390 protein-coding genes, 10 tRNA genes, 1 rRNA gene, 1 pseudogene and 1 riboswitch are annotated in these 396857 nt (G+C 62.4%); of the genes and pseudogenes, 167 read left to right on the top strand and 235 right to left on the bottom strand.

The genetic code is table 11. The features are described 5' to 3' along the window. Positions 1-10: 10 nt before the first annotated feature. The 5 genes from rplS to ffh form a co-directional block, all read right to left on the bottom strand. Positions 11-361, bottom strand: coding sequence for a 50S ribosomal protein L19 (gene rplS / locus IFT98_RS10135; protein ID WP_043193039.1), 351 nt, complete (start codon positions 359-361; stop codon positions 11-13). Positions 362-403: 42 nt separating this feature from the next. After that, positions 404-1156 (bottom strand): tRNA (guanosine(37)-N1)-methyltransferase TrmD, encoded by a 753-nt coding sequence (trmD, locus tag IFT98_RS10140; protein ID WP_192048411.1) that lies wholly within the window; start codon positions 1154-1156, stop codon positions 404-406. Between the two features lie 3 nt (positions 1157-1159). Then, positions 1160-1696, bottom strand: a complete 537-nt coding sequence (gene rimM / locus IFT98_RS10145) for a ribosome maturation factor RimM (RefSeq protein WP_192048413.1) — start codon at positions 1694-1696, stop codon at positions 1160-1162. A gap of 5 nt (positions 1697-1701) precedes the next feature. Further along, positions 1702-1953, bottom strand: a complete 252-nt coding sequence (gene rpsP / locus IFT98_RS10150; protein WP_043193034.1) for a 30S ribosomal protein S16 — start codon at positions 1951-1953, stop codon at positions 1702-1704. 266 nt (positions 1954-2219) lie between these two features. Beyond that, positions 2220-3602 (bottom strand): signal recognition particle protein, encoded by a 1383-nt coding sequence (ffh, locus tag IFT98_RS10155; RefSeq protein ID WP_122714344.1) that lies wholly within the window; start codon positions 3600-3602, stop codon positions 2220-2222. Between the two features lie 167 nt (positions 3603-3769). Here ffh and IFT98_RS10160 point away from each other — a divergent pair, with 167 nt between their 5' ends. Continuing rightward, the gene (locus IFT98_RS10160; protein ID WP_122475097.1) at positions 3770-4582 is read left to right on the top strand and encodes a cytochrome C assembly family protein; all 813 of its coding nucleotides are present in this window, start codon (positions 3770-3772) and stop codon (positions 4580-4582) included. 10 nt (positions 4583-4592) lie between these two features. Then, the gene (locus IFT98_RS10165) at positions 4593-5828 is read left to right on the top strand and encodes a transporter associated domain-containing protein (protein WP_192048415.1); all 1236 of its coding nucleotides are present in this window, start codon (positions 4593-4595) and stop codon (positions 5826-5828) included. Positions 5829-5891: 63 nt separating this feature from the next. On the opposite strand, the gene purT is transcribed toward IFT98_RS10165, so the two are convergent. The 4 genes from purT to IFT98_RS10185 form a co-directional block, all read right to left on the bottom strand. Continuing rightward, complete coding sequence (gene purT / locus IFT98_RS10170) at positions 5892-7073, bottom strand: formate-dependent phosphoribosylglycinamide formyltransferase (RefSeq protein WP_122714346.1); 1182 nt, start codon at positions 7071-7073, stop codon at positions 5892-5894. 124 nt (positions 7074-7197) lie between these two features. Further along, positions 7198-7398: a DUF1289 domain-containing protein gene (locus tag IFT98_RS10175; RefSeq protein ID WP_192048417.1), complete on the bottom strand. Its 201-nt coding sequence runs from the start codon at positions 7396-7398 to the stop codon at positions 7198-7200. Beyond that, positions 7395-7919 (bottom strand): gamma carbonic anhydrase family protein, encoded by a 525-nt coding sequence (locus IFT98_RS10180; protein ID WP_122714348.1) that lies wholly within the window; start codon positions 7917-7919, stop codon positions 7395-7397. The genes IFT98_RS10175 and IFT98_RS10180 overlap by 4 nt, the downstream gene beginning before the upstream one ends. A gap of 51 nt (positions 7920-7970) precedes the next feature. Next, complete coding sequence (locus IFT98_RS10185) at positions 7971-8570, bottom strand: CoA pyrophosphatase (RefSeq protein ID WP_122714349.1); 600 nt, start codon at positions 8568-8570, stop codon at positions 7971-7973. Between the two features lie 135 nt (positions 8571-8705). Here IFT98_RS10185 and IFT98_RS10190 point away from each other — a divergent pair, with 135 nt between their 5' ends. From IFT98_RS10190 to IFT98_RS10210, 5 genes are all read left to right on the top strand, one after another. After that, on the top strand, positions 8706-9260 hold the full coding sequence (locus tag IFT98_RS10190) for an NUDIX hydrolase (RefSeq protein WP_122714350.1): 555 nt from the start codon (positions 8706-8708) through the stop codon (positions 9258-9260). A gap of 51 nt (positions 9261-9311) precedes the next feature. Further along, the gene (locus tag IFT98_RS10195; protein WP_192048419.1) at positions 9312-9869 is read left to right on the top strand and encodes a L,D-transpeptidase family protein; all 558 of its coding nucleotides are present in this window, start codon (positions 9312-9314) and stop codon (positions 9867-9869) included. A 210-nt stretch (positions 9870-10079) separates the two neighbouring features. Continuing rightward, the gene (locus tag IFT98_RS10200) at positions 10080-11756 is read left to right on the top strand and encodes a ShlB/FhaC/HecB family hemolysin secretion/activation protein (RefSeq protein ID WP_192048421.1); all 1677 of its coding nucleotides are present in this window, start codon (positions 10080-10082) and stop codon (positions 11754-11756) included. A gap of 19 nt (positions 11757-11775) precedes the next feature. Continuing rightward, a complete protein-coding gene (locus IFT98_RS10205; RefSeq protein WP_192048423.1) occupies positions 11776-16356 on the top strand; it encodes a hemagglutinin repeat-containing protein in 4581 nt (1526 codons plus the stop codon). A 159-nt stretch (positions 16357-16515) separates the two neighbouring features. Next, positions 16516-18978 (top strand): two-partner secretion domain-containing protein, encoded by a 2463-nt coding sequence (locus IFT98_RS10210; RefSeq protein ID WP_192048425.1) that lies wholly within the window; start codon positions 16516-16518, stop codon positions 18976-18978. Positions 18979-18993: 15 nt separating this feature from the next. Here the strand turns inward: IFT98_RS10210 and IFT98_RS10215 are convergent, their stop codons facing one another. After that, a complete protein-coding gene (locus IFT98_RS10215; protein ID WP_192048427.1) occupies positions 18994-19305 on the bottom strand; it encodes a Nif3-like dinuclear metal center hexameric protein in 312 nt (103 codons plus the stop codon). Positions 19306-19324: 19 nt separating this feature from the next. After that, entirely contained in the window at positions 19325-23224 is a 3900-nt protein-coding gene (gene purL, locus IFT98_RS10220) for a phosphoribosylformylglycinamidine synthase (RefSeq protein ID WP_192048429.1), read from the bottom strand. A 208-nt stretch (positions 23225-23432) separates the two neighbouring features. Between purL and mltF the strand changes: the two genes are divergently transcribed. Further along, positions 23433-24893: a membrane-bound lytic murein transglycosylase MltF gene (gene mltF, locus IFT98_RS10225; protein WP_192048431.1), complete on the top strand. Its 1461-nt coding sequence runs from the start codon at positions 23433-23435 to the stop codon at positions 24891-24893. A gap of 73 nt (positions 24894-24966) precedes the next feature. Here the strand turns inward: mltF and tadA are convergent, their stop codons facing one another. The 5 genes from tadA to IFT98_RS10250 form a co-directional block, all read right to left on the bottom strand. After that, positions 24967-25449, bottom strand: coding sequence for a tRNA adenosine(34) deaminase TadA (tadA, locus tag IFT98_RS10230; protein ID WP_122795281.1), 483 nt, complete (start codon positions 25447-25449; stop codon positions 24967-24969). A gap of 3 nt (positions 25450-25452) precedes the next feature. Beyond that, positions 25453-26826, bottom strand: a complete 1374-nt coding sequence (locus tag IFT98_RS10235) for a multicopper oxidase family protein (protein ID WP_192048434.1) — start codon at positions 26824-26826, stop codon at positions 25453-25455. Between the two features lie 167 nt (positions 26827-26993). After that, a complete protein-coding gene (locus IFT98_RS10240) occupies positions 26994-29588 on the bottom strand; it encodes a membrane-targeted effector domain-containing toxin (RefSeq protein WP_342214153.1) in 2595 nt (864 codons plus the stop codon). 166 nt (positions 29589-29754) lie between these two features. Beyond that, the gene (locus IFT98_RS10245) at positions 29755-30036 is read right to left on the bottom strand and encodes a type II toxin-antitoxin system mRNA interferase toxin, RelE/StbE family (RefSeq protein WP_192048438.1); all 282 of its coding nucleotides are present in this window, start codon (positions 30034-30036) and stop codon (positions 29755-29757) included. Next, positions 30023-30322, bottom strand: coding sequence for a type II toxin-antitoxin system RelB/DinJ family antitoxin (locus IFT98_RS10250; protein ID WP_192048440.1), 300 nt, complete (start codon positions 30320-30322; stop codon positions 30023-30025). Before IFT98_RS10250 ends, IFT98_RS10245 begins: the two co-directional genes overlap by 14 nt. Before the next feature lie 186 nt (positions 30323-30508). On the opposite strand from IFT98_RS10250, the gene IFT98_RS10255 reads away from it, so the two are divergent. Next, positions 30509-30880, top strand: a complete 372-nt coding sequence (locus IFT98_RS10255) for a PH domain-containing protein (protein ID WP_122475122.1) — start codon at positions 30509-30511, stop codon at positions 30878-30880. 70 nt (positions 30881-30950) lie between these two features. On the opposite strand, the gene IFT98_RS10260 is transcribed toward IFT98_RS10255, so the two are convergent. The 6 genes from IFT98_RS10260 to IFT98_RS10285 form a co-directional block, all read right to left on the bottom strand. After that, a complete protein-coding gene (locus IFT98_RS10260) occupies positions 30951-31370 on the bottom strand; it encodes a type II toxin-antitoxin system VapC family toxin (protein ID WP_192048442.1) in 420 nt (139 codons plus the stop codon). Then, positions 31367-31621: a FitA-like ribbon-helix-helix domain-containing protein gene (locus IFT98_RS10265; RefSeq protein ID WP_192048444.1), complete on the bottom strand. Its 255-nt coding sequence runs from the start codon at positions 31619-31621 to the stop codon at positions 31367-31369. Before IFT98_RS10265 ends, IFT98_RS10260 begins: the two co-directional genes overlap by 4 nt. A gap of 253 nt (positions 31622-31874) precedes the next feature. Beyond that, positions 31875-33452 carry a glutamine-hydrolyzing GMP synthase gene (gene guaA / locus IFT98_RS10270; RefSeq protein ID WP_122795286.1) on the bottom strand — a complete coding sequence of 526 codons (1578 nt, stop codon included), beginning with the start codon at positions 33450-33452 and terminating at the stop codon, positions 31875-31877. A gap of 116 nt (positions 33453-33568) precedes the next feature. After that, positions 33569-35038: an IMP dehydrogenase gene (guaB, locus tag IFT98_RS10275; RefSeq protein WP_122475125.1), complete on the bottom strand. Its 1470-nt coding sequence runs from the start codon at positions 35036-35038 to the stop codon at positions 33569-33571. Between the two features lie 83 nt (positions 35039-35121). Then, a complete protein-coding gene (locus IFT98_RS10280; RefSeq protein ID WP_192048446.1) occupies positions 35122-35679 on the bottom strand; it encodes a sugar ABC transporter ATPase in 558 nt (185 codons plus the stop codon). Between the two features lie 53 nt (positions 35680-35732). Continuing rightward, complete coding sequence (locus IFT98_RS10285) at positions 35733-36476, bottom strand: sulfite exporter TauE/SafE family protein (RefSeq protein WP_192048448.1); 744 nt, start codon at positions 36474-36476, stop codon at positions 35733-35735. 280 nt (positions 36477-36756) lie between these two features. Here IFT98_RS10285 and yaaA point away from each other — a divergent pair, with 280 nt between their 5' ends. Both yaaA and IFT98_RS10295 read left to right on the top strand, forming a co-directional pair. Next, positions 36757-37536: a peroxide stress protein YaaA gene (gene yaaA, locus IFT98_RS10290; RefSeq protein ID WP_192048450.1), complete on the top strand. Its 780-nt coding sequence runs from the start codon at positions 36757-36759 to the stop codon at positions 37534-37536. A gap of 78 nt (positions 37537-37614) precedes the next feature. Then, positions 37615-38079 (top strand): multidrug transporter, encoded by a 465-nt coding sequence (locus IFT98_RS10295; RefSeq protein ID WP_192048452.1) that lies wholly within the window; start codon positions 37615-37617, stop codon positions 38077-38079. A gap of 12 nt (positions 38080-38091) precedes the next feature. Here IFT98_RS10295 and IFT98_RS10300 read toward each other — a convergent pair whose 3' ends face one another. From IFT98_RS10300 to IFT98_RS10315, 4 genes are read right to left on the bottom strand one after another with little or no spacing between them, the layout of a single operon-like run. Beyond that, entirely contained in the window at positions 38092-38952 is an 861-nt protein-coding gene (locus IFT98_RS10300; RefSeq protein ID WP_192048454.1) for an efflux RND transporter periplasmic adaptor subunit, read from the bottom strand. An 11-nt stretch (positions 38953-38963) separates the two neighbouring features. Then, the gene (locus IFT98_RS10305) at positions 38964-39164 is read right to left on the bottom strand and encodes a DUF1656 domain-containing protein (protein WP_192048456.1); all 201 of its coding nucleotides are present in this window, start codon (positions 39162-39164) and stop codon (positions 38964-38966) included. After that, positions 39154-41319 (bottom strand): FUSC family protein, encoded by a 2166-nt coding sequence (locus IFT98_RS10310; protein ID WP_192048458.1) that lies wholly within the window; start codon positions 41317-41319, stop codon positions 39154-39156. Before IFT98_RS10310 ends, IFT98_RS10305 begins: the two co-directional genes overlap by 11 nt. Further along, the gene (locus tag IFT98_RS10315; RefSeq protein WP_192048460.1) at positions 41316-42818 is read right to left on the bottom strand and encodes an efflux transporter outer membrane subunit; all 1503 of its coding nucleotides are present in this window, start codon (positions 42816-42818) and stop codon (positions 41316-41318) included. Before IFT98_RS10315 ends, IFT98_RS10310 begins: the two co-directional genes overlap by 4 nt. Positions 42819-42995: 177 nt before the next feature. Here IFT98_RS10315 and IFT98_RS10320 point away from each other — a divergent pair, with 177 nt between their 5' ends. Next, a complete protein-coding gene (locus tag IFT98_RS10320; RefSeq protein WP_122714375.1) occupies positions 42996-43943 on the top strand; it encodes a LysR family transcriptional regulator in 948 nt (315 codons plus the stop codon). 69 nt (positions 43944-44012) lie between these two features. Then, entirely contained in the window at positions 44013-44987 is a 975-nt protein-coding gene (locus IFT98_RS10325) for a 2-hydroxyacid dehydrogenase (RefSeq protein ID WP_192048462.1), read from the top strand. Here the strand turns inward: IFT98_RS10325 and IFT98_RS10330 are convergent. Next, on the bottom strand, positions 44977-45927 hold the full coding sequence (locus tag IFT98_RS10330) for a DMT family transporter (protein WP_192048464.1): 951 nt from the start codon (positions 45925-45927) through the stop codon (positions 44977-44979). The genes IFT98_RS10325 and IFT98_RS10330 overlap by 11 nt on opposite strands. 133 nt (positions 45928-46060) lie before the next feature. Between IFT98_RS10330 and IFT98_RS10335 the strand changes: the two genes are divergently transcribed. Beyond that, positions 46061-46933 carry a helix-turn-helix domain-containing protein gene (locus IFT98_RS10335; protein ID WP_192048466.1) on the top strand — a complete coding sequence of 291 codons (873 nt, stop codon included), beginning with the start codon at positions 46061-46063 and terminating at the stop codon, positions 46931-46933. A gap of 24 nt (positions 46934-46957) precedes the next feature. On the opposite strand, the gene IFT98_RS10340 is transcribed toward IFT98_RS10335, so the two are convergent. Genes IFT98_RS10340 through IFT98_RS10350 form a run of 3 tightly spaced genes read right to left on the bottom strand, consistent with a single transcriptional unit; the run spans position 46958 to position 49157 of the window. After that, entirely contained in the window at positions 46958-47284 is a 327-nt protein-coding gene (locus IFT98_RS10340; protein ID WP_192048468.1) for a DUF3325 domain-containing protein, read from the bottom strand. Then, positions 47284-48855, bottom strand: a complete 1572-nt coding sequence (locus IFT98_RS10345; protein WP_192048469.1) for a PepSY domain-containing protein — start codon at positions 48853-48855, stop codon at positions 47284-47286. Before IFT98_RS10345 ends, IFT98_RS10340 begins: the two co-directional genes overlap by 1 nt. After that, the gene (locus IFT98_RS10350; RefSeq protein WP_192048471.1) at positions 48852-49157 is read right to left on the bottom strand and encodes a DUF3649 domain-containing protein; all 306 of its coding nucleotides are present in this window, start codon (positions 49155-49157) and stop codon (positions 48852-48854) included. The genes IFT98_RS10345 and IFT98_RS10350 overlap by 4 nt, the downstream gene beginning before the upstream one ends. A gap of 212 nt (positions 49158-49369) precedes the next feature. Between IFT98_RS10350 and IFT98_RS10355 the strand changes: the two genes are divergently transcribed. The 5 genes from IFT98_RS10355 (at position 49370) to IFT98_RS10375 (ending at position 54498) form a co-directional block, all read left to right on the top strand. Next, positions 49370-49873 carry a sigma-70 family RNA polymerase sigma factor gene (locus tag IFT98_RS10355; protein ID WP_446730828.1) on the top strand — a complete coding sequence of 168 codons (504 nt, stop codon included), beginning with the start codon at positions 49370-49372 and terminating at the stop codon, positions 49871-49873. Next, the gene (locus tag IFT98_RS10360; RefSeq protein WP_192048473.1) at positions 49870-50823 is read left to right on the top strand and encodes a FecR domain-containing protein; all 954 of its coding nucleotides are present in this window, start codon (positions 49870-49872) and stop codon (positions 50821-50823) included. Before IFT98_RS10355 ends, IFT98_RS10360 begins: the two co-directional genes overlap by 4 nt. 106 nt (positions 50824-50929) lie before the next feature. Continuing rightward, positions 50930-53290 carry a TonB-dependent Fe(3+) dicitrate receptor FecA gene (gene fecA / locus IFT98_RS10365; RefSeq protein WP_192048475.1) on the top strand — a complete coding sequence of 787 codons (2361 nt, stop codon included), beginning with the start codon at positions 50930-50932 and terminating at the stop codon, positions 53288-53290. 239 nt (positions 53291-53529) lie between these two features. Continuing rightward, positions 53530-53940 (top strand): HPF/RaiA family ribosome-associated protein, encoded by a 411-nt coding sequence (locus IFT98_RS10370; RefSeq protein ID WP_122795302.1) that lies wholly within the window; start codon positions 53530-53532, stop codon positions 53938-53940. Between the two features lie 219 nt (positions 53941-54159). Continuing rightward, positions 54160-54498 (top strand): DUF3509 domain-containing protein, encoded by a 339-nt coding sequence (locus IFT98_RS10375; RefSeq protein WP_192048477.1) that lies wholly within the window; start codon positions 54160-54162, stop codon positions 54496-54498. 13 nt (positions 54499-54511) lie between these two features. Here IFT98_RS10375 and IFT98_RS10380 read toward each other — a convergent pair whose 3' ends face one another. Then, complete coding sequence (locus IFT98_RS10380) at positions 54512-54952, bottom strand: phosphate-starvation-inducible protein PsiE (RefSeq protein ID WP_122795304.1); 441 nt, start codon at positions 54950-54952, stop codon at positions 54512-54514. Positions 54953-55177: 225 nt separating this feature from the next. On the opposite strand from IFT98_RS10380, the gene IFT98_RS10385 reads away from it, so the two are divergent. Continuing rightward, a complete protein-coding gene (locus IFT98_RS10385; protein ID WP_122795305.1) occupies positions 55178-55453 on the top strand; it encodes a YebG family protein in 276 nt (91 codons plus the stop codon). A 3-nt stretch (positions 55454-55456) separates the two neighbouring features. Here the strand turns inward: IFT98_RS10385 and IFT98_RS10390 are convergent, their stop codons facing one another. Further along, on the bottom strand, positions 55457-55909 hold the full coding sequence (locus IFT98_RS10390) for a flavodoxin (protein ID WP_192048479.1): 453 nt from the start codon (positions 55907-55909) through the stop codon (positions 55457-55459). 134 nt (positions 55910-56043) lie between these two features. On the opposite strand from IFT98_RS10390, the gene IFT98_RS10395 reads away from it, so the two are divergent. Next, positions 56044-56511, top strand: coding sequence for a PAS domain-containing protein (locus IFT98_RS10395; RefSeq protein ID WP_192048481.1), 468 nt, complete (start codon positions 56044-56046; stop codon positions 56509-56511). A gap of 57 nt (positions 56512-56568) precedes the next feature. After that, a complete protein-coding gene (locus IFT98_RS10400) occupies positions 56569-57174 on the top strand; it encodes a hypothetical protein (protein WP_192048483.1) in 606 nt (201 codons plus the stop codon). A gap of 9 nt (positions 57175-57183) precedes the next feature. Here the strand turns inward: IFT98_RS10400 and IFT98_RS10405 are convergent, their stop codons facing one another. After that, positions 57184-58131 carry a MerR family transcriptional regulator gene (locus IFT98_RS10405; protein ID WP_192048485.1) on the bottom strand — a complete coding sequence of 316 codons (948 nt, stop codon included), beginning with the start codon at positions 58129-58131 and terminating at the stop codon, positions 57184-57186. A gap of 206 nt (positions 58132-58337) precedes the next feature. On the opposite strand from IFT98_RS10405, the gene IFT98_RS10410 reads away from it, so the two are divergent. The 5 genes from IFT98_RS10410 to IFT98_RS10430 all read left to right on the top strand — a co-directional run bounded on the left by IFT98_RS10410 (position 58338) and on the right by IFT98_RS10430 (position 60762). Next, complete coding sequence (locus IFT98_RS10410) at positions 58338-58904, top strand: antibiotic biosynthesis monooxygenase (RefSeq protein WP_192048487.1); 567 nt, start codon at positions 58338-58340, stop codon at positions 58902-58904. 67 nt (positions 58905-58971) lie between these two features. Further along, entirely contained in the window at positions 58972-59673 is a 702-nt protein-coding gene (gene folM / locus IFT98_RS10415; protein WP_192048489.1) for a dihydromonapterin reductase, read from the top strand. A gap of 59 nt (positions 59674-59732) precedes the next feature. Next, entirely contained in the window at positions 59733-60104 is a 372-nt protein-coding gene (gene folX / locus IFT98_RS10420; protein WP_049861227.1) for a dihydroneopterin triphosphate 2'-epimerase, read from the top strand. Positions 60105-60131: 27 nt separating this feature from the next. Further along, entirely contained in the window at positions 60132-60428 is a 297-nt protein-coding gene (locus IFT98_RS10425; protein WP_049861226.1) for a DUF1244 domain-containing protein, read from the top strand. Further along, a complete protein-coding gene (locus IFT98_RS10430) occupies positions 60421-60762 on the top strand; it encodes a HopJ type III effector protein (protein ID WP_192048491.1) in 342 nt (113 codons plus the stop codon). The genes IFT98_RS10425 and IFT98_RS10430 overlap by 8 nt, the downstream gene beginning before the upstream one ends. Before the next feature lie 166 nt (positions 60763-60928). Here the strand turns inward: IFT98_RS10430 and trxB are convergent, their stop codons facing one another. Both trxB and IFT98_RS10440 read right to left on the bottom strand, forming a co-directional pair. Beyond that, positions 60929-61891, bottom strand: coding sequence for a thioredoxin-disulfide reductase (trxB, locus tag IFT98_RS10435; RefSeq protein ID WP_122475169.1), 963 nt, complete (start codon positions 61889-61891; stop codon positions 60929-60931). A gap of 134 nt (positions 61892-62025) precedes the next feature. After that, entirely contained in the window at positions 62026-62625 is a 600-nt protein-coding gene (locus IFT98_RS10440) for a peroxiredoxin (protein ID WP_122715196.1), read from the bottom strand. A 233-nt stretch (positions 62626-62858) separates the two neighbouring features. Here IFT98_RS10440 and cysZ point away from each other — a divergent pair, with 233 nt between their 5' ends. The 3 genes from cysZ to IFT98_RS10455 all read left to right on the top strand — a co-directional run bounded on the left by cysZ (position 62859) and on the right by IFT98_RS10455 (position 66107). After that, a complete protein-coding gene (gene cysZ / locus IFT98_RS10445; protein WP_192048493.1) occupies positions 62859-63587 on the top strand; it encodes a sulfate transporter CysZ in 729 nt (242 codons plus the stop codon). 254 nt (positions 63588-63841) lie between these two features. Further along, positions 63842-64552: an aquaporin Z gene (gene aqpZ / locus IFT98_RS10450; RefSeq protein ID WP_192048495.1), complete on the top strand. Its 711-nt coding sequence runs from the start codon at positions 63842-63844 to the stop codon at positions 64550-64552. Between the two features lie 367 nt (positions 64553-64919). Beyond that, positions 64920-66107, top strand: a complete 1188-nt coding sequence (locus IFT98_RS10455; RefSeq protein ID WP_197976630.1) for a glycosyltransferase family 4 protein — start codon at positions 64920-64922, stop codon at positions 66105-66107. Between the two features lie 225 nt (positions 66108-66332). On the opposite strand, the gene IFT98_RS10460 is transcribed toward IFT98_RS10455, so the two are convergent. Then, on the bottom strand, positions 66333-66818 hold the full coding sequence (locus IFT98_RS10460; protein WP_043192958.1) for an FKBP-type peptidyl-prolyl cis-trans isomerase: 486 nt from the start codon (positions 66816-66818) through the stop codon (positions 66333-66335). A gap of 226 nt (positions 66819-67044) precedes the next feature. Here IFT98_RS10460 and pta point away from each other — a divergent pair, with 226 nt between their 5' ends. Together pta and IFT98_RS10470 are read left to right on the top strand one after the other, a co-directional pair. After that, positions 67045-69141, top strand: a complete 2097-nt coding sequence (gene pta / locus IFT98_RS10465) for a phosphate acetyltransferase (RefSeq protein ID WP_192048497.1) — start codon at positions 67045-67047, stop codon at positions 69139-69141. Positions 69142-69151: 10 nt separating this feature from the next. After that, on the top strand, positions 69152-70030 hold the full coding sequence (locus IFT98_RS10470; RefSeq protein WP_192048499.1) for an acyltransferase: 879 nt from the start codon (positions 69152-69154) through the stop codon (positions 70028-70030). A gap of 55 nt (positions 70031-70085) precedes the next feature. Here the strand turns inward: IFT98_RS10470 and IFT98_RS10475 are convergent, their stop codons facing one another. The 3 genes from IFT98_RS10475 to IFT98_RS10485 form a co-directional block, all read right to left on the bottom strand. Then, entirely contained in the window at positions 70086-70784 is a 699-nt protein-coding gene (locus IFT98_RS10475; RefSeq protein ID WP_122475182.1) for an OmpA family protein, read from the bottom strand. A gap of 145 nt (positions 70785-70929) precedes the next feature. Beyond that, complete coding sequence (locus IFT98_RS10480) at positions 70930-72804, bottom strand: DUF1302 domain-containing protein (protein WP_192048501.1); 1875 nt, start codon at positions 72802-72804, stop codon at positions 70930-70932. Between the two features lie 97 nt (positions 72805-72901). Further along, the gene (locus IFT98_RS10485) at positions 72902-73531 is read right to left on the bottom strand and encodes a LysE family translocator (RefSeq protein ID WP_192048503.1); all 630 of its coding nucleotides are present in this window, start codon (positions 73529-73531) and stop codon (positions 72902-72904) included. Positions 73532-73677: 146 nt separating this feature from the next. Between IFT98_RS10485 and IFT98_RS10490 the strand changes: the two genes are divergently transcribed. The 3 genes from IFT98_RS10490 (at position 73678) to IFT98_RS10500 (ending at position 76516) form a co-directional block, all read left to right on the top strand. Beyond that, entirely contained in the window at positions 73678-74637 is a 960-nt protein-coding gene (locus tag IFT98_RS10490) for a 2-hydroxyacid dehydrogenase (RefSeq protein ID WP_192048505.1), read from the top strand. A 48-nt stretch (positions 74638-74685) separates the two neighbouring features. Then, on the top strand, positions 74686-75681 hold the full coding sequence (locus IFT98_RS10495; RefSeq protein ID WP_192048507.1) for a class I SAM-dependent methyltransferase: 996 nt from the start codon (positions 74686-74688) through the stop codon (positions 75679-75681). Between the two features lie 42 nt (positions 75682-75723). After that, a riboswitch (yybP-ykoY riboswitch) is annotated at positions 75724-75841 on the top strand. Between the two features lie 90 nt (positions 75842-75931). Beyond that, complete coding sequence (locus tag IFT98_RS10500) at positions 75932-76516, top strand: TMEM165/GDT1 family protein (protein WP_122475190.1); 585 nt, start codon at positions 75932-75934, stop codon at positions 76514-76516. 94 nt (positions 76517-76610) lie between these two features. On the opposite strand, the gene IFT98_RS10505 is transcribed toward IFT98_RS10500, so the two are convergent. The 4 genes from IFT98_RS10505 to IFT98_RS10520 all read right to left on the bottom strand — a co-directional run bounded on the left by IFT98_RS10505 (position 76611) and on the right by IFT98_RS10520 (position 78770). Continuing rightward, on the bottom strand, positions 76611-77432 hold the full coding sequence (locus IFT98_RS10505; protein ID WP_122715185.1) for a M48 family metallopeptidase: 822 nt from the start codon (positions 77430-77432) through the stop codon (positions 76611-76613). 253 nt (positions 77433-77685) lie between these two features. Further along, positions 77686-78306 carry an SOS response-associated peptidase gene (locus tag IFT98_RS10510; RefSeq protein WP_185795019.1) on the bottom strand — a complete coding sequence of 207 codons (621 nt, stop codon included), beginning with the start codon at positions 78304-78306 and terminating at the stop codon, positions 77686-77688. A 21-nt stretch (positions 78307-78327) separates the two neighbouring features. Beyond that, positions 78328-78588 carry a putative signal transducing protein gene (locus IFT98_RS10515; protein WP_122475195.1) on the bottom strand — a complete coding sequence of 87 codons (261 nt, stop codon included), beginning with the start codon at positions 78586-78588 and terminating at the stop codon, positions 78328-78330. Then, positions 78588-78770 (bottom strand): CPXCG motif-containing cysteine-rich protein, encoded by a 183-nt coding sequence (locus tag IFT98_RS10520; protein ID WP_192048509.1) that lies wholly within the window; start codon positions 78768-78770, stop codon positions 78588-78590. The genes IFT98_RS10515 and IFT98_RS10520 overlap by 1 nt, the downstream gene beginning before the upstream one ends. Before the next feature lie 130 nt (positions 78771-78900). Between IFT98_RS10520 and IFT98_RS10525 the strand changes: the two genes are divergently transcribed. Together IFT98_RS10525 and IFT98_RS10530 are read left to right on the top strand one after the other, a co-directional pair. Then, positions 78901-80067 (top strand): 1-acyl-sn-glycerol-3-phosphate acyltransferase, encoded by a 1167-nt coding sequence (locus IFT98_RS10525; protein WP_192048511.1) that lies wholly within the window; start codon positions 78901-78903, stop codon positions 80065-80067. Between the two features lie 142 nt (positions 80068-80209). Then, positions 80210-80416 carry a hypothetical protein gene (locus tag IFT98_RS10530; protein WP_192048513.1) on the top strand — a complete coding sequence of 69 codons (207 nt, stop codon included), beginning with the start codon at positions 80210-80212 and terminating at the stop codon, positions 80414-80416. A gap of 76 nt (positions 80417-80492) precedes the next feature. On the opposite strand, the gene IFT98_RS10535 is transcribed toward IFT98_RS10530, so the two are convergent. Then, complete coding sequence (locus tag IFT98_RS10535) at positions 80493-81086, bottom strand: YajG family lipoprotein (RefSeq protein ID WP_192048515.1); 594 nt, start codon at positions 81084-81086, stop codon at positions 80493-80495. A gap of 179 nt (positions 81087-81265) precedes the next feature. On the opposite strand from IFT98_RS10535, the gene IFT98_RS10540 reads away from it, so the two are divergent. After that, positions 81266-81499, top strand: a complete 234-nt coding sequence (locus IFT98_RS10540) for a hypothetical protein (RefSeq protein WP_122799964.1) — start codon at positions 81266-81268, stop codon at positions 81497-81499. Positions 81500-82082: 583 nt separating this feature from the next. After that, complete coding sequence (mqo, locus tag IFT98_RS10545; RefSeq protein ID WP_192048517.1) at positions 82083-83594, top strand: malate dehydrogenase (quinone); 1512 nt, start codon at positions 82083-82085, stop codon at positions 83592-83594. A 350-nt stretch (positions 83595-83944) separates the two neighbouring features. On the opposite strand, the gene IFT98_RS10550 is transcribed toward mqo, so the two are convergent. The 3 genes from IFT98_RS10550 to IFT98_RS10560 form a co-directional block, all read right to left on the bottom strand. Then, complete coding sequence (locus IFT98_RS10550; RefSeq protein ID WP_192048521.1) at positions 83945-84226, bottom strand: PA4642 family protein; 282 nt, start codon at positions 84224-84226, stop codon at positions 83945-83947. Between the two features lie 68 nt (positions 84227-84294). After that, the gene (locus tag IFT98_RS10555; protein WP_192048523.1) at positions 84295-84774 is read right to left on the bottom strand and encodes a hypothetical protein; all 480 of its coding nucleotides are present in this window, start codon (positions 84772-84774) and stop codon (positions 84295-84297) included. A gap of 342 nt (positions 84775-85116) precedes the next feature. Beyond that, on the bottom strand, positions 85117-85674 hold the full coding sequence (locus tag IFT98_RS10560) for a hypoxanthine-guanine phosphoribosyltransferase (RefSeq protein WP_192048525.1): 558 nt from the start codon (positions 85672-85674) through the stop codon (positions 85117-85119). 172 nt (positions 85675-85846) lie between these two features. On the opposite strand from IFT98_RS10560, the gene upp reads away from it, so the two are divergent. Together upp and IFT98_RS10570 are read left to right on the top strand one after the other, a co-directional pair. After that, a complete protein-coding gene (upp, locus tag IFT98_RS10565; protein ID WP_122715177.1) occupies positions 85847-86485 on the top strand; it encodes a uracil phosphoribosyltransferase in 639 nt (212 codons plus the stop codon). A gap of 3 nt (positions 86486-86488) precedes the next feature. Beyond that, positions 86489-87751 carry a uracil-xanthine permease family protein gene (locus IFT98_RS10570; RefSeq protein WP_122475210.1) on the top strand — a complete coding sequence of 421 codons (1263 nt, stop codon included), beginning with the start codon at positions 86489-86491 and terminating at the stop codon, positions 87749-87751. 48 nt (positions 87752-87799) lie between these two features. Here IFT98_RS10570 and hemH read toward each other — a convergent pair whose 3' ends face one another. Next, positions 87800-88825, bottom strand: a complete 1026-nt coding sequence (gene hemH / locus IFT98_RS10575; RefSeq protein ID WP_192048527.1) for a ferrochelatase — start codon at positions 88823-88825, stop codon at positions 87800-87802. Positions 88826-88858: 33 nt separating this feature from the next. Continuing rightward, positions 88859-89761: a TIGR01777 family oxidoreductase gene (locus tag IFT98_RS10580; protein ID WP_122715173.1), complete on the bottom strand. Its 903-nt coding sequence runs from the start codon at positions 89759-89761 to the stop codon at positions 88859-88861. A gap of 285 nt (positions 89762-90046) precedes the next feature. Here IFT98_RS10580 and IFT98_RS10585 point away from each other — a divergent pair, with 285 nt between their 5' ends. The 5 genes from IFT98_RS10585 to phrB all read left to right on the top strand — a co-directional run bounded on the left by IFT98_RS10585 (position 90047) and on the right by phrB (position 94665). Next, complete coding sequence (locus IFT98_RS10585; RefSeq protein ID WP_342214161.1) at positions 90047-91021, top strand: NAD(P)/FAD-dependent oxidoreductase; 975 nt, start codon at positions 90047-90049, stop codon at positions 91019-91021. Further along, the gene (locus IFT98_RS10590; protein ID WP_192048531.1) at positions 91018-91242 is read left to right on the top strand and encodes a TIGR02450 family Trp-rich protein; all 225 of its coding nucleotides are present in this window, start codon (positions 91018-91020) and stop codon (positions 91240-91242) included. The genes IFT98_RS10585 and IFT98_RS10590 overlap by 4 nt, the downstream gene beginning before the upstream one ends. A 117-nt stretch (positions 91243-91359) precedes the next feature. Continuing rightward, complete coding sequence (locus IFT98_RS10595) at positions 91360-92322, top strand: YbgA family protein (RefSeq protein WP_122795335.1); 963 nt, start codon at positions 91360-91362, stop codon at positions 92320-92322. Continuing rightward, positions 92312-93223, top strand: coding sequence for a MerR family transcriptional regulator (locus tag IFT98_RS10600; protein ID WP_192048533.1), 912 nt, complete (start codon positions 92312-92314; stop codon positions 93221-93223). The genes IFT98_RS10595 and IFT98_RS10600 overlap by 11 nt, the downstream gene beginning before the upstream one ends. Before the next feature lie 20 nt (positions 93224-93243). Further along, positions 93244-94665, top strand: coding sequence for a deoxyribodipyrimidine photo-lyase (gene phrB, locus IFT98_RS10605; RefSeq protein WP_192048535.1), 1422 nt, complete (start codon positions 93244-93246; stop codon positions 94663-94665). Between the two features lie 72 nt (positions 94666-94737). Here the strand turns inward: phrB and IFT98_RS10610 are convergent, their stop codons facing one another. The 6 genes from IFT98_RS10610 to hemA form a co-directional block, all read right to left on the bottom strand. Then, positions 94738-95256, bottom strand: coding sequence for an acyloxyacyl hydrolase (locus IFT98_RS10610; protein WP_049861191.1), 519 nt, complete (start codon positions 95254-95256; stop codon positions 94738-94740). A gap of 115 nt (positions 95257-95371) precedes the next feature. Then, positions 95372-96163 carry a glutamate racemase gene (murI, locus tag IFT98_RS10615; RefSeq protein WP_122795338.1) on the bottom strand — a complete coding sequence of 264 codons (792 nt, stop codon included), beginning with the start codon at positions 96161-96163 and terminating at the stop codon, positions 95372-95374. Further along, positions 96156-96911 (bottom strand): molybdopterin-synthase adenylyltransferase MoeB, encoded by a 756-nt coding sequence (locus tag IFT98_RS10620; RefSeq protein ID WP_192048537.1) that lies wholly within the window; start codon positions 96909-96911, stop codon positions 96156-96158. The genes murI and IFT98_RS10620 overlap by 8 nt, the downstream gene beginning before the upstream one ends. Then, entirely contained in the window at positions 96905-97735 is an 831-nt protein-coding gene (gene prmC, locus IFT98_RS10625) for a peptide chain release factor N(5)-glutamine methyltransferase (protein WP_192048539.1), read from the bottom strand. Before prmC ends, IFT98_RS10620 begins: the two co-directional genes overlap by 7 nt. Positions 97736-97738: 3 nt before the next feature. Next, positions 97739-98821, bottom strand: a complete 1083-nt coding sequence (gene prfA, locus IFT98_RS10630) for a peptide chain release factor 1 (RefSeq protein WP_122795341.1) — start codon at positions 98819-98821, stop codon at positions 97739-97741. Then, positions 98818-100095 carry a glutamyl-tRNA reductase gene (gene hemA, locus IFT98_RS10635; protein ID WP_122795342.1) on the bottom strand — a complete coding sequence of 426 codons (1278 nt, stop codon included), beginning with the start codon at positions 100093-100095 and terminating at the stop codon, positions 98818-98820. Before hemA ends, prfA begins: the two co-directional genes overlap by 4 nt. 164 nt (positions 100096-100259) lie before the next feature. On the opposite strand from hemA, the gene IFT98_RS10640 reads away from it, so the two are divergent. The 8 genes from IFT98_RS10640 (at position 100260) to ychF (ending at position 107121) form a co-directional block, all read left to right on the top strand. Further along, the gene (locus tag IFT98_RS10640; protein WP_192048541.1) at positions 100260-101987 is read left to right on the top strand and encodes a tetratricopeptide repeat protein; all 1728 of its coding nucleotides are present in this window, start codon (positions 100260-100262) and stop codon (positions 101985-101987) included. 27 nt (positions 101988-102014) lie between these two features. Further along, on the top strand, positions 102015-102629 hold the full coding sequence (gene lolB / locus IFT98_RS10645; RefSeq protein ID WP_192048868.1) for a lipoprotein insertase outer membrane protein LolB: 615 nt from the start codon (positions 102015-102017) through the stop codon (positions 102627-102629). Positions 102630-102648: 19 nt separating this feature from the next. Further along, positions 102649-103494, top strand: a complete 846-nt coding sequence (gene ispE, locus IFT98_RS10650; RefSeq protein ID WP_192048543.1) for a 4-(cytidine 5'-diphospho)-2-C-methyl-D-erythritol kinase — start codon at positions 102649-102651, stop codon at positions 103492-103494. Between the two features lie 39 nt (positions 103495-103533). Beyond that, positions 103534-103608: transfer RNA gene (locus tag IFT98_RS10655), tRNA-Gln, on the top strand. A 47-nt stretch (positions 103609-103655) separates the two neighbouring features. After that, positions 103656-104597, top strand: coding sequence for a ribose-phosphate pyrophosphokinase (locus tag IFT98_RS10660; RefSeq protein WP_043192909.1), 942 nt, complete (start codon positions 103656-103658; stop codon positions 104595-104597). A gap of 138 nt (positions 104598-104735) precedes the next feature. Further along, complete coding sequence (locus IFT98_RS10665) at positions 104736-105341, top strand: 50S ribosomal protein L25/general stress protein Ctc (RefSeq protein ID WP_192048545.1); 606 nt, start codon at positions 104736-104738, stop codon at positions 105339-105341. Positions 105342-105414: 73 nt separating this feature from the next. Beyond that, on the top strand, positions 105415-105999 hold the full coding sequence (gene pth, locus IFT98_RS10670) for an aminoacyl-tRNA hydrolase (protein ID WP_043192904.1): 585 nt from the start codon (positions 105415-105417) through the stop codon (positions 105997-105999). 21 nt (positions 106000-106020) lie between these two features. Next, positions 106021-107121, top strand: a complete 1101-nt coding sequence (ychF, locus tag IFT98_RS10675; protein WP_122475237.1) for a redox-regulated ATPase YchF — start codon at positions 106021-106023, stop codon at positions 107119-107121. Positions 107122-107194: 73 nt separating this feature from the next. On the opposite strand, the gene vapC is transcribed toward ychF, so the two are convergent. Both vapC and vapB read right to left on the bottom strand, forming a co-directional pair. Beyond that, positions 107195-107605 (bottom strand): type II toxin-antitoxin system tRNA(fMet)-specific endonuclease VapC, encoded by a 411-nt coding sequence (gene vapC / locus IFT98_RS10680; RefSeq protein ID WP_192048547.1) that lies wholly within the window; start codon positions 107603-107605, stop codon positions 107195-107197. Then, positions 107605-107835 (bottom strand): type II toxin-antitoxin system VapB family antitoxin, encoded by a 231-nt coding sequence (gene vapB / locus IFT98_RS10685; RefSeq protein ID WP_192048549.1) that lies wholly within the window; start codon positions 107833-107835, stop codon positions 107605-107607. Before vapB ends, vapC begins: the two co-directional genes overlap by 1 nt. 241 nt (positions 107836-108076) lie before the next feature. Between vapB and IFT98_RS10690 the strand changes: the two genes are divergently transcribed. Further along, the gene (locus IFT98_RS10690) at positions 108077-110149 is read left to right on the top strand and encodes a putative bifunctional diguanylate cyclase/phosphodiesterase (protein WP_192048551.1); all 2073 of its coding nucleotides are present in this window, start codon (positions 108077-108079) and stop codon (positions 110147-110149) included. A 7-nt stretch (positions 110150-110156) separates the two neighbouring features. On the opposite strand, the gene IFT98_RS10695 is transcribed toward IFT98_RS10690, so the two are convergent. Further along, on the bottom strand, positions 110157-111371 hold the full coding sequence (locus tag IFT98_RS10695; RefSeq protein ID WP_192048553.1) for an MFS transporter: 1215 nt from the start codon (positions 111369-111371) through the stop codon (positions 110157-110159). Positions 111372-111599: 228 nt separating this feature from the next. Between IFT98_RS10695 and IFT98_RS10700 the strand changes: the two genes are divergently transcribed. Then, complete coding sequence (locus tag IFT98_RS10700) at positions 111600-112469, top strand: isocitrate lyase/PEP mutase family protein (protein WP_122475242.1); 870 nt, start codon at positions 111600-111602, stop codon at positions 112467-112469. A 359-nt stretch (positions 112470-112828) separates the two neighbouring features. Continuing rightward, positions 112829-113992 carry a type III PLP-dependent enzyme gene (locus IFT98_RS10705; protein WP_122475244.1) on the top strand — a complete coding sequence of 388 codons (1164 nt, stop codon included), beginning with the start codon at positions 112829-112831 and terminating at the stop codon, positions 113990-113992. A gap of 43 nt (positions 113993-114035) precedes the next feature. Here the strand turns inward: IFT98_RS10705 and IFT98_RS10710 are convergent, their stop codons facing one another. Both IFT98_RS10710 and IFT98_RS10715 read right to left on the bottom strand, forming a co-directional pair. Continuing rightward, on the bottom strand, positions 114036-114794 hold the full coding sequence (locus IFT98_RS10710) for a tetratricopeptide repeat protein (RefSeq protein ID WP_192048555.1): 759 nt from the start codon (positions 114792-114794) through the stop codon (positions 114036-114038). Beyond that, positions 114791-115471: a Fe2+-dependent dioxygenase gene (locus IFT98_RS10715; RefSeq protein WP_192048557.1), complete on the bottom strand. Its 681-nt coding sequence runs from the start codon at positions 115469-115471 to the stop codon at positions 114791-114793. The genes IFT98_RS10710 and IFT98_RS10715 overlap by 4 nt, the downstream gene beginning before the upstream one ends. Positions 115472-115676: 205 nt before the next feature. Here IFT98_RS10715 and IFT98_RS10720 point away from each other — a divergent pair, with 205 nt between their 5' ends. Together IFT98_RS10720 and IFT98_RS10725 are read left to right on the top strand one after the other, a co-directional pair. After that, complete coding sequence (locus IFT98_RS10720) at positions 115677-117986, top strand: TonB-dependent receptor (RefSeq protein ID WP_192048559.1); 2310 nt, start codon at positions 115677-115679, stop codon at positions 117984-117986. A gap of 159 nt (positions 117987-118145) precedes the next feature. Beyond that, positions 118146-120671, top strand: a complete 2526-nt coding sequence (locus IFT98_RS10725; protein ID WP_192048561.1) for a PepSY domain-containing protein — start codon at positions 118146-118148, stop codon at positions 120669-120671. Positions 120672-121384: 713 nt separating this feature from the next. Here the strand turns inward: IFT98_RS10725 and IFT98_RS10730 are convergent. Genes IFT98_RS10730 through ptsP form a run of 3 tightly spaced genes read right to left on the bottom strand, consistent with a single transcriptional unit; the run spans position 121385 to position 126941 of the window. After that, entirely contained in the window at positions 121385-123115 is a 1731-nt protein-coding gene (locus tag IFT98_RS10730; protein WP_192048563.1) for a PTS fructose-like transporter subunit IIB, read from the bottom strand. Positions 123116-123126: 11 nt separating this feature from the next. Further along, complete coding sequence (pfkB, locus tag IFT98_RS10735; protein ID WP_192048565.1) at positions 123127-124068, bottom strand: 1-phosphofructokinase; 942 nt, start codon at positions 124066-124068, stop codon at positions 123127-123129. Beyond that, positions 124068-126941 (bottom strand): phosphoenolpyruvate--protein phosphotransferase, encoded by a 2874-nt coding sequence (gene ptsP / locus IFT98_RS10740; protein WP_192048567.1) that lies wholly within the window; start codon positions 126939-126941, stop codon positions 124068-124070. The genes pfkB and ptsP overlap by 1 nt, the downstream gene beginning before the upstream one ends. 334 nt (positions 126942-127275) lie before the next feature. On the opposite strand from ptsP, the gene cra reads away from it, so the two are divergent. Together cra and IFT98_RS10750 are read left to right on the top strand one after the other, a co-directional pair. Continuing rightward, positions 127276-128271: a catabolite repressor/activator gene (gene cra, locus IFT98_RS10745; RefSeq protein ID WP_192048569.1), complete on the top strand. Its 996-nt coding sequence runs from the start codon at positions 127276-127278 to the stop codon at positions 128269-128271. A gap of 2 nt (positions 128272-128273) precedes the next feature. After that, a complete protein-coding gene (locus IFT98_RS10750; RefSeq protein ID WP_192048870.1) occupies positions 128274-129062 on the top strand; it encodes a TatD family hydrolase in 789 nt (262 codons plus the stop codon). A gap of 106 nt (positions 129063-129168) precedes the next feature. On the opposite strand, the gene ampE is transcribed toward IFT98_RS10750, so the two are convergent. The 3 genes from ampE to IFT98_RS10765 all read right to left on the bottom strand — a co-directional run bounded on the left by ampE (position 129169) and on the right by IFT98_RS10765 (position 132876). After that, positions 129169-130005: a regulatory signaling modulator protein AmpE gene (ampE, locus tag IFT98_RS10755; protein WP_192048571.1), complete on the bottom strand. Its 837-nt coding sequence runs from the start codon at positions 130003-130005 to the stop codon at positions 129169-129171. Continuing rightward, on the bottom strand, positions 130002-130565 hold the full coding sequence (gene ampD, locus IFT98_RS10760; protein ID WP_192048573.1) for a 1,6-anhydro-N-acetylmuramyl-L-alanine amidase AmpD: 564 nt from the start codon (positions 130563-130565) through the stop codon (positions 130002-130004). Before ampD ends, ampE begins: the two co-directional genes overlap by 4 nt. 88 nt (positions 130566-130653) lie before the next feature. Beyond that, positions 130654-132876, bottom strand: coding sequence for a DUF1631 domain-containing protein (locus IFT98_RS10765; protein ID WP_192048872.1), 2223 nt, complete (start codon positions 132874-132876; stop codon positions 130654-130656). 276 nt (positions 132877-133152) lie between these two features. Here IFT98_RS10765 and nadC point away from each other — a divergent pair, with 276 nt between their 5' ends. From nadC to IFT98_RS10790, 5 genes are all read left to right on the top strand, one after another. Next, positions 133153-134001 carry a carboxylating nicotinate-nucleotide diphosphorylase gene (nadC, locus tag IFT98_RS10770; protein ID WP_192048575.1) on the top strand — a complete coding sequence of 283 codons (849 nt, stop codon included), beginning with the start codon at positions 133153-133155 and terminating at the stop codon, positions 133999-134001. A 44-nt stretch (positions 134002-134045) separates the two neighbouring features. Beyond that, positions 134046-134300: a hypothetical protein gene (locus IFT98_RS10775; RefSeq protein ID WP_122475266.1), complete on the top strand. Its 255-nt coding sequence runs from the start codon at positions 134046-134048 to the stop codon at positions 134298-134300. 179 nt (positions 134301-134479) lie between these two features. Further along, positions 134480-135064 carry an SMI1/KNR4 family protein gene (locus IFT98_RS10780; protein WP_192048577.1) on the top strand — a complete coding sequence of 195 codons (585 nt, stop codon included), beginning with the start codon at positions 134480-134482 and terminating at the stop codon, positions 135062-135064. Between the two features lie 222 nt (positions 135065-135286). After that, on the top strand, positions 135287-135538 hold the full coding sequence (locus tag IFT98_RS10785) for a type II toxin-antitoxin system HicA family toxin (RefSeq protein WP_192048579.1): 252 nt from the start codon (positions 135287-135289) through the stop codon (positions 135536-135538). Then, on the top strand, positions 135535-135891 hold the full coding sequence (locus tag IFT98_RS10790) for a type II toxin-antitoxin system HicB family antitoxin (protein WP_192048581.1): 357 nt from the start codon (positions 135535-135537) through the stop codon (positions 135889-135891). Before IFT98_RS10785 ends, IFT98_RS10790 begins: the two co-directional genes overlap by 4 nt. A 17-nt stretch (positions 135892-135908) precedes the next feature. On the opposite strand, the gene IFT98_RS10795 is transcribed toward IFT98_RS10790, so the two are convergent. The 5 genes from IFT98_RS10795 to IFT98_RS10815 all read right to left on the bottom strand — a co-directional run bounded on the left by IFT98_RS10795 (position 135909) and on the right by IFT98_RS10815 (position 139250). Continuing rightward, positions 135909-136682 (bottom strand): EAL domain-containing protein, encoded by a 774-nt coding sequence (locus tag IFT98_RS10795; RefSeq protein ID WP_192048583.1) that lies wholly within the window; start codon positions 136680-136682, stop codon positions 135909-135911. Between the two features lie 89 nt (positions 136683-136771). Further along, entirely contained in the window at positions 136772-137389 is a 618-nt protein-coding gene (locus tag IFT98_RS10800) for a TPM domain-containing protein (RefSeq protein ID WP_192048585.1), read from the bottom strand. 18 nt (positions 137390-137407) lie between these two features. Next, positions 137408-138175, bottom strand: coding sequence for a TPM domain-containing protein (locus tag IFT98_RS10805; RefSeq protein ID WP_192048587.1), 768 nt, complete (start codon positions 138173-138175; stop codon positions 137408-137410). Further along, positions 138172-138771 carry a LemA family protein gene (locus IFT98_RS10810; RefSeq protein WP_122475276.1) on the bottom strand — a complete coding sequence of 200 codons (600 nt, stop codon included), beginning with the start codon at positions 138769-138771 and terminating at the stop codon, positions 138172-138174. The genes IFT98_RS10805 and IFT98_RS10810 overlap by 4 nt, the downstream gene beginning before the upstream one ends. A 260-nt stretch (positions 138772-139031) precedes the next feature. Continuing rightward, a complete protein-coding gene (locus IFT98_RS10815) occupies positions 139032-139250 on the bottom strand; it encodes a hypothetical protein (protein ID WP_122795367.1) in 219 nt (72 codons plus the stop codon). A 124-nt stretch (positions 139251-139374) separates the two neighbouring features. Here IFT98_RS10815 and IFT98_RS10820 point away from each other — a divergent pair, with 124 nt between their 5' ends. Further along, the gene (locus IFT98_RS10820; protein ID WP_192048589.1) at positions 139375-139554 is read left to right on the top strand and encodes a hypothetical protein; all 180 of its coding nucleotides are present in this window, start codon (positions 139375-139377) and stop codon (positions 139552-139554) included. 55 nt (positions 139555-139609) lie between these two features. On the opposite strand, the gene IFT98_RS10825 is transcribed toward IFT98_RS10820, so the two are convergent. Continuing rightward, a complete protein-coding gene (locus IFT98_RS10825; protein WP_192048591.1) occupies positions 139610-139855 on the bottom strand; it encodes a hypothetical protein in 246 nt (81 codons plus the stop codon). Positions 139856-140021: 166 nt separating this feature from the next. Between IFT98_RS10825 and IFT98_RS10830 the strand changes: the two genes are divergently transcribed. Further along, positions 140022-140789, top strand: a complete 768-nt coding sequence (locus IFT98_RS10830; protein ID WP_192048593.1) for a hypothetical protein — start codon at positions 140022-140024, stop codon at positions 140787-140789. Here IFT98_RS10830 and IFT98_RS10835 read toward each other — a convergent pair. From IFT98_RS10835 to IFT98_RS10855, 5 genes are all read right to left on the bottom strand, one after another. After that, positions 140786-141196, bottom strand: a complete 411-nt coding sequence (locus tag IFT98_RS10835; protein ID WP_192048595.1) for a VOC family protein — start codon at positions 141194-141196, stop codon at positions 140786-140788. The genes IFT98_RS10830 and IFT98_RS10835 overlap by 4 nt on opposite strands. Before the next feature lie 78 nt (positions 141197-141274). Further along, positions 141275-141820, bottom strand: a complete 546-nt coding sequence (yecR, locus tag IFT98_RS10840) for a YecR family lipoprotein (protein ID WP_192048597.1) — start codon at positions 141818-141820, stop codon at positions 141275-141277. Positions 141821-141904: 84 nt separating this feature from the next. Next, positions 141905-141980: transfer RNA gene (locus tag IFT98_RS10845), tRNA-Thr, on the bottom strand. A 52-nt stretch (positions 141981-142032) separates the two neighbouring features. Continuing rightward, positions 142033-142446, bottom strand: coding sequence for a pilin (locus IFT98_RS10850; protein ID WP_192048874.1), 414 nt, complete (start codon positions 142444-142446; stop codon positions 142033-142035). A gap of 90 nt (positions 142447-142536) precedes the next feature. Beyond that, positions 142537-142953, bottom strand: coding sequence for a pilin (locus IFT98_RS10855; RefSeq protein WP_192048599.1), 417 nt, complete (start codon positions 142951-142953; stop codon positions 142537-142539). Positions 142954-143176: 223 nt separating this feature from the next. Here IFT98_RS10855 and pilB point away from each other — a divergent pair, with 223 nt between their 5' ends. From pilB to yacG, 5 genes are read left to right on the top strand one after another with little or no spacing between them, the layout of a single operon-like run. Then, entirely contained in the window at positions 143177-144883 is a 1707-nt protein-coding gene (gene pilB, locus IFT98_RS10860) for a type IV-A pilus assembly ATPase PilB (RefSeq protein WP_192048601.1), read from the top strand. Between the two features lie 2 nt (positions 144884-144885). After that, complete coding sequence (locus IFT98_RS10865; RefSeq protein ID WP_192048603.1) at positions 144886-146103, top strand: type II secretion system F family protein; 1218 nt, start codon at positions 144886-144888, stop codon at positions 146101-146103. A gap of 1 nt (position 146104) precedes the next feature. After that, entirely contained in the window at positions 146105-146977 is an 873-nt protein-coding gene (locus IFT98_RS10870) for a prepilin peptidase (RefSeq protein ID WP_192048876.1), read from the top strand. Next, entirely contained in the window at positions 146974-147597 is a 624-nt protein-coding gene (coaE, locus tag IFT98_RS10875) for a dephospho-CoA kinase (protein WP_192048605.1), read from the top strand. The genes IFT98_RS10870 and coaE overlap by 4 nt, the downstream gene beginning before the upstream one ends. Continuing rightward, complete coding sequence (gene yacG / locus IFT98_RS10880; RefSeq protein ID WP_122715126.1) at positions 147594-147797, top strand: DNA gyrase inhibitor YacG; 204 nt, start codon at positions 147594-147596, stop codon at positions 147795-147797. The genes coaE and yacG overlap by 4 nt, the downstream gene beginning before the upstream one ends. 189 nt (positions 147798-147986) lie before the next feature. Here the strand turns inward: yacG and IFT98_RS10885 are convergent, their stop codons facing one another. After that, the gene (locus IFT98_RS10885) at positions 147987-148412 is read right to left on the bottom strand and encodes a DUF3830 family protein (protein WP_122715125.1); all 426 of its coding nucleotides are present in this window, start codon (positions 148410-148412) and stop codon (positions 147987-147989) included. 100 nt (positions 148413-148512) lie between these two features. Here IFT98_RS10885 and IFT98_RS10890 point away from each other — a divergent pair, with 100 nt between their 5' ends. Both IFT98_RS10890 and IFT98_RS10895 read left to right on the top strand, forming a co-directional pair. After that, entirely contained in the window at positions 148513-149142 is a 630-nt protein-coding gene (locus tag IFT98_RS10890; protein WP_192048607.1) for a DUF1780 domain-containing protein, read from the top strand. Between the two features lie 327 nt (positions 149143-149469). Continuing rightward, complete coding sequence (locus IFT98_RS10895; protein WP_122795377.1) at positions 149470-150771, top strand: NAD(P)/FAD-dependent oxidoreductase; 1302 nt, start codon at positions 149470-149472, stop codon at positions 150769-150771. Between the two features lie 291 nt (positions 150772-151062). On the opposite strand, the gene IFT98_RS10900 is transcribed toward IFT98_RS10895, so the two are convergent. The 7 genes from IFT98_RS10900 to rluD all read right to left on the bottom strand — a co-directional run bounded on the left by IFT98_RS10900 (position 151063) and on the right by rluD (position 156451). Beyond that, a tRNA-Pro gene (locus IFT98_RS10900) sits at positions 151063-151139 on the bottom strand. 98 nt (positions 151140-151237) lie between these two features. Then, a tRNA-Lys gene (locus IFT98_RS10905) sits at positions 151238-151313 on the bottom strand. A gap of 5 nt (positions 151314-151318) precedes the next feature. Further along, positions 151319-151395: transfer RNA gene (locus IFT98_RS10910), tRNA-Pro, on the bottom strand. A gap of 10 nt (positions 151396-151405) precedes the next feature. Continuing rightward, positions 151406-151481 (bottom strand) — tRNA-Asn (locus tag IFT98_RS10915). Positions 151482-151862: 381 nt separating this feature from the next. Next, on the bottom strand, positions 151863-154427 hold the full coding sequence (gene clpB / locus IFT98_RS10920; protein ID WP_122795378.1) for an ATP-dependent chaperone ClpB: 2565 nt from the start codon (positions 154425-154427) through the stop codon (positions 151863-151865). 327 nt (positions 154428-154754) lie between these two features. Further along, a complete protein-coding gene (gene pgeF, locus IFT98_RS10925) occupies positions 154755-155492 on the bottom strand; it encodes a peptidoglycan editing factor PgeF (protein ID WP_192048609.1) in 738 nt (245 codons plus the stop codon). Further along, entirely contained in the window at positions 155489-156451 is a 963-nt protein-coding gene (rluD, locus tag IFT98_RS10930) for a 23S rRNA pseudouridine(1911/1915/1917) synthase RluD (RefSeq protein WP_122475306.1), read from the bottom strand. The genes pgeF and rluD overlap by 4 nt, the downstream gene beginning before the upstream one ends. Before the next feature lie 150 nt (positions 156452-156601). Here rluD and IFT98_RS10935 point away from each other — a divergent pair, with 150 nt between their 5' ends. From IFT98_RS10935 to IFT98_RS10950, 4 genes are all read left to right on the top strand, one after another. Continuing rightward, positions 156602-157624, top strand: a complete 1023-nt coding sequence (locus IFT98_RS10935) for an outer membrane protein assembly factor BamD (protein ID WP_192048611.1) — start codon at positions 156602-156604, stop codon at positions 157622-157624. 232 nt (positions 157625-157856) lie between these two features. Next, positions 157857-158090, top strand: coding sequence for a PP0621 family protein (locus IFT98_RS10940; RefSeq protein WP_122475309.1), 234 nt, complete (start codon positions 157857-157859; stop codon positions 158088-158090). Continuing rightward, complete coding sequence (locus IFT98_RS10945; RefSeq protein WP_425312030.1) at positions 158080-159675, top strand: sensor histidine kinase; 1596 nt, start codon at positions 158080-158082, stop codon at positions 159673-159675. Before IFT98_RS10940 ends, IFT98_RS10945 begins: the two co-directional genes overlap by 11 nt. Positions 159676-159677: 2 nt before the next feature. Next, a complete protein-coding gene (locus IFT98_RS10950) occupies positions 159678-161024 on the top strand; it encodes a sigma-54-dependent transcriptional regulator (RefSeq protein WP_192048613.1) in 1347 nt (448 codons plus the stop codon). A gap of 312 nt (positions 161025-161336) precedes the next feature. On the opposite strand, the gene thiO is transcribed toward IFT98_RS10950, so the two are convergent. Genes thiO through IFT98_RS10985 form a run of 7 tightly spaced genes read right to left on the bottom strand, consistent with a single transcriptional unit; the run spans position 161337 to position 168139 of the window. After that, on the bottom strand, positions 161337-162437 hold the full coding sequence (gene thiO, locus IFT98_RS10955) for a glycine oxidase ThiO (RefSeq protein WP_192048615.1): 1101 nt from the start codon (positions 162435-162437) through the stop codon (positions 161337-161339). A gap of 20 nt (positions 162438-162457) precedes the next feature. After that, a complete protein-coding gene (locus tag IFT98_RS10960) occupies positions 162458-162853 on the bottom strand; it encodes a type IV pilin protein (protein WP_192048878.1) in 396 nt (131 codons plus the stop codon). A gap of 8 nt (positions 162854-162861) precedes the next feature. Next, on the bottom strand, positions 162862-165957 hold the full coding sequence (locus tag IFT98_RS10965; RefSeq protein ID WP_192048617.1) for a pilus assembly protein: 3096 nt from the start codon (positions 165955-165957) through the stop codon (positions 162862-162864). Continuing rightward, entirely contained in the window at positions 165941-166411 is a 471-nt protein-coding gene (locus IFT98_RS10970) for a pilus assembly PilX family protein (protein ID WP_244650930.1), read from the bottom strand. Before IFT98_RS10970 ends, IFT98_RS10965 begins: the two co-directional genes overlap by 17 nt. 56 nt (positions 166412-166467) lie before the next feature. Then, positions 166468-167196 (bottom strand): PilW family protein, encoded by a 729-nt coding sequence (locus IFT98_RS10975; protein ID WP_192048619.1) that lies wholly within the window; start codon positions 167194-167196, stop codon positions 166468-166470. Beyond that, a complete protein-coding gene (gene pilV / locus IFT98_RS10980; RefSeq protein WP_192048620.1) occupies positions 167193-167672 on the bottom strand; it encodes a type IV pilus modification protein PilV in 480 nt (159 codons plus the stop codon). The genes IFT98_RS10975 and pilV overlap by 4 nt, the downstream gene beginning before the upstream one ends. Then, positions 167669-168139, bottom strand: coding sequence for a GspH/FimT family pseudopilin (locus tag IFT98_RS10985; protein ID WP_192048622.1), 471 nt, complete (start codon positions 168137-168139; stop codon positions 167669-167671). The genes pilV and IFT98_RS10985 overlap by 4 nt, the downstream gene beginning before the upstream one ends. Positions 168140-168262: 123 nt before the next feature. On the opposite strand from IFT98_RS10985, the gene IFT98_RS10990 reads away from it, so the two are divergent. Beyond that, positions 168263-168787, top strand: a complete 525-nt coding sequence (locus tag IFT98_RS10990) for a GspH/FimT family pseudopilin (protein ID WP_192048623.1) — start codon at positions 168263-168265, stop codon at positions 168785-168787. On the opposite strand, the gene ispH is transcribed toward IFT98_RS10990, so the two are convergent. The 6 genes from ispH to murJ form a co-directional block, all read right to left on the bottom strand. Then, the gene (gene ispH, locus IFT98_RS10995) at positions 168780-169727 is read right to left on the bottom strand and encodes a 4-hydroxy-3-methylbut-2-enyl diphosphate reductase (protein ID WP_192048625.1); all 948 of its coding nucleotides are present in this window, start codon (positions 169725-169727) and stop codon (positions 168780-168782) included. The genes IFT98_RS10990 and ispH overlap by 8 nt on opposite strands. A 16-nt stretch (positions 169728-169743) precedes the next feature. Then, positions 169744-170181: an FKBP-type peptidyl-prolyl cis-trans isomerase gene (gene fkpB / locus IFT98_RS11000; RefSeq protein ID WP_122475325.1), complete on the bottom strand. Its 438-nt coding sequence runs from the start codon at positions 170179-170181 to the stop codon at positions 169744-169746. Then, positions 170174-170695 (bottom strand): signal peptidase II, encoded by a 522-nt coding sequence (gene lspA / locus IFT98_RS11005; protein WP_122475327.1) that lies wholly within the window; start codon positions 170693-170695, stop codon positions 170174-170176. The genes fkpB and lspA overlap by 8 nt, the downstream gene beginning before the upstream one ends. Next, entirely contained in the window at positions 170688-173519 is a 2832-nt protein-coding gene (gene ileS / locus IFT98_RS11010) for an isoleucine--tRNA ligase (RefSeq protein ID WP_192048627.1), read from the bottom strand. The genes lspA and ileS overlap by 8 nt, the downstream gene beginning before the upstream one ends. Positions 173520-173534: 15 nt before the next feature. Next, positions 173535-174470 (bottom strand): bifunctional riboflavin kinase/FAD synthetase, encoded by a 936-nt coding sequence (ribF, locus tag IFT98_RS11015; RefSeq protein ID WP_192048629.1) that lies wholly within the window; start codon positions 174468-174470, stop codon positions 173535-173537. A 130-nt stretch (positions 174471-174600) separates the two neighbouring features. Then, entirely contained in the window at positions 174601-176139 is a 1539-nt protein-coding gene (gene murJ / locus IFT98_RS11020; protein ID WP_192048631.1) for a murein biosynthesis integral membrane protein MurJ, read from the bottom strand. 253 nt (positions 176140-176392) lie between these two features. On the opposite strand from murJ, the gene rpsT reads away from it, so the two are divergent. Next, positions 176393-176671, top strand: coding sequence for a 30S ribosomal protein S20 (gene rpsT, locus IFT98_RS11025; RefSeq protein ID WP_043192805.1), 279 nt, complete (start codon positions 176393-176395; stop codon positions 176669-176671). A gap of 150 nt (positions 176672-176821) precedes the next feature. Here the strand turns inward: rpsT and IFT98_RS11030 are convergent, their stop codons facing one another. The 5 genes from IFT98_RS11030 to rplU all read right to left on the bottom strand — a co-directional run bounded on the left by IFT98_RS11030 (position 176822) and on the right by rplU (position 180621). Continuing rightward, complete coding sequence (locus IFT98_RS11030; protein WP_122475332.1) at positions 176822-177280, bottom strand: CreA family protein; 459 nt, start codon at positions 177278-177280, stop codon at positions 176822-176824. 19 nt (positions 177281-177299) lie between these two features. Then, positions 177300-178418 carry a glutamate 5-kinase gene (gene proB, locus IFT98_RS11035; RefSeq protein ID WP_192048882.1) on the bottom strand — a complete coding sequence of 373 codons (1119 nt, stop codon included), beginning with the start codon at positions 178416-178418 and terminating at the stop codon, positions 177300-177302. A 190-nt stretch (positions 178419-178608) separates the two neighbouring features. Beyond that, the gene (cgtA, locus tag IFT98_RS11040) at positions 178609-179829 is read right to left on the bottom strand and encodes an Obg family GTPase CgtA (protein WP_192048633.1); all 1221 of its coding nucleotides are present in this window, start codon (positions 179827-179829) and stop codon (positions 178609-178611) included. A 185-nt stretch (positions 179830-180014) separates the two neighbouring features. After that, positions 180015-180272, bottom strand: a complete 258-nt coding sequence (gene rpmA, locus IFT98_RS11045; protein ID WP_192048635.1) for a 50S ribosomal protein L27 — start codon at positions 180270-180272, stop codon at positions 180015-180017. A gap of 34 nt (positions 180273-180306) precedes the next feature. Beyond that, entirely contained in the window at positions 180307-180621 is a 315-nt protein-coding gene (gene rplU / locus IFT98_RS11050) for a 50S ribosomal protein L21 (RefSeq protein ID WP_192048637.1), read from the bottom strand. Between the two features lie 330 nt (positions 180622-180951). On the opposite strand from rplU, the gene IFT98_RS11055 reads away from it, so the two are divergent. From IFT98_RS11055 to IFT98_RS11065, 3 genes are all read left to right on the top strand, one after another. Next, positions 180952-181920 carry a polyprenyl synthetase family protein gene (locus tag IFT98_RS11055; protein WP_122715108.1) on the top strand — a complete coding sequence of 323 codons (969 nt, stop codon included), beginning with the start codon at positions 180952-180954 and terminating at the stop codon, positions 181918-181920. A 230-nt stretch (positions 181921-182150) separates the two neighbouring features. Continuing rightward, entirely contained in the window at positions 182151-182492 is a 342-nt protein-coding gene (locus IFT98_RS11060; protein ID WP_122475337.1) for a zinc ribbon domain-containing protein YjdM, read from the top strand. Between the two features lie 142 nt (positions 182493-182634). Continuing rightward, positions 182635-182877 carry a PA4570 family protein gene (locus tag IFT98_RS11065; RefSeq protein WP_122475338.1) on the top strand — a complete coding sequence of 81 codons (243 nt, stop codon included), beginning with the start codon at positions 182635-182637 and terminating at the stop codon, positions 182875-182877. A gap of 517 nt (positions 182878-183394) precedes the next feature. Here IFT98_RS11065 and IFT98_RS11070 read toward each other — a convergent pair. The 3 genes from IFT98_RS11070 to IFT98_RS11080 all read right to left on the bottom strand — a co-directional run bounded on the left by IFT98_RS11070 (position 183395) and on the right by IFT98_RS11080 (position 187279). After that, positions 183395-184012: an FKBP-type peptidyl-prolyl cis-trans isomerase gene (locus tag IFT98_RS11070; protein ID WP_122475340.1), complete on the bottom strand. Its 618-nt coding sequence runs from the start codon at positions 184010-184012 to the stop codon at positions 183395-183397. 141 nt (positions 184013-184153) lie between these two features. Next, positions 184154-184642, bottom strand: coding sequence for a TIGR00645 family protein (locus IFT98_RS11075; RefSeq protein ID WP_043192796.1), 489 nt, complete (start codon positions 184640-184642; stop codon positions 184154-184156). A 195-nt stretch (positions 184643-184837) separates the two neighbouring features. Beyond that, a complete protein-coding gene (locus tag IFT98_RS11080) occupies positions 184838-187279 on the bottom strand; it encodes a Lon protease family protein (RefSeq protein ID WP_192048639.1) in 2442 nt (813 codons plus the stop codon). Positions 187280-187506: 227 nt separating this feature from the next. On the opposite strand from IFT98_RS11080, the gene IFT98_RS11085 reads away from it, so the two are divergent. From IFT98_RS11085 to IFT98_RS11095, 3 genes are all read left to right on the top strand, one after another. Further along, complete coding sequence (locus IFT98_RS11085; RefSeq protein ID WP_043192793.1) at positions 187507-187995, top strand: DUF3015 domain-containing protein; 489 nt, start codon at positions 187507-187509, stop codon at positions 187993-187995. 69 nt (positions 187996-188064) lie between these two features. After that, entirely contained in the window at positions 188065-189918 is a 1854-nt protein-coding gene (locus IFT98_RS11090; protein WP_185795203.1) for an Lnb N-terminal periplasmic domain-containing protein, read from the top strand. A gap of 237 nt (positions 189919-190155) precedes the next feature. Next, complete coding sequence (locus tag IFT98_RS11095; protein WP_122795398.1) at positions 190156-190653, top strand: GreA/GreB family elongation factor; 498 nt, start codon at positions 190156-190158, stop codon at positions 190651-190653. An 85-nt stretch (positions 190654-190738) separates the two neighbouring features. Here IFT98_RS11095 and ettA read toward each other — a convergent pair whose 3' ends face one another. After that, a complete protein-coding gene (gene ettA / locus IFT98_RS11100) occupies positions 190739-192403 on the bottom strand; it encodes an energy-dependent translational throttle protein EttA (RefSeq protein ID WP_122475355.1) in 1665 nt (554 codons plus the stop codon). A gap of 1188 nt (positions 192404-193591) precedes the next feature. Between ettA and IFT98_RS11105 the strand changes: the two are divergent. Together IFT98_RS11105 and glyA are read left to right on the top strand one after the other, a co-directional pair. Further along, positions 193592-196207, top strand: a pseudogene (locus IFT98_RS11105) (sensor domain-containing protein); the annotation flags it as partial. Positions 196208-196492: 285 nt separating this feature from the next. Next, positions 196493-197746, top strand: coding sequence for a serine hydroxymethyltransferase (gene glyA, locus IFT98_RS11110; protein WP_192048641.1), 1254 nt, complete (start codon positions 196493-196495; stop codon positions 197744-197746). Between the two features lie 160 nt (positions 197747-197906). Here glyA and yjiA read toward each other — a convergent pair whose 3' ends face one another. The 3 genes from yjiA to IFT98_RS11125 form a co-directional block, all read right to left on the bottom strand. Further along, complete coding sequence (yjiA, locus tag IFT98_RS11115) at positions 197907-198872, bottom strand: GTPase (RefSeq protein ID WP_192048642.1); 966 nt, start codon at positions 198870-198872, stop codon at positions 197907-197909. A 140-nt stretch (positions 198873-199012) separates the two neighbouring features. Beyond that, positions 199013-199210: a YbdD/YjiX family protein gene (locus tag IFT98_RS11120; protein WP_043192786.1), complete on the bottom strand. Its 198-nt coding sequence runs from the start codon at positions 199208-199210 to the stop codon at positions 199013-199015. Positions 199211-199228: 18 nt separating this feature from the next. Then, positions 199229-201295 (bottom strand): carbon starvation CstA family protein, encoded by a 2067-nt coding sequence (locus tag IFT98_RS11125; RefSeq protein WP_122715096.1) that lies wholly within the window; start codon positions 201293-201295, stop codon positions 199229-199231. A 172-nt stretch (positions 201296-201467) separates the two neighbouring features. On the opposite strand from IFT98_RS11125, the gene IFT98_RS11130 reads away from it, so the two are divergent. Beyond that, a complete protein-coding gene (locus IFT98_RS11130) occupies positions 201468-201929 on the top strand; it encodes a methyltransferase family protein (RefSeq protein ID WP_122715095.1) in 462 nt (153 codons plus the stop codon). 40 nt (positions 201930-201969) lie between these two features. Beyond that, on the top strand, positions 201970-202338 hold the full coding sequence (locus IFT98_RS11135; protein WP_192048643.1) for a PilZ domain-containing protein: 369 nt from the start codon (positions 201970-201972) through the stop codon (positions 202336-202338). Between the two features lie 154 nt (positions 202339-202492). Here IFT98_RS11135 and IFT98_RS11140 read toward each other — a convergent pair whose 3' ends face one another. The 3 genes from IFT98_RS11140 to radA all read right to left on the bottom strand — a co-directional run bounded on the left by IFT98_RS11140 (position 202493) and on the right by radA (position 205998). Then, positions 202493-203185, bottom strand: coding sequence for an HAD-IA family hydrolase (locus IFT98_RS11140; protein WP_192048645.1), 693 nt, complete (start codon positions 203183-203185; stop codon positions 202493-202495). Positions 203186-203297: 112 nt separating this feature from the next. Next, positions 203298-204533: a M20/M25/M40 family metallo-hydrolase gene (locus IFT98_RS11145; protein WP_192048646.1), complete on the bottom strand. Its 1236-nt coding sequence runs from the start codon at positions 204531-204533 to the stop codon at positions 203298-203300. Between the two features lie 97 nt (positions 204534-204630). After that, positions 204631-205998, bottom strand: a complete 1368-nt coding sequence (gene radA / locus IFT98_RS11150) for a DNA repair protein RadA (RefSeq protein WP_122475371.1) — start codon at positions 205996-205998, stop codon at positions 204631-204633. Positions 205999-206209: 211 nt separating this feature from the next. On the opposite strand from radA, the gene mscL reads away from it, so the two are divergent. Then, positions 206210-206662: a large-conductance mechanosensitive channel protein MscL gene (mscL, locus tag IFT98_RS11155; protein WP_122475373.1), complete on the top strand. Its 453-nt coding sequence runs from the start codon at positions 206210-206212 to the stop codon at positions 206660-206662. Positions 206663-206787: 125 nt separating this feature from the next. Here the strand turns inward: mscL and IFT98_RS11160 are convergent, their stop codons facing one another. Continuing rightward, entirely contained in the window at positions 206788-207564 is a 777-nt protein-coding gene (locus IFT98_RS11160; RefSeq protein ID WP_192048648.1) for a ferredoxin--NADP reductase, read from the bottom strand. A 389-nt stretch (positions 207565-207953) separates the two neighbouring features. Between IFT98_RS11160 and IFT98_RS11165 the strand changes: the two genes are divergently transcribed. Beyond that, on the top strand, positions 207954-209078 hold the full coding sequence (locus tag IFT98_RS11165) for a methyltransferase (RefSeq protein ID WP_192048649.1): 1125 nt from the start codon (positions 207954-207956) through the stop codon (positions 209076-209078). Positions 209079-209173: 95 nt separating this feature from the next. Here IFT98_RS11165 and IFT98_RS11170 read toward each other — a convergent pair whose 3' ends face one another. The 6 genes from IFT98_RS11170 to IFT98_RS11195 all read right to left on the bottom strand — a co-directional run bounded on the left by IFT98_RS11170 (position 209174) and on the right by IFT98_RS11195 (position 215858). Continuing rightward, a complete protein-coding gene (locus IFT98_RS11170; protein ID WP_082223659.1) occupies positions 209174-209335 on the bottom strand; it encodes a DUF2474 domain-containing protein in 162 nt (53 codons plus the stop codon). A 52-nt stretch (positions 209336-209387) separates the two neighbouring features. Continuing rightward, positions 209388-210395, bottom strand: coding sequence for a cytochrome d ubiquinol oxidase subunit II (gene cydB / locus IFT98_RS11175; RefSeq protein WP_122475377.1), 1008 nt, complete (start codon positions 210393-210395; stop codon positions 209388-209390). Between the two features lie 2 nt (positions 210396-210397). Continuing rightward, positions 210398-211834, bottom strand: a complete 1437-nt coding sequence (locus IFT98_RS11180; RefSeq protein ID WP_122795404.1) for a cytochrome ubiquinol oxidase subunit I — start codon at positions 211832-211834, stop codon at positions 210398-210400. Positions 211835-212167: 333 nt separating this feature from the next. Further along, a complete protein-coding gene (locus IFT98_RS11185; protein WP_192048651.1) occupies positions 212168-214357 on the bottom strand; it encodes a xanthine dehydrogenase family protein molybdopterin-binding subunit in 2190 nt (729 codons plus the stop codon). Continuing rightward, positions 214354-215343, bottom strand: a complete 990-nt coding sequence (locus tag IFT98_RS11190) for an FAD binding domain-containing protein (protein ID WP_122800663.1) — start codon at positions 215341-215343, stop codon at positions 214354-214356. Before IFT98_RS11190 ends, IFT98_RS11185 begins: the two co-directional genes overlap by 4 nt. Then, positions 215340-215858, bottom strand: a complete 519-nt coding sequence (locus tag IFT98_RS11195) for a (2Fe-2S)-binding protein (protein ID WP_192048886.1) — start codon at positions 215856-215858, stop codon at positions 215340-215342. The genes IFT98_RS11190 and IFT98_RS11195 overlap by 4 nt, the downstream gene beginning before the upstream one ends. Positions 215859-216094: 236 nt before the next feature. On the opposite strand from IFT98_RS11195, the gene IFT98_RS11200 reads away from it, so the two are divergent. The 3 genes from IFT98_RS11200 (at position 216095) to IFT98_RS11210 (ending at position 219417) form a co-directional block, all read left to right on the top strand. After that, on the top strand, positions 216095-217387 hold the full coding sequence (locus tag IFT98_RS11200; RefSeq protein ID WP_122475388.1) for an NCS2 family permease: 1293 nt from the start codon (positions 216095-216097) through the stop codon (positions 217385-217387). After that, complete coding sequence (gene trmA / locus IFT98_RS11205; RefSeq protein ID WP_122795407.1) at positions 217384-218469, top strand: tRNA (uridine(54)-C5)-methyltransferase TrmA; 1086 nt, start codon at positions 217384-217386, stop codon at positions 218467-218469. The genes IFT98_RS11200 and trmA overlap by 4 nt, the downstream gene beginning before the upstream one ends. Positions 218470-218565: 96 nt before the next feature. Continuing rightward, the gene (locus IFT98_RS11210) at positions 218566-219417 is read left to right on the top strand and encodes a shikimate dehydrogenase (RefSeq protein ID WP_192048653.1); all 852 of its coding nucleotides are present in this window, start codon (positions 218566-218568) and stop codon (positions 219415-219417) included. A 241-nt stretch (positions 219418-219658) separates the two neighbouring features. Here the strand turns inward: IFT98_RS11210 and IFT98_RS11215 are convergent, their stop codons facing one another. Next, a complete protein-coding gene (locus IFT98_RS11215) occupies positions 219659-220330 on the bottom strand; it encodes a TetR/AcrR family transcriptional regulator (protein ID WP_122715081.1) in 672 nt (223 codons plus the stop codon). A 94-nt stretch (positions 220331-220424) separates the two neighbouring features. Next, positions 220425-222335 carry a 3-dehydroshikimate dehydratase QuiC gene (quiC, locus tag IFT98_RS11220; RefSeq protein WP_192048654.1) on the bottom strand — a complete coding sequence of 637 codons (1911 nt, stop codon included), beginning with the start codon at positions 222333-222335 and terminating at the stop codon, positions 220425-220427. A 543-nt stretch (positions 222336-222878) separates the two neighbouring features. On the opposite strand from quiC, the gene IFT98_RS11225 reads away from it, so the two are divergent. After that, complete coding sequence (locus tag IFT98_RS11225; protein WP_192048656.1) at positions 222879-224219, top strand: MFS transporter; 1341 nt, start codon at positions 222879-222881, stop codon at positions 224217-224219. 128 nt (positions 224220-224347) lie between these two features. On the opposite strand, the gene IFT98_RS11230 is transcribed toward IFT98_RS11225, so the two are convergent. The 3 genes from IFT98_RS11230 to IFT98_RS11240 all read right to left on the bottom strand — a co-directional run bounded on the left by IFT98_RS11230 (position 224348) and on the right by IFT98_RS11240 (position 227185). After that, complete coding sequence (locus IFT98_RS11230; protein WP_192048658.1) at positions 224348-225163, bottom strand: sugar phosphate isomerase/epimerase family protein; 816 nt, start codon at positions 225161-225163, stop codon at positions 224348-224350. A 69-nt stretch (positions 225164-225232) separates the two neighbouring features. Continuing rightward, positions 225233-226285, bottom strand: coding sequence for a Gfo/Idh/MocA family oxidoreductase (locus IFT98_RS11235; protein WP_192048659.1), 1053 nt, complete (start codon positions 226283-226285; stop codon positions 225233-225235). Positions 226286-226408: 123 nt separating this feature from the next. Further along, positions 226409-227185: an IclR family transcriptional regulator gene (locus IFT98_RS11240; RefSeq protein ID WP_192048661.1), complete on the bottom strand. Its 777-nt coding sequence runs from the start codon at positions 227183-227185 to the stop codon at positions 226409-226411. A 141-nt stretch (positions 227186-227326) separates the two neighbouring features. On the opposite strand from IFT98_RS11240, the gene IFT98_RS11245 reads away from it, so the two are divergent. Together IFT98_RS11245 and IFT98_RS11250 are read left to right on the top strand one after the other, a co-directional pair. Next, on the top strand, positions 227327-229048 hold the full coding sequence (locus IFT98_RS11245; RefSeq protein WP_192048663.1) for an FAD-dependent oxidoreductase: 1722 nt from the start codon (positions 227327-227329) through the stop codon (positions 229046-229048). 24 nt (positions 229049-229072) lie between these two features. After that, a complete protein-coding gene (locus IFT98_RS11250; protein WP_192048665.1) occupies positions 229073-229897 on the top strand; it encodes an aldo/keto reductase in 825 nt (274 codons plus the stop codon). 126 nt (positions 229898-230023) lie between these two features. Here the strand turns inward: IFT98_RS11250 and pcaG are convergent, their stop codons facing one another. After that, entirely contained in the window at positions 230024-230629 is a 606-nt protein-coding gene (gene pcaG / locus IFT98_RS11255; RefSeq protein WP_192048667.1) for a protocatechuate 3,4-dioxygenase subunit alpha, read from the bottom strand. 11 nt (positions 230630-230640) lie between these two features. Further along, positions 230641-231360: a protocatechuate 3,4-dioxygenase subunit beta gene (gene pcaH, locus IFT98_RS11260; protein ID WP_192048669.1), complete on the bottom strand. Its 720-nt coding sequence runs from the start codon at positions 231358-231360 to the stop codon at positions 230641-230643. 142 nt (positions 231361-231502) lie between these two features. Between pcaH and ypfJ the strand changes: the two genes are divergently transcribed. Next, a complete protein-coding gene (gene ypfJ, locus IFT98_RS11265; RefSeq protein WP_122715072.1) occupies positions 231503-232390 on the top strand; it encodes a KPN_02809 family neutral zinc metallopeptidase in 888 nt (295 codons plus the stop codon). 42 nt (positions 232391-232432) lie between these two features. On the opposite strand, the gene IFT98_RS11270 is transcribed toward ypfJ, so the two are convergent. The 4 genes from IFT98_RS11270 to IFT98_RS11285 all read right to left on the bottom strand — a co-directional run bounded on the left by IFT98_RS11270 (position 232433) and on the right by IFT98_RS11285 (position 235572). Then, positions 232433-233020: an HAD family hydrolase gene (locus tag IFT98_RS11270; RefSeq protein ID WP_192048671.1), complete on the bottom strand. Its 588-nt coding sequence runs from the start codon at positions 233018-233020 to the stop codon at positions 232433-232435. Continuing rightward, on the bottom strand, positions 233017-233886 hold the full coding sequence (tesB, locus tag IFT98_RS11275) for an acyl-CoA thioesterase II (RefSeq protein WP_192048673.1): 870 nt from the start codon (positions 233884-233886) through the stop codon (positions 233017-233019). The genes IFT98_RS11270 and tesB overlap by 4 nt, the downstream gene beginning before the upstream one ends. A 288-nt stretch (positions 233887-234174) precedes the next feature. Next, entirely contained in the window at positions 234175-234735 is a 561-nt protein-coding gene (locus IFT98_RS11280; protein WP_122795419.1) for a GNAT family N-acetyltransferase, read from the bottom strand. A 171-nt stretch (positions 234736-234906) separates the two neighbouring features. Next, positions 234907-235572, bottom strand: a complete 666-nt coding sequence (locus tag IFT98_RS11285) for a GntR family transcriptional regulator (RefSeq protein WP_192048675.1) — start codon at positions 235570-235572, stop codon at positions 234907-234909. A 254-nt stretch (positions 235573-235826) separates the two neighbouring features. Between IFT98_RS11285 and IFT98_RS11290 the strand changes: the two genes are divergently transcribed. From IFT98_RS11290 to IFT98_RS11320, 7 genes are all read left to right on the top strand, one after another. After that, positions 235827-237074 (top strand): divalent metal cation transporter, encoded by a 1248-nt coding sequence (locus tag IFT98_RS11290; RefSeq protein WP_192048676.1) that lies wholly within the window; start codon positions 235827-235829, stop codon positions 237072-237074. 28 nt (positions 237075-237102) lie between these two features. Further along, the gene (locus IFT98_RS11295) at positions 237103-237873 is read left to right on the top strand and encodes a LamB/YcsF family protein (protein WP_192048678.1); all 771 of its coding nucleotides are present in this window, start codon (positions 237103-237105) and stop codon (positions 237871-237873) included. Positions 237874-237878: 5 nt separating this feature from the next. Further along, positions 237879-238676, top strand: a complete 798-nt coding sequence (locus IFT98_RS11300; protein WP_197976652.1) for a putative hydro-lyase — start codon at positions 237879-237881, stop codon at positions 238674-238676. A gap of 9 nt (positions 238677-238685) precedes the next feature. Further along, the gene (locus IFT98_RS11305; RefSeq protein ID WP_192048682.1) at positions 238686-240305 is read left to right on the top strand and encodes a 5-oxoprolinase/urea amidolyase family protein; all 1620 of its coding nucleotides are present in this window, start codon (positions 238686-238688) and stop codon (positions 240303-240305) included. Beyond that, positions 240302-242041 (top strand): acetyl/propionyl/methylcrotonyl-CoA carboxylase subunit alpha, encoded by a 1740-nt coding sequence (locus IFT98_RS11310; RefSeq protein WP_192048684.1) that lies wholly within the window; start codon positions 240302-240304, stop codon positions 242039-242041. Before IFT98_RS11305 ends, IFT98_RS11310 begins: the two co-directional genes overlap by 4 nt. Positions 242042-242181: 140 nt before the next feature. After that, on the top strand, positions 242182-243096 hold the full coding sequence (locus IFT98_RS11315; protein ID WP_192048686.1) for a lysine exporter LysO family protein: 915 nt from the start codon (positions 242182-242184) through the stop codon (positions 243094-243096). 338 nt (positions 243097-243434) lie between these two features. After that, the gene (locus tag IFT98_RS11320; RefSeq protein ID WP_192048688.1) at positions 243435-244661 is read left to right on the top strand and encodes a TIGR03862 family flavoprotein; all 1227 of its coding nucleotides are present in this window, start codon (positions 243435-243437) and stop codon (positions 244659-244661) included. Positions 244662-244786: 125 nt separating this feature from the next. On the opposite strand, the gene IFT98_RS11325 is transcribed toward IFT98_RS11320, so the two are convergent. The 5 genes from IFT98_RS11325 to IFT98_RS11345 form a co-directional block, all read right to left on the bottom strand. Beyond that, positions 244787-246121 carry a DEAD/DEAH box helicase gene (locus IFT98_RS11325; RefSeq protein ID WP_192048690.1) on the bottom strand — a complete coding sequence of 445 codons (1335 nt, stop codon included), beginning with the start codon at positions 246119-246121 and terminating at the stop codon, positions 244787-244789. A gap of 39 nt (positions 246122-246160) precedes the next feature. Beyond that, complete coding sequence (gene yedA, locus IFT98_RS11330; protein ID WP_192048692.1) at positions 246161-247060, bottom strand: drug/metabolite exporter YedA; 900 nt, start codon at positions 247058-247060, stop codon at positions 246161-246163. Between the two features lie 92 nt (positions 247061-247152). Next, on the bottom strand, positions 247153-247764 hold the full coding sequence (locus IFT98_RS11335) for a 3'-5' exonuclease (protein WP_192048694.1): 612 nt from the start codon (positions 247762-247764) through the stop codon (positions 247153-247155). A 12-nt stretch (positions 247765-247776) separates the two neighbouring features. After that, positions 247777-248256 (bottom strand): LabA-like NYN domain-containing protein, encoded by a 480-nt coding sequence (locus IFT98_RS11340; protein ID WP_043192734.1) that lies wholly within the window; start codon positions 248254-248256, stop codon positions 247777-247779. A gap of 239 nt (positions 248257-248495) precedes the next feature. Further along, a complete protein-coding gene (locus IFT98_RS11345) occupies positions 248496-249218 on the bottom strand; it encodes a DUF2076 domain-containing protein (protein ID WP_192048696.1) in 723 nt (240 codons plus the stop codon). 221 nt (positions 249219-249439) lie between these two features. Between IFT98_RS11345 and IFT98_RS11350 the strand changes: the two genes are divergently transcribed. Further along, entirely contained in the window at positions 249440-250093 is a 654-nt protein-coding gene (locus IFT98_RS11350; RefSeq protein WP_192048698.1) for a YciC family protein, read from the top strand. A gap of 9 nt (positions 250094-250102) precedes the next feature. On the opposite strand, the gene rutF is transcribed toward IFT98_RS11350, so the two are convergent. From rutF to rutA, 5 genes are read right to left on the bottom strand one after another with little or no spacing between them, the layout of a single operon-like run. Beyond that, a complete protein-coding gene (gene rutF, locus IFT98_RS11355; RefSeq protein ID WP_192048700.1) occupies positions 250103-250618 on the bottom strand; it encodes an NADH-dependent FMN reductase RutF in 516 nt (171 codons plus the stop codon). Continuing rightward, complete coding sequence (rutD, locus tag IFT98_RS11360) at positions 250615-251397, bottom strand: pyrimidine utilization protein D (RefSeq protein ID WP_192048702.1); 783 nt, start codon at positions 251395-251397, stop codon at positions 250615-250617. Before rutD ends, rutF begins: the two co-directional genes overlap by 4 nt. 20 nt (positions 251398-251417) lie before the next feature. Beyond that, complete coding sequence (rutC, locus tag IFT98_RS11365) at positions 251418-251801, bottom strand: pyrimidine utilization protein C (RefSeq protein WP_122475450.1); 384 nt, start codon at positions 251799-251801, stop codon at positions 251418-251420. Between the two features lie 10 nt (positions 251802-251811). After that, positions 251812-252552 (bottom strand): pyrimidine utilization protein B, encoded by a 741-nt coding sequence (gene rutB / locus IFT98_RS11370; protein WP_185795166.1) that lies wholly within the window; start codon positions 252550-252552, stop codon positions 251812-251814. Beyond that, a complete protein-coding gene (gene rutA / locus IFT98_RS11375) occupies positions 252552-253634 on the bottom strand; it encodes a pyrimidine utilization protein A (protein WP_192048704.1) in 1083 nt (360 codons plus the stop codon). Before rutA ends, rutB begins: the two co-directional genes overlap by 1 nt. A gap of 280 nt (positions 253635-253914) precedes the next feature. On the opposite strand from rutA, the gene rutR reads away from it, so the two are divergent. The 7 genes from rutR to IFT98_RS11410 all read left to right on the top strand — a co-directional run bounded on the left by rutR (position 253915) and on the right by IFT98_RS11410 (position 261254). Continuing rightward, the gene (gene rutR, locus IFT98_RS11380) at positions 253915-254637 is read left to right on the top strand and encodes an HTH-type transcriptional regulator RutR (RefSeq protein ID WP_192048706.1); all 723 of its coding nucleotides are present in this window, start codon (positions 253915-253917) and stop codon (positions 254635-254637) included. 212 nt (positions 254638-254849) lie between these two features. After that, positions 254850-255941: a BMP family ABC transporter substrate-binding protein gene (locus IFT98_RS11385; RefSeq protein ID WP_122795435.1), complete on the top strand. Its 1092-nt coding sequence runs from the start codon at positions 254850-254852 to the stop codon at positions 255939-255941. After that, positions 255938-257452 carry an ABC transporter ATP-binding protein gene (locus tag IFT98_RS11390; RefSeq protein WP_192048709.1) on the top strand — a complete coding sequence of 505 codons (1515 nt, stop codon included), beginning with the start codon at positions 255938-255940 and terminating at the stop codon, positions 257450-257452. Before IFT98_RS11385 ends, IFT98_RS11390 begins: the two co-directional genes overlap by 4 nt. Then, positions 257445-258557 carry an ABC transporter permease gene (locus IFT98_RS11395; protein ID WP_192048711.1) on the top strand — a complete coding sequence of 371 codons (1113 nt, stop codon included), beginning with the start codon at positions 257445-257447 and terminating at the stop codon, positions 258555-258557. The genes IFT98_RS11390 and IFT98_RS11395 overlap by 8 nt, the downstream gene beginning before the upstream one ends. After that, entirely contained in the window at positions 258557-259495 is a 939-nt protein-coding gene (locus IFT98_RS11400; protein WP_192048713.1) for an ABC transporter permease, read from the top strand. The genes IFT98_RS11395 and IFT98_RS11400 overlap by 1 nt, the downstream gene beginning before the upstream one ends. A 28-nt stretch (positions 259496-259523) precedes the next feature. Next, positions 259524-260282, top strand: a complete 759-nt coding sequence (locus IFT98_RS11405; protein ID WP_192048715.1) for an SDR family NAD(P)-dependent oxidoreductase — start codon at positions 259524-259526, stop codon at positions 260280-260282. 180 nt (positions 260283-260462) lie between these two features. Next, entirely contained in the window at positions 260463-261254 is a 792-nt protein-coding gene (locus IFT98_RS11410; protein WP_197976634.1) for an outer membrane protein OmpK, read from the top strand. Positions 261255-261283: 29 nt separating this feature from the next. Here the strand turns inward: IFT98_RS11410 and IFT98_RS11415 are convergent, their stop codons facing one another. Then, positions 261284-262174, bottom strand: a complete 891-nt coding sequence (locus IFT98_RS11415; protein WP_122795441.1) for a LysR family transcriptional regulator — start codon at positions 262172-262174, stop codon at positions 261284-261286. Between the two features lie 157 nt (positions 262175-262331). On the opposite strand from IFT98_RS11415, the gene IFT98_RS11420 reads away from it, so the two are divergent. From IFT98_RS11420 to IFT98_RS11430, 3 genes are all read left to right on the top strand, one after another. Beyond that, on the top strand, positions 262332-263414 hold the full coding sequence (locus tag IFT98_RS11420) for a 4-oxalomesaconate tautomerase (RefSeq protein WP_192048719.1): 1083 nt from the start codon (positions 262332-262334) through the stop codon (positions 263412-263414). Between the two features lie 77 nt (positions 263415-263491). Continuing rightward, positions 263492-264796 (top strand): CitMHS family transporter, encoded by a 1305-nt coding sequence (locus tag IFT98_RS11425; protein ID WP_192048721.1) that lies wholly within the window; start codon positions 263492-263494, stop codon positions 264794-264796. Between the two features lie 42 nt (positions 264797-264838). Further along, positions 264839-266095, top strand: a complete 1257-nt coding sequence (locus tag IFT98_RS11430; protein ID WP_192048723.1) for an OprD family porin — start codon at positions 264839-264841, stop codon at positions 266093-266095. A 7-nt stretch (positions 266096-266102) separates the two neighbouring features. On the opposite strand, the gene hrpB is transcribed toward IFT98_RS11430, so the two are convergent. Continuing rightward, positions 266103-268610 carry an ATP-dependent helicase HrpB gene (gene hrpB, locus IFT98_RS11435; RefSeq protein ID WP_192048725.1) on the bottom strand — a complete coding sequence of 836 codons (2508 nt, stop codon included), beginning with the start codon at positions 268608-268610 and terminating at the stop codon, positions 266103-266105. A gap of 211 nt (positions 268611-268821) precedes the next feature. Here hrpB and IFT98_RS11440 point away from each other — a divergent pair, with 211 nt between their 5' ends. The 4 genes from IFT98_RS11440 (at position 268822) to IFT98_RS11455 (ending at position 271116) form a co-directional block, all read left to right on the top strand. Further along, positions 268822-268995 carry a hypothetical protein gene (locus IFT98_RS11440; RefSeq protein WP_192048727.1) on the top strand — a complete coding sequence of 58 codons (174 nt, stop codon included), beginning with the start codon at positions 268822-268824 and terminating at the stop codon, positions 268993-268995. Between the two features lie 70 nt (positions 268996-269065). Next, complete coding sequence (locus tag IFT98_RS11445) at positions 269066-269680, top strand: hypothetical protein (RefSeq protein ID WP_192048728.1); 615 nt, start codon at positions 269066-269068, stop codon at positions 269678-269680. A 137-nt stretch (positions 269681-269817) separates the two neighbouring features. Then, the gene (locus IFT98_RS11450) at positions 269818-270237 is read left to right on the top strand and encodes a polyribonucleotide nucleotidyltransferase (RefSeq protein WP_122800633.1); all 420 of its coding nucleotides are present in this window, start codon (positions 269818-269820) and stop codon (positions 270235-270237) included. Between the two features lie 9 nt (positions 270238-270246). Then, positions 270247-271116, top strand: coding sequence for a cation diffusion facilitator family transporter (locus tag IFT98_RS11455; protein ID WP_122795448.1), 870 nt, complete (start codon positions 270247-270249; stop codon positions 271114-271116). Positions 271117-271376: 260 nt separating this feature from the next. On the opposite strand, the gene IFT98_RS11460 is transcribed toward IFT98_RS11455, so the two are convergent. Further along, on the bottom strand, positions 271377-272408 hold the full coding sequence (locus IFT98_RS11460) for a DUF6515 family protein (protein ID WP_192048730.1): 1032 nt from the start codon (positions 272406-272408) through the stop codon (positions 271377-271379). A gap of 472 nt (positions 272409-272880) precedes the next feature. Here IFT98_RS11460 and IFT98_RS11465 point away from each other — a divergent pair, with 472 nt between their 5' ends. Next, positions 272881-273357, top strand: a complete 477-nt coding sequence (locus IFT98_RS11465; protein WP_122475484.1) for an Lrp/AsnC family transcriptional regulator — start codon at positions 272881-272883, stop codon at positions 273355-273357. Between the two features lie 70 nt (positions 273358-273427). Here the strand turns inward: IFT98_RS11465 and IFT98_RS11470 are convergent, their stop codons facing one another. The 3 genes from IFT98_RS11470 to IFT98_RS11480 form a co-directional block, all read right to left on the bottom strand. Continuing rightward, positions 273428-273994 carry a pseudouridine synthase gene (locus IFT98_RS11470; protein ID WP_192048888.1) on the bottom strand — a complete coding sequence of 189 codons (567 nt, stop codon included), beginning with the start codon at positions 273992-273994 and terminating at the stop codon, positions 273428-273430. A gap of 118 nt (positions 273995-274112) precedes the next feature. Continuing rightward, entirely contained in the window at positions 274113-275582 is a 1470-nt protein-coding gene (gene amn, locus IFT98_RS11475; protein ID WP_122715037.1) for an AMP nucleosidase, read from the bottom strand. An 81-nt stretch (positions 275583-275663) separates the two neighbouring features. Then, positions 275664-278087, bottom strand: coding sequence for a hybrid sensor histidine kinase/response regulator (locus IFT98_RS11480; RefSeq protein WP_192048732.1), 2424 nt, complete (start codon positions 278085-278087; stop codon positions 275664-275666). Between the two features lie 154 nt (positions 278088-278241). Between IFT98_RS11480 and IFT98_RS11485 the strand changes: the two genes are divergently transcribed. From IFT98_RS11485 to IFT98_RS11500, 4 genes are all read left to right on the top strand, one after another. Then, positions 278242-279039, top strand: coding sequence for a hydroxymethylpyrimidine/phosphomethylpyrimidine kinase (locus IFT98_RS11485; protein WP_192048734.1), 798 nt, complete (start codon positions 278242-278244; stop codon positions 279037-279039). Positions 279040-279073: 34 nt separating this feature from the next. Further along, positions 279074-279700, top strand: coding sequence for a thiamine phosphate synthase (gene thiE / locus IFT98_RS11490; protein WP_122715034.1), 627 nt, complete (start codon positions 279074-279076; stop codon positions 279698-279700). Between the two features lie 17 nt (positions 279701-279717). After that, positions 279718-281001, top strand: a complete 1284-nt coding sequence (gene hemL, locus IFT98_RS11495) for a glutamate-1-semialdehyde 2,1-aminomutase (RefSeq protein ID WP_122475496.1) — start codon at positions 279718-279720, stop codon at positions 280999-281001. A gap of 329 nt (positions 281002-281330) precedes the next feature. Then, positions 281331-281885, top strand: coding sequence for a tetratricopeptide repeat protein (locus IFT98_RS11500; protein ID WP_192048736.1), 555 nt, complete (start codon positions 281331-281333; stop codon positions 281883-281885). Between the two features lie 24 nt (positions 281886-281909). On the opposite strand, the gene IFT98_RS11505 is transcribed toward IFT98_RS11500, so the two are convergent. Beyond that, positions 281910-282236 carry a DUF1820 family protein gene (locus tag IFT98_RS11505; protein WP_122715031.1) on the bottom strand — a complete coding sequence of 109 codons (327 nt, stop codon included), beginning with the start codon at positions 282234-282236 and terminating at the stop codon, positions 281910-281912. 133 nt (positions 282237-282369) lie between these two features. Here IFT98_RS11505 and miaB point away from each other — a divergent pair, with 133 nt between their 5' ends. The 5 genes from miaB (at position 282370) to lnt (ending at position 287916) form a co-directional block, all read left to right on the top strand. Next, a complete protein-coding gene (miaB, locus tag IFT98_RS11510; RefSeq protein WP_192048738.1) occupies positions 282370-283698 on the top strand; it encodes a tRNA (N6-isopentenyl adenosine(37)-C2)-methylthiotransferase MiaB in 1329 nt (442 codons plus the stop codon). A gap of 320 nt (positions 283699-284018) precedes the next feature. Beyond that, positions 284019-285026, top strand: a complete 1008-nt coding sequence (locus IFT98_RS11515; protein WP_192048740.1) for a PhoH family protein — start codon at positions 284019-284021, stop codon at positions 285024-285026. Then, positions 285019-285519: an rRNA maturation RNase YbeY gene (gene ybeY / locus IFT98_RS11520; protein ID WP_122795455.1), complete on the top strand. Its 501-nt coding sequence runs from the start codon at positions 285019-285021 to the stop codon at positions 285517-285519. The genes IFT98_RS11515 and ybeY overlap by 8 nt, the downstream gene beginning before the upstream one ends. 6 nt (positions 285520-285525) lie before the next feature. Further along, on the top strand, positions 285526-286365 hold the full coding sequence (locus IFT98_RS11525) for an HlyC/CorC family transporter (RefSeq protein WP_122475507.1): 840 nt from the start codon (positions 285526-285528) through the stop codon (positions 286363-286365). A gap of 33 nt (positions 286366-286398) precedes the next feature. Further along, positions 286399-287916 (top strand): apolipoprotein N-acyltransferase, encoded by a 1518-nt coding sequence (gene lnt / locus IFT98_RS11530; protein ID WP_192048742.1) that lies wholly within the window; start codon positions 286399-286401, stop codon positions 287914-287916. A gap of 59 nt (positions 287917-287975) precedes the next feature. On the opposite strand, the gene IFT98_RS11535 is transcribed toward lnt, so the two are convergent. Together IFT98_RS11535 and IFT98_RS11540 are read right to left on the bottom strand one after the other, a co-directional pair. Continuing rightward, positions 287976-288740 (bottom strand): YdcF family protein, encoded by a 765-nt coding sequence (locus IFT98_RS11535; protein ID WP_192048744.1) that lies wholly within the window; start codon positions 288738-288740, stop codon positions 287976-287978. Between the two features lie 59 nt (positions 288741-288799). Continuing rightward, complete coding sequence (locus IFT98_RS11540; protein ID WP_192048746.1) at positions 288800-289126, bottom strand: hypothetical protein; 327 nt, start codon at positions 289124-289126, stop codon at positions 288800-288802. 251 nt (positions 289127-289377) lie between these two features. Here IFT98_RS11540 and leuS point away from each other — a divergent pair, with 251 nt between their 5' ends. The 4 genes from leuS (at position 289378) to IFT98_RS11560 (ending at position 295280) form a co-directional block, all read left to right on the top strand. Next, positions 289378-291984 (top strand): leucine--tRNA ligase, encoded by a 2607-nt coding sequence (gene leuS / locus IFT98_RS11545; protein ID WP_122795459.1) that lies wholly within the window; start codon positions 289378-289380, stop codon positions 291982-291984. Between the two features lie 72 nt (positions 291985-292056). Continuing rightward, positions 292057-292662, top strand: a complete 606-nt coding sequence (locus IFT98_RS11550) for an LPS-assembly lipoprotein LptE (RefSeq protein WP_122800624.1) — start codon at positions 292057-292059, stop codon at positions 292660-292662. 74 nt (positions 292663-292736) lie between these two features. After that, the gene (gene holA / locus IFT98_RS11555; protein WP_122795461.1) at positions 292737-293774 is read left to right on the top strand and encodes a DNA polymerase III subunit delta; all 1038 of its coding nucleotides are present in this window, start codon (positions 292737-292739) and stop codon (positions 293772-293774) included. A gap of 186 nt (positions 293775-293960) precedes the next feature. Further along, positions 293961-295280: a lytic murein transglycosylase gene (locus tag IFT98_RS11560; RefSeq protein WP_192048748.1), complete on the top strand. Its 1320-nt coding sequence runs from the start codon at positions 293961-293963 to the stop codon at positions 295278-295280. A 34-nt stretch (positions 295281-295314) separates the two neighbouring features. On the opposite strand, the gene IFT98_RS11565 is transcribed toward IFT98_RS11560, so the two are convergent. From IFT98_RS11565 to IFT98_RS11625, 13 genes are all read right to left on the bottom strand, one after another. Then, positions 295315-296226 carry a S66 peptidase family protein gene (locus tag IFT98_RS11565; RefSeq protein ID WP_192048750.1) on the bottom strand — a complete coding sequence of 304 codons (912 nt, stop codon included), beginning with the start codon at positions 296224-296226 and terminating at the stop codon, positions 295315-295317. A 125-nt stretch (positions 296227-296351) separates the two neighbouring features. Further along, the gene (gene lipA, locus IFT98_RS11570; protein ID WP_122475523.1) at positions 296352-297383 is read right to left on the bottom strand and encodes a lipoyl synthase; all 1032 of its coding nucleotides are present in this window, start codon (positions 297381-297383) and stop codon (positions 296352-296354) included. Position 297384: 1 nt separating this feature from the next. Beyond that, positions 297385-298032, bottom strand: coding sequence for a lipoyl(octanoyl) transferase LipB (gene lipB / locus IFT98_RS11575; RefSeq protein ID WP_192048752.1), 648 nt, complete (start codon positions 298030-298032; stop codon positions 297385-297387). Further along, positions 298032-298307, bottom strand: coding sequence for a DUF493 domain-containing protein (locus IFT98_RS11580; RefSeq protein WP_122475527.1), 276 nt, complete (start codon positions 298305-298307; stop codon positions 298032-298034). The genes lipB and IFT98_RS11580 overlap by 1 nt, the downstream gene beginning before the upstream one ends. A 79-nt stretch (positions 298308-298386) precedes the next feature. Next, positions 298387-299547, bottom strand: a complete 1161-nt coding sequence (locus tag IFT98_RS11585) for a D-alanyl-D-alanine carboxypeptidase family protein (RefSeq protein ID WP_192048754.1) — start codon at positions 299545-299547, stop codon at positions 298387-298389. Between the two features lie 121 nt (positions 299548-299668). Beyond that, positions 299669-300688, bottom strand: coding sequence for a septal ring lytic transglycosylase RlpA family protein (locus IFT98_RS11590; protein ID WP_122715018.1), 1020 nt, complete (start codon positions 300686-300688; stop codon positions 299669-299671). Next, positions 300688-301698 carry a lytic murein transglycosylase B gene (mltB, locus tag IFT98_RS11595; protein ID WP_192048756.1) on the bottom strand — a complete coding sequence of 337 codons (1011 nt, stop codon included), beginning with the start codon at positions 301696-301698 and terminating at the stop codon, positions 300688-300690. Before mltB ends, IFT98_RS11590 begins: the two co-directional genes overlap by 1 nt. Before the next feature lie 17 nt (positions 301699-301715). Continuing rightward, the gene (rodA, locus tag IFT98_RS11600) at positions 301716-302819 is read right to left on the bottom strand and encodes a rod shape-determining protein RodA (RefSeq protein WP_192048890.1); all 1104 of its coding nucleotides are present in this window, start codon (positions 302817-302819) and stop codon (positions 301716-301718) included. A 31-nt stretch (positions 302820-302850) separates the two neighbouring features. Next, positions 302851-304746: a penicillin-binding protein 2 gene (mrdA, locus tag IFT98_RS11605; protein WP_122795465.1), complete on the bottom strand. Its 1896-nt coding sequence runs from the start codon at positions 304744-304746 to the stop codon at positions 302851-302853. 15 nt (positions 304747-304761) lie between these two features. Beyond that, positions 304762-305229, bottom strand: a complete 468-nt coding sequence (gene rlmH / locus IFT98_RS11610; protein WP_122715014.1) for a 23S rRNA (pseudouridine(1915)-N(3))-methyltransferase RlmH — start codon at positions 305227-305229, stop codon at positions 304762-304764. Between the two features lie 8 nt (positions 305230-305237). Continuing rightward, entirely contained in the window at positions 305238-305645 is a 408-nt protein-coding gene (gene rsfS, locus IFT98_RS11615) for a ribosome silencing factor (protein WP_192048758.1), read from the bottom strand. Positions 305646-305662: 17 nt separating this feature from the next. Then, a complete protein-coding gene (nadD, locus tag IFT98_RS11620; RefSeq protein WP_122475541.1) occupies positions 305663-306385 on the bottom strand; it encodes a nicotinate-nucleotide adenylyltransferase in 723 nt (240 codons plus the stop codon). After that, entirely contained in the window at positions 306354-307625 is a 1272-nt protein-coding gene (locus IFT98_RS11625; RefSeq protein WP_192048760.1) for a glutamate-5-semialdehyde dehydrogenase, read from the bottom strand. The genes nadD and IFT98_RS11625 overlap by 32 nt, the downstream gene beginning before the upstream one ends. Positions 307626-307793: 168 nt before the next feature. Here IFT98_RS11625 and IFT98_RS11630 point away from each other — a divergent pair, with 168 nt between their 5' ends. Both IFT98_RS11630 and IFT98_RS11635 read left to right on the top strand, forming a co-directional pair. Beyond that, on the top strand, positions 307794-308465 hold the full coding sequence (locus IFT98_RS11630) for a DNA-3-methyladenine glycosylase (RefSeq protein WP_192048763.1): 672 nt from the start codon (positions 307794-307796) through the stop codon (positions 308463-308465). 3 nt (positions 308466-308468) lie between these two features. After that, the gene (locus IFT98_RS11635) at positions 308469-309791 is read left to right on the top strand and encodes a bifunctional DedA family/phosphatase PAP2 family protein (protein ID WP_192048765.1); all 1323 of its coding nucleotides are present in this window, start codon (positions 308469-308471) and stop codon (positions 309789-309791) included. 31 nt (positions 309792-309822) lie between these two features. Here IFT98_RS11635 and IFT98_RS11640 read toward each other — a convergent pair whose 3' ends face one another. Genes IFT98_RS11640 through IFT98_RS11650 form a run of 3 tightly spaced genes read right to left on the bottom strand, consistent with a single transcriptional unit; the run spans position 309823 to position 311503 of the window. Next, entirely contained in the window at positions 309823-310413 is a 591-nt protein-coding gene (locus IFT98_RS11640; RefSeq protein ID WP_192048767.1) for an LON peptidase substrate-binding domain-containing protein, read from the bottom strand. A gap of 11 nt (positions 310414-310424) precedes the next feature. Continuing rightward, entirely contained in the window at positions 310425-311141 is a 717-nt protein-coding gene (locus tag IFT98_RS11645; RefSeq protein ID WP_192048769.1) for an LrgB family protein, read from the bottom strand. Then, positions 311138-311503 (bottom strand): CidA/LrgA family protein, encoded by a 366-nt coding sequence (locus IFT98_RS11650; protein ID WP_122715006.1) that lies wholly within the window; start codon positions 311501-311503, stop codon positions 311138-311140. The genes IFT98_RS11645 and IFT98_RS11650 overlap by 4 nt, the downstream gene beginning before the upstream one ends. A 202-nt stretch (positions 311504-311705) precedes the next feature. Between IFT98_RS11650 and IFT98_RS11655 the strand changes: the two genes are divergently transcribed. Further along, positions 311706-313415 (top strand): C13 family peptidase, encoded by a 1710-nt coding sequence (locus IFT98_RS11655; protein WP_192048771.1) that lies wholly within the window; start codon positions 311706-311708, stop codon positions 313413-313415. A gap of 40 nt (positions 313416-313455) precedes the next feature. Next, a complete protein-coding gene (locus IFT98_RS11660; RefSeq protein WP_192048773.1) occupies positions 313456-314097 on the top strand; it encodes an oxidoreductase in 642 nt (213 codons plus the stop codon). 15 nt (positions 314098-314112) lie between these two features. Here IFT98_RS11660 and ubiX read toward each other — a convergent pair whose 3' ends face one another. Together ubiX and mpl are read right to left on the bottom strand one after the other, a co-directional pair. After that, on the bottom strand, positions 314113-314742 hold the full coding sequence (gene ubiX / locus IFT98_RS11665) for a flavin prenyltransferase UbiX (RefSeq protein WP_192048775.1): 630 nt from the start codon (positions 314740-314742) through the stop codon (positions 314113-314115). Further along, positions 314739-316088 (bottom strand): UDP-N-acetylmuramate:L-alanyl-gamma-D-glutamyl-meso-diaminopimelate ligase, encoded by a 1350-nt coding sequence (mpl, locus tag IFT98_RS11670; RefSeq protein ID WP_192048777.1) that lies wholly within the window; start codon positions 316086-316088, stop codon positions 314739-314741. Before mpl ends, ubiX begins: the two co-directional genes overlap by 4 nt. A 191-nt stretch (positions 316089-316279) precedes the next feature. Between mpl and exaC the strand changes: the two genes are divergently transcribed. The 7 genes from exaC (at position 316280) to darG (ending at position 322565) form a co-directional block, all read left to right on the top strand. Next, entirely contained in the window at positions 316280-317800 is a 1521-nt protein-coding gene (exaC, locus tag IFT98_RS11675; protein WP_122795474.1) for an acetaldehyde dehydrogenase ExaC, read from the top strand. Between the two features lie 184 nt (positions 317801-317984). Then, positions 317985-318632 carry a DedA family protein gene (locus IFT98_RS11680; RefSeq protein ID WP_122475565.1) on the top strand — a complete coding sequence of 216 codons (648 nt, stop codon included), beginning with the start codon at positions 317985-317987 and terminating at the stop codon, positions 318630-318632. Between the two features lie 3 nt (positions 318633-318635). Next, positions 318636-319427 carry a zinc-dependent peptidase gene (locus tag IFT98_RS11685; protein WP_192048779.1) on the top strand — a complete coding sequence of 264 codons (792 nt, stop codon included), beginning with the start codon at positions 318636-318638 and terminating at the stop codon, positions 319425-319427. A gap of 268 nt (positions 319428-319695) precedes the next feature. Further along, the gene (gene ppa, locus IFT98_RS11690) at positions 319696-320223 is read left to right on the top strand and encodes an inorganic diphosphatase (protein WP_122475569.1); all 528 of its coding nucleotides are present in this window, start codon (positions 319696-319698) and stop codon (positions 320221-320223) included. A 270-nt stretch (positions 320224-320493) separates the two neighbouring features. Then, positions 320494-320811: a hypothetical protein gene (locus IFT98_RS11695; RefSeq protein ID WP_192048781.1), complete on the top strand. Its 318-nt coding sequence runs from the start codon at positions 320494-320496 to the stop codon at positions 320809-320811. 18 nt (positions 320812-320829) lie between these two features. After that, positions 320830-321474 carry a type II toxin-antitoxin system toxin DNA ADP-ribosyl transferase DarT gene (gene darT / locus IFT98_RS11700; RefSeq protein WP_192048783.1) on the top strand — a complete coding sequence of 215 codons (645 nt, stop codon included), beginning with the start codon at positions 320830-320832 and terminating at the stop codon, positions 321472-321474. Next, on the top strand, positions 321471-322565 hold the full coding sequence (gene darG, locus IFT98_RS11705) for a type II toxin-antitoxin system antitoxin DNA ADP-ribosyl glycohydrolase DarG (protein ID WP_192048785.1): 1095 nt from the start codon (positions 321471-321473) through the stop codon (positions 322563-322565). Before darT ends, darG begins: the two co-directional genes overlap by 4 nt. 62 nt (positions 322566-322627) lie before the next feature. On the opposite strand, the gene IFT98_RS11710 is transcribed toward darG, so the two are convergent. Continuing rightward, on the bottom strand, positions 322628-323155 hold the full coding sequence (locus tag IFT98_RS11710) for a glyoxalase superfamily protein (protein ID WP_192048787.1): 528 nt from the start codon (positions 323153-323155) through the stop codon (positions 322628-322630). A gap of 513 nt (positions 323156-323668) precedes the next feature. On the opposite strand from IFT98_RS11710, the gene IFT98_RS11715 reads away from it, so the two are divergent. From IFT98_RS11715 to cysC, 6 genes are read left to right on the top strand one after another with little or no spacing between them, the layout of a single operon-like run. Then, the gene (locus IFT98_RS11715) at positions 323669-324334 is read left to right on the top strand and encodes a class I SAM-dependent DNA methyltransferase (protein ID WP_192048789.1); all 666 of its coding nucleotides are present in this window, start codon (positions 323669-323671) and stop codon (positions 324332-324334) included. A gap of 14 nt (positions 324335-324348) precedes the next feature. Then, on the top strand, positions 324349-325272 hold the full coding sequence (locus tag IFT98_RS11720) for an isopenicillin N synthase family dioxygenase (RefSeq protein WP_192048791.1): 924 nt from the start codon (positions 324349-324351) through the stop codon (positions 325270-325272). A 19-nt stretch (positions 325273-325291) separates the two neighbouring features. After that, positions 325292-326605: an NAD(P)-dependent oxidoreductase gene (locus IFT98_RS11725; protein WP_192048793.1), complete on the top strand. Its 1314-nt coding sequence runs from the start codon at positions 325292-325294 to the stop codon at positions 326603-326605. Then, complete coding sequence (locus IFT98_RS11730; protein WP_192048795.1) at positions 326602-327705, top strand: mandelate racemase/muconate lactonizing enzyme family protein; 1104 nt, start codon at positions 326602-326604, stop codon at positions 327703-327705. The genes IFT98_RS11725 and IFT98_RS11730 overlap by 4 nt, the downstream gene beginning before the upstream one ends. A gap of 22 nt (positions 327706-327727) precedes the next feature. Beyond that, positions 327728-328852: an SRPBCC family protein gene (locus IFT98_RS11735; RefSeq protein ID WP_192048798.1), complete on the top strand. Its 1125-nt coding sequence runs from the start codon at positions 327728-327730 to the stop codon at positions 328850-328852. Beyond that, positions 328845-329495: an adenylyl-sulfate kinase gene (gene cysC / locus IFT98_RS11740; protein ID WP_244650932.1), complete on the top strand. Its 651-nt coding sequence runs from the start codon at positions 328845-328847 to the stop codon at positions 329493-329495. Before IFT98_RS11735 ends, cysC begins: the two co-directional genes overlap by 8 nt. Here cysC and IFT98_RS21075 read toward each other — a convergent pair. After that, positions 329399-330325 carry a LysR substrate-binding domain-containing protein gene (locus IFT98_RS21075; protein ID WP_192048802.1) on the bottom strand — a complete coding sequence of 309 codons (927 nt, stop codon included), beginning with the start codon at positions 330323-330325 and terminating at the stop codon, positions 329399-329401. The two genes, cysC and IFT98_RS21075, sit on opposite strands and share 97 nt — an antisense overlap. 92 nt (positions 330326-330417) lie before the next feature. On the opposite strand from IFT98_RS21075, the gene IFT98_RS11750 reads away from it, so the two are divergent. The 6 genes from IFT98_RS11750 (at position 330418) to dxs (ending at position 339652) form a co-directional block, all read left to right on the top strand. After that, a complete protein-coding gene (locus IFT98_RS11750; RefSeq protein ID WP_192048804.1) occupies positions 330418-331332 on the top strand; it encodes a DMT family transporter in 915 nt (304 codons plus the stop codon). A 14-nt stretch (positions 331333-331346) separates the two neighbouring features. Further along, positions 331347-335432: an SDR family oxidoreductase gene (locus IFT98_RS11755; protein WP_192048806.1), complete on the top strand. Its 4086-nt coding sequence runs from the start codon at positions 331347-331349 to the stop codon at positions 335430-335432. 8 nt (positions 335433-335440) lie between these two features. Beyond that, the gene (locus tag IFT98_RS11760) at positions 335441-336466 is read left to right on the top strand and encodes an NAD(P)-dependent alcohol dehydrogenase (RefSeq protein ID WP_192048808.1); all 1026 of its coding nucleotides are present in this window, start codon (positions 335441-335443) and stop codon (positions 336464-336466) included. 90 nt (positions 336467-336556) lie between these two features. After that, the gene (locus tag IFT98_RS11765; protein ID WP_090360636.1) at positions 336557-336799 is read left to right on the top strand and encodes an exodeoxyribonuclease VII small subunit; all 243 of its coding nucleotides are present in this window, start codon (positions 336557-336559) and stop codon (positions 336797-336799) included. After that, complete coding sequence (gene ispA / locus IFT98_RS11770) at positions 336796-337683, top strand: (2E,6E)-farnesyl diphosphate synthase (protein ID WP_192048810.1); 888 nt, start codon at positions 336796-336798, stop codon at positions 337681-337683. Before IFT98_RS11765 ends, ispA begins: the two co-directional genes overlap by 4 nt. 70 nt (positions 337684-337753) lie before the next feature. Continuing rightward, entirely contained in the window at positions 337754-339652 is a 1899-nt protein-coding gene (gene dxs, locus IFT98_RS11775) for a 1-deoxy-D-xylulose-5-phosphate synthase (protein WP_192048812.1), read from the top strand. Between the two features lie 43 nt (positions 339653-339695). Here dxs and ribA read toward each other — a convergent pair whose 3' ends face one another. From ribA to nrdR, 10 genes are all read right to left on the bottom strand, one after another. After that, a complete protein-coding gene (gene ribA / locus IFT98_RS11780) occupies positions 339696-340337 on the bottom strand; it encodes a GTP cyclohydrolase II (protein ID WP_192048814.1) in 642 nt (213 codons plus the stop codon). Between the two features lie 102 nt (positions 340338-340439). Next, entirely contained in the window at positions 340440-341186 is a 747-nt protein-coding gene (locus IFT98_RS11785) for a substrate-binding periplasmic protein (RefSeq protein WP_192048816.1), read from the bottom strand. Between the two features lie 37 nt (positions 341187-341223). After that, positions 341224-341733: a phosphatidylglycerophosphatase A family protein gene (locus tag IFT98_RS11790; RefSeq protein WP_049860803.1), complete on the bottom strand. Its 510-nt coding sequence runs from the start codon at positions 341731-341733 to the stop codon at positions 341224-341226. Further along, positions 341730-342695, bottom strand: a complete 966-nt coding sequence (gene thiL, locus IFT98_RS11795; RefSeq protein ID WP_192048892.1) for a thiamine-phosphate kinase — start codon at positions 342693-342695, stop codon at positions 341730-341732. The genes IFT98_RS11790 and thiL overlap by 4 nt, the downstream gene beginning before the upstream one ends. A 17-nt stretch (positions 342696-342712) precedes the next feature. Further along, positions 342713-343213, bottom strand: a complete 501-nt coding sequence (gene nusB, locus IFT98_RS11800; RefSeq protein ID WP_122475600.1) for a transcription antitermination factor NusB — start codon at positions 343211-343213, stop codon at positions 342713-342715. Further along, positions 343210-343686 (bottom strand): 6,7-dimethyl-8-ribityllumazine synthase, encoded by a 477-nt coding sequence (gene ribH / locus IFT98_RS11805; RefSeq protein WP_122475602.1) that lies wholly within the window; start codon positions 343684-343686, stop codon positions 343210-343212. The genes nusB and ribH overlap by 4 nt, the downstream gene beginning before the upstream one ends. A 132-nt stretch (positions 343687-343818) precedes the next feature. Further along, positions 343819-344910 (bottom strand): bifunctional 3,4-dihydroxy-2-butanone-4-phosphate synthase/GTP cyclohydrolase II, encoded by a 1092-nt coding sequence (gene ribBA, locus IFT98_RS11810; RefSeq protein ID WP_192048818.1) that lies wholly within the window; start codon positions 344908-344910, stop codon positions 343819-343821. Positions 344911-344944: 34 nt separating this feature from the next. Continuing rightward, positions 344945-345607 (bottom strand): riboflavin synthase, encoded by a 663-nt coding sequence (locus IFT98_RS11815; RefSeq protein WP_192048820.1) that lies wholly within the window; start codon positions 345605-345607, stop codon positions 344945-344947. A gap of 45 nt (positions 345608-345652) precedes the next feature. Beyond that, complete coding sequence (ribD, locus tag IFT98_RS11820) at positions 345653-346816, bottom strand: bifunctional diaminohydroxyphosphoribosylaminopyrimidine deaminase/5-amino-6-(5-phosphoribosylamino)uracil reductase RibD (protein WP_446730829.1); 1164 nt, start codon at positions 346814-346816, stop codon at positions 345653-345655. A gap of 5 nt (positions 346817-346821) precedes the next feature. Beyond that, a complete protein-coding gene (gene nrdR / locus IFT98_RS11825) occupies positions 346822-347286 on the bottom strand; it encodes a transcriptional regulator NrdR (RefSeq protein ID WP_161804299.1) in 465 nt (154 codons plus the stop codon). Between the two features lie 107 nt (positions 347287-347393). On the opposite strand from nrdR, the gene IFT98_RS11830 reads away from it, so the two are divergent. Next, on the top strand, positions 347394-347849 hold the full coding sequence (locus IFT98_RS11830) for a YbaY family lipoprotein (protein ID WP_192048824.1): 456 nt from the start codon (positions 347394-347396) through the stop codon (positions 347847-347849). Between the two features lie 100 nt (positions 347850-347949). Beyond that, positions 347950-348822 (top strand): thioredoxin, encoded by an 873-nt coding sequence (gene trxA / locus IFT98_RS11835; RefSeq protein ID WP_192048826.1) that lies wholly within the window; start codon positions 347950-347952, stop codon positions 348820-348822. Positions 348823-348866: 44 nt separating this feature from the next. Here the strand turns inward: trxA and IFT98_RS11840 are convergent, their stop codons facing one another. Continuing rightward, positions 348867-349223, bottom strand: a complete 357-nt coding sequence (locus IFT98_RS11840; protein WP_192048827.1) for a hypothetical protein — start codon at positions 349221-349223, stop codon at positions 348867-348869. A 182-nt stretch (positions 349224-349405) separates the two neighbouring features. Here IFT98_RS11840 and IFT98_RS11845 point away from each other — a divergent pair, with 182 nt between their 5' ends. From IFT98_RS11845 to IFT98_RS11865, 5 genes are all read left to right on the top strand, one after another. Then, complete coding sequence (locus tag IFT98_RS11845) at positions 349406-349999, top strand: DUF2796 domain-containing protein (protein ID WP_192048829.1); 594 nt, start codon at positions 349406-349408, stop codon at positions 349997-349999. A 3-nt stretch (positions 350000-350002) separates the two neighbouring features. After that, the gene (locus tag IFT98_RS11850) at positions 350003-350722 is read left to right on the top strand and encodes an ABC transporter ATP-binding protein (RefSeq protein WP_192048831.1); all 720 of its coding nucleotides are present in this window, start codon (positions 350003-350005) and stop codon (positions 350720-350722) included. Further along, entirely contained in the window at positions 350722-351987 is a 1266-nt protein-coding gene (locus tag IFT98_RS11855) for an ABC transporter permease (RefSeq protein WP_122714979.1), read from the top strand. The genes IFT98_RS11850 and IFT98_RS11855 overlap by 1 nt, the downstream gene beginning before the upstream one ends. Before the next feature lie 11 nt (positions 351988-351998). Beyond that, entirely contained in the window at positions 351999-352514 is a 516-nt protein-coding gene (locus IFT98_RS11860) for a DUF3299 domain-containing protein (RefSeq protein WP_192048833.1), read from the top strand. Positions 352515-352608: 94 nt separating this feature from the next. After that, positions 352609-353307, top strand: a complete 699-nt coding sequence (locus IFT98_RS11865; protein ID WP_192048835.1) for an OmpW/AlkL family protein — start codon at positions 352609-352611, stop codon at positions 353305-353307. A 64-nt stretch (positions 353308-353371) separates the two neighbouring features. On the opposite strand, the gene IFT98_RS11870 is transcribed toward IFT98_RS11865, so the two are convergent. From IFT98_RS11870 to IFT98_RS11890, 5 genes are all read right to left on the bottom strand, one after another. Continuing rightward, positions 353372-354301 (bottom strand): NAD-dependent epimerase/dehydratase family protein, encoded by a 930-nt coding sequence (locus IFT98_RS11870; RefSeq protein WP_192048837.1) that lies wholly within the window; start codon positions 354299-354301, stop codon positions 353372-353374. Beyond that, complete coding sequence (locus IFT98_RS11875; RefSeq protein WP_122714975.1) at positions 354294-355178, bottom strand: sugar nucleotide-binding protein; 885 nt, start codon at positions 355176-355178, stop codon at positions 354294-354296. Before IFT98_RS11875 ends, IFT98_RS11870 begins: the two co-directional genes overlap by 8 nt. 160 nt (positions 355179-355338) lie before the next feature. Beyond that, the gene (locus tag IFT98_RS11880; RefSeq protein WP_192048838.1) at positions 355339-356472 is read right to left on the bottom strand and encodes an acyltransferase family protein; all 1134 of its coding nucleotides are present in this window, start codon (positions 356470-356472) and stop codon (positions 355339-355341) included. A gap of 302 nt (positions 356473-356774) precedes the next feature. Next, complete coding sequence (locus IFT98_RS11885) at positions 356775-357305, bottom strand: single-stranded DNA-binding protein (RefSeq protein WP_122475629.1); 531 nt, start codon at positions 357303-357305, stop codon at positions 356775-356777. Between the two features lie 9 nt (positions 357306-357314). Continuing rightward, positions 357315-358709, bottom strand: coding sequence for an MFS transporter (locus IFT98_RS11890; RefSeq protein WP_192048840.1), 1395 nt, complete (start codon positions 358707-358709; stop codon positions 357315-357317). 165 nt (positions 358710-358874) lie between these two features. Here IFT98_RS11890 and uvrA point away from each other — a divergent pair, with 165 nt between their 5' ends. Beyond that, positions 358875-361709 (top strand): excinuclease ABC subunit UvrA, encoded by a 2835-nt coding sequence (gene uvrA / locus IFT98_RS11895; protein ID WP_122795496.1) that lies wholly within the window; start codon positions 358875-358877, stop codon positions 361707-361709. A 253-nt stretch (positions 361710-361962) separates the two neighbouring features. On the opposite strand, the gene bfr is transcribed toward uvrA, so the two are convergent. The 49 genes from bfr to rrf all read right to left on the bottom strand — a co-directional run bounded on the left by bfr (position 361963) and on the right by rrf (position 396726). Further along, positions 361963-362427 carry a bacterioferritin gene (bfr, locus tag IFT98_RS11900; RefSeq protein WP_122475635.1) on the bottom strand — a complete coding sequence of 155 codons (465 nt, stop codon included), beginning with the start codon at positions 362425-362427 and terminating at the stop codon, positions 361963-361965. Between the two features lie 154 nt (positions 362428-362581). Beyond that, entirely contained in the window at positions 362582-364030 is a 1449-nt protein-coding gene (locus IFT98_RS11905) for a catalase (RefSeq protein WP_192048842.1), read from the bottom strand. Positions 364031-364212: 182 nt separating this feature from the next. Further along, the gene (gene rplQ, locus IFT98_RS11910; protein WP_122475639.1) at positions 364213-364599 is read right to left on the bottom strand and encodes a 50S ribosomal protein L17; all 387 of its coding nucleotides are present in this window, start codon (positions 364597-364599) and stop codon (positions 364213-364215) included. A gap of 42 nt (positions 364600-364641) precedes the next feature. Next, the gene (locus tag IFT98_RS11915) at positions 364642-365643 is read right to left on the bottom strand and encodes a DNA-directed RNA polymerase subunit alpha (RefSeq protein WP_007924176.1); all 1002 of its coding nucleotides are present in this window, start codon (positions 365641-365643) and stop codon (positions 364642-364644) included. A gap of 22 nt (positions 365644-365665) precedes the next feature. Then, positions 365666-366286, bottom strand: a complete 621-nt coding sequence (gene rpsD / locus IFT98_RS11920) for a 30S ribosomal protein S4 (RefSeq protein WP_043192542.1) — start codon at positions 366284-366286, stop codon at positions 365666-365668. Positions 366287-366304: 18 nt separating this feature from the next. Further along, positions 366305-366694: a 30S ribosomal protein S11 gene (rpsK, locus tag IFT98_RS11925; RefSeq protein WP_002555466.1), complete on the bottom strand. Its 390-nt coding sequence runs from the start codon at positions 366692-366694 to the stop codon at positions 366305-366307. Between the two features lie 30 nt (positions 366695-366724). Next, entirely contained in the window at positions 366725-367081 is a 357-nt protein-coding gene (gene rpsM / locus IFT98_RS11930) for a 30S ribosomal protein S13 (RefSeq protein ID WP_043192541.1), read from the bottom strand. Between the two features lie 129 nt (positions 367082-367210). Then, a complete protein-coding gene (gene rpmJ, locus IFT98_RS11935) occupies positions 367211-367327 on the bottom strand; it encodes a 50S ribosomal protein L36 (protein ID WP_002555468.1) in 117 nt (38 codons plus the stop codon). Positions 367328-367355: 28 nt separating this feature from the next. Beyond that, positions 367356-368687: a preprotein translocase subunit SecY gene (secY, locus tag IFT98_RS11940; protein WP_043192540.1), complete on the bottom strand. Its 1332-nt coding sequence runs from the start codon at positions 368685-368687 to the stop codon at positions 367356-367358. Next, entirely contained in the window at positions 368688-369122 is a 435-nt protein-coding gene (gene rplO, locus IFT98_RS11945; RefSeq protein WP_122475641.1) for a 50S ribosomal protein L15, read from the bottom strand. 3 nt (positions 369123-369125) lie between these two features. Continuing rightward, entirely contained in the window at positions 369126-369302 is a 177-nt protein-coding gene (gene rpmD / locus IFT98_RS11950) for a 50S ribosomal protein L30 (protein ID WP_003176408.1), read from the bottom strand. 2 nt (positions 369303-369304) lie between these two features. Continuing rightward, on the bottom strand, positions 369305-369805 hold the full coding sequence (gene rpsE / locus IFT98_RS11955) for a 30S ribosomal protein S5 (protein ID WP_043192537.1): 501 nt from the start codon (positions 369803-369805) through the stop codon (positions 369305-369307). Positions 369806-369808: 3 nt separating this feature from the next. Next, entirely contained in the window at positions 369809-370159 is a 351-nt protein-coding gene (rplR, locus tag IFT98_RS11960) for a 50S ribosomal protein L18 (RefSeq protein ID WP_043192536.1), read from the bottom strand. A 10-nt stretch (positions 370160-370169) separates the two neighbouring features. Continuing rightward, positions 370170-370703 carry a 50S ribosomal protein L6 gene (gene rplF / locus IFT98_RS11965; RefSeq protein WP_122475643.1) on the bottom strand — a complete coding sequence of 178 codons (534 nt, stop codon included), beginning with the start codon at positions 370701-370703 and terminating at the stop codon, positions 370170-370172. A 12-nt stretch (positions 370704-370715) separates the two neighbouring features. After that, positions 370716-371108: a 30S ribosomal protein S8 gene (gene rpsH / locus IFT98_RS11970; RefSeq protein ID WP_122475645.1), complete on the bottom strand. Its 393-nt coding sequence runs from the start codon at positions 371106-371108 to the stop codon at positions 370716-370718. Between the two features lie 212 nt (positions 371109-371320). Continuing rightward, positions 371321-371626, bottom strand: coding sequence for a 30S ribosomal protein S14 (gene rpsN / locus IFT98_RS11975; protein WP_043192533.1), 306 nt, complete (start codon positions 371624-371626; stop codon positions 371321-371323). Between the two features lie 13 nt (positions 371627-371639). Beyond that, positions 371640-372179 (bottom strand): 50S ribosomal protein L5, encoded by a 540-nt coding sequence (rplE, locus tag IFT98_RS11980; protein ID WP_122475649.1) that lies wholly within the window; start codon positions 372177-372179, stop codon positions 371640-371642. Positions 372180-372199: 20 nt separating this feature from the next. After that, positions 372200-372514 carry a 50S ribosomal protein L24 gene (rplX, locus tag IFT98_RS11985; RefSeq protein WP_008374158.1) on the bottom strand — a complete coding sequence of 105 codons (315 nt, stop codon included), beginning with the start codon at positions 372512-372514 and terminating at the stop codon, positions 372200-372202. Between the two features lie 11 nt (positions 372515-372525). Then, complete coding sequence (gene rplN / locus IFT98_RS11990) at positions 372526-372894, bottom strand: 50S ribosomal protein L14 (RefSeq protein WP_003243907.1); 369 nt, start codon at positions 372892-372894, stop codon at positions 372526-372528. A gap of 23 nt (positions 372895-372917) precedes the next feature. Further along, positions 372918-373184, bottom strand: coding sequence for a 30S ribosomal protein S17 (gene rpsQ, locus IFT98_RS11995; RefSeq protein ID WP_043192528.1), 267 nt, complete (start codon positions 373182-373184; stop codon positions 372918-372920). Positions 373185-373186: 2 nt separating this feature from the next. Then, a complete protein-coding gene (gene rpmC, locus IFT98_RS12000) occupies positions 373187-373378 on the bottom strand; it encodes a 50S ribosomal protein L29 (protein ID WP_002555481.1) in 192 nt (63 codons plus the stop codon). Continuing rightward, complete coding sequence (gene rplP / locus IFT98_RS12005) at positions 373378-373791, bottom strand: 50S ribosomal protein L16 (RefSeq protein WP_122475651.1); 414 nt, start codon at positions 373789-373791, stop codon at positions 373378-373380. Before rplP ends, rpmC begins: the two co-directional genes overlap by 1 nt. A 12-nt stretch (positions 373792-373803) precedes the next feature. Then, the gene (gene rpsC / locus IFT98_RS12010; protein ID WP_003176422.1) at positions 373804-374490 is read right to left on the bottom strand and encodes a 30S ribosomal protein S3; all 687 of its coding nucleotides are present in this window, start codon (positions 374488-374490) and stop codon (positions 373804-373806) included. A 13-nt stretch (positions 374491-374503) separates the two neighbouring features. Beyond that, positions 374504-374836 (bottom strand): 50S ribosomal protein L22, encoded by a 333-nt coding sequence (rplV, locus tag IFT98_RS12015; RefSeq protein WP_003103908.1) that lies wholly within the window; start codon positions 374834-374836, stop codon positions 374504-374506. A gap of 11 nt (positions 374837-374847) precedes the next feature. Beyond that, positions 374848-375123, bottom strand: coding sequence for a 30S ribosomal protein S19 (gene rpsS / locus IFT98_RS12020; RefSeq protein WP_002555486.1), 276 nt, complete (start codon positions 375121-375123; stop codon positions 374848-374850). 16 nt (positions 375124-375139) lie between these two features. Then, complete coding sequence (gene rplB, locus IFT98_RS12025) at positions 375140-375964, bottom strand: 50S ribosomal protein L2 (protein WP_122475653.1); 825 nt, start codon at positions 375962-375964, stop codon at positions 375140-375142. A 14-nt stretch (positions 375965-375978) separates the two neighbouring features. Beyond that, positions 375979-376278 carry a 50S ribosomal protein L23 gene (rplW, locus tag IFT98_RS12030; RefSeq protein ID WP_002555488.1) on the bottom strand — a complete coding sequence of 100 codons (300 nt, stop codon included), beginning with the start codon at positions 376276-376278 and terminating at the stop codon, positions 375979-375981. Further along, a complete protein-coding gene (gene rplD / locus IFT98_RS12035; RefSeq protein ID WP_043192522.1) occupies positions 376275-376877 on the bottom strand; it encodes a 50S ribosomal protein L4 in 603 nt (200 codons plus the stop codon). The genes rplW and rplD overlap by 4 nt, the downstream gene beginning before the upstream one ends. A gap of 12 nt (positions 376878-376889) precedes the next feature. Further along, complete coding sequence (gene rplC, locus IFT98_RS12040) at positions 376890-377525, bottom strand: 50S ribosomal protein L3 (RefSeq protein WP_043192521.1); 636 nt, start codon at positions 377523-377525, stop codon at positions 376890-376892. Between the two features lie 81 nt (positions 377526-377606). Further along, positions 377607-377918 (bottom strand): 30S ribosomal protein S10, encoded by a 312-nt coding sequence (gene rpsJ / locus IFT98_RS12045; protein WP_003186070.1) that lies wholly within the window; start codon positions 377916-377918, stop codon positions 377607-377609. Between the two features lie 141 nt (positions 377919-378059). Then, entirely contained in the window at positions 378060-379253 is a 1194-nt protein-coding gene (gene tuf / locus IFT98_RS12050; protein WP_192048844.1) for an elongation factor Tu, read from the bottom strand. A gap of 30 nt (positions 379254-379283) precedes the next feature. After that, the gene (fusA, locus tag IFT98_RS12055) at positions 379284-381389 is read right to left on the bottom strand and encodes an elongation factor G (RefSeq protein ID WP_122475656.1); all 2106 of its coding nucleotides are present in this window, start codon (positions 381387-381389) and stop codon (positions 379284-379286) included. Positions 381390-381419: 30 nt separating this feature from the next. Next, positions 381420-381890, bottom strand: coding sequence for a 30S ribosomal protein S7 (rpsG, locus tag IFT98_RS12060; RefSeq protein WP_010490886.1), 471 nt, complete (start codon positions 381888-381890; stop codon positions 381420-381422). A gap of 98 nt (positions 381891-381988) precedes the next feature. Beyond that, positions 381989-382360, bottom strand: coding sequence for a 30S ribosomal protein S12 (gene rpsL / locus IFT98_RS12065; protein ID WP_003186084.1), 372 nt, complete (start codon positions 382358-382360; stop codon positions 381989-381991). 219 nt (positions 382361-382579) lie between these two features. Beyond that, on the bottom strand, positions 382580-386779 hold the full coding sequence (gene rpoC, locus IFT98_RS12070) for a DNA-directed RNA polymerase subunit beta' (RefSeq protein WP_122714969.1): 4200 nt from the start codon (positions 386777-386779) through the stop codon (positions 382580-382582). Between the two features lie 64 nt (positions 386780-386843). After that, positions 386844-390917: a DNA-directed RNA polymerase subunit beta gene (gene rpoB / locus IFT98_RS12075; RefSeq protein WP_122795498.1), complete on the bottom strand. Its 4074-nt coding sequence runs from the start codon at positions 390915-390917 to the stop codon at positions 386844-386846. 216 nt (positions 390918-391133) lie between these two features. After that, positions 391134-391499, bottom strand: coding sequence for a 50S ribosomal protein L7/L12 (rplL, locus tag IFT98_RS12080; protein WP_122475662.1), 366 nt, complete (start codon positions 391497-391499; stop codon positions 391134-391136). Positions 391500-391577: 78 nt separating this feature from the next. Further along, positions 391578-392078, bottom strand: coding sequence for a 50S ribosomal protein L10 (gene rplJ, locus IFT98_RS12085; RefSeq protein WP_122475664.1), 501 nt, complete (start codon positions 392076-392078; stop codon positions 391578-391580). Positions 392079-392281: 203 nt separating this feature from the next. Next, entirely contained in the window at positions 392282-392977 is a 696-nt protein-coding gene (gene rplA, locus IFT98_RS12090; protein ID WP_043192511.1) for a 50S ribosomal protein L1, read from the bottom strand. Next, entirely contained in the window at positions 392977-393408 is a 432-nt protein-coding gene (rplK, locus tag IFT98_RS12095) for a 50S ribosomal protein L11 (protein WP_043192510.1), read from the bottom strand. Before rplK ends, rplA begins: the two co-directional genes overlap by 1 nt. Positions 393409-393523: 115 nt before the next feature. Beyond that, a complete protein-coding gene (nusG, locus tag IFT98_RS12100; protein WP_010443972.1) occupies positions 393524-394057 on the bottom strand; it encodes a transcription termination/antitermination protein NusG in 534 nt (177 codons plus the stop codon). A 9-nt stretch (positions 394058-394066) separates the two neighbouring features. Next, the gene (gene secE, locus IFT98_RS12105; RefSeq protein WP_122475668.1) at positions 394067-394435 is read right to left on the bottom strand and encodes a preprotein translocase subunit SecE; all 369 of its coding nucleotides are present in this window, start codon (positions 394433-394435) and stop codon (positions 394067-394069) included. 45 nt (positions 394436-394480) lie between these two features. Continuing rightward, positions 394481-394556 (bottom strand) — tRNA-Trp (locus IFT98_RS12110). Between the two features lie 209 nt (positions 394557-394765). Further along, positions 394766-394841 (bottom strand) — tRNA-Thr (locus IFT98_RS12115). A 26-nt stretch (positions 394842-394867) separates the two neighbouring features. Further along, a tRNA-Gly gene (locus IFT98_RS12120) sits at positions 394868-394941 on the bottom strand. 24 nt (positions 394942-394965) lie between these two features. Further along, positions 394966-395050, bottom strand: a tRNA-Tyr gene (locus IFT98_RS12125). Positions 395051-395340: 290 nt separating this feature from the next. Beyond that, positions 395341-395505 carry a hypothetical protein gene (locus tag IFT98_RS12130; RefSeq protein WP_185795443.1) on the bottom strand — a complete coding sequence of 55 codons (165 nt, stop codon included), beginning with the start codon at positions 395503-395505 and terminating at the stop codon, positions 395341-395343. 2 nt (positions 395506-395507) lie between these two features. Further along, a complete protein-coding gene (gene birA, locus IFT98_RS12135; protein WP_192048846.1) occupies positions 395508-396497 on the bottom strand; it encodes a bifunctional biotin--[acetyl-CoA-carboxylase] ligase/biotin operon repressor BirA in 990 nt (329 codons plus the stop codon). A 113-nt stretch (positions 396498-396610) separates the two neighbouring features. Continuing rightward, positions 396611-396726 (bottom strand): 5S ribosomal RNA (gene rrf / locus IFT98_RS12140). Positions 396727-396857 lie beyond the last annotated feature (131 nt).

Below are 396857 nucleotides of genomic sequence, written 5' to 3' on the forward strand. Positions count from 1 at the left end.
CAAACTGTACTCAGGACAGTTTTTCCTTGATACGTGCTGCTTTACCAGACAGGTCGCGCAGGTAGTACAGCTTGGCTTTGCGCACGTCACCACGACGTTTCACGGCCATGCTGTCGATCTGCGGGCTGTAGGTCTGGAAAGTACGTTCAACACCTACACCGTTGGAGATTTTACGAACGGTGAAAGCACTGTTCACGCCGCGGTTGCGCTTGGCGATAACAACGCCTTCGAACGCCTGCAGACGCGAGCGATCGCCTTCCTTCACTTTCACCTGAACGACAATGGTGTCGCCCGGGGCAAAGGGAGGGATTTCTTTGGTCATCTGCTCTGCTTCGAGTGCAAGGATGATTTTGTTGGTCATGCTGTGCTCCTAAGGTAAATCGTCTGACTTACCATCGATACGTTAACTATCGTCCCGCTCGCGGAGATACTCCGCCAGCAGCTTGTTCTCTTCTCCAGAAAGCGAGCGTCTTTCCAGAAGATCGGCACGTCGTTCGTAGGTCCGCCCAAGGGACTGCTGCAAACGCCAGCGCCGGATGTGTGCATGATTGCCGCTAAGCAATATGTCGGGAACACGCTGATCCGCATACACCTCCGGTCGGGTGTAGTGCGGGCAATCGAGCAGACCGTCGGTGAAGGAATCTTCCTCCGCGGAGTCCGCATGCCCCAAAGCTCCGGGCAGCAGTCGTGTAACCGCATCGATCAGGACCATGGCAGGCAATTCACCGCCCGACAGCACATAGTCGCCAACAGACCACTCTTCATCGACATGAGCTTCAATGAAACGCTCGTCGATGCCTTCGTATCGCCCGGCGATCAGAATCAATGATTCGGACATCGCCAGTTGTTTCACCGCACCCTGTACCAGCGGCCGGCCCTGGGGCGACAGGTAGATCACCTTCGCCGCTTCCCCTGCCGCAGCCTTGGCCTGAACCAGAGCGTCTTCCAGGGGCTTGATCTTCATTACCATTCCCGGACCACCGCCGAAGGGCCGGTCATCCACTGTGTGGTGACGGTCCGTGGTGTAGTCCCGCGGATTCCAGCAGGTTAGTTGCAACAACCCCTGTTTCACCGCGCGGCTGGAAATGCCGTACTCGCTGATGGCCGAGAACATCTCGGGGAACAGGGTGATCACTTCCACGCGAAGGGTTGCCATCGCCTAGAAGTCCGCGTCCCAATCCACCCTCATCTCGCCAGCGGCCAGGTCGACCTTCAACACGCATTGCGCCGTATAGGGCAACAGGCGTTCACGATCATCCAGGCTGCCCGCGCAGGGCTTCACCACCATTACATCGTTGGCGCCGGTCTCCAACAGGTGATCGACGTTGCCGAGCAGTTGCTCTTGCAGGTCGATGACCTTCAGGCCCTGAAGCTGATACCAGTAGTAGTCATCTTCGGCCAGGTCGGGCAAAAGGCTGCGCGAGATGCAAATCTCGTAACCGGACAGAAGACTGGCTTCGTCGCGATCGTCCAGGCCTTTCAACTTGGCAACCAGATCCTTTTGCGTGGATCGGCCGCTGACCAGCTCTACCTGCTTGGTCACGCCTTCGCGCCGGAGCGTCCAGGAGGTGTACTGCAGCAGGTTTTCAATCGGATCGGTAAAGGAAAAGACCTTCACCTCGCCGCGAACGCCGTGTACCGAGAAAATCTTGCCGACGACGATCAAGTCATCAGCGGAATCTGGCGTCGCGTTCATATTGCTCAGGCCGCGGCCTTGGCATTTTCCTTCAGCAACTGAGCAACACGCTCAGAAGGCTGTGCACCGACGCTCAACCAGTGGTTGACGCGCTCTTGGTTCACGGACAGACGGATTTCCTGACCACGGGCAACAGGGTTGAAGAAACCCACGTGCTCTTTGTGGGAACCGTCACGCGGGTTGCGCGAGTCGGTTACGGTCAGTTGGTAAAACGGGCGCTTTTTGGAGCCGCCACGGGCAAGACGGATGGTTAGCATTGAACATCGTTCCTGTAGTCGGTGCTGCAAATCATAATGCACAGCGGGCACACGGGTGCCCGAAAGGCCGCATATTCTCAGGGAATACACGGACATTTGCAAATGCCTTTTTCCGATAGGTCGAGGCTTGCAGCGAGGATTTGCCTATGAGCCGTTGCAAGCAACGGAGTTTGGCCACATGGCCAGGGTATTCATCGGCACGAGGTATGTGCTTGTGGGAGCAGGCTATGCCCGTTCCCGCAGGGTTCTCGTGCCGACGCAATGCTTTACATCTTGGGCATGCCGCCACCGCCGCCGGGCAGCATGCCGCCCATGCCGCGCATCATCTTGGCCATGCCACCCTTGGTCGAGAACTTCTTCATCATCTTCTGCATCTGCTTGTGCTGCTTGATCAAGCGACCGATGTCCTGCACCTGGGTACCCGAGCCCATGGCAATGCGACGCTTGCGCGACCCGCTGATCACGTCGGGGTCGCGGCGCTCGGCCGGGGTCATGGAGTTGATGATGGCTTCCATCTGCTTGAACTGCTTCTCGGCGACATTCTGGGCGTTGCCCATCTGCGAGAGGTTCACACCGCCGATGCTCGGCAGCTTGTCCATCAGGCCGCCGAGGCCGCCCATGGTCTTCATCTGTACGAGCTGGTCGCGGAAGTCTTCGAGGTCGAAGCCCTTGCCCTTCTTCAGCTTCTTGGCCAGTTTGTCGGCCTTGTCCTTGTCCAGCGACTGCTCGGCCTGCTCGATCAGGCTGAGCACGTCGCCCATGCCCAGAATACGCGACGCAATTCGGTCGGGATGGAACGGCTCGAGCGCTTCGCTCTTCTCACCCATGCCGATGAACTTGATCGGCTTGCCGGTGATGGCACGCACCGACAGTGCGGCACCGCCGCGTGCGTCGCCGTCGACCTTGGTCAGGATCACGCCGGTCAGCGGCAGCGCATCACCGAAGGCCTTGGCCGTGTTGGCCGCGTCCTGGCCGGTCATGGCGTCGACCACGAACAAGGTTTCGGCCGGCTTGACCGCCGCGTGCAGCTGCTGGATCTCGCCCATCATCTCGGCGTCGATGTGCAGGCGCCCGGCGGTGTCGAGGATGACCACGTCGATGAACTTGAGCTTGGCCTCGCGGATCGCGGCGTTGGCGATGTCCACGGGCTTCTGGCTGATGTCGGACGGGAAGAAGGTCACGCCGATATCGCTGGCCAGGGTTTCCAGCTGCTTGATGGCTGCCGGACGGTAGACGTCTGCCGACACCACCATCACGGTCTTCTTCTTGCGTTCCTTGAGGTACCGCGCCAGCTTGCCGGCGGTAGTGGTCTTGCCCGCACCCTGCAGGCCGGCCATGAGGATGACCGCCGGCGGGGTCACCGCCAGGCTCAGTTCCTCGTTGGCCGCGCCCATCATCTCGACGAGCTCGGCCTGGACGATCTTCACGAACGCCTGGCCTGGGGTCAGGCTGCGCGAAACCTCGGTGCCGACCGCACGCTCCTTGACCTTGTTGACGAAGTCCTTCACCACCGGCAAGGCGACGTCGGCTTCGAGCAGCGCCATGCGCACTTCGCGCAGGGTGTCTTTGATGTTGTCCTCGGTCAGCTTGGCTTTGCCGGTGACGTGGCGCAGCGTCTGCGAGAGGCGGTCTGTAAGGTTTTCAAACATGTCGCGATCCTTTCTGGCTCTGGTTGAGCCGAGGTTGTGGCGGCAAGAGCAGGCCGGCGATTATAACCAAGAGTGGGTGCCACGGACACTGCGCGGTATGCAGTCTTTCGTCGGCGGGCATTTGATGCCAAACTCAGGCACTTTCCGGCTTGTGCTCCACAGGACCTATGCTCCCCTTGTCACCCAGTCTAATCCCCACCCTCGCCGCCGCCTGCCTGTACGCCGCTGCGACTGCCTATCAGGCAACCCGTATCGGCCAAGGCGGCAAGGCTGACAAGCGCGTGCTCTACCTGTTCGGCTTCCTGGCCGTGATCGCCCACGGCTGCGCGTTGTTCTCGCAGTTGCTCACGCCCCTGGGGCTGAGCCTGGACTTCTTCAGCGCGGCCAGCCTGATCGCCGTGGCGGTGATCGCCCTGACCCTGCTGGCCACCAGCCAGATACCCGTGGAAAACCTGCTGGTGCTGCTGTTTCCCCTGGGCCTGGCGACCATCCTGATCGCCCAGTTCGCGCCCGGCGGGACTGCACCGCTGATCCACGAAGAGCCCGGCATTCTCACGCACATCCTGCTGTCCATCCTGGCCTATGGCATGTTCACCATCGCCGTGTTCCAGTCGTTGCTGCTGTTGCTGCAGGACCACCAGCTCAAGCACAAGCATCCGGCTGGGCTGATCAAGAATTTCCCGCCGCTGCAGACCATGGAAAGCCTGCTGTTCGGTTTCATCTGGGCCGGCTGGGCACTGCTGTCGCTGTCACTGATTTCAGGCTGGGTGTTCGTCGAGAACCTGTTCGCGCAACACCTGGTGCACAAGACCCTGCTCGCCTGCCTGGCCTGGATCGTTTTCAGCGTGCTGCTGTGGGGACGCAATCGCCTGGGCTGGCGCGGGCACAAGGCCATTCGCTGGACGCTGGCAGGCTTCTGCCTGTTGATGCTGGCCTACTTCGGCAGCAAGCTGGTTCGCGAATACATTCTGCACATCTGACAGGTCACCCATGGACACTCTGCCCCTAGGGCCGATGCTCGGCGCGCTGGCGCTGGCCATTCTTCTCGCCGCGCTGCTTTGTGCAGTGGAAGCCGCGCTGCACACGCTGGCCGCACAGCGCCCCACCGGACGCAATGGCGATCGACCGGCGCTGCAGGCGCCGCTGCCCAGCCTGGTGTTGCTCAATACCCTGGCCCGTGCCATGGCAGTCATCCTGGGGGTGACGCTGGGCATCTATCTGCGCGGCGCCCATGGCGCCTGGCTTGGTGGCCTGGGCAGCGCGCTCGCCCTGCTGGTGCTGGCCGACTACCTGCCACGTCGCCTTGCGCAGCGGTATCCGCGGCCGTTCATCGGCATGGCCAATGCCCTCCTGGCGCCACCACTCAAGCTGGTATGGCCGTTGGCGTGGCTGCTGGATGGCGCGGCACGGCTGCTGGTCGTGCCCTTCACCCGCAAGAACCCCGAAAAAGGCGCGCAGCAAGAGCCCGCCTTACCGCGCAATGTGCTGGACGAACTGGCCACCGAAGCACGGAGCAACAAACCGCACCTGGCCAACAGCATTCATGCGCTGGACAAGATCACCGTCAACGACATCCTGGTGCCGCGCAACGAGATCGATGGGATCAATCTGGAAGATTCACTGGACGAGATCATCGACCAGCTGATGATCAGTCGCCATACCCGCCTGCCGGTCTTCCACAACGACATCAACCATGTCGAACGGGTACTCAATACCCGTCAGATCAGCCACCTGCTGCCACAGCGCGAACTCACCGTCGAGGCCTTGCTCGCCGCCTGCTATGAAGCCTACTTCGTACCGGAAAGCACGCCCCTGCAGATGCAGTTGCTGAATTTCCACAAGCAGCAACGCCGATTGGGCATCGTCGTCGACGAATATGGCGAGGTGCAGGGCATCGTGACCCTGGAAGACATTCTGGAAGAGATCGTCGGCGAGTTCGAAGATGAAGATGCGCTGGCCAATCCGCATATCCATCCGCAGCTCGATGGCCGTTTCGTGGTCGAAGGCCAGGCCTCCATTCGCGACATCAACAAGAGCCTAGGCTGGCACCTGCCCAGCGATGGCCCCAAGACCTTGAACGGCCTGGTCACCGAGGCGCTGGAGAGCATTCCGGCCAGCGCGGTGTGCCTGAAGATCGGGCGTTATCGCATGGAAATTCTCGAGACCGAGGAAAACCGCGCGTCGCGGGTGCTGATCTGGCACGCGAGCAGCCTGCCAGCGGCGTGACGGCGGTGTCGCACCTTCGCAAAACCGGCGCCGCCGCTGGGCAGGCACCGGTCGACTCAGACCTTACAATTCGACCTTGACCGCCTGCGAGGCGCGCGTGGCCTTGGCCCGGGCTGCCTCGATCGATTCGTCGCGGGCCAGGGCCACGCCCATGCGCCGCTGCCCATTGACCTCAGGCTTGCCGAACAGACGCAGCGCCGTGTCCGGCTCGGCCAGGGCCGCGCCGAGGTTGTCGAACGCAGTCTGGCGAGAATTGCCTTCGACCAGGATTACCGCCGAGGCCGATGGCCCGAACTGCCGGACCAACGGGATCGGCAGCCCGAGAATGGCACGTGCGTGCAACGCGAACTGGGACAGATCCTGGGAAATCAGGGTGACCAGACCGGTATCGTGCGGACGCGGCGAAACCTCGCTGAACCAGACCTGATCACCCTTGATGAACAGTTCTACGCCAAACAGGCCGCGCCCACCCAGGGCTTCGGTCACTGCACGTGCCACGCGCTCCGACTCGGCCAGGGCCACCGGGCTCATTGCCTGAGGCTGCCAGGACTCCTGATAGTCGCCTTTCTCCTGACGGTGGCCAACCGGCGCGCAGAACGTCGTCCCGCCAACGTGGCGGACGGTCAGCAAGGTGATTTCGTAGTCGAAGTCGATGAATCCTTCGATGATCACCCGACCCTTGCCAGCGCGCCCGCCTTCCTGGGCATAGTCCCACGCCTGCTGCACATCGGCCGCCGAGCGCAGCAGGCTCTGACCCTTGCCCGAAGAGCTCATGACCGGCTTGACCACGCAAGGGAAACCCAGGTCCTGCACTGCCCGCGCGTAGTCTTCGAAGGTGTCGGCAAAATGGTACGGCGAGGTCGGCAGGTCCAGCTCTTCGGCGGCCAGACGACGGATGCCCTCGCGGTTCATGGTCAGTTGGGCCGCGCGCGCGGTCGGCACCACGGTGAAACCCTCGGACTCCAGCTCCACCAGCGTGGCGGTGGCGATGGCCTCGATCTCGGGCACGATATAGTGTGGCTTCTCTGCTTCGATGACCGATCGCAAGGCAGCGCCGTCGAGCATGTTGATGACATGGCTGCGATGGGCCACTTGCATGGCCGGCGCATCGGCGTAACGGTCGACGGCGATGACTTCGACGCCCAGGCGTTGCAGCTCGATCACCACTTCCTTGCCCAGCTCGCCGCAGCCGCACAGCAGTACGCGGGTCGCGGTCGGCGACAGGGGGGTTCCGATACGGGTCATTTCAGGTCCTCAGGGAATCGTCTGGATCGAGGGGCAGCACGCAGGCCAACCCGACAGGGGCCGGCATTTTAACTCAACATGGCCTCGCGTGCGCCAGTCTCGCCGCCCACACGCAAGCGCTGGCCTAGCCGCCCGGAAATACCAGGCCCTGGGCCAGGGCGCGCTGATGGGTGAGACGCAGCACGTCGCGGCGCTGGTCGTCACTCATTCGCCCCCATTGGGTGATTTCCACCGCGGTGCGCTGGCAGCCCGTGCACACGTCCTGCTCGTCCAGTGCACAGACACTGATGCAGGGCGACTTGACCGGCTTTGGCAGAGGGTTCACGAGTCCTGCTCGATCAGTTCGCGGGCATAGCGCTGGGCATTGTCTACATAGTGCGCGGCGCTGGCTTCGAGCATGCGCTTCTGCGCTTCGCTCAGCTCGCGCACGACCTTGCCCGGCGAACCCATGACCAGCGATCCATCGGGAATCTCCTTGCCCTCGGCGATCAGCGAGTTGGCGCCGATGATGCAGTGCTTGCCGATCCTGGCACCGTTGAGAATGACGGCGTTGATGCCGATCAGGCTGAAGTCGTCGACGGTACAGCCATGCAGCATGGCATTGTGACCAATGGTCACGCCGCGACCGATGGTCAATGGCACGCCGGCATCGGTATGCATCACGGTGCCATCCTGCACGTTGCTGTGCTCGCCGATGTCGATCAGCTCGTTGTCGCCACGCAGCACGGCGCCGAACCAGACACTGGCGCCAGCCTGCAGGCGTACCTTGCCGATCAGGGTGGCATTGGGTGCGACCCAGCTGTCGGGATGGGTTTCGACGCGCGAGTCGCCCAGACGGTATTTCATGTGATTTCCTCGACGCGGCAGTGGTCGACACGGCACCCGGCCGCACGACAATCAGATGGCGGTGTAATGCTCGGGAGGCCGGTGCAGGCTGATCCGGGCGTCATACATCAGGTTGACGAGTTCGACGATCATGATCGCCGACAACCCCCATATCTTGTATTCGCCGAAGCGATAGCTGGGCACGTACCAGCTGCGGCCCTGGTAATCGATGCGGTGGGTATGCTCGCGCGGGTCCTGTCGGAAGAACTCCAGCGGCACGGAAAACACTGCGGCGATTTCGGCATCGTTGGGCCGGTATTCGACATAGTCGGGAATGATGCCCACGAATGGCGTGACCTTGAGCCCGTGCTTGGACACCAGCGGGCTGAGCGGACCGACGATTTCCACCAGCCCGGGCGGCAGACCGATTTCCTCTTCGGCTTCGCGCAGCGCGGTGAATATCAGGTCAGGGTCTTGCGGGTCGCGCCGTCCGCCGGGGAACGCCACTTCGCCGCCATGGGTCGAGAGCCCCGAGGCACGCAGTGTGAGCACCAGCTCGGGCTCGTCGCTGCGGGTGATGGGCAGCAACACGGCCGCTTCGGGAAAGCGGCTGTCTGTTTCCAGCGTGCGTGGCGTATGGTTGCTCACCCGGCGCAGTAGCTCGTCCAGCATGGCGTTTCTCGATCCGTGGCCTGCTGGCATGATGCACCAAAAGCCGCCGGCAGCCCAAGCTCGATTTGCCTTGCCACAGGCTTGCGGCGCCTCTGCACTACGGCCAAGATAGCGGCAGCCATCAAGGATCTGAGCATGAATTTCTGCAGCCATTGCGGCAACCCGGTAACCCTGCGCATCCCTACCGGCGATACTCGCCCCCGATTCGTCTGCGGGCATTGCCACCTCGTCCATTACCAGAACCCCAAAGTGGTCGCGGGCTGCATCGCCGTGTGGCAGGAGCAGGTCTTGCTGTGCCGCCGGGCCATCGAGCCGCGCCGCGGTTTCTGGACCCTGCCGGCAGGCTTCATGGAAAACGGCGAAACGCTGCAACAGGCGGCCAGCCGCGAAACCGTCGAAGAAGCCTGTGCGCAGGTCACCAACCTTGCGCTGTACACCGTGTTCGACCTGCCGCACATCAGCCAGGTGCAGGTGTTCTACCGCGCCGAAATGTCCACGCCTTCGTTTGCCGTGGGCGAGGAAAGCCTGGAAGTGGGCTTGTTCGCGCAAAATCAGATCCCTTGGGCGGAGCTGGCTTTCCCCACCGTCGGGCGTACCTTAGAATACTTTTTCGCCGACCGGCTGGAGCACAGCTATCCGGTTCGCAACGAATGCCTGGGGCCGCTGCTCGCGCGCTGGCCACAGACCTGACCCATCGCACCGGCCCAAACGGCGCGTTTCCATTGCAGGAATATTCCATAGATGCGCTGCCTGACCGCTCTGTTCTGCCTGTGCTTCGCCGTGAGCGCCCAGGCCGCCTTCACCGTTACCGTTGAACGCAAGCCGGTCGACCAGATTGTCCCTGCGCTGCAATCGAGCAAACGCCTGGGGGTGGACCCGATCGACAAGGTGCTGGTGCTCAAGACCAGTCGCCAGTTGCAATTGATCAGCGGTGGCCAGCCGCTCAAGAGTTACCGCATCTCGCTGGGCAAGCAACCCCAGGGCGCCAAGGTGCGCGAAGGCGACAAGCGCACGCCGGAGGGTTTCTACTGGCTCGACTGGCGCAAGGTGAGCGATCGCTTCAATTTGGCCATGCACGTGTCCTATCCCAACATCAGCGACTCGGCCCGCGCCCGCCGCGAGGGCGTTCCGCCGGGCAGCATGATCATGATCCACGGCACGCCGATCGACGAGGACTACCCGGAATGGTACTTCGCCACCCTGGACTGGACCGATGGCTGTATCGCCATGAAGAACGACGACATGCGAGAGGTGTGGAGCCTGGTCAAGGACGGCACGATGATCGAGATCCGGCCTTGAGCGCAGCGTCCTTTTCACCGACTCCGCCATGACCGTCCTTCAGCCACCATAGGAACCCTCCTACAACTGGCTCCTTTTTCTAATCCTCTCTTTCCTACTGTCTGTCAGATTCTTCCTACCAACAGCCCCTCTCCCCTGCCCGTTCCCTGGGAAGTCCTCCCTCTTAAAGTGGCCGCCTATTGATTGGTCGACGACTGGGGCTGGGCTGCAATGACGATTTTCCGCAAGGACCGCGTGTTATCCGCACTGCTTCTCGGGCCGGCCATGGCGCTGGCCGAAACCGGCGGCCAACCGCTGAACGACCAGATCCTGCGTCAGTTCGATACCCAGCGCCACGATCGTGCGGCTGCCGAACGGGCGCAACGGCTGGAAACCCTGCGTGAAGACCCAACGGTGCAAGCCAGCCCCGCACCGCAGCGGATCGAGCAGCGTGATGGCGAGTGCTGGCCGGTTTCCGCCGTGCGCGTGCAGGACAATCAGCTGCTGGACACCGCTGCGCTGCAAGGTGCCCTGCAGCCATGGGTGGCGCCGTGCATCGGCGTCGATGACATCAACCAGATGCTGCTGGCCTTGACCGGCGCCTACGTGCAAGCCGGCTATATCGCGGCCAGGCCCTATATCCTTCGAATGCCCGAAGCCGATGGCGAGTTGGTCATCGCCATGCTCGAAGGCTTCATCGAATCCATCGAAATCGCCGACGGCAGTGACAACCTGGCGCTCGGCAGCGCCTTCCCCGGAATGGTCGGTCGCCCGCTCAAGCTCACCGATGTGGAAAGTGGCCTGGACCAGCTCAACCGGTTGCGTTCCGTCGACCTGATCCTGGACATCGCGCCGGGCGCGCAGGTGGGTGGGACGCGGATCATTCTGCGCCCACAGGGCACAGGCAAATCCTGGACCCTGGGCACCGGCGTGAACAACCGGGGCAGCGATGCGTCCGGGCGCCATCAGGCGCAGTTGAGCCTAAGCCTGGACAACCCGTTTCGTCTCAATGACTCACTGGCTGCCAGTTATGCCCACAGCCTGGACGGTGGATCGGGCCACAGTCGCCAGGGCGGAATGTTCTACGAAATACCCTACGGGCGCTGGACCCTGAACGCTTCGGCGAGTCGTTTCGAGTCTCGGGCGCCGCTGGCCAATGGTCACGATGTGGCGCAGAGCCTGGACAGCTACGGGCTGAAGCTGGATCGCGGCCTTTGGCGCAACCAGACGACCCTGCTCAATGCGCACCTGCGCCTGGACCAGACGCGCACCGATCTACTGTTCGACAGCACCACCGTACGCAATGGTCGCACCACGCTGAGCGTCGCCAGCGTCGGGCTCAACCTTACCCACCTGGGTGATTCGGTGTGGAGTGGCGCCGTGGGCTATTCGCGCGGGCAAGGCTGGCTGGGGAGTGACCGCACGCCCCTGCGGCATGACGCGCCGCAACCACACTTCGAGAAATACCGGGGCACGGTCACCCGCCGCTCATTGTTCGATCTGCTCGAGCGACGCTGGGCATGGAGCACCGAACTGGACGTGCAGTACAGCCCAGATCCGCTGCCGAGCCTGGAGCAGCTGCGCCTGGCCGGCAACGCCAGCGTGCGCGGCTATCGCCTGGACAGTCAGCCGGTGTCCAAGGGCGCCACGTTGCGCAACACCCTGAGCACCTCGCAGGTACTCGCCCAGGGCCTGTACCTGACCCCCCACGCCGGGCTGGACTCGGGCTGGGGTCGGCACACGTACAACCAGGTCCAGACCCAACATGCCATCGGCTTGAGCGCCGGGGCCACCCTGAGCTGGGCGGACGGACAGCTCACTCTGGATTATCAGCGCGGCCTGCAACGGCGTGCCAGCGCTTCACCGGAGCCAGGTTTCTGGACCTTCGGACTTTCGCAAGTCTTCTGAAAAACAGGTAGATATCCTCATGACCAAACCATCACGTTGTGTTCAGCGCGACGCCTTGCGCCTGGCAATCGCCGGTGTCGTATTGGCGCCTTACATGGCCAGCGCCGACGTCATCCAGCCGGCCTTCGAGCCGGGTGCCAACCCGATCGTCATCACCAATGGCGGTGCCGCCCCGATCGTCGACATCGTGGCGCCCAATGCCGCCGGCCTTTCGCACAACCGCTACGAGCAATACAACGTCGGTATGCCGGGCGTGGTGCTGAACAACAGCCTGCAGGCCGGCCGTGCGCACGTCGCCGGCGAGTTTCAGAACGTTCAGGCCAACGGCCAGTTCAAGGGCCAGGCGGCGAGCACCATTCTCAACGAGGTGATCGGTCGCCGCCGCTCCCACATCAACGGTGAACAGGTGATCTTCGGCCAGGCGGCCGACTACGTATTGAGCAATCCCAACGGCATTTCGCTCAATGGCGCAGGCATCAACCTTGGACTGGAGAAGCAGGCGACCTTTCTGGTCGGTCGACCGCAGATCGACAACGGCAAGATCATCGGTCTCAATACCGACGGTGATGTCGATCCACGCACCGCGTTGCGGATTGACACTGGTGGCGTGACCGTGAATGGCGGCTCGCTGGCCTTGATATCGCCCACGATCGACCAGCGCGGGCCGATCAGCGCGGCGCGCAAGCTCGATATTCTGTTGGGCACACACCAGGTCGATGCCGATACCTTGGCAGTGAGAAACGTCCAGCAGAACGCGTTCACTACCGATGCGCGCCTGATGGGTGCGATGCACGCCAATCGCATCAATATCCTGAGCACTCGCGCAGGCGCCGGCATCAACATGGGCATCAGTCGGACGGCGGCTCGTGAAGGCATCGAGATCGCTTCGCAGGGCGCCCTGAACATGATCGGCACCGCCAAGCGCGATGGCTTGGCCACCCAGGGTGTACTCGACGCCGGCGCTGGCGACGTGCGGCTGAGCTCGGCAGCGGACCTCAACATCAAATCGCTGACTATCAGTGGCGCATCGATCAGCGCCGACGCCGGTGCCAACCTGAACCTGGATACCTTGACACGCACCGTCAACTCCACTCGCAGAAGCGGTGTGGATAACGACTGGTACCTGCTGCCGGCAGGCGCGACCACCACGACCGTCGACATGACCCATACCGAGCATCTGACGAACACGCTGAACGCCGCGCAGTCCGTGACCCTGACCGCAGGTCACGATGCCAGGCTCGCTGCCACCCACGTCAACAGCGTTGGCGACGTGACCATCGACGCGGGCAACACCCTGGAACTGACGGCCAATGTCGACCGCAAGCTCGACCGTGTCACCGTCAGCAACCGCCGCCAAGGCGCTCAACGCCAGGACAGCACGGCCACCCAGACCACCCAGAGCGCAGCGTCGACGCTGATCGACGGCCAGACGATCAGCCTGACAGGACGGGCGATAAAGGTCATGGGCAGCGACGTCAACAGCCGTGGCGATCTGGATCTTTCAGCCACCGACGCGGTGGAAATAGACACCGTTGTTCTGCACGGCTCGGTTGCCCAAGACAGCCGCGAAGGCCATGTGATCGTCCGGCGTTCAGCGACCGAACTGCACGACCGCGAGCAGACTTTGGCTCATCGCGGCAGTCGGCTGACCGCAAGCAACGGCACGCTGGCAGCCAAGGCCGACCACGTGGACCTGGTCGCCGCGCAGCTGGAGGCTAGGGACATTGTGCTGCAAAGCCTGTCGCAAGACCTCACGGTACAAGGTACTCAGGCCCACCAGCGTATCGACAATGCGCGCCAGGACACGGCCCTGTTCAGCTCGTCCGACCGCCGCTACGACCGTAGGCAAAGCACCTATCAAGGCAGTTCCCTCACGGCCAGTGGCGCGCTGCTTCTGGACGGCAAGCGCGACACCCGGATCATGGGTTCGAGCGTTGCCACCGCGGGCGATCTGACGGTCAAGGCCGGGCGTAATCTAATGGTCGCGGCCGGTCAGCAGAGCAGCGAATCCACCCTCAAGGGCAAGGACTGGAAGCTGACCGTTTTCGGCGAACAGGCCAAGCCAGGCTCGGGACAGCCAGACGACGCGCAAGGATCTTCCGGGCAGTGGGACGCCGGTGCAGGGGCGCGTGAACAGTGGACGCTGGACACCGCCCAGCTGAACACGCATCAGGCCAGCCAGCTCAAAGGCAGCAACGTCGCACTCGAGGCCGGGCGAGGCCTGGCCATCGTCGGCTCATCGGTGCAGGCCGAGCAGAACGTACTGCTAGAGGCCGACGACACGCGCATTCTGGCCACCGAGGCGCAACGCAGTTTCCGCAACCAGGAAACCGGTAGAACGGTGGGTTACGAGATCACCGCGGGGGTCGACCGTGTCGGCACCGGCGCAGCTTTCGCCTTGCAGACCGACACCGACGGACGCAGCGAAAACGTGCACACGCGCAGCTCGATCAAGGCCGGCAACGACGTACGCCTGACTACGAAAGGACTCACTACCCAGGCAGCGCTGGTGGAAGCGGGCCAGTTGCTGAAGGTGCGCGCCGACCGTGTCCACAATCAGGCCGTTACCGACAGCATCAAGACCTCCCTGGACTACAACAAGATCAAGCTCAGCGCAGGCAGCTCGCTGGACTACGGTGCCATTACCCGTCAGGTACAGAAGCTATGGAGCGGGGTCGACCAGACCAGCCTGTATGCCAGTGGCCTGGAAGATGGCCTGCTGCCGTGGAGCGTAGGTATCAATCTCGAGGGCGATTATCTGGATCGCAATGCCCAGTCCCTGACGCGCATCGCTCGGGTATCGCAGTTCACCGCCGGCGAGATCGATATCGCCGTGACCGGCAAGCTGCACGACATCGGTACCCAGTACGAAAGCACGCTCGGCGCCATCACGCTGAGCGCGGACCGGCATGTCATGGACGCCGCCAAAAACAGCGTGCGTACCGCGATCGACGCGCTGGGGGTAGACGCCATTGCCAGGCTGGAAACCTCGACCGGCGCCGACTGGGCGATGGGCGCGGCAGCCCGCGGTCACAGCAGCGCCCAACACAAGACGGTGGACACGGCAGTCGTCGGCAGTCTGCTGGGCAAGACGGGCATCAGTATCCAGTTGGGCACCGATGGCCTTTACGAAGGCACCCTCATGCGCAGCGCCGAGGGGCCACTCCATATTCAAAGCGGCGGTAACCTGCAGTTCCTGCAAGCCGGCAACAGTATCGTCAAGCATGACGATGGCACGCGTGGACGCGGCTCGGCGCAGATCAGCGGAGTCGTCGCTCCCGCCCCTGTGGTTCAGGGGGGAGCCATCAGTGGCAGCGGGCAATACACCGTACTCGACAGCACCGAGACCTTCGCGGTGGGCGGCAAGCTCGATACCCCCGGCGCAGTAATCCTGCAAGCCCAAGGCAATATCATCATGCAGGGCACCGATATCGGCTCGCGTGAGACGCCTGTGGGCAGCCTTTCGATCAGCGCCGGCCAGGGCGTCGTAGCGCTGGCTGCCTTCGACACCGCCACAGCCAAAGGTCATGTCTACGGAGGCAGCGGCTCGCTCAAGGCCAGTGCCCAGGCAGCGGCCGGAGGTCGACCTTTGGCGGGCAGCGCAGGTTTCGAATTCGGCCAGACCCAGGAAGACGCAACGCTGCGCCGCGGCGCACAGTGGCATACGTTGGGCGACATGGCGATCGCGGCCGGCAGCGACCATGTCGCAGCGATACTGCTGGAGGGGCTGCACGCCGAGGCCAAGCGGATCCGCCTGGAAACCAGCAACGGGGGTATCCACGTGCTCGCCGCCCAATCGACCCGCGAGCGGGATAACAAGCTGATTTCCGCTTCCTTCGGTCTGGGCGGCCAGGCGGGCGGGGCCAAACAATCCTACTCGGTGGCCGATTTCAACGCGATGTTCAAGCTTGCCTACGACAAGCTCGAGAGCAGCACTTACGCCAATGCCAAGCTTACGGCTGGCACGATTGAATTCAACAGTCCCGGCAAACTCCAACTGGCCGGCGCTCAGGTGCACGCCGACCGGGTGGGCGGCACTGTCGGCAGCCTGCAGTCAGTCAGCCTGAAGGACGATGTGGATGCGACCAAGGTCAACGTCGAAGCCCAGGTGGGCAAGGGTGGGGATCCATGGGGCGCGATCGGCAGCCTGGCGAACCTGGCAGGTGAATGGGGCGCCAAAAGCAAGCAGCGTCTGGAGCAGTTGAACGCTGCCTATTCAACCCCTGTCTCGGCCAAGTTCGACTTCGACCTGCGTCGCGAAGTGCGCGACACCGTAGCGCACAGCACCGTACTCAGAGGCAGTGACGCAATGGCTCTTGATGTCCTCGGGACGACCCAACTGGTCGGCGCACAACTGCAGAGCGGCGGCGAGCTGCAAGCGCCTGCTCTCTTGCAGACCAGCGACCTGTCCTCCCGAGACCGGCTGGTGACTGTATCGCTGCTGGCGCTGACGCCTTCGCTCGGCGCGATCAAGGATCTGTACAGTCATCTGCAGAAGGGCAAACCCGAAGAGGTGATGATCGACACCGGACTGTTCCGCGCAGGCGGGCACAACCGCACCCAGTATCTGACCGGAGGCGCGGAAAAAATCGCGCTCTGAGCACAACGCTTCGCCGGCCCGACATTCGTTTGGGCCGCATCCTACGATGGGCCGCGCGCACTGCTGCTATCGCGTCCGGCCCACCCTTCCCTAAGGTAACTCTCGTGCATCGGCCCCAGGTCGATGCACAGCCAATCCTGGACCTAAGGAAAGACCTCGATGCCTCATACCATGGAACAATTGCGCTACCTGACCCTGCGCTCGCTGCCACTGGCCATCGCCAGCGCGCTGCTGGCGCCCTGCTCTGCCGCCTGGGCCGATGGCCTGACCGCGTTTGCCGGCGGCGAAGCGGCGCCAATCATCAACGGCCAGTACAAAGTACCGGTCATCGACATCGTTGCGCCCAATGCCAACGGCCTTTCGCACAACGTCTACAGCGAATACAACGTCGGCACCCAGGGGCTCGTGCTCAACAACAGCCTGGTGGCAGGAAAGAGTGAAATGGCCGGCGAGCTGCAGGCCAATCCACAATTGGGCGGTACGGCCGCCAGCACCATCCTCAACGAGGTGATCGGCCACACCCGTTCCAACATCAACGGCCCGCAGGTAGTTTTCGGCGCGGCGGCTGACTATGTGCTGGCCAACCCCAACGGCATCACCCTCAACGGCGCCAGCCTGGTTAACGCGCCCCGTGCCACCTTCGTGGTGGGTGCGGCCACTGTCCAGGACGGTCGGCTGACCCAGTTCGATACACAGGCCACCGACGAGTTGCTGCGTGTCGACAGCGGCGGTGCCAGCAACCAGGCGGGAAGCCTGGCGCTTATAGCCCCCAGTATCGTCAGCAGCGGGACGATCGCCGCGGGCGCCGATATCGACCTGGTGCTGGGCAGCAATGTCGTCGACTACGCCAACAATGGCGTGATCGGCAGCACGCGTACCGCCAGGCTCATCGACGCCAATCTGCTAGGCGCCATGGCCACGGACAAGCGCATCCGCATCGTCAGCAGTGAAGAAGGCGCGGGTATCAGGATGCCAGGGGCTCGACTCACGGCCGGTCAAGGCATTCGTATCGAATCGGCCGGCGACCTCAATCTGCATGCACCCGCGCGGGCCGGCAAGCCACAGGCCCCCGCCGAGCTGAACGGTGGAGCGGGCGATATCCACCTGGCTGCCGGCCGCCAGCTCAATCTGGGCGCGGCACGCCTGGCCAGCGACGCCGATGTGCGTCTTATCGCCGACGGTGTCCGCAGCCAGGGCGCTGATATCGACAGTGGCGGCTTGTTGAAAGTCGACGCAATGTCCATGGTCAACACCGGGTCAAGTCGCTTTCAGGGCGGCACGGTGTCACTGGATGTCAGTGGCAAGCTGGCTGACACCGGTACCGAGTACACCAGCACCCTGGGCAAGATCGCTATCCATGCCGACAGCCATGACATGAAGGCGGCCATGCACAAGGTACAGGCGGGTGCGGCAACCACCAGCACGCCCACAGTCGGTAGCCTGAGCGCGGCCGAAGGGATAGATATCCGTTTGACCGGCAGTGGCCGCTACGAGGGCTCCCGCATCGACACCTCCAAAGGCTCGGTGCAGATCGACGCCGGTGCCAACCTGGCGTTCAACCCAGCCCACGCCATCCTCGATCGCATGGGCAAGGACGGCGCCTACCAGCAGCGTACGGCGAGCAAGGCACGGATCGATGCGCCCGGCGACGTGATCCTGCACGCCAGCGGTGATGTGCAGCTCAACGGTACTGACATAGGCACACTGGACAAGCCCGCAGACAGTTTGAAGGTGACGGCGGGAGGCACCCTCACCAGTCTTGCGGCCGTGGACAAGACAACCCTCAAGGGCGGCGGTGAATCGAAGACCGCCGAAGGTCTGCATACCTTCGGTCAACGAGACGAAAGCACGCAGCATCAGCACGGCAACCAGTGGCAGGTGAAGGGTGACATGACGCTGCAGGCCGGCGCTCGCAAGGCTCGCGCCTTGCACCTGCAGGGTGTCCAGGCCGAGGCACAGAGCATGAAGCTGGCAGCCACCGCAGGCGGTGTCTATCTGGAGAGCGCCAGTGATCAGCGGCAACTGGACCGCAAGCAGCTGAGCGCCGATGCCAGTGATCCACTCAAGCCGGCCCTTGGCCTCAGCTATCGCAACGAGCAGCAGCAGACACATCACGGTGCGCGACTGCGTGCAGCGACCCTCAGGCTCGATAGCCAGATGGACGCACGTCTGGACGGCGCACGCCTGCAGGCCGACAAGCTGAACGGCAACATCAAGGGCAAGCTGGCGGTCACTCAGCGCGCCGACAGCACGCAAATGCTCGGGGTCGAAGGGCGCGTCGCGCTCGCCGAAGGCACAGCTCCAGGCAAAATGCTCAATGAAGTGGCAGCGCTGGGCGGCAAATGGAATTCGCCGGTCAAGGAAGCTCTGGCACTGCAGCCCAACGCTGGCAAAGGCGCAGTCGAGCAGGCCACTTTCGAGTTCACCCGCACCGACAAAACGGGGGTGAGCGAACAATCCGGGGTTTTCAGTAACGAACCCATGAGCCTGAAAGTTGCACGAGGCACGACTCATGCTACGGCAGCAGGCGCGCATGATCTGCGGACCAGCCACACGATAACCACCAACAATGCAGGCCTGGATGCGGTCAAGCGGCTGTATGAGCAGGCACGCATTCGCTGAGATGAACGTGGCGACTCACAGATCGTGCAGTCGCCACACTTCGAAGGCAGGGGTTTCATACGGATGGGCCAGGCGCAACGCCTGGACCACCGGTTCAATGAGTGAATCGGCTACGACCAGTTCGACCTTCCACTCTTCGACCTTCTCCACGGTATCGGTTCGACCCAGAAATGGCTGGCTGCCATCTCGGGGTCGAAACTGACCGTGCCCCAGCACCTGCCACGCGCAGTTGTCGTAGGCGCCGATGCGACCGCCACCGGCGGCGAATACAGCGCTCTTGACGACTTCGACATGGCTGTCGGGAACGAAGAAGGCCAGTTTGAACATCTGCTCGTTCACCGACCTGTCAGTTCACCCACACGCGAGCATTGCGGAACATACGCATCCAGGCGCCGTCCTCGTTCCATTCCTCAGGCTTCCAAGAGTTCTGCACCGCGCGGAACACGCGCTCCGGGTGCGGCATCATGATGGTCACGCGGCCGTCGCGGCTGGTCAATCCGGTGATCCCGCGCGGCGAGCCGTTCGGGTTGGCCGGGTACTGCTCGGTGACCTTGCCGTGGTTGTCGACGAAGCGCAACGCCACGCAGCCTGACACATCGGCCTGCAGCAAGGCGTCGGCCGAAGCGAACTCGGCGTGGCCCTCACCGTGGGCGATGGCGATCGGCATACGCGAACCGGCCATGCCCTGGAGGAAGATCGAGTTGGATTCCTGCACCTGGACCATGGCAACCCGCGCCTCGAACTGCTCGGACCGGTTGCGCACGAAGTGCGGCCAGAACTCGCTGCCCGGAATCAGTTCGTGCAGGTTGGACATCATCTGGCAACCGTTGCATACGCCGAGGGTGAAGCTGTCGCTGCGCTCGAAGTACTGCTGGAACGCATCACGGGCACGGGCATTGAACAGTGCCGACTTGGCCCAGCCCTCACCGGCGCCCAGGACGTCGCCGTAGGAGAAGCCACCGCAGGCAACCAGACCCTTGAAATCGTTCAGGTCGACACGTCCGGCGAGGATATCGCTCATGTGCACGTCGATGGCGTTGAAACCGGCACGGTCGAAGGCCGCAGCCATTTCGACCTGACCATTGACGCCCTGTTCGCGCAGCACGGCGACCTGTGGACGGACGTTCTTCTTGATGTACGGGGCGGCGATGTCTTCGTCGACATCGTAGCTGAGGTTGAAGCTCAGCCCTGGATTGTCTTCTTCGAGCAGCGCATCGAATTCCTGATCGGCACCGGCAGCGTTGTCGCGCAGGCGCTGGATCTGGTAGCTGGTCTCGGCCCACTGACGTTGCAGCAGGCGGCGCTCGCCGCTGAACAGCAGGTCGTCGTGGTAGCGAATGTTCACCGCGCCGTTGTTGATCGGCTGGCCGACCACCGCCACGCAGTCGTTGCCCAGGCCCGCGGCGCTGAACTGCGCCAGAATCATCGGCGTGGCGTCCTGACGCACCTGGATGACCGCACCCAGTTCTTCGTTGAACAGCACTGCCGCAATTTCCTCGCGGCTGTGCGCCACGGTGGCCAGTTGCAGGTTGAGACCGCAGTGACCGGCGAAGGCCATTTCCACCGTGCTGGCCAGCAGGCCACCGTCGGAACGGTCATGGTAGGCCAGCAAGTGGCCGTCGGCATTGAGCCCCTGGATCACGGCGAAGAACGCCTTGAGGTCTTCGGCATCGTCGACGTCCGGCGCGCGGCTGGCCAACTTGCCGTGTGCCTGAGCCAGGATCGAGGCGCCCATGCGGTTTTGACCACGGCCCAGGTCGATGAGGATCAGGTCGGTTTCACCCTTGTCCATGCGCAGTTGCGGGGTCAGGGTCTTGCGGATGTCGACCACGGGCGCGAAGCCGGTGATGATCAGCGACATCGGCGAGGTCACGCTCTTGTCGGCGCCCTCTTCGCTCCATTGGGTCTTCATGGACATGGAGTCCTTGCCGACCGGAATGGTGATACCCAGCTCGGGGCACAGCTGCATGCCGACCGCTTGCACGGCGTCGTAGAGACGCGCGTCTTCGCCCGGATGGCCGGCAGCGGACATCCAGTTGGCGGACAGCTTGATGTCGGAAATTTTCGCGATGCTGGACGCGGCGATGTTGGTCAGGGTTTCACCGACCGCCATGCGTGCCGAAGCGGGCGCGTCGAGCAACGCCAGCGGCGTGCGCTCGCCCATGGCCATGGCTTCGCCGCTGTAGACGTCGAAACTGGCGGCGGTGACGGCGACGTCGGCCACCGGTACCTGCCACGGGCCGACCATCTGGTCGCGCGCGACCAGGCCGGTGATGGTGCGGTCGCCGATGGTGATCAGAAAACTTTTGCTGGCCACGGCAGGGTGATGCAGGACGCGTTCGATGGAGTCGGCCAGGTCCAGCTCGGACGGGTCGAAATCATCGCCCAGTTCTTGCTCGCGCACGGCACTGCGGTGCATGCGCGGCGCCTTGCCGAGCAACACTTCGAGCGGCATGTCGACCGGATTGTTGCCGAAGTGGCTGTCGGTAACGGTCAATTGCGGCTCGGCAGTTGCCTCGCCGACGACGGCGAACGGGCAGCGCTCACGCTCGCAGATGGCCTGGAAACGCTCGAAGTCGGCGGCGTCCACAGCCAGCACGTAGCGTTCCTGGGATTCGTTGCTCCAGATTTCCAGCGGGGCCATGCCCGGCTCGTCGTTGGGCACGTTGCGCAGCTCGAAGCGGCCGCCACGGCCGCCGTCGTTGACCAGTTCGGGGAATGCGTTGGACAGGCCACCCGCACCTACGTCGTGGATGAAGCTGATGGGATTCCTGTCGCCCAGCTGCCAGCAACGGTCGATGACTTCCTGGCAGCGACGCTCCATCTCCGGGTTTTCGCGCTGTACCGAAGCGAAGTCCAGGTCCGCCGAGCTGGTGCCGGTGGCCATGGAAGAAGCAGCGCCGCCGCCCAGGCCGATGAGCATGGCCGGACCGCCGAGCACGATCAGCTTGGAACCGACGGTGATCTCGCCTTTCTGCACGTGCTCGGCACGGATGTTGCCCATGCCGCCGGCGAGCATGATCGGCTTGTGGTAGCCGCGCACTTCTTCACCGTGGGGAGTGTCGATGCGCTGCTCGAACGTGCGGAAGTAGCCAGTCAGGGCCGGACGACCGAATTCGTTGTTGAACGCCGCGCCGCCCAGGGGGCCGTCGATCATGATGTCCAGCGCGGTAACGATGCGCTCGGGCTTGCCGTAGGGTTTTTCCCACGGCTGTTCGAAACCGGGAATGTTCAGGTTGGACACGGTGAAGCCGGTCAGGCCAGCCTTGGGCTTGGCGCCGCGGCCGGTCGCGCCTTCGTCGCGGATCTCGCCGCCAGAGCCGGTGGAGGCGCCTGGAAACGGTGCGATCGCCGTGGGATGGTTGTGGGTTTCCACCTTCATCAGGATGTGCACCGGCTCCTGCACCGCGCCGTACTGGCGGGTTTCAGGGTTCGGGAAGAATCGCCCGGCCACGCTGCCGACGATCACCGAAGCGTTGTCCTTGTAGGCCGACAGCACGCCTTCGCTGTGCATCTGGTAGGTGTTCTTGATCATGCCGAACAGGCTTTTTTCCTGGCTCTGGCCATCAATGTCCCAACTGGCGTTGAAGATCTTGTGGCGGCAGTGCTCGGAGTTGGCCTGGGCGAACATCATCAGTTCGATGTCGTGCGGGTTGCGCGCCAGCCCCTGGAAGCTGCTGACCAGGTAATCGATTTCGTCTTCGGCCAGGGCCAGGCCCAGCTCGACGTTGGCTTTTTCCAGCGCGGCACGACCGCCACCCAGGATGTCCACGGCGATCAGCGGCTTGGGTTCGGCGTGACGGAACAGGCCGGCGGCCTCTTCCAGACGCGCCAGCACCACCTGGGTCATGCGGTCGTGCAGAACGGCACCGATCAGCTCGGCCTCGGCTTCGCTGAAATCACCAGACACATAAAAGGCAATGCCGCGTTCCAGACGCTGGACCTGGGTCAGGCCGCAGTTGTGCGCGATATCGCTGGCCTTGCTCGACCACGGCGAAATGGTACCGAAGCGCGGCAGCACCAGGAACAGCCGCCCGGTGGGCTCCTGAACGGGAACGCTGGGGCCGTACTTGAGCAGACGGGCAAGGACTTGCCGGTCGTCGCTGGCGAGCTCGCCTTCGACTTCGGCGAAGTGGGCGAATTCAGCATACAGGCCAGTAACAGCGGGGACCTTCTGGCTCAGTTGCTCGAGTAATTTACCGTGGCGAAAGGCAGAAAGGGCAGGAGCGCCGCGCAGGATCAACATCGTCGGGACAGCCTCGAAAGGGGGTGTGCTTGGAGGCCGTGCATTCTAGCCTAAACCGTTCACCTAGGCACCCGACGGATGGAAAAACAGCGCGATCGTTCGTCAGATCCCTTGCCGAGGGCCGGTCGGAGGTTGCGCTGCGCTCTAGCAGACTCCTTCGCCTGCTGTCGAGATATGGCTGGAGCGACCGTTTGCGTATACTGCACCCATGCTCACCCAGACCGTCTTACGCTCGCGCTGCGCCAAATGGCTCTTCGCAACCGGACTTCTCCTGCTGCTCAGTGGCTGTGTTGATAAACCCAGCACACTCGAACGGGTCAAGGAGGACGGCGTGCTGCGCGTCATAACCCGCAACAGCCCGGCCACCTACTTCCAGGATCGCAACGGCGAGACAGGCTTCGAGTACGAACTGGTCAAGCGTTTTGCCGATGACCTGGGTGTCGAACTCAAGATCGAAACCGCCGACAACCTCGATGGCGTCTTCGCCGGTCTGAGCCAGCCTCAGGGGCCAGTGCTGGCGGCTGCGGGCCTGGTCAGCAGCGAGGCGCGGGAGAAACAGGCGCGTTTCTCCCATCCGTATCTTGAGGTCACGCCGCAAGTCATCTATCGCAACGGCCAGAGCCGACCCACCGATGCCGCCGAGCTGGTGGGCAAGAAGATCATGGTGCTCAAGGGCAGCAGCCACGCCGAGCAACTGGCCAAATTGAAGCTGCAGTATCCGACGCTCGAATACGAAGAGTCCGACGCGGTGGAGGTGGTGGACCTGCTGCGCATGGTCGACGAGGGGCAGATCGACCTGACTCTGGTCGATTCCAATGAAGTGGCCATGAACCAGGTGTACTTCCCCAACGTGCGCGTCGCCTTCGACCTGGGCGACGGCCGCGACCAGCGCTGGGCCGTGGCCGGGGGCGAAGACAACAGCCTGTTGAACGAGGTCAACGGCTTCATCGACAAGGTCAAGGGCAACGGCACCCTGCAGCGTCTCAAGGACCGCTACTACGGCCATGTCGATGTACTCGGCTACGTCGGCGCCTACACCTTCGCCCAGCACCTGCAGCAACGCCTGCCCAAGTTCGAGAAAACCTTCCAGGCCTCGGCCAAGCAGGAAAAGGTCGATTGGCGGCTGCTGGCGGCCATCGGCTATCAAGAGTCCATGTGGCAGGCCAGCGTGACCTCCAAGACCGGGGTGCGCGGGCTGATGATGCTGACCCAGAACACCGCCCAGGCCATGGGCGTGAGCAATCGCCTGGACCCCAAGCAGAGCATCAATGGCGGCGCCAAGTACTTCGCCTACGTCAAGGATCAGCTCGACGACGGCATCCAGGAGCCGGATCGGACCTGGTTCGCTTTGGCCGCCTACAACGTGGGCAGTGGCCATCTGGACGACGCACGCAAGCTGGCCGAAGGTGAAGGGCTGAACCCGAACAAATGGCTGGACGTGAAGAAGATGCTGCCGCGCCTGGCGCAGAAGAAGTGGTACAGCAAGACCCGCTACGGCTATGCGCGTGGCGGCGAACCGGTGCACTTCGTGGCCAACATCCGACGCTACTACGACATCCTTACCTGGGTGACCCAGCCACAGCTCGAGGGCAGTCAGGTCGCCGATGGCAACCTGCACGTGCCCGGCGTCGACCAGTCAAAGCCCACACAGCAGACGCCGCCGCTCTAAGAGCACCCGAGTGATCCTGTGGGAGCGGGCTCTGCCCGCGAATAAGCCCTCGGCAGCACTCCCTCCTTCAATCTCAGCCCTTCGCCCGCCGCGCCCTGAAAAATTCGCTCAATATCGCCCCACACTCTTCAGCCAACACGCCACCCTCCACCATCAACCGATGGTTGAGAAAGCCTTGAGCGAAGAACTGCCCCTGACTTTGGACGACGCCAGCCTTGGGCTCGAGCGCGCCGAACACCACCCGGGCGATACGCGCATGGACGATCAGCCCCGCGCACATGCTGCAAGGTTCGAGCGTGACGTAGAGGGTGCTGCCCGGCAGGCGGTAGTTCTGCACAGCCTGCGCAGCATTGCGGATGGCGACCATCTCGGCGTGGGCGCTGGGGTCGCTGCCGCTGATGGGACAGTTGAAGCCACGGCCGACGATCTCGCCGTCCTGCACAACGACCGCGCCCACCGGCACTTCACCCAGCGCTGCGCCCTGAGCGGCTAGCTCGAGCGCTTGCGTCATGAAAAATTGATCGCGACTACGATCGATGATCTTGGGCTGTTTCAATGTTCAGGAAACCTCTATTGCTGCCATGAGTCCGGTTTCCATGTGATCGATCACATGGCAATGGAACATCCAGACACCTGGATTATCCGCCACCAAGGCCACCTGAGCACGCTCGTTCTTGCCCAGCAGGAACGTATCGGTGAAATACGGGATGATCTTGCGTCGATTGGACGCGATCACTTTGAAACTCATGCCGTGCAGGTGAATGGGGTGCTGGTACTGGGTCATGTTCTTCAGCTCCAGCACGTAGCTCTTGCCCAACTGCAACTTGGCGATGGGGCGGTCGGCGCAGGTCTTGTCGGTGATGTCCCAGGCAATGCCATTGATCTGCCACAGGCTGGGCGGCTTGCCCTCGGTGGTGTCGGACACCTCGCCAACCCATTCGAAGTTGAAATTGAGCTTCTCGGCATTGGCCAGGTCCGGCTCGGCGATCGGGTTGGCCGGCAATGCCGGTGGCCAATCGCTCGGCGCCGCTTCGGCCGGCACCGAGCGCAGCGTGCCCAGGCGTACCGAACCGTCACGTATGGCAATCTCTTCACCGGCAGGTGGCATCTTGACTGCAAGGCAGACCCGCATGCCGGGGCCCATCCAGTAATCCTTGCCGAACGCGCGCGGTTCGATGGGGTTGCCATCCAGCGCATACAGGCGCATGTCGACATTGCCGCGGAAATTCAGACGGTAAGTGGCAGTGTTGTCCAGATTGAGGATACGCACCCGGACGATCTGCCCGGCCGGCAGATCGACGGTGGCCCGATGCACACCGTTGATCGTGGAAAGCCGGCCCAGGGTGCCGTTGCGTGCGGCCTCGCGAGGAATGCTGAACGGCAGGAACGCGCCCTCCTCGTCCACGTGCCAGTTCTTCAGGTTGAGCACCGCCTCGTGAGCGAAGCCAGTCGGCTCGCGCTCCTCGACGATCAACGGGCCGACCAGGCCACGGCCCAGCTCTTCGCTGCTGGCCACGTGCGGGTGATACCAGTAGCTGCCGGCGTCCGGCACACGAAACCGGTAGTCGAAGTATTCACCGGGCTTGACCGGCAACTGCGACACGTAGGGCACGCCGTCCATGTCCAGCGGCAGGCGGATGCCATGCCAGTGGATGGTGGTTTCCACCGGCAGCTGGTTGATGAAGCGCACCCGCAGCCATTCGCCCTGGCGCACCCGCAACTCACGCCCGGGTGCCGAACCACCGAAGGCCCAGGCCGGGGTCTGATGGCCTGCCACCAACTCGACATCCAGCGGCGCGGCAATCAGCTGATAGTCCACGCCGGCCTGGTCCACAGGCGTACCCAACCAATAACGGGCAGCGCCCCCGGCACCCACGCCGACCGCGACAACGCCCGCCAGGCCACCGAGGAATCGTCGACGAGTGAAAGACATGGCTATGGGCACCTGCGTGATGAACGTGAAAGGCCGACACCATACACCTGCAATTGAGAAAGATTAAGACTTGCGCTGCCGTGCGGCTGGGTGTCAGACAGATCGCATGCACCGCCGACGCGGCGTGCGCCGCTGCTACAGGGGCACGTGATGTCTGGCCCTGTACGTCATGGCCTGATCATGCTCGGTGGGGCCAGGGACGGATCCAGGTAGGTGAGGGGTGCTTCGCGTACGGTCAGCGCCAGGCGCCAATCGGCTTTGACCACTCCGTGCGGGTGGCCCATCGACGGCAGGTAGTACTCGCCTGGGTCCAGGGTGATGTTGGTCTGCTGGCCGGCACCGGCATCGACGATTCGCAACGCTGTCACATCATGCAATTGCGCCAGGCCCGGAACACCCTTGTAGGTGGACGCGTGAGTGTCACCGACCAGGGCAATCCATTTGCCCCGGCCTGGCAATGCACTGCGCGCAGCGATGACTCGGCTGGCATGGTAGCTGAACACCCGCTGGCGTAGCGTCTGACTGGCGCCGTAGAGGTCGTCCATACCGTCGAGTCGATAGCTGGCTGCGCAATCCAGAGCGCGCACCTGGATACCCTCGCGACGCGCGGCTTGTACCAGCGCGGTGAAGTTGTACTGACGCGCCGGGTCGGTGCGATGGCCAAGATCCTGATCGCGCAGATAATCCTGCAAGTCATTGGGCAGCCGGCCATCACTGGCCACCTGGTTCAGGTCGGCCTGATGCAGATCGGTCATCAGGTGTTCCATGTACAGCGTGTCGACGCCATCCTTGGCCAGTGCCGGCATGTTCTCGATCAAAAAGCGCTTGCTGGCGATAGACTGATGAGATTCGCCAATCACCAGCGCCCGGGACTCATCCAGCAGCCGCCGCACGGCCAGGCAGGGCGGCAGTTCCGGGTCGGGCGCATGCAACGGCGATCGGCCAGGTGAGCGCCATTGCGTGATGAATGCATCGGCATCGTCGATCAACTCGACCCGCAGTTGGTTGAGGCTGTCGAGCACCGGATTGAGCAGTGTGTAGGGGTCGAAGTATTCGCCGGACAGCATCTTTCGAAACTGGTCGCTCAACAGCTCGCGCGTGGCTGCGCGGGCCACCAGCGGCACTTCGTAGCGGCTGGCCGAGCGCTCGAACTGCACGTAACTGACCGGGGGTGGTTCCAGCTCCATCTCACCCGAGACACTCATGCAGCCACCGCCACCGCGCAAACAACCGCGGGGCACCAATTCCCATTGCAACTGGTCGTTGAAGCGCACCGGATAATTGCCAGTAAAGGCAAAGGGCCGCTGCGGATCGACGATCAGCCAGCAACGCAGGTTCGCGTCATAGCGCGCTCGGTACAGACTGCCACGCAAACGAATCGTCGGCTTGCCCGCTACCCACATCAGCCCGTCGGTATCAGGTAGCAGCGGGGTGTGCTCGAGCCCATGGGCAGGCGCCTGCAGCGGTTGCACGTCATCGAGTTCCGGCAGCCCTTGAGGGATCAGCAGCGTCGTGCTCAACAGCAGTTCGATGCCGCTGAAGATCGCCGCATACAGTGCAGCGCGCCGGTCCACCGCCTCTGCGGCGTTCACCGCACGGTCCACGTTCAGCGCGAATTTTCCAGCGCTGGCCACCACCACGATCAACGCGATCGGCCAACTGGTCATGGCCGCCGAGCCGAACAGGTGCAGGCCGGCGCCCAGATAGCCGATCCACAGCTGCTTGCGCAGCTCGCTGTTGCTGTGCAGTTGCAGGTTGGCCTCGGCCAGCATCCGTTCGCGGGTCTGCGCCGCAAGCCAGCACGCCGCATCGACAGTGATGGGCTGCCACGCCACTTTTGCCGAGAACCTGGACAGTGGCTTTTTCGCCAACAGTACCAAACCACCGGTACGCGCCAGCGCTGCGGCAGGCTCAAGCAGCGCAGCGTGATCGAGCAAGCGCTCCCGACTTTGCACGCCTTGTACCTGTTGATACAACCATGCCTGCGCAGCCTTCAGGTCGGCAAACACTTCGAACGCGATGTCGCGGCCGGCCAGGTACAACAATCGCTGGCCTGCCTGGGTGTTGAAGCACAGCACGCTGGTAAAGGCGTAACCGGCAATCTGCAGCGCACTGACCGTGACGCCGCTGGTTGCGTGATGCACACCTGACAGACCGGCCAGCGTCGGCGCCATGGCGTATTCACAACCCAGGCCATCGAACACCGCCTGCACCTGAGCTCGTGTCAGGTGTCCGCCGTGGCAGGCCTCCACGGCAGCACGCAGGCAATTGATACGGATCAACGTCTGCACCTCTTGCCCATTGTCGGCCCAGAATCGCGAAAGCGCCTGGTGATAGAACGTCGCAAAATCAATGTGCCACAGCGCGTTCAGCACCTTGTCCGGCTCCAGGCGCACCTCGTTGCGCTCGTTGAACCACAGCGCCTGCGCATCCCCCGTGTAGAACCCGCCCATGACATGCAGCAAGTCGGCATTGTCCTGATCACTCGCGCGAAACCGTCGCATTACCAACTCGGTAAACGTCATCGACTCGCTTGGCGGGCCCATGTGCGCGTAGCCGCTGAACGAACGGGGGCTGGACTGGGCATTGCCGAAGCGATGCCAGTAGAAGGTGTCGGGATGGGTGTCGATGCCCATGGAGGCGAGCATCTGGGTGGCAGTGGCGACGGCCATTTGGTGGAGGTCGGGGAAAGCATGAGTCACTTGGTGCGCAAGGGTCGCGAGGGATTGGCTCGTGGTATCGTCGGTTTCACTTGTGAGCATGTGCAGGTCCAGCCATGTGAGGGGCTGGAAAGTATGGGCACGCGTCAGGTGGCTTAAGGTTATGTATGTAGGATATGAACGCTAGGCTGAGCCACACAGCCAATTCACAGTTTCGACCCAATTCACCCGAACTGCGTACCTTTGTGCTGAAGTGACTACTACCAGATCAGTTTCTTGGCCAATGCTGCGCGGCGTGCAGCACTCGAAGAACGCGAACGGCAAACAGGTCGTGCGTATACACGACGATGTAATTATCGCGAGCTACCAACTCACGAGTACCTTCGACCCGGCCGGGCCGGTAGGCCATTGGAAATTCGCGAAGTTGAGCCGTTCGATGCTCGACGTCGTCCTTCAGCCGTTGGGCGGCGTCAGGATTGTCGTCTGAAATATAGTCGACGATAGCGAGCAGATCGGCGCGAGCTGCCTGGGACCATTCAATTTCGAGCACGGCGCTTGCTGTCTATCAACGCCTGGGCTTCGTCCATCACTTGCTGATGAGAGGTGCCAGCGGCCTGATCGCTCAGGGCTTCGTGTACCTTTGCTCTGAACCAGTCGTCATGAGCATCGGGGTTGCTGGCCAATCCTGCAGGCAGGCCGCCTTCCTTGGTTACCCGCGTGAGGAAAATCCGTACCGCTTCGGAAAGTGACAAGCCGACACTGGCCAAGGTGTCTGAGGCGTCGGCTTTCAATTGCTCGTCGACGCGAATATGCAGCATGGATGTTCGAGCGGTCATCGAGATCTCCCAAGCGAAAAAACAATCCATACTGTAGCTCAATTGAGATACGACAAACATCCTTTGTCATACCCGGTGACAGGAGGCCAACAGACACCTCCCGCCACGACGCATAATCTCATTCCTGCTCTTCCGTACATCCGGGTAGATACTCCCAAACCTCTATTTCCGCCGAGCTCTCACTCCATGATCGACTTCAACAACAAAGGCTTCTTCAAACTCAAGCAAAACGCCGAATACGCCGAACGCGTCACCGCCCTGCTGCTGGATGACGAGCAGGTGGTCGACGCCTACAAGTCGATGCGCGACGGCGTGGTGTTCACCAACAAACGGATCATTGCGGTGAACGTGCAGGGCCTGACCGGCAGCAAGAAGGACTTCACCTCCCTGCCCTACAAGAACATCGTGGCGTACTCGATCGAAACATCGGGCACGTTCGATCTGGATTCGGAGCTGGAGGTGTATTTTTCAGCGCTGGGGAAGGTGCGATTCGAGTTCTCGGGAAAGACGTCGATGGTGGAGATTTCGCGGCTGATTGCGGGGCATGTATTGAAGTGAGCTGGTTGGTCATCGGCCACGGCGCCCTACGTTTTTCCTGTCATTTCCTGGCATCGGTGCAAGGCTTGCTCTATAGCTCCCAAGGATTGATGACCGTCAGACCTGCAGCCAGGAACGGGTGAATATCGCGAGTGGCAACGATGAATCCATTGGCGAGGGCGACCGCAGCGATGCACGCATCGGCAGCCTCGATCCCACTACCGGCCTTGCGCGCCTTGGCTAGCACCTCGGCGTAAGCCTGCGTGCAGGCCAGATCAAAAGGCAAAACGCGCCCGACGAACATGGGCAGCACCTGCTTTTCCAGACTTTCGTGCAGCGTCGAACGGCGCCGGCCAACCGGCATCAACGCTACGCCGGCACGTAGCTCGGCTACAGTCATGGCCGAAAGATAGAGCGTTTCCAATGCCTGCTCGTCGATCCATTGAATGACGCACGCCTCAGGCGAATGGCGCAGAGGCTCGGAAATCACATTGGTATCGAGCAGGATCATTCAAAGCTCACTGCGCGGGCGGGGGCTTTATCGCGCGCGCTTTCGAAGGCAGCGAACTCCTCATCCGTCAGCTTGACCTTGCGGCCGGTCTGGGCCAGCAGCGAGCCCAGCTTGACCCGACCTTCCGGCCTCACCGCAGACTCGAGAATGTCGCGCATCTCGGCTTCGATGCTGCGGCCATGTTGAGCAGCCCGCACACGGATAGCACGGTGCACCTCTTCAGAAACATTTCGAACGGTAACGGATGGCATCTTTCATACCCCTTAGCTGCTGCGATTGCTTGCACTTTAGCAATCTGCAAGCAATGGGACAACTGATGGCATTTCGTTCGTCTGATGATCCCGCTGGAATCGACGCCTGCGGTGGTATCTCCCGAACAGACCACTCTCAGCTGCAGCATAGAAAGAGCTGAAAAACTCTGAACCTAAAAACCCAAAAGCCCGCAGTTACGCGGGCTTCAGGGTATGTCGTGCTAGTGGGTGCCAGTCAATGCCGGCCACCCCATCACTCCCACTCGATCGTCGCCGGCGGCTTGCTCGACACGTCGTAGGTCACCCGCGAAATCCCTTCGATCTCGTTGATGATGCGGCCGCTCACCGTTTCCAGCAGTTCGTAAGGCAGGTGCGCCCAACGAGCGGTCATGAAGTCGATGGTTTCCACGGCGCGCAGGGCGACGACCCAGGCGTAGCGACGGCCGTCGCCGACGACGCCGACCGATTTGACCGGCTGGAACACCACGAACGCCTGGCTGACCTTGTGGTACCAGTCGGCCTTGCGCAGTTCTTCGATGAAGATGTGGTCGGCGCGACGCAGCAGGTCGGCGTATTCCTTCTTCACTTCACCCAGAATGCGCACGCCCAGGCCTGGGCCGGGGAATGGATGGCGGTAGACCATGTCGTACGGCAGGCCCAGTTCCAGGCCCAGACGGCGGACCTCGTCCTTGAACAGCTCACGCAGTGGCTCGACCAGCTTGAGGTTCATCTCCTCGGGCAGGCCGCCGACGTTGTGGTGCGACTTGATCACGTGGGCCTTGCCGCTCTTGGCACCGGCCGACTCGATCACGTCGGGGTAGATGGTGCCTTGGGCCAGGTACTTGATGTTGTCCAGCTTGCACGACTCGGCGTCGAACACGTCGATGAAGGTGCGGCCGATGATCTTGCGCTTCTTCTCCGGGTCGGCTTCGCCGGCCAGGTTGCCGAGGAACTGGTCTTCGGCGTTGGCGCGGATCACCTTGACGCCCATGTTCTCGGCGAACATGGCCATGACCTGCTCGCCTTCGTGCAGGCGCAACAAGCCGTTGTCGACGAACACGCAGGTCAGCTGATCACCGATGGCCTTGTGCAGCAGGGCCGCGACCACCGAGGAGTCGACGCCGCCAGACAAGCCCAGCAGCACGTTGTCGGTACCGACCTGGGCGCGGACCTGGGCGATGGCGTCTTCGGCGATCTTCGACGGGGTCCACAGCGCTTCGCAGCCGCAGATGTCGATGATGAAGCGCGAGAGGATGCGCTCGCCCTGCTTGGTGTGGGTCACTTCCGGGTGGAACTGCACGCCGTAGTAGTGACGGTTGTCGTCGAACATGCCGGCGATCGGGCAGCTCGGGGTGCTGGCCAGCACGTTGAAGCCTTGCGGAATCTCGGTGACCTTGTCGCCGTGGCTCATCCACACGTCCAGGCCGAACACACCATCGGCGTCGATGTGGTCTTCGATGCCTTCGAGGATGCGGCTCTTGCCGACCACGTCGACGCGCGCGTAGCCGAACTCGCGCATATCGGAGCCGGCAACCTTGCCACCCAACTGCTCGGCCATGGTCTGCATGCCGTAGCAGATGCCGAAGACCGGCACGCCCAGGTCGAATACCGCCTGCGGGCAGCGCGGGCTGTTGGCTTCGTGGACCGACTCGGGCCCGCCGGCGAGGATGACGCCGCGCGGGGCGAATTGGCGAATCGCTTCATCGTCCATGTCGAACGGGTGCAGCTCGCAGTACACGCCGATTTCGCGCACGCGGCGGGCGATCAGTTGGGTGTACTGGGAACCGAAATCGAGGATCAGGATACGGTGGGCGTGAATGTCGAGGGCCATGACTCATTCTCGTCAGATGTATTCGGAAACAACACGGGGCTGTAGTGAACAGCCCCGCTGGATTGAATTTCCGTCTGCCGCCGGATGTGCACCGGGCGGCAGGCGGACTACCGGGGTCAGCCCACGCGGTAGTTGGGCGCTTCCTTGGTGATCTGCACGTCGTGGACGTGGGATTCAGCCATGCCGGCGCCGGTGATGCGGACGAACTCGGGCTTGGTGCGCATTTCCTGGATGTCGGCGCTGCCGGTGTAACCCATGGAAGAACGCAGGCCACCCATCAATTGATGGATGATCGCCGACAGGCCGCCCTTGTAGGCGACGCGGCCTTCGATGCCCTCGGGCACGAGCTTCTCGGCACCGGCCGAGGAGTCCTGGAAGTAGCGGTCGGACGAGCCCTGGGCCTGGGACATGGCGCCCAGCGAGCCCATGCCGCGGTAGGCCTTGTAGGAGCGACCCTGGAACAGTTCGATCTCGCCTGGCGCTTCTTCGGTACCGGCGAACATCGAGCCCATCATCACGCAGTAGGCACCGGCAACGATGGCCTTGGACAGGTCACCGGAGAAGCGGATACCGCCGTCGGCGATCAACGGCACGCCAGTGCCTTCAAGGGCTGCGGCGACGTTGGCGATGGCACTGATCTGCGGCACGCCGACACCGGCGACGATACGGGTGGTGCAGATGGAGCCCGGGCCGATACCGACCTTGACGGCATCGGCGCCCGCTTCGGCCAGCGCCTTGGCGGCTTCGCCGGTGGCGATGTTGCCGCCGATGACCTGCACGTCGGGGAAGTTCTGCTTGACCCAGCGCACACGGTCGATCACGCCTTTGGAGTGACCGTGGGCAGTATCGACCACGACCACGTCGACGCCGGCGGCGACCAGGGCGCTGACGCGCTCGCCGGTGTCCTTGCCGGTACCGACGGCCGCGCCGACGCGCAGACGACCTTGGTCATCCTTGCTCGCCAGCGGGTAGGCCTTGGCCTTCTCGATGTCCTTGACGGTCATCATGCCCTTGAGGTGGAACTCGGCGTCGACGATCAGCACTTTCTCGATGCGATGCTTGTGCAGCAAGTCGCGGACCAGGTCCTTGTCGGCCCCTTCGCGGACGGTGACCAGACGCTCTTTGGGCGTCATCACTTCGCGAACGGGGATTTCCAGGCGGTTTTCGAAGCGCACGTCGCGCGAGGTGACGATGCCCACCAGGTTGCCGTCATGCAGCACCGGCACGCCGGAGATGTTGTGCAGCGAGGTCAGTTCGAACAGGTCGCGAACGGTGGCATCAGCTTCGATGGTGATCGGGTCCTTGACCACGCCGGCCTCGAACTTCTTGACCTTGCGCACTTCGGCAGCCTGCTGCTCGATGGTCATGTTCTTGTGGATGATCCCGATGCCGCCTTCCTGAGCCATGGCAATGGCGAGGCGGGCTTCGGTCACGGTGTCCATCGCCGCGGAGATCAGCGGGATGTTCAACTCGATGCCGCGGGTCAAACGGGTCTTGAGGCTGACTTCATTGGGCAGTACTTCGGAATAACCGGGCACTAGAAGAATGTCGTCGAAGGTCAGGGCTTCTTGGCTGATACGCAGCATGCGGGGGCTCCCGAGCGGGAAAATGGAAGCGCGCCATTATACCCACACATGCCCCCACAAGAAAGGCAAAGATGGCCTGGCGGTCAATTGTCCTGGAACTTTACCAGCACCTGCGCGATCGGCTGGTCGAGCCAATCGGCGAATTCGGCGATGAACTCCGCCTTGAAGGGGGTCTGGCCCCAGTTATTGAAGATGAAACCCAGATTGGAGAAGGCGCAGGGCTGCAGGAACAAAAAGCCATTGATGTCGTCTTCATGGCCGCACAGCGGGCAGGTGAAGTTATCGGTCAGGCCGGGCATCCATTCCTCGAGGCTGTCGAACAGCGCCTCGCCCACTTCCTGACGGCATTCAGGGCAGCCAGCCTCCTGCAGGAAACCGTCCACGGGCGTGAAAATGCAGCGATCGGTGACCACTTCCAGACCGTTGACCGTTTGTCCGTAGGGCAGCCGTTCAGGGTGTTCGACGACCTGCCGCGCGCCCGCACCGATGGCATAGGCCATGCGGTTGCCGCTGCGACCACAGGTGCTCAGTTGTTCCTCGACGATGTCCTTGCGCACCAGCCAGCGCAGGATCGCCCGCGCACGCGGCTCGTGCACCGGCAAGGTGGAGAGGCGCGGAACGAGAATGTTCTGAGTATTCATGCAAGGGCCCGACGCTGCGCAAAAGCGGCAGGATAATCCCCTGCCCGCGCAGGTCAAGGGTTGAAATAGCGGAACAGCAGCGCCAGACCGCTGGCCAGCACCAGCCAGGTCACCAACCGCACGAAAGCCTCGCGGGACATGCGCAAGGTCAGTCGACGCCCGATCCACAGGCCAGTCGCCATGGCCGGAAGCAGGCAGACAGCGGTCAGCAGCAGCTGGGTGTTGGCGTAGACCCCCGCAATGATGAACAACGTCAGGCGCACGATGGTGCTGCAACTGATCAGCGCGCTTTGCGTGGCGCGCACTTGTTGTTTGTCGTCCAGTCGCGCGCCCAGGTAGATCGCATAGAGAAACCCGCCGCTGCCGAACAAGGCCCCGAACAGCCCGCCTATGGTGCCCATCGGTGCGGCCCACCAAGGCGACAACCGCGCAGGCCGCGCCGTGGTCAGCAGCATGTACAGGGCGTAGCTGGTGATGAACAGGCCCATCAGCAGCAACAGCAGGTCGGATTTGAGGTTGAGCAGAAAGACCACGCCCAGGGTGCAGCCCAGGGCCATGAAAGGCAGCAGGCGTTTGAGCTCCGCCCCTACCACCGACTGCCGGGCGGGAAGCAGATTGCCGAAGGCGGCGATGAAATCGAGTACCACGAGCAGCGGGATGAGCGTGGACAGTGGCATGAAATGTATGAGTACCGGGCCTGCAACCAGCGCCGTGCCGAAGCCGGCAATGCCGAAGACGATGTAGGCGGCGGCGATTGCCAGAAGCATGATGCTCCAGTCGATGAGTGCGTAGTCCATGCGCGGATTTCCTTTTTCCGGGCACTGTGGGGGAGTTGGATTGATGGCGTCAATACGGTTGGGGGTAGGTGGTGTGCCAGAGGGTTCGCGGTGTGGCTGGACGCGGCTTGCGCCGCTGCTACAGAGGAACGCCGTACCAACGGCACAAGCGATCCCCTGTAGCAGCGGCGCGAGCCGCGTCCGGGGTCGCTGCGGTCCATCTGGATGCCCCCACGCTTAATGGTGGACGAGCCCCCGGCACTGCTCCAGAATTTACCCACGCTCACAGGAGAACCTCTGCATGCTGATGGTGATATCCCCCGCCAAGACCCTCGATTTCGATACCCCTCCGGTCATCCAGCGCCACACCCAGCCTGAATTTCTCGACCATTCCCAGGTGCTGATCGAACAACTGCGCGAGCTCAGCCCTGCGCAGATCGCCGAGCTCATGCATCTCTCCGACAAGCTGGCCGGCCTCAACGCTGCACGCTTCGGCAGCTGGACACCCGACTTCACCCCCGAAAACGCCAAGCAGGCGTTGCTCGCCTTCAAGGGCGACGTCTACACCGGGCTGGACGCGACCACCTTGGACAAAGCGGGTTTCGACTACGCGCAGAAACACTTGCGCATGCTGTCGGGCCTTTACGGCCTGCTGCGGCCACTGGACCTGATGCAACCGTACCGACTGGAGATGGGCACCAAGTTGGTCAATGCCCGCGGCAAGGACCTCTACGCGTTCTGGGGCGAGCGCATCAGCCAATGGCTCAACCAGGCCCTCGCCGAGCAAGGCGACGACGTGCTGTTCAACCTGGCCTCGAACGAATACTTCTCGGCGGTCAAGCGCAAGACTCTGCAGGCGCGCCTGATCACTGCCGACTTCAAGGACCTGAAGAATGGCCAGTACAAGATCATCAGTTTCTATGCCAAGAAAGCCCGCGGCATGATGGCGCGTTTCGTGATCGACGAAAAAATCCACGACCCCCTGCAGCTCAAGGGCTTCGACCGCCAGGGCTATCGCTACAGCGCCGACCAGTCACGGCCAGACCATCTGGTGTTCCTGCGCGATCAGCCTGACGACTGAGCCTGTGCGGGCGTGGTTTTCACAGACACGCGAACGTTCTGTACGATACGCCCCACTTCTTCACCAAGGCTGGCAGTCATGTTAATCGGCATCTTTCTGATCATTTCCTGGATCATCCTGCTGGTCCGCTATCCCTCCAAGGCCCTGCCGATCTCCGGCGCCGCCGTGTTCGCCCTGGCATTGCTCGCGCTGTGGGTCATCATGAGCGACACGCGCGAAGCCCATCGCCTGGCGCGGCTGGAAATGCGCATCACCTACGATCCGCAGGGCTGTCCGGGCGACCGCCCGCTGCGCTTGAACCTGAACAACGGCAACAACGTACCGATGCAGGAGCTGCAATGGCAGGTCGCGGCTTATGCGCCCGGCCAGACCGCCAACCTGGCGGAAAACCTCTACACCGCGCCCCGCTACCGCGGCCCCGGTGAACTGCAGGCCGGCGCCGACTGGCAGGACTGTCTGCCGCTGCCGCCACTGCGCCCCGGCTATCGCCCGCAGACCCTGGAATTTCGTGCCGAACGCCTGCAGGGCAGCTTCTCTAAATAATCAGGACGCCGCTTACGGAACGGCGGGTGTGACGATGACCGTGCAGGTCGTGCCGGCGGCCAGCAGCATGCCTTCGGGCACCTCGTCCAGCTGGATGCGCACTGGCACTCGCTGCGCCAGGCGAACCCAGTTGAAGGTCGGGTTGACGTCGGCCGTCAGCTCGCGGCTCTGTGGGTTGTCGCGGTCATAGATACCACGCGAGATGCTGTCCACATGGCCCTTGAGGGTCTCGCCGCTCATCATCTGCAACTGCGCCGCGTCGCCGACATGCACATGGGGCAACTTGGTTTCTTCGAAATAGCCGTAGACCCAGAACGAATGCTCGTCGACCACGGCCAGCTTCGCCTCGCCCACCCGCGCATAGTCACCGACATGCACGTTGAGGTTGGTGACGTAGCCATCTACCGTGGCAAGCACGCGGGTGCGCTCCAGGTCCAGCTGCGCGGCCTCCAGGCGTGCCTGGGCCTGTTGATAGTCGGCCAGCGCCGAGGCGGCAACATTGCCGGCGTCCTCGCGACTTTCCCTGGAGATCACCAGCTCATCGAGATCGGCACGCCGGCTGGCGTTGACCTTGCGCATGTCCCAGGCGGCCTTGCGCGACGCCACCAGCGCCTGCGCCTGCTTGACCGCCAGGCGGTAGTGCGCCGGGTCGATCTGCAGCAGCACGTCGCCCTTGCGCACACGCTGGTTGTCGCGCACCGTCACCGCGGTGACGTAGCCCGATACATCGGCGGCGACGTTGATGATGTCCGCACGCACGCGCCCGTCACGGGTCCAGGGCGTCTGCATGTAATGCACCCACAACTGGCGACCGATGAAGATCGCCAGCGCCAGCACCAGCAGGGTCGCCAACAGGCTGAAAAACTTTTTCATTGCACAGGTTCTCACCGGTAGACAGTCAGCGCCATGGCGCCGAACAGACAGACGAACAGGCTCAGGCGCAACAGCGCCGGGTGCCAGAAGAATCGGTACACATCCAGGCTGGCAAACAGCCGGTCGAAGGCCCAGGCCAACCCGGCGGCAACCATGAACAATAAGGTCATGGTCGGCATGTACAGGCCATGGAAAGCGATTTCACGGGGCATGCCTGGTTCCTCGGAAGGCCAGTTCGGCGAGCGGCGATTGCGGGTCCAACAACGAACTGCGAATGAAGTGCAGATAGCTCTGCACCCGGCGCAGCGCCGAGGTATCGAAATGTCGGGCGAAGGGTTCATCGGTGTTCCTGACCAGGTGAATGGCCTGCTCGACAGCTGCCTGTGCGCGCTGCAGGTTGGCTTGCTGGGGCTGGATGAACAGGCGGATCAGCGCACGCCCCAGCACCCGGATCGACTGGCGCCACGGCTGCCACGAGGCATAGGCCGGGTGCACCGGCAAGCGCTCCTGCTCGCGCCGCAGCTCGATGATGGCGTGCCCCACCTCCATCACCACGAACATCCAGCGCAGCAGGTTGCGCTGCACCTGGGGCTGCCCGGCCGCCAGGCCATAGGCCTGATGCAGCAGGTCGCGGGTGCGACTCTCGAATGCCGAGCCCAGCCCGCGCGGTCTGCCGCTGATGGCGAACACCACCAGGGCGCGCAGGTCCTGCTCCAGGCGCTGCCACATCCAGCGACTGTTGGGCGGCAGGATGACCGCGCCGGCGGCAGCGCAGAACAGCATCCCCAGGACCATGCCAATGTAGTCGTTGATGAACGCATACGGATCGTACTGCGTGAGGTTGCCGGGCACCGAGCCCATGGAAAAGAAGATCAGCAGGCCCAGTCCGTAGCCAACGAAGCGAGGTCGAGAGGCAAGGAAGGCGCCCAGCGTCAGCACCGGCGCGAGGGTCAGGCACAGCAGCGCGAAGCCGTCGATCCACGGCAGCACGAAAAAGGTCGTGTAGAAGCCCACCAGCGCCCCCAGCAATGTGCCGCAGGCCATCTGGAACGACATCCGCCGCGGGTTCGGCGACGCCGCCGACAGGCCCACGGTGGCTGCCGCCACCAGGGTCATGGTCGCGCCACTGGGCCAGGCCGTCGCTATCCAATAGCCGCCTAGAAGCAGCAACACCAGCGCACCGCGAATACCGGCGGCGCCACTGGCCAGCCAATTGGTCTGTGCACGGTACGGCTCGTCCCAGCGCTCGCGGGCATGCCGATGCTCGGCCAGCGAGGCATGGGTCTGGGCATAGTCGTGCAGTTCTTCGACGAAGCGATAGAGCAACTCGAATGCGGTGTGCAAATCCAGCAGGTCGTCATCGTCCGGGCCGCTGTGTTCGAACACCTCACGCAGGCTGCGCACCTGTGCCGGCAGCGCGTCCTTGTACCGCGCCATGCGCCGGGCCAGGCGCGCGGCATCGGCATCGGTCAAGGGCTGCCCGGCGAAATCGTCCAGCACGTGCGTCAATGCCTGCAAAGCCGGTTCGATGGCCATTGCCACGCCGCGATGACCGCGCGCGCGGATACGCTCGAGCAACTGATGCAGCGCATTGAAGCGGGTGGTCACCGTCATGAATTCGCTGTTCAGCCGGCTGACCCGACCATTGCGCCGGCGCATGTGCGGGTCTTCGAAGGCGGTCACACTGCGCAGGCTTTCCAGGCCCACGGCCTCGGCGATGAAGCGTACGTTGTCGGCTTCGAACTGCTCCGCTGTGCTGTCGCCTCGCAGACCGTCGGTGACGAAACGAGCGAAGACACCAAAGCGCTGATACAAGGCATTGCGCATCGAGGCGCTGGACGACTGCGGAAAGATCGCCGCGCTGACCGCCGTCGCCACGAGAATGCCCAGGGCAATTTCCAGCACGCGCCAGACCGCCGCCATGAAGGCGCCGTCCGGATGGGCCAGGGCCGGCAGGCCGACCATGGCTGCTGTATAACCGGCCAAGACGAAGCCGTAGGCGCGGAAGTTGCGGCAGCGCATGGCGCCGGTCGAGCAGATGCCGACCCACAGCGCCAGGCCGGGCAGAAACAGTTCGGTGTTCTGCGCGAACAGGGCGATCAACACCACCGTCACGACCGACCCGACGAGGGTGCCGAGCAGACGATAGAAGCTCTTCGCAAAGACATGGCCGCTCTGCAACTGCATGACGATGAACACGGTGATCATCGCCGTACGCGGTTGCGGCAGCTCCAGGCGCATCGCCAGCCACAGCGTGGTGAAGGCGGCCAGCAGCACCTTGAAGATATAGATCCAGGTGACGCCGTCGCTGCGCGCCCACTCGAAAAAACCGCGGCGCCATTGCAGGCTGCCCAGCCAAGCCGTCATCGATCGATTACCGCCAGTGGCTTGGGCACTTGCAGACGTTCGGCAGCCGGGGCATCGGCACCCGCCCCCAGGCCGCCGCCCAGGGCCGTGACCAACTGCGCATGCACCGCCAGGCGCGCAGCCTGCACCTGTTGCTCGATCTGCTGCTGGCGCAACAGCAGGGTCTGTGCATTGAGCACTTCCAGGTAGCCGGTCAGACCGCGCTGGTAGGCGATCAGGGCAATGTCGTAGCTCTTGCGCGCCGAAGCCACCGATTGCTCGGCGAAGGCCTGTTGCTTGTCCATGGAGGCGCGGCGAATCAGCTGGTCGGAGATCTGCTTGAGCGCCTCCACCAGCGTCTGGTTGTAGTGTGTCACCGCCAGGTCGTAGCCGGCCGATGCATCGGCCAACTGGGCACGCAGCCGACCGCCATCGAAGATCGGCAGGCTCAATGCGGGGCCGGCGTTGTAGCTCAGCTTGCGGCCGGCGAGGAACTCCAGCATGCCGCCGCCAGTGGCCAGGTAGCTCAGGCTGCCGACCAGATCGACATTGGGATAGAAGCCGGCATGGGCCACGTCGATACCCCGTGCGTTCGCCGCCACGGCCCAGCGGCTGGCGACCACATCCGGGCGCTGCCCCAGCAACTGCGCGGGCAGCACCGAGGGCAACCCAAGCGGCGCTTGCAGAGACAGGCCTGGACGCATGAGTTGGCTGCCCTGCCCCGGCCCTTTGCCCGCCAGTGCGGCCAGTTGGTTCTGGGCCAGAGCAATCTGCTCATCCAGGGCGTCGATTTGCCGATGGGTTTCCGGCAGCAGGGTCTCGGCCTGGCTGACTTCCAGATGGGTGCCGATGCCGCCGCGCAGACGCCGCTGCGCCAGCGCCAGGATCTGCTCTTGCTGGGTCAGTGTGCTGTGCACGATGTCACGCTGGGCATAGTGCAGCGAGAGCTGGATGTACGCCTGCACCACGTTGCTCGCAAGCTCCAGCTGGGCCTGCCGCGCCTGAGCGACACTCATGTGCGCCAGGTCGACGGCGCGCTCGCTGGCATTGCGCTCGCGGCCCCACAAGTCCAGCGCATAGGTGAAACCCAGCCCGGCATCGTTGTCCCAAGTGGTCTGCCCGGACAGGTCGCCGGGACCATAGAACGGGTCGGCAGGCCAGTCGTGGCGATGCAAACGAGCGCTGGCATCGATGTGCACGGATTCGGCGGACTCTGCCAGCCCTGCCATGGCCTTGGCCTGGCGCACCCGGGCGGCCGCCGTGGCCATGCTCGGGCTGCCCAGCAAGGCCAGGCTCACCCAGGCATCGAGCTGCTTGTCGCCATATGCGTGCCACCACTGGGTCTGCGGCCATTGCGCGTCCTGGACGGCGGTTTGAATGGCGGCGTCGGTGGCCAGCGCATCGGCCGACAACGCTTGGTCCCGAGGGGCGATGCCGGCAGTGCCGATGCAGCCGGTCAAGGCCAGGGTCAACGTCCAGACACTGAGGGTTTTCAACTCGTCGATGAGGCGGCGCGGCACTGCGGCGATTTCCGGGAGGGGTAGAACTGCGGAGGGGTCTGGGCCGGCATTCTAGAGCCGCTGCGTGGCGCCGATAAGCTGATGTTCCTGCGATTCTTTGTTACCGAACCGGTGATAATCCTTCTGTATAATTGTTGCTTCATGCGACAATTTGTCCGTCGAACCAGAGACCGAATCATGGACACCTTGCAAAACATGCGTGCGTTCACCTGTGTGGCCGAAGCCGGCAGTTTCACTGCCGCCGCCGCACAACTTGACACCACCACCGCCAACGTCTCGCGCGCGGTGTCCAACCTTGAAGCCCACCTGCAGACGCGGCTGCTCAACCGCACCACTCGACGCATCGCCCTGACCGAGGCCGGCAAACGTTACCTGGTGCGCTGCGAGCAGATCCTCACCTATGTGGCGGAAGCCGAGGCCGAGGCCAGCGACGCCCACGCGCGGCCTTCGGGGCAGTTGAAGGTGCACACCATGACCGGCATCGGCCAGCACTTCGTGATCGACGCCATCGCGCGCTACCGGCGCACCCATCCGGACGTGACCTTCGATCTGACGCTGGCCAACCGGGTGCCGGACCTGCTCGACGAAGGCTATGACGTGTCCATTGTCCTGGCCAGCGAGCTGCCCGATTCGGGCTTCGTGTCGCAACGCCTGGGCATCACCTACAGCATCGTCTGCGCCTCCCCGGACTACGTGAAGGCGCACGGCTCGGCGCGCACGCCCGGCGATCTGCGCGACCATGCCTGCCTGCGCCTGGTCAGCCCGGTGGTGCAACTGGAAAAATGGCTGTTCCAGGGCCCCGACGGCCAGGAGATGGTCAACATCAGCAACGCGCCGTTCCAGGTCAATTCGGCCGACGCCATGAAGACCGCCATCAGCAGTGGCATGGGCGTGGGCGTGCTGCCCATCTACGCGGCCATCGACGGCCTGCGCAACGGCACCCTGGTGCGCATGCTGCCCGAGTACCGCCTGCAGGAGCTGAACCTGTACGCCATCTATCCTTCTCGCCAGTACCTGGATGCGAAGATCAAGACCTGGGTGGAATACCTGCGCGGTTCGTTGCCCGACATTCTGGCGGCGCACGACGCCGACCTGCAGACCTTCGACCTGCAGATCGCCAACTGAGGCGGGATTGTTTCTGCTCGAGCGGGAATGTTAGCGTGCTCTCATTCCCTCCCGACGAGCACACGCCCAATGAAAAAAACCGTCCTCGCGTTCAGCCGTATCACCCCTGCCATGGTCGAGCGGCTCGAAGCGCATTTCGACGTCATCGTGCCCAACCCAAAGGCAGGTGACATCGCCGCCCAGTTCAACGAGGCCCTGCCCAAGGCCCACGGCCTGATCGGCGCCGGACGGCCGTTGGGCCGCAAGCAACTGGCCGACGCCGCCAACCTGGAGGTGGTTTCCAGCGTGTCGGTGGGCTACGACAACTACGACGTCAGCTACCTCGACGAGCGCGGCATCATGCTCACCAACACCCCTGACGTACTCACCCAAAGCACTGCGGACCTGGCCTTCGCACTGATCATGAGCAGTGCCCGCCGCGTGGCCGAACTCGACGCCTGGACCAAGGCCGGCAACTGGAAAGCCAGCGTCGGTCCCGACCAGTTCGGCACCGATGTGTACGGCAAGACCTTGGGCATCGTCGGCCTGGGCAATATCGGTGCGGCCGTGGCACGCCGCGGTCGGCTGGGCTTCGACATGCCCATCCTGTACAGCGGCAACAGCCGCAAGCCTGAACTGGAGCAGGAATTGGGTGCGCAGTTTCGCAGCCTGAAGCAACTGCTGGCGGAAGCAGATTTCGTCTGTCTGGTGGTGCCGCTCAGCGACAAGACACGCCACATGATCGGCACCGCCGAACTGGCACAAATGAAGAAGAGCGCCATTCTGGTGAATATCTCGCGCGGGCCGGTGGTCGATGAAGCGGCGCTGGTGCAGGCGCTGCGCGACGGCACCTTGCGCGGCGCCGGCCTGGATGTCTACGAGAAGGAGCCGCTGGCCGAATCACCGTTGTTCCAACTCGGCAACGTCGTGACGTTGCCGCACATCGGCTCGGCCACGGCGCAGACCCGCGATGCCATGGCTTATCGCGCCATCGACAACCTGACGGCGGCGCTGCTCGGCAAACGCCCTCAGGATCTGGTCAACCCGCAGGCGTTCAAGGGCTAGGGCGAACCAGCGCCGTGCTGCCCGGCACCGGCAGCGCTCCCGACGACCCGGTCGACGGGGACGCTGCCGACCTGGCGCCCTTGCGAAACACCAGCACGTTGCCGAGCATCACCAGTACCAGCCCGCCCAGGGCCGGTGCGGTCCATTGGTACCCTTCGGCATACGCCGAGACATTCAACGCCACCACCGGGAACAGCACCGTGCAGTAAGCGGCGCGCTCGGGGCCCATGCGGCCCACCAGGGTCAGGTAGGCGGTGAAGCCGATCACCGAGCCGGGTATCACCAGGTACAGCAGCGAGCCGACGTAGCGCACGCTCCAGTCCATGCTGAACGGCGTGCCGCGCAGCAGGCAGTAAGCACTCAACAGCAGGGCTCCGTAGAGCATGCCCCAGGCATTGGTGGTCAGCGGCCTCAGCCCGGCTTTCTGCTGCACGCTGGAGAGCATGTTGCCTGCCGAGAAACACAAGGTGCCCAGCAGCGCCAGGCCCAGGCCGAGCAGGGTCTGCGGGCTGGCATCATGGCCGGCCAGCTCCGGCCAGAACAGCAGGCCCAGGCCAAGCAGGCCCAGACCACCTGCGCCGATCACGCTGGCCGTGATCCGTTGGCCCAGAAAGATCCGCGCGTTGAGTGCATTCCACAAGGTTGCCGTGGAAAACACCACGGCGATCAACCCGGTCGGTACCCACTGGCTGGCGGTGAGGAAACACATGAAATTCACGCAGAACAGGCACAGCCCCTGGGCCAGGCAGATGAGGTGACCGCGCCGTCCCATGGCCTGCAGTCGTCGGGTGGCCAGCAGGATCACGAACAGCACCAGCGCGGCGAGGCCGAACCGGTAGACGATCGACACGGGAATCTCGACCACGCCCAGTTGCAGCTTGAGGGCGATCCAGGTCGTTCCCCAGATCAGTACGGTCAGCAGATACAGCGATAGGTTCATGACAAGGCCTCCGGGGTCAGGGGCACATTGTCCGAGCGGCGGCCGATCCCGGCTTGCACAAACTTGCGCTTTTTCTGCCGCTGCACTGGCAGCTTTCCCGCGACGCAGTACCATGGCCACGGAGGTATCGACCATGACTGCTTTGCTGGACCTGCAAGTGTTTCAGGCGCTGCACAACTCGCGCCACGCGCGCCTCGAGCACAACGCCGACCTGGGCGACTCGATGGTGGCGGCGTTGTGGAGCAATCACCACGATGCCCAGGAGTATCAGGCGCCGACCCATCACACTCTGTCGTGCTACATCGGCGGCGGCACGGGTACCTTTCGCCGCGATCGACCGTGGGAGAAAGGTGCGCCCGGCAAGCAGTGCATCCTGCCGGCCGGCCATGAATCGGCCTGGGTCATCAACGGTGACATCCGCCTGGCCCATCTCTATTTCAGCGCCGAGCAGTTTGCGCTGGGCTGCGTGACGCTGCTCGACCGTGAGCCCCGGGAAATGCAGTTGCGCGAGAATACCTTCCTCGAAGACCCGGCACAGGCGCGGCGCTTCGCTCGTCTGATCACCTTGAACTGGAACGAACCGGGGGAGCGCGTGCTGACCAGCAGCCTGGCCCACGAGATGCTTGCTCACGCCCTGCTCAGCCAAGCGGTCGCGCGTCCGCAGCTGCGCCTCAAAGGTGGGCTTGCAGCTCATCAGCGGCGCCTGCTTCGCGACTTCATCGAGGTGCAATTGGCCGAACCTCTGAGCCTTGGCCAACTGGCGGCCTTGTGCAGCTTGTCGGAGTACCACTTCGCGCGGATGTTTCGCACAAGCTTTGGCTTGCCGCCGCATCAGTACGTGCTGGCTCGGCGGATCGCCCGCGCCCGCTCGCTGTTGCGCCAGACGCAACTACCCTTGGGCGAGGTGGGCCTGGCGTGCGGGTTCGCCAGCGCCAGCCACTTCAGTAATCGGTTTCGCCAGGCAAGTGCCGTATCCCCAGGCGAATATCGCCTGGCTTGCACCTGACGGCAGGCTGGCGGCGGGCTCGCGCTACCAGCGGGCCACGGCCGCCAACGGCCCCAACAGCAGGCCGAATGCGGCCAATACCAGAGCCCAGCGTGGCCGGTACGGCAACAGCCACACCAGAAATACCGCGCTGCCCATCAACACTGCGGTCCAGCGTACCAGCCCCATGGCCCAGCCAGCGCTGAGCACCGAGACCCACAGCGACAAGGCCAGCAGGGCCCAGCCCGCCATGCGCAATTGCACCTTGCGCGAAGGGCTGGGTCGATGCCCGAGCATTTCCTGATGATGGCGTTCCATGGCCAGGCACAGGGCACTGAAGCCGGCATAACTGAGCAAACCTGCAGCCAACATCAATGCACCTCGCTTGGCGTGACCGCACGCGGTGCGCGCGCCACTGGCAACGCCGCCAGCACTGAGCGGCGGCGTATCTTCGTGACCATCCAGGCCAGCACCAGGCCGCACCCCAGCGCGCTGAGGTCGACGCCTGCCACCACCCAGTCGCCAGCGGCGATGGACGCCGGCAGGCCGTGGTCGGTCGTCAGCAGACCGAGCACCGGCACGCCTGCCAAGGTAATCGCCGCCAGGCCCAACTGCTCGGTCCAGGCCTTGCTGCCACTGCGCACAGCGGCGTGCACGATGCTCAACAGCCACACGACGAAGAAGGTGTCTACCTCGATGCCGGCACGCTCCGGATAGGTCGCCGGCAGCAGCCGGTTAGCCCACATGAAGCCTGCCACCGCCAGCACCAGCCCGGCCATGCCGGCCACGTTCAACACTTCCACCAGACGCAGCTCGAAGGGCCGCACACCGCTGCGGGCATGCTTGAGCTGACGCTTGCCCAGCCACATGACCAGGCCCGTAGCGATCAGCAAGGTACTGGCCAGGCCGCAGAAGAAATACAGCCAGCGCAGCACGGGCCCGGCGAACAGCCCCATGTGCAACCCATAGAACGTGCCCGCAACGACAATCGGCATGGAGCTTTCGCGCGGCCGTTCGAGCACGGCGCCCGTGGTGCCGGCGAAGGTGATGGCCGCGCCAAGGTCGCGGCTCACGGTATCGCCGTCATGCCGACTGAACTGCACCTGGGCGTTGGCATCGCCCGGCACCTGCACCGACACCCGGCCGATGCTGCCTTCGGGCCATTGCTGCAGCGCACGGTCGTACAGCGCACCCAGATTCGCCAGCGGCGCGGGCTGCCCGGCGGCGACCTGCTGGTTGCCTGGATAGATCTCGCTGAAGAAAGCCTGGGCATCGCCATCGTAGCGGCTGTTGATGCTTGCCGGCATGAGCATGGTCATGAAGATCACCAGGCTGCTGTAGGTGATCATCAGGTGAAAAGGCAGCACCAGCACGCCGACCGCGTTGTGGCCATCGAGCCAGGAGCGCGTGCCCTTGCCGGGACGGAAGGTGAAGAATTCCTTGAAGATCTTCTTGTGGGTGATGATGCCGGTGACCAGCGTCACCAGCATGACCATCGCCGCCAGGCTGCTCAGCCAGCGGCCCCAGGGGTAGCCCATTTGCAGCTGGTAGTGGAAGCGGTAGAAGAAGTCGCCGCCGCGGCTGTCGCGTGCCTCGATTCGCTGCCCGGTCTGTGGGTCCAGGGTATGGCGGGTGAAGCTGCCGCGCCCGCTCTTCTTGGGATCCTGCCACATGACCGAAAGCGCTGGCTCGCGCGCGTCCGGCAGGCTGATGAACCAGCGCGACGATTGCCCGGCGTTGGCTTGCAGATAGGTCTGCGCCTGCGCCAGGCTGGCCCGCGCGTCGAGCGCACGCACCGGTACTTCGGGCTGTGCCCAGTGGCTGATTTCGTCCTTGAAATAGGACAGTGTTCCGGTCAGGAAGATGGCAAACAGCAGCCAGCCGAACACCAGCCCTGCCCAGGTATGCAGCCACGCCATCGCCTGGCGAAAGCCTTCTCTCACGGCAGGTGCTGCCAGTGCAGAAGGCCCGCCAGCGCGGCCAGTACCAGCCCCGGTATGGCCAGGCCCAACCAGGCCCGGCCGGCGCTGTGCGAAGCGAAACACCAGAGCACGGCCACCAGATACACCAGGAACGACAGCATCATGGCGCTGACCACGGCCTCGCCGCGCGCCATGGGCAGCAGCCAGGCGATGCACACGCTTGCAAGTGCCGCCAGCACGTAGCCGCCAAACACGGCCGCCACGATGCGAGAGGCCACCGCCCAACGATACGAGGCAGGCACCCCGCCGATTCTGCTTCTCATGAAAGACCTTCAAACGTCCGAACGCGGCACTCAATCGTGCTGATAATAATGATAAATATTCTCATGCGCAAAGACCGTCGCTGTTTATCGTGCACTGCAACATCATTTGCCGACGCTGGAACGCCTGTCGACCTTGCCCAAACGACGGCTCGCCCGTAAGATACGAACAATTCTTATTCTGCTGCGCACCCCATGGCGCCGGAGTGTTCGCGGTGACCGCTGTGACTTCCCCTGCCTCGCATTCGGTCGAGGGCCTCTACCTCGTCCATCGCCGCTGGCTGACCGAGTGGCTGCGCAGCCGCCTGGGCTGCCCGGACAATGCCGCCGACCTGGCCCAGGACACCTTCATGCGCCTGCTGACCGCGCGCGAGGTAGCGCCCATCCGTGAACCGCGGGCGTTTCTCACCACAGTGGCCAAGCGCGTGCTGTGCAACCACTACCGTCGCCAGGATCTGGAACGCGCGTATCTGGAGGCCTTGAGCCAGATGCCCGAGCCCCTTGCACCTTGCGAAGAACATCGGGCGATCATCCTGCAGACCCTGCTCGAGCTGGATGCACTCCTCGAGGGTCTGCCGGTCGCGGTCAAGCGTGCGTTCCTGATGGCACAGGTCGATGGCTTGGGCTACCGCGAAATCGCCAGCGAACTCGGTGTTTCCCTGGCCACGGTCAAGCGTCATCTGCACAAGGCAGCCTTGCGCTGCTATTTCGCGCTGTGAACGAAGCCCGCAGTTTTTCCCCGCAAGTGGCCGAACAGGCGGTGCACTGGCTGCTTGAGCTGCAACAAGGCCCGCTCGACCCGCGCCAGCAGCAAGCCTGGCAGCGCTGGCTGCAGGCCGACGGCGAACACCGGCGCGCCTGGGATCACATCCAGAAGGTCAATCAGCAGTTCGCCGGCCTGCCCGCTTCCCTGGCGCAGGCTACGGTGGGGGCACCCCACTCGCCTGGCCGCCGACGCGCACTCAAGGCGCTGTTGCTGCTGGGAATGGCCGGTGCAACCACCCTGGCCCTGCGACAACAGCATTGGCTGCCGCCGTTGGTGGCCGACTACCGCAGCCCGCTGGGCCAGCGCCGTCAACTGCAGCTGGACGATGGCAGCCGGATCCACCTCAACACCACCAGCGCCGTGGACGTGCGCTTCGATGCGGGTCAGCGCCTGATTCACCTGCTCGAAGGCGAGATCATGCTCACGGCGGGTGCCGATGCTCGGCCCCTGCTCATCAGCACCGACCAAGGGCTGATCACCGCTGGCCGGGGCCAGGTCAACGTTCGCCAGAAGCCGGGCAGCACCCAGGTGCAGGCGCTGCAGGGCGCCGTCACCCTTCAGGCCGCCGGGCTGCACGGTGAGCCGCAGCGTCTGGCCGACGGCCAGCAGCTCGAGTTCGAACGCCAGCGTTTCAATCCGCCGCGACCACTGGACGCCAACAGTGGCGCCTGGGTCGACGGCATGCTGATCGCCGCACACATGCGCCTGGGCGACTTCCTGGCCGAAGTCGGCCGTTATCGCCGCGGCCAGCTGGACTGCGACGCCCGCGCGGCCAATCTGTTGCTCTCCGGCAGTTTCCCCCTGGGCGATACCGAGAAAATTCTCGATTCACTGGAGGCGGCACTGCCAGTGAAAGTCCGGCGCTTCACCCGCTATTGGGTCACGGTGCAATCGCGTGCCTAGCCATCCCAGACTTGGCAAAAATTTATTTGCACGCTCTCTGAGCCGTTTTGCCTTGCTCGCGTGACAGACAGGGTAACTCCCCCTACATCCTGCCTGGAAACGCCGAATGTCCAACCTGCCCACCCCACTCGCTCGCGCTCTGCGCTGTCTGTTGCTCGGCACTGCCGTGAGCGTGGCGCAACTGCCGCACGCCATGGCCGCCGAGGGCTCTACCCGCGAGTACCACATCGCGCCCGCGTCGGTCGAAAGCGCAGTCAACCAGTTCGGCCGCGAGGCAGGTGTACTGATTTCATTCGGCTCGACCACCCTGGCGGACCAGCCCAGCCCCGGCCTGCAAGGCACCTACAGTGTCGAACAGGCTCTGGCGGTACTGCTTGAAGGGACCGGCCTGCAGGCTCAGCCGCTGGGCGATGGCGCCTACAGCCTGGAAGCCACACCCGTCGCGCAGCCTGGCAGCGCCGGTGCTGCCGTGGAGCTGGGTGCCTCGAGCGTCGTCGGCGACTGGCTCGGCGCCGCCGAGCAGACCAACGTGTTCGAGCACGCCGGCGCCCGCGACGTGGTGCGCCGCGAAGACTTCGAACGCACTGGCGCCACCAGCGCACGCGATGTCCTGAATCGCATTCCAGGTGTCAATGCGCCACAGAACAACGGCACAGGCAGCCATGACATGGCGATGAACTTCGGCATCCGTGGGCTCAACCCACGGCTGGCGACCCGTTCCACGGTGCTGATGGACGGCATCCCGGTGCCGTTCGCGCCCTATGGCCAGCCGCAGTTGTCGTTCGCACCGGTCAGCCTGGGCAACATGGACGCCGTGGACGTGGTGCGCGGCGGCGGCGCAGTGCGCTACGGCCCGCAGAACGTCGGCGGCATCGTCAACTTCGTGACCCGCGCCATTCCCGATGCACCTACCGTCAAGGGCGGCTTGCAGACCCAGGCCAGCCCTTCTTCGAGCCAGGATGGCTTCAAGACCACCGGCAACCTGCTGGCGGGCGGCACGGCCGACAACGGTCTGGGCGGCGCCCTGCTCTATTCCGGTGTGCGCGGCGGCGACTGGCGCGAACACAGCGATACCCAGATCGACGACCTGATTCTCAAAGGCAAGTACCAGATCGACGAAGCCAACAGCCTCAACGCTCAGGCGCAGTACTACGAAGGCGAGGCCGACATGCCTGGTGGCCTGAGCGCAGCCGACTACAAGGCCGACCCCTATCAGTCGACCCGCCGCTACGACAAGTTCTGGGGGCGCCGCACCATGGTCAACTTCGGCTACCGCTACCAGGAAGATCGCCGCGAATTCACCGCCAACACCTTCTTCACCAAGACCTTGCGCAGTGGCTATCTGGACCAGGGTAACTTTCTCTCCCTGTCGCCCCGCGAGTACTGGGTGCGTGGTGTGGAGACGCGTTTCTCCCAGGGCTTCGACCTGGGCCAGACACAGCACGAAATGAGCGTGGGCTACCGCTACATCAGCGAGGCGGGCCATGAGCTGCGCTACCGCACACCAATCAGCGCCAATCAGCAGCTGCCCAGCACCGACAGCCGCAACGACCGTGACACCCGTGGCGGCACCCAGGCCCACGCCTTCTATATCGACGACCGCATCGATATCGGCCGCTGGACGTTCACGCCCGGCATCCGCTACGAGATGATCGACTCGCAGCAGACCAACAACCTCACCAACGTCAAATACCAGGGTGACTACACCACCGCATTGCCGGCCCTGAACGTGCTCTACCACGTCAACGAGAACTGGAACCTGTACGCCAACACCGAAGGCTCGTTCGGCAGTGTGCAGTACAGCCAGATGCCCAACCGTGTGACCGGCGGCGAAGTGAAGCCGGAAAAGGCCCGGACCTGGGAGCTGGGGACGCGTTACGACAACGGTAATCTGCGCGCGGAAATCGGTGCATTCCTGATCAACTTCGACAACCAGTACGACAGCAACCAGACCAACGACACGGTGATCGCTCGCGGCGAGACTCGCCATCAGGGTATCGAGACCAGCATCAACTACGCACTGGACGGTTTGAGCCCGGCCCTGGCCGGTTTCGACGTTCACGCCAGCTACGCGTTCGTCGATGCCACCATCCGCGAAGACGGCCCGAACAAAGGCAACCGCGTGCCGTTCTCGTCACGCCACAAGGGCACCCTGGGCGTCGGTTACACCCAAGGCCCGTGGAAGCTCGACCTGGACAGCAGCTACCAGAGCAGCCAGTTCGCCGACAACGCCAACACCCAGGCCGAAAGCGCCGATGGCAGCACCGGACGCATCCCCGGCTACATGCTCTTCAGCAGCCGCGCCGGCTACGACTTCGGCCCGCAATTGTCCGACTTGAACGTCGCGGTGGGGGTGAAGAACATCTTCAATCGCCAGTATTACACCCGCTCCTTCGACGACAACAACAAGGGCAAATACGTGGGCGAGCCGCGCACGATCTACGTGCAGACCTCCGTCGCATTCTGACGCTGGCAGCGCGCTCCTGCCGCCGGTGAACCCCGGTGGCAGCGGGTCGTACGCCGCGAGTCTGCATGGGACAGTGGCGGGTTCGGCACTTATTTAGAAAAAGTTCGAAAAAGTTACTGAATATTTATCTTCGCCGAGGGGTTGAATTGTGTCTTCAACTCCCTAACCTTGTACTTCAAGAGGCGATGAATATCAGCGTCATCGAATCTCTAGCTAGCAAGCCGAATAAGGGATGAACTATGCAGATCCAGGTCAATAGCGATAACCATATTCAAGGCGATGCCCGCCTGCAGGAGTGGGTGCGCACCGTGGTGGAAAACGCAGTCGAGCACTACCAGGAGGATCTGACTCGCGTTGAGGTCCACCTCGCCGACGAAAACGGCCAGAAATCCGGGCCCGACGATATGCGCTGCCAGATGGAAGCGCGCCCCAAAGGTCACCAGCCCATTTCCGTAACGCACAAGGCGGAAACCTTGGATCTGGCGGTCGATGGCGCTGCCGAGAAGCTCAGCCACGCTTTAGAGCACATGTTCGGCAGGTTGCGCAACAAGCGTGCAGCCAACCCGCAAACCATTCCCGATGGCCCGAACGAAGCCTTGCTCGAAGAAGAGTTTCTGGAAAACGAACAGGTGCTCAACAGCAAGTCCTGAGCCCTGCAACGTGGAAGAAGGCGAGCCTTGGGCTCGCCTTTTTTATTGCCTGCGAATAAGTTTTTCACTCCGGGCACGGCGATTGCTACATCAACTGCGACGAAGTAAGGCGGCAGTTACATACAGCAAAAGATGAAACGCGGCGCCGACCAGCGGTCTTGAACCAGTAACTAATCGCCTAGTCCATTAACGAAGTTCGACTATTGCAGGTAGTACATCATGGATAATCCATTCCAAGCCCTGAGCGATGCGTTCCAACCTGAATACCGCGTCAACCTGAGCATCCAGCGCCTGGATGGCAGCATCATGCTGACCCTGTCCAACGAACGCGGCGTTGCCGCCAAGCGCGTGATCACGGCCGAACAGCGCAACGACCCCAAGCGCATGCGTCGGCTGATCGAAAGCATTCAGTTCGGCATGGCCATCGAGCAAGGTGGCAGCGCCATGCAAATCCTCGCGGCGATGACCGATGCCGGCAACGTCGAGAAGCTGGCCGGCAAGCAGGCCCTTCACGCCAGTGCCGCGCACACCTCACCGGTCGCCGCCAGCCTGCAATGAGCCGCCGTGCGGCTCAGTTGTCGGACTTCTCCTTTACCGATGGATAGCGCGAAGACCCATAGCGCACCACCAGAATAGCGAAAGCTAGGAGCAGGATGCCACCGCACAGGTAGATGATGCCCAGATCCGGTGCATTGTGGTGCGAGACGTCGCCGATCAGCAGGCGAGTCAAGGCGGTGATTGCCACGTACAGCAGAAAGCGGATGGGCATGTGGTTGGTCTTGAAATAGATCCCCACCATCGCCCCCAGCTCCAGATAGATGAACAGCAGCAGGATGTCATCCACGCTGACGCTGCCCTTCTCTACCATCCCCAGAAAAGCGCTGACGGCCGCCCAGGCGGTAATGGCGCCAATGCCGAACAGCGCCAGATAGTGGAACGCCTCAACGCACAGATTGCCCAGCGAGTCGGCCTGGGCGTGCAGGCTCCCGCGAAGCTTTTCGGCCCATTTCATTGCCTGTATTCCTTTTGCCAACCGATGGTGAGATGCGCCTGAACGCCTATGCTCGTTCAGGGCATGCAGCATAAGGGCCAGGCATGGCTGGTGAGAAGCAGCCAGACTGTCGCAGGGCACCTCGTCGGCACCTCTGTTCAAGCCCGCTGATTTGCCTTATGCTTTGCACTGTATAAACGAACAGTAGTTATACTGAAACCATTCCCTGGGCAAATGAGGTGGTCAATGGCCGTCGAAGTGGTATACCGCAGCAGCCGAGATCTGGAGCGCCTGTTTATGGACAAAGCTGAAGCCGATCGTCACGACAAAATGCTCGAGCTGGCCGAATTGTTGGCGGACGTGCTGAAAAAAGCCGTGCCGTCACTCGATGACAAGCAGGTCGAAGACGCCGGTATCTACATGGCGAAAAACCGCGATATCTTCGCCAAGGCATTCAAGAGCCAGCCCGATGCCCTGAACGAGTTGCTCACAGCTACGGACGACTCCGCCGAGCAGGCCTGATCGTCAGGCCTGCAGCGCTTGCACGAACTCGGCCAGCCAGGGCTCTGCGTCGGTTTCCGGGGTGACGCTTTCGCTGGCGTCCAGGCGCAGCATCTCCTGCACCTCGTGCACGCCCAGCTCTGCGAACAGCTCGCGCAACTGCTCGCCGCCGCCGCAATAGGTGTCGTAGCTGGAATCACCCAGCGCGATCACACCACCGGGCAGGCCACGCAACGCCGCCGGCAGTTCATCCCGCAACTGAGCATACAGCGCCATGATGTTGTCCGGCAGCTCGCCCATGCCGGTGGTCGACGTCACCGCCAGGAGCGCCTCGGGTGCGAATGCCAGCACGTCCTGCAGAGTGGCCCGCGGGTTGTGCCAGGCCTGGATATCCTGCCGCTTTAGCAGCTTCTCGGCATGCCGGGCGACTTCCTCGGCCGCGCCATAGACCGAACCGCTGAGGATGGCAACTTTCATGATGACTGTCTCGGACCGTTGAAAGCGCTGATCTTACCAGCCCGATCGCGCATTGAAAGGCAGGATCTGACGTACTGGGATCCCTCCTGCAGCCTGTATGAATTAGACTACGCTGCACGCTAGGGAACCCTGACATGATCAATGCGAAGCTGCTGCAACTGGTGATCGATGCGTCCAACGACGGCATCGTCGTCGCCGAACAGGAAGGCGAGGACAACATCCTCATCTACGTCAATCCGGCGTTCGAGCGCATGACCGGCTATACGTCGCTGGAAATGCTCTACCAAGACTGCCGCCTGCTGCAGGGTGACGACCGTGACCAGCCTGCGCGACAGCGCGTGCGCGAGGCGATCGACCAGGGCCTGGCATGCCGCGAGGTGCTGCGCAACCACCGCAAGGACGGCAGCTTTTTCTGGAACGAGCTGTCGATCACTCCGGTGCACAACGACAGCGACCAACTGATGTACTACATCGGAATTCAGAAGGATGTCAGCAGCGAGGTCGAAGCGCAGCAGCGCATCGTCGCGCTCGAGCAGCAGGTGGTGGCGCTGCAACAGCGCATCGTCGAACTCGAAAGCCCTGCGCAGCCGGGTACGGTGTGACCGGCATGGCCTTTTTCCAATCTTGCTTTGAGTCACCCCTTGCCGCGAGTGCACGCCATGCCGCCTGATGTATTGCTGACCCAGGACGAACTGGAGTTTCTGCGGGCGATGCAGGCCAACCCGCAGCTCAATGTGCGCGATACCCTGCTCAACCTGTCGATCAAGGGTGGACCGCAGGTTCGCGATCTGCTGATGCGCCTGGCCTCCCATGAACAGGTCACCATCGAGGCACACCTGGAAAACCAGCAGATCAGCTTTCCACTGCAGGTCGTGGAAGACGAGTTCCAGGCGCCGCACCTGGAGCTCGGTGCGCCCAGCATTTACGAGGACGGACCGATGCTGCGCCCGTGGCGTCTGAGCCTGGCACAGCCGATTGTGCTGCGCGACGGCGAAGGCCATGACAGCGACCTTTGGGTCCGTGACATTTCCTTCAAGGGTGCCTTGCTCGAGGTTCGCCATGGTGCACAGGCGCCCGCGCAATTTCAGCTGTGGTTCACCCCCGATGGCTGCGCACCGATCCCGTTGCGCGGCTCGATGATTCGCGAGGCCGAACCCGGCTTGTTTGCCTACCGGCTCAGCCAGAACAACGCCAAGGCGATTGAATCCCTGCGCCAGTTCATTGTGTTGCACCACCAACTGGTGCATCCGCAACCGCACCTGTAATGCGCCGGATCAGCTGTCCAGATGCCCGGCCAGGTATTGCTGCAGACGACGTTGCATCAAACGTCCATCACTGCCCAGGCAGGCAATCTCGGTGGATCGCAGGCCTTCCTGCATCATTTCGGACAACTCACCGGCCAACAGCAGCGGGCAATTCAGGGCGTTGTTCAGTCTGGCCAACTGCCTTGGCAGCGCCGGCAACGGTGGGCGATTGGAGAACAGCACCACAGCCTGGGGCGCGAGTTTTTCACAAACCAGACTGAGCTCTTCGAGCGGCTGACCCAGACCGAGCAGTTGCACTTCGACTTGCGGTGCGCCCAGCAACAGGCCTGTGACCTGAAGTTCGAGCTCCCGGCACTGCTCTGGTATGGCGACCAGCAATACCCGGTTGTCCTGGCCCTGATCGGAGGCCAGGCGCAGCCGTTGCAGCGTGCGGGCACGCAGAAAGGTGTCGAGGAACAACCATTCACTGGCCTGGCCAAAGTGGCCCTGATGCACCAGCAGCTCTTGCCAGACCGGCATCAGTACCTGTTCGAATACCACGGCCAGCGGGTAGCTGGAAAACACCTGGCCGTAGACCTGATCGAGCCGGACCTCGGCAAACTCACGCACGCACTGGCGGATCCGCTCCTGCCACTGCTGCCATTCACCGTGTTCGTTGCAGGGCCCAGGCAGCGCAGTTCTGGCCTGCTGGGTACGGGCCAGGATCTTGCCGACCTTGCTCACCGCAACGCCCCGCTCTATCCAGCCCAGGATGCTGCGCACCTCCTCGATATCGGCCAGCGAGTACAAGCGGTGCCCACTTTCGGTGCGGGTAGGCTGCACCAGACCATAGCGGCGCTCCCACGCGCGCAGCGTCACCGGGTTGATCCCGGTCAACCGGGCTACCTCGCGAATGGGGTACAGCTCGTCCAGCGCGTGGTCTTGCAGGCCAGGCAATCGGGTGCCGGATTCGCTCATTGCTAGTCAACCGCCGCCAGGAACAGGAGCGCACAGTGTAACCGCTGCCAGCGCGTTGAGGTTTGCGGATGATCCAACGGACGGTAGATGTGCACCGGGCGGTTTTCGGGAATAATACTTGCTTGATTTCAAATGCGGCCCATCACCCCGGCGCCGCATTCGATGGAGGCTCCTACCCGGAGCACCAGACTGCCCGGAGATACACAATGTCTACCTCCCCCGTTACCCTGATGGTTGCGCGCCGCGTGGCCGATGGCAAATATCAGGACCTGATCGCCTGGCTGCATGAGGGCGAGCAACTGGCCACCGATTTTCCAGGTTACCTGGGCTCAGGCGTTCTGGCCCCCGCGCCGGGCGACGACGAATTCCAGATCATCTTCCGTTTTGCCGATGAAACCACGCTGCATGCATGGGAGCATTCCGCCTCCCGCCGCTCCTGGCTGAGCCGTGGCAGTGAACTGTTCGCCCAGCCACACGTGCACCGCGTCAGCGGCACCGAAGGCTGGTTTGGCGACAGTGGCCTGCAGCGCCCGCCGCGCTGGAAACAGGCGGTGGCCATCTGGCTGGCGTTCTTTCCGGTGTCGTTGATCTTCAACTTCCTGTTCGGCCACGTGCTGAACGAGATCAGCCTGGTGCCCAGGGTCCTGCTCAGTACCCTGGCCCTGACCCCGATCATGGTGTTCTTTTTCATTCCGCTGTCGACGCGCCTGCTGCGTAGCTGGTTGCACGCCACGCCGAACCGGGCGCCGTTGCCCAAGGCCAAGGTGGCGTGAACGGCCGGACCTGCTGCGCTTTGTGATATAAATCGGCGCAGCAACCTGCCGACGAAGAGCTCGCCCCATGCCTCACCCGATCCTCATTACCGGCGCCAGCCAGCGCATCGGCCTGCACTGTGCCGAACGCCTGCTGGGCGAAGGCCAACCGGTCATCATCAGCTATCGCCAGGAGCGCGAAACCGTTGCGCACCTGCGCGAGATGGGCGCGGTGACCATCCATGCCGACTTCGCCAGTGAAGCCGGCATCCTGGCCTTCATCGACGCACTCAAGGCGCAGACCACCCAGCTGCGCGCCATCGTGCACAATGCCTCGGCCTGGATCGCGGACACTGCCGGAGACGAGGCCGCCGCGTTCCAGCAGATGGTCAACGTGCACATGCTGGCGCCCTATCTGATCAACCTGCACTGCGCCGACCTGCTGCGCGCGTCGAAACCTGCCGACATCGTACACATCAGCGATGACGTAACGCGCAAGGGCAGCGCCAAGCACATGGCCTATTGCGCGAGCAAGGCGGGACTGGACAACCTCACGCTGTCGTTCGCGGCGCGGTTCGCGCCGGCGATCAAAGTGAACGGGATTGCCCCGGCGCTGATCCTGTTCAACCCGGATGACGATGCCGATTACCGCTACAAATCGCTGGCCAAGTCGGCGCTGGGCATCGAGCCGGGTGCCGAGGTCATCTACCAGAGCCTGCGCTACCTGCTGGAAAACCCCTACGTGACGGGCACGACCTTGACCGTCAACGGCGGCAGACACGTAAAATAGGCATGCCTGCGTCGGTTCGGCACGACGCTGGCCCCGAACATTCTGCGGAGCACACAACGATGGCACCACTGCAGCCAGGAATGGCACGCATCCGGGTCAAGGACCTGCGCTTGCGCACCTTCATCGGTATCAACGAAGACGAAATCGTCAACAAGCAGGACGTGTTGATCAACCTCACCGTGCTGTATCCGGCGCTCGAAGCGGTGCGCGACAACGATATCGAGCATGCCCTGAACTACCGCACCATCACCAAGGCGGTGATCCAACACGTGGAGGGCAACCGTTTTGCCCTGCTCGAACGCCTGACCCAGGAGATTCTCGATCTGGTCATGCAGAACACCGCCGTGCGCTACGCCGAAGTGGAAGTCGACAAGCCCCACGCACTGCGCTTCGCCGAATCGGTTTCGATCACCCTCGCCGGCAGCCGCTGACCGGTTGCCGCTCAGCAGGAGAACGACATGAACGAACAACAACGCCTGGAATTGGAAGCAGCGGCTTTCCGCCGTCTGGTCAAGCACCTGGACGAACGCAAGGACGTGCAGAACATCGACTTGATGAACCTGGCCGGGTTCTGCCGCAACTGCCTGTCCAAATGGTACAAGGCAGCTGCCGACGAGCAGCAGGTCGAGGTCAGCCTCGATGAGGCCCGCGAAGTCGTCTACGGCATGCCCTATGCGCAGTGGAAGGCGCAATACCAGCAGGAAGCCAGCGCCGAACAGCAGGCGGCCTTTGCCAAGGGGACGCCCAATGCGTGATGTAAACGCGCTGCGCGCCAGTCTGGCCAGCGGTGAACATCCGTTCGCCGCGACGCTGGCTTTCGTCGCCGAGCACTATGCCTATGAACCACAGGCATTCAGCAACGGCGCTCTGGACAATGCTGCAGGGCAGAACGAAGGGTCCTGCAAGACCTTGGGCCTGGCACTGCTGGAAGGTTTGAGCGATGAAGAGGCGCTGCTGGCGTTTGGCGAGCACTACCGTTCGGTGGTGGCGACGCCCGAGGGCAGTGACCACGGTAATATCCGCAATCTGATGGCGCATGGGTTGGCAGGGGTGAAGTTTTCCCAACTGCCGCTGACCCGTCGGGGCTAACGGGCAGGCATGAAAAAACCGACCTGCAGGGGTCGGTTTTTTTGTGCCCGGCTTTGGGGCCTCTTCGCGGGTAGAACCCGTTCCCACAGGGACAGTGTCCTTCACTGGGAGTACAACACCCTGTGGGAGCGGGTTCTACCCGCGAAAGCCGCGCTGCGGTTCTGGATCAGAACGAAGCGTTGGCCAGACCGTCCAGGTAGCGCTCCACATCCAGCGCCGCCATGCAGCCGGCGCCGGCCGAGGTAATTGCCTGGCGGTAGACATGGTCAGCCACGTCGCCGGCAGCGAATACGCCCTCGACGCTGGTCGCGGTGGCATTGCCTTCACGCCCGCCCTGAACCACCATGTAGCCGTCTTTCAGAGCCAGCTGACCGTCGAACAGCGAAGTGTTCGGGGTGTGACCGATCGCGATGAACACGCCATCGACCTTCAGCTCTTCGGCAATGCCATCGTTGTTGCGCAAGCGCGCACCGGTCACGCCCATATTGTCGCCCAGCACCTCTTCCAGCGTGGCATTGAGCTTGAGCTCGATCTTGCCTTCGGCCACGCGGGCGTGCAGCTTGTCGATCAGGATCTTCTCGGCGCGGAAGGTATCGCGACGGTGGACCAAGGTCACCTTGCTGGCGATGTTGGCCAGGTACAGCGCCTCTTCGACCGCCGTGTTGCCGCCACCCACCACCGCGACTTCGCGGTTGCGATAGAAAAAGCCATCGCACGTCGCACAGGCCGAAACGCCCTTGCCCATGAACGCCTCTTCCGACGGCAGGCCCAGGTAGCGAGCACTGGCACCGGTGGCGATGATCAGCGCGTCGCAGGTGTAGGTGGCGCTGTCACCCGTCAGGGTGAACGGCTGGGCGGCGAGGTCCACGGCATTGATGTGGTCGAAAACGATTTCGGTTTCAAAGCGTTCGGCGTGCTCGCGCATGCGCTCCATCAAGGCCGGGCCGGTCAGGCCATGGGGGTCGCCCGGCCAGTTGTCGACTTCGGTGGTGGTGGTCAGCTGACCGCCTGCCTGCATGCCGGTGATCAACAGTGGCTTGAGGTTGGCGCGCGCAGCGTACACGGCAGCGCTGTAACCGGCAGGGCCGGAGCCCAGGATGATCACGCGGGAATGACGAGTTTGAGACATGACTAACTCCTGACTGCCGGACGTTGGCGCCGATCCGGTGCGGCTGGAATAAAAAGGACTGGCAAGGCACCTTGGGGAAGGTTCAACGCCGCCAGCCCAGAAATTTGCCCGTGAAATCCAGGCAGGGTCAGCGCTTACAGGCTCTTGGCATTTCCAGCCAGGTAGTCGGCGACGCCCTGGGCATCGGCCTTCATGCCTTTCTGGCCTGGACGCCAGCCAGCAGGGCAGACTTCACCGTGCTGTTCGGTGAACTGCAGCGCTTCGACCAGACGCACCATGTCGTCGACATCGCGGCCCAGCGGCAGGTTGTTCACCACCTGGTGCTGCACGACGCCTTGCTGGTCGATCAGGAACGAGGCACGCAGGGCAACGCCGTCTTCGTGCTCGACACCGTAGGCGCGGACAATCTCGTGTTTCACGTCGGCGACCATGGTGAATTCGACTTCACCGATGCCGCCCTTCTCCACCGGCGTGCTACGCCAGGCGTGGTGAGTGAACTGCGAGTCGATGGACACCCCGACCACTTCGACACCCAGCTCGCGGAACTTGGCGATACGATTGTTGTGGGCGATGATTTCCGATGGGCACACGAAGGTGAAGTCGAGCGGCCAGAAGAACAGCACCACATACTTGCCACGCAGGGAAGACAACTGGAAGCTGTCGACGATCGAGCCGTCGCCCAGTACGGCAGCGGCGTCGAAGTCAGGGGCTTGGCGGTTGACCAGAATGCTCATGAAGAACTCCTTGGAAGCGAAGATGGGAAAGGGTTGAAATTCGATGTGCCCAAGCTTAACGAGGTGGGCCCGATTAGGGAAATACCCTTTGGCAATCCAACCCATAGCCCTCGTCTATCCGCGAACGGCCCATTCGTGCAGAGCACGCAAGGTTGTTACCGGCCATTGCCGTGGTTCCCGAGCGTCGGCAAAGCCGGTACTGTCGGCACGTTTCCCCTGTCTCGGAGTTATCCATGCCTGTCCCTGCACTGTCCGGCCCGCAATACTTGCGCGAGGGCCTGAAAATGGTCTTGTCTCCTGGGCTGCGCTTGTTCGTGTTGCTGCCATTGAGCATCAACCTGGTGCTGTTCGTGGGCCTGATCTACTTCGCCGGCCACCTGTTCAGCGGGTGGGTCGACCACCTCATCCAGAGCCTGCCCAGCTGGCTGGGTTTCCTCAGCTTCATACTCTGGCCGCTGTTCGCCGTGCTCGTAGCGTTCATGGTGTTCTTCAGCTTCACCATGCTGGCCAACATCATCGCCGCTCCTTTCAACGGGTTTCTCTCCGAGAAGGTCGAAGTGGTGGCGCGGGGCAAGGACGATTTCCCCGCCTTCCGCTGGACCGAACTGTTCGAAATGATCCCGCGCACGCTGGCCCGCGAAGCGCGCAAGCTCGGCTATTTCCTGCCGCGCGCACTGGCACTGTTCGTGCTGTCGTTCATCCCGATGCTCAATATCATTGCCGCCCCTCTGTGGTTGCTGTTCGGGATCTGGATGATGGCTATCCAGTACATCGACTACCCTGCCGACAACCACAAGATGAGTTGGCAGGACATGCTCGCCTGGCTGCGCCAGAAGCGCTGGCGCAGCCTCAGTTTCGGCGGCATCGTTTACCTGGCACTGCTGATCCCGGGGGTAAACGTTTTGATGATGCCGGCAGCGGTGGCAGGCGCGACATTGTTCTGGGTGCGTGAGCGACAATAGCCTTTGCGGTAGAACCACTGGTCGTTAATGACTGCGACCAGTCCGACATCTACTATTCTCTTTCTACCCAAGCGCTTTCACGGCAGCGACTTTCGTAAAGAAACATTCTTCAACTCTCGCCAGCTTCACCCCACACCGCCGTTGGTCAAGCCATACCAAAAGACCTTACATCGCTTCTTGAAGATGTAACCTGTGCATTCCAGTAGTCGGGTTGATTTGAAACTATCACCTTGAAATACTGGAGCAATACAACTATGAATCGGAAATTGGCAGCGGAGTTTCTCGGCACATTCTGGTTGGTGTTCGGCGGTTGTGGAAGCGCAATATTCGCTGCCAAATTTCCAGAACTGGGGATCGGATTTGCTGGCGTATCGCTGGCTTTTGGTTTGACCGTCCTCACCATGGCCTATGCCGTAGGCCCCATTTCGGGGGGACATTTCAATCCTGCCGTTACCATCGGGCTATGGGCGGGCGGGCGGATCTCACCCAGTGAAGTCATGCCCTACGTGGTGGCCCAGGTTGTCGGCGCTGTCGCCGCGGCCGCAGCGCTCTATACGATTGCCTCCGGAGCGCCCCTGTTCGAAACGGGCGGATTCGCCGCGAACGGGTACGGCGATTTGAGTCCCGGCAACTATTCCCTGGCTTCCTGCCTGTTCGCCGAAGCCTTGCTGACATTCTTCTTTTTGCTGATCATCATGAAGGTCACCAGCACCAATGCGCCGGCAGGCTTTGCTCCACTGGCCATCGGCCTTGCCCTGACGCTCATCCATCTTGTGTCCATCCCCATCACCAACACCTCTGTCAACCCTGCACGAAGTACCGGGCCAGCCTTGTTCGCCGGCGGGCCTTATATCGCGCAACTGTGGCTGTTCTGGCTTGCCCCCGTGGTCGGTGGGTTGCTGGGTGGATGGGTCGGGCGGGCGATGGGCGAAAAAAATGATCTGAAGATTCCTGCTCATGTGTAGGCCTGGCAGGTTGTTCATGAAACTTTGCCAGGCAACCGTGAACTTGCTCCCACGTCGTAATTGCAACCATCGCGAGGCTGTGATGATTCCGACTCTTTCCGCTGATAAACGATTGAAACACTGGCATGTATCGTGGCACATCCGAGAGCGTGAAATCTTCTGTGTGGAATGCGGGGGCCTGCAGACGTATTCAACATCTTCTCAGCCTTTCAATTCGAATCATATGGCGAAATGCCGGAATGACAGCTGCGAGCCTCAACATCCATGGCAAGAATTGCGCGAGATATTGTTCGACTGGAAACTTGAAGTCATAAAAACCTCATGAAAGCGCCACACCTGTGCAATACATGGCTTCGAACATGAGCTGATGACAGCTCCCTCTTTGCATATCACCCTGGTTACCGAAACCTTCGCTCCCGAGATCAACGGGGTCGCCAGTACGCTCGAATATCTGTGCGAAGGGTTGCGCGGTCGCGGACACCGAGTGGATGTGGTGCGGCCGCGACAGGCGCAGGACACACGCCTGGCTGACGATGTGATGCTGTGTCGCGGCTGGCCGATTCCCGGGTATCCGGGGCTGCAGTGGGGCGAGTCGTCCAGGCGGCGGCTGGTGCGGCACTGGCGATCAAGGCGACCCGACGTGGTGTATGTCGCCACGCCGGGGCCTTTGGGCTTGAGCGCACTGCGCGCGGCACGGATGCTGGGTATCGCGGTGGTCAGCGGTTTTCATACCAACTTCCAGCAATACGCCGCACACAGCGGGTTGGGGCTGTTGACGCGGGTGGTGACGCATTATCTGCGCTGGTTCCACAACCGTACGCAGATGACCCTGGTGCCCAGCCACGGCCAACGCCTCGAGTTGCAGCGACGTGGCTTCGAGCGGTTGCAGCTACTGGCGCGTGGCGTCGATGCTCAGCTGTTCCATCCTGCGCGGCGCAGTGCCGAGTTGCGCCAACGCTGGGGGCTGGCGGAGGGTGACCTGGCGGTGATCCATGTCGGACGCCTGGCATGGGAAAAGAATCTGGACCTGCTCGCGCGTACCTTCAGCCATCTGCAGGCGTTGCATCCGCAGCGGGTGATGAAGTTGATCGTGGTAGGTGACGGCGGGCGGCGAGGCAACCTGCAGCAGAAGATGCCGGAGGCGATATTCTGCGGGGCATTGCGCGGCGAGGTACTGGCTGAACACTATGCCAGCGGTGATATCTTCGTCTTTCCCAGCCTCACTGAAACCTTCGGCAATGTGGTGCTGGAAGCGCAGGCATCAGGGCTGGCCGTGGTGGCCTACGATGAGGCCGCCGCCGCGCAGCATATTCGCCACGGGCACAGCGGCGCGCTGGCCATGCCGGGCGACGAGGCGGCGTTTCTCGACGCGGCGGGCTGGCTGCTGGAAAACCAGGAAAACCTGCGGCGGGTTCGTCTCAATGCGCGTCGACATGCCAACCGTCAGGGCTGGGAGGCCATTGTCGAGCAGTTCGAGAAGCAACTGACGAGTGCGTGCTACCTGAGGTCTTCTGCGGATCTCGCTAACACCGCGGCGCCTCTTCGCGGCCAATGACCGCTCCCACCGATGATTCGCGCCCATGAGCCTGATCAGTGTGGGAGCGGTCCGTGGCCGCGAAAAGCGCGCCGCGCAGTGCCAGCAGATAACGCATCAACCCTTCGCGGCCGCTGACCGCTCCTGCTGAGGTAGCGATGTGGTGGGGCAAAAAAAAGGGCACGTCGCTGACGTGCCCCTTTTTTGCATCTGCGCCTGGCCGCTCGCAAGAGCGCCTTGCCCAGATCAGTGGTGATGACCACCCTCGCCGTGCACGTGGCCGTGGGCGATTTCTTCCTGGCTGGCGTCGCGGATGTCGACGACCTTGACCTTGAAGTGCAGGCGCTGACCGGCCAACGGGTGATTGCCGTCGACGGTGACGTCGTCGCCATCCAGATCGCGGATGGTCACGATCTGCATCTGGCCATCTGGCGCGGAAGCGTGGAACTGCATGCCCACTTCCAGCTCGTCGACGCCTTCGAACATGCTGCGCGACAAGGTGCTGACCAGCTCGGCCGCGTACTCGCCATAGGCATCTTCAGGCTCGATGGCCACGTCCAGGTCGTCGCCGACCTGCTTGCCGTCCAGGGCCTTTTCCAGGCCGGGGATGATGTTACCAGCGCCCTGCAGATAGACCAGCGGCGCGCCGCCGGCGGAGCTGTCGATAACCTCACCGGCGTCATTGGTCAGGGTGTATTCGATGGAGACAGCCTTGTTGGCGGCGATCAGCATGAGGTAAGACCTTTTGCATAAGAATGTAGAACGACCAAGTGTAACCAAGGGTTGGCTTGAAAGCGAACCCACTCGGCCAGTGGTCGACCGGACACAATGCGCGCGGCCTTTGGGCCTTCTGCACGCATCTTGAGGTTATGACTGCCCACGGCGCGATTCGTTTCTACTTGCGGGCCGTGGCGTGATGCTTGTAGCGTGCAGCCCGAAGCTCACCCGAGAAGCTCGCATGCAAACATTTTTCATCGCGCCGACCGATTTTGGCGTCGGCCTGACCTCCATCAGCCTGGGGCTGGTGCGGACCCTGGAACGCGCCGGCCTGAAGGTCGGCTTCCTCAAGCCCATTGCCCAGCCACACCCCGGCGATCAGGGCCCGGAGCGCTCGACCGAACTGGTGGCCCGTACCCATGGCCTGCAACCACCCAAGCCCCTGGGCCTGGCCCATGTGGAACGCATGCTGGGCGATGGCCAGCTCGACGAGTTGCTTGAAGAGATCCTGACGCTGTACCAGCAGGCTTGCCTGGGCAACGATGTGGTCATCGTCGAAGGCATGGTGCCCACCCGCCACGCCAGCTATGCCGCCAGGGTCAACCAGCACCTGGCGAAAAGCCTGGATGCCGATGTGATTCTGGTCTCGAGTGCCGAGAACGAAGTGCTCGCCGAGCTTTCCGGCCGGGTCGAGCTGCAGGCGCAGTTGTTCGGTGGCCCACGTGATCCGAAGGTGCTGGGCGTCATCCTCAACAAGGTGCGTACCGATGAAGGCATGGACGTCTTCGCCGCCCGCCTCAAGGAACACTCGCCCCTGCTGCGTGGCGGCGATTTTCGCCTGCTCGGCTGCATTCCCTATCAAGCCGACCTGAACGCACCCCGCACGCGTGACGTGGCCGAACTGCTCGGCGCCCAGGTGATCAACGCCGGTGACTACGAACAGCGGCGGATGAACAAGATCATCATCTGCGCGCGGACGGTGCTCAATACCGTGCAGCTGCTCAAGCCGGGGGTTCTGGTAGTTACCCCGGGCGACCGCGACGACATCATCCTGGCAGTGAGCCTGGCCGCCATGAACGGCATGCCCCTGGCCGGGCTGCTGCTGACCAGCGATACGCTGCCCGACCCACGCATTCTCGAGCTGTGTCGGGGCGCCTTGCAGGCTGGCCTGCCGGTGCTGTCGGTGAGCACGGGCTCCTACGACACTGCCACACGCCTGAACCAGCTGAACAAGGAAATTCCGATTGATGACCGCGAACGTGCGGAGATCATCACCGATTTCGTCGCCGGCCATCTGGATGCCCAGTGGTTGCACCAGCGCTGCGGCACCCCGCGCGAACTGCGGCTGTCACCGGCGGTGTTCCGTTATCAGTTGATCCAGCGCGCGCAACAGGCCGACAAGCGCATCGTGCTGCCCGAAGGTCACGACCCCTTGACCATCCAGGCGGCCGCCATCTGCCAGACGCGCGGCATTGCACGCTGCGTGCTGCTGGCCAAGCCGGCCGAGGTGCAGGCGGTTGCCAGCGCCCATGGCATCGCACTGCCCGACGGGCTGGAGATCCTTGATCCCGACCTGATCCGCGGTCGGTACGTGGAGCCGATGGTTGCGCTGCGCAAGAGCAAAAGCCTGAACGCGCCCATGGCCGAGCAGCAGCTGGAAGACAACGTGGTGATCGGCACCATGATGCTGGCCCTGGATGAAGTGGATGGCCTGGTGTCGGGCATCGTCCATTCCACCGCCAACACCATCCGCCCGGCCCTGCAGTTGATCAAGACCGCGCCCGGCTGCAGCCTGGTGTCCTCGGTGTTCTTCATGCTGTTCCCCGATCAGGTGCTGGTGTATGGCGACTGCGTGATGAACCCGCACCCCAGCGCTGCAGAACTGGCAGAAATCGCCCTGCAGAGCGCCGACTCCGCCGAAGCCTTCGGCATTGCCGCGCGGGTGGCGATGATCAGCTATTCGAGTGGCAACTCGGCCAGTGGCGAAGAAGTCGAGAAGGTGCGTGAGGCCACCCAGCTGGCCCAGGAGATCCAGCGCGACCTGCTGATCGACGGCCCGCTGCAATACGACGCGGCCGCCAATGAAAACGTGGCGCGCCAGCTGGCCCCGGACAGCCGGGTCGCCGGCCGCGCGACGGTGTTCGTGTTTCCCGACCTGAACACCGGCAACACCACGTACAAGGCGGTCCAGCGCAGCGCCGATTGCGTGAGCCTGGGGCCGATGCTGCAAGGGCTGCGCAAACCGGTCAACGACCTCCCGCGTGGCGCTCAGGTCGACGACATCGTCTACACCATTGCCCTGACCGCCATCCAGGCCAACCGCACCATCGACCTTTAGGACCCGTCCCTTGAAAACGCTTACCGGCTTGTGCGCCGCACTGTTGCTGGCGCTGAACACCATCGTTTGCTGCACGCCGCTGTTCATCGTCAGCCTGCTCAAGCTGTGCCTGCCGTTCGCGGCGGCGCAGCGTGTGACCGACGAACTGATGCGCCACATCCACGAAGCCTGGATCAGCAACAACAAGGCCTGGATGAACCTGCTCGGCGGTATCCGCTGGAAAGTCGAGGGCTTGCAGGGCCTTGACTACCAGCACTCCTACCTGGTGACCAGCAACCACCAGAGTTGGGTCGATATCCTCGTGCTGCAATACGTGCTGAACCGGCGAATTCGTCCGCTGAAGTTTTTCCTCAAGCGCGAGCTCATCTGGGTGCCGGTAATCGGCCTGGCCTGGTGGGCGCTCGGCTTCCCTTTCATGAAGCGCTATTCCAAGGCCTACCTGGCCAGGCATCCGGAAAAGAGAGGCGAAGACCTGCTCACCACGCGCCGCGCCTGCGCCAAGTTTCGCGGCAAGCCGACCGCCATCTTCAACTTCGCCGAAGGCACACGCTTCACTCCGGCCAAGCACGCGGCCCAGGCATCACCGTTCCGCCATCTGCTCAAGCCCAAGGCCGGTGGCATTGCCTTCGTGCTCGATGCCATGGGCGAGCAACTGCAGTCGATGGTCAACGTGACGCTGTTCTACCCCAAGGGCGCTCCCGGCTTCTGGGATCTGCTATGCGGTCGGGTGGGCGAGATTCATGTGCTGTTCGAAGAACTGCCGATTCCCGCGCAGTTCATCGGCCACAGCTACGATCAGGACGAAGAGTACCGGGCTCGGTTCCAGGCGTGGGTCAACGCATTGTGGACGCAGAAGGACGCGACGCTGGAACGACTCGAAACGGACTGATCGCCCACAAAAAATCCCGCTGCCAGAGCGGGATTTTTCATGGCCGAGGCAGGGATTACTGCTGCGGGTACTGCTGGCCCGGAATCGGCTTGAGGTTGACTTCGACGCGGCGGTTCTGGGCGCGGCCATTGGCGTCGGCGTTGCTGGCGATCGGCTGGTCGGGACCTGCGCCGCGGACCGACAGGCGCGAGCCATCGACACCCTGGGAGGTTAGGTAGTTGCTGACCGCCTGGGCACGCTGCAGCGACAGGTCCATGTTGTGCTGGCGGCTGCCGGTGCTGTCGGTGTAACCGACGATCTCGATGTTGTTTTCGTTGAACTGCTTGAACGAATTGCCCAGGTTGTTCAACGGCGAGTAGAAGCTGCTGGAGATATTCGACGAGTCGGTGGCGAAGGTGATGTTGCCCGGCATGATCAGCTTGATCTGATCGCCCTGGCGCTGCACCTCGACCCCGGTGTTGGCCATGCTTTCACGCAATGCCGCTTCCTGGCGGTCGGCGTAGTAGCCATAGCCTGCCGAAGCGGCACCCGCCACGGCAGCACCGATCAGGGCACCCTTGCCGCGGTTGTTGTGGTCGATGGCGGCACCGGCCACGGCACCGGCCAGTGCACCCAGCCCGCCATACTTGGCGGTCTTGCTGATGCCCGAAGAACCCTGGGCCTGGCCCTGGTTTTCATACGGATTCTGCGACGCGCACCCGGACAACAGGGCGATGGCAGCGGCGGCAGTGATCAAGCGACGCGAGGTAAACATGGGCAACTCCTACTACAAAGGCGGAAATCTGCAAACCAGAATGCGGCGGGTCATGGACCTCTGACTGCTTTAGACGGCAAACCCCGGGAAAGATTCCCCACACCGGGCCGACCAGGCTCGACGCCTGCAGCTTGCAAAGAGCCGCTTAAAAATGCACGCCGAAGCTGAGTTCGAGGAAGTCGCGGTCATCCACCGTGGTGTACTTGCCGTCGAAGAAGTTGGTGTACGACAGGCTCGCCGTGTAGGTGTTCTGGTACTCGGCGTCGAGCCCGAGGCTGACCGCCTTGCGACCTTCCTCGAAGTTGCCGCCGGGGCTCGGCGAATAGCCGGACACATCGTGCGACCACGCCACGCTGGGGCGCAGGTTGATCCCGGCGAGCACGCTGTTGTAGTCCCAGATGGCGCGGGCACGATAGCCCCATGCGGTGCTGGTGGTAAAACCGCCGTCGGTGCAGTTGCGCGAACGATTGCTGGTCGAGGCACCTGGACCCGCAGCGGCCAGGGTAGCGCTGTTGAGCAGGGTTGCGCAGGTGTCCAGGCCGTTGGTGGCGGGCAAAGCGCCAGGTCCATGCACCGCGTCGCGACCGTAGCGCATGCGCGAACTGCTCTCCAGGCCACCGACGTGGGTGACGCCCACCTCGCCCACCACCGTCAACCGGTCTGCGCCCATGACCCGATCGAAAAAATGCGTCAGGGTGGTCTGCAGCTGGGTGATTTCCTTGCGGCGGTAGCCCTTCAAGTCCTGGCCGGGCGTGCCGTCGAGCAGCGACGAATTGCTGTAGGTACCGCCCAGTGGGCGCACACCGGCATAGAGAATGTCGGTGGTATTGAGCTGCACCGGTGCATTGGGCCGGTAGCTGACTTCGCCACTCCACGCGGTGCCGGTAGGCAGTGTGGTGGAAAAGCTCAGCCCGTAAAGGCGAATGTCTTCGGGGTAGTCGTAGAAGTAGCTGGAATTGCCGGCCACCAGCAACGGCCCCAAAGCGCCGGCGCGCGACGCTGCTGCGTAGGTCGTGGTCGATGCCCCGGTCGCGTTGAACATCGGCGCGCGGCTGTGATAGTTCATGAAATAGGCACCGAACTCGGTGTCCAGTGGGTCGTAGTTGTAGTGCAGCGCCACGCCGAACTGGCCGCTGTCGCGTGCATCACGGTCTGCACCCCGGCGCACCAGCACCCCTTCCTCGTTGACGTCCACACCGGCCGCGACAAGCGCTGGCAGAGCGGCAGCCGGCAACCCTGAGCGCTTGCCCAGCAGACGCAGGTTATCGCTGCAGCCATCGGCGGCAACGTCTGCCTGGGCGAAGAACGTGCCGCAGTTGTCAGCCACCGTCTGGTCCCATTCGAGCTGGTAGAAAGCCTCGGCCGACAGATTGTCGGTCAGGCTCTGCGAGACGTAGAACAGATTGACCGGAATCAGCCCTTCCTTGATCTCGGCACCGGGTCGGCGGAAGGCCGAGACGTCGATCGGGTTGAGTGCGTTGATGCCATTCTGGATGAAGGTGCTCTCGCCCCAGCTGACCACCTGCTTGCCCAGGCGAACGGCGCCTGGTTGATCGCCGATGGCGTAGTTGTGGTAGACGAACGCGTCGAGAAGCTGCGCACCGGAGGACTGCGCGGCCTCCTTGCGGTTGGCGTCGCTAATGTCCTTGAAGGGACGGCCTTCGTCCTTGAGTTCGAAGTCGTACCAGTATTTGCCGCGAATGAAGACGCCGCTGTCGCCGTATTTCAACTCCAGGTCGTGCAGCCCCTTGAAGATCTTGGAAAAGGTTTCACGTTTCTTGAAATTCAAGTGACCGTCGTCAGTGGTCTGCGACAGGCCCGCGCCACCATTGTTGACGCCGATCAGGTTGCGGTTCGCCCCGGCCGTGGACCAACTGGCGCCGACCGACAGCGAGGTATCGAACTGACCATCGATTTCGCCGATGTTGAAGCTCACGGCAAGCGCCGGCCCGGCAAGCGTCGCCAAACCGACTGCCAGGGGTAATCTGGCCCGGCGACAGGGCAGGTGTACTGAATTCATCGACGCTGTTCCATTTTCGTGGTGCTGCTGGCAAGAGGCGCTGCGCGGCCATTATAGCCAGCCAGGAGCGATATCCGACGCGAGTGCGCGGCAGGTTTCAGCGAATTTCGCTCAGGGCGATCTTCACGCCCAGCGCCACCAGGACCACGCCCATGGCACGGTCGAACCAATGCCCCATGCGTGCGAAGCCTTCGCGCACCCGGCGCTGGCTGAACAGCATGGCCACCAGGCAGAACCACAGCGCCGTGGCCAGCGCCAAGTACACGCCGTAACCGGCCTGGACCGGCAGCGGCGTGTGCGGGCTGATCACCACGGTAAACAGGGAAAGAAAGAACAAGGTGGCCTTGGGGTTCAGGCCATTGGTCATGAAGCCGGCCACGTAGGCACCCTTGGGCGTGCGTTGAACCGGCGCCGCGCTGCTGGCCTGCACACCGACCTCGGCCGGCTTGGCACGCAGGGCCTTGAAACCGATGTAGAGCAGGTACGCCGCAGCGGCCCATTTCAGGACATTGAACAGCACGATGGACTGGGACACGATCAGGCCGATTCCCAGCAGTGAATAGCCCACGTGAACGAAGATCGCCGTGCCTACCCCCAGCGCGGTCCACAGACCGGCCCGGCGCCCGTGGCTGACGCTTTCGCGCACCACCACCGCGAAATCCGGACCCGGGCTGGCCACTGCCAGCAAGTGGATGAAGGCAACGGTGAGAAATTCGGTCCAGTACATGACGGCAGGCTCCGTGCGCGGCAAATGCAAACGCGGTGATTACAAAAACAGCCCCGGACGCTACCTCACCTCCGCAGGCCAGGGCCACAAGATTTTCATCCAGCAGCTATGGTAGAACATCCACATCCACTTCAAGAGGTTCACCCATGCCCGCTACCCGTGCCGCCTTCCTCGACTACAGCTCCCTGGACCTGGGTGACCTGGACCCTGCCGCGCTCAAGGCCTGCTTCGAAGACCTGCAGCTCTACCCCAGCACGACGCCTGAGCAACTGCTCGAGCGCCTGCGCGGCCTAAGCGTGGTCATCAGCAACAAGATCGCTCTGGATGCCGCGACCCTGCAGGCCTGCCCGGACCTCAAGCTGGTGTTGGTGTCGGCCACGGGCACCAACAACGTCGACCTTGCGGCCGCGCGCAAGCTGGGCATCACCGTGTGCAACTGCCAAGGCTACGGCACCCCTTCGGTGGCCCAGCACACCTTGATGCTGTTGCTGGCCCTGGCCACCCGACTGCCTGACTATCAGCGCGCCATTGCAGGCGGCAAATGGCAGCAGGCCAAGCAGTTCTGCCTGCTGGATTTTCCCATCGTCGAACTGGAAGGCAAGACCCTCGGCCTGCTGGGCCATGGCGAACTCGGTGGCGCGGTTGCCAGGCTGGCCGAAGCCTTCGGCATGCGTGTGCTGTCGGGGCAGATTCCCGGCCGCCCGGCACGCGCCGATCGCCTGCCGCTGCATGAGCTGCTGCCGCAGATCGACGCATTGACCCTGCACTGCCCGCTCAACGAGCACACCCGACACATGATCGGCGCACCCGAGCTGGCGTTGCTCAAGCCCAGCGCCTTTGTGGTCAACACCGCGCGCGGCGGCATCATCGACGAGCAGGCCCTGGCCGATGCCTTGCGCCGCGGGCACCTGGGCGGCGCGGCCACCGATGTGCTCAGCGTCGAGCCACCGGTAGACGGCAACCCCCTGCTGGCCGACGACATCCCACGCCTGATCATCACCCCGCACAGTGCCTGGGGCAGTGTCGAGGCGCGTCAGCGGATCATTGGCCAACTGGCGGAAAACGCCACGGCGTTCTTCGCCGGCCAGCCCATCCGCAGCGTCTGAAACCGGCCCTGGTCTGCTAGAATCCGCGCTTTTGCCAGGAGCCCTCCCATGGACCCGCGCAGTGAAGTGCTGCTTCGTCAGGCCAATTTGTTTCAAGGTCAGCTGTTGTTGGCCGGGCTGCCTGCCGACGACCTCTTCGGCCAGTTGCCGAACGCCGCCGGCTGGTGCTGGCATGCCGGCGACCAGGCAGCGCTGGAGGCACGCTTCGAAGGCCGCAGCCATTTCGGCGTGACCATCCCCGAGACGGCGTTCGAGGGTGCAGTGCTGTTCCTGCCCAAGTCCCGTGACCTCACCAGCTACCTGCTCAATGCCCTGGCGTCCCGGCTACAAGGGCGTGAGCTGTACCTGGTGGGCGAGAAGCGTGGCGGCATCGAGGGCGCGGCGAAGCTGCTGCACGCCTTCGGCAAGCCGCGCAAGCTGGACAGCGCACGGCACTGCCAGCTGTGGCAGGTGACGGTCGAACAGGCACCACCGGCCGTGGACCTGGAAAGCCTGGCGCAGCGCTATGAGCTGCAGATTGCCGGTGAGCCGTTGACCGTGGTCAGCCTGCCGGGTGTATTCAGCCATGGTCGGCTGGACCGGGGCACCGAACTGCTGCTCGATCACATCGGCGGCCTCCCTCGCGGCCATCTGCTGGACTTCGGCTGTGGTGCCGGCGTGATCGGCGCCAGTCTCAAGCGGCGCTACCCGGACAACCAGCTGACCCTGCTCGATGTCGATGCGTTTGCCACGGCCAGCAGCCGCCTGACGCTGGCAGCCAACGGTCTGGATGCCGACGTCATCACCGGCGACGGTATCGACGCCGCGCCGCTGCATCTGGATGCCATCATCAGCAATCCGCCGTTCCATGCCGGGGTGCATACCAGCTACCACGCTGCGGAGAACCTGCTGGAAAAATCCAGCCAACATCTGAAAAAAGGCGGCGAGCTTCGCCTGGTTGCCAACAGTTTCCTGCGTTATCAACCGCTGATCGAAGGCGCTTTCGGGCGCTGCCAGACACTCTCCGAGGGACGCGGCTTCAAGATTTACAGGGCTGTCAAATAGCGAAATATTTTCTTGCCCTATCGTGATCGCCTAGGCAGAATCCGCACCGTCCTAGGGGAGTAGTCTCCCGCGAGCGCCAGCTCGCATGGCACGCGTCAACATACTTGGCCCTCAGGCCATGGCGCGTGCGACCCAGCGGCCGCACAGACGGCCCGGGTTTGACAAGACCTATGACACGCACACCTTACCCGGGGCGGGGAGGCTGTTCGTGTCATAGCCGTGTCGACCCGCCCCCATAGGAACGCTCCTGATGTTGGAATCCCTGCTTGTCCCTACCGGGCTGGTGGCCTTGGCCGAAATCGGCGACAAGACCCAGTTGCTCGCGCTGATCCTTGCCGCACGCTTTCGCAAGCCTTGGCCGATCATCGCTGGCATCGTCGCGGCCACCCTGGCCAACCATGCGGCGGCAGGTGCAGTGGGCGCCTGGTTCAGCGGGTTCTTCTCCGACGCTGCCTTGCACTGGATCCTGGCGGCAAGCTTCGCCGCGACCGCTCTGTGGACCCTGATACCGGACAAGATCGACGACGACGAGGCCAACACCGCACGGCGCTACGGGCCGTTCATGACCACGCTGATCGCGTTTTTCATTGCCGAGATCGGCGACAAGACCCAGGTCGCTACGGTGATGCTGGCGGCGCAGTATCCGCACCTGCTGATGGTCATCATCGGCACCACGCTGGGCATGTTGATTGCCAATGTCCCGGTGGTGCTGGCGGGCAATTTTGCCGCCGACAAGTTGCCGCTGACGCTGATCCGCCGGCTGGCTTCGGGGGCGTTTTTCATCCTGGCGTTCGTTGCGGTGTATCAGGCGATGAAGGTCAGCGGCTGGGTGTAGCTTAGCGGTGCGGCCTTCGCGGGGAGGGACCCGCTCCCACAGTAGATCTTCTGTGGGAGCGGGTCTCTGCCCGCGAATCAGGCGCCGCGGTCCGTCAGGATTTCTTCGCCTGCTCATACAACGGCATGACCTTGGGAATCGCTGCCTGCAATGACGATATCCGGCTGGCTGAAGCCGGGTGCGTGCTCATGAATTCCGGTGGCGAGTTGCTGCCCGCCGCTGCCGTCATCTTGTTCCACAGGGTGATGGCGGCATTGGGGTCGTACCCTGCACGCGCTGCCAGCTCCAGCCCGAACAGGTCGGCTTCGTTCTCGTTGCTGCGGCTGTTGGGCAAGGTCAGGCTGTAGTTGACCACGGTATCGGCCAGCTTCAGGCTGTCTTCGCCCAGCCCCAGCAGCGCCCCTGCCCCGTTGCGTGCCATCTGGATGCCGTAGGCCTTGGACATCGACTCACGGCCATGCTCACGCAAGGCATGCGCGATTTCATGGCCCATCACGGCGGCGATCTCGTCGTCGGTGAGTTTCAGTTTGTCGATCAGGCCGGTGTAGAAGATGATCTTGCCGCCGGGACCGCAGTTGGCGTTGAGCTCGTCGCTCTTGATCAGGTTCACTTCCCATTGCCACTGTGCCGAATCCGGACGCAGCTTGGGCGCTTGGGCGATCAGCCGATCGGCGATCGTCTGCACGCGCTTGGCTTCGGCGCTGGTCTTGTCGAGCACGCCCTTGCCGCTGGCCTCGGTCAAGGTCTGCTGGTAGGACTGGGCGTACATCTTGTTCACCTCGTCGGTGGACAACATGCTGAACATGTATTGCTTGCGCTCCACACCCACAGCGCCTGAGCTGGTGGTGTTGACGGCCTGACAACCGGCCAGCAGAAGGCTGACGGCCAGGGTGGCCGGAATGAAGAACTTGCCCATTGAAACTCTCCTGGGAAACCTGGCGGGTATCCTACACGGTGAGTATCGGACACGACACCTGTGGAAGCAGTCCGGCCGATACACCGCAGTGCCCGTTTCGCGGCCGTTGACCGCTCCCACAATGGCACAGCGCACACCCGTGGGAGCGGTCCGTGGCCGCGAAACAGGCGACGCAGCCGGAACAGTTGCACCGCCCGCACCCGTGGGAGCGGTCCGTGGCCGCGAAACAGGCGACGCGGTCTGTGCCAAGACATCACGCCGGCGTCAGGCACTCCGGGGCGTTGAGCTTGGGGTCATTGACCAGATTGGCCAGCGGACGCTCGCGCAGGGCGGCCTGCGGTGCGGCGAGCAGCGACTGCAGGGCAGCCAAGGGCGTTTCCGGGTCCAGCCAGGCCGCCTGCCCGGCGGCATCGAGGATCAACGGCCGGCGCTGGCTCATGGCCGGCTGGGTCACCACTGCCGTGCTCAACCAGACCTGCTCCTGCACCGGATAGGCTTCCCAGATACCCGCGAAAAACAGCGAAGAACCCTCGCCTGGCGTCAGCCAGAAAGGCCGCTTGCGCACATTGCCCCGCCACTCGTAGAAGCCGTTGGCCGGAATCAGGCAACGACGCAGGCGCAAGGCTTCGCGAAACATCGGCTGCTCGGCCACCGTCTCGGCCCGCGCATGGGCAGGGGTTCGCGACAGGTCGGTCAACCATGGCGGGGTCAGCCCCCAGCGCGCCTTGGCCAGGGTCGAGCGCTCACCCTCGCGGCGCTGGATCAGCACCGAGTCACCCGGCGATATGTTCCACTGCGCCTGCTGGCCTTCGGGAAAGCCCTCCTGCGCGGCGAAACCGGGTGACCAGCGAAACAAGGCAAAACGTCCACACATCAGAAAAAACTCTTGAGGGGTCTAACACAGCAGAACCCCGGGAAAACTGTCGGGCTCGTCGCCCGACATGGGCAGCGCGGCATTGTACTCACCGATCAACTGCCGTGCGTAATCGGCCTGCTCGTCGGCCACCAGCAAACCCAGCAGGCCCATGGCAGGCAGGTCTCCCATGCCGCCGACCAGATCTCGACCCGCCAGATGCACACCCACTCCTTCGTTCTCCAGCATGCCCAGAAGCATCTGCGCTTCGAGCAGGCTTGCAGGCTCGTAGATGCGCTGCATCACTCGTTCTCGCTGCGCACGTGCAGCGACCATCGCTCGCCGTCGGTCTGCAACGCGAACACGATGGGTCGGCAGCACACCGGGCAGTCTTCTATATAGTCCTGATCGCCAGCGGACAGATCGAGCACCGCTTCGGCAGGCTCGCCGCAATAGGGGCAATCGTAATCTTGGGTTTCCAGCATCGCGGCCTCCACGGCTCACTTGTGCGTATAATCGCCACTCTGTTTGCAGGCCGTTGGCTACATGGGCCCCTACCCTTTGCCCACAACCTTGCGCCTGTACCTTTACCTTAGCCGTTTCCAACAAGAGAGCATGATGGGCGAATTCGATGCCATCCGACCGTACGACGACGCCGAAGTACCTGCCGTTCTGGCACGGTTGCTCAGCGACCCGGCATTTCTGGATATCCTCACCCACTTTCGCTTCCCGCGTCAGGCCAAGACCTTTGGCTGGCTGCTCAAGCCGTTGATCGCACGGCGTCTGCGGCGCGAGTTCAAGGATGTCACCAACGTCGCCACGCTGCAGGACAAGGTCGAATTCTACGTCGACCACACCATCGACCGCGCCACCGACGGTGTGACCTACACCGGTGTCGAGCAGTTCAAGTCCGGCAGTGCGTACCTGTTTCTGGCCAACCATCGCGATATCGTCATGGACCCGGCGTTCGTCAACTACGCCGTGTACCACGCCGGGCTGCCGACGCCGCGCATTGCCATCGGCGACAATCTGCTGCAGAAGCCTTTCGTCAGCGACCTGATGCGCCTGAACAAAAGCTTCATCGTCCATCGCTCGCTGGTCGGGCGGCGGGAAAAGCTGGCGTCCTATCAGCTGCTGTCGGCCTACATCAACCACTCGATCCGCCACGACTGCGCCTCGATCTGGATCGCCCAGGCCGAAGGCCGCGCCAAGGACGGCGACGACCGCACCGATTCGGCGATCCTCAAGATGTTTCACATGAGCCGCAAGGACGAACCTTTCGGCGAAACCATCAAGGCGCTGAACCTGACGCCGGTGTCGATCAGCTACGAATACGACCCCTGCGATCAGGCCAAGGCGCGCGAGCTGTACATCCGTGCTACCAAGGGCGCCTACAACAAGGCCCCCGGCGAAGACGACGTCAGCATTGCCCAGGGCATCACCGGCTACAAGGGCCGCGTGCACATCAACTTTGCCGCGCCCATCACCGAGTCGTTCGAAGACACCAAGCAGCTGGCCGTGGAGATCGACCGGCAGATTCTGGGCGGTTATCGTCTGTTTCCCGTGCACTACCTGGCCTACGCACAGTGGGCGGATGCCGATCCCGAGTTGCAGGTACCCGCAGCAGCCGATGTGTTTCCAGCCGCCGAGCTGGAAAAGGCCCGTGCCGAATGGCTGCGGCGGTTGCGCGAGTGCCCGGTGGAACAGCGACCGTTCCTGGTGGTGCAATACGCCACGCCAGTGCGCAACCAGTATCGCGTCAAGGCAGGGCTGCCGCTCTAGGGTCAGCCAGCGTGGGGGTGTCATGCGGCCGTCATGACACCGTCATGCGCCCGTCATGCACCCTTCATGCACCCTTCATGCACCCTTCATGCAAAACAGGCATCGTGTTGCACCCTCACCCAACACGCTTCGGATGCCCGTCATGCTGCACGCCCTTAACCAGGATCGTCTCTACCAGATTACCGCCAGCGACGAGCAGGAAGCTCTGATCGACGCCCTGGCGTTCAATGTCCAGGACCGACAGTGGCTGGTGTACTGCGCCTTGGGCGGTCATCAGCACGGTGACTGGCCCGATCTGGACCTGGGCACCGGGATCAGCGTGCTCGACTTTCACATGCGCGCGGCCTGAACCCGCCACGCAGTGAAATCCAGCCCATGAAAAAGCCCGCGAACATCGCGGGCTTTTTCGTAACGGACAGACGTTGTCAGAAGTTGCTCTGGGACAGGGTCTGGCCGATGGTGGCGTCCTTGAACACGCGCGTCAGCGCATCGCTCAGAACATCGCTGACCAGCTTGGTGTTGGTTTCCTGGTTCGGCGCCATACCGAAACGCTGGTTCAAGGAAGCGCCGTAGCGGCCGCTGTAGTGACGGCCACCGTTGGTGACGTCGGCCTTGAACGTGGCGCCGATGTTGGCCTCGGTGACGTACATCTTGTCCTTGGGCGACTGGTACTTGAGTTCGGCCAGGGTGATGGTCAACGAAGGCGCGCTGCCGTTGTTGCCCGTGGGCGTGAAGCCGAGCAGTCGTACGGCCGCTTCGGCCTGGGCCTGCAGTTTGGGCAACACATCGTTGGCGGCAACGCTCACTGCGCTGGTTTCCGGATAAAGGCCGCCACGGGTGCCCAGGGTCGGCGAAGGTCGACCGTCGACGACGCGTACGGCCACTGCTTGGCCCTGGCCGACAGCGGCGAACTGCGAAGTCAGGCGCGGCTGCGGGCTGAGTTGTTGCGGGCTGTTGGCACAACCGACCAACGTCAGACTGGTCACAGCGATCATAGCGAACAACAGGCGGTGCAACATGCGCATCTCTCCGGCAACGGGCAGTGGATAAGCCGGGAGTATAGCGGGGCCTGCGGGCAATGGACCAGCCATGAAACACCTGCAGGCGACCCAGCGTGGTCCGTGTCATCAGCCTGTCACCGTCTGCGGGCAGTATCGCGTCTACAGTCCACCGCACGCCACCGCACGGAGAATCGCTCATGGGTTTTCTCAAGTCTCTGTTCAGGGCCAGCCAGCCCTACCGTTGCTACGTCGCTCTCGACCAGCAGGGCCTGTGCCGCGCCTTCAAGCAATGCCAGCAGGCGCCCGTCGGCGAGGGTTGGGTCGAGGTTGGCGATATTCGCCCACAATGGCTGGGCCAGCCATTGCCTGCCCATGCCCGCGTCAGCTCCCGTGCCACGGGGGCTGGCGGGATTCGAGCGGTGCACGCCTGACTGGCCGGTCACCAAAAGCCTGTAAATAACGATCAACTCGCCGCGTTTCATCGCTATAATCTTCCCCCGATTATAAGGACGTCTCCTGATCGGGCCTCGCAGCACTGCCAACACACTCGTCTTGGCCTCCGCACCGCCCACAGAGAGCCGCCCACGCAGGTCACGCGCTGGCGTTTCCATTCGCTCGTGCCACCCTGCCGCTGCCGATCCTCCAAGCAGCCTTCTTGAGGTTCACGACTCCAAAAGAGCGTGAAATAAACGGGTTTCACAACTTCACAAGAGTGTGGCGAGCAAATGAAAAGTCTTGGATCTGTACCAGCACTATCTGCGTCCCGAACAGCCCAACGAGGAAGGATCGAACGCTTCGCATGATGGCTCCAGTTCGCTGAACGCACGTATCCACCATGGTCCTATGGCGTTGGCGGGCCGAACGTGAGTTCATGGGCAATGCCCGGCAGACTTGTCGGCACAGGCCATTTCAGCGATGCAGTTGCGAAGATTCGGACATGGCGACCCAGGCCTGCACAGACGTACCGGGGTCCCATGCTGTCAATGGGTGCTGAAGATTTTGGAGACGCGTTAAATGGCGCAAAACGAAGCAGTCGACGTGGTATTGGTAGGGGCCGGCATCATGAGTGCCACCTTGGCCGTACTGCTCAAGGAACTCGACCCGGCATTGAAGCTGGAAGTCGTCGAGCTCATGGACTCCGGTGCCGCGGAGAGCTCCAATCCGTGGAACAACGCCGGGACCGGCCATGCCGGCCTGTGTGAGCTCAACTACACGCCGCAGGCCGCCGATGGCTCCATCGACATCAAGAAAGCCGTGCAGATCAACACTCAGTTCGAGGTCTCCAAGCAGTTCTGGGCCTACCTGAGCAGGAAAAGCAGCTTCGGTTCGGCACGTTCGTTCATAAGCCCGGTGCCGCACCTGAGCTATGTCGAGGGTGACAAGGGCGTGGCCTTCCTCAGGAAGCGCTATGAAATGCTCAAGACCCACCACGCCTTCGCCGACATGGAATACACCGAAGACAAGGCAAAGATGGCCGAGTGGATGCCGCTGATGATGCCGGGGCGTCCGGCCGATCAACACATCAGTGCTACCCGTGTGATGGGCGGTACCGACGTCAACTTCGGCGCCTTGACCAACAAGCTTTTGGCCCATCTGGCCAGCGCGCCCGGCGCGCAGGTCAAGTACTGCAAGAAAGTCACTGGCCTTGTGCGCAAGGGCAGTGGCTGGACGGTCAGCATCAAGGATGTCAACACCGGCAATACCCGCGAAATCGACGCCAAATTCGTATTCCTGGGCGCAGGCGGTGCTGCTTTGCCACTGCTGCAGATGTCCGGGATCGAAGAAGGCAAGGGCTTCGGTGGCTTCCCGGTCAGCGGCCAGTGGCTGCGCTGCGACAATCCCGAGGTGGTCAAGCAGCACCAGGCCAAGGTCTACAGCCAGGCGGCGGTGGGCTCACCGCCCATGTCCGTGCCGCACCTGGACACTCGCGTGGTCGATGGCAACAAGTCGCTGCTGTTCGGCCCTTACGCTGGCTTCACCACCAAGTTCCTCAAGCATGGCTCGTTCCTCGACCTGCCGCTGTCGGTGCGCGCGGCGAACATCGGCCCGATGCTGGCGGTGGCCCGCGACAACATGGACCTGACCAAGTACCTGATGAGCGAAGTGCGTCAGTCCATGGAGCAGCGTCTGGATTCGTTGCGACGCTTCTACCCGCAGGCCCGTGCAGAGGATTGGCGTCTGGAGGTGGCTGGCCAGCGCGTGCAGATCATCAAGAAGGATCCGAAGAAAGGTGGCGTGCTGCAATTCGGCACCGAGCTGGTGTCTGCCGCCGACGGCTCGCTGGCGGCCTTGCTCGGTGCGTCACCGGGTGCCTCGGTGACCGTTTCGATCATGCTCGACCTGCTTGAGCGCTGCTTCCCTGAGCAGACCCGATCACAGGCATGGGCGACCAAGCTGACGGAGATCTTCCCTGCCCGCGAACAGGTACTGGCGAACGATGCCGAAACCTACCGTCGCGTCAGCCATGACAGCGACGTGGCGCTCGAGCTCGCGGAAAAAGCGGACGGCGTGCAGTATTACGCCTGACACACCGCACGTACCGCCGACGCGGCTCGCGCCGCTGCTACAGGGAATTGCATCGCTCCTGTAACAGCGGTGCCAGCCGTGTCCGGGCCACCACCCTTGTAGCAGCGGTGCCAGCCGCGTCCGGTGCCACCGCCCTTGTAGCAGCGGTGCCAGCCGCGTCCGGTGCCACCGCCCTTGTAGCAGCGGTGCAAGCCGCGTCCGGTGCCACCGCCCTTGTAGCAGCGGCGCAAGCCGCGTCCGGGCCACCGCCCTTGTAGCAGCGGTGCAAGCCGCGTCCAGGCTCACCGCGTTTCCACAGACACACCGCATGTGCCGCCGACGCGGCTTGCGCCGCTGCTACGGGGGTCGTGTCAGGCTCGCTCGATCAGGTCGATGTATTCCTGGGCGTTGCGCTGGTCGCGAATCAAGGTGATGAAATCGTTGCCGTGTTCGTCCTTGCCGTCGAGCTCGTAGCCCGCTTCCTTGAAGAACACCAGAAAGCGTGCGAAGTCATCGACGCGCAGGCCACGGTACGCCTTGATCAGCTTGTGCAGCGACGGCGAGGTGGCATCAACCGGCTCGAAATTCAGGAACAGCTTGATCTGCTCATCGCCGATCTCGTCGCCAATCAATTGCTTCTTGTCTTTACGCATTACCGACTCCAACTCGCTATCACGGTCATTCACGGGGCAGGCAGTTTACCCTCGGCTTGGCGATGGGCTCAACGCGCGCGTAGGTTGCCGGTGTGCAGATCGGCCCAGACATGCCCATTGGGGTAGCTGAGGAACTGCACGTAGACGGTGTCGTTGCGCAGCAGGTCGAGCAGTATCCGGTACTGGCTCAGCGGATAGGTCAGGGCCAAGGTGCCGGTGGCCGCGTCGAAAGCTGGCCGCTTCAGGCTTTTGCTTTCGCCATCGAAGGTGATCAGCACTTCGGCCAGTTTCGCGTCCTTGCTCAACGCCTTGCCCTTCAAGCGCAACAGCATAGGCGCGGTCACCGGTATGGGCTGCTGGTTGGAAAGGCGCTGGTTGCCCATGACCACCGAGTAGCTGGTCACCTGCAACAGTTGCTGCTGCGGATCGCCTTCGCGCAGGGTCTGCTCATCGGGCGGCAGGAACTGTTCATGAACAACGCCATGCCCAGGCGCTGCAGCCAGCGGCAGACAGGTCAGCAAGGCAATGGCGGCAACGGTCAGGCGCATGGGCGGCTCCTTGTGGAAGAGCCGCGGACTTTAGCATGTTGCAAGGGGGGCGAGTCTGCGGCGAGCCCGGACGCGGCTCGCGCCGCTGCTACAGAATTCCGCAATCCGGTCTGGCGCTGAACAGGCCCTGTAGCAGCGGCGCAAGCCGCGTCCGGCAGCGCCCGCAACCCTGTAGCAGCGGCGCAAGCCGCGTCCGGCAGCGCCCGCAACCCTATAGCAGCGGCGCAAGCCGCGTCGGCGGCACACGCAATCCCTGTAGCAGCGGCGCAAGCCGCGTCGGCGGCGCACGCCTTGGATCTGGGGGGAATGCGATAAACCCAGGCTCGGTGTCCGGAGGGAGGCTTACATGCCCTTGACGGCGAAGATACCCGCAGCGTTGCGCCAGTAACCCTTGTAATCCATGCCGTAGCCGAAGATATAACGGTCGACGCACGGCAGACCCACGAAGTCGGCCTTGAGGTCGGGGCTGGCCTTGCGGTCGTGGTCCTTGTCGATCAGCACGGCCGTGTGCACGGCGCGGGCGCCGGCATGCTTGCAGAAGTCGATGATAGCGCTGAGCGTGTGGCCCTCGTCGAGGATGTCGTCGATGATCAGTACATCGCGGTCGATGAAGGAGATTTCCGGCTTGGCCTTCCAGAACAGATCGCCGCCGCGGGTTTCGTTGCGATAGCGGGTAGCGTGCAGGTACGAAGCCTCCAGCGGGAAATCCAGATGGGTCAGCAGCTTGCCGGAGAAGATCAACCCGCCGTTCATCACGCAGAACACCACGGGGTTGCGATCGGCCAGTTCAGCGTTGATCTGCGCGCCGACCTTGGCAATGGCGGCCTCGACCTGGGCTTCTGTGTACAGGCAGTCGGCCTCTCGCATGACTTGACGAATGTGCTCGAGATCAGCGGACATGACGCTCTCCAAGGGGGGCGGTGGAAGAAAAGCGGGCAAAGGTACGCACACACCTGACGTGAATCAAGCACAATCCAGGCTTTCATGCACTAACGTGCAGTATGTCTATAGGACAGCCCGATACAATAGATTAATCTACCGCCGTTTTTTTGCCCGTTCGGAGCCTTTCCCCATGCCTATCCGTGAGATCCGCCACCCGCTGATCCGCCACAAGCTCGGCCTCATGCGCCGTGCCGACATCAGCACCAAGAACTTCCGCGAGCTCGCCCAGGAAGTCGGAGCCTTGCTCACCTACGAGGCTACCAAGGATCTGCCCCTGGAAAACTACGAAATTGCAGGCTGGGCTGGCCCGGTGCTGGTCGAAAAGATCGCGGGCAAGAAAATCACCGTGGTGCCCATCCTGCGCGCCGGCATCGGCATGCTCGACGGCGTGCTCAGCCTGATTCCAGGTGCCAAGGTCAGCGCCGTGGGCGTTGCGCGCAACGAGGATACGTTGCAGGCGCACACCTACCTGGAAAAGCTGGTCGATGAAATCGACGAGCGCCTGGCGATGATCATCGACCCGATGCTGGCCACCGGCAGCTCCATGGTTGCCACCATCGACCTGCTGAAGAAGGCCGGCTGCAAGGAAATCCGCGCCATGGTGCTGGTGGCTGCCCCCGAGGGCATTGCCGCCGTGGAAAAGGCGCACCCCGACGTGCAGATCTACACTGCTTCGATCGACGAACGCCTGAACGAGCATGGCTACATCATCCCCGGGCTGGGCGATGCCGGCGACAAGATCTTCGGCACCAAGCAGAAGGACGCCTGACCCATGCAGGACGAGTTCAACGATCCGCTCTGGCGGCAGGTACTGTCAGGCGCGCAGATGCTCTTCGTGGCGTTCGGCGCGCTGGTACTGATGCCGCTGATCACCGGCCTGGACCCGAACGTGGCGCTGTTCACCGCGGGCCTGGGCACGCTGCTGTTCCAACTGGTGACGGGTCGTCAGGTGCCGGTATTCCTGGCATCGAGCTTTGCCTTCATCACGCCTATCATCCTTGCCAAGGGCCAGTTCGGCCTGGCCGAGACGATGGGCGGGATCATGGCGGCCGGATTCGTCTACACCTTCCTTGGGCTTGCGGTGAAGATCAAGGGCACCGGCTTCATCGACCGCCTGCTGCCACCCGTGGTTATCGGCCCGGTCGTGATCTCCATTGGCCTGGCGATGGCGCCGATCGCTGCCAACATGGCGATGGGCAAGGCCGGCGACGGCACCGAGCTGATCCCCTACGCCACGGCCATGTGGATCTCCATGCCGGCGCTGCTCACCACCATCGTCGTCGCCGTGTTCGGCAAGGGCATCTTTCGCCTGGTGCCGATCATCGCCGGGGTGCTAGTAGGCTTCGCCATGGCATTCGTTTTCGGTGTGGTGGACACGGCCAAGATCGCCGCAGCCTCTTGGCTGGCCCTGCCTCACTTCACGGCGCCGGCGTTCAACTGGCAAGCCATCCTGTTCATCGTGCCTGTGGCGCTGGCACCCGCCATCGAGCACATCGGTGGCGTGATCGCCGTGGGCAGCGTGACCGGCCGTGACTACCTGAAGAAACCCGGACTGCACCGCACTCTGCTGGGCGACGGCATTGCCACGACTGCCGCCGGCCTGTTCGGCGGACCGCCCAATACCACCTATGCGGAAGTGACCGGCGCGGTCATGCTGACCAAGAACTACAACCCCAAGATCATGACCTGGGCGTCGATCTTCGCGATCAGCCTGGCATTCGTGGGCAAGTTCGGCGCGCTGCTGCAAAGCATTCCAGTGCCAGTGATGGGCGGCATCCTGTGCCTGCTGTTCGGCTCCATCGCAGCGGTGGGCCTGAACACCATGATTCGCCACAAGGTCGACATGGCCGAGGCGCGCAACCTGGTGATCGTCTCGGTAACCCTGGTGTTCGGTATCGGCGGCGTGCTGGTCGGCACCGGTACCGGGCCCGATGACTTCGGCCTCAAGGGCATCGCCTTGTGCGCCGTGGTAGCGATCGCCCTGAACCTGCTGCTGCCGGGGCATGGTGACTGGAAAAAGGACTCGCAGGCCTGAAGCCGTCAGGGAGCGCCATTGCGGCGCTCTCTGCTGACAGATTCAGCGTCACAGCATCAAGGGTGCCCGCTCGCACAGGGTATTCAACGCTTCACCCCATTGCGGGTGATCGTTCAGGCACGGCACCAGCACCAACTCCTCGCCCCCCGCCTCGCAAAACTGCTCGCGCCCACGGTCGCCGATCTCCTCCAGGGTCTCGATGCAATCGGCGACGAACGCCGGGCACATCACCAGCAACTTCTTCACCCCTTGCCTGGCAAGTTCATCCAGGCGCGCCTCGGTGTAGGGCTCGATCCACTTGGCCCGGCCCAGTCGCGACTGGAAGGACACCGACCAGCTGCCCTCGGCAAGGCCCATGCGCTCAGCGAAGGCGCTGGCCGTACGCAGGCACTGCGCGCGATAGCAGACAGCGAGCACTTCGGGCGGCGCATTCTGGCAGCAGTCGGCGGAACGCAGACAGTGGCCGCCGGTAGGGTCGATCTTGGTCAGGTGCCGTTCGGGCAGTCCATGGAAGCTCATCAACAGGTGGTCGTGGGGTTGCGCCAGGTAGGGCTTGGCACTGGCCACCAAGGCATCCACGTATTCGGGCTGGTCATAGAACGGCTGCAGCACGCTGAATTGCATGGCCAGCTTGCGCTCGCGCACCACCTTGCGTGCCTGCTCGATCACCGTGGTCACGGTGCTCTGGGCGAACTGTGGATAAAGCGGAGCCAGGGTGACTTTACGCACCCCCTGCTCGGCCAGGCGCGCGAGTGCCGTATCCAGCGACGGCTCGCCATAACGCATGGCGACTTCCACCGGACCATGGCGCCACTGCTCGGCCATGACCGCCTGCAGGCGCCGGGTCAGCACCACCAGCGGCGAGCCGTCCTCCCACCAGATCGAGGCATAGGCGTGTGCCGATTGCTCGGGGCGCTTGACCAGGATCAGCGACACGATCAGACGCCGCAGCGGCCACGGCACGTCGATGACATAAGGGTCCATCAGGAACTGGTTGAGATAGCTACGTACATCGGCCACCTGGGTCGATGCGGGCGACCCCAGGTTGACCAGCAGCAGGGCGTGATCGGTCATGCAGCGTCCTATTTCAGGTTCGTCGTTTAGAGCTCAGAGGCGCCGCGACAATTCGGTCAGGGCGGCGGATAGTTCGCTGTAGCGGAAATTGAAACCTGCGGCCTGCAGCGCCACCGGGCGTGCGCGCTGGCCACCGAGCAATAGCCCTGACAGCTCGCCGAGCCCCGCCTTGAGCAACAGCGAGGGCAGCGGCAGGAAAGCCGGACGATGCAGGGCACGCCCCAGTTGTCGTGCGAATTCACGGTTGCGCACCGGCTCCGGCGCACACGCATTATAGGGACCGCGGCACTGGGTCTGGTGCAAGAGAAAATCAATCAAGGCGATTTGATCATCGATGTGAACCCATGGCATCCACTGCCGGCCACTGCCGATCGGGCCTCCCAGCCCCAGCTTGAATGGCAGCGCAAGGCGCTTGAGAAAGCCGCCCTGACTCGCCAGCACCAGCCCGGTGCGTACCAGCACCACCCGCACGCCCAACGCTTCGGCGCGCAGGGCGGTCTCTTCCCAGGCAATGCACAAGTGACTGGCGAAGTCCTCCTTGACCGGTTGCGAAGTTTCGTTCAACTCCCGCTCGCCACCATCGCCATACCAGCCCACGGCGGAGCCGGAAATCAATACCTCGGGGCGCTGCGCACGGCTTTCCAGCCATGCCAGGAGGCGCTCGGTAAGGGTGATCCGGCTGCTCCACAGCAACGCCCGGCGTCGCGCGGTCCACGGGCGATCGGCAATCGGCGCGCCGGCCAGGTTGACCACTGCGTCCACCGTTTCGTCGCCGATTTCCTCGAGCTGCGCCACGCCGCGCACGCTGGCCCCGCACAGCTGCTTGACCTGGCCCGGCTGGCGACTGAGCACCGTCAGGCGATGCCCCTGCCCTACCCAGTGCTGGCAAAGCTTGCGGCCGATGAGCCCGGTGCCGCCGGTCAGCAATATGTGCATAAGGTTTCTCCAATGTGGCGTTGCGTCTGCAGCGCTAGTCTATTTTCATGAGACAGGCACTTTCCATCCGCGTGCCTCTCTCATGAACCATAGGACACCTGAGCAAAAAGGATCCCGTTAACTTATACTTATTAAGTCTTTTGTACAGGTTTGTTTTTCGAACACACGTGTGCATAGCGCTTACGAAGCTGTTACGAGGGCACTATGACTTTACCTACGGCGACTTTACCTACGGCACCTGCGACGTCTTCGACTCCGGCGACTGGACCTTCAGCAACCGTACCTATCGCAATCATCGGTACCGGCATGGCGGGGCTCTCCGCCGCCCAGGCGTTGCACAAGGCTGGCCACGCGGTGCAGCTTTTCGACAAGGCGCGCGGTGTGGGTGGCCGCATGTCGAGCAAGCGCAGCGAGGTCGGCTCGATCGACCTCGGCGCGCAGTATTTCACTGCCCGCGACCGGCGCTTCGTGGCGCAGGTCCAGCAATGGCAGGCCGACGGTTGCGCACAGCCGTGGTCGCCTTCGCTGTACAACGCCAAGCAGGGTCGCCTCAGCCCGTCGCCCGACGAGCAGGTACGCTGGGTCGGTGCGCCACGCATGAGTGCCATTGCCAAGGCCATGGCTGTCGACCTGCCTGCTGCTTTTTCCTGCCGCATCGCCGAGGTGTTCAAGGGCGAGGAATTCTGGGAGCTGCTGGATGCCGAGGGCGTCAGCCATGGACCCTTCAGCCACGTCGTGCTCGCCGTGCCGGCGCCCCAAGCCACCGCGCTACTGGCCAGCGCGCCCAAGCTCGCCACACAAGTGGCCGGGGTCAAGATGGACCCCACCTGGGCGGTGGCGTTGAGTTTCGACACGCCACTGGACACACCGATGCAGGGCTGCTTCGTGCAGGACAGTCCGCTCGACTGGCTGGCGCGAAGTGGCAGCAAGCCCGGCCGCGACGACGGCAGCGACACCTGGGTGCTGCACGCCACCAGCGCGTGGAGCAAGCAGCACATCGATCTGTCCCGCGAGGCGGTGATCGAACAGCTGCATGGCGCCTTCGCCGAGCTGGTAAATTGCCCGATGCCTGCGCCAAGTTTCAGCATCGCCCATCGCTGGCTCTACGCGCGCCCGGCTCAGCCCCATGAATGGGGTGCGCTGGCCGACCCCGACCTGGGCCTGTACGTGTGCGGCGACTGGTGCCTGTCAGGCCGCGTCGAAGGCGCCTGGCTCAGTGGCCAGGAAGCCGCGCGGCGCCTGCTCGAGCACTTGCAATGAATGCCCGGCATCGGCTCAATCCGCGCAAGATGTTGCTGTCGAAATGGACCGCCGTGCGCCCCGTGAACCGCGAGAAGCATTTCCTGGTCAGCGAAGTGTTCTGCGATGACGAAGGCGTCGTGCTGGAGGTCGAGTTGCAGGCGGTTCTCACCCACCGTACCGAACGTCTGCCGTGGCAGGCCCTGCAGGATATGCAGAGCTGGAAGATGGGCTGGCAGTGACACCCTGCCAATGACTGTAATTCTGTACAAAGCATTTGACCTGTACAAATACGGACCTAAGATGAAACTATGCTGTACAGCGTTGTCAGTATGTACAGGTTTCAGAAGAGGTCCGTCATGCAAGAGCCCAGCGTCAGCAAACCCAAGATCGGTATCAGCGCCTGCCTGCTCGGTGCACCCGTGCGCTACAACGCCGGGCACAAGGAATCGCGCTGGTGCAGCCGGATCCTGGTCGAGCATTTCGAGTTCGTCCCGGTCTGCCCCGAGGTCGCCATTGGCTTGGGTACGCCGCGCGAGCCGATTCGTCTGGTCGGCGACAAGGATCACACCCAGGCGGTGGGTACCGTACATCCCGACATCAACGTCACCGCACCTTTGGCTGCCTACGGCGAACGAATGGCCGGCGAACTGACCGATCTCTGTGGCTACATCTTCATGCAGAAATCGCCGTCCTGTGGTTTGGAGCGGGTGAAGATCTATCGCGACAACGGCGCTCCTCAGCGCGAAGGCGGCCGCGGCATCTATGCCCAGGCATTCTGCGCACGCCACCCGGATTTGCCGGTGGAGGAAGAAGGTCGTCTGTGCGATCCGGTACTGCGGGAAAACTTCCTTGTGCGCGTCGGCGCTTATGCCCAGTGGCAAGCGCTGCTGGCAGACGGTTTGACGCGACGTGCCCTGACGGAATTCCACTCGCGCTTCAAATATCAGTTGATGGCTAACAACCCGCTGCAATACAAGGTCCTGGGCAAGCTGCTGGGCAGCATGGGCCGCGGCGACGCGGCGCAGATCGGCCCGCAGTATTTCAGTGAACTGATGCAAGCGCTCAAGCGCTGCGCCACCCGCGGCACCCACAGCAACGTGCTGCAGCACATCAGCGGCTATCTCAAGCGCGACATCGATGCGCAGGACAAGCAAGAGCTGCAACAACTGATCAATCAGTACCGCGAGGGCATCGTGCCGCTGGTGGTACCGATGACGCTACTCAAGCATCTGTTCCGCATCCATCCAGACCCCTACATTGCCCAGCAGACCTACCTGCAGCCGCACCCGGAAAACCTGAGCTTGCGCAATGCCATCTGACGCCAACGGCACCGACTGGCTGCCGATCCGCGAAGTCACCCGGCAAACCGGTGTGCACCCGGTCACCCTGCGCGCCTGGGAACGGCGCTATGGCCTGATCGTGCCTCACCGCACCGCCAAGGGCCATCGTTTGTACGACGCCGCACAGATCGCGCGGATCCAGCACGTGCTGACCTGGCTCAACCGAGGCGTGGCCGTCAGCCAGGTGAAACAACTGCTCGACGCCCCGCGCGATGCCCAGCCGCAGGTTCACAACGATTGGCAGCAGCTGCGCCAGACATTGATCCAAGCCATCACCGATATGGCCGAGCGTCAGCTGGATGATCTGTTCAATCAAGCGATGGCCCTGTATCCGCCTGCCACTTTGTGCGAGCACTTGCTGCTGCCGCTGCTGACCGATCTGGAGCAGCGCTGGGCCGGCCAATTCGGGGCGCAGATGCAACGTGTGTTCTTCCATGGCTGGCTGCGCAGCAAACTGGGTGCCCGCCTCTATCACAACAACCGCCAACTGAGCGGCGCACCTGTGGTGCTGGTCAACCAGGCCGACATCACTCCGGACCCTTACCTGTGGCTGGGCGCCTGGCTGATCAGCAGCAGTGATTGCCCGGTGCAGGTGTTCGACGCGCCGCTGCCGGCGGGCGAACTGGCCCTGGCCTGCGACAAGCTTGAGGCACGCGCGCTGGTGCTGTACGCCGACAAGGCCCTCAACCTCGCGGCGCTGGGGCGGTTGCTGGTCGGTTGCACGTGCCCCAAATGGCTGGTGGGCTCGGCCGTGCTCATTCACCGTGCCGCCGCGGGCGACGGCCCTTCCCCCATTGCCGATCTGCACCTGGCGACCGATCCGTTGCACGCCCAGCAGATGCTGCAGGCGTCTGGCGTATTGGCCGACCGGCAACCCTGAATTCGAATGACGAGGCTTTCATGCAATTGATCTGGCTGCGCAGCGACCTGCGAGTGCACGACAACCCCGCCCTGGCGGCCGCCTGCGAGCAAGGCCCGACCCTGGCCGTGTTCCTGCTGAGCCCCAGGCAGTGGCTGGAACACGACGACTCACCGAACAAGGTCGACTTCTGGCTGCGCAACCTCAAGGAACTGAGCGCGAGCCTCAAGGCCCTGCACATCCCCTTGTTGCTGCGTGAAGCGGACACCTGGGACAAGGCGCCCAAGGTAATCAGCGCCCTGTGCGCCGAGCACAAGATCGAAGCGGTGCATTGCAACGACGAGTTCGGTGTCAATGAGAACCGCCGCGACGAGGCGGTTGAGGCGGCCCTGGCCAAGGTGGACATTCCCCTGCACCGCTATCTGGATCAGGCGCTGTTCAAGCCCGGCAGCGTGCTGACCAAGGGCGGTACTTATTTCCAGGTCTTCAGCCAGTTCCGCAAGGTCTGCTACGAACGACTGCACCAGTCAGTCCCTGCGCTGGTGAAAAAGCCCAGTGCGCAGAAACCTGTGCACATTGCCGCCGACAAAGTGCCCGATCAGGTGAAAGGCTTCGCCGCTCCCGACAAGGCGCTGATCAAGCTCTGGCCGGCCGGAGAGGAAGAGGCGCACAAGCGCCTGGACACCTTCACCGACCAACCGATCGAAGACTACAAGGTCGAGCGCGATCTACCCGCGCACCCTGGGACCAGTCAGATTTCAGCCTACCTGACTTCCGGCGTGGTTTCTCCGCGCCAGTGCCTGCATGCGGCGCTCAACAGCAATCGCGGTGAATTCGAGAGCGGCAACGTCGGCGCCGTGACCTGGATCGGCGAGCTGATCTGGCGCGAGTTCTACCGGCACATCATGGTTGGCTATCCGCGCGTTTCGATGCATCGGCCGTTTCGCGAGGAGTACGCCGCCCTGCCCTGGCGCAAGGCGCCCAGCGAGCTGCAGGCGTGGAAAGAAGGACGCACCGGCATTCCCATCGTCGATGCGGCGATGCGTCAACTGGTGTCCACCGGTTGGATGCATAACCGCCTGCGCATGATTACCGCGATGTTCCTGAGCAAGAACCTGCTCATCGACTGGCGCGAAGGCGAGCGTTTCTTCATGCAGCACCTGATCGACGGCGACCTGTGCTCCAACAACGGCGGCTGGCAGTGGAGTGCTTCCACAGGTACCGATTCGGTGCCGTACTTCCGGATTTTCAACCCGGTGAGCCAATCGCAGCGGTTCGACGAACAAGGCGTGTTTCTCAAGCAATGGCTGCCCGAGCTGGAAGGCCTGGATCGCAAGCAGGTCCATGCGCCGTCAGGTGACGCACTCAAGCAGAACGACTATCCCCGCCCCATCGTGGATCTGAAGGAAGGACGCGCACGCGCCCTGGCGGCATTCAAGAACCTGCCACGCAAAGCCAAATAGGAAAGAAGGATTGCAGCAATCGCGGGCAGAGGACCCTGCCCGCGCGACGGCCAATGCTGGCCGAGAGACAGCTTACAGCGGCATGCGATAGTTCAGGGTATAGGCTTCGATACCATCGTTCGGCTCTTTGATGCCGGCGTTGGAGTAGTGGATCGCTCTCACACCCAGCTCGTGACCGCCACCGAAGCGCACGCCGAAGCCGATACGGTCTTCGAAGTTGAACGAGGAACCCAGCTTGTTGCCTTCGATCTGTGTGTGCGCGAAGGCGGCGACACCGATGCCGGCTTCGATGTAGGGCTTGATCGAACCGCCGCCGAATTCGTAGACGAACACCGGCGCGAACGACAGACTGTGGTTGTCCTTGAAGTCCTTGCCATCCCAGTAGGTATAGCCGGCATCCCAGTAACCGGTCAGGCGACCGACGTCGGTCTGGAACCAGCTCTTGTCCCAGTTGGATTGCAAGCCAATGCGGTAGACCTGGGACGATTCGCCCGTTTCGCCCGCAGAAAACGATAGGTCGGCCGCGTTCGCGGTCACCGATTGCCCCAACATCAAGGCCGCAAGCGCAGCCAAACTGAACAGTCTCTTCATGAGAAACATCCTACCGAATGCAGTTGTAAGAATTTTTGTCGAAAAAATGGACAAGCTATGGAATCGGAGTTGGAACGTAAGTTCAGTGTTACACCCCGTTTTTTTCACATTTTTTTTACAACGTGAATACTTGCACATTGTCAGAAAATTTCCACAGCTTCGGTAGGACATTTCTAAAAATATCTGCCGACCCACTGGTCCAGAACTGCGCGGGCTGCGCCGGCCCCTCCGCCAGCTGGTTTCCTGCACTCAGCAATCGCTGCAGCTGACGCGCCACGGCGGCGCCGGTATCGACCAGCGCCACGTTGGCCGGGACCATGGTGGCCAACAGGGGCTTGAGGAACGGATAGTGCGTGCAGCCCAGAATCAGGGTGTCGCAACCGGCGTCCAGCAGCGGTTGCACGTACCCCTGCAGCAGCAGGCGCAGCGCCGGACTGTCCAGGTCGCCGGTTTCGATCAGCTCGACCAGTCCGGGACACGGCTGGGTGATGACCTGCACTTCATTGGCAAAGCGGTCGAGCAGTGCCACGAATTTGGCGCTGCGCAGGGTACCGGTAGTAGCCAACACACCGACGACACCACTGCGGGTCGCTGCTGCGGCAGGTTTGACCGCAGGCTCCATGCCAACGATGGGCCAGTCGGGATAGCGTTGACGCAGATCCGCCACTGCAGCGACCGTGGCCGTGTTGCAGGCCAGCACCAACGCTTTGGCACCTTGCCCGTGAAAGAACCGTGCAACCGTGGCACAACGCTCACGGATGAATTCGCTGGATTTCTCGCCATAGGGAATGTGGCCGGTGTCGGCCACGTACAGCAGGGATTCGCGAGGCAGCAGCCGTTCGATTTCGCCAAGCACCGACAAGCCGCCGACGCCCGAATCGAATACGCCGACAGGCGCTTCAGACATGCCGCGTGCTACAGACCGGGCATTTGGGATCGCGCTTGACCCGCATTTCGCGGAAATGAGTGCCCAAGGCGTCGATCAACAGCAGCCGACCCACCAGCACATCACCAAACTGCGCCAACAGCTTCAACGCTTCCAGTGCCTGCAGGCTGCCCACCAGCCCGACCAGCGGGCCCACCACGCCGGCCTCGCTGCAGGTCAGCTCGGCATCGCTGCCTTCACCGTACAGGCAATGGTAGCAGGGGCTTTCCGGACGCCGTGGGTCGAACACCGACAACTGCCCTTCCAGGCGGATCGCGGCACCACTGACCAGCGGCTTGCCGGCGGCAAAGCAGGCGGCGTTCACTGCCTGACGCGTGGCGAAGTTGTCGGAACAGTCGAGCACCAGGTCGACGGCGGCAACCGCTGCGCTCAGCGAGTCTTCATCCAACGCGGCGCGGTGCGCCACCAGGGCGATTTCGGGGTTGATCGCCCCCAGCCGGGCAATGGCCGAATCGACCTTGCTGATACCCACCGAGGTGCTGTCGTGCAGCACCTGGCGCTGCAGGTTGGTCACATCGACCGTGTCGAAGTCGGCCAGATGCAGCTCGCCGACGCCCGCTGCCGCCAGGTACAGCGCCACCGGCGAGCCCAGGCCACCCAAGCCGACGATCAGTACGCGGCTGCCCTTGAGCCTCAATTGGCCTTGGATGTCGACCTGCGACAGCAGCACCTGCCGGCTGTAGCGCAGCAGCTCCTGATCGGTCAGCACAGCAACCGCCCCAGCGTGATGCGCTCGTGACCGCCGAGATCGATACGGCTTTCGATCTGCTCGAAATCGTGTTGGGCCAGCAGTTCACGGACCGCCGGTGCCTGGTCGTAGCCGTGTTCGAGCAGCAGCCAGCCGCCCGGATGCAGGTGTGCAGGTGCCTGGCCGATGATCAGGCGCAGATCGTCGAGGCCGTCTTCGCCGGCCACCAGCGCACTGGCGGGCTCGAAGCGCACGTCGCCGGCCTGCAAATGGGGGTCGGTGCTGGCAATGTAGGGCGGGTTGCTGACGATCAGGTCGAAACGCTCACCTTGCAAAGCACTGAACCAGTGACTCTCGAGCACCCGGGCGTTGCCCAGGTTCAGGCGCACGCGGTTGCGCTCGGCCAGGGCCACTGCTTCGGCAACTCGATCGACTGCGGTGACTTGCCAGGCACTGCATTCGCCGGCCAGAGCCAGGGCGATCGCGCCCGTACCGGTGCCCAGATCGAGTAACCGCGCCGAGCGGGCCGGCAGCAATTGCAGCGCAGCCTCTACCAGCAGCTCGGTTTCGGGACGCGGGATCAGCGTGTGCGAGGCCACTTCCAGGTCGAGCTTCCAGAACCCCTGCTGCCCCAGGATATAGGCAACCGGCTCGCCCGCCTGGCGACGCTTGATGAAGGCGGCGAAGGCATTGGCGGCATCGCTGGGCACGATGCGCTCGGGCCAGGTGTGCAGGTAGCTGCGCGATTTGCCCAGCGCCGCAGCCAGCAGCAGCTCGATATCCAGGCGCGCGGTCGGGGAATCGGGCAGTTCGACAGCTCGCAACAGACTGGCAATGATGGTCATGTTCTATTCACCCAACGCGGCCAACTGATCGGCCTGGTATTCAGCCAGAAGCGGCTCTATCACTGCATCGACGCCGCCGGCCAGCACTTCATCCAGACAGTACAAGGTCAGGTTGACACGATGGTCGGTTACCCGGCCCTGCGGGAAATTGTAGGTGCGGATGCGCTCGGAACGGTCGCCCGACCCGACCAGCAGCTTGCGCTCGCTGGCGATGGCATTGGCCGCGGCGCTGCTCTGCATATCGTTGAGCTTGGCCGACAGCCAGCTCATGGCGCGGGCGCGGTTCTTGTGCTGCGAGCGCTCTTCCTGACATTCCACCACGATGCCGGTCGGCAGGTGGGTGATGCGGATCGCCGAATCGGTCTTGTTGACGTGCTGGCCACCGGCGCCGGAGGACCGGTAGGTATCCACCCGCAGATCGGCCGGGTTGATCTCGATGGCCACCTGCTCGTCCGGTTCCGGCAACACGGCCACCGTGCAGGCCGAGGTGTGGATACGGCCCTGGGATTCGGTTTCCGGTACGCGCTGGACACGGTGCGCGCCGGACTCGAACTTGAGCTTGCCGTAGACGCTGTCGCCTTCGACGCGGGCAATGACTTCCTTGTAGCCGCCATGCTCGCCTTCGTTTTCGGAAAGAATTTCCAGGCGCCAGCCACGGCGTTCCGCATAGCGCGAATACATGCGGAACAGATCGCCGGAAAAGATCGCCGCTTCATCGCCGCCGGTACCGGCGCGGATCTCGAGGAACACGTTGCGACCGTCGTTGGGGTCCTTGGGCAACAGCATGCGCTGCAGCGCACTTTCCAGTTGCACCAGCTGCTCGCGGGCTTCGCGCACTTCCTCGGCAGCCATCTCGCGCATGTCCGGGTCGTTGTCCTTGAGCAACGCCTGCGCGCCCTCCAGGTCAGCCAGCACCTTGGCCCATTGCTGGTAGCCCAGCACCACGGGCTCGACCTCGGCGTATTCCCTGGAATAGGCACGGAAACGGGTTTGCTCGGAAATGACTTCAGCGTCGCCCAGCAAGGCGGTCAGTTCCTCGAATCGGTCCTGGAGCGTGTCCAGCTTGTTGAGCAGTGACGCTTTCATTGCGGCGGCTTATCCGTTGAGCCCTCATGGAGGGCAAAGAGTTCCTGGGCCATGGCCAGCGCATCGACGCGGCCTTCGGCGGAGAGCTTTTTCATGTGCACGCTGGGTGCGTGCAGCAACTTGTTGGTCAGGCCTCGGGCCAGTTGCGCGAGTACCTCTTCGGCGTTGCTGCCGTTGGCCAGCAGGCGCATGGCCTTCTGCAACTCCTCGTCGCGCAGACGCTCGCCTTGCTGGCGGTAGGCCTTGAGCACGTCCACGGCCGCCAGCTCGCGCAGGCGCAGCATGAAATCGTCGGCACCCACGCTCACCAGTTCTTCGGCGGCCTGGGCGGCACCCTGGCGGGTTTTCAGGTTCTCGGCAACCACTTCGTGCAGGTCGTCGACGGTATAGAGGTAGACGTCGTCCAGTTCGCCGACTTCGGGTTCGATGTCGCGCGGCACGGCGATATCGACCATGAAGATGGGTTTGTGCTTGCGCAACTTGAGCGCGCTCTCGACCGCACCCTTGCCCAGGATCGGCAACTGGCTGGCGGTGGAGCTGATGACGATGTCGCTGTTGACCAGTTCCTGGGGAATATCGGAAAGCAGCACGGCATGGGCGCCGAACTGCGCAGCCAGAGTACTGGCGCGCTCCAGCGTGCGGTTGGCCACCACGATGCGCTTGACCCCCTGCTCGTGCAGGTGGCGTGCGACCAGGGTGATGGTTTCACCGGCGCCGATCAGCAAGGCCTGGCTGCGCGCCAGGTCGCTGAAAATCTGCTTGGCCAGGCTGACGGCGGCAAACGCCACCGAGACCGGGTTTTCACCGATGGCGGTGTCGGTGCGCACCTGCTTGGCAGCGCTGAAGGTGGCCTGGAACAGACGCCCCAGCAGCGGCCCGATGGTGCCGGCCTCGCGGGCCACGGCGTAGGCGGATTTCATCTGCCCGAGAATCTGCGGCTCGCCCAGCACCAGCGAATCGAGCCCGGACGCCACGCGCATCATGTGACGAACAGCCGCATCTTCTTCGTGCACATAAGCGCTCGCGCGCAGCTCTTCGACACTCAAGCGGTGGTAATCGGCCAGCCAGCGCAGCACGGCATCGGCAGCCAGGTGATCCTGTTCGATGTACAGCTCGCTGCGATTGCAGGTCGAGAGGATCGCTGCCTCACGGCTGTCGGTCAGCCGGCAAAGCTGCTGCAGGGCCTCTACCAGCTGCTCCGGAGTAAACGCCACGCGCTCGCGCACGTCTACCGAAGCAGTCTTATGGTTGATACCGAGGGCGAGAAAGGCCATTCAAGGTCGCTGATGATGTCGAGAAGCCGGTAATTGTCCTACTTCGTCCGGCCCAGAACAACCACCGCTATCTATTGTCCTAATAGGCAACCTCGAGTTATGGGTTTGACCTGTGGCTTGTGTCATGATGATCCGACCGCAGGTAAGCCGCCAAAATCCCCTCTATGAATAGAACCTCCACGTTGCTCCTCGCCTTCGCCTTGCTGCAGGGCTGCCAGTCATGGCCACCCAGAGAGCAGGCGACTCCGGTTCCTGTGGCGCAGCCCGCGCCTGCGCCGGACGAGACGCCCAAGGTCTACGGCTCGTTCAGCGAGGAAACCGTGTTCAGCCTGCTTAGCGCAGAGTTGGCCGGGCAGCGCGATCGTTTCGATCTTGCCCTGGGCAACTACGTGACCCAGGCCCGCAAGACCCAGGATCCGGGCATTGCCGAGCGCGCCTTCCGCATCGCCGAATACCTGGGCGCCGACCGGCCGGCGCTGGAGACCGCGCAGTTGTGGGCGAAAAACGCCCCCGCCGACCTCGACGCGCAGCGTGCCGCCGCCATCCAGCTGGCGCGCAATGGCAAGTACGACGAGTCGCTGGTGTACATGGAGAAGGTCCTGCAAGGTCAGGGCGACACTCACTTCGACTTTCTCGCGCTGTCGGCGGCCGACACCGACGAAAGCACCCGACGCGGCTTGCTGCAAAGTTTCGATCGCCTGCTGGGCAAATACCCCGGCAACGGCCAGTTGATCTTCGGCAAGGCCTTGCTGATGCAACAGGATGGCGATACCGAAGGCGCCCTGGCGTTGCTGGAAGACAACCCACCCCAGGAAGGTGAAATCGCCCCCATCCTGCTGCGCGCCCGCCTGCTCGCCGCGCTGGATCGCGGCAGCGAAGCCATGCCGCTGCTGGAAAAAAACCTCAAGAAAATTCCCGACGACAAGCGCCTGCGCCTTACCTACGCGCGCATGCTGGTCGAACAGAACCGCATGGACGACGCCAAGCTGCAGTTCGCGATGCTCGTTCAGCAATACCCGGACGACGACGAACTGCGCTATTCGCTGGCCTTGGTGTGCCTCGAAGGCAAGGCCTGGGACGAAGCCTACAACTATCTCCAGCAACTGGTGGAGCGTGGCAGCCATGTCGACTCGGCACACTTGAACCTGGGCCGGATCGCCGAAGAACGCGGCGATCCACAGACGGCGCTTGATGAGTACGCCCAGGTGGATGTCGGTACCGACTACCTGCCCGCACAGCTGCGTCAAGCCGATATCCTGATCGCCAATGGCCGCGCCGACGAGGCTTCGCGGCGCCTGGCCGAGGCACGCGATGCCCAGCCCGATTACGCGATCCAGCTGTACCTGATCGAAGCTGAAACCCTGGCCAACAACGACAAGACCCAAGCTGCCTGGCTGGTGCTGCAGAACGCCATCAAACAGAATCCGGACGACCTGAACCTGCTGTACACCCGGTCGATGCTGGCTGAAAAACGCAACGACCTGGTACAGATGGAAAAGGACCTGCGGGCCATTCTGGCGCGCGAGCCGGACAATGCCATGGCCCTCAATGCGCTGGGCTACACGCTGTCCGACCGCACCACTCGCTTCGAGGAGGCCCGCGCCCTGATCGAGCGGGCCCACCAGATCAATCCCGAAGATCCAGCCGTGCTGGACAGCCTGGGCTGGGTCAATTACCGCCTGGGCAACCTCGACGCCGCCGAGCGCTATCTGCGCGACGCGCTCGAACGCTTTCCCGACCATGAAGTGGCCGCTCACCTGGGCGAAGTGCTGTGGGCCAGCGGCAAACAGCGCGAAGCGCGCAGAATCTGGGGCAAGGCCCTGCAAGAACAACCCGACAGCCCGGTCCTGCGCAGCACCATCCTGCGCCTGACCGGTTCAGAGAATCTTTAATCCATGTCTTTGCGTCCTACCTCCTACATGATGCGTCACCTGCTGGTTGCCACCTTCATCGCCGTGCTCACCGGCTGCGCCAACATGGGCTCCCACGAAGCCCTGCAGGGCCAAGGCAATCCACAACAGTGGCAAGCGCACAAACAACAACTCACCCAGCTCGACGGCTGGGAGATCAACGGCAAGATCGGCATCCGTGCGCCCAAGGATTCCGGTTCCGGCACCCTGTACTGGCTGCAGCGCCAGGATTACTACGACATCCGCCTGTCCGGCCCATTGGGGCGCGGCGCAGCGCGCCTGACCGGGCGTCCTGGCGATGTCAGCCTGGAGGTGGCCAACCAGGGTCGCTACCAGGCTGCCACGCCCGAGGAGTTGCTCGAACAGCAACTGGGCTGGAAGCTGCCGGTCTCCCATCTGTCCTGGTGGGTGCGTGGTCTGCCCGCCCCCGACAGCAAGAGCCAGCTGACCCTCGACGGCGACAGTCGCCTTGCGGGACTTGCGCAGGACGGCTGGAAAGTCGAATACCTGAGCTACACCGAACAGAATGGCTACTGGCTGCCCGAGCGGATCAAGCTGCATGGCCAGGACCTGGACGTGACCCTGGTGGTCAAGGATTGGCAGCCGCGCCGGCTGGGGCAGTGACATGAGCGCAGGCACTTCCATGAACCCCGTACTGACCCTGCCGGCGCCTGCCAAGCTCAACCTGATGCTGCACATCCTCGGCCGGCGCGCGGATGGCTATCACGAGCTGCAGACTCTGTTCCAGTTTCTCGACCACGGCGATGAACTGGATTTCGCCCTGCGCGACGACGGCGTGGTTTACCTGCACACCGAGATAGCCGACGTGCCCCACGACAACAACCTTATCGTCAAGGCCGCGCGACAGCTGCAGGCACTGACCGGTACGTCGCTGGGCGCCGATATCTGGCTGCGCAAGGTGCTGCCCATGGGTGGCGGTATCGGCGGTGGCAGCTCCGATGCCGCCACCACCCTGCTCGCCCTGAACCACCTCTGGCAGACCGGCTGCAGTGAAGATCAGCTCGCGCAGCTGGGGCTTTCCCTGGGCGCCGATGTGCCGGTGTTCGTGCGCGGCCACGCGGCCTTCGCCGAAGGCGTGGGCGAGAAACTGACGCCGGTCGAACTGCCACAGCCCTGGTATCTCGTGCTTGTGCCGCAAGTCTCTGTAAGTACAGCGGAAATTTTTTCGGATCCGTTGTTGACACGTGACTCTGCGCCCATTAAAGTGCGCCCCGTTCTTGAGGGAAACAGTCGTAATGACTGCCAGCCAGTAGTAGAGCGTCGTTACCCGGATGTACGTAACGCACTGAATTTGCTTGGCAAATTCACTGAAGCTCGGCTAACAGGCACTGGAAGTTGTGTGTTTGGGGCCTTCCCAAGCAAAGCGGAAGCTGATAGAGTTTCGCACCTTCTTGCAGACACCCTTACAGGGTTCGTGGCCAAGGGAAGCAACGTTTCGATGTTGCATCGCAAGCTGCAAAGTCTGTAACAGGAAACGAGTGCTGGGCACTCGGAAGTTTCAAGCTACAGGGGCGTCGCCAAGCGGTAAGGCAGCAGGTTTTGATCCTGCCATGCGTTGGTTCGAATCCAGCCGCCCCTGCCATTTTCCTATACTCATCCAGGTATACCCTCAGCCGGCAGGTACTGCGCGTGTCCAAGATGATGGTCTTTGCGGGGAACTCAAACCCCGATCTGGCTCGACGCGTTGTGCGTCAGCTGCATATCCCTCTCGGTGATGTCTCCGTCAGCAAGTTTTCCGATGGTGAAATCAGCACCGAGATCAATGAAAACGTTCGCGGTAAAGACGTCTTCATTATCCAGCCTACATGTGCGCCGACCAACGATAACCTGATGGAACTGGTGCTGATGGCTGATGCCTTCCGCCGCTCCTCGGCTTCGCGAATCACCGCCGTGATCCCCTACTTCGGTTACGCTCGTCAAGACCGCCGTCCGCGCTCTGCACGTGTGGCAATCAGCGCCAAGGTCGTCGCCGACATGCTGACCGTAGTGGGCATCGACCGTGTACTCACCGTCGACCTTCACGCCGACCAGATTCAAGGCTTCTTCGATATCCCGGTCGATAACATCTACGGTTCTCCGGTTCTGGTGGACGATATCGAAGACCAGCGCTTCGAGAACCTGATGATCGTTTCCCCCGACATTGGTGGCGTGGTGCGTGCACGCGCCGTGGCCAAGTCGCTGGGCGTCGATCTGGGCATCATCGACAAGCGTCGCGAGAAGGCCAACCACTCCGAAGTGATGCACATCATCGGTGATGTCGAAGGCCGTACCTGCATCCTGGTCGACGACATGGTCGATACCGCCGGCACTCTGTGCCATGCGGCCAAGGCCCTGAAAGAACATGGCGCGGCCAAGGTGTTCGCCTATTGCACCCACCCGGTCCTGTCGGGTCGTGCGATCGAGAACATCGAGAAATCCGTGCTGGACGAGCTGGTGGTGACCAACACCATCCCGCTCTCCGCAGCCGCACAAGCCTGCGGGCGTATCCGTCAACTGGATATCGCCCCGGTTGTTGCCGAAGCGATGCGTCGCATCAGCAACGAAGAATCGATCAGCGCGATGTTCCGCTGAGGGCCCTGCCCTTCGCGAACACCGTTCTGACGAAAAGCGCCCCGGCCCGACACTCTTGTCGGGCCGGGGCTTTTTTGCCCGTATCGCCTTGGCGCTGGTCGCAAACGCTGGGCGAACGTGGTTATTTTGGAGAAACACATGAACGATTTCACTTTGAATGCCGAAGCGCGTTCCGACCTGGGGAAAGGTGCGAGCCGCCGCCTGCGTCGTCTCGCCAGCCTGGTACCAGCTGTTGTCTACGGTGGCGAAAAAGCCCCTGAGTCGATCAGCATGCTGGCCAAGGAAGTTGCCAAGCTGCTCGAAAACGAGGCTGCCTTCAGCCACGTGATCGAACTGAACATTGGTGGCACCAAGCAGAACGTCCTGATCAAGGCACTGCAGCGTCACCCAGCCAAGGGTCACGTCCTGCACGCTGACTTCGTACGCGTGATCGCCGGCCAGAAACTGACCGCCATCGTGCCTCTGCACTTCATGAACCAGGAACCGGCTGTCAAGAAAGGCGGCGAGATCTCGCACACCGAGACCGAGCTGGAAGTCACCTGCCTGCCGAAAGACCTGCCTGAGTTCATCGAAGTCGACATGGCTGACGCTGAAATCGGCACCATCATCCACCTGTCCGACCTCAAGGCTCCGCAAGGCGTCGAGTTCGTGGCACTGGCTCATGGTACCGACCTGGCAGTTGCCAACGTTCACGCTCCGCGTATCGTTGCCGACGAAGAAACCGAAGAAGGCGCTGCCGAGTAATCTTACTCGCGCGCCGAGCTGTGGATGACACCCTCGGGTGCCGTCCACGACTCGACAAGGAAGAGCCCCTGCCGTGACCGCCATACAACTGATCGTTGGCCTGGGTAACCCCGGCCCCGAATACGAACAGACCCGGCATAACGCAGGGGCTCTTTTCGTTGAGCGCATCGCCCAGGCACACCGTGTGAACCTGGTAGCCGATCGCAAGTATTTCGGCCTGACGGCGCGTTTCAGCCATCAGGGCCATGACGTTCGTCTGTTGATCCCCACCACCTACATGAACCGCAGCGGTCAATCCGTCGCAGCGATGGCGAATTTCTTTCGCATACCGCCGCAAGCGATCCTGGTGGCCCACGACGAACTCGACCTGCCCCCCGGCGTCGCCAAGCTCAAACTGGGCGGCGGGCACGGCGGGCACAACGGCCTGCGCGACATCATCGCGCAGCTCGGCAATGACAATGGCTTTCACCGTCTGCGGCTTGGCATCGGCCACCCGGGTGACAGCAAGTTGGTGTCCAATTTCGTTCTTGGCCGCGCCCCGCGCGCCGAACAGGAAAAGCTGGATGCCAGTATCGATTTTGCCCTCGGTGTGCTGCCGGATATCTTCGCCGGCGAGTGGAATCGCGCGATGAAAAACCTGCACAGCCAAAAGGCCTGACTCTTCGAAGAGGGATTCACCATGGGATTCAACTGCGGCATCGTCGGCCTGCCCAACGTCGGCAAGTCCACCCTGTTCAACGCCTTGACCAAATCCGGGATCGCGGCCGAGAACTTTCCGTTCTGCACCATCGAACCCAACAGCGGCATCGTGCCGATGCCCGATGCGCGCCTGGAAGCACTGGCTGCCATCGTCAATCCCAAGCGCGTGCTGCCCACCACCATGGAGTTCGTCGACATCGCGGGCCTGGTGGCCGGCGCCTCCAAGGGTGAAGGGCTGGGCAACAAGTTTCTCGCCAACATCCGCGAGACAGACGCCATCGCCCACGTGGTGCGCTGCTTCGAAGACGAGAACGTGATCCACGTTTCCAACAGCGTCGACCCCAAGCGCGACATCGAGATCATCGACCTGGAGCTGATTTTCGCCGACCTCGACAGCTGCGAGAAGCAACTGCAGAAGGTTGCGCGCAACGCCAAGGGCGGCGACAAGGACGCGGTGGTGCAGAAGGGCCTGCTGGAGCAGTTGATTGCCCACTTTACTCTGGGCAAGCCGGCCCGCAGCTTGATGCGCACCATGGGTAACGACGAGAAGGCGGTCGTGCGCGGCTTTCATCTGTTGACCACCAAGCCGGTCATGTACATCGCCAACGTGGCCGAAGACGGCTTCGAGAACAACCCGTTGCTGGACGTGGTACGGGTGATTGCCGAAGAAGAAGGCGCGATCGTGGTGCCGGTGTGCAATAAGATCGAAGCCGAGATCGCCGAGCTCGACGACGGTGAAGAGAAGGACATGTTCCTCGAGGCCCTGGGCTTGGAAGAGCCCGGCCTGAACCGCGTGATCCGTGCCGGCTACGAACTGCTCAACCTGCAGACCTACTTCACCGCCGGCGTCGAGGAAGTCCGCGCCTGGACCGTGAAGATCGGCGCCACCGCGCCACAGGCCGCCGGTGTGATCCACACCGACTTCGAAAAAGGCTTCATTCGCGCCGAAGTCATCGCCTACAACGACTTCATCCAGTACAACGGCGAAGCCGGTACCAAGGAAGCGGGCAAATGGCGTCTGGAAGGCAAGGAATACATCGTCAAGGACGGTGATGTGATGCACTTCCGCTTCAACGTCTGAGCCGCCCCGCCACACCGCTTCACGCACATCTCGAAAGCCCCGTCATCGCCCTGCGATGCGGGGCTTTTTGCGTTCAGGCATCAGCCGTTGCCCAGTCCTCGATCCGAAGCCCAGGCACGCGCATGAACTCTTTTGTGTTGTTGCTAACCAGGATCAGCCCTCTGGAGCGAGCGTGTCCTGCGATCATTTGGTCGTAGGAGCCGATTGGCGTACCCAATCGAGCCAGCTCGGCACGCAACTGCCCAGTGTGAGCAGCGGCGCCGTTGTCGTAATCGAGCACCTCCAACCGCGCGGCGAAACTTTCCACCACTTCTAGATTGCGCTGAACGTGCAAGGATTTCTCGGCACCGTAGATCAGCTCCATCAGGGTGACGCTACTGATGCACATCTGGCCGTGGCTACGCTTGAAGGCAGTACGAACGTGTCCGGGACGGTTCTTGATGGTGAAGATGCAGATGTTGGTGTCGAGCATGAATTTCAGCATCAGAATCCGTCGCGCTCCTGGATGGCTGGCTGCTCTCGATCGAGCATGAAGTCGCTGGTCACACCTTCACCCTCGAACCAGCTATCCCATGACTCGCCGGCAGGGGTAAGGATGCGTGTCCGGCCTATGGCGACCACGTCGACTCGCTTGACGCCTTCGGGCAGCGCCAGCGCTTTGGGCAAACGAACGGCCTGGCTTTTGTTGCTCAAGAAGACAGAACCTTGCTCCATGGGTGCACCTCGCTTCAAATCGTGAATCTGCAGTCAATCGCCAGACAATGTATATACCTAATGGATATACATTTCAAATCGATGCGCGACATGTGATCGTCTGACGTCCAACCGGACCTGTTAAAGATAGCGCATGGCCAGCCGACAACCTGTGGACCAGACACGTGCACGGCTTACCGCGCCCTGGTGACCACCCGCTGCCCTCGACCGCGCCGTAGTTCCCCCTAGCAGACGCCACCCCATGAACGAAAATTCCGATGTGATGTACAGGCTGCTCGTACAGGGTGTGGTGGACTATGCGATCTACATGCTCTCGCCGCAGGGCATCGTTTCGAATTGGAACGCCGGGGCGCAGCGGGCCAAGGGGTATCGCGCGGAGGAGATCGTCGGGCAGCATTTTTCGTGCTTCTACACCCCCGCGGACCGCGCTTGTGGCTTGCCGGCGCAGAGCCTGGCGACGGCGCTGGAGGCGGGGCGTTTCGAATGCGAAGGCCAGCGGGTGCGCAAGGACGGCACGCTGTTCTGGACCCATGTAGTGATCGAGCCCATCCATGACGACAGGGGCCAGTTGCTCGGCTTCGCCAAGGTCACGCGCGACATCAGCGAGAAGCGTGCGCGGGACTTGAGCCTGCTGGAAGCCAAGCGCCTGGCGGAAAGTCACAGCGCCGAGATGGCCTCGTTATCGATGTTTCTTGATTCGGTCATCGCCAATATTCCGTCCAGCGTGATCGTGCAGGACGCCGTCTCACGGCAGATCCTGTTGGTGAATCTGCAGGCCGAGCGGCTGTTCGGCAATGCGCGTGAGCAGATGATCGGTCGGCAGTTGGAAGAGTGCCTGGCGCCGGCGTTGAGCGGTTATCTGCGCAGGTTGACCGACCAGTGCGTGCGTACCGAGGGGTTGCACCATGCCCAGAGCCAGCAGCACACGCTGCTGGGCCTGCGGACCTTGCGCAGCAAGACGGTGACCATACGCGGCAAGGAACTGGGCAGCAGTTACGTGCTGCTGATCGTTGAAGACATCACCGACGAAAACGCTGCCCAGGCGCGCATTCGCCACATGGCTCACCACGACAGCCTGACCGGGCTGCCCAATCGGGCGCTGTTTCGCCAACGTCTCGACGAGGCCTTGCGTGAAGACGCCAGCCGCGACCGCGTGACGGCGACCCTGTGCCTGGACCTGGACAACTTCAAGAACGTCAACGATGCCCTCGGCCATGAGTTCGGCGACCGTCTGCTGCGCGCCATCGCCACGCGCCTGCGCGACGTGCTGCGGGTCAAGGATACCTTGGCGCGCCTGGGCGGCGACGAGTTCGCGGTGATTCTCCCCGAACTCAAGAACGGTGAAGACGCGCAGCTCAGCGCGCAACGCTTGATCGACACCATCGAGCCGGCTTTCCTGATCGAGGGCCACAGCCTCTGCGTGGGCCTGAGCGTGGGCATTGCGCTGGCCTCCAGGGATCAGAACACGCCGGAGGAATTGCTGCGCTGCGCCGACATGGCCCTGTATGAGGCCAAGCGCAATGGCCGCCATCGCTACGAATACTTTCATCCACGCATGGATGCCTTGGCGCAGAAGCGCCGCACGGTGGAAAGCGACCTGCGGCAGGCCATCGTCGACAAACAGCTGCATCTGTATTACCAGCCCATCATCGACAAGCGCGACACGCGGATCATTGGCTATGAGGCGCTGATGCGTTGGCAGCATCCGCAACACGGCATGATCATGCCGCTGGATTTCATCGCCATCGCCGAAGAAACCGGGCTGATCCACGAGCTGGGTGCGCTGGCATTGCGCGAAGCCTGCCACGAAGCACAACGCTGGCCGGGCGAGCTGACCGTGGCGGTCAACCTGTCGCCGGTGCAGTTTCGCAACAATGGCCTGGTGGAACTGGTACAGGCAGCGTTGAGCGAGTCGGGCCTGGACGCCGCACGGCTCGAACTGGAGATCACCGAATCGGTGTTGCTGGACAACAACCAGGCCAACATCAGTATCCTGCAGCGCTTGAAAGCCCTGGGTGTGCGCATCGCCCTGGACGATTTCGGCACCGGTTATTCCTCCCTCAGCTACCTGCGCGCATTTGCCTTCGACAAGATCAAGATCGACAAGTCATTCGTGCACGACATGGGTGACAGCAACGAGGCCATCGCCATCATCCGCGCAATCACCGGCATGGGCCGCAGCCTGCAGATGCAGGTCACGGCCGAGGGCGTGGAAAGCGACGAGCAGTTCATGCGACTCAAGGCCGAAGGCTGCTCGCATTTCCAGGGCTACCTGTTCGGCCGCCCGCAGCCGGCCGAGCATCGCGCCCGCTAGCGCTACTCTAAACCGCCTTCCTGGTGCTCGGCAGCAGGATCGTCAGGATGCCGAACAAGGGCAGGAACGAGCAGAGCCAGTACACGTACTCGATGCCGTGAATGTCCGCCAAGTGGCCGAGCAGCGCCGCGCCGATGCCGCCGAAACCGAACATCAGGCCGAAAAACACCCCGGCGATCATGCCTACGTTGCCTGGCACCAGTTCCTGCGCATACACCACGATCGCGGAGAATGCCGACGCCAGAATGAAGCCGATGACCACGCTCAGCACGCTGGTCCAGAACAGGTCGACGTAGGGCAGCATCAGGGTGAACGGCGCCGATCCCAGAATGGAGAACCAGATCACCGCCTTGCGGCCGATCTTGTCGCCGATGGGTCCACCGAAAAAGGTCCCGGCCGCCACAGCGCCGAGGAACAGGAACAGGTGCAACTGCGAACTGGCCACCGACAGGTCGAACTTCTCGATCAGGTAGAAGGTGAAGTAGCTGGTGAAGCTGGCCATGTAGAAATACTTGGAGAACACCAGCAATGCCAGCACCACCAGCGCGGCTTTCACTCGCCCCTTGGACAGACCGTGGCTGGCGCTCTGGCCTGCGCGCGCCTTGAACTGGTTGAGATGGCCACGGTACCAGCGACTGATGGCATACAGCAGCGCCACGGCAAACACCGCGATCAGGCCGAACCAGGCCACATGCCCCTGCCCGAACGGAATGACGATCGCCGCAGCCAGCAGTGGGCCGAACGCCGACCCGGTATTGCCCCCCACCTGAAAGGTGGATTGCGCCAGGCCGAAGCGACCACCGGAGGCCAGCCGCGCCACCCGTGAGGTTTCCGGGTGAAAGGTCGAGGAGCCGATGCCGATCAGCGCCGACGCCAGCAGAATCATCGGGAAGCTGCCGACCATGGACAGCAGCATGATGCCAATCAATGTGCAGACCATCCCGGCAGGCAACAGCAGCGGCTTGGGATGGCGATCGGTATAGAAGCCGATCCAGGGTTGCAGCAGTGACGCGGTGACCTGGAAGGTCAGGGTGATCAGGCCCACCTGGGTGAAGGTCAGCCCGTAGCTGGCCTTGAGCATGGGATAGATCGACGGCAGCACCGCCTGGATCAGGTCGTTGACCAGGTGCGCAAGGGCGCAGGCACCCAGGATGCGCATCACCAGCGGACTGGTCTGGGCAGCGCCTGGCGCGTCGTGGGCGATTGTTGTTGGAGTGGCCATGGGAATTCCGTTTGCAGGCAGGCATGGCCGCACACTCTGCCATTTTGCGTGCGCCGTCGCCAGTTGCCGACGCAGGCGAATCGGGCACGGTGCAATGGCGTCAACGAATACAACTTCGCTCGTGCGGTGATAAACTGGCGCCAGTCACTAAAAACCCATGAAGAATCGATAAAGTTCCAGAAACCCTCCGCATGAGGCACCGGGGTTTCGCCAGAATCAGGAGCGATCATGCCCAAAGTTTCCCACACGGCCCTGCGTCGCCAGTTCCGTGAGCTGCTTGCTTCAAAACAGTGTTATCACACCGCTTCGGTGTTCGATCCGATGTCCGCCCGCATTGCCGCCGACCTGGGCTTCGAGGTCGGTATTCTCGGTGGCTCGGTGGCGTCGCTGCAGGTGCTGGCGGCTCCCGACTTCGCCCTGATCACACTGTCCGAGTTCGCCGAACAGGCCACGCGCATCGGTCGTGTGGCGCAGTTGCCGGTGATTGCCGACGCCGACCACGGCTATGGCAACGCGCTGAACGTGATGCGTACCGTGGTCGAACTGGAACGCGCCGGCATCGGTGCCCTGACCATCGAGGATACCCTGCTGCCGGCGCAGTTCGGTCGCCGCTCCACCGACCTCATCTCGGTGGCCGAAGGGGTCGGCAAGATCCGCGCGGCGCTGGAAGCGCGGGTCGATCCCGAGTTGACCATCGTCGCCCGGACCCACGCCGGGGTGCTTTCGACCCAGGAAGTGATCAGCCGCACCCAGGCCTACCAGGCCGCTGGCGCCGATGGCATCTGCATGGTCGGCGTGAAGGACTTCGAGCACCTGGAACAGATTGCCGAAAACCTCAGTGTGCCGCTGATGCTGGTGACCTACGGCAACCCTGCGCTGCACGACGACGCACGCCTGGCGGCGCTGGGTGTGCGCGTAGTGGTGGATGGCCACGGCGCCTATTTTGCGGCGATCAAGGCGACCTACGACTCGCTGCGCGAACAGCGCCAGCAGTTCAGCAAGAGCACCGACCTGAGCGCCACCGAACTGACCCACACCTACACCCATCCGGAGAGTTACGTGAGCTGGGCCAAGGAATTCATGAACGTGAAGGAGTGACCGACGGGCCAACCCCTCGGGAACATCATGCGGTCATGTGGGTCGGTTAAAAGGGAACCGCTGCAGGAGTGTGCAGCGGTTGCAGTGCCAGCCAACCGAGCAACTTACGAAAACGCGACATTTTTAGTTGCTCTCAAGCCTTCCACGCCCTAAAGTTCGCGCCGACCGTCCATGCTGGAAACGATCCATCCGGCTCAAGTACTGACGACGAGACAACAGGCCATCGGAAAGCAGCTTTCCGTGGCCTTTTTGCTTTCGCCCGACATGCCTTGGGAAGTAGGCGAACCAAAGTGGGGATACAGAGGATGGTCATTTGAGCCCATTTATATTCACGACGTTTGCCACCAGGAGTCCCTAGCATGTCGATCAACGTCGAAGACTACTTCGCACGCGATACCTTCAACAAAATGAAGGCGTTCGCCGACAAGCAAGAAACCCCATTCGTAGTTATCGATACCGCCATGATCAGCAAGGCCTACGATGACCTGCGCGCCGGTTTCGAATTTGCCAAGGTGTATTACGCGGTCAAGGCCAACCCGGCCGTGGAAATCATCGACCTGCTGCGCGACAAAGGCTCGAGCTTCGACATTGCCTCGATCTACGAGCTGGACAAGGTCATGAACCAGGGCGTGGGGCCGGAGCGCATCAGCTACGGCAACACCATCAAGAAGTCCAAGGACATCCGCTACTTCTACGACAAGGGCGTGCGCCTGTACGCCACCGACTCCGAAGCCGACCTGCGCAACATCGCCAAGGCCGCGCCGGGCTCGAAGGTCTACGTACGGATCCTCACCGAAGGCTCGACCACGGCCGACTGGCCGCTGTCGCGCAAGTTCGGCTGCCAGACCGACATGGCCATGGACCTGTTGATCCTGGCGCGCGACCTGGGCCTGGTGCCGTACGGCATCTCCTTCCACGTGGGCTCGCAGCAGCGTGACATCAGCGTCTGGGACGCGGCGATCGCCAAGGTCAAGGTGATCTTCGAACGCCTCAAGGAAGAAGACGGCATCGTTCTCAAGCTGATCAACATGGGCGGTGGCTTCCCGGCCAACTACATCACCCGCACCAACAGCCTGGAAACCTATGCCGAGGAAATCATCCGTTTCCTCAAGGAAGACTTCGGTGACGAGCTGCCGGAAATCATCCTCGAGCCGGGCCGTTCGCTGATCGCCAACGCCGGCATTCTGGTCAGTGAAGTGGTGCTGGTGGCGCGCAAGTCGCGTACCGCGGTAGAGCGCTGGGTGTACACCGACGTGGGCAAGTTCAGCGGGCTGATCGAAACCATGGACGAGTCCATCAAGTTCCCGATCTGGACCGAGAAGAAAGGCGAGATGGAAGAGGTGGTGATCGCCGGGCCGACCTGCGACAGCGCCGACATCATGTACGAGCACTACAAGTACGGCCTGCCGTTGAACCTGGCCATCGGCGACCGCCTGTACTGGCTGTCCACCGGCGCCTACACCACCAGCTACAGCGCGGTGGAATTCAACGGCTTCCCGCCCTTGAAATCGTTCTATGTCTGAATGCACCTGAGGCTTGCGGGTAGCCTTGGGGCTGCCCGTGGTTCTACTGCTCCAGCGCTTGCAAGCGCTGCGCGAAGAGGCCGGCCATCGCCCTGATGGCCGGCTGCCTGGCCTGCTCCAGCACCTTCAAGCTGCTGCGCAGGAAATTCGCGTTCCCCCCTTCGAGAGCCCGCTGCAGCCAGATCAGTGCGGTATCGACGTCGCCTTCCTCTGCCAGCATCGCGGCATGGCTGAATTGCCCGCGGAAGTCTCCCGCTTGCGCTGAACGCATGTACCAGACCTGCGGCCTGGGCAGATCGGCGCCCGCCACCAGCCCCTGTTCCAGGTAACGCCCTACCAGATTCATGGATTTGGCGTGGCCCATGGTGGCCGCCTGCAGATAGCAGGCGAACGCTCGCGGGTGGTCGAGTGCCACGCCGCGTCCGGTACCCAGCAGATTGGCCAGGTTGTACAGGCCCCAATCGAGCCCGGCCCGTGCGGCGTACAGGTAATGGCCGGCGGCACGTTCGGCACTGGCCTCGCAGCCCCAACCGTGTTCGTGGCAGCGACCGAGCATGTTGTGCGCCATGGCATGGCCTCGGCCGGCTGCGATGGCAAACCATTTCAGTGCAAGCACTGCATCACGTTCGATACCGCGGCCATCGAGCAGGATCTGCCCGAGCAGTGCCTGGGCATCGATCACGCCCTGCCCCGCAGCGATCACCAGCGCCTGGGCGGCCTTGCGCGGTTCGGCGGCGAGCATCGTCTTCAGTTGCTCATTGTCCAGCACCTCCAAGCGGCGCAGGCTGAAGTCGGCACTCATACATCCACCCAGCGCCGCAGCAGGTTGTGGTAGGTGCCGGTGAGTTGAATCAGCGAGGGGTGCTCGGGGACGTCGCGGCTCAACTGCTGGATTGCCCCGTCCATCTCGAACAGCAGCGCCCGCTGGCTGTCTTCGCGCACCAGGCTTTGCGTCCAGAAGAACGACGCGAAGCGCGCGCCGCGGCTGACCGCACGCACCTTGTGCAGGCTGGTGGCCGGGTACAGCAGCAGGTCGCCGGCCGGCAGCTTGACTTCGCGGGTACCGAAGGTGTCCTGGATGACCAGTTCGCCGCCTTCGTAGTCCTGCGGATCGCTGAAAAACAACGTCGAGGACAGGTCGGTGCGTACCCGTTCGATGCTGCCCTTGGCTTGGCGTACGGCATTGTCGATGTGAAAATCGAAACTTCCGCCTGCGGTGTAGCAGTTGATCAGCGGTGGAAACACCTTGTTCGGCAATGCCGCCGACATGAACAACGGGTTGGCCCAAAGTCGTTCGAGCAGCGCTGCGCCAATCTCCATCGCCAGCGGATGGCCTTCGGGCAGTTGCAGGTTGTGCTTGGCCTTGGCCGACTGATGGCCTGCCGTCATCCGCCCATCCGCCCAATCGGCCTGCTCCAGGGCCTGGCGAATGCGCAGCACTTCGTCAGGCGCGAACAATCCGGGAATGTGTAGGAGCATGGGAAGTCACCGCAAGCCAAGGGGCAGCAATGGTATTGATTCCCATTGCCGGAACACAAGCGCGCATGTCCTGAAATGCAGACAAAACCGTCGACCAAATTGTAAAGAATGTAAACGGCTCTCGAATAGCAATATTTCGCAATTGCTACAAATATGCAGTTACATTATGCTCCGCCGCCTCATAACCTTGGGGAAGGTTTCCACCATGACGCGCCAACACCACTTCATTCCGGTCTCATCGCCACGGCTGCTGGCCTCTGCCATCGGCATGGCCCTGGGCGCTACCTGCGCCGCGCCAACGGCACAGGCGGCGCCGGCCAACGAGGCCAAGGGCGCCTCGGTATCGCTCGGCGCCACCAGCATCACCGGCGACGCTCAGGAGCCGACGTCCTACCAGGTCGAGCGCGCCTCGTCCGCCAAGTACACCGCGCCGCTGGTCGATACGCCGCGCTCGGTGACCGTGGTGCCGCAACAAGTGATCAAGGACACCGGCGCGCTCAATCTGCAGGACGCCTTGCGTACGGTACCGGGCATCACCTTCGGCGCCGGCGAAGGCGGTAACCCGCAGGGCGACCGACCCTTCATCCGCGGTTTCGACGCACAGGGCGACACTTACCTGGACGGCGTACGCGATGCCGGCGCGCAAAGCCGGGAAATCTTCGCCGTGGAATCCATCGAGGTCAGCAAGGGCCCCAACTCGGCCATCGGCGGCCGTGGCGCTGCGGGCGGCACCATCAACCTGGTGAGCAAGAAAGCACATCTGGGCGACTCACTGGATGGCGGTTTCACCTGGGGCTCGGACCAGACCCAGCGTTATACCCTGGATGGCAACTACCAATTCAGCGACAGCGCCGCCGGGCGACTCAACCTGATGAGCCACCAAAGCAACGTGGCCGGCCGCGACCAGGTCGACTACGACCGCTGGGGCATTGCGCCGTCGCTGGCCTTCGGCCTGGGCACCGGGACGCGGGTCTTCCTCGACTATTACCACTTGGAGAGCGACGACCTGCCCGACTCGGGCATTCCCTACAGCATTCCGGCAGCGGGCAACGCCGGCCGCACCTCGGCCAATCCGGACAAGCCTGAGGACGGTGGCAGCAGCAGCAACTTCTATGGCCTGAGCGACCGTGACTTCCGCAAGACGCGCAGCGACATCGCCACCTTCGCGATCGAGCACGACCTCACCGATGCCTTGACCGTGAAAAACACCCTGCGCCATGGCAACACCATGCAGGACTACATCCTCACCCAACCCGACGACAGCCAGCGCAACGTCAACAACGGCAGTGTCTGGCGCCGCGCCAACAGCCGCGTCGGCAACACCGCGACCACCACCAACCAGACCGATCTGTTCGGTGATTTCTACCTCGGCGGGTTGAAGAACAGCTTCTCCACCGGCATCGAATTCAGCCGCGAAGACAGTGACCGCAGTTCCTACACCGTCAACACCGACACCACGCCGCGCACCGCCGGCGCGAGCACCAACTGCACTCCGGGCAGCATCGTTTCCAGCGGCTACAACTGCACGTCGCTGGCCAACCCCAATCCGGACGACCCTTGGAGCGGCGCCATTGCCCGCAACTACGCCGGCACTGACACGTCCAGCAAAACGCGGGCGATCTACGTGTTCGACACGCTGGAGTTGAGTCCGCAATGGCAGGTGAACGCCGGCCTGCGCTACGACCACTTCGAAACCGACTACCGCACCTTCACCGCCGCCGGTGCCACCACGGCCAAGAGCAAGGACACCAGCGAATTCGTCACCGGCCAACTGGGGCTGGTGTGGAAACCCGCCGAGAACGGCAGCGTGTACGTGTCCTACGCCACCTCGGCCACCCCACCCGGTTCGCTGGTGGGCGAAGGCATGGAAGGCAACCCGCTGGGCGGCGCTCCGGATCGCGCGGGCAACCTGCTGAGCAGTGATCTTGAGCCCGAAGAAACCACCAACTACGAAGTCGGCACCAAATGGGACCTGCTCGACCAGCGCCTGTCGCTGACCGCCGCGCTGTTTCGCACCGAGAAAGAAAATACCCGCGTGCAGACCAGCACGTTCGCCTATGAGAACGCTGGCAAGACCCGAGTCGATGGCCTGGAGTTGTCGGCGTCCGGCAAGCTTACCGAGCAATGGCAGGTGTTCGCCGGCTACAGCTACCTGCAGGCGCGCGTGGTCGACAACGGCCCGCTGGGCGCGGCCAACGATGGCAATCAGATGCCCAATACGCCAAACAACAGCGCCAGCCTGTGGACCACCTATAACCTGACGCCCAAGCTGACCATCGGCGGGGGCGCCTTCTATGTCGACGACGTGTTCGGCAATGTCGCCAACACCACCATGGTCGACAGCTACGTGCGCCTGGATGCCATGGCCAGTTACAAGATCAACAAGCATTTCGACGTGCAGCTGAACGTGCAGAACCTGGCCGACAAGACCTACTACGACAAGGCGTTCAGCACCCATTTCGCCAACCAGGCGGCGGGACGCACGGCGCTGCTGAGCACCAACTTCCACTTCTAGCGATTGCGCATCGGTTACTGCGCCCCGCTCGTTTCGACGACGCGGGGCGTTTCCCGTCGCAACGGCAATGAATGGAATCGGTGCGCCTGAGACTGATTCTCAGCCAGTGCTGCATAATGCCGTCTGCCCTCCTTTCGATCGGCCCGCTCAAGGTGATTCGTGTTCAAGAACGTCCTCTTCCAGTTGCACTGGTTTTTCGGCATCACCGGCGGCCTGGTGCTGGCCCTGATGGGTCTCACCGGAGCCAGCTACTCGTTCGAGGATGAGATCCTGCGCGCACTCAATCCGCAGACCCTTAACGTGCAGATTCGCGAGACCGGCATCCTGCCTGCTGCGCAGTTGGTGGAAATTCTCGAGCAGCGGCAAGGCAGCAAGGTCGCTGCACTGCGCGTGGATCTGGTCGACGGCAGCGCCGCACGGGTGTCGTTCACCCCGCCGCCAGGGCAACGTCGAGGGCCTTCGGCCTATTTCGATCCGTACACCGGGGAGCTGCAGGGCGATGTGGTCGGCGAAGGCTTCTTCGACTTGATGCTGGATCTGCATCGCTTCCTGGCCATGGGCGCGACGGGCCGGCAGATCACCGCCGCCTGCACCTTGATGCTGGTGTTCTTCTGCCTTTCCGGCCTGTATCTGCGCTGGCCGCGCAAGGCGCTGCAATGGCGCACGTGGCTGACCCTGGACTGGGCCAAGAAGGGTCGCGCCTTCAATTGGGACCTGCATGCGGTGTTCGGCACCTGGTGCCTGCTGTTCTATCTGCTGGCGGCCCTGACCGGCCTGACCTGGTCTTACCAGTGGTTCGGCAATGCGGTGAACAGGATGCTCTCCGACAACCCCGCTGCCCAGCGCATGGAGCGGCGCACCGCGTCTTCTGCCGATGTGGCACCCATGGTGGACTACGACGCGCTGTGGGCCAGCATCCAGGGCGCGGTCGGTCCACAATTGAGCGTGGTCAACATGCGTATTCCGGGCAATGTCGGCCTGCCAGCGACGGTGTTCTACCTGCGCACGGATTCGCCCCATGATCGTGCCTTCGGCCTGCTCAGCCTCGACCCCACTACCGGTCAGGTCAAGGACATCCAGCGCTATGAGGACAAGTCGCTGAAGGCGCAACTGCTGACCAGCATCTACGCCCTGCATGTGGGTAGTTATTTCGGCCTGGTCGGTCGTATCCTGATGATGCTGGCGAGCCTGACAATGCCGTTGTTCCTCATCACGGGCTGGCTGCTGTACCTGGATCGGCGTCGCAAGAAGCGCCAGGTACGCCTGGCCCGCGGCGCCTTGCACCAGCAGGACGAAACATCGGCTGGTTGGTTGATCGGGTTCGCCAGCCAGAGCGGTTTCGCCGAGCAACTGGCGTGGCAAACCGCCGGGCAACTGCAGTCGGCCGGTCAGAACGTGCGTGTCCGCGCCTTGGGCGAGGTGGATGAAGCGCAGCTGCGGCAGGCCGACAAGGCGTTGTTCGTGGTCAGCACGTTCGGCGACGGCGAGGCACCCGACACCGCGCGCGGCTTCGAGCGCAAGGTGCTCGGCAGTGCTTGTGCCCTGCCCGGCTTACGTTACGCCGTGCTGGCCCTGGGTGACCGGCAATACCAGCAGTTCTGCGGCTTCGCTCATCGTCTGGACCAATGGCTCGATGCCCGTGGCGCCCAGCCGCTGTTTGCCTCGATCGAGGTCGACAACGCCGACCCGGCAGCCTTGCAGCACTGGCAGCAGCAATTGAGCGGGCTGACCGGGGGCGTCACCCAGGCCGTGTGGCAGGCACCGGTGTTCAGCCCTTGGACCTTGCTCGAACGCCAGCTGCTGAATCCGGGGAGTGAAGGCGCGGCGGTCTATCGCATTGCCTTGCACAATCATGGCGAGGTGCAGTGGCAGGCTGGCGATCTGGTCGACGTGCTGCCGCGCAACAGTTGCGCGGGCATAGAACAGTGTTTGTCGGGGCTGGGGCTGCAGGCGTCGGCAATGGTTGCGGTCGATGGTCTGCAAGAGCCGCTTGGCCAGGCGTTGGCCAGTCGCCAACTGCCGGCCAGTCGCGGGCATCTGGTCGGTCTGCATGCACAGGCGCTGGTGGATGCGCTGATTCCTCTTGCCGCACGCGAGTACTCCATTGCTTCGCTGCCCAGCGACGGCCGGCTGGAATTGATCGTGCGCCAGGAGCGCCACGTCGACGGCAGCCTGGGCCTGGGGTCGGGATGGCTGACCGAACACGCCCAGCTGCACGGCGCGGTCAGCTTGCGTTTGCGGCGCAACGCCGGCTTTCATCTGCCGCAGGAACCGGTACCGGTGATTCTGCTGGGCAACGGCACGGGGCTGGCTGGCTTGCGCAGCTTGCTCAAGGCGCGCATCGAACAGGGTCAGCGGCGCAATTGGTTACTGTTCGGCGAACGTAACCGGAACCATGATTTCCTGTGCGCGGATGAGTTGCTGAGGTGGCTGGCAAGCGGTGACCTGGCGCGACTGGATCTGGCGTTTTCGCGCGATCAGACGCACAAGGTGTACGTGCAGGATCGGTTGCGCGAGGCCGGTGAGGTGTTGCTGCAGTGGGTGGAGGATGGCGCGGTGATCTATGTGTGCGGCAGCCTGCAGGGAATGGCCAGCGGCGTGGATGAAGTGTTGACGCAGATACTGGGCCGCGAACGCCTGGACGACCTGATCGAAACCGGCCGCTACCGCCGCGACGTCTACTGACCCATCGCGCGTACCGCCGACGCGGCTCGCGCCGCTGCTACAGGGGCTGCGGTGTGCCCCCCTTTGTAGAAGCGGCGCAAGCCGCGTCGGCGATGCATGCGGTGTATCGAACACATCGAGGTGAAACCGCACACGGCATGCGGCGTGCCCGCCCCATCCAAGCTGATCGCGCCCCTGTAGCAGCGGCGCAAGCCGCGTCGGCGATGCATGCGGTGTATCCGCCTCACCGCGATGAAACCGCACACGGCATGCGGCGTGCCCACCCCATCCAAGCTGATCGCGCCCCTGTAGCAGCGGCGCAAGCCGCGTCGGCGGTACATGCGGTGTATCAGCCTCACCTCGATGAAACCGCACACCGCATGCGGTGTGCCCACCCCATCCAAGCTGATCGCGCCCCCTGTAGCAGCGGCGCAAGCCGCGTCGGCGGTGCCTGCGGTGTATCAGCCTCACCGCGATGAAACCGCACACCGCGTGCGGCGTGCCCACCCCATCCAGGCCGATCGCGCCCCTGTAGCAGCGGCGCAAGCCGCGTCGGCGGTGCATGCGGTGTATCAGCCTCACCGCGATGAAACCGCACACGGCATGCGGCGTGCCCACCCCATCCAGGCCGATCGCGCCCTCTGTAGCAGCGGCGCAAGCCGCGTCGGCGGCACATGCGGTGTATCGGGTTCACCACGGTGAGGCCGGGCGCGGCTTGCGCCGCTGGTACGGGATCAGGCCTTGACCGGTTCTACGGCAATTTCCTGGACCTCAGGTTTCTTGATCACTGCGTACACCACCGCCGTCAGCAGGGCCCCGGCAACGATGGCCAGCAGATACAGCAAGGCATGGTTGATCGCGTTGGGAATCAGCAACACGAACAGCCCACCGTGCGGCGCCATCAGCTTGCAGCCGAAGTACATCGACAATGCGCCGGTCAACGCGCCACCGACCAGGCTCGCCGGGATCACCCGCAGCGGATCCTTGGCAGCGAACGGTATGGCGCCTTCGGAAATGAAGCACAGCCCCAGCACCAATGCCGCTTTGCCAGCCTCACGTTCGGTCTGGGCAAACTTGCGCCGGGCCAGGAACGTGGCCAGGCCCAAGCCAATCGGCGGCACCATGCCGGCAGCCATGGTCGCGGCCATCGGCGCGTAGCTCTGCGAGGCCAGCAGCCCTACCGAAAACGCGTACGCCGCCTTGTTGATCGGTCCGCCCAGGTCGACGCACATCATCGCCCCCAGCAGCACACCCAGCAGCAACGCATTGGTCGTGCCCATGCTGTCGAGGAAGGTGGTCAGCCCAGCGAGCATGCCGGCCACCGGTTTGCCCACCACGTAGATCATCACTAGGCCAGTGAACAGGCTGGCCAGCAGCGGAATGATCAGGATCGGCTTGAGCGCTTCCAGGCTCGCCGGCAGGCGCGCATAGCGGTTGATCGCCTTGGCGGCGTAACCGGCGATGAAACCGGCCGCGATACCGCCGATGAAACCCGCACCCAGCGTGCTCGCCAGCAAACCACCGATCATGCCCGGCGCAAGTCCCGGACGGTCAGCGATGGAATAAGCGATGTAACCCGCGAGCAACGGCACCATCAGCTTGAACGCCGCTTCGCCACCGATCTGCATCAACGCCGCTGGCAAGGTGCCGGGCTCCTTGAACGCCTCGATACCGAACACAAAGGACAGCGCGATCAGCAAACCGCCTGCCACCACCATCGGCAGCATGAACGACACACCGGTCAACAGATGCTTGTAGACGCCGGTCTTTTCCTGCTTCTTGGGCGCACCGGCAGCGCCGCCGGTGGACTCCACTTCACCTTCGGCCAAGGCCTTGTTCAGCGTGGCCTGGGCCTGCTTCAAAGCGATACCGGTGCCGCAGCGATAGATCTTCTTGCCGGCAAAGCGCTCGGTAGCCACTTCGATGTCGGCGGCCAGCAGCACCACGTCAGCTTCGTCGATGGCCTGCACGCTCAACGGATTGCGCGCACCCACCGAACCCTGGGTTTCAACCTGCAGCTCATAACCCAACTGCTTGGCGCCCTGCTGCAATGCCTCGGCCGCCATGAACGTGTGCGCCACCCCGGTCGGGCAAGCGGTGACCGCTACCAGCCGTGGCGCGCGCGACGCTGCCGCGGCGGCTGCCGGGGCGGCGGCATAGGACTTGGCCTGATCGGCGGCCTGGCGCAGGAAGCCGTCGACGTCCTGCAGGGCGTGGGCCGGGCTGCTCTGGAACAGACGCTTGCCGACGAAGCGGCTCAGGTCCATGGCGCCGGTGTTGACCACCAGCACCCAATCCGCGTTCTCGATATCGGCTGCGCTCAGGCGCAGTTCCGGGTGTTGCGGGTCGAACACTTCAACGAAGGTGGTCCAGCCCTGGCGACGGGCCGCAGCGTCGAGCAGACGTGCGCTCAAGACGCTGGACACCCGCCCGCTGGGGCACGCGGTGACAATAGCTAGTTTCATCTTCAACCCTCTTATTGTTCTGTCAGCGGACGTACGCTGACGCCGCTTTCAAGCCGCGCCAGGTGCGCGGCATCACTGATTCCGAAGCCGATCTGCGTCACCGCCATGGCGGCGATCGCCGTGGCCATGCGCAGGCTGTGTTCCGGCGCCTGCTCGCTGAGCAGACCGTGCACCAGCCCGGCCAGCAGCGAGTCCCCGGCACCCACGGTACTGGCGACCTCGACGGTGGGCGGCAAGGCCTGCAATGCCAGGCCGGCGGCGAACCAATTGACGCCGCGTTCGCCCTGCGAGATCACCACATTGGCGACACCGTCAGCCAACAGGTGCTGCGCCGCAGCCGCTTGCTCGGCCGGCGTTTCCACGGAACTGCCGAGCACCTCGGTAAGCTCGTGGGTATTGGGCTTGATCAGCCATGGACGCGTCTTCAAGCCCGCGCGCAAGGCAGCCCCGCTGGTATCGAGTGCTACCTTCAAGCCCATGTGAGCAAGCTGTTCGAGCAGTGCCTGAAACCATTCAGGGCTCACCCCACGCGGCAGGCTGCCGGCCACCACGACAGCATCGTGACCCGCTGCAATGTCGTGCAGGCGTGCCAGCAGGGCGGCCTGGGCCTGGTCGTCGACCACCGGGCCCGGACCATTGAGGTCGGTGACCCGGCCACTGCGTTCGGCCAGCTTGATGTTGCTGCGCGTCTCGCCCGGTACGCGAATGAACGCATCGGTGAAACCGCGTTGAGCGAACAAGGCCTCGAACGGTTTCGGGTTGGCCTCGCCCAGAAAGCCGCTCACCGTCACCTGATGGCCGAGGTCGGCCAACACCTGGGCAACGTTGAGGCCCTTGCCGGCGGCGTGCCGGTGCAAGGCATTGCTGCGATTGACTTCGCCCAGTTCCAGCCCGTCGATTTCCACGGTCAGGTCCAACGCCGGATTGAGCGTCAGGGTCAGGATGCGTGCCATCAAGATTTCTCCACCAGGGCACGTACCTGCGCAGCGGTGCCCAGCCCGAGCGCATGCCGGGCCAATTGTTGCGCGTGGCTGAGCGTCAGCTCGCGCACCCCCGCCTTGACCTCGGCGATGCTGCGCGCCGAGACACTCAATTCATCCACGCCCAGCCCGACCAGCAACGGCACCGCCAGCGGGTCGGCTGCCAGTTCGCCGCACACGCCCACCCACTTGCCGTAGTCGTGCGCCGCACGCACGGTGATGTCGATCAGTTGCAGCACCGCGGGGTGCAGGCCATCGGCCTGGGCCGAGAGGGTCGGGTGACCACGGTCGATGGCCAGCGTGTACTGGGTCAGGTCGTTGGTGCCGATGCTGAAGAAGTCGACCTCGCGGGCCAGCACCGGGGCCAGCAATGCCGCCGACGGCACCTCGATCATGATGCCCAGCTGCAGGTCCTTGACCGGAATCTCGCGGCGCACGCGCTCGGTCATGTCCTTGGCCTGGCGCCACTCTTCGAGGCTGCCGACCATGGGGAACATGATCCGCAACGGGCGGTTGTCGGCAGCGCGCAGCAGGGCGCGCAGCTGGCCTTCCATCACGTCGGGGCGCTGCAGGGTCAGGCGAATGCCGCGCACGCCCAGGAACGGATTCTCTTCCTTGTCGATCGGCCAGTACGGCAAGGGCTTGTCGCCGCCCACATCGAGCGTGCGCACCACCAACGGCCGCCCTTGCAGGCCATCGAGCACGCGGCGGTACTCGGCTTCCTGCACCGCCTCGTCCGGGGCTTGCGAATGGGCCATGAAAATCAGCTCGGTGCGCAGCAGGCCAACGCCTTCGGCGCCCTGCTCCACGGCCTTGGCGACACCGGCGCTTTCGCCGATGTTGGCGAACACTTCCACCGCGTGCCCGTCGAGGGTGACGGCGCTCTCCATGCGTCGCTCGGCTGCCGCCTGCAGGCGCTGTTCGCGACGGTCACGGTCGGCCAGCGCCTGTTCCAGCACCTCGGGCGCCGGGGCCACGGTCAGCAGGCCGCGCTGGCCGTCGATCAACAGCGCCGTGCCGGCGGCAATCTGCAACACCGCCTCGCCTGCGCCAACCACGGCAGGAATACCGAGGGCACGCGCGACGATGGCGCTGTGCGCAGTGGCGCCACCGCGGGCGGTAAGAATCCCGGCCACGCGGGTCGGGTCCAGACGGGCAACGTCGGATGGACCCACCTCGTCCATTACCAGGATGTAGGCTTGCTTGGGTTCTTCCAGCGTGGGCACGCCACACAACTGCGCCAGCACGCGGCGGCCGATGTCGCGCAGATCGGCTGCACGCTCCGCCAGCAGGGCATCCTGCAGCGATTCCTGCTGCACCGCGGCCGCTTCGATCACCGTGTTCCAGGCCGCGGCAGCGCTTTCGCCCTGCTGCAGGCGGGCAGCGACTTCATCGGTCAGGGCCGGGTCGTCGAGCATTTCCTGGTGAGTGACGAAAATTTCGCGGATGGCTGGCGCCTGGGCGCGCTGGATCAACCCATCGATGTCCTGACGGACCTGGCCGAGGGCGGCTTGCAAGCGCTCACGCTCAAGCGCCACGGACTCGCCGCGCTGGGGAAATTCGAAATCGTGCAGCACCTGGATGTGCGCCGGGCCCATGGCGATCCCGGGGGCAGCGGCGACACCCTGCACCTGCGCGCCCGTGCGTGGCGCCTGTGGCTTGACCTTGGCCGCCTTGGTCACAGCGGGCTGCGCAGGCGCAGCCTCGGTCACGGTTGGCAGCGGTTCCACTTCCTCGCCGAGGCCCTCCTCGATGGCCGCCAGCAACGCCGGCAAGGCGTCGCCGGCAATGGTCGGCTCGGCGACCAGTTCCAGGGTCTGACCGCGCTGCGCACCCAGGCTGAGCAGCTTGCTCAGGCTCTTGGCAGACACCGCGAGGCCGCCGGACTCGACCACCCGCAAGCGGATCTCGCCTTCGAAGCTCTTGGCCAGCTGCGCCAGGATCTTTGCCGGGCGTGCGTGCAGGCCATGTGCGTTGGCCAGCACGATGCGTGCGCTGGGCCAGTCGGCAGGCAGCTCGCCGCCCAGCGCTTCGAGCACGGCCCGGGTGCTGGTGGCAGCGCCCAATTCGTTGCCGCGGCCTTCGATGAGCAACGCGCACAGGCGTTCGAGCAACGCCTGGTGAGCTTCGCCCAGGCTGGCCAGGCAGAACAGCCCGGTCAGGGGCTGGCCCAGGTAGCGCAGGGGTTTGTCGGGGGTCACGAAGGCCAGGCCCGGACGCTTCACGGTCTGTTCGCTGTGCAACCACCACAAGCCATCGCCCAGCGGCAAGGCTTCGACTTGCTGAAGCAGCGCGGCAAAACCATTGCTCACGCAGTCGGCCTGGCGCAGCAAACGCGCACCACGCCAGACCAGTTCCTCGAAATCTTCGGCCATCACACTCAGGCCGATCATCTGCGCATCCAGCGCCAATTCCTGCGGCGCTCCTTGCAGCAGCTTCAGCAGCGCGGGTGCATCGGTGGCCTGGCGCAGCGCTTCACCCAGATCGGTTTCACCCAGCGCGCGGGTCAGCAGTTGCAACAGGCGCAGGTGTTCGTCGGACTTGGCGGCGATGCCGATGGCCAGATAGACCTTCTGGCCGTCACCCCAATCCACGCCTTCGGGAAATTGCAGCAGGCGCACGCCGGTAGTGAACACCAGGTCACGGGTGTCGGGCGTACCGTGGGGAATGGCGATGCCTTGGCCCAGAAAGGTCGAGCCTTGAGCTTCACGCGCCTGCAGGCCGGCCAGGTAACCTTCGGCAACCAGACCATCGGCAACCAGTTTGTCGGCGAGCAATTGCAGGGCGGCGGGTTTATCCACGGCGCTCTGGCCCATGGATATCTGCTCTATAGTGAGCTCCAGCATTGCCTCTCTCCTTTACAGCGGCGGCAGCGCGCTGAGGTATTGTTGTGAAGTGTGAGCATAGAGCATCGAGGTGCGCGCTCTGTACTCTCGATGGGTCCGGCCTGCGTTGCCGAGGGTAAGGATGAGACCTCGACAAGAGATGTTTTACGGCAGGAAACACGCAGGCTGAAACGTTTAATCTAGAATGCAGCGCACGTTACTCGATAATCTTCGATGATTGAAGTCCAACCTGTCGGTTACGTTGCCTGAACTTAGCCTGGCGCCACCCGACAAACGATGAATGAGCGCGCTTCAATGCCTCGGCATGGGCGCGACGACACTAAGGAATCAACGGTTGAAACTCAGCGATATTGCTCGCCTGGCTGGCGTCTCGGTCACCACTGCCAGTTACGTCATCAATGGCAAGGCCGCTCAACAGCGCATCAGCAAGGCGACGGTGGCGCGCGTCGAGGCCATCGTCCAGGAACAGGGCTTCACCCCCAACCCCCAGGCTGCCGGGCTGCGCAGTCGGCACACGCGTACGTTGGGCTTCATCCTGCCAGACCTGGAAAACCCCAGCTACGCGCGCATCGCCAAGCTGCTCGAGCAAGGTGCCCGCGCCCATGGTTACCAGCTGCTGATCGCCAGCTCCGACGACGATGCCGCCAGCGAGCGGCAACTGCTGCAACTGTTTCGCGCCCGTCGTTGCGACGCGCTGTTCGTTGCCAGTTGCCTGCCGGCCAGTGACGACAGCTACCGTGAATTGCAGGCCAAGGGCACGCCGGTGATCGCCATCGACCGGATGATGGACCCGGCGCAGTTCTGCTCGGTGATCAGCGATGACCGCAACGCCAGCCTGCAATTGACGCAAAGCCTGCTGCTGCCCAAGCCTCGACACATCGCCTTGATCGGCGCACGGCCGGAGCTGAGCATCAGCCAGGCGCGAACCGAAGGCTTCAATACTGCGCTGGCGGACTTCGATGGCAAGGTGCTGGTCGAGCACAGCGAATACTTCAGTCGCGAAGGGGGCCAGCACTCCATGCAGGCCTTGCTCGACAAGCTTGGCCACCTTCCCGATGCGCTGGTGACCACCTCCTACGTGCTGCTGCAGGGCGTGTTCGATGTGCTGCAGGAGCGGCCGCTGGATTCCCAGGCAGTGCACCTGGGCACGTTCGGCGACACCCAACTGCTGGACTTCCTGCCGCTGCCGGTCAACGCCATGGCCCAGCAGCACAACATGATCGCCAGCAAGGCATTGGAACTGGCACTCGCCGCCGTGGAACAAAAGCAGTACGAGCCCGGCGTGAATGCCTTGGCCCGGACCTTCAAACAGAGGATTCACGAGGCCTGATGGTGCGCTTGATCGACACCCACACCCACCTGGACTTCCCCGACTTCGATGCCGATCGCGCCCACGTGCTGGACACCGCCGCAGCGCGTGGTGTGGAGCGGGTGGTAGTGCTGGGCGTGCATCGAGCCAACTGGCAGCGGGTGTGGGATCTGGCGTTGGCGGATGAACGGGTGTATGCGGCCTTGGGCCTGCACCCGGTGTTTCTCGAAGAGCACCGGCCCGAGCATGTGAATGCCTTGCGCGAGTGGCTTGAGCGTTTGCACGGACACCCTAAACTGTGTGCAATCGGCGAGTTCGGCCTGGATTACTACCTCAAGGACCTGGATCGCGATCGCCAGCAGGCGTTGTTCGAAGCGCAGTTGGACCTGGCCGTGGCGTTCGAGCTGCCGGTGCTGCTGCACGTGCGGCACAGCCATGCGGCAGTGATCGCAACCTTGAAGCGCTTCAAGCTGCCTCGCGCAGGGGTCATCCATGCATTCGCCGGCAGTTGGGAGGAGGCACGCGAGTATTTGAAGCTGGGTTTCAAGCTGGGCCTAGGTGGCGCGCCGACCTGGCCGCAGGCGCTGCGCATGCACAAGGTACTGCCGCGTTTACCGCTGGAGGCCATCGTTCTGGAAACCGACTCGCCGGACATGGCGCCCGCCATGCATCCGGGTGTCCGCAACAGCCCGGAGCATCTGCCGGACATTGCCGAAGCGTTGGCGCGCATCATGGGCACCGACGCCGCAACCCTGGCAGCGGCCAGCACCCGGAACGCCAATGCGGTGTTTGGTTGGCCGGATACGCAGTGAACCCGGACACGGCTCGCGCCGCTGCTACACAGGGGGAGAAGCGCCAGTGCTCCCTGTAGCAGCGGCGCAAGCCGCGTCGGCGGTCAACACCATCAACCCTGCAGAATCACGCCAACACCGAACACACCGCCAAAACCGCGTACCACAACACCCCTGCGCGCACGACCATCTGCCACAGGCTGTCCAGCGTCTCCACTCCCACCTGCCCTACCACCGGCGCCGGAACATCACCGGCCACTCGCCCGACGCGATCGATCAGCGCCGCAGCAGTGATTTCCCAACTGAGCACTTCGTGCAGCATCACCCGGCTGACTGCCACAAAATTGCCGACCAGGGCAAAACTGGCCGCCAGCAGGCGCACCGGCAACCAGTCCAGTGCATGACGCAGCCGCTGCGCCCGCAGGGCTACCGCAGGATGCCGAGACTGCTCGGCCACCAAGGCCACCAGCCGATAGACCAGCGCTGCCACCGGACCCAAGGCGGCGTACCAGAAAATCACTGCGAAAAAGCTTTGATAGGCCTCCCACAACAGATGCCCCTGCACCCTTTGCAGCAGGCTGGCGCCGGTGTCGGCAGTGACGCCCATGTCGCGTTCGGCCACATGCACCGCCGCCTGGGTGTCTTCACGGCGCCAGGCATCGCGGAACGGCCCCAGGCCAACAGTGATGTCACCGCGGCCCAGGCTGTAGATCAGCACCAGCAGATGCACCGGCAGCGCCAGCAAGCCATACGCCACCGGCTGCAGCGCATACAGCACGAACGCCAGCAGCAGCGCCGGCAGCGCCACGCCGATGCCCAGCACCAGCCACGGCTCGCGCGCCAGCCCCGGCCGCGCTTCGAGCCGGTGCAGTTCACTCAGGAAAAAACCGTCACGTTGCACGCGCTGGCGCAGCCCGGAAAACTTCTCGGCCAGCAGGACCAGCAGCAGCACCAGAAAAATCATCGTGCATCCTCTTCATTCAGCAATGCGGCACGGTAGCGTGCCCAGTCGAAACAAGGGCCGGGGTCGGTCTTTCGGCCCGGGGCAATGTCGCTGTGGCCGCAGATGCGCTCCACGCTCAAGGCCGCAAAACGCTCGAGCAACAGCCGGGTCAAGGTGACAAGCGCTGCATACTGGGCATCGGCGAAGGATTGATCATCAGTGCCTTCCAGTTCGATGCCTACAGAAAAATCATTACAGTTTTCGCGGCCATCGAACAACGACACCCCGGCGTGCCACGCGCGATCCAGACAGGAGACGAATTGCGTCACCGCACCATCACGCTCGATCAGAAAGTGTGCGGACACGCGCAGATGGGAGATCCCTTCGAAATAGGGATGTTCGGTGTGATCCAGGCAGTTCTGGAAAAACTCATGCACCTTGCCCGTGGCAAACTGCGCGGGAGGCAAGCTGATGTTATGGATGACCAACAGCGAGACCTCGCCGTCGGGACGCTCATTGAAATTGGGCGAGGGGCAATGGCGAACGCCGTCGCACCACCCTGTGAGGCCGTTCAAGCGCATGAGATCAACCGCATCTGGAGTCCTGCCGGAAATCAAGGCGCTCCAGTATGAACCCTCACGCGCAGGAAGGCAGCCTGCGCGTCGCCGATCAGTGTGCCTTGAGCTTGCGCAGGTTGGTGACCACCGAATCCAGTGCACGATCGAACAACAGAGTGTCATCGAGCACCCGCACGGTGCCACGGCGGAACTCGATCGCCAGGCCCATGCGGGTCTTCTCCAGCACCTTCATGCCGGTGCGGTTGACGAACACGTACTTGCCCGAAGTTTCGATGATGGCGGTCAGCTTGCAGCGCAACTTGAACTCGTCGTTCTCCTGCAATTCCACCCAGCTTCCGACGCGGAGCTTGTCGACCTGCAGCAGGCCTGGGTCATCGTCGGCCAGGCGCACCTGGGAATCGCTGTCGACGGCTTCGCCTGGGGATGCAAGCACGATCTCCTCTACCACCTGTACCAGCGAGCTTTCGCTGGCCGTCACTCCCTCGACATCCACCAGTTCACGCTGGAACGCCTGCACATGCAGCACCTCCAGCTGACTGAAGAATTCACTGGTGGCGAACGGATCGAACGCGGTGCTGGTAAGACCGTCGCGCAGGGACTTGAGCAAGCCGGGCACCAGTTCCAGCAGACGCATGCGCATTTCCGGGTCGTCGTGGGGTTCGACGCTCCAGATCAGATCGTCGACCGTGGACAAGGCCGCCTGCCACTCGGACGAATTGGCCCCATGCTTCAGGCACACCAGCAGCAATACGCGGCTCCAGGCGTCCTGCAGCACATTGACCACCACCTGTGGCAGCTTGCGCCCCAGCAAGCGGCTGTTGAGTTCCTTCTCGACCAGATGCCGCGCCAGATCCGCACGGGCACGGCCCTCTTCGGCATCACGGGTACGCTGTTCGAGCAACTCGCTGCGGCGACGCTCGTCGTTGCTGAAGGCCAGGAAATCGACCAGCAGCTCGGAAAACAGAGAAGTGTCGTCAACGAAATCGTTGAGCAGGCGCTGCACGATCTGATCGATGCGCAGGTACAGCGCGTCGCGCTGGTAATCGTCGCGGCTGCCCCAGCCCATCGCCGCCGAGGCGATTTCGTTGAGCAGCCGCCGCGCCGGGTGCGCACCCCGGCTGAAAAAGCTCTTGTCCAGCACTGCGACCTTGAGCATGGGAATCTGCAGACGTGCGATCAAGGCCTTGAGCGAGTCGGGCAGATTGCGATCGTCGAGGATGAATTCGAACAGCATGGCGATGAGGTTGATGACGTCTTCGTCCATCACCCCCACGACGCGAAACTTGCCGCTCTTGACGCTGACGCGGGTCAGCAGCTGTTCAAGCTGCTGACGCAAGTCGTAGTCGTTCTGCGGCGGTTGCTGAGGCACGTATTGCTGCAAGTGGGACAGCAGGCGCAGCAGATCGCTGGTCGAGATCGGCATGGCCTCGCTCGGCGGCTCCATCTTCGGCGCCATGCTGCCACGCAGGTCGTGCAACAAGTCCTGCAGGGCGCCAAACGCTTCCTGCACGTTCTCATCACGCTGAGCGGACCTGCTCGGCGCCTCGGCGCGCGTTTCCGCCTCGGCAACAGCGGGACGCGGGCGGTCGCTGGAACGGTCAGCGGCGCGACGGGCAGGCGCAGCCTTGAGCTCGGGCAGAATGCCGGCTGCGATAAGCAGTTGATTGGCCTCGGCGTACAGCTGATCGGTATCGGTAAGGACGTATTTCTCGAACAGCTTGAGGATGATCAGCTTGACCTTGATCTCCACACCCAGGCTGCGCCCGGCCTGGAGAAAATAGTCGCACAACATGACCGGCCCGAGCGGATTGGTGGAATCGTCCAGGCGGCGGGTCAGCAGTACATTCAGGCGGGTCGTCAGTTGGCCCAAGGCAAAACTGTCACGGCTGAGGACCTTGGCTACCATGGCATCCAGTGCCACCGTGCGTTCCAACTCATCGTTGGGCACCAGCGCCAGTTTGTCGTAGCTCAGCGGCGGCGGCGCGCTGGCCTCGACCGTGTCGTACTGACCCACGCGCACGAAGCTTTCGTAGAATTTCTCGAGGAAGCCGCGCTCGATGCTCTTGCGCTTGAGGCGCAGGTCGCGCATGGCTTCGAAGAAGGTATTCTGATCGACATTGTTCAAGGCCCGGTCGGCCATCTCGAACAGGGTGTCGTCGGCGTTATCGAACAACACCTGCAGGGCCTGCTTGAGTTGCAGCGCGGCTTTGTCGCGCACCTGCAACAGGACGACAGGCAGGCGCACACTGGCAGGCTGACTCGCGTGATCGGCGGCAGCCTTGTTCAGTGAAACCACTTTCCCATCGTTCGCCATCAAGACCCCCACCAAGAGAAATAGAGCGTCGACATCCCTGTCAACCACGTGACGTCATTTACCTGACCTCACCGACAGTGATCTCTGACTACCAAGGTGGCAAGCAGTTCAGCGAACACGGGGCTAAGTAAGAGATTGACCCTAAATATGTACGAAAGCTCACAGCAGCCGACCAAATGCACAGCTTTTTACACCGCGTGAAGGCGCGGACTACAGGGCTTCGCTCCAAGCGGTGCAGTATCCTATAATCCGGCCACTTTGCCGATGGAGCGCGTCATGTCCAACCTTCGTCTTGCCGATCTGACCGCTGAAATCGAAGCCAACGTGCGCCGTGCGTTGTCCGAAGACGTGGGCAGCGGCGATATCACTGCACAATTGATCCCGGCCGAACGCCTGGCCAAGGCCAGCATCATCACCCGTGATGCCTGCACCGTTGCCGGCAGCGCCTGGGTCGATGCCGTGTTTCGCCAACTCGACCCGCGCGTGGCGGTGCATTGGCAGGTGGTGGATGGGCAGCAGGCTCAGCCCAACCAACCCCTGTTTCACCTCGAAGGCCCGGCACGCTCGCTGCTGACCGGTGAGCGCAGCGCGCTGAATTTTCTGCAACTGCTGTCGGCCGTGGCCACCCGCGCGCGGTATTTCGCCGAGCGTGTCGGCCATACCCAGGTCAAGCTGCTGGACACGCGCAAGACCTTGCCGGGCCTGCGCCTGGCGCAAAAGTACGCGGTGACCTGTGGTGGCTGCCACAACCACCGCATCGGCCTATACGATGCCTTCCTGATCAAGGAAAACCACATCGCCGCCTGCGGTGGCGTGGCTCAGGCAGTAGCGGCGGCGCAGCGCATCGCGCCGGGCAAGCCGGTGGAAATCGAAGTCGAAAGCCTGGACGAGTTGCGCGAAGCCCTGGCAGCGGGCGCCGACATTGTCATGCTCGACGAGCTCAGCCTCGCCGACATGCGTGAAGCAGTGAGCATCAATGCCGGCCAGGCCAAACTCGAAGCCAGTGGCGGCATCAATGATTCGACCCTGGTCAGCATTGCCGAAACGGGGGTGGACTACATTTCGATCGGCAGCCTGACCAAGGATGTAAAAGCGGTAGACCTGTCCATGCGCCTGAGCCTGTGACAGCCCACATAGATATCGACCAGCAAAGGTATGGAGTTTTCGCAGTGACCAGCACATCCACCCAAGGCGCTTACCAGGTCTACATCATTCGCATCGACGGCACCCGCTTCGGCCCCTTCGACTCGTCCCTGGAGCCCAACAAGGCGTTGATCTACGAGGTGACGCTCAATGCCGGCGCAGGCGACCGCATCGAATTGCATGACGCCGCCGGCGAGGTACAGACCCACGTGATTTCCAACACCCACTTCCAGCCACAGATGAGCGACGTGCCTGCGCACTATACCGTTCGCTGGCGCTGAGACCCCGCGGGCCTCTGTGGGAGCGGAGCTTTGCGGGAGCGGGCTCTGCCCGCGAAGAGGCCATTGGCCTTCCACCCTCCTCCAAGCCCCCCACATCTCCCCCAAACAGTAAATTCCCTTGACTCCCCCCCACAAATCGCCCAATGGTGCTCAAACAAAACCCGTGTAAGGAAGCAGCCTTGAGCATCGTCGAACAGTTCCACTCAGGCCTCAAAGCCGCCCTGCCCGCCGCCAGCCTTGACGAACTCGCGTTCGCCACCGGCGCCTCGCCCACCCAACTGGACGCCCTCAAAGAGGTCTACCCGGACTGCCCGGACAGCCTGCTGCAACTGCTTGCCAAGATTAACGGCACGCACTGGCAGAAGTACGAGAAAGGTGAAGTCTCGGTGCTCATCCTGGGCTCGGACATCGCCGAATACCCGTACTACCTGCGCTCGGTCGAGCAGATCCTCGAAGACCGCGCCGCCAACGACAAAAGCATCGCCGACATCTACGACGACTTCTTTCTGGAAAACCCGGAAATGGTCGATCGACGCATCGACGCCGACGTCAGCCTGGGCGAGCGCCTGTGCTTCTCGCACTGCATGAACAACGGCGGCACGTCCACGCTGTTCATCGACTTCAACCCGACCAGCAAAGGCACCAAAGGCCAGGTGATCCGCTTCGTCCACGACCCGGACGAATACGTGGTCATCGCCGACAGCTTCGACGACTACCTGAAGATGCTGATCGACGACAAGTTCGCGTTCATTCTCGAAGATTGATGCACCCCTGACCGAGCTCACTCCACGAATGAGCTCGGTCATTGCATGGATAGTTACCACTCGTATTGCCCCTCGGCCTCCGGGCCTTCCCGTAACGCCGCACACCCTTCGTATCACTTCCATTTATCCGAAAACCCGGCCCTGCGCTACACATAGCTGGGCAGCACACATTGACTTGAAAATGGATAGCAACTAAATTCAGTTGCATAAAAAGGAGTGGTAATGTCCAGGCATGGAAAGCTGGTCGCCAAACTGATTTCGCAGGAAAGTGAGTTCACATGGCCTGAACTGGTGAGCCTGCTGCAGGGGTTCGGCTTTCAGCCAGTCCAGGGAAGCGGCAGCCGCGTGAAGTTTAACAATGGCAATCCCGCAGCGTTGATCAGCCTTCATCGCCCTCATCCGGGTAGTGAAATCAAGCCCTATATCCGCCGCCAGATCATCGCGCAATTGAAAAATGGAGGCTTGCTGCCATGAACCAACTGCTTCAACACCGCGGCTACTTCGGATCGATCGAAGCAAGCCCGGAAGACGACTGCCTGTATGGCAAAGCACAGTTCATTCGGGCGCTGATCAGCTATGAAGGGCAAACCGTTGCGCAATTGATTGCCGCTTTTCAGGCCGCAGTGGATGACTACCTGGAGACCTGCGCGGATTTGAAGGTCACGCCGGAGATTTCCTGCAAGGGCTCCTTCAATGTGCGCATTGGCCACGAACTGCATCTGGCGGCCAGCATCGCGGCAAATCGGCAAAGCATTACGCTCAATGACCTGACCAAACAGGCACTCGCCAGTTATCTGCATTACGAGTCGACAAACCGTACCGACTGATCAGCCTGCCAGATACTTCAAGACTTGAGCGGCAACTCACCGATGGCGGGCCGGGCGAACAGGTAGCCTTGCTGCAAGTCGATACCCAGTGCCTGCAAGGCCGCACTTTCACCGACGGTTTCGACGCCTTCGGCCACCACCGTGATGTTCAGCTTGCCGGCCACCAGCACGATCCCCGCCACGATGGCTTGCCGTACAGCGTCCTGATCCAGCGCGCGAGTCAACGCCATGTCGATTTTCAGCACATTGGGCTGGAACGTCGCCAGCATGTTCAAGCCTGAATACCCCGAGCCGAAATCGTCGATTGCCGTGGTGAAGCCCTGCTTCTCGTATTCGGCGAAAATTGATTGAAGATGTGCCGGATCATCCACACGCTCACCTTCGGTGACTTCGAACATCAGCCGATTCAGCGGGAAACCGAATTCCCGGGCAGCCTCGAGCGTTGCGCGAATGCAAGTCTCGGCGCGGTAGACGGCCTTGGGCAGGAAATTGATGCTCAGCAGGCAGTCGGGCAAGTCGAGCAAACCCCAGCGGGTGGCGAGTTCGATGGCCTTGACCCGGCAGGCCTGGTCGAAGCGGTAGCGATTGCCGTCGTTCACCATACTCAGAATGCTGAACGCGGACTCGCCGTTGATTCCGCGCACCAGCGCCTCGTACGCCCAGGGCTTGCCACTGCGCACGTCGAGAATCGGCTGGAACGCCATGGTGAAGTCGAAACCCAGCGCATCCAGGTTTCGACAGTCGGAACAACCCACCGCCTTGAATGGCTGAGGAAAAATAATCGAGCTCATACGAGGCTCCGTGGGCAAAGAACGAATGATAGCGCATTGCCACTTCGACAGCTCATAGCCTCGCTAGATCCGTCTGATTGGCTGAACGGTCAGCCCAGTACGACCAACCGATCCGGTAACTCGTTACGAGGATGAGTGACCGGCACGTGCTCTCGCAACACCTCACCACACGCCTGGATACAGCCGACGAAACCTTCCATCGTTTCACCGCGCTTGACCCGCGCGGTGAACGCTTCGACGATCGCGTTCCAGGTGTCATCCCCGACGCGACTGGAAATCCCCTCGTCCACCAGAATTTCCACGTACCGTTCTGCCTCCGAAACGAAGATCAACATCCCCGTTGCGCCCTGGGTGTGATGCAATTTGCGCTCCAAAAACTGCCGACGCGCCATGTTCGCCGCTCGCCAATGCCGCACTCGACGCGGTACCAACGCCGTAGTCAGGGCCGGAATGCGAAACAGCAGCCCCAGCACGATGAAGGTTGCCCACTGCGCCAGCAGCAAGTGATGAGCGTTCAGCCAGCCGGGGTAATAGTTGATCAGACCCGGCACCAGCAACGCGATCAACCCCGCCCACAACAACGGGATGTAGGTGTAGTCGTCCGAGTGCGGTGCAAGCACCGTGACCAGCTCGGCGTCGGTGTGCAGTTCTGCCTCGGCAATCGCCGTGGCCACGCGCTTCTGCGCGCTTTCGTCCAGTAATGTCATGCTGCGTACCCGCTCGATTTACCAGCCACCCGATGCACCCCCGCCGCCGAAGCCGCCGCCACCGCCTCCAAAACCGCCACCGCCGCCGCCGAAACCACCGCCACCACGGCCTCCGCCGCCCAGCAGGCCGCCCAGCACCGCACCCGTGAGTACCGAACGACCACCGCCGCCTCGGCCACCGCGCCCGCCTCCGCCACCACCGCGGATCATCACGATCACGATAATGATCAGAATCAGAAACGCCGGCCAGGGCAGACGCTGCTGGTCCTGGCCCTGGTCCTGCGCGTCGCTGCGCTGCGGCTCGGCCAGGGGATCGCCCCCCAGCACCTGCAACATGGCCGCCGCGCCCGCACGAATGCCGCCAGCGAAATCGCCCTGGCGGAACGACGGCACGATCACGTTATTGATGATGATGGAGGACTGCGCATCGGTCAGCTGCCCTTCCAGGCCATAACCGACCTCGATGCGCACCTTGCGCTCGGCCTTGGCGACGATCAGCAAGGCGCCATTGTCCTTGCCTTTCTGGCCAATGCCCCAGGCACGCCCGAGCTGGTAGCCGTAATCGGCGATGTCCGTGCCTTGCAGGTCCGGCACGGTCACCACCACGACCTGCTCGGAGGTCGCCTGCTCGTGGGCCTCGAGCATCTGGCTGAGCTGGCTGCGGGTCTGCCCGTCGAGCAGGCCCGCCTGGTCCACCACCCTACCGCTGAGCGCTGGAAACTCCAGCGCCCCGGCCGTGGCAGCCCACAGCAGCATCAACAGCGGCAGGCACCGCCATGGCTTCATTGGAACTTCACGCTCGGCGCTTGCTCGGCATTGGGTGCCGTGGCCTTGAAGTTCTCGCGAACCTTCTGGTCACGGTACATGGTCATCTGCCACAGCTTGCCGGGGAAGGTACGGATCTCGGTGTTGTACTTCTCAACCGAGGCAATGAAGTCGCGACGCGCTACCGCGATGCGGTTTTCCGTGCCTTCGAGCTGCGACTGCAGCGCCAGGAAGTTCTGGTTCGACTTCAGGTCAGGATAACGCTCGACCGTCACCATCAAACGGCTCAAGGCACCGCTGAGTTGCTGCTGGGCCTGATCGAACTGCTGCAGCTTGGCCGGATCGTCCAGCGTGTTGGCATCGACCTGGATCGACGTGGCCTTGGCGCGCGCCTCGATCACTCGCGTCAGGGTGTCCTGCTCCTGCTTGGCGTAGCCCTTCACCGTTTCCACCAGATTGGGGATCAGGTCGGCACGGCGCTGGTACTGGTTCTCCACCTGAGCCCAGGCCGATTTCACCTGTTCGTCATATTGCGGAATGTTATTGACGCCGCAGCCACTGAGCAGCGTGGTGAACATCAACACGGTCAACAACCGTGTGCGCAGGGAAATGGTCATGGTGGGGTCAAGCTCCTTGGAAGGCAGTGGTCATGCCCACTGCAACGCGCCGACGCCTGGTTCGGTTCGACGCTTGAATAGGTGAGGTTAGCAGGCCTGGCTGGGCGAAACGCCAAATCGCAGGCAAAGAAAAGCCCGCCGACGGGGAGGAAAGCGGGCTTGAAGAAGGAGCAAGGTCAACATTACGCCCGAGAATGTAAATGCCGCGTGAAACGGATGTGAACGGACGGTTAGCTGCACTTTTCTCCCTTTTCACGACATCAACGACCGTCGGCGATCTTGCGTTCGATCTCGGCGGTCTTGCGCTGCAAGGTCTCGGCATCCTGCTCTTTCTCCTTGATGGAGGTGGGCGTGATGACCTTGTCGACGCCTTCGGTAGCTGGCGTTTCATTCTCGATGTCGCGCTCAACCACGTTCACCGGCTTACCGCTCTCATCGAGGGTCGGGGCTTTTGGCTGGATCTCATCGCGTGTGGTCATGGTAGGAAGCCTCTGATGGTAAGTAGAGATTCGAGGCATTGCAGGCAAGGTAAGTTCCTGTGCAACGCTTCGGACTGCACCTTGGCCGAGGGCGCCGGTCACAGCTTCTTTGGGAGGAAAAACCATGGCCATCTCAGTCAAGAAACTCGAAGGCAATGACATCCCCGAGCCGTACCGTGCGCAAGGCGTGGACCCGGTGTTTCAGGTTCAGGACAGCGAAGGGCAACTGCACATCCGCACCAGTGACGTGGAAGCCGCTGCCCTGGCAGTGGAATTCAGCGAACAGGACAAACAGTCCGAGTGACCGAGCCAGGCGTGCAAGACGTTGCCGACCTGCGCGCCTCGTTCAACGGCCAAGCCTAATCGCCCAGCAGCCACGCACCGGCGCTGACCAACGCAGCCATCAGCGTGCCGCCGAACAAGGCGTACTCGAGCTTGCTGCGATTCAGCGCCTGGATCACGTGCTCGACATAGGCCTCGATATCCGCCGCCCGGCGACGCATCTCCAGGCCTTCGATGACGTCCTGCACGCGCGCATCGAGCAACGGCGATACACACAGGTAGACCGAGGTGTAGCTGGCCAAAATGATGAAGAAGTATTTCACGGTTGGCATCCTTGCCCAGAGTCAGGGGCGGGCTTACAGGCTGTCGGCACACAGGACGAAAACGATACAGGTCAAGGCTTACAATCGCCATTCTCGGTGCCGATTGAATCAAAGGCCAACGTCGAATCATGTACAACGTATGGACTAAAAACAACGACGCACGCCCATGACCGTTTTCTACCTCAAGTTGCTGATCACGCCGCTGCTCATGCTGTTCATCTCCATCGCAGCCAAACGCTGGGGTACACACGTTGGCGGGCTGCTGTCCGGGCTTCCAGTGACCTCCGCCGTGGTGATGCTGTTTCTCAGCCTCGAACAAGGCCCGGGGTTCGTGGCGATGGCAGTGCCCGGCGCATTGGCCGGCGTGGCGGCAATTCAGGCGACCTACCTGTTCTATCTTGCGGTGACTCGCCGTGTTTCGGTGGTGCTCGGATGCCTGGCCGCCGTGGTTTTCTACGTTGCCACAGCGCTACTGATGAACCGGCTGGAATCACCCCTTGCGGCCATCGCCATTACCCTGTGCCTGGTGGTCGTGCTGATTCGGGTGACGTCGAACCATGGTAAACCCCTGGGGCGCCCGGTTGCGCTACCCAGCTGGATCATCCCCATGCGGATGTTGACCGCGACCCTGCTGCTGCTACTGATCACCGCAGGTGCGCAGTGGTTGGGCCCCGTAGTCAGCGGCTACCTGGCGCCCATTCCGATCATCGCCTGGCCGCTCGCTGTTTTTGCCCATGTGCAGGGCGGACGCCAGGAACTCGCAGCGATTGTCAGAGGCAACGCGATTGGCGCCGTCGGCGTGATTGGCTTCTACCTCAGCTTGCAGGAGATGGTAGTGCAACTGGGCATACTGCCCGCCGTGGCGACAGGCGTGGTGCTGGCGGTACTCCTGACGGCTGGGGTCGCGCGCTTGGCCAACTCACGTCGGACTTAAGCTGAACCGGCCATATCCGATGCGTGAACGAAACATAACTTGTTGCCTTCCGGGTCCCGGCAATAGGCGCCGTAGTAGTCCTCTGAATACTGCGGCCGCAAACCCGGCGCCCCCTCGTCCATACCGCCCTTATCCAACGCCGCCTGCCACGCGTCCCGCACCTGCTGCTGCGACTGCGCCGCAAAGCTGACCTGCATGCCGTTGCCCCATGTGGCAGGGAGGCCGTTGAACGGGAGTTGGACGTAGACTTGGGGCCAAAGCTTATCGGGCCGCTGCCAGCCGGCGCCAGCTGGGCCCCCGTCGTTTTCTTCCGGGATGCGGATGAGGCCGAGGGCTTGGAATACTTGGTCGTAGAAGGCGACCATTTTTTGTAGGTCGCGGGCGCCGATTTGGATGTGGCTGAACATGGGGGCTCCTGGGCATGTCGTGTGGGCTATCCATGTAAGGAACCGAACTGGAAAGCTTTATGCCCTGCTCCCGATTCACTACTGCGCCATGATTGCCTGATATCTCTTTTGATACTCGTCGTAGGGCAAGTTCTGCTGCATCAGCAAATCGATCTGCCGATCTTTGTACTCAGCGGACGACAGTGGAGCGGGCGTTGCCGCCGGCGCTGCCTGGGAAGGTGCCGCTGCCTGGCGAGCAGGCACATGAACTGGAGGCTGCGCGGAGCCTAGGTAATTGAGTGGAGCGGATACGCTGCCCAGATTACCCAAGCACTGATATTTTTTTGAGACCCGCCATGCCGAACAATCACCAAAACCACGTCTGGCAGTGCATTCCTGGGTGGCTCCGCCAAAAGGCTCTGCGTCTACATAGCCCCACAGGGAGCATTTGGACCGGGCGATAGTGTACGCCTGCTTCAGATCGACAAACGGCGTTTCCAGATAATTGAAATCATAGGCAACGTCGATAACGCCATCCGCACGGCTGCCTCCGGTGGCGTAGAAATCCTTGTGAGTGGAGCAGGCGGGCAGTGCCGCCAGAAACACAAAAGCCGCTGCGAGGCGGCTGAATCCTGTGAGAACCATGGTGATTTCCGTATTCTAGGTTGCGGCATCATCATTTTCAGAACCGAATTTGACGATGTTTAGAGAGTGCTACTGTGTTGGGGATGGTGCCGGAGATAGGAATCGAACCTACGACCTTCGCGTTACGAGTGCGCTGCTCTACCGACTGAGCTACACCGGCCCAAATTTTAAACCTAAAAATTTATCGCTTAACTACGCAATCTCCTTGATCCTCAACGGCAATGCGCCGGCAGGATGTCAGGTGCTATGCCTGAGCTGGCGGTACAAACCCATTGTCCTTGTGTGGACCGTCTGTAAGTCAAAATGCCGCCTTCAAGAGCTCCATAGACATTCAAAAGCTCGCACATCACAGCTACATCTGACGTGGCGGTAATTCCAATCGAGAAATGGCAACGACTAGAGTCAGTAACTTCTAAATCCGTGAGATTAGGCGAAGCATTCCCACTCAAATGCAAAGCATCATAACGACCGACCAAGCTCCTGAGCTCGCTTACACCGTTAGCCAGCTTGGCCCTATTAGAATATGTTTGAAACATATAAACAGCTAAAAACGACAAAATTCCCACAATCGCGACTGCAATCATCATCTCGATGAGGGTAAAGCCATGACTTCGTGAGCGGTCCATGTTGCTTTACCTTCAGCGCATGCAAAAACCTAAAATAGGCATGTGGGGTGGCACATAGGCCACCCCGGCCTACAAGTCGAGAATAACCGTTTAGGCTTTGCCGACGCAGCCAGTAGGAGCGTACTTAGGAAGCGCAGTCGTAGCGCAACTCCATACGCCGGCAGTAGTGCGTGTCAGTGTGAGAGTTTTGGCTGCAATGTCTGGATTACCAGCCATGGTGCAGGCAATAGACGCATCTCCAGTAGTCTTTACCGATACGGTATAGGCAGTGCAACGTGCAGAAGTCGTTAGACCGATATCTTCAGCTTTTGTGATTTCTGCTGCAAGCCCTTCGTTGAGCTTAGCTTCGGCTTGAGTTTTGCCTGGGGTGACTTCGGCCAAGGCAGCGGTGACCTGAGATTTACCTGTGTAGGTTTGATAAGCAGGTAGGGCAATAGCTGCCAAAATACCAATAATTGCTACTACGATCATCAACTCAATCAACGTAAAGCCTTTTTGCGCGTTCATTTCACATCTCCGAAGATGACGGGTATACGTCGTTGGAAAGACCTAAGCACGAGGCATGCCAACTATCCATCGCTCATTCCAAGGCGAGTTCGCTCGTGTCGTAAAGACCGGCACACCGTAACCGGGACACAAACTGACGAATTTTGTCACCTGTTTACCCGCGCTTGGCTTCGTAGGTGCTTGTGCGCTATAAATATCTAAATTTGAAAGGATCGGTGCTGAGATGAACGATTTGGCCCTCACTGGCCTTGCTAAGCAATTGGTGGTAGCAGAACTGCTTACAGAAAAAGCAGCTCAGCAAGCAGTACATCAGGCTCAAAAAAGCAGACTATCTTTTGTTCATTATCTCGTACAAGCAAAACTTGCAAATAGTAAAGCGATTGCCGAAGTAGCTGCCGATCAATTTGGTAGCCCTTTACTAGATTTGTCTGCAATTGATAAAGAACATCAACCTAAAAATCTGGTAAGCGAAAAGCTCATACGCCAACATCACGCTCTCCCTCTCTGGCGTAGGGGTAACAAATTATTCATCGCTCTATCTGATCCAACGAATCATCAAGCTATTACCGACATCCAGTTCAGCACCGGGTTGAACACTGAATCAATTCTTGTGGAGGATGACAAGCTATCTGACGCAATCGAGCGTTTTTTTGAAAACGGGAATACTGGCTTAGAGGACATGGCCGATATAGACCTTGACGGGATCGATATCTCAGCCGATGGCGGGGACAAAGAAGATAATATAGTGGGCCAGGGCCAAGATGCAGATGACGCCCCCGTGGTTAGATTCGTCAATAAGATGCTACTTGACGCGATCAGAGGTGGCTCTTCAGACCTGCATTTCGAGCCGTATGAGAAAATCTACAGGGTCAGGCTTCGAACTGACGGTATGTTGAAGGAAGTCGCGCGCCCACCTATAAACCTTGCAGGGAGAATTGCAGCGCGACTTAAAGTCATGGCGAGCCTTGACATATCCGAGCGTAGAAAACCTCAAGACGGCCGAATAAAGATGCGAATTTCTAAAACTAAAACGATAGATTTTCGAGTAAATACTCTACCGACGCTCTGGGGTGAAAAGATCGTTATGCGAATTCTGGATCCGTCCAGCGCGCAAATGGGAATCGATGCACTTGGATACGAGGCTATTCAGAAGGAATTGTACCTTCAAGCACTACGTCAGCCACAAGGTATGATTCTGGTGACTGGGCCTACTGGCTCGGGAAAAACGGTATCGCTTTATACTGGGCTTAATATACTCAATACCGTTGATATTAATATTTCAACCGCCGAAGACCCAGTTGAAATAAACATGGAGGGCATCAACCAGGTCAATGTCAATCCTCGTCAAGGTCTTGATTTTGCCCAGGCTTTGCGCTCGTTCTTGCGACAAGATCCAGATGTCATCATGGTGGGTGAGATTCGAGATTTGGAAACTGCAGAGATTGCCATAAAGGCCGCGCAGACAGGGCACCTAGTGCTATCTACGCTTCACACCAATAGTGCGGCGGAAACACTGACTCGCTTGCAAAACATGGGCGTTGCGGGCTTCAACATAGCCACATCAGTTAACTTGATTATCGCGCAACGCCTGGCTAGAAAGCTTTGCCCTATTTGTAGAACGGAGAAGTCAATCCCTGTTCAAGCTCAGATCGAAGAAGGCTTTCCGCCGGCCCAGATCGGACAGTTCAAAATCTATGAACCTAAAGGTTGCGACCAATGCAATGGCGGCTACAGAGGACGGGTAGGGATATACGAGGTAGTTAAGAATACGAAAGAATTGCAGCGGATGATCATGGCGGCCAATAACGCGATAGAAATAGCTGAACAAATGCGAAAGGAGGGTTTCAATGACCTTAGGACTTCCGGGCTGTTCAAGGTCATGCAAGGCGTTACCAGCCTTGAGGAAGTCAACCGCGTGACCAAGGATTAATCATGGCCATCAAACCTACAAAGCCTCCGACATTTGCCTGGGAGGGAACGGACAAGAAAGGAAATCTCGTCAGAGGTGAGTTGACCGCGCTGAGCCCAGCGCTGGCGAAGGCCTATCTGCGCAAACAGGGTGTTACGCCATTAAAAATAAAGAAAAAAACATCTTCTATTTTCAGCAAAGGAAAAAAAATAAAACCGCTTGCAGTGGCGCTATTTACGCGACAACTAGCCACAATGATGAAAGCTGGGGTGCCCTTGCTTCAATCCTTCGACATTATCGCCGAAGGCGTTGACAATCCAAATATGAAACGATTGGTAGAAGATGTAAAGCAAGATGTCGCTGCAGGGAACAGCCTGGCTTCGTCGGTAAGGAAACACCCTTTGTATTTCGATGACCTCTATTGCAACCTAGTTGATGCAGGTGAACAAGCCGGTGCGCTTGAGACTTTATTGGATAGAATTGCCACCTACAAGGAAAAAACCGAAGCCCTTAAAGCCAAAATCAAAAAGGCGATGACTTACCCTGCTGCAGTGCTGGTAGTAGCCTTCATCGTGTCCGGAATTCTGTTAATAAAAGTCGTCCCTCAATTTCAGTCGGTATTTGCTGGATTCGGAGCCGAGCTACCGGCTTTCACCCAAATGGTTATAAACCTTTCCAATGCGCTGCAGGAATGGTGGCTCATCGTACTAGCAGCTTTAATCGGCTTCTTCTTCGTCTTTCGTCACGCATACAGAACCAGCAGGCCAATGCGCGATACTATCGACAGGGCATTGCTTAAAACACCGATTGTAGGAGGAATACTTTATAAATCAGCTGTTGCCCGATATGCACGTACGTTATCCACTACCTTTGCGGCAGGTGTCCCTTTAGTGGATGCGCTGGACTCAGTAGCGGGAGCGACCGGCAATGTCGTATTTAAGAATGCTGTAAATACCATCAAACAGGACGTTTCAACGGGCACACAGCTCAACGTCTCCATGAGATCCGTTGCGATATTCCCAAGCATGGCAATCCAAATGACCGCGATAGGCGAAGAGTCCGGCGCGCTCGATGATATGCTGGAGAAAGTTGCCACCTATTATGAAGCGGAAGTGGACAATGCCGTTGACAGCCTCACCAGCTTGATGGAACCAATGATTATGACGGTATTGGGGGTGGTCGTAGGTGGGCTGGTTATCGCTATGTATCTACCTATCTTCAAACTCGGCGCAATCGTCTAATATGCTCTTACCAGAATCCATCCTAACCTCAGAACCCATTTTACTTCCATGCGCCCTCCTCCTGGGCCTCATCATCGGCAGTTTCCTCAACGTCCTCATCCACCGCCTGCCGATCATGCTCGACCGGGACTGGACCACCCAATCCCGTGAAATGCTCGGCCTGCCGCCGGAGCCCAAAGGCGCCACCTACAACCTGCTGCTCCCCCATTCCGAATGCCCGCACTGTGCCCACAAGATCCGCGCCTGGGAGAACATCCCGGTGGTGAGCTATCTGATGCTGCGGGGTAAGTGTGCCAGTTGTCGGGCGAAGATCAGCCTGCGTTATCCGCTGGTGGAGCTGGCCACGGGCATCTTGAGTGCCTTTGTGGTTTATCACTTCGGGTTGAGCTGGCAGGCCGGTGCGTTTCTGCTGCTGACCTGGGGCTTGCTGGCGATGAGTCTGATCGATGCCGATCACCAGTTGCTGCCGGATGTGCTGGTGCTGCCGTTGCTGTGGCTGGGGTTGATCGTCAATGGCCAGGGGTTGTTTACCAATCTCTACGACGCGCTGTGGGGCGCGGTGGCGGGTTATCTGAGCCTGTGGCTGGTGTATTGGGTGTTCAAGCTGATCACCGGCAAGGAAGGCATGGGTTACGGCGATTTCAAGTTGCTGGCCATGCTCGGGGCCTGGGGTGGCTGGCAGATTTTGCCGCTGACCATTCTGTTGTCGTCGCTGGTGGGGGCGGTGCTGGGGGTGTTGATGTTGCGGATGCGCAACGCGCAAACCAGTACGCCGATCCCGTTCGGGCCTTATCTGGCCATCGCGGGGTGGATTGCATTGCTGTGGGGTGATCAAATAACCACTTCATACATGCAGTTTGCCGGGTTCCGATGACAACAGCTGTGGATAAACCTTGGGTGCTGGGCCTCACCGGTGGCATCGCCAGTGGCAAGAGCGCGGCAGCGCAACGCTTTGCCGAGTTGGGCGTGCACGTGGTGGACGCCGATCAGGCTTCGCGCTGGGTGGTGGAGCCGGGGCGGCCAGCGCTGGCGGCGCTGGTGCAGCGCTATGGTGTGGCGCTGTTGCAGGCTGATGGCAGCCTCGACCGTGGGGCGTTGCGCAAGGTGATCTTCGAGGATGCGCAGGAGCGGCGCTGGGTCGAGGCTTTGTTGCATCCGTTGATTGCCGAGGAAATCGCTCGGTCGCTGGCTTCGGCAACGTCGCCCTATGCGGTGTTCGTGTCGCCGCTGATGGTCGAGTCGGGGCAGTACCGGACTACCCAGCGCTTGCTGGTGGTGGATGCGCCGGAGGCGGTGCGGGTTGCGCGGACCTTGCTGCGCGATCACACCACGCCCGAGCAGGTCCAGGCGATTCTGAAAGCTCAGGCTAGCCGCGAGCAGCGGCTGGCGCTGGCGGACGATGTGCTGGTCAACGACCGCGATCTGGCCTGGCTGCATTCGGAAGTCGAGCGGCTGCATGCTTTTTATCTGACTTTGCGTGGAGGCCGAGAATGAGCCAACCCTTGACCGTTGATTGCCCGACTTGCGGGGCGCCGGTGGAATGGACGGCAGCGAATGCGAACAGGCCGTTCTGTTCCGATCGTTGCAAATTGATTGACCTGGGCGCCTGGGCGTCCGAGGAGCACAAGATTCCGGTGAGCCCGGATGCCGAGGACGACCTGTTCAGCGAGGACCTGCCACCGCGCGGACATTGAGGCGGTCGGGCACCAGGCGATAGTGCTTGCACCTGTGCATGGTTCGCGGCCACGGACCGCCCCCACAGTGGATATCGGGTACCCGTGGGAGCGGTCATCGGCCGCGAAGAGGGCTCTGCGGATTGTCTGGGATACCGCGGTGCATGGTTCGCGGCCACGGACCGCTCCTACAGGGTATCTACAAGGCGATCACGCCAATTCGAACACCACCTCTTGCGCACCTTCCCACAAGGTCTTCACGCCCAGGGCGCGGAGGTTTTCCTTGCCCTGCACCACGGTAAGAAAGTGATTGCCGGCCAACTGCCCCATCTTGCTGGCGAAGCAGCATGACCCGTAGGCCAGCAGAATTTCCGTCTCGCTGTACGGCCCGGGATAAAACAACACGTCCCCCACCGACGGGTGGCTGGTGTGGTTCTCGAACCCGACCGGCTCGTCACCGCGCAGCAACTGGAATTCACCCAGCGGCACCCAGCACGCCTCGCCACTCCAGCGCACATGGATGATCTTCTGCCGATACGGCAGCAGCTTGAGAAACGCATCCACCGTCTGCGGTGCATCGGGATGGGTTTCGGCCAAGAATTCGTAGCCGCCGGAGGTGATCTTGATGCTGGGCATGGTGCAGCTCCTGGGAAAATCCCATCCTTACCCATCGCCGAAGGATTTTGAAGCGTCGAGCGTTATTCTTTTCGTCGCACAGGCGGGCTAAGCTAGGGCCATGGATGACTCCGACTACCTGCGTTTGCTCACCAGCCAGGCCGAACAGGCCAATGCCTTCCTCTCCAATGCGCGCAAGTGGGAGCGCGAGCGTTGGGTGTGCGAGCGCCTGTTGCAGGGCCTGAACATCGCCTACCGTGACGATGAGTTCACCCCCGCCGGCCAGGAGCCGCCGGACGTGCTGTTCCGTGAAGCCAGTTTCGAAGTGTTCTTCGTGCTCGACGAGGGGCGCCGGCTCAACGATGAGTGGCGCGAGGAGTTGCAGCGCCGCCGCAGCGCTTTCTCCCTCAGCCAACTGGTCCGGCGCGAGGCACGCCCCAAACGCATCCGCGCACCCGAGCTGCTGCAGCGGCTGGCGCCGACCCTGCGCAAGAAAGCCCACAACTACCGCGAACGCGGGCTGGACCTTGGTGAGTTGGACATCATTGCCTTCGCCAGCCTGAAGCGCGAAGCCTTGGACCTGAACAGCCATTTTCCGCCGCCTACCGAGTTTCTTCGCCAAGGCTGGCGCTCGCTGTCGCTGGTCGGCCCCACCTTTGCCCGGGTCTTGTTCGCGCATCCGGATGCGCCGGACTTCCTGCGCAACAACCTGGGCCGCAGCATCGTTTTCGATGTAGGCATCAGTTTGTGAATCCACCCCTTTACCAGTCATGGCGCAGGGGCCGTGCGGATGATACAAAGCGCTCTCGCCCGCACCGCCTGTCAGGAACCCTGTAGCCTTGCCCGCGTCTGAAACGTCTACCTGTTCAGGGTCGCCTGCCCTGCCACGTGACTCTCGCCATTGATCGGCGGTCACCCGTGCGCGCCTCGGTTGCAAGTCGAGCAGCTGCTTCTTGCCCTGGGGACAGCCGTAGCAGGGCTTGTCGATCCATCTGTTCGAAGGTGTGGAGCTATGAGCTGCCTTGCGCTCGCCCCCCTTCGCAGACACCCGAATTCGTTAACCTTATGAGAGCTTTCCATGACACATCGCATCGTTATTGTCGGCGGCGGCGCCGGCGGCCTGGAACTGGCCACCAGCCTGGGCAAGACTTTGGGCAAGCGCGGTACGGCCAGCGTCACGCTGGTGGACGCCAACCTGACCCATATCTGGAAACCGCTGCTGCATGAGGTGGCAGCCGGCTCCTTGAATTCGTCCGAAGACGAGCTCAACTACGTGGCACAGGCCAAGTGGAATCATTTCGAGTTTCAGCTTGGCCGCATGAGCGGTCTGGACCGCGCGGCCAAGCAGATCCAATTGAGCGCCACCCTCGATCCGGAAACCGGCCTGGAGCTGGTCCCGGCGCGCAGCATCGGCTATGACACGCTGGTCATCGCGGTGGGCAGCACCACCAACGACTTCGGCACCCAGGGGGCGGCGGAGCACTGCCTGTTCCTCGACACTCGCAAGCAGGCCGAGCGTTTCCACCAGCAACTGCTTAATCACTACCTGCGCGCCCATGCCGGGCACGACGAGAGTCGCGCGCAGATCAGCGTCGCCATCGTCGGTGCCGGTGCCACAGGAGTCGAGCTGGCGGCCGAGCTGCACAACGCGGCAAAAGAACTGGCGGCTTATGGCTTGGGCCGCATCGCACCCGAGAACATGCGCATCACCTTGATCGAAGCCGGCCCGCGGGTGCTGCCGGCGCTGCCCGAGCGCATCGGTCAGCCGGTGCACCAGACCTTGGAGAAGCTCGGTGTGACGGTCTTGACCAATGCCGCGGTGAGCGAGGTGACTGCCGAAAGCCTGCTGACCAGCAGCGGCCAGGTGATTCCGGCCAGTTTGAAGGTGTGGGCAGCCGGTATTCGTGCGCCTGGCTTCCTCAAGGAGATCGATGGCCTGGAAACCAACCGCATCAATCAGTTGGTGGTACGCCCGACCCTGCAGTCCACCCGTGACGACGACATCTTTGCCTTCGGTGACTGCGCGGCGTGCCCGCAGCCGGGCACCGACCGCAACGTGCCACCGCGCGCGCAGGCAGCCCATCAGCAGGCCTCGTTGCTGGCCAAGTCGTTGAAGCTACGCATCGAAGGCAAGGCGCTGCCGGAGTACACCTACAAGGATTACGGCTCGCTGATTTCCCTCTCGCACTTTTCGGCGGTGGGCAACCTGATGGGCAACCTGACCGGCAGCGTCATGCTGGAAGGTTGGCTGGCGCGCATGTTCTACGTGTCGCTGTACCGGATGCACCAGGCGGCGCTGTATGGCCTGTTCCGCACCGGCATGCTAATGCTGGGCAGCCGCATCGGCCGCGGCACCGAGCCGCGATTGAAGCTGCATTGATCCATCGTTGCCTGCAATCCCGGTAGCAGCGGCGCAAGCCGCGTTACCGGCGATGCGGTGTGCCTGATTAAACGCGGTGCGGCCGGACGCGGCTTGCGCCGCTGCTACAGGTGGCTTCGTGGGAGCGGTCCGTGGCCGCGAAACAGACACCTCGGTGCAGCAGACAACACGCAGAGCTGCTTTCGCGGCCAATGACCGCTCCCACGGGGTACCCGTAGAGACTGGGGTGGAATGGCATGAAATCGAGAGCAAAAAAAAGGCGCCCATGACAGGCGCCTTTTTTCATGAATATGGTCGGGGTAAGGGGATTCGAACTCCTGACATCCTGCTCCCAAAGCAGGCGCGCTACCGGACTGCGCTATACCCCGGTACAAAAAAGGCACCCCGGAAGGCGCCTTTTCTGCTGCCCACCGCTGTTAAACGGTGGGGCTTTTTAAGATTCGATCCAGCGAACCGGAATCAAAAATGGTGGGTCGTGTGGGATTCGAACCTACGACCAATTGGTTAAAAGCCAACTGCTCTACCAACTGAGCTAACGACCCAAATATGGTCGGGGTAAGGGGATTCGAACTCCTGACATCCTGCTCCCAAAGCAGGCGCGCTACCGGACTGCGCTATACCCCGATATGAAATTTGGCTCCGTGACCAGGACTCGAACCTGGGACCCAATGATTAACAGTCATTTGCTCTACCGACTGAGCTATCACGGAACTATCAATTTCAGTACATCTACAACCGCTGCAGCTTCAAGCCTGTATCACTACCGCCTTGAACTCTTCGACCTGTTCGCATCGCTGCGTTCATGTCTCTGAGGCGCGCTATTCTACAATCTTCAAAACCTCTGTCAACCCTTTAAATTGCTTTCAAGACACTGATTTGCAACTTTTTTTCAGAACCGGGTGAAGCCAGTGGTTCTGCGGGATGACGTACAGCGGGGCGCACTTTACAAGCCTTGAAACGAAAATGCAACGGTAAATCAATGGGGTGGGTTAGTGAGGGCCTCTTCGCGGGCAAAGCCCGCTCCCACAATGACTTGAGCGCCCGCGGGAGCGGGCTCTTCCCGCGAAGAGGCCCTCACTGCCACTCATCACTCAAGCAAACACGATCTCGTCATCGACCACCGACGCCTGCACCGAAGTCCCTGGCAGGAATTTGCCCGAGAGAATCAGCTGCGCCAGCGGGTTCTCGATCCAGCGCTGGATCGCACGCTTCAACGGACGCGCGCCATACACCGGGTCGTAGCCCACCGCGATCAGCTTATCCAGCGCCTCATCGCTCAGCTCCAGGCTCAGATCGCGCTCGGCCAGACGACTACGCAGCCGTGCCAACTGGATCTGCGTGATCCCGGCGATCTGGTCGCGCGCCAGTGGCTCGAAAATCACCACCTCGTCGATCCGATTGACGAACTCGGGACGGAAATGACTGGTGACCGCATCCATGACCGCTGCGCGTTGTGCCTCGCGGTCGCCGACCAGCTCCTGGATACGCGCCGACCCCAGGTTCGAGGTCATTACGATCACGGTGTTGCGGAAGTCCACGGTACGCCCGTGGCTGTCGGTCAGACGGCCATCTTCCAGCACTTGCAAAAGCACGTTGAACACGTCCGGGTGGGCCTTTTCGACTTCATCGAGCAGCAACACCGAGTACGGCTTGCGACGCACCGCTTCGGTCAGGTAGCCGCCTTCTTCATAGCCAACGTACCCAGGTGGCGCACCGATCAGGCGAGCGACCGAATGCTTCTCCATGAACTCGGACATGTCGATGCGCACCATTGCCTCTTCGGTATCGAAGAGAAACTCGGCCAGCGCCTTGCACAGTTCGGTCTTGCCCACACCGGTCGGGCCGAGGAACATGAACGAGCCGCTGGGCCGGTTGGGATCGGACAATCCGGCACGCGAGCGCCGCACCGCGTTGGACACGGCAACCACGGCCTCTTCCTGGCCGATCACGCGCTGGTGCAGCAGGCTTTCCATCTTCAGCAGCTTGTCGCGCTCGCCTTCGAGCATCTTCGACACGGGAATCCCCGTCCACTTGGAAACCACCTCGGCGATCTCTTCCTCGGTCACCTTGCTGCGCAGCAACTGGTTCTCGCTCTTGCCGTGCTGATCGACCATCTGCAGGCTGCGCTCCAGGTCGGGGATGACCCCGTACTGCAACTCGGCCATACGGCTCAAGTCGCCGCGCCGACGCGCTGCTTCCAGTTCTTGACGTGATTGTTCGATCTTCTGCTGAATCTGCGCCGAACCCTGCACTTCGGCTTTTTCCGAAGTCCAGATCTCTTCCAGGTCGGCGTATTCGCGTTCCAGTCGGTTGATTTCCTCGGTCAGTTTTTCCAGACGCTTGATCGCGGCTTCGTCATCCTCTTTCTTCAAAGCCTGGGACTCGACCTTGAGCTGGATCAGACGGCGCTCCAGGCGGTCGAGCACTTCGGGCTTGGAGTCGATCTCCATGCGGATGCGGCTGGCCGCCTCGTCGATCAGGTCGATGGCCTTGTCGGGCAACTGGCGGTCAGTGATATAGCGATGGCTGAGTTTGGCTGCCGCGATGATCGCGCCGTCAGTGATCGCCACCTTGTGGTGAACCTCGTAACGCTCTTTGAGGCCACGCAGGATGGCGATGGTGTCTTCCTCGCTCGGCTCCTCGACCAGCACCTTCTGGAAGCGTCGCTCCAGGGCAGCGTCCTTCTCGATGTACTGGCGGTATTCGTTGAGCGTGGTGGCACCTACACAGTGCAGCTCGCCACGGGCCAGTGCCGGCTTGAGCATGTTGCCCGCGTCCATCGAGCCTTCGCCCTTGCCAGCGCCGACCATGGTGTGCAGTTCGTCGATGAACAGAATGATCTGCCCTTCCTGCTTGGACAGCTCGTTGAGCAGCGACTTCAGGCGCTCCTCGAACTCGCCGCGAAACTTGGCGCCGGCGATCAGCGCGCCCATGTCCAGGCTGAGCAGGCGCTTGCCGCGCAAGCCATCGGGGACTTCGCCATTGATGATGCGCTGAGCCAGGCCTTCGGCAATGGCAGTCTTGCCCACACCGGGCTCGCCGATCAGTACCGGGTTGTTCTTGGTGCGGCGCTGCAGCACCTGGATGGTCCGACGGATTTCGTCGTCACGGCCGATCACCGGGTCGAGCTTGCCTTCCTCGGCGCGTTTGGTCAGGTCGACGGTGTATTTTTCCAGGGCCTTGCGCGACTCCTCGGCGTTGGGGTCGTTGACCGCCTCGCCACCGCGCAGGTTGCTGATGGCATTTTCCAGGGCTTTCTTGCTGACGCCCTGCCCCAACAGCAGCTTGCCCAGCTTGCTGTTGTCGTCCATGGCGGCCAGCAATACGAGTTCGCTGGAGATGAACTGATCGCCCTTCTGCTGCGCCAGCCGGTCAGCCTGGTTGAGCAGGCGCGCCAGGTCCTGGGACATGTTGACGTCGCCGGTCGGGTTCTGGATTTTCGGCAACTGGTCGAGCTCTTTGCTCAGCGCCTTGCGCAGGCTGTTGACGTCGAAGCCCACCTGCATGAGCAACGGACGGATCGAACCGCCCTGCTGGTCGAGCTGGGCCTGCATCAGATGCGCCGGTTCGATGGCCGGATGGTCCATGCCAACGGCCAGGGATTGTGCGTCGGATAACGCGAGTTGAAGCTTGCTGGTCAAACGGTCTATACGCATGAGTCACCTTCCTGAAAAGGGGCAGGCCGGAGCGATGGACACACCTGATAAAGAAAACCTGCCGGGGATGACAGTTAGATGGGGGGTGTTGGTGAAGATTCAAGGTTGGGGGTTGCAGATCGAGGGAGGTTGTGTCTATACCGCCCGCTTCCATAATGCTAGAACTGCGCGAAGATCATTGTGGGAGAGGTCCGTGGCCGCGAACCAGACGCCGCGGTGGATCAATTAATCCGCAGTGCCCCTTTCGCGGCCGATGACCGCTCCCACAGGATGCAATCTACTCTGTGGGAGCGGGCAGTGCCCGCGAAGAGGCCTCCCGCGGCGAAGCTACGACTCCAGCCACACCAACGAAGCGAACCGCCCTGTGACCGACGCGCGGCGATAGGAAAAGAACCGCTCATCTTCCACGGTGCACATCCCCCCGCCATATACCGCCGTCATCCCTGCCGCCGCCAGGCGAATCCGCGCCAAGGCGTAGATATCAGCCAGGAACTTGCCGGGCGCGGCACCCGGCACGAACGCCTCATTTGCTTGCGGATGAGTCGCGATGAATGCGTCACGCACCTCGGCGCCGACCTCGAACCGACGCGGACCGATCGCCGGCCCCAGCCAGGCCATCAGCTGCTCGGGCGGTTCCTGGAAACCATCGACGGTGGCTTCCAGCACCCCGGCCGCCAACCCGCGCCACCCGGCGTGGGCCGCCGCCACACGGGTACCTGCCCGGTTGCAGAACAACGCAGGCAGGCAATCGGCAGTCATGGCGGTACAGGCAATGCCGGGGGTGGTGGTCCAGCTCGCATCCGCTTCGAGCACGCGGCTCGGGTCGGCCTCGACCACCCGGACCCCATGCACCTGGTTGAGCCAGGCCGGCAGGATGCCGAAGTGGGCGGTCAAACGCAGGCGGTTCTGGACCACGCACTGTGGATCGTCGCCCACATGCGCGCCCAGGTTCAGACTGGCGTACGGCGCCGGGCTGACGCCGCCTTCACGGGTAGTCACGCAGGCCCTCACCGACGCCGGAGCCGGCCAGTCGGGAAACAGCAGGCCCTGCGCGAACGTGGTCACCCGATGAAGGCCTCGCGATCCTGCTTGAGCAGCGACAGCAGCCAGACGAAGTCGTCGGGCAGAGGTGATTCCCAGCCCATGCGCTCACCGGTCGTCGGATGATCCAGCTCGAGGAAGCGCGCATGCAGGGCCTGGCGCGGGAAGGTTTTCAGCGCATCGACCATGGTGGCGCTGGCCGCAGGCGGAATGCGGAAGCGGCCGCCGTAGGCCGGATCGCCCACCAACGGGAAGTTGATGTGCGACATGTGCACGCGGATCTGGTGGGTCCGACCGGTTTCCAGCTTGACCCGCACATGGGTGTGGGAGCGGAAACGCTCGAGCACGCGATAATGGCTGACGGCTTGCTTGCCGCCCTCCATCACCGCCATGCGCTGGCGCTGCTGGCCGTGCCGACCGATCGGCGCGTTGATCTTGCCGCCTGCGGTGACCACGCCGATCACGATGCACTCATAGATGCGGCTGACCGAGCGACTCTGCAACTGTGTCACCAGCTGCGTCTGCGCCTGTATGGTCTTGGCCACTACCATCAGACCGGTGGTGTCCTTGTCCAGGCGGTGGACGATGCCGGCACGCGGCACGTTGATGATGTCCGGCACGTGGTGCAGCAGTGCATTGAGCAGGGTGCCGTCGGCGTGTCCGGCGGCCGGATGGACCACCAGGCCGGCCGGTTTGTTGATGACAAGGATCTGGTCGTCTTCGTAGACGATGTCCAGATCAATGTCTTGGGCCACCCACTCACCTTGGGCTTCCTGTTCGGCATTGAGCTCGAGCAGGGCACCGCCATGCACGGTATCGCGCGGGCGCAGAACGCCCCCGTCCACGGTCAGGCGGCCCTCTTTTATCCAGGCGGAAAGGCGCGAGCGCGAGTGCTCAGCGAATAATTGGGCGGCGACTTGGTCGAGGCGTTGTCCGCCCAAATCGGACGGTACCTCTGCGCGAAGTTGTATGATCTCGGACATGCTCGGACTAGGCGGCGGCACAGCCTTTGGTTTCGGCTGCACGCTTGTGGTTAAATACGGCGTCTTTTGCCCCGGTGGTTCCACGGGGTGCTCATCATAACAGGACGGCCACGCCCGAGACAGCGGCCGTTTATAGGGACGCTAGCCGCCATGCAAGTGAAACACCTGCTGCTGATCGCCATCCTCGGACTCACCGCGGCCTGTTCTTCGACCAAGGAAGTGGTCGATGAAAACCTCAGCGAAGTCGAGCTGTACCAGCAGGCGCAGGCCGACCTGGACAACAATAGCTACACCAGTGCCACGGCCAAGCTCAAGGCGCTGGAGTCGCGTTATCCGTTCGGCCGCTATGCCGACCAGGCGCAGCTCGAGCTGATCTACGCCAACTACAAGAACTCCGAGCCGGAAGCGGCGAAGTCGGCTGCCGAGCGCTTCATTCGCCTGCACCCGCAGCATCCGAACGTCGATTACGCCTATTACCTCAAGGGCCTGACCTCGTTCGACCAGGACCGTGGCCTGGTGGCGCGCTTCCTGCCGCTGGACATGACCAAGCGTGACCCGGGTGCTGCCCGCGATTCCTACAACGAGTTCGCCCAGCTCACCAGCCGCTTCCCCAACAGCCGCTACGCGCCCGATGCCAAGCAGCGCATGATCTACCTGCGCAACCTGCTGGCGTCCTACGAGATCCACGTGGCTGACTACTACCTGACCCGTCAGGCCTATGTCGCTGCCGCCAACCGTGGCCGTTACGTGGTGGAGAACTTCCAGGAAACGCCGTCCGTCGGCGACGGCCTGGCGGTGATGACCGAAGCCTACATGCGTCTGCACCTGGATGACCTGGCCGCGACCAGCCTGGACACCTTGAAGACCAACTACCCGGATCACCCGAGCCTGGAAGACGGCAAGTTCGTGCCCCAGCAGGACGAAGCGGACAACCGCTCGTGGATCTCCAAGGCCACTCTGGGCTGGATCGGCAACAACACCGACCCGCTGCCGCCGGGCGAAACCCGCGCCAACCAGGATGTGCAGCGTCAGTATCAGGAAGCGCGCGACGCCATTCCGAAAGAACTGCTGCCGCCTGAAGACGGCGGCACCGCCGACCAGCAGCAGCCGAACGCCGAAGAAGGCAAGAGCCGCTCGTGGTTCAGCTATGCCACCTTTGGTCTCTTCGACTGAAGCTGGGTTGCATTGAAAAAAGGGGCCTGACGGCCCCTTTTTTTTGCTACACACAAACCTGTGGGAGCGGTCCGTGGCCGCGAACGGCGCACCGCGGTATACCTGATGCACCGCAGCGCCCTTTTCGCGGCCGATGACCGCTCCCACGGGCGTAACAGCGATCACCGCTGCTTGCTCCGCATCGGGCGCGCTCCTACACTGCGCCATCTCCCCTGGCAAAGCTGACCATCCCATGATTCGCCTGATTTTCTGGATCGCCGTCGTGTTCGCCGCCATTTGGCTGTGGCGCAAATTCAAGAACCCGGCGCGCGCGCCTCGCCAGGATGACAAGCCTGCATCGCTGAGCATGGTTCGATGCGCCCAGTGCGGTGTGCATCTGCCAGAAGACAGCGCGCTGCGCCGCGACAGCCACTGGTATTGCAGCAAGCCGCACCTGGAGCAAGGGCCCGGCAACGGTGCCCGCTGAAGCGCAGTTTCTCGGCGGCGCCCAGGCGCAGCGGATGCTGCGCCTGTACCACCTCTACCGCTTGACCATCGGCCTGTCGCTGGTCCTGCTGATTTCCAGCAACATGGACAACCGCCTGCTGGAAGTGGCCGATGGCGAACTGTTTCGCGCCGGCAGCTGGCTGTACCTGATCCTGAACATCCTCGTCGTAGTGCTGATGGGCAACCCGCGCCGGGTCTTGCCGGTGTTCAGCCTGGCCACCGCCGACGTCATCATGCTCGCGGGCCTGTTCTACGCCGGCGGCGGCACACCCAGCGGTATCGGCAACCTCATGATCGCCTCGGTGGCCATGGGCAATCTGCTGCTGCGCAACCGCCTGGGCCTGTTGATCGCCGCGCTGGCCACCATCGGCATCATCTACCTGACCTTCTACCTGAGCATCTCGCGGCCCACCGCCGCCAACGACTACCTGCAGGCCAGCACCCTGGGTGTCCTCTGCTTCGCCGTGTGGTTCGTGGTTCAAGGGCTCAGTCGACTGCTGCGCACCAGCGAGAACCTGGCCGAGCAGCGCGCCAGTGACGTCACCAGCCTGGAAGCCCTGAACGCGCTGATTCTGCAGCGCATGCGCACCGGCATCCTGGTGCTGGACACCGAACTGCGGGTGCAATTGGCCAACCAGGGCGCTTTGGGCCTTTTCGGCCGCATGACACTCAATGGCGAGCTGATCGCCGTCCACTCACCCGACCTGATCGAACGGTTGCTGCAGTGGCAGACCAACCCCGCCCTGCGCGTGAAAAGCCTCAAGTTCTCCCCTACCGGGCCGTCCATCCAGGCCAGCTTCATCGCCCTGCGTCGCGGTGGTGAACAGCAGCAGACCCTGGTGTTTCTTGAAGACCTGTCGCAGATCGCACAGCAGGCCCAGCAACTCAAGCTGGCCGCGCTCGGTCGCCTTACGGCCAGCATCGCCCACGAAATCCGCAACCCGTTGGGCGCCATCAGTCATGCCGGACAACTGCTGCAGGAGTCCGAAGACCTGCCGGTGGCCGACCGGCGTCTGACGCAGATCATTCAGGATCAATGCAAGCGCATGAACCTGATCATCGAGAACGTGCTGCAGCTGTCGCGCCGGCGCCCCAGCGCACCGCACCCGCTGGACCTCAAGGCGTGGCTGGAAAACTTCGTCAGTGACTTTCGCACCACCGCGCGCCCGGGCCAGCAACTGCACATGTACGTCAGCGACGGCACCCTGGAAACCCGCATGGATGCCAACCAACTGACTCAGGTGCTGAACAATCTGGTGGAAAACGGTATGCGCTACAGCGCCCAGCAACAGGGCCGCGCGCAGGTCTGGTTGAATCTTTTCGTGGAGCCGACCGACGGCCTGCCGATCCTCGAGGTGCTGGACGATGGTCCGGGCTTTGCCGCCGATCAGTTGCAGCACATGTTCGAGCCTTTCTTCACCACCGAAAGCAACGGCACCGGGCTGGGCCTGTATATTTCCCGCGAGCTGTGCGAAAGCAATCAGGCCCACCTAGACTACAGAGCACGTGAAAAAGGGGGCAGCTGCATGCGCATCACCTTCGCCCACCCGCGCAAACAGGGATGACTATGAGCGCCAGGCAAAAAATTCTGATCGTGGACGACGAGCCGGACATCCGCGAACTGTTGGAGATCACCCTCGGCCGCATGAAACTGGAAACCCGTAGCGCGCGCGACGTCAACGAGGCCCGCGAATGGCTGGGCCGCGAATCGTTCGACCTGTGCCTGACCGACATGCGCCTGCCCGACGGCACCGGTCTTGAGCTGGTGCAGTTCATCCAGCAACGCTACCCGCAGGTGCCGGTGGCGATGATCACTGCCTTTGGCAGCCTGGACACCGCCATCAATGCGCTCAAGGCCGGCGCTTTCGATTTTCTTACCAAACCAGTCGATCTGCCGCGCCTGCGCGAGCTGGTTGGCACCGCGCTGCGCATGCCGGCGCCCGCCCCTGTCGGCAAGGAACCGAGCATCGACCAGCGCCTGCTTGGCGATTCGCCACCGATGTTGGGGCTGCGCAAGCAGATCGGCCGGCTGGCACGCAGCCAGGCGCCGGTCTACATCAGCGGCGAGTCGGGCAGCGGCAAAGAACTGGTCGCCCGGCTGATTCACGAGCAGGGCCCGCGCGCGGATCGGCCATTCATTCCGGTCAACTGTGGGGCCATCCCCGCCGAGCTGATGGAGAGCGAATTCTTCGGCCATCGCAAGGGCAGCTTCACCGGTGCCACCGAAGACAAGCCGGGGCTGTTTCAGGCGGCCAATGGCGGCACGCTGTTTCTCGACGAAGTGGCCGACCTGCCGTTGACCATGCAGGTGAAGCTGCTGCGCGCCATCCAGGAAAAGGCCGTGCGCGCCGTGGGCGGGCAGACTGAAAACGTGGTCGATGTGCGCATTCTCAGCGCGACCCACAAGGACCTCGCAGCCGAGGTAGCGGCCCAGCGCTTTCGCCAGGACCTCTACTACCGACTCAACGTGATCGAGTTGCGCGTGCCGTGCCTGCGCGAGCGCCGTGAAGACATTCCGCTGCTGGCTGGCAGCGTGCTGGCGCGCTTGGCGCAGGGCAGTGGCCTGCCACCGGCGCAGCTGACCCCGGCAGCCCTGGAAACCCTCAAGGGCTACCGCTTTCCCGGCAACGTGCGCGAACTGGAAAACATGCTCGAACGGGCCTACACCCTGTGCGAAGACGATCGCATCGAGGCGAGCGACCTGCGCCTGAGCGAAACGGCAGTCAGCGTGGAGTCCGGCGAACCCAGCCTGGCCCAGGTCGACAACCTGGAAGACTACCTGGAAAGCGTCGAGCGCAAGCTCATCCTGCAAGCGCTGGAAGAAACCCGCTGGAACCGCACGGCAGCGGCGCAGCGGCTGAACATGTCGTTTCGCTCGATGCGCTATCGCCTGAAAAAGCTTGGACTGGATTGATTCCGTGCCACCGCGTCAAACCCGGACGCGGCTCGCGCCGCTGCTACAGGGTTTGTGTGGTGCGCGTGATTGAACGCATCGGTGATGCACGCGGTGTGCCCGAACAGAAGCGTCGGCGGTGCTCGCGGTATGCCCGAATGACCGCGGCCGGGCCGGACGCGGCTTGCGCCGCTGCTACAAGACAACGCGATCCCCGTAGCAGCGGTGCAAGCCGCGTCGGCGGTTAGCGCGGTGTGCCTGAATGAACGCGTCGGCGGTTTACGCGGTGTGCCTGAATGAACGCGGCGAGGCCGGACGCGGCTTGCGCCGCTGCTACAGGGGGATGCGGTCCTGCGGCGCGTAGGGGGCTGGATCGATCACGGCTTCGCGACCCAGCAGCAGGTCGGCCAGCAGACGACACGAAGCCGGCGCCAGCACCAACCCATTGCGGTAATGCCCGCAGTTCAACCACAAACCCGGATGCCGCGGCAGCGCACCAATGAACGGTATCCCCTCCGGCGACCCCGGACGCAACCCGGCCCACTGCTGCACCGGCGTGGCCTCGGCCAAGGCTGGTAGCAGATCGACCGCCGAGGCCATCAGGCTGTGCAGCGCTTCCTGCGTTGTCGTCTTGTCGAAGCCCGCATGCTCCAATGTGCTGCCGATCAATACATGCCCATCGCGACGGGGAATCGCATAGCGCCCCTTGGCCAGCACCATGCTCGGGAGAAAGTCGGCCGCGCATTTGAACAGGATCATCTGGCCCTTCACCGGCTCAACCGGCAAACCGATGCCCAGGGTCTGCAACAACTCACCGCTCCAGGCGCCCGCAGTCAGCACCACCTCGTCGGCCAGCGCCTCCCCCTGCGCCGAACGCACACCGACCACCCGCTGGCCATCTAGCAAAAAGCCCTGCACTTCACACTGCTCGCGCACCGTCACGTTGGGCATCGCCGACAAAGCCGCTTTCAAAGCCTTGATCAAGCGCGGATTGCGCACGTTGGCGACATCGGCCATATGAATCGCCCGCCCGAACCCGGGCCCCAGCACCGGCACGGCCTCATAGGTAGCTGAAATATCCACTGCCGCCAGCCCCCGACGATTGACCCGTGCCCAGGCAAGCGCCTCGGCTTCATCGTCCAGGTCCAGCCAGTACAAACCGGTGGTGTACACCTGCGGGTCGATGCCCGTATCGACGGCCAGGCGCTGCCCCAGGCGCGGATAGAAATCCTGCGACCAATGCGCCAACGCCGTAACCGCCGGGCTGTAGCGCCAGGGATACAGCGGCGAAACGATGCCGCCGCCGGCCCAGGAAGACTCCTGGCCGACCGCGCTGCGGTCGATCAGGGTAATGCGACCCACATGGGCAGCAAGGTTGTAGGCCGTCAGCAGGCCCATCACGCCGCCGCCGACAACCAACACATGGTCAGACATGAAACGATTCCAAAGAAGGCTCAGCGGCCCCAGCAGGTGGCAGAGGTGTTGCCGGCGGCCATACCGGTGTTGGTCCGCGCGCCGGTTTGATTGATGACGAAACTGCCGCACTTGTCACCGACCATCATGGTGCCCGCCCTTGGCGCCGCCGTCAGGCTGAACGTGGTGGCGTCCTTCACCGTCAGGATGTTGTACCAGGCATTACCCGCGACGTCGGGCACGTTGGCGTAACTGCCCGTTCGGGTGAATCCTCTTTCAAAATTCTGCGCACCTTCGGCTAGCACCTGCCCGATCTCGACCCGATGGGTACGCTTCACGTACTCGGTGTAGCTGGGGTAGGCGATGGCGGCAAGGATGCCGACGATGGCGACTACGATCATCAATTCTATCAAGGTAAAACCCTGCTGCTTTTCCATAGGCATGCTCACTGTCGTTGTCGCCACATGATCCGCCGATTCTGTACGGCGCCGGGCTCGATATAGGTGAAAAGGTTACCATTGGAATCCTGCACCGTGATGGTTTGACTGGGTGAGTCGGTGCTGTTGCTATCGCTGCCTACGAAGGCAGAGAAATTGGGTAATCCGCCGCTGATGGTATAACCACTGATCGAGGTCGTACTTCCAAACACTGCAAAGTTGGTGAGCATTTTACCAGTAGCGGCATCCACCTCCATGATTTTGCCCGAACCGGAGCTGGAGCAAGGATCCGTAGTATCCAGAATGGCGGTACTGAAATAGATACGACCCTCGATCAAACGCGCAGCGTAAATCACGCGCTCACCGGCATTGATGCCCTGATAGGTGAGCGGCATGTACCAGCCCATACGAGACGTGTAGTCGACGCTGTTCTGGCTGGTGTAAACAGTTTGACCCGTGATGTTGGTAATGGTCTGCTGCTGCAACTGCGATTGGGTGTAGTTCGTCGTGGAAGCATCACTGTCCAGGATGGCGTAAAAGGCTTGCGGGCTCTTGGTGGTTTTATCGGCCGACTCGTTGAGCTTTCCGGTACCGAAGAAAATCAACTTGCGGCCGTTGGTGTAGTTGCCTATGACGGGTTGGGCGGTGATCGGTTGTGTGGCTTCGCCAGCGGCTGTGAACAAGGGTGTGGTTGGATCGACACCTTTGGTTGATGTCGTGAAGTTAAACTTCCAGAGCCGTCCCTTGAGGTCGCCGCCATAGGCATACTGAACATAGCCTTGTGCGTCCAGCCGCAACTTGACCGACGACAAACCGTTATCGGTTTCTCCAGCCTTCACAACGGGTGTTGTGAGTTTGCTGATGAAGGCTCCTGTGTTCAAGTTCACGACATAGAGAGCCGCTCGCCCCGTAGCGCTGCCGTAACCATTACTGATGAAAGCCGCCCACGTACCGTCCTTCAATCGACCCACTTCCGGTTTGGCATAGGCATAGCCCAGGTCATTGAAAGTATTACTGGTGTCGGCGGTATCAGGCGCACGAATCTCCCACAGTGCCTTGATGCTGTTGCCTGCTGAGTCGTCGAACAACTGCAAGGCATAGAATACCTTGCCACCGGCTCCAACTCCGCCCAAGGCAATGGTTCTCCATGTCTTGCCCTGTGGCGCATCGGCCACCGTGATTTGCCCATCTGCCAGAAAGGTATGAGACGTGCCGTTGACATAATCGGTATCGGCCACGTAATGCAGGTTGGGTAGCACACTCGAAGGCATGTACGCATAGACTCGGCGACCGCTGGTGCTGATGACATTGACGAACCCATCGTTGGTATTAACCAACAAGTTGGGATTCATCGATTTGGCTTTATTGGTCAAATAGGTTGAATAGCTGTTGTCATCGACCGAGTCGGAAGCGGTATTCGCGGTGGGAGAAGCATAGACGAGCGGCGAGTTGATGATATCGCCCAACAGTACCGTGCGCGTTTTCAGTCCTGTTTTATTGGTACCCTTGCTCCATTCCACCAGATCCCCGCCCGTGATGGAGCGAGGCAGGTTGGCGTTCAGCGACGCTTTCTGTGCAGTAGAGAAGTTATCGTAGGCCAGCGTGACGGCGGCGTTACTGGTCGTATTCCAGGATTGATAGACCGATGTCGTACCGGGCTTGATCAAATCGTCGGTACTCCAGTTGTACTTGCTGGTGTTGACCGTGCCATTGGCGTTGTAGTTGAACGCCTTGATCGTGCCGCGCCAATCAGTTGGGTCGTAGAACGTCTCGTAATACTGCGCGCCTGTCGTCAACGTTGCCGAACTGGAAACCCCCGCCCCACCTGAGCCCGCGACCGAAGAAATGGCATTGAGCGCGGAGCCCAGTGCCGCCGTTAGTCCGGCAGCATCGGTGGCTTGGTAATACTGGCCTTTGCCGTAGTCGGCAGCGTCCGAAAGCATGTCGTTGTTGGCCGTAAAGCCCACGGTGTAGGTAAACATGTTCTGCTGGACGAAATCACTCGAGTCCCAACTTTTGCCAGCCAGGTCGGTACCGCCCGAGCGCATGTCGATGTCATAGGCGAATTTGGCGATATCGTCCAGGTAGAGGGTGTCGCCCTCACCGTCGCCGTTGATGTTGTTGCCGTCGTTCGCACTGATCCCATCCCAGTTGGGCAAGTTGCTACCGCCCAGGGGATCGTCTTTGGGAAAGGTACGATCATAGGTCGGCAGACCGTCGGTGATCACGACGCCGTAGTTTTTTTGACAGCGGTACTGAATGGGGCTGGTATAGGTTGAAGGCGATGAATTGTAGTATGGCGCCATGCCACGAAAGTAGCGCGTAACCTCATAGTAGGTTTCAGCCAGCGGCGTGTTTGCTACAGCACCCAAACCATTGATGGCATTGACCAAGGCGGTGTAGTTGGCTTTGGTCGTGTCCGAGGTGGCCGAGATGTCCGCGACGGCTCGAGCAATGTTGCCACCCGGCCCAGGGTTGCCGGTAGCAGGCGGATTGAACGTCGCGAGACCGATCCGAAGATTGCGATTGGCGCCTACCAAGTCGACCGCCGTCTTGCGAGCTACGTTGATTCGGTAGTCATTGGGAATGACAACACCATCGGTGTAGTCCCTGTTTGGATTACTGGCCGGAACTTGGTCGTATAGGTAGGAAACATAGTTGGCCGAGTAACGCGTGTTGCCCGAGCCGACAGGATCAGGCAGTTTCATGCAGACAAGACGGTTCGTAGTGAATTTGTAGAACATCCTGTAGCCGATCAGGCCCCTGTTTGTACAGGTGCCTTGGTTGAAACTGCTGTAGAAAACGTTCTCGCTGCTCATGTCCAGCGCGTTTACATATTGGCAGTCGTTGTTTGCATTACAGGTGTAAACAGCTGTCTGGGCGTCCAACTGATTGAACGCAGTCGATCTGATGAGACTGTTCATGCTCCCGGAGTTGTCCACCAGCAGCACCACGTTTGGGGTCACAGCGCCGGCGCTAAGCAAGGGTGAACTCGATGGCGTAAAACCATACGCAGGCATCGCCACATAGCTGCTCACCAATGCACCGAGCAGGCAGCTACGCCACCATGCCAGGCGCTGCATCGATTTATTGCTGCTTGGCATAGAGGGTCTCCAGCACTGTACGGGATGTGCCCTGCAATCCGACGCCCGTGATTCTGTAAAGCGTGAATGAGACGCCGTTTTCCGTCACGGGAATACTCGCAGCAAGAATGGCAGGGTCTTTGGTGATGCCCAGTTTTTGAACCCCGTACAGACCACCACTGGCTGCAGCGGTCCATACCACCCCGGAACTGGCATCATTGCCTGCTGCGGGGAGACCGGTATTGGCCAGGACAGGAGGCGCACACCGGGTCACATCGGCGCAGACCGCCAACGTATAACCCGACGCCGCAACCGCATTTTCACCCAGTCGTAACGCCGCTTCGGCCATTTGAAAGGACTCGTTGCGCAGCTTTACACTGCCAGCCATCTTTTCCTGCAGCGTTGCGTTTTGCATGGACGAGATACCGATCAATGTCAGCAGCAGAAGAAATACCAACGCGATGATCAGCGTCATGCCTCGCTGTGGACCAGGGCGTCGCCTCATCGAAATTGAACCCAACGCAGGCCTCCTCACAATAGACGGTTCCGAATGGAAGCCACGATGCTGAACGACTGCTCCTTCGCCAATGCAGTCGCATTGCCATCGGTGACCTTCAGAGCAATGCGCACGCTGCGAATGAGGGCGAAGTTGGTAGGCGTCGCCACATAGCTGGAAGCAAACTCGTCGGCGTCGTTGGAGGCCATGCCGAAGGTCACATCGAACTGGCTGACATTGTTGATCAAAGGAGAAACGCTATCAGCCTTTGGGCCGACATTGATCGAGTTACTGCTGTAGGAGTAAACCACCCTGCGGATGGGGAAAGTCAGTTGCCCTGCCGTCAATGCAGGCGTCTGTCCGCCGGTGTACGCGGTCGCGCTAAACCTACAATCCGAACGAATCTGCCAAGTGGGCAACGGGCCATTCTCGCCGACATCTGCGTACACTAGCGTCAGGACCACATTGCCATTCGAAGATCTGGTAACGGTAATAGGTGTCGCGAAGGCAGCGGCGAAATCCCCCTCCTTACTGCTGTCCTGCACCGTGGCCAGGCAACCAAACATCCCCACGGAACGGACTTCCTGAATCATCTTGCTCAGTATGAACCGCGCGTCCTCCTGAATAGCGGCTGCCGCGCTTTGCGAGCGGTAGGTGTTCTTCGCCGTCAGGAATATCTGCGTCACGCCCAGTGTGATGACCAGACCCAGGGTCATTGCCACCATCAGCTCGATCAGACCGATACCGGCCATGCTCCGTCTCATTTGATGTCCTTGTCCATTGCCACGCGGCTGACGAGCTTGTACTCCTGAACGGCGGCATCGGTGCCGGCTACGTTGGAAACATTGGACGCGCCCGCTGCACGAGCATCGGACCATCTGATGGTGATCGTCACCAACCGACCTTTGACGTCGATGCTGCTGGTTGCGGCATCTGCTCCCCCGAGCGCAGTGACGTTGGCGGCGAAGTCGACCAGATCCTGATTGCGAGTGGAACCACCGGCACTGGTCGGCGCGGCACTCAGGGCGGACAGCGCGTAGTTGGCATTGGGGTTGGCACGGATTCGATCCATCATGTCATAGGCGAGGAAACTGGCCTGGCTGCTCAAGGTGGAGCTATCAGTGAACTTCAAGGCATTGAGCTGGAGGGCCGCCGCGCCAAGCAGTCCGATGCCCAGCACCAATAGCGACACCAGCACCTCGATGAGGCTGGCACCCTTCTGTTTCGCAGGCCGAGTCATGGACAAGCCCCAGTCGGCACTATGCGACCGTTCGCACAGACGCCCAGAGTCCTGCTGAAGCTTCCGCGCGTGTAGACAAACTCAAACTTGCTGGCCGGCACCACCAGTGCGCCCAGACTGCTGTATTCGATAAAAGCCAGGTCGTTGGGAAGTACCACGGCAGAGGTGGCCATGGGGGCGATCACCCTGAGCGTATCGACCACGGCGCCATTGGCAACCGACTGGATATTCAGCTGGCTGGTCCAGGTGTTCGCTGTCTGTGGTCTGACCCGCACATTCATGCCCCTATTGATCGCCTCGAGCCGCGCATAGTTAAGTGCCCGATACAAATCCGTCGACTCAGTGTCGGCTTTGGTGTTGTTCATCAAGGCAACGAACGAGGGAATACCCACGGTTACCAGGATGGCCAACACCGCGATCGTCACCATCAGCTCGACCAGCGTAAACCCCTTGTAACCATGCCGCATTGGACGCCTCCCCCAGGAGCACTGACTATAAACCAGCGCTCGCGCAGTTCGCTGGGCGCACAGGATATACGGTTGTTCTAGAGGGATCAGCGCCTGTTGCACAGAAACCCAGGGAGGGTTGGCATGAACAGCAAGGGAGTGACATTGGTAGAGCTGGTGGCGGTGCTGGCAGTGGCGGGGATATTGGCAGCGATCGCGGTGCCCGCCTTCCGCGCGATGCTGCAGGAGCAGCGGCGTCAGATGATCGTCAGCGAGCTGGTCGCGACCCTGAAAATGGCCCGAACCGAAGCGGTTGTGAGGCATACCCCTATGGTCGTCCGCGCGTCGGACAAGGGGTGGGGCTGGGGATGGAAGGTAATGCCAGACAGGCGCGGGCTGCCTTCCAGCTCGAGCACTGTGCTGCGCGAGCGCGTATTGGACGGCGCGATCAGGATCGAAGGAAACCTATGGATACGCAAGGAGGTGCGTTTCAACACGTTCGGCGCCGTTGCCGGAGTAAGCGGCGCCGGCAACCCCGGAACGCTCTACGTGTGCGACCGCACCGACAAGGCGCGTACGCGCCTTATCCTCAGCTGGGCCGGAAGGCTCAGGCTAGACAAAAGCTACGTACGCAATCGCGACGATCAGTGCCGCAAGTCACTCAAGTAATCGTCTTCACCCGCAATTCCTTGGGCATCGAGAACGTGATGTTCTCCGGCCGGCCGATCAACTCGTCGGCGCCGGTCGCACCCCAGGCGTGCAGTTGCTCGATGACACCGCGTACCAGCACCTCGGGCGCCGAGGCACCAGCGGTAATGCCGATACGCTGCACGCCGTCGAACCACCCTTGTTGCATGTCCTGCGCGCCGTCGATCAGGTACGCCGGGGTGGCCATGCGCTCGGCCAGCTCGCGCAGCCGGTTGGAGTTGGAGCTGTTCGGGCTGCCCACTACCAGCACCACGTCGCACTCGTCGGCCAGGATCTTGACCGCGTCCTGGCGGTTTTGCGTGGCGTAGCAGATGTCGTCCTTGCGCGGCCCGCCAATGGCCGGGAAGCGCGCGCGCAACGCGTCGATGACCCGGCTGGTGTCGTCCATCGACAAGGTCGTCTGGGTCACGAAGGCAAGGTTTTCAGGGTTGACCACGTTCAGGTTGGCAACGTCTTTCTCGTCTTCGACGAGGTAGATGGCGCCGCCGTTGCTGACATCGTACTGGCCCATGGTGCCTTCCACTTCCGGATGCCCGGCGTGGCCGATGAGAATGCACTCACGGCCATCGCGGCTGTAGCGGGCCACCTCGATGTGCACCTTGGTGACCAGCGGGCAGGTCGCGTCGAACACCTTCAGGCCGCGTCCGGCCGCTTCCTGGCGCACGGCCTGGGAAACGCCGTGGGCACTGAAGATGACGATGACGTCGTCAGGCACCTGGTCGAGCTCGTCGACGAAGATGGCGCCGCGATTGCGCAGGTCTTCGACCACGAACTTGTTGTGCACCACTTCGTGGCGGACATAGATCGGTGCGCCGAAGACTTCCAGGGCGCGGTTGACGATCTCGATCGCTCGGTCCACACCCGCGCAAAAGCCACGGGGATTGGCGAGTTTGATTTGCATGCTTGCCTCGGTGCCCTTAAAGGGCCGTGACCGAAAGAATTTCCACTTCGAAGGTCAGGGTCTTGCCTGCCAACGGGTGGTTGAAGTCTACCGTCACTTCATTGTCGTCGAATGCTTTCACCACGCCCGGAAGCTCGGTGTTGGCCGCGTCGTTGAAGATCACCAGCAACCCTTCGGACAGCTCCATGTTCGCGAACTGCGAGGCTGGCATGACTTGCACGTTCTGCGGATTGGGCTGGCCGAAAGCGTTTTCCGGCAGCACCTTGACGGTACGTCGGTCGCCGGCCTTGAAGCCGAACAAGGCGGCTTCGAAACCCGGCAACAGGTTGCCATCGCCGACCTTGAAGGTCGCTGGCGACTTGTCGAACGTGCTGTCGACGGTGTCGCCGTTTTCCAGGTGCAGGGCGAAGTGCAAGGTCACTTCAGTGTTTTCCCTGATGCGCTGCTCAGTCATTCACCGCTTCTCCGGTTTTCTTGCTCTTGAACATATCCAACGCCAGCATGATCGCACCGACGGTGATGGCGCTGTCGGCCAGGTTGAACGCCGGGAACCGCCAGCGATCCTGCCAATGCACCAGAATGAAGTCGACCACATGGCCGAGCACGACACGGTCGAACAGATTGCCGACCGCGCCGCCCAGCACCAGGGCCAGCGCTATCGCCAGCCAGGTGTCGCTGCGCCCCAGGCGCTTGAGCCAGACCACCAGCACCACACTGACCACCACGGCGATCAGGGTGAACAGCCAGCGCTGCCAGCCGCCACTGTCGGCCAGGAAGCTGAAGGCGGCGCCGGTGTTGTAGGCCAGGGTCCAGCTGAGCAGGTCGGGAATGACCACGATCTGCTCGTACATCTGCAGGGTGCCGTCGAAATAGAACTTGGTGGCCTGGTCCAGCACCATCACCAACACGCTGAGCCACAGCCACTTCAAATGGCCGTAGCGACCGAAGGACGCCGACGAATCAGGCATAGTGGCGCACCTCGCCATCACCGCTGATGTTGTCGACGCAGCGACCGCAGATTTCCGGATGCTCGGGGTCCACGCCCACGTCGTCACGGAAGTGCCAGCAACGCGCGCACTTCACGCCACTCGACTTGACCACCTTGAGCTTCAGGCCGGCGACCTCGGTGACCACCGCATCGGCCGGAGCCTGGGTGAACGGTGCCAAGGTGGCACCCGAGGTGATCAGCACGAAGCGCAGCTCGTTGCCCAGCTTGGCCAGGTCGGTGTTCAGCGCATCTTCGCTGTACAGGGTCACTTCGGCCTGCAGGTTGCCGCCGATGGCCTTGGCTGCGCGCAGGTTTTCCATTTCCTTGTTGACTGCGGTCTTCACCGCCATCACGCGTTCCCAGTAGGCGCGATCCAGCTCGAAGCCCTCGGGCAACTCGCTCAGGCCCTGGTACCAGGTGTTGAGCATCACCGATTCGTTGCGCTCGCCCGGCAGGTACTGCCACAGCTCGTCGGCGGTGAACGCCAGGATCGGCGCGATCCAACGCACCAGCGCCTCGCTGATGTGGTACAGCGCGGTCTGGCAGGAACGCCGGGCAACGCTGTTGGCGCCGGTGGTGTACTGGCGATCCTTGATGATGTCCAGATAGAAGCCGCCCAGCTCCTGCACGCAGAAGTTGTGCACCTTGGAGTAGACGTTCCAGAAGCGGTATTCGCCGTAGTGCTCTTCCAGCTCGCGTTGCAGCAGCAACGCACGGTCGACGGCCCAGCGGTCCAGGGCGATCATCTGATCGGCCGGCAGCAGGTCGGTGGCCGGGTTGAAGCCGCTGAGGTTGGAGAGCAGGAAGCGCGCCGTGTTGCGGATGCGACGGTAGGCGTCGGCACTGCGCTGCAGGATGGTGTCCGACACGGCCATTTCGCCCGAATAGTCGGTAGCCGAGACCCACAGCCGCATGATGTCGGCACCCAGGGTGTCGTTGACCTTCTGCGGGGCGATGACGTTGCCCAGCGACTTGGACATCTTGCGGCCGTTCTCGTCCACGGTGAAACCGTGGGTCAGCAGCTCGCGATACGGCGCATGGTTGTCGATGGCGCAGCCGGTCAGCAGCGAAGAGTGGAACCACCCGCGGTGCTGGTCCGAACCTTCCAGGTACAGGTCGGCACGCGGGCCGCTTTCGTGGCCCATCGGGTGCGAGCCGCGCAACACGTGCCAATGGGTGGTGCCCGAGTCGAACCAGACGTCCAGCGTGTCGCTGATCTTGTCGTAGTTGGCGGCGTCATCGCCCAGCAGTTCGGCGGCGTCGATCTTGAACCAGGCTTCGATGCCTTCGACTTCGACGCGCTTGGCTACTTCTTCCATCAGCTCGACGGTGCGTGGGTGCAGTTCACCGGTGGCCTTGTCGAGGAAGAACGGAATCGGCACGCCCCAGTTGCGCTGGCGCGAGATGCACCAGTCGGGACGGTTGGCGATCATCGAGTGCAGGCGCGCCTGGCCCCAGGCCGGGACGAACTTGGTTTCTTCGATGGCCTTCACCGCGCGCTCGCGCAGGGTGTCGCCTTCGACCGGTGGCTTGTCCATGCCCACGAACCACTGCGCGGTGGCGCGGTAGATCAGCGGGGTCTTGTGCCGCCAGCAGTGCATGTAGCTGTGACTGACCACTTCGGTGTGCATCAACGCACCGACTTCGGTCAGCTTGTCGACGATGTTCGAGTTGGCCTTGAAGATGAACTGGCCGCCGAAGAACGGCAGCGATTCGACATAGACGCCATTGCTCTGCACCGGGCCGATGATGTCGTCATTGGTCAGGCCGTACTGCTTGCAGATATTGAAGTCGTCCACGCCATAGGCAGGCGAGCAGTGAACCACACCGGTGCCCGCGCCCAATTCGACGTAGTCGGCCAGGTACACCGGCGACAGGCGGTCATAGAACGGATGTCGGAAATTGATCAGCTCGAGCTTGGCGCCCACGGTAGTGGCGAGCACCGTGCCTTGCAGGCTGTAGCGCGCCAGGCAGCTCTCGACCAGTTCTTCGGCGAACACCAGCAGGCGATCGCCGACATCGACCAGGGCGTAGGTGAATTCGGGATGGACGTTGAGCGCCTGGTTGGCCGGGATGGTCCAAGGGGTGGTGGTCCAGATCACGATGCTGGCAGGCTTCTCCAGGCCTGGCAGGCCGAAGGCGTCGGCCAGCGCTTGCTGGTCGGCGATCGGGAAAGCGACGTCGATGGTCGGCGACTTCTTGTCGGCGTACTCGACTTCGGCCTCGGCCAGGGCCGAGCCGCAATCGAAGCACCAGTTCACCGGCTTGAGGCCCTTGAACACGAAGCCGTTGCGGACCATTTCGGCCAAGGCACGGATCTCGCCGGCCTCGTTGGGGAAGCTCATGGTCTTGTACGGGTTGGCCCAATCGCCCAGCACACCCAGGCGGATGAACTCGGCCTTCTGCCCTTCGATCTGCTCGCTGGCATAGGCGCGACACAGTTCGCGGGTCTTGTCGCCGCCCAGGTTCTTGCCGTGGGTGACTTCGACCTTGTGCTCGATCGGCAGGCCATGGCAGTCCCAGCCCGGCACGTACGGCGCATCGAAGCCGGCCAGGGTCTTGGAACGGGTGATCATGTCCTTGAGGATCTTGTTGACCGCATGACCGATGTGGATATTGCCGTTGGCATAGGGCGGGCCGTCGTGCAGGACGAACTTGGGACGGTCCTTGCCAATCTCGCGAAGCTTCTGGTACAGGCCAATGCTGTCCCAGCGCTGCAGAGTTTGCGGCTCGCGCTGGGGCAGGCCGGCCTTCATTGGGAAGGCGGTGTCCGGAAGGTTTAGCGTGGCTTTGTAGTCGGTCATTTCAGGCTCTTCAATTTAAGCGGTTGGCTTGGCCCAGTGGGCACGCGCGGCGGCGACATCCGCATCGATCGCCGACTTCAGCGCCTCAAGCGAGGCGAAACGCTGCTCATCACGCAGCTTGTGGTGGAACGCCACCGTTAAATGCCGGCCATAGAGGTCACCGGCAAAGTCCAGCAAATGCACTTCCAGGTGGGCACTGCCATCACCTGCAACGGTTGGCCGCACGCCTATGTTGGCGACTCCTGGCCAGGTCTTGCCGTCGATGTCGACACTGACCAGGTATACCCCGGTGAGCGGCGCGCGACGGCGCTTGAGTTGCACATTGGCAGTGGGCCAGCCCAGTTGGCGGGCCAGCTTCTGCCCATGCAGGACCCTTCCTTCGATGCAGAAGGGCCGACCGAGCAACTGCCCGGCACGTTCGAAATCGGCCGCAGCCAGAGCCTTGCGGACCTGGGTGCTGCTGACGCGGACACGGTCCATTTCGACGGTCTGCGCCGACTCGACGGTAAAGCCCTGAAGGCTGCCGGCCTGGGTCAGGAAGTCGAAGTCCCCTGCCCGGTCGCAGCCGAAGCGGAAGTCATCGCCGACCTCCAGATGTTTCACGCCCAGGCCGTCGATCAGGATGGTGTCGACGAACTCCGAGGCACTGAGCTGGCTCAGGCGCTTGTTGAAGGCCAGGCACAGCACCAGATCGACCTGTTCCTCAGCCAGCAGCTGCACTTTGTCGCGCAGCCGGGCCAGACGTGCCGGCGCGGTCTGCGGGCTGAAGTATTCGCGCGGCTGGGGCTCGAAGATGACCACACAACTGGGCACGCCCAACTCGCGGGCACGCTCGCGCAGCCGGGCCAGAATAGCCTGGTGGCCACGATGGACACCGTCGAAATTGCCAATGGTGGCGGCGCAGCCCCGATGCTGGGGCCGCAGATTGTGAAGGCCTCGAACCAGCTGCATAACGCGCTTCTTGCTCATAAAGTGGTCGATTATAACCATACCGACGCGCCGACGACAGGCAACAGCGTGCATGGATGTTCGCTAACGCATAAAACCGCTCGCGGCCAAGGGCAGCCCGTGCGCTCGAGGATCACGCCAGCCCGCGGCGAGCGAAGTCCTTGAGGCGGAAGCCCATGGCCAACAACATTCCGAAATACACTAGCACGCCTGTCAACACCAACAGCCCCAGGCGCAGGAAACGCTCGAGCATCTGCCCGTCGGCCCATGCCGGCATGTACTGCAGCAGCACCAGCAAGGCAGCGGCCATGGCCAGCACGGCCACGCCCAGTTTGCACAGAAAAGCGGTCCAGCCCGGCTGCGGCTGGAACAGGTCCTGCTGACGCAGCTTCCAATACAGCAACCCGGCGTTCAGGCAGGCGCCCAGGCTGATGGCAAGCGCCAGGCCCGCGTGCTGCAGATGGCTGATGAACATCAGGTTGAAGACCTGTGTTGCCACCAGGGTAAAGATGGCGATCTTCACCGGCGTACGAATGTTCTGCTGGGCGTAGAACCCGGGCGCCAGCACCTTGATCAGGATGATGCCCAGCAGGCCGATGGAATAGGCGATCAGCGCGCGCTGGGTCATGGCCGCATCCAGCGCGGTGAACTTGCCATACTGGAACAACGCCACCGTCAAAGGCTCGGCGAGCAGCGCCAGGGCCACCGCGCACGGCAGGACCAGCACGAAACACAGGCGCAGCCCCCAGTCGAGGATGCGCGAGTATTCATGGCGGTCCCTGTTGGCGTAGGTCTTGGCCAGGGTCGGCAGGAGGATCGTGCCCAAGGCTACGCCCAATACCCCCGACGGCAGCTCCATCAGGCGGTCGGCGTAGTACATCCAGGACACCGAGCCGGCCACCAGGAACGAGGCGAACACGGTATTGATGATCAGCGAAATCTGGCTCACCGATACGCCGAGGATTGCCGGCAGCATCTGCTTCATCACACGCAGCGCGCCGGTATCACGCAGGCTCAGCCGTGGCAGAACCAGCAGGCCGAGCTTTTTCAGATGCGGCAATTGATAGAGTAATTGCGCCAACCCACCCGCCAGCACGGCCCAGCCGAGCGCCATCACCGGCGGATCGAAATAGGGCGTGAGGAACAGGGCAAAGAGGATCATCGACACGTTCAGCAGCGTGGGCGTGAAGGCCGGCACCGAAAAGCGATTGTAGGTGTTGAGGATGGCACCGACGAAGGACGACAGCGATATCAGCAATATATAAGGAAAGGTCACCCGCAACAGATCGCTGGTGAGCGCAAATTTTTCCGGGGTATCGGCAAAGCCTGGGGCGGTTGCCCAGATCACCCAGGGCGCAGCGAGGATCCCGGCCACCGTGACCAGCGCCAGTGCCAGGGTCAGCAGGCCGGCGACGTAGGCAATGAAGGTGCGCGTGGCCTCCTCGCCCTGCTGGCTCTTGTACTCGGCGAGAATGGGCACGAACGCCTGTGAGAAGGCGCCCTCGGCGAAGATCCGGCGCAGCAGGTTGGGCAGCTTGAACGCGATGAAAAAGGCATCGGTGGCCATGCCCGCGCCGAAGATGCGCGCAATGATGGTGTCGCGGACGAAGCCCAGCACCCGCGAAATCATGGTGATGGAGCTGACCGCGGCCAGGGATTTAAGTAGGTTCATCGAAAGTTTTTCATGCCCATGGACGAAGAGCAGGCCCATATCCGGCCCAGGTGTGCGATACTCCGCGCCGCATCAGCAGGCAGAGCCAGAACTTCGCGAGTGTACAGGTCGCGGGCCAGAAGTGAATCACTTCGACACCCGTCCAACCACTTAGCGGATCGTCTCACGTACCCTTGACAACCAACTCGTTGATGGGCATGATTCGCGGCCTTATTTGTTTGCTATTTCAAAAAGTCTTTCGAGGAGCTCGACGGTGGCCAACTCACCTTCCGCCAAAAAACGTGCAAAACAGGCTGAGAAGCGTCGCAGCCACAACGCCAGCCTGCGTTCCATGGTTCGCACCTACATCAAGAATGTAGTCAAAGCCATCGACGCAAAAGACGCAGAAAAAGCACAAGCTGCTTACGTTCTGGCCGTGCCAGTTATCGACCGTATGGCCGATAAAGGCATCATCCACAAGAACAAAGCTGCTCGTCACAAGGGCCGTCTGAATGGCCACATCAAAGCACTGAACCAGGCTGCTGCTGCCTGATCAGCTGTACGATGTAGAAAAAGCCGACCTCAGGGTCGGCTTTTTTGTGCCTGTGTGAATGTGCCGGTATCGCAGCGCCCTTTTCGCGGCCGATGACCGTTCCCACAGAGGCTGTGCATTCTTCCGTAGGGGCGGCCTGTGGCCGCGCGGTTATTCGGTCCAGGGGCGGATGGGGATGGCGGTCACGGCGTTCTGCGGGCTGCCCTCGATCATGCGGTCGCTGTAGACCAGATACACCAGGGCGTTGCGCTTCTTGTCGTGGAAACGGACCACTTGCATGGTCTTGAACACCAGCGAGGTGCGCTCCTTGAACACCTCCTCGCCTTCCTTCAAATTGCCCGGCAGCTGGATCGGCCCGACCTGGCGGCAGGCGATGGACGCCTCCGCGCGGTCTTCGGCCAGGCCCAGACCACCCTTCACTCCGCCCGTCTTGGCGCGCGACAGATAACAGGTAACTCCAGGCACCTTGGGATCATCGAACGCCTCGACGACGATGCGATCGTTGGGGCCGACAACCTTGAACACCGTGGACACCTGGCCGATTTCCTCGGCACTGGCCAGCATCGGCAGGCACAACATGGCAGCCGCGAGGGCCTTGAGCACTTTCATCGAAACGTTCCTGTAGGGATCAAACGAGGATCAGATTGTCTCGGTGCACCAGCTCGGGCTCGGCCATATAGCCCAGCAAGCGCTCGATAACGTCCGACGACTGACCAATGATTTTCTGGGCTTCCAGCGCACTGTAGTTGGCCAGGCCGCGTGCGATCTCGCGGCCATCGGGCGCCACGCACACCACCATTTCACCCCGCCGAAAACTGCCCTGGACCACTTTCACGCCTACCGGCAGCAGACTCTTGTGGCCACCGGTCAAGGCCTGCACGGCTCCTTCGTCGAGTACCAGGGTGCCTCGGGTCTGCAGATGCCCGGCCAGCCACTGCTTGCGTGCAGCGAGCATTTCACGCTCGGGCGACAGCAGGGTCCCCAGGCGCTCGCCAGCCTTGAGCCGATCTAGAACGCGCTCGATACGGCCACCGACAATCACCGTATGCGCCCCGGAGCGCGCCGCCAAGCGTGCAGCGCGCAGCTTGGTCTGCATGCCGCCACGCCCCAGCGCGCCGCCGGTGCCGCCGGCAACGGCATCCAGCGATGGGTCGTCGGCGCGCGCCTCGAAGATCAATTTTGCATCGGGGTTGGTGCGCGGATCGGCATCGAACATGCCATCGCGATCGGTGAGGATGACCAGCAGGTCCGCCTCGACCAGATTGGCCACCAGCGCCGCCAGGGTGTCGTTGTCGCCGAAGCGGATTTCGTCGGTGACCACGGTATCGTTTTCATTGATGACCGGTACCACGCCCAGCTCGACCAGGGTCCGCAATGTGCTGCGCGCATTGAGGTAGCGCTTGCGATCGGAGAGGTCATCGTGGGTCAGCAGGATCTGCGCGGTATGCCGGCCATGCTCGGCAAAGCTCGACTCCCAGGCCTGCACCAGCCCCATCTGGCCGATGGCGGCGGCGGCCTGCAGCTCGTGCATGCCACTGGGACGCTTGACCCATCCAAGACGACTCATGCCGGCCGCTACGGCCCCCGAAGAGACCAGCACCAACTCGACCCCGGCATTGTGCAAAGCAACCATCTGCTCGACCCAGACACTCATCGCCGCGCGATCCAGACCCTTGCCGTCCGCGGTCAGCAGCGCACTGCCGATCTTCACGACCCAGCGTTGCGCACCCGTCACCTTGCTCCGCATCATCTGCCAACCTTTGCCCGGTAGAAAAACAAAAACGCCGCTCATGGTGAGCGGCGCTTAGTTTAACACTGGAGATCACTGTGGGAGCGGTCATCGGCCGCGAAGAAGACGCCGTAGAGTGTCAGGCACACTGCAGCGCGCCCTTCGCGGCCGCGGACCGCTCCCACAGGAGCGTCCGCGCCGATACAGACTAATCGCGGACGTAGATGATTTCCGGACCGTCTTCGGCGTCTTCTTCTTCCCAGTCGTCGTTATCGCCGATGTCGTGGACGCTTTTCACGCCGCTGCGGCGCAGCGCACGCTGATCGTCCAGCGCCTGCAACTGGGCGCGAGCCTCGTCTTCGATGCGCTGATCGAGCTCGGCCAGTTCATCGGCATAGGCCGGGTCATGGGCCAGGCGATCGGCGCGGTCTTCGAGGTAGCGCATGATGTCGCGGCTCAGGCGCTCGGTACCTTCCTTGGCGATGGCCGAGATCACGTAGACCGGACCTTCCCACTCCAGGCGGTCGACGATTTCCTTGACCCGCTCTTCGTGCTCTTCTTCCAGAATCTGGTCGCACTTGTTGAGCACCAGCCAGCGCTCGCGCTCGGCCAGCGACGGGCTGAACTTGACCAGCTCGTTGACGATCACTTCAGCCGCATCGGCAGCACTGGTTTCATCCAGCGGCGCCATGTCGACCAGGTGCAGCAGCACGCGCGTACGCGCCAGGTGCTTGAGGAAGCGAATGCCCAGGCCGGCGCCGTGGGAAGCACCTTCGATCAGACCGGGAATGTCGGCAACTACGAAGCTCTTCCAGCGATCGACGCTGACCACACCCAGGTTCGGCACCAACGTGGTGAACGGGTAGTCCGCCACTTTGGGCTTGGCCGCGGAGACCGAGCGGATGAAGGTGCTCTTGCCGGCATTGGGCAGGCCCAGCAAGCCAACATCGGCCAGCACTTTCATTTCCAGCTTGAGGTCACGCTGCTCACCCGGCTTGCCCGGACTGGTCTGGCGCGGTGCGCGGTTGGTACTGGACTTGAAGCGGGTGTTGCCCAGACCGTGCCAGCCGCCGTGGGCCACGAGCAGGCGCTGACCGGCCTTGACCAGGTCACCGATCACTTCCTGGGTGGAAGCGTCGATCACCGTGGTACCTACCGGTACGCGCAGCTCCATGTCCTCACCCTTCTTGCCGGTGCAATCGGTGCTGCCACCGTTGGCGCCGCGCTCGGCATCGAAGTGGCGCGTATAGCGATAGTCGACCAAAGTGTTGAGGTTTTCGTCGGCGATCATGTAGATCGAGCCGCCATCACCACCGTCGCCGCCGTTGGGGCCGCCATTCTCAATGAATTTTTCGCGGCGAAAGCTCATGCAGCCGTTGCCACCGTCACCCGCTTTCACGCGGATGGATACTTCATCTACAAACTTCATGAAAAATACGCCTCTCGCCGCAGGGACGAGCTAATGAAACTGAAACGTAAGGCTCTTGCGAAAATGAGCGCGGCAAACCCGTCAATGACTCTCGTACCGACAGCCCATGCAAACCTTTGCAAGAGACTCACTCCAAAAACGAAAAAGCCCCGTCGCAAGACAGGGCTTCTCCAGCGACGTCGCGATTAAGCTGCGACAACGCTCACGTAACGACGACCGAAGGCGCCCTTTACTTCGAACTTGATCACGCCTGCGACTTTCGCGAACAGGGTGTGATCCTTGCCCATGCCAACGCCGTAGCCAGCGTGGAACTGGGTGCCGCGCTGACGCACGATGATTTTGCCTGGGATGATAGCCTGGCCGCCATACATCTTCACGCCAAGGCGTTTGGCTTCTGAGTCGCGACCGTTACGGGTACTACCACCAGCTTTTTTGTGTGCCATGAGTCAATTCTCCTAGTGAGGAATTAGGCTGAAATTAAGCCTGAATACCGGTGATTTTGATCTCGGTGTACCACTGGCGGTGGCCCATGCGCTTCATGTGGTGCTTACGACGACGGAACTTGATGATGCGGACCTTATCGTGACGACCTTGGGAAATCACTTCAGCCACAACGGTAGCGCCGGCAACCACTGGAGCGCCGATGTTCACGTCGTCGCCATTGGCGACCAACAGAACGCGATCAAAGGTAACGAATTCGCCGGTGGCGATTTCCAGTTTCTCGATCTTCAGGTATTCACCTGGGGCGACCTTGTATTGCTTGCCACCGGTAACGATTACTGCGTACGACATGGTATTTCTCCGATAATCCTGCTCACCCAGCTCTTTATAAGTAGAGTGTCGGCTGGCATGGCTGCATGGGTTGGAACGCCCCAAATGCAATTGCGTAAGGCAGGTGCTGCCCAGGAAGTTCAGGGTGCGCGATTGTACGCAAGCGGCGAACCTCTGACAAGAGGCCGCCAGTCGCCTCATTGGCTTGGCGGACCTGGCAGAACGCCTTTCACGGGCCATACCGGGCCGTGCCGGCCCTGCACACGGGCGCACGGGGCCATGGACGCGCCTTGACACACCCCGACCCGCGTCCTAGCATGCCGCGCAACCCTTCTGGAGCGACTCTCGCTGATGCAACCCCAAGCTTTCTACCGCGCGGTGGCGGACGATTTCAGCGCCGTCGACGGGATCATCAAGCAGCAGCTGACCTCGCGCGTGCCGTTGGTATCGACGATCAGCGACTACATCACCTCCTCTGGGGGCAAGCGCCTGCGGCCGCTGCTGGTGCTCCTGGCCGGCAAAGCATTGGGCCATCAAAGCGACGACCTGCGTCTGCTGGCAGCCACCATCGAGCTGTTGCACACCTCGACCCTGCTGCATGACGACGTGGTCGACATGTCCGGCATGCGCCGTGGTCGGTCCACCGCCAATGCCAAGTGGGGCAACGCGCCAAGCGTGCTGGTGGGCGATTTCCTCTATTCGCGCTCGTTCGAAATGATGGTCGAGCTGGGCTCGATGTCGGTCATGAAGATCCTGTCGCACGCCACGCGCATCATTGCCGAAGGCGAAGTGCTGCAGCTGTCCAAGGTACGGGACGCCAGCACCACCGAAGAAATCTACATGGAAGTGATCCGCGGCAAGACCGCGATGCTCTTCGAAGCCTCGGCACACAGCGCCGCGGCGCTCACCGGTGCCAGCCCCGAACAGTGTGAAGCGCTGCGCACGTTCGGTGATCACCTGGGCGTCGCTTTCCAGCTGGTCGACGATCTGCTCGATTATCGCGGCGACGCCGAAACCCTCGGCAAGAACGTGGGGGACGATCTGGCCGAGGGCAAGCCCACCTTGCCGCTGATCTACACCATGCGTGAAGGCACCGCCGAGCAGGCAGCGCTGGTCCGCCAGGCGATCCAGAAAGGCGGGATCGAGGATCTGGAACGTATCCGTGTTGCGGTCGAGGATTGCGGCGCGCTGGATTACACCGCACAGCTGGCACGCGATTATGTGGCCAAGGCCATTGCTCAGCTGGAAGCACTGCCTGCCAGCCAATACCGGGATGCCCTGGTCGAGCTGAGTGAGTTTGCGGTGGCGCGTACGCACTGATTCGGTGGTGGGCCATTCGCGGGCAGAGCCCGCTCCCACACGTGTCTGATTCCACGACGGGTTGGCGGTGGGCTCTTGCGGGCAGCGCCGGCTCCCACAAAAGCCCTGCTCCCCGACAACAACCATACTGCCAATGAAGGCGCAGCTTGCATGGCAGCTGGCGCTGATGGGCTCTTGCGGCAAAAACCCTATATACTGCGCGCCTTTATTCCCTACCCCCGAGGAATCTCGTGAGCACGCTGCCGCCCTGCCCCAAATGCAACAGCGAATACACCTACGAAGACGGCACTCAGCTGATCTGTCCCGAATGCAGCCATGAGTGGTCGGCCACGAGCGACGAGAGTGCCGATGGCGATGCTTTGACGATCAAGGACTCGGTGGGCAATGCCTTGGCCGACGGCGACACCGTTACTGTGATCAAGGACCTCAAGGTCAAAGGCTCTTCGCTGGTGGTCAAGGTCGGCACCAAGGTCAAGAATATCCGCCTGTGCGATGGCGACCATGACATCGACTGCAAGATCGACGGCATCGGTGCCATGAAGCTCAAGTCCGAGTTCGTGCGCAAGGTCTGAGGCATTGCCCGACCAGCGGTCCGGGCCGTCGCGAGGCGCCCGGCCTGACTTCCACAGGTGCAATGCCTGCGCAAGGCAAATAGTCGCTTGCTATTATATGAGTAAGAATTATTCTCATTGAATGCCCTCAAGGAGAATTTCCATGACCTATCTTATCGACGCCTGGCTGGACCGCCCACATCCCTACCTGCGCATCCTGCATCGCGAGACAGGCGAAGTCTGTGCAGTGCTTGGCGAGGATGCTCTGGATGAGCTGCGCGACCAGGGCGACCTCGACCTGCATGGCTTGAGTTCGAGTGAACCTGGAGTGCTCAAGGAGGTGGTGCGCAATCTCTTCCTGTTCTGCTACGCAAGGGCACTGCGGCCCATGGGGGAGTTGCACTGATACACCGCGCTGAAGCCGGACGCGGCTTGCACCGCTGCTACAGGATTGCGGCGTCTGTACCAGCCGCGCAAGCACTGTCGGCGGAGGATGTGGGGCACCTGTACCAGCGGCGCAAGCCGCTTCGCGGTAGATGCGATGCACCTGTAGCAGCCGCACAAGCCGCGTCGCGGTAGATGCAATGCACCTGTAGCAGCGGCGCAAGCCGCGTCAGCGGTAGATGCCGGGCACCTGTAGCAACGGCGCAAGCCGCGTCAGCGGTAGATGCCGGGCACCTGTAGCAGCGGCGCAAGCCGCGTCGGCGGTAGATGCGGGACACCTGTACCAGCGCAGCAAGCCGCGTCGGCGGTAGATGCGGGGCACCTGTACCAGCGCCGCAAGCCGCGTCGGCGGTAGATGCCGGCCACCTGTAGCAGCGGCGCGAGCCGCGTCGGCGGTGGGTGCGGTGTATCTGGACGCACGCGGTGAGGCCGGACGCGGTTTGCGCCGCTGCTACAGGGATCGCGTTTCCACTGGCGGGTTACAGGACTTCGAGCAGTTCCACGTCGAATACCAGCACGCTGTGCGGCGGAATGCTGCCGACGCCTTGGGCGCCGTAGGCCAGTTCGCTCGGTACGTGGACACGCCACTTGCTGCCGGCAGGCATCAATTGCAGGGCTTCGGTCCAGCCAGCGATCACGCCGTTGACCGGGAATTCGGCCGGCTCGCCACGGTTGTAGGAGCTGTCGAACACGGTGCCATCGGTCAGGGTGCCGTGGTAGTGAACGCGCACGGTGCTGTCACCGGCCGGCTTGCTGCCTTCGCCTGTGCTCAGCACTTCGTACTGCAGACCGCTGGCGGTGGTGGTGATTTCGGCACGCTTGGCATTTTCAGCCAGGTACGCCTTGCCTTCGCCGGCCGCAGCTTCGGCTTTGGCCTGCTGCTCGGCCTGCATGATGTCGCGGATCACCTTGAAGCTGGCGTTCAGCTCTTCTTCGCTCACACGGCTTTCATGGCCACGGAAGGCATCGGTCAGGCCGACCAGGATGGCTTCCAGGCTGACGCCAGGTGGTGGGTTGTCGCGCAGTTGGCCGCCCAGTTGACGGCCAATGCCATAGCTGACGCGGGTTTCGTCGGTCGACAATTGTACTTCGGACATAACACTGCTCCGCTGCGGGGCCGCGCCGCAATCTTCATGCGGGGATGAAGGGCGCGCCCGGATAAAAGGGCCAGCAGACTAGCACACTGCAGGCCCGCACTTCAGCAGGCCGGGCCGTGTGCGCCCACGCTACAGGTGCAATCAGTGCTTGGTCAGCTTGTCCAGGTAGCCCATGGCGAACGCCGAAATGACGAAGGTCATGTGGATGATCACGTACCACATGAGGTACTGCGGCTCGATGTTCTTGGCATCCATGAACACACGCAGCAAATGGATGGACGAAATGGCCACGATCGACGCGGCGACTTTCATCTTCAGGGAAGAGGAGTCCATCTTGCCCAGCCAACTGAGCTTCTCGACGCCTTCTTCGATGTCCAGCTGAGACACGAAGTTTTCATAGCCGGAAATCATCACCATCACCAGAAGGCCGCCAACCAGCGCCATGTCGATGAGCGAAAGCAGCACCAGAATCACTTCCGATTCGGCCATGGCGAAGATGTTGGGCAGGACGTGGAAGATTTCCTGGAAGAATTTCAGCGCCAGCGCCAGCAGACCCAAGGACAGGCCAACGTAGATCGGCGCCAGCAACCAGCGCGAGGCGTACATGGTTTTTTCGATGAAGCGTTCCATTGAGGCTCACAGGGTGGTGGAAATTGGCGACGATTATAGCCACGGCCATGGCAAAGCACGACGTGCGACGGTGTGTCGCAGCCGCATGCCGCTCGCAGAGGTCAGTTTCCTATAATTGATGGCGCCCCCCTGGCCGGGTGACACCTGCACGACGCTGCAGAGGGGCCGACCCGCGCTGGGTGGCCCCGCGAGCACCTACACCGTTGGCCGGACCTCGACCAGTTCTTCCAGCGCGTGCTCTTTCTCGGCTTCCTTGAGGTCATCCTCGCTGATCATTTCAGCGATCACCCGCAGTCGCTCCACGACGCGGGCATTGATGCTGCCCTCGGGAAACGCGCCATTCTCGTCGGGCTCGCCGGCTGGCTCACCGGCCAGCAGGCTCAACGCCTCGTCCGCCTGGCGCACGGCATAGACATGGAACTTGCCCTCACGGACCGCCTGCAGGACCTTTTCGTCGAGCATCAAGGTGGCCACGTTGGCCTGCGGAATGATCGCACCCTGCTCGCCAGTCAGGCCGCGGGCCTCGCACAAGCGGAAGAAACCCTCGATCTTTTCATTGACTCCGCCTACCGCCTGGACTTCGCCGAACTGGTTGATGGAACCGGTGATCGCGAAGCACTGCTTGAGCGGCATTTTCGAGAGCGCCGAGATCAAGGTGCAGGCCTCGCCCAGCGACGCACTGTCGCCATCCACGTATCCGTAGGATTGCTCCAGGGCGATGCTGGCGGAAATGGCCAGGGGAAATTCCTGTGCGTAGCGACTGCCCAGGTAACCGGTGAGAATCATCACCCCCTTGGAGTGAATCGGCTGGCCCAGGTTGACCTCGCGTTCGATGTCGACGATGCCGCTGCCGCCCGGATACACCGTGGCCGAGATGCGCGCTGGCACGCCGAACGCCGAGTCGCCCACTTCCAGCACCGTCAGGCCGTTGCACTTGCCGACCGCGGCGCCGCTGGTGTCGATCAGGATGATGCCCGCCAGCATGTCATCGAGGATGCGCGCCGAAACCCGGCCGGTGCGCGTGGCCTTGGCCTTGAGCGCACGCTCGATGTGGCCGGCGTCGGTACGTTCTTCGTTGGCCAGGTGGCGGATGAAGTCCGCCTCGCTGACCAGCTGGAACAAATCGCCGATGCGTGCCGACAGCCGCCCCTGGTTTTCCGCCAGACGCGCACTGTAGGTGGCCAGGCGCGCGACGGCGTCACCGGTCAGCGGCGCCATGCCCTCCTCCGAGGTACGCGTCTTCAGCAGTTGGGCGAACTGCTCCAGGCTCTCGTCGACCATGGGGATGTCTTCGTCGAAGTCCACCAGTACGCGGAACATCTCCTGGAAGTCGGGATCGTGATCCTGCAGCGCGTAGTACAACTGGCGAGCACCGATGATGATGACCTTGACCTGCAGGGGAATCATCTGCGGCGTCAGCGTGACGGTGGCCAACCGGCCGAACTCGCCCAGTGGCGATTCCATCTTCAGCTTGCGCGACTGCAAGGCGCGCTTGAGCGCGTCCCAGACGAAGGGCTCGCTCAGCATCTTTTCGGCTTCCAGGATCAGGAAGCCACCGTTGGCCCGATGCAGCGCACCGGGGCGCAACTGTTTGTAGGTGGTGTAGAGCGCGCCCTGATCGGTGCTGTACTCGATGCGACCGAACAGGTTGTCGTAGGTCGGGTGTGGTTCGAACACCACCGGCGCGCCACCGCTCTGGTGATGACCGACCACCAGGCTGGGGCTGTACTGCTCTTCCAGCAGCTTGCGGGCCTGGGCATCGGCCTTGCTGTCATCGACCAGCTGTTCGACCACGGTCTTGAGCAGATTGACCTGAATGGCCTGCAGGTAGCCGCACACCGCAGCATTCTCGGCATATTTTTCCGACAGCGGCGCGAGCAATGGCTGCAGGGCCAGGGTGATGGTTTCTTCGTTGAGGTGACGCAACTGGTTGCTCGACTCGCGTTTCCACTGCGGCAGGCTGGCCAGCTCCTCGTTGAGACGCTCTTCCAGATTGGAGATGTCGGTATGGAAGCGCTCGCGGTCAGCCTCGGGCAACTGGGCGAACTCGGCTTCATCCAGGGCCTTGCCGTCGAGCATCGGGGTGAAGGCGATGTTGCTGCTGTCGCGGTACAACGCGATGTCTTTTTCCAGCGAAAGCTTTTCGATCACATCCAGTGCGCGGTCGTAGCGCTGATTGAAGGCGCGGTCGATGGCGCTCTTGCGCTGCTGGTAGGACGGATGCTCGAACACCGCTGGAAACGTCGCCAGCAGATTGTCGATAAGCATTCCGATGTCGCCGATGAAGGCCCCTGCACTGCCGGGCGGCAGTTCGAGGGCACGGGGTTCGCGCGGCTCATCGAAGTTGTTCACGTAGACCCAGTCGGCCGGGGTCTGCAGGCGCTTGCCCTCGGCCTTCAGGTAGCGTTTGACGAACGAGAAGCGGCCGGTGCCAGGCTCGCCCATGACGAATACGTTGTAACCGGGGCGTGGCATGGCGACGCCGAACTGCAAGGCCTCGACGGCGCGTTCCTGGCCCAGGACGCCGCGGAAGGGTTCCAGGTCGTTGGTGGTGGTGAAGTTGAACTGTTCAGCGGAAAACGGGCGGGTCAGTGCCTCGGGTGCAAGACGCAGGCTGGCAGCTACGGAATCGGGCATCGGGCATCCTTACTTCGGTGGGGCAGATGCGGTCATTCTGGGCGCTTCTGTGGCGACGGTGCAAGCTGCAGCGGGGCTGGACGCTGAAGGCTGCAAGTTACTCATTTCGTGCGGAACTGCAACGCTTGCCTAAACTCCAAGTTACGCGGCTGGCCAAATAACCGGCCCGTCCTGGATCCCCAGGCACTTAGACCCTTGGTAAGCACATCAAAAAAGAGAACAACGCTATGAAACGGATTCTGCTGGGTACTCTGTTCGCCGCCGTCTCGATCAACGCCATGGCGCAAGCGCCCGGCGGTCCGGATTGCGGTTGGGGCAACATGTTGTTCGAAGGCCAGCGCGGCACTCCGGCGCACTTCCTGGCTTCCACCACCAACGGCACTTCGGGCAACGCCACCTTCGGCATGACCTCGGGCACCAACGGCTGCTCCACCAACGCTGCACTGACCTATGGCGGTAAATCCTGGATTGCCATGAATGGCATGATGGACGAGCTGTCCGAAGACATGGCCAAGGGCCAAGGCGAAGCACTGACCACCTACGCCGTGGTTCTGGGCGTCGCTCCCGAAGACCGTGCCTACTTCCAGTCGGTTACCCACGAGCACTTCCAGCAGATCTTCAGCAGCGCCGACAGCACCGCTGAAGACGTGCACAGCAACACCATCGCGGTCCTGAAAAACGATCCACGTCTGGCCAAATACGCCACCCAGGCTTAAGCTCGACCCGCCCGCTCCTTTCGGAGCGGGCATCTCCCCCTTCCGATTTCGCCGAACTAGTTGCCGACAATGCTCAAACGCCTTGCCTTCCTGGCGCTCTGTGTGTGCGCCCCGCTGCATGCCGCTCCGCACCTCGACGCTCAGCGTCTGCAACAGTTGGCCAACGATCCTTACTGGATTTCCGTCGGCCACTACGAGCGCGGCAAGCTCGGCGGCTGGCGCAGCTATGTCGATGACCGCAAATTCTTCCTCGCCGATGATGGCGCGCACCATCCGGATGCCGAGCTGCAGGCCACGCTGAAGGCTATCTATGCACCCGCAGGTACCGGCGACCGGCATGCGCAGTGCGTGTTTCCAGCGCGTACCCGCTGGTTGCGCGAGCAGCTCGGGCTGAACGACCTGCCGACCGTGGAGTGCGCCGAGTTCCGCAAGTGGTTCTCGGACGTGGCGCCCCACAGCGCGGTGCTGATCTTCCCGGCGGCGTACCTGAACAGCCCTTCGTCGATGTTCGGGCATACCTTGCTGCGCATCGATCAGGCCGATGTGCAAAGCAACAACACCGCATTGCTCAGCTATGCGATCAACTTCGGCGCCTATGTCGAAGGCGGTGACAACAGCATTCTCTACGCCTGGAAGGGCCTGGCCGGCGGCTATCCCGGCTTGTTCGCCTTGGTGCCCTACCAGGAAAAGCTTTCCGAATACCGCAGCCTGGAAAACCGCGACCTGTGGGAGTACCGGCTCAACCTCACGCCGGAAGAAACCGGGCGCATGGTCGAGCACGTGTGGGAACTCAAGCAGGTGCAGTTCGACTATTTCTTCTTCGATGAAAACTGCTCGTACCGTCTGCTCGAACTGCTTCAGGTGGCCAGGCCAGGACTGGACCTGACCTCGCAGTTCCCCCTGACGGCCATTCCCACCGACACGGTGAAGGCAGTGAAGGCTGCCGGGCTGGTCGAGAAAATCGACTATCGCGCATCTCGCGAGCGCGAGCTGCTCGAACGTGCCAAGCCGCTGGACAGCAGCGAGCAGCAGTGGGTACAGCGGATCGCTGCCGACACGGCGCAGATCGACAGTGAAGGTTTTCAGGCGCTGGGCAAGGAACGGCAGGCGCTGATCCAGGATGCCGCGTTTCGCCTCGAGCGCTATCGGGCCACCGGCCAGGAGCGCGATCCGGCAAGGACCCAGCGCAGTTTCCAGTTGCTGCGCGCGATCAATCGCAATCCCCCGCCACCGCTGGATATCGACCGGCCGGGCTTGCCCGAGGATGGCCATCAGTCACGCACCTGGAGCGCGGGGGTGGGTACCCGCGGTGATACCGCGTTTGCCGAGTACGGGCTGCGCATGGCCTATCACGACCTCAATGACAACGCCGAGGGCTTTCCGCTGGGCGCGCAGATCGAGATCCTGGGCTTGAAAGTGCGTCAGTACGAAGGCAATGACTGGCAATTGCAGCAACTTGACCTGGCCACGATCCGTTCGCTGACGCCGCGCAATGAACTGTTGCAACCCCTGTCCTGGCAGGTGACCGGCGGCCTGGAACGGGTACTGGGCAAGCATGGCGACGAGAATCTGGTGTCCCATGTGAACGGCGGTGCCGGCGGTACATGGCAGCTGAGCGAGCACCTGCTGGGCTTTGCCTTGGGGACGGCGCGGGTGGAACACAACAATGACTTTGCCCAGTTCGTCACACCGGCGGCGGGTTTCAACAGCGGTGTGCTGTGGAAGAACGCCTTGGGTAATTTCAGCCTGGAGGGCAAGGGTGACTACTTCACCAATGGCGAAGTGCGCCGCAGCCTGAGTCTGAATCAGCAGTGGGAAGTTTCCCGCAACTTGGGGTTGCGCCTGAGCGCCCAGCGCGAGTTCAGCCATTTGAGTTCGCCGCGCAACGAAGTCATGCTCGAGGTGAAGTGGTACCACTACTGATCGGTTATGAACGCAGCTGCAATCTTCAGCGATCTCGCGGCCCCGTTCGATTCAGCTGAACCGGTTGGATACGGCTTATGCAACTCTGATGCGGTTTTGCGGCCCAATCTTCTACAAGCATCCGTTCTTGTAGGAGTAGGGCTTGACCGCGATCCACGTACAGCCTCCAGGTTGATACATCTCGGCTCCCCTACAGCAAGCTGGGCGAGTTGTACCGCCCCTCAAGGGAGGAAGACCATGAGCCGTGCATTCGTGAATGAAGACCAGGCTGCTGAGCAGGCGAGCCAACCTGTAGAGCGACTGATCAGTACGCAGCCCAACTACGTGACCGCCAGTGGCCTGGCCCAGTTGCAGGCGCGGGTCGCTGAAGTGCAGATACTGCAGGCCGAGCAAATGGCGATGGGTGAGCGTGCCGACCGTCAGCGTGTGGCCGACCTGAGCCGGGACATGCGCTACTACCAGCACCGCCTGCAACATGCCCAGGTGGTGGCACCGGTTACCTCGACCGCCAAGGTACAGATCGGCAGCTGGGTGACCTTTGCCGACGAGCAGGGCGCCGAACAGCGCGTGTGTCTGGTCGGTGAGGACCAGGCAGACGCCGGCGTTGGCTTGATCAACTGGGCTTCGCCGCTGGGTCGCGCGCTGCTGGGTGCGGAGGTGGGTGAAGAGCGTGTATGGCGTCGGCCTGCGGGTGACCTGACCGTGGAAGTCACAGGTATCCAGACGGGCCCTTGAGCGACACACCGGCGCCGTTCTCCAGCCTACATCCCCTGCACTGCACAAAAAAATGGGGCCCTGCTAAGAGGGCCCCATTTTTCATTTATGCCAGCTTCTTGTGGCGAACCCGGTGCGGCTGGGCAGCCGCTTCACCCAGGCGCTTCTTGCGATCGGCTTCGTACTCGGTGTAGTTACCTTCGAAGAACACGGCTTGGGAGTCGTCCTCGTAGGCCAGGATGTGCGTGGCCACGCGGTCGAGGAACCAGCGATCGTGAGAGATCACGATGGCCGCGCCGGGGAAGTCCAGCAGGGCTTCTTCGAGCGAACGCAGGGTTTCCACGTCGAGGTCGTTGGACGGTTCGTCGAGCAGCAGGACGTTACCGCCCTCCTTCAGCGTCAGCGCCAGGTGCAGGCGACCGCGTTCACCGCCGGAGAGGTCCTTGACGAACTTCTGCTGATCGCCGCCCTTGAAGTTGAAGCGGCCCACGTAGGTGCGTGACGGGATTTCATAGTTGCCGATGCGGATATTGTCCGAACCGTCGGAGACCTGCTGGAACACGGTCTTGCTGCCGTCCAGGTCGTCGCGGCTTTGATCGACGCACGCCAGCTGCACGGTTTCGCCCACTTCGATGCTGCCCGAATCCGGCTGTTCCTTGCCCATGAGCATGCGGAACAGGGTGGATTTACCGGCACCGTTACCGCCAATCACGCCGACGATGGCGCCTTTGGGCATGGCGAACGACAGGTTGTCGATCAGCACACGGTCACCGTAGCCCTTGGTGACGTTCTTGAATTCGATGACCTTGTCACCCAGGCGCGGACCGGCCGGGATGTAGATCTCGTTGGTTTCCGAACGCTTCTGGAATTCCTGCGACTGCATTTCTTCGAAACGCTGCAGGCGCGCCTTGGATTTCGACTGACGGGCCTTGGCGCCTTTGCGCACCCATTCCAGTTCTTCTTTCATGGCTTTTTCGTGAGCCGACTGTTGCTTGGATTCGGCAGCCAGGCGATCGGACTTGGCTTCGAGCCAGCCCGAGTAGTTGCCTTCGTACGGAATGCCGGCGCCGCGGTCGAGCTCCAGGATCCAGCCGGCGACGTTGTCGAGGAAGTAACGGTCGTGGGTGATGGCGACCACGGTGCCGGGGAAGTCGTGCAGGAAGTGCTCCAGCCAGGCGACGGAATCGGCATCCAGGTGGTTGGTCGGTTCGTCTAGCAACAGCATGTCAGGGGCCGAGAGCAGCAGGCGGCACAGGGCCACGCGGCGTTTCTCACCACCGGACAGGTGCTCGATCTTGGCATCCCAGGCCGGCAGGCGCAGAGCGTCGGCAGCGACCTCCAGTTGCCGTTCCAGGTTGTGGCCGTCGCTGGCCTGGAGGATGGACTCGAGCTTGGCCTGTTCGGCAGCCAGCTTGTCGAAGTCGGCGTCCGGTTCGGCGTAGGCGGCGTAGACCTCGTCTAGACGAGCCTGGGCGTCCTTGATCACACTGACCGCTTCCTCGACCACTTCGCGTACGGTCTTGGTCGGATCGAGCTGTGGTTCCTGAGGCAGGTAGCCAACGTTGAGCTCGGGCATCGGGCGGGCTTCGCCGTCGAATTCCTTGTCGACACCGGCCATGATCTTCAACAACGTGGATTTGCCCGAGCCGTTCAGGCCGAGCACGCCGATCTTGGCGCCGGGGAAAAAGGACAGGGAGATGTTCTTGAGGATTTCCCGCTTCGGCGGAACGACTTTGCTCAGCCGATGCATGGTGTAGACGTATTGAGCCATGGAATGAACCTGGATAAAGAAGGTGCGAGATAGAGGATGGAAGCTTGGGCCCCCGCAAGGTGTTCAAAGCTACCGGAATGCGGGAGTCAGGGCAAACCAGCGCGCGCCCGGTGACGCGGTGTGCCAGGCGGATCGTGGCGAGAACGAACGTCCGGAAGCGCCGCGAGCGCTGTAGCAGCGGCGCAAGCCGCGTCGGCGGTGGATGCGGTGTGTCAGGCGCAGCACGGTGGCTTTACGCTGCGCTAGCCGGCCTTGGGCGCTAGCGCTTATAGTGCGAGGTGTAACACGCATGATTCACGTGCCCTTTGGTAGGGCCCGCGCCTATGCCTGCCCCCGACTGTCATATCGCAGGATTTCAGTTTGACCAATTTCAATCAGCCGTCCTCCTTGCGCCCGCCCGTCCAAGGGTCAGGTACGCCGCTGCACGGTTCGTTGAAAGGCGCACTGGCATTCGTGGTTCTGATGCTGCTGGCGCTGCTGTTCTGGCAACTGCTCGACCAGTTCCAGCGCACCCAGGCCGATCAGCGCCAGCACAGCATCGACTACAGCGCTGACCTGGCCGATCACGTCAACCTGAACATGGCGCTCAATGCGCAGATCGCGCTGAACCAGCTGCTCACGACTCAGCCCTTCCCCAGTGCGCGGGAACGCGCCGAAACGCTCGCTCGCGTCCGCCACTCGGTGCCCGAACTGCAAAGCCTGGCCTGGCTCAGCGGCGATGCGCGGGTTATCGCCGACACCCTGCCGGACGCGAGCGACGCGCCGTTCATTGCGCTACTGGCAGGTCGCCTGGATGGTGATAGCCACTACTACACCAACAACACAGCCGCAGACCTGGTCTATCTGCTGATCCGTCAGCCTGGCGAAAACACCAATGGCTATTGGCTGCTGCGCATGAGCCCGATCGTCATCAGCCGCCTCATCCACCAGGTCGAGCGCGAGGAGAACCCCAGCTGGGTCCTGGAAAATCACGCAGACAAGCACATCATTGGCCGCGCCGGCCCTGCCCCGTTCGCTGCCTCCGAACTCAGCGCCACCGAGCTTGAACAGAGTGTGCTGGTGACCCCGCTGAGCCATAGCGACTGGCAATTGCGCAGCCTGTTCGATGCCGGGCAGGCGCGCCTGGCGCTCTTGCCGCCCTTGCTGGGCAAGTGCCTGTTGGGCCTTCTGGTGTCATTGGTACCGTTGCTTGCGCTGTTGGGCATGCGCCGCCGCCAGCGCGAACTCAACGAAGAGCGTCGCCGCTATCAGGACATCTTCGAAGGCGCCGGAGTGGCGCTGTGCGTGCTCGATCTGTCGGGCGTCCTGGCGTTCTTCGAGCGGGTCGGGCTCAACGGGCACACCGACTCTGCACAGTGGCTGCAGGACAACCCGGCCATGCGCCACGACCTGTTGCAGGCATTGCGCGTAACCGAAGTGAACCAGGTTGCCTTGCGGGTGCTGCAGGTGGATACCGGCGAACAGGCGTGGCGCAAGCTTATCGAAGGCGGCTCGGCCACCGGCATCGGACACCGTTTGATCACTGCGCTGCTGGAGCGCCAACAGCAACTGGAGCTGGAGATCCGCCTGGTCAACCAGCAGGGCCACGATCAGTACCTGTGGCTGACCGTGCGCTTTCCCGAGCACGCCGAGGACTACCGTGCAGTCATTCTCAGCATCACCGACATCACCAGCCACAGAACGGCGAGCGAATCGCTGCGCCAGAGCGAAAAGCGCCACCGCATGCTCGCCGAGAGCATCAGCGACGTGATCTTCTCGACCAACAACCGCTTGGAACTCAACTACGTCAGCCCCTCGGTGCAGAGCGTGCTGGGCTACGAGGCAGACTGGGTGCTGGAGCACGGTTGGCAGGGCATGCTGGCCAACCCCGCGCAGATGACGGGGATCAATGCGCTGCTGGCGCAGGTTCGTCGGGCGCTGCACGTGCCGGCCGAGCTGGCTGCCCTGCGCAGCGATCTCAAGACCCAGGTCTTCATGTTTGACTGCATGCGCAACGATGGCCGCAAGATTCCCATCGAGCTGCGCCTAGTGTTGATCTGGGATGCGCAAGGGGCTCTGGAAGGCATGCTCGGCGTGGGTCGCGACATCAGCCAGCAGCGCCGCGCGGAGAAGGATCTGCGCATGGCTGCCACGGTGTTCGAGCATTCGACGTCGGCGATTCTCATCACCGATCCGGCGGGCTACATCGTGCAGGCCAACGAAGCCTTCAGCCGGGTCAGTGGTTATGCCGTGGCCCAGGTGCTGGACCAACTGCCGAACATGCTGACCGTGGATGACCAGCAGGAAGCCCACCTGCGCTACGTGCTCAAGCAACTGCAGCTGCGTGGCACCTGGGAAGGCGAGGTCTGGCTCAAGCGGCGCAATGGCGAGCACTACCCAGCCTGGGTCGGCATCACCGCGGTGCTCGATGACGAAGGCGATCTGGCCAGCTACGTGTGCTTCTTCAGCGACATCAGCGAGCGCAAGGCCAGCGAACAGCGTATTCATCGCCTGGCCTACTACGATGCGCTGACCCACCTGCCCAACCGCACGCTGTTTCAGGACCGGCTGTACAACGCCCTGCAGCAGGCCGAACGCCAGCAGTCGTGGGTGGTGCTGATGTTCCTCGACCTCGACCGCTTCAAGCCGATCAACGATTCGCTCGGCCATGCCGCTGGCGACCGCATGCTCAAGGACATGGCCACGCGCCTGCTGGGTTGTGTCGACGACGATGACACCGTGGCGCGCATGGGCGGCGATGAATTCACCCTGCTGCTGCAACCCCGCGCCACCCGTGAGCTGGCCTTGAACCAGGCCATCCATGTGGCGGAGCAGATTCTCGGCAGCCTGGTCAAACCGTTCGTGCTCGAAGGCCGCGAGTTCTTCGTCACGGCGAGTGTGGGCATTGCCTTGAGCCCCCAGGATGGCGGCGAGCTCAGCCAATTGATGAAGAACGCCGACACCGCGATGTACCACGCCAAGGAGCGCGGCAAGAACAATTTCCAGTTCTATCAGGCCGACATGAACGCCACGGCGCTGGAGCGTCTGGAGCTGGAAAGCGACTTGCGCCATGCCCTGGAGCAAGAGGAATTCGTGCTGTACTACCAGCCGCAGTTCAGCGGCGACGGCAAGCGCCTGACCGGTGCCGAGGCACTGTTGCGCTGGAACCACCCACGGCGCGGCCTGGTGCCGCCGGGCGAGTTCATTCCGGTGCTCGAGGAGCTCGGTCTGGTGGTGGACGTGGGCGACTGGGTGCTGGCCGAGGCGTGCCGTCAGCTCAAGGCTTGGCACTTGGCCAAGGTACGGGTGCCCAAGGTGTCGGTGAACATCTCCGCGCGGCAGTTCGCCGACGGCCAGTTGGGCAAGCGGATTGCCCGCATGCTGGAACACATCGGCCTGCCACCGGCGTGCCTGGAGCTCGAGCTGACCGAGAGCATCCTGATGCGCGAGGTCAACGAGGCCATGGTGATTCTCGACATCTTGAAGAACCTCGGCCTGAGTATCGCCATCGACGATTTCGGCACGGGTTATTCATCGCTCAACTACCTCAAGCAATTCCCCATCGACGTACTGAAGATCGACCGTACCTTCGTCGATGGTCTGCCCTCCGGCGAGCAGGATGCGCAGATAGCCCGGGCTATCATCGCCATGGCGCACAGCCTCAATCTGTCGGTGATCGCCGAAGGAGTGGAGACCCACGAGCAGTTGGAGTTCCTGCGCGAGCATGGCTGTGACGAGGTTCAGGGCTACCTGTTCGGCCGACCGATGCAGGCCCACCGCTTCGAGTCGCAGTTCAGTAACGACGCGCTGTTCCTGTTTCAGTGATTCTCCCTGATTGTGGGAGCGGTCAGTGGCCGCGAAGGGCGCCCTGCGGTAGATCAGTGGAACCGCAGCGCGACTTTCGCGGCCGCTGACCGCTCCCACAGATGTTTCGCGGTCGCGGGTTGCTCCCACACAGGTTTGCGGCCAATGACCGCTCCTACGGGGTGCCGAGGTGCCGGTGGACATGAGGCCTGCTTGTTCACGCAGTGACTGCCTTTCATATGCCAGATAAAAGCCGATGGGGTAGAATGCTCGCCTTTCCCAACATCCCGATCCTTGAGGACCGCCATGTTCAGCCGTAGCCAGACACTCGCCAAGTACGACGCCGATCTCTTTGCCGCCATGGAGCAAGAAGCCCTGCGTCAGGAAGAGCACATCGAGCTGATCGCCTCGGAAAACTACACCAGCCCCGCTGTCATGGAAGCCCAGGGCTCGGTGCTGACCAACAAGTACGCCGAAGGCTATCCAGGCAAGCGTTACTACGGTGGCTGCGAGTACGTCGACGTGGTCGAGCAGCTGGCCATCGATCGCGCCAAGCAACTGTTCGGCGCCGACTACGCCAACGTCCAGCCGCACGCCGGCTCGCAAGCCAACAGCGCGGTCTACCTCGCCCTGCTGCAGGCAGGCGATACCATCCTGGGCATGAGCCTGGCCCACGGCGGTCACCTGACCCACGGCGCCAGCGTTTCGTCGTCGGGCAAGCTGTACAACGCCGTTCAGTACGGCATCGATGCCCAAGGCCTGATCGACTACGACGAAGTCGAGCGCCTGGCCGTCGAGCACAAGCCGAAGATGATCGTGGCCGGTTTCTCCGCCTACTCGCAGATCCTCGACTTCCCGCGCTTCCGTGAGATCGCCGACAAGGTCGGTGCCTATCTGTTCGTCGATATGGCCCACGTGGCAGGTTTGGTTGCCGCTGGCGTGTACCCGAATCCGGTACCGTTCGCCGATGTGGTCACCACCACCACCCACAAGACCCTGCGCGGTCCCCGCGGCGGCTTGATCCTGGCGCGTGCCAACGCCGAGATCGAGAAGAAGCTCAACTCGGCAGTCTTCCCGGGCGCCCAGGGCGGCCCGCTGGAGCACGTCATCGCTGCCAAGGCCGTGTGTTTCAAGGAAGCGCTGCAGCCTGAATTCAAGACCTACCAGCAGCAGGTCGTGAAGAACGCCAAGGCAATGGCCAAGGTGTTCATCGACCGTGGTTTCGACGTGGTGTCCGGTGGTACCGAGAACCATCTGTTCCTGCTGTCGCTGATCAAGCAGGACATTTCCGGCAAAGACGCCGATGCCGCGCTGGGCAAGGCATTCATCACCGTCAACAAGAACTCGGTGCCGAATGACCCACGCTCGCCGTTCGTCACATCGGGCCTGCGCTTTGGTACGCCGGCAGTGACCACCCGTGGTTTCAAGGAAGCCGAGTGCCAGGAGCTGGCCGGCTGGATCTGCGACATTCTGGCGGACCTGAACAACGACGCGGTGATCGAAGCCGTGCGCGAGAAGGTCAAGGCTATCTGCGCGAAGCTGCCGGTGTATGCCGACTGATAGCTGTGCCTTGATGTGAAAAAGCCCGGCTCATTGAGTCGGGCTTTTTTATGTGTCAGGGCGGCCCTATCGCGGGCAGAGCCCGCTCCCACAGGGATCGTTGTCGTGCTGGAGATCCCTGTGGGAGCGGGCTCTGCCCGCGATAAGGCCGGCGCAGGCTTTAGAGGGTTTCGAATCCGGCGCGGATCTTGGCTTCGGGTAGATCATCGGCGATGAACACCATCACGCTTTCGCGCACCTCCCCCTCGGCCCATTCGGTGTCCCAATCGAACCCGTAGAGTTTCAGCACGCCTTGGAACACCAGGCGTCGATCTTCCCCTGCGATATTCAAAACGCCCTTGTAGCGCAGCAGTTGTTTGCCGTGCTCTTCCAGCAGTTCATTCATGAAGGTGCTGAGCCGGTCGATGTCCAGCGGCTTGTCGGTGCGCAGCACCAGGCTGGCGATGCGGTCGACGCTGGGACCCTGGTTGACCGGGCGCAACGCCAGGCCTGCATTGAGATTGAAGCCCCGCACATCGAGCAGTTCCGCTAAATCGATACGGCCGTGCTCGACCACTCGAATCGGTGCCCGACGGTTGATGCGGGTCAGGCGCTCGCTGAGTTCTTCCAGCACCGTCGGTGGCACCAGATCGGTCTTGCTGATCAACAGGCGATCGGCGAACCCGACCTGCGCCTGGGCGATGGTCTGGGCCAGATGAATGCCGGCATGGGCAGCGTCCACCAAGGTCAGAATGCCGTCCAGGATGTAGCGCTCGCGCAGCTCCTCATCGATGAAAAAAGTCTGGGCGACAGGCGCTGGGTCGGCCAGGCCCGTGCACTCGATGACCAGTCGGTCGAAGGCGATCTCGCCGCTGTCCAGGCGTTCGAGCAACAGGTACAGCGCCTTGGTCAGGTCGGTGTGGATGGTGCAGCAGACGCAGCCGTTGGCTAGCGTCATGATTTGCACCGGCTCGTCGCCCAGCAGCTGGGTGTCGATGCCGGCGTCGCTGAATTCGTTCTCGATCACGGCGATTTTCAGGCCGTGTTCGGCTTTGAGCATGTGGCGCAGCAAGGTGGTCTTGCCGGCGCCGAGAAAGCCGCTGAGGATGGTGACGGGAATCGGGGGGGCGGCTTCGGACAAGTTCATGAACTCCAGGAGTTTCTAAATGCAAATGGCCTCTTCGCGGCCACTGGTCGCTCCTACAGGGATAATCAATCACTTGTAGGAGCGGCCAGTGGCCGCGAAAGGGCCATCACTCACGACACATCTCTACGAGATGGCATACCTCAACAACACTTGGGCCCACCCTTGCCGCCGTACCTGGCTTCCTGGCGTTCACGGAAGAACGCCTCATAGTCCATCATCGGCTTGTCCGGGTGCTTGGTCTGCATGTGCTCGACGTAGTTGTCGTAGTCCGGCATGCCCACCATCAGGCGTGCCGCCTGTCCCAGGTATTTTCCCAACTTGCTCAAGTCATTGAACATGGCGGCAGCCCTCGATCATCACGCATTGGGGAACGGCTGGAACGGTGCTTCCTTGTCGGTACGCTCCTTCTTGCCCCAGGCGGCGACGCCGACCTTCAAGGCGAAGAACAGGATGCTGAAGACCACCAGCAGGAACAGTACGGTCAGGGTTGCGTTGGTGTAGGCATTGAAGATCACGTGTTGCATCTGCTCGACGCTCTTGGCCGGTGCAATGACCTGGCCCTGGGCCAACGCGTCGCTGTACTTCTTGGCCAGCGCGAGGAAGCCGACTGCAGGGTTGGCGTCGAACAGCTTGATGAAGCCTGCCGTCGTGGTGCAGATCAGCAACCATACGGCGGGCAGCATGGTGACCCAGATATAGCGCTGACGCTTCATCTTGATCAGCACGACGGTGGCGAGCATCAGGGCAATACCGGCCAGCATCTGGTTGGAGATGCCGAACAGCGGCCACAGGGTATTGATACCACCCAGCGGATCGATCACGCCCTGGTACAGCAACCAGCCCCACAGGGCCACGCAACCAGCAGTGGCGATGACGTTGGCGGTCCACGACTCGGTGCGTTTGAGCGCCGGGACGAACGAACCGAGCAGGTCCTGCAGCATGAAACGTCCGGCACGGGTGCCGGCGTCCACGGCGGTCAGGATGAACAACGCCTCGAACAGGATTGCGAAGTGGTACCAGAAAGCCATGGTGTTTTCACCCGGCAGCACCGAGTGCAGGATCTGCGCGATACCCACGGCCAGCGTCGGTGCACCGCCGGCACGCGCCAGGATGGTGGTTTCGCCGATGTCATGGGCCACCGCCTGCAACGCTTCCGGGGTAATGGCAAAGCCCCAACTGCTGACCGCCGTTGCCACTGCGACCACGTCGGTACCGACCACTGCGGCCGGGCTGTTCATGGCGAAGTAGACGCCCGGTTCGATGACCGAAGCGGCAACCATGGCCATGATCGCCACGAACGATTCCATCAACATGGCACCGTAGCCGATGTAGCGGGCGTTGGTTTCGTTGTCCAGCAGCTTGGGCGTGGTGCCCGAGGAAATCAGCGCATGGAAACCGGACACCGCGCCGCAGGCGATGGTGATGAACAGGAACGGGAATAGACCGCCCTTCCATACCGGGCCGGTGCCGTCGGTGAACTGGGTCAGCGCGGGCATCTTCAGTTCAGGCATGGTCACCAGGATGCCGATGGCAAGGGCGATGATGGTACCGATCTTGAGGAAGGTGGAGAGGTAGTCGCGCGGTGCCAGGATCAGCCACACAGGCAGCACGGCAGCGACGAAGCCATAGCCTACCAGCATCCAGGTGATCTGAATGCCGGTGAAGGTGAAGGCCTTGGCCCAGACCGGATCGGCCGCCACCTGGCCACCCAGCCAGATCGAGAGCAACAGCAGGAACACGCCGATGATGGAGATTTCACCGATGCGGCCCGGGCGGATGTAGCGCATGTACACGCCCATGAACATCGCGATGGGGATGGTGGCCATGACCGTGAAGATGCCCCACGGGCTTTCGGCAAGTGCCTTGACCACGATCAGCGCCAGCACCGCGAGGATGATGATCATGATCAGGAAGCAACCGAACAGGGCAATGGTGCCGGGAATGCGGCCCATTTCCTCGCGTACCATGTCGCCCAGCGAGCGGCCGTTGCGGCGCGTGGACAGGAACAGCACCATGAAGTCCTGCACTGCGCCGGCCAGGACCACGCCAGCAATCAGCCACAGCGTGCCGGGCAGATAGCCCATCTGCGCAGCGAGCACCGGCCCGACCAGAGGGCCGGCACCGGCAATGGCTGCGAAGTGGTGACCGAAAAGAATGTGCTTGTTGGTCGGTACGTAGTCCAGACCGTCGTTGTTGAGCACCGCAGGCGTGGCCCGGCGCGGGTCGAGCTGCATGACGTGGTTGGCAATGAACAGGCTGTAGTAGCGGTAGGCAACCAGGTAGATGGCCACTGCCGCGACGACGATCCATAACGCATTGATTGCTTCACCGCGGCGAAGTGCAACGACGCCCAGGGCACAGGCACCAATGATCGCCACGATCAGCCACGGAACGTGGCGGAACGCACTGCTATTGTTTTTCATATTATTGTTTCCAGCTCAGTGGATGAGTGTCAGCCTTACCGAGTCTAGCGATTTTTTGCCCGATGGCCATCCCCACGTTGGTCTAGAGCGGCGCGGGGCGCAAGGTCGGGGCGCGGCGGAACACTCACCCCCTGCACGGGTCGCAATAAAGGTGTCCCAAGCGAGTCGACCCATGCCCAAGCCACCTGTCCAAGCCGCCCTGCCCCCACCACTGCTGTATCTGGCGTTCATCGCCGTGGCCATGGCCCTGAGCTATGCACTGCCTGTTGGGCTGCCGGTCAACAGTTGGACCGCCGCCACGGCGGCGGCGTTGATCATCCTCGGCCAGAGCCTTTCCTTCTGGGCCATGCTGCGTTTCAAACGACAGCACACGGCGACCAGCAATTTCGACGCGCCTCACGAATTGCTGCGCGACGGGCCGTTCGCGCTGTCGCGCAACCCGATCAATCTGGGTGACACCCTGGCCTACGTGGCGCTGTCGTTGCTGATGGGCAGCCTGTGGCCGTGGCTGTTGCTTCCGGTGTTGCTGTACCTGATGAACTGGCTGGTGATCCGGCCTGACGAAATCCAGCTGGAAGGGCTGTTTGGGGAGACTTATCGCCAGTATTGTCGACGGGTTCGCCGCTGGCTTTGAGTCTCTGCGCTATAGTCCAGCAAAACTCGAGGACCCGATCATGACGCAAACCCATACCGAACGCCGGCGCTTCAAGCGCATCGCCTTCGATGCCAAGACCGAACTGCGCCAAGGCACCGAGCGCTGGCCGGTCAAGCTGCTCGATCTGTCGTTGAAGGGGCTGCTGATTGAAAAGCCGTCCCCTTGGCTGGGTGATGCCAGCAAACCCTTCAATGTGGATGTGAAGCTGGGGCCGCAGGAGGATGTGGTGATGGAGGTCAAGCTGGCCCATGACGATCATGGGCAACTGGGTTTCGTGTGCACCCATATCGGTCTGGAGTCGATCAGCCATCTGCGTCGGTTGATCGAGCTCAACCTGGGTGACCCCGAGGAGCTGGAGCGGGAGTTGGGGGCTTTGCTGGACGTTTGAGGACGGCAACGGGGCCTTCGCGGGCAGAGCCCGCTCCCACAGGGGTGAAGTGCACTGTGGGAGCGGTCAATGGCCGCGAAAAGGGCGATGCGGTGTGTCTGATGAACCGCGGTGAGGCCTTCGCGGCCGATGACCGCTCCCACGGCGAGTATCGCTACACCAAGTGAGCCGGCAGCCCCCATTGGGCGGGATCGAAGCCCAGCAGGCTTTGCAGACGATCGTCGGCATGGTGATAGCGCTCCGGCGCCATAGCGGCATCCGGTACGGCCACCGCGAACATCCCGGCGGCTTTGGCGGCGGTGACGCCGAAGGGCGAGTCTTCGAATACCAGACAATCCCTAGGCTCTACCCCCAGACGCTTGGCCGCCACCAGGAAGATATCAGGCGCAGGCTTGGCCGCACCCACCTCTGGGTCATCGGCGGTGACAACCGTGTCGAACAGCGCAAACCACTCCTGATGCAGAGTGGTTTTCATCGCAAAGTGCCCGCGAGACGAACTGGTACCCACGGCGATCGGAATGTTGTGCGCCTTCAGATGCCGCACCAGCGCCTCGGCGCCGGCCATCGCCTGCGCATGGGGAAAACGCTCGGCCATCAGCGGCGCACGCGCTTCGATGAATTCAGCGGGCGTCAGCGGCAAGCCCAATGTCTCGACGATATAGGTCGAGAGGTCATTGGCCCCCAGGCCGATGGTGTTCTGCTTGACGCTCCAGTCGAAGACCTTGCCGTAACGCTCGGCAATCATCTGCGTGACTTCGGTGTAGATGCCCTCGGTATTCAGCAACAAGCCATCCATGTCGAAGATGACGGCCTTGACGGGGCCCATGCCCGGCACTGCAGTGTTCATAGGGCGCGCTCCATGGTCGGTGTGAGGACCTCAGAGTACGGGGCTCGCCGGGGGTTGAGCAAGTTGGGGTGGCAGTGCCGGCGCCTGGCCCGGGCGCCAGCACTGCGCCGGCTCAAGGTACCGACAGCGTGCGAATCATCGACAAGGTCAGATACAGCCGCGGCGCGATGCTGCCCAGTTCGATGTATTCGTCATCGGCATGCAACCCTGCCCCTACCACGCCCATGGTTTCCAGCACCGCAGGCTTGTCGCTGCCGGGCACGTAGGCATAGCCGGCATCGGTACCGAAGCGCATGGCGATCGGCTCGATGGATTTGTCGATCGCCGCATAAGCTTTTTGCGCTACCCCGGCCAGTTGCTCTGAGCCACTGTTCTTGGCCAGCGGCGGCCGACCTTTCTCCAGACGCAGACTGACCTGGGTGTCGTCGATCAATTGCTTGCGGATCAGACGCTGGCCTTGCGCAAGCACGCGGTCGGTTTCTTCGATGTCCGAATAGCGCATGTCGGCTTCGGCCGTCGCCAGGGCCGGAATGATGTTGCGCTTCTCGCCCGCCTTGGCCATGGTCCAGTTCACGGTGGTGCCCTTGTCGGGATCGCCCAGGTCTTTGAGCTGGACCAACTGATGGGCCAGTTCGGTGAGCGCATTGCGACCTTCTTCAGGCGCTGAGCCAGCGTGGGACGAGCGCCCTTTGACTTCCAGGATCAGGCCGTTGATGCCATTGGTGGCGGTGGTCACTGCGTCCTTGTTCGGCGGCTCGTAGGAAAAGACATAATCGTTCTGGGCAGCCAGTTCGGCGATGATTTTCTTCGAGCCAGCCGAGCCCATTTCCTCGTCCGGGTTGAACAGCACGGTGAGCGTGCCGTAGCCGTCGAAGCCTTGGGCCTTGAGCAGTTTCAACGCGTGCAGGATCATCGCCACACCGCCCTTGGCATCGGCCACGCCGGGGCCGTAGGCACGCGCCTCGTCGGTGCGGAACGGACGCTTGGCGGCGGTGCCCGGCAGGAATACCGTGTCGTAGTGGACCATGAGCAGGAAATTCTTGCTGCCGCTGCCCTTGAAGGTGCCGACGATGTTGTCGCCCACCGACGGCGTGGCCGGAGTGGTCTGGACCGTGGCGCCCAACTCCTTGAGGCGCTTGACCAGCAGCGCGCTGACCGTGGCCAGGCCTTTTTCCTGGCCGGTGCCGGTGTCCACCGAGACCAGTTCCTTGACCGTTTCCAGGTAGCTGGGTTGTTCGGCCTGGGCCTGTTTGTAGAGATCGGCGGCAGGCAGTTCGGCGGCCTGCGTCGACAGCGAGAACAGGCAGGCTGCAGCGATTGCGGTGACGCGTGAAGGTCGAACGGGCATAGGTCGGAAGCCTCGGGCGGGTGTGGTTTTTGTAGGCAGGGCTGGCGAAAGCGCCTGACCTGACATTCAACAACCTTAGCCTACTGCGGCGTGCGCGCTACTCGAACAAGGCATCCAGCGCTTGTTCCAGACGCGTCACGGCGATGACCTGCAGGCCTGGCGGCGCTTCCTTGGGCGCGTTGGCCTTGGGCACGATGGCGCGCTTGAAGCCATGTTTGGCCGCTTCCTTGAGCCGTTCCTGACCACTGGGAACCGGGCGCACTTCGCCGGACAGGCCGACTTCGCCGAACACCAGCAAGTCGTGCGGCAGCGGACGGTTGCGCAGGCTGGACATGATTGCCGCAAGCAACGCCAAGTCGGAAGCGGTTTCCAGCACTTTCACGCCGCCGACCACGTTGAGGAACACGTCCTGGTCATGGGTGGGGATGCCGCCGTGCCGATGCAGCACTGCCAACAGCATGGCCAGGCGGTTCTGGTCCAGGCCCAGGGTGACCCGGCGCGGGTTGGACAGGTGGCTGTCGTCGACCAGCGCCTGCACTTCCACCAGCATGGGCCGGGTACCTTCCCAGGTGGCCATGACGACACTGCCGGGGACTTCTTCCTGGGCACGGGTGAGAAAGATAGCCGACGGGTTGGAGACTTCTTTCAGGCCCTTGTCGGTCATGCCGAACACGCCCAGCTCGTTGATCGCGCCGAAGCGGTTCTTCACGGCCCGCAACAAGCGCAGGCGGCCATCGGATTCGCCTTCGAAGTACAGCACGGTATCGACCATGTGCTCGAGCACGCGGGGCCCGGCCAGGGCACCTTCCTTGGTCACGTGGCCAACCAGAAAGATGGCTGTGCCACTCTGTTTGGCATAACGCACCAGCAGCGCGGCGCTTTCGCGCACCTGCGAAACGCCGCCGGGCGCGGACTGCAGGTTTTCGGTGAAGATGGTCTGGATCGAGTCGATCACCATGACCTTGGGCTGCTCGACCTTGGCGGTGGCGATGATGGTTTCGATGCAGGTCTCGGTCATGACCTTGAGTTTGTCCTGGGGCAGGCCCAGGCGTCGCGCGCGCATGGCCACCTGTTGCTGCGATTCTTCGCCGGTGACGTACAGGGCGGGCATGCGCATGGCGATGTTGCACAGGGTCTGCAGCAGGATGGTGGATTTGCCGATACCGGGGTCGCCGCCGATCAGCACCACCGAGCCATCGACCAGGCCTCCGCCGAGCACGCGGTCCAGTTCGGCGGATGCAGTCGAGAAGCGCGGGATCTCTTCGATGCTGACTTCGGCCAGGGTCTTGAGTTGCGCCTGCTGCCCTGTCCAGCCGGTGCGGCCACTGGGTGGTGCGGCAGCGCCGCTTTCGATGACGGTCTCCACCAGGGTGTTCCAGGCACCGCACTCACCGCACTGGCCTGCCCATTTGGGAAACGTGGCACCGCACTCGGTGCAGCCGTACATGCGCTTTGCCTTGGCCATGAAAATTCCTGTTCGAAAAGTGCGTTCATGATAATCGAGCGCGCTGGAATAGTGGGCAAATCAAGCCCTTGCAGCGCGGAAAAGCGTCTAGTCTGTACTTTGACAAAACTTCTAGGGCGCAGTTGGGTCCCTTGCAGCAGGCATGGAAAATGAAGCATCTCGCTGATTTGGAATGCGTTGACCAACCTCATCTGTAATAAGGAATAACCTCATGAGCGTGCTAAGTGAATTCAAGGCCTTTGCGGTCAAAGGCAATGTAGTCGACATGGCCGTTGGTATCATCATCGGTGCGGCGTTCGGCAAGATCGTTTCATCCTTCGTTGGCGATGTGATCATGCCGCCGCTAGGACTGTTGATCGGTGGTGTGGATTTCAGCGACCTGGCCATTACTCTGCGCGCCGCGGTTGGCGATGCCCCAGCGGTGGTGCTGGCCTATGGCAAGTTTATCCAGACGGTCATCGACTTCATCATTGTGGCGTTCGCGATCTTCATGGGCGTGAAGGCCATCAATCGCCTGCGTCACCAGGAAGAAAAGAAGCCTGCGGCGCCGGCTGCGCCAACCAAGGAAGAGCTGCTGCTGGGCGAAATCCGCGACCTGCTCAAGGAGCAGAACGGCAAAGGCACCGTGGTCACCACTGCGCCGACGCCTGGGCCGCAGATCTGATACCGCGGTGTGCCGTTCGCGGCCGATGACCGCTCCCACAGGTGGGCCGGGGTGGGCCAAGCAATTGTAGGAGCGGTCTGTGGCCGCGAAGGGTTGATGCGGTGGGTCAGGTGGTGAGGCGGTTGCTACCAGTAGTTTTCGACGGCGACCTGGCCGGGGCGGCGGCTCAGGCTGAGGTTCATGGCGCGGCCCTTCAGCAATTGGCGGGTGTCGTCGATCATCTGGGGGTTGCCGCAGATCATCACCCGTGAGTGCTCAGGCACCAGCTCCAGCCCTGCAGCCTTCTCCAGCTCGCCATTCTGAATGAGATCGGTGATACGGCCATGCAACGTGCCCGCCACCTGCTCGCGAGTCACGATCGGGATGAACTGCAGCTTGCCGACAAACTCGGCCAGGTAGTCCCGCTGTTCCAAGCCAGCGATCAACTCTCGATACGCCAGCTCCTGACCTTCCCGCGCGCTGTACACCAGCTTGATGTGCTCGAATTTTTCCCACACGGGAAAATCCTGCAGAATCGAAACGAAGGGCGCCACGCCAGTGCCGGTTGCCAGCATCCACAGGTCGCGACCATCGACGAAGCGGTCCAGGGTGAGGAACCCGGTGGCCATTTTCTCCACCAGCAGCTCGTCTCCCGGGCGCAGTCGGCTCAACTCGCTGGTGAACTCGCCACCCGGTACGACGATGGAGAAGAACTCAAGGAACTCGTCATGCGGCGATGAAACCATCGAATAGGCGCGCCACACCACAGTGCCGTCGGCCTTGGTCACACCCAGACGAGCGAACTGGCCGGCGACGAAGCGAAAGCCGGCATCACGGGTGGTGCGCAGGGTGAACAGGCTGGGGGTCAGCGACTGGACCTCGATGATGGTCTGGCGAGTGAATTTTTCTGCGCTGGCGGTCATGAGGCGCTCCGTTGTTCAAGTGCCGGCATTTTCCCGCAAACCGCCAAAGATAAACACCGTTGGTTTGTGTGGCCACCGGTGAGCCATCTGCCTGCGAAGGTCGCACCGCAGTGCGTCTGATGTTGCGCGGTGAGCCCTTCGCGGGTAGAACCCGCTCCCACAGAGTGCTACTGCGGTAGGGCTTTCGCGGCCGATGACCGCTCCTACAGGGATGACCGTTCCGGCCTGGGCATCCTGATCCACTGTGGGAGCGGTCTGTGGCCGCGAAGGGTTGATGCGGTGGGTCAGGCAGTATGAGCCAAAGCTTTCGCGGCCGATGACCGCTCCTACAGGCACCGCGTGCGATCGGGTAGAATCGCGGCTTTATTGCCGCTTCCGTGCCCTTTGCCATGCCTGTACTGACCTCGCCCTTCGCTGAACTCGATCTGATCCGCCAGCCCGATCAACCCAACGAACCGCTGCAGGCGTTCGACGCGGCGGACGAGTACCTGCTGACCTACATGGCCGAGCACCCGCTGCCCGCCCAGGCTCGCGTGCTGATTCTCAACGACAGTTTCGGCGCTTTGGCCATCAGTCTGCAGAGCGTCGTGCAGGTCATCAGCAGCGGCGATTCGTTTCTGGGGGCGCTGGGGCTGGAAAAGAACCTGGCGCGCAATGGTCGGCCATTCGACAGCGTCGAGTTCATCCCGGCCAGCACCGCTGTGCAAGGTCGGTTCGACCGTGTACTGCTGCGCGTGCCCAAGACCCTTGCCCTGCTCGAAGAGCAACTCATCCGCCTGCATGGCCATCTGGCACCCGGCGCCGAGGTGGTGGCCGCCGGCATGGTCAAGCACCTGCCTCACGCCGCCGGTGACCTGCTGGAAAAATACATCGGCACGATGCGACCGTCATTGGCCGTCAAGAAAGCCAGGCTGTTGATTGCTACCCATGAAGAAAAACCTGCACAGGCATCGCCCTACCCTACCCGCTATGCGCTGGACGAACCTGCGCTGACGCTGCTCAACCACGCCAACGTGTTCTGCCGCGAAGGCCTGGACATCGGCACTCGCGCATTCCTCCCGCACCTGCCGCGCAACCTGGGCTCGGCCCGCGTGGCCGACCTGGGCTGCGGCAACGGTGTGCTGGCCATCGCCAGCGCCCTGGCCAACCCGGACGCGCACTACACGTTGGTCGATGAATCGTTCATGGCTGTGCAATCGGCGCGGGAGAACTGGCAAGCAGCCCTGAGCAGCCGTGAGGTCGAGGTTCGCGCCGGCGATGGCCTGGCGGGCCAGGCACCGCAGTCGCTGGACGTGGTGTTGTGCAACCCGCCGTTCCATCAGCAACAAGTGGTGGGCGATTTCCTGGCGTGGCGGATGTTCCAGCAAGCGCGCGAGGCCTTGGTTACCGGCGGCGACCTGTACATCGTCGGCAATCGCCACCTGGGCTATCACAGCAAACTGGCGCGCCTGTTCCGCGCCGTCGAACAGGTCGCGTCCACGCCCAAGTTCGTGGTGCTGCGCGCACGCAAGTAAGCGCACTGCACAGGCACTCAGCTGCCCTCAGGCAAAAAAAACCCTCCGCAAGGAGGGCTGTAAAATGAGCACTGCCAGAGCAGCACTGATGGGATTCAATGGGATTTCATCCCCGCCGCCGTCATGAACAGGCGGATCAACATGGCAAACAAGCCCAGCGCGACGACGCTGCCGGCATAGATCACCACCAGCCAGCCCAGGCGTTTCCACAAGGGCTTTTTCTCTTCGCTGTGCGTAACGATCGGTTTCTCGCTCATGCTTCTACTCCTGCCCGACCCAGGCCTTGCAGCCTGGGCAGCGGCGGTTGGACTAGTGGTAACCGTCTTCATGGGTAACCTTGCCGCGGAACACGTAGTAGCTCCAGAAGGTGTACACCAGAATGATCGGAATGATGAACAGCGTGCCCACCAGGATGAACCCCTGGCTCTGCGGCGGCGACGACGCGTCCCAGATCGAGATCGACGGCGGGATGATGTTCGGCCACAGGCTGATGCCCAGCCCGCTGTAGCCCAGGAACACCAGCAGCAGGGTCAGCAGGAACGGCGTGTAGTGCGCGTTGCGTTTCACCGAGCGCAGCAGGCCGACGACCGTGGCCAGCACCAGGATCGGCACGGGCAGGAAGTAGAACAGGTTCGGCGTGCTGAACCAGCGCGTGGCGATGTCGTCATGGGCCAGCGGCGTCCAGATGCTGACGATACCGGTCACGATCAGCAGCCCGTAGGTCAGCGGCGGCGCCAGCTTGTGCATGGCCTGCTGCAGGCTGCCTTCGGTTTTCATGATCAACCAGGTGCAACCGAGCAACGCGTAGGCAACGATCAGTGCCAACCCGCAGAACAGGCTGAACGGCGTCAACCAGTCGAAGCCACCACCGGCATAGTTGCGGTCGACCACGGCAATACCGTCGATGTACGCACCCAGTGCCACGCCCTGGAAGAATGTAGCCGCCAGCGAGCCACCGATGAACGCCTTGTCCCAGACATGGCGCTTGGCTGCAGTGGCCTTGAAGCGGAACTCGAACGCCACGCCACGAAAGATCAGGCCCATCAGCATCAGGATCAGCGGCAGGTACAGCGCCGACAACACCACCGAGTAGGCCAGCGGGAAGGCGCCGAACAACGCCGCGCCGCCCAGCACCAGCCAGGTTTCGTTGCCGTCCCAGACCGGCGCCACGGTATTCATCATGACATCGCGGTCACCTTCGTCCTGCATGAAGGGGAACAGGATGCCGATGCCCAGATCGAAGCCGTCCATGATCACGTACATCATGATGCCGAAGATGATGATCACGGCCCAGATGAACGGAAGGTCGATACCCATGCTTAGTGCCCCTTGCTCAAGGTGTCGGTGTGGCCTTCTTCGGTGCCTTCATGGGCCGCCGAAAGAGGACGTGCAGGCGTGCGCTGGGTACCAGGGCCACCGGAGTTGATCTTGTCTTCGTGCGCCTTGGGACCCTTGCGCACCAGGCGCATCATGTAGCCCAGGCCCACGCCGAACAGCGCGAAATACACCACGACGAACATCACCAGGGTGAAGGTCATCTGGCCGATGCTGTGGTTGGAGGAGGCGTCGGCGGTGCGCATCAGGCCGTAGACCACCCACGGCTGACGGCCGATCTCGGTGGTGAACCAGCCCGCCAGGATCGCGATCAGGCCAGATGGCCCCATCCACAGGGTCAGGTAGAGGAACGGACGGCAGGTGAACAGCGCATCTTTCTTGCGCAGCCATACGCTCCACAGACCGACGAAGATCATCAGCATGCCCAGTCCGGCCATGACACGGAACGACCAGAAGATGATGGTCGAGTTGGGCCGGTCTTCCTTGGCAAAGGACTTGAGAGCGGGTACCTGCTTGTCCAGGCTGTGGGTCAGGATCAGGCTGCCCAGGTAGGGAATCTCGACGGCGAAACGGGTCTTCTCCGCTTCCATGTCGGGCCAGCCGAACAGGATCAGCGGGGTGGCCTCGTCACCCTTGTTTTCCCAGTGGCCTTCGATCGCGGCGATCTTGGCCGGCTGGTGCTCGAGCGTGTTCAAGCCGTGCATGTCACCCACGAAGGCCTGCACGGGCGCCACGATCAGCGCCATCCACATGGCCATGGAGAACATCCGGCGGATGGCCGGGGTGTTGCGACCGCGCAGCAGGTGCCAGGCCGCCGAGGCGCCGACGAAGAACGCCGTGGCCACGAACGCGGCAATGGACATGTGCACCAGGCGATACGGGAACGAGGGGTTGAAGATGACCGCGAACCAGTCGACCGGAATCACCCGGCCGTCGATGATCGCATGGCCCTGGGGGGTCTGCATCCAGCTGTTGGACGCAAGAATCCAGAACGTGGAAATCAGCGTGCCGATTGCCACCATTATCGTCGAGAAGAAGTGCAGGCCACGGCCCACGCGGTTCCAGCCGAACAGCATGACACCCAGGAAGCCCGCTTCCAGGAAGAACGCAGTGAGTACTTCGTAGGTCAGCAACGGCCCGGTGACGGCACCGGCGAAGTCGGAGAAGCGGCTCCAGTTGGTGCCGAATTGGTAGGCCATCACCAGACCGGACACAACGCCCATGCCGAAGTTGACTGCGAATATCTTCGACCAGAAGTGATACAGATCGCGGTAGGTGTCGTCACGGGTTTTCAGCCACATGCCTTCGAGCACAGCCAGATAGCTGGCCAGACCGATGGTGATGGCGGGAAACAGAATGTGGAACGAGACCGTAAACGCAAACTGCATTCGGGCGAGATCGATTGCCTCTAAACCGAACATGGGGCTTCCTCTATCAGGTGAACCGGCGCAGGCGGGCGGCCCATGCCAGCGGCCCCTGCGAGGGGAGCGCGGTCTGATGACTTCGTTCTAGTGGAGTCCACGTCGCAGGGATTGTGGCCGTTTGGCCGCCATGCCGCGCCAGACAAGGCGTTGACATGGATGAAGACACCTTCAAAGAGTAGCCTTGTTTGCAGCCTTGGCCTGTGTGGTTTAGTGCCGCACGACCAGATGTCGCACCCGGTTTACTTTCATCTGGTATGGGCTTTGAAGAGGCTATCTGTTACCCGAACAGGCCCGACAGGTGCCGTGCAGGCACGCGCCGGGCCAGGTTCCTCAGAGCACCTTGTCCAGCGTGATGGGAAACTCGCGGACACGCTTGCCGGTGGCGTGGTAGATCGCGTTGGCCACCGCAGCGGCAACCCCGACGATACCGATTTCACCGACGCCCTTGGAGCCCAGGGCGTTGACGATGTCGTCAGGCTCGTCGACGAAGATCACTTCGATGTCGTTGATGTCCGCGTTCACTGGAATGTGATACTCGGCCAAGCTGTGGTTCATGAACCGGCCCAGGTTATGGTCGGTCTGAGTTTCTTCCTGCAGCGCCATGCCCAGGCCCCAGACCACGCCACCGAGAATCTGGCTGCGGGCCATTTTCGGATTGACAACGCGACCGGCGGCCACGGCGCTGACCACACGGGTCACGCGGATGGTGCCCAGGTCTTCGTCGACCTCCACTTCAACGAACACCGCCGAATGAGTGGCCGTGGCATAGCCTTCGCGCTTCTTGTCCGGCTTGGCGTCGACCTGCGCTTCAAAAGTGTCCGAGCCGTCGATGCTGGCCAGGTTCGCCAGCGACAAATGGTGGCCAGGGCAACGCAGTTCGCCGCTCTCGACGAACACCTGAGCAGGATCGGCGTCGGCAAACGCCGGCTGCACCTGGCTGGCCGCGTGGATCAGCTTGGCCTTGAGTGCCTCGCAGGCCTGCTGCACAGCCGTGCCTACCGAAGACACGGTGAACGAGCCACCCTGCAGCGGCGCCGTGGGCAGCGACGAGTCGCCCAGCTTGAACTCCACGTCCTGCGCGGCGACGCCGGCCGCCGCAGCGGCAATCTGGGTCATCACGGTGTAGGTACCAGTGCCGATGTCGGTGGTCGCACTGCTCACCACCAGCTTGCCCTGCTTGTCCAGCCTGGCCTTGGCGCTGGCCGGCATCTGCATGGCTTCCCAGACCCCACCGGCCATGCCCATGCCTACCAGTTGGTTATCGCGGCGCATGCTGCGCGGCTCGACCTTGCGCTGGCTCCAGCCGAAGCGTTCGGCACCCTGCTGATAGCAGGCCTTGAGCTCTTTGCTGGAATACGGCTTGCCTTCGTTCTGATTGGTGTCGGAGAAGTTGACCAGGCGCAGCTGGACCGGGTCGATCTTGGCCGCCACGGCCAACTCGTCCATCGCGCACTCCAGGCCGATCATGCCCAGGGCTGCACCCGGTGCCCGCATGTCCAGCGGCGTGAACACGTCCAGCGGCACCAGGTTGTAGGTCAGTTTGACGTTGTCACAGTGGTAGAGCATGCCGCTCCATTCCACGACATGTTCCGAGAAGTCTTCGAAGCGCGAGGTCTGCCCGGTCGCGGTGTGGCCGACCGCCTGCAGCTTGCCATCGGCACTGCACGCCAGCTGCAGTTGCTGCACGGTGCGTGGGCGGTAGCCAAAGGTGAACATCTGCTGACGGGTCAAGGTGACGCGCACCGAGCGCCTGAGGTGCAGGGCCGCCATCACGGCCAAAGGCAGCTGATACTGCGGACGCAGGCCGGAGCCGAAGGCGCCGCCGACAAAGGCGGCCATGACGCGCATCCGCTCCTTGTCCATGCCGAACACGTTGGACAGGTAGGTCTGACAGTTCTGCGTGCTCTGGGTCTTGTCGTGGATGATCAGGCTGCCATCGGCCTGGTAGAGCGCGGTGCTGGCGTGCGGCTCCATCGGGTTGTGGTGCTCGACCGGCGTGTCGTAGGTCGCGTCGACGGTGATCGGCGCAGCCGCGAATTGCCCGGCGAAATCGCCACGTGGCTCGGGCAGCTCGGCGGGTGCCGGCTTGGCGGCGGACAGCTGGGCGCGCAGGTCGGTCTGGTGGGATTCCTGGGAGTACTCGATGTGCACCAGCGAGCCTGCATGGCGGGCCAGTTCCAGGTTTTCCGCGACGACCAAGGCCAGGGGTTGACCGCTGTACAACACATTGTCGTTGTACAGCGGACGAAACGGCGAGCCATCGGCGGAGTCGTCGTCTTCGTATTTTTCGTCGTAGCTGGCCAGTTTCGGCCGGTTGCTGTGGTCGATCACGGCCACCACACCGGGCAGCGCCAGCGCCTTGGAAGCGTCGATGGAAACCACTCGACCGTTGGCGATGGTGCTGGAGACAACGCTGCCGAACAGCAGGCCGTCTTCCGGGAACTCGCCGGCGTAGCGCGCTTGCCCCGTTACTTTCAGCAGACCGTCGACGCGGTCCATGGGTTGGCCGAGTGTGCTCATGGCTGCATCTCCCCTTTTGCGGCATCGCTCAGGGCACGGACTATCGCGCGGCGGGCCAGCTTGATCTTGAAGGTGTTGTGTTGCAGGCCGCGAGCGTCCTGCAGCAACAGGTCGGCGGCTTTGCCAAAGGTTTCGGCAGTGGCGGGCTGGCCGATCAGCAGGCGTTCCACCGCCTCGTCACGCCATGGCTTGTGAGCCACCCCGCCCAGCGCCAGGCGGGCGTCGCGGATGGTCTCGCCGTCGAGTTCCAGAGCGGCCGCAACCGAGACCAGTGCGAAGGCATAGGACGCCCGATCGCGAATCTTCAGGTACTGGCTGTGGGCGGTGAAGCCGGCGGCAGGCAGTTCCACCGCGGTGATCAGCTCGTCATCGGCCAATTGGTTGTCGCGCTCGGGGGCGTCGGCAGGCAGGCGATGAAAGTCGGCGAACTCGATGGTGCGTGCGCCGTTCGGGCCTTGCACATGAACCACGGCAGCCAGGGCCGCCAAGGCCACACACATATCCGAAGGATGGGTGGCCACGCATTGCTCGCTGGCCCCAAGAATGGCGTGAATGCGATTCAGACCGTCCTTGGCCGGGCAGCCGGTGCCAGGCTCGCGCTTGTTGCACGGCATCTTGGAATCATAGAAGTAGTAGCAGCGCGTGCGTTGCAGCAGGTTGCCACCGGTGCTGGCCATGTTGCGCAGCTGCGGCGATGCGCCCGCCAGAATCGCCTGGCTGAGCAATGGGTAACGCTGCTCGATCAATGGGTGCCAGGCCAGGTCGGCATTGCTCACCAATGCGCCGATGCGCACGCCGCCGTCGGCGGTCTCCTCGACTTCGCGCAGAGGCAGACCGGTGATGTCGATGAGCTGCTCGGGCTGCAGGACGTTTTCTTTCATCAGGTCGAGCAGGTTGGTGCCGCCGGCGATGAAGCGCGAGTGCGGGCCGGCCAGGCGTACGGCTTCATCGACGCCTGCGGGCTTGGCGTAGGTAAACGGATTCATGAGCGCTCACCCCCCTGCACTTCGACCACTTCTTCGATGGCCGCGCGAATGTTGCTGTAGGCGCCGCAGCGGCACAGGTTGCCGCTCATCAATTCCTTGATGTCGGCGCTGGAATCGGCACGGCCTTCGTTGATCAGGCCAACGGCGGAGCAGATCTGCCCGGGCGTGCAGTAACCGCACTGGAAAGCGTCGTGCTTGATGAATGCGGCCTGGACCGGATGCAGTTGGTCACCCTGCGCCAACCCTTCGATGGTGGTCAGTTCGGCGCCATCGCACATCACTGCCAGGGTCAGGCAGGCATTGACCCGCTTGCCATTGAGCAGCACGGTGCAGGCACCGCACTGGCCGTGGTCGCAGCCTTTCTTGCTGCCGACCAGGTCGAGTTGTTCGCGCAACAGGTCCAGCAGAGTGGTCCAGGGCAGCACGTCGAGTTGACGTGACTGGCCATTGAGTTGCAGGGAAATGCTGTGGCTGGCGTACGGCTGCGCACCAGCGCTGGGAGAAAGCGTGCTCATCGGGTCGACCTCACGGTAATTCAGCTTGCTGCGCGACATTTTTCTTGTCGCGTCGTTTGCAGGTACGACTTTGTGCGGTCGCCATTCGTTCAGACGAGCTGATGAGTGTTTCGATGCGGTGCTGCTGGTATGATGCGCGGCTTTTTTTACCGCCCGGATGTGCTTTGCTATCAGGGTCGACACTAAAACACTCGACAACAACGGCAACGGCGCAAAAAGCGCCACAGGGAGCAGGCATGCTGGAAAGGCTGTTTCAACTCAAGGCGCACAACACCAACGTGCGCACGGAAATACTCGCCGGGGTGACGACCTTCCTGGCGATGGCCTACATCCTGTTCGTCAACCCCAGCATCCTGGGTGAAACCGGCATGGACAAGGGCGCGGTCTTCGTCGCGACCTGCCTGGCTGCCGCCATCGGCTCGACGATCATGGGCCTGATCGCCAACTACCCGATCGCCCTGGCGCCCGGCATGGGCCTGAACGCCTTCTTCACCTACACCGTGGTCCTGCACATGGGCCACACCTGGCAAGTGGCGCTGGGTGCGGTGTTCATCTCGGCCGTGTGCTTTTTCCTGCTGTCGATCTTTCGCATCCGCGAATGGATCGTCAACAGCATTCCCCTGCCGCTGCGCTCGGCCATCGCCGCCGGCATCGGCCTGTTCCTGGCGCTGATCGCCCTGCAGGGCGCTGGCATCGTGGTCGGCAATCCGGCCACGGTGGTGGGCATGGGCGACCTGACCAAGCCTGGCGCGGTGCTGGCGATCCTCGGCTTTTTCCTGATCGTCGCCCTGGAGGCGCGCAAGGTTCGCGGGGCGGTGCTGATCGGCATTCTGGTGGTGACCACCGCGTCGATCCTGCTGGGCTTCAGCCCGTTCAACGGGCTGGTGTCGATGCCGCCGTCGCTGGCGCCGACGTTCATGCAACTGGACATCGCCGGGGCCCTGGACATCGGCCTGCTGAGCGTGATCTTCGCCTTCCTTTTCGTGGACCTGTTCGACAACTCCGGGACCTTGATCGGCGTCGCCAAGCGCGCCGGCCTGATGGGCAAGGACGGCCACATGCCGAAGATGGGCCGCGCGTTGATTGCCGACAGCACGGCGGCCATGGCCGGCTCGCTGCTGGGCACCTCCACCACGACCAGCTACATCGAGTCCGCCGCAGGGGTCAGCGCCGGTGGCCGCACCGGGCTGACCGCCATCGTGGTTGCGGTGCTGTTTCTGCTGGCGCTGTTCTTCGCTCCGCTGGCCGGCAGCGTACCGGCCTATGCAACGGCACCGGCGCTGTTCTTCGTGGCGGTATTGATGGCCTCGGGGCTGGCTGAAATCGACTGGGACGACATCACCGAAGCCGCACCGGTGGTGGTCACTGCGCTGGCCATGCCTTTGACCTATTCGATCGCCAACGGCATCGCCTTCGGCTTCATCGCCTGGACCTTGATCAAGCTGCTGGCGGGCCGTACCCGCGACTTGAATTCGGCACTGGTGATCCTTTCCATTCTGTTCGTTGTGAAACTGGGCTGGTATCCATGAGTGCTGTTCTCGACCCCTCCTCCTACACCCAGCAACTGGATGAAAAAGTGGCGCGCCTGCGCGCGCTGCTGGCGCCGTTCGACGCGCCGGAACCGGCTGTCTTCGATTCGCCGCGCGAGCACTACCGGCTGCGTGCGGAATTTCGCCTGTGGCGCGAGGATGGCCAGCGGCACTATGCGATGTTCGCCCCCGGCGAGAAGCATGTACCGATCCTGATCGACAGCTTCCCCATTGCCAGCATCCGCATCAACGAGCTGATGCCGCGCCTCAAAGCCGCCTGGCAGAACGATGCAGCGCTGAGCAACAAGCTGTTCCAGGTGGAGTTCCTGACCACGCTGGACGGCGACGCCATGGTCACCCTGTGCTACCACCGCCCGCTGGACGAGCATTGGCAACGCGCGGCCGAGCAGTTGGCGAGCGATCTGGGCGTGAGCCTCATCGGTCGTTCCAAGGGCAAGCGTGTGGTCATCGGCCGCGACTATGCAGTCGAGGCGCTCGAAGTCGCTGGTCGTACCTTCCGCTATCGCCAGCCCGAGGGAGCGTTCACCCAGCCCAACGGCACGGTCAACCAGAAGATGCTCAACTGGGCGTACGAGGCCCTGGGCCCGCGTGACGATGATCTGCTGGAGTTGTACTGCGGCAACGGCAATTTCACCCTGCCGCTGGCCACACGGGTACGCAAGGTCCTGGCCACGGAGATCAGCAAGACGTCGGTTGCCGCCGCCCTGCACAACCTCGACGACAATGGTGTCGATAACGTGACGCTGGTGCGTCTGTCCGCCGAAGAGCTGACCGAAGCGCTGAACGAGGTGCGTCCTTTCCGCCGTTTGCAGGGAATCGATCTCAAGGCCTATGACTTCGGTAGCGTATTCGTCGATCCGCCGCGGGCCGGCATGGATGCAGACACCTGCGAGCTGACCCGGCGCTTCGACAACATCCTGTACATCTCCTGCAATCCGGAAACCCTGGCGGCCAACATCCAGCAGCTGCATGACACGCACAAAGTGGCCAAGTGCGCGCTGTTCGACCAGTTTCCGTATACCCACCACATGGAATCGGGGGTCCTGCTGGTGCGCCGTTGAGGCGCGCCATGCGCCATCGTCGAAAACCATTTGACGTAAGTAACTAGTTCGTACAATTTATCTCCATTGCACAAACAATAACAATGGAGTCACCCGATGAGCGGCAATAACGTCCTGGCAGGCCTGATCGGCGCCGGTATCCAGCAGTCCCGTACCCCGGCCATGCACGAGCGCGAAGGCGCCGCGCAAGGCGTGGGTTACGTCTACCGGTTGATCGATCTGGATGCGCTGAAGCTCGACAACGGCGCTCTCGAAGAGCTGCTCACTGCCGCTCAGCGCATGAGCTTTACCGGCTTGAACATCACTTTCCCCGCCAAGCAGGCGATCATTCCCCTGCTCGATGAGCTGTCGCCGGAAGCGGCCGGGATCGGCGCGGTGAATACCGTGGTGCTCAAGGACGGCAAACGGGTGGGCCACAACACCGACTGCCTGGGTTTCGCCGAAGGCTTTCGCCGCGGTATGCAGGGTGCCAAGCGCGACCGCGTAGTGCAGATGGGCGCCGGTGGCGCCGGTGCGGCAGTGGCCCATGCGTTGCTGCTCGAAGGTGTGGGGCAACTGAGCATTTTCGATGTTGAGCCGGCACGGGCGCAGGCCTTGGCGGACAACCTCAACCAGCATTTCCCGGGGCAGCCGGCGCGCGTGGGCAGTGACCTGCTAGCGGCCTTGGCCGAGGCCGACGGACTGGTCAATACCACGCCCATGGGCATGGCCAAGCTGCCAGGCATGCCGGTGCCCAAGTCGGCCTTGCACCCGGCGTTGTGGGTGGCCGAAATCGTCTATTTTCCGCTCGAGACCGAACTGCTGCGTGAAGCCCGCGCCTTGGGTTGCCGTACGCTGGATGGTGGCACCATGGCGGTGTTCCAGGCGGTGAAGGCCTTCGAGCTGTTCAGCGGCCGGCAAGCCGATGCCGAACGCATGATGGCGCATTTCGCCGAAATGAACGCATAAGTCAAAACCCACTACGCGGTGCGGCCGGACGCGGCTTGCACCGCTGCTACAGGAGATCGCGGTGTCTGTAGCAGCGGCGCGAGCCGCGTCGGCGGTGGGTGCGGTGTGTCAGGCGCAACGCGGTGCGGCCGGATGCGGCTTGCGCCGCTGCTACAGAGGGTGATATCGGCGCACATTGGGCATTTGTAGCAGCGGCGCGAGCCGCGTCGGCGGCCAAGGCGGTGTGTCAGGTGGAATGCGGCTACGGGGCCTTGATGAAGCGCAGGAGCGATTCGCAGAGCATTTCGCGGTGGTGCAGCTTCAACGTGGCTTCGTTGAAATCGACCTGGAACAACTCGCCGAAGGTGTGCTTGTTGGACACTCGGTAGAAGCAGAACGAGCTGATCAGCAAATGCACGTCCATGGCATCCAGGCCCGGACGAAACACGCCCTGCTCGGTACCACGCCGCAGCAGGTCGGCCAACGCCAGCAGCACGGTCTTGTTCAACTCGCGAATGCTCGTGGACTTCTTGACGTACTCGCCCTTGTGCATGTTTTCGTTGCACACGATACGCACGAAATCCTCGTTGCGATCATGGTGATCGAAGCTGAACTCCACCAACCGCCGGATGCCTTCCACCGGCGTCAGCTCGTCCAGATGCAGCTTGGCTTCGGTGCCGCGAATATCGCCGTAGAGTTTTTCCAGCACCTCCAGGTAAAGCTGCTCCTTGCTGCTGAAATAGTAATAGATCATGCGCTTGGAGGTGTGCGTACGCTCGGCGATGGCATCCACGCGCGCGCCCGCCAGACCCTGCTCGACGAACTCGGTGATGGCGGCCTGCAGGATGTTCTCGCGGGTCTTCTCGGGGTTGTTCTTGCGGGGCTTGCGAGGAACGTCGGTCGATTGCGCGTCCGCCTCTGAGATCGTAGTCATGCTGGGCTCACGGCCGTCGTTGGTCAGCGGCCATTATGCGGCGCGCCGCGCGCCCATGGAAAGCCCGCAGCACACCTGCGCTGCGGGCACGCCTTCACAGCTTGGCGTGACGGATGCCACCGGCGCGCGCCTTGGCCATGGCCGACAGCCGCACGGCGACGTTGGCCGCGCCATAGCCGGCATAGCCACCACGACGCTGCAGCACCTCGAAGAAGAAACGCTCTTCGAACGGCTCCGTGTACACGTGGAACAGCTCGCCACCGTTGGCGTCACGGTCGTACAGCACGTTGTAGTACGCCAGCTCGCTGAGGAATTCGTCGTCGAAATCGAACCGCGCGCCCAGGTCGTCGTAATAGTTGAGCGGGATGTCCAGCAGTGCCACCCCTGCCTCCTTGGCTTTGCTCACGGCCGCGAAAATGTCGTCGCAGTCGAAGGCGATGTGATGCACGCCCGAGCCGCGATAAGTCGACAGTGCATGGGAGATCGCCGTGTTGCGGTTCTCCGAGATGTTCAGCGGCAGGCGGATCGAGCTGCACTGGCTGCGCACCGCACGGCTTTTCACCAGGCCATAGGGGTCAGGCAGCACCACCTCGTCGTCGGCCTTGAAGTCCAGCACGGTCTTGTAGAACAGCACCCAGCTGTCGAGAGTGTCCGGCGGTATGGCCATGGCCATGTGGTCGATGGACTTGAGCATGCCGGGTGTCGCCGCGGGCGCACTGAGGCTGAAATCGGACTCGTAGATGGTCGGCCCGTCGCTGGCGTCGTCCACCAGGTAGATCAGGCTGCCATCCAGGGCCCGCACGGCGGCCAGCTGGCGCTCGTTGGGGCCGACCAGACCGCGGAAAGGCTGGGCCTTGTAGGCCACGGCGCGCTCCAGCGCCTTGGCGCTGTCCTTGACCCGCAACGCCGTGGCACACAGTGACGGGCCGTGGGATTCGAAGAAGTTGTGGGCAAAAGAATAGGGTTCGGCGTTGAGAATCAGATTGATATCGCCCTGACGCAGCAGGCTGACGTTCTTGGAGCGATGCTGGCCGGCCTTGGCAAAACCCAGTTGCTGCAGCCAATGGCTGAGCTTGGCGCCCAGGCTTTCGTCCACGGCGAACTCGAGAAACTCGATGCCCTGGTATTCATCCGCAGCCGGGGGGGCGAAGAGAATGTCCAGATTGGGCACCGCCGTGGCCTCCTGCTCCAGCAGCTTGCGGGTTTTTTCCTCGAGGTACAGCAGCGAGCGCAAGCCGTCGGCCGCGTTGGCCCGAGGCGGTGCGGCACGGAAACCGTCGTTGAAGATTTCCAGAGACAACGGCCCGGTGTAGCCGGTCTTGATGATCGGCGCGAGAAAGCCCGGCAGGTCGAACTCGCCCTGCCCGGGGAAGCAGCGGAAATGTCGGCTCCACTCCAGCACGTCCATGGCCAGAATGGGCGCATCGGCCATCTGTACGAAGAAGATCTTGTCACCGGGAATATCGGCAATCGCACGCGGATCGCCCTTGAGCGACAGGGTGTGAAAGCTGTCGAGCAGCACGCCCAGGGCCTTGTGGTCGGCCTGGCGAACGATGTCCCAGACCTGCTGGTAGGTGTTGACGTGGCGGCCCCAGGCCAGGGCTTCGTAGCCAATGCGCAGGCCACGCTTGTCGGCGCGCTCGGCCAATTGGCGCAGGTCGTCGACGAGAATCTGCTGTTCGCCCAGGGAGTCGGCAGCGGTATTGCTGCATACCAGCACCAGGTCGGTACCCAGTTCCTGCATCAAATCGAACTTGTGCTCGGCGCGGTCGAAGTTGCGCGCCATGCGCGAACGGTTGCCGCCTTCGAAGTCACGGAACGGCTGGAACAGGGTGATGGCGATGCCCAGGTCGGCGCACATCTGCCGAACTTCCCGGGGGCTGCCGTCGTAGTACAGCAGGTCGTTTTCGAAGATTTCCACGCCATCGAAACCGGCGGCGGCGATGGCTTCGAGTTTTTCCGGCAGGGTACCGCTCAGGGACACAGTGGCGATCGAACGCTGCATGGCACGCTCCAATGGCTGCTCGAGGGCTTACGGGGAGGCCTCGAAACGAGCCTTTTTCTGCAGTTCTGCCGTGCCCTTGCAAGCAGGCAAAACCGTGATGAAAGAAGTGGTTGTATCAGCTTGCTACTCTACCCGAGCACGTACCAACCAGTTAGTTTTGCGTGCGATTATCGACCAATTACCGCATGGGTCGATTGATTCGCCGGGGCCGTGTGCCCACCATCGTTCCGACAGTGAAGCTGGTCGATGCACATTTTGCCAATCGACCGAGCGCGGACCGTCAGCAACGCCGGTCAACACCCCATAAGAATTTCAAGAACCCAGGTAATCGCTCATGCACACCCCTATCTGCTCCTGCGCCGTGTCCGTACCCGTCTTCGGTTGCGTCGAAGACTACCAAGACGCACCTGTCTGACCCCACCGAGCGCACCCCTGACGGCGACGTCTTTGATACCGTGCACGCCGCTGTATCGGACTGCGCCGCGCTCAGTCGAAGTTCGGCGGTGGCTCCTGCCCACCGCGCCTGTACGGAAGGCCCCAATCATGACACAACCCCACAGCTCCGCCCTGCCCCGCGCCCAACAAGCGCCTGATGCCAAAGTCGGTTTCCGGGACATGGTCAAAGCCGGCGCCGCGGTCGGCAAGACTCGCTGGGGCATGCTCGCCCTGGTGTTCTTCGCGACCACCTTGAACTACATCGACCGCGCCGCGCTGGGCGTTATGCAGCCGATTCTGGCCAAGGAGATGAACTGGACGGCGATGGACTACGCCAACATCAATTTCTGGTTTCAGGTGGGCTACGCCATCGGCTTCCTGCTGCAGGGCCGGTTGATCGACAGGATCGGCGTCAAGCGCGTGTTCTTCTGCGCGGTGCTGCTCTGGAGCCTGGCCACCGGCGCGCATGGCCTGGCCACTTCGGCGGTGGGCTTCATGGTCTGCCGGTTCATTCTCGGGCTCACCGAGGCGGCCAACTACCCGGCCTGCGTGAAGACCACCCGGCTGTGGTTCCCGGCCAGGGAACGCGCGGTGGCCACTGGCATCTTCAATGCCGGGACCAACGTGGGTGCCCTGCTGACGCCGATGATGCTGCCACTGATCCTCAGCGTCTGGGGCTGGCAGGCGGCGTTTCTCACCATCGCCCTATTGGGCCTGGCCTGGGCGGTATTCTGGGGCCTGAAGTACTTCGACCCGGACCAGCACCCCCGGGTCAAGGCCAGCGAACTGGAATACATCCAGGATCAGGAAGCGCCCGAACAAGCGGGCGTGCCGTTCTGGAAGATCATGACCATGCGCGGCACCTGGGCCTTCGCCGGGGCGTTCATGATGACGGCCCCGGTGTTCTGGTTCTACCTGTACTGGCTGCCGCCGTTCCTCAATCAGCAATACCAGTTGGGCATCAACGTCACCCAGATGGGCATTCCGCTGATCATCATCTACCTGAGTGCCGACGTCGGCAGCGTGGGCGGCGGCGTGCTGTCGTCGTTCCTGATTGGCCGCGGCATGCAGCCGGTCAAGGCGCGGCTGTTGTCGATGCTGGTGTTTGCCGTAGCGATCATCAGCGTGGTATTCGCCGCTGGCGCGGCCAACCTGTGGGTAGCCGTGGCGGCGATTTCGCTGGCCATTGCCGCGCACCAGGCGTGGACGGCCAATATCTGGAGCGTGGTGATGGACTACACGCCCAAGCACATGATGAGCACGGTGTTCGGCTTCGGCGGCATGTGCGCGGCGGTGGGCGGGATGTTCATGACCCAAGTAGTGGGGTACATCCTGACGGTGACCAACAACAACTACACGGTGCTGTTCACGATCATTCCGGCGATGTATTTCACTGCCCTGGTGTGGTTGTACCTGATGGCACCGCGCAAGGTGCCGCAGGGGGTTTGAGACAGGCAGGGGTTCGCGGTGGGGCTATTCGCGGGCAGAGCCCGCTCCCACAGAGGCTCGCCGCATATCCATGTGGGAGCGGGGCGGGCGGCGAGCCCTCTGCCCGCGAAGGGGCCGGTGACCCCACCCTAGATTCTGGCCAATAACGCCTGGGTTTTCTCGAGGGCCATCCGCGCTCTTTCATAAGCGCTCACACCCTGTTCCAGCAGGCGCGCCGTGGGTATCTCCAGGCTCAGCGGGATATCCCCAGGCAGTGCCCGCAGCAAGCCGACCAGGTCGCAATCACCGTCTCCGGGAAAACGTCGTTCCTGGCGCGCCTGGCGCAGTATCTCGGCCATGTCATCGGGACGCGGTCCGGCCACGTCGCACAGCTGGGCATAACGCAAGCGGTGCGCCGGCAGGGTGCGCAGGTCTTCGAGCCGCGAGTTGGAACGGTCGAAATGAAAGGCATCGACCAGGATGCAGGCATTGTCGCGACCGGCCTTGTCGAGCATGACCATCGCACTGGCCAGGTCCGGGCAGTCGGTCCAGGGCATGAATTCCAGGTGCGGATGAATGCCATAGGGCCGCGCCAGGTCGCACAGCTGGGCCAGGTTGTCGCTGGCTCTTTGCACGTCTGGATCATTACCCGCCACCAGCAATTCGCTCGCGCCGAACTCGGCGCCCAAGGCCAGGTGAGCTTCGAACTCCGCCACGCGGGTAAACGGCTTGAGCCGCAGGATCTCGATGTCCAGCACCTTGATGCCGGTGTCACGCAACCGCGCGGCGGTCTGGCGTTGCAATGCCTTGTCGCGCAGCAGCGGATAGTGGTGCTCCTCGGCGGTAGCCGGCTCGGTACGCAGGCCGACATGGCTGTAGCCGGCGCGGGCAGCGACTTCGACCATCTCGGGGGGCGACAGCTCGAGCACGGTCAATGCGGCCAGGGACAGGATACGGTGGGTCATGGACGGTTCCTTGGGGCGTGAAAGGGACGACGGGGGCCAGGGCACGAGGATGTCAGCCAACCCACCGGGCTAGCCCAAGGCGCGTGGCGCACAGGCGCATCCGCTGCGTATCGCTTCGCCGATGGCGTCGACCAACGCCAGGGTGCGCGCGGCATCCGCTGCGCTCACCAGTGGCTCGGCGCGCCCACGCGCGACCTCGACGAAATGCTCCAGCTGCACGCGCAGCGCCTCTGCAGAGTCAAAGGTTTCCTGCACCTGCAGCAACGGCTCATGCCAACCTGCGCCCGGTTCGGCGTAATGCCAGCGCTTGAGTTGCGGCACGCTCAGCGCACCGGCAGTGCCCGCCAGCAGGTAGCACGGCTGATCGGCCTGGCGTGGATAGACCGGGTTCTCGCCCGAGCCGAGCTCCCAGCTCCAGGGCGCAGCCACACCGTCGGAACCGGTCAAGGTGCCCAGCGCGCCGTTTTCGAACTGCAGCAACACCGCCAGACTGTCGTGGTTGCCGAAGCCGCGAATGCCATTGCTGCCGAAGGCCTGCACCTGGCGGACTTCGCCGCACAGGTAGCGCAGCAGATCGAGGTCATGAATCAGGTTGGTCAGCAGCATTCCGGCCCCTGGTTCGCGGCGCCAGGCAATGTCGAAATAACTGTCGGGTTTCTGCAGCTGCCACAACGCCGTCACCGTGGTCAGGCGGCCGAGCACACCGCTTTGCACGACTTGCCGGGCCCGGCTGATCATCGGGTTGTGCCGCCGGTGATGACCGACCAGGACCGGTACGCCGCTGGCGGCGCTGGCAGCCACCAGCGCGGCCACTTCGTCCAGATCGACTCCCACCGGTTTTTCCAGCAGCACGGGCACACCGGCTGCCAGGCAATCGAGTGCCGTGCGCACATGCTGAGCATTCGGATTGGCCACGATGACGGCTGCGGGCGCTACCTGCGCCAGCATCTGCCGATGATCGGTGAAATGCGGCACCGCACATTCAGCGGCAAACGAGGCTGCCTGAGGACCGGGGTCGGCGATGGCGCAGAGTTGGGCTGCATCCACCTCTCGCAGGTGCTGGTAATGCTGTCGGCCCATGGTGCCGGCACCGATCAGGGCAATTCGCAGAGGGACGGTCACGATGAAATCCTTTGTTTTTTATTCTCTCCAATTATTTAGAACCGAGTTCCGGAATATTGCAAGTCACCCATCACGGATTGGCGACCCATTGATGGACCCTGACGACACCGCTAATTCCAGTGCTCAGCTGAACAGCTCCGACGCCAGGCTGACCTGAGACAGCTCCTGTGCCGCAGCCAACAGCCCATTCGCCAATTCGTGCAGGCGCGCTTCGGACAATCGCGCACTGGGCCCGGCGACGCTCAGCACACCCACCACGTGAGCGTCCCGTGGATGCCGGATGACTGCAGCCAGGGCCGAAGTGCCCAGCGCAGAGCTCTCGACCACCCAGGCATAGCCGGCCTCGCGGGCCAGGCGCAGACGCTCGAGCAGATCGGCATTGGAACGCGGGGCGTTCGGCCCGAAGTCGTCACGGCTGGCAATACCTTGCTGCTCCACCAGGGCCAGCGCCTTGGCATCGCTCAGCGTGGCCAGCCAGGCGTGGCCGGAGGCGGTGTAGAACAAGGGCGCGTCGCGCCCCATTTCCGGGTCGTAGCGCAGGCCGGAGCGAGCGCCCTGGGATTTGGCGATCCAGGTTTGCCGCTCACCCTCGATCACCCCAAGACGCACCAGTTCGCCTGTGTCCTGAGCCAGGCGATCGAGAATCGGCTGGACGATATCGGCGCCACTGCCCGACAGGTACTGGAAGCCCAACGCAACCAGCTTGGTCGACAGGTGATAGCGCAAGGTTTCGGTGTTCTGCCGCACATACCCCAACCGGCTCAATTCGGACAGCATGCGATGGGCCGCGCTCTTGGGCATGCCCAATTGCTCGGCAAGGGCCTGCAGGGCTTGGCCGCGGGGTTCGTTGGTGAGGCGCTCAAGCAGGCTGAGCGCCCGTTCGATCTGACTGCCGGCCATGATAGGGCTCTCGGGAAGTTGGAACGGGTAGAAAAATTCTGCCGATTCTACACTTGGCGATTCGACCAGCAATCCATAGAATATGGAACCAGGTTCTATAAAATCCAGTTCGACCCACCTGCTGCTTTGGAGATTCGCCCCATGCCTGCGCCCGATTGCGTAACGCCCCCTGTGGAGTGCGATGTACTGGTGATCGGCTCGGGGGCCGCAGGCCTGGCCACGGCGGTCACCGCCGCCTACCACGGGCTGAGCGTGATCGTGGTCGAAAAGGACAGCACCTTTGGCGGCGCAACCGCCTGGTCCGGTGGCTGGATGTGGGTGCCGCGCAACCCGTTGGCCCGGCGCGCCGGCATCGATGAAGATCCGGCCCTGCCTCGCACCTACCTGCAACACGAACTGGGCGCGCACTTCGATCCGGCGCGGGTCGATGCCTTCCTCGAGGCCGCCCCGCAGATGGTCGCGTTCTTCGAGAAACACACCCATCTGCAATTTGCCGACGGCAATGCCATCGCCGATATCCATGGCGATACCCCAGGCGCCGGCACCGGTGGCCGTTCGGTCATCGCGGCCCCCTACGACGCACGCCAGCTCGACAAGACGCTGCTCAAGCGCTTGCGCAGAACGATGCGCGAAACCTCCTTTCTGGGCATGCCGATCATGGCGGGGGCCGACCTGAGCGCCTTTCTCACGCTGACCAGATCATGGCGTTCGCTACTGCACGTCAGCCAGCGAGTGGGCCGACATCTGTTCGACCTCGCCTGGCACGGACGCGCCATGCAACTGCGCAACGGCGTGGCGCTGGTGGCGCGGCTGGTGAAGTCGGCCGATGATCTGGGCGTGGTGCTGTGGGAGTCGGCACCGGTCCGGCGCTTGTCGATGCAGGGTTCGCGGGTCTGCGGTGCCGTGGTCGAGACGGCCAAGGGTGAGGTCACGATCAGCGCGCGCAAGGCCGTGATGCTGGCCACTGGCGGTTTCGCCAACGATATCGAGCGGCGTCGCAGCCTGTTCCCGCGCACGCCCACTGGCCGTGAGCACCTGGCCCTGCCACCGCTGGGCGTCGACGGCGACGGGCTGCGCCTGGGCGAGGCGGCCGGCGGCGAAGTGGCCACCGAACTGGCTTCGGCCGCAGCCTGGTGCCCGGTCTCGCGAGTGCCCTACGCCGACGGCAGCGTCGGCCACTTCCCGCACATCATCGAACGGGCCAAGCCCGGCATCATCGGCGTGCTGGCCAACGGCAAGCGCTTCGTCAATGAGGCTGACGGCTACTACGACTACGTCCAGGCCATGGTCGAACACGCCCCCGGTACTGAGGTCGCTTCCTGGCTGATCTGCAGTCATCGCTTCCAGCGTCGCTACGGATTGGGCATCTCGCGGCCTTTTCCCCTGCCGCTCAAGCCACACCTGGACAGCGGATACCTCAAGGTGGGCAGTACCGTGGAGGCACTGGCCAGCGCCTGCGGCATCGACCCGGCCGGGCTGCGCCGTACGGTGGACGACTTCAACCGGCACGCGCGCCAGGGGCAGGACCCGGCATTCGGCCGCGGCGGCAGCGCCTACAACCGCAAGCAGGGCGACGCGCTGCACCGACCCAATCCATGCGTGGCACCGATCGAACAGGGGCCGTTCTATGCGGTCAAGGTTGAAGCGGGCAGCTTCGGCACCTTCGCCGGGCTCAAGACCAATGAGCACGCACAGGTGCTCGATCGTCAGGGCCTGCCCATTGCCGGGCTCTACGCCGCCGGCAGCGACATGGCCAGCATCATGGGCGGCCATTACCCGGCCGGGGGCATCAACCTTGGCCCTGCCGCCACCTTCGGCTACGTCGCCGCTCGGCATATTGCCGGGGCGACGCGGGACGAATAAACGCCAGCAGAGAAGGAGATCGACATGCAACTCATCACCAACGCGCAACAGCTGAAGATGCCGAAACTGGGCCTGGGCACCTGGCCCATGCTCGGCGACGAGTGCACCTCGGCCGTGATTCAGGCACTGCAACTGGGCTATCGGCACATTGATACCGCCGCCGGATACAACAACGAGGCCGCCGTGGGTCGTGGCCTGACCGAATCCGGCGTGCCGCGCGGCGACATTCATGTCACCAGCAAGGTCTGGTGGGACAAGCTGGCGCCCGACGCCATGCGCGAATCGTTCCAGAACACCCTGAACGCGCTGCAAAGCGACTACATCGACCTGTTCCTGATCCACTGGCCCGGTCAGGAGGGCTGGGATGTGAAAGCAGCCATCGACACCCTGGTGTCGTTCAAGCAGGACGGCCGCGCGCTGAACATCGGCGTGGCGAACTTTCCCCTGCCGCTGCTGCGCCATGTCGTGGAGGAGTTGAACGCCCCGTTGGCAGCGATCCAGGTTGAATACCATGTGACCCTGGGCCAGAACGCCCTGCTCGACTACGCCCGCAAACATGACATGGCGCTGACCGCCTACAGCCCGTTGGTGCGCAACAAGGTGTCGCAGATTCCCGAGCTGCAGCAGATCGCCAGCAAGCACGGTGTGCTGCCGACCCAGGTGGCACTCAAGTGGCTGCTGGATCAGGAGAACGTGGCGGCAATTCCGAAGGCGGCGAGCAAAGCCAACCAGCAGAGCAACCTGGATGCGCTGAAGGTGCAGTTGGACGATGAAGATCGTCGGATCATTGCGGCGCTGCCCAAGGATCAGCGGTTGGTCAGCCCGGATTTTGCGCCGAAGTGGGATTGAGGTAGGGCTTTGAATCGCGGTGCTCCCATTCGCGGGCAGAGCCCGCTCCCACAGATTGCACAGAGGTCACATGGGAGACCTGTGGGAGCGGGCTCTGCCCGCGAATGAAGGCACCGCAATATCTGATCAGAAATCGAAAAACACCGTCTCCCCTTCCCCTTGGATACGCATGTCGAAGCGGTAGGCCAGCTTGCCGTACACCTCGCAGCGCGTTGCAATCAGGGTTTCGCGCCGCGCGGGTTGTTCGATCAGATTCAGCACCGGGTCCTTGCCGTTGGCTTCCGCCTCGTCGCTGAAATACAGCCGCGTGTGCAGGTGAATGTTCACCCCGCGGGCGAACAGACTGATGTTGATGTGTGGCGCCATCGGTACTCCGGCGGCGTTGCAGACCACACCCGGTTTGATCGTCTGCACCGTCCATTCTCCAGCATCGAACGTCGTGGCGGTACGGCCAAAGCTGTTGAAGGGTTGGTCCTGGTCGAAATCGATATGGTAGTGGCCCTGATCATCGGCCTGCCACAGTTCCAGGAACGAGTCGCGCACCAGATGGCCATTGCCGTCGTAGACATTGCCCAACAGCAGGATGTGCTCGCCCTGCGCCTCGGGCTTGGCCATCTGGTTCCAGATTTCATGCTCGCGCGGCTCGATGCCGGCAGCCGCCAGGGCCAGGCCGATGTGAACGTAGGGGCCAGCCGTTTGTGACGGGGTTTCTTTGAGCAGTTCGATAGGCATGTCGATTCCCCTCAACGGTTTTCGAAGTGAGTCTTGCGCTGACCGCGCAACACGATGTCGAAACGGTAGGCCAGGCAATCCATGGGATTGGCGTTGGCCATGTCCAGCCTGGCGATCAGGCTCTGCACCGCCTCGGGGTCGTTGATCGACTTGACGATGGGGCACATCGGAATCAACGGGTCGCCTTCGAAATACAGCTGGGTGATCAACTTGGTGGCGATCGACGGACCGCTCACCGAGAAATGCACGTGGGCCGGGCGCCAGTCGTTCGGGCCGTTGCGCCATGGGTACGGGCCCGGCTTGATGGTACGAAAACTGTAGTAGCCCTCGCTGTCGGTCAGCGTGCGGCCGACACCGCCGAAGTTGGGGTCCAGGGGCGCCAGGTAGCGGTCGTTCTTGTGCCGATAGCGGCCACCGGCGTTGGCTTGCCACATTTCCACCAGGGTATTGGCAATCGGTTTGCCGAATTGGTCGCAGACGCGCCCGGCCAGAATGATCCGCTCACCGATCGGCAAGCCACCATGGTTGTAGTTGAGCAGCAGATCGTTGTCGAACTCGCCGAACTTGAGGTGGGCGAAATTGGGGCCGGTGCTTTCACTGGCCGACTGCGGAATGCTCACCAAGGCCTGGCGCGGCGAGCGCATGGTCGAGGTCTTGTAGTCCAGCGTCAGCGCCTTGGGGTGCCAGTTGCGATCACGGATGATGAAGCGACTGCTGTCTTGGGAAGACATGCCGTTCTCCTGTTATTCGATTTATAGAGGACCTGTTTTCAGGCTTCGTACTAGTCTCAAGGAAATGGCCGACAACGAATATTGAAAAACACGGTCACAGGCATACCCGAATGGTTATGCATGAATCGAGTGAGGATTTGCCATGTTATGGAAGAAAGGCCGACGCAGCGATAACGTCGTGGATGCCCGCGGTGATGGTGGCGGCAGTGGCGGCGGCGGGATGCGCATGGGCGGCAAGGGCCTGAGCCTGACCGCCGTGGTGCTGATCGTCGGCTTCGGCCTGCTGACCGGGCAGGACCCCATGCAGATCCTCGGTGAACTGACGGGCCAGGGCCAGCAGGCCGCGCCGGTCGACACCAGCCAGCGCAAGGCGCCACCGGCCAACGATGAGCAGGCCGAGTTCGTCAGTACGGTGCTGGGCGATACCGAAGACACCTGGAAGCAGATCTTCCAGCAAGGCGGCCAGACCTACAAGGAACCCAAGCTCATCCTGTTCAGCGGCCAGGTGCAGTCGGCCTGTGGCTACGCGACGGCGGCCAGCGGACCGTTCTATTGCCCGGCCGACCAGCAGGTGTATCTGGACATGGCGTTCTTCCGCGAAATGTCCCAGCGTTTCGGCGCCGCCGGCGATTTCGCCCAGGCTTACGTGATCGCTCACGAGGTGGGTCATCACGTACAGACCTTGCTGGGCGTGTCGGATCAGGTGCAGAAAGCTCGTCAGGGTGGCCAGCGCATGGAAGGTGCCAATGGCTTGCTGGTGCGTCAGGAACTGCAGGCCGATTGCTTCGCCGGGGTCTGGGCGTTCAATGGGCAGAAGCGCTTGAACTGGCTAGAGCCGGGTGACATCGAAGAAGCCTTGAATGCGGCCAATGCCATCGGCGACGACCGTCTGCAACAGCAGGGCCAAGGACGTGTAGTGCCAGATTCGTTCACCCACGGCACTTCGGCACAACGCGTACGCTGGTTCAAGGCCGGCTTCGCCCAGGGCCAGATCGCCCAGTGCGATACGTTCGCGGCCAAGAGTCTCTGAATGGTTTGCCCACCACCACCTGCCCAGCAGGTGGTGGCGGATTCAGATCAGTTCGCGCAGGTGTTTGCAGTCCAGCGCATGCCAGTCCGCCAGCTCCGGCCAGAGGTTCTCCGGCTGGTTGACCAGCACCGTGGCGGTGCCAGCCGCCCGGCCGGCCTGCAGGTCCATCCGATGATCCCCTACCATGACCATGTCCGGCTGGCGCACGCGCCAGGCGCTGGCCAAGTGCAATAGCCCGGCCGGGTCCGGCTTGTGCGCAGCTTCGTCGCGGCCCAGCACATCGTCGGTTTGAAAGCAGTCGGCGATGCCGATCGCCTGCAGGCTGATGTGCGCCAGTTCGCGCGCGTTGCGCGTGAGAATCCCCAGGCGGTGGCCCCGATCGGCCAGTTCGCGCACCAGTTGCACAGCCCCGGGCGCCGCCGTCGAGCCCACTGCCAGAGCACGCTCGTGTTCCAGCAACCAGGCATGCTTGGCTTTCGACTCGTCGGCTGGCAAGGCGGCCAGGTGACCGAGGATGTCGGCCTCCGGCGGAATCTCAAGATGACGGCGAATGGCGGCAAAGTCGTGCACGGCCACGGTCAGCGTGCCGTCCAGGTCGAACACCCAATGGCGAACCCGCGCCAGGCTCATGACCAGTCCTGCCGATGGCGGATCAGACCTTCCTGGGCCGACGAGGCCACCAACTGACCGGCGCGGTTGTACACGCTGCCGCGGGCGAAGCCGCGCGCGTTGCCCGCCCAGGGGCTGTCCAGTGCATACAACAGCCAGTCGTCGGCGACCAGGTTGCCGTGGAACCACAGCGAGTGATCGAGGCTGGCGATCTGCATGTCGCTGTGCCACACCGACTTGCCGTGGGGCAGCAACGAGGTGGTCAGCAGGTTGAAGTCCGAGGCATAGGCCATGACGTACTTGTGCAAGGCGGGGGTCTGGGCGAGTGCGCCGTCGGCGCGAAACCAGATGTATTTGATCGGATCGGTCGGCGTGGGGTTGTACGGGTCGCGCTCGGCCACCGGGCGCATCTCGATGGGTTTGCCGCACAACAGCTTGTCGCGCATGTGCGCAGGGATCAAATGGGCCACCTGCTGCATCAGCTCGAGCTCGGTGGGCAGGTTTTCCGGGCCGACCACCTCGGGCATCACACTTTGATGGGCAAAGCCTTCTTCGTCGTACTGGAACGAGGTGGTACCGGTAAAGATCGGTTGGCCCTTCTGCACGGCGGTCACCCGGCGCGTACTGAAACTGCCACCGTCACGCACTCGGTCGACCATGTACACCACGGGCAGCTGGGCATCGCCGGGGCGCAGGAAGTAGCCATGCAGCGAATGCACGTGGCGATCGGGCTCGACCGTCTGGCTGGCAGCCGACAACGACTGGCCCAGCACCTGGCCACCGAACAGCTGGCGAAAGCCCAGGTCCTGACTGCGGCCGCGGAACAGGTTTTCTTCTATGGGTTCCAGGCTCAGCAGCTCGACCAGATCGTCCAACACATGGCTCATTCAAAACTCCTCGGCGTACGCAGAACCAAATGGGCGCAATGATAGCGGACAGCTGTGCCGCGAACACCTGTGGGAGCGGTCATCGGCCGCGAAAAAGACGCTGCGGTACATCTGACACACCGCAGCGCGCCCTTCGCGGCCACGGGCCGCTCCCACAGGGGATTGCGGACAGCTGTAGGAGCGGTCATCGGCCGCGAAAAAGACGCTGCGGTACATCTGACACACCGCAGCGCGCCCTTCGCGGCCACGGACCGCTCCCACAGGGGATTGCGGACACCTGTGGGAGCGCTAGCGAGTGTGCTGCCATTGATCCTGGGTGATGCGGTACAGCATGTGCCGCTGCAATTCATGCCCGGGCAGGTTCGGGTGGTCGAAGTCGCCCTCTGGGTCGCGCAGCATGCCGATCGATTGCATCACTTTCTCCGACGACACATTGGCCACCGCCGTGAACGCCACCACTTCGTCCAGGCCCAAGCGGCCGAAAGCGCAATTCAGACAGGTCCAGGCCGCCTCGCTGGCGAAACCCAGGCCCCAATGCTCATAGGCCAGGCGCCAGCCAATCTCGGTAGCCGGGGCAAAGGGCGCATCGAAACCCACCTGGCCCAGTCCGGCGAAGCCGATGAACTGCCCACTGTCCTTGCGCTCGAGCGCCCACAGGCCGTAGCCCAATTCGGCAAAATGGCCACGCACGCGGCCGATCACGGCGGCGCTCTGCAGCCGTCCCAGGGTTTCGGGAAAATAACGCATGACCCGCGGATCGGCGCACATGTCAGCGAACGCCGGCAAATCGCTGTCTCGCCACTGACGCAAGATCAGTCGCGCACTTTCAAGTTGGAGGATCCCGCTCATTGCTGATTCCTTGTCGATACCCGCTCGCCCCGGCCTGATTCGACGTGGCAAACACCTTCCCGCTCCTTTCGAACGCGAGGTGTCAGGGGAGTTTTCACGGCAAGACCAACGGCGCATACAGGCAGATCGAGCAGGCCTTTCGACACAAGGGGTTGCGCTCGGCCAGGTGCGCTATCGCCGGGTACTGCGCTCGTAGGCCGCCAGCACAGTGCGCTCCGAACGCACCAGATAGGCCTCGAGCAACTGCGTGGCCTCCTGCGCACGTCCTTCTTCCAGGCACTGCAGAATGGAGCCATTCATGTCCAGGTAGGGCATGTGCAGGAACCGCGGATCGTCGAGCAGGCCGAAGGCCAGCCGCAACTCCGCCGAAATCTGTGCATAGAACGACTCCAGGCGCGGGCTGTCGGCCAATTCGACGACCGCCTTGTGGAACATCATGTTGGCGGTGCCCACTGCTTTCCAGTCCCTGGCCTCGCCAGCCTGCTTGCCCATGGCAACCGCTTCGCGCATGTGCACGGTGCCAGGGTGCAGTGGATAGCCCTGGGCAAGGGCCTGGCACTCGATGAAGCGGCGCACCCGGTAGATGTCGATGATCGATGCCATGTCCGGCACCGCCACGGTCACGCCGCGATTCGGCTCGTGCTTGAGCAGGCCTTCGCGGGTCAGACCCCTGAAGGCCTCGCGCAGGGTGTTGCGCGAGATCTGCAGGGTTTCCGCCAGGGCGGCCTCGGACAGCCGCTGTCCGGGGACCAGCTCACCTTCCACCAGCATCCGGCGAATCTCCTGGGTGATGGATTCGCCCAGCGAACGAGGCAGGGGAAGCGTAATGTCATTCATGTACGGTCCAGGCGCGAAAAAGTCGCTTCGATGTTCACCCACCGCCCGATCACAGGCAAGGCGAATGCCACTGCCATGCATCATTAAGTAACGGCGATAACCGCAAGCGTTACAAAATGGTGCACATTGTGGATCAACACGAAAGGCATTGTTGAACAATACAAGGTATACAGATCAACACTCTCGGCCAGATTATCAGGCTTTGGCATACTCATTGCTCTACCCCTGTCATCTCCCATCGCAGGAACGATGCCGTGACACAGACAGCCGCGACACAGACCGCCAAGGATTTTACCAAGGCGCGTCGCTCTTCCCTGATCGCCGCGATCTTCATGATGGCGACTTCGGCCATCGGCCCGGGCTTCATCACCCAGACCGCCACCTTCACGGCCAAGATGGGCGCCGCGTTCGCGTTCGGCATCCTGGCGTCGATCCTCATCGACTTCGTGGTCCAGCTGAACATCTGGCGCATCGTCACGCTGACGCGCATGCGGGCGGCCGACATAGCCAACAAGGCGATTCCAGGCAGCGGCTACTTGCTGGCCATACTGGTCATCTTCGGCGGCGTAGTGTTCAACGTCGGCAACATCGCCGGTGCAGGCCTGGGCCTGAATGCGCTGATGGGGCTGGATCCGAAATGGGGGGGCGCCTTGAGTGCCCTGATGGCCATCGGAATTTTCCTGTCTCGCCGTGCGGGCATGGCTGTGGACCGAATGATTGTGGTGCTGGGCCTGGTGATGATTGGCATGACCCTGTTCGTCGCCTTCGCTTCCAACCCACCGCTGGGTCAGGCGTTGTACCAAACCATCCTGCCGGAAACCGTGGATTTCGCCATCATCACCACCATCGTCGGTGGTACGGTCGGTGGCTACATCACCTACGCCGGCGCGCATCGCCTGCTGGACCGCGGCACCACCGGGATCGAGAATCTACAGGCGGTGAACAAGGCGGCTTTGAGCGGCATCCTGGTCACTGGCCTCATGCGCTACATCCTGTTCCTCGCCATTCTTGGCGTGGTAGCCAGTGGCGTGGTCATCGACATTTCGGGTCAGGGCGCAAATCCAGCGGCGCAGGCCTTCCAGGCCACCGCAGGGGAGTTCGGCCTGCGCATCTTCGGCCTGATCCTCTGGGCCGCCGCCATCACCAGTGTGATCGGTGCGGCCTATACCTCCATCTCGTTCATCACTGTTTTTTCGCCCACCATCAGCGAAAAGGCACGCAACCGTGCCACCACCGTGTTCATTGCCGTGTCGCTGCTGATCTATGTCCTGATGGGAACGGCGCCTGCCGCGCTGCTGCTCTTCGCAGGTGGCTTCAATGGCCTGATCCTGCCCATAGGGTTGAGCATCTTCATCTACGTGGGCTGGCGCCGGTCCGACCTGATGGGCGGCTACCATTACCCTCGCTGGCTGCTGGTGCTGGGCGCAGTGACGTGCCTGCTGACCTGGTACATGGCGATCAAATCGGTCGGGCCGATCTTTGCCTTCCTCAAGGTCGTATGAGCCAGAACAATTACAAGGAATCTCTTCAATGCCAAGCATAGATATCAACAGCGACCTGGGCGAAAGCTTCGGTGCCTGGAGCATGGGCGACGACGATGCCATGCTCGACATCGTCACCAGTGCCAACGTTGCCTGCGGCTTCCACGCCGGCGATCCGGCCGGCATCCTGCGCACTCTCAGGGCTGCCGCGGCCCGGCAGGTCAGCATTGGCGCCCATGTGTCCTACCCGGACAAGGTCGGCTTCGGCCGCCGCAACATGGATGTGGCCAGCGACGAGCTGACCGCCGACGTGATCTACCAGATCGGCGCCCTGCAGGGCCTGGCCCAGGCCGCGGGCACCTGCGTCAGCTACGTGAAGCCCCATGGCGCTTTGTACAACACCATCGCCCATGATCGCCGTCAGGCATTGGCCGTGATCGCTGCAATCCGCGCAGTCGATCCCAGCCTGGTACTGGTCGCTCTGGCCGGCTCGAGCCTGATCGAGCTGGCACGTGAGGAAGGCCTGACATGCATTGCCGAGGCCTTCGCCGACCGCGCCTACACCCCCGAGGGCACCTTGGTTTCACGCCGCGAGCCGGGCGCGGTCCTGCACGATCCGCAACTCATCGCCCAGCGCATGCTGCGCCTGGTCGAGGACGGTACGCTGGAAGCGATCGACGGCAGCATCACGCGCATCCAGGCCGACTCGATCTGCGTGCACGGCGACAGCCCGGCCGCCGTGGCCATGGCCCGCGAGCTGCGCCGCGTGCTGGAGCAGGCGAACATGCACCTGCAGGCGTTTGCCGGAGACCGACCGTGAGCGCCCTGAAGCTCGCCGCCCAGCGCGCTGTCGACGCAGCCCGCGCAGCGCGCGCGAGCTACCGTGGTGGTCTGGTTGCACCGTCTGCCGGGATCGCGCCGGGCATGACCCAGGCCAACCTGATCGCCCTGCCCCGCGACTGGGCCTATGACTTCCTGCTGTACGCGCAGCGCAATCCGAAAGCCTGCCCCATCCTCGACGTCAGCGATGCCGGCAGCCCGCACACCGTGCTGGCAGAAGGCGCCGACCTGCGCACCGACCTGCCGCTGTATCGGGTCTGGCGCAACGGCCAATTGGCCGAAGAAGTCAGCGACGCCCGTCACGCCTGGGCCGAGCACGACGACATGGTGACCTTTCTCATTGGTTGCAGCTTCACCTTTGAAACCGCGCTGCAGGAAGCCGGTATCGAAGTCCGGCACATCGCCGATGGCAGCAATGTGCCGATGTACCTGAGCAACCGGGCCTGCCGCCCAGCCGGGCGACTGCGCGGTGACATGGTGGTGTCCATGCGCCCGATTCGCGCGGACCGAGTGGCCGAGGCCTGCACCATCACCGCGCGCTACCCTTCGGTGCATGGCGCGCCGGTGCACGTGGGCGATCCAGCGCTGCTGGGCATCGTCGACCTGGCCCATCCCGACTTCGGCGAAGCCGTGCGCATCGAACCGGGCGAAGTGCCGGTGTTCTGGGCCTGTGGCGTCACGCCCCAGGCGGCGGTCATGGCGTCGGGCGTGCCTTTCGCCATAACTCATTCGCCGGGCCATATGTTCATCACCGACGTGCCTGACAGCACGTACCACGTCTAGGAGATTGCCGTGCGTTTTCTACCGGTCAACCTGGACACCCTGCTGGTCGAGCTGAACGACCTGGAGCAGACCCTGGCCCTGTTCGACGCCTTGAGCGCCGAGCCGCTGGCGGGGGTGGAAGAGATCATCCCGGCCGCGCGGACGCTGCTGATCCAGTTCCGCCCCAGCGCCATTACCCGCCAGGCGCTGGTCGACCACGTCGCCCGTCAGGACCTGGGCCAACGCCAGGCCGCCGAGCAGCGCCGGGTGGAAATTCCCGTGCACTACAACGGCGAAGACCTCGACGAGGTCGCCGCGCTGCTGCAGATCAGCCGCGCCGAAGTGATCCGCCGCCATACCGCCGAGGATTACAGCGTGGCGTTCTGCGGCTTCGCGCCGGGCTTCGGCTACCTGACCGGCGGCGCCGGGTTCCAGGTACCGCGCCGGCAGACGCCGCGCACGCGCATACCGGCGGGCGCCGTGGCGCTGGCCGGCGAGTTCAGCGGCATCTATCCCAAGGCCAGCCCCGGTGGCTGGCAGATCATCGGCGTCACGCCATTGCAGATGTGGGACCTGGAGCGCGCCGAGCCGGCCCTGCTGCGCCCCGGCTACAAGGTGCGCTTCACCGATGCCGGGCCGCTGCCTGTAGGTGGCTTGCCCGTGCCCAGCCAGCCCGCTGCGGCCCTGCCACCGAGCGGCGCGTACCTGCAAATTCTCAGCCCCGGCCTGCACAGCGTGCTGCAGGACACCGGCCGCATTGGCCAGACCGGCCAGGGCGTGTCCCGCTCCGGTGCGCTCGACCTGGGCGCATTGCGCGCGGCGAACCGCGCGGTCGGCAACCCCTCTGACACGGCCTGCGTGGAAACCGTGCTCGGCGGCTTACGCTTCACCTGTCATGGCCACGCCGTGATCACCATCACCGGCGCGCAAACCCCGGTCACCCTGACCAGCGCCAGTGGCCTGCAATGGCCTGTGGACAACTATCGACCCATCGAACTGGTACCGGGTGACACGGTCATCCTGGGCACGCCCAGCGCCGGGCTGCGCAGCTACCTGGCGATCCGCGGCGGCTTCGACGTGGCGCCGGTGCTCGGCAGCCTGTCGACCGACACCCTGGCCCAGGTCGGCCCGCCCGCCCTGGCTGCGGGAGACCTGTTGGGGTTCACGTCGCCAACGGGCGGCACCAGCGTGTCGCTGAGCGAAGCCCCGGCGTTCGCCCTGCCCAAAACGGCCGACATCGTCACCCTGGATGTGCTGATGGGGCCGCGCATCGACTGGTTCACCACTGACGCCATCGAGCGCTTGAGCAGCCAGCTCTGGCAGGTCACTGCGCAATCCAACCGCGTCGGCATCCGCCTGGCCGGTGATACGCCGCTTACGCGCAGCAACCCGCAGGAGCTGCCCAGCGAAGGCACCGCCGTGGGCGCGATCCAGGTGCCAGCCAGCGGCCAGCCGGTATTGTTCCTGGCCGATCACCCGCTGACCGGCGGCTACCCGGTCATCGCCGTGGTCGCCAGCTACCACCTCGACCTGGCAGGGCAGATACCGGTCAATGCACGGATCCGCTTCAACCCGGTGGCCGCCTTCGAAGAGATCCAGCCCACCGCGCCAGCCTCTTCTTCCTCTGCCGATGTGGAAAAACTTCCATGAAAAAACTCCTGATTGCCAACCGCGGCGAGATCGCCGTGCGCATCGCCCGTGCCTGCCGCGACCATGGCGTGCAATGCGTGGCGGTGTACGCCGATGCCGACATCGACGCGCTGCACGTGCGCCACGCCGATGAAGCCTACGGGCTCGATGGCCAGCGGCCCGCCGAGACCTACCTGAACATCGAGAAACTCCTGGACGTGGCCCGGCGCAGTGGCGCCGACGCCGTGCATCCTGGCTACGGCTTTCTCTCGGAACGGGCTGATTTCGCCCGCGCGGTCATCGACGCGGGGCTGATCTGGGTCGGCCCCAATCCCGAGACCATCGACGTGCTTGGCGACAAGGTCGAGGCGCGCAAGATCGCCCAGGCCGTAGGCGCACCTCTGGTTGCCGGTACACCGGGCCCGGTAGCAAGTGCCGACGAGGTGCTGGCCTTCGCCGAACAGCACGGCCTGCCGATCGCCATCAAGGCCGCGTTCGGGGGTGGTGGGCGCGGCATGAAAGTCGCCTGGCGCCTGGACGAAGTGGCTGAGCTGTTCGCCTCGGCGGTACGCGAGGCAGAAGCGGCGTTCGGCCGTGGCGAATGCTACGTGGAACAGTTTCTCGACCGGCCCCGGCACATCGAAGCGCAGATACTGGCCGACAAGCATGGCCAGGTCGTGGTGGTGGGTACGCGCGACTGCTCCCTGCAGCGCCGCAACCAGAAGCTGGTGGAAGAAGCCCCCGCGCCGTTCATCACCGAACAGCAGCGCGAGCGTATTCACCAATCGGCCCGCGACATCTGCGCCAAGGCCGGTTATGTCGGCGCCGGCACGGTCGAATTCCTGCTCAGCCAGGACGGCACCCTGTCATTCCTGGAGGTCAACACGCGCCTGCAGGTCGAACACCCGGTCACCGAAGAGACCACCGGCGTGGACCTGGTGATCGAGCAACTGCGCATCGCCGACGGCTTGCCGCTGTCGTTCGCTGAAACCCCAGCGCCGCGCGGTCACAGTTTCGAATTTCGCATCAATGCCGAAGATCCGGGCAAGGGCTTCTTGCCTACTCCGGGGCAGATCGACGAGTTCCTGCCGCCGTTTGGCCCGGGCGTGCGCCTGGACAGCGGGGTGACCAGCGGTTCGAGCGTGCCCAGCCACTTCGATTCGATGATGGCCAAACTGATCGTCACCGGCGCCACCCGCGAACAGGCCATTGCCCGCGCCCGGCGTGCCCTGGCCGAGTTCCGCATCGAGGGGATCGCCTCGGTGCTGCCGTTCCACCGCGCCGTGATGGATCACCCGGACTTCACCGGCAGCGACGGCTTCGCCGTGCACACGCGCTGGATCGAAACCGACTTCGCCGAGGCCATCACCCTTGCGCCGCGAGCCGCACCCGTGGCCGACACGGACATTCTGCGCACCTTCGTCGAGATCGATGGCAAGCGCCACGCGCTTGGCCTGCCAACCGCACTGTTGCGTGGCATGAGCCTGGATGCGCCAGCCGCTGCCCCACCGCACGCAACGGTCGCTGCAGACGTCGATCCGCAGGCGTTGCTCACGCCGGTGGCGGGCAACCTGCACACCTGGGTCGTGGAAGACGGCGCGACGGTATCCAGTGGTCAGGTGGTGGCAGTGGTCGAAGCGATGAAGATGGAAAGCTCGGTGCTTGCCCCGTGTGCTGGCCGCGTACGCATCAGCCAGCAGGCCGGTGACTACTTCGAGGCCGGCGCCGTGATCGGCCGTATCCAGATCGACGACTGACCCAGGGCAGCAGGCGGCACCGGTTCTTGGCCCGGGTGCCGCCAACTGGAAAAAGCCCAGCCATACGCACTGCGCATCTGAAATAATGCCGGCCTTCGTCACGCGCAACACTCCATGGATTTTGCACAAGGCCTGCAACAATGCTTTCGATCGTCGCTTCACTCCTGCCCATCCTGCTGGCGCTGGCCGGTGGCTGGCTGCTGGCAATCTTCATCAGCCCTGCCCTGCGCCAGCGCCTGGTGAAGCTGATCACCCCGTTCATCTGGCTGCTGCTGTTTTCCATCGGCTACGAATTCGGCAACGTCTTGGGCGCCCTGAACTCGGCGCGCGAATCGGCGTTCACCGCGCTGGTCTTCGCCCTGCTCACTACCGCCGTGCCGTGGTTGTTGCTGTCGTGGGGCACCACCGCTGCCGTGGCTCGCCCAGCGTCGGCCCGCCAAGGGCTGGCGGCCATTGTCCCACCGCTCAAGGAGTGTCTGATCGCCCTGCTGGCGCTGGCACTGGGCGTCGGCATGTATCACCTGTGGGGCGCTGCCGACGGCTCGGGCTTCGCCTGGCCTTCGACCAGCTACTTCCTCTATGTACTGATCGTGCTGGTCGGGCTGGACCTCTACGGGGTCCGGCCCGACCCGTCGTGGTACTCGCTGCGCACGCTGAAGATTCCCGCCATGGTGGTGATCGGTTCATTGCTGGGCGGCCTGCTCGCGGCCTGGGCCACCGGCCAGCCGCTGGCCATTGCCATGGCACTGTCCAGTGGCTTCGGCTGGTTTACCTTGTCCGGCGTGCTGGTCGGCCACCATGCCGGTGAAGCCTTCGGCGCCATGGCCCTGCTGACCGATCTGTTCCGCGAGATCCTCGCCATTGGTTTGCTTTATGCCCTGGGTGCCCGACGCCCTTTGCAGTGCATCGCTGCGGGCGGTGCCACGTCGCTGGACTCGACCTTGCCGATCGTCAAGCAGAAGTGCCCGGCCGAATTGCTCCCAGTGGCCCTGGTCAGCGGTTTTCTGCTGACCTTGATCGGCCCTTTGTTGATGGTGTTTTTCCTGACCGTATGAGTTATGCACAGTGCTGCGGCGGTGGATAAGTTACGCACAGTGGCTGTGCAACCGCCTGTGGATAATCTGCGCATAAGCGGCTGACGTCACGCACAGCCGGGGGCTTGGGGGATGTGATCATTTTTTGATCAAAAGCGGTGAGCGGTTTTGCACACGCCACAGCAGTTACCCACATCCGCTGTGCAACCGCATGTGGATAACCTGCGCAAAACAGGCTGCAGGCCACGCGCTGCGGGGCTTTCAGTAAGCCGATCAAATATTGATCAACGTCGCCTGTGGATACAGGACCGGAACGAGCCGTGTAGAATTCTCGTTCTTTCCCCTGTCGATCCGTTTCCATGCCCTCTTCTTCCCCTCGCGTTGCCGTGATCGGCGGCGGCCCGGCAGGCCTGATGGCCGCCGAAGTGCTGAGCCTGGCCGGCGTGACCGTCGAGGTCTACGACGGCATGCCGTCGGTGGGCCGCAAATTCCTCCTGGCTGGCGTTGGTGGCATGAACATCACCCATTCCGAGCCCTACCCTGCCTTCGTGTCTCGCTATGCGGAACGTGCGCAGGACGTTCGGGAGTGGCTGGAGCCCTTCGATGGGCTACGGCTGCGCGAATGGATTCACGGCCTGGGCATCCAGACCTTCGTCGGCACCTCCGGACGGGTGTTCCCTACCGACATGAAAGCCGCACCGCTGCTGCGTGCCTGGCTCAAGCGTCTGCGCGAGGCTGGGGTGGTTATCCACACCCGGCATCGCTGGCTGGGATGGAACGCCGACGGCAGCTTGCGCATTGCCAATCCACAAGGCGAATTGGCCATACGTGCGGATGCCACGGTGTTGGCATTGGGTGGCGCTAGCTGGGCGCGGCTGGGCTCCGACGGCGCCTGGGTGCCGTGGTTGCATGATCGCGGTGTACCGATCAAGCCGCTGCAACCGTCCAACTGCGGCTTCGAAGTGCCTGGCTGGAGCGCGCTGCTGCGGGAGAAGTTCGCCGGCGCACCGCTGAAGAACGTTGCCCTGGGGTTGGCAGGCGAGCCCGCGCGCAAGGGTGAGTTCGTGCTGACCCAGACAGGTGTCGAAGGCAGTCTGGTCTACGCGCTGTCAGCGCGGATTCGCGAGGCGATCAACCACGCCGGCAGCGCCAACCTGCACCTCGACCTGCTGCCGGATCACCCTGTGGATAAAGTCCGGAGCATCTTGCACAAGCCACGCGGCTCGAAGTCCATGGCGCGCCATCTGCAGGGGCAACTGGGTCTGGAAGGTGTGAAGGCCGGGCTTCTGCGGGAATTGTCCGACGCGCAGACCTTCACCGATCTCGATGCACTGGCCTTGGCAATCAAGGCCCTGCCGCTGACGCTGGTGCGCGCGCGCCCACTGGACGAGGCCATCAGCACAGCGGGCGGTGTGGACTTGCGAGGGCTGGACAAGCGCCTGATGCTCGGCGCCGTGCCAGGCACGTTCTGTGCCGGCGAGATGCTGGACTGGGAGGCGCCTACCGGGGGCTATCTGCTGACAGCCTGTTTCGCCAGCGGGCGGCGCGCGGCGGATGGCGTGCTGGAGTGGCTGGCTCGGGGGTGATGTTTGCCTTTAGGGCCTATTCGCGGGCAGAGACCCGCTCCCACAGGGTTGCGCTTGATCCTGTGGGAGCGGGGCGGGCGGCGAGCCCTCTTCGCGGGCAGAGACCCTAAAGGCCCCCACACACCTCAAGGCTTACGCTTGCGCGGCCCGGTATTGAACACCGGCACCTTGCGCACCGGCTTGACCACCGGCAGCGCATCCACCGGTGAATCGCCGCTGTCGACCCACTTGCCCAGGTTCTTCTTGCTGCCACTGACCTTGGGCTTCTTCGGCTTTTTCGGTTTCTTCACCACTTGGCCACTGGCATCGGTGTCCGGCACGCGGTGGTCGGGCACGAAGTCAGGCTCGTCGACGCGCTTCAGCGTCTGCCGGGTGAGTGTTTCGATGGCCGACAGCAACTGCACCTCATCCGCGCAGACCAGCGAGATCGCCTCGCCCGTGGCCCCGGCCCGGCCGGTGCGACCGATGCGGTGAATGTAGTCCTCAGCGACGATGGGCAGGTCGAAGTTGACCACCAACGGCAGGTCTTCGATGTCCAGGCCGCGCGCAGCGACATCGGTGGCCACCAGGATCTGCACCTCCGAGGCCTTGAAGCGATCCAGCGCACGCTGGCGCGTGGCCTGGGGCTTGTCGCCGTGGATGCCGTCGGCGTTGATGCCCAGCCCCTGCAGCTTCTCGACCAGCGCGTCGACGCCGTTGCGGGTCTTGGCGAACACCAGCACCTGCTTCCAGCGCTGTTTTTTCAGCAGATGGCAGAACAGTTCGGCCTTGCGCTTCTTGTCCACCGGCACGATCCACTGCTGCACCGAGCTGGCCGCCACGTTGCGCGGGCTGACTTCGATGCTCAGCGGGTCGTTGAGCATCTGCCCGGCAAGCAAGCGAATGGCATCGGAAAAAGTCGCCGAGAACAGTAAGGTCTGACGCTTCTTCGGCAAGGCCGCATAGATGTCGCGCAGTTCCTCGGAAAAGCCCAGGTCGAGCATGCGGTCCGCTTCATCCAGCACCAGGGTCTGCAGCTGGGAAAACTTGACCGCGTTCTGCCGATACAGATCGAGCAGGCGTCCAGGCGTCGCCACCAGCAGATCGACGCCCTTGCGCAGCTTCATCATCTGCGGATTGATGCTGACTCCGCCGTACACGGCATAGGTGCTCAACGGCAAGTGCTCGCCGTACTCGACGATATTGGCGTGAACCTGCTCGGCCAGCTCGCGCGTGGGGCACAGCACCAGCGCGCGCACCGAATTGCTCGCCACCTTGGGCCCTTCCATGGCCAGCAACTGCAGCAATGGCAGGGCGAAACCGGCGGTCTTGCCGGTGCCGGTCTGGGCGGCGGCCATCAGGTCGCGGCCGGCCAGTACCGCGGGAATGGCTTGGGCCTGCACCGGAGTCGGCGTCTGGTAGCCAAGCGTTTCAAGGGCGCGCTGCAGGGGTTCGATCAGGCCAAGGGTGGCGAATGTCATGGGTCTACCGTCAGAAGATGTTTCGCAATGGCCGGCAGTTTACCCTGTCGGCAGCGCTTTCGCCTTGCGCCATTGCGGCACCCCGATCAACACCACCGCGCCGATGATCACCGCCATCGCCACGCATTCCTCGACGCCGATGTGCTCGCCGGCGAAGAGAATGCCCAGCAGCACGGCCACTGCCGGGTTGACGTAGGCATAACTGGTGGCGGCCGCCGGGCGCACGTGCTTGAGCAGGTACATATAGGCACTGAAGGCCACGATCGAACCGAAGAACACCAGGTAGGCCAGCGCGCCCCAGCCAGCGGCGGTCGGCCATTGCTGCAGGCGCTCGCCGGAAATCAGGCTGCCGAGCAGTAGCACCGCGCCGCCGATGAGCATTTCCGCCGCAGCCGCCATGGCGCCCTGGGGCAATGGCAGGCTGCGGCTCCACACCGAGCCAAAGGCCCAGGCGGCTGCGGCGAAAATCAGCAAGGCGGCGCCCAGCGGGCTGGCCTGCAGGTTGGAACCCAGGTTGAGCAGACCGATGCCGATCAGCCCGAGAACGATGCCGGCCCACTCCAGACGAGTATTGCGCTGGCCGCGAAACAGACCGAAGAACAAGGTGAACAGTGGCACGGTGGCCACGGCCAGCGCCGCTACCCCGGACGACACGCCCGCGTGTTCGGCGACCGTCACCCCGCCGTTGCCGCAACTGAGCAGCAGAATGCCCACACACCCGGCCGCGCGCCATTGCGGCCAGCTGGGGTTGGGCGCGCCGCGCAGGCGCAGGAAGGTGTAGAGAAGGGTTCCGGCGATGACAAAGCGCACTCCGGCCATCAGCAACGGTGGCCAGGACTCGACGCCGATGCGGATGAACAGGTAGGTCGAGCCCCAGACGAAGTACAGGGCCAGAAAAGCGCCGATGAGCAGCAGGGGAAAGCGGGACTTGGCAGGCATTTCAAAGGTCATCCATGGTGTGTTTTTATTATTTCCTGATGGGAGCGGCGCGGGCGGCGTTCCCATCTACCCGCTAAGAGGCCCCCGCAGCACTACCCCATCCGATGCTTCTGCAACACCTCGCGCATCTTCGCCATCGGCACTTTCTGCAGCTTGCAGAACAGCCCGTGGGACACCTCGGCCAGCCCATGCCGTTCACGCAACTCGCGCGCCAGGTGCTGGGCCAGGTTCGCGGCCATCTCGGCATCGGCCATGGCCCGGTGAGCCTGGCCGGTGTGCGGCAGTTTCGCCCACTGGGTCAAGGTGCCCAGCTTGTGGTTCGGCGCGCCGGGGAACAGCCGCCTGGCCATCAGCATCGAGCAGGCAAAGCTCTGCACCCGCTCGCGACGCAGCAGGCTCAGCTCGTGGTCCCAGAACTTCTGATCGAAGGAGGCATTGTGCGCCAGCAACGGGGTGCTGCCGACGAACTCGGCCACTTCGGCCATGACCTCGGCGGCCGGCGGCGCCTTGCGCACCATGGCCGTGGTGATGCCGGTGAGGCTGGCAACGAAACCAGGCACGGGCAGGCCCGCGTTCATCAGGCTCTGGTAGCGCCCGACGATTTCGCCGCGCTCGAGCATGACCACGGCGATTTCCGTGGCGCGGCAGCCCATGTTCGGCGAGATGCCAGTGGTTTCGAAGTCGATGACAGCAATGCGTTCCAAAGCGGTGAAACCTCAGTTCTTCAGCAGCAACGCACCTTCGATGGGCACGTAGCGGGTGGCGGCGCGGATCAGTGAGTTGGCGGTCAGGCCCGGCACCCCATAGGCGACGGCCTCGACGCCATGCTTGCCGATGATGCGATCGAGCAGCAGGTCGAAGTCGCCGTCGCCCGAGGCGAGCACGATTTCGTCGACATGATCGGCGGCGTCCATGATATCGATGGTGATGCCCACATCCCAGTCGCCCTTGGCCGAGCCATCGCTGCGCTGGATGTAGGGCTTGAGTTTGACCGTGAAGCCGAGGTTGCGCAGGATCTGCTGAAACTGCTGCTGCTTGCTGTCGCCACGGTCGATGGCGTAGGCATAGGCTTCGACGATCTGCCCACGCTGGCCGATGTCGGCCCACAGCGCGGCATAGTTGAAATGGCAGCCGTAGGCCTGGCGCACGGTGTAGTAAAGGTTCTGTACATCGGCGAACACCGCGATCTTCTTCACCGCACTTCCTCGTCGCGCTGGGCGCCTGAGCTTCTGGATAGCCAGTATGCCAGTGTTGGGGCAAGGATGGGGGTGCCTGTGCCGGCCTCTTCGCGGGCAGAGGGCTCGCCGCCCGCCCCGCTCCCACAAAGGCCGGCATAACTCTGTGGGAGCGGGCTCTGCCCGCGAAGAAGCCTGTCTCACCAGCCGCGCGGTACCCTGTGGGAGCGGGGCTCTGCCCGCGAAGAGGCCCTCAGCCTTTACACGAAATCATCATCCTCGGACATGAAGCCGCCGTCATCGCCGCTGTCATACCCGGCATCCGCCAAACCACCCTGCTCATTCCAGCTGTCATTGCTGACCTGCTGGGCATCGCCGCTTTCGTTCCAGCCACCGCCGTCGCTGGCCTGGGCGGGCTCTTCCTTGATCACCTCGACGATCTCCTGCGGGTTGTCATGGTGAAACAGACTGCTGATGCCCTGCGCCAGCATCACACCGCCGGCCACACCTGCGGCCGTCTGCAGGGCGCCGCGCATGAAACCGCCGCCTGCGGCCGGCGCCTGAGCACCTGGGGCGGCGTAGTTCTGCTGTGGCGGCGGCTGGTACGCCGGCGCCTGGCGAGCCGGCTCGCGCCAGCCATTACCCTGCGGCTGCACCGCCCGCGCGGGCTGCTGCGCATCGCGAGTGCCACCGCCGAAAATGCTCGACAGGAAACCACCACCGCCCTGCTGTGCCGGTGCTGCCGATTGGCTGCGCGCCTGTTGCAATTCGGTCTGCAGCTGCTGGTTCTGCTCGCTCAGACGCTTGATCGCCGCTTCCTGGACCAGGATTGCCTGCGCCATGTAATAAGGCGCGGCCGGCTGGGCGGCGACGTGTCCCTTAATGCGCTCGTCGGCTTGCGCATCGCGCGCACTGCCTTCCTTTTCGGCCTGCTGAAGGCGGGTAAACAGACCGTCGATCAAGCTTTGTTCATCAGTGTTCATGGCGACCTCGCTCGATTGCCCACAAAATGGGTACAGCCGGCGCACAGTGCGTCGGTTCTGCTGCAATGATGGGGCTCGCGCCCCGCCTTTCAATGACCGGCCGTGATTAAACTTTGTTCACCCTCCCCCGTTGCCGCCGTTCGCAGCCTGCGGGCCGGGTGTTGAAAAGCGCCACCATCGGCTAAAGTGTCGGCCTGCTTTTTGACCTGTGACCCGGCCCCATGAACCCGCTGATCGTATTGCGCGACTCGCTCTATTTTTTCCGCATCAACCTGTGGGCGATCCTGCGCCTGTGCCTGCCGCTGGTGGTCTGCGAGGCCCTGGCGCGCGAACTGGTGGCGCGCGCCAGTGGCCCCGACGCCACCGTCATGTACGACGTGGCGGTGGGCCTGCTGTTCTACCCGCTGTACACCGCGGCGCTGATCCTGTTTCTCGATGCCCGCACCGACGGCTACGAGCCGCAGGGCCGACACCTGCTGGGCAAGGCCTTGCACCTGTGGCCACGCTTCGCCCTGATGGCTGCCCTCAGCACACTGCTGATCATGTTCGGCATGTGGCTGTTCGTGCTGCCGGGCCTGTACCTGATGATCAAGCTGTCGTTCTCGGAATACCTGCTGGTGCTGCGCAACATCACCCCTTTGCAGGCCATGCGCGAAAGCTTCGACATGACCAAGGGCAAGTTCTGGCCGATTCTGTTCACCCTGCTGGCAATCATGATCCCGCTGTGGCTGCTCGACGGCCTGAGCGCCATGGCCTGGACCGACACCCAGCCCACGCTGGTGCGGCTGCTGGTGGACAGCGTCAACAGCTTCCTGCAGCTGCTGCCCAGCGTCGTGTTGTTTCGCCTGTTCATGTTGATGAGCAAGGCTGACTGAGCACTGCGTTCAGGCGCTGGCCTGGGTGCCGGCCAGCTCGTGGTAACGCCGAGCGAAGTAGACCAGCACATCGGCTTCGTTTTGCTGGCGAATATCCAGTACTTCGCACACCAGAATGTCGTGGGTACCGACGCTGGTACTGCTGGTGATCTTGCAGTCGAAAGACAGCTTGGCACCTTCCAGTATCGGCGCACCGGTGACGCCTTGGCTCCAGCAGCCACCCTCGAAGCGCTGCGCCTGGGGCGTCTTGCCGCCAAAGGCGTTGGACAGCGCTTGCTGGCCATTGCCCAACGTATTGACACACACCGTGCCGTTGCCCGTGAACGACTCGTACACCGAGGCATTGCGATTGATGCACACCAGCAGCGTCGGCGGCTGGTCGGTCACGCTGCACACCGCCGTGGCAGTGAAGCCCGCGCGCCCATGGGGGCCGTCGGTGGTGATGACGTTCACGGCGGCGGCCAGGCCGGCCATGGCGTCACGGAAGGCTTGACGCTCGACGGGAAGCGAATGAGGCACGGTCATAGTGAAAGTCCTTGAAAGTAATCCAGCACAGCATGATGGAAGGGTTGCGGGTCGCTGACGCTTGACGCGTGCCCGCCGTATTCGAGTACCACCAGCGTGGCGTTGGGCAACTGATCGGCCAGGTGCCGGGAACGCTGCCACGGCACCAGCATGTCGTCCCTGTTGGCGATCAGCAGCGTGGGCGTATGAATGCCCTGCAGCCGCGATTCGATGTCGAAGGTTTCCAGCGCGTTGATCCGCCGCAGCAGGTTGTCATGGCTGGGAAAGTGGGCCAGAGCATGGGCCTCGTCTTCGGCCAGACGGACGCCGTTGCTGGCGATCCAGTCGGCGGGATACAGGAACAACGGCTGCGCTTGCACATAAGCCTCTGCGCCGCAGTGGCGCAGCAGGTTCTTGCGTACCGCAAAACAACGGGCGCTGTGTGGATTGGGGCTGCTCCAGGCGTTGATCAGCACCAGGCTGCTCAACCGCTCCGGGCACATCGCTGCCAGTTCCAGCCCAACCAGGCCGCCCAGGGCATGGCCCATGAAATGGCATCGCTCGATGTCGAGCTCATCGAGCAGTGCCAGCAGTTCTTCGGCCATGTGCGCGATGCGGTAGCCATCGGGCAGTTGCGCAGGGCTGCGCCCGGTGCCGGCGTGATCGTAGGTCACGACGCGAAAATGCTCGCCGAGCACCGCCAGGTCACCGGCCCAGAATCCGCCCGAGCCGCCGAGACCTGAACTCAGCAGCAAAGTAGGCGCGCTGGCGTCCTTCCGACCTTGAATGGAGTGATGCATGGAAACCTCCGGGTTGAGCGTCAGCCGACGTGAGCGATGCTGGCGATTTCGATCAGCGCGTCGGGTTTGACCAGACCGCACTGGATGCAATAGCGCGCAGGCTTCTCGCCGGCGAAGTACTCGGCGTACACCTCGTTGACCTTGGGGTAGTCGGCCCAGTCGCGGATCATGATCATGTTGAAGGTCACGTCATCCAAGGTACCGCCAGCGGTTTCCACCACGCCCTTGATGGTTTCCAGCACGTGACGGGTCTGCGCTGCCGCGTCACCGACGTGCACCACGTTGTTGTCCTTGTCGAACGGCAGGGTGCCCGAGACGTACAGCACGCCATCGGCCAGCGAACCCGGAACGAACGGAGCCAGGGGCTTGCCGGTGCCTGCAGGGATAATCGATTGCTTGGTCATCTGTGCGTCCTCAAGAAGGTTGCCCGACAGGGGCGAAGGTGGTGCAGAAGTCATCGACGCTGGAGACCCAGCCAAAGAAGGTTTCGATGTTGAACAACGCGGCTTGCTGAGCGAATGCGGGGCCCGCCTGATGGGTGGCATCGGCCAGCACCACACCGAAATACTCCAGATGGAAGCCGTCGCGCAGGGTCGACTCGACGCACACGTTGGTGGCAATACCGGTGAACACCAGGTTGCGGATGCCGCGCGCGCGCAGGGTGCTGTCGAACGTGGAGTTGAAGAAGCCGCTGTAACGGGTCTTCGCAACCACGATGTCGCCCGGCTGCGGCTTGAGTTCGTCGACCAGGGCATAGTCCCAACCGCCCTTGGCCAGCAGCTGGCCTTGCAGCTCGGGGCGCTTGCGCATGGTTTTCAGCGCATTGGACTTGTGCCAGTTGGGCGAGCCGGGGCCGCCGGCCTCGACGTAGGCAGGGTCCCAGCCGTTCTGGAAGAAAATCACCGGGATGCCAGCGGCGCGGGCTGCCGAAATGGATCGCTGAATGGCGGCGATCACCGGCCCCGTGCTCGACACATCGAAACCGGCCAGGTCCAAGTAGCCACCGAGTGTGGCGTAGGCGTTCTGCATGTCGACCACCACCAGCGCGGTTTCACTGGCTTTCATGCGCAGCGCTTCGGGGCGTGCAGGCAGTTCACGGGCGGGGTGCGGGTCCAGCGGCAGGGACACGCCGGAAACGTTCACGGGCGTATTCATCACACCGCCTCCAACGTGGGCATCACGTGGCGGCGGCTGCTCATCAGCGGCTGGATCTTGCGGCCGAAGTCTTCGATGCCTTGCACGAAATCATCGAACGTCAGCATCACGCCCTGGGTGCCCGGCACGCTGGCGACTTCGTCGAGCATGCGCGCCACATTGGCCCACGAGCCGACCAGGGTGCCCATGTTGATATTGACCGCCGACGTGGGGTCGGCCATCTGCCGCAGGTTGGAGCTGGCACTTTTGTCTGCCGAGCCCTTCTCGCCCAGCCAGGCAATGGCCTCCTGGTCGGCGCCGGCCTTGATGTGCTCCCAGCGCGCGCGGGCCGCCTCGTCGCTGTCGGCGGCGATGATCATGAACAGCACGCAGGAGGTCACATGGCGCCCGGTCTTCTTGTTGGCCTCGACCAGCGCCTGGGCAGTGGGGGCGAACGCGGTCGGGGTATTCACGCCTTTGCCGAAGCAGAAATTGTAGTCGGCGTATTGCGCCGAGAAGGCCATGCCGGCTTCGCTCTGGCCGGCGCAGATCAGTTTCATGTCGGCCTGCGGACGCGGGCTGACGCGGCAGTCCTGCATGGTGAAGTGCTCACCCTTGAAGTCGCTGCGCCCGGTACTCCACAGGTCGCGCAGTACCTGCGCGTATTCGCCCAGGTACTGGTAACGGGTGCCGAAGAACTCGTCACCGGGCCACAGGCCCATCTGCTCGTACTCCGGCTTCTGCCAGCCGGTGACCAGATTGACGCCGAAGCGGCCATTGGAAATCGAGTCGATGGTTGCCGCCATGCGTGCGGTGATGGCCGGCGGAATGGTCAAGGTGGCGACGGTGGCGAACAACTGGATCTTGCTGGTCACGGCAGCCAGGCCCGCCATCAGCGTGAACGACTCCATGTTGTGTTCCCAGAACTCGGTCTTGCCGCCGAAGCCGCGCAGTTTGATCATCGACAGCGCAAAGTCGAAGCCATAGTGCTCGGCCTTCTGCACGATCTGCTTGTTCAATTCGAAGGTGGGCAAGTACTGCGGCGCGTTTTCGGAAATCAGCCAGCCGTTGTTGCCAATGGGAGTGAAAACACCGATATCCATGTGGGTCCCTCTCTGAGTGATGAACGTTGCGCACCGGACAGGTTGCGCATGAAAGGGTACTTAGCAGGGATCGGGCCATGTTTTATTAAGCTATATATTTCATTAACTTATGCATAAAACTGGCAATCTTGTGGACCAAGTGGTCCGAAGTAGAGCACTTGGTTTGTGCGATTTTCCGGCTGCCGGTGCAAAACGATGCACGACGCTCCCCTGCCTGTATCGTCGGCAGACATTCGCCCGTTATCATGGCCGTCTACATCCAGCTGCAGGTTCCAGTCGCGTGAAAGAACAGCCACCCGTCAACGAGCCCCGTGCCAAGCGCGCGCGCAACGTCAAGCCCAAGCCTGTGGTCAAGGCGACCCGAGAGCCCAGCGCCGCGGCACTCAAGCGCCGGCTGCAACTGATGGAAAGCAAGCGCACCGCCATACTGGGCGCCGCACTGGATGTGTTCTCGCGCTATGGCCTGCACGGCAGCAGTCTCGATCAGGTGGCCACCCGGGCCGATGTGTCCAAGACCAATCTGCTGTACTACTTTTCCAGCAAGGACGACCTTTACCTGAGCGTGCTCAGGCAGTTGCTGGAGGTCTGGCTGAGCCCACTGCAGTACTTCACTGCCGACAAGAACCCGGTAGAGGCCATCGGTGCCTATATAAAAGCCAAGCTCGAACTGTCCCGGGACCACGCAGCGGAATCACGTCTGTTCTGCATGGAGATCATGCAGGGTGCGCCCCTGATGCTCAGTGAACTGCAGCAGCCCTTGCGCGAAACCGTCGACACCAAGGTCGCGGTGATCGAGCACTGGATCGCAACGGGCCAACTGGCGCCGGTCAACCCGCACCACTTCATCTTTTCGCTGTGGGCGACCACCCAGCATTACGCCGACTTCCGCACCCAGGTGGAGGCCGTGACCGGCAAGACCCTGCACGATCCGGTGTTCTTCGAAGAGGTCCTGGTGGGGTTGCGCGGGTTGATACTCGATGGCGTGCGACCGAGAGCGAACTGAGCGCCCCGTAATCGTGCCGGGCGCACAAACCAAGTGCTCTACTTCGGACCAACTGCTCTGAATCAAGCTGGATGAATAACTCAAGCACCTGTTAAACAAGCGTTTTTCTGATATGGCACGGATGCTGCTTCCGAGCTTCGGGCGGCCAAGGGCAGATTTCTGGCCATGGCAGCGCCCTGCTGCCCCACGCTCATATTTCAGGAAGGCGCCTCATGCTCAAGACACTGCTGCCAGGAATGTTGCTCGCCGCTTCGGCCTACGGGACAGGGAGTGCGGCGTACGCCGAGGGCCTCACCCTCAAGGGCCCGGCCAAGATCGCCATGGTCTACATCAGCCCGCGCAACGACGGTGGCTGGACCCAGGCCTTCGACGAAGCCCGCATCAAGCTGGAAAAAAGCCTGGATCAGAAAATCCAGTACGTTGAAAGCGTCCCCGAAAACGCTGCGGCGGTCACCCCGGTGGTCGACCGCCTGATCGCTCGCGGCGCCAACATCATCATCGGCACCGCATTCGGTTACTCCGACACCTTCCTGGCGCTGGCGAAGAAGTACCCAGAGGTAGCCTTCCTCAATGGTTCGGGCACCACCAACGCCGCCAATCTCGAATCCTTCTACGGCCGCACCTACGAAAGCCAGTACCTGTGCGGCATGGCGGCTGGGGCAGCGTCAAAATCAGGCAAGCTGGGCTTCGTTGCCGCCAACCCCTTCGGCCAGGTCAACTGGACCATCAACGCGTACGAACTGGGCGCTCAGCAAATCAATCCCGCTGCCACGGTCACCGTCATCTACACCGGCGCGTGGAACGACCCGGTGAAAGAGCGCGCCGCGACCATGGCGCTGATCGACAACGGCATCGACGTGATCGGCCAGCATGTCGACAGCCCTACTCCGCAGATCGTGGCGCAAGAGCGCGGTATTCATGGCACCGGTCATCATCGGGACCTGAGCGAGTTCGCGCCCAAAGCCACGGTGTGCTCGTCGATGTGGGTGTGGGATCGCTTCCTGACGCCTGAAATCAAGAAAATCATGGCGGGCAACTGGGTACCCGAAGCCAACGGCGCGTTGCTGTCGATGCAGCAGGGCGGCACCGATATCAGCCTGACCAAGGACGCCGCGATCAGCCCCGAGAATCGGGCGAAAATCGAAGCGGCCCGGGCTGAACTGCTGGCAGGCACGAAAACCCTCTACAAAGGCCCCATGGCCGACCGCGATGGCCAGCAGCGGCTTGCTGCAGACCAAGTCATGAGCGATCCGGACCTGTGGAAAATGGACTGGTTCGTCAAAGGCGTGATGACCCAGAAATGAGCCACGCCAACGCGCTTCAACTCACCGGTATCAGCAAATCGTTCGACGGTTTCAAGGCGCTCAGCGAAGCCGACTTCAGCGCACGCTGGGGCGAGGTGCATGCCCTGCTCGGCGAGAACGGCGCCGGCAAGTCGTCCTTGATGAACATTGCCGCAGGCCTGTACGCACCGGAAACCGGCAGCGTGCTGATCGACGATAACAGCGTGCGACTGAACAGCCCGAAGGATGCCAGCCGGCACCGCATCGGCATGGTTCACCAGCACTTCAAACTGGTGCGCCCCTTCACCGTGGCGCAGAACATCCTGCTGGCCCTGCCCGAGCAACCGGGCGAAGGCAGCTATCGCAAGCGCCTTGCAGCGCTTGAGCAGACCATCGCCAGCAAAGCCGAGGAGCTGGGTTTCGTCCTCGATCCGCGCCAGGTGGTAGAGACCCTGTCGGTGGCCGAGCAACAGCGCGTGGAAATCCTCAAGGTGCTGCTGGCCGGGGCGCGCATCCTGATTCTCGATGAACCGACCGCCGTGCTCACCGACCAGGAAGCAGAGCGCTTGCTGAGCACCGTGCAGTCCTTTGCCCGCCAGGGCGCCGCCGTGGTGCTGGTCACGCACAAAATGGCCGATGTGAAACGCTATGCCGACCGGGTCACGGTCATGCGCGGCGGCCGCACGATAAAAACCCTGGACCCGCAGGGCGTCAGCATCGAAGAACTGGTGCGCCTGACGGTGGGCGAGTCGGCGCCCCACGGCGCGGTATTGCCGGCAACGCCTGGCGAGCCGTTGCTGCGGGTCAGGAACCTCACCAGCGTGGCCGGCACCGGCGCGCTGCGGGGCGTCGACCTGACGCTCTGCGCCGGGCAGATCTACGGCATTGCCGGCGTCGGTGGCAACGGCCAGGGCGAGTTGGCCAATGCCCTGATGGGCCTTGAACAACCTACCGAAGGGGATATCCATCTGCAGCCCTTCGGCGACCTGCGCAACGCCAGCGCCGCACAACGTCGGGCCCTGCGCATCGCTGCCATCCCTGCCGATCGATACGGCGCCGCGCTGGCCGGCTCGCTCTCGGTAGCGGAAAACTTCGCCATCGGCCAACTGCACGATGGGCGCTACGGCTCCTTCCTGCGCTTGCGCGGCCAACGCCTGCTGGAAGATGCCGCCCAGGCCGTGGCCGATTTCGATGTGCAGGGTGTTCGCTCGCTGCAGCAGAAAGCGGCGCTGCTCTCGGGCGGCAATGCCCAGAAGCTGGTGATCGCACGCGAGTTCAGCCGTGATCCGCGGCTGATCCTGGTGCATAGCCCCAGCCGTGGCCTGGACGTGCGCGCGAGCCAGGCGGTGCACGCACGCCTGCGCGCCGCGCGTGACGCCGGGGCCGCCGTGCTGGTGATCAGCGAAGACCTTGACGAGGTCATGGCCTTGGCCGATCGCATCGGTGTGATGAATGGCGGCCGCATCGTCGCCGAATTCGACTGCCCGGCAGACCGCCAGGCCATTGGTAAAGCGATGGTAAGCCATGACTGAACTCTCCCAACCCTTGGCCAAGACGCCACGCCAACCCCTGCTCGGCAGACGCTACACGCTGGAGCTGCGCCAGCAGATGGGCTGGAGCGGCCAGGCCCTGGTGATCGGCCTCGCGGTGATCGTCGGCCTGGCCTTGAGCACAGCCATTCTGGTGGCAGCGGGCGTGCCGGCCGATCAACTGCTGGAAGAGTTCGTCGGGCAGACGCTGCTCGATGCCGGCAACTTCAAGGCCGTGCTGTTTCAGGCGGCGCCGATGATCCTGGTCGGCATGGCCGGTTGTCTGGCGTTTCGCGCGCGCTTCTGGAACCTGGGCCTGGAAGGCCAGATGATCTGGGGTGGCATTGGCGCCGCGGCCGTCTCGATCTTCCAGATCGGCCCCGAAGCGTTGCGCCTGCCCTTGATGATGGCATCGGCCATCGCCTGCGCGATGCTCTGGACCCTGGCCCCGGTTCTGCTGAAGTTGCGCCTGAAGGTCAACGAAGTGATCTCGACCCTGATGCTCAACTACATCGCCGCCAACTTTCTGCTGCACCTGCTCTACGGCAGTTGGAAAGACCCCCGGGACAACTTCCCCTACTCACCGGCCTTCCAGCCGTTCGAACGCCTGCCGGACCTGTTCGCCGGCTACAACGTGGCGATCGTCATCGCCCTGGTCATCATGGCCTTGGCTGTGTGGTTCATCAGCGTATCGCGCGCCGGACTGTACCTGCGCTTCGTCGATGCCAACCCAAAGGTTGCCAGCGCGGTCGGCGTCCCCGTACGGCGGATGATCCTCAGCACCGTGTTGCTCTCCGGCGCTCTGGCCGGGGTGGCAGGCTTCATCGTCAGCGCGGGTCAGGAAGGTCGGCTGACCCAGTCGTTCTATCAGGGCTATGGCTTCTCCGGAATCCTCATCGCGTTTCTGGCCCGCAACAACCCGTTCGCGGCCGCCGTGGTCGCGCTCGTGGTGGCGATGCTGTTCGTCGCCGGGCGCAACCTGCAGGTGTTCTACCAGATCCCCTTTTCGATGGTGCAGTTGATCCAGGCCATCCTGGTGATCTGCGTGGCCTCGTCGGACTTCTTCATACGCCACCGTTTGCGGCGCATCCAGGCAGGAGAACAGTGATGGATCTGGTGACTTACTGGCTGAGCAGCGTTCCCGAATTCGCCGTGCCTTTCGCCCTGGCCGCGCTGGGCCTGATCATCATCGAACGCGCAGGCGTGCTGGCCCTGGGCGCCGAAGGCATGATGCTGGTCGGCGCCCTCGCAGGCATCGGCATGCAACTGGCCCTTGGCCTGCCGGGGCTGTCGATGTTGGCGGCCATGGCGGCGGCCATGGCGGCGGCCAGCGCGGTCTCGTTGCTGTTCGCGCTGATGGTGCTGGTACTGCGCATCAACCAGGTCATCGCCGGCCTGGCCCTGGTATTTTTCTGCCAGGGCCTGACCGGGTTGCTCGGCACCTTGCTGGGCTGGACCAATCGTCCGGTCAGCGGTTTGCAGGCCGCGGAGCTCTGGCCATTGAGCGAGCTACCGGTGGTCGGCGGCCTGTTCAGACAGAACCCGATGGTGTTCCTCACCGTGCTGATCTTTGTCGCGGTGGTCTGGTTTCTCAACCGAACGCGCACAGGACTCAAGCTGCGCGCCGTTGGCGAAAACCCCCAGGCCGCCGATGCCGCGGGTCTGCCGGTGCTGCGCTATCGACTGGCGGCAATTCTGGCCGGCAGCGCATTGATGGGCCTGGCGGGCGGCTTCATCGCCGTGCTCAGCACCAAGATGTGGATCGCCGACATGACCGGTGGCCGTGGCTGGATCGCCATCGCGCTGGTGATTTTCGCCCGCTGGTCGCCCTGGCGCGCCTTTGCTGGTGCCCTGCTGTTCGGCGGCATCGAGGCGTTGATCCCGCAACTGGCCGCCGCCGGGGTGCAACTGCCGCAATATTTCATGCTGATGACCCCCTATGCCGTGACCCTGGCAGTGATGATCTGGGTCGCTGCCAGCAAGCGCGCAGGCGCCAGCCAGCCTGGTGCATTGGGCGAACCCTACGTTCGCGAAGAGCGCCGTTGACCGATTTTTGAGCTATCGAGGTTTCCACATGAGCGGTACTGTTTTCATCACCGGCGCAACGTCCGGTTTCGGCCGGGCAACGGCCCGTCGTTTTGCGCGGGCGGGCTGGTCGTTGATTCTCACCGGGCGGCGCCTGGAGCGCTTGCATGCCCTGCAGGATGAACTGGGTGCGCGCGTGCCCGTGCATGTCGCCGCCATGGATGTGCGCGATGCCGCGGCCGTCGCCGCAGTGGTCGCCGGCTTGCCCGAGGCTTTCCAGGGCGTGACGGCACTGATCAACAATGCCGGCCTGGCCCTGGCACCCGTGCCGGCGCAGCAGGCCAGCCTCGACGACTGGCACACCATGATCGACACCAACGTCACCGGCCTGGTCAACGTTACCCACGCGGTCCTGCCGGCGCTGCTGGAAACCGGCGCCGGCGCGAGCATCATCAACATCGGCTCGATCGCCGGTGCATGCCCCTATCCCGGCAGTCACGTGTATGGCGCGAGCAAGGCCTTCGTCAAACAGTTTTCCTATAACCTGCGCTGCGATTTGCTGAGCACGGGCGTACGCGTCACCGACGTGGCCCCCGGTATCGCCGAAACCGAATTCACCCTGGTGCGCACCCAGGGCGACGAGCAGGCTGCAGGCCAGGTGTATCAAGGCACGACCCCACTGACGGCAGACGATATCGCCGAGCAGATTTTCCACGTCGCCACACTGCCCGCCCACATCAATATCAACCGCCTGGAAATGGTCCCCGTGCGCCAGGCCTGGGGACCGTTCGCGATTGACCGCGATTGAACAAGAAGCGTCGTACAACCGGTTTCGGTTTTCAAGACGCCATTGCGCTACACCCCTGCGCGTTGTGCAGGTTCAGCTATCGAACTGCGTGGTCTGCCCATCAATACGGCGCCCGGTCCTGGACATTTGTCGGACGAATACCGGTGCGCTCCAAATAAAACATTGATTGATGGGTAAAACATGAAGAACGCTTGGGGAGCATCACTGTGCATGTTGGGTCTGCTGGGGGCAGGTGCCGCACATGCGCAAGGACCATTGTTGTGGCATGGCGAAAGTGTGTCGTATCTGTACGGCAAAAATTACAATGTCGATCCGGCCATCCAGCAAACCATCACGCTGGAACATGCCAGCGCATGGACGTGGGGCGATCTGTTCGCCTTCGTCGATAACAGTTGGTACAACGGCGCCCGGTCCGGCAACGGCAATTACAGTTTGTATGGCGAGTTCAGCCCGCGCTTCAGCGCCGGCAAGCTGCTGGGCCAGGACCTGTCGTTCGGGCCGGTGAAAGACATACTGCTGGCCACCACCTACGAGTTCGGCGATGACGACGTAGACGCCTACCTGATAGGTCCGGGCTTCGATCTGGCCATTCCCGGCTTCGACTATTTCCAGTTGAATTTCTACTACCGCAAACCCGACGGCAACCGCGTGCCTTCCGGTGCCTGGCAGATCACCCCGGCCTGGTCCTATACCCTGCCGCTGGGCAACTCGAACCTGTTGATCGACGGTTTCATCGACTGGGTGGTGAACAACAAGAGCGGCCATGGCAATGGCCAGGCGGATTACCACGCCAACCTGCACTTCAACCCGCAGATCAAGTATGACTTGGGTAAAAGCCTGGGCTATGAAGCTAAGCACTTGTACGTCGGCGTCGAATATGACTATTGGTCCGACAAGTACGGCATCAAGGATGACGGCTCTTTCACTACCGACCAAGACACCGCGAGTTTGTTGGTGAAGTACCAGTTCTAGCTCTGTCGGGGCTGCCCATGCCGAGGTGTTTATTGCGGCCACTGCTCCAGCAAGATCGCAACGAACTTCTCGGCAGCGGGCGAGAGCGAGCTGCCCCGTCGCGTGACCAGGCCCAGGGTTCGGTCCACGACAGGTTCGATCAGCGGTACGCTCACCAGGGTGGGATGCTCCCCGGCCGGCATGGCCAGGCTGGGCATCACCGAAATACCCAGCCCGGCCTCGACCAGCCCCAGTGACGTGGACAGGTGCTGCACCTCGTAGAACCATTTCAATCGCCAGGGCAGCCCTGCCAGGGCGTTGTCGAGCAGCATGCGATTGCCGCTCAGCCTTCCCACCCCGATCAGTTGATGGCCGGCCAGCTCGGTCCACTTCACCGACTTGCGGCTCGCCAGTTCATGGTCGCGCCGGCAGGCCAGCACGAACGGCTCCTTGACCAGGGCATGGAACTCGATGTCCGGATGCTGGCCGCTCATCATGTTGATACCGAAATCCGCTTCGCCGCGCAGAACGGCCTCCAGCCCCTCGTTGGCACTCAGGTCCAGAAGCCTGATGCGAATCTGCGGATATTGCTGGTTGTAGATACGAATGACCGACGGCAGGAAATAGAACGCCGCCGTAGGAATGCACGCCAGAGTCACCTGACCCACCTGCCGTTCCGCCAGCTCCTTGATGTTGAGAATGGAGTCTTCGAAATCGTCGAGCAGGCGTCGCGCCTTGGGCAGGAAATCGCGACCGACGCTGGTCAGGCTGACCCGTCGTGTCGTGCGATCGAGCAAGGCCGTACCCAGCCCCTCTTCCAGCTTCTTGATACGCCGGGTGAGTGCCGGCTGCGAAATGTGCAGGTGATCCGCAGCCTCGTGAAAACTGCCAACTTCGGCGATTTTCACGAACGATCGTATATCGACCAGCTCATATTGCATGAATTTCTTTCCTCAAATACTGGATCGGAGCGACAGGTGATTATTCTGTTTGATGGAATAATCACTACGATCTTTGCATTGGATCTACCAAATCAAGCTGTGTAAATCTTCACTCCAATACATCAATGACGTCCATTGATTACCAGAGTCGTGACTTATGCAACTGATTCCTTGCGTACTGATGCGTGGCGGGACCTCCAAAGGGCCAGTGTTTCTGGCGTCCGATTTACCGGTCAGATCCGAAGAGCGCGACGAGATGCTGCTGGACGCGATGGGCTCCGGGCACGAGCTGGAGATCGATGGCATTGGCGGCGGCAGCCCACAGACCAGCAAGGTGGCCATCGTCTCTCGCTCCGATCACCCGGACGCGGACGTGGACTACCTGTTCGTCCAGGTGATGGTTTCGCAACGACGCGTGGACACCGCGCCCAACTGCGGCAACATGCTCTGCGCAGTCGGCCCGTTCGCCATCGATCAGGGCCTTGTCCAGGCACAGTCGGGGGTGACTCAGGTGCGCATCCGCAACCTCAATACCGGCACGTTCATCTGCGCCGATGTGTGCACGCCCGACGGCAAGGTCACCTACGAAGGCGATACCGCGATCGACGGCGTACCCGGTACGGCCGCCCCGGTGGGGCTGACCTTTCTGGATGCCGCCGGCAGCAAGACCGGCAAGCTGTTTCCCACCGGCGCCACGGTGGACTGGTTGGGCGACGTGCCCGTCACCTGCATCGACATGGCCATGCCGATGATGCTGGTCGAAGCGGCTCAGCTGGGCAAGACCGGCAGCGAAAGCCCGGCAGAACTCGACGCCGACAAGGACTTCCTGCACAGACTGGAAACCCTTCGCCTGCGCGCCGGGCAACTGATGGGGTTGGGTGACGTCACCGACAAAGTCATTCCCAAGCCTGTACTGGTTGCCCCGGCTCAGGCCGGCGGTACGCTGCAGGTGCGCTACTTCATGCCGCACAATTGCCACACGGCGCTGGCCATCACCGGTTCGATCGGCTTGGCGACCGCCTGTGTCACCGACGGCACAGTGCTGGAACGCATGCTCGGCCAGCGCCATGAGAAGCGTTTGACCACCGTGAAGATCGAACACCCCAGTGGCGCCATCGAAGTCGGCCTGTCTTACGTAGGTCACAATGCCAGCATCGTAAGGGCGTCGGTGGTCAGAACCGCGCGCAGGCTTTTCTCAGGCAGTGTCCATGTTCCCAATGCTCAACGGCTGGCCGGTTGAGGCAGTACTCGCTTCAACCTGATCGACCTGCTTCTGCATCAGCGCAACTCCCCAAATAACTACAAGAGATAACTCATATGCTGGCGCTGTTAGGCTTAGCCATGGTGGTCGTGTTCACCTACCTGATCATGTCCAAACGCTTGTCCCCCATCGTCGCACTGACCGTGGTGCCGATCGTGTTCGCCATCATCGGCGGATTCGGCGGCACCACCGGCAAGATGATCCTCGATGGCCTGAAAGTGGTCGCCCCGTCTGCCGCGCTGCTGTTGTTCGCCATCCTGTTCTTCGGCCTGATGATCGACTCCGGCCTGTTCGACCCGCTGATTCGCAAGATTCTCAAGAAGGTCAATGGCGACCCGGTGAAGATCGCCATCGGCACCGCGCTGTTGTCGCTGACCGTTGCGCTGGATGGCGATGGCACCACCACCTACATGATCACCTGCGCGGCCATGTTGCCCCTGTACAAGCGCATCGGCATGAACCCGATGGTTCTGGCCACCGTAGCCATGCTGGCGCTGGGCATCATGAGCGGCATGTCGCCCTGGGGCGGCCCCGCCACCCGTGCCATTGCCGTGTTGGGCATTGATGCGAGCGAGTATTTCATTCCGCTGTTGCCGACGATGGCGGGCGGCGCCGCCTGGGTGGTGTTCACCGCGTACCTGCTGGGCAGGGCCGAGCGCAAGCGCATCGGCAGCGTGCAGTTGCAAAGCGGCGGTGGCGATTGCTACATCGAGGCGATCCTTGGCGATCAACCGCACAAGCGGCCCAAGCTGGTCTGGATCAACCTGTTGCTGGTGATCGGCGTCATGGTGGCGCTGGTGATGGGGCTGGCCCACTCGGCGGTGCTGTTCCTGATCGGTTTCGTGCTGGCGCTGATGATCAACTACCCGCAGCTGGACATCCAGAAGGAGCGCATTCTCGCCCACTCCGGCAACGCCATGACGGTGGTTCTGCTGGTCTTCGCGGCGGGCGTATTCGCTGGCATCTTCAGCGGCACCAAGATGGTCGATGCGCTGGCCCAATCGCTGGTCGACATGATTCCTCCATCATGGGGCCACCTGTTTCCGCTGGTGGTCGCGGTCACCAGCATGCCGTTGACCTTCGTGCTGTCCAACGACGCCTATTACTTCGGTGTGGTACCGATCCTGGCCAACGCCGCGGCCGCCTATGGCATCTCCCCCGTGGAAATCGCCCGCGCCTCCATCCTCGGCCAGCCCGTGCACTTGATGAGCCCGCTGGTAGCGTCCACGTTATTGCTGGTCGGCATGGTCGACCGCGACATCGGCGACTTTCAGAAGGCAACCGTCAAATGGGCGGTGCTGACCTCCCTGGTAGTGACCGCCCTGGCACTGCTGACAGGTGCAATCACCTTGTTCGCGTGAACGTAACCCCCCGCTATTCATAACAAGAAGAGAGTTCATCTGATGCGTACAACCCTGATCGGCGGGTTCGCCTTGCCGTGCCTGAGCGTATTGTTCCAAGGCTCGGCACTGGCTCAAGGTTTCATCGAAGACAGCACCTTGAAACTGCAACTTCGCAACGTGTACTTCAACGAAAACTTCCGCGACGAAAACGGCCTGGGCGCACGCGCGGCGGCCACTGCAAAAAGCGAGCGAACCGAATGGGCGCAGGGCGTGCTGCTGGATTTCCAATCCGGCTATACCCCAGGCACCGTCGGCGTGGGCTTCGATGCCCTGGGCCTGTTGGGCGTCAAGCTCGACTCCGGTCGCGGCCGCAGCGGCACAGGGCTGCTGCCCGTGCACAGCGATGGCCGCGCCGCCGACGAGTCGACCAGCCTGGGCCTCACTGCCAAGGCGCGCTTCGCGCACACCGTGGTCAAGCATGGCACGCTGCTGCCGAAGACCCCGGTATTGGTCTACAACGATGCACGCCTGGTGCCGCAGACTTATCAAGGCACCCAACTCGTCAGCAAGGATTTCGAAGGCTGGCTGCTCACCGCCGGCCAACTCGATCAGTTCAAGCTGCGTGACTCCACCGACAGCCGCTCGATCATCCCCGACGGGTATTCCGGCAGGGAGGGTGGCGACTTCACCTATGCCGGCGCCGACTACACCGTGAACAAGCAGCTGCGACTCAGCTACTTTCTTGGCCAGCTCGACGACTTCTACAGCCAGGACTTCTTCGGCCTGCTGCACACCCTGCCGCTGGGCGCCGGCGTACTGACCAGCGACCTGCGCTATTTTTTCAGCCGGGATGAGGGCAACCACTATTCCGGACAGATCGACAATGGCATGTTCAGCGGTCAGTTGAGCTTCGCGATTGCAGGCCACACCGTTGCCGCCGGCTACCAGCAGCTCCACGGCGACGGCGGCTTGCCCTACATCAACGGCGCTACCGTGTACTCGTTCAGCAACGTCGGCATCGGCAAATTCATCGAGGAAGATGAAAAGACCTGGCTCGCCAGTTACGGATACGACTTCAAGAACCTGGGTTTCCCCGGCCTGAGTTTCATGACCCGTTACATCAGCGGCTCGGACGGCAAGTCGGGCCCTGCCGGCGTGAACGAGTGGGAGCGCGACATCGAACTGGCCTACGTGGTACCGACCGGTACCCTGAAGGGCCTGGGGGTAAAGCTGCGCAACTACGTCTATCGCTCCGACACCGCACGCGGGCGCGACAGCAATCGGCTGTACCTGACGTATGACATTGCGGTCTGGTAGGTGGGGTTTACTTGCGCGGTTTGATGCGCGCCGTGGGTTCGGCCACCAACGGATCCTCCGGCCAATAATGCTTTGGATACCGCCCCTTCAAATCCTTCTTCACTTCCTCGTAGGTGTTGGCCCAGAAACTGGCCAGGTCCTGGGTCACCTGCACCGGCCGCCGCGCTGGAGACAGCAGGTGCAGTTTCACCGCCTGCCGCGCACCGGCTATGCGCGGGGTTTCAGCCAGGCCGAACAGCTCCTGCAAACGCACCGCCAGAATTGGCGGGTGCTCGCTGTAGTCCAGGCGTACCGATGACCCTGACGGCACGGCGATGTGGGTTGGCGCCAGCTCGTCGAGTTTCTGTGGCAGCGGCCAGGGCAAGCTGTTGCGCAGGATGGAGGACAGGTCGAGCTGGCCGAAGTGGCTGAGGCGTGTGACCTTGCCCAGGTAGGGCAGCAGCCAGTGTTCCAGCTGCTTAAACAACGCCGCGTCGCTGACGTCAGGCCAAGGGTTCTGGGTGTCCAGCGCGCGCAGCAGCGCGACCCGCGCCTGCCACTGGCGCAGTTCCGGGGTCCAGGGCAGCAGCTCCAGGCCCTTGCGCCGCACCAGCCCGAGCAGCGCGGTGGCGCGCGCGTCGGCGTCCAGCCCTGGCAGCGGTTCGCGGCTGAGGATCAGTTCACCGACCTTGCGCTGGCGTTCGGCGCGCAGGACGCCCTCGCGCTCGTCCCAGTCCAGGTGATCGACGCGGCTGACCTGTTCGGCCAGCACCGTATCGAACAACCCGGGATCGAACTCGGCAGCCAGGTAGATGCGTTCTTCACGCTGTCCCTGGCGGCTGCCCAGGTCGGCGATGACGATCCAGGCTTGTTTCATCAAGCCGTCCACCTCGCCGAACAAGGCAGCGCGGCCGTTGGCGAGGCGATACTCGGCGCCGCCTTCGCGACGCTGCTGGGCCACGCGATCCGGGTAGGCCAGGGCCAGCAGGCAGCCCAGCCAGCGCGGGTGCGCAGGGTTCTCGACCGGCTTCGCCGGCCTGCCACGCAAGTAGCCGCGGTACTGCCGGGACAACTGCCGTATGCGTTGCACGGCGCCGTGGCTCTGGCGCTGGGCCTTCTGCTCGCCTGACAGCAACACGAGGCGGCTGTGCAGGTCGGCACCGGCACCGCGCAAAATGTCGCGTTCACCTAACAATGCTGCGACATCGCAGGCCATGTCGCCGAGGCCCAAGGCATGGCCGCGCAACAACAGATGAGCGATGCGCGGGTGCGCCGGCAACTGCGCCATGGCTTGGCCATGGGGGCTGAGACGGCCGTCGGGCAGGCGTGCGCCGAGGCGCAGCAACAGGTCCTGCGCTTGGGCATACGCCGCGCCGGGCGGCTGGTCCAGCCAGGTCAATTGAGCCGGCTCGACACCCCAGCGTGACAATTGCAGGGCCAGGCCGGCGAGGTCGGCCTGGAGGATTTCCGGGCTGCCGTAGGCCGCCAACTGGGCGTGCTGGTCTTCGGACCACAACCGATAACACACGCCCGGCTCCAGGCGCCCTGCCCGTCCGGCCCGCTGGGTGGCGCTGGCGCGGGAGATGCGCTGGGTGTCCAGGCGGGTCATGCCGCTGCCTGGATCGAAACGCGGTACGCGGGCCAGGCCGGCGTCGATGACCACGCGCACGCCGTCGATGGTCAGGCTGGTTTCGGCAATGTTGGTCGCCAGCACGACCTTGCGCTTGCCACAGGGCGCAGGCTCGATCGCGGCGCGCTGGGCATTGAGGTCCAGCTCGCCATGCAGCGGGCACAGCAGCACATTCACATTACCAGCCAGGGCTTCGGCCAACTGCTGATGCACGCGGCGGATCTCGGCCTGGCCCGGCAGGAATACCAGCAGGCTGCCGGTCTGTTCATCGAGGGCGTCGAGGCAGGTCTGCACCACTCTTGGCTCGATGAACTCACCCGGCTGCCACGGCCGCCCCCAGCGCACGTCCACCGGGTACATGCGGCCCTCGCTGCGCAATACCGGGGCATCGTCGAGCAATGCCGACAGGCGCTCGCCTTCCAGGGTGGCGGACATCAGCAGGATCTTCAGCGGCGGCTCGTCACGCAGCAGCTCCCGGCCGTTGAGGCTCAAGGCCAGCGCGAGGTCGGCATCCAGACTGCGTTCGTGGTACTCGTCGAAGATCACCAGCCCCACCCCGTCGAGGGCCGGATCATCCTGCAGGCGCCGGGTGAGAATACCCTCGGTCACGACCTCGATACGGGTGTTCGGACCTACCTTGCTGTCCAACCGGATGCGGTAGCCGACCGTCTCGCCGACCTGCTCGCCCAACTCACTGGCCAGCCGCTCGGCCGCCGCCCGCGCGGCCAGGCGCCGCGGTTCGAGCATGAGAATGGTCTGCCCGGCCAGCCAAGGCTCGTGCAGCAGCGCCAGGGGCACGCGAGTGGTCTTGCCCGCGCCGGGCGGGGCTTCGAGCACCGCTTCATGGCGCTCGGCCAGGGCTTGGCGCAGGGCAGGCAGGACGGCGTCGATGGGTAGCGAGATCATGAAGGCTCCAGGTCGGGCGCGAAGTATAACGCCGCTCCGAGGTGCAGGCGCCGAGCACGTATGGATAGCACGCCAAGGTCTGCGAACCGACCTTCGAGGAACACGGTCTTTCCTCTCGGTTTTACCGTTTGTTTGTAACATTGCGGCTTATTTCCGGGACGGTGCAGCATTGAGGTGCGTTGTATACTGAACTCAGTGCACGGAGGGCTTCATGAGCAATCTATTGAAAATGATCGGCAAAAAAGATGACTTCGCATCCAAGGTGTTGAGTCGTTACAGCGCAAAGAAGGCTGTTGGCTCGTTTGCGCGTGATCTCTTTCGCTCCGAGGATGCTGATTCCATCAACGCGCGCTTCGCAAGAGCCAAGCAATCGGCCTCTCGGTAACATGTGGAAAAAGCGCCTTAATCGCCACTCCTTTAAACCATCCAGCAAGCAATCCGCTCCCGCGTCCAAAGTGGCTTCCCCTGCGGAGATCGAATACAACGTCGTTTACCAGCAGCTGGTCAACGATGATAACGACGTTGTAGGCCAGCTTGCCTATTGTCTTTATAAGCAGAGCAAACAGCAGTACCTCCAAGAATTCGAGCGCTTGAACCAACGACGTCCGACGGACCTGGAGCTGCGAAACCATGTGGTCTGCGCCGAGTTACCTGCCTTGGGAATGTACCGCGAAAAGTCTACTCGCGTAGTTGCAGAACTGCTGGCACAGGCTGCCGAAGAAAAACAAGAAGAACTGGAAGAACGTTTCAAAAATCGACTTTGGAAGTTCATTGCAAAACATCAGCACGAGACCCTTGGCGAGCGGTTCTGGCATAGGGTAAAGGTACTGACGTTTGGTGGCGCAGGCGGTGTAATCGGCAATTTCTTCACCACGTTAGCCGTACTGCTTATCCTGTTCTTCGCGGCATCGAGCGGTGAGCGAGATGAGTTCTCTAGAAGTGCCAAGGAGCGATTCGTTTCCGGGCTGGCCGAGGTTATCGGCGTCGGGGTACGTATAGACAGGCCTGAGTCAGCAGGCACTCCTGCCTCAGCGGCAACCGTGCTACCTGCACCTGCGCAATCAACATAATTCGGGTCCGGTGGGCAGCAGCCAGGCGCGTATAGATATGACGCCAAGGTCAGCGAACTGACCCTCAGGTAACACGGTCCATCTACTCGGCTTGACCATTTGCTTGTATCGTTGCGGCCTATTTTGCGGAGATTGCCATGCGTATTCCTTCACGTTTGATCGGCGGCGCCGTTGTCGCTGCCCTGGTGACCCAACTGACCGCCTGCGGCACCCTGTTCTGGCCGGATCGGCGCGGGCAGATCGAAGGGCGTATCGACCCTGTAGTGGCGGCGCTGGACGCCATCGGTATCCTCTTCTATGTGCTGCCGGGGCTGATTGCCTTCGGTGTGGACTTCGCCACCGGCGCGATCTACCTAAATGACGGCAAGACCGCGCAGGTAGCGCCGGAAAAGCTGCAGCAGGCGATTGGTCGCGACGGCAAGGTCGATAACCTGAAGCTGCAGGCCATTCTGGAAACCGAGCTGGGCCGCAGTCTGCCACTCGACGATCCGCGCCTGATCCAGCACACCGGCAGCGTCGAACAGCTGGCCATGTATGGCTTGAAGCCGGTCATCTAGGGATTTGTAATGGCAACCAGCAAGGAACACGCACGCCTGCTGCGACTGGCGACAAGGGCGTCGCTGGCGGTCGCCAGCATTCTCATCGTGGCCAAGGCCGTTGCTTGGTGGCTCAGTGGTTCGGTGAGTCTGCTGGCGGGGCTCACCGATTCGGTGCTCGATGGCGCGGCGTCGTTTCTCAACCTGCTGGCGGTGCACTATGCGCTGCGTCCGGCCGATGACGATCATCGGTATGGACATGGCAAGGCCGAGGCTCTGGCGGGGATGGCCCAGGCGTTGTTCATCGGTTCGAGTGCGGTGCTGATCGGTTACCAGGCTTGGAAGCAGGTGCAGGACCCGCAGCCGCTGGGCGCGGCCGGGGTGGGCATCGCGGTGATGATTCTTTCTTTGGCGCTGACCGTGGCGCTGCTGGCCCTGCAATACAAGGTCATCCGCGAAACCGGTTCGACAGCCGTGCGCGCGGACTCGCTGCACTACCGTTCGGACCTGCTGCTCAATGGCAGCATTTTGGTAGCGCTGGTTTTGGCCAGTTATGGCTGGCCGCAGCTGGATGCTTTCTTCGGCTGCGGTATTGCGCTGTACATTTTGTGGAGTGCGGTGCAGATCGCTCGCGAAAGCACGGCAATCCTGATGGACAAGGAGCTGCCGGTGGATGTCAGTGAACAGATGCTGGCGCTGGCGTGCAATGTGCCGGGCGTGCTCGGGGCCCATGATTTGCGCACGCGCATGTCGGGCAATCATTGGTTCGTGCAGTTGCATCTCGAGTTGCCAGGGCAGCTGTCGCTGGCCGAGGCCCATGGTATTTGCGAGGGCGTGGAAACAGCCATCGAAAGCCAGTATCCACGTGCCGAAGTCCTGGTTCACGCCGACCCCATTTGAGTTGAATGCGGTCAGCCAGGGAAAACGCAATGTTCGCCGACGCGGCTTGCGCCGCTGCTACAGGGGATCTGGGCGCCACGTAAACGCATGCCGCGCGCCGACAGAACGCGGTCCCATGTAGCAGCGGCGCAAGCCGCGTCGGCGGCGAATACAGTGTGTCAGCCAAAACGCGGCACCTGTAGCAGCGGCGCGAGCCGCGTCGGCGGCGAATGCGGTATGTCAGCCAAAACGCGGTCCCCGTAGGCGCGGCGCACGGCCGATCAGTTCACCGTATACCCACGCGATGCGAAGCAATTGGCCAGATTCTGCCGGTACACGCTGACCACTTCGGGCGACGGCGCATAGGTCGCACTGGCTGGATCGAAGCGGCTTTGTTCCACGGCCCAGCGCTTGCACTCGTATTGATCCTGGGCGATCTGCTGCGGACTCTGGCCCTGGGCCGGATAGGCTGCGACGTCATAGTTGGTCAAGGTCGGCGCTGGTTGCGGGGTGCTGGCATTCACTGGGGGATTAACCACCACGTATTCCTGGGTATTGTCGGCCCATTGATAGTAGGTACCGGCCGCGACGAAGAACACCGAACTACCGATCCACATGCGCTGGGCGTAGTCGGGCAAGACGCGCACCCGAACGCCGCGCGGCGGCTCGATCACCACGTATTGCGGACCCTGCGGTCGATACCAGTACCCACCGGAGTAGTAGTAATCCTGCCCTCGATACGGCACGCGGTAGTTCTGACCGGGGAAACGGTCGATCACCTGCCCAGGACGATACTGGGGGCCAGGCCCCCAACCACCGCCGTGCCCGCCGGGCCAGCGGTCACCATCGCCCCAGCGCCTGTCGTTGTCTCGTCGCAGGTCTGGATAGCTGCCTCGCAGTGGCGCCTGGGTCTGTCGCACCGCGTCGGGCTTGCCGATGATCGGCGGCCGATTGTCTTGCTGAGCGCCCTCGGGCCGACCCTGTTCCGGCCGGCTGCCCTGCCACTGGTTCTGGTTCTGGTTCTGCCACTGGTTCTGGTTGCCGCCACCGGGTCGTCCCTGCCACTGGTTCTGATTGCCCTGATTGCCTTGCGACGATCGCCCCTGCCACTGACCCTGATTGCCACCCGGCTGTGGGCGGTACTGCCCACCGCCTTGCGGCTGCCCCGGCCCGGCATTGCCCCCACCCGGCCCACGCTGGCCACCATTGGAACTGCCGCGCAACTGGTCTTGCGGACCTTCCGCATACGCAGGCGCGCCCACCGCCAGGCAGAGCACAGCGACACCGGCCATACGCCATAGGGGCAAGTTCATGCTGTTCCTCGCAGAAAAAGGGGGTTACCCAGTATAAGACTGACAAACCCCAACGCGGTTCTGTGAAGATCCCGTCAGGTGCCTGCAAAGGATATCGGCACGTACCACGCGTTCATGACCGCACGCCAGGTACCGTTCACATACATTTCGCAGACAAAAAAAGAGGAGACCCATAGGCCCCCTCTCGCGAAACTGTGTCCTTGCTCGACGCTTGTGACGTCGGCTCACCTCACGCTGCCTTCTAGGCCGCATGCAGCCCGGGGGCCAGCGCGACCCCGGTGGGGGCGGTGGCCGCAATTCGCCTGATTCAGCGGATCGCAGTGGACGTGTGTCCGGGCAGTGATTCTGTGAATAACAATAGCGCCAAGGACGCAGCAGCCGATTGCGAACATTGCTGATTTACACAGCACTTGCGCAATTTTTGCCTTCGGATAGATAATTTGCCGCAACGCAAAACACGAAGGCAGATTTGATGAGCAAGCTTGATCGCTATGACCTGAGCATTCTGGCGGAACTGCAGCGTGACGCGCGCATTTCCAACCAGGAACTGGCCGAACGCATTGGTCTCTCGCCGTCGCCCTGCTCACGGCGCGTCAAGCAGCTCGAAGACGACGGCTACATTTCCCGCCAGGTCGCCCTGCTGGACCGCAAGAAGCTGGGGTTGAGCCTGACCGCCTACGTGCTGATCGGCATGGACCGGCACACGCCGGAACGCTTCGAAACCTTCGAAGCGGCGATTCGCGGGCTGCCTCAGGTCCTCGAATGCAGCCTGGTGACCGGAATGGATGCCGACTATCAGCTCAAGGTGGTGGTGCCGGACATGGACCACTACCAGAAGCTGCTGCTGGGCCACCTGACGCGGATCGAGGGCGTCACTAGCGTGCGTTCCAGCTTCGTTCTCAATCAGGTCATGGCCAGCACTGAATTGCCGTTGACCCATCTGCGCTGAGCTTAAGGCCTGAGACAGACTTGCAGCACCTTCGCGGGTAGAACCCGCTCCCACATTAGCCACAGGTCGGCTACAGACTGGCCGGCACCTCTCGCCACTCGCCCTGCCCCAGGCCCTGGAGGCTCCAGTCACCGATGCGCACCCGCACCAGGCGCAAGGTCGGCAGGCCCACTGCGGCCGTCATGCGCCGCACCTGACGGTTGCGCCCCTCTTTGATCACCAGCTCCAGCCAATGGGTCGGCACGCTCTTGCGAAAGCGCACGGGCGGATCGCGCGGCCACAGGTCCGGCTCGTCCAGCAACCGCGCTTGCGCCGGCAGGGTCATGCCATCGTTGAGCTCGACCCCGGTGCGCAAACGCTGCAACTGGTCTTCGTCGGGTACGCCTTCCACCTGCACCCAATAGGTCTTGGCCAGCTTGTGCTTCGGGTCGGCGATACGCGCCTGCAACTGGCCGTCGTTGGTCAGCAACAGCAGCCCCTCGCTGTCACGGTCCAGGCGACCGGCCGGATAGACCCCGGCAATGTCGATGAAATCCTTCAGCGTCGCGCGCCCTTCACCGTCGCTGAACTGGGTCAGCACATCGAACGGTTTGTTGAACAGCAGCAGCCGCGGCTGGGCCGGCGGGGCCTTGGCCACACGGCGGCCGCTGGCGGGTGGACGTTTGTTGGAGCGAGGAGGAAGAGGCATGACGAAACGGCTTTCGGGCTGGCAAGGGCGCTCATGCTAGAGGCCCTTGCCAGCCACGGCAAACCTGTCAGCGGAACGGCGGCTCGTCGAAGCTGCGCAACTTGCGCGAGTGCAGCGAGTTGAGCTGGTTGCGCAGCAGGTTCAAGGCCGTGATACCGATGTTCAGATGCTGGCTGACCGCGCGGTTGTAGAACGCGTTGGCCGAGCCCGGCAGCTTGATCTCACTGTGCAAGGGCTTGTCCGACACGCACAGCAGAGTGCCGTACGGCACCCGCAGGCGATAACCCTGGGCGGCAATGGTGCCGCTCTCCATGTCCACCGCAACGGCACGCGACAGGTTGATCAGCGGTCGTTCCTGGGCCCAGCGCAGCTCCCAGTTGCGGTCATCGTAGGTCAGCACGGTGCCGGTACGCAGGCGCTTCTTCAAGTCGTCGCCACGCTCGCCGGTCACCTGTGCCGCTGCTTCCTGCAACGCCAGCTGCACTTCGGCCAAGGCCGGAATGGGGATGTTCGGTGGCAGGACCCGATCGAGGATGCCGTCCTGGCGCATGTAGGCGTGGGCCAGCACATAGTCGCCGATGGTCTGCGACTGTCGCAGGCCACCGCAGTGGCCGATCATCAGCCAGCAATGCGGGCGCAGCACGGCCAGGTGGTCGGTGATGTTCTTGGCGTTCGAAGGGCCGACGCCGATGTTCACCAGCGTCACGCCATCGCCGTCCTCGGCAATCAGGTGATACGCCGGCATCTGATAGCGGTGCCACACCACGCTGGCCACCAGCGCCTGGGCCTCGCCGTTGTCCATGCTCTTTTCGATGATCACGTTGCCGGGCATCACCAGGCGCACGAAGCGCGGGTCGTTGCGCAGCTGTTCCAGGCCGTGGGTGACGAACTGGTCGACGTAGCGGTGGTAGTTGGTCAGCAGAATCCACGGCTGCACGTGCTTCCAGTCGCTGCCGGTGTAGTGGATCAGGCGACGCAGGGAGAAATCCACCCGCGCGGCGTCGAACAGCGCCAGCGGCAGCGGATCGGCAGTGGCCCAGTCGTACAGGCCGTCGGCGATGCCGTCGGTGGCGGCAGACAGGTCGGTACTGGGGAACACCCGCGCCAAGGCGGCCGCGGTCACACCGCTGCCGGCCAGCTCGTCGCCCTGGTCGACGACATAGGGATAAGGAATGTTCTGCTCGCTGACACCGACTTCGATGGTGACGGCGAAGTCGCGCATCAGCGGCCGCAACTGGTCCAGCAGATAACCGCGGAAGGCGGCCGGTTGGGTCACGGTCACCGAGTACACGCCAGGCAGGTTGACCTTGGCGTAGGCCCGGGTGATGGCAGGCAGCTCGCCGCCGTAGGCGTAGGTCAGGCGCAGTTCAGGGTAGCGAAACAGATCACGCTCGGCCGCATCCGGCTCGCTGCGATCCTTGAGGTAGCGCTTGAGCGCCTGGCTCAGGGCGCGAGTGGCCCGTTCGTGCAGTTCTGCCAACCGATCCACGGCTTGTTCGGCAGTTTCCACAACTACGAAGTCTGGAGCATTACTCATGGGGCATGTCCTGGCTGATCTGGCAGGCTTGCATCTTGCCTGCAATGCCGACGAAAGGCACCCCCGGTGCGACGGCCTTGGTTATGCCGGGGCAGCGCCGGGAGGCGCATCTGCGGTCAGTGGCGACACAGGTTTGGGATGGCTGAGGATGCAGCCGTGCAAAACCGCCTGAAGCTCTTCGAAGCGCACCGGGCGCGCCAGGCAGACCGATACTCCGGCAGCCAGGCACGCCTCGCGCTGGGCCTGGCCAGGTTCGGTGATCGCCAGCACCGGCAATCGCTCGCACCCTGGCAGGCTGCGCAGCTGGCGGGTGGTGTGCAGAGCGTTCTCTGCGGGCAGGCAGTGCTCAATGAGCACGGCATCGAAACGCTCGCGAGTCAGCAGGCCCAGCGCACCGGCGCCGTCCTCGGCGGTGCGCACGCGGTAGCCGAGCTTGAGCAGCATGGCCCGCACGACCAACTGGTCGACGCTGTTGGCGTCCACCAGCAATACAGTGCATTCATGGGCGGCGCGCTGGGTGCCAAAGGCACCGGCGCTGGTGCTCAAGGCACGACCCGGATGCGCTTCGACAACACCCAGGCGCACGCTCAGTTCGAAACAGCTGCCGCGTCCAGGCTCGGACTGATGATGAAGCTGGCCGCCCACCAGTTCGGCCAGCTGGCGACAGATCGCCAGGCCGATACCCAATCCGCCGTACTCGCGGGTCACCGAGCCATCGAGCTGGTAGAAGCGTTGGTAGAGGGTCTCTTCGTCGCGATGACTGAAACCGATGCCGCTGTCGCTGACCGTGAAGGTTATCTGCAGGTGATCACTCACTGGCTCGCCGCCACTGACGCGCACATTGACACTGCCTTCGCGGGTGAACTTGATGCCGTTGTCGATCAGGCAGCCCAGGCACAGGGCAAGCTTCTGCGAATCGCCCTGCAGGCGGTCGGGTAGACCGGCTACGCGCTCCACGGTGAACGCCAGCCCCTTGCTCTGGGCCTGACGGCTGAACTGCATCTGCATGCTGTCCAGCAGCGCCTGCAGGCTGAACGGTTCGTTGCGCGGATAGAGCCGCCCGGCTTGCAGCTCGGTCAGGATCAGGATGTCATCGACCATGCGCATCATGTGCCGCGCCGAACCTGCAGCGGTGTGCTGGTACTGCGCCAGCTCCGGCCCCATGGGCACGGTCTGCATCAGTTCCAGCGAGCCGATCACGCCATTCATCGGGGTGCGCAGCTCATGGGTGACAGTGGCCAGGAATTCGTCCTTGAGGCGGTTGCTCGCAGCCAGTTCCTGATTCGCCTGCTCAAGCTTCAGCCCGGCTTGCTTGAGGGTCTGCGCCTGCTGGTCGCGCAGCACATTGATCCGGTCGGCGAGGGCCAGCGACAGCAGGCCGACCTCCAGCGCCGAACCGATCTGGCTGGCGTACATGGTGATGAACACATTGGGCAGATAGCCCAGCACCATCAGGGTATTGACGATGCCGCCCAGCAGGAACGCGCTCCAGGCAATGATGAAGTAACGCGCCAGGCGCATGCCACGCAACCAGGCGAGGATGCCGGCGGAGAAGATCACCACGGTGAAACACAGCGCTAGCAACGTGGCCAGGCGCAATGCCAGGGCGTAGCTGGTCGACAGCGACAGCACCATGACCAGGGCGCCGTAGACCATCAGGCCGAGCAGCAGTCGATCCATCCAGCGACTGTGCCGCGCCGTCTGCAGGAAGCTGCGCGAGAACTGGCAACCGAAGAAGCCGGCCGCGCCGATGAAGAATGGCGTGGCAGCGTTGGCCCACCACGGATTGTCGGGCCAGAAATACTCGACCCCGGCACCGTTCACCGACACCTGGTACAGGCCGAACGATGCGATATAGACGATGTAGTACAGGTAGCTGCGATCGCGCACGCTGAGGAAGATGAACAGGTTGTACACCAGCATGCCCAGCAACACACCGTAGATCAGCCCGAGTACGTACAGCCTCGAGGGTTGTGCCTCGAGGTACGCGTTGGCCGACCACAGGCTGACCGGCGCCTGCACCGAGCCTTGGCTGTGCAGGCGCAGGTACACGGTCTTCGCTTCACCTGGCTGGAATGGCAGTTCGAACAAGTAGTTGTTCTGCTTGATCTGGCGGCTGGCATACGGCAAGGCATCGCCGGTTCGCTGCACCGAGCGGTACTGCCCGGCGGCATCGGGCAAGAACAGTTCCAGGTGGTCCATGGGCGGATAGGCCAGCTCCAGCAGCCAGCTGTGCGGCGATCCGTCGGCGCGCGGTACATAGCGCAGATCGATGCGCAGCCAATACACGGACCGCGAGTAGCCGGCATTGAGCACGTCGCTGTGGTGCTGACGAAAAGCGGGGGCCAGGCCGGTGGTGATCTGCTCGATGGTGGCGTCGCCCGACACATCCTCGTAGACCTGCATCGTGCGCCCCAGCGCGAGGCTGCGCGTGGTTTCGTCGAAGTCGACCGCACCTGCCAGCATGGGCAGCCAGGCCATTATCAGGATAAGCAAATAGCGCATGGTGCCTTCGGGATGTGCTGCAGCGTAGTGTCAATATGATACATAGGCACCCTGCAAAGCGCGAACGCCGTTCACCGATCGCAGCGCGGCAGGCGCGCTCGCCGCCGCTCGCGACCCTGCTACAACGCCCTGCACCGTGATAAGCTCGCGCACCATGAATATCTATAGTTCCCGCCCCGTTGTCCTCTGTCTCTCCGGCCACGACCCCAGTGGCGGCGCCGGCCTGCAGGCAGATATCGAAGCCTTGCTCGCGCAGGGCTGCCATGCCGCGCCGACGATCACGGCGCTGACCGTGCAGAACACGGTCAATGTCAGCGATTTCCGCGTGCTCGACCGCGAGTGGATCCTGGCCCAGGCCAATGCCGTGCTCAGCGACTCGCCGGTGGCGGCGGTCAAGCTGGGCATGCTCGGTTCGGTGGACATGGTCGCAACCGTGGTCGAGCTGTTGTCCGCCCACCCCCATCTGCCGATGGTCTGTGACCCGGTATTGCGCGCCGGCGGCGGCGGCAGCCTGGGCAAGGACGAGGTCGGCTACGCGATGCGCGAACAGCTGCTGCCGCTGGCGACCATCGCGACGCCGAATCTGCCCGAGGCGCGCATTCTCGCCGACTTGCCCGAAGGCAGTGCCGATGAATGCGCACAGAAGTTGCTGCCGTTCTGCAAGCACCTGTTGATCACCGGTGGCCATGGCGACGAGCACGAAGTGCACAACCGCCTGTACAGCCGCGACGGCAGTCGTCGCACGTTCACGTGCCAGCGTCTGCCTGGCAGTTACCATGGCTCCGGATGCACCCTGGCCAGCGCCCTGGCCGGCCGCCTGGCGTTGGGCGAAGGCCTGGAAAGCGCGGTGCAGTCGGCGCTCGACTACACTTGGCGCACTCTGCGCGACGCCGAGCAGTTGGGCCAAGGGCAATTCGTGCCGCGCCGCCTGCCCCTGGATTTCTGCTCTTGAGCCGAACCCCTGCCCCCTGCCTCAGGACCGAGCGATGAACCTACGTGGCGTCTACGCCATCACCGACAGCCAGCTGTTGGCCGGCAAGTTCCTCAAGTACGTCGAGGCTGCACTGGACGGCGGCATTACCCTGCTGCAATACCGTGACAAGAGCAACGACGACGCCCGGCGCCTGCGCGAAGCCGACAAACTGCGCCAGCTGTGCGAACGCTACAAAGCGCACCTGATCATCAACGACGATGCCGAACTGGCCGCGCGGCTCAACGTCGGCGTGCACCTGGGGCAGACTGATGGTCCGCTGACGCCTGCCCGCGCCTTGCTCGGCCGCAAGGCGATCATCGGCAGCACGTGCCACAACCGTCTCGACCTGGCCCACCAGGCCGCCCGCGAAGGGGCCAGCTACGTTGCCTTCGGGCGCTTCTTCGCCTCCCAGACCAAGCCCGACGCATCGCCTGCCAGCCTGGAACTGTTGGCGCAGGCGCGTGCCGAACTGAAATTGCCGATTGCCGTCATTGGCGGCATCACCCTGGACAACGCCGCTCCGCTGGTGGCCCAGGGTGCCAACCTGTTGGCCGTGGTGCATGCGCTGTTCGGCGCCGACACGGCCCAGGAAGTCACCCGTCGCGCCCGTGCGCTGAACGCGTTGTTCGAAACTGCCTGATGCAAGAGAGCTTATCTATGTCCCGTTCCGAAACCCTGTTCGCCAACGCCCAGAAGCACATCCCCGGTGGCGTCAACTCGCCCGTGCGCGCCTTCAAGAGCGTGGGCGGCACGCCGCTGTTCTTCAAGCACGCCGCCGGCGCCTACGTCACCGACGAAGACGACAAGCGCTACGTCGACTACGTGGGTTCATGGGGTCCGATGATTCTCGGCCACAGCCACCCGGACGTGCTCGATGCGGTGCGCAGGCAGCTTGAACATGGCCTGTCGTACGGCGCCCCGACCGAAATGGAAACGCAGATGGCCGACCTGGTCTGCGCGATCGTGCCGTCCATGGAAATGGTGCGCATGGTCAGCTCGGGGACCGAGGCAACCATGAGCGCCATTCGCCTGGCCCGTGGTTTCACCGGGCGCGACAGCATCATCAAGTTCGAGGGTTGCTACCACGGTCATTCCGACAGCCTGTTGGTCAAGGCCGGTTCCGGCGCCCTCACCCTTGGCGTGCCCAGCTCGCCCGGCGTGCCGGCGGCGTTCGCCAAACACACCCTGACCCTGCCGTTCAACGACATTGCCGCAGTAGAGCAGATGCTCGCCGAAGTCGCCGACGAAGTGGCGTGCATCATCGTCGAACCGGTGGCGGGCAACATGAACTGCGTACCGCCCGCGCCGGGCTTTCTGGAAGGCCTGCGTCGGCTGTGCGACCAGTACGGTGTGGTGCTGATCTTCGACGAAGTCATGACCGGTTTCCGCGTGGCCCTCGGTGGTGCCCAGGCCTACTATGGCGTGACGCCGGACCTGAGCACGTTCGGCAAGATCATCGGTGGTGGCATGCCCGTCGGCTGCTTCGGCGGCAAGCGCGAGATCATGTCGCACATTGCGCCGCTGGGTCCGGTCTATCAGGCTGGCACCTTGTCGGGCAACCCACTGGCCATGGCCGCCGGCCTGACAACCTTGAAGCTGATCAGCCGTCCCGGTTTCCATGACGAGCTGAGCGACTACACCGCACGCCTGCTCGACGGCCTGCAGCAGCGTGCCGATGCCGCGGGCATTCCGTTCGTCACCACTCAGGCCGGGGGCATGTTCGGCCTGTACTTCAGCGGCGCCGATGACATCGTCACCTTCGAAGACGTCATGACCAGCGACGCCGATCGGTTCAAGCGTTTTTTCCACCTGATGCTCGACGGCGGCGTGTACCTGGCGCCGAGCGCGTTCGAAGCGGGCTTCACCTCCATCGCCCACGGCGATGCCGAGTTGGCGATCACCCTGGATGCTGCCGAGAAAGCGTTCGCTGCGCTGAAGTAACCCCGGACCGGGATTATCCATCCTGTGTAGGGCTGCATCCTGTGGGAGCGGTCAGTGGCCGCGAAGAATCCACCGCGCAGTGTCAGACTTACTGCGCAGCAGCCTTCGCGGCCACTGACCGCTCCCACAGGCAACCGAACCAACCATTCCACGTCCTCACATTGATCACGCCCAAGGCCCTTCCACCCCGTGAAACAGTGCCATCTGGGCGATATCGCAGAAAAACGAGTAAAGACTTTGTAACAGCCCCCCCGCTTATTTCATAATGCAGCACCCGCCACGTTTCGACGTCGGGTCCGCCCGCATTCCGCAGAGGTAAGTCGATCCCCATGAACCGCACCGGCCGCGCCCTTGCATTGGGCTGCCTGTTGCTTCTTCAGCCGCTAATGGCTACCGCAGGCGGCAATTCGTTGTTGATTCCGGCGGTGGGTCGCTGCACCCTCAATACCTCTGCCCAGGCATTGCCCGCGGCGCTGGCTGCCTGTCAGCAGGCCGCCAAGGACGGCGACGCCCAGGCGCAATTCGAGCTTGGTCAGTTCTATTACGACGGTACTCGAACCGAACGCGACTTGAACCAGGCCCTCAGCTACTTCGAACAAGCGTCCCTGCAAGGGCATGCCGAGGCCCAATATCATCTGGGCACCATGTTCTTCAAGGGCGAAGGCGTGGCGGCCAACAACGTCCAGGCCTATATCGTGCTGAAGATGGCGGCGGTCAACGGCGCCGAGGATGCGCTGGACGTGGCCGACGAGGTGTCCGGGCAGATGCGCCGCGAAGACCTCGAAGTGGCCACCCAGGTGCTGGGGCAGATCTTCCGCAAATACCTGCTCGAGCTGCAGACGGCCGACGGCGGCAGCCGGTCGCCTTTCGCCCCGCTGCCCTGAGCTTGGCAGCGGTCCGACAGATGACTACTTGTCGGGCATCGGCATCGGGAATGGCATGACATTGCCGGTCATGCGTGCCTCGCTGATCTTCGGCGTGCCCAGGCGCTCCACTTCATCGATCCGCACGATCGAGTGCATGGGCACGAAGCTGCGCGTCACGCCTTCGAACTGAGCCTTGAGCTTTTCTTCGCTGGGGTCGACGACCATGGTGGTGCGCTCGCCAAAGACGAATTCCTCGACCTCCAGAAACCCCCACAGATCACTCTGGTAGATCTGCTTGGCGTACATCTCGAATACCTGGCCCTGGTTGAGGAAAATCACTTTGTAGATTGGAGCTTCGCGTTTGGTCATCGTCGGCAGATATAAGGTCGTGAGCTTGGAAGAGGGCGAAAACTATAGCATAGCCGCCCGACAGGCAATGCTAGGAACCACCGACCACGGGCACTATAATGCGCGGTTCTTTGAACCACTTGATGATCACCCCATGGCCAAGAAGCTTTATATCGAAACCCACGGTTGCCAGATGAACGAGTACGACAGCTCGCGCATGGTAGACCTGCTGGGTGAACATCAAGCCCTGGAAGTCACGGCACGCGCAGAAGACGCCGACGTGATCCTGCTCAATACCTGCTCGATCCGCGAGCGTGCCCAGGACCGCGTCTATTCGCAACTGGGCCGCTGGCGCGAACTGAAGCTGGCCAAGCCAGACATGGTCATTGCGGTCGGCGGCTGCGTGGCCAGCCAGGAAGGCGCAGCCATCCGCGATCGCGCGCCCTACGTCGACGTGGTGTTCGGCCCGCAGACCCTGCATCGCCTGCCCGAGATGATCGACGCGGCGCGCATCACCCGCCTGCCGCAGGTGGACATCTCCTTCCCCGAGATCGAGAAGTTCGACCACCTTCCCGAACCGCGGATCGACGGGCCGACCGCCTACGTTTCGGTGATGGAAGGCTGCAGCAAATACTGCACGTTCTGCGTGGTGCCCTACACCCGCGGCGAAGAAGTCAGCCGACCGTTCGACGATGTTCTGGCCGAGGTCATGCACCTGGCCGACAACGGCGTGCGCGAAGTCACCCTGCTGGGGCAGAACGTCAACGGCTACCGCGGCCAGACCCACGACGGTCGCCTGGCCGACCTGGCCGAGCTGATCCGTATGGTGGCCCAGATCGACGGGATCGAGCGCATCCGCTACACCACCTCGCACCCACTGGAATTCTCCGACAGCCTGATCCTGGCCCATGCCGAAGTGCCGCAGCTGGTCAAGCACCTGCACCTGCCGGTGCAATCGGGCTCGGACCGCGTGCTGGCGGCCATGAAACGCGGCCACACGGTGCTGGAATACAAATCCAAGCTGCGCAAACTCAAGGCGGCGGTACCGGACATCTGCATCAGCTCGGACTTCATCATCGGTTTCCCCGGCGAAACCGAGAAAGACTTCGAGCAGACCCTGAAACTGGTGACCGATGTGGGCATGGATTTCTCGTACTCCTTCATCTATAGCCAGCGGCCTGGTACGCCGGCGGCGGGTCTGGCCGACGACACGCCCGAGACGGTGAAGAAACAGCGCCTGGATGCGCTGCAGCATCGGCTGAACCAGCAGGGCTTCGAGATCAGTCGTCAGATGGTGGGCACTACCCAGCGCATTCTGGTCACCGATTATTCGCGCAAGGATCCCGGCCAGTTGCAGGGTCGTACCGAGAACAACCGCATCGTCAACTTCACCTGCTCGGATGCGCGGCTGATCGGCCAGTTCGTCGAAATCCACATCGCCGAAGCCCGCCCCCACTCGCTGCGCGGCGAACTGCTGGCCTGACAGATCCACACCGCGGCGCGACGTTCGCGGCCGATGACCGCTCCCACAGGGTGACCGCGATCCTTGTGGGAGCGGTCCGTGGCCGCGAAAGGGGCACCGCGGTATGTCAGGTCCACCGCGCCGAACCCTTCGCGGCCGATGACCGCTCCTACAGGGTGACCGCAATCCCCGTGGGAGCGGTCATCGGCCGCGAAAGGCACACTGCCGACAGCCAGCCAGGCGCCGGCCAAGGCCATTCGCCGCCCACCCCTTTCGCCTCGCCCCTGACAGGGGTTATCCTTGGACTCATTTCAATTGCCGTCGGGCGGCCGAATACGACCTTGAACGCACCTATCGAACCACATCGCTTCCTGCTCGAGCCTTTCGAGGCTCGCCGCTTCGCCAACCTGTGCGGGCAATTCGACGAGCATCTGCGCTTGATCGAACAGCGCCTGGAAATCGAAATCCGCAACCGTGGCAATCAGTTCGAACTGATCGGCGACGCCCGACACACGCGCTCGGCGGAAAACCTGCTGCGCCGCCTGTACCGGGAAACCAAGGCTACCGAGCTGTCCCCCGATACGGTCCACCTGTTTCTGCAGGAGTCGGCCGTCGAGGAGCTCGACGATCCGACCTCCGGCGAAGTCCCGGTCGCACTGCGTACCCGCAAGGGCATGATCAAGCCCCGGGGCTTGAACCAGCAGCGCTACGTCAAGGAAATCCTGAGCAACGACATCAACTTCGGGATCGGCCCTGCAGGTACCGGCAAGACGTACCTGGCCGTGGCCGCCGCCGTCGATGCGCTGGAGCGCGAGCAGGTCCGACGCATTCTTCTGGTGCGCCCTGCCGTGGAAGCGGGCGAAAAGCTTGGCTTTCTGCCCGGTGACCTGGCGCAGAAGATCGACCCCTACCTGCGTCCGCTCTACGATGCGCTCTACGAAATGCTGGGGTTCGAACACGTCGCCAAGCTGATCGAGAAACAGGTCATCGAGATCGCGCCGCTGGCCTACATGCGCGGACGCACCTTGAACAACAGCTTCATCATCCTCGATGAAAGCCAGAACACCACCGTGGAACAGATGAAAATGTTCCTGACCCGGATCGGTTTCGGCTCGACGGCGGTGATCACCGGTGACATCACCCAGGTCGACCTGCCCAAGGGTACCAAGTCGGGCCTGAGCCAGGTCATCGACGTGCTCAAGGACGTACCGGGCATCAGCTTCACCCACTTCAAGCCCAAGGACGTCGTCCGTCACCCGCTGGTGCAGCGCATCGTCGAGGCCTACGAGCGCTTCGAAGCCCAGCCCGCTGCCGTCAACGAGGCCGGGGACAAACGCCGCGATGCTTGAGCTTGACCTGCAACGGGCCAGCACCGCGCCTGGCCCGAGCGACGCCGCGTTCCGTCGCTGGTGCGAACTGGCGTTGCGCCAGCGCAGCGCCGATTCGGAGATGACCATTCGCTTGGTCGATGAAACCGAAGGCCGCGAGCTGAATCTGACCTATCGTCACAAAGATTACGCAACCAACGTACTTTCATTCCCTGCGGACGTGCCGGACGAGATGCTCGACATCCCGTTGCTGGGCGACCTGGTCATCTGTGTGCCGGTGGTGGAACGCGAAGCTGCCGAACAGGGCAAGGCCCTGGACGCCCATTGGGCGCATCTGGTGATGCACGGCTGCCTGCACCTGCTGGGCTACGACCACATCGACGACGATGAGGCCGAGGAAATGGAAGCGCTGGAACGAGAGTTGCTTGCAGAATTGGGTCATCCGGACCCCTATGCCGCCGACGAACACGTCGACGACACCCCCACCAAAGCAATTGGCAAGGATCACGAGTAAAGGGCTATGAGCGAAGATCGATCGAGCAACGGGCAGAAGTCATGGTTGGGTAAACTGACCCAGGCTTTTGCCCATGAGCCCAAGAACCGCCAGGAACTGCTGGAACTGCTGCGCGAAGCGCACCAGAACAAGCTCCTGGACAGCGAAGCATTGACCATCGTGGAAGGCGCCATCCAGGTCGCCGACCTGCAAGTGCGCGACATCATGGTACCGCGCTCGCAGCTGATCAGCATCAAGTCCACCCAGACGCTGCAGGAATTCCTGCCTGCGGTCATCGACGCTGCGCACTCGCGCTACCCGGTGGTCGGCGAGAATCACGACGACGTGATCGGCGTGCTGCTGGCCAAGGACTTGCTGCCGCTGATCCTGCAGAACGACCACGCGAACTTCAACATCAAGGACCTGCTGCGCCCGGCCACCTTCGTGCCCGAGTCCAAGCGCCTGAACGTGCTACTGCGCGAGTTCCGTGCCAACCACAATCACATGGCCATCGTCATCGACGAATACGGCGGTGTGGCGGGCCTGGTGACCATCGAAGACGTGCTCGAACAGATCGTCGGCGACATCGAGGACGAGCACGACGTCGAGGAAGACAGCTACATCAAGCCGCTGCCCAGCGGTGACTTCCTGATCAAGGCGCTGACGCCGATCGAGAACTTCAACGAGTTCTTCGAAAGCCAGTTTTCGGACGATGAGTTCGACACCGTCGGCGGCCTGGTGATGAGTGCCTTCGGCCATCTGCCCAAGCGCAACGAGACGACCGAGATCGGTGCCTACCGCTTTCGCATTCTCAATGCCGACAGCCGCCGCATCCATTTGCTGCGCCTCACGCCAATCGCCCGCTGAGGCTTCTGCCCAGACTCCTCGTTAAGGAAAATAATGCGCTGGATCACCCGCCCCGGCTGGCCCGGTAACCTGCTGGCCATGGCGGCCGGCGGGTTGACCCCGCTGTTCCTGGCCCCATTCGATATCTGGCCGCTGGCCCTGCTTTCGCTGGCCCTGTTCTACCTTGGTCTGCGCGAGTTGAAACCACGCCAGGCGCTGGGCCGTGGCTGGTGCTACGGTTTCGGCCTGTTCGGCGCCGGCACCAGCTGGATCTACGTCAGTATCCATACCTATGGCGGCGCGTCGGTGGTGTTGGCGGCGTTGCTGATGCTTGGCTTCGTCGCTGCCGTGGCTCTGTTCTTCGCCCTGCCCGCCTGGGCCTGGGCGCGCTGGTTCCGGCGCACCGATGCACCATTGGCCGACGCCCTGGCCTTCGCTGCGCTGTGGCTGGGCCAGGAAGCGTTCCGCGGTTGGTTTCTGACCGGCTTCCCGTGGCTCTACAGCGGCTACAGCCAACTGCATGGCCCACTCGCCGGACTCGCACCGGTGGGCGGCATGTGGCTGGTGTCCTTTGCCCTGGCCCTCACTGCAGCGCTGTTGTGCAATCTGTCGCGCCTGCGCGAGCGCAAGCCATTGCTGGCCGCCGGCGTGATCCTGCTGCTGGCGCCCTGGCTGTTGGGCCTGGCATTCAAGGGGCACGGGTGGACCACGTCCGCAGGCGAGCCGCTCTCGGTTGCCGCCGTACAGGGCAACATTGCCCAGAGCATCAAATGGAACCCCGAAGCGGTCGACCATCAACTGCAGCTGTACCGCGACAAGACTTTCGTCTCCAAGCCGGCGGATATCATCGTCTGGCCGGAAACGGCGGTGCCGGTGCTCATGGACTCGGCTCAAGGCTATCTGGCAGTGATGGGGCGGTTTGCCAGCGACCGTCATTCGGCGCTGATTACCGGTGTCCCCATTCGCCAGGTGGAGGACGGGCAGCGCCGGTTCTATAACGGCATCACCGTGGTGGGTGAAGGCGAAGGCTTGTATCGCAAGCAGAAGCTGGTGCCCTTCGGTGAATACGTGCCCTTGCAGGATCTGCTGCGCGGCCTGATCGCATTTTTCGACCTGCCCATGTCCGACTTCGCCCGCGGCCCGGCCGACCAGCCGCTGCTGCAGGCCAAGGGGTATCGGATCGCGCCGTTCATCTGCTACGAAGTGGTGTACCCGGAGCTGGCCGCGAGCATGGCTGCGCGCAGCGACCTGCTGCTGACGATCAGCAACGACACTTGGTTCGGCACTTCGATAGGCCCGCTGCAGCATCTGCAGATGGCACAGATGCGCGCGCTGGAGGCCGGCCGCTGGATGATTCGTGCTACCAACAACGGGGTCACGGCGCTGATCAATCCGTTCGGCAACATCACCACCCAAGTGCCGCAGTTCGAAGAGGCGGTGCTGTATGGGGAGGTGACGCCCATGCAGGGTTTGACGCCGTATCTGCAACTGCGGTCATGGCCGATGACGGTGGTGTGCGTGTTGCTGCTGGGTTGGGCATTGCTAAGTAGAAGGGCTGGCAGCAGGGCTTGATGTTGCCTGTACTGGCCTCTTCGCGGGCAGAGGGCTCGCCCGCGAAGAGGCCCTCAAGATCACCGATAAAACATCTTGTACCCCACCAACCCCACCGCCTCATTGAGCAGCTGGCCGTTCTGCCAGATGGCCTTGCTTTCAGGCAGCCAGCCTCCCAGCGGCCGTGCATTGTCGGTGCCCAGAAAGCCCACCGGTGCCGGCACCACCTCCAACCCGTTCTGCTCGAAGCTCCAGCGCGAGCGCTGCATGTGCCAGGCTTGGGTCACCACCACCACACGCTTGATGCCATGCTCGGCGAGCAGTTCGGCGCTGAACCGGGCGTTCTCCCAGGTCGTGCGGCTGCGCTCTTCCATCCAGCGCGCGGAAGCGCCGAAGTCGTCGCGCAACGACTGCGCCATGATCCACGCTTCGCTGGGCGGCGAGCCAAAGTGCAAGCCGCCGGACGTCAGCACCGGCAGCCCGGATGCCTTGGCCAGCCGCGCCGCGTAGCGAACCCGCTCGAGCGCGACACCAGTGGGCTGGTCGATGCCATCCCAGGCCGGGTCGCCGCGCTCGCGACCGGCACCGAGAATGACGATGGCGTCGGCACGCTGCGCCAGGCTGCTCCAATCCTCCACGGGCAGCGCCGGCTGATTTTCCAGCCAGCCGGCCGCACCCTGCACCACCACCGGCAGGCTCATCAACCACAGCCCGCCCAGCCCGACGACGAAGCAGGCGCCGGCCAGGCGCGGCCAACGACGGCGCAGCCACCAGCCCGCCAACAATAGAACGAAAAAGATGCCGGGAGGCAACAGCAATTGTTTGAGCACAAAACGTGAAAACATCGGGCATCTCCAGAAGATGCCCGAAGCCTAAGGGTTGCCACGATGACGAACAACTGCCGTCACGACTTTCCCGAATACCCGTGACCGTGCTTGCCTATCGGCGAACGGCGCCGGTCGTGCTCGTGCAGCCAGTACACTTTCGCCGACGCCTTGGGCGCAGACGCGAGCGGGGCCTGGGGCTCGGCACAGGCGCGTTCGCCACAGGCGTGCAGGTAGGCATCGATCAGTTCGTATTCGGCCCGGCTCAAACCGCGCAACTCCAGTTCCGCAGGTTTTTCATCGCGCAGGCGCACCGCAGTGCGGGCCACATCCAGGGCCAGCCCCAAACGATCGATGAGTCGCTCGTAGACATCGGGCTGCATGACGTTGATAGGCGGCTCCAGCATTCGCTCACCTCATTTGAGAGAAAACGTTCTTTGCTTCATAAGCTTAGCGCCGGCTGGAAAATCAGCCGGTTGCAGCGACCAACGGAATGCGTCAAGTGCCTGCCACGGTCCGCGCAGCTGCAATCAAGGTTTCCCTCGATAGACGGGGGTCATGTATGCTACGGCGTTTAATATCATCGTACCTTGCCAACAGGCTCAGCCTATTTAGCAGCTGCCGGATAAGGTCACCCATTTCTCAGCGCAAAGTAGCCATGCACGAACTCTATCAGCCCCGCGAAATCGAAGCCGCCGCCCAGTCTTTCTGGGATGCGAAGAAGTCTTTTGAAGTGAGTGAACAGCCAGGCAAGGACACTTACTACTGCCTGTCGATGTTCCCCTACCCCAGCGGCAAACTGCACATGGGGCACGTGCGCAACTACACCATCGGCGACGTGATCGCGCGCTACCAGCGCATGCAGGGCAAGAATGTCCTGCAGCCGATGGGCTGGGATGCGTTCGGCATGCCGGCGGAAAACGCGGCCATGAAGAACAACGTCGCGCCGGCCAAGTGGACCTACGAAAACATCGCCTACATGAAGACCCAGCTCAAAAGCCTGGGCCTGGCCATCGACTGGTCGCGCGAAGTCACCACCTGCAAGCCCGACTACTATCGCTGGGAGCAGTGGCTGTTCACCCGCCTGTTCGAAAAAGGCGTGATCTACCGCAAGAACGGCACCGTGAACTGGGACCCGGTCGACCAGACGGTACTGGCCAACGAGCAGGTCATCGACGGCCGTGGCTGGCGTTCGGGCGCGCTGATCGAGAAGCGCGAAATCCCGATGTACTACTTCAAGATCACTGCATACGCCGATGAGCTGCTGGAAAGCCTCGACGAACTGCCAGGCTGGCCGGAACAGGTCAAGACCATGCAGCGCAACTGGATCGGCAAGTCCAAGGGCATGGAAGTGCAGTTCCCGTACCACCAGGCCTCCATTGGCGAAGCCGGCACGCTGAAGGTCTTCACCACGCGTCCCGACACGCTGATGGGTGCGACCTACGTGGCCGTCGCCGCGGAACACCCCTTGGCCAGCCTGGCCGCGCGCTCCGATGCTGCGCTGCAGGCGTTCATCGACGAGTGCAAGAGCGGCAGCGTGGCCGAGGCCGACGTGGCCACCCAGGAAAAACGCGGCATGCCGACGGCGCTGTTCGTCGAGCACCCGCTCACCGGCGAGAAACTGCCGGTCTGGGTCGCCAACTACGTACTGATGCACTACGGCGACGGCGCGGTCATGGCCGTGCCGGCCCACGACGAGCGCGACTTCGAATTCGCCTTGAAGTACGACCTGCCGATCAAGCCGGTGGTGCGCACCAGCGCGGGCGACCTGACGCCTGCGCCTTGGGTCGCGGCCTACAACGAGCACGGCCCGCTGATCAACTCCGGCGAATTCGACGGACTCGATTTCGAGGGCGCCTTCGACGCCATCGAAGTGGCCTTGATCAAGAAAGACCTGGGCAAGTCACGAACTCAATTCCGCCTGCGCGACTGGGGCATCAGCCGTCAGCGCTACTGGGGCTGCCCGATTCCGATCGTGCACTGCGACGCCTGCGGCGACGTGCCGGTCCCGGAAGATCAACTGCCGGTCGTGTTGCCCGAAGACGTCGTTCCCGACGGTGCCGGTTCGCCACTGGCGCGCATGCCGCAATTCTACGAGTGCAGCTGTCCAAAATGCGGTGCGCCGGCCAAGCGCGAAACCGACACCATGGACACCTTCGTGGAATCGTCCTGGTACTTCGCCCGCTACGCATCGCCGCATTATGAAGGCGGCATGGTGGACCCTGCGGCGGCCAATCACTGGCTGCCCGTGGACCAGTACATCGGCGGTATCGAGCACGCGATCCTGCACCTGCTGTACGCACGCTTCTTCCACAAGCTGATGCGCGACGAAGGCCTGGTCAGCTCCAACGAGCCGTTCAAGAACCTGCTCACCCAGGGCATGGTCATCGCCGAAACCTACTACCGTCTCGAAGCCAACGGCAGCAAGACCTGGTTCAATCCGGCCGACGTCGAGCTGGTCCGCGATGCCAAGGCCAAGATCATCTCGGCCAAGCTCATCAGCGACGGCCTGCCGGTGGAAATCGGCGGTACCGAGAAGATGGCCAAGTCGAAGAACAACGGCGTCGATCCGCAATCGATGATCGACCAGTACGGCGCCGACACCTGCCGCCTGTTCATGATGTTCGCCTCGCCACCCGACATGAGCCTGGAATGGTCCGATTCCGGCGTTGAAGGCTCGCACCGCTTCCTCAAGCGCGTCTGGCGTCTGGCGCAGGCCCATGTTGGCCAGGGTTCGCACGCGCCACTGGACGTCGCCACGCTCGACGACGAGCAGAAGGCCATTCGCCGCGCCATCCACCTGGCGATCAAGCAGGCCAGCCAGGACGTGGGCCAGAACCACAAGTTCAACACGGCCATTGCCCAGGTGATGACCTTGATGAACGTGCTGGAAAAAGCCCCGCAGGCCACCGACCGGGACCGTGCCTTGCTGCACGAGGGCCTGGAAGCCGTGACCCTGCTGCTGGCGCCGATCACCCCGCACATCAGCCATGAGCTGTGGCAGCAACTGGGCCACACCGACGCCGTGATCGACGCCAGCTGGCCGACGCTGGACGAGTCGGCGCTGGTGCAGGACAGCCTGCAGCTGGTCATCCAGGTCAACGGCAAGCTGCGTGGGCAGATCGACATGCCTGCCAGCGCCAGCCGCGAAGAGATCGAAGCCGCCGCACGGGTCAACGAGAACGTGCTGCGTTTCACCGACGGCCTGACCATCCGCAAGGTCATCGTCGTACCGGGTAAACTGGTCAACATCGTCGCCAGCTGATCGACCGGCGCCCGTTCCATCGGGCGCCCGTCAAGCACGCCACAGCCAACAAGGCTTCAAGGGAGCAACAAGATGATCAAACGCAATCTGCTGGTTATGGGCCTGGCTGTCCTGCTGAGCGCCTGTGGTTTCCAGCTCCGGGGTACCGGCACCAACCAGCTGGCCATCAAGGAACTCAACCTCACGGCCCGCGACGCCTACGGCCAGACCGTGGTGCAATTGCGCAAGGCGCTCCAGGGCAGCGGCGTCAACGTCGCCAGCGGCGCTCCGTACACCCTGGACCTGGTGGACGAGCGTGGCGACCAGCGCACGGCCAGCTACAGCGGGTCGGCGCGCTCGTCCGAGTACGAGCTGAGCAACACGCTGCAATACGAGATCCGCGGGCAGAACAACCTGACGCTGCTCAACGACAAGATTCAGGTGCAGAAGGTTTACGTCCACGACGGCAACAACCTGACCGGCTCCGATCAAGAGGCGAGCCAGGTGCGCCGTGAAATGCGCAACGAGCTGGTGCAGCGCATGATGCTGCGCCTGCAGCAGATCACCCCTGCGCAGCTGGAAAAGCTCCAGGTCGACGCCAACGCACGCGCCAAGGCGGAAGCCGACGCCGCTGCCGAAGCTCAGCGCGTAATGGATTCGACGCCACAGCAGTCTCCGATCCAGATTCCCAACCAGTAAGGCAGACAAGGGCGCTCAGGCGCCCTTTTCGCTGTCATTGCCCCCGTGAAGATTTCAACCCTGTCGATGCGTCCATGAAGATCAGCCCCGCCCAACTCGGCAAGCACCTGCAAGGACCGCTTGCGCCCGTCTACGTGGTGAGTGGCGACGATCCGCTGCTCTGCCAGGAGGCGGCCGACGCCATTCGCGCGGCGGCGCGCCAGCAAGGCTTCGACGAGCGCCAGGTGTTCAGCGCCGACAACAATTTCGATTGGGGCACGCTGCTGCAGGCCGGCGCCAGCCTGTCGCTGTTCGCCGAGCGACGCCTGCTGGAGCTGCGCCTGCCGTCGGGCAAGCCGGGCGACAAGGGCGCTGCAGCGCTGATCGAGTATTGCTCGCGGCCTGCCGAAGATACCGTGCTGTTGATCAGCCTGCCCAAGCTGGACGGCAGTGCGCAGAAAACCAAGTGGGGCAAGGCGCTGGTCGAGGGCGCGCAGACCCAGTTCGTGCAGATCTGGCCGGTCGATGCGCAACAGTTGCCGCAATGGATCCGCCAGCGCCTCGCCCAGGCCGGACTGGCTGCGCAACCGGACGCGGTCGAGCTGATCGCCGCTCGGGTGGAAGGCAACCTGTTGGCGGCAGCGCAGGAAATCGAGAAGCTCAAGCTGCTCGCCGAGGGTAATCAGGTGACGCTGGAGACGGTGCAATCGGCAGTCGCCGACAGCGCCCGATTCGACGTGTTCGGGCTGATCGACGCGATCCTCAACGGCCAGGCCGAACATGCCCTGCGCATGCTCGAAGGGCTGCGGGGCGAGGGTGTCGAGCCGCCGGTCATTCTCTGGGCGCTGGCCCGCGAGCTGCGCCTGCTCGCCAGCCTGTCGCAGCAATACAGCCAGGGTGTCCCCCTGGACAAGGCCTTCAGCCAGGCCCGTCCGCCAGTGTGGGACAAGCGCAAGCCATTGATGAGCAAGGCCCTGCAGCGGCATTCGGCGTTGCGCTGGGCACAGCTGCTGCAGGATGCACAGCGCATCGACGCGCAGATCAAGGGCCAGGCACCTGGGTCGGTATGGACAGGCTTGTCGCGTCTATCGCTGTTGATGGCCGGCCAAAGACTGAGCCTGCCTGCAGAATAGCGTCGTCCTCTTCGCGGCCGATGACCGCTCCCACGGAGGGACTGCAGTGTGTCTGTAGGAGCGGTCCGTGGCCGCGAAAGCCGCGCTGCGGTTTGTCAGGGTGACCGCTGACAAGGCTAAACCGATGCTACAGGTTCGGCTGGCATGTTAAGGTTTGCCTCTGCCCCGAAAGCCCTGGACTTGTGAATGTCTTCTCGTCGTACCTCAGGCTGGCCCATGCGCCAGTTCGCCGTGACTACCTGCCTGGCCTTGCTGGTTGCCTGCGCGGAAAAACCCACCGTCGCCGATACCCTGCCTGCCCCCATCGTCCAGCCAGCGTTGCCGGTGCCCATGGCGCCCGCGCCAAGCAGCGTGGACACCCCGGTGCTGCCCACCCAGACATTCGCCGAATGGCAGCAGGGCTTTCGTCAGCAAGCCTTGCGCAGCGGCGTCGACGCGCAGCTTTTCGACCGCGCCTTCCAGGGCGTCACCCCCGACATGAGCGTGATCAAGGCTGACCGCAGCCAACCCGAATTCAGCCGCCCGGTGTGGGAATACCTCGACGGCGCCATCTCCCCGACCCGCCTGCGCCGTGGCCAGGCCATGCTCGAGCAGTACGCCGACGTGCTGGCGAGCATCGAACAGCGCTACGGCGTCGAGCGCCAGGTACTGGTTGCCGTGTGGGGCATGGAAAGCAGCTTCGGCCAGATCCAGGGCGACAAATCGGTGATACGCTCCCTGGCGACCCTGGCCTACGAAGGCCGTCGCCCTGAATTCGCGCAAAGCCAGCTGCTGGCCGCGTTGCAGATTCTGCAGAACGGCGACATCCAGCCCGACCGCATGCTGGGCTCGTGGGCCGGTGCCATGGGCCAGACCCAGTTCATTCCCACCACCTACAATTCCCACGCCGTGGACTTCGACGGTGATGGCCGGCGCGATATCTGGAACAGCGCCGCCGATGCGCTCGCCTCCACTGCCCACTACCTGCAGAGTTCGGGCTGGCAGAGCGGCCAGACGTGGGGCCTGGAAGTGCGCCTGCCCGAAGGCTTCGACTATGCGCTGGCCGACGGCAACAGCCGCAAGCCGGTCAGCGAATGGCAGCGCCTGGGCGTTGCGGCGATGCCAGGCGGCGCCGTCCCGGCGGGTAGCGAAAATGCCGCAGCAGCGCTGCTCCTGCCAGCCGGGTATCGCGGCCCGGCCTTCCTGGTCTTCGACAATTTCCGCGCGATCCTCAAATACAACAATTCCTCATCCTACGCATTGGGCGTCAGCCTCTTGGCGCAGCGCCTGCAAGGAGCAGGCTACATCCAGGGCACCTGGCCCAAGGACGACATGCCGCTCACGCGCACCGAGCGCATCGAATTGCAGAGCCTGTTGAGCGCACGCAATTACGATGCCGGCGCTCCTGACGGCATCATCGGCGCCAACACCCGCAAGGCTATCCGCAGCGCCCAGCAAGCCATGGGTTGGCCAGCGGACGGGTATCCGACCCACAAGCTGCTCGAGGCGCTGCGTACGCAACAGTGAGCGCGCTGACCTGCACGGGTGGCCCAGGCTTCGCCTAGGCCACCACATCCTGCTCCAGCCAGACCTGCTGGGCAGTGGCATCGAGCCTGACCTGAACGCCCAGTGGCAGGGTCAGGTTTGGATCGCAGTGGCCACTGCGCCAGCCGGCCAGGACAGGGATACCCTCAGCCTGGAATGTCTCGAGCAGCAGCGGGGTCATCTGCTCGACAGCGATTCCGGCGAAGTCACCTACGATCACGCCCTGCACGCCCTTCAGTTTGCCTGCCAGACGCAGGTGAGTCAGAAAGCGATCCACGCGGTACAAGGGCTCGTTGACATCTTCGATGAACAGCACGATGCCGTCACCGGGAAGCTCGTACGGCGTGCCGAGCGTGGCACTGATCATCGCCAGATTACCGCCCATCAAGCGACCCTGAGCCTGCCCCGGCACTACCGTGGTCAACGGCCACTCGGGCGGATGACGCAGCATGTCCCCGGCCCCAATCTCGCCGCGCAGCGCCTGCCATAGCGACGACTCGGTGGGTGCGTGCTTCTGTGTCAACAGATCGGCCTTGAACAGCGGCCCATGGAAGGTCACGAACCCTGCATGGCGGGCGATGGCCAGATGCAGTGCGGTGATATCGCTGTAGCCCACGAAAGGCTTGGGGTGTCGCCCCAGCAACGCGAAGTCGATCTTGTCCAGCAGACGGGGCGTGCCGTAGCCGCCGCGCAGACACAGGATGGCGTCTACCTCAGGGTCGGCGAAAGCGTCGTGGAGGTCTTGCAGGCGGGCCTGATCGCTGCCGGCCAGGTAACCCTGGGCGAGCCCGACACCAGGGTAGATGCGCAATGTGTAGCCGCGCTCGCGGAACCAGCCGCTGGCGGCCTCGGCGTCCAGCTCGATGGGGCCGGCTGGCGCGATCAAGGCGATCGTGCCGTGGTCGGGCAGGCGTGGAGGTAATCGCATGGTTGAAACTCTCGATCCCGGGAGGAAGGAGCGGCAACCCCTACCCTCGGCTTATGCGGCGCGTATGCGCACTTCGCGGGCAGCGCCCGCGCTGCCCGAAGGGCACGCAGGCTTGTTCGGTTCGATCAGAGCTTGATCTTGGCTTCGTGCGCCTGCTGATCGGCGTGGTACGAGGAACGCACCAACGGCCCGGAGGCGACGTTCTTGAAGCCCATCTTGTGGCCCTCTTCGGCGAACCAGGCAAAGATGTCCGGATGCACGAAGCGCTGTACTGGCAGGTGACTGCGCGAAGGTTGCAGGTACTGGCCCAGGGTAAGCATGTCGATGTTGTGCTCGCGCATGCGCTGCATGACCTCGATCACTTCCTCGTCGGTCTCGCCCAGACCCAGCATCAGGCCCGACTTGGTCGGCACGTGGGGAACCAGTTCCTTGAACTTCTGCAGCAGGGTCAGCGACCACTGGTAGTCCGAACCGGGACGCGCGGCCTTGTACAGGCGCGGGACGGTTTCCAGGTTGTGGTTGAACACATCCGGCGGCTCCTGCGCGGTGATGGCCAGGGCCACGTCCATGCGTCCGCGGTAGTCGGGCACCAGGGTTTCCAGCTGCACGCCCGGCGACAGCTTGCGGATTTCGCGCAGGCAGTCGGCGAAGTGCTGGGCACCACCGTCACGCAGGTCGTCGCGGTCCACCGAGGTGATCACCACGTACTTGAGGCGCAGGTCGGCGATGGCCACGGCCAGGTTCATCGGCTCGTCGGCATCCAGCGCCTTGGGGCGACCGTGGCCGACGTCGCAGAACGGGCAGCGACGGGTGCAGATGTCACCCATGATCATGAAGGTTGCGGTACCGCCAGAGAAGCATTCACCCAGGTTGGGGCAGGACGCCTCTTCGCAGACACTGTGCAGCTTGTGCTTGCGCAGCAGTTGCTTGATGCGGTCGACCTCGGGAGACACCGGGATGCGTACGCGGATCCAGTCGGGCTTTTTCGGCAGCTCTTCGGTGGGGATGATCTTTACCGGGATGCGCGCGACCTTTTCGGCACCGCGCAGCTTGACGCCCGCCTCGACCCTGGGCCGTGGCGCATTGGCCTTGGGCGCACCCTCGGCGAGGTTCTGCAGGGGGATCAGCGTTTGCACAGCTTCTGTCGCGGTAGTCATATCAGTCGATTCCGCCCGTAAGGGTCGTCTGCTCAACATAGTCGAGGTGCTTGACCAGCTGCGCTCGCAGCCTCGCACTGACCTCGGCAAATTCAAGGGGTGCGACATGATCGCACATCTGCGTCATCGGCAGGCCGGCATATCCACATGGATTTATCCGCCGGAACGGCGCGAGGTCCATGTCGACGTTCAAGGCCAGGCCATGGAACGAGCAACCGCGGCGGATGCGCAAGCCCAGCGAAGCGATCTTTGCTCCGTCCACGTAGACCCCGGGTGCATCGGCACGGGCGGCGGCCTGCACGCCGTAGGAGGCCAGCAGATCGATCAGGGTGTGCTCCATGCGGGTGACCAGCTCTCGCACGCCATAGCCCAGCCGGCGCACATCCAGCAACAGGTAAACCACCAATTGCCCGGGGCCATGGTAGGTCACCTGGCCGCCGCGGTCGACCTGCACCACCGGGATCTCGCCGGGCACCAGCAGATGCTCGGCCTTGCCCGCCTGGCCCTGGGTAAAGACGGCCGGGTGCTGGACCAGCCAGACTTCATCGGCAGCCTCAGCGTCGCGCTGGTCGGTGAACTGCTGCATCGCGTGCCATACCGGCTCGTAAGGCAACAGGCCGAGTTCGCGAAACCCCAGGCATCGCGGCATCACAACACCATTTTGACGATGCCGGTGGCGCGCAGCTCACTGTTGATGTTGTAGAGCTGCTCCTGGCCGGTGGCCAGGATATGCAGCTGCAAGGTGGTGTAGTTGCCGTTGCTGCTCTGGCGCTCGGCATTCTTGTCGTGATTAACGGCTGCGTGCTTTTCGACGATCTGCACCACCGTGTCGCGAAAGCCCACACCGGTATCGCCGATGATCTTGATCGGGTAGTCGGCGCAGGGAAATTCGATTTTCGGCTCTTTTACTTCGGTATCGGTCATGGCGATGACGGCCTCGGGTAAACCGTGAAAACGACAACGCCCCCGCCTGTTGCAAAGGCGAGGGCGCGCAGTCGCGATATCAGTTGAACAAGCCGTAGAAGAATAGACGAACGCTATCCCATACGCGGCGGAAAATACCACCTTCCTGCACATCGTCCAGCGCGATCAGGTCGGTGGTCTGAACGATCTTGTCACCGTTCTTCACTTCGACCTTGCCGATCACGTCGCCCTTGGCGATAGGCGCGGTCAGCTGTGGGTTCATGGTCATGCTCGCAGCCAGGTTCTTCAACTGGCCCTTGGGCAGGGTCATGGTCAGGTCTTCGGCCAGGCCGGCCTTGATTTCGCGGATGTCGCCCTTCCACACCGGTGCCTTGGCCAGCTCGGTGCCCTTCTGGTAGAAGGTCTGGGTTTCATAGAAGCGGAAGCCGTAGGTCAGCAGCTTCTGGGTTTCGGCAGCGCGGGCCTGCTCGCTGTTGGTGCCGAAGACCACGGCGATCAGGCGCATGCCGTCACGTACGGCCGAGGACACCATGCAGTAGCCGGCTTCTTCGGTATGGCCGGTCTTCAGGCCGTCGACGGTCTTGTCGCGCCACAGCAGCAAGTTGCGGTTGGGCTGCTTGATGTTGTTCCAGAAGAATTCCTTCTGCGAGTAGATCGCATAGTGAGCCGGGTCTTCGTGAATGATGGCCCGGGCCAGTACTGCCATGTCGTGCGCAGTGGAGTAATGCTCGGGGTTCGGCAGGCCGGTCGGGTTCATGAAGTGGCTGTTGGTCATGCCCAGCTTGCCAGCCGTGGTGTTCATCATGTCGGAGAAGGCGTCTTCGCTGCCGGCGATGTGCTCGGCGAGCGCCACCGAGGCGTCGTTGCCCGACTGGATGATGATGCCGTGCAGCAGGTCGCTGACCGACACCTGGGTGCCGACCTTGATGAACATCCGCGAGCCGCCGGTGCGCCAGGCGTTTTCGCTGACGGTGACCGGGTCGTTCTCGCCGATCTGGCCGCGACGGATTTCCAGGGTCGCGATGTACGCGGTCATCAGTTTGGTCAGGCTGGCTGGCGGCAGACGCTGGTCGCCGTTGTTTTCAACCAGCACGTTACCGCTGGAAGCTTCCATCAGCACGTAGGATTTGGCAGCCAGTTGCGGCGGCGCTGGCATCATCTGATCTGCCGCCCAAGCGGCAGGGGCGATGATCAGCGGTACAAGCAGGCACAGGCGTTTGGCAAGTGTGGTGATGTTCATCCGTCTCTCGAAATTGCTGATGGGCACATGCCCTTGCGGGCAGTCTTGTTGTGGGCGGCGGCCCGGTGTCGCACGCCCGTTGCCGGGCGCTCATTGCAGCGCCGCCCGCAGGCGGCGCGGTTCAATCCAGTGTCACCAACTTGGGCACGCCAAGATTGGCCATGCGCACGTTGTCCTGTATCTGCTGGGCTTCACCCTGGGAATTGATCGGTCCCAGGCGTACCCGATAGAACGTCTGCTGGTTGACGGCGATCTGGCTGGTGAAGGCCGGCGCGCTGACCATCGAGCTCAGCTTGGAACGCAGCAGTTCCGCAGCGTCGGGGTTGGCGAACGCTCCCACCTGGAGATACAGGCCAGACGCTTGTGCAGAACCGTTTTTTTTTGCGTCCATCTGCACCGGCAGCGTGGCGACCGCGTGTTGCTGCGGCGGTGGCGTGTATTGCTCGACCGTACCGGCCGACGGCGTGATGTTGGGCCGGGCCTGCGCCACCACCGGTCCCTGGTTGAGCACCAGTGGCGCCGGACGGCCGCGCTGCGCCCACCATTCCTGCGGGTCGATACCTTCGACACGCACCCGCGCCGTACCCGTTTCGGCGTAGCCCAGTTTCTTCGCCGCAGCGTAGGACAGGTCGATGATGCGGTCGGAATAGAACGGTCCGCGGTCGTTGACCCGCAGGACCACGCTGCGGCTGTTGTCCAGGTTGGTCACGCGTACATAGCTGGGCAGCGGCAGCGTCTTGTGTGCCGCGCTCATGCCATACAGATCGTAGACCTCGCCGTTGGCGGTGTTCTGACCATGGAACTTGGTGCCGTACCACGACGCGGTACCGGTCGCCAGATACTGACGCGATTCGGCGATCGGGAAGTAGGTCTTGCCCAGTACCGTATAGGGGTTGGCCTTGTACGGCCCGGTGTGCAGGGTTGGCACGGCGTCGGGAATCTTCGACACGTCGACGTCCCACCACGGCGCGCCGTCCTTGTGCGCCCGGTTGATGTTCAGGCCGGGCATGGCCTTGACGGTCGGGCCGGACGACTTCACGGTACGCGACGGTGGCGGCGTCGAAGAGCAGCTGGCGAGCAGCAGGCCCAGGGCCGCGCAGGCCGCGATGGCGGAGGATGTATGTATCGGCATTGCCCGCATTACTTGACGCCCCGTGCTTGAACCAGCGATTCCGACAGTTGGTGCACAGCCATGGCGTACATCACACTGCGGTTGTAGCGAGTGATTGCATAGAAATTCTTCAGGCCCAGCCAATATTCCGGGCCCTCGGCGCCCTGCAGGCGAAAGGCGGTCACCGGCAGGTCATCGCGTAGCGCATCATGACTCGACCAGCCCAGCGCCCGCAACTGCGCGACATTCTTGACCGGGTCGATGCCCGGGCTCAAGCCGTCGTCGACCTGCGGCCCGGAAACGCTGGCACGGCTGACCACCGGTTGACCGGCCACCCAGCCATGCTCCTTGAAATAGCTGGCAACACTGCCGATGGCGTCGTCGGGGTTGGTCCAGATATTGATGTGACCGTCGCCGTCGAAATCCACGGCATAGGCGCGAAAGCTGCTGGGCATGAACTGCGGCAGGCCCATGGCGCCGGCGTACGAACCCTTGAGGGTCAGCGGATCGAGTTGCTCGTCGCGTGCCAGCAGGAGGAACTCGCGCAGCTCCTTGCGGAAGAATGGCGCGCGTGGCGGGTAGTCGAAGCTCAGGGTGGACAACGCGTCGATCACCCGGAAATTGCCGGTATTGCGACCGAAGAAAGTTTCGACACCGATGATCGCGACGATGACCTGCGCCGGTACGCCGTATTCGCGTTGCGCACGGGCCAGCACCGCTTCGTGCTGGCGCCAGAAATCCACGCCGCGGGCAATGCGAGCATCGGTGATGAACATTGGCCGATACTCGCTCCACGGTTTGACCCGCTCGGCGGGACGCGAGATCGCGTCAAGAATCGACTGCTTGCGCTCGACTTCCCTGAACACTTCGTTCAACTGCTCGCTGGCGAAGCCGTAGTCGCGGGTCATTTCACCAATGAACTGGGTCACCTGCGGTGAGCCACCGTAGTCGCCAGCGCTGGCTTGCTGTGCCGACCCCAACAGGCCCATCAGGCCGATCCAGGGAACGTTCCGAGCTGCCCAGCTACGCATTACTTGCATGCAATTGCTCACCTTATTCAAACCTGTGCGATCCACTTGCGATGGGTGTGGATCGACATCAAAACGCCAAACGCTGACAGCAGGGTCACCAGCGAAGTTCCGCCGTAGCTAATGAAAGGCAACGGCACCCCCACCACCGGCAGCAGGCCACTGACCATACCGATATTGACGAAAACGTAAACAAAAAAAGTCATGGTCAAGCTGCCGGCAAGCAACTTTCCGTACAGGGTCTGGGCCTGCGCGGTGATCACCAGGCCACGGCCGATCAACAACAGATAGATCAACAGCAGTGCGCAGATGCCGACCAGGCCGAACTCTTCGCCGAGTACCGCGATGATGAAGTCAGTGTGGCTTTCGGGGAGGAAATCCAGGTGCGACTGAGTACCCAGCAGCCAGCCCTTGCCGAACACGCCGCCCGAACCGATGGCTGCCTTGGACTGGATGATGTTCCAGCCGGTGCCCAGCGGATCGCTCTCCGGGTCGAGAAAGGTCAGGATCCGTTGCTTCTGGTAGTCGTGCATGATGAAGAACCACATGCCGACCGCTACCGGTACCGCCGCCGCCAGTACGCTGGCGATCCAGCGCCAGCGCAATCCGGCCATGAACAGCACGAAGGAGCCGGAAGCCAGGATCAGCAGTGATGTGCCAAGGTCTGGCTGGCGCACGATCAGCGCAAAGGGAATGCCGATCAGGGCCAGGCTCACCGCCACGTGCTTGAGGGTCGGCGGCAAGGTCCGCTTGGCCAGGTACCAGGCGATCGTCGCCGGCATGATGATCTTCATGAACTCCGAGGGCTGGAAGCGGATGACCCCGGGAATGTTGATCCAGCGCGTGGCACCCATGGCGTTGTGGCCCATCACGTCCACCACCACTAGCAGTATCACCCCGGTCACGTAGGCCAGGGGCACCCAGCGCGCCATGAACCGTGGTTCCAGCTGGGCGATGATGAACATCGACCCCAGGCCCAGGCCGAAGGACGTGGCCTGCTTGATCAGCAGGTCCCAGTTCTTGCCGCTGGCCGAATACAGCACGAACAGGCTGCCCGCCGCCAGGGTCAGCAGCAGGATCAGCAACGGGCCGTCGATGTGGATGCGCTGCAGGAATGTCGCGCGGCGACGCATCACATCCTCGCTGGAGAGGATGCGGTCGAAATTACTCTTCAAGGGCGGTGATCTCCGCGCCCGTGGCGCTGGCGTATTCGGGTTTCAACTGGCCGTCGGGGCCGAGCAGCCAAGCGTCCATGATCTGGCGCACCACCGGCGCCGCCACGCCCGAGCCGGACTCGCCGTTCTCGACCATGACCGAGACCACGATGCGCGGGTTGTCCGCGGGCGCGAAGCCGACGAACAGGGCATGGTCGCGATGGCGCTCCTGGACCTTGCTGCGGTCGTACTTCTCGCCCTGGCGAATGGCGACGACCTGGGCCGTGCCGGACTTGCCGGCGATCCGGTACTTGGCGCCGATGGCAGCCTTGCGCGCGGTACCGCGCGCGCCCTGCATGACCTGCTCCATGCCGTGGGTGACCTTGGCCCAGTCGGACGGATTGCGCAGCACGATGTCGGGCACCGGGTTCTCGTCCACCGGCGGCACGCCTTCGATGGTGCGCGCCAGCCGCGGGCGGTTCCACTTGCCCTTGTTGGCGACCAGGGCAGTGGCCTGGGCCAGTTGCAGCGGCGTGGCCTGCATGTAGCCCTGGCCAATGCCCAGGATGAGCGTTTCGCCGGGGAACCAGGCTTGCCGGCGGGTCTTGCGCTTCCATTCGCGCGAGGGCATCAGGCCCGGCGACTCTTCGAACATGTCCAGCGAGACCTTCTGGCCGATGCCGAACTGGCCCATGTAGTTGTCCAGCTTGTCGATGCCCAGCTTGTGCGCCAGGTCGTAGAAATAGGTGTCGTTGGAACGCATGATGGCGGTGTCCAGGTCTACCCAGCCATCGCCGGTACGGTTCCAGTTGCGGTATTTATGGTCGTAGTTGGGCAGTTGATAGAAGCCTGGGTCGAACACCCGCGATCCGGCATTGATCACGCCTGAATCCAGCCCGGCAATCGCCACTGCAGGCTTGATCGTCGAACCGGGTGGATACAGGCCGCGCAACACACGGTTGAACAGCGGTCGGTCGATGGAATCGCGCAGGTCGGCATAGGCCTGGAAACCGATGCCGGTGACGAACAGGTTGGGATCGAAGCTGGGCTGGCTGACCATCGCCAGCACCTCTCCGGTGCGCGGGTCCATGGCCACGATCGCGCCGCGACGGCCGCCCAGCGCCTCTTCCGCGGCTTCCTGCAACTTGATGTCCAGGCTCAGGACGATGTCCTTGCCCGGCTTTGGATCGGTGCGCTTGAGCACCCGCAGCACACGGCCGCGTGCATTGGTCTCGACCTCCTCGTAGCCCACCGTGCCGTGCAGTTCAGGCTCGTAGAAACGTTCGATGCCGGTCTTGCCGATATGGTGAGTGCCGCTGTAGTCCACCGGATCCAGGGTTTTCAGTTCCTTCTCGTTGATGCGCCCGACATAGCCCACCGAGTGCGCGAAATGCGCCCCCTGCGGGTAGTGCCGCACCAACTGCGCGACCACTTCCACACCCGGCAGGCGAAACTGGTTCACCGCGACCCGGGCGATCTGCTCTTCGTTGAGCTCGAACAGGATCGGTACCGGCTCGAACGGTCGACGTCCCTGTTTCATGCGACGCTCGAACAGCTGCCGGTCTTCGTCGCTGAGTTCCAGCACCTCGACGATGGTATCGAGCACCTGGCGCCAGTCACCGGAGCGTTCGCGGGTCATGCTCAGGCTGAAGCTGGGGCGGTTGTCGGCCACGACCACGCCGTTGCGGTCGAAGATCAGCCCTCGGGTGGGGGGTATCGGTTGCACGTGCACCCGATTGTTCTCCGAAAGCGTGGAGTGATATTCGTACTGGATCACCTGCAGGAAATACAGGCGCGCGATCAGCACGCAGATCAGCACCAGGATCGCCGCCGCACCGACCACGACGCGGCTGCGCACGGTGCGCGCGTCTTTCTCGTGGTCCTTGAGGCGAATCGGCTGGGACATCGGCTGGTTTACGGCCTATTTGTGATAAGGGTGCCCGGACAGCACGGTCCAGGCGCGATACAGCTGTTCACCGATAAGTATCCGTACCAGCGGGTGAGGCAAGGTCAGCGGCGACAGCGACCAGCGCTGCTCGGCGCGGGCACAGACTTCCGGCGCCAGCCCCTCGGGGCCACCGACCATGAAGTTCACCGTGCGCGAGTCCAGGCGCCAGCGATCCAGTTCCACCGCCAACTGCTCGGTGCTCCAGGGCTTGCCGTGCACTTCCAGGGTAACGATGCGCTCACCCGGGCCGACCTTGGCCAGCATCGCTTCGCCTTCCTGGCGGATGAAGCGGGCGACGTCGGCGTTCTTGCCACGGGTGTTCAGCGGGATTTCGACCAGGTCCAGTGCCAGCTCGGCGGGCAGACGCTTGGCATATTCATGCCAGCCGTCTTCCACCCACCGAGGCATGCGCGAACCCACCGCGATCAGACGCAGACGCATGGCCCAGGCTACTCTTGGTCGTTAAGAGCCTGGTTGCCAGGGGTATGGTGCGCAGCGCTGGCGGCACGGCTCTGCTCGGCACCCTGCCACAGGCGTTCCAGGTCGTAGAACTGGCGGGAGGCAGCGGTCATCATGTGCACCACCACGGTGTCCAGGTCCAGCAGCACCCAATCGCTCTCGCCCTTGCCTTCTTCGCCCAGTGGCTGGACGCCCTTGGCCTTGACCAGCTCGCGAACCTTATCGCCCATGGCGTTGATCTGGCGATTGGAGGTACCGGTAGCGATCACCATGAAGTCGGTGATGCTGTTCTTGTCACGCACGTCGATGACCAGAACGTCCTGGGCCTTGACGTCTTCCAGAGCAGCTTTGGTCAGCTCGACGATTGTTTCAGCGGGAATTGCTTGTTTCTTGCTCATAAAAAAACTCGTTCAGTTCAATTGGACGCACGGTACAGCCCGTGCGCCTCGATGTAGGCCAATACTGCGTCGGGCACCAGGAAACGTACCGACTTGCCGCTGGCCAGCAGTTGACGGATCTGGGTGGCCGACACCGCGAGCGGTGCCTGCCAGACGAAAGTAATCTGCCCGCAGGCCCCCTTGAGGGCTTGCGGGTCGCTGATGGAACGCGCCGCCACCAGGTTGCGCAAGGCATCCGGCAGCTCGGTGTCCGCATCAGGTCGCTGCAACACGACGATGTGGCAGTGTTGCAGCAGTTCTTCCCAGCGATACCAGGAGGGCAAGCCACAAAAGGCATCCCACCCCAGCAGCAGGAGCAACTGGTCCTGCGGGTCAAGCTCTGCACGCATCGACACCAGCGTGTCGAGGGTGTACGACGGTTTGTCGCGCGCCAGTTCACGGTCATCCACGGTCAGGGGCGCCAGCCCCTCTACTGCGGCACGCACCATGGCCAGGCGCTGCTCGGCCGACACCTGCGGCTGGTCGCGATGCGGCGGCCGGGCGCTGGGCACCAACCGCAGATCGTCCAGCCCCAGGGCCTCGACCACTTCCACGGCGCCGCGCAGATGACCGATATGCACCGGGTCGAAGGTACCGCCCAGCACGCCGATTCGACGTGCAGTGCGCGATTGTACAGCGTAGGGACCGGGCCGGTTCGGTGCGGTCAACTCAGACCGGCTCCTGGCCGCGCAACTGGCCATCGCCGATCACCACGTATTTCTCGCAGGTCAGGCCTTCGAGCCCCACCGGACCGCGGGCGTGGATCTTGTCGGTGGAAATGCCGATCTCGGCACCCAGGCCATATTCGAAACCGTCGGCGAAACAGGTCGGCGCATTGACCATCACCGACGCGGAGTCGACTTCGGCAACGAAACGACGGGCATGGCCCTGCTGCTCGGTGACGATCGCATCGGTGTGATGGGAGCCATGCTGGTTGATGTGTTCGATGGCCTGGTCCAGGCCGTCAACCACCCGAATGGACAGGATGGCCGCCAGGTATTCGGTGTTCCAGTCCTCTTCGCTGGCCGGCACGGCCTCGATCAGGTCGCGGGTACGCCGGCAACCGCGCAGCTCGACGCCTTTGTCGCGGAACTGCGCCGCCATCGGCGGCAGGAAACTCGCCGCCACCGACTGGTCGACCAGCAGGGTTTCCATGGCGCCGCAGATGCCGTAGCGGTAGGTCTTGGCGTTGAAGGCGATGCGTTGCGCCTTGGCCAGGTCGGCCCCGGCGTCGACGAACACATGGCAGATGCCGTCCAGGTGCTTGATCACCGGCACCTTGGCATCGCGACTGACCCGTTCGATCAACCCACGCCCGCCACGCGGGACGATGATATCGACGTACTCGGGCATGCTGATCAGCGCGCCGACCGCGGCGCGGTCGGTGGTGTCCACGACCTGAACCACGGCGGCGGGCAGGCCGGCTTCGGCGAGGCCGCGCTGGATGCAGGTGGCGATGGCACGATTGGAGTGGATGGCCTCGGAGCCGCCACGCAGGATGGTGGCATTGCCCGACTTCAGGCACAGGCTGGCCGCGTCGATGGTCACGTTGGGCCGCGACTCGTAGATGATACCGACCACGCCCAGTGGCACGCGCATCTTGCCGACCTGGATACCCGAAGGCCGGTAGCTCATGTCGCGGATCGCCCCGACCGGATCCGGCAGGCTGGCCACCTGGCGCAGGCCGACGATCATGCCGTCGATGCGTGCAGGGGTCAGCGCCAACCGCTCGAGCATGGCCGCGTCCAGGCCATTGGCCCGACCCGCTGCCAAATCCTGCTCGTTGGCGGCAACCAGTTCGGCACGGGCGCTGTCCAAGGCACTGGCCGCCGCCTGCAGGGCGCGATTCTTCTGCGCGGTGCTGGCACGGCCAATGACCCGCGAGGCTTCACGGGCAGCGCGACCCAGGCGGGTCATGTAGTCAAGAACGGACTCGGTCATGGTCTCTGTGGTCTTGGCAAAGAGGAAAGCGGCTGATTATAGCTGTCACGTACGCCCACTAACAGCGATGACGGGCGGATGGTCGAAAACACCTCTTTAAACATATGTCCACGGGCCTCACCGATGCGCAATTGCTATCATCCACCGCGACACCGAATGGACCCCGTTATGTTCAACCCGTTGCCCGATGCCTTTTTCGACACCGACGCGCAATCCCTGGCCCGTGCGTTACTGGGCAAGGTCATCCGCCACCGCCAGGGTCCGTACTGGCTGTCGGCGCGCATCATCGAAACCGAGGCGTACTACGTTACGGATCGCGGCAGTCATGCATCGCTGGGCTACACCCACAAACGCCGCGCGCTGTTCCTCGAAGGCGGCCACATCTATATGTATTACGCCCGCGGCGGCGACTCGCTGAACTTCAGCGCACAGGGGCCGGGCAACGCGGTACTGATCAAGTCCGCCTACCCCTGGCTCGACGCCCACACCGATGGCAACGCCTTTGCCCAGATGCAGCTGAACAACCCCGATGCGGCGGGTCAACCACGTCCGGCCGAGCGCCTGTGCGCCGGGCAGACCCTGCTGTGCAAAGCCCTGGGCCTGAAGGTACCGGTTTGGGACGCCCAGCGTTTCGACACCGAGCAGCTCTTCGTCGACGATGTCGGCGCCCGTGTCACCCATGTTCTGCAGACCACGCGCCTGGGTATTCCCCTGGGCCGCGACGAACACCTGCCCTACCGCTTCGTGGATGCCGGCTATGCCCGTTTCTGCACGCGCAACCCCCTGCGTCGCGGCCAGACAGACGGCCGCGATTACTTCTCGATCTTTCAAGGAACCTGACTCATGGGCGAATGGCTGGACAGTCTGACAGGCTGGCTGACGCTGCATCCACAGTGGCTGGGGGTGGCGATCTTCGCCATTGCCTGCATCGAATGCCTGGCAATCGCTGGCATTGTGGTACCCGGCACCGTGGTGTTGTTCGCTGTGGCCGTACTGGCCGGCAACGGCGCGTTGTCGCTCAGCGAAACACTGATGCTGGGCTATGCCGGCGGTCTTCTCGGCGATGCCATCTCGTACGCCCTGGGTCGGCGTTTTCAACAGAGCATCCGCGGCCTGCCGCTGCTGCGCACGAACCCGCAATGGCTGGAAACTGCAGAGGGCTACTTCCATCGCTATGGCGTGGCGAGCCTTTTGGTCGGACGCTTCATCGGCCCGCTGCGGCCAATGCTGCCCATGGTCGCCGGCATGCTGGAAATGCCGTTGCCCCGCTTCATTCTGGTCAGCCTGGTGGCCGCCGCCGGCTGGTCGGTGGCCTATCTGCTGCCGGGCTGGGCGACGGGCGCCGCTTTCCGCTTGCCGCTGCCCGAAGACTTCTGGCCACAGGCCGGTATCGTTGCGGCCTGCATCGCCCTGTTGATGGGGCTCAGCCTGCATGCCACCTGGCGCGACCGCGAGCGCGGGACGTTGTTGATAGCCCTCGCCTCGCTGATCATGCTGATTGCCCTGTTCTTCGGCTTCCCGCACCTGAGCGCACTGGACAACGGCCTCAAGGCGTTGGTCCAGGAACATCGCAGCGAAGCGGCGGAAACTTTCGTGGTGCTGGTCACGCGCATCGGTGATTTCCGCACCCAGTTCATGGTGGCCGGACTGCTCACCGCGTTGCTGCTGATCACCCGCCAATGGCGTCCGGCGCTGTTCGCCTGCGCGACCATGCTGATCACGGCGCTGCTCAACGGCTCGTTGAAACACCTGGTCGCCCGACAACGACCCGACGTGCTGCTCGAACCGCTGACCACGTTCAGCATGCCCAGCGGGCACAGCTCGGCGGCGTTCGCGTTCTTTCTGAGCCTGGCGATACTGGCAGGGCGTCGACAGACACCGCGCATGCGCCTGGTGTGGATCATTCTGGCGAGTATTCCGGCACTGTCGATCGCGCTGTCGCGGGTGTACCTCGGTGCTCATTGGCCGACCGACATCATTGCCGGCAGCATGCTTGCCTGTTTTGTCTGTGCCTCGTGCCTGGCCGCCGTGGAATACCGTCGGCCACTGCCGGCGATGCCGTTGCATGTATGGTGGCTGGTCGTGCCAGCGTGTACGTTGCTGCTGGGCTTCTTTGCCGTGCACGGACTGCCGTCGGCTCTGGAAGGCTATCGCTACATGGAATGAGAGCGCACCAGGCGGCCTTGGCCTGGTTGCATCAGGCCAGGGCGTCGCCCTGCAGGCTGTCGAGCAGCGCCTGGATCACCACCAGGCGCAGGCCCGGGTCGCTTTCGGCAAGCAACTGTTCTTTCTCCTGCTCGGTGAACGGCAGCAGATAGGCCAATTGGTTGCCCAGCGATTGCTGGCCCTGAGCACCGGCGGTCATGCCCAGCGCCGCCACCATCGGGTGCTCGGCCAAGGCCAGCAGCAGGGCCTGCAGGTCGGCGTGGGTATCGGCCAGCGGCTGCTCGGCCTGATCTTCCAGCCACTGTACGTCTGCCGTCAGCAATTGATCGCGCTGCAGGTGGGTGGTCTCGATGCGGAAACGCCGAGCGCCCTGCACGCGGATACCCAACAGACCGTTGTCTTGCTGCTGGAAATCAGTGATCACCGCTTCGCAGCCGAACGTGGCATGCGCGCTGGGCGCCTGGCCCACTTCGCGTCCTGCCATGATGCCGACCACGCCAAAGCCGGCGCCCTGCTTCATGCAGCGACCGATCATGTCCAGGTAGCGCGCTTCGAAAATCTGCAGATCCAGCACGCAACCGGGGAACAGCACGGTATTGAGGGGAAAGAGTGGCAATGTCATGGCTTGTGTCCTCACGCGAATACGCTGATGGCCAGTGGCAGGAAAACGGCGGTACCCACCCCCATCAGACTCATGGCCAGCGCCGCGAAGGCACCGGTTTCCTCACTTTCCTGCAACGCCAGCGATGTACCCACGGCATGCGCGTTGAGGCCCAATGCCATGCCGCGCGCCGCCGGGTGGTCGATGCCCAGCAGCGTCAGCAGGCCGGGACCGAAGATTCCGCCGATAACGCCGGTGATCAGCACGAACACGGCCGCCAGTGCGGCGACGCCACCGATCTGTTCTGCCACCAGCATGGCGATCGGCGAGGTGACCGACTTGGGCGCCATGGTCATCAGAATCATGTGGTCGGCGCCCAAACCCCAACCCAGCAACAGGCACAGCACGGTCGCGAACAGCCCGCCCAGGCCCAAGGTGATCAGGGTAGGCCAAAGCAGTTGGCGAATGCGCCGCAGGTTGAGAAACAGTGGCACCGCCAGGGCCACGGTCGCCGGGCCGAGCAGGATGCCGAGAATCTCGGTGCTCTTGCGGTACTCGGCATAGCTGATGCCGCAGCCTACCAGCACCGCGACCAACAGCAGCATGGACAGCAGAACCGGTTGCAGGAAGACCCAGCGGGTCTTTTCGTAGCCGGCGAGCACCAACTGGTAGGCGCCCAGGGTAATGCCGATGCCAAACAGCGGATGGTGGATGACGGCCTGCAGCGTGCCTTGCCAGTCCAGCATCATGGTTGCACCGGGGTATCGCGGCGACGCCTGCGAATCAAGCGCTGCATCAACCAACCGACGAACACGGTGGAGACCGTGACGGAAATCACCAGCGAGCCGACGATGGCCCAGAAGTCATCGGCGATCTGCTGGGCATACACCATCACGCCCACGGCAGGCGGCACCAGCAGCAGTGGCAGATAGCGCAGCAGGCTGTTGGCCGCCAGGCTCAGGGGCTCGCCGACCTCGCCACGTACCATGAGGTAGCCGAGCAGCAGCACCAAGCCGATGATCGGCCCGGGCAGTACGGGCAGCAGCAGGTGATTGAGGGCAGTGCCCAGCAGCTGGAACAGCACCAGCCAGGTCAAACCGCGTAGCAACATTGCAGGTCTCCTTCGCAAGCCAGGCATTATAAGCACCCAAGGCATGCCCTAGGGTGATGCAAGATGGCGCACCCCACGATTGGGTCCGGCAGCGGCACAGTCATCCGGCAGTCATCCGGCTCTGGCCTTAAAAGCGCCCTGCATCTGTTGTCCACCCCGGCATCTGCGGCATACTCGGCGCCTCAATCGCCCGGACCCCCTCATGCGCCTTCTTGCTCCCCTCGCCCTTTCGTTGTTGATCGCCGCTTGCGGGGATGGCGAGCCACTGTCGCCGCCCGACGCGCGACTGCCCGATGGCGGCCGCTATCGCGGCGAGGTGGTCAATGGTCTGCTGCAAGGTCAGGGCCGGGTCGACTACCCCAACGGCAGCGGCTACGCCGGGCAGTTCAAGGACGGCCAGTGGCAGGGTCAGGGCCAATGGCATGGGCGCAACGGCGAGGTCTACACCGGTGGCTTCGACCACGGTCTGTTCCATGGTCAAGGCACCCTGATCGCTCGCGGCACCACCTACACCGGCGGCTTCGTCAAGGGTCGACGCCAGGGTGAAGGGGCCTTCAAGGAAGCCGGCGTCTCCTATCGCGGCGGTTTCAAGGAAGACCAGTACTCGGGCGCCGGCCACATCGAGCTCGACGACGGTAGCCAGTACCAGGGCTGGTTCGCCCACGGCAAACCCAATGGCGAAGGCACGCGCAGCGACGCGGCAGGCAACCAGTTCAGTGGCACTTTCGTCAATGGCCTGCTCGAAGGCCACGGCACGTTCAGCAATGCCGACGGCGATCAGTACATCGGCAACTTCCATCTCAACCAGCTGCACGGTCGCGGCCGCTACGAAAACGCTGCAGGCGATGTGTGGATCGGTACGTTCAAGGAAGGCGTGCTCAGCGGCAAGGGCGAGATGTTCGCCAGCGACGGCAGCCACTACAAGGGTGAGTTCGCCGACTGGCGCTTCAGCGGCAAGGGTTGGCTGGCGCTGGCCGACGGCAGCGTCTACAGCGGCACTTTCGAGAACGACACCTACCAGGGCCAGGGCAGCCTGACCCTGAAGGACGGCAGCAGCCAGGTCGGCTACTGGCTCAATGGCCAGCGTATCCGTGATGCACAAGGCCACCTGTTGCCCGATCCATTGGAGCTGGGGCTGCTCAACCAGGGGCAATTGCTTGAGCAGGCGCTCGCGGCCATTCCGCCGTCCACGGCGGCAATCGAACTGTACAGCCTGGCGTTGGCCGGTGACGGCAAGCAAAGCGTGTTCATGCGCGAAGCCGACTACGTAACCGGCATGCTGGCCAGTCGTTTTGGCGCGGTCGGACAGATCACTCTGGCCAACCACCGCGACCACTTGGCCGATCGACCGATGGCCACTCGCGAGACCTTGAGCCGCAGCGTGCAGACGCTGGCCGCGCGCAGCGGCCCTGAAGACCTGGTGTTCATCTACCTGACCAGCCACGGCACCAGCGAGCACGAGCTGGTGCTCGACCAACCCCGCTTGCAGTTGGGCGACCTGCCGGCCGATGAACTCGCCGCGGTGCTGGCGCCGCTCAAGGGCCGCGACAAGGTGGTGGTCATCTCGGCCTGCTATTCGGGCGGCTTCATCCCCGCGCTCAGGGACGAGAAAACCCTGATCATGACCGCCTCGCGGGCCGACCGCGTGTCTTTCGGCTGCTCCGAAGAAGCCGACTTCACCTATTTCGGCGACGCCCTGTTCGCCCAGGCCCTGAACCAGACGGACGACCTGCAGCAGGCATTCGAACTTGCCAGCCGGCACGTTGCCGAACGGGAGATCGCCGATAATTACGAAGCCTCGCAGCCACAGATCTGGGCGCCCAAAGGGGTCCTGGCGCATTGGCAGCGATTGCGCCAACAGCAGGCCAAGCGCGCGTTGCTCGACGCCGCCACGCCTGACAACAAGCAATAAGGCATCTGCTTCACGCTGCCTGTATCAAGGGAGACATTGCATGTACTTGACCCCGCAGCACATCCTACTCGCGGGCGCCACCGGCCTGACCGGCGAGCACCTGCTCGATCGCCTGCTTGCCGAGCCGACCGTGCAACGGGTCCTGGCCCCGACCCGCCGCCCCCTGGCCGAACACGCGCACCTGGACAACCCGGTGGGGCCACTGCTGCCATTGCTGGCGGATCTGCAGGGGCCGGTGGACATCGCCTTCTCGTGCTTGGGCACGACCATCAAGCAGGCCGGCTCGCAAGAGGCGTTTCGCGAAGTCGACCACGAGCTCATCGTCGCCTATGCCCAGCGCGCCCGCGAACTGGGTGCACGCCACTTCCTGCTGATCAGCGCCATCGATGCCGACCCGCAATCCTCGGTGTTCTACAACCGCGTCAAGGGTGAAACCGAGCAGGCGCTGCGTGCCCAGGGCTGGCCGCAACTGACCATCGCCCGGCCGTCGGTGCTGATCGGCGACCGCGTCGAAGCACGCCTGGCCGAGCGCATTGCCGGGCCGCTGTCGAAGCTGATTCCGGGCAAGTACCACGGCATCGAAGCACTGCAACTGGCGCGCGCCCTGTGGCGCCTGGCGCTCGAGGAGCAGGACGGCGTACGCGTGGTGGAATCGGACGAGCTGCGGCGCCTGGGCAAATAACCTGCAGCCGGCGCGTCAGTCGTCGCTGCCGTGGTGGTGCTCACCCCAGCGCGGCAGCATGTCCTGAGGAATATCCAGCAGGTTGAGCACCCGCGCGACGACGAAGTCGATCAGGTCGTCGATAGTCTGCGGCTGGTGATAGAAGCCCGGCGCCGCCGGCAGGATCACCGCACCCATCTGCGACAGCTTGAGCATGTTCTCCAGATGAATGGTGGAGAACGGCGCTTCGCGCGGCACCAGAATCAACTGCCGACGTTCCTTGAGCGTTACATCGGCAGCGCGCTCGATCAGATTGTTGCAGGCACCGGTAGCGATGGCCGACAAGGTTCCAGTCGAGCATGGCACCACCACCATGGCGCTCGGCGCGCCGGAGCCGGAGGCCACCGGCGACATCCAGTCTTCCTTGCCATACACGCGGATCTGACCGGCGGACGCACCGGTGTACTCGTTGAGAAAGGCCTGCATGGCCTGCGGCTTGGCCGGCAAGCTGACGTCGGTTTCCGTGGCCAACACCAGTTGCGCGGCCTTGGAGATGAGGAAATGCACCTCGCGGTCTTCGCGCACCAGGCAGTCGAGCAGGCGCAAGCCATACTGCGCGCCCGACGCGCCGGTCATGGCCAGGGTGATCCGCTGCGGGCCGCTCACTTGAGGGCCTCCGCCAGTTTCAGATGCAGACCGCCGAAACCGCCGTTGCTCATGATCACCACATGGGTGCCCGGCCGTGCCTGGCCCTTGACCCGCTCGATGATGGCTTCCAGCGAGTCGGCGACGATGGCCGGAACCGGGCACTGCGCAGCCGTGGCGGCCAGATCCCAGCCCAGGTTGGGCGGCGCGTACCAGATCACCTGATCGGCGTCGCGGACACTTTCCGGCAGGCCGTCGCGGTGCGCGCCCAGCTTCATCGAGTTGGAGCGCGGCTCGATCACGGCGATCAACGCTGCGTCGCCAATGCGCTTGCGCAAGCCGTCCAGGGTAGTGGCGATGGCCGTGGGGTGGTGGGCGAAGTCGTCGTAGAGAGTAACGCCCTGCACTTCGGCCACCCACTCCATGCGCCGCTTGACGCTCTTGAACGCGCACAACGCCTCGATACCCAGCGGCGCGACCACGCCCACGTGGCGGGCGGCAGCCAGCGTCGCCAAGGCGTTGGCCACGTTGTGCTGGCCGGTCAGTGGCCACTCCACCGTGCCCTGCACGACACCTTCGAAGGAAACCTCGAAGCGCGATCCATCCGCACTCAGCAGGTTTGCCTGCCACTGGCCGTTCTCGCCGGTGGTCTGCACCGGTGTCCAGCAACCCATCTCGATCACGCGGCCCAAGGCCGGCTCGGTGGTGGGGTGGATCACCAGGCCCTCACTGGGCACGGTTCGAATCAAATGGTGGAACTGGCGTTCGATGGCGGCCAGATCCGGGAAGATGTCGGCGTGGTCGAATTCCAGATTGTTCAGAATCGCCGTGCGCGGACGGTAGTGGACGAACTTGGAGCGCTTGTCGAAAAACGCACTGTCGTATTCGTCCGCCTCGACCACGAAGAACGGCGTCTGCCCCAGCCGCGCCGACACCGCGAAATTCTGCGGCACACCGCCGATCAGGAAGCCGGGCGCCATGCCCGCATGCTCCAGCACCCAGGCCAGCATGCTGCTGGTGGTGGTCTTGCCGTGGGTACCGGCCACGGCCAGCACCCAGCGCCCCTGCAGCACATGGTCGGCCAGCCACTGCGGGCCGGACACATAGGGCAAGCCCTTGTTCAATACATACTCGACCGCCGGGTTGCCGCGCGACAGGGCATTGCCGATCACCACCAGGTCGGGCGCAGGTTCCAGCTGGGCCGCGTCATAGCCCTGGGTCAGCTCGATGCCTTGAGCCTGCAACTGGGTGCTCATGGGTGGATAGACATTGGCGTCCGAGCCTGTGACACGGTGGCCCAGCTCCTTGGCGAGCACCGCCAGAGAGCCCATGAAGGTGCCGCAGATACCGAGAATGTGAATGTGCATGATTGGCCTCGTAAAACGTGGAGGCAGGGTAGCGTAGGGTAGGAAAAATCTCATCCTTTGATTGGCGAACGCCCCTCTCCGACCGGCCGGCAGGGTTACACGTGTTTCAAAGCGCCGCGCTCGCCTTTGTTCTACGCTTACTGGGCGCCACGGCGCGTCCTCCACAGAACCACAACAGCAGGAGACACCCCATGCGTTACGCACACCCGGGCACCGAAGGCGCCAAGGTCGAATTCAAGGCCAAATACGGCAACTATATCGGCGGTGAGTTCGTCGCGCCGGTGGACGGCAATTACTTCACCACCACCTCGCCAGTCAACGGCCAGCCGATTGCCGAATTCCCCCGTTCCAACGCCAAGGATATCGACAAGGCGCTGGACGCTGCCCACGCTGCCGCCGACGCCTGGGGCGCGACCTCGGTGCAAGCCCGCTCGCTGATCCTGCTGAAGATCGCCGACCGTATCGAACAACACCTGGAAACCCTGGCCATCACCGAAACGTGGGACAACGGCAAGGCCATCCGCGAAACCCTGAACGCCGACATTCCGCTGGCGGCCGATCATTTCCGCTACTTCGCCGGCTGTCTGCGCGCGCAGGAAGGCAGCGCTGCCGAGATCGACGGCAACACTGTCGCCTACCACATCCATGAACCGCTGGGCGTGGTCGGGCAGATCATCCCGTGGAACTTCCCGATCCTGATGGCGGCCTGGAAGCTCGCCCCGGCACTGGCCGCCGGCAACTGCGTGGTGCTCAAGCCGGCCGAACAGACGCCGCTGGGCATCACCGTGCTGATGGAACTGATCGGTGACCTGCTGCCACCGGGCGTGCTCAACGTGGTCCAGGGTTTCGGCAAGGAAGCAGGCGAGGCTTTGGCCACCAGCAAGCGCATCGCCAAGATCGCCTTCACCGGTTCGACGCCGGTGGGCTCGCACATCATGAAGTGCGCGGCCGAAAACATCATTCCCTCGACCGTGGAACTGGGCGGCAAATCGCCGAACATCTTCTTCGAAGACATCATGCAGGCCGAGCAGACCTTCATCGAGAAGGCTGCCGAGGGGTTGGTGCTGGCCTTTTTCAACCAAGGCGAGGTGTGCACCTGCCCTTCCCGCGCGCTGGTGCAGGAATCCATCTACCCGGCCTTCATGAAGGAAGTCATGAAAAAGGTCGAGCAGATCAAGCGCGGCGATCCGCTGGACACCGACACCATGGTCGGCGCCCAGGCGTCGGAGCAACAGTTCGACAAGATTCTGTCCTACCTGGAAATCGCCAAGAGCGAAGGCGCCGAGCTGCTGACCGGTGGCCAGGTGCAGAAGCTCGAAGGTGCCCTGTCGACCGGCTATTACATCCAGCCGACCCTGCTCAAGGGCACCAACAAGATGCGTGTCTTCCAGGAAGAAATTTTCGGCCCGGTGGTCAGCATCACCACCTTCAAGGACGAAGCCGAAGCCCTGGCCATCGCCAACGACACCGAGTTCGGCCTGGGCGCCGGGGTCTGGACCCGCGATATCAACCGCGCCTGGCGCATGGGCCGTGGGATCAAGGCCGGGCGTGTCTGGACCAACTGCTACCACCTGTACCCGGCGCACGCCGCGTTCGGCGGTTACAAGAAATCCGGTGTAGGCCGCGAGACGCACAAGATGATGCTCGACCACTACCAGCAGACCAAAAACCTGCTGGTCAGCTACGACATCAACCCGCTGGGCTTCTTCTGATTCAATGGCAGCGGGGCGCGTCTTGACGCGCCCCGCCGGCCGTTGCGAGCACATGATGCCTTGCGGCCCTGCACGGCGACCGTTCGTCGGTTGCGCAGGCCTTGCGCGCCGACCCAACAAACCTGCCTCACCCATCGGTATACTGCGCGGATTCTTCACGTTCGGATCCGCACAGGTACCTCCCATGGAATTCAGCTTCATCGACCTCATCCTGCACCTGGATGTGTACCTCAACATGCTGGTGACCCAGTACGGCACCTGGGTCTACGCGATCCTGTTCCTGGTGATCTTCTGCGAAACCGGCCTGGTGGTGATGCCTTTCCTGCCCGGTGACTCGCTGCTGTTCATCGCCGGCGCGGTGGCCGCAGGTGGTGGTATGGACCCGTTCCTCCTCGCTGGCCTGTTGATGACTGCCGCCATCCTCGGCGACAGCACCAACTACATCGTCGGGCGTACCGTGGGTGACAAGCTGTTCAGCAACCCGGACTCGAAGATTTTCCGCCGCGATTACCTGGACCAGACTCACGCCTTCTATGCCCGCCATGGCGGCAAGACGGTAACCCTGGCGCGATTCCTGCCGATCCTGCGCACCTTCGCCCCGTTCGTGGCCGGTGTCGGCAAGATGCACTACCCGCGCTTCCTGGGCTTCAGTGTGCTGGGCACGGTGTTGTGGGTCGGTGGTCTGGTGACCCTGGGCTACTTCTTCGGCAACATGCCGTTCATCAAGCAGAACCTGACCCTGTTGATCGTCGCGATCATTCTGATTTCGCTTCTGCCAATGATCGTCGGTCTGCTGCGCAGCCGCACGGCCCGTACCGCACCGACGCGCTGACCCGTGTGGTCTTACAAGGCCTGGCGGCGACAGCGAACCCTGAACCGCCACCGTATCGCTGAATCGCTGTGGCAGGCGGTGCGTGCCGAGCTGCCGATCCTCGACGGCCTCGATGCCCGGCAGGACCTGCAACTGCGCGAAGCCTGCGTGCTGTTCCTGCAGGCCAAGACCCTGACCTGCCTGCCCGGCGTCGAACTCGACGACCGGGCGCGCCTGCACCTGGCAGCACAGGCGCAACTGCCACTGCTGCAACTGGGCGACCTGGACTGGTATCAGGGTTTCCACGAAATAGTCCTGTACGCCGACGACTTCGTCAGCCCGCAGCGCTACCGCGACCCCAGCGGCGTCGAGCATCAATGGGACGGTGAGCACAGCGGTGAGGCCTGGCAACAGGGGCCGGTGATTCTTGCCTGGTCCGGTGTGGCAGCCAGCGGCGGTTGGGATGGCTACAACCTGGTCATCCACGAACTGGCGCACAAGCTCGACATGCTCAATGGTGATGCCAATGGGCTGCCGCCATTGCATGGCGACATGCGTGTGAGCGATTGGGCCCGCGCCATGCAGGACGCCTACGACGACCTTGATCGCCAGCTCGATGCCAATCCAGAGGCGGAAACCGCCATCGACCCCTATGCCGCGGAAAACCCAGCGGAATTCTTCGCCGTCACCAGCGAGTATTTCTTCACCGCGCCGGATTTGCTGCACCAGGCCTTCCCACAGGTCTACGAGCAGTTGCGCCTGTTCTACCGCCAGGATCCGCTCGAGCGGCTCTCGGCCCTCCCCCGACCTGCGTAACGCCGTGACGCGGCTTGCGCCGCTGCTACAGGGACCGCGTTCATCCACGCCGCGTCGGCCGTCGACATCCAATCCCATTCCCCAACGCCGTGCTTGATGGCAAAACCATTCCCTGTAGCAGCGGCGCAAGCCGCGTCGGCGGGCGCCGCATGATGTCACGTGGCCCACGGCGCGTATGGCATGCGCCCCTGCAATGTGCCTATAATCGCGCCCACATTTTCGGCCTGCACGGCCTTCAGACTGGCCCAAACCACGGGGGCAACGCCCAATGAGCTACAGCAAGATTCCGGCTGGCAAAGACCTGCCGAACGACATCTACGTCGCCATCGAGATTCCGGCCAACCACGCGCCGATCAAATACGAAATCGACAAGGACAGCGACACCCTGTTCGTCGATCGTTTCATGGCCACGCCGATGTTCTACCCGGCCAACTATGGCTTTATCCCCAACACCCTGGCCGACGACGGCGACCCCCTCGACGTGCTGGTCGTCACGCCTTACCCGGTCACGCCCGGTGCGGTCATCCGCGCCCGTCCGGTCGGCATCCTGCACATGACCGACGACGGCGGCGGCGACGCCAAGGTCATCGCCGTACCGCACGACAAGCTGTCGCAGCTGTATGTGGACGTCAAGGAATACACCGATCTGCCACCGCTGCTGCTGGAACAGATCAAGCACTTCTTCGAGAACTACAAGGATCTCGAAAAAGGCAAATGGGTGAAGATCGAAGGCTGGGGCAACGCAGACGCCGCCCGCGCCGAAATCACCAAGTCGGTCGCCGCGTTCAAGGGCTGATCCGTCGCTGTACGAAAAACCCCGGCCCCGGCCGGGGTTTTTCATGGGCGCTGCAAAGGGATCGGGTGAAAAGAGATTTGCACAGGCGAGCGGCCCTGCGTATTCTTTGGCCCTCACCAGCCTAGGCTGGTCATCAGTTGCAGGCGGTTGCGGCTTACCAAAAGTAAGGCAAGATCGTCGACGAGAAGCCGGCCATAAGCCGGCTTTTTAATGCCCCGAAAAAAGTCCGTGTCCCAGTGGGGGCCATCACGCCACGCTTCCACACGCTGCATGGCCACGAACACCGGCCTCTATCCGACATGCAAATTGCGTGCGTTGCGCTCCGGGCAGCTTGCCAAATGCACTGTGTTCTTCTCGACGTCTCACTTCGCCGCCCAAGCGATCGAACCCGTCGAAGCTATCAACCTGGACGTCATTACTGTAAAGGCCACCATCGCCCATATCGTCAAAACATTTGACCAGCAGAATGCCATCCCATCAAAGTTGTCTCTCCTGGCCGAATCTTCACGATTTTGTTTCTGGTGCCTACGCCAAAGCACTCTGCAGAACAAAAACGTGGGGCAGGTGTTACTGTACGAATTAGGGTAAATCAGAGATTTTTCTTGAATGATTTATAGCAATCTGAATCCTGAGAAGGCTTTGATCTGGCGTATCGTTCACCGCGATAACCTGCCTTGGATTCTGGACAACGGGTTGCATTGCGCCAGTTCGAACGTACAGGCGCAGCATTACGTGGACATTGGCAACCCTGACCTGATCGACAAACGCCGATCCCGCCGTGTGCCCATCGCGCCGAAAGGTTTTCTGGCCGACTACGTACCCTTCTATTTCACCCCCTTCTCTGTGATGATGAAAAACATTCATTCTGGGTGGAGTGTTCAGCAGCGCGGCAACGACGAGATCGTAATTCTGGTCTCCAGCCTGTACCGCGTCGAACAGCTTGGCCTACCTTTCGTCTTCACAAACGCCCATGCCTACCCGGACTGGACAAACTATTACAGTGATCTGGCAAGCCTAGGCGAGATCGACTGGCCTATCCTTCAAAGACGCGATTTCAAACGTGACCCCGACGACCCTAGAAAGATGGAGCGTTACCAGGCCGAAGCGCTGATTCACCGCCACCTACCGATTACAGGACTCCTTGGCATAATGTGCTACACCGATGCAACGAAAGAACGCACGCAGCACGACGTGGCCGCCAGAGGTCTGACACTGGCTGTCCATGCGCGTCCGGGATGGTATTTCCAATGATCAGATTTACCCAAGGCAACCTTCTCGAAGCCAAGACCGAAGCCCTCGTCAACACCGTGAATACCGTCGGCGTCATGGGCAAAGGCATTGCGCTGATGTTCAAGGAGCGCTTCGTGGAAAACTATCGGTTGTACTCGGCCGCCTGCAAGGCAGGCGAAGTGCAGACAGGCAAGGTTCATGTGACTGCAGTCAACGAACTGGAAGGACCTCGCTGGATTATAAATTTCCCTACCAAACGGCACTGGCGATCACCTTCTCAGATGGTCTGGGTGACAGAAGGCCTTCATGATCTGCGCCGTTTCCTGATTGAAAATCAGGTGACTTCCGTGGCTCTCCCGCCACTCGGCGCCGGTAACGGTGGCCTGAAGTGGCCCGAAGTCCGCGAGCAGATCATTGCTGTATTGAGTGATCTGGATGTGGATGTCGTGGTGTTCGAACCTTCCAACCAGTATATGAATGTCGCCAAACGTAGCGGGGTGGAAAAGCTCACGCCTGCTCGCGCGCTCATTGCCGAACTGGTTCGACGCTATTGGGTTTTAGGCATGGAATGCAGCTTGCTCGAGATACAGAAGCTGGCCTGGTTTCTGGAGCGCGCCATAGAAAAGCTACCGGACATCAAGAACCCTTTGAACCTGAAGTTTGTAGCTCATAAATACGGGCCGTATGCGAATCGGCTGGAGCATCTGCTCGACAATCTCGATGGCAGCTATCTGCATTGCGACAGACGCATCAGTGACGCAGGTATCAATGATGTGATCTGGTTTGAGGAAGAGCGTAGAGCTTTCTTGCAAACCTATCTTAGAACTGAAGCCAAGGAGTACACCCAAGCTTTGGAGCGCACCACCGAGCTGATCGACGGCTTCGAGTCGCCCTTTGGCATGGAGCTATTGGCAACGGTCGATTGGTTGCTGAGCCAGGGCGGGATTTCTCCAACAGTTCCCGCAGTGCGTGAAGCGCTGAGGCATTGGGATGGCGGTGCCGCTGCTGCCGCTCGCAAGAGCAGGCTGTTCGATGATCAGGCGCTGGATATAGCGCTCAAACGCCTGACAACCAGTATTTTCAAACCTGACATGGCTGCCTGCCAGGGGTAGCTCCAGTAGGAGCGGTCATCGGCCGCGAAGACGCCTCCGCGGCCGACCCGACCCTGCCCTCATCACCCCTCGCAGAACCGAATCCGGTTACCGAACGGGTCATACACCTCCAACAGCCGCCCCCACCCTTGCTCGACAATTTGCGGACGGCCATAGCCATACCGCTTGGCCAGCAGTTCATCGCGCAACGCCTCGACCCCATGCATGGGTACGAACACGGTCGAGCCCGGCGAGCAGTCGCCATGGTGTTCGGACAGATGGAGTTGCAGGCCCGCGCGCTCGACGCCCAGGTACAGCGGCAGGTCGGCCTCGAAGCGGTGCTCGAACTCGACCGTGAAACCCAGGAAGTCCAGATAGAACTCGCGCGCCTTGGCTTCGTCGAAAATCCGCAGGATGGGGATGGCCTTGTCGAAACCGATCACCACTGAGGCAGTCGGCGCCAGGCTGGCCGAAGCGGTGTTCCAGTCCTTGTGCCCCATCTGCCGGGCAACCATTTCCAGAGCGGTGGAATGCGATACGTCGTGACCCTGCGCCTGCAGCGCGACGCGCAGCGTCTTGGCCATCTGCTTGGCGTGCTCGATTGAAAACATGACAGCTCCCGAGTCGATGCATGCTGGTGCTCGCGTTGCCAGGCCTCGACCATCAAGAGAGGTATGAAGGCGTGAGGATGCAAAATGCTTTCACCTTTCCTTGCGGAGCGAGCGGCGGGCAGCATGGGCCGCCGCCGATGTTAGCGCAAAGCGTCGAAGGGGTCACCACGGGACACTCCCGCAGCTGGAAAATCCCGTTTGCCAGACACGATTAAAAGGTCGGCATGGCCCTCGAAAATATCGTGGGTAGGACGTGCACAACCGGCCCGGGAAAACGCCTGTACAGGAATTTTCAGGCCTGCCCACCCGCATTCATCGGGCGCTTGTCGCTATCGATCGGCAAGGGCTTCGAGCACAAGCCGGTGAGTGCGGACCGTGCGTACCCGAGTGTAAATATCCTTTCAAACCAAGCCTGTTGCGCCTCGATTGACCGTGCCCTGGCGCGCTGCTAACTCTTAGGACAGCGACACCGACCGTCAGTTTTCCTTCGAGACGCTATCCATGAATACAGCCATGAACGCCTTACCCACGGCCTTGCCAGCGGAGGCTCCGAGCACCCGCTCGATTGCCGATGCGCTGTCGCACCAGAGCATTCACCACCTGGAGCGCTATTACGATCACTGGGCCCGCCACTATGACGCCGATGTGCAAGCCGAGGCCTACTGCGGGCCGACGATGGTCGTCGACTTGCTCGACGCCGTAGCGCAGCGAGGCAACGTCCACCACGACAGCCGCGTTCTCGATGCCTGCTGCGGAACCGGCCTGGTCGGACGCACGCTGAAAGAGCGCGGCTATCGGCAGATCGGCGGCTGCGACCTGTCCCGGCCCATGCTCGATCAGGCAGAAGCTTCCCGGGCCTACCAGCATCTGCACGGCCAGATAGACCTGACCCAGCCTTTGCCACCGGCCCTGCTTCGGCATTTCGACGCGGTGGTCTGCTGCGGCGCCTTCATTCCAGGTCATCTGCCCGCCTCGGCGCTGTGCGGCCTGGTTGCCATGACCCGGCCCGGGGGCGTGGTGGTGATCAGTGTTCGCGAAGCTTACTTCGACACCGCCGGCTTCGCGCCGTTGCTGCAGAGCCTGGGCCGCGAGCAGGGACTTGCCGTGCTGGAAGCGCGAATGTCGGCCCGCTACCTGCAAAATGCGCGCGCCCACTACCTGGCGTTGCGCGTCGTATGAACGGGGTGTACGGCATGCCTGTACTTCCTGTCATCTCCCTGGCGCAACTGGCGGCACGTGAGCCCTGGGCGCTAGCGCAACTGAGCGCGGCGTGCGAGCAAGACGGCTTCTTCTATCTGGTGGATCACGGGCTTCCAGAGGCACTGATCGAGCGATACATGGGTGCGGCCGAGGCGTTCTTCGCGCTGCCAGAGCCGGTCAAGCAGCGCTTCGGCCATGCTCACCAGCCCGGCTACCCGCACACCGCACGGGGCTACGTCGGGGCCTATGGCGAAACGCTGCATCCCGATGCAGGCCCGGACAACAAGCAGCATCTGGACTGGGGCATCGACCGGCCCGGTGGCGCGCCGTTCAGCGGGCCGAGCCTGCTGCCCGGCGACGACCTCGCGCCTGGTCTGAACGCTTGCGCCTACGCCCTGCAGGTCGAAGTCATGCAACAGGTGTTCCCCCAGCTGCGCCGAGCCATCGCCAGTGCCTTGCAGCTGCCCGCGCAGGCGTTCGATGCACACTTCCGTCAGCCAACCCTGATCCAGCGCGCTTCATATTATCCAGCCGGGGCGGGAACGGCCGGCAAACATACCGACAACGGCTTTCTCACCCTGCTGATCCAGCAACCTCTGCCGCAGCCTTCACTGCGCATCTACAGCCGTGGCCAATGGCTCGACGTGCCGTGCCTGGAGGGCGCCGTACTGGTCAATCTGGGCGACATGCTGCAGCGCTGGACCGACGAGCGCCTGATCAGCACGGCCCATCAGGTCCTGCATCGTCAGCCGAGCGCACGGGTGTCGCTGGCGTTCTTCATCTACCCGGATATCGACGCGATCATCGCACCCATCGGCGGCGGACCGAGCTTCTCCCCGGCCGAGGTCATGCTGGAGAACTTCGATTCGATCTGGGTAAGCAAACAGGGCGCTGGAAGGGCCCGCCAACTGGTTTGAACACACAAGGATTGGTTCGATGACCCCCTCTATCGGTTTTATCGGCGCAGGCAACATGGGCCGCCCATTCGTTCGTGCATTGCTCGACAACGGCTTCACAGTGACCGTCCACGACCATGATCCGGGTTGCGAACACTGGGTGCGCAGCCTAGGCGCGCAATGGGCACCGAGCCCCGCGGCTGCGGCCGACGGTGCCGCCCTGCTGATCACCTGCCTGCCGCTGCCCAGGCACGTACGCGAAACGATGCTCGGTCATGACGGCGCGCTGGCAGCCTTGGGCCGGGGCGCGGTCTGGATCGACACCTCGACCACCGACTACCACAACACGCTGGATATTGCCCGACTGGCCGGGCGGCGCGGGGTCATGAGCCTGGAAGCACCGGTCAGCAACCTCTCGCACATGGGCGTGGACTTCAACAATGTCTGTTTCTATGTCGGCGGCGAGAAAGCGGCCTGCGACATCGCGCGCCCGGTGCTGGATGCGATGGGCCAACACACCCTCCACGTCGGCGCCATCGGTCACGGCCAGTCGGTCAAGCTGCTGACCAACCTGTTGTTCTACGGCGCCACACTGGCCTGGGCCGAGCTGTTGCTGGTGGCACAGAACCAGGGAATGGACCTGCGTTGGCTGTGGGACGTGGCGAAGGACTCGCGAGCCAACTGCTTCGTGGTCGACCAGGTCACACCGATGCTCCTCGACGGCAGCTATGACCACTCCTGCACCCTGGAGATCACCGTCAAGGACATGGCCCTGACCGTGGCCCTCGCCGACGAACTCGATGTCGAGCTGCGGCTGGGTCGCCGAATCGAGGCGCGCTATCGCCAGGCCGGGAAACGTTACCCGGCCCAGGCCAACCATCTCAAGGTGGTGGCGCTGATGGAAACGGAAAACCAGCGCCGCCTGTTCATCGACGGTTTCGCTGCGCCCTCGCCCTATGGCGCCGACCGCACCTATCGCCATCCCGGCACCTTTGTCGTCGACGCGCGCGGGCGGCGCAAGCCGAGCCTGCCGGAACGCTTTCGCTATCCGCTCAGCCATCCCGCCTGCGGCCACTATGCGCAGTGCCTACTGGAAGTCATGGCGTGGATCAACCACATCCTCCGGCAAGAGGCATTGCAACTGGGACGCGCCATGGGTCTGGAGCCGTCACTGCTCGAGCAAGTGGTCAGCCGCAGTTGCGGCGCCAGCTGGGTGGATGATCACCACGACCACTACACGCCGAACCAGGCGCTGCTGCGCGACCTCCCCGAACTGATGGGCGCGCTGCACCTGCCCATGCTGCATCAGCTGAACCTCGCCACCGTCGTCGACCCCGTGAGGCATGCATCATGAAGATCACCCGCCTGCGTATCTACCAGGTCGACCTGCCGCTGGACAAGCCCTACGCGCTGTCCGGCGGGCGCCTGCACTACAGCGCGCTGGACAGCACCATCGTAGTGATCGAGACCGACCAAGGGGTGTCCGGGATCGGCGAAAGCTGCCCGTGGGGCGCCTCGTACCTGCCGGCGTTCGCCCTCGGCGTGCGCGCCGGGCTGGCCGAGCTGGCGCCTCACCTGCTGGGCTGCAACCCGCTCAACCTGAATTCGATCAACCAAGTCATGGACCAGGCACTGCCCGGCCACCCCTACGTCAAGACAGCGATCGACATGGCGTGCTGGGACATTCTCGGACGCCATAGCAACCTGCCGGTGCACGCCCTACTGGGGGGACGCCTGAACGCCGAGCTGACCCTGCAGAGCAGCATCCCCACGGCCACGCCCCGACAAATGGTGGCCGACATGCACCTGGCGCATGCCGAAGGCTATCGGACCCATTCGTGCAAAGTGGGATCGGGCGTGGTGGCGGATCTGGCGCGTATCCAGAGCCTGCTCGCCGAGCGCATGAACGGCGACCAACTGACCTTCGTCGCAAATCGTGCCTGGCTACCGGCCCAGGCGGTGGCCGTAATGAACGCGGTCAGGGAGTGCGATGTGCATTTCGAGCAGCCCTGCGAAACCCTGGAACAGTGCCAGCATGTCCGCAGCCTGACGCGGCAGCCGCTGATTCTGGACGAGTGCATTCACAGCGCCAGCGACCTGTACCGCGCCAGCGCCTCGAATACGGCCCAGGCCATTGGCCTGAAGATAGCCCGTGTCGGCGGGCTGACCAAGGCCCGGCAGCTGCGCGACTACTGCATCCAGCAGGGTATCCAGATGAACATCGAAGACGTGGGCGGCAGCCAGATCGCCGACACCGCGGCCATGCACCTGGCCCTGGCCACCCCCAACCAATACCTGCGCGCCAGTTGGAATGCCTGCCGCCATCACAGCATCGTCACGGCTTTGGGCGGCGTGCACGTAAGCCGTGGCATCGCCCGCCTGGACGACACGCCGGGGCTCGGCTTGACCTTGTGCTCGAACGCCCTGGGCGAGGCGGTGGCCATTCATGAATGAGTCATTGGCAAGGACCACTAACGTGCCCCTGGACACCGGCGATTTCCACCCCGATGCAGGACGCTCGCACAACCTGCCGGGGGCTTTCTACTTCGACCCGGATCACTGCGGGCAGGAACTGCAGCATATTTTCTACCGCACCTGGCAGTACGCCTGTCACCTCTCCAGGCTGGCCGTGGAAGGTGCCTATCTGGTCTGCGAGATCGGCGAGCAAAGTGTGCTCGTGCTGCACGGCCAGGACGGCCAGCTGAGGGCTTTCCACAATGTCTGCCAGCACCGTGCGCATCGCCTGCTCGAAGGCTGTGGGCACCTGCGTGGGGCAATCACTTGCCCCTACCATGCATGGCGCTACGATCACGCAGGCAGATTGCAGAGCGCCCGGCACAGCTGCGAGGTTTCGGGCTTCGAACCTGCCCGCGCCCACCTTGCCGGCGTGCGCCTGGAAGTGATGTGCGGACTGGTCTTCGTCAACCTGGACCCGCACGCCCCGCCCCTGGCCGACCAGCTCGCCGGGCTCGAGGCGCAACTGCGCAGCTTCTCGCCCGCGCCCGAGGCGCTCTACCACAGCTACAGCCATACCTATGCGCTGCGAGCGAACTGGAAGGTCTCGGTGGAAAACTATTCGGAGTGCTATCACTGCCCCGGCTGCCACCCCAGCCTGTCGCAGCAGACCTTGGAGCTGAGCAGCTACCGGATCGATATCCACCCAGGCTTCCATGCCCATCTGAGCAGCGATCAGGGCGAACGGCAAGGCTATGCAACCAACCCTGACGCACCACGCAGCGGCGAATTCGGTGCCTGGTATGTCTGGCCGAACCTGTGCATCGAGGTCTATCCGGGCGGCTACATGAACCTGTTGCACCACGTACCCACGGGCGCGCAGCGCTGTGAGCAGCGTGTGCAGTGGTTCACCCAGGGGCCCCATCCGGATGCCCAGGAGCAGGCGGTGATCGATTTCGTGGCGGTGGTGCGTGAAGAGGACCTGCCCTTGTGCGAAAGTGTCCAGAAGGGCCTGCACAGCCAAGGCTACCGCGGTGGCCGGTTGGTGGTGGACACGGCTCGCAGCGGTTTCAGCGAACATGCCGTGCACGATATTCAGAAGCGCGTGCTGCAAGCCTTTGCCAACCATGGAGCAAGCGATGGATAGACCTTCTCCCGACACAGCCCGACTGCCGATCTGGCGGCGCCTCGGCACGCGCCCAACGGTCTTGTGGCTGACGGGTCTGCCGGCTGCCGGCAAGACCACCATCGCCAAGGCTACCGAGGCGGCACTTGCCGCCCTCGGCTATCACTGCGTGGTGCTCGATGGCGACGAACTGCGCCGCGGGCTCTGTCGAGACCTGGGCCTGAGCGACGACGACCGGCAGGAACACGTGCGGCGCACCGCCGAGGTTGCACGCCTGCTGTGTGCCCACGGCACCCTGGTGCTGGTCGCGCTGATCTCACCGCGTATCGCGCACCGGGCCCTGGCGCGGCAGATCATCGGTGACGAGGCTTTCGTCGAGGTGTTCGTCGACACGCCGCTGGCGCTGGCCGAAGCACGCGATCCCAAAGGCTTGTATCGGCTGGCGCGCACCGGCGCGCTGAGCGGTTTCACCGGGATCGATGCCGCCTATGAAGCACCGCCGGCGCCTCACGTCAGGCTTGCCACCGCCCGCATGAGTTGCGCATGTTCGGTGCAGTGGACTGAAGATCAGGCCAGCACGGGCCGGGGATCGAGCAACAGCTCCTGCAGCCATTGCACCAGCAGGCGGGCAGCCGGCGACAGCGGGTTGGCATGCCATTTGTAGACTCCCAACGCATCGCCCATGGACCACTGCTTGTCGAACAGGCGCACCAGCCTGCCGTCGGCCAGCATCTGGCGCGTGGTCATTCCCCAGCCCAAGGCCACACCGTGACCTTCCAGAGCTGCCTGCATCATGACCGGGAAACTGTTGAAGCCCATGCCTTGGCTGCCAACGCGAAACGACGCACCGACACTTTCCAGCCATTGATCCCAGATCACGAAGTCCTGCGCACGGGGTTCGTAATGCAACAGTCGGCACTTGGGCAGATTGTCCAGGCTCAGCCACGGGGCGATGCTCTTGAAGTAGTCGGGGCTGCAGACCGGGAACACTTCATCGGGCGCGCTGAACAGCAGCACGTGATCGGCACTGGCCCGGCCCATGGTCTGCACCGCCACGTCGAAACGCTCGCGCTCCTCGCCTATGGCCGCCAGCGTGGAATGCAGCTTGAGCTCGATGTGCGGATGTTTCTGATGAAAGCCGGCCAGCGCCGGCATGAACAGGTAGAAAGCTTCCACCAGCTGCGACGAGAGCACCACGGTGCCGCTCGACGACTGCTGCTGACGCAGCTTTTCGGTCTGCCGAGCGATATCGAACAGGGCAGCCGCGACCGTCTGGCGAAAGCTTTCGCCCGCATCGGTGAGAAAAACCCCGCGGCTTTTGCGATCGAACAACTGCACGCCCAGATTCTCTTCAAGGGAGCGAATCTGTCGACTGATCGCCGTTTGGGTGAGGTGCAATTCCTCGGCTGCACGAGAAAAACTCTGCAGCCGGGCAGCCGCTTCGAAAGGGATCAGACTCGATAGAGGCGGCAGTTTGCGCCGGAGGTTTTCCATAACCTGAAGTTGCCCTGTCCTGCGAAATGGTCGTTTCAAACGATGTCATCTTTTAGCGCATCATGCAAAGACAGACCGCTTGGGCTTTCTGCATGGAACAGCGACCGCTTCTCCACGACACACGCTCAAGCGTAGCGCTGATCACCGCTTCGGTATTCCTGGTGTCCGCTTCCGATGCGCTGATCAAGCTGGGCAGTGCCGATTTCACGGTATGGCAGCTGTACGTCGTTCGTTCCTCGATCGCCATCGTGCTGCTCCTGCTGTGGCTGGGTTTTTCGCGAAGTGCCAGCCTGTGGCGCAACCTGATCTGCGATCGCTGGATACTCTTGCGCAGCGCTGCCTTGACCCTGATGTGGATCGCTTTCTATGCGGCCCTGCCGCACATGAGCCTGAGCCTGGCCGCACTGGCGCTCTACACCGCGCCGCTGTTCATTGCCCTGCTGTCGGCGCTGGTGCTGCGCGAAAAGGTGAGCCCCAGCCGCTGGCTGGCCATTGCCCTGGGCTTCGTCGGCGTGCTGATCATTCTGCGCCCGACGGCTGCGGATTTTTCCGGCATGACCCTGCTGCCGGTGCTGGCCGCCCTGCTCTATGCCGTGGCTGCCGTACTGACCCGCGCCCGCTGCAACGATCACTCGGCGCTGGCACTGGCGCTGAACCTGAACCTGTGTCTGTGCCTGGTCGGCGCGACGATGCTGCTGGGCCACCAACTGCTCAGTACGCCCCATCCATCATTGCCCAGCGACTTCCTGACGCCGCATTGGGTGGTGCTGGGGCCTGTGCAATGGTTGCTGATGGGCGTGCTCGCGGTCCTCATGGTGCTGATGAGCGCCGGCGTGGCCAGGGCCTACCAGATCGGTCAGAGCGCGGTCGTGGGCGCCTTCGATTACAGTTATCTGCTGTTCGCGATGTTCTGGGGCTTTGTTCTTTTCAAGGAAATCCCCGATGCAGGCATGGTCCTGGGCATGGGCCTGATTGCCGCATCCGGGGTCTGGGTGCTGCGTAGTTGACCAAGGAGCTGGACATGTTGATGCGACCGCTGCGAGTGATCATCTGGGCCGTGTCCAGAAGCCGCTCTACCGCACTCGAACGCTGTGTTATGGAACACCCCGCCGTGCACGTGCTGCACGAGCGGCTGAGCGAACCGTTCCTGATGCAGCACTGGCCCGACAAGTACCGCAGCGTGCTCGACACCCGCCGCAGGACCGGCCACCGGGAGCCTGTCCCGACCTACGGCCAGGCCTTGGAGGCACTCGCCCACGGCCCGCTGCCTGCGGGCAAGTCAGTGTTGCTGAGCAAGGAAATCGCCTGGTTCTGCGACTTCGCCCAGATCGACGATGGCTGGCTGCAGCAGTTCAAGCACGTGTTTCTGGTGCGCGAGCCACTGGCGGTCATGCGCTCGCTGTATCGCGTCGGCACCCAGGGCGAAAATACCTGGTTCGATCCCGACGAGTCAGGGTTCGAGGAACTGTTGGCACTGTACTGGCGCGTGCAGCGGGCGTGTCCGGCCCAAAGTTTGCTGGCCCTGGAAAGCGATCACGACCTGATGCAAGACAGCACAGGCGGCTTGAGCTCCCTGTGTGATTTCATCGGCGTGCCGTTCAGTGCAGCCATGCTGCAATGGCAAGCGCACGAGGTGCCCGCCTGGCAGTTTTTCAAGGGCTGGCACGAAGAGGCTCAGCGCTCGACCGGTTTCGCCGCCGTGCATCATCCCGACCAGCCCTACCCTGCGGTGGTCGGCGAATGCGCAGCCAGTGCCCAACTCACCTGGCGATTCTTCGCCCTGCTGGCTGGCCGGCATCGGCCGGGCAGTCCCGCCGGCCTGCTGCGCAGCCTGCATCGCGCGCCGTCGGCGCAGCTGGATATCGTCCTGTTGCACCGTGGCGGCGAAGATCTCAGCCACCTGCTCTGGAGCATTGCCCAATTCCCCGAAGTGAACTGCCACGCCCTCGACACGCTGGCACTCATGTCCACGGACGCCGGAAAGCTGCCCGAACTGCACGATCTGATCGGCCAGCCACTGCTGCTGGCGTGCAGCGAAACAGCCGCCGCCGGGCAGCAGCCGTTGATCGACAGGCTGGCGGCGCAGGCATGCGTGATCGGCCTGCTGACCGAAACCGGCTTCCACCTGCTGGACGCCCAAGGCCGGACCGGCCCTTCGCCATTGCCCGCGCCCCAGGCCTGTGCCTTGCACCTGCAGCGTTTGCGCGAACGCAGCCTCGATGACTGGGCGACGTTCAACCATTACAACCAAAGCGCGGCAGCCGTTCCCGATTGGCTGGACACGTTCAGCGCCGCCGTGGCTGCCGACCCGGATCACATTGCCGTCAGCGATGGACGCGACAGCCTGACCCTGCAGCAGTTGCACGACCGCGCGCAGCAGCTGGCGAGGGTCTTGCAGGCCCGCCTGGCGCCCGCCGCGTGGGCGGTGCTGTTCAAACGCAAGAACATTCACACCGCCGTTGCCATGACTGCCTGTGCCCTGGCAGGCCGGCCCTATCTCGAGGTACCTGCCTGGTACAGCGCTCACCATTGCCAGCAGTTGCTGGAGCGCCTGGGCGAGTGCCTGGTGCTGTGCGACGCCGATAGCGCACGGCAACTACCGGCTGCACAACCCCATATGTTGGAAGGCCAGTTTGCCCGCCAGGCGCCTGCGGACTGCCCGCCGTGGGCTCGCACGCATCCGCCAATCGCCTACGGCTTGTTGACCTCGGGCACCAGCGGCCCGGCCAAGGTGGCGCTGATGCCAGCACCTGCCGTGCTCGATTCCCTGAGCCTGTGGCAGACCTACCTGCAACCGGGGCAACGCGTAGGCCTGAATGCCTGGCTGACCGGCTACCTGTATTACCCGCTGCTCAGTCGATGCACCACGGTGGTCATCGCCGATGAGGTGGTGCTGGATCCGTTGCGTCTGATGGACTTCATTGCCGACAACCATTTGCAGCAGATCATGATCACCCCCTCGCTGTTGCAGGGGCTGGTCCGCGAAGAAATTCGCTTCGTGTCCTGCTGTGCAGGCCTGCGGGTACTCTGGAGCAGCGGCGAGAGCCTGTCGGCGGCCCTGCGTTCCCAGGTACAGGCGTTGCTGCCCAACTGCTGCCTGATCGACCTGTACGGTTCCAACGAAGCCGGTGACGTCGCCCTCAAGCACGACGACGGCACGTTGCAGTTGATCAAGGGCGTGGAGGCGCGTGTGCTCGACCGGCAAGGCCAGGCCGTGCCCCGCGGCGGCGCAGGCCACCTGCATCTGCGCACACCGGGGCTTTTACGCGGTTATCTAGGCCAGCCGAGCAACGTCCCGCTACCCAACGGCGGGCTGTTCGACACCGGCGACCGTGTGGTCTGGCTGGGCAACGGTCGCCTGCAGTTGCTCGGACGCGACAGTGCCCACCTCAAGATACGTGGCTACAAGGTGCATCCGGAACACGTGGAGCAGGTCTTGAACAGCCACCCGCTGGTGGTCCAGACCTGCATCGGCAGCCGGCACGAGGGCGCCGCCCGCCAGTTGCTGGCCTACGTCGTCCCCGCAAGCCCGGCGCATCTGCCCACGGCCACGGCCCTGCGCGCCTGGGCCAGCCTGCACTTGCCGTTCTTCGCCGTGCCCAGCGCCTACTATGCCGTGGCCAGCCTGGGTGCCGGTCACAATCAGAAGCGCGAGCCGCTGAGCGACGCGCACTTGAGCCAGGCCGTGCCGCTGCCCGAGGATGAGGTGTCGCTGACCGCCACCCAGGCTCAGGTTTCCACGGTGTGGCAGGCAGTGTTGGGCAACGATATCCCCGCACTGCACCCGGACGATGATTTCTTCGACCGCGGCGGCAGCCTGCAACTGAGCGAATTGCTGCTCGAGCTCAACCACAGCTTCGACGTGCAGCTTTCGCTGGCGGCGCTGCTCGAAGACACCCGCCTGCAAGGCATGGCTCTGGCCATTGATCGCGCTCGGGCCGGGCTGCCCGCCGCAGCGATCCTGCGCGAAGTCGCTGTGGAGGCGGCGCGCTATGCCTTCATTCCCGGGCCGCTGCGCGGGGAAGACATTCTTCACGCCTATCGGACCAAACCAGGCAAGCGCATCCTGCTGACCGGCGCCACGGGCTTTTTCGGCGCCTTCCTGCTCGCTGCCCTGGCCCGCCAGCCCGAGGTCGAGCAGGTCATTTGCCTGGTGCGCGCTCAGGACCTGGCGGACGCGCGTCGGCGCTGCCTGGGCAGCCTGCAACGCCATGGTCTGGTACCGCCCGGCGTCCCCCTGGACTGGCTCGGCAAGTTGCAGATGGAATGCGGCGACCTGGCGGCTGCGCACCTGGGGCTGTCGCCCGCTGCCTACCAGAGCCTCACGCAGACCGTCGACTGCGTGGTTCACGCCGGGGCCGGAGTCAACTGGGTCAAGCCTTACGCCAACCTGGTGCGGGGCAATGTCGAAGGCACCGCCCAGATCGTCCAACTCGCCCTCAACGGTGCGATGCCGCTGATCATGGTGTCGACCCTGGCCACAGGCGGCAGCGCGCGTACAGGCTACGAGGAAAGCAAGCATGTGGCCGAAGCCCTGGCGCTGAACGCCGCACGCGAACATGGCCTGCCGGTCATCATCGCCCGCTGTGGTGACCTGGCCGCGCCGCTGGAGGTCGAGCGCAGTACCATCAACGATAACGACTACGTGTGCCTGCTGTTGGGCGCATGCATGCTGCTGGGATGCTGGCCGGCCGACCTGGAAGGGGGTGTCAATCTGACGCCTGTCGACGTTGCCGCACAGATCATGGCAAACCTGGCGCTCCAGGCGCCCGCCGGCAGTCTGGGCCGGGCCTCGAACCTGTGTCATCCACACGGCGCCCTGTCCTGGCAGATCCTGTGCGGATGGGTCGCCGACAACCTCGCAGCCGGCAGCTTCGCGCCGCTGCCCCTGGAGCGCTGGCGGCTGCGCCTGGACAACGACTCCCGTCAGCACCCGATCATTGCCAAGACCCGCCTGATTCTGCCGATGATTCTCGACGACCTGACCGCCCCATCGCCGCGCAACGATTTCGAGTTTCCCGCCACCTCGCCGATTCGCCTCAGCCCACAGTGGGCCGCCCGACTGACTCGGCAATTGCTGCAGACCCTCGGGCAGGCCAGTCGATGAATGGGCGAATGGTCACCGCCTGGGCGGCAGCGCAACGCCAGCGTGAACTGATGACGCTCAGCTACCGCAGCCCGCCGCTGCGGCCGATGGATGTGGAGATTCAGATCACTCATTGCGGTCTGTGCAGCAGCGATCTACACCTGATAGATGGCCACTGGGGCGAGGCCAGTGTCTATCCCCAGGTGTGCGGGCATGAAGTGATCGGCCGCGTCAGCGCCGTGGGTGAAAACGTAGCCGGGCTGCGCCTGGGCCAACGCGTCGGCGTCGGCTGGTACCGCAGCTCCTGCCTGGCATGTGAATTCTGTCTGCGTGGCGAGGAGCAGCACTGCCCTTGCCTGATCGCCACCTGTACCCATGGAGAACAGGGTGGGCTTGCCGACTACCTGTACTGCGACAGCCGTTTCGTGTTCTCCATCCCCGACGAGTTGAGCAGTGAGCACGCCGCGCCCCTGCTGTGCGCCGGTGTCACCGTGCACACGGCGCTCAAGCGCGCCACCTGGCCTGGCATGGCCGTCGGCATCGTCGGCATCGGTGGCTTGGGCCATCTTGCCATCCAGTTCGCGGCCAAGCGCGGCTGCCGCGTCACAGCGCTCTCGAGCAGCCCGCACAAGCAGCGCGATGCCCTGACCCTGGGCGCCAACCGTTTCATCGACCTCAGCAAACCAGTGGACTGCAAGCAAGTGCGCAATGCTTTCGACTACATCCTGGTGACCAGCGCGGTCGCGTGCGACTGGTCGGCCATCGTCGACATGCTCCGGCCCTTCGGCGTGCTGTGTTTCGCCGGTATGCCACCGCCGGTGACATTCGATGTCGCGGCCATGATGTACAAGACGCTGAGCATCACCACCGCCAACGTCGGTGGGCGTCAGGATATCCGAGACACCCTGGCTTTCGCGGCGGCGCGCCAAGTGCGGCCCTGGGTGCAGTCGTGGCCGCTGGAAGATGTCAACCACGCCATACGGCAATTGCGCAAAGGACGAGTCCACTATCGAGCGGTGATGCAGGTCGGCGAAGAGCCGGTCCAGGCTCTTTAAGCGCGGCTTGGGCGCGGCGCTCCATTTGCCCCGCAGCCGCCCGTCTGCTAACGTCGCCCGGTTTCAATCCTTCTCGCCGAGACCGCTGCCATGGCCCGCAAAAAAGCATCCCTGGATTTCGAACAATCCCTGGCCGACCTGCAGACGCTGGTCGAACGCCTGGAGAACGGCGAGCTGTCGCTGGAAGACTCGCTGAGCGCTTTCGAGAACGGCATCCGTCTTACCCGCGACTGCCAGAGCGCGTTGGCCCAAGCCGAACAGAAAGTCCAGGTCCTGCTGGAAAAGGACGGCGAGCTCACCGAAGAACCCTTCGATACGGAACAGCCTGAATGATCGCCGCCTACCAGGCTCTCTGCCAACAGCGTGTGGATGGCGCCCTGCAAGGTCTGTTCGTGCCGCCTTCGGCCGAGCTGACCCGGCTGTACCAGGCCATGCGCTACAGCGTGATGAACGGGGGCAAGCGCGTCCGCCCGCTGCTCGCCTATGCTGCCTGCGAGGCATTGGGCGCCGATGCCACCCAGGCCAACGGCGCTGCCTGCGCGGTCGAGCTGATCCACGCCTACTCGCTGGTGCACGACGATCTTCCTGCCATGGACGACGACGATCTGCGCCGTGGCCAGCCCACCACGCACAAGGCGTTCGACGAAGCCTGCGCGATCCTGGCCGGCGATGGCCTGCAAAGCCTGGCTTTCACCGCGCTGCTCGACCCGACCCTGAGCCCGCAAAGCGATGCCATACGACTGAGCATGGTCCAGGTGCTGGCACAGGCTGCTGGCCCGGCCGGCATGGTCGGCGGCCAGGCCATCGACCTGGGCTCGGTGGGCCTGCAGTTGAACCAGCAGGCGCTCGAGTTCATGCACCGGCACAAGACCGGCGCCCTGATCGAGGCCAGCGTACGCCTCGGCGCGCTGGCCAGCGCGCGGGCACAGCCGTCACAGCTCGAGTGCCTGCAGACTTATGCGCGAGCGGTTGGGTTGGCTTTCCAGGTGCAGGACGACATCCTCGACGTCGAAAGCGATACCGCCACCCTGGGCAAACGCCAAGGTGCCGATATCGCCTTGAACAAACCGACCTACCCGGCGCTGCTCGGGCTTGATGCAGCCAAGGCCTATGCGCTGGATCTGCGCGATCAGGCGCTGCATGCATTGCATCCATTCGATGCCGCTGCCGAGCCGTTGCGCGAACTGGCACGTTACATTGTGGCGCGACGCAACTGACGAGCGCGTGCGCACCCGACGCCGCATCAGGTAAACTGCCCCATTCCTAGAACTCATAACGATTCGCCTGATGCCCACGACGTTTCAAGAGATCCCCCGCGAACGCCCGGCGACGCCTCTGCTCGACCGTGCTGACACTCCTGCCGGCCTGCGCCGTCTGGGCGAAGCCGAGCTCGAAACACTGGCAGACGAACTGCGCCAGGAGCTGCTCTATACGGTCGGCCAGACCGGTGGGCATTTCGGTGCCGGCCTGGGCGTCATAGAGCTGACCATCGCCCTGCACTACGTTTTCGACACGCCCGACGATCGTCTGGTGTGGGACGTCGGCCACCAGGCCTACCCTCACAAGATCCTCACCGGCCGCCGCGAGCGCATGGCCAGCCTGCGCCAGAAGGACGGCATCGCCGCCTTTCCGCGGCGCAGCGAAAGTGAATACGACACCTTCGGCGTCGGTCACTCCAGCACCTCCATCAGCGCCGCCCTGGGCATGGCCATCGGCGCACGTCTGCAGAACAGCGGACGCAAGGCCATTGCCGTGATCGGCGATGGCGCGCTGACTGCCGGCATGGCCTTCGAGGCGCTCAACCACGCGCCGGAAGTCAACGCCGACATGCTGGTGATCCTCAACGACAACGACATGTCGATCTCGCGCAACGTCGGCGGACTGTCCAACTACCTGGCCAAGATTCTCTCCAGCCGCACCTACACCAGCATGCGCGAAGGCAGCAAGAAAGTACTGTCGCGCCTGCCTGGCGCCTGGGAAATCGCCCGTCGCACCGAGGAATACGCCAAGGGCATGCTGGTCCCCGGCACCCTGTTCGAAGAACTGGGCTGGAACTACATCGGCCCCATCGATGGCCATGACCTGCCAACCCTGGTGGCCACCCTGCGCAACATGCGCGACCTCAAGGGTCCGCAGTTTCTGCATGTGGTCACCAAGAAGGGCAAGGGCTTCGCCCCGGCCGAGGTCGATCCGATCGGCTACCACGCCATCACCAAGCTCGACCCGCTCGACGCTCCGGTCGTGGCTCCCGCCAAAGCCAGCGGGCCGAAGTACTCGGGCGTGTTCGGACAGTGGCTGTGCGACATGGCGGAAGCCGATTCGCGCCTGGTCGGCATCACCCCAGCCATGAAGGAAGGCTCGGACCTGGTTGCCTTCAGCGAACGTTTCCCCGAGCGTTACTTCGACGTCGCCATTGCCGAACAGCATGCGGTGACCCTGGCGGCCGGCATGGCCTGCGAAGGCGCCAAGCCAGTGGTGGCGATTTATTCGACATTCCTGCAGCGCGGTTACGATCAGCTGATCCACGACGTGGCGGTGCAGAACCTCGACGTGCTGTTCGCCATCGACCGCGCCGGCCTGGTCGGCGAGGACGGTCCGACCCATGCCGGCAGCTACGACCTGTCGTACCTGCGCTGCATCCCCGGCATGCTGGTGATGACGCCCAGCGACGAAAACGAGCTGCGTCTGATGCTCAGCACCGGCCACCATCACCCAGGTCCGGCGGCCGTCCGCTATCCACGCGGCAACGGTCCGGGCGCGGCGATCCACCAAGGCCTGGACAGCATCGAGATCGGCAAGGGCGTAGTCCGCCGGCAGGGTCGCGGAGTCGCCATTCTGGTGTTCGGCGTGCAGTTGGCCGAGGCGCTGACAGTGGCGCAAAAGCTGGATGCCACCGTCGCCGACATGCGCTTCGTCAAGCCACTGGACGAGCAACTGGTACGTGAACTGGCCGACGGCCACGATCTGCTGGTCACCCTCGAAGAGAATGCCATCATGGGTGGTGCAGGTTCGGCGGTCAGTGAATTCCTGGCCCGCGAAGGCGTGCTCAAGCCCGTGCTGCACCTGGGCTTGCCAGATGCCTATGTGGAACACGCCAAGCCGGCGCAGATGCTCGCTGAATGCGGCCTGGATGCGGTGGGTATCGAAGCTGCCATTACCCTGCGCCAGCGCCTGCTGCAACGCTGACGCCACTTCGGTGCAGGGCTGACATGGTCAGCCCTGCACCGCGCTACACCCCTTCGCTACCCTTGCGGATCGTGCCGACCACTTCACCCTGATGCTCGCTGCCCATCATGTGGCCAAGCTTGCCGGCCTTGGTGGCCAGGTAGTATTTGTTGTGGGGGTTTTGGCCGGTGTGCAGCGGTACGCGCTCGGCAACGTTGATGCCCATGTCGGTCAACGCCTTGACCTTGCGCGGGTTGTTGGTCATCAGGCGCAGGGCCTTGACACCCAGGTGCTCGAGCATCGGTTCGCACATGCCGTAGTCGCGCTGGTCGGCAGCGAAGCCCAGGCGCTCATTGGCCTCGACCGTATCGGCGCCGCCGTCCTGCAGTTCATAGGCACGGATCTTGTTCAGCAAGCCAATCCCCCGGCCTTCCTGCCGCAGGTACAGCAAGACGCCGCGCCCTTCCCGGGCAATGGCCTGCAACGCGGCTTCGAGTTGCGATCCGCAGTCGCAGCGCTGGCTGAACAGCGCGTCCCCGGTCAGACATTCCGAATGCAGGCGCCCCAGTACGGGTGCGCCGTCCGCCACATCGCCGAGGCTGAGCACGACATGCTCGCGGCCCGTGGCCTCATCGAGAAAACCATGCATGGTGAACAAAGCGAAAGGCGTGGGAAGCTGAGAAGCAGCGACAAAAACGACGGGCACCGGGTGCTCCTGATTCTTGATGAACTTGACAAGGGCAGTATTGTAACAGCAGCTCTGCGCACCTGCTCAGTGGATGATCGTGGCGCCTGTGCAGCGGCTCGATCAAGGGGCTGGCAACGGGGGGTCGAACGGATACGGTTGACCCCAGCGCTGGTAGATCCCGCGCAGCTGCCCGGTCTTCACCAACTGTTCCATGCGCTGATCGTAGACGGCGAGCAATGCCCGACCACGCGCACTGTCGCTGAACCCCAGGTACAGCGGCAACTCGGCCACGTGCACGCGCTTGAAACGCTCGGGCTCGACCGCCTGGCGCAGGATCACTTCGATTTCGGTCAGGGCATCGACGTAGTAGTCGGCACGATCGTGTTCGAGCATAGACAGAATGCCGGTGCGGCGCTGGACCTCATTGTAGGTACGCGCGTTGGGCAGGTACTTCTGGAATTGGTAGCCGCGCACCCAAGCCAGGCGATAGCCGCCCAGGCTGGCGAAATCGACCTGAGGCTTGTCGGCCAGGCTCAAGGCGAAGATATGATCGGTGTCGTAATGCCAGCGCGGGTACAGGGCATGCGCCTCGTTCTGGTAGGAACCGACCCAGGCATCGGCCTGACCCTGCTGCACCAGCCCGACGGAACGGATATAGGGCTCGCTGCGTGTGACTACTGTGATACCTGCCGGTTGGAACACCTCGCGCAGGACGTCCCAGGCCAGGCCCGTGCCATCTGCGTTGGTGTAGTCTTCCCAGGCTTCACTGACCAGATCGATGCGCGCAGGCTGCAGCGATACGCCTGCACTGGCTGCCCAGCACACCAACAGCATCGCTGCTCCCAGCAACCCTCGCCATCCAGCCATCCGTTGCGCCCTCAAAGCCGACCTGCACAGGGCCGATTCACACGAAGCTCCAGCCCCACACCAGCAGCTGCATGGCGAGCCAGGCGAAGACCCCGGCCAGCACATCATCGAACATGATACCCACACCGCCATGGACGTGGCGATCTATCCAGCGGATCGGCCATGGCTTGAGAATATCGAAGAAGCGAAACACCAGAAAACCCACCAGCAGCCAGACCCAACCTTCGGGCACCAGCCACAGGGTGATCCACATGCCGACCATCTCGTCCCAGACGATGCCTTCATGATCGTGCACGCGCAAGTCGTCGGCGACCTTGCCGCACAGCCAGATGCCGAACAGCATGCTCACACCCAGCATCAGCCAGTAGCCCCAGTCCGGCAACATCTGCCACAGCGGAATGAACGGCACGGCGACCATGGATCCCCAGGTGCCAGGCGCCTTGGGCAAGGTTCCGGAGCCAAAACCGAAGGCCAGGAAATGCCATGGATTACGCCACACCGAAGGGGGCACGAACTCCGCTGGAACCTGGTTGGGATGGTCTGTCACGGTGTCTCCGCAAAATGTTGGTAGCCCCGAACAGTCGGGGTGATGTCCTGGCCGTGACGGTCGACCAGCGTGACGCCTTCGCCAACACTCGCTTGGCCGATGACGAAAAACACCGCGCCCTGAGCGCGCAGGGTGGTTTCTTCTTCAGGAGGCAGGGTGAAGGCCAGTACATAGTCGTCCCCCCCGCTCAGCGCCGCTGACCAGGCCTGTTCCAGGCCGAGCAACGACTGCAGGGCATTGGACACCGGCAGTCGCTCGCGTTCCACCCGCAAGGCGACTTTCGACGCCCTGGCAATGTGGCCGCAGTCGGCCAACAGGCCGTCGGAAATGTCCAGCGCCGCGCTGGCCCTGCCCCGCAAGGCCTGGCCCAGCGCGAATTGCGGCAGCGGTGACCAGTAGTGAGCCAGCAAGGGCCCGGCCACCGCAGGCTCGGCATGTCGCTGGCCAAGCACCAGCGGCAGCGCACCCGCAGCGTCGCCCAGCCTGCCGCCGACGCACAGCAGATCACCCGGTCGGGCACCACTGCGCGTCAGCGCCAAGCCTTGGGGCAGACGGCCGAACACGGTCAGGGTCAGGCTCAAAGGGCCACGTGTGGTGTCACCACCGACCAGGCGCAGGCCGCAGCGCTCGGCCATGGCATCCAGGCCGGTGGCGAACCCTTGCAGCCACTGCGCCGAAAAGCTGGGCAGGGTCAGGGCCAAGGTGAACCCCAGGGGGCTGGCACCCATGGCGGCCAGATCGCTGGCCGCGACAGCCAGGGCGCGCTGACCCAACAGGAGGGGGTCGGCACCCTGGGGAAAATGCACGCCGGCCACCAGCGTGTCGGTGGAAACCGCCATCTGTTCGCCCGGCGCCAGCGCCAGCAGGGCGCAATCGTCGCCGATGCCCAAGGCCACACCGTCGCCGGCTCGCGCACAGGACGCGGCGGCGAAATAGTGTCGGATCAGCTCGAATTCGCCCATGGGCTGCATGTCGGAGATCAGCGCTTGTGCGCTGCCACTTCCGGGCCACGCAAGCTCGGCGCCAGCTTGTCGAGCACGCCGTTGACGAATTTGTGTCCGTCGGTGGAACCGAACACCTTGGCCAGCTCGATGCCTTCGTTGATCACCACGCGGTAAGGCACGTCGACCCGCTTGAGCAGTTCCCAGGTGGACAAGCGCAGCACGGCCAACTCGACCGGATCGAGCTCGTCGATGGTGATGTCCAGGCACGGCGCCAAAGCGCTGTCGATCTCATCGCGGCTGGCCGGCACACCGTGCAGGATTTCGCGGAAATAGGCGCCGTCGACGTCACCGAAATCGTTGTCGACGCGGAACTGCGCCTCGATCTCGTTCAGCGAGTGCTTGGCCATGTGCCATTGGTACAGGGCCTGGGTCGCCAATTGACGCGCTTCGCGGCGCTTGGCGCTGCGTGAAGGCTTGCCGGCATCCGCAGGCTTAGGATCGCGTGGATTGAAGCGATCGCTTTCGTCGTTGATCACTTGGCCTCCAACTGCGCCAGCAGGCTGACCATTTCCAGGGCAGAAAGCGCAGCTTCCGCACCCTTGTTGCCAGCCTTGGTGCCGGAGCGCTCGATGGCCTGCTCGATGGTGTCCACGGTCAGTACGCCGAAGGCGACCGGCACGCCGAACTCCATCGACACCTGGGACAGACCCTTGGTGCATTCGCCGGCAACGTATTCGAAGTGCGGCGTGCCGCCGCGAATGACCGCGCCCAGCGCGATGATCGCGGCGTACTCGCTTTGCTGCGCAACCTTCTGCGCGACCAGCGGGATCTCGAACGCACCCGGGGCGCGAATCAGGGTGATGTCGCTTTCACTGACGCCGTGGCGAACCAGGGCATCGACGGCGCCGCTCACCAGGCTTTCGACGACGAAGCTGTTGAAGCGGCCAACCACCAGGGCGTAGCGGCCTTTGGGGGCGATGAAGTTACCTTCGATGGTCTTCAGGGTCATTCGGGTCTGTCTCATCTTAAAGAGCCAGGCCGCCTGCAGGCGGCCTCTGCGGATAATGGATCACGAACATCGAGACTGCAGGTCACGGGCAGGCCGGTGCATCGGCACCGCCGCAACCCTTGCAGCCGGTCTTTATTCGGAGGGCACGTATTCTACAACTTCCAGATCGAATCCGGATATCGCATTGAACTTCATCGGCGAACTGAGCAGGCGCATCTTGCGCACGCCCAGGTCGCGCAGGATCTGCGAACCGGCGCCGACGATACTGTAGGTGGTCGGGGTTTTCACCGCAGCCTGCCCGGCACTTTCCCGCAGGTGCGCCAGCAGCACGTCGCCGTCCTGCTGGTGGCCGAGCAGCAGCACCACGCCGCTGCCGGCCTCGGCAACCGCGCTCATCGCCGCGCGCAGGCTCCAGCGGCCCGGTTGCTTGACCATCAGCAGGTCGCGCAGCGGGTCCATGTTGTGCACCCGCACCAGAGTCGGCTGGTCCGGCACCACTGTGCCCAGGGTCAGCGCCATGTGCACGTCGCCTTCCACCGAATCACGATAGGTCACCAGGTTGAACTGGCCCAGCTCACTGTCCAGCGGCTGCTCGGCAATCCGCTGAACGGTACGTTCATGGATCATCCGATAGTGGATCAGATCGGCAATGGTGCCGATCTTGATGTCATGCTGGGCTGCGAACACCTCCAGCTCGGCACGGCGCGACATGGTGCCGTCGTCGTTCATCACCTCGCAGATCACCCCGCTGGGCTCGAAACCGGCCATGCGCGCCAGGTCGCAGGCGGCCTCGGTATGGCCGGCACGGGCCAGCGTGCCGCCCGCCTGGGCCATCAGTGGGAAGATGTGCCCAGGGCTGACGATGTCCTCGGCGCGTGCATCGGCCGCAGCCGCGGCCTGCACCGTGCGGGCGCGGTCGGCGGCGGAGATGCCGGTGGTCACGCCGGTGGCCGCTTCGATGGACACGGTGAACTTGGTCCCGAAGCCCGACCCGTTGCGCGGCGCCATCAGCGGCAGCTTGAGGGCCTCGCAGCGCTCGCGGGTCATCGGCATGCAGATCAGGCCACGCGCGTGGCGGGCCATGAAGTTGATGTGCTCGGCCTTGCAGCATTCGGCGGCCATGATCAGGTCGCCTTCGTTTTCGCGGTCTTCGTCATCCATCAGGATGACCATCTTGCCCTGGCGGATATCTTCCACCAGCTCTTCGATCGTGTTGAGCGCCACGCGGCACCCCCTTGTGTTCAGAACAGCACGCTGCTCAGGATTTCAGGTAGCCGTTGGCCGCCAGGAAGCTTTCGCTGATCGCGCCCTGGCTCGGCTCGCTGGCCTTGTCGCCCAGCAGCAGACGCTCCAGGTAGCGCGCCAGCAGATCGACCTCGAGGTTGACCAGGCGACCGGGACGGTAGTCGTCCATGATGGTTTCGCTCAGCGTGTGCGGGATGATCGTCAGTGCGAACTCGGCGCCATCCACGGCGTTCACCGTCAGGCTGGTGCCGTCGACGGTGATCGAGCCCTTGTGGGCGATGTACTTGGCCAGCTCTTTCGGCGCGCGGATACGGAATTCCACGGCACGGGCGTTTTCCTGGCGTGAAACCACCTCGCCAACGCCATCGACATGGCCGCTGACCAGGTGCCCACCCAAACGCGTGGTGGGAGTCAGGGCCTTTTCCAGGTTGACCCGGCTGCCGTTCTTGAGCTGGTGGAAGGCGGTGCAGTCCAGGGTTTCGCGGCTGACGTCGGCGATGAAGCCGTTGCCCGGCAGCTCGACGGCCGTGAGGCACACGCCATTGATGGCAATGCTGTCGCCGAGCTTGACGTCGCTCAGGTCGAGCTTGCCGGTGTCGACGTGTACGCGCACGTCACCGCCCTTGGGGGTCAACGCACGGATGCTGCCGATGGATTCGATGATGCCGGTGAACATGAGTCCTCCTCGAGAACAAGGCTGGCGCCAGGCGCAAGCCGGAAATTATACGCGCTTTGCCGGGGCCGTAGCGGGCTGTGGCGCAAGGGTCGGGGTCGGGACGGCGATCACGCGCCAGTCGTCGCCCACTGCCGTCATGTCGATGATCCGCAACTGCGGCGATTCGCTCATGTGCGCCAGTGGCCAGTCGAGCAACGGCCGCGCCGTGGAGCCCATGAACTTCGCGGCAATGAATATCTGGTACTCGTCCACCAGGCCCTGGCGGGCGAAAGCCCCTGCCAGGCTCGCTCCGGCTTCCACCAGGACTTCGTTGAGGCCTCGGCGCGCCAACTCGTGGCACAGAGCCGGCAGATCGACCCGCCCCTCCCCGCCCGGCAAGCTCAGCAGCTCGTGACCGGCCTGAACGTATTCGGGGTGCTCCTTTGCGTCTGCGCAGGTGACGACCAGCGCAGCGCCGGCCTGAAAGAACGGTGCATCCAGCGGCACCCGCAGGCGGCCGTCGATCAGAATGCGCAGCGGTACGCGGCGCGTTGCCAGCTCGGTATCTTCGGCATCCAGCCCCAGCTCGGCGGCGCGCACGGTCATCCGCGCACCGTCGGCAATTACGCTGTCGGCGCCGGTCAGTACGGCGCTGGATTGCGCCCGCAGCCGCTGCACCGCCGAACGCGCGGCAGCACCGGTGATCCACTGGCTCTCGCCGCTGGCCATGGCCGTGCGCCCGTCCAGGCTCATGGCCAGTTTCACCCGGACGAAGGGCTGGCCGTGCTCCATGCGCTTGAGAAATCCGGGGTTCAGCGCCCGCGCCTCGGCGGCGAGCAGCGGGCACGTGACGGCAATGCCCGCTTGCCGCAGGCGCTCCAGGCCCTGCCCGGCCACCTGCGGATTGGGGTCCTGCATGGCCACCACCACCCGCGCCACGCCAGCTTCGACCAACGCCTCGGCGCATGGCGGCGTACGCCCGTAGTGGCTGCACGGTTCGAGCGTTACATAGGCCGTGGCGCCCTGCGCGCGGGTGCCGGCCTGGCGCAGGGCATGCACTTCGGCATGGGGGCCGCCGGCCTGGACGTGCCAACCTTCGCCGACCGTTTCACCGTCACGCACGATCACGCAACCCACGCGCGGATTGGGATGAGTGGAATACACGCCCTTGCGCGCCAACTCCAGAGCACGGGCCATGTGCCGGGCATCGCCGGCCGTCGGGTCGGACATGCTCATCACTCCTTGGCCGGCTCGCGCGCCAGGCGGTCGATTTCCTCGCGAAACTCGTCCAGGTCCTGGAAGCGCCGGTACACCGAAGCGAAACGGATGTAGGCCACTTCATCGAGCTTTTGCAGCTCGGTCATGACCCACTCGCCGACGACCAGCGACTTGACCTCGCGTTCGCCCGTGGCGCGCAACTGATGCTTGATGTGCACCAGTGCCGCTTCGAGGCGTTCGACACTGACAGGGCGCTTTTCCAGCGCTCGCTGCATGCCCGCGCGCAGTTTTTCTTCGTCGAAAGGCTGGCGGCTGCCGTCTTGCTTGATCAGTCGCGGGAGCACCAGTTCGGCGGTTTCGAAGGTGGTGAAACGCTCACCGCAAGCCAGGCACTCACGGCGCCGGCGTACTTGCTCGCCCTCGGCGACCAATCGTGAGTCGATGACCTTGGTGTCGTTGGCACCGCAGAAGGGACAGTGCATGGTGGCAGGCAACAAAAAAAGGGAGGGCCATGGTAGCGCATCCCACTGGCAAGACAAGCCCGGGGCTTTGCGGTATACAGACGGTTCTACTTTCGCTGGGTTTCGAAATGCCGTCCAAGTCGCTCGTTCTGCTCGCTCTCTTCAGCCTGCTCGCTGCCTGCAGCAGTGATGCGCCCAAGCCGGTGGCCACCGTCGCCCCGCCCGCAGCGGCACCCGTCATCAAGGCGCCCGTGGAACTTGGGCCATTGCCCGCCTACCAGCGCCAGCTCAGCGGCAACCTGATCGGCGTACCCGCCGGCGCCGAAGTCGAGATGGCGCTGTTGGTGATCGATTCCCGCGGTCGGCCGCAGAAACTGCTGTCCAGCGCCAAGCAGCGGGGCACCGGCCAACCCCTGCCCTTCCAGCTGCGCTTTGCCGCCGAAGCCTTCCCGGCCGGTTCGCGGGTCGAGCTGCGCGCCCGCGCCAGCCAGTCGGGGCAGTTGATCCTGCACCTGCCTGCCGTGCAGATCAACCAGCCCACCACCCAGCTGCTGGGCAACCTGGAAATGACCAAGGCCCCCTGACACGGCCTGCCTACGCCCACCACCGGGCCAAACGAGCGGCGGTGGTGGGCCCGATTCGAATCCCTTATAGTCCACCGAAACGTTGATCCTCGAGATTCACATGAGTCAAGAAACCCCGTACATCATCGACGTTACTACGGCCAGCTTCGACCAGGCCGTCATTGAGGAATCCTTTACCCGGCCCGTGCTGGTGGATTTCTGGGCCGAATGGTGCGCCCCCTGCAAAGTGCTGATGCCTTTGCTGCAACAGATTGCCGAGGGCTACGCAGGCGAGCTGGTTCTGGCCAAAGTCGACTGCGAGGCCGAACCCGACATCGTTGGCCGCTTCGGCATTCGCAGCCTGCCCACCGTGGTGTTGTTCAAGGATGGTCAGCCGGTGGATGGCTTCGCTGGCGCACAACCTGAGTCGGCCATCCGCGCCCTGCTCGAACCGCATGTGCAGATGCCACCGCCGGCGGCGGCCGATCCACTGGAACTGGCACAGGCCCTGTTCAGCGAGAGCCGCTTCGGCGAAGCCGAGCAGACCTTGAAGGGGCTGCTGGCCGAAGACAATGCCAATCCAGGCGCGTTGATCCTGTTCGCTCGCTGCCTGGCCGAACGCGGCGAGCTGGACGAAGCGCAACAGGTGCTCGATGCCGTGAGTGGTGACGAACACAAGGCGGCCCTGGCCGGTGCCAAGGCGCAGCTGACGTTCCTGCGTCAGGCCAAGGCCCTGCCCGATGCGGCCGACCTCAAGGCGCGCCTGGCCCGTGACCCTGGCGACGACGAAGCGGCGTATCAGCTGTGCGTCCAGCAGCTGTCGCGCCAGCATTACGAAGCAGCGCTCGACGGCCTGCTACAGCTGTTCACGCGCAATCGCAGTTACGGCGAAGGGCTGCCGCACAAGACGTTGCTGCAGGTGTTCGAACTGCTCGGCAACGATCACCCGCTGGTGACCATCTACCGCCGCAAGCTGTTCGCCGCGCTGTACTGACGGACTGCGGCAGGCCCCGGCGCAAGACGTGGCCTGCCGCACCGCTAGCCGACCCAGCAATACACCGGTGCATCCGCCCCGGCTTCCACCTTCACCTGCGGGCTATGGCGCAAACGCACCAGCATCCGCTTGCCAGCCGCCACGTCCCCCACCAGTGCCTGAACCTGATCCAGCAACGCTGGGCCCTCTATCCTTCCTGCCTGTTCCAGCAGCAACAGCACGCTGCGCCACACGCCGTTGTCCTCGGCCCTGGCCTTGCTCTGCGCAGGCGGCGTTGCCGCCGTTGTCGCGCTTTCGGATGCTGTCGCGAAGGGACCGGTCAGGTGCGCCCAGTCCTGAGCGTCCATTTCTATGGCCAGGTCTACCGGCAGGTTGCCTACGGTGCCTTTGATTCTGATCATGCGGATGCCCTTTCATAACGAGGCATCGTTGTAGCAGCGCCCCACCGGTGAAGCAATCCCGCCTTTGACTTCACGACGCCTGCACGCATTGCTGAAGCGAACATGAATCTTTACGGACGCATGGTAACCGGATGTAAATTTGTTATAACATTGCGTTTTACCCAGACCACGAGATTTCCCCAATGCGCCGTGTCATGCTTGTTCTACCCTTCGCCCTGCTGCCATTCGTCGTTCATGCCCACGAAGAAGGCCATGAACATGAGCATGAACATGAGCACGGCAGCCTCGGCGCCCACGAACATGGCGTGGCCCGCCTGGACGCCGCACTGGATGGTCAGTCACTTGAACTGGAACTGCAAAGCCCGGCCATGAACCTGGTCGGCTTCGAGCATGCCGCCAGCAGCGATGCCGACAAGGCCAAGGTCGCCGCGGCACGCAAGACTTTGGAGCAACCGCTGGTGCTGTTCGGCTTGCCCGCCGCAGCCAACTGCAAGGTCACCGAGCAGAAGCTGGAAAGCCCGTTGTTCGGCGACAAGGCTGACCACGAGCACGACGCCGCAGAAGCCAAGCAAGGTGAAGAGCATCACCACGAGCACAGCGAGATTCATGCGCACTACCATTTCACCTGCGCTTCGCCACAGGCCCTGGAACACCTGGACCTGGCGCGCTTGTTCAGCACCTTTCCCGCCACCCAGAAAATTCAGGTACAACTGATCGGCCCGTCCGGCCAGCAGGGTACGGACCTCACCCCCAAGCAAAGCAGCCTGAAATTCTGACCCATGAGCGATGCATTGATCGAGCTGGCCGAACTGGGCTTTGCCTGGCCCGGCCAAGCGATGTTGCTGGACATCCCCGCGTTCCGCCTGGAGCGTGGGGAAACCCTGTTCCTGAAGGGCCCCAGCGGCAGTGGCAAGACCACCCTGCTCGGCCTGCTCGGCGGCGTGCACACGCCGCAGCGCGGCAGCGTTCACTTGCTCGGGCAGAACCTGAGCGAGTTGAGCTTTGCCGCCCGTGACCGGTTTCGCGTCGAGCACACGGGCTACATCTTCCAGCAGTTCAATCTGCTGCCGTTCCTGTCGGTGCGCGCGAACGTGGAGCTGCCCTGCCGCTTCTCTCGCCGCCGTACCGCGCGTGCCGAGCAGCGCCATGGCAGTGTCGCCCAGGCTGCCACGCAACTGCTGGCACACCTTGGCCTGACCGATCCGGCGCTGCTCCAACGCCGTGCCGACACCCTCTCCATCGGTCAGCAGCAACGCGTGGCAGCAGCCCGCGCGCTGATCGGCCAACCCGAACTGGTGATCGCCGACGAGCCGACCTCGGCACTGGACAGCGACGCCCGCGAAGCTTTCATCCAACTGCTGTTCGCCGAATGCCGCGCCGCCGGCTCGAGCCTGCTGTTCGTCAGCCACGATCAAAGCCTGGCACCCCTGTTCGACCGCCACCTGTCCCTGGCCGAACTCAATCATGCAGCACGTCCTGCCTCACCCGAGGTGCCTTGATGTACCTGCTTCGTCTTGCCCTGGCCAGCTTGGCCAACCGCCGCTTCACCGCATTCCTGACCGCCTTCGCCATTGCCCTGTCGGTGTGCCTGCTGCTGGCCGTGGAGCGTGTGCGCCACGAAGCCCGTGCCAGCTTCGCCAGCACGGTCAGCGGTACCGACCTGATCGTCGGCGCGCGCTCCGGCTCGGTCAACCTGCTGCTTTACTCGGTGTTCCGCATCGGCAACGCCACCAACAACATCCGCTGGGACAGTTTCGAGCATTACGCCAACAACCCGCAGGTCAAGTGGGCCATCCCCATCTCGTTGGGTGACTCGCACCGCGGCTACCGGGTCATGGGCACCAACCAGAGCTATTTCGAACACTATCAGTACGGCCGCCGGCAGTCGCTGCAGGTAGTCCAGGGCCGTGCCTTCCAGACCGACCCGTTCGAGGTGGTGCTTGGCGCGCAGGTCGCCGATGCCCTGCACTACAAGCTGGGCGACAAACTGGTGCTGGCCCACGGCGTGGCGGCGATCAGCCTGGTCAAGCACGACGACAAACCGTTCACCGTCGTCGGCATCCTCGCCCGCACCGGTACGCCGGTCGATCGCACGCTGCACATCAGCCTGGGCGGCATGGAAGCCATCCATGTCGACTGGAAGAATGGCGTTCCGGCCCGCGGCGCCGGACGCATCAGCGCCGACCAGGCGCGCAACATGGACCTCACACCCAGCGCCATCACCGCGTTCATGGTCGGCCTGAACAGCAAGATCGCCACCTTCGCCCTGCAGCGCGACATCAACGACTTTCGCGGCGAACCGTTGATGGCGATCCTGCCGGGCGTGGCCCTGCAAGAACTGTGGAGCCTGATGGGCACTGCAGAACAGGCGTTGTTCGTGATCTCCGTATTCGTCGTCCTGACCGGCCTGATCGGCATGCTCACGGCCATCGTCACCAGCCTCAACGAACGCCGCCGCGAGATGGCCATCCTGCGCTCGGTCGGCGCCCGCCCCTGGCACATCGCGGGCCTGCTGATTCTCGAAGCCTTCGCCCTGGCACTGGTCGGAATCCTCGCGGGCATGGCATTGTTGTACCTGGGCATTGCCTGCGCGCAGGGCTACGTGCAGTCCAACTACGGCCTGTTCCTGCCGCTGAGCCTGCCCAGCGCCTATGAATGGTCGCTGCTGGGGATCATTCTCGCGGCCGCGGTGGTCATGGGCGCAATCCCGGCCTGGCGCGCCTACCGGCAATCCCTGGCCGACGGCCTGTCGATCCACCTGTGAGGATTTCACCTATGTTGCGCGCGGTATTGGCCCTGTTGCTGCTGACCAGCGTGTCGCTGTCCGCAGCCGAGCTCAAGGAAGTCAGCTGGGAGGCGCTGATCCCGCCAGATGCGCCCCGGCTGGCCCCGCAGATGACACCCATGCACGACCTGGCGCAAATGGGCACCGCGCTGGCCGAAGCCGGCCCTGCAGCCCACCAGCAGGCGCCCGATGCGCCGGTGGTCCAGGCACTGGACGGCCAGCAACTGCGCATCCCTGGCTACATCGTACCGCTGGAGGTCAACGAAGCCGGCCGGACCACCGAGTTTCTCCTGGTGCCCTATTTCGGCGCCTGCATCCATGTACCGCCGCCGCCGTCCAATCAGATCGTGCACGTCACCAGCGCCGTCGGGGTCAAGGTCGAAGAGCTCTACCAGCCCTACTGGATCGAGGGGCCCATGCAGGTCAAGGCCAGCACCAGCGACCTGGCGCAGGCCGGTTACCAGATGGCCGCGGCAAAAATCTACGCCTACGAGCTTCCCGACTGAGCCAATGACTTTTCATTGAGCCAGATCAAAAAACCGCAGCGCCGCACTGACTACCATTGGGCGAATGTCCTTCGCATTCCCCAATGGAGCCCCCATGAACAAGTCCTTGCTCGGCGCCTCACTGATTGCCCTGGCGCTGGCAACCACGCAGGCCCAGGCACACCAGGCCGGCGATATGATCATTCGCGCCGGCGCCGCGACCACCGCCCCCAATGAAGACAGTGGCCAGCTCAAACTGGACGGCGTCAAGGTCGAAGGCACCAAGGCCACCCTTGACAGCGACACGCAGCTGGGCCTGGCGTTCGCCTACATGCTCACCGACCACGTCGGCATCGAGCTGCTGGCGGCCACTCCGTTCCAGCACACCGTGGGCGTGCGCGGGGTCAGCGCCGCCACCGGTATCGGCGGGCTCGACGGCAAACTGGCAGACGTCAAGCAACTGCCTCCCACCCTGTCATTGCAGTACTACCCATTGGCGCCCACCTCGCGCTTCCAGCCCTATGCCGGCGTCGGCATCAATTACACCTTGTTCTACGACGAAGATCTGAGTGGTGCGCGCAAGCAACAGGGCTTCAACAACCTGAAGATTCAGGATTCGGTCGGCATCGCCGGGCAATTGGGATTTGACTACATGGTGGGCGAGCACATGATGCTCAACGCGTCGGTCTGGTACGTCGACATCGACACCAAGGCCAGCGTCGACGGCCCTACGGCGTTGGGCGTCGGCCGCACCAAGGTCGACCTGGAAGTCGATCCGTGGGTGTACATGGTGGGTGTAGGCTACAAGTTCTAGGCAACGACCCTGCCGCCAGCCCTGCCCCACCGGTACGGGAACGGCCTGGCGAAAGTGGGGCGGCCTACAGCCCCAGGAGGCGCCGCAACCCTTCTTCCAGCGGCGTCACCGGACCCAGCTCGAAGCGTTCCAGCAGCAAGGCGTTGTCGGCGCGCGAGTGACGGATATCGCCCCCCCGCGCCGGCCCATGGCTCACTGCCGGCAAACCACCCAGTACTGCATCCAACCCTGCCAGCAACTGATTCAGCGAAGTTGCCTGGTTCAACCCTACGTTCACCGCCCCCGGTTGCACGGTGGCCTGCTGCAACCCCTGCATCAGCAAGGTCACCAGGTCACCGACATAGAAGAAATCGCGGGTCTGCTCGCCATCGCCGAACAGGCTGATCGGCTGCCCACGCTGGGCGCGCTCGCTGAAAATACTGATGACGCCAGAATACGGCGAGGAAGGATCCTGCCTCGGCCCGTAGATATTGAAGAAGCGAAACACCACCGGTTCCAGCCCATGCTCGCGGCGGTAGAAGTCCAGATAGTACTCACTGGCCAGCTTGTCCGATGCATAGGGCGTCAAGGGTGCCTTGGGCGTGCTCTCGCCGACCGCTTCACCTTCGCCATTGTTGCCATACACCGCAGCGCTGGAAGCGAACAGCACACGCTTGACCCCCGCCAGACGCATCGCTTCGCACAGGTTCAAGGTGCCGATGAAGTTGCTCTGGTGAGTCTTCACCGGATCGTCGACCGAAGCCTGCACCGAAGCGACTGCGGCCAGGTGCACCACCGCCTTGCAGCCGCTTACCATCTTTGCCAACAGGGTTGCGTCGGCAACATCGCCTTCGATCAGCTCCAGCCTGGCGTTTTCCATCGGCAGGTTGCTGCGCTTGCCTGTGGACAAGTCATCGAGCACCCGCACCGAGTGACCTTCGGCCAGCAACGCATCGACCAGGTGCGAGCCAATGAAACCGGCACCGCCGGTGATCAGAATGGGTGTATCAGCCATGTCGGTAGTATCTGTCCAGAAGGCTCGGCAGCCCCGAACGCCAGGCGCGCGGCTTGATACCGAAGGTGTGCAGGATTTTCTTGCAAGCCAGCACGGCGTGCTGCGGTTCTTCCCCGGCATCGGGCCGCGCGGCGTGGGCCTGAGCAGTGGGCGCATCGATCGCCAGCGCATGCATCGTCTTGGCTTCGCTGATGATTGCCTGGCCAAGGGCCAGGGCTGTGGTCGCCTCGTTGCCGGCGTAATGGTAGGTACCCCACAGCGGCGCTTCGCAGTCCAGCTGCTTGAGCACTGAGAGGATCACCCGCGCGGCGTCGTCCACCGGCGTCGGATTGCCGCGTCGGTCATCGGCCAGTGGCAACGGTTGCGGCAGCTCGGCACGCTGCAGATAGCGACCCAGTACGCCGTCGGCGCTGTCGTCCAGCAGCCAGCCAAACCGCAACAGCACGTGCCGCGGACACGCCGCGCGCACGCTCTGCTCGATGCGCCACAACGCCTGGCCTCGAAGCCCGAGTGGCACCGGCTCGTCCTTTTCGCTGTAGGCAGTGGCCCGCGAGCCATCGAATACACGATAGCTGGACGGCTGCAAAAGCACGATCTGGTGCTGCTGGCAGCGTTCGGCCAAACGCTCCACCGCGATTTCTTGTTGGTCCAGGCGCGCTTGGCTCACTGCATCGGCCTGAAACCAGTCGAAGTAGTACGCCAGGTTGATCAGCGCATCGGGGCGGGTTTCATCGAGCAGATCGGTGAGGCTCGCCCCATCCCAACCGTTTTCCGGCGGACGCGGGGCCAGGAAGCCGATGCCCTCTTCCGCTCCGAGGCGAATCAGCGCTTGTCCTAGGGCATTCCCACCGCCCAACAGCATAAGGCGCATTCGCATAGAGTCAGCAGGTCCGTTCAAATTGGCAGTTCAGATTAACCGCAGGCGCGTGGTCGACGACAAAACCTTCGCCCGCACTCGAATCGAACAGCCATTTTGCGTTTTTCTGACGCTGACGTCACGCGCTATCAAAAAGAGGGTTGGTGACAGGGCCGCAGCCTCAGCCCGGCACGGCCTGCGCAGGCAATCGTTGCCCCAGCAAACGACGCCCCAGCTTCTGCCCGTTGACCTCGATCAAGTGGTAGGTGATGAAGGAAATCCCGGTCACGGCCAGCAAGACCAGACCCACCATCAGGTTGTTGAGCCACGGATAACCGCTGTCCAGATAACGGAAATCTCCGAACACCGGCGCCAGCGGCAAGCCGGTCTTCTTCTCCAACACCATGAACAGCAGGATCAACACACTCAAAATGATCACATGGGTCAGGTAGATCGAGTAGGACAGTCGCCCCAGCAGCTCGAACACACGCGTCTTCAGCACGTTGGAAACGATCCCGGCATCGAACGCATACAACGTCACCGTCAGACAGAACAGAGCGCTGGCCAGCATGGCCTTGTTCGGAGCGTCGCTGCTCAGGGTCCACACAATCAAACCACCCGCCAGAATTTCCAGCAGCGAGGCCACGCCAAACCCCGGCTGCACCCGCTGGCGCAACGCCTCGAACACCTTGTAGCACAACGCCCCGGCGAAGAAGCACGCCAGCCCCTTGTAGGCCAGCGCGGTGAACGGCCCTGCCCCGCTGTACAGCATCGCCATGGAGACGATGACGATCCCGGCCCAGACCAGCACCCGACGCGCCGACGTGCACAGCACCACCGCGGCGAAAATCAAATACATGTAGTACTCGATGCTGATGCTCCAGGACGGATAGTTGAACGACATGTTTTCCGTCCACGGCGTCCACGCCTGGATCAACAGCAAGTTGGGCACGATCTGCGAAGGCGCATACATACCGGTGAACGGCTCCTTGTTGAAGTTGACCCCCTGCTGCGCGGCGCCCCACTTCACGAACTCGAAGACGATGAACGCCCCCAGCAGGCAGACGTGCAGTGGCGCCAGACGAAAGGTGCGCAGAATGAAGAATCGACGCAGGTCCAGATCGTGCCGCGCGCCGTAGGCATGAGTGATCACGAACCCGCTGAGCACGAAGAAGAAGTCGACGAACAGATCGGCACTGCGAAAAAACGCCAGCTCCGTTACGCTGCCGACCACGTGCAGGTGATACAGCACGACGGCCAACGCGCAGATACCGCGAAGACTGTCGAGCGCGTGAAAGCGTTGACCTGAAGCCATGACGTGATTCCGTTCGAAGGGTGTATCGGCTGCAGGCAGTGCGCTTCAGGTAACGAAGCGTGGGCAACAGGGCCGCGAAGTTGGAAAAATCTTAGTGAAGCGGCGGGGCCAGGGCAAGGTAATACGCGATGCATATATTTATATTTTGCCGCTGTGAAAACAGCTGAAAAACTGGCGTCAAAGCCGCTTTGCAAGGCCTGTTCGAAGCAGCACCCTCGCCTGCTTTTTGGCGAGCGGCAAAAAGCCCCGGTGCCGGGTGGCAGCGGGGCTTTTTCAGGTCATACGGGCAGTGCAGCTATACTCTAGAACGGAATATCATCATCAAAGCTGTCAAAATCCGGAGCCGGCTGCTGCGCTGGCTGCTGCTGCGCCGGCGGAGCCGAACGCTGCTGAGGTGCCGACTGCTGTGGACGCGGGGCCTGCTGACGCGGAGCCGGTGCCGACTGCTGGTAGTTGTTGCCACCGCCGCCCTGCTGGTCGTTGTTCTGCGGACGGCCGCCCAACAGCTGCATGGTGCCCTGCATGTCGACGATGATCTCGGTGGTGTAGCGCTTGATACCGTCCTTTTCCCACTCGCGGGTCTGCAGCTTGCCTTCGATGTACACCTGCGAGCCCTTGCGCAGGTACTCACCGGCGATCTCCGCAACCTTGCCGAACATCGACACACGGTGCCACTCGGTGCGCTCGACCTTCTGGCCGCTCTGCTTGTCGGTCCACTGCTCGCTGGTGGCCAGGCTCAGGTTGGTGACCGCATTGCCGTTGGGCAGGAAACGGACCTCAGGATCCTGACCGCAAGTACCCACCAGAATGACTTTGTTAACCCCACGGGCCATAACGTTCTCCTAGGCTTCGCACGCTGTCGGCGCTGGGTTGACCAGGCGCTCGAGGGCGGTGCGATCCAAAATTTCTTTGTCCAATTTGATATAGATGGCGGCCTCTTCTGCCACCACCACCGCATCTGTTACACCGGGCACGGCTTTCAACCGCTCGGCCAATCCCGTCTCGCGCATCGCTTGGGGCGAAAGCGGCAAGCGCAGACTGGTCACGTAGGGTGGTTCGCGCATAGTAACAGCTATGGCCAGCCACAGGGCGCACAGCGCCGCGCATCCGATGAAGACCACGCCCAGGCCGCCCTGCTGAAACAACCAACCACCAAGAATGCCACCCAGGGCCGACCCCAGGAACTGGCTGGTGGAATACACCCCCATCGCCGTGCCCTTGCCGCCGGCTGGCGAAACCTTGCTGATCAACGAAGGCAGCGACGCCTCCAGCAGGTTGAACGCCGTGAAGAACACCACCGTGCCAATGACCAGCGCCCTCAGGCTGTCGCCGAACGCCCAGAAGAACACCTCCACCAGCATCAAGGTCGCCACCGCGCCCAGCAGAACACGCTTCATCTTGCGCTTCTTTTCGCCGTAGATGATGAACGGAATCATTGCGAAAAAAGATACCACCAGGGCGGTCAGGTACACCCACCAATGCTGTTCCTTGGGCAACCCGGCGCGCTCAACCAGCGCCAGGGGCAAGGCAACGAAGCTTGCCATCAGGATCGAATGAAGCACGAAGATGCCCAGGTCCAGGCGCAGCAGATCGGGATGCTTGAGGGTGGCCAGCATCTCGCTGCGGGTTACGCCCGACTCGCGATGAAGGGTATGCGCCGTGGCCTTGGGCACCACAAAGGCCACCAGCAGGATGCCGACCAAGGCCAGCGCACCGGTCGCCAGGAACAGGCCATGCAGGCCAAAGGCGCGGGTCAGCAGTGGCCCTACCACCATCGCCACCGCGAACGACACGCCAATGCTCATGCCGATCATGGCCATCGCCTTGGTGCGGTTCTGTTCGCGGGTCAGGTCCGATAGCAGGGCCATGACCGCCGCCGATATCGCCCCGGCGCCCTGCAGAACGCGTCCAGCGATCACGCCCCAGATGGAATCGGACTGGGCCGCGACCACGCTGCCGATGGCGAAGATCACCAGACCGCCGTAGATCACCGGACGACGGCCGATCCGGTCGGAGATGACCCCGAAAGGAATCTGCAGGAATGCCTGGGTCAGGCCATAGGCGCCGATCGCCAGACCGATCAGGGCCGGGGTGGCGCCCGCCAGGTCCATGCCATAGGTCGCCAGCACTGGCAGGACCATGAACATGCCCAGCATGCGGAAAGCGAACACCAGGGCCAACCCGCTGGCTGCGCGGGTTTCACCGCTGCTCATACGTTCGCTGTGGGGATCGTGCATAGATAAACCTCGTGTGAACCGGTGACGATTCTACCAGTCCCACCCAGTAACGGCACAGACGGCGACGCTATGACGCGCCTTCTTCATCTTTGCGCGCACTCACCGTGCCGTGCCATTGACAAGCCCCGTATACTCACCTGTTTACGCCCGCCGCGCGAGGCCGCCTTGGACAAGATTCTGGTACGTGGGGCTCGAACCCACAATTTGAAAAACATCGACCTAACCCTGCCCCGTGACAAACTGATCGTGATCACCGGGCTGTCGGGTTCAGGCAAATCCTCCCTGGCTTTCGACACCCTCTACGCCGAAGGCCAACGCCGCTACGTCGAATCGCTGTCTGCCTACGCTCGGCAGTTCCTGTCGATGATGGAGAAGCCCGACGTCGACACCATCGAAGGTCTGTCGCCGGCCATCTCCATCGAGCAGAAGTCGACATCGCACAACCCGCGCTCCACCGTCGGCACCATCACCGAGATCTACGACTACCTGCGCCTGCTGTACGCCCGCGTGGGCACGCCGCGCTGCCCGGATCACGACATTCCGCTGGAAGCGCAGACCGTCAGCCAGATGGTCGACCTCGTCCTGGCGCAGCCCGAAGGCGCCCGCCTCATGCTGCTGGCCCCGGTCATCCGCGAACGCAAAGGCGAGCACCTGGCCATTTTCGAAGAGCTGCGCGCGCAGGGTTTCGTCCGCGCGCGCATCAACGGCAAGCTCTACGAAATGGACGAGCTGCCCAAGCTCGACAAGCAGAAGAAGCACACCATCGAAGTCGTGGTGGACCGCTTCAAGGTCCGTGCCGACCTGCAACAGCGTCTGGCCGAATCGTTCGAGACGGCGTTGAAGCTGGCCGATGGCATCGCCCTTGTGGCGTCGATGGACGACGAACCGTTCGAAGAGATCATCTTCTCCGCACGCTTTGCCTGCCCGATCTGCGGCCACGCGATCAGCGAACTGGAACCCAAGCTGTTCTCCTTCAACAACCCGGCCGGCGCCTGCCCGACCTGCGATGGCCTGGGCGTGAAACAGTTTTTCGACAACAAGCGCTTGGTGAATGGCGAACTGACCCTGGCCGAGGGCGCGATCCGCGGCTGGGACCGGCGTAACGTCTACTATTTCCAGATGCTCGGCTCGCTCGCCAGCCATTATCAGTTCAGCCTCGACGTGCCGTTCAACGAGCTGCCGGCCGACCAGCAGAAAGTCATCCTCACCGGCAGCGGCACCCACAACGTCGACTTCCGCTACCTGAATGACCGGGGCGATATCGTCAAACGTTCGCACCCGTTCGAAGGCATCGTGCCCAACCTCGAACGCCGCTATCGCGAAACCGAATCGGCCAGTGTCCGTGAAGAGCTCGCCAAGTTTCTCAGCACCCAGCCCTGCCCGGACTGCCGCGGCACGCGTCTGCGCCGCGAGGCTCGGCATGTATGGGTAGGCGAGAAAACCTTGCCCGCCGTTACAGGCCTGCCGATCGGCGACGCCACCGAGTACTTCGGCACCCTCGCCCTGACCGGGCGCAAGGGCGAAATCGCCGACAAGATTCTCAAGGAAATCCGCGAGCGCCTGCAGTTTCTGGTTAACGTCGGCCTGGACTACCTGACCCTGGACCGCAGTGCCGACACCCTGTCCGGCGGCGAAGCCCAGCGTATCCGCCTGGCCAGCCAGATCGGCGCGGGCCTGGTCGGCGTCATGTACATCCTCGACGAGCCCTCCATCGGCCTGCACCAGCGGGACAACGATCGGTTGCTGGGAACCCTCAAGCACCTGCGCGACATCGGCAATACCGTCATCGTCGTCGAGCATGACGAAGACGCCATTCGCCTTGCCGACTACGTGGTGGACATCGGCCCCGGCGCCGGCGTGCATGGCGGCCATATCGTCGCTCAGGGTACCGCGCAGGAGGTCATGGACCATCCCGACTCGCTGACCGGCAAGTACCTGTCCGGCCGCGTGAAGATCGCCGTGCCAGCCAAGCGCACGCCGCGCAACAAGAAGCTATCCCTGACGCTCAAGGGCGCTCGCGGCAACAATCTGCGCAATGTCGATCTGGAGATCCCGATCGGCTTGCTGACCTGCGTCACCGGCGTGTCAGGCTCTGGCAAGTCGACCCTGATCAACAACACCCTGTTCCCGCTCAGCGCCACCGCCCTCAATGGTGCAACCACGCTGGAAGCCTCGGCGCATGACAGCATCAATGGCTTGCAGCACCTGGACAAAGTGGTCGACATCGACCAGAGCCCGATCGGACGCACGCCGCGCTCGAACCCTGCCACCTACACCGGACTGTTCACGCCGATCCGCGAACTGTTCGCTGGGGTGCCGGAATCGCGCTCACGCGGTTACGGCCCCGGTCGGTTCTCGTTCAACGTCAAGGGCGGTCGCTGCGAGGCCTGCCAGGGTGACGGCTTGATCAAGGTGGAGATGCACTTTCTGCCCGACATCTATGTGCCCTGCGACGTCTGCAAGAGCAAGCGCTACAACCGCGAGACCCTGGAGATCAAGTACAAGGGCAAGAACATCCACGAGACCCTCGAGATGACCATCGAGGAGGCTCGCGAGTTCTTCGATGCGGTACCGGCACTGGCGCGCAAGCTTCAGACGCTCATGGATGTAGGCCTGTCTTACATCAAGCTGGGGCAGTCGGCGACCACCTTGTCCGGTGGTGAAGCACAGCGGGTCAAGCTGTCACGCGAGCTGTCCAAGCGCGACACCGGCAAGACCCTCTACATCCTCGACGAACCCACCACTGGCCTGCACTTCGCCGATATCCAGCAGTTGCTCGACGTGCTCCATCGCCTGCGCGACCATGGCAACACCGTCGTGGTGATCGAGCACAACCTCGATGTCATCAAGACTGCAGACTGGCTGGTCGACCTGGGTCCGGAGGGCGGCTCGAAAGGCGGCCAGATCATCGCCGTAGGCACACCGGAGCAGGTTGCCGAAATGAAGCAGTCCTACACCGGCCACTACCTCAAACCGCTGCTCGAACGCGACAAAGCCTGAAACCAAAAAGCCCCGCACAAGCGGGGCTTTTTCATTGCAGACAAACCCACCACAGCAACCCTGAATCACACCAGCCCTGCAGAACCACACCAAACCTTGTAGCAGCGGCGCAAGCCGCGTCAACAGTCACCGCAGCAACCGTGAATCACCCGCGCCCCTGTAGCAGCGGCGCAAGCCGCGTCGGCGGCCAGCACCATAACCCTGCAGAATCACCGCGCATCCCGCGTGGGCTTGAACCACTGCTACGATGAGATCAAAACTGCGACTGCAGGTAATTCTCCAAGCCAATGGACTTGATCAACCCCTGCTGCTTCTCCAGCCAGTACGTATGATCTTCCTCGGTATCCGCCAACTGCACCCGCAGTATGTCGCGAGTCACGAAGTCGCTGTGTCGCTCGCACAATTCGATACCCTTGCACAATGCCGCGCGCACTTTGTATTCCAGGCGCAGATCGGCAGCGATCATGCTCGGGACATCCGTACCGACTTCAAGGTCGTCCGGACGCATGCGCGGCGTGCCTTCAAGCATCAGGATGCGACGCATCAAGGCATCGGCATGGCCTGCTTCTTCTTCCATCTCATGATTGATGCGCTCGAAGAGCTTGGCGAAGCCCCAGTCCTCGTACATCCGCGAGTGGATGAAATACTGATCACGGGCAGCCAGCTCGCCTGTGAGCAAAGTATTGAGGTAATCGATTACGTCCGGGTGGCCTTGCATCGCCGTATATCTCCTAGCAGAAAGGCATAGTTTGAACCAAGGTCGCGGATACGTCACGGCCTGCAGTGCATAAATACGCTAAAAAGCAGAGAAAAAGCGACGAAATAAAGCGAAAAACCGCCCAGATGAGGGCGGTTCTTCTTATCACTTAGGTTCAGCCCAGCTGAATGCCCAATGCCTTTGCGATGCCGTTACCGTAGGCTTCGTCGGCACGGTAGAAGTGCTGCAACTGACGCTCCACCACATCTGCGCTGACACCCATCATCGCACCCGCAATGTTGTCGATCAGCAATGCCTGCTGCTCGGCGCTCATCAAGCGGAACAGAGCACCGGCCTGGCTGTAGTAATCGGCGTCTACGCGATGATCGAAGCGATCCGCGTCACCGTGCAGAGCCAGGGCCGGCTCGCGATACTGAGGCGCCTGCTTGGGCGCATCGGCGTAGCTGTTGGGCTCGTAGTTAGGTGCAGCGCCGCCGTTGCTGCCAAAGGCCATCGAACCATCGCGCTGGTACGAATGAACCGGGCTGCGGGGTGCGTTCACCGGCAGCTGCTGATGATTGGTCCCAACACGATAGCGGTGGGCATCGGCATACGCGAACACACGGCCTTGCAGCATGCGGTCGGGCGACAGCCCTACGCCGGGCACCATGTTGCTCGGGCCAAACGTCGCTTGCTCCACTTCGGCAAAGTAGTTCAGCGGATTACGGTTCAGCTCCAACATGCCCACTTCGATCAACGGAAACTCTTTCTGCGACCAGGTCTTGGTCACGTCGAACGGGTTTTCGTGGTGACGGTTCGCCTGATCCTCACTCATGATCTGCATGCATACACGCCACTTGGGGAAATCCCCACGCTCGATCGCATCGAACAGATCGCGCTGCGCATAATCCGGGTCGGTGCCGGCGATACGGGCCGCGTCGGCTGGAGCAAGGTTCTTGATGCCCTGAGCCGTCTTGTAGTGCCACTTGACCCAGTGCCGCTCACCCTTGGCATTGATCAGGCTGTAGGTGTGGCTACCGAAGCCGTGCATGTGACGATAGCCGTCCGGAATGCCGCGGTCGGAGAACAGAATGGTCACCTGGTGCAACGCTTCGGGCGAATGGGACCAGAAGTCCCACATCATCTGCGCGCTCTTCAGGTTGCTTTGAGGCAAACGCTTCTGGGTGTGGATGAAATCAGGAAACTTCATCGGGTCGCGAATGAAGAACACAGGCGTGTTATTGCCTACGATGTCCCAGTTGCCTTCCTCGGTGTAGAACTTGAGCGCAAAACCACGCGGATCTCGCTCGGTATCGGCTGAGCCGCGCTCGCCACCTACTGTGGAAAATCGCAGGAAGGTTTCGGTCTGCTTGCCTACGGTACTGAACAGCTTGGCAATGGAGTACTCCGAGATGTCACGGGTTACCGTAAAGGTACCGTATGCGCCCGAGCCCTTTGCATGAACACGGCGCTCGGGAATATTCTCGCGGTTGAAATGCGCAAGCTTCTCGATCAGATGGAAATCGTCCAGCAGCAAAGGACCACGCGGCCCCGCAGAACGGGAATTCTGGTTGTCGGCGACCGGCGCGCCGCTAGCGGTGGTGAGGATTTTGCTCTGGCTCATGGACGATGTTCCTTGGTAAGGCTTGCTGTATAGGCGCCGACTTCAGCGGCTTGGAGCAAGTATCCAAAAAACACCCTCATTCGACTAATGGGCAAATCTTCTCTACCTGATAGATTTTGACTAATCAGCAGGCATAAAAAAACCGGACCTAAGTCCGGTTTTTCCAGAACAGACTGTTCGTCTTATTCAGCAGCTTCAACCGAGCCACCAACAGGACGATCAACCAGCTCGACGTACGCCATAGGTGCGTTATCGCCAGTACGGAAGCCGCACTTGAGGATACGCAGGTAACCGCCCTGACGGGTGGCGTAGCGCTTGCCCAGATCGTTGAACAGCTTACCAACCATTTCTTTCGAGCGAGTACGGTCGAAAGCAAGACGGCGGTTTGCAACGCTGTCTACCTTGGCCAGGGTGATCAGCGGCTCGGCAACGCGGCGCAGTTCCTTGGCTTTTGGCAGGGTAGTCTTGATCAGCTCGTGCTCGAACAGCGACACCGCCATGTTCTGAAACATGGCCTTGCGGTGCGAGCTGGTACGGCTCAGGTGACGTCCACTTTTACGATGACGCATGGTTCATTCCTTACCAAACACTACGTTCGGTGATTACGACGATCAGGCAGTCGCCTTGTCGTCCTTCTTAAGACTTGCAGGCGGCCAGTTGTCGAGGCGCATGCCGAGGGACAGACCGCGGGAGGCCAGAACGTCCTTGATTTCGGTCAAGGATTTCTTGCCCAGGTTCGGAGTCTTCAACAGTTCTACTTCGGTACGCTGAATCAGGTCGCCGATGTAGTAAATGTTTTCCGCCTTAAGGCAGTTAGCCGAACGTACAGTCAGTTCCAGATCGTCAACCGGGCGAAGCAGGATCGGATCGATCTCGTCTTCTTGCTCGATTACCACAGGTTCACTGTCACCTTTGAGGTCGACGAACGCAGCCAACTGCTGTTGCAGAATGGTTGCAGCGCGACGGATGGCCTCTTCAGGATCCAGGGTACCGTTGGTTTCCAGATCAATAACCAGCTTGTCCAGGTTGGTGCGCTGCTCGACACGGGCGTTTTCCACCACGTATGCGATACGACGTACCGGGCTGAACGAAGAGTCAAGCTGCAAGCGACCAATGCTGCGGCTTTCGTCTTCATCGCTTTGACGCGAGTCGGCCGGTTCATAACCACGACCACGAGCTACGACGAGCTTCATGTTCAGGGCGCCGTTAGACGCCAGGTTAGCGATTACGTGATCGGGATTAACGATCTCGACATCATGATCCAGCTGAATATCGGCAGCGGTAACCACCCCCGAACCCTTTTTCGACAAGGTCAGCGTAACTTCGTCACGACCGTGCAGCTTGATAGCCAGGCCTTTCAGGTTCAACAGGATTTCAATGACGTCTTCCTGTACACCTTCGATGGCGCTGTACTCATGGAGTACACCGTCAATCTCGGCCTCGACTACTGCGCAGCCGGGCATTGAGGACAACAGGATGCGTCGCAGCGCGTTGCCCAGGGTATGGCCGAAACCACGCTCGAGAGGCTCGAGGGTGATTTTGGCGCGGGTTGGACTGACGACCTGCACATCAATGTGGCGGGGCGTCAGGAACTCATTTACCGAAATCTGCATGGATGCACCTATTTTCTAGCCCTTACTTGGAGTAGAGCTCGACAATCAGGCTTTCGTTGATGTCGGCGGACAGATCACTGCGAGCAGGAACGTTCTTGAAAACGCCCGACTTCTTCTCAGTGTCTACTTCTACCCATTCTACGCGGCCACGTTGGGCACACAGATCGAGAGCTTGGACAATGCGAAGCTGGTTTTTAGCTTTCTCGCGAATCGCGACCACGTCACCAGCACGAACCTGGTACGACGGAACGTTAACGGTCTTGCCGTTGACGCTGACCGACTTGTGCGATACCAACTGACGGGATTCGGCACGAGTCGAGCCGAAGCCCATACGGTATACGACGTTGTCCAGACGGCATTCGAGCAGTTGCAGCAGGTTCTCGCCGGTTGCGCCTTTCTTGCCGGCAGCTTCCTTGTAGTAACCGCTGAACTGACGCTCGAGAACGCCATAGATACGACGGACTTTCTGCTTTTCACGCAGCTGGGTGCCGTAGTCGGACTGGCGGCCACGGCGCTGACCGTGGATACCTGGGGCTGCTTCGATATTGCACTTCGATTCCAGGGCGCGAACGCCGCTTTTCAGGAACAGGTCAGTGCCTTCACGACGAGCCAGTTTGCATTTTGGACCAATGTAACGAGCCATTATCTATCGTCTCCTGAATTACACGCGGCGCTTCTTCGGCGGACGGCACCCGTTATGCGGGATTGGCGTCACGTCGGTGATGCTGGCGATCTTATAGCCACAGCCGTTCAAAGCACGGACAGCGGACTCACGACCTGGACCTGGACCCTTGACGTTGACGTCGAGGTTCTTCAGGCCATATTCCAGCGCAGCTTGACCAGCACGCTCTGCAGCCACCTGGGCAGCGAACGGGGTGGACTTGCGTGAACCGCGGAAACCCGAACCGCCGGAGGTGGCCCAGGACAGGGCGTTACCTTGACGATCGGTAATGGTCACGATGGTGTTGTTGAAAGACGCGTGGATGTGGGCGATGCCATCAACCACTGTCTTTTTTACTTTTTTACGAGGACGAGCAGCAGGTTTTGCCATGACTAGATTCCTGTCGATTCGCTGGTGCGATTACTTGCGGATCGGCTTACGCGGACCTTTACGGGTACGCGCGTTGGTCTTGGTACGCTGACCGCGTACTGGCAGACCACGACGATGACGAAGACCGCGATAGCAGCCCAGATCCATCAAGCGCTTGATTTTCATGTTGATTTCGCGGCGCAGATCACCTTCGGTGGTGAACTTCGCCACTTCGCCACGCAGCTGTTCAATCTGCTCGTCGCTCAGATCCTTGATCCGTGCGGCTGGGTTGACCCCAGTGTCTGCACAGATTTTCTGTGCAGTAGTGCGACCAACACCATAGATGTAGGTCAGCGAGATAACAGTGTGCTTGTTATCTGGAATGTTAACGCCTGCAATACGGGCCATTCAGTGGGACTCCAATTGACAGCTACCTACGCCCCGGAAGCCAAGAAATAGGGCGCGAGATAATATCGCTGTAATAACAAATAATCAACCCGGCAGCGCACTAGCTGCCGGGCTTGTAGCACATCACAGTCAGCCTTGGCGCTGTTTGTGACGCGGCTCTGCGCTGCAAATGACTCGAACGACGCCTTCGCGACGAATGATTTTGCAGTTACGGCACAGCTTTTTCACCGATGCACGAACTTTCATTGCCAACTCCTCGAACCTTAAGGGACTGTCAGCGCAGCAGACCGCTGCCACCGTAGCCTTTCAGGTTGGCTTTCTTCATCAGGGATTCGTACTGGTGCGAAACGAGGTGCGATTGTACTTGGGACATAAAGTCCATCACAACCACTACCACAATCAGCAACGAGGTCCCGCCAAGGTAGAACGGAACGTTTGCAGCCACCACCAGGAACTGTGGAAGCAAGCAGACGCACATCATGTACAGGGCACCGAACATGGTCAAACGAGTCAGAACGCCATCAATGTAGCGTGCCGACTGCTCGCCTGGACGAATACCCGGAATAAAGGCACCGGACTTCTTCAGGTTTTCCGCCACGTCTTTCGGATTGAACATCAACGCCGTATAGAAGAAGCAGAAGAAAATGATCCCTGCACTAAACAGCAGAATGTTCAACGGCTGACCAGGAGCGATCGACTGCGAGACGTCCTGCAGCCAGCCCATACCTTCGGACTGACCGAACCAGGAGCCCAGCGAAGCCGGGAACAGCAAGATGCTGCTCGCGAAAATGGCAGGAATCACACCGGCCATGTTCACTTTCAGCGGCAAGTGGCTCGTCTGCGCAGCGAAGACCTTGCGGCCCTGCTGACGCTTGGCATAGTGAACGGCTATTCGCCGCTGACCACGCTCGATGAACACCACGAAACCGATAATCGCTACCGCCAGCAGACCGATCGCAACCAGCGCAAAGATGTTGATATCGCCCTGACGCGCAGACTCGAAAGACTGCCCGATCGCTCTCGGAAGACCAGCAACGATACCTGCGAAGATCAACATCGAGATACCGTTACCCACACCACGCTCAGTGATCTGCTCGCCCAGCCACATCATGAACATCGCGCCCGCCACGAAAGTGGAGACCGCCACGAAGTAGAAGCTGAAGCTTGCAGTGAACGCCACACCCTGGTTGGCCAGGCCGATCGACATGCCGATCGCCTGCACCAAAGCCAGGATGACGGTGCCATAGCGGGTGTACTGGCTGATCTTGCGACGGCCAGCTTCCCCTTCCTTCTTCAACTGCTCCAGTTGCGGGCTCACGGCGGTCATCAGCTGCATGATGATCGAGGCCGAAATGTACGGCATGATCCCCAGTGCAAAGATGCTCATCCGTTCCAGCGCGCCGCCGGAAAACATGTTGAACAAGCTAAGAATGGTCCCCTCATTCTGTCGAAACAGGTCTGCGAGTCGGTCAGGGTTGATACCTGGAACCGGGATGTGTGCGCCAATTCTGTAGACGATGATCGCCAGGAACAGAAAACGCAGACGAGCCCAGAGTTCAGACATACCGCCCTTGCCTAGCGCTGAGAGAGCACCTTGCTTAGCCATTTATTCCTCGAACTTGCCGCCAGCTGCTTCGATAGCCGCACGCGCACCTTTGGTGGCGGCGATACCCTTGATGGTCACAGCGCGAGTCACTTCGCCCGACAGCATGATTTTCACACGCTGTACGTTCTGGTTGATCACGTTGGCATCCTTCAGGGACTGCACGGAGACGATGTCGCCTTCCACTCGGGCCAGCTCGGACAGACGCACTTCTGCGCGGTCCATGGCTTTCAGGGAAACGAAACCGAACTTCGGCAGGCGACGGTGCAGCGGCTGTTGGCCGCCTTCAAAGCCTGGAGCGATGGTGCCACCGGAGCGGGAGGTCTGACCTTTGTGGCCGCGGCCACCGGTCTTGCCCAAACCACTACCGATACCACGACCCGGGCGATGCTTTTCGCGACGCGAACCGGGAGCTGGACTCAGATCATTGAGTTTCATCGATTAACCCTCTACGCGAAGCATGTAGTAGGCCTTGTTGATCATCCCGCGATTCTCGGGAGTATCCTGGACTTCTACAGTGTGACCGATGCGACGCAGACCCAGACCCTTAACGCACAATTTGTGGTTAGGGATACGGCCGGTCATGCTTTTGATCAGCGTAACTTTTACAGTAGCCATGATCAGATGATCTCCTCAACGTTCAGACCGCGCTTGGCGGCGATGGACGACGGGGACTGCATGGCTTTCAGACCCTTGAACGTAGCGTGAACCACGTTGACGGGGTTGGTCGAGCCGTAGCATTTGGCCAGAACGTTCTGGACACCAGCGACTTCGAGAACGGCACGCATTGCGCCGCCAGCGATGATACCGGTACCTTCCGAAGCAGGCTGCATGTACACCTTCGAAGCGCCGTGTGCGGACTTCATGGCGTACTGCAAGGTGGTCCCGTTCAGGTCCACTTGAATCATGTTGCGACGAGCTGCTTCCATAGCTTTCTGGATTGCAGCAGGCACTTCACGAGACTTGCCACGGCCGAAGCCAACACGGCCCTTGCCATCACCTACCACGGTCAACGCGGTGAAGGTGAAGATACGACCGCCTTTGACGGTCTTGGCAACGCGGTTAACTTGAACCAGCTTCTCGATGTAGCCTTCGTCGCGCTTTTGGTCGTTATTTGACATAACTTAGAACTCCAGCCCAGCTTCACGAGCGCCATCGGCCAGCGCTTTTACGCGACCGTGGTACTTGAAGCCAGAGCGGTCGAAAGCCACCTGCGAGACGCCAGCGGCCTTAGCACGCGAAGCGACCAGCTGGCCAACCTTAGTGGCCGCGTCAATGTTGCCAGTGGCACCATCACGCAATTCTTTGTCCAAAGTCGAGGCGCTTGCCAAGACCTTGCTGCCGTCGGCCGAGATGACCTGGGCATAGATGTGCTGCGAAGAGCGGAACACGCAGAGACGCACGACTTCGAGTTCGTGCATTTTCAGGCGTGCTTTGCGAGCGCGACGCAGTCGAGTAACTTTTTTGTCGGTCATTTGCTATGCCCTACTTCTTCTTGGCTTCTTTACGGCGGACGACTTCGTCTGCGTAACGTACACCTTTGCCTTTGTAAGGCTCTGGCGGACGGAAATCGCGGATTTCAGCGGCCACTTGACCCACCAGCTGCTTGTCGATGCCCTTGATCAGGATATCGGTCTGGCTAGGAGTCTCAGCGGTGATGCCTTGCGGCAACTCGTAATCCACCGGATGAGAGAAGCCCAGCGACAGGTTCAGCACTGTGCCTTTTGCTTGTGCCTTGTAGCCAACACCGACCAGCTGGAGCTTGCGCTCGAAGCCTTGGCTTACGCCCTGGACCATGTTGTTGACCAAAGCGCGAGTGGTACCGGCCATTGCACGGGTCTGCTGATCGCCGTTCTTGGCAGCGAAACGCAGTTCGCCAGCCTCTTCAACGACTTCAACCGACGAGTGAACGTTCAGTTCCAGAGTGCCCTTGGCACCCTTCACCGAAAGCTGTTGGCCGGCGAATTTTACTTCGACACCAGCTGGCAGCTTAACGGGGTTCTTAGCGACGCGAGACATGCTTATCCCCCCTTAGAACACTGTGCAAAGTACTTCGCCGCCGACACCGGCAGCGCGCGCAGCACGATCCGTCATCACACCTTTGTTGGTGGAGACGATGGATACGCCGAGACCGCCACGAACTTTCGGCAGGTCATCAACGGATTTGTACTGACGCAGGCCTGGACGACTTACGCGTTTGACTTCCTCGATGACCGGACGGCCTTCGAAGTATTTCAGCTCGATGGAAAGCGACGGTTTTGCTTCGCTGCTTACCTGAAAACCCGCGATGTAACCTTCGTCCTTCAGAACTTTGGCCACAGCTACCTTCAACGTGGAAGATGGCATGCTTACGACGGGCTTTTCAGCCATCTGGGCATTACGGATTCGAGTTAGCATGTCCGCTAACGGGTCCTGCATACTCATGGGCTAGACGCTCCTGATACAAAAATAATTAGCCTTGCGGCTACAACGTCGCCGAGCGTTTGATCCGGTCCAAAAACCCGGGCTCAGGCGAGCCGGCAATTCTAGACGTACGGCAGAAATGAATCAAGCCCCATGAGGGGCTTGATTCAGTCGCCGTGACACCGGCGGTCGGTTGATTGCTCAATCGAGCGCAGGCATCTCGTCAGTCCGACTTACCAGCTGGCCTTGACCAGACCTGGTACGTCACCGCGCATGGCGGCCTGGCGCAGCATGTTACGGCCGAGGCCGAACTTGCGGTACACGCCATGTGGACGGCCAGTCAGGCGGCAGCGGTTACGCATGCGAGCGGCGCTCGCATCACGTGGCTGCTTCTGCAGGGCTACGGAAGCATTCCAGCGCTCTTCGTCACTTGCGTTCAGATTCACGATGATTGCTTTGAGCTCAGCACGCTTCTTGGCGTATTTAGCGACCGTCAGCTGACGCTTCAACTCACGGTTTTTCATGCTCTTCTTGGCCATTTTCCTACTCCAATCAGTTGCGGAACGGGAAGTTGAAGGCACGCAGCAAGGCGCGACCTTCTTCATCCGAACGAGCAGTGGTGGTCAGGGTAATGTCCAGACCGCGCAGAGCATCGATCTTGTCGTAATCGATTTCCGGGAAAATGATCTGCTCTTTCACGCCCATGCTGTAGTTGCCACGACCGTCGAAGGACTTGGCATTCAGGCCGCGGAAGTCGCGTACCCGAGGCAGGGAGATCGCCAGCAGGCGGTCCAGGAATTCGTACATCTTGTCGCGACGCAAGGTCACCTTGACACCGATCGGCCATCCTTCACGGACTTTGAAGCCCGCGATGGATTTGCGCGCGAAGGTCACAACGGCTTTCTGGCCGCAGATCTTCTCGATGTCGGCTACAGCGTGCTCGATGACTTTCTTGTCGCCGATCGCTTCGCCCAGACCCATGTTCAGGGTGATCTTGGTAACGCGCGGAACTTCCATCACGTTCGCAAGCTTGAGTTCTTCCTTAAGCTTGGGAGCGATTTCCTTCCGGTAAATCTCTTTCAGTCGTGCCATGGTCTTCTACCTAGCAGTGTTCAAGCATCAACCGCTTTTTGGGTCGACTTGAAGACACGAATTTTTTTGCCTTCTTCTACTTTGAAACCAACGCGGTCAGCCTTGTTGGTTTCGCCGTTGAAGATGGCGACGTTGGAAGCGTGCAGAGGCGCTTCTTTCTCGACGATACCGCCTTGTACGCCCGACATCGGGTTAGGCTTGGTATGACGCTTCACCAGGTTGATCCCACCAACGACCAGACGGTCGTCAGCGAGAACCTTGAGCACCTTACCGCGCTTGCCTTTGTCTTTGCCGGCGATCACGATGATCTCGTCGTCACGACGAATCTTTTGCATGTCGGATCTCCTTACAGCACTTCTGGGGCGAGCGAGACGATCTTCATGAACTTCTCGGAACGAAGCTCACGGGTCACTGGCCCAAAGATACGGGTGCCGATTGGCTCTTGCTTGTTGTTCAACAGAACAGCAGCGTTGCCATCGAAGCGGATGATGGAGCCGTCAGCACGACGAACGCCGTGACGAGTGCGGACTACAACAGCAGTCATCACTTGACCCTTCTTCACCTTGCCACGAGGAATTGCTTCCTTCACGGTCACCTTGATGATGTCGCCGATGCCAGCGTACCGGCGGTGCGAGCCGCCCAGTACCTTGATGCACATGACGCGACGAGCGCCGCTGTTATCGGCCACATCGAGCATGGATTGAGTCTGAATCATAGAATTTCTCCGACCCCTAGCCCTTAGACTTCAACAGCGCGTTCGAGAACGTCAACCAGTGCCCAGGACTTGGTCTTGGCCAGCGGACGGGTTTCACGAATAGTGACCTTGTCGCCGATCTTGCACTGGTTGGTTTCGTCGTGAGCGTGCAGCTTAGTCGAACGCTTAACGTATTTACCGTAGATCGGGTGCTTTACGCGACGCTCGATCAATACGGTGATGGTTTTGTCCATCTTGTCGCTGACCACACGGCCAGTCAGCGTACGGACGGTTTTTTCGGCTTCAGCCATGATCACTTACCTGCCTGCTGGTTGAGCACAGTTTTCACGCGAGCGATGTCGCGCTTCACTTGCGAGAGCAGGTGAGACTGCCCCAACTGGCCAGTTGCTTTCTGCATGCGCAGATTGAACTGGTCGCGCAGCAAGCCGAGCAGTTGCTCGTTCAGTTGCTGTGCTGATTTTTCACGAAGTTCATTCGCTTTCATCACATCACCGTCCGCTTAACAAAGGAGGTGGCGAGAGGCAGCTTTGCAGCCGCCAAGGCGAAAGCCTCACGCGCCAGCTCTTCGGAAACACCCTCGATTTCATACAGGACTTTGCCTGGCTGAATCTGGGCAACCCAATATTCCACGTTACCCTTACCTTTACCCATACGAACTTCGAGGGGCTTTTTGGAGATAGGCTTGTCCGGAAATACACGGATCCAGATCTTGCCGCCACGTTTTACGTGACGGGTCAGTGCACGACGCGCTGACTCGATCTGACGAGCGGTGAGACGACCACGAGCTACAGACTTCAGCGCATACTCGCCGAAGCTGACTTTGCTACCGCGCTGAGCCAGACCACGGTTGTGGCCAGTCATCTGCTTGCGGAACTTCGTACGCTTAGGTTGCAACATTTGGCGTACCCCTTACTTAGCAGCTTTTTTACGAGGCGCAGGTGCTTGTGGTTTCAGTTCTTCTTGGCGACCACCAATTACTTCGCCTTTGAAAATCCAAACCTTCACACCGATCACACCGTAAGTGGTGTGAGCTTCGTAGTTGGCATAGTCGATGTCGGCACGCAGGGTGTGCAAGGGCACACGACCTTCGCGATACCATTCAGTACGTGCGATTTCAGCACCGCCGAGACGACCGCTCACTTGGATCTTGATGCCTTTGGCACCAATGCGCATGGCGTTCTGTACGGCGCGCTTCATGGCGCGACGGAACATCACACGACGCTCCAGCTGCTGAGCTACGCTCTGCGCAACCAGCATACCGTCGAGCTCCGGCTTGCGGATCTCTTCGATATTGATGTGCACAGGCACACCCATTTGCTTGGTCAGGTCCTGGCGCAGTTTCTCAACATCTTCACCTTTCTTCCCGATAACGATACCAGGACGAGCGGTGTGGATGGTGATACGTGCAGTTTGGGCCGGACGATGGATATCGATACGGCTTACGGACGCGCTTTTTAGTTTGTCTTGGAGATACTCACGCACCTTCAGATCTGCGAACAAGTAGTCCGCATAAGTCCGACCGTCTGCGTACCAGACGGAGGTGTGCTCCTTGACGATTCCCAGGCGAATGCCAATGGGATGTACTTTCTGACCCATCTGATCGACTCCGTTACTTGTCAGCAACCTTGACAGTGATATGGCAAGACCGCTTGACGATGCGATCAGCCCGGCCTTTGGCACGAGGCATGATGCGCTTCAGCGAACGCCCTTCGTTGACGAAAACGGTGCTGACCTTCAGGTCATCAACGTCTGCGCCTTCGTTGTGCTCGGCGTTGGCTACGGCCGACTCCAGCACTTTCTTCATGATTTCCGCGGCTTTTTTACTGCTAAAAGCCAGCAGGTTGAGCGCTTCGCCCACCTTCTTCCCGCGGATCTGGTCGGCGACCAAGCGGGCTTTCTGGGCGGAGATTCGAGCGCCCGACAACTTAGCGGCTACTTCCATTTCCTTACCCCTTAACGCTTGGCTTTCTTGTCAGCCACGTGCCCACGATATGTGCGGGTACCGGCGAACTCGCCCAGTTTGTGGCCGACCATGTCTTCGTTCACGAGAACGGGGACGTGTTGGCGACCGTTGTGTACTGCGATGGTCAGACCGACCATTTGTGGCAGGATCATCGAACGACGCGACCAGGTCTTAACTGGTTTGCGATCGTTCTTTTCCGCCGCCACTTCGATCTTCTTCAGTAGGTGAAGATCAATAAAAGGACCTTTTTTCAGAGAACGTGGCACTGTCGTATCCCTCTATTTACTTGCGACGACGGACGATCATTTTGTCGGTACGCTTATTACCACGAGTCTTCGCGCCCTTAGTCGGGAAGCCCCATGGCGATACCGGATGACGACCACCGGAGGTACGACCTTCACCACCACCATGTGGGTGGTCAACCGGGTTCATGGCAACACCACGAACGGTTGGGCGAACGCCACGCCAGCGTTTGGCACCGGCTTTACCCAGCGAACGCAGGCTGTGCTCGGAGTTCGAGACTTCGCCCAGCGTTGCGCGGCACTCGGACAGCACTTTGCGCATTTCGCCCGAACGCAGGCGCAGGGTCACATAGACACCTTCACGAGCGATCAGCTGAGCCGAAGCACCAGCGGAGCGAGCGATCTGCGCACCTTTGCCAGGCTTCAATTCGATGCCGTGGATGGTGCTACCGACCGGGATGTTGCGCAGCTGCAGCGAGTTGCCTGGCTTGATCGGTGCCAGAGCACCTGCAATCAGCTGGTCGCCAGCGCTCACGCCTTTCGGTGCGAGGATGTAGCGACGCTCGCCGTCTGCGTACAGAACCAGAGCAATGTGAGCAGTACGGTTAGGATCGTATTCAATGCGCTCGACGGTGGCAGTGATGCCATCCTTGTCGTTGCGACGGAAGTCGATCATGCGGTAATGCTGCTTGTGACCACCACCGATGTGACGGGTGGTAATGCGGCCATTGTTGTTACGACCACCAGTCTTCGATTTTTTCTCGAGCAGCGGTGCGTGAGGAGCGCCTTTATGCAGCTCCTGGTTGACCACCTTGACCACGAAACGGCGGCCAGGGGAAGTCGGTTTGCATTTAACGATTGCCATGATGCACCCCTTCCTTACTCAGCACTGCTGCTGAAATCGAGATCTTGGCCTGGCTGAAGGGAGATAACTGCCTTCTTCCAGTCATTACGCTTGCCCAGACCGCGAGCAGTGCGCTTGCTTTTACCCAGTACGTTCAGGGTAGTAACACGCTCTACTTTCACGCTGAACAGGCTTTCGACGGCCTTCTTGATTTCCAGCTTGGTTGCGTCGGTAGCAACCTTGAAAACGAACTGACCTTTCTTGTCTGCCAGAACCGTAGCCTTCTCGGAAACGTGCGGGCCAAGCAGAACTTTAAATACGCGTTCCTGGTTCATCCCAGCAGCTCCTCGAATTTCTTCACGGCCGACACGGTGATCAACACCTTGTCGTATGCGATCAGACTAACTGGGTCGGAACCTTGGACGTCACGTACATCGACGTGCGGCAGGTTGCGAGCAGCCAGGTACAGATTCTCGTCGACGGAGTCCGATACGATCAGAACGTCGGTGAGGCCCATGCCATTCAGCTTGCCCAGCAGGTCTTTGGTTTTCGGTGCTTCGACAGCGAAGTCCTGAACCACGACCAGACGGTCGGTACGCACCAGCTCAGCAAGGATGGAGCGCAGTGCTGCGCGATACATCTTCTTGTTCAGCTTCTGGGTGTGATCCTGAGGACGAGCTGCGAAAGTGGTACCACCGCCACGCCAGATTGGGCTACGGATAGTACCGGCACGAGCACGGCCGGTACCCTTCTGACGCCAAGGGCGCTTACCGCCACCACGAACGTCGGAACGGGTCTTTTGCTGCTTGCTGCCCTGACGACCGCCAGCCATGTAGGCCACGACTGCCTGGTGCACCAGCGTCTCGTTGAACTCGCCGCCGAAAGTCAGTTCGGAAACTTCGATCGCCTGAGCGTCATTTACATTTAATTGCATTTTCGCTTCCCCTTAACCGCGAGCCTTGGCTGCCGGACGCACAACCAGGTTGCCGCCGGTTGCGCCAGGAACAGCACCCTTGACGAGCAGCAGATTGCGTTCAGCGTCGACGCGCACAACTTCCAGGGACTGCACGGTCACGCGCTCAGCGCCCATATGACCGGACATTTTTTTGCCCTTGAATACACGGCCAGGAGTCTGGCACTGGCCGATGGAGCCAGGGACGCGGTGGGAAACGGAGTTACCGTGGGTGTTGTCTTGACCGCGGAAGTTCCAACGCTTGATGGTACCGGCAAAGCCTTTACCTTTGGACTGACCGGTAACATCTACCAGTTGGCCCGCTGCGAAGAGTTCAGCATTGATCAAGTCGCCAGCCTGGTACTCGCCTTCTGCAAGACGGAATTCCCAGACGCCACGACCGGCAGCAACGTTCGCCTTGGCGAAGTGACCTGCTTGAGCAGCAGTCACACGCGAAGCACGACGCTCGCCGACAGTGACTTGCACTGCACGATAGCCATCAGTTTCTTCAGTTTTAAACTGGGTGACGCGATTCGGTTCGATCTCAATGACCGTGACCGGAATGGAGACACCTTCTTCGGTGAAAATACGGGTCATACCGCATTTACGACCGACTACACCAATAGTCATGTTGTAAACCTCATGAGTGTACGGGGCTTTCACCCGCTATGGCCGCCCATTTCAGAGCGTTACACGACTAAGACCCAAGTCTTAGCCGAGGCTGATCTGCACTTCCACACCTGCCGCAAGATCAAGCTTCATCAGCGCGTCAACGGTTTTGTCCGTCGGCTGGACGATGTCCAGAACACGCTTATGAGTGCGGATCTCGTACTGGTCGCGCGCGTCTTTGTTGACGTGCGGGGAAACCAGAACGGTGAACCGCTCTTTACGGGTAGGAAGTGGAATTGGACCACGCACCTGAGCACCAGTACGTTTCGCGGTTTCCACGATTTCCTGGGTGGATTGGTCGATCAGGCGATGGTCAAAAGCCTTCAACCTGATACGGATTTGCTGATTTTGCATTGGATTTCAGACTCCGGCTGCTGTTCCCACCGGGCGCAATGCACCCGTTAAAAGGAGGCGCAATTCTATAGACGCGCCCATCGAGTGTCAACCCAATAAAAAAGCCCCCGCTTAGCGGGGGCCCTTTCAAACGATCAACGATTACTCGATGATTTTGGCTACGACGCCAGCGCCGACGGTACGACCGCCTTCACGGATAGCGAAACGCAGACCGTCTTCCATTGCGATGGTCTTGATCAGGGTGACAACCATTTTGATGTTGTCGCCTGGCATTACCATTTCAACGCCTTCCGGCAGTTCGCAGTTACCGGTCACGTCAGTGGTCCGGAAGTAGAACTGTGGACGGTAGCCTTTGAAGAACGGAGTGTGACGACCGCCTTCTTCCTTGCTCAGTACGTAGACTTCAGCTTCGAACTTGGTGTGCGGCTTGACCGAACCCGGCTTGACCAGAACCTGGCCACGCTCGACGTCGTCACGCTTGGTGCCGCGCAGCAGCACGCCACAGTTCTCGCCAGCACGACCTTCGTCCAGCAGCTTGCGGAACATTTCAACGCCGGTGCAGGTGGTGACGGTGGTGTCACGCAGACCTACGATTTCCAGCGCATCCTGAACCTTGACGATACCGCGCTCGATACGACCGGTAACAACAGTACCGCGACCGGAGATCGAGAACACGTCTTCGATTGGCATCAGGAATGGCTTGTCGATGACACGAACTGGATCTGGGATGTAGCTGTCCAGAGTCTCAACCAGTTTACGAACCGAGCTGGTGCCCATTTCGTTGTCGTCTTTGCCTTCCAGCGCCATACGAGCCGAACCGATGATGATCGGAGTGTCGTCGCCTGGGAAGTCGTAGGTCGACAGCAGGTCACGAACTTCCATCTCTACCAGTTCCAGCAGCTCAGCGTCGTCTACCAGGTCGGCCTTGTTCAGGTAAACCACGATGTACGGAACGCCAACCTGGCGGGACAGCAGGATGTGCTCACGGGTTTGTGGCATCGGACCATCAGCGGCCGAGCAAACCAGAATCGCGCCGTCCATCTGCGCAGCACCGGTGATCATGTTCTTCACATAGTCAGCGTGACCTGGGCAGTCAACGTGAGCGTAGTGACGGATCAGCGAGTTGTATTCAACGTGCGCGGTGTTGATGGTGATACCACGAGCTTTTTCTTCTGGAGCGCTGTCGATCTTGTCGAAGTCGACGATTGCGGAACCGAAAACTTCGGAGCAAACGCGAGTCAGAGCAGCAGTCAGAGTGGTTTTACCGTGGTCAACGTGACCAATGGTGCCAACGTTGACGTGCGGTAGGGAACGATCAAATTTTTCTTTAGCCACGACAATTAACTCCTTGCCTAAAGGACTGAATCAGCCTTGTTTTTTGGATACAGTTTCAGCGATGTGCGCCGGAGCTGTGTTGTATTTTTTGAATTCCATAGAGTAGCTTGCGCGACCCTGGGACATGGAGCGAACGTCGGTCGCATAACCGAACATCTCACCCAACGGAACCTCGGCGCGAATCACTTTGCCGGAAACCGTATCTTCCATACCCAAGATCATGCCGCGACGACGGTTAAGGTCGCCCATGACATCACCCATGTAGTCTTCAGGTGTAACAACTTCTACCGCCATGATCGGCTCAAGCAACTCACCACCGCCCTTCTGGGCCAGTTGCTTGGTTGCCATGGAGGCAGCGACCTTGAACGCCATCTCGTTGGAGTCGACGTCGTGGTAGGAACCGTCGAAAACGGTCGCTTTCAGGCCGATCAGCGGATAGCCGGCAACAACACCGTTCTTCATCTGCTCTTCGATACCCTTCTGAATCGCCGGGATGTATTCCTTGGGAACCACACCACCGACGACTTCGTTCACGAATTGCAGACCTTCCTGACCTTCGTCAGCAGGAGCAAAACGGATCCAGCAGTGACCAAACTGACCACGACCGCCGGACTGACGAACGAACTTGCCTTCGATTTCACAGTTCTTCGTGATGCGCTCACGATAGGAAACCTGAGGCTTACCGATGTTGGCTTCGACGTTGAACTCACGGCGCATCCGGTCAACCAGGATGTCCAGGTGCAGCTCGCCCATGCCGGAGATGATCGTCTGACCAGTCTCTTCATCGGTTTTAACACGGAAAGATGGATCTTCCTGAGCAAGCTTGCCCAGAGCAATACCCATTTTTTCCTGGTCATCCTTGGTCTTGGGCTCTACGGCAACCGAAATAACCGGCTCCGGGAAGTCCATCCGAACGAGGATGATCGGCTTGTCACCGTTGCACAAGGTTTCACCAGTGGTGACGTCCTTCATGCCGATCAAGGCCGCGATGTCGCCAGCGCGCACTTCCTTGATCTCTTCGCGGGCGTTGGCGTGCATCTGCACCATACGACCCACGCGCTCTTTCTTGCCTTTGACCGAGTTGATCACGCCGTCGCCGGAGTTCAACACGCCCGAGTAGACACGGACGAAGGTCAAGGTACCCACGAATGGGTCAGTGGCAATTTTGAATGCCAGAGCGGAAAACGGTTCTGCGTCGTCTGCATGACGCTCCAGCTCGATGGTCTCGTCATCAGGGTCAGTACCCTTGATGGCAGGAATATCGACCGGGGCCGGCAGGTAGTCGATCACAGCATCGAGAACCAGGGGAACGCCCTTGTTCTTGAACGAGGAACCGCAAACAGCCAAGACGATCTCGCCAGCGATGGTACGCTGACGCAGAGCAGCCTTGATTTCGTCGTTGGTGAGTTCTTCACCTTCGAGGTACTTGTTCATCAGTTCTTCGTTGGCTTCAGCCGCAGCTTCGACCATGTTGTTGCGCCATTCGTCAGCCAGCTCCTGCAACTCGGCAGGGATGGGCTTGCGAACAGGAACCATGCCTTTGTCAGCATCGTTCCAGTAGACAGCTTCCATGGCCAACAGATCGATCTGACCCTGGAAATTGTCTTCGGAACCGATAGCCAGCTGGATAGGTACCGGAGTGTGACCCAAACGCTGCTTGATCTGACCGATCACACGCAGGAAGTTCGCGCCAGCACGGTCCATCTTGTTTACGTAAACAAGACGAGGAACACCGTACTTGTTGGCTTGACGCCATACGGTTTCCGACTGCGGCTCTACACCCGAGGTACCACAGAACACAACGACAGCGCCGTCGAGTACGCGCAGGGAACGTTCAACTTCAATGGTGAAGTCTACGTGGCCCGGGGTATCGATTACGTTGAAGCGATGCTCGTCCTTGTACTGCTTCTCGGAGCCCTTCCAGAAGGCGGTGATAGCAGCAGAAGTGATGGTAATACCACGCTCCTGCTCCTGAACCATCCAGTCTGTGGTCGCGGCGCCATCATGCACCTCGCCCATCTTGTGGCTTTTGCCGGTGTAAAAAAGGACGCGCTCGGTGGTCGTGGTTTTACCAGCGTCCACGTGAGCAACGATACCAATGTTACGGTAGCGGTTAATCGGTGTAGTACGAGCCATAAAGCCCTCGCAAAATTAGTGATGCTGAATTTAGAAGCGGTAGTGCGAGAACGCTTTGTTGGCTTCAGCCATACGGTGAACGTCTTCACGCTTCTTAACTGCAGCACCTTTGCCTTCGGCAGCGTCCAGCAGTTCGCCGGCCAAGCGCAGAGCCATCGACTTTTCACCGCGCTTGCGCGCGAAGTCTACCAGCCAGCGCATTGCCAGGGCGTTACGACGGGACGGACGAACTTCGACCGGAACCTGGTAAGTAGCACCGCCTACACGGCGCGACTTCACTTCGACCAGCGGAGCGATGGCGTCGAGAGCTTTCTCGAAGATTTCCAGGGGGTCGCTGTTCTTGCGTTCTTTAACCTTGTCCAGCGCGCCATAAACGATACGCTCGGCAACGGCTTTCTTGCCGCTTTCCATCACGTGGTTCATGAACTTGGCCAGGATCTGGCTGCCGTATTTTGGATCGTCAAGCACTTCGCGCTTGGCTGCTACGCGTCTTCTTGGCATGGATAAGCCCTCAAACGGTCTTCAGGTTAGCTCGGGACAGGCCCGACCTTACTCTTATCGACTCAGAAAAATAGATAACTGCAGTGTGCAAACGCCGATTACTTCGGACGCTTGGTACCGTACTTCGAACGACCTTGGTTACGACCTTTGACGCCGGAGGTATCCAGGGAGCCGCGAACGGTGTGATAACGAACACCTGGCAAGTCTTTTACACGACCGCCGCGGATCAGTACCACGCTGTGCTCCTGCAGGTTGTGGCCTTCACCGCCGATGTACGAGGAAACCTCGAAACCGTTGGTCAGGCGCACGCGGCATACTTTACGCAGTGCCGAGTTAGGTTTTTTCGGCGTGGTGGTGTACACACGGGTACACACGCCACGACGTTGCGGGCAGTTCTGCAGCGCAGGCACGTCGGATTTCTCGACGATACGCTTGCGCGGCTGACGTACCAGCTGGTTGATAGTTGCCATCTACTAGCTCCACTGTTGTCTTGCGACGCTATTGTCTTGCAAGAAAAGCAAAAATGGCAGGAATCAATCCCGCCAAATTTAGGGGTACAAGAGTCTAAAGAGGATCTCGTCCCCAGTCAAGACAAGGCCCCGGCCTCCCCTGCCAACTCCGCTGCGACATTTTGTGTCGTTGCGGAGTTGGCAAGGGCTACCAGGGCCCCGTCATCACTACCGCTGGTCTCAATTACCGCTTGAGTTCAGCGCTTCGGTCAACGCAGCTTCCACTTCACTGGCGCTGACGCGAGTCGGTTTGTCGAGTTCACGGCGACGCTTGCGCTCGCTGTGATACGCCAGACCGGTACCAGCCGGGATCAGACGACCCACGACCACGTTCTCTTTCAGGCCGCGCAGGTAGTCGCGCTTGCCGGTGACTGCCGCTTCGGTCAGCACTCGGGTGGTTTCCTGGAAGGAAGCCGCCGAGATGAACGATTCGGTGGACAACGACGCCTTGGTGATACCCAGCAGCACGCGAGTGAATTTCGAAACGAATTTCTCGTCCGCACTCAGTCGCTCGTTTTCACCCAGTACATGGGTCAACTCCATCTGGTCGCCCTTGATGAAGCTGCTGTCGCCGGACTCGGAGATTTCAACCTTGCGCAGCATCTGACGAAGAATCGTCTCGATGTGCTTGTCGTTGATCTTCACGCCCTGCAGACGGTACACGTCTTGAATCTCGTTGACGATGTACTTGGCCAGCGCACTCACACCCAGCAAACGCAGGATATCGTGCGGATCGCTCGGACCGTCGGAGATGACTTCGCCGCGGTTCACTTGTTCGCCTTCGAAGACGTTCAGGTGACGCCACTTCGGAATTAGCTCTTCATACGGATCGGTGCCGTCGTTCGGCGTAATGACCAAGCGGCGCTTGCCTTTGGTTTCCTTGCCGAAAGCGATGGTACCGCTGACTTCCGCCAGGATCGAAGCTTCCTTCGGACGACGCGCTTCGAACAAGTCGGCAACACGCGGCAGACCACCGGTGATGTCGCGAGTCTTCGAAGTTTCCTGTGGAATACGGGCGATAACGTCACCCACACCCACTTGCGCACCATCCGCCACGCCGACCAGGGCGTTGGCTGGCAGGAAGTACTGGGCCGGTACGTCGGTACCTGGCAACAGCAGATCCTTGCCGTCGACACCAACCATCTTAACGGCTGGGCGAATTTCCTTGCCCGCAGCTGGACGGTCCTTGGCATCGAGCACTTCGATGTTGGTCAGGCCGGTCAATTCGTCTGTCTGACGCTTGATCGTGATGCCTTCTTCCATGCCCACGTAGGTCACGGTACCTTTCATCTCGGTAACGATAGGGTGAGTGTGCGGGTCCCACTTGGCCACGATAGCGCCAGCGTCGACCTTGTCGCCTTCCTTCACCGAAATCACTGCACCGTATGGCAGCTTGTAACGTTCGCGCTCACGACCGAACTCGTCGGCGATCGCCAACTCGCCCGAACGCGATACTGCAACCAGGTTGCCGTCCAGACGCTCGACGTGCTTGAGGTTATGCAGGCGGACAGTACCGCCGTTCTTCACCTGGACGCTGTCGGCCGCCGAGGTCCGGCTTGCCGCACCACCGATGTGGAACGTACGCATGGTCAGCTGGGTACCCGGCTCACCGATGGACTGGGCGGCGATAACGCCGACCGCTTCACCGATGTTCACCTGGTGACCGCGAGCCAGATCACGGCCGTAGCACTTGGCGCAGATACCGTAACGGGTTTCGCAGCTGATCGGCGAACGCACGATGACTTCGTCGATGCTGTTGAGCTCGATGAATTCAACCCACTTCTCGTCCACCAGCGTACCGCCTGGAACGATCACCTCGTCGGTGCCAGGCTTGAACACGTCGCGGGCGATCACTCGACCCAGAACGCGCTCACCCAACGGCTCGACGACGTCACCGCCTTCGATGTGCGGCGTCATCAGCAGGCCGTGCTCGGTACCGCAGTCGACTTCAGTAACGACCAGATCCTGTGCAACGTCAACCAGACGGCGAGTCAGATAACCGGAGTTAGCTGTCTTCAACGCGGTATCCGCCAGACCCTTACGAGCACCGTGAGTCGAGATGAAGTACTGAAGTACGCTCAAGCCTTCACGGAAGTTCGCGGTAATCGGCGTCTCGATGATCGAGCCGTCCGGCTTGGCCATCAGGCCACGCATACCGGCCAGCTGGCGAATCTGAGCAGCCGAACCCCGAGCACCGGAGTCAGCCATCATGTACATCGAGTTGAACGATTCCTGGTCCACTTCGTTGCCATGACGATCGATGACCTTCTCTTTCGAGAGGTTCGACATCATTGCCTTGGACACTTCGTCGTTGGCCTTGGACCAAAGGTCGATCACCTTGTTGTACTTCTCGCCCTGGGTTACCAGGCCGGAAGCATACTGGCTCTCGATCTCTTTCACTTCGTCGGTCGCGGTACCGATGATGCGAGCTTTCTCATCCGGGATAACGAAGTCGTTAACACCGATGGAAACACCCGAGATCGTCGAATAGGCGAAACCGGTGTACATCAACTGGTCAGCGAAGATCACAGTCTCTTTCAGACCAACCACGCGATAGCACTGGTTGATCAGCTTGGAGATTGCCTTCTTCTTCATCGGCAAGTTGACGACGTCGAACGACAGGCCCTTCGGCACAACCTGGAACAGTAGCGCACGGCCGACAGTAGTGTCGACGATACGGGTACCGCTCACGCTGCCGCCGTCACGATCGTTCACGGTTTCGTTGATACGAACCTTGATCTTGGCGTGCAGAGCTGCTTCGCCGGCGCGGAATACGCGGTCCACTTCCTGCAGGTCGGCGAAAATCCGGCCTTCGCCTTTGGCGTTGATCGCTTCGCGGGTCATGTAGTACAGACCCAGTACAACGTCCTGCGATGGAACGATGATCGGCTCACCGTTGGCTGGCGACAGGATGTTGTTGGTCGACATCATCAGCGCACGGGCTTCGAGCTGGGCTTCCAGGGTCAACGGTACGTGGACCGCCATCTGGTCGCCGTCGAAGTCGGCGTTGTACGCAGCACAGACCAGAGGGTGCAGCTGGATAGCCTTGCCTTCGATCAGTACTGGTTCAAACGCCTGGATACCCAGACGGTGAAGGGTCGGTGCACGGTTGAGCAGCACGGGGTGTTCGCGAATCACTTCGGCGAGAACGTCCCATACTTCCGGCAGCTCGCGCTCGACCATCTTCTTGGCGGCCTTGATGGTGGTCGCCAGACCACGCATTTCCAGCTTGCCGAAAATGAACGGCTTGAACAGTTCCAGAGCCATCTTCTTCGGAAGACCACACTGGTGGAGGCGCAGGGTCGGGCCTACGGTAATAACCGAACGACCCGAGTAGTCGACGCGCTTGCCGAGCAGGTTCTGACGGAAACGACCCTGCTTACCCTTGATCATGTCAGCCAGGGATTTCAGAGGACGCTTGTTCGAACCGGTAATGGCACGACCGCGGCGACCGTTGTCGAGCAGTGCATCCACAGCTTCCTGCAGCATGCGCTTTTCGTTGCGCACGATGATATCGGGAGCCGACAGATCCAGCAGGCGCTTCAAACGGTTGTTGCGGTTGATCACTCGACGATACAGATCGTTGAGGTCGGAAGTCGCAAAGCGACCGCCATCCAGCGGAACCAGTGGACGCAGGTCTGGCGGCAGAACCGGCAGAACGGTCAACACCATCCACTCAGGCAGGTTGCCGGAGCCCTGGAAGGCCTCCATCAACTTCAGGCGCTTGGACAGCTTCTTGATCTTGGTTTCCGAGTTGGTCTGCGGAATCTCTTCGCGCAGGCGGCCAATCTCGTGTTCCAGGTCAATGGCGTGCAGCAGCTCACGAACGGCTTCGGCACCCATGCGGGCATCGAAATCGTCGCCGAACTCTTCGAGTGCTTCGAAGTACTGCTCGTCGTTCAGCAGCTGGCCCTTTTCAAGGGTGGTCATGCCCGGGTCGATAACGACATAGCTCTCGAAGTAGAGAACGCGTTCGATATCACGCAGTGTCATGTCCATCAGCAGACCGATACGGGACGGCAGCGACTTCAGGAACCAGATGTGGGCGACTGGCGAAGCCAGTTCGATGTGAGCCATGCGCTCGCGGCGAACCTTGGCCAGTGCCACTTCGACGCCGCACTTCTCGCAGATCACGCCACGGTGCTTCAAGCGCTTGTACTTGCCGCACAGGCACTCGTAGTCCTTGACCGGGCCAAAGATCTTGGCGCAGAACAAGCCGTCACGCTCGGGCTTGAACGTACGGTAGTTGATGGTTTCCGGCTTTTTAACTTCACCGAAGGACCACGAACGGATCATCTCAGGCGACGCGAGGCCGATACGGATCGCATCGAACTCTTCGACTTGACCCTGGTTTTTCAGCAAATTCAGTAGGTCTTTCAAGGCCTTTCCTCCTGGCGGAGCAGGGAGTGGACGGTAGACGTCCACTCCCGATTCGCGTCACGTGTTATTCGGTTTCCAGATCGATGTCGATACCCAGAGAACGAATCTCTTTGATCAGCACGTTGAAGGACTCGGGCATGCCCGGCTCCATACGGTGATCGCCGTCCACGATGTTCTTGTACATCTTGGTACGGCCGTTCACATCGTCCGACTTAACTGTGAGCATTTCTTGCAGGGTGTATGCCGCGCCGTATGCTTCCAGCGCCCACACTTCCATCTCCCCGAAACGCTGACCACCGAACTGCGCCTTGCCACCCAGCGGCTGCTGGGTAACCAGGCTGTAGGAACCAGTGGAACGCGCGTGCATCTTGTCGTCCACCAAGTGGTTCAGCTTCAGCATGTACATGTAGCCAACGGTGACCGGGCGCTCGAACTTGTTGCCGGTACGTCCGTCGAACAGCTGCATCTGGCCGCTCTCCGGCATGTCTGCCAGTTTCAGCATGGCCTTGATTTCGCTTTCCTTGGCGCCGTCGAACACCGGGGTGGCCATTGGAACGCCGCCCTTGAGATTCTTCGCCAGATCCAGGATTTCCTGATCGGAGAAGGTTTCCAGCTGCTCTTGACGACCACCGATCTCGTTGTAGATCTCGGTCAGGAACTTGCGCAGATCAGCTACCTTACGCTGCTCTTCGAGCATGGTGTTGATCTTCTCGCCCAGCCCCTTGGCCGCTAGGCCCAGGTGGGTTTCGAGAATCTGACCAACGTTCATGCGCGACGGTACACCCAGAGGGTTGAGTACCACGTCCACCGGCGTACCGTTGGCGTCGTGCGGCATGTCCTCGACAGGCATGATCACCGAGACCACACCCTTGTTACCGTGACGACCGGCCATCTTGTCACCCGGCTGGATGCGACGGCGGATGGCCAGGTAGACCTTGACGATCTTCAGCACGCCCGGAGCCAAGTCATCGCCTTGCTGCAGCTTGCGCTTCTTGTCTTCGAACTTGTCGTCCAGCAGACGGCGACGATCGACGATATAGGCCTGGGCCTTCTCGAGCTGCTCGTTCAGCGCGTCTTCGGCCATGCGCAGTTTGAACCACTGGCCATGTTCCAGGCCGTCGAGGACCTCGTGGGTGACCTCGGTGCCTTTCTTCAGGCCAGCACCGCCTTCGACGATCTGCCCCATCAGAGCCGAGCGCAGACGTTCGAAGGTTGCGCCTTCGACGATGCGGAACTCTTCGTTCAGGTCCTTGCGGATTTCGTCCAGCTGGCTCTTCTCGATCGACAGTGCACGAGCATCACGCTCGACACCGTCACGGGTGAAGACCTGTACGTCGATGACGGTACCCTTGGTGCCGGTAGGCACGCGCAGGGAAGTGTCCTTAACGTCGCTGGCCTTCTCGCCGAAGATCGCACGCAGCAGTTTTTCTTCCGGAGTCAGCTGGGTCTCGCCTTTCGGAGTGACCTTGCCGACCAGGATGTCGCCGGCGCCGACTTCAGCACCTACGTAAACGATACCGGCTTCGTCCAGCTTGTTCAGCGCCGCTTCACCCACGTTCGGGATGTCGGCAGTGATTTCCTCTGGGCCAAGCTTGGTGTCACGGGCCACGCAGGTCAGTTCCTGGATGTGGATCGTGGTGAAGCGGTCTTCCTGAACCACACGCTCGGACAGGCAGATGGAGTCTTCGAAGTTGAAGCCGTTCCACGCCATGAACGCAATGCGCATGTTCTGACCCAGCGCCAGTTCACCCATGTCGGTGGACGGGCCGTCGGCCATGATGTCGCTGCGCTGAACCACGTCACCTTTGTTCACCAGCGGACGCTGGTTGATGCAGGTGTTCTGGTTCGAGCGGGTGTATTTGGTCAGGTTGTAGATGTCGACACCGGCTTCGCCAGTCTCGACTTCGTCATCGGCAACCCGGACCACGATACGGCTTGCATCGACGGAGTCGATCACACCACCACGACGAGCCACGACGCAGACGCCGGAGTCACGGGCAACGTTGCGCTCCATGCCGGTACCTACCAGCGGCTTGTCGGCACGCAGGGTCGGTACAGCCTGACGCTGCATGTTCGAACCCATCAACGCACGGTTGGCGTCGTCGTGCTCGAGGAACGGAATCAGCGATGCTGCTACCGAAACAACCTGCTTGGGCGAAACGTCCATCAGGGTGACGTCTTCCGGCGCCTTGACGGTGAATTCGTTCAAGTGACGCACTGCAACCAGCTCGTCGATCAGGACTTTCTTGTCGTTCATCGTGGCCGAGGCCTGAGCGATCACATGATCGGCTTCTTCGATGGCGGACAGGAAAACGATCTCGTCAGTGACCAGAGCGTCCTTCACCACACGGTACGGGCTTTCCAGGAAGCCGTACTGGTTGGTGCGCGCATAGGCCGCCAGAGAGTTGATCAGACCGATGTTCGGACCTTCAGGCGTTTCGATCGGGCACACGCGACCGTAGTGCGTCGGGTGAACGTCACGCACTTCGAAGCCTGCGCGTTCACGGGTCAGGCCACCAGGGCCGAGTGCGGAGACGCGGCGCTTGTGGGTGATCTCGGACAGCGGGTTGTTCTGGTCCATGAACTGCGACAACTGGCTGGAACCGAAGAACTCTTTCACCGCGGCAGCAACGGGCTTGGCGTTGATCAGGTCCTGCGGCATCAAGCCTTCGCTTTCAGCCATCGACAGGCGTTCCTTGACCGCACGCTCGACACGCACCAGGCCTACACGGAACTGGTTCTCGGCCATCTCGCCTACGCAGCGAACACGACGGTTACCCAAGTGGTCGATGTCATCGACGATGCCTTTGCCGTTGCGGATGTCGACCAGGGTCTTCAATACAGCAACGATGTCTTCCTTGCTCAAAACACCCGAACCTTCGATCTCGGTACGACCGATACGACGGTTGAACTTCATCCGGCCGACCGCAGACAGGTCATAGCGCTCGGGGCTGAAGAACAGGTTGTTGAACAGGGTCTCGGCAGCATCCTTGGTTGGAGGCTCGCCTGGACGCATCATGCGGTAGATTTCCACCAGCGCTTCAAGCTGGTTGCCCGTGGAGTCGATCTTCAAGGTATCGGAGATGAACGGACCACAGTCGATATCGTTGGTATACAACGTTTCGATGCGAACGACCTGCGCCTTGGCGATCTTGAGCAGAAGGTCGGTGGTCAGCTCGGTGTTGCACTCGCACAGGATCTCGCCAGTCGCCGGATGCACGATGGCCTTGGCCGTGGTGCGACCCAAAACGTAGTCCAGCGGGACTTCCAACTGCTTGATGTTGGCTTTTTCGATCTGGTTGATGTGTCGGGCAGTGATACGACGGCCTTGCTCGACAATGACCTTGCCTTTCTCGTCGAGGATATCGAGAACGGCGATTTCACCGCGCAGGCGCTGGGGCACCAGTTCCAGGCTGAGCAGTTCGCCCTGCACGTGGAATACGTTGGTGGTGTAGAACGCATCCAGGACTTGCTCGGTGCTGTAGCCCAGAGCGCGCAGCAGTACCGAGGCAGGCAGCTTGCGACGACGGTCGATACGGACGAATACACAGTCTTTCGGATCGAATTCGAAGTCCAGCCAGGAGCCACGGTAAGGAATGATACGGGCCGAATAGAGCAGCTTGCCCGAGCTGTGCGTCTTGCCACGGTCGTGGTCGAAGAACACACCAGGCGAACGGTGCAGCTGGGAAACGATGACGCGCTCGGTACCGTTGATTACGAAGGTACCGTTCTCGGTCATCAGGGGGATTTCCCCCATGTAGACTTCCTGCTCCTTGATGTCCTTGATCGCTTTGTTCGACGATTCTTTGTCGAAAATGATCAGGCGCACTTTCACGCGCAGCGGCACAGCGTAGGTCACGCCACGCAGTACGCACTCTTTGACGTCAAAGGCCGGTTCGCCCAGACGATAACCAACGTACTCCAGAGCAGCGTTGCCGGAGTAGCTGATGATCGGGAAAACGGATTTGAAGGCCGCATGCAGACCGACATCACGGAACTGGTCCTTGGTCGCGCCCGCCTGCAAGAATTCGCGATACGAATCCAGCTGGATAGCCAAGAGGTACGGTACGTCCATGACGTCCGGCAACTTGCTAAAGTCCTTGCGGATACGTTTTTTCTCAGTATATGAGTAAGCCATCAGCGTTCCCCAGCTTGGTCACCTGCTTGTGGCTTCTCCCGACGGGAGCAGCCAGAAAATCGTGCAAACCCCGTGGTTTGCGCCACCCTCGGGTGGTTACAGCGCGTTGCCGGCGTCGACCTGATCGACTGCCAGTAACGGAAAAAGGCCGGTGGCATGAGCCACCAGCCATCAGCCTTTCGCTTGACGCTCGGGCTGGAGACGCAAGGTCGATGCTTACTTCAGCTCGACTTTGGCGCCTGCTTCTTCCAGCGTTGCTTTGGCTTTGTCGGCTGCGTCTTTGGCAACAGCTTCCAGAACCATGGCAGGAGCGCCGTCAACTACAGCCTTGGCTTCTTTCAGGCCCAGACCGGTCAGTTCACGAACTGCCTTGATCACGTTTACTTTCTTCTCGCCAGCTTCCAGCAGCATGACGTTGAATTCGGTTTGCTCTTCAGCAACAACTGCAGCAGCAGCTGGGCCAGCAGAAGCAGCGGCAGCAGAAACGCCGAATTTTTCTTCGAAAGCTTTGATCAGCTCAACAACCTGCAGAACCGACATTTCAGCTACGGCGTTGAGGATATCGTCTTGGGAGATAGACATTGCTGTATTTCCTGAATTGGGGGACGGCCTACACGGCCATCGAAATAAACAAAAAAGCGCGAGAGAAAATGCTCAGCCTCAGGCTGCAGCAGCTTCTTTTTGCTCGCGAACTGCGGCCAGAGTACGAGCCAGCTTGCTGGTAGCGCCTTGAATCACGCTCATCAGCTGCGAAATGGCTTCGTTACGGGTCGGCAGTGTTGCCAGTACGTCGATTTGGTTAGCTGCGAGGAACTTGCCCTCGAACGCAGCTGCCTTGATCTCGAACTTGTCCTGACCCTTGGCGAATTCCTTGAACAAGCGAGCAGCAGCACCCGGGTGTTCGGTGGAAAATGCGATCAGGGTCGGGCCGGTGAACACGTCGTTAAGGACACTGTATTCAGTGTCGGCAACAGCGCGCTTGAGCAGGGTGTTACGTACGACACGTACGTATACGCCAGCTTCACGAGCCTCTTTACGGAGTCCGGTCATAGCGCCTACTGTCACACCACGGGCATCAGCCACGACAGCGGACAGAGCAGCTTTGGCAGCCTCGTTGACTTCAGCGACGATGGCCTTCTTGTCTTCGAGATTAATTGCCACGGGTTTAACTCCTGCTTGTTACCGTTTCATCTGGCCGAAGCCGGATGTCGTTTTGGTGTCTGATTCGGTAAGGAACCGGGAGCACCATCTGCGTAGGCTTGAGGTTTAAGGCTTGCGCCGCCTACGGTCTTGGATAGCCCCCGCCAGGCAGGGACCCCAATTTTTCAGCCAATGGCACGGTCACCCGCGCCACCGACAAAGTCTTACGCGTCCAGCGAGCCTTGGTCGATGACCAGACCTGGGCCCATGGTGGTGCTCAGGGTGACGCGCTTGACGTAGATACCTTTCGAGGAAGCCGGCTTGATACGCTTGAGATCGGCGATCAGGGCTTCAACGTTTTCCTTCAGCTTGACGGCGTCGAAACCGACCTTGCCAACGGAGGTGTGGATGATGCCGTTCTTGTCGGTGCGGTAGCGAACCTGACCAGCCTTGGCATTCTTGACGGCGTTGGCGACGTCTGGCGTCACGGTACCGACTTTCGGGTTAGGCATCAGGCCACGTGGACCGAGGATCTGACCCAACTGACCAACAACGCGCATGGCATCCGGGGATGCGATGACGACGTCATAGTTCAGGTCGCCGCCTTTCATTTCGGCAGCCAGGTCGTCCATGCCCACGCGGTCTGCGCCGGCAGCCAGGGCGGCTTCGGCAGCAGGACCCTGGGTGAACACGGCAACCCGTACGGTCTTGCCAGTGCCGTGCGGCAGCACAGTAGCGCTACGTACGACCTGGTCGGATTTACGTGGGTCAACGCCCAGGTTCACAGCCACGTCAACGGATTCGCTGAACTTGACGGTAGACAGTTCGGTCAGCAGCGCAGCTGCGTCTTCGAAGTTGTACAACTTGCCTGCTTCGATCTTGGAAGCAATAGCTTTTTGGCGCTTGGTCAGCTTAGCCATTACACACCCTCCACGTTGAGGCCCATGGAGCGAGCAGAACCGGCGATGGTACGCACGGCTGCTTCCATGTCAGCGGCAGTCAGGTCCGCATTCTTGGCTTTTGCGATATCTTCGAGCTGAGCGCGAGTCACGGTACCGACTTTGACGGTGTTCGGACGAGCCGAGCCGCTGGTCAGACCGGCTGCTTTCTTCAGCAATACCGAAGCAGGGGTGCTTTTGGTCTCGAAGGTGAAGCTGCGGTCACTGTATACAGTGATGATTACAGGAGTCGGCAGGCCGGCTTCTTGACCCTGGGTACGGGCGTTGAAGGCCTTGCAGAATTCCATGATGTTCACGCCGTGCTGGCCCAGAGCCGGGCCGACGGGCGGGCTAGGGTTGGCCTGGCCGGCCTTTACTTGCAGCTTGATGTAAGCCGTGATTTTCTTAGCCATGAGCTACTCCACTATTGGGTACGAGCGCCTTTCGGCTCCCCAGTTGCTTGCGTTTTATCCCAGTGACGACAAAACCCCGCAGCTTACGCCTGCGGGGTATGGGATCCGTTTCCAATCAGACCTTTTCGACCTGACTGAACTCGAGCTCTACCGGAGTAGAGCGACCGAAAATGAGCACCGCGACCTGGATCCGGCTCTTTTCGTAATTGACTTCTTCGACGGTACCGTTGAAATCCGCGAAAGGACCATCGGTTACGCGAACCACTTCGCCCGGCTCGAACAGCGTCTTTGGCTTGGGCTTGTCGCTACCATCAGCAACGCGACGCAGGATAGCTTCAGCTTCCTTGTCGGTGATCGGAGCCGGCTTATCTGCCGTGCCGCCGATGAAACCCATGACCCGAGGCGTGTCCTTGACCAAGTGCCAAGTACCTTCGTTCATGTCCATCTGCACCAGCACATAGCCTGGAAAGAACTTGCGTTCGCTTTTACGCTTTTGGCCATTTCGCATCTCGACCACTTCTTCAGTGGGGACGAGAATTTCGCCAAAACCGTCTTCCATACCAGCCAGCTTTACACGCTCGATCAAAGAGCGCATAACATGCTTCTCGTAACCCGAGTAAGCATGCACAACGTACCAACGCTTAGCCACGGGACACCCTTAGCCAACAATCAAGGAAACAAGCCAGCCGAGCAGGGAATCGAGCCCCCACAACAGCAACGCCATGACCAGAACGACCGCGACTACGATCAGCGTGGTCTGTGTGGTCTCTTGGCGAGTCGGCCAAACGACTTTACGTATTTCGGTGCGCGCTTCCTTAGCCAGGATGAAGAACGACTTGCCTTTGGCAGTCTGCAGTGCCACATAGGCGGCCACAGCGGCAATGGCTAGAAGCGCAAGCACCCGGTACAGGATCGGCGACGCGGAGTAGTACTGATTACCAACCACGCCAACCACAACCAAAGCGATAACAACGAGCCACTTCAGCAGATCGAAACGAGATTCTGGGGCTTCAGCCTTGGGAGTCATCTAGGAGGATCCTGTGAAAAGAAAGCCAGACACACCGAGTGAATCTGGCAGGTCAGGAGGGAATCGAACCCCCAACCTACGGTTTTGGAGACCGTCGCTCTGCCAATTGAGCTACTGACCTAAAACAAATCAGGCCGAACATTATGCCGACCCGGGAAAGCTATTTCAACACCTGATTGGACCGGCATGTTACACAGGGACACATCAATCACCCCTGGCACAGACCTCACAACCCAAGATGCCAACAGCAGAGATGCGTGACACCCACAGGAGCGACACACATCTACCATTAAAACAAAGGCAGATATTTTCATATCTGCCTTGCAAAAATGGAGCTCTTGAGCGGATTTGAACCGCTGACCTCACCCTTACCAAGGGTGTGCTCTACCAACTGAGCTACAAGAGCTTGAAACCATGCACAAACAGCAAACTTGGAGCGGGTAGCGGGAATCGAACCCGCATCATCAGCTTGGAAGGCTGAGGTTCTACCACTAAACTATACCCGCGGAGCTTGCAGCTCACGCTAAAAATGGTGGAGGGAGAAGGATTCGAACCTTCGAAGTCGTAGACGTCAGATTTACAGTCTGATCCCTTTGGCCGCTCGGGAACCCCTCCTTAACGTGGCGGCATTTTACGCTATGCCACCTCACTGTCAAGCTTTTTCTCATTAAAATCTTGAGGTTAGCTACATCGACAGCGGTTTCACAGCGCCGGGCTTTCGCACCATCGCTGTGAAGCGGGCGCCATTCTATGCAAACCGTCCGTACCTGGCAATACCCCAGCTCAGATTATTTTATGTTTTAAGTCATTGAATTCATTGAGACCGAACGTATGCCTTGTCACCACTGGTGGTTCGCTCATCGCACGATCGGGCAAATACGCCAAGTGCTGCCTATGGAGAATGCTCAGCGCTGGGTTTCAGGCTTTTCGTTCAGCAGCTGGATGTGGTGCCGCTCACCTTTGTAGGTAGAGAGAGGGGCCAGCTCCTTGGGACGCACGGGAAGCTCCTGGTGGTGCCAGCCGGCGTAGAACACGTTGAGAACCAACAGCAGTAGTACAAGCCAGCGCATTGTCACCCCTCCCTCGAATCACACGCAGCGGGCGCCCTGCTGTCTTCTACAAGACGCAGGCTGAGCTCTCCACCACTGAACACTTGATCGATGCCATCTACACAAAGCCGCAGGCCGCCTTGTCCATCTATTCCCAGCACCCGGCCTTCAATGGCCTTCGACCCGGCACTGAGGACAACAGCCCTGCCCTGCCAAGCATGCAGCCCCTCCCACTCCTCACGCAACTGCTCGAACCCCGACAGTGCGTGACGCTCCAGGTGACTGCGAAGCTGAGCATTGAGCTCGACTACCAACTCATTGCGATCAACCAGGCTCATCCGCTGCAGGCGTACGGAAGTCCAGGGTCGATCCACCGCCGTGTTCTGCCTCATGTTCACGTTGATACCAATACCGATGACTACATGACATACATCACTGGGATCGCCAACCAGCTCCAGCAGTATCCCTGCGAGCTTCTTTTCTCCCACCAGAATATCGTTTGGCCATTTGAGCCTCGCCTCGCCTACGCCCTGCGCATGCAGCGCTCGGACCACCGCAAGTCCCACCACAAGGCTCAAGCCTTCCAGGCGAGCCATGCCCCCCTCGATACGCAGCGCCAGGCTGTAGTAGAGATTTTGCGCATACGGACTCACCCATGGCCTGCCCCGCCGCCCTCTACCTGCGGTTTGCCGCTCTGCCAGGATCAACAGCGGCATCTGGCATGCGTCAGCGACGGCGCGCAATGCTTCGGCATTGGTGGAGTCGACGCTATGCATGACACGCAGCTCCCAGCCCGCAGGGGCGCTTGCCGCGAGTACCTCGCTGGACAGCACGGAGACAGGATCGGCCAGGCGATAGCCTTTTCCGCGCACCTTGTGCACCTCGATGTCCAGCTCCGCCTGCAGCTGCTGCAGTTGTTTCCACACAGCACTGCGACTGACCCCCAAGGCCTCGCCCAACGCTTCGCCCGAGTGAAAATGACCGTCTTTCAGTAGATCCAGCAATGATGACATAGCGAACTCGCCGTCTCGGTAGGGCGCAATGATAGCGATGGCAGAGACTGATTTGAAACGCTAAAAAGACAAAACCCCTACCTGCTCGCGCAGATAGGGGTTTCGGAATTGAATCTTGACGATGACCTACTCTCACATGGGGAAACCCCACACTACCATCGGCGATGCATCGTTTCACTGCTGAGTTCGGGATGGGATCAGGTGGTTCCAATGCTCTATGGTCGTCAAGAAATTCTGTAGCCAGGATGCCCTTTGGGAGGCACTCCAGCGAATCGGGTATGTGATGTTTATGGGTTGTCTTGCTGCGAACTTTCGGTTCGTGTCATCTCCACAGTCACCGCAATCTGGTCGTTCGACGCA

The organism is Pseudomonas sp. CFBP 8770 (assembly GCF_014841705.1).
Lineage (GTDB): Bacteria > Pseudomonadota > Gammaproteobacteria > Pseudomonadales > Pseudomonadaceae > Aquipseudomonas.

Bases quoted from the DNA above. Each gene is read 5' to 3' on its own strand.
- IFT98_RS11210 (WP_192048653.1), top strand. From the start codon at position 218,566: ATGAGCGGCAATAACGTCCTGGCAGGCCTGATCGGCGCCGGTATCCAG.
- yacG (WP_122715126.1), top strand. From the start codon at position 147,594: ATGAGCCAACCCTTGACCGTTGATTGCCCGACTTGCGGGGCGCCGGTG.
- IFT98_RS11140 (WP_192048645.1), bottom strand. From the start codon at position 203,185: ATGAACACTGCAGTGCCGGGCATGGGCCCCGTCAAGGCCGTCATCTTC.
- IFT98_RS10815 (WP_122795367.1), bottom strand. From the start codon at position 139,250: ATGACCACACGCGATGAGATCCAGCCAAAAGCCCCGACCCTCGATGAG.
- IFT98_RS10410 (WP_192048487.1), top strand. From the start codon at position 58,338: ATGTCTACCTCCCCCGTTACCCTGATGGTTGCGCGCCGCGTGGCCGAT.
- IFT98_RS11120 (WP_043192786.1), bottom strand. From the start codon at position 199,210: ATGTTCAATGACTTGAGCAAGTTGGGAAAATACCTGGGACAGGCGGCA.
- rutC (WP_122475450.1), bottom strand. From the start codon at position 251,801: ATGACCAAGCAATCGATTATCCCTGCAGGCACCGGCAAGCCCCTGGCT.
- IFT98_RS11885 (WP_122475629.1), bottom strand. From the start codon at position 357,305: ATGGCCCGTGGGGTTAACAAAGTCATTCTGGTGGGTACTTGCGGTCAG.
- IFT98_RS11760 (WP_192048808.1), top strand. From the start codon at position 335,441: ATGGTCACCGCCTGGGCGGCAGCGCAACGCCAGCGTGAACTGATGACG.
- IFT98_RS10935 (WP_192048611.1), top strand. From the start codon at position 156,602: ATGCAAGTGAAACACCTGCTGCTGATCGCCATCCTCGGACTCACCGCG.
- rimM (WP_192048413.1), bottom strand. From the start codon at position 1,696: ATGAACGCGACGCCAGATTCCGCTGATGACTTGATCGTCGTCGGCAAG.
- IFT98_RS11240 (WP_192048661.1), bottom strand. From the start codon at position 227,185: ATGGCCGGCAGTCAGATCGAACGGGCGCTCAGCCTGCTTGAGCGCCTC.
- thiE (WP_122715034.1), top strand. From the start codon at position 279,074: ATGAACCTACGTGGCGTCTACGCCATCACCGACAGCCAGCTGTTGGCC.
- IFT98_RS11410 (WP_197976634.1), top strand. From the start codon at position 260,463: ATGAAGAACGCTTGGGGAGCATCACTGTGCATGTTGGGTCTGCTGGGG.
- IFT98_RS11030 (WP_122475332.1), bottom strand. From the start codon at position 177,280: ATGAAAGTGCTCAAGGCCCTCGCGGCTGCCATGTTGTGCCTGCCGATG.
- IFT98_RS11345 (WP_192048696.1), bottom strand. From the start codon at position 249,218: ATGAACACTGATGAACAAAGCTTGATCGACGGTCTGTTTACCCGCCTT.
- IFT98_RS11180 (WP_122795404.1), bottom strand. From the start codon at position 211,834: ATGTTCGGTTTAGAGGCAATCGATCTCGCCCGAATGCAGTTTGCGTTT.
- IFT98_RS11070 (WP_122475340.1), bottom strand. From the start codon at position 184,012: ATGTCCGAAGTACAATTGTCGACCGACGAAACCCGCGTCAGCTATGGC.
- IFT98_RS11875 (WP_122714975.1), bottom strand. From the start codon at position 355,178: ATGCGAATGCGCCTTATGCTGTTGGGCGGTGGGAATGCCCTAGGACAA.
- hemA (WP_122795342.1), bottom strand. From the start codon at position 100,095: ATGGCCTTTCTCGCCCTCGGTATCAACCATAAGACTGCTTCGGTAGAC.
- rpsC (WP_003176422.1), bottom strand. From the start codon at position 374,490: ATGGGTCAGAAAGTACATCCCATTGGCATTCGCCTGGGAATCGTCAAG.
- rutB (WP_185795166.1), bottom strand. From the start codon at position 252,552: ATGAATACGCCCGTGAACGTTTCCGGCGTGTCCCTGCCGCTGGACCCG.
- guaA (WP_122795286.1), bottom strand. From the start codon at position 33,452: ATGGCCCTCGACATTCACGCCCACCGTATCCTGATCCTCGATTTCGGT.
- rpsH (WP_122475645.1), bottom strand. From the start codon at position 371,108: ATGAGTATGCAGGACCCGTTAGCGGACATGCTAACTCGAATCCGTAAT.
- rplA (WP_043192511.1), bottom strand. From the start codon at position 392,977: ATGGCTAAGCTGACCAAGCGCCAAAAAGCTATTGCTTCCAAGATCGAA.
- mpl (WP_192048777.1), bottom strand. From the start codon at position 316,088: ATGCACATTCACATTCTCGGTATCTGCGGCACCTTCATGGGCTCTCTG.
- IFT98_RS11870 (WP_192048837.1), bottom strand. From the start codon at position 354,301: ATGGCTGATACACCCATTCTGATCACCGGCGGTGCCGGTTTCATTGGC.
- IFT98_RS10835 (WP_192048595.1), bottom strand. From the start codon at position 141,196: ATGTTCAGCCACATCCAAATCGGCGCCCGCGACCTACAAAAAATGGTC.
- rplS (WP_043193039.1), bottom strand. From the start codon at position 361: ATGACCAACAAAATCATCCTTGCACTCGAAGCAGAGCAGATGACCAAA.
- IFT98_RS11395 (WP_192048711.1), top strand. From the start codon at position 257,445: ATGACTGAACTCTCCCAACCCTTGGCCAAGACGCCACGCCAACCCCTG.
- cysC (WP_244650932.1), top strand. From the start codon at position 328,845: ATGGATAGACCTTCTCCCGACACAGCCCGACTGCCGATCTGGCGGCGC.
- IFT98_RS10695 (WP_192048553.1), bottom strand. From the start codon at position 111,371: ATGGCCACTCCAACAACAATCGCCCACGACGCGCCAGGCGCTGCCCAG.
- IFT98_RS11890 (WP_192048840.1), bottom strand. From the start codon at position 358,709: ATGCACGATCCCCACAGCGAACGTATGAGCAGCGGTGAAACCCGCGCA.
- coaE (WP_192048605.1), top strand. From the start codon at position 146,974: ATGACAACAGCTGTGGATAAACCTTGGGTGCTGGGCCTCACCGGTGGC.
- IFT98_RS10555 (WP_192048523.1), bottom strand. From the start codon at position 84,774: ATGCGCCTGACCGTTGCCGCCATTGCCTTGCTGACCTGTCTGCCGCTG.
- yjiA (WP_192048642.1), bottom strand. From the start codon at position 198,872: ATGAACTTGTCCGAAGCCGCCCCCCCGATTCCCGTCACCATCCTCAGC.
- IFT98_RS10320 (WP_122714375.1), top strand. From the start codon at position 42,996: ATGGACACCTTGCAAAACATGCGTGCGTTCACCTGTGTGGCCGAAGCC.
- IFT98_RS10515 (WP_122475195.1), bottom strand. From the start codon at position 78,588: ATGCAGCGCATCTACGAGCCTGCAAGCCTGCTCGAAGCGCAGATGCTT.
- secY (WP_043192540.1), bottom strand. From the start codon at position 368,687: ATGGCTAAGCAAGGTGCTCTCTCAGCGCTAGGCAAGGGCGGTATGTCT.
- IFT98_RS10785 (WP_192048579.1), top strand. From the start codon at position 135,287: ATGTCCAGGCATGGAAAGCTGGTCGCCAAACTGATTTCGCAGGAAAGT.
- phrB (WP_192048535.1), top strand. From the start codon at position 93,244: ATGCAATTGATCTGGCTGCGCAGCGACCTGCGAGTGCACGACAACCCC.
- pcaG (WP_192048667.1), bottom strand. From the start codon at position 230,629: ATGCCTATCGAACTGCTCAAAGAAACCCCGTCACAAACGGCTGGCCCC.
- folM (WP_192048489.1), top strand. From the start codon at position 58,972: ATGCCTCACCCGATCCTCATTACCGGCGCCAGCCAGCGCATCGGCCTG.
- vapB (WP_192048549.1), bottom strand. From the start codon at position 107,835: ATGGAGCAAGGTTCTGTCTTCTTGAGCAACAAAAGCCAGGCCGTTCGT.
- IFT98_RS11165 (WP_192048649.1), top strand. From the start codon at position 207,954: ATGCCTGTACTGACCTCGCCCTTCGCTGAACTCGATCTGATCCGCCAG.
- ileS (WP_192048627.1), bottom strand. From the start codon at position 173,519: ATGACCGACTACAAAGCCACGCTAAACCTTCCGGACACCGCCTTCCCA.
- IFT98_RS11130 (WP_122715095.1), top strand. From the start codon at position 201,468: ATGCCCAAGCCACCTGTCCAAGCCGCCCTGCCCCCACCACTGCTGTAT.
- IFT98_RS11720 (WP_192048791.1), top strand. From the start codon at position 324,349: ATGCCTGTACTTCCTGTCATCTCCCTGGCGCAACTGGCGGCACGTGAG.
- rplQ (WP_122475639.1), bottom strand. From the start codon at position 364,599: ATGCGTCATCGTAAAAGTGGACGTCACCTGAGCCGTACCAGCTCGCAC.
- IFT98_RS11550 (WP_122800624.1), top strand. From the start codon at position 292,057: ATGATCAAACGCAATCTGCTGGTTATGGGCCTGGCTGTCCTGCTGAGC.
- IFT98_RS10715 (WP_192048557.1), bottom strand. From the start codon at position 115,471: ATGCTCCTACACATTCCCGGATTGTTCGCGCCTGACGAAGTGCTGCGC.
- IFT98_RS10405 (WP_192048485.1), bottom strand. From the start codon at position 58,131: ATGAGCGAATCCGGCACCCGATTGCCTGGCCTGCAAGACCACGCGCTG.
- proB (WP_192048882.1), bottom strand. From the start codon at position 178,418: ATGCGGAGCAAGGTGACGGGTGCGCAACGCTGGGTCGTGAAGATCGGC.
- IFT98_RS11250 (WP_192048665.1), top strand. From the start codon at position 229,073: ATGCAACTCATCACCAACGCGCAACAGCTGAAGATGCCGAAACTGGGC.
- IFT98_RS10185 (WP_122714349.1), bottom strand. From the start codon at position 8,570: ATGCTGGACGAGCTACTGCGCCGGGTGAGCAACCATACGCCACGCACG.
- IFT98_RS11125 (WP_122715096.1), bottom strand. From the start codon at position 201,295: ATGAAAAACAATAGCAGTGCGTTCCGCCACGTTCCGTGGCTGATCGTG.
- rpsP (WP_043193034.1), bottom strand. From the start codon at position 1,953: ATGCTAACCATCCGTCTTGCCCGTGGCGGCTCCAAAAAGCGCCCGTTT.
- IFT98_RS10690 (WP_192048551.1), top strand. From the start codon at position 108,077: ATGAACGAAAATTCCGATGTGATGTACAGGCTGCTCGTACAGGGTGTG.
- IFT98_RS10870 (WP_192048876.1), top strand. From the start codon at position 146,105: ATGCTCTTACCAGAATCCATCCTAACCTCAGAACCCATTTTACTTCCA.
- IFT98_RS11500 (WP_192048736.1), top strand. From the start codon at position 281,331: ATGAACCGCACCGGCCGCGCCCTTGCATTGGGCTGCCTGTTGCTTCTT.
- IFT98_RS11590 (WP_122715018.1), bottom strand. From the start codon at position 300,688: ATGCGGGCAATGCCGATACATACATCCTCCGCCATCGCGGCCTGCGCG.
- IFT98_RS10255 (WP_122475122.1), top strand. From the start codon at position 30,509: ATGATCGACTTCAACAACAAAGGCTTCTTCAAACTCAAGCAAAACGCC.
- IFT98_RS11270 (WP_192048671.1), bottom strand. From the start codon at position 233,020: ATGAGCCTGGCGCGGGTTCGCCATTGGGTGTTCGACCTGGACGGCACG.
- IFT98_RS10265 (WP_192048444.1), bottom strand. From the start codon at position 31,621: ATGCCATCCGTTACCGTTCGAAATGTTTCTGAAGAGGTGCACCGTGCT.
- IFT98_RS10190 (WP_122714350.1), top strand. From the start codon at position 8,706: ATGAATTTCTGCAGCCATTGCGGCAACCCGGTAACCCTGCGCATCCCT.
- IFT98_RS10330 (WP_192048464.1), bottom strand. From the start codon at position 45,927: ATGAACCTATCGCTGTATCTGCTGACCGTACTGATCTGGGGAACGACC.
- rpmC (WP_002555481.1), bottom strand. From the start codon at position 373,378: ATGAAAGCGAATGAACTTCGTGAAAAATCAGCACAGCAACTGAACGAG.
- cydB (WP_122475377.1), bottom strand. From the start codon at position 210,395: ATGGGTATCGACCTTCCGTTCATCTGGGCCGTGATCATCATCTTCGGC.
- nrdR (WP_161804299.1), bottom strand. From the start codon at position 347,286: ATGCACTGTCCCTTCTGCGGTGCCAACGACACCAAGGTCATCGACTCA.
- IFT98_RS10305 (WP_192048456.1), bottom strand. From the start codon at position 39,164: ATGCCCCGTGAAATCGCTTTCCATGGCCTGTACATGCCGACCATGACC.
- rpmD (WP_003176408.1), bottom strand. From the start codon at position 369,302: ATGGCTACTGTAAAAGTTACGCTGATCAAAAGCATGACCGGCCGTATC.
- IFT98_RS11225 (WP_192048656.1), top strand. From the start codon at position 222,879: ATGACACAACCCCACAGCTCCGCCCTGCCCCGCGCCCAACAAGCGCCT.
- IFT98_RS11860 (WP_192048833.1), top strand. From the start codon at position 351,999: ATGTTGCGCGCGGTATTGGCCCTGTTGCTGCTGACCAGCGTGTCGCTG.
- ampD (WP_192048573.1), bottom strand. From the start codon at position 130,565: ATGCGCTTGAACGGCCTCACAGGGTGGTGCGACGGCGTTCGCCATTGC.
- IFT98_RS11635 (WP_192048765.1), top strand. From the start codon at position 308,469: ATGGGCGAATGGCTGGACAGTCTGACAGGCTGGCTGACGCTGCATCCA.
- rpmA (WP_192048635.1), bottom strand. From the start codon at position 180,272: ATGGCACACAAAAAAGCTGGTGGTAGTACCCGTAACGGTCGCGACTCA.
- IFT98_RS10240 (WP_342214153.1), bottom strand. From the start codon at position 29,588: ATGCTCACAAGTGAAACCGACGATACCACGAGCCAATCCCTCGCGACC.
- hrpB (WP_192048725.1), bottom strand. From the start codon at position 268,610: ATGATCTCGCTACCCATCGACGCCGTCCTGCCTGCCCTGCGCCAAGCC.
- glyA (WP_192048641.1), top strand. From the start codon at position 196,493: ATGTTCAGCCGTAGCCAGACACTCGCCAAGTACGACGCCGATCTCTTT.
- IFT98_RS10390 (WP_192048479.1), bottom strand. From the start codon at position 55,909: ATGAAAGTTGCCATCCTCAGCGGTTCGGTCTATGGCGCGGCCGAGGAA.
- IFT98_RS11090 (WP_185795203.1), top strand. From the start codon at position 188,065: ATGCTCAAACGCCTTGCCTTCCTGGCGCTCTGTGTGTGCGCCCCGCTG.
- IFT98_RS11565 (WP_192048750.1), bottom strand. From the start codon at position 296,226: ATGCGATTACCTCCACGCCTGCCCGACCACGGCACGATCGCCTTGATC.
- IFT98_RS10640 (WP_192048541.1), top strand. From the start codon at position 100,260: ATGAATAGAACCTCCACGTTGCTCCTCGCCTTCGCCTTGCTGCAGGGC.
- exaC (WP_122795474.1), top strand. From the start codon at position 316,280: ATGCGTTACGCACACCCGGGCACCGAAGGCGCCAAGGTCGAATTCAAG.
- nadD (WP_122475541.1), bottom strand. From the start codon at position 306,385: ATGGCCAGTTGCGCGGCCAGGAGCCGGTCTGAGTTGACCGCACCGAAC.
- pfkB (WP_192048565.1), bottom strand. From the start codon at position 124,068: ATGGCACGCATCCTGACCCTGACGCTCAATCCGGCGTTGGACCTGACC.
- IFT98_RS10790 (WP_192048581.1), top strand. From the start codon at position 135,535: ATGAACCAACTGCTTCAACACCGCGGCTACTTCGGATCGATCGAAGCA.
- lipB (WP_192048752.1), bottom strand. From the start codon at position 298,032: ATGCCGCGATGCCTGGGGTTTCGCGAACTCGGCCTGTTGCCTTACGAG.
- rplW (WP_002555488.1), bottom strand. From the start codon at position 376,278: ATGAACCAGGAACGCGTATTTAAAGTTCTGCTTGGCCCGCACGTTTCC.
- IFT98_RS11840 (WP_192048827.1), bottom strand. From the start codon at position 349,223: ATGATCAGAATCAAAGGCACCGTAGGCAACCTGCCGGTAGACCTGGCC.
- rplP (WP_122475651.1), bottom strand. From the start codon at position 373,791: ATGTTGCAACCTAAGCGTACGAAGTTCCGCAAGCAGATGACTGGCCAC.
- IFT98_RS10665 (WP_192048545.1), top strand. From the start codon at position 104,736: ATGAACGATTTCACTTTGAATGCCGAAGCGCGTTCCGACCTGGGGAAA.
- IFT98_RS11865 (WP_192048835.1), top strand. From the start codon at position 352,609: ATGAACAAGTCCTTGCTCGGCGCCTCACTGATTGCCCTGGCGCTGGCA.
- IFT98_RS10235 (WP_192048434.1), bottom strand. From the start codon at position 26,826: ATGTCTTTCACTCGTCGACGATTCCTCGGTGGCCTGGCGGGCGTTGTC.
- IFT98_RS11880 (WP_192048838.1), bottom strand. From the start codon at position 356,472: ATGGCTTCAGGTCAACGCTTTCACGCGCTCGACAGTCTTCGCGGTATC.
- IFT98_RS11415 (WP_122795441.1), bottom strand. From the start codon at position 262,174: ATGCAATATGAGCTGGTCGATATACGATCGTTCGTGAAAATCGCCGAA.
- IFT98_RS10340 (WP_192048468.1), bottom strand. From the start codon at position 47,284: ATGTTGGCTGCAGGTTTGCTCAGTTATGCCGGCTTCAGTGCCCTGTGC.
- darT (WP_192048783.1), top strand. From the start codon at position 320,830: ATGATTTATAGCAATCTGAATCCTGAGAAGGCTTTGATCTGGCGTATC.
- guaB (WP_122475125.1), bottom strand. From the start codon at position 35,038: ATGCTGCGTATCAGCCAAGAAGCCCTGACCTTCGACGACATTCTTCTA.
- rplE (WP_122475649.1), bottom strand. From the start codon at position 372,179: ATGGCACGACTGAAAGAGATTTACCGGAAGGAAATCGCTCCCAAGCTT.
- rplC (WP_043192521.1), bottom strand. From the start codon at position 377,525: ATGACTATTGGTGTAGTCGGTCGTAAATGCGGTATGACCCGTATTTTC.
- IFT98_RS10850 (WP_192048874.1), bottom strand. From the start codon at position 142,446: ATGGACCGCTCACGAAGTCATGGCTTTACCCTCATCGAGATGATGATT.
- IFT98_RS11660 (WP_192048773.1), top strand. From the start codon at position 313,456: ATGTACTTGACCCCGCAGCACATCCTACTCGCGGGCGCCACCGGCCTG.
- IFT98_RS11055 (WP_122715108.1), top strand. From the start codon at position 180,952: ATGCAACCCCAAGCTTTCTACCGCGCGGTGGCGGACGATTTCAGCGCC.
- IFT98_RS10495 (WP_192048507.1), top strand. From the start codon at position 74,686: ATGGACCCGCGCAGTGAAGTGCTGCTTCGTCAGGCCAATTTGTTTCAA.
- hemL (WP_122475496.1), top strand. From the start codon at position 279,718: ATGTCCCGTTCCGAAACCCTGTTCGCCAACGCCCAGAAGCACATCCCC.
- rpsM (WP_043192541.1), bottom strand. From the start codon at position 367,081: ATGGCCCGTATTGCAGGCGTTAACATTCCAGATAACAAGCACACTGTT.
- IFT98_RS11540 (WP_192048746.1), bottom strand. From the start codon at position 289,126: ATGCTGGAGCCGCCTATCAACGTCATGCAGCCCGATGTCTACGAGCGA.
- yedA (WP_192048692.1), bottom strand. From the start codon at position 247,060: ATGCCTGCCAAGTCCCGCTTTCCCCTGCTGCTCATCGGCGCTTTTCTG.
- IFT98_RS11095 (WP_122795398.1), top strand. From the start codon at position 190,156: ATGAGCCGTGCATTCGTGAATGAAGACCAGGCTGCTGAGCAGGCGAGC.
- IFT98_RS11430 (WP_192048723.1), top strand. From the start codon at position 264,839: ATGCGTACAACCCTGATCGGCGGGTTCGCCTTGCCGTGCCTGAGCGTA.
- rplD (WP_043192522.1), bottom strand. From the start codon at position 376,877: ATGCAATTAAATGTAAATGACGCTCAGGCGATCGAAGTTTCCGAACTG.
- IFT98_RS10805 (WP_192048587.1), bottom strand. From the start codon at position 138,175: ATGAAGCCATGGCGGTGCCTGCCGCTGTTGATGCTGCTGTGGGCTGCC.
- rutF (WP_192048700.1), bottom strand. From the start codon at position 250,618: ATGACCGTGCCTCATTCGCTTCCCGTCGAGCGTCAAGCCTTCCGTGAC.
- IFT98_RS11310 (WP_192048684.1), top strand. From the start codon at position 240,302: ATGAAAAAACTCCTGATTGCCAACCGCGGCGAGATCGCCGTGCGCATC.
- IFT98_RS11560 (WP_192048748.1), top strand. From the start codon at position 293,961: ATGTCTTCTCGTCGTACCTCAGGCTGGCCCATGCGCCAGTTCGCCGTG.
- IFT98_RS21075 (WP_192048802.1), bottom strand. From the start codon at position 330,325: ATGGAAAACCTCCGGCGCAAACTGCCGCCTCTATCGAGTCTGATCCCT.
- IFT98_RS10795 (WP_192048583.1), bottom strand. From the start codon at position 136,682: ATGAGCTCGATTATTTTTCCTCAGCCATTCAAGGCGGTGGGTTGTTCC.
- IFT98_RS10475 (WP_122475182.1), bottom strand. From the start codon at position 70,784: ATGTTTACCTCGCGTCGCTTGATCACTGCCGCCGCTGCCATCGCCCTG.
- IFT98_RS11280 (WP_122795419.1), bottom strand. From the start codon at position 234,735: ATGAGCGGGATCCTCCAACTTGAAAGTGCGCGACTGATCTTGCGTCAG.
- IFT98_RS10310 (WP_192048458.1), bottom strand. From the start codon at position 41,319: ATGACGGCTTGGCTGGGCAGCCTGCAATGGCGCCGCGGTTTTTTCGAG.
- IFT98_RS11320 (WP_192048688.1), top strand. From the start codon at position 243,435: ATGCCCTCTTCTTCCCCTCGCGTTGCCGTGATCGGCGGCGGCCCGGCA.
- rpoB (WP_122795498.1), bottom strand. From the start codon at position 390,917: ATGGCTTACTCATATACTGAGAAAAAACGTATCCGCAAGGACTTTAGC.
- IFT98_RS10350 (WP_192048471.1), bottom strand. From the start codon at position 49,157: ATGAGAAGCAGAATCGGCGGGGTGCCTGCCTCGTATCGTTGGGCGGTG.
- lspA (WP_122475327.1), bottom strand. From the start codon at position 170,695: ATGCCTGATTCGTCGGCGTCCTTCGGTCGCTACGGCCATTTGAAGTGG.
- IFT98_RS10965 (WP_192048617.1), bottom strand. From the start codon at position 165,957: ATGCCAAGCAGCAATAAATCGATGCAGCGCCTGGCATGGTGGCGTAGC.
- rpsD (WP_043192542.1), bottom strand. From the start codon at position 366,286: ATGGCTCGTTACATTGGTCCAAAATGCAAACTGGCTCGTCGTGAAGGC.
- IFT98_RS11200 (WP_122475388.1), top strand. From the start codon at position 216,095: ATGCTGGAAAGGCTGTTTCAACTCAAGGCGCACAACACCAACGTGCGC.
- IFT98_RS10865 (WP_192048603.1), top strand. From the start codon at position 144,886: ATGGCCATCAAACCTACAAAGCCTCCGACATTTGCCTGGGAGGGAACG.
- ypfJ (WP_122715072.1), top strand. From the start codon at position 231,503: ATGTTATGGAAGAAAGGCCGACGCAGCGATAACGTCGTGGATGCCCGC.
- IFT98_RS11075 (WP_043192796.1), bottom strand. From the start codon at position 184,642: ATGGAACGCTTCATCGAAAAAACCATGTACGCCTCGCGCTGGTTGCTG.
- IFT98_RS11160 (WP_192048648.1), bottom strand. From the start codon at position 207,564: ATGACCGCCAGCGCAGAAAAATTCACTCGCCAGACCATCATCGAGGTC.
- rplU (WP_192048637.1), bottom strand. From the start codon at position 180,621: ATGTCGTACGCAGTAATCGTTACCGGTGGCAAGCAATACAAGGTCGCC.
- lipA (WP_122475523.1), bottom strand. From the start codon at position 297,383: ATGACTACCGCGACAGAAGCTGTGCAAACGCTGATCCCCCTGCAGAAC.
- dxs (WP_192048812.1), top strand. From the start codon at position 337,754: ATGCCCACGACGTTTCAAGAGATCCCCCGCGAACGCCCGGCGACGCCT.
- IFT98_RS11245 (WP_192048663.1), top strand. From the start codon at position 227,327: ATGCCTGCGCCCGATTGCGTAACGCCCCCTGTGGAGTGCGATGTACTG.
- quiC (WP_192048654.1), bottom strand. From the start codon at position 222,335: ATGCAGCGTTCGATCGCCACTGTGTCCCTGAGCGGTACCCTGCCGGAA.
- IFT98_RS10700 (WP_122475242.1), top strand. From the start codon at position 111,600: ATGCCCAAAGTTTCCCACACGGCCCTGCGTCGCCAGTTCCGTGAGCTG.
- pcaH (WP_192048669.1), bottom strand. From the start codon at position 231,360: ATGTCTTCCCAAGACAGCAGTCGCTTCATCATCCGTGATCGCAACTGG.
- mrdA (WP_122795465.1), bottom strand. From the start codon at position 304,746: ATGTCCCAGCCGATTCGCCTCAAGGACCACGAGAAAGACGCGCGCACC.
- IFT98_RS10160 (WP_122475097.1), top strand. From the start codon at position 3,770: ATGCTCCCCTTGTCACCCAGTCTAATCCCCACCCTCGCCGCCGCCTGC.
- IFT98_RS11485 (WP_192048734.1), top strand. From the start codon at position 278,242: ATGAATATCTATAGTTCCCGCCCCGTTGTCCTCTGTCTCTCCGGCCAC.
- IFT98_RS11655 (WP_192048771.1), top strand. From the start codon at position 311,706: ATGCGCCTTCTTGCTCCCCTCGCCCTTTCGTTGTTGATCGCCGCTTGC.
- rpsE (WP_043192537.1), bottom strand. From the start codon at position 369,805: ATGTCAAATAACGACCAAAAGCGCGACGAAGGCTACATCGAGAAGCTG.
- IFT98_RS10285 (WP_192048448.1), bottom strand. From the start codon at position 36,476: ATGGACTACGCACTCATCGACTGGAGCATCATGCTTCTGGCAATCGCC.
- IFT98_RS10595 (WP_122795335.1), top strand. From the start codon at position 91,360: ATGCAAGAGCCCAGCGTCAGCAAACCCAAGATCGGTATCAGCGCCTGC.
- rpsJ (WP_003186070.1), bottom strand. From the start codon at position 377,918: ATGCAAAATCAGCAAATCCGTATCAGGTTGAAGGCTTTTGACCATCGC.
- IFT98_RS11145 (WP_192048646.1), bottom strand. From the start codon at position 204,533: ATGCCCGTTCGACCTTCACGCGTCACCGCAATCGCTGCAGCCTGCCTG.
- yaaA (WP_192048450.1), top strand. From the start codon at position 36,757: ATGCTGATGGTGATATCCCCCGCCAAGACCCTCGATTTCGATACCCCT.
- rutA (WP_192048704.1), bottom strand. From the start codon at position 253,634: ATGGATATCGGTGTTTTCACTCCCATTGGCAACAACGGCTGGCTGATT.
- rplK (WP_043192510.1), bottom strand. From the start codon at position 393,408: ATGGCTAAGAAAATCACGGCTTACATCAAGCTGCAAGTAAAGGCCGGC.
- clpB (WP_122795378.1), bottom strand. From the start codon at position 154,427: ATGCGTATAGACCGTTTGACCAGCAAGCTTCAACTCGCGTTATCCGAC.
- IFT98_RS10370 (WP_122795302.1), top strand. From the start codon at position 53,530: ATGCAGATCCAGGTCAATAGCGATAACCATATTCAAGGCGATGCCCGC.
- IFT98_RS10210 (WP_192048425.1), top strand. From the start codon at position 16,516: ATGCCTCATACCATGGAACAATTGCGCTACCTGACCCTGCGCTCGCTG.
- fecA (WP_192048475.1), top strand. From the start codon at position 50,930: ATGTCCAACCTGCCCACCCCACTCGCTCGCGCTCTGCGCTGTCTGTTG.
- IFT98_RS10510 (WP_185795019.1), bottom strand. From the start codon at position 78,306: ATGTGTGGACGTTTTGCCTTGTTTCGCTGGTCACCCGGTTTCGCCGCG.
- ispE (WP_192048543.1), top strand. From the start codon at position 102,649: ATGAACCCCGTACTGACCCTGCCGGCGCCTGCCAAGCTCAACCTGATG.
- pilB (WP_192048601.1), top strand. From the start codon at position 143,177: ATGAACGATTTGGCCCTCACTGGCCTTGCTAAGCAATTGGTGGTAGCA.
- IFT98_RS10460 (WP_043192958.1), bottom strand. From the start codon at position 66,818: ATGCTGATCGCCGCCAACAAGGCTGTCTCCATCGAATACACCCTGACC.
- IFT98_RS11630 (WP_192048763.1), top strand. From the start codon at position 307,794: ATGTTCAACCCGTTGCCCGATGCCTTTTTCGACACCGACGCGCAATCC.
- fusA (WP_122475656.1), bottom strand. From the start codon at position 381,389: ATGGCTCGTACTACACCGATTAACCGCTACCGTAACATTGGTATCGTT.
- IFT98_RS11425 (WP_192048721.1), top strand. From the start codon at position 263,492: ATGCTGGCGCTGTTAGGCTTAGCCATGGTGGTCGTGTTCACCTACCTG.
- IFT98_RS10560 (WP_192048525.1), bottom strand. From the start codon at position 85,674: ATGTCCGCTGATCTCGAGCACATTCGTCAAGTCATGCGAGAGGCCGAC.
- IFT98_RS11080 (WP_192048639.1), bottom strand. From the start codon at position 187,279: ATGCCCGATTCCGTAGCTGCCAGCCTGCGTCTTGCACCCGAGGCACTG.
- IFT98_RS10610 (WP_049861191.1), bottom strand. From the start codon at position 95,256: ATGAAGAGACTGTTCAGTTTGGCTGCGCTTGCGGCCTTGATGTTGGGG.
- IFT98_RS10530 (WP_192048513.1), top strand. From the start codon at position 80,210: ATGCTGCACGCCCTTAACCAGGATCGTCTCTACCAGATTACCGCCAGC.
- nadC (WP_192048575.1), top strand. From the start codon at position 133,153: ATGTCCAACCTTCGTCTTGCCGATCTGACCGCTGAAATCGAAGCCAAC.
- miaB (WP_192048738.1), top strand. From the start codon at position 282,370: ATGGCCAAGAAGCTTTATATCGAAACCCACGGTTGCCAGATGAACGAG.
- IFT98_RS11455 (WP_122795448.1), top strand. From the start codon at position 270,247: ATGGCAACCAGCAAGGAACACGCACGCCTGCTGCGACTGGCGACAAGG.
- IFT98_RS10505 (WP_122715185.1), bottom strand. From the start codon at position 77,432: ATGGGCAAGTTCTTCATTCCGGCCACCCTGGCCGTCAGCCTTCTGCTG.
- IFT98_RS10385 (WP_122795305.1), top strand. From the start codon at position 55,178: ATGGCCGTCGAAGTGGTATACCGCAGCAGCCGAGATCTGGAGCGCCTG.
- IFT98_RS11135 (WP_192048643.1), top strand. From the start codon at position 201,970: ATGACGCAAACCCATACCGAACGCCGGCGCTTCAAGCGCATCGCCTTC.
- IFT98_RS10830 (WP_192048593.1), top strand. From the start codon at position 140,022: ATGACCGTTTTCTACCTCAAGTTGCTGATCACGCCGCTGCTCATGCTG.
- IFT98_RS10720 (WP_192048559.1), top strand. From the start codon at position 115,677: ATGACGCGCCAACACCACTTCATTCCGGTCTCATCGCCACGGCTGCTG.
- radA (WP_122475371.1), bottom strand. From the start codon at position 205,998: ATGGCCAAGGCAAAGCGCATGTACGGCTGCACCGAGTGCGGTGCCACG.
- IFT98_RS11755 (WP_192048806.1), top strand. From the start codon at position 331,347: ATGTTGATGCGACCGCTGCGAGTGATCATCTGGGCCGTGTCCAGAAGC.
- IFT98_RS10895 (WP_122795377.1), top strand. From the start codon at position 149,470: ATGACACATCGCATCGTTATTGTCGGCGGCGGCGCCGGCGGCCTGGAA.
- IFT98_RS10325 (WP_192048462.1), top strand. From the start codon at position 44,013: ATGAAAAAAACCGTCCTCGCGTTCAGCCGTATCACCCCTGCCATGGTC.
- IFT98_RS11460 (WP_192048730.1), bottom strand. From the start codon at position 272,408: ATGAACTTGCCCCTATGGCGTATGGCCGGTGTCGCTGTGCTCTGCCTG.
- rodA (WP_192048890.1), bottom strand. From the start codon at position 302,819: ATGCGTCGCCGCGCGACATTCCTGCAGCGCATCCACATCGACGGCCCG.
- IFT98_RS11710 (WP_192048787.1), bottom strand. From the start codon at position 323,155: ATGTTTTCAATCGAGCACGCCAAGCAGATGGCCAAGACGCTGCGCGTC.
- IFT98_RS11585 (WP_192048754.1), bottom strand. From the start codon at position 299,547: ATGAACATCACCACACTTGCCAAACGCCTGTGCCTGCTTGTACCGCTG.
- IFT98_RS11065 (WP_122475338.1), top strand. From the start codon at position 182,635: ATGACCTATCTTATCGACGCCTGGCTGGACCGCCCACATCCCTACCTG.
- IFT98_RS10490 (WP_192048505.1), top strand. From the start codon at position 73,678: ATGCCCGCTACCCGTGCCGCCTTCCTCGACTACAGCTCCCTGGACCTG.
- IFT98_RS10425 (WP_049861226.1), top strand. From the start codon at position 60,132: ATGAACGAACAACAACGCCTGGAATTGGAAGCAGCGGCTTTCCGCCGT.
- IFT98_RS10380 (WP_122795304.1), bottom strand. From the start codon at position 54,952: ATGAAATGGGCCGAAAAGCTTCGCGGGAGCCTGCACGCCCAGGCCGAC.
- rplV (WP_003103908.1), bottom strand. From the start codon at position 374,836: ATGGAAGTAGCCGCTAAGTTGTCGGGCGCTCGAATCTCCGCCCAGAAA.
- IFT98_RS11625 (WP_192048760.1), bottom strand. From the start codon at position 307,625: ATGACCGAGTCCGTTCTTGACTACATGACCCGCCTGGGTCGCGCTGCC.
- murI (WP_122795338.1), bottom strand. From the start codon at position 96,163: ATGTCTGAAGCGCCTGTCGGCGTATTCGATTCGGGCGTCGGCGGCTTG.
- IFT98_RS11390 (WP_192048709.1), top strand. From the start codon at position 255,938: ATGAGCCACGCCAACGCGCTTCAACTCACCGGTATCAGCAAATCGTTC.
- rplN (WP_003243907.1), bottom strand. From the start codon at position 372,894: ATGATTCAGACTCAATCCATGCTCGATGTGGCCGATAACAGCGGCGCT.
- mqo (WP_192048517.1), top strand. From the start codon at position 82,083: ATGGCGCAAAACGAAGCAGTCGACGTGGTATTGGTAGGGGCCGGCATC.
- vapC (WP_192048547.1), bottom strand. From the start codon at position 107,605: ATGCTGAAATTCATGCTCGACACCAACATCTGCATCTTCACCATCAAG.
- rpmJ (WP_002555468.1), bottom strand. From the start codon at position 367,327: ATGAAAGTTCGTGCATCGGTGAAAAAGCTGTGCCGTAACTGCAAAATC.
- mscL (WP_122475373.1), top strand. From the start codon at position 206,210: ATGAGCGTGCTAAGTGAATTCAAGGCCTTTGCGGTCAAAGGCAATGTA.
- IFT98_RS11650 (WP_122715006.1), bottom strand. From the start codon at position 311,503: ATGTTGCTACGCGGTTTGACCTGGCTGGTGCTGTTCCAGCTGCTGGGC.
- IFT98_RS10300 (WP_192048454.1), bottom strand. From the start codon at position 38,952: ATGAAAAAGTTTTTCAGCCTGTTGGCGACCCTGCTGGTGCTGGCGCTG.
- prmC (WP_192048539.1), bottom strand. From the start codon at position 97,735: ATGACCATCATTGCCAGTCTGTTGCGAGCTGTCGAACTGCCCGATTCC.
- IFT98_RS10525 (WP_192048511.1), top strand. From the start codon at position 78,901: ATGATGGGCGAATTCGATGCCATCCGACCGTACGACGACGCCGAAGTA.
- IFT98_RS11450 (WP_122800633.1), top strand. From the start codon at position 269,818: ATGCGTATTCCTTCACGTTTGATCGGCGGCGCCGTTGTCGCTGCCCTG.
- rplL (WP_122475662.1), bottom strand. From the start codon at position 391,499: ATGTCTATCTCCCAAGACGATATCCTCAACGCCGTAGCTGAAATGTCG.
- thiO (WP_192048615.1), bottom strand. From the start codon at position 162,437: ATGTCTGACCATGTGTTGGTTGTCGGCGGCGGCGTGATGGGCCTGCTG.
- IFT98_RS11535 (WP_192048744.1), bottom strand. From the start codon at position 288,740: ATGTTTTCACGTTTTGTGCTCAAACAATTGCTGTTGCCTCCCGGCATC.
- ppa (WP_122475569.1), top strand. From the start codon at position 319,696: ATGAGCTACAGCAAGATTCCGGCTGGCAAAGACCTGCCGAACGACATC.
- IFT98_RS10960 (WP_192048878.1), bottom strand. From the start codon at position 162,853: ATGGAAAAGCAGCAGGGTTTTACCTTGATAGAATTGATGATCGTAGTC.
- IFT98_RS10590 (WP_192048531.1), top strand. From the start codon at position 91,018: ATGAATGCCCGGCATCGGCTCAATCCGCGCAAGATGTTGCTGTCGAAA.
- IFT98_RS10205 (WP_192048423.1), top strand. From the start codon at position 11,776: ATGACCAAACCATCACGTTGTGTTCAGCGCGACGCCTTGCGCCTGGCA.
- rplB (WP_122475653.1), bottom strand. From the start codon at position 375,964: ATGGCAATCGTTAAATGCAAACCGACTTCCCCTGGCCGCCGTTTCGTG.
- rpsL (WP_003186084.1), bottom strand. From the start codon at position 382,360: ATGGCAACTATCAACCAGCTGGTACGTCAGCCGCGCAAGCGTATCGTC.
- pilV (WP_192048620.1), bottom strand. From the start codon at position 167,672: ATGACTCGGCCTGCGAAACAGAAGGGTGCCAGCCTCATCGAGGTGCTG.
- IFT98_RS10295 (WP_192048452.1), top strand. From the start codon at position 37,615: ATGTTAATCGGCATCTTTCTGATCATTTCCTGGATCATCCTGCTGGTC.
- IFT98_RS10800 (WP_192048585.1), bottom strand. From the start codon at position 137,389: ATGACATTACTGGACGAAAGCGCGCAGAAGCGCGTGGCCACGGCGATT.
- IFT98_RS11695 (WP_192048781.1), top strand. From the start codon at position 320,494: ATGGCCACGAACACCGGCCTCTATCCGACATGCAAATTGCGTGCGTTG.
- IFT98_RS11185 (WP_192048651.1), bottom strand. From the start codon at position 214,357: ATGAGCACACTCGGCCAACCCATGGACCGCGTCGACGGTCTGCTGAAA.
- IFT98_RS10985 (WP_192048622.1), bottom strand. From the start codon at position 168,139: ATGCGGCATGGTTACAAGGGGTTTACGCTGGTCGAGCTGATGGTGACG.
- rplR (WP_043192536.1), bottom strand. From the start codon at position 370,159: ATGACCGACAAAAAAGTTACTCGACTGCGTCGCGCTCGCAAAGCACGC.
- rlmH (WP_122715014.1), bottom strand. From the start codon at position 305,229: ATGCGTCTGCGTCTGATCGCGGTGGGTTCGCGCATGCCTCGGTGGGTG.
- folX (WP_049861227.1), top strand. From the start codon at position 59,733: ATGGCACCACTGCAGCCAGGAATGGCACGCATCCGGGTCAAGGACCTG.
- IFT98_RS10970 (WP_244650930.1), bottom strand. From the start codon at position 166,411: ATGACGCTGATCATCGCGTTGGTATTTCTTCTGCTGCTGACATTGATC.
- IFT98_RS11640 (WP_192048767.1), bottom strand. From the start codon at position 310,413: ATGACATTGCCACTCTTTCCCCTCAATACCGTGCTGTTCCCCGGTTGC.
- IFT98_RS10375 (WP_192048477.1), top strand. From the start codon at position 54,160: ATGGATAATCCATTCCAAGCCCTGAGCGATGCGTTCCAACCTGAATAC.
- IFT98_RS11785 (WP_192048816.1), bottom strand. From the start codon at position 341,186: ATGGCTGGATGGCGAGGGTTGCTGGGAGCAGCGATGCTGTTGGTGTGC.
- IFT98_RS11465 (WP_122475484.1), top strand. From the start codon at position 272,881: ATGAGCAAGCTTGATCGCTATGACCTGAGCATTCTGGCGGAACTGCAG.
- rpsG (WP_010490886.1), bottom strand. From the start codon at position 381,890: ATGCCAAGAAGACGCGTAGCAGCCAAGCGCGAAGTGCTTGACGATCCA.
- IFT98_RS11285 (WP_192048675.1), bottom strand. From the start codon at position 235,572: ATGAATGACATTACGCTTCCCCTGCCTCGTTCGCTGGGCGAATCCATC.
- IFT98_RS11400 (WP_192048713.1), top strand. From the start codon at position 258,557: ATGGATCTGGTGACTTACTGGCTGAGCAGCGTTCCCGAATTCGCCGTG.
- IFT98_RS11230 (WP_192048658.1), bottom strand. From the start codon at position 225,163: ATGACCCACCGTATCCTGTCCCTGGCCGCATTGACCGTGCTCGAGCTG.
- ettA (WP_122475355.1), bottom strand. From the start codon at position 192,403: ATGGCTCAATACGTCTACACCATGCATCGGCTGAGCAAAGTCGTTCCG.
- IFT98_RS11915 (WP_007924176.1), bottom strand. From the start codon at position 365,643: ATGCAGATTTCGGTAAATGAGTTCCTGACGCCCCGCCACATTGATGTG.
- prfA (WP_122795341.1), bottom strand. From the start codon at position 98,821: ATGAAAGCGTCACTGCTCAACAAGCTGGACACGCTCCAGGACCGATTC.
- trxA (WP_192048826.1), top strand. From the start codon at position 347,950: ATGAGTCAAGAAACCCCGTACATCATCGACGTTACTACGGCCAGCTTC.
- IFT98_RS11315 (WP_192048686.1), top strand. From the start codon at position 242,182: ATGCTTTCGATCGTCGCTTCACTCCTGCCCATCCTGCTGGCGCTGGCC.
- IFT98_RS10710 (WP_192048555.1), bottom strand. From the start codon at position 114,794: ATGAGTGCCGACTTCAGCCTGCGCCGCTTGGAGGTGCTGGACAATGAG.
- IFT98_RS10260 (WP_192048442.1), bottom strand. From the start codon at position 31,370: ATGATCCTGCTCGATACCAATGTGATTTCCGAGCCTCTGCGCCATTCG.
- IFT98_RS10765 (WP_192048872.1), bottom strand. From the start codon at position 132,876: ATGGCGAACGATGGGAAAGTGGTTTCACTGAACAAGGCTGCCGCCGAT.
- IFT98_RS10440 (WP_122715196.1), bottom strand. From the start codon at position 62,625: ATGAGCATTCTGGTCAACCGCCAAGCCCCTGACTTCGACGCCGCTGCC.
- IFT98_RS11405 (WP_192048715.1), top strand. From the start codon at position 259,524: ATGAGCGGTACTGTTTTCATCACCGGCGCAACGTCCGGTTTCGGCCGG.
- IFT98_RS11680 (WP_122475565.1), top strand. From the start codon at position 317,985: ATGGAATTCAGCTTCATCGACCTCATCCTGCACCTGGATGTGTACCTC.
- ybeY (WP_122795455.1), top strand. From the start codon at position 285,019: ATGCTTGAGCTTGACCTGCAACGGGCCAGCACCGCGCCTGGCCCGAGC.
- IFT98_RS11085 (WP_043192793.1), top strand. From the start codon at position 187,507: ATGAAACGGATTCTGCTGGGTACTCTGTTCGCCGCCGTCTCGATCAAC.
- rpsK (WP_002555466.1), bottom strand. From the start codon at position 366,694: ATGGCAAAACCTGCTGCTCGTCCTCGTAAAAAAGTAAAAAAGACAGTG.
- thiL (WP_192048892.1), bottom strand. From the start codon at position 342,695: ATGGGCGAATTCGAGCTGATCCGACACTATTTCGCCGCCGCGTCCTGT.
- IFT98_RS11295 (WP_192048678.1), top strand. From the start codon at position 237,103: ATGCCAAGCATAGATATCAACAGCGACCTGGGCGAAAGCTTCGGTGCC.
- IFT98_RS11715 (WP_192048789.1), top strand. From the start codon at position 323,669: ATGAACGCCTTACCCACGGCCTTGCCAGCGGAGGCTCCGAGCACCCGC.
- IFT98_RS11325 (WP_192048690.1), bottom strand. From the start codon at position 246,121: ATGACATTCGCCACCCTTGGCCTGATCGAACCCCTGCAGCGCGCCCTT.
- IFT98_RS11420 (WP_192048719.1), top strand. From the start codon at position 262,332: ATGCAACTGATTCCTTGCGTACTGATGCGTGGCGGGACCTCCAAAGGG.
- ispH (WP_192048625.1), bottom strand. From the start codon at position 169,727: ATGCAAATCAAACTCGCCAATCCCCGTGGCTTTTGCGCGGGTGTGGAC.
- IFT98_RS10500 (WP_122475190.1), top strand. From the start codon at position 75,932: ATGTTGGAATCCCTGCTTGTCCCTACCGGGCTGGTGGCCTTGGCCGAA.
- IFT98_RS11905 (WP_192048842.1), bottom strand. From the start codon at position 364,030: ATGAGCCAGAGCAAAATCCTCACCACCGCTAGCGGCGCGCCGGTCGCC.
- IFT98_RS10535 (WP_192048515.1), bottom strand. From the start codon at position 81,086: ATGTTGCACCGCCTGTTGTTCGCTATGATCGCTGTGACCAGTCTGACG.
- trmA (WP_122795407.1), top strand. From the start codon at position 217,384: ATGAGTGCTGTTCTCGACCCCTCCTCCTACACCCAGCAACTGGATGAA.
- ribF (WP_192048629.1), bottom strand. From the start codon at position 174,470: ATGCAGCTGGTTCGAGGCCTTCACAATCTGCGGCCCCAGCATCGGGGC.
- ispA (WP_192048810.1), top strand. From the start codon at position 336,796: ATGATCGCCGCCTACCAGGCTCTCTGCCAACAGCGTGTGGATGGCGCC.
- IFT98_RS11215 (WP_122715081.1), bottom strand. From the start codon at position 220,330: ATGACTACGATCTCAGAGGCGGACGCGCAATCGACCGACGTTCCTCGC.
- purL (WP_192048429.1), bottom strand. From the start codon at position 23,224: ATGTTGATCCTGCGCGGCGCTCCTGCCCTTTCTGCCTTTCGCCACGGT.
- IFT98_RS10885 (WP_122715125.1), bottom strand. From the start codon at position 148,412: ATGCCCAGCATCAAGATCACCTCCGGCGGCTACGAATTCTTGGCCGAA.
- IFT98_RS10600 (WP_192048533.1), top strand. From the start codon at position 92,312: ATGCCATCTGACGCCAACGGCACCGACTGGCTGCCGATCCGCGAAGTC.
- IFT98_RS10580 (WP_122715173.1), bottom strand. From the start codon at position 89,761: ATGCACATATTGCTGACCGGCGGCACCGGGCTCATCGGCCGCAAGCTT.
- IFT98_RS11830 (WP_192048824.1), top strand. From the start codon at position 347,394: ATGCCGTCCAAGTCGCTCGTTCTGCTCGCTCTCTTCAGCCTGCTCGCT.
- bfr (WP_122475635.1), bottom strand. From the start codon at position 362,427: ATGCAAGGCCACCCGGACGTAATCGATTACCTCAATACTTTGCTCACA.
- rutD (WP_192048702.1), bottom strand. From the start codon at position 251,397: ATGCATCACTCCATTCAAGGTCGGAAGGACGCCAGCGCGCCTACTTTG.
- IFT98_RS10855 (WP_192048599.1), bottom strand. From the start codon at position 142,953: ATGAACGCGCAAAAAGGCTTTACGTTGATTGAGTTGATGATCGTAGTA.
- IFT98_RS10200 (WP_192048421.1), top strand. From the start codon at position 10,080: ATGACGATTTTCCGCAAGGACCGCGTGTTATCCGCACTGCTTCTCGGG.
- ffh (WP_122714344.1), bottom strand. From the start codon at position 3,602: ATGTTTGAAAACCTTACAGACCGCCTCTCGCAGACGCTGCGCCACGTC.
- darG (WP_192048785.1), top strand. From the start codon at position 321,471: ATGATCAGATTTACCCAAGGCAACCTTCTCGAAGCCAAGACCGAAGCC.
- IFT98_RS10705 (WP_122475244.1), top strand. From the start codon at position 112,829: ATGTCGATCAACGTCGAAGACTACTTCGCACGCGATACCTTCAACAAA.
- birA (WP_192048846.1), bottom strand. From the start codon at position 396,497: ATGTCATCATTGCTGGATCTACTGAAAGACGGTCATTTTCACTCGGGC.
- lnt (WP_192048742.1), top strand. From the start codon at position 286,399: ATGCGCTGGATCACCCGCCCCGGCTGGCCCGGTAACCTGCTGGCCATG.
- IFT98_RS11580 (WP_122475527.1), bottom strand. From the start codon at position 298,307: ATGACCGATACCGAAGTAAAAGAGCCGAAAATCGAATTTCCCTGCGCC.
- tesB (WP_192048673.1), bottom strand. From the start codon at position 233,886: ATGAGCCATGTGTTGGACGATCTGGTCGAGCTGCTGAGCCTGGAACCC.
- aqpZ (WP_192048495.1), top strand. From the start codon at position 63,842: ATGAATCGGAAATTGGCAGCGGAGTTTCTCGGCACATTCTGGTTGGTG.
- IFT98_RS10400 (WP_192048483.1), top strand. From the start codon at position 56,569: ATGCCGCCTGATGTATTGCTGACCCAGGACGAACTGGAGTTTCTGCGG.
- cysZ (WP_192048493.1), top strand. From the start codon at position 62,859: ATGCCTGTCCCTGCACTGTCCGGCCCGCAATACTTGCGCGAGGGCCTG.
- IFT98_RS10165 (WP_192048415.1), top strand. From the start codon at position 4,593: ATGGACACTCTGCCCCTAGGGCCGATGCTCGGCGCGCTGGCGCTGGCC.
- IFT98_RS11195 (WP_192048886.1), bottom strand. From the start codon at position 215,858: ATGAGCACGCTTTCTCCCAGCGCTGGTGCGCAGCCGTACGCCAGCCAC.
- IFT98_RS10455 (WP_197976630.1), top strand. From the start codon at position 64,920: ATGACAGCTCCCTCTTTGCATATCACCCTGGTTACCGAAACCTTCGCT.
- IFT98_RS10990 (WP_192048623.1), top strand. From the start codon at position 168,263: ATGAACAGCAAGGGAGTGACATTGGTAGAGCTGGTGGCGGTGCTGGCA.
- cgtA (WP_192048633.1), bottom strand. From the start codon at position 179,829: ATGAAGTTTGTAGATGAAGTATCCATCCGCGTGAAAGCGGGTGACGGT.
- hemH (WP_192048527.1), bottom strand. From the start codon at position 88,825: ATGACCGATCACGCCCTGCTGCTGGTCAACCTGGGGTCGCCCGCATCG.
- IFT98_RS11845 (WP_192048829.1), top strand. From the start codon at position 349,406: ATGCGCCGTGTCATGCTTGTTCTACCCTTCGCCCTGCTGCCATTCGTC.
- IFT98_RS11850 (WP_192048831.1), top strand. From the start codon at position 350,003: ATGAGCGATGCATTGATCGAGCTGGCCGAACTGGGCTTTGCCTGGCCC.
- rplO (WP_122475641.1), bottom strand. From the start codon at position 369,122: ATGAAACTCAATGATCTGAGTCCAGCTCCCGGTTCGCGTCGCGAAAAG.
- murJ (WP_192048631.1), bottom strand. From the start codon at position 176,139: ATGAACCTACTTAAATCCCTGGCCGCGGTCAGCTCCATCACCATGATT.
- IFT98_RS11725 (WP_192048793.1), top strand. From the start codon at position 325,292: ATGACCCCCTCTATCGGTTTTATCGGCGCAGGCAACATGGGCCGCCCA.
- IFT98_RS11730 (WP_192048795.1), top strand. From the start codon at position 326,602: ATGAAGATCACCCGCCTGCGTATCTACCAGGTCGACCTGCCGCTGGAC.
- rluD (WP_122475306.1), bottom strand. From the start codon at position 156,451: ATGTCCGAGATCATACAACTTCGCGCAGAGGTACCGTCCGATTTGGGC.
- leuS (WP_122795459.1), top strand. From the start codon at position 289,378: ATGCACGAACTCTATCAGCCCCGCGAAATCGAAGCCGCCGCCCAGTCT.
- rpsQ (WP_043192528.1), bottom strand. From the start codon at position 373,184: ATGGCTGAAGCCGAAAAAACCGTCCGTACGCTGACTGGCCGTGTGGTC.
- IFT98_RS11750 (WP_192048804.1), top strand. From the start codon at position 330,418: ATGGAACAGCGACCGCTTCTCCACGACACACGCTCAAGCGTAGCGCTG.
- mltB (WP_192048756.1), bottom strand. From the start codon at position 301,698: ATGCAAGTAATGCGTAGCTGGGCAGCTCGGAACGTTCCCTGGATCGGC.
- IFT98_RS11385 (WP_122795435.1), top strand. From the start codon at position 254,850: ATGCTCAAGACACTGCTGCCAGGAATGTTGCTCGCCGCTTCGGCCTAC.
- IFT98_RS11505 (WP_122715031.1), bottom strand. From the start codon at position 282,236: ATGACCAAACGCGAAGCTCCAATCTACAAAGTGATTTTCCTCAACCAG.
- trmD (WP_192048411.1), bottom strand. From the start codon at position 1,156: ATGGCAACCCTTCGCGTGGAAGTGATCACCCTGTTCCCCGAGATGTTC.
- holA (WP_122795461.1), top strand. From the start codon at position 292,737: ATGAAGATCAGCCCCGCCCAACTCGGCAAGCACCTGCAAGGACCGCTT.
- rpsN (WP_043192533.1), bottom strand. From the start codon at position 371,626: ATGGCCAAGAAGAGCATGAAAAACCGTGAGTTGAAGCGTCAGCTGACG.
- IFT98_RS10810 (WP_122475276.1), bottom strand. From the start codon at position 138,771: ATGACCATTTCCCTGCGCACACGGTTGTTGACCGTGTTGATGTTCACC.
- IFT98_RS11645 (WP_192048769.1), bottom strand. From the start codon at position 311,141: ATGATGCTGGACTGGCAAGGCACGCTGCAGGCCGTCATCCACCATCCG.
- rplF (WP_122475643.1), bottom strand. From the start codon at position 370,703: ATGTCTCGCGTCGCTAAGAACCCCGTTAAGCTGCCAGCTGGTGTCGAA.
- IFT98_RS10940 (WP_122475309.1), top strand. From the start codon at position 157,857: ATGATTCGCCTGATTTTCTGGATCGCCGTCGTGTTCGCCGCCATTTGG.
- trxB (WP_122475169.1), bottom strand. From the start codon at position 61,891: ATGTCTCAAACTCGTCATTCCCGCGTGATCATCCTGGGCTCCGGCCCT.
- IFT98_RS10570 (WP_122475210.1), top strand. From the start codon at position 86,489: ATGCAGGACGAGTTCAACGATCCGCTCTGGCGGCAGGTACTGTCAGGC.
- IFT98_RS10395 (WP_192048481.1), top strand. From the start codon at position 56,044: ATGATCAATGCGAAGCTGCTGCAACTGGTGATCGATGCGTCCAACGAC.
- IFT98_RS12130 (WP_185795443.1), bottom strand. From the start codon at position 395,505: ATGCGCTGGCTTGTACTACTGCTGTTGGTTCTCAACGTGTTCTACGCC.
- IFT98_RS10820 (WP_192048589.1), top strand. From the start codon at position 139,375: ATGGCCATCTCAGTCAAGAAACTCGAAGGCAATGACATCCCCGAGCCG.
- IFT98_RS10950 (WP_192048613.1), top strand. From the start codon at position 159,678: ATGAGCGCCAGGCAAAAAATTCTGATCGTGGACGACGAGCCGGACATC.
- IFT98_RS10730 (WP_192048563.1), bottom strand. From the start codon at position 123,115: ATGAAACTAGCTATTGTCACCGCGTGCCCCAGCGGGCGGGTGTCCAGC.
- IFT98_RS11170 (WP_082223659.1), bottom strand. From the start codon at position 209,335: ATGAGCGAGAAACCGATCGTTACGCACAGCGAAGAGAAAAAGCCCTTG.
- IFT98_RS10975 (WP_192048619.1), bottom strand. From the start codon at position 167,196: ATGAGACGGAGCATGGCCGGTATCGGTCTGATCGAGCTGATGGTGGCA.
- IFT98_RS10215 (WP_192048427.1), bottom strand. From the start codon at position 19,305: ATGTTCAAACTGGCCTTCTTCGTTCCCGACAGCCATGTCGAAGTCGTC.
- rplX (WP_008374158.1), bottom strand. From the start codon at position 372,514: ATGCAAAAGATTCGTCGTGACGACGAGATCATCGTGATCGCCGGCAAA.
- ychF (WP_122475237.1), top strand. From the start codon at position 106,021: ATGGGATTCAACTGCGGCATCGTCGGCCTGCCCAACGTCGGCAAGTCC.
- IFT98_RS11440 (WP_192048727.1), top strand. From the start codon at position 268,822: ATGAGCAATCTATTGAAAATGATCGGCAAAAAAGATGACTTCGCATCC.
- IFT98_RS10485 (WP_192048503.1), bottom strand. From the start codon at position 73,531: ATGTACTGGACCGAATTTCTCACCGTTGCCTTCATCCACTTGCTGGCA.
- ribD (WP_446730829.1), bottom strand. From the start codon at position 346,816: ATGTCCGACCCGACGGCCGGCGATGCCCGGCACATGGCCCGTGCTCTG.
- yecR (WP_192048597.1), bottom strand. From the start codon at position 141,820: ATGGTTCTCACAGGATTCAGCCGCCTCGCAGCGGCTTTTGTGTTTCTG.
- IFT98_RS10195 (WP_192048419.1), top strand. From the start codon at position 9,312: ATGCGCTGCCTGACCGCTCTGTTCTGCCTGTGCTTCGCCGTGAGCGCC.
- IFT98_RS10250 (WP_192048440.1), bottom strand. From the start codon at position 30,322: ATGACCGCTCGAACATCCATGCTGCATATTCGCGTCGACGAGCAATTG.
- IFT98_RS10480 (WP_192048501.1), bottom strand. From the start codon at position 72,804: ATGAATTCAGTACACCTGCCCTGTCGCCGGGCCAGATTACCCCTGGCA.
- secE (WP_122475668.1), bottom strand. From the start codon at position 394,435: ATGACTCCCAAGGCTGAAGCCCCAGAATCTCGTTTCGATCTGCTGAAG.
- purT (WP_122714346.1), bottom strand. From the start codon at position 7,073: ATGACCCGTATCGGAACCCCCCTGTCGCCGACCGCGACCCGCGTACTG.
- IFT98_RS11815 (WP_192048820.1), bottom strand. From the start codon at position 345,607: ATGTTCACCGGCATCATCGAATCCATCGGCAGCATCCGTGCGTTGACC.
- IFT98_RS10520 (WP_192048509.1), bottom strand. From the start codon at position 78,770: ATGCTGGAAACCCAAGATTACGATTGCCCCTATTGCGGCGAGCCTGCC.
- rsfS (WP_192048758.1), bottom strand. From the start codon at position 305,645: ATGAGCAAGAAACAAGCAATTCCCGCTGAAACAATCGTCGAGCTGACC.
- IFT98_RS11765 (WP_090360636.1), top strand. From the start codon at position 336,557: ATGGCCCGCAAAAAAGCATCCCTGGATTTCGAACAATCCCTGGCCGAC.
- IFT98_RS10890 (WP_192048607.1), top strand. From the start codon at position 148,513: ATGGATGACTCCGACTACCTGCGTTTGCTCACCAGCCAGGCCGAACAG.
- pta (WP_192048497.1), top strand. From the start codon at position 67,045: ATGCAAACATTTTTCATCGCGCCGACCGATTTTGGCGTCGGCCTGACC.
- ptsP (WP_192048567.1), bottom strand. From the start codon at position 126,941: ATGCTGGAGCTCACTATAGAGCAGATATCCATGGGCCAGAGCGCCGTG.
- IFT98_RS11350 (WP_192048698.1), top strand. From the start codon at position 249,440: ATGAACCCGCTGATCGTATTGCGCGACTCGCTCTATTTTTTCCGCATC.
- fkpB (WP_122475325.1), bottom strand. From the start codon at position 170,181: ATGACTGAGCAGCGCATCAGGGAAAACACTGAAGTGACCTTGCACTTC.
- IFT98_RS10180 (WP_122714348.1), bottom strand. From the start codon at position 7,919: ATGAAATACCGTCTGGGCGACTCGCGCGTCGAAACCCATCCCGACAGC.
- IFT98_RS10335 (WP_192048466.1), top strand. From the start codon at position 46,061: ATGACTGCTTTGCTGGACCTGCAAGTGTTTCAGGCGCTGCACAACTCG.
- IFT98_RS10430 (WP_192048491.1), top strand. From the start codon at position 60,421: ATGCGTGATGTAAACGCGCTGCGCGCCAGTCTGGCCAGCGGTGAACAT.
- IFT98_RS11855 (WP_122714979.1), top strand. From the start codon at position 350,722: ATGTACCTGCTTCGTCTTGCCCTGGCCAGCTTGGCCAACCGCCGCTTC.
- amn (WP_122715037.1), bottom strand. From the start codon at position 275,582: ATGAGTAATGCTCCAGACTTCGTAGTTGTGGAAACTGCCGAACAAGCC.
- IFT98_RS11525 (WP_122475507.1), top strand. From the start codon at position 285,526: ATGAGCGAAGATCGATCGAGCAACGGGCAGAAGTCATGGTTGGGTAAA.
- IFT98_RS10540 (WP_122799964.1), top strand. From the start codon at position 81,266: ATGGGTTTTCTCAAGTCTCTGTTCAGGGCCAGCCAGCCCTACCGTTGC.
- lolB (WP_192048868.1), top strand. From the start codon at position 102,015: ATGATGCGTCACCTGCTGGTTGCCACCTTCATCGCCGTGCTCACCGGC.
- ampE (WP_192048571.1), bottom strand. From the start codon at position 130,005: ATGATTTTTCTGGTGCTGCTGCTGGTCCTGCTGGCCGAGAAGTTTTCC.
- IFT98_RS11190 (WP_122800663.1), bottom strand. From the start codon at position 215,343: ATGAATCCGTTTACCTACGCCAAGCCCGCAGGCGTCGATGAAGCCGTA.
- mltF (WP_192048431.1), top strand. From the start codon at position 23,433: ATGCTCACCCAGACCGTCTTACGCTCGCGCTGCGCCAAATGGCTCTTC.
- upp (WP_122715177.1), top strand. From the start codon at position 85,847: ATGCCTATCCGTGAGATCCGCCACCCGCTGATCCGCCACAAGCTCGGC.
- IFT98_RS10550 (WP_192048521.1), bottom strand. From the start codon at position 84,226: ATGCGTAAAGACAAGAAGCAATTGATTGGCGACGAGATCGGCGATGAG.
- IFT98_RS10280 (WP_192048446.1), bottom strand. From the start codon at position 35,679: ATGAATACTCAGAACATTCTCGTTCCGCGCCTCTCCACCTTGCCGGTG.
- ribH (WP_122475602.1), bottom strand. From the start codon at position 343,686: ATGACCCTGAAGACCATCGAAGGTAACTTCATCGCCCCCAAAGGCCGC.
- IFT98_RS11480 (WP_192048732.1), bottom strand. From the start codon at position 278,087: ATGCGCTATTTGCTTATCCTGATAATGGCCTGGCTGCCCATGCTGGCA.